General features: G+C 72.3%; 403 protein-coding genes, 8 tRNA genes, 5 pseudogenes and 1 riboswitch (2 of these 417 only partly in view). Of the genes and pseudogenes, 277 read left to right on the top strand and 139 right to left on the bottom strand.

Going from position 1 to position 457255, the window contains the following annotated elements; genetic code table 11:
- Positions 1–494, bottom strand: partial view of a TetR/AcrR family transcriptional regulator gene (locus AC3YO9_RS02905; RefSeq protein ID WP_127784237.1) — the 5' portion only. It extends 97 nt beyond the left edge of the window; the window shows 494 of its 591 coding nt (coding positions 1–494); its start codon is at positions 492–494; its stop codon lies off the left edge, out of view.
- A gap of 77 nt (positions 495–571) precedes the next feature.
- Here AC3YO9_RS02905 and AC3YO9_RS02900 point away from each other — a divergent pair, with 77 nt between their 5' ends.
- Complete coding sequence (locus AC3YO9_RS02900; protein ID WP_489982063.1) at positions 572–1714, top strand: acyl-CoA dehydrogenase family protein; 1143 nt, start codon at positions 572–574, stop codon at positions 1712–1714.
- Positions 1715–1802: 88 nt separating this feature from the next.
- On the opposite strand, the gene AC3YO9_RS02895 is transcribed toward AC3YO9_RS02900, so the two are convergent.
- The 3 genes from AC3YO9_RS02895 to AC3YO9_RS02885 all read right to left on the bottom strand — a co-directional run bounded on the left by AC3YO9_RS02895 (position 1803) and on the right by AC3YO9_RS02885 (position 6366).
- Positions 1803–2189: a phage holin family protein gene (locus AC3YO9_RS02895; protein ID WP_489982062.1), complete on the bottom strand. Its 387-nt coding sequence runs from the start codon at positions 2187–2189 to the stop codon at positions 1803–1805.
- A 62-nt stretch (positions 2190–2251) separates the two neighbouring features.
- Complete coding sequence (locus AC3YO9_RS02890) at positions 2252–3478, bottom strand: pyridoxal phosphate-dependent aminotransferase (protein ID WP_489982560.1); 1227 nt, start codon at positions 3476–3478, stop codon at positions 2252–2254.
- Between the two features lie 404 nt (positions 3479–3882).
- Positions 3883–6366 (bottom strand): heterodisulfide reductase-related iron-sulfur binding cluster, encoded by a 2484-nt coding sequence (locus tag AC3YO9_RS02885; protein WP_489982061.1) that lies wholly within the window; start codon positions 6364–6366, stop codon positions 3883–3885.
- A 261-nt stretch (positions 6367–6627) separates the two neighbouring features.
- On the opposite strand from AC3YO9_RS02885, the gene dnaK reads away from it, so the two are divergent.
- The 4 genes from dnaK to AC3YO9_RS02865 are packed head-to-tail and all read left to right on the top strand — an operon-like array spanning position 6628 to position 10820.
- Positions 6628–8481: a molecular chaperone DnaK gene (gene dnaK, locus AC3YO9_RS02880; protein WP_127784233.1), complete on the top strand. Its 1854-nt coding sequence runs from the start codon at positions 6628–6630 to the stop codon at positions 8479–8481.
- The gene (gene grpE / locus AC3YO9_RS02875; RefSeq protein ID WP_489982060.1) at positions 8478–9182 is read left to right on the top strand and encodes a nucleotide exchange factor GrpE; all 705 of its coding nucleotides are present in this window, start codon (positions 8478–8480) and stop codon (positions 9180–9182) included. The genes dnaK and grpE overlap by 4 nt, the downstream gene beginning before the upstream one ends.
- Positions 9183–9198: 16 nt before the next feature.
- On the top strand, positions 9199–10383 hold the full coding sequence (dnaJ, locus tag AC3YO9_RS02870; protein ID WP_127784232.1) for a molecular chaperone DnaJ: 1185 nt from the start codon (positions 9199–9201) through the stop codon (positions 10381–10383).
- A complete protein-coding gene (locus tag AC3YO9_RS02865; protein ID WP_127784231.1) occupies positions 10383–10820 on the top strand; it encodes a heat shock protein transcriptional repressor HspR in 438 nt (145 codons plus the stop codon). The genes dnaJ and AC3YO9_RS02865 overlap by 1 nt, the downstream gene beginning before the upstream one ends.
- Positions 10821–10853: 33 nt before the next feature.
- On the opposite strand, the gene AC3YO9_RS02860 is transcribed toward AC3YO9_RS02865, so the two are convergent.
- The 3 genes from AC3YO9_RS02860 to AC3YO9_RS02850 form a co-directional block, all read right to left on the bottom strand.
- A complete protein-coding gene (locus tag AC3YO9_RS02860) occupies positions 10854–12236 on the bottom strand; it encodes a WS/DGAT/MGAT family O-acyltransferase (RefSeq protein WP_127784230.1) in 1383 nt (460 codons plus the stop codon).
- A 151-nt stretch (positions 12237–12387) separates the two neighbouring features.
- Entirely contained in the window at positions 12388–13170 is a 783-nt protein-coding gene (locus AC3YO9_RS02855; protein ID WP_489982059.1) for an SDR family oxidoreductase, read from the bottom strand.
- A gap of 11 nt (positions 13171–13181) precedes the next feature.
- A complete protein-coding gene (locus AC3YO9_RS02850) occupies positions 13182–13916 on the bottom strand; it encodes an EthD domain-containing protein (RefSeq protein WP_489982058.1) in 735 nt (244 codons plus the stop codon).
- Positions 13917–14088: 172 nt separating this feature from the next.
- On the opposite strand from AC3YO9_RS02850, the gene clpB reads away from it, so the two are divergent.
- The 6 genes from clpB to AC3YO9_RS02820 all read left to right on the top strand — a co-directional run bounded on the left by clpB (position 14089) and on the right by AC3YO9_RS02820 (position 20523).
- Complete coding sequence (gene clpB / locus AC3YO9_RS02845; protein ID WP_489982057.1) at positions 14089–16653, top strand: ATP-dependent chaperone ClpB; 2565 nt, start codon at positions 14089–14091, stop codon at positions 16651–16653.
- Positions 16654–16718: 65 nt separating this feature from the next.
- Positions 16719–17357, top strand: a complete 639-nt coding sequence (locus AC3YO9_RS02840) for a hypothetical protein (protein WP_489982056.1) — start codon at positions 16719–16721, stop codon at positions 17355–17357.
- Positions 17358–17385: 28 nt separating this feature from the next.
- Positions 17386–18162 carry an SDR family NAD(P)-dependent oxidoreductase gene (locus AC3YO9_RS02835; RefSeq protein WP_489982055.1) on the top strand — a complete coding sequence of 259 codons (777 nt, stop codon included), beginning with the start codon at positions 17386–17388 and terminating at the stop codon, positions 18160–18162.
- A gap of 63 nt (positions 18163–18225) precedes the next feature.
- Positions 18226–18774, top strand: coding sequence for an orotate phosphoribosyltransferase (gene pyrE / locus AC3YO9_RS02830; protein WP_489982054.1), 549 nt, complete (start codon positions 18226–18228; stop codon positions 18772–18774).
- 22 nt (positions 18775–18796) lie between these two features.
- Positions 18797–19480: a TrmH family RNA methyltransferase gene (locus tag AC3YO9_RS02825; RefSeq protein ID WP_489982053.1), complete on the top strand. Its 684-nt coding sequence runs from the start codon at positions 18797–18799 to the stop codon at positions 19478–19480.
- Positions 19474–20523 carry a glycoside hydrolase family 76 protein gene (locus AC3YO9_RS02820; protein WP_489982559.1) on the top strand — a complete coding sequence of 350 codons (1050 nt, stop codon included), beginning with the start codon at positions 19474–19476 and terminating at the stop codon, positions 20521–20523. Before AC3YO9_RS02825 ends, AC3YO9_RS02820 begins: the two co-directional genes overlap by 7 nt.
- Before the next feature lie 7 nt (positions 20524–20530).
- On the opposite strand, the gene AC3YO9_RS02815 is transcribed toward AC3YO9_RS02820, so the two are convergent.
- On the bottom strand, positions 20531–21217 hold the full coding sequence (locus tag AC3YO9_RS02815; protein ID WP_241249260.1) for a DedA family protein: 687 nt from the start codon (positions 21215–21217) through the stop codon (positions 20531–20533).
- A 1-nt stretch (position 21218) separates the two neighbouring features.
- Positions 21219–22001 (bottom strand): DedA family protein, encoded by a 783-nt coding sequence (locus AC3YO9_RS02810; RefSeq protein WP_241249258.1) that lies wholly within the window; start codon positions 21999–22001, stop codon positions 21219–21221.
- Between the two features lie 136 nt (positions 22002–22137).
- Here AC3YO9_RS02810 and fbaA point away from each other — a divergent pair, with 136 nt between their 5' ends.
- The 3 genes from fbaA to AC3YO9_RS02795 all read left to right on the top strand — a co-directional run bounded on the left by fbaA (position 22138) and on the right by AC3YO9_RS02795 (position 24876).
- A complete protein-coding gene (gene fbaA, locus AC3YO9_RS02805; RefSeq protein ID WP_127784220.1) occupies positions 22138–23172 on the top strand; it encodes a class II fructose-bisphosphate aldolase in 1035 nt (344 codons plus the stop codon).
- Between the two features lie 130 nt (positions 23173–23302).
- The gene (locus AC3YO9_RS02800; protein WP_127784219.1) at positions 23303–23716 is read left to right on the top strand and encodes a DUF3151 domain-containing protein; all 414 of its coding nucleotides are present in this window, start codon (positions 23303–23305) and stop codon (positions 23714–23716) included.
- A 14-nt stretch (positions 23717–23730) separates the two neighbouring features.
- Positions 23731–24876, top strand: a complete 1146-nt coding sequence (locus AC3YO9_RS02795; protein ID WP_489982052.1) for an FUSC family protein — start codon at positions 23731–23733, stop codon at positions 24874–24876.
- A 12-nt stretch (positions 24877–24888) separates the two neighbouring features.
- Here the strand turns inward: AC3YO9_RS02795 and AC3YO9_RS02790 are convergent, their stop codons facing one another.
- Positions 24889–25473 (bottom strand): hypothetical protein, encoded by a 585-nt coding sequence (locus AC3YO9_RS02790; RefSeq protein WP_489982051.1) that lies wholly within the window; start codon positions 25471–25473, stop codon positions 24889–24891.
- 141 nt (positions 25474–25614) lie between these two features.
- On the opposite strand from AC3YO9_RS02790, the gene AC3YO9_RS02785 reads away from it, so the two are divergent.
- The 9 genes from AC3YO9_RS02785 to AC3YO9_RS02745 all read left to right on the top strand — a co-directional run bounded on the left by AC3YO9_RS02785 (position 25615) and on the right by AC3YO9_RS02745 (position 34759).
- On the top strand, positions 25615–26907 hold the full coding sequence (locus AC3YO9_RS02785) for an adenylosuccinate synthase (protein ID WP_127784217.1): 1293 nt from the start codon (positions 25615–25617) through the stop codon (positions 26905–26907).
- A gap of 245 nt (positions 26908–27152) precedes the next feature.
- Positions 27153–27704, top strand: a complete 552-nt coding sequence (ectA, locus tag AC3YO9_RS02780; protein WP_489982050.1) for a diaminobutyrate acetyltransferase — start codon at positions 27153–27155, stop codon at positions 27702–27704.
- Positions 27701–28963, top strand: coding sequence for a diaminobutyrate--2-oxoglutarate transaminase (gene ectB / locus AC3YO9_RS02775; RefSeq protein ID WP_127784215.1), 1263 nt, complete (start codon positions 27701–27703; stop codon positions 28961–28963). The genes ectA and ectB overlap by 4 nt, the downstream gene beginning before the upstream one ends.
- A gap of 51 nt (positions 28964–29014) precedes the next feature.
- Positions 29015–29410: an ectoine synthase gene (locus AC3YO9_RS02770; protein ID WP_127784214.1), complete on the top strand. Its 396-nt coding sequence runs from the start codon at positions 29015–29017 to the stop codon at positions 29408–29410.
- 97 nt (positions 29411–29507) lie between these two features.
- Positions 29508–30107 carry a class I SAM-dependent methyltransferase gene (locus AC3YO9_RS02765; RefSeq protein ID WP_489982049.1) on the top strand — a complete coding sequence of 200 codons (600 nt, stop codon included), beginning with the start codon at positions 29508–29510 and terminating at the stop codon, positions 30105–30107.
- A gap of 53 nt (positions 30108–30160) precedes the next feature.
- Positions 30161–31426 (top strand): phosphoribosylamine--glycine ligase, encoded by a 1266-nt coding sequence (gene purD, locus AC3YO9_RS02760; protein ID WP_489982048.1) that lies wholly within the window; start codon positions 30161–30163, stop codon positions 31424–31426.
- Positions 31427–31517: 91 nt separating this feature from the next.
- A complete protein-coding gene (locus AC3YO9_RS02755) occupies positions 31518–31946 on the top strand; it encodes an EthD domain-containing protein (protein ID WP_489982047.1) in 429 nt (142 codons plus the stop codon).
- Positions 31947–32064: 118 nt separating this feature from the next.
- Positions 32065–33180 (top strand): pyridoxal phosphate-dependent aminotransferase, encoded by a 1116-nt coding sequence (locus AC3YO9_RS02750; protein WP_489982558.1) that lies wholly within the window; start codon positions 32065–32067, stop codon positions 33178–33180.
- A gap of 22 nt (positions 33181–33202) precedes the next feature.
- Positions 33203–34759 (top strand): FAD-dependent oxidoreductase, encoded by a 1557-nt coding sequence (locus AC3YO9_RS02745; RefSeq protein WP_489982046.1) that lies wholly within the window; start codon positions 33203–33205, stop codon positions 34757–34759.
- Here AC3YO9_RS02745 and AC3YO9_RS02740 read toward each other — a convergent pair.
- On the bottom strand, positions 34756–35205 hold the full coding sequence (locus AC3YO9_RS02740) for a winged helix-turn-helix transcriptional regulator (protein WP_489982045.1): 450 nt from the start codon (positions 35203–35205) through the stop codon (positions 34756–34758). The two genes, AC3YO9_RS02745 and AC3YO9_RS02740, sit on opposite strands and share 4 nt — an antisense overlap.
- A gap of 130 nt (positions 35206–35335) precedes the next feature.
- On the opposite strand from AC3YO9_RS02740, the pseudogene AC3YO9_RS02735 reads away from it, so the two are divergent.
- Positions 35336–36210, top strand: a pseudogene (locus AC3YO9_RS02735) (aldo/keto reductase family oxidoreductase).
- 132 nt (positions 36211–36342) lie between these two features.
- On the top strand, positions 36343–36990 hold the full coding sequence (locus AC3YO9_RS02730; protein ID WP_489982044.1) for a DUF6226 family protein: 648 nt from the start codon (positions 36343–36345) through the stop codon (positions 36988–36990).
- 10 nt (positions 36991–37000) lie between these two features.
- On the opposite strand, the gene AC3YO9_RS02725 is transcribed toward AC3YO9_RS02730, so the two are convergent.
- Complete coding sequence (locus tag AC3YO9_RS02725; protein WP_489982043.1) at positions 37001–38029, bottom strand: threonine aldolase family protein; 1029 nt, start codon at positions 38027–38029, stop codon at positions 37001–37003.
- 69 nt (positions 38030–38098) lie between these two features.
- Between AC3YO9_RS02725 and purB the strand changes: the two genes are divergently transcribed.
- Positions 38099–39523, top strand: coding sequence for an adenylosuccinate lyase (purB, locus tag AC3YO9_RS02720; RefSeq protein ID WP_127784206.1), 1425 nt, complete (start codon positions 38099–38101; stop codon positions 39521–39523).
- A 16-nt stretch (positions 39524–39539) separates the two neighbouring features.
- Here purB and AC3YO9_RS02715 read toward each other — a convergent pair whose 3' ends face one another.
- Positions 39540–39968, bottom strand: a complete 429-nt coding sequence (locus tag AC3YO9_RS02715; RefSeq protein WP_489982042.1) for a MarR family winged helix-turn-helix transcriptional regulator — start codon at positions 39966–39968, stop codon at positions 39540–39542.
- Positions 39969–40056: 88 nt separating this feature from the next.
- Here AC3YO9_RS02715 and AC3YO9_RS02710 point away from each other — a divergent pair, with 88 nt between their 5' ends.
- The 3 genes from AC3YO9_RS02710 to AC3YO9_RS02700 all read left to right on the top strand — a co-directional run bounded on the left by AC3YO9_RS02710 (position 40057) and on the right by AC3YO9_RS02700 (position 43589).
- A complete protein-coding gene (locus AC3YO9_RS02710) occupies positions 40057–41919 on the top strand; it encodes an ABC transporter ATP-binding protein (protein ID WP_489982041.1) in 1863 nt (620 codons plus the stop codon).
- A gap of 11 nt (positions 41920–41930) precedes the next feature.
- Positions 41931–42818 carry a phosphoribosylaminoimidazolesuccinocarboxamide synthase gene (locus AC3YO9_RS02705; RefSeq protein ID WP_489982040.1) on the top strand — a complete coding sequence of 296 codons (888 nt, stop codon included), beginning with the start codon at positions 41931–41933 and terminating at the stop codon, positions 42816–42818.
- 66 nt (positions 42819–42884) lie between these two features.
- A complete protein-coding gene (locus AC3YO9_RS02700) occupies positions 42885–43589 on the top strand; it encodes a DUF2334 domain-containing protein (protein WP_489982039.1) in 705 nt (234 codons plus the stop codon).
- On the opposite strand, the gene AC3YO9_RS02695 is transcribed toward AC3YO9_RS02700, so the two are convergent.
- Entirely contained in the window at positions 43586–44224 is a 639-nt protein-coding gene (locus AC3YO9_RS02695) for an MBL fold metallo-hydrolase (protein WP_489982038.1), read from the bottom strand. The two genes, AC3YO9_RS02700 and AC3YO9_RS02695, sit on opposite strands and share 4 nt — an antisense overlap.
- Complete coding sequence (locus tag AC3YO9_RS02690; protein WP_241249219.1) at positions 44225–45448, bottom strand: alpha/beta fold hydrolase; 1224 nt, start codon at positions 45446–45448, stop codon at positions 44225–44227. It lies immediately after the preceding gene.
- 338 nt (positions 45449–45786) lie between these two features.
- Here AC3YO9_RS02690 and purS point away from each other — a divergent pair, with 338 nt between their 5' ends.
- From purS to ligD, 5 genes are read left to right on the top strand one after another with little or no spacing between them, the layout of a single operon-like run.
- Positions 45787–46026 (top strand): phosphoribosylformylglycinamidine synthase subunit PurS, encoded by a 240-nt coding sequence (gene purS, locus AC3YO9_RS02685; RefSeq protein WP_127784200.1) that lies wholly within the window; start codon positions 45787–45789, stop codon positions 46024–46026.
- Positions 46023–46703 carry a phosphoribosylformylglycinamidine synthase subunit PurQ gene (gene purQ / locus AC3YO9_RS02680; protein ID WP_127784199.1) on the top strand — a complete coding sequence of 227 codons (681 nt, stop codon included), beginning with the start codon at positions 46023–46025 and terminating at the stop codon, positions 46701–46703. Before purS ends, purQ begins: the two co-directional genes overlap by 4 nt.
- A gap of 45 nt (positions 46704–46748) precedes the next feature.
- Positions 46749–48107, top strand: a complete 1359-nt coding sequence (locus AC3YO9_RS02675) for a dipeptidase (protein WP_489982037.1) — start codon at positions 46749–46751, stop codon at positions 48105–48107.
- Between the two features lie 48 nt (positions 48108–48155).
- Entirely contained in the window at positions 48156–49202 is a 1047-nt protein-coding gene (locus tag AC3YO9_RS02670; RefSeq protein ID WP_127784197.1) for an ATP-dependent DNA ligase, read from the top strand.
- Positions 49202–50254, top strand: coding sequence for a non-homologous end-joining DNA ligase (ligD, locus tag AC3YO9_RS02665; RefSeq protein ID WP_489982036.1), 1053 nt, complete (start codon positions 49202–49204; stop codon positions 50252–50254). The genes AC3YO9_RS02670 and ligD overlap by 1 nt, the downstream gene beginning before the upstream one ends.
- Here the strand turns inward: ligD and AC3YO9_RS02660 are convergent.
- A complete protein-coding gene (locus AC3YO9_RS02660; RefSeq protein WP_489982035.1) occupies positions 50251–51636 on the bottom strand; it encodes an APC family permease in 1386 nt (461 codons plus the stop codon). The genes ligD and AC3YO9_RS02660 overlap by 4 nt on opposite strands.
- Positions 51637–51764: 128 nt before the next feature.
- On the opposite strand from AC3YO9_RS02660, the gene purL reads away from it, so the two are divergent.
- Complete coding sequence (purL, locus tag AC3YO9_RS02655) at positions 51765–54068, top strand: phosphoribosylformylglycinamidine synthase subunit PurL (protein ID WP_489982034.1); 2304 nt, start codon at positions 51765–51767, stop codon at positions 54066–54068.
- Here purL and AC3YO9_RS02650 read toward each other — a convergent pair.
- Positions 54065–54673, bottom strand: coding sequence for an SGNH/GDSL hydrolase family protein (locus AC3YO9_RS02650; RefSeq protein ID WP_489982033.1), 609 nt, complete (start codon positions 54671–54673; stop codon positions 54065–54067). The genes purL and AC3YO9_RS02650 overlap by 4 nt on opposite strands.
- 64 nt (positions 54674–54737) lie before the next feature.
- On the opposite strand from AC3YO9_RS02650, the gene AC3YO9_RS02645 reads away from it, so the two are divergent.
- A complete protein-coding gene (locus AC3YO9_RS02645; RefSeq protein ID WP_489982032.1) occupies positions 54738–55124 on the top strand; it encodes a sterol carrier family protein in 387 nt (128 codons plus the stop codon).
- 11 nt (positions 55125–55135) lie between these two features.
- Here the strand turns inward: AC3YO9_RS02645 and AC3YO9_RS02640 are convergent, their stop codons facing one another.
- Both AC3YO9_RS02640 and AC3YO9_RS02635 read right to left on the bottom strand, forming a co-directional pair.
- A complete protein-coding gene (locus AC3YO9_RS02640) occupies positions 55136–57022 on the bottom strand; it encodes an alpha/beta hydrolase (RefSeq protein WP_489982031.1) in 1887 nt (628 codons plus the stop codon).
- Positions 57019–57330, bottom strand: coding sequence for a hypothetical protein (locus AC3YO9_RS02635; RefSeq protein WP_489982030.1), 312 nt, complete (start codon positions 57328–57330; stop codon positions 57019–57021). Before AC3YO9_RS02635 ends, AC3YO9_RS02640 begins: the two co-directional genes overlap by 4 nt.
- A gap of 54 nt (positions 57331–57384) precedes the next feature.
- Between AC3YO9_RS02635 and AC3YO9_RS02630 the strand changes: the two genes are divergently transcribed.
- Both AC3YO9_RS02630 and purF read left to right on the top strand, forming a co-directional pair.
- A complete protein-coding gene (locus AC3YO9_RS02630; protein ID WP_489982029.1) occupies positions 57385–58170 on the top strand; it encodes a hypothetical protein in 786 nt (261 codons plus the stop codon).
- 117 nt (positions 58171–58287) lie between these two features.
- Positions 58288–59826 carry an amidophosphoribosyltransferase gene (purF, locus tag AC3YO9_RS02625; protein ID WP_127784189.1) on the top strand — a complete coding sequence of 513 codons (1539 nt, stop codon included), beginning with the start codon at positions 58288–58290 and terminating at the stop codon, positions 59824–59826.
- On the opposite strand, the gene AC3YO9_RS02620 is transcribed toward purF, so the two are convergent.
- Positions 59823–60461: a TetR/AcrR family transcriptional regulator gene (locus AC3YO9_RS02620; RefSeq protein WP_489982028.1), complete on the bottom strand. Its 639-nt coding sequence runs from the start codon at positions 60459–60461 to the stop codon at positions 59823–59825. The genes purF and AC3YO9_RS02620 overlap by 4 nt on opposite strands.
- Before the next feature lie 60 nt (positions 60462–60521).
- Between AC3YO9_RS02620 and AC3YO9_RS02615 the strand changes: the two genes are divergently transcribed.
- From AC3YO9_RS02615 to purM, 3 genes are all read left to right on the top strand, one after another.
- Positions 60522–61670, top strand: coding sequence for an acyl-CoA dehydrogenase family protein (locus AC3YO9_RS02615; protein ID WP_489982027.1), 1149 nt, complete (start codon positions 60522–60524; stop codon positions 61668–61670).
- Positions 61671–61744: 74 nt separating this feature from the next.
- Entirely contained in the window at positions 61745–62920 is a 1176-nt protein-coding gene (locus AC3YO9_RS02610; protein ID WP_127784187.1) for an acyl-CoA dehydrogenase family protein, read from the top strand.
- A 168-nt stretch (positions 62921–63088) separates the two neighbouring features.
- Positions 63089–64180 carry a phosphoribosylformylglycinamidine cyclo-ligase gene (purM, locus tag AC3YO9_RS02605; protein WP_127784186.1) on the top strand — a complete coding sequence of 364 codons (1092 nt, stop codon included), beginning with the start codon at positions 63089–63091 and terminating at the stop codon, positions 64178–64180.
- Between the two features lie 202 nt (positions 64181–64382).
- Here the strand turns inward: purM and AC3YO9_RS02600 are convergent, their stop codons facing one another.
- The 3 genes from AC3YO9_RS02600 to AC3YO9_RS02590 form a co-directional block, all read right to left on the bottom strand.
- Positions 64383–64580 carry a DUF3073 domain-containing protein gene (locus AC3YO9_RS02600; RefSeq protein WP_127784185.1) on the bottom strand — a complete coding sequence of 66 codons (198 nt, stop codon included), beginning with the start codon at positions 64578–64580 and terminating at the stop codon, positions 64383–64385.
- A 153-nt stretch (positions 64581–64733) separates the two neighbouring features.
- Positions 64734–65810 (bottom strand): CAF17-like 4Fe-4S cluster assembly/insertion protein YgfZ, encoded by a 1077-nt coding sequence (ygfZ, locus tag AC3YO9_RS02595; protein ID WP_127784184.1) that lies wholly within the window; start codon positions 65808–65810, stop codon positions 64734–64736.
- A complete protein-coding gene (locus AC3YO9_RS02590) occupies positions 65807–66334 on the bottom strand; it encodes a Fur family transcriptional regulator (protein ID WP_489982026.1) in 528 nt (175 codons plus the stop codon). The genes ygfZ and AC3YO9_RS02590 overlap by 4 nt, the downstream gene beginning before the upstream one ends.
- A gap of 108 nt (positions 66335–66442) precedes the next feature.
- Here AC3YO9_RS02590 and AC3YO9_RS02585 point away from each other — a divergent pair, with 108 nt between their 5' ends.
- The gene (locus AC3YO9_RS02585) at positions 66443–67294 is read left to right on the top strand and encodes an aminodeoxychorismate lyase (protein ID WP_489982025.1); all 852 of its coding nucleotides are present in this window, start codon (positions 66443–66445) and stop codon (positions 67292–67294) included.
- Positions 67295–67671: 377 nt separating this feature from the next.
- Here AC3YO9_RS02585 and AC3YO9_RS02580 read toward each other — a convergent pair whose 3' ends face one another.
- The 6 genes from AC3YO9_RS02580 to AC3YO9_RS02555 all read right to left on the bottom strand — a co-directional run bounded on the left by AC3YO9_RS02580 (position 67672) and on the right by AC3YO9_RS02555 (position 71656).
- On the bottom strand, positions 67672–68337 hold the full coding sequence (locus AC3YO9_RS02580) for a heme-binding beta-barrel domain-containing protein (RefSeq protein WP_241249196.1): 666 nt from the start codon (positions 68335–68337) through the stop codon (positions 67672–67674).
- A gap of 195 nt (positions 68338–68532) precedes the next feature.
- Positions 68533–68832 carry a DUF1416 domain-containing protein gene (locus tag AC3YO9_RS02575; protein ID WP_127784180.1) on the bottom strand — a complete coding sequence of 100 codons (300 nt, stop codon included), beginning with the start codon at positions 68830–68832 and terminating at the stop codon, positions 68533–68535.
- A complete protein-coding gene (locus AC3YO9_RS02570; RefSeq protein ID WP_127784179.1) occupies positions 68832–69668 on the bottom strand; it encodes a sulfurtransferase in 837 nt (278 codons plus the stop codon). The genes AC3YO9_RS02575 and AC3YO9_RS02570 overlap by 1 nt, the downstream gene beginning before the upstream one ends.
- 88 nt (positions 69669–69756) lie before the next feature.
- A complete protein-coding gene (locus AC3YO9_RS02565) occupies positions 69757–70212 on the bottom strand; it encodes a DUF4395 domain-containing protein (RefSeq protein WP_489982024.1) in 456 nt (151 codons plus the stop codon).
- Between the two features lie 197 nt (positions 70213–70409).
- Positions 70410–70871 carry a thioredoxin family protein gene (locus AC3YO9_RS02560; RefSeq protein ID WP_489982023.1) on the bottom strand — a complete coding sequence of 154 codons (462 nt, stop codon included), beginning with the start codon at positions 70869–70871 and terminating at the stop codon, positions 70410–70412.
- Positions 70868–71656: an LmeA family phospholipid-binding protein gene (locus AC3YO9_RS02555; RefSeq protein WP_127784177.1), complete on the bottom strand. Its 789-nt coding sequence runs from the start codon at positions 71654–71656 to the stop codon at positions 70868–70870. The genes AC3YO9_RS02560 and AC3YO9_RS02555 overlap by 4 nt, the downstream gene beginning before the upstream one ends.
- A gap of 89 nt (positions 71657–71745) precedes the next feature.
- Here AC3YO9_RS02555 and AC3YO9_RS02550 point away from each other — a divergent pair, with 89 nt between their 5' ends.
- The 6 genes from AC3YO9_RS02550 to pstB all read left to right on the top strand — a co-directional run bounded on the left by AC3YO9_RS02550 (position 71746) and on the right by pstB (position 77623).
- Positions 71746–72579, top strand: coding sequence for a winged helix family transcriptional regulator (locus tag AC3YO9_RS02550; protein ID WP_489982022.1), 834 nt, complete (start codon positions 71746–71748; stop codon positions 72577–72579).
- Positions 72576–73490: a mycothiol synthase gene (gene mshD / locus AC3YO9_RS02545; protein ID WP_489982021.1), complete on the top strand. Its 915-nt coding sequence runs from the start codon at positions 72576–72578 to the stop codon at positions 73488–73490. The genes AC3YO9_RS02550 and mshD overlap by 4 nt, the downstream gene beginning before the upstream one ends.
- A gap of 233 nt (positions 73491–73723) precedes the next feature.
- Positions 73724–74857 (top strand): phosphate ABC transporter substrate-binding protein PstS, encoded by a 1134-nt coding sequence (pstS, locus tag AC3YO9_RS02540; RefSeq protein ID WP_127784175.1) that lies wholly within the window; start codon positions 73724–73726, stop codon positions 74855–74857.
- Positions 74858–74964: 107 nt separating this feature from the next.
- A complete protein-coding gene (pstC, locus tag AC3YO9_RS02535) occupies positions 74965–75930 on the top strand; it encodes a phosphate ABC transporter permease subunit PstC (RefSeq protein WP_489982020.1) in 966 nt (321 codons plus the stop codon).
- Positions 75927–76829: a phosphate ABC transporter permease PstA gene (gene pstA / locus AC3YO9_RS02530; protein WP_127784173.1), complete on the top strand. Its 903-nt coding sequence runs from the start codon at positions 75927–75929 to the stop codon at positions 76827–76829. The genes pstC and pstA overlap by 4 nt, the downstream gene beginning before the upstream one ends.
- 17 nt (positions 76830–76846) lie before the next feature.
- Positions 76847–77623: a phosphate ABC transporter ATP-binding protein PstB gene (pstB, locus tag AC3YO9_RS02525; protein WP_127784172.1), complete on the top strand. Its 777-nt coding sequence runs from the start codon at positions 76847–76849 to the stop codon at positions 77621–77623.
- Positions 77624–77676: 53 nt separating this feature from the next.
- Here the strand turns inward: pstB and AC3YO9_RS02520 are convergent, their stop codons facing one another.
- The 4 genes from AC3YO9_RS02520 to dusB form a co-directional block, all read right to left on the bottom strand.
- Positions 77677–78015 carry a YnfA family protein gene (locus tag AC3YO9_RS02520; RefSeq protein ID WP_206518035.1) on the bottom strand — a complete coding sequence of 113 codons (339 nt, stop codon included), beginning with the start codon at positions 78013–78015 and terminating at the stop codon, positions 77677–77679.
- Between the two features lie 116 nt (positions 78016–78131).
- On the bottom strand, positions 78132–78806 hold the full coding sequence (gene phoU, locus AC3YO9_RS02515; protein WP_127784171.1) for a phosphate signaling complex protein PhoU: 675 nt from the start codon (positions 78804–78806) through the stop codon (positions 78132–78134).
- 86 nt (positions 78807–78892) lie between these two features.
- A complete protein-coding gene (locus AC3YO9_RS02510) occupies positions 78893–80599 on the bottom strand; it encodes an LCP family protein (RefSeq protein WP_489982019.1) in 1707 nt (568 codons plus the stop codon).
- Between the two features lie 198 nt (positions 80600–80797).
- Complete coding sequence (dusB, locus tag AC3YO9_RS02505; protein ID WP_206518278.1) at positions 80798–81934, bottom strand: tRNA dihydrouridine synthase DusB; 1137 nt, start codon at positions 81932–81934, stop codon at positions 80798–80800.
- 164 nt (positions 81935–82098) lie between these two features.
- Between dusB and AC3YO9_RS02500 the strand changes: the two genes are divergently transcribed.
- Entirely contained in the window at positions 82099–82650 is a 552-nt protein-coding gene (locus tag AC3YO9_RS02500) for a hypothetical protein (RefSeq protein WP_127784169.1), read from the top strand.
- Between the two features lie 18 nt (positions 82651–82668).
- Here AC3YO9_RS02500 and AC3YO9_RS02495 read toward each other — a convergent pair whose 3' ends face one another.
- Both AC3YO9_RS02495 and AC3YO9_RS02490 read right to left on the bottom strand, forming a co-directional pair.
- A complete protein-coding gene (locus tag AC3YO9_RS02495; RefSeq protein WP_489982018.1) occupies positions 82669–83094 on the bottom strand; it encodes an SRPBCC family protein in 426 nt (141 codons plus the stop codon).
- Positions 83095–83162: 68 nt separating this feature from the next.
- Complete coding sequence (locus tag AC3YO9_RS02490; protein WP_489982017.1) at positions 83163–84086, bottom strand: acyl-ACP desaturase; 924 nt, start codon at positions 84084–84086, stop codon at positions 83163–83165.
- Between the two features lie 128 nt (positions 84087–84214).
- Between AC3YO9_RS02490 and AC3YO9_RS02485 the strand changes: the two genes are divergently transcribed.
- Positions 84215–84619: a DUF8819 family protein gene (locus tag AC3YO9_RS02485; protein ID WP_127784166.1), complete on the top strand. Its 405-nt coding sequence runs from the start codon at positions 84215–84217 to the stop codon at positions 84617–84619.
- Here the strand turns inward: AC3YO9_RS02485 and AC3YO9_RS02480 are convergent.
- Both AC3YO9_RS02480 and AC3YO9_RS02475 read right to left on the bottom strand, forming a co-directional pair.
- Positions 84616–85353, bottom strand: coding sequence for an acetoacetate decarboxylase family protein (locus AC3YO9_RS02480; protein WP_489982016.1), 738 nt, complete (start codon positions 85351–85353; stop codon positions 84616–84618). The genes AC3YO9_RS02485 and AC3YO9_RS02480 overlap by 4 nt on opposite strands.
- The gene (locus AC3YO9_RS02475; protein ID WP_489982015.1) at positions 85350–86210 is read right to left on the bottom strand and encodes an SDR family oxidoreductase; all 861 of its coding nucleotides are present in this window, start codon (positions 86208–86210) and stop codon (positions 85350–85352) included. Before AC3YO9_RS02475 ends, AC3YO9_RS02480 begins: the two co-directional genes overlap by 4 nt.
- Positions 86211–86295: 85 nt before the next feature.
- Here AC3YO9_RS02475 and AC3YO9_RS02470 point away from each other — a divergent pair, with 85 nt between their 5' ends.
- Positions 86296–87495 (top strand): cytochrome P450, encoded by a 1200-nt coding sequence (locus AC3YO9_RS02470; protein ID WP_489982014.1) that lies wholly within the window; start codon positions 86296–86298, stop codon positions 87493–87495.
- 73 nt (positions 87496–87568) lie between these two features.
- Here AC3YO9_RS02470 and yut read toward each other — a convergent pair whose 3' ends face one another.
- The 12 genes from yut to AC3YO9_RS02410 form a co-directional block, all read right to left on the bottom strand.
- The gene (gene yut / locus AC3YO9_RS02465) at positions 87569–88633 is read right to left on the bottom strand and encodes an urea transporter (RefSeq protein WP_241249164.1); all 1065 of its coding nucleotides are present in this window, start codon (positions 88631–88633) and stop codon (positions 87569–87571) included.
- Positions 88634–88679: 46 nt separating this feature from the next.
- Positions 88680–89633, bottom strand: coding sequence for an urease accessory protein UreD (locus AC3YO9_RS02460; protein WP_241249153.1), 954 nt, complete (start codon positions 89631–89633; stop codon positions 88680–88682).
- On the bottom strand, positions 89630–90298 hold the full coding sequence (ureG, locus tag AC3YO9_RS02455; protein WP_127784162.1) for an urease accessory protein UreG: 669 nt from the start codon (positions 90296–90298) through the stop codon (positions 89630–89632). The genes AC3YO9_RS02460 and ureG overlap by 4 nt, the downstream gene beginning before the upstream one ends.
- Before the next feature lie 19 nt (positions 90299–90317).
- Positions 90318–91040 (bottom strand): urease accessory protein UreF, encoded by a 723-nt coding sequence (locus AC3YO9_RS02450; RefSeq protein ID WP_489982013.1) that lies wholly within the window; start codon positions 91038–91040, stop codon positions 90318–90320.
- Entirely contained in the window at positions 91024–91650 is a 627-nt protein-coding gene (locus AC3YO9_RS02445) for an urease accessory protein UreE (RefSeq protein WP_489982012.1), read from the bottom strand. The genes AC3YO9_RS02450 and AC3YO9_RS02445 overlap by 17 nt, the downstream gene beginning before the upstream one ends.
- A gap of 9 nt (positions 91651–91659) precedes the next feature.
- The gene (locus AC3YO9_RS02440; protein WP_127784160.1) at positions 91660–93378 is read right to left on the bottom strand and encodes an urease subunit alpha; all 1719 of its coding nucleotides are present in this window, start codon (positions 93376–93378) and stop codon (positions 91660–91662) included.
- A gap of 44 nt (positions 93379–93422) precedes the next feature.
- Complete coding sequence (locus AC3YO9_RS02435) at positions 93423–93848, bottom strand: urease subunit beta (protein ID WP_127784159.1); 426 nt, start codon at positions 93846–93848, stop codon at positions 93423–93425.
- Between the two features lie 44 nt (positions 93849–93892).
- Entirely contained in the window at positions 93893–94195 is a 303-nt protein-coding gene (locus AC3YO9_RS02430; RefSeq protein WP_127784158.1) for an urease subunit gamma, read from the bottom strand.
- Positions 94196–94567: 372 nt separating this feature from the next.
- Positions 94568–95047 (bottom strand): PLD nuclease N-terminal domain-containing protein, encoded by a 480-nt coding sequence (locus AC3YO9_RS02425; RefSeq protein WP_489982011.1) that lies wholly within the window; start codon positions 95045–95047, stop codon positions 94568–94570.
- Between the two features lie 283 nt (positions 95048–95330).
- Positions 95331–96602 (bottom strand): competence/damage-inducible protein A, encoded by a 1272-nt coding sequence (locus AC3YO9_RS02420; protein WP_489982010.1) that lies wholly within the window; start codon positions 96600–96602, stop codon positions 95331–95333.
- Between the two features lie 72 nt (positions 96603–96674).
- The gene (locus tag AC3YO9_RS02415; RefSeq protein WP_489982009.1) at positions 96675–97811 is read right to left on the bottom strand and encodes an oxidoreductase; all 1137 of its coding nucleotides are present in this window, start codon (positions 97809–97811) and stop codon (positions 96675–96677) included.
- A complete protein-coding gene (locus AC3YO9_RS02410) occupies positions 97808–98290 on the bottom strand; it encodes a nuclear transport factor 2 family protein (RefSeq protein WP_489982008.1) in 483 nt (160 codons plus the stop codon). The genes AC3YO9_RS02415 and AC3YO9_RS02410 overlap by 4 nt, the downstream gene beginning before the upstream one ends.
- A gap of 80 nt (positions 98291–98370) precedes the next feature.
- Here AC3YO9_RS02410 and AC3YO9_RS02405 point away from each other — a divergent pair, with 80 nt between their 5' ends.
- Entirely contained in the window at positions 98371–99393 is a 1023-nt protein-coding gene (locus tag AC3YO9_RS02405; RefSeq protein WP_489982007.1) for a magnesium transporter CorA family protein, read from the top strand.
- Here the strand turns inward: AC3YO9_RS02405 and AC3YO9_RS02400 are convergent.
- The gene (locus tag AC3YO9_RS02400) at positions 99390–102029 is read right to left on the bottom strand and encodes an amino acid adenylation domain-containing protein (protein WP_489982006.1); all 2640 of its coding nucleotides are present in this window, start codon (positions 102027–102029) and stop codon (positions 99390–99392) included. The two genes, AC3YO9_RS02405 and AC3YO9_RS02400, sit on opposite strands and share 4 nt — an antisense overlap.
- A gap of 72 nt (positions 102030–102101) precedes the next feature.
- The gene (locus AC3YO9_RS02395; protein ID WP_241249139.1) at positions 102102–102896 is read right to left on the bottom strand and encodes a M23 family metallopeptidase; all 795 of its coding nucleotides are present in this window, start codon (positions 102894–102896) and stop codon (positions 102102–102104) included.
- 258 nt (positions 102897–103154) lie between these two features.
- Here AC3YO9_RS02395 and AC3YO9_RS02390 point away from each other — a divergent pair, with 258 nt between their 5' ends.
- A complete protein-coding gene (locus tag AC3YO9_RS02390; RefSeq protein ID WP_489982005.1) occupies positions 103155–103505 on the top strand; it encodes a UBP-type zinc finger domain-containing protein in 351 nt (116 codons plus the stop codon).
- Positions 103506–103556: 51 nt separating this feature from the next.
- Here the strand turns inward: AC3YO9_RS02390 and AC3YO9_RS02385 are convergent, their stop codons facing one another.
- From AC3YO9_RS02385 to AC3YO9_RS02375, 3 genes are all read right to left on the bottom strand, one after another.
- Positions 103557–104144, bottom strand: coding sequence for an HhH-GPD-type base excision DNA repair protein (locus AC3YO9_RS02385; RefSeq protein ID WP_489982004.1), 588 nt, complete (start codon positions 104142–104144; stop codon positions 103557–103559).
- Complete coding sequence (gene pgi, locus AC3YO9_RS02380) at positions 104144–105856, bottom strand: glucose-6-phosphate isomerase (RefSeq protein ID WP_489982003.1); 1713 nt, start codon at positions 105854–105856, stop codon at positions 104144–104146. The genes AC3YO9_RS02385 and pgi overlap by 1 nt, the downstream gene beginning before the upstream one ends.
- Positions 105857–105932: 76 nt before the next feature.
- The gene (locus tag AC3YO9_RS02375; RefSeq protein ID WP_489982557.1) at positions 105933–106364 is read right to left on the bottom strand and encodes a nuclear transport factor 2 family protein; all 432 of its coding nucleotides are present in this window, start codon (positions 106362–106364) and stop codon (positions 105933–105935) included.
- A gap of 123 nt (positions 106365–106487) precedes the next feature.
- On the opposite strand from AC3YO9_RS02375, the gene ilvD reads away from it, so the two are divergent.
- The 3 genes from ilvD (at position 106488) to AC3YO9_RS02360 (ending at position 110680) form a co-directional block, all read left to right on the top strand.
- On the top strand, positions 106488–108194 hold the full coding sequence (gene ilvD, locus AC3YO9_RS02370) for a dihydroxy-acid dehydratase (RefSeq protein WP_127784149.1): 1707 nt from the start codon (positions 106488–106490) through the stop codon (positions 108192–108194).
- A 313-nt stretch (positions 108195–108507) separates the two neighbouring features.
- Complete coding sequence (locus tag AC3YO9_RS02365; RefSeq protein ID WP_489982002.1) at positions 108508–109848, top strand: HNH endonuclease signature motif containing protein; 1341 nt, start codon at positions 108508–108510, stop codon at positions 109846–109848.
- 301 nt (positions 109849–110149) lie between these two features.
- Positions 110150–110680, top strand: coding sequence for a hypothetical protein (locus AC3YO9_RS02360; protein WP_489982556.1), 531 nt, complete (start codon positions 110150–110152; stop codon positions 110678–110680).
- A 21-nt stretch (positions 110681–110701) separates the two neighbouring features.
- On the opposite strand, the gene AC3YO9_RS02355 is transcribed toward AC3YO9_RS02360, so the two are convergent.
- Both AC3YO9_RS02355 and AC3YO9_RS02350 read right to left on the bottom strand, forming a co-directional pair.
- On the bottom strand, positions 110702–113068 hold the full coding sequence (locus AC3YO9_RS02355; RefSeq protein WP_489982555.1) for a glycoside hydrolase family 65 protein: 2367 nt from the start codon (positions 113066–113068) through the stop codon (positions 110702–110704).
- A complete protein-coding gene (locus AC3YO9_RS02350) occupies positions 113065–113823 on the bottom strand; it encodes an HAD family hydrolase (protein WP_489982001.1) in 759 nt (252 codons plus the stop codon). Before AC3YO9_RS02350 ends, AC3YO9_RS02355 begins: the two co-directional genes overlap by 4 nt.
- A 161-nt stretch (positions 113824–113984) precedes the next feature.
- On the opposite strand from AC3YO9_RS02350, the gene AC3YO9_RS02345 reads away from it, so the two are divergent.
- Complete coding sequence (locus AC3YO9_RS02345; RefSeq protein WP_489982000.1) at positions 113985–115463, top strand: bifunctional aminoglycoside phosphotransferase/ATP-binding protein; 1479 nt, start codon at positions 113985–113987, stop codon at positions 115461–115463.
- Between the two features lie 18 nt (positions 115464–115481).
- Here AC3YO9_RS02345 and AC3YO9_RS02340 read toward each other — a convergent pair whose 3' ends face one another.
- Positions 115482–117950: a putative bifunctional diguanylate cyclase/phosphodiesterase gene (locus AC3YO9_RS02340; protein WP_127784146.1), complete on the bottom strand. Its 2469-nt coding sequence runs from the start codon at positions 117948–117950 to the stop codon at positions 115482–115484.
- 244 nt (positions 117951–118194) lie between these two features.
- Between AC3YO9_RS02340 and AC3YO9_RS02335 the strand changes: the two genes are divergently transcribed.
- Positions 118195–118596: an Hsp20/alpha crystallin family protein gene (locus AC3YO9_RS02335; protein ID WP_127784145.1), complete on the top strand. Its 402-nt coding sequence runs from the start codon at positions 118195–118197 to the stop codon at positions 118594–118596.
- On the opposite strand, the gene AC3YO9_RS02330 is transcribed toward AC3YO9_RS02335, so the two are convergent.
- From AC3YO9_RS02330 to AC3YO9_RS02315, 4 genes are all read right to left on the bottom strand, one after another.
- Positions 118586–120049, bottom strand: coding sequence for a glycosyltransferase (locus AC3YO9_RS02330; protein ID WP_489981999.1), 1464 nt, complete (start codon positions 120047–120049; stop codon positions 118586–118588). The genes AC3YO9_RS02335 and AC3YO9_RS02330 overlap by 11 nt on opposite strands.
- A gap of 75 nt (positions 120050–120124) precedes the next feature.
- Entirely contained in the window at positions 120125–121114 is a 990-nt protein-coding gene (locus AC3YO9_RS02325) for an Acg family FMN-binding oxidoreductase (protein WP_489981998.1), read from the bottom strand.
- An 82-nt stretch (positions 121115–121196) separates the two neighbouring features.
- A complete protein-coding gene (locus AC3YO9_RS02320) occupies positions 121197–122096 on the bottom strand; it encodes an alpha/beta fold hydrolase (RefSeq protein ID WP_489981997.1) in 900 nt (299 codons plus the stop codon).
- Positions 122097–122144: 48 nt separating this feature from the next.
- Positions 122145–122717 carry a TetR/AcrR family transcriptional regulator gene (locus tag AC3YO9_RS02315; protein WP_241249136.1) on the bottom strand — a complete coding sequence of 191 codons (573 nt, stop codon included), beginning with the start codon at positions 122715–122717 and terminating at the stop codon, positions 122145–122147.
- A gap of 100 nt (positions 122718–122817) precedes the next feature.
- Here AC3YO9_RS02315 and AC3YO9_RS02310 point away from each other — a divergent pair, with 100 nt between their 5' ends.
- Both AC3YO9_RS02310 and AC3YO9_RS02305 read left to right on the top strand, forming a co-directional pair.
- Positions 122818–123699, top strand: coding sequence for a DMT family transporter (locus AC3YO9_RS02310; protein ID WP_489981996.1), 882 nt, complete (start codon positions 122818–122820; stop codon positions 123697–123699).
- Positions 123696–125318: an amidohydrolase gene (locus tag AC3YO9_RS02305; protein ID WP_489981995.1), complete on the top strand. Its 1623-nt coding sequence runs from the start codon at positions 123696–123698 to the stop codon at positions 125316–125318. The genes AC3YO9_RS02310 and AC3YO9_RS02305 overlap by 4 nt, the downstream gene beginning before the upstream one ends.
- Positions 125319–125334: 16 nt before the next feature.
- Here the strand turns inward: AC3YO9_RS02305 and AC3YO9_RS02300 are convergent, their stop codons facing one another.
- Positions 125335–125946 carry an HAD-IA family hydrolase gene (locus AC3YO9_RS02300; protein WP_489981994.1) on the bottom strand — a complete coding sequence of 204 codons (612 nt, stop codon included), beginning with the start codon at positions 125944–125946 and terminating at the stop codon, positions 125335–125337.
- A 9-nt stretch (positions 125947–125955) separates the two neighbouring features.
- A complete protein-coding gene (locus AC3YO9_RS02295) occupies positions 125956–126558 on the bottom strand; it encodes a hypothetical protein (protein ID WP_489981993.1) in 603 nt (200 codons plus the stop codon).
- Positions 126559–126717: 159 nt separating this feature from the next.
- Here AC3YO9_RS02295 and AC3YO9_RS02290 point away from each other — a divergent pair, with 159 nt between their 5' ends.
- Positions 126718–128364 (top strand): zinc metalloprotease HtpX, encoded by a 1647-nt coding sequence (locus AC3YO9_RS02290; RefSeq protein WP_489981992.1) that lies wholly within the window; start codon positions 126718–126720, stop codon positions 128362–128364.
- A 28-nt stretch (positions 128365–128392) separates the two neighbouring features.
- On the opposite strand, the gene AC3YO9_RS02285 is transcribed toward AC3YO9_RS02290, so the two are convergent.
- The 3 genes from AC3YO9_RS02285 to AC3YO9_RS02275 all read right to left on the bottom strand — a co-directional run bounded on the left by AC3YO9_RS02285 (position 128393) and on the right by AC3YO9_RS02275 (position 132533).
- Positions 128393–130516, bottom strand: coding sequence for an oxidoreductase (locus tag AC3YO9_RS02285; protein ID WP_489981991.1), 2124 nt, complete (start codon positions 130514–130516; stop codon positions 128393–128395).
- 71 nt (positions 130517–130587) lie between these two features.
- Positions 130588–131232 (bottom strand): response regulator, encoded by a 645-nt coding sequence (locus AC3YO9_RS02280; protein WP_489981990.1) that lies wholly within the window; start codon positions 131230–131232, stop codon positions 130588–130590.
- Positions 131184–132533 carry a sensor histidine kinase gene (locus AC3YO9_RS02275; RefSeq protein ID WP_489981989.1) on the bottom strand — a complete coding sequence of 450 codons (1350 nt, stop codon included), beginning with the start codon at positions 132531–132533 and terminating at the stop codon, positions 131184–131186. Before AC3YO9_RS02275 ends, AC3YO9_RS02280 begins: the two co-directional genes overlap by 49 nt.
- Before the next feature lie 167 nt (positions 132534–132700).
- Between AC3YO9_RS02275 and AC3YO9_RS02270 the strand changes: the two genes are divergently transcribed.
- Positions 132701–134902: an MMPL family transporter gene (locus tag AC3YO9_RS02270; RefSeq protein WP_489981988.1), complete on the top strand. Its 2202-nt coding sequence runs from the start codon at positions 132701–132703 to the stop codon at positions 134900–134902.
- A 16-nt stretch (positions 134903–134918) separates the two neighbouring features.
- Here the strand turns inward: AC3YO9_RS02270 and AC3YO9_RS02265 are convergent, their stop codons facing one another.
- Genes AC3YO9_RS02265 through AC3YO9_RS02250 form a run of 4 tightly spaced genes read right to left on the bottom strand, consistent with a single transcriptional unit; the run spans position 134919 to position 140090 of the window.
- Entirely contained in the window at positions 134919–136337 is a 1419-nt protein-coding gene (locus AC3YO9_RS02265) for an amidase (protein WP_489981987.1), read from the bottom strand.
- A gap of 59 nt (positions 136338–136396) precedes the next feature.
- Entirely contained in the window at positions 136397–137788 is a 1392-nt protein-coding gene (locus tag AC3YO9_RS02260; protein WP_489981986.1) for a YlbE family protein, read from the bottom strand.
- Positions 137788–139254 carry an AllF/FdrA family protein gene (locus AC3YO9_RS02255; RefSeq protein WP_489981985.1) on the bottom strand — a complete coding sequence of 489 codons (1467 nt, stop codon included), beginning with the start codon at positions 139252–139254 and terminating at the stop codon, positions 137788–137790. The genes AC3YO9_RS02260 and AC3YO9_RS02255 overlap by 1 nt, the downstream gene beginning before the upstream one ends.
- Positions 139251–140090 (bottom strand): oxamate carbamoyltransferase subunit AllH family protein, encoded by an 840-nt coding sequence (locus tag AC3YO9_RS02250; protein WP_489981984.1) that lies wholly within the window; start codon positions 140088–140090, stop codon positions 139251–139253. Before AC3YO9_RS02250 ends, AC3YO9_RS02255 begins: the two co-directional genes overlap by 4 nt.
- A gap of 38 nt (positions 140091–140128) precedes the next feature.
- On the opposite strand from AC3YO9_RS02250, the gene AC3YO9_RS02245 reads away from it, so the two are divergent.
- The 7 genes and pseudogenes from AC3YO9_RS02245 to AC3YO9_RS02215 all read left to right on the top strand — a co-directional run bounded on the left by AC3YO9_RS02245 (position 140129) and on the right by AC3YO9_RS02215 (position 148857).
- Positions 140129–141847 carry a PucR family transcriptional regulator gene (locus AC3YO9_RS02245; RefSeq protein WP_127784132.1) on the top strand — a complete coding sequence of 573 codons (1719 nt, stop codon included), beginning with the start codon at positions 140129–140131 and terminating at the stop codon, positions 141845–141847.
- Between the two features lie 259 nt (positions 141848–142106).
- Positions 142107–143570: a uracil-xanthine permease family protein gene (locus tag AC3YO9_RS02240; protein WP_489981983.1), complete on the top strand. Its 1464-nt coding sequence runs from the start codon at positions 142107–142109 to the stop codon at positions 143568–143570.
- The gene (locus tag AC3YO9_RS02235) at positions 143567–144430 is read left to right on the top strand and encodes an FAD binding domain-containing protein (protein WP_489981982.1); all 864 of its coding nucleotides are present in this window, start codon (positions 143567–143569) and stop codon (positions 144428–144430) included. Before AC3YO9_RS02240 ends, AC3YO9_RS02235 begins: the two co-directional genes overlap by 4 nt.
- Positions 144427–144912: pseudogene (locus AC3YO9_RS02230) on the top strand ((2Fe-2S)-binding protein); the annotation flags it as partial. The gene AC3YO9_RS02235 and the pseudogene AC3YO9_RS02230, both read left to right, overlap by 4 nt.
- Positions 144913–144929: 17 nt before the next feature.
- Complete coding sequence (cutA, locus tag AC3YO9_RS02225) at positions 144930–147305, top strand: aerobic carbon-monoxide dehydrogenase large subunit (RefSeq protein WP_489982554.1); 2376 nt, start codon at positions 144930–144932, stop codon at positions 147303–147305.
- Positions 147302–147973, top strand: coding sequence for an SRPBCC family protein (locus AC3YO9_RS02220; protein WP_489981981.1), 672 nt, complete (start codon positions 147302–147304; stop codon positions 147971–147973). The genes cutA and AC3YO9_RS02220 overlap by 4 nt, the downstream gene beginning before the upstream one ends.
- A 32-nt stretch (positions 147974–148005) precedes the next feature.
- Complete coding sequence (locus tag AC3YO9_RS02215) at positions 148006–148857, top strand: SDR family oxidoreductase (protein ID WP_489981980.1); 852 nt, start codon at positions 148006–148008, stop codon at positions 148855–148857.
- A 40-nt stretch (positions 148858–148897) separates the two neighbouring features.
- On the opposite strand, the gene AC3YO9_RS02210 is transcribed toward AC3YO9_RS02215, so the two are convergent.
- The 5 genes from AC3YO9_RS02210 to AC3YO9_RS02190 are packed head-to-tail and all read right to left on the bottom strand — an operon-like array spanning position 148898 to position 154157.
- Positions 148898–149362 (bottom strand): nucleoside deaminase, encoded by a 465-nt coding sequence (locus AC3YO9_RS02210; protein ID WP_489981979.1) that lies wholly within the window; start codon positions 149360–149362, stop codon positions 148898–148900.
- 23 nt (positions 149363–149385) lie between these two features.
- Complete coding sequence (locus tag AC3YO9_RS02205) at positions 149386–150285, bottom strand: ABC transporter permease (RefSeq protein WP_489981978.1); 900 nt, start codon at positions 150283–150285, stop codon at positions 149386–149388.
- On the bottom strand, positions 150282–151379 hold the full coding sequence (locus AC3YO9_RS02200) for an ABC transporter permease (RefSeq protein WP_489981977.1): 1098 nt from the start codon (positions 151377–151379) through the stop codon (positions 150282–150284). Before AC3YO9_RS02200 ends, AC3YO9_RS02205 begins: the two co-directional genes overlap by 4 nt.
- Before the next feature lie 28 nt (positions 151380–151407).
- Positions 151408–153072 (bottom strand): ABC transporter ATP-binding protein, encoded by a 1665-nt coding sequence (locus AC3YO9_RS02195; RefSeq protein WP_489981976.1) that lies wholly within the window; start codon positions 153070–153072, stop codon positions 151408–151410.
- The gene (locus AC3YO9_RS02190; protein ID WP_489981975.1) at positions 153069–154157 is read right to left on the bottom strand and encodes a BMP family protein; all 1089 of its coding nucleotides are present in this window, start codon (positions 154155–154157) and stop codon (positions 153069–153071) included. The genes AC3YO9_RS02195 and AC3YO9_RS02190 overlap by 4 nt, the downstream gene beginning before the upstream one ends.
- Positions 154158–154493: 336 nt before the next feature.
- On the opposite strand from AC3YO9_RS02190, the gene AC3YO9_RS02185 reads away from it, so the two are divergent.
- The 6 genes from AC3YO9_RS02185 to bar all read left to right on the top strand — a co-directional run bounded on the left by AC3YO9_RS02185 (position 154494) and on the right by bar (position 163374).
- On the top strand, positions 154494–156590 hold the full coding sequence (locus tag AC3YO9_RS02185) for a hydantoinase/oxoprolinase family protein (protein WP_127784120.1): 2097 nt from the start codon (positions 154494–154496) through the stop codon (positions 156588–156590).
- A complete protein-coding gene (locus tag AC3YO9_RS02180) occupies positions 156587–158500 on the top strand; it encodes a hydantoinase B/oxoprolinase family protein (protein WP_489981974.1) in 1914 nt (637 codons plus the stop codon). The genes AC3YO9_RS02185 and AC3YO9_RS02180 overlap by 4 nt, the downstream gene beginning before the upstream one ends.
- Positions 158500–159696 (top strand): CaiB/BaiF CoA transferase family protein, encoded by a 1197-nt coding sequence (locus tag AC3YO9_RS02175; RefSeq protein ID WP_489981973.1) that lies wholly within the window; start codon positions 158500–158502, stop codon positions 159694–159696. The genes AC3YO9_RS02180 and AC3YO9_RS02175 overlap by 1 nt, the downstream gene beginning before the upstream one ends.
- Positions 159693–161195, top strand: a complete 1503-nt coding sequence (locus AC3YO9_RS02170) for a carboxyl transferase domain-containing protein (RefSeq protein WP_489981972.1) — start codon at positions 159693–159695, stop codon at positions 161193–161195. The genes AC3YO9_RS02175 and AC3YO9_RS02170 overlap by 4 nt, the downstream gene beginning before the upstream one ends.
- Positions 161196–161266: 71 nt before the next feature.
- Positions 161267–162196 (top strand): carbamate kinase, encoded by a 930-nt coding sequence (locus AC3YO9_RS02165; protein ID WP_489981971.1) that lies wholly within the window; start codon positions 161267–161269, stop codon positions 162194–162196.
- A gap of 68 nt (positions 162197–162264) precedes the next feature.
- Positions 162265–163374 (top strand): barbiturase, encoded by a 1110-nt coding sequence (gene bar, locus AC3YO9_RS02160; RefSeq protein WP_489981970.1) that lies wholly within the window; start codon positions 162265–162267, stop codon positions 163372–163374.
- Positions 163375–163516: 142 nt separating this feature from the next.
- Here bar and AC3YO9_RS02155 read toward each other — a convergent pair whose 3' ends face one another.
- Positions 163517–164110, bottom strand: a complete 594-nt coding sequence (locus AC3YO9_RS02155; RefSeq protein WP_489981969.1) for a DJ-1/PfpI family protein — start codon at positions 164108–164110, stop codon at positions 163517–163519.
- A gap of 97 nt (positions 164111–164207) precedes the next feature.
- On the opposite strand from AC3YO9_RS02155, the gene AC3YO9_RS02150 reads away from it, so the two are divergent.
- Both AC3YO9_RS02150 and AC3YO9_RS02145 read left to right on the top strand, forming a co-directional pair.
- On the top strand, positions 164208–165227 hold the full coding sequence (locus tag AC3YO9_RS02150) for a zinc-dependent alcohol dehydrogenase family protein (RefSeq protein WP_489981968.1): 1020 nt from the start codon (positions 164208–164210) through the stop codon (positions 165225–165227).
- A 106-nt stretch (positions 165228–165333) separates the two neighbouring features.
- Complete coding sequence (locus tag AC3YO9_RS02145) at positions 165334–165732, top strand: hypothetical protein (protein ID WP_489981967.1); 399 nt, start codon at positions 165334–165336, stop codon at positions 165730–165732.
- 105 nt (positions 165733–165837) lie between these two features.
- Here the strand turns inward: AC3YO9_RS02145 and AC3YO9_RS02140 are convergent.
- The 3 genes from AC3YO9_RS02140 to pcaDC form a co-directional block, all read right to left on the bottom strand.
- Positions 165838–165913, bottom strand: a tRNA-Lys gene (locus tag AC3YO9_RS02140).
- A 92-nt stretch (positions 165914–166005) separates the two neighbouring features.
- A complete protein-coding gene (locus AC3YO9_RS02135; RefSeq protein WP_489981966.1) occupies positions 166006–167355 on the bottom strand; it encodes an NlpC/P60 family protein in 1350 nt (449 codons plus the stop codon).
- Positions 167356–167457: 102 nt separating this feature from the next.
- Positions 167458–168606, bottom strand: coding sequence for a bifunctional 3-oxoadipate enol-lactonase/4-carboxymuconolactone decarboxylase PcaDC (gene pcaDC, locus AC3YO9_RS02130; RefSeq protein WP_489981965.1), 1149 nt, complete (start codon positions 168604–168606; stop codon positions 167458–167460).
- A gap of 209 nt (positions 168607–168815) precedes the next feature.
- On the opposite strand from pcaDC, the gene AC3YO9_RS02125 reads away from it, so the two are divergent.
- Both AC3YO9_RS02125 and AC3YO9_RS02120 read left to right on the top strand, forming a co-directional pair.
- Complete coding sequence (locus AC3YO9_RS02125; protein ID WP_127784111.1) at positions 168816–169244, top strand: Hsp20/alpha crystallin family protein; 429 nt, start codon at positions 168816–168818, stop codon at positions 169242–169244.
- Between the two features lie 492 nt (positions 169245–169736).
- Complete coding sequence (locus AC3YO9_RS02120) at positions 169737–170531, top strand: SIR2 family NAD-dependent protein deacylase (protein ID WP_489981964.1); 795 nt, start codon at positions 169737–169739, stop codon at positions 170529–170531.
- Between the two features lie 81 nt (positions 170532–170612).
- Here the strand turns inward: AC3YO9_RS02120 and AC3YO9_RS02115 are convergent, their stop codons facing one another.
- Positions 170613–172004: a dihydrolipoyl dehydrogenase family protein gene (locus AC3YO9_RS02115; protein ID WP_489981963.1), complete on the bottom strand. Its 1392-nt coding sequence runs from the start codon at positions 172002–172004 to the stop codon at positions 170613–170615.
- A gap of 191 nt (positions 172005–172195) precedes the next feature.
- Between AC3YO9_RS02115 and AC3YO9_RS02110 the strand changes: the two genes are divergently transcribed.
- From AC3YO9_RS02110 to AC3YO9_RS02100, 3 genes are all read left to right on the top strand, one after another.
- Positions 172196–172268, top strand: a tRNA-Glu gene (locus tag AC3YO9_RS02110).
- A 51-nt stretch (positions 172269–172319) separates the two neighbouring features.
- Positions 172320–172396 (top strand) — tRNA-Asp (locus AC3YO9_RS02105).
- A gap of 27 nt (positions 172397–172423) precedes the next feature.
- Positions 172424–172500 (top strand) — tRNA-Phe (locus tag AC3YO9_RS02100).
- 44 nt (positions 172501–172544) lie between these two features.
- On the opposite strand, the gene AC3YO9_RS02095 is transcribed toward AC3YO9_RS02100, so the two are convergent.
- Both AC3YO9_RS02095 and AC3YO9_RS02090 read right to left on the bottom strand, forming a co-directional pair.
- A complete protein-coding gene (locus AC3YO9_RS02095) occupies positions 172545–173684 on the bottom strand; it encodes a serine hydrolase domain-containing protein (protein ID WP_489981962.1) in 1140 nt (379 codons plus the stop codon).
- A gap of 185 nt (positions 173685–173869) precedes the next feature.
- Entirely contained in the window at positions 173870–174349 is a 480-nt protein-coding gene (locus tag AC3YO9_RS02090; protein ID WP_127784107.1) for a universal stress protein, read from the bottom strand.
- A gap of 119 nt (positions 174350–174468) precedes the next feature.
- Between AC3YO9_RS02090 and AC3YO9_RS02085 the strand changes: the two genes are divergently transcribed.
- From AC3YO9_RS02085 to AC3YO9_RS02070, 4 genes are all read left to right on the top strand, one after another.
- Positions 174469–176535 carry an ABC transporter ATP-binding protein gene (locus AC3YO9_RS02085; protein ID WP_489981961.1) on the top strand — a complete coding sequence of 689 codons (2067 nt, stop codon included), beginning with the start codon at positions 174469–174471 and terminating at the stop codon, positions 176533–176535.
- Positions 176532–177314 carry an energy-coupling factor transporter transmembrane component T family protein gene (locus tag AC3YO9_RS02080; protein WP_489981960.1) on the top strand — a complete coding sequence of 261 codons (783 nt, stop codon included), beginning with the start codon at positions 176532–176534 and terminating at the stop codon, positions 177312–177314. Before AC3YO9_RS02085 ends, AC3YO9_RS02080 begins: the two co-directional genes overlap by 4 nt.
- A 170-nt stretch (positions 177315–177484) precedes the next feature.
- Positions 177485–178147 carry a VIT1/CCC1 transporter family protein gene (locus AC3YO9_RS02075; protein ID WP_241249950.1) on the top strand — a complete coding sequence of 221 codons (663 nt, stop codon included), beginning with the start codon at positions 177485–177487 and terminating at the stop codon, positions 178145–178147.
- Positions 178148–178260: 113 nt separating this feature from the next.
- Complete coding sequence (locus AC3YO9_RS02070) at positions 178261–179241, top strand: serine hydrolase (RefSeq protein WP_489981959.1); 981 nt, start codon at positions 178261–178263, stop codon at positions 179239–179241.
- 27 nt (positions 179242–179268) lie between these two features.
- On the opposite strand, the gene AC3YO9_RS02065 is transcribed toward AC3YO9_RS02070, so the two are convergent.
- The gene (locus AC3YO9_RS02065) at positions 179269–179862 is read right to left on the bottom strand and encodes a TetR/AcrR family transcriptional regulator (protein WP_127784103.1); all 594 of its coding nucleotides are present in this window, start codon (positions 179860–179862) and stop codon (positions 179269–179271) included.
- 68 nt (positions 179863–179930) lie between these two features.
- On the opposite strand from AC3YO9_RS02065, the gene AC3YO9_RS02060 reads away from it, so the two are divergent.
- The 4 genes from AC3YO9_RS02060 (at position 179931) to AC3YO9_RS02045 (ending at position 184303) form a co-directional block, all read left to right on the top strand.
- Entirely contained in the window at positions 179931–181526 is a 1596-nt protein-coding gene (locus AC3YO9_RS02060) for a flavin-containing monooxygenase (RefSeq protein ID WP_489981958.1), read from the top strand.
- Positions 181523–182350, top strand: a complete 828-nt coding sequence (locus AC3YO9_RS02055) for an SDR family NAD(P)-dependent oxidoreductase (protein WP_127784101.1) — start codon at positions 181523–181525, stop codon at positions 182348–182350. The genes AC3YO9_RS02060 and AC3YO9_RS02055 overlap by 4 nt, the downstream gene beginning before the upstream one ends.
- 48 nt (positions 182351–182398) lie before the next feature.
- Positions 182399–183142, top strand: a complete 744-nt coding sequence (locus AC3YO9_RS02050) for an enoyl-CoA hydratase (RefSeq protein ID WP_489981957.1) — start codon at positions 182399–182401, stop codon at positions 183140–183142.
- Positions 183143–183232: 90 nt separating this feature from the next.
- Positions 183233–184303: a methyltransferase domain-containing protein gene (locus AC3YO9_RS02045; protein ID WP_489981956.1), complete on the top strand. Its 1071-nt coding sequence runs from the start codon at positions 183233–183235 to the stop codon at positions 184301–184303.
- Here AC3YO9_RS02045 and AC3YO9_RS02040 read toward each other — a convergent pair.
- Together AC3YO9_RS02040 and AC3YO9_RS02035 are read right to left on the bottom strand one after the other, a co-directional pair.
- Positions 184300–184608: a DUF4873 domain-containing protein gene (locus AC3YO9_RS02040; RefSeq protein WP_127784098.1), complete on the bottom strand. Its 309-nt coding sequence runs from the start codon at positions 184606–184608 to the stop codon at positions 184300–184302. The two genes, AC3YO9_RS02045 and AC3YO9_RS02040, sit on opposite strands and share 4 nt — an antisense overlap.
- Positions 184605–185405, bottom strand: coding sequence for a TetR/AcrR family transcriptional regulator (locus AC3YO9_RS02035; RefSeq protein WP_489981955.1), 801 nt, complete (start codon positions 185403–185405; stop codon positions 184605–184607). The genes AC3YO9_RS02040 and AC3YO9_RS02035 overlap by 4 nt, the downstream gene beginning before the upstream one ends.
- A gap of 223 nt (positions 185406–185628) precedes the next feature.
- Here AC3YO9_RS02035 and AC3YO9_RS02030 point away from each other — a divergent pair, with 223 nt between their 5' ends.
- On the top strand, positions 185629–186549 hold the full coding sequence (locus tag AC3YO9_RS02030) for an AurF N-oxygenase family protein (RefSeq protein ID WP_489981954.1): 921 nt from the start codon (positions 185629–185631) through the stop codon (positions 186547–186549).
- On the opposite strand, the gene AC3YO9_RS02025 is transcribed toward AC3YO9_RS02030, so the two are convergent.
- A complete protein-coding gene (locus tag AC3YO9_RS02025) occupies positions 186536–187732 on the bottom strand; it encodes a pyridoxal phosphate-dependent aminotransferase (protein WP_489981953.1) in 1197 nt (398 codons plus the stop codon). The genes AC3YO9_RS02030 and AC3YO9_RS02025 overlap by 14 nt on opposite strands.
- Before the next feature lie 50 nt (positions 187733–187782).
- Between AC3YO9_RS02025 and AC3YO9_RS02020 the strand changes: the two genes are divergently transcribed.
- Positions 187783–189051 carry a DUF445 domain-containing protein gene (locus AC3YO9_RS02020; RefSeq protein ID WP_206518031.1) on the top strand — a complete coding sequence of 423 codons (1269 nt, stop codon included), beginning with the start codon at positions 187783–187785 and terminating at the stop codon, positions 189049–189051.
- Positions 189052–189069: 18 nt separating this feature from the next.
- Here AC3YO9_RS02020 and AC3YO9_RS02015 read toward each other — a convergent pair whose 3' ends face one another.
- A complete protein-coding gene (locus tag AC3YO9_RS02015) occupies positions 189070–189612 on the bottom strand; it encodes a glutathione peroxidase (protein WP_489981952.1) in 543 nt (180 codons plus the stop codon).
- 222 nt (positions 189613–189834) lie between these two features.
- On the opposite strand from AC3YO9_RS02015, the gene AC3YO9_RS02010 reads away from it, so the two are divergent.
- The 5 genes from AC3YO9_RS02010 (at position 189835) to AC3YO9_RS01990 (ending at position 193554) form a co-directional block, all read left to right on the top strand.
- Positions 189835–190839 (top strand): ATP-binding cassette domain-containing protein, encoded by a 1005-nt coding sequence (locus AC3YO9_RS02010; RefSeq protein WP_489981951.1) that lies wholly within the window; start codon positions 189835–189837, stop codon positions 190837–190839.
- Positions 190836–191636 carry an ABC transporter permease gene (locus AC3YO9_RS02005; protein ID WP_127784092.1) on the top strand — a complete coding sequence of 267 codons (801 nt, stop codon included), beginning with the start codon at positions 190836–190838 and terminating at the stop codon, positions 191634–191636. The genes AC3YO9_RS02010 and AC3YO9_RS02005 overlap by 4 nt, the downstream gene beginning before the upstream one ends.
- 192 nt (positions 191637–191828) lie before the next feature.
- Positions 191829–192305: a helix-turn-helix domain-containing protein gene (locus AC3YO9_RS02000; RefSeq protein WP_489981950.1), complete on the top strand. Its 477-nt coding sequence runs from the start codon at positions 191829–191831 to the stop codon at positions 192303–192305.
- Between the two features lie 17 nt (positions 192306–192322).
- Entirely contained in the window at positions 192323–193144 is an 822-nt protein-coding gene (locus AC3YO9_RS01995) for a heparin-binding hemagglutinin (protein WP_489981949.1), read from the top strand.
- Positions 193145–193278: 134 nt separating this feature from the next.
- Entirely contained in the window at positions 193279–193554 is a 276-nt protein-coding gene (locus AC3YO9_RS01990) for a DUF2516 family protein (RefSeq protein WP_127784090.1), read from the top strand.
- Between the two features lie 4 nt (positions 193555–193558).
- On the opposite strand, the gene AC3YO9_RS01985 is transcribed toward AC3YO9_RS01990, so the two are convergent.
- The 4 genes from AC3YO9_RS01985 to AC3YO9_RS01970 form a co-directional block, all read right to left on the bottom strand.
- Complete coding sequence (locus AC3YO9_RS01985; RefSeq protein WP_489981948.1) at positions 193559–195793, bottom strand: FUSC family protein; 2235 nt, start codon at positions 195791–195793, stop codon at positions 193559–193561.
- A gap of 110 nt (positions 195794–195903) precedes the next feature.
- A complete protein-coding gene (gene purU / locus AC3YO9_RS01980; RefSeq protein WP_127784088.1) occupies positions 195904–196773 on the bottom strand; it encodes a formyltetrahydrofolate deformylase in 870 nt (289 codons plus the stop codon).
- The gene (locus tag AC3YO9_RS01975) at positions 196770–197660 is read right to left on the bottom strand and encodes a class I SAM-dependent methyltransferase (RefSeq protein WP_489981947.1); all 891 of its coding nucleotides are present in this window, start codon (positions 197658–197660) and stop codon (positions 196770–196772) included. Before AC3YO9_RS01975 ends, purU begins: the two co-directional genes overlap by 4 nt.
- Positions 197642–198142, bottom strand: coding sequence for a DUF2505 domain-containing protein (locus AC3YO9_RS01970; protein WP_489981946.1), 501 nt, complete (start codon positions 198140–198142; stop codon positions 197642–197644). Before AC3YO9_RS01970 ends, AC3YO9_RS01975 begins: the two co-directional genes overlap by 19 nt.
- 25 nt (positions 198143–198167) lie before the next feature.
- Between AC3YO9_RS01970 and AC3YO9_RS01965 the strand changes: the two genes are divergently transcribed.
- Positions 198168–199283 (top strand): UDP-N-acetylmuramate dehydrogenase, encoded by a 1116-nt coding sequence (locus tag AC3YO9_RS01965; protein WP_489981945.1) that lies wholly within the window; start codon positions 198168–198170, stop codon positions 199281–199283.
- 25 nt (positions 199284–199308) lie between these two features.
- On the top strand, positions 199309–200493 hold the full coding sequence (locus AC3YO9_RS01960) for a L,D-transpeptidase (protein WP_489981944.1): 1185 nt from the start codon (positions 199309–199311) through the stop codon (positions 200491–200493).
- Between the two features lie 112 nt (positions 200494–200605).
- Here AC3YO9_RS01960 and AC3YO9_RS01955 read toward each other — a convergent pair whose 3' ends face one another.
- On the bottom strand, positions 200606–201394 hold the full coding sequence (locus tag AC3YO9_RS01955; protein ID WP_489981943.1) for an SDR family NAD(P)-dependent oxidoreductase: 789 nt from the start codon (positions 201392–201394) through the stop codon (positions 200606–200608).
- 73 nt (positions 201395–201467) lie between these two features.
- Between AC3YO9_RS01955 and AC3YO9_RS01950 the strand changes: the two genes are divergently transcribed.
- From AC3YO9_RS01950 to AC3YO9_RS01920, 7 genes are all read left to right on the top strand, one after another.
- Positions 201468–201656, top strand: a complete 189-nt coding sequence (locus AC3YO9_RS01950) for a hypothetical protein (RefSeq protein WP_127784084.1) — start codon at positions 201468–201470, stop codon at positions 201654–201656.
- Positions 201653–202978, top strand: coding sequence for a D-inositol-3-phosphate glycosyltransferase (gene mshA, locus AC3YO9_RS01945; protein WP_127784083.1), 1326 nt, complete (start codon positions 201653–201655; stop codon positions 202976–202978). The genes AC3YO9_RS01950 and mshA overlap by 4 nt, the downstream gene beginning before the upstream one ends.
- Positions 202975–203526, top strand: a complete 552-nt coding sequence (locus tag AC3YO9_RS01940; protein WP_489981942.1) for a type III secretion system chaperone family protein — start codon at positions 202975–202977, stop codon at positions 203524–203526. Before mshA ends, AC3YO9_RS01940 begins: the two co-directional genes overlap by 4 nt.
- Before the next feature lie 34 nt (positions 203527–203560).
- The gene (locus AC3YO9_RS01935) at positions 203561–205165 is read left to right on the top strand and encodes an AMP-binding protein (RefSeq protein WP_489981941.1); all 1605 of its coding nucleotides are present in this window, start codon (positions 203561–203563) and stop codon (positions 205163–205165) included.
- 81 nt (positions 205166–205246) lie between these two features.
- Positions 205247–206008, top strand: coding sequence for a phosphoglyceromutase (locus AC3YO9_RS01930; RefSeq protein WP_127784080.1), 762 nt, complete (start codon positions 205247–205249; stop codon positions 206006–206008).
- A gap of 135 nt (positions 206009–206143) precedes the next feature.
- Positions 206144–207379, top strand: coding sequence for a sensor histidine kinase (locus tag AC3YO9_RS01925; protein WP_489981940.1), 1236 nt, complete (start codon positions 206144–206146; stop codon positions 207377–207379).
- Complete coding sequence (locus AC3YO9_RS01920; protein ID WP_127784078.1) at positions 207376–208062, top strand: response regulator transcription factor; 687 nt, start codon at positions 207376–207378, stop codon at positions 208060–208062. Before AC3YO9_RS01925 ends, AC3YO9_RS01920 begins: the two co-directional genes overlap by 4 nt.
- Here the strand turns inward: AC3YO9_RS01920 and AC3YO9_RS01915 are convergent.
- The gene (locus tag AC3YO9_RS01915; RefSeq protein ID WP_489981939.1) at positions 208059–208850 is read right to left on the bottom strand and encodes a DUF3109 family protein; all 792 of its coding nucleotides are present in this window, start codon (positions 208848–208850) and stop codon (positions 208059–208061) included. The genes AC3YO9_RS01920 and AC3YO9_RS01915 overlap by 4 nt on opposite strands.
- Positions 208851–208884: 34 nt before the next feature.
- Between AC3YO9_RS01915 and AC3YO9_RS01910 the strand changes: the two genes are divergently transcribed.
- The 9 genes from AC3YO9_RS01910 (at position 208885) to AC3YO9_RS01870 (ending at position 215649) form a co-directional block, all read left to right on the top strand.
- Positions 208885–209820 carry a Ppx/GppA family phosphatase gene (locus AC3YO9_RS01910; protein ID WP_127784076.1) on the top strand — a complete coding sequence of 312 codons (936 nt, stop codon included), beginning with the start codon at positions 208885–208887 and terminating at the stop codon, positions 209818–209820.
- Between the two features lie 173 nt (positions 209821–209993).
- Entirely contained in the window at positions 209994–210287 is a 294-nt protein-coding gene (locus AC3YO9_RS01905) for an Rv0497 family membrane protein (protein WP_489981938.1), read from the top strand.
- Between the two features lie 17 nt (positions 210288–210304).
- Positions 210305–211177 carry a sugar phosphate isomerase/epimerase family protein gene (locus AC3YO9_RS01900; RefSeq protein ID WP_127784074.1) on the top strand — a complete coding sequence of 291 codons (873 nt, stop codon included), beginning with the start codon at positions 210305–210307 and terminating at the stop codon, positions 211175–211177.
- Positions 211178–211243: 66 nt separating this feature from the next.
- Positions 211244–212086, top strand: coding sequence for a thioesterase family protein (locus AC3YO9_RS01895; RefSeq protein WP_127784073.1), 843 nt, complete (start codon positions 211244–211246; stop codon positions 212084–212086).
- A 31-nt stretch (positions 212087–212117) separates the two neighbouring features.
- On the top strand, positions 212118–212924 hold the full coding sequence (gene proC, locus AC3YO9_RS01890) for a pyrroline-5-carboxylate reductase (protein ID WP_489981937.1): 807 nt from the start codon (positions 212118–212120) through the stop codon (positions 212922–212924).
- 114 nt (positions 212925–213038) lie between these two features.
- A complete protein-coding gene (locus tag AC3YO9_RS01885; RefSeq protein WP_206518029.1) occupies positions 213039–213308 on the top strand; it encodes a helix-turn-helix domain-containing protein in 270 nt (89 codons plus the stop codon).
- Positions 213309–213466: 158 nt separating this feature from the next.
- The gene (locus AC3YO9_RS01880) at positions 213467–213568 is read left to right on the top strand and encodes a 30S ribosomal protein bS22 (RefSeq protein WP_010241351.1); all 102 of its coding nucleotides are present in this window, start codon (positions 213467–213469) and stop codon (positions 213566–213568) included.
- Positions 213569–213679: 111 nt separating this feature from the next.
- A complete protein-coding gene (locus AC3YO9_RS01875; RefSeq protein WP_489981936.1) occupies positions 213680–214720 on the top strand; it encodes an NAD-dependent epimerase/dehydratase family protein in 1041 nt (346 codons plus the stop codon).
- Complete coding sequence (locus tag AC3YO9_RS01870) at positions 214717–215649, top strand: lysophospholipid acyltransferase family protein (RefSeq protein WP_127784071.1); 933 nt, start codon at positions 214717–214719, stop codon at positions 215647–215649. The genes AC3YO9_RS01875 and AC3YO9_RS01870 overlap by 4 nt, the downstream gene beginning before the upstream one ends.
- Positions 215650–215682: 33 nt before the next feature.
- Here the strand turns inward: AC3YO9_RS01870 and AC3YO9_RS01865 are convergent, their stop codons facing one another.
- From AC3YO9_RS01865 to AC3YO9_RS01850, 4 genes are all read right to left on the bottom strand, one after another.
- A complete protein-coding gene (locus AC3YO9_RS01865; protein ID WP_489982553.1) occupies positions 215683–216738 on the bottom strand; it encodes an HAD family hydrolase in 1056 nt (351 codons plus the stop codon).
- A 152-nt stretch (positions 216739–216890) separates the two neighbouring features.
- Positions 216891–217073, bottom strand: a complete 183-nt coding sequence (locus tag AC3YO9_RS01860) for a hypothetical protein (protein ID WP_127784069.1) — start codon at positions 217071–217073, stop codon at positions 216891–216893.
- A 260-nt stretch (positions 217074–217333) separates the two neighbouring features.
- Entirely contained in the window at positions 217334–218164 is an 831-nt protein-coding gene (locus AC3YO9_RS01855) for a sigma-70 family RNA polymerase sigma factor (RefSeq protein ID WP_489981935.1), read from the bottom strand.
- Entirely contained in the window at positions 218161–218370 is a 210-nt protein-coding gene (locus AC3YO9_RS01850) for a hypothetical protein (RefSeq protein ID WP_127784067.1), read from the bottom strand. The genes AC3YO9_RS01855 and AC3YO9_RS01850 overlap by 4 nt, the downstream gene beginning before the upstream one ends.
- A gap of 162 nt (positions 218371–218532) precedes the next feature.
- On the opposite strand from AC3YO9_RS01850, the gene AC3YO9_RS01845 reads away from it, so the two are divergent.
- The 11 genes from AC3YO9_RS01845 to AC3YO9_RS01795 all read left to right on the top strand — a co-directional run bounded on the left by AC3YO9_RS01845 (position 218533) and on the right by AC3YO9_RS01795 (position 228825).
- A complete protein-coding gene (locus AC3YO9_RS01845) occupies positions 218533–218811 on the top strand; it encodes a glutaredoxin family protein (RefSeq protein WP_127784066.1) in 279 nt (92 codons plus the stop codon).
- Between the two features lie 60 nt (positions 218812–218871).
- Entirely contained in the window at positions 218872–220449 is a 1578-nt protein-coding gene (locus AC3YO9_RS01840; RefSeq protein ID WP_489981934.1) for a molybdopterin-dependent oxidoreductase, read from the top strand.
- A 178-nt stretch (positions 220450–220627) separates the two neighbouring features.
- Positions 220628–221311: a fasciclin domain-containing protein gene (locus tag AC3YO9_RS01835; RefSeq protein ID WP_489981933.1), complete on the top strand. Its 684-nt coding sequence runs from the start codon at positions 220628–220630 to the stop codon at positions 221309–221311.
- Positions 221312–221721: 410 nt separating this feature from the next.
- On the top strand, positions 221722–222516 hold the full coding sequence (locus AC3YO9_RS01830) for a redox-sensing transcriptional repressor Rex (protein ID WP_127784939.1): 795 nt from the start codon (positions 221722–221724) through the stop codon (positions 222514–222516).
- Positions 222513–224009, top strand: a complete 1497-nt coding sequence (locus tag AC3YO9_RS01825; RefSeq protein WP_489981932.1) for a glutamyl-tRNA reductase — start codon at positions 222513–222515, stop codon at positions 224007–224009. Before AC3YO9_RS01830 ends, AC3YO9_RS01825 begins: the two co-directional genes overlap by 4 nt.
- On the top strand, positions 224006–224977 hold the full coding sequence (gene hemC, locus AC3YO9_RS01820; RefSeq protein ID WP_489981931.1) for a hydroxymethylbilane synthase: 972 nt from the start codon (positions 224006–224008) through the stop codon (positions 224975–224977). Before AC3YO9_RS01825 ends, hemC begins: the two co-directional genes overlap by 4 nt.
- Positions 224974–226539 (top strand): bifunctional uroporphyrinogen-III C-methyltransferase/uroporphyrinogen-III synthase, encoded by a 1566-nt coding sequence (locus AC3YO9_RS01815; RefSeq protein WP_127784061.1) that lies wholly within the window; start codon positions 224974–224976, stop codon positions 226537–226539. The genes hemC and AC3YO9_RS01815 overlap by 4 nt, the downstream gene beginning before the upstream one ends.
- Positions 226540–226560: 21 nt before the next feature.
- Positions 226561–227532 (top strand): porphobilinogen synthase, encoded by a 972-nt coding sequence (gene hemB, locus AC3YO9_RS01810; RefSeq protein ID WP_489981930.1) that lies wholly within the window; start codon positions 226561–226563, stop codon positions 227530–227532.
- Complete coding sequence (locus tag AC3YO9_RS01805; RefSeq protein WP_489981929.1) at positions 227529–228092, top strand: hypothetical protein; 564 nt, start codon at positions 227529–227531, stop codon at positions 228090–228092. The genes hemB and AC3YO9_RS01805 overlap by 4 nt, the downstream gene beginning before the upstream one ends.
- Complete coding sequence (locus tag AC3YO9_RS01800; RefSeq protein WP_489981928.1) at positions 228089–228556, top strand: hypothetical protein; 468 nt, start codon at positions 228089–228091, stop codon at positions 228554–228556. The genes AC3YO9_RS01805 and AC3YO9_RS01800 overlap by 4 nt, the downstream gene beginning before the upstream one ends.
- Entirely contained in the window at positions 228553–228825 is a 273-nt protein-coding gene (locus AC3YO9_RS01795) for a hypothetical protein (RefSeq protein ID WP_489981927.1), read from the top strand. Before AC3YO9_RS01800 ends, AC3YO9_RS01795 begins: the two co-directional genes overlap by 4 nt.
- 76 nt (positions 228826–228901) lie before the next feature.
- On the opposite strand, the gene AC3YO9_RS01790 is transcribed toward AC3YO9_RS01795, so the two are convergent.
- Positions 228902–231145: an MMPL family transporter gene (locus tag AC3YO9_RS01790; RefSeq protein ID WP_489981926.1), complete on the bottom strand. Its 2244-nt coding sequence runs from the start codon at positions 231143–231145 to the stop codon at positions 228902–228904.
- Between the two features lie 292 nt (positions 231146–231437).
- Here AC3YO9_RS01790 and hemL point away from each other — a divergent pair, with 292 nt between their 5' ends.
- From hemL to AC3YO9_RS01755, 7 genes are all read left to right on the top strand, one after another.
- Positions 231438–232721 (top strand): glutamate-1-semialdehyde 2,1-aminomutase, encoded by a 1284-nt coding sequence (gene hemL / locus AC3YO9_RS01785; RefSeq protein WP_241249949.1) that lies wholly within the window; start codon positions 231438–231440, stop codon positions 232719–232721.
- Between the two features lie 41 nt (positions 232722–232762).
- On the top strand, positions 232763–233422 hold the full coding sequence (locus AC3YO9_RS01780; protein WP_127784938.1) for a histidine phosphatase family protein: 660 nt from the start codon (positions 232763–232765) through the stop codon (positions 233420–233422).
- Positions 233419–234051: a TlpA disulfide reductase family protein gene (locus AC3YO9_RS01775; protein ID WP_489981925.1), complete on the top strand. Its 633-nt coding sequence runs from the start codon at positions 233419–233421 to the stop codon at positions 234049–234051. Before AC3YO9_RS01780 ends, AC3YO9_RS01775 begins: the two co-directional genes overlap by 4 nt.
- Positions 234048–234854 carry a cytochrome c biogenesis CcdA family protein gene (locus AC3YO9_RS01770; RefSeq protein ID WP_127784054.1) on the top strand — a complete coding sequence of 269 codons (807 nt, stop codon included), beginning with the start codon at positions 234048–234050 and terminating at the stop codon, positions 234852–234854. The genes AC3YO9_RS01775 and AC3YO9_RS01770 overlap by 4 nt, the downstream gene beginning before the upstream one ends.
- Before the next feature lie 26 nt (positions 234855–234880).
- Positions 234881–236596: a cytochrome c biogenesis protein ResB gene (resB, locus tag AC3YO9_RS01765; protein ID WP_489981924.1), complete on the top strand. Its 1716-nt coding sequence runs from the start codon at positions 234881–234883 to the stop codon at positions 236594–236596.
- Positions 236596–237582 (top strand): c-type cytochrome biogenesis protein CcsB, encoded by a 987-nt coding sequence (gene ccsB / locus AC3YO9_RS01760; RefSeq protein WP_127784052.1) that lies wholly within the window; start codon positions 236596–236598, stop codon positions 237580–237582. Before resB ends, ccsB begins: the two co-directional genes overlap by 1 nt.
- Positions 237583–237958: 376 nt before the next feature.
- Entirely contained in the window at positions 237959–239077 is a 1119-nt protein-coding gene (locus AC3YO9_RS01755) for a MinD/ParA family ATP-binding protein (protein WP_489982552.1), read from the top strand.
- A gap of 174 nt (positions 239078–239251) precedes the next feature.
- Here the strand turns inward: AC3YO9_RS01755 and AC3YO9_RS01750 are convergent, their stop codons facing one another.
- Positions 239252–239464, bottom strand: a complete 213-nt coding sequence (locus AC3YO9_RS01750) for a hypothetical protein (RefSeq protein WP_127784051.1) — start codon at positions 239462–239464, stop codon at positions 239252–239254.
- 66 nt (positions 239465–239530) lie between these two features.
- Positions 239531–239755 carry a BldC family transcriptional regulator gene (locus AC3YO9_RS01745; protein WP_127784050.1) on the bottom strand — a complete coding sequence of 75 codons (225 nt, stop codon included), beginning with the start codon at positions 239753–239755 and terminating at the stop codon, positions 239531–239533.
- A 152-nt stretch (positions 239756–239907) separates the two neighbouring features.
- Between AC3YO9_RS01745 and AC3YO9_RS01740 the strand changes: the two genes are divergently transcribed.
- Together AC3YO9_RS01740 and cds1 are read left to right on the top strand one after the other, a co-directional pair.
- Entirely contained in the window at positions 239908–240300 is a 393-nt protein-coding gene (locus tag AC3YO9_RS01740) for a DUF4229 domain-containing protein (RefSeq protein ID WP_127784049.1), read from the top strand.
- A 3-nt stretch (positions 240301–240303) separates the two neighbouring features.
- On the top strand, positions 240304–241413 hold the full coding sequence (gene cds1, locus AC3YO9_RS01735; protein WP_489981923.1) for an L-cysteine desulfhydrase Cds1: 1110 nt from the start codon (positions 240304–240306) through the stop codon (positions 241411–241413).
- A gap of 33 nt (positions 241414–241446) precedes the next feature.
- Here cds1 and AC3YO9_RS01730 read toward each other — a convergent pair whose 3' ends face one another.
- From AC3YO9_RS01730 to AC3YO9_RS01715, 4 genes are read right to left on the bottom strand one after another with little or no spacing between them, the layout of a single operon-like run.
- The gene (locus AC3YO9_RS01730) at positions 241447–242331 is read right to left on the bottom strand and encodes a 1,4-dihydroxy-2-naphthoate polyprenyltransferase (RefSeq protein WP_127784047.1); all 885 of its coding nucleotides are present in this window, start codon (positions 242329–242331) and stop codon (positions 241447–241449) included.
- A 54-nt stretch (positions 242332–242385) separates the two neighbouring features.
- Positions 242386–243546 carry an o-succinylbenzoate--CoA ligase gene (gene menE, locus AC3YO9_RS01725; protein WP_489981922.1) on the bottom strand — a complete coding sequence of 387 codons (1161 nt, stop codon included), beginning with the start codon at positions 243544–243546 and terminating at the stop codon, positions 242386–242388.
- Positions 243543–243929, bottom strand: a complete 387-nt coding sequence (locus tag AC3YO9_RS01720; RefSeq protein ID WP_127784045.1) for a VOC family protein — start codon at positions 243927–243929, stop codon at positions 243543–243545. The genes menE and AC3YO9_RS01720 overlap by 4 nt, the downstream gene beginning before the upstream one ends.
- Positions 243930–243969: 40 nt before the next feature.
- On the bottom strand, positions 243970–244863 hold the full coding sequence (locus tag AC3YO9_RS01715; RefSeq protein ID WP_127784044.1) for a 1,4-dihydroxy-2-naphthoyl-CoA synthase: 894 nt from the start codon (positions 244861–244863) through the stop codon (positions 243970–243972).
- An 83-nt stretch (positions 244864–244946) separates the two neighbouring features.
- Here AC3YO9_RS01715 and AC3YO9_RS01710 point away from each other — a divergent pair, with 83 nt between their 5' ends.
- The gene (locus AC3YO9_RS01710; protein WP_127784043.1) at positions 244947–245999 is read left to right on the top strand and encodes an o-succinylbenzoate synthase; all 1053 of its coding nucleotides are present in this window, start codon (positions 244947–244949) and stop codon (positions 245997–245999) included.
- On the opposite strand, the gene AC3YO9_RS01705 is transcribed toward AC3YO9_RS01710, so the two are convergent.
- The gene (locus AC3YO9_RS01705) at positions 245935–247074 is read right to left on the bottom strand and encodes an AbrB family transcriptional regulator (RefSeq protein ID WP_489981921.1); all 1140 of its coding nucleotides are present in this window, start codon (positions 247072–247074) and stop codon (positions 245935–245937) included. The genes AC3YO9_RS01710 and AC3YO9_RS01705 overlap by 65 nt on opposite strands.
- On the bottom strand, positions 247074–247694 hold the full coding sequence (locus tag AC3YO9_RS01700; RefSeq protein WP_127784041.1) for a flavin reductase family protein: 621 nt from the start codon (positions 247692–247694) through the stop codon (positions 247074–247076). The genes AC3YO9_RS01705 and AC3YO9_RS01700 overlap by 1 nt, the downstream gene beginning before the upstream one ends.
- Before the next feature lie 56 nt (positions 247695–247750).
- Between AC3YO9_RS01700 and menD the strand changes: the two genes are divergently transcribed.
- Both menD and AC3YO9_RS01690 read left to right on the top strand, forming a co-directional pair.
- Positions 247751–249433 carry a 2-succinyl-5-enolpyruvyl-6-hydroxy-3-cyclohexene-1-carboxylic-acid synthase gene (menD, locus tag AC3YO9_RS01695; protein WP_489981920.1) on the top strand — a complete coding sequence of 561 codons (1683 nt, stop codon included), beginning with the start codon at positions 247751–247753 and terminating at the stop codon, positions 249431–249433.
- A gap of 72 nt (positions 249434–249505) precedes the next feature.
- Positions 249506–250081 carry a GAF domain-containing protein gene (locus AC3YO9_RS01690; protein ID WP_127784039.1) on the top strand — a complete coding sequence of 192 codons (576 nt, stop codon included), beginning with the start codon at positions 249506–249508 and terminating at the stop codon, positions 250079–250081.
- Between the two features lie 48 nt (positions 250082–250129).
- Here AC3YO9_RS01690 and AC3YO9_RS01685 read toward each other — a convergent pair whose 3' ends face one another.
- On the bottom strand, positions 250130–251398 hold the full coding sequence (locus AC3YO9_RS01685) for an isochorismate synthase (protein ID WP_489981919.1): 1269 nt from the start codon (positions 251396–251398) through the stop codon (positions 250130–250132).
- A gap of 95 nt (positions 251399–251493) precedes the next feature.
- Between AC3YO9_RS01685 and AC3YO9_RS01680 the strand changes: the two genes are divergently transcribed.
- The 3 genes from AC3YO9_RS01680 (at position 251494) to qcrB (ending at position 254589) form a co-directional block, all read left to right on the top strand.
- Complete coding sequence (locus tag AC3YO9_RS01680) at positions 251494–251970, top strand: DUF3592 domain-containing protein (RefSeq protein WP_346773856.1); 477 nt, start codon at positions 251494–251496, stop codon at positions 251968–251970.
- A 10-nt stretch (positions 251971–251980) separates the two neighbouring features.
- Positions 251981–252667, top strand: a complete 687-nt coding sequence (locus AC3YO9_RS01675; RefSeq protein WP_127784038.1) for a demethylmenaquinone methyltransferase — start codon at positions 251981–251983, stop codon at positions 252665–252667.
- A 242-nt stretch (positions 252668–252909) separates the two neighbouring features.
- Positions 252910–254589 carry a cytochrome bc1 complex cytochrome b subunit gene (gene qcrB / locus AC3YO9_RS01670; RefSeq protein WP_489981918.1) on the top strand — a complete coding sequence of 560 codons (1680 nt, stop codon included), beginning with the start codon at positions 252910–252912 and terminating at the stop codon, positions 254587–254589.
- Positions 254590–254707: 118 nt separating this feature from the next.
- On the opposite strand, the gene AC3YO9_RS01665 is transcribed toward qcrB, so the two are convergent.
- On the bottom strand, positions 254708–255976 hold the full coding sequence (locus tag AC3YO9_RS01665) for a geranylgeranyl reductase family protein (RefSeq protein WP_489981917.1): 1269 nt from the start codon (positions 255974–255976) through the stop codon (positions 254708–254710).
- A gap of 185 nt (positions 255977–256161) precedes the next feature.
- Here AC3YO9_RS01665 and AC3YO9_RS01660 point away from each other — a divergent pair, with 185 nt between their 5' ends.
- From AC3YO9_RS01660 to AC3YO9_RS01580, 17 genes and pseudogenes are all read left to right on the top strand, one after another.
- Positions 256162–256527 (top strand): NADH-quinone oxidoreductase subunit A, encoded by a 366-nt coding sequence (locus tag AC3YO9_RS01660; protein WP_127784035.1) that lies wholly within the window; start codon positions 256162–256164, stop codon positions 256525–256527.
- A gap of 33 nt (positions 256528–256560) precedes the next feature.
- Positions 256561–257148 carry a NuoB/complex I 20 kDa subunit family protein gene (locus AC3YO9_RS01655; RefSeq protein WP_489981916.1) on the top strand — a complete coding sequence of 196 codons (588 nt, stop codon included), beginning with the start codon at positions 256561–256563 and terminating at the stop codon, positions 257146–257148.
- Positions 257145–257945: an NADH-quinone oxidoreductase subunit C gene (locus tag AC3YO9_RS01650; protein ID WP_489981915.1), complete on the top strand. Its 801-nt coding sequence runs from the start codon at positions 257145–257147 to the stop codon at positions 257943–257945. The genes AC3YO9_RS01655 and AC3YO9_RS01650 overlap by 4 nt, the downstream gene beginning before the upstream one ends.
- Positions 257942–259513 (top strand): NADH-quinone oxidoreductase subunit D, encoded by a 1572-nt coding sequence (locus AC3YO9_RS01645; protein WP_489981914.1) that lies wholly within the window; start codon positions 257942–257944, stop codon positions 259511–259513. Before AC3YO9_RS01650 ends, AC3YO9_RS01645 begins: the two co-directional genes overlap by 4 nt.
- Positions 259510–260343, top strand: coding sequence for an NADH-quinone oxidoreductase subunit NuoE (gene nuoE, locus AC3YO9_RS01640; RefSeq protein ID WP_489981913.1), 834 nt, complete (start codon positions 259510–259512; stop codon positions 260341–260343). The genes AC3YO9_RS01645 and nuoE overlap by 4 nt, the downstream gene beginning before the upstream one ends.
- On the top strand, positions 260340–261665 hold the full coding sequence (gene nuoF / locus AC3YO9_RS01635; RefSeq protein WP_489981912.1) for an NADH-quinone oxidoreductase subunit NuoF: 1326 nt from the start codon (positions 260340–260342) through the stop codon (positions 261663–261665). The genes nuoE and nuoF overlap by 4 nt, the downstream gene beginning before the upstream one ends.
- Positions 261662–264115, top strand: a complete 2454-nt coding sequence (locus AC3YO9_RS01630; RefSeq protein WP_489981911.1) for an NADH-quinone oxidoreductase subunit G — start codon at positions 261662–261664, stop codon at positions 264113–264115. The genes nuoF and AC3YO9_RS01630 overlap by 4 nt, the downstream gene beginning before the upstream one ends.
- A gap of 17 nt (positions 264116–264132) precedes the next feature.
- A pseudogene (gene nuoH / locus AC3YO9_RS01625) lies at positions 264133–265404 on the top strand (NADH-quinone oxidoreductase subunit NuoH); the annotation flags it as partial.
- Between the two features lie 109 nt (positions 265405–265513).
- Entirely contained in the window at positions 265514–266074 is a 561-nt protein-coding gene (gene nuoI / locus AC3YO9_RS01620) for an NADH-quinone oxidoreductase subunit NuoI (protein WP_127784027.1), read from the top strand.
- Positions 266074–266922, top strand: coding sequence for an NADH-quinone oxidoreductase subunit J (locus AC3YO9_RS01615; RefSeq protein ID WP_241249088.1), 849 nt, complete (start codon positions 266074–266076; stop codon positions 266920–266922). The genes nuoI and AC3YO9_RS01615 overlap by 1 nt, the downstream gene beginning before the upstream one ends.
- A complete protein-coding gene (nuoK, locus tag AC3YO9_RS01610; protein ID WP_127784026.1) occupies positions 266919–267218 on the top strand; it encodes an NADH-quinone oxidoreductase subunit NuoK in 300 nt (99 codons plus the stop codon). Before AC3YO9_RS01615 ends, nuoK begins: the two co-directional genes overlap by 4 nt.
- A 15-nt stretch (positions 267219–267233) precedes the next feature.
- A complete protein-coding gene (gene nuoL / locus AC3YO9_RS01605) occupies positions 267234–269240 on the top strand; it encodes an NADH-quinone oxidoreductase subunit L (RefSeq protein WP_489981910.1) in 2007 nt (668 codons plus the stop codon).
- Positions 269237–270826, top strand: a complete 1590-nt coding sequence (locus AC3YO9_RS01600) for an NADH-quinone oxidoreductase subunit M (RefSeq protein ID WP_489981909.1) — start codon at positions 269237–269239, stop codon at positions 270824–270826. The genes nuoL and AC3YO9_RS01600 overlap by 4 nt, the downstream gene beginning before the upstream one ends.
- Entirely contained in the window at positions 270826–272442 is a 1617-nt protein-coding gene (nuoN, locus tag AC3YO9_RS01595; RefSeq protein ID WP_489981908.1) for an NADH-quinone oxidoreductase subunit NuoN, read from the top strand. Before AC3YO9_RS01600 ends, nuoN begins: the two co-directional genes overlap by 1 nt.
- 13 nt (positions 272443–272455) lie before the next feature.
- Complete coding sequence (locus tag AC3YO9_RS01590) at positions 272456–273481, top strand: polyprenyl synthetase family protein (protein ID WP_489981907.1); 1026 nt, start codon at positions 272456–272458, stop codon at positions 273479–273481.
- 7 nt (positions 273482–273488) lie between these two features.
- The gene (locus AC3YO9_RS01585) at positions 273489–274334 is read left to right on the top strand and encodes a metallophosphoesterase family protein (RefSeq protein WP_241249073.1); all 846 of its coding nucleotides are present in this window, start codon (positions 273489–273491) and stop codon (positions 274332–274334) included.
- Entirely contained in the window at positions 274331–274984 is a 654-nt protein-coding gene (locus AC3YO9_RS01580) for a 4'-phosphopantetheinyl transferase family protein (protein WP_489981906.1), read from the top strand. Before AC3YO9_RS01585 ends, AC3YO9_RS01580 begins: the two co-directional genes overlap by 4 nt.
- On the opposite strand, the gene rarD is transcribed toward AC3YO9_RS01580, so the two are convergent.
- The 4 genes from rarD to AC3YO9_RS01560 form a co-directional block, all read right to left on the bottom strand.
- Complete coding sequence (gene rarD / locus AC3YO9_RS01575) at positions 274917–275810, bottom strand: EamA family transporter RarD (RefSeq protein WP_489982551.1); 894 nt, start codon at positions 275808–275810, stop codon at positions 274917–274919. The two genes, AC3YO9_RS01580 and rarD, sit on opposite strands and share 68 nt — an antisense overlap.
- Positions 275811–275928: 118 nt before the next feature.
- The gene (locus AC3YO9_RS01570; RefSeq protein WP_489981905.1) at positions 275929–276999 is read right to left on the bottom strand and encodes a 2-oxoacid:ferredoxin oxidoreductase subunit beta; all 1071 of its coding nucleotides are present in this window, start codon (positions 276997–276999) and stop codon (positions 275929–275931) included.
- The gene (locus tag AC3YO9_RS01565; protein WP_241249071.1) at positions 276996–278969 is read right to left on the bottom strand and encodes a 2-oxoacid:acceptor oxidoreductase subunit alpha; all 1974 of its coding nucleotides are present in this window, start codon (positions 278967–278969) and stop codon (positions 276996–276998) included. The genes AC3YO9_RS01570 and AC3YO9_RS01565 overlap by 4 nt, the downstream gene beginning before the upstream one ends.
- Positions 278970–279126: 157 nt before the next feature.
- Positions 279127–279921: an enoyl-CoA hydratase gene (locus AC3YO9_RS01560; RefSeq protein WP_489981904.1), complete on the bottom strand. Its 795-nt coding sequence runs from the start codon at positions 279919–279921 to the stop codon at positions 279127–279129.
- A 69-nt stretch (positions 279922–279990) separates the two neighbouring features.
- Here AC3YO9_RS01560 and AC3YO9_RS01555 point away from each other — a divergent pair, with 69 nt between their 5' ends.
- The 4 genes from AC3YO9_RS01555 (at position 279991) to htpX (ending at position 282308) form a co-directional block, all read left to right on the top strand.
- Complete coding sequence (locus tag AC3YO9_RS01555; protein ID WP_489981903.1) at positions 279991–280422, top strand: NADH-quinone oxidoreductase subunit B; 432 nt, start codon at positions 279991–279993, stop codon at positions 280420–280422.
- On the top strand, positions 280419–281006 hold the full coding sequence (locus AC3YO9_RS01550; RefSeq protein ID WP_489981902.1) for an NADH-quinone oxidoreductase subunit C: 588 nt from the start codon (positions 280419–280421) through the stop codon (positions 281004–281006). Before AC3YO9_RS01555 ends, AC3YO9_RS01550 begins: the two co-directional genes overlap by 4 nt.
- Positions 281003–281377: a 4Fe-4S binding protein gene (locus tag AC3YO9_RS01545; protein WP_206518024.1), complete on the top strand. Its 375-nt coding sequence runs from the start codon at positions 281003–281005 to the stop codon at positions 281375–281377. Before AC3YO9_RS01550 ends, AC3YO9_RS01545 begins: the two co-directional genes overlap by 4 nt.
- Before the next feature lie 64 nt (positions 281378–281441).
- A complete protein-coding gene (htpX, locus tag AC3YO9_RS01540) occupies positions 281442–282308 on the top strand; it encodes a zinc metalloprotease HtpX (RefSeq protein WP_489981901.1) in 867 nt (288 codons plus the stop codon).
- A gap of 18 nt (positions 282309–282326) precedes the next feature.
- Here the strand turns inward: htpX and rfbA are convergent, their stop codons facing one another.
- Together rfbA and AC3YO9_RS01530 are read right to left on the bottom strand one after the other, a co-directional pair.
- Positions 282327–283214, bottom strand: coding sequence for a glucose-1-phosphate thymidylyltransferase RfbA (rfbA, locus tag AC3YO9_RS01535; RefSeq protein ID WP_489981900.1), 888 nt, complete (start codon positions 283212–283214; stop codon positions 282327–282329).
- On the bottom strand, positions 283211–283702 hold the full coding sequence (locus AC3YO9_RS01530; RefSeq protein ID WP_127784017.1) for a YajQ family cyclic di-GMP-binding protein: 492 nt from the start codon (positions 283700–283702) through the stop codon (positions 283211–283213). The genes rfbA and AC3YO9_RS01530 overlap by 4 nt, the downstream gene beginning before the upstream one ends.
- A 173-nt stretch (positions 283703–283875) precedes the next feature.
- Between AC3YO9_RS01530 and AC3YO9_RS01525 the strand changes: the two genes are divergently transcribed.
- Positions 283876–283960, top strand: a tRNA-Tyr gene (locus tag AC3YO9_RS01525).
- A gap of 111 nt (positions 283961–284071) precedes the next feature.
- Here AC3YO9_RS01525 and AC3YO9_RS01520 read toward each other — a convergent pair.
- Positions 284072–284284 carry a hypothetical protein gene (locus AC3YO9_RS01520; protein WP_489981899.1) on the bottom strand — a complete coding sequence of 71 codons (213 nt, stop codon included), beginning with the start codon at positions 284282–284284 and terminating at the stop codon, positions 284072–284074.
- Between the two features lie 119 nt (positions 284285–284403).
- Positions 284404–285555, bottom strand: a complete 1152-nt coding sequence (locus tag AC3YO9_RS01515) for an acetyl-CoA C-acetyltransferase (protein WP_127784928.1) — start codon at positions 285553–285555, stop codon at positions 284404–284406.
- A gap of 275 nt (positions 285556–285830) precedes the next feature.
- On the opposite strand from AC3YO9_RS01515, the gene AC3YO9_RS01510 reads away from it, so the two are divergent.
- The 31 genes from AC3YO9_RS01510 to AC3YO9_RS01360 all read left to right on the top strand — a co-directional run bounded on the left by AC3YO9_RS01510 (position 285831) and on the right by AC3YO9_RS01360 (position 351103).
- Positions 285831–285903, top strand: a tRNA-Thr gene (locus AC3YO9_RS01510).
- Between the two features lie 74 nt (positions 285904–285977).
- Positions 285978–286050, top strand: a tRNA-Met gene (locus AC3YO9_RS01505).
- A 79-nt stretch (positions 286051–286129) separates the two neighbouring features.
- Entirely contained in the window at positions 286130–286294 is a 165-nt protein-coding gene (gene rpmG, locus AC3YO9_RS01500) for a 50S ribosomal protein L33 (RefSeq protein ID WP_127784015.1), read from the top strand.
- Positions 286295–286358: 64 nt separating this feature from the next.
- Positions 286359–286799, top strand: coding sequence for a MaoC family dehydratase N-terminal domain-containing protein (locus tag AC3YO9_RS01495; protein ID WP_241249052.1), 441 nt, complete (start codon positions 286359–286361; stop codon positions 286797–286799).
- A gap of 2 nt (positions 286800–286801) precedes the next feature.
- Positions 286802–287227, top strand: coding sequence for a MaoC/PaaZ C-terminal domain-containing protein (locus tag AC3YO9_RS01490; RefSeq protein WP_127784013.1), 426 nt, complete (start codon positions 286802–286804; stop codon positions 287225–287227).
- A 200-nt stretch (positions 287228–287427) separates the two neighbouring features.
- A tRNA-Trp gene (locus tag AC3YO9_RS01485) sits at positions 287428–287500 on the top strand.
- 30 nt (positions 287501–287530) lie between these two features.
- Positions 287531–288019, top strand: a complete 489-nt coding sequence (gene secE, locus AC3YO9_RS01480; protein ID WP_489981898.1) for a preprotein translocase subunit SecE — start codon at positions 287531–287533, stop codon at positions 288017–288019.
- Between the two features lie 139 nt (positions 288020–288158).
- Complete coding sequence (gene nusG, locus AC3YO9_RS01475; RefSeq protein WP_127784926.1) at positions 288159–288998, top strand: transcription termination/antitermination protein NusG; 840 nt, start codon at positions 288159–288161, stop codon at positions 288996–288998.
- Between the two features lie 122 nt (positions 288999–289120).
- Positions 289121–289555 (top strand): 50S ribosomal protein L11, encoded by a 435-nt coding sequence (rplK, locus tag AC3YO9_RS01470; protein WP_127784012.1) that lies wholly within the window; start codon positions 289121–289123, stop codon positions 289553–289555.
- An 83-nt stretch (positions 289556–289638) separates the two neighbouring features.
- Positions 289639–290367 carry a 50S ribosomal protein L1 gene (rplA, locus tag AC3YO9_RS01465; protein ID WP_127784011.1) on the top strand — a complete coding sequence of 243 codons (729 nt, stop codon included), beginning with the start codon at positions 289639–289641 and terminating at the stop codon, positions 290365–290367.
- Positions 290368–290703: 336 nt separating this feature from the next.
- Complete coding sequence (gene rplJ / locus AC3YO9_RS01460; RefSeq protein ID WP_127784010.1) at positions 290704–291249, top strand: 50S ribosomal protein L10; 546 nt, start codon at positions 290704–290706, stop codon at positions 291247–291249.
- Positions 291250–291318: 69 nt separating this feature from the next.
- Complete coding sequence (gene rplL / locus AC3YO9_RS01455) at positions 291319–291702, top strand: 50S ribosomal protein L7/L12 (RefSeq protein ID WP_127784009.1); 384 nt, start codon at positions 291319–291321, stop codon at positions 291700–291702.
- Between the two features lie 241 nt (positions 291703–291943).
- A complete protein-coding gene (locus AC3YO9_RS01450; RefSeq protein WP_489981897.1) occupies positions 291944–293218 on the top strand; it encodes an ABC transporter ATP-binding protein in 1275 nt (424 codons plus the stop codon).
- A complete protein-coding gene (locus AC3YO9_RS01445) occupies positions 293215–294006 on the top strand; it encodes an MlaE family ABC transporter permease (protein WP_127784007.1) in 792 nt (263 codons plus the stop codon). Before AC3YO9_RS01450 ends, AC3YO9_RS01445 begins: the two co-directional genes overlap by 4 nt.
- 68 nt (positions 294007–294074) lie before the next feature.
- Positions 294075–294860 carry an MlaE family ABC transporter permease gene (locus AC3YO9_RS01440; RefSeq protein ID WP_241249931.1) on the top strand — a complete coding sequence of 262 codons (786 nt, stop codon included), beginning with the start codon at positions 294075–294077 and terminating at the stop codon, positions 294858–294860.
- Positions 294857–296164 carry an MCE family protein gene (locus tag AC3YO9_RS01435; protein WP_489981896.1) on the top strand — a complete coding sequence of 436 codons (1308 nt, stop codon included), beginning with the start codon at positions 294857–294859 and terminating at the stop codon, positions 296162–296164. Before AC3YO9_RS01440 ends, AC3YO9_RS01435 begins: the two co-directional genes overlap by 4 nt.
- A complete protein-coding gene (locus tag AC3YO9_RS01430) occupies positions 296161–297225 on the top strand; it encodes an MCE family protein (RefSeq protein ID WP_127784004.1) in 1065 nt (354 codons plus the stop codon). The genes AC3YO9_RS01435 and AC3YO9_RS01430 overlap by 4 nt, the downstream gene beginning before the upstream one ends.
- The gene (locus AC3YO9_RS01425; protein ID WP_489981895.1) at positions 297225–298256 is read left to right on the top strand and encodes an MCE family protein; all 1032 of its coding nucleotides are present in this window, start codon (positions 297225–297227) and stop codon (positions 298254–298256) included. The genes AC3YO9_RS01430 and AC3YO9_RS01425 overlap by 1 nt, the downstream gene beginning before the upstream one ends.
- 1 nt (position 298257) lies before the next feature.
- Entirely contained in the window at positions 298258–299442 is a 1185-nt protein-coding gene (locus AC3YO9_RS01420; protein WP_127784002.1) for an MCE family protein, read from the top strand.
- Positions 299442–300521: an MCE family protein gene (locus AC3YO9_RS01415; protein WP_127784001.1), complete on the top strand. Its 1080-nt coding sequence runs from the start codon at positions 299442–299444 to the stop codon at positions 300519–300521. Before AC3YO9_RS01420 ends, AC3YO9_RS01415 begins: the two co-directional genes overlap by 1 nt.
- Positions 300518–301783, top strand: coding sequence for an MCE family protein (locus AC3YO9_RS01410; RefSeq protein ID WP_489981894.1), 1266 nt, complete (start codon positions 300518–300520; stop codon positions 301781–301783). The genes AC3YO9_RS01415 and AC3YO9_RS01410 overlap by 4 nt, the downstream gene beginning before the upstream one ends.
- Positions 301784–301884: 101 nt before the next feature.
- Positions 301885–302742 (top strand): hypothetical protein, encoded by an 858-nt coding sequence (locus AC3YO9_RS01405; protein WP_489981893.1) that lies wholly within the window; start codon positions 301885–301887, stop codon positions 302740–302742.
- 52 nt (positions 302743–302794) lie between these two features.
- The gene (locus AC3YO9_RS01400; RefSeq protein ID WP_489981892.1) at positions 302795–303562 is read left to right on the top strand and encodes a hypothetical protein; all 768 of its coding nucleotides are present in this window, start codon (positions 302795–302797) and stop codon (positions 303560–303562) included.
- Positions 303563–303904: 342 nt separating this feature from the next.
- Positions 303905–307432, top strand: coding sequence for a DNA-directed RNA polymerase subunit beta (gene rpoB, locus AC3YO9_RS01395; RefSeq protein ID WP_127783997.1), 3528 nt, complete (start codon positions 303905–303907; stop codon positions 307430–307432).
- 156 nt (positions 307433–307588) lie between these two features.
- Positions 307589–311542 carry a DNA-directed RNA polymerase subunit beta' gene (locus tag AC3YO9_RS01390; RefSeq protein ID WP_489982550.1) on the top strand — a complete coding sequence of 1318 codons (3954 nt, stop codon included), beginning with the start codon at positions 307589–307591 and terminating at the stop codon, positions 311540–311542.
- Positions 311543–311862: 320 nt separating this feature from the next.
- Positions 311863–312237 (top strand): 30S ribosomal protein S12, encoded by a 375-nt coding sequence (rpsL, locus tag AC3YO9_RS01385; RefSeq protein WP_127783996.1) that lies wholly within the window; start codon positions 311863–311865, stop codon positions 312235–312237.
- A complete protein-coding gene (gene rpsG / locus AC3YO9_RS01380; RefSeq protein ID WP_127783995.1) occupies positions 312237–312707 on the top strand; it encodes a 30S ribosomal protein S7 in 471 nt (156 codons plus the stop codon). The genes rpsL and rpsG overlap by 1 nt, the downstream gene beginning before the upstream one ends.
- Positions 312708–312849: 142 nt before the next feature.
- Positions 312850–314952, top strand: coding sequence for an elongation factor G (gene fusA / locus AC3YO9_RS01375; protein ID WP_127783994.1), 2103 nt, complete (start codon positions 312850–312852; stop codon positions 314950–314952).
- Positions 314953–315097: 145 nt separating this feature from the next.
- Complete coding sequence (tuf, locus tag AC3YO9_RS01370) at positions 315098–316291, top strand: elongation factor Tu (protein WP_127783993.1); 1194 nt, start codon at positions 315098–315100, stop codon at positions 316289–316291.
- Between the two features lie 426 nt (positions 316292–316717).
- Positions 316718–350803: a non-ribosomal peptide synthase/polyketide synthase gene (locus AC3YO9_RS01365; protein ID WP_489981891.1), complete on the top strand. Its 34086-nt coding sequence runs from the start codon at positions 316718–316720 to the stop codon at positions 350801–350803.
- A gap of 69 nt (positions 350804–350872) precedes the next feature.
- Positions 350873–351103, top strand: a complete 231-nt coding sequence (locus AC3YO9_RS01360; RefSeq protein ID WP_127783991.1) for an MbtH family protein — start codon at positions 350873–350875, stop codon at positions 351101–351103.
- A gap of 68 nt (positions 351104–351171) precedes the next feature.
- Here the strand turns inward: AC3YO9_RS01360 and AC3YO9_RS01355 are convergent, their stop codons facing one another.
- The 4 genes and pseudogenes from AC3YO9_RS01355 to AC3YO9_RS01340 form a co-directional block, all read right to left on the bottom strand.
- Positions 351172–352077 carry an ABC transporter permease gene (locus AC3YO9_RS01355; RefSeq protein ID WP_489981890.1) on the bottom strand — a complete coding sequence of 302 codons (906 nt, stop codon included), beginning with the start codon at positions 352075–352077 and terminating at the stop codon, positions 351172–351174.
- Between the two features lie 3 nt (positions 352078–352080).
- Positions 352081–352908, bottom strand: coding sequence for an ABC transporter permease (locus tag AC3YO9_RS01350; RefSeq protein WP_489981889.1), 828 nt, complete (start codon positions 352906–352908; stop codon positions 352081–352083).
- A gap of 248 nt (positions 352909–353156) precedes the next feature.
- A pseudogene (locus AC3YO9_RS01345) lies at positions 353157–354089 on the bottom strand (ATP-binding cassette domain-containing protein); the annotation flags it as partial.
- 17 nt (positions 354090–354106) lie between these two features.
- Complete coding sequence (locus AC3YO9_RS01340) at positions 354107–354910, bottom strand: alpha/beta fold hydrolase (RefSeq protein WP_489981888.1); 804 nt, start codon at positions 354908–354910, stop codon at positions 354107–354109.
- A gap of 594 nt (positions 354911–355504) precedes the next feature.
- Here AC3YO9_RS01340 and rpsJ point away from each other — a divergent pair.
- From rpsJ to truA, 32 genes are all read left to right on the top strand, one after another.
- Positions 355505–355810 (top strand): 30S ribosomal protein S10, encoded by a 306-nt coding sequence (rpsJ, locus tag AC3YO9_RS01335; protein WP_003938093.1) that lies wholly within the window; start codon positions 355505–355507, stop codon positions 355808–355810.
- 17 nt (positions 355811–355827) lie between these two features.
- Positions 355828–356481 (top strand): 50S ribosomal protein L3, encoded by a 654-nt coding sequence (rplC, locus tag AC3YO9_RS01330; protein ID WP_489981887.1) that lies wholly within the window; start codon positions 355828–355830, stop codon positions 356479–356481.
- On the top strand, positions 356481–357212 hold the full coding sequence (gene rplD, locus AC3YO9_RS01325) for a 50S ribosomal protein L4 (RefSeq protein WP_127783986.1): 732 nt from the start codon (positions 356481–356483) through the stop codon (positions 357210–357212). Before rplC ends, rplD begins: the two co-directional genes overlap by 1 nt.
- Entirely contained in the window at positions 357209–357508 is a 300-nt protein-coding gene (gene rplW, locus AC3YO9_RS01320; protein WP_127783985.1) for a 50S ribosomal protein L23, read from the top strand. Before rplD ends, rplW begins: the two co-directional genes overlap by 4 nt.
- Before the next feature lie 53 nt (positions 357509–357561).
- Positions 357562–358398 carry a 50S ribosomal protein L2 gene (gene rplB, locus AC3YO9_RS01315; RefSeq protein ID WP_127783984.1) on the top strand — a complete coding sequence of 279 codons (837 nt, stop codon included), beginning with the start codon at positions 357562–357564 and terminating at the stop codon, positions 358396–358398.
- 17 nt (positions 358399–358415) lie between these two features.
- Positions 358416–358697 carry a 30S ribosomal protein S19 gene (gene rpsS / locus AC3YO9_RS01310; protein WP_127783983.1) on the top strand — a complete coding sequence of 94 codons (282 nt, stop codon included), beginning with the start codon at positions 358416–358418 and terminating at the stop codon, positions 358695–358697.
- Positions 358694–359128 carry a 50S ribosomal protein L22 gene (gene rplV, locus AC3YO9_RS01305; protein WP_127783982.1) on the top strand — a complete coding sequence of 145 codons (435 nt, stop codon included), beginning with the start codon at positions 358694–358696 and terminating at the stop codon, positions 359126–359128. The genes rpsS and rplV overlap by 4 nt, the downstream gene beginning before the upstream one ends.
- The gene (rpsC, locus tag AC3YO9_RS01300; protein ID WP_127783981.1) at positions 359128–359955 is read left to right on the top strand and encodes a 30S ribosomal protein S3; all 828 of its coding nucleotides are present in this window, start codon (positions 359128–359130) and stop codon (positions 359953–359955) included. Before rplV ends, rpsC begins: the two co-directional genes overlap by 1 nt.
- A gap of 4 nt (positions 359956–359959) precedes the next feature.
- A complete protein-coding gene (rplP, locus tag AC3YO9_RS01295; RefSeq protein WP_127783980.1) occupies positions 359960–360376 on the top strand; it encodes a 50S ribosomal protein L16 in 417 nt (138 codons plus the stop codon).
- Entirely contained in the window at positions 360376–360615 is a 240-nt protein-coding gene (rpmC, locus tag AC3YO9_RS01290) for a 50S ribosomal protein L29 (RefSeq protein ID WP_127783979.1), read from the top strand. Before rplP ends, rpmC begins: the two co-directional genes overlap by 1 nt.
- Before the next feature lie 20 nt (positions 360616–360635).
- On the top strand, positions 360636–360917 hold the full coding sequence (gene rpsQ, locus AC3YO9_RS01285; protein ID WP_127783978.1) for a 30S ribosomal protein S17: 282 nt from the start codon (positions 360636–360638) through the stop codon (positions 360915–360917).
- Positions 360918–361063: 146 nt separating this feature from the next.
- Positions 361064–361432, top strand: a complete 369-nt coding sequence (gene rplN / locus AC3YO9_RS01280; protein WP_127783977.1) for a 50S ribosomal protein L14 — start codon at positions 361064–361066, stop codon at positions 361430–361432.
- Complete coding sequence (gene rplX, locus AC3YO9_RS01275) at positions 361432–361755, top strand: 50S ribosomal protein L24 (RefSeq protein ID WP_127783976.1); 324 nt, start codon at positions 361432–361434, stop codon at positions 361753–361755. Before rplN ends, rplX begins: the two co-directional genes overlap by 1 nt.
- Before the next feature lie 59 nt (positions 361756–361814).
- Positions 361815–362357: a 50S ribosomal protein L5 gene (rplE, locus tag AC3YO9_RS01270; RefSeq protein ID WP_127784924.1), complete on the top strand. Its 543-nt coding sequence runs from the start codon at positions 361815–361817 to the stop codon at positions 362355–362357.
- Positions 362358–362359: 2 nt separating this feature from the next.
- Positions 362360–362545 (top strand): type Z 30S ribosomal protein S14, encoded by a 186-nt coding sequence (locus tag AC3YO9_RS01265; RefSeq protein WP_127783975.1) that lies wholly within the window; start codon positions 362360–362362, stop codon positions 362543–362545.
- Between the two features lie 129 nt (positions 362546–362674).
- Positions 362675–363073, top strand: a complete 399-nt coding sequence (rpsH, locus tag AC3YO9_RS01260; RefSeq protein ID WP_127783974.1) for a 30S ribosomal protein S8 — start codon at positions 362675–362677, stop codon at positions 363071–363073.
- Between the two features lie 12 nt (positions 363074–363085).
- Positions 363086–363625 (top strand): 50S ribosomal protein L6, encoded by a 540-nt coding sequence (gene rplF, locus AC3YO9_RS01255; protein WP_127783973.1) that lies wholly within the window; start codon positions 363086–363088, stop codon positions 363623–363625.
- Position 363626: 1 nt separating this feature from the next.
- Positions 363627–364052, top strand: a complete 426-nt coding sequence (gene rplR / locus AC3YO9_RS01250) for a 50S ribosomal protein L18 (protein ID WP_127783972.1) — start codon at positions 363627–363629, stop codon at positions 364050–364052.
- 61 nt (positions 364053–364113) lie between these two features.
- Positions 364114–364731 carry a 30S ribosomal protein S5 gene (rpsE, locus tag AC3YO9_RS01245; protein ID WP_127783971.1) on the top strand — a complete coding sequence of 206 codons (618 nt, stop codon included), beginning with the start codon at positions 364114–364116 and terminating at the stop codon, positions 364729–364731.
- A 5-nt stretch (positions 364732–364736) separates the two neighbouring features.
- A complete protein-coding gene (rpmD, locus tag AC3YO9_RS01240) occupies positions 364737–364949 on the top strand; it encodes a 50S ribosomal protein L30 (protein ID WP_127783970.1) in 213 nt (70 codons plus the stop codon).
- On the top strand, positions 364946–365392 hold the full coding sequence (rplO, locus tag AC3YO9_RS01235) for a 50S ribosomal protein L15 (protein ID WP_127783969.1): 447 nt from the start codon (positions 364946–364948) through the stop codon (positions 365390–365392). The genes rpmD and rplO overlap by 4 nt, the downstream gene beginning before the upstream one ends.
- 234 nt (positions 365393–365626) lie before the next feature.
- On the top strand, positions 365627–366952 hold the full coding sequence (gene secY, locus AC3YO9_RS01230) for a preprotein translocase subunit SecY (RefSeq protein ID WP_127783968.1): 1326 nt from the start codon (positions 365627–365629) through the stop codon (positions 366950–366952).
- Positions 366952–367506: an adenylate kinase gene (locus AC3YO9_RS01225; RefSeq protein ID WP_489981886.1), complete on the top strand. Its 555-nt coding sequence runs from the start codon at positions 366952–366954 to the stop codon at positions 367504–367506. Before secY ends, AC3YO9_RS01225 begins: the two co-directional genes overlap by 1 nt.
- Positions 367506–368303 carry a type I methionyl aminopeptidase gene (map, locus tag AC3YO9_RS01220; protein WP_489981885.1) on the top strand — a complete coding sequence of 266 codons (798 nt, stop codon included), beginning with the start codon at positions 367506–367508 and terminating at the stop codon, positions 368301–368303. Before AC3YO9_RS01225 ends, map begins: the two co-directional genes overlap by 1 nt.
- A 252-nt stretch (positions 368304–368555) precedes the next feature.
- Positions 368556–368777 (top strand): translation initiation factor IF-1, encoded by a 222-nt coding sequence (infA, locus tag AC3YO9_RS01215; protein WP_029136093.1) that lies wholly within the window; start codon positions 368556–368558, stop codon positions 368775–368777.
- 64 nt (positions 368778–368841) lie between these two features.
- Positions 368842–368955, top strand: a complete 114-nt coding sequence (gene rpmJ, locus AC3YO9_RS01210; protein WP_084521119.1) for a 50S ribosomal protein L36 — start codon at positions 368842–368844, stop codon at positions 368953–368955.
- Between the two features lie 203 nt (positions 368956–369158).
- Positions 369159–369533, top strand: coding sequence for a 30S ribosomal protein S13 (gene rpsM, locus AC3YO9_RS01205; RefSeq protein ID WP_127783965.1), 375 nt, complete (start codon positions 369159–369161; stop codon positions 369531–369533).
- Positions 369534–369536: 3 nt separating this feature from the next.
- The gene (rpsK, locus tag AC3YO9_RS01200) at positions 369537–369953 is read left to right on the top strand and encodes a 30S ribosomal protein S11 (RefSeq protein ID WP_127783964.1); all 417 of its coding nucleotides are present in this window, start codon (positions 369537–369539) and stop codon (positions 369951–369953) included.
- Between the two features lie 21 nt (positions 369954–369974).
- On the top strand, positions 369975–370580 hold the full coding sequence (gene rpsD, locus AC3YO9_RS01195; protein ID WP_127783963.1) for a 30S ribosomal protein S4: 606 nt from the start codon (positions 369975–369977) through the stop codon (positions 370578–370580).
- A gap of 182 nt (positions 370581–370762) precedes the next feature.
- Positions 370763–371830, top strand: a complete 1068-nt coding sequence (locus AC3YO9_RS01190; RefSeq protein WP_127783962.1) for a DNA-directed RNA polymerase subunit alpha — start codon at positions 370763–370765, stop codon at positions 371828–371830.
- A gap of 70 nt (positions 371831–371900) precedes the next feature.
- Positions 371901–372470: a 50S ribosomal protein L17 gene (gene rplQ, locus AC3YO9_RS01185; RefSeq protein WP_127783961.1), complete on the top strand. Its 570-nt coding sequence runs from the start codon at positions 371901–371903 to the stop codon at positions 372468–372470.
- Positions 372471–372531: 61 nt separating this feature from the next.
- Positions 372532–373332: a tRNA pseudouridine(38-40) synthase TruA gene (gene truA / locus AC3YO9_RS01180; RefSeq protein ID WP_489982549.1), complete on the top strand. Its 801-nt coding sequence runs from the start codon at positions 372532–372534 to the stop codon at positions 373330–373332.
- Positions 373333–373356: 24 nt separating this feature from the next.
- Here the strand turns inward: truA and AC3YO9_RS01175 are convergent, their stop codons facing one another.
- Positions 373357–374130 (bottom strand): hypothetical protein, encoded by a 774-nt coding sequence (locus tag AC3YO9_RS01175; protein WP_127783959.1) that lies wholly within the window; start codon positions 374128–374130, stop codon positions 373357–373359.
- Positions 374127–375419, bottom strand: a complete 1293-nt coding sequence (gene eccE / locus AC3YO9_RS01170) for a type VII secretion protein EccE (protein ID WP_489981884.1) — start codon at positions 375417–375419, stop codon at positions 374127–374129. Before eccE ends, AC3YO9_RS01175 begins: the two co-directional genes overlap by 4 nt.
- A gap of 157 nt (positions 375420–375576) precedes the next feature.
- On the opposite strand from eccE, the gene eccB reads away from it, so the two are divergent.
- Positions 375577–377100, top strand: a complete 1524-nt coding sequence (eccB, locus tag AC3YO9_RS01165) for a type VII secretion protein EccB (protein WP_489981883.1) — start codon at positions 375577–375579, stop codon at positions 377098–377100.
- Here eccB and mycP read toward each other — a convergent pair.
- Positions 377097–378560: a type VII secretion-associated serine protease mycosin gene (gene mycP / locus AC3YO9_RS01160; RefSeq protein WP_489981882.1), complete on the bottom strand. Its 1464-nt coding sequence runs from the start codon at positions 378558–378560 to the stop codon at positions 377097–377099. The two genes, eccB and mycP, sit on opposite strands and share 4 nt — an antisense overlap.
- Positions 378557–379984, bottom strand: coding sequence for a type VII secretion integral membrane protein EccD (gene eccD, locus AC3YO9_RS01155; RefSeq protein ID WP_206518022.1), 1428 nt, complete (start codon positions 379982–379984; stop codon positions 378557–378559). The genes mycP and eccD overlap by 4 nt, the downstream gene beginning before the upstream one ends.
- A 237-nt stretch (positions 379985–380221) precedes the next feature.
- Between eccD and eccCa the strand changes: the two genes are divergently transcribed.
- A complete protein-coding gene (gene eccCa, locus AC3YO9_RS01150; protein ID WP_489981881.1) occupies positions 380222–384232 on the top strand; it encodes a type VII secretion protein EccCa in 4011 nt (1336 codons plus the stop codon).
- The gene (locus AC3YO9_RS01145) at positions 384229–385932 is read left to right on the top strand and encodes a type VII secretion-associated protein (RefSeq protein ID WP_489981880.1); all 1704 of its coding nucleotides are present in this window, start codon (positions 384229–384231) and stop codon (positions 385930–385932) included. Before eccCa ends, AC3YO9_RS01145 begins: the two co-directional genes overlap by 4 nt.
- Positions 385933–385939: 7 nt before the next feature.
- Here AC3YO9_RS01145 and AC3YO9_RS01140 read toward each other — a convergent pair whose 3' ends face one another.
- The gene (locus AC3YO9_RS01140) at positions 385940–386797 is read right to left on the bottom strand and encodes a DUF5995 family protein (RefSeq protein ID WP_489981879.1); all 858 of its coding nucleotides are present in this window, start codon (positions 386795–386797) and stop codon (positions 385940–385942) included.
- 292 nt (positions 386798–387089) lie between these two features.
- Between AC3YO9_RS01140 and AC3YO9_RS01135 the strand changes: the two genes are divergently transcribed.
- From AC3YO9_RS01135 to AC3YO9_RS01100, 8 genes are all read left to right on the top strand, one after another.
- Positions 387090–387401, top strand: coding sequence for a WXG100 family type VII secretion target (locus AC3YO9_RS01135; RefSeq protein ID WP_127783952.1), 312 nt, complete (start codon positions 387090–387092; stop codon positions 387399–387401).
- Positions 387402–387504: 103 nt separating this feature from the next.
- Positions 387505–387798, top strand: a complete 294-nt coding sequence (locus tag AC3YO9_RS01130; RefSeq protein WP_127783951.1) for a WXG100 family type VII secretion target — start codon at positions 387505–387507, stop codon at positions 387796–387798.
- A gap of 319 nt (positions 387799–388117) precedes the next feature.
- A complete protein-coding gene (gene rplM / locus AC3YO9_RS01125) occupies positions 388118–388561 on the top strand; it encodes a 50S ribosomal protein L13 (protein WP_127783950.1) in 444 nt (147 codons plus the stop codon).
- Complete coding sequence (gene rpsI, locus AC3YO9_RS01120) at positions 388558–389076, top strand: 30S ribosomal protein S9 (protein WP_241249020.1); 519 nt, start codon at positions 388558–388560, stop codon at positions 389074–389076. Before rplM ends, rpsI begins: the two co-directional genes overlap by 4 nt.
- Before the next feature lie 146 nt (positions 389077–389222).
- Positions 389223–390587 (top strand): phosphoglucosamine mutase, encoded by a 1365-nt coding sequence (glmM, locus tag AC3YO9_RS01115; protein ID WP_489981878.1) that lies wholly within the window; start codon positions 389223–389225, stop codon positions 390585–390587.
- A 90-nt stretch (positions 390588–390677) separates the two neighbouring features.
- Complete coding sequence (locus tag AC3YO9_RS01110) at positions 390678–390986, top strand: type VII secretion target (RefSeq protein WP_489981877.1); 309 nt, start codon at positions 390678–390680, stop codon at positions 390984–390986.
- Complete coding sequence (locus AC3YO9_RS01105) at positions 390983–392836, top strand: hypothetical protein (RefSeq protein WP_489981876.1); 1854 nt, start codon at positions 390983–390985, stop codon at positions 392834–392836. The genes AC3YO9_RS01110 and AC3YO9_RS01105 overlap by 4 nt, the downstream gene beginning before the upstream one ends.
- Positions 392833–393084: a hypothetical protein gene (locus tag AC3YO9_RS01100; RefSeq protein WP_127783945.1), complete on the top strand. Its 252-nt coding sequence runs from the start codon at positions 392833–392835 to the stop codon at positions 393082–393084. The genes AC3YO9_RS01105 and AC3YO9_RS01100 overlap by 4 nt, the downstream gene beginning before the upstream one ends.
- On the opposite strand, the gene AC3YO9_RS01095 is transcribed toward AC3YO9_RS01100, so the two are convergent.
- Entirely contained in the window at positions 393065–393946 is an 882-nt protein-coding gene (locus tag AC3YO9_RS01095) for a poly(ethylene terephthalate) hydrolase family protein (RefSeq protein ID WP_489981875.1), read from the bottom strand. The two genes, AC3YO9_RS01100 and AC3YO9_RS01095, sit on opposite strands and share 20 nt — an antisense overlap.
- A gap of 85 nt (positions 393947–394031) precedes the next feature.
- On the opposite strand from AC3YO9_RS01095, the gene glmS reads away from it, so the two are divergent.
- The 8 genes from glmS to tsaD are packed head-to-tail and all read left to right on the top strand — an operon-like array spanning position 394032 to position 402416.
- Positions 394032–395894 carry a glutamine--fructose-6-phosphate transaminase (isomerizing) gene (gene glmS / locus AC3YO9_RS01090; protein WP_127783943.1) on the top strand — a complete coding sequence of 621 codons (1863 nt, stop codon included), beginning with the start codon at positions 394032–394034 and terminating at the stop codon, positions 395892–395894.
- A gap of 38 nt (positions 395895–395932) precedes the next feature.
- Positions 395933–397432 (top strand): NAD(P)H-hydrate dehydratase, encoded by a 1500-nt coding sequence (locus AC3YO9_RS01085; RefSeq protein WP_489981874.1) that lies wholly within the window; start codon positions 395933–395935, stop codon positions 397430–397432.
- Positions 397429–398607, top strand: coding sequence for an alanine racemase (gene alr, locus AC3YO9_RS01080; protein ID WP_489981873.1), 1179 nt, complete (start codon positions 397429–397431; stop codon positions 398605–398607). Before AC3YO9_RS01085 ends, alr begins: the two co-directional genes overlap by 4 nt.
- Positions 398604–399650 carry an alpha/beta fold hydrolase gene (locus tag AC3YO9_RS01075; protein ID WP_489981872.1) on the top strand — a complete coding sequence of 349 codons (1047 nt, stop codon included), beginning with the start codon at positions 398604–398606 and terminating at the stop codon, positions 399648–399650. Before alr ends, AC3YO9_RS01075 begins: the two co-directional genes overlap by 4 nt.
- A gap of 10 nt (positions 399651–399660) precedes the next feature.
- Positions 399661–400161: a tRNA (adenosine(37)-N6)-threonylcarbamoyltransferase complex ATPase subunit type 1 TsaE gene (tsaE, locus tag AC3YO9_RS01070; RefSeq protein WP_489981871.1), complete on the top strand. Its 501-nt coding sequence runs from the start codon at positions 399661–399663 to the stop codon at positions 400159–400161.
- 28 nt (positions 400162–400189) lie between these two features.
- Complete coding sequence (gene tsaB / locus AC3YO9_RS01065) at positions 400190–400867, top strand: tRNA (adenosine(37)-N6)-threonylcarbamoyltransferase complex dimerization subunit type 1 TsaB (RefSeq protein ID WP_489981870.1); 678 nt, start codon at positions 400190–400192, stop codon at positions 400865–400867.
- Entirely contained in the window at positions 400864–401385 is a 522-nt protein-coding gene (rimI, locus tag AC3YO9_RS01060) for a ribosomal protein S18-alanine N-acetyltransferase (protein ID WP_489981869.1), read from the top strand. Before tsaB ends, rimI begins: the two co-directional genes overlap by 4 nt.
- Positions 401382–402416 carry a tRNA (adenosine(37)-N6)-threonylcarbamoyltransferase complex transferase subunit TsaD gene (gene tsaD, locus AC3YO9_RS01055; protein WP_127783938.1) on the top strand — a complete coding sequence of 345 codons (1035 nt, stop codon included), beginning with the start codon at positions 401382–401384 and terminating at the stop codon, positions 402414–402416. Before rimI ends, tsaD begins: the two co-directional genes overlap by 4 nt.
- Here the strand turns inward: tsaD and AC3YO9_RS01050 are convergent.
- On the bottom strand, positions 402397–404244 hold the full coding sequence (locus AC3YO9_RS01050; RefSeq protein ID WP_489981868.1) for a TIGR03767 family metallophosphoesterase: 1848 nt from the start codon (positions 404242–404244) through the stop codon (positions 402397–402399). The two genes, tsaD and AC3YO9_RS01050, sit on opposite strands and share 20 nt — an antisense overlap.
- A gap of 250 nt (positions 404245–404494) precedes the next feature.
- Here AC3YO9_RS01050 and groES point away from each other — a divergent pair, with 250 nt between their 5' ends.
- The 5 genes from groES to AC3YO9_RS01025 all read left to right on the top strand — a co-directional run bounded on the left by groES (position 404495) and on the right by AC3YO9_RS01025 (position 409358).
- A complete protein-coding gene (gene groES / locus AC3YO9_RS01045) occupies positions 404495–404788 on the top strand; it encodes a co-chaperone GroES (RefSeq protein WP_127783936.1) in 294 nt (97 codons plus the stop codon).
- A 168-nt stretch (positions 404789–404956) separates the two neighbouring features.
- Complete coding sequence (groL, locus tag AC3YO9_RS01040) at positions 404957–406588, top strand: chaperonin GroEL (protein ID WP_127783935.1); 1632 nt, start codon at positions 404957–404959, stop codon at positions 406586–406588.
- A gap of 156 nt (positions 406589–406744) precedes the next feature.
- Positions 406745–407572 carry a hypothetical protein gene (locus AC3YO9_RS01035; protein WP_489981867.1) on the top strand — a complete coding sequence of 276 codons (828 nt, stop codon included), beginning with the start codon at positions 406745–406747 and terminating at the stop codon, positions 407570–407572.
- Between the two features lie 143 nt (positions 407573–407715).
- Positions 407716–408300 (top strand): sigma-70 family RNA polymerase sigma factor, encoded by a 585-nt coding sequence (locus tag AC3YO9_RS01030; protein ID WP_489982548.1) that lies wholly within the window; start codon positions 407716–407718, stop codon positions 408298–408300.
- Positions 408297–409358 carry a hypothetical protein gene (locus tag AC3YO9_RS01025; protein WP_489981866.1) on the top strand — a complete coding sequence of 354 codons (1062 nt, stop codon included), beginning with the start codon at positions 408297–408299 and terminating at the stop codon, positions 409356–409358. Before AC3YO9_RS01030 ends, AC3YO9_RS01025 begins: the two co-directional genes overlap by 4 nt.
- 148 nt (positions 409359–409506) lie before the next feature.
- On the opposite strand, the gene AC3YO9_RS01020 is transcribed toward AC3YO9_RS01025, so the two are convergent.
- Positions 409507–409899 (bottom strand): DUF5319 domain-containing protein, encoded by a 393-nt coding sequence (locus tag AC3YO9_RS01020; RefSeq protein WP_127783932.1) that lies wholly within the window; start codon positions 409897–409899, stop codon positions 409507–409509.
- A 115-nt stretch (positions 409900–410014) separates the two neighbouring features.
- Here AC3YO9_RS01020 and guaB point away from each other — a divergent pair, with 115 nt between their 5' ends.
- From guaB to guaA, 4 genes are all read left to right on the top strand, one after another.
- Positions 410015–411538 carry an IMP dehydrogenase gene (guaB, locus tag AC3YO9_RS01015; RefSeq protein ID WP_127783931.1) on the top strand — a complete coding sequence of 508 codons (1524 nt, stop codon included), beginning with the start codon at positions 410015–410017 and terminating at the stop codon, positions 411536–411538.
- A gap of 98 nt (positions 411539–411636) precedes the next feature.
- Positions 411637–412785: a GuaB3 family IMP dehydrogenase-related protein gene (locus tag AC3YO9_RS01010; protein ID WP_489981865.1), complete on the top strand. Its 1149-nt coding sequence runs from the start codon at positions 411637–411639 to the stop codon at positions 412783–412785.
- Positions 412786–412891: 106 nt separating this feature from the next.
- Positions 412892–414640: an FAD-dependent oxidoreductase gene (locus AC3YO9_RS01005; protein WP_489981864.1), complete on the top strand. Its 1749-nt coding sequence runs from the start codon at positions 412892–412894 to the stop codon at positions 414638–414640.
- 22 nt (positions 414641–414662) lie between these two features.
- Positions 414663–416264 (top strand): glutamine-hydrolyzing GMP synthase, encoded by a 1602-nt coding sequence (guaA, locus tag AC3YO9_RS01000; protein WP_277601701.1) that lies wholly within the window; start codon positions 414663–414665, stop codon positions 416262–416264.
- Positions 416265–416287: 23 nt separating this feature from the next.
- Here the strand turns inward: guaA and AC3YO9_RS00995 are convergent, their stop codons facing one another.
- Together AC3YO9_RS00995 and AC3YO9_RS00990 are read right to left on the bottom strand one after the other, a co-directional pair.
- On the bottom strand, positions 416288–416650 hold the full coding sequence (locus AC3YO9_RS00995) for a hypothetical protein (RefSeq protein ID WP_489981863.1): 363 nt from the start codon (positions 416648–416650) through the stop codon (positions 416288–416290).
- Positions 416643–417800 carry a PspC domain-containing protein gene (locus AC3YO9_RS00990; protein WP_489981862.1) on the bottom strand — a complete coding sequence of 386 codons (1158 nt, stop codon included), beginning with the start codon at positions 417798–417800 and terminating at the stop codon, positions 416643–416645. The genes AC3YO9_RS00995 and AC3YO9_RS00990 overlap by 8 nt, the downstream gene beginning before the upstream one ends.
- Before the next feature lie 121 nt (positions 417801–417921).
- Here AC3YO9_RS00990 and AC3YO9_RS00985 point away from each other — a divergent pair, with 121 nt between their 5' ends.
- Positions 417922–419100 carry an ATP-binding protein gene (locus tag AC3YO9_RS00985; RefSeq protein WP_489981861.1) on the top strand — a complete coding sequence of 393 codons (1179 nt, stop codon included), beginning with the start codon at positions 417922–417924 and terminating at the stop codon, positions 419098–419100.
- Positions 419093–419755, top strand: coding sequence for a LuxR C-terminal-related transcriptional regulator (locus AC3YO9_RS00980; RefSeq protein ID WP_127783926.1), 663 nt, complete (start codon positions 419093–419095; stop codon positions 419753–419755). Before AC3YO9_RS00985 ends, AC3YO9_RS00980 begins: the two co-directional genes overlap by 8 nt.
- Positions 419756–420449: 694 nt before the next feature.
- Here the strand turns inward: AC3YO9_RS00980 and AC3YO9_RS00975 are convergent.
- Positions 420450–421391, bottom strand: a pseudogene (locus AC3YO9_RS00975) (serine/threonine-protein kinase); the annotation flags it as partial.
- Between the two features lie 76 nt (positions 421392–421467).
- A complete protein-coding gene (locus AC3YO9_RS00970; protein ID WP_127783924.1) occupies positions 421468–421761 on the bottom strand; it encodes a chorismate mutase in 294 nt (97 codons plus the stop codon).
- 299 nt (positions 421762–422060) lie between these two features.
- Between AC3YO9_RS00970 and pcrA the strand changes: the two genes are divergently transcribed.
- Positions 422061–424448, top strand: a complete 2388-nt coding sequence (gene pcrA / locus AC3YO9_RS00965; protein ID WP_127783923.1) for a DNA helicase PcrA — start codon at positions 422061–422063, stop codon at positions 424446–424448.
- Between the two features lie 21 nt (positions 424449–424469).
- On the opposite strand, the gene AC3YO9_RS00960 is transcribed toward pcrA, so the two are convergent.
- Complete coding sequence (locus AC3YO9_RS00960) at positions 424470–425360, bottom strand: M23 family metallopeptidase (RefSeq protein WP_489981860.1); 891 nt, start codon at positions 425358–425360, stop codon at positions 424470–424472.
- A gap of 267 nt (positions 425361–425627) precedes the next feature.
- Between AC3YO9_RS00960 and AC3YO9_RS00955 the strand changes: the two genes are divergently transcribed.
- From AC3YO9_RS00955 to AC3YO9_RS00910, 10 genes are all read left to right on the top strand, one after another.
- Positions 425628–427457 (top strand): hypothetical protein, encoded by a 1830-nt coding sequence (locus tag AC3YO9_RS00955; protein WP_127783922.1) that lies wholly within the window; start codon positions 425628–425630, stop codon positions 427455–427457.
- Entirely contained in the window at positions 427454–427840 is a 387-nt protein-coding gene (locus tag AC3YO9_RS00950) for a methylmalonyl-CoA mutase (protein ID WP_489981859.1), read from the top strand. Before AC3YO9_RS00955 ends, AC3YO9_RS00950 begins: the two co-directional genes overlap by 4 nt.
- Before the next feature lie 145 nt (positions 427841–427985).
- Positions 427986–429152, top strand: coding sequence for an ADP-forming succinate--CoA ligase subunit beta (gene sucC, locus AC3YO9_RS00945; protein WP_127783920.1), 1167 nt, complete (start codon positions 427986–427988; stop codon positions 429150–429152).
- A 14-nt stretch (positions 429153–429166) separates the two neighbouring features.
- Complete coding sequence (sucD, locus tag AC3YO9_RS00940; RefSeq protein ID WP_127783919.1) at positions 429167–430042, top strand: succinate--CoA ligase subunit alpha; 876 nt, start codon at positions 429167–429169, stop codon at positions 430040–430042.
- A gap of 209 nt (positions 430043–430251) precedes the next feature.
- Positions 430252–431112: a DUF5336 domain-containing protein gene (locus tag AC3YO9_RS00935; protein ID WP_127783918.1), complete on the top strand. Its 861-nt coding sequence runs from the start codon at positions 430252–430254 to the stop codon at positions 431110–431112.
- Between the two features lie 115 nt (positions 431113–431227).
- Entirely contained in the window at positions 431228–432646 is a 1419-nt protein-coding gene (locus tag AC3YO9_RS00930) for a cell division protein PerM (RefSeq protein ID WP_489981858.1), read from the top strand.
- A 106-nt stretch (positions 432647–432752) separates the two neighbouring features.
- Entirely contained in the window at positions 432753–433397 is a 645-nt protein-coding gene (gene purN, locus AC3YO9_RS00925; protein WP_127783916.1) for a phosphoribosylglycinamide formyltransferase, read from the top strand.
- 10 nt (positions 433398–433407) lie between these two features.
- Entirely contained in the window at positions 433408–434982 is a 1575-nt protein-coding gene (gene purH / locus AC3YO9_RS00920; RefSeq protein ID WP_489981857.1) for a bifunctional phosphoribosylaminoimidazolecarboxamide formyltransferase/IMP cyclohydrolase, read from the top strand.
- Positions 434983–435089: 107 nt separating this feature from the next.
- Positions 435090–436208 carry a phosphotransferase family protein gene (locus AC3YO9_RS00915; RefSeq protein ID WP_489981856.1) on the top strand — a complete coding sequence of 373 codons (1119 nt, stop codon included), beginning with the start codon at positions 435090–435092 and terminating at the stop codon, positions 436206–436208.
- 110 nt (positions 436209–436318) lie between these two features.
- Positions 436319–437416: an Rv3169 family protein gene (locus AC3YO9_RS00910; RefSeq protein WP_127783914.1), complete on the top strand. Its 1098-nt coding sequence runs from the start codon at positions 436319–436321 to the stop codon at positions 437414–437416.
- On the opposite strand, the gene AC3YO9_RS00905 is transcribed toward AC3YO9_RS00910, so the two are convergent.
- A complete protein-coding gene (locus tag AC3YO9_RS00905; protein ID WP_489981855.1) occupies positions 437395–437910 on the bottom strand; it encodes a DinB family protein in 516 nt (171 codons plus the stop codon). The two genes, AC3YO9_RS00910 and AC3YO9_RS00905, sit on opposite strands and share 22 nt — an antisense overlap.
- A 270-nt stretch (positions 437911–438180) precedes the next feature.
- Between AC3YO9_RS00905 and AC3YO9_RS00900 the strand changes: the two genes are divergently transcribed.
- Complete coding sequence (locus tag AC3YO9_RS00900) at positions 438181–438954, top strand: hypothetical protein (RefSeq protein WP_489981854.1); 774 nt, start codon at positions 438181–438183, stop codon at positions 438952–438954.
- Positions 438951–440579 (top strand): DNA polymerase Y family protein, encoded by a 1629-nt coding sequence (locus AC3YO9_RS00895; RefSeq protein ID WP_489981853.1) that lies wholly within the window; start codon positions 438951–438953, stop codon positions 440577–440579. The genes AC3YO9_RS00900 and AC3YO9_RS00895 overlap by 4 nt, the downstream gene beginning before the upstream one ends.
- Before the next feature lie 22 nt (positions 440580–440601).
- On the opposite strand, the gene AC3YO9_RS00890 is transcribed toward AC3YO9_RS00895, so the two are convergent.
- Positions 440602–441255 carry a PadR family transcriptional regulator gene (locus tag AC3YO9_RS00890; RefSeq protein ID WP_127783911.1) on the bottom strand — a complete coding sequence of 218 codons (654 nt, stop codon included), beginning with the start codon at positions 441253–441255 and terminating at the stop codon, positions 440602–440604.
- Between the two features lie 138 nt (positions 441256–441393).
- Between AC3YO9_RS00890 and AC3YO9_RS00885 the strand changes: the two genes are divergently transcribed.
- The 3 genes from AC3YO9_RS00885 to AC3YO9_RS00875 all read left to right on the top strand — a co-directional run bounded on the left by AC3YO9_RS00885 (position 441394) and on the right by AC3YO9_RS00875 (position 448012).
- A complete protein-coding gene (locus AC3YO9_RS00885) occupies positions 441394–443010 on the top strand; it encodes a flavin-containing monooxygenase (protein ID WP_489981852.1) in 1617 nt (538 codons plus the stop codon).
- Positions 443011–443074: 64 nt separating this feature from the next.
- Entirely contained in the window at positions 443075–444616 is a 1542-nt protein-coding gene (locus AC3YO9_RS00880; protein ID WP_489981851.1) for a class I adenylate-forming enzyme family protein, read from the top strand.
- 63 nt (positions 444617–444679) lie between these two features.
- Complete coding sequence (locus AC3YO9_RS00875) at positions 444680–448012, top strand: error-prone DNA polymerase (protein WP_489981850.1); 3333 nt, start codon at positions 444680–444682, stop codon at positions 448010–448012.
- Here the strand turns inward: AC3YO9_RS00875 and AC3YO9_RS00870 are convergent.
- Complete coding sequence (locus AC3YO9_RS00870) at positions 448009–449664, bottom strand: FAD-binding dehydrogenase (RefSeq protein WP_489981849.1); 1656 nt, start codon at positions 449662–449664, stop codon at positions 448009–448011. The two genes, AC3YO9_RS00875 and AC3YO9_RS00870, sit on opposite strands and share 4 nt — an antisense overlap.
- A 196-nt stretch (positions 449665–449860) precedes the next feature.
- Between AC3YO9_RS00870 and AC3YO9_RS00865 the strand changes: the two genes are divergently transcribed.
- The 3 genes from AC3YO9_RS00865 to AC3YO9_RS00855 are packed head-to-tail and all read left to right on the top strand — an operon-like array spanning position 449861 to position 451715.
- Positions 449861–450508 carry a pentapeptide repeat-containing protein gene (locus AC3YO9_RS00865; protein ID WP_489981848.1) on the top strand — a complete coding sequence of 216 codons (648 nt, stop codon included), beginning with the start codon at positions 449861–449863 and terminating at the stop codon, positions 450506–450508.
- A gap of 59 nt (positions 450509–450567) precedes the next feature.
- Positions 450568–451431, top strand: coding sequence for a bifunctional methylenetetrahydrofolate dehydrogenase/methenyltetrahydrofolate cyclohydrolase (locus AC3YO9_RS00860; RefSeq protein ID WP_489981847.1), 864 nt, complete (start codon positions 450568–450570; stop codon positions 451429–451431).
- Positions 451431–451715: a DUF3017 domain-containing protein gene (locus tag AC3YO9_RS00855; protein ID WP_127783903.1), complete on the top strand. Its 285-nt coding sequence runs from the start codon at positions 451431–451433 to the stop codon at positions 451713–451715. Before AC3YO9_RS00860 ends, AC3YO9_RS00855 begins: the two co-directional genes overlap by 1 nt.
- A 12-nt stretch (positions 451716–451727) precedes the next feature.
- Here the strand turns inward: AC3YO9_RS00855 and metX are convergent, their stop codons facing one another.
- From metX to AC3YO9_RS00840, 3 genes are all read right to left on the bottom strand, one after another.
- Positions 451728–452819 (bottom strand): homoserine O-acetyltransferase MetX, encoded by a 1092-nt coding sequence (gene metX / locus AC3YO9_RS00850; protein WP_489982547.1) that lies wholly within the window; start codon positions 452817–452819, stop codon positions 451728–451730.
- A gap of 62 nt (positions 452820–452881) precedes the next feature.
- Entirely contained in the window at positions 452882–454192 is a 1311-nt protein-coding gene (locus AC3YO9_RS00845; RefSeq protein WP_127783902.1) for a bifunctional o-acetylhomoserine/o-acetylserine sulfhydrylase, read from the bottom strand.
- Between the two features lie 151 nt (positions 454193–454343).
- A riboswitch (SAM riboswitch) is annotated at positions 454344–454461 on the bottom strand.
- Positions 454462–454520: 59 nt separating this feature from the next.
- The gene (locus AC3YO9_RS00840; protein WP_489981846.1) at positions 454521–455513 is read right to left on the bottom strand and encodes a malate dehydrogenase; all 993 of its coding nucleotides are present in this window, start codon (positions 455511–455513) and stop codon (positions 454521–454523) included.
- 267 nt (positions 455514–455780) lie between these two features.
- Between AC3YO9_RS00840 and AC3YO9_RS00835 the strand changes: the two genes are divergently transcribed.
- Both AC3YO9_RS00835 and AC3YO9_RS00830 read left to right on the top strand, forming a co-directional pair.
- Complete coding sequence (locus AC3YO9_RS00835) at positions 455781–457001, top strand: NADP-dependent isocitrate dehydrogenase (RefSeq protein WP_127783900.1); 1221 nt, start codon at positions 455781–455783, stop codon at positions 456999–457001.
- A 140-nt stretch (positions 457002–457141) separates the two neighbouring features.
- On the top strand, positions 457142–457255 hold the 5' end (the start) of the coding sequence (locus tag AC3YO9_RS00830; RefSeq protein WP_127783899.1) for a DivIVA domain-containing protein. The gene runs 192 nt beyond the window's last position; the window shows 114 of its 306 coding nt (coding positions 1–114); it begins with the start codon at positions 457142–457144; its stop codon lies beyond the right edge, outside the window.

The raw sequence follows: 457255 nt of genomic DNA, 5'->3' as shown, positions 1-457255 counted from the left end.
CCGCGGACCAGCTCGATGGTGAGCTCGATCGTGGCGGCGTCGGCGGGGACCTCGAGCAGCTCGGCGCCCAGGGCGGTCAGCGCCTCGGCCACCTCCCGCTCCAGGGGCAGCAGCGCCGCGCGCAGCGCCGGGTCGGTGCGCGCGGCAACCCAGAGCTCGAGCGCGGCGAGGAACAACGGGCCGTCGAAGGCGTCGGCCAGCAGCTCCAGCGCCCGGCCGCGGTCGTGGTGCCCGCCCAGCTCCGCGCGGATCTCGGCCTCCCGCTTGCGGGCGAGGTGCTCGACCGCGGCGACCACCAGGGACTCCTTGGTGGGGAAGTGGTGCAGCTGCGCGCCCCGGGACAGCCCGGCGCGCGCGGCGATGCCCGGGGTGGTGGTGCGGGCGTAGCCCAGCTCCACCAGCGACTCCAGGGTGGCGTCGAGGAGCTTGGCGCGGGTGGTCGCCGTGCGCTCGCTCTGCGTGCGCGACGACTTCGGTTGCTGTTCAACAGGCACGTCTCTACCCTAAGGTGAACTCAACAAACAGTCCAACCTGCATTTAAGTCTGAGCACCCCGCCCCTGGAGGCATCCTGTGGATCGCACCATCTTCGAGCCGGAGCACGACCTCTTCCGCGAGTCGTACCAGTCCTTCCTCGCCCAGCACGTCGCGCCGTTCCACGACCAGTGGGAGGACGACGCGATCGTCGACCGCGAGCTGTGGAAGGAGGCCGGCAAGCAGGGCTTCCTCGGCATGGCGGTGGAGGAGTCCTTCGGTGGCGGTGGCGTCAAGGACTTCCGCTACAACGCGGTGGTGGCCGAGGAGCAGGCCCGCAGCGGGTTCAGCGGCCTGGGCTTTCCGCTGCACAACGACGTGGTGCAGCCCTACCTCACCGAGCTGGCCACCGAGGAGCAGAAGCAGCGCTGGCTGCCCGGGTTCTGCAGCGGCGAGCTGATCACCGCCATCGCGATGACCGAGCCGGGCACCGGCAGCGACCTGCAGGGCATCCGCACCAGCGCCAAGCGCGAGGGCACCGACTGGATCCTCAACGGGTCCAAGACGTTCATCACCAACGGCATCAACGCCGACCTGGTGATCGTGGTGGCGCGCACCAACCCCGAGGCCGGCGCCCAGGGCTTCAGCCTGCTGGTGGTGGAGCGGGACATGCCCGGGTTCAGCCGCGGCCGCAACCTCGACAAGATCGGCATGAAGGCGCAGGACACCGCCGAGCTGCACTTCGACAACGTGCGGGTGCCGGCGGAGAACCTGCTGGGCACCGAGGGCCTGGGCTTCGTCCACCTGATGACCAACCTGCCCCAGGAGCGGCTGTCCATCGCCGTGGTGGCGGCGGCGGCCATGGAGGGCGTGCTGGAGATGACGCTGCAGTACTGCAAGGACCGCAAGGCGTTCGGCAAGCCCATCGGCTCGTTCCAGAACAGCCGCTTCACCCTGGCCGAGCTGGCCACCGAGACCGCGGTCACCCGCAACTTCGTGGACCGCTGCATCATGGAGCTCAACGCGGGCAAGCTGACCGTGGCCGACGCCGCGATGGCCAAGTGGTGGAGCACCGAGAAGCAGGTCGGCCTGATCGACCGCTGCCTGCAGCTGCACGGCGGCTACGGCTACATGCGGGAGTACCCGGTGGCCAAGGCGTACATGGACTCCCGCGTGCAGACGATCTACGGCGGCACCACGGAGATCATGAAGGAGATCATCGGGCGCAGCATGGGCGTCTGACCCTCCCGCACCACGACGGCGCCGCAGCCGCACGGATCTCCGTGCCGGCCGCGGCGCCGTCGTCGTGTGGCGGGGCCTCGGGTGAGAGCTAGCGGCGGGCGTGCTCGGGCACCAGCGCGCCCAGCAGCCAGTTGACCAGCGAGACGATGAGGGCGCCCCAGAACGCGGCACCGAAGCCGGAGATGGTCAGGCCGTAGTCGGTGGCCTGGGAGATCCACGCGGTCAGCCACAGCATCAGGGCGTTGATCACCAGGGTGAACAGGCCCAGGGTGACGATCAGCAGCGGCAGCGACAGCAGCTTGACCACCGGGCGGATCGCCGCGTTGACCACGGTGAACACCAGCGCGATGAACAGCACCACCACGACGTCCCAGCCCTGGCCGCGGCCGGAGGAGGCGATCTCGATGCCGGACACCCACTCGGCGGCCAGCCAGATGGCGACGGCGTTGATGACGAGACGAACCAGGAATCTCATCCGGGCATGGTGGCACACACCGACGGCAGCGCGGGCCTGCTGCCGGGAGACGCCACCCGGACCTACTGCGTGTACGACGCCAGGAAGTTGCCCAGCCGCTGGATCGCCTTGGACAGGTCTCGGGCCCACGGCAGGGTGACCACGCGCAGGTGGTCCGGCGCCGGCCAGTTGAAGCCGGTGCCCTGGACCACCAGGATCTTCTCGGCCAGCAGCAGGTCGAGCACCAGCTTCTGGTCGTCGTAGATCTCGTGCACCTGCGGGTCCAGCCGGGGGAAGGCGTACAGCGCTCCGCGCGGCTTGACGCAGGAGACGCCGGGGATCTTGTTGAGCTCCTCCCACGCGGTGTCCCGCTGCTCCAGCAGTCGGCCGCCGGGCAGGATCAGGTCGTTGATGCTCTGGTACCCGCCGAGCGCGGCCTGGATGGCGTTCTGCGACGGCACGTTGGGGCACAGCCGCATCGAGGCCATCAGCGTGAGGCCCTCGAGGTAGCTGGCCGCGTGCGCCTTGGGCCCGGTCACCGCCATCCAGCCGGCGCGGTAGCCGGCCACCCGGTAGGCCTTGGACAGGCCGTTGAAGGTCAGGCAGAACACGTCCGGCGCCAGCGAGGCCAGCGGGACATGCACGGCGTCGTCGTAGAGGATCTTGTCGTAGATCTCGTCGGCCATCAGCACCAGCCGGTGCTTGCGGGCCAGCTCCACCAGGCCGGTCAGCACCTGCCGGGTGTAGACCGCCCCGGTCGGGTTGTTCGGGTTGATCACCACCAGCGCCTTGGTCTGCGGGGTGATCTTGGCCTCGAGGTCGGCGAGGTTGGGGTTCCAGCCGTCGGCCTCGTCGCAGAGGTAGTGCACTGGGGTGCCGCCGGCGAGGTTCACCGAGGCTGTCCACAGCGGGTAGTCCGGCGCGGGCACCAGCACCTCGTCGCCGTCGTCGAGCATGGCCATCAGGGACATGGTGATCAGCTCGGACACGCCGTTGCCCAGGTAGACGTTGTCCACGTCGAGCTCGGGGAAGCCCGCCTGCTGCTGGTAGTGCTGCACCACCGCGCGGCGGGCGGAGAGCACACCCTTGGAGTCGGAGTAGCCCTGCGCGGTGGGCAGGCCGGCGATGACGTCCTGCAGGATCTCGTCCGGCGCGTCGAAGCCGAACGGCGCCGGGTTGCCGATGTTGAGCTTGAGGATCCGGTGTCCCTCGGACTCCAGCCGCGCCGCGTGCGCCTGAACCGGTCCCCGGATGTCGTACAGCACGTTCTCCAGCTTGCGGGACTGGTTCAGCGCGCGGTGGCTGTGCATCAGCAGAGTGCTGGGGGACTGGTCCACGTGGTTGCTCACCCCTACATAGTTGCACTCGGGTCCAGGCAATATTTTTCGGACATTTCCTGGGGCCGCTCCCGACCCTCTCCGGGGTGCCGGGCACTGACCGTGCCCGTGTCGACACTGCAGGTCAAGCGGCTGCTGCCCCCCGGTGCGGGGCGCCGAAGTGATCGGCGTCTCAGATCGAAATTGCTTGTGTGCACGTGATTTTCGGGATGCGAACCGCTCGCCGTGGTCGCACACTGGGACGCGAGCATCTCCACGAGAGCAGGACGGAGCCACCGGTCCAGCAGCGTGGCCGGAAGCAGTACGGGTGTGGCTTCGACCGTCAGGTCGTAGCCACACCCGTACTCGTGTGTCAGGCGCCTCGCGGCGCCGCCGGCTCAGCTCGCGTCGCCGTCCTTGCGGGCGGTCGCGGCGTCGTCGGGCTCCGGCGTGGTGCCGGTCCCGTTGGCCGAGCCACTCTCCTGCTCCGCACCGGCGCCGCTTCCGTTGGGCGAGGCCTCGGTGCCCTCGGTGCCCTTGGTGCTCGGGTCGTCCGAGCCGTCGGCGGGCTGGGTGGCGGACTGCGCGGCGCCAGGGGCGTTGTCCTCGTCCGGCAGCGGGGTGCCGGTGGGCACCTCGTCGGTCGGCACGTCAGCAGGCTCCTCGGTGGCCAGGTCGCCAGCGCCCGGCTTGCGGTCGGCGGTGACGGACTCCAGCAGCAGCTGGGCCACGTCGACCACCTGCACCGACTCCGGCGCCACCTTGGTGTCCTGGCGCGCGGTCAGGCCGTCGGTCAGCATGACGCGGCAGAACGGGCAGCCGGTCGCGATCTTCGTCGGAGCGGTGGACAGCGCCTCGTCCACGCGCTCGAGGTTGATGCGCTTGCCGATGCGCTCCTCCATCCACATCCGGGCGCCACCGGCACCACAGCAGAGCGAGCGCTCGGCGTGGCGCGGCATCTCCCGCAGGGTGGCACCGGAGGCCCCGACCAGCTCGCGGGGAGCGTCGTAGACCTTGTTGTGCCGACCCAGGTAGCACGGGTCGTGGTAGGTGACGTCCTCGCCGACGCTGGCCACCGGCACCAGCTTCTTCTCCCGCACCAGGCGGTTCAGCAGCTGGGTGTGGTGCACCACGTCGTAGTCACCACCCACCTGCGGGTACTCGTTGCCCAGGGCGTTGAAGCAGTGCGCGCAGGTGACGACGATCTTGCGCTTGCCCTTCTCCACACCCTCGAAGACGGAGTTGAGCACCTCGACGTTCTGCTGGGCGAGCATCTGGAAGAGGAACTCGTTGCCGGAGCGGCGCGCGGGGTCGCCGCTGCAGGTCTCCTCCGTGCCCAGCACCGTGTACTTCACGCCGGCGATGTGCAGCAGCTCGGCCACCGCGCGGGTGGTCTTCTTGGCGCGGTCCTCGAAGGCACCGGCGCAGCCGACCCAGAACAGGTACTCGGCGTCGCCGAGCTCACCCTCGAAGACGGGCACGTCGAAGCTGAGGCCCTCGGCCCACGCGAGGCGGTCCTTGGCGTTCTGGCCCCACGGGTTGCCCTTGTTCTCCAGGTTCTTGAACAGCCCACCGAGCTCGGTGGGGAACTCCGACTCGATCAGCACCTGGTAGCGACGCATGTCGACGATGTGGTCGACGTGCTCGATGTCCACCGGGCACTGCTCCACGCAGGCGCCACAGGTGGTGCAGCTCCACAGCACCTCGGGGTCGATGACGCCGCCGTCGACCGCCTCGGCGATCAGCGAGCGGGCCGCCTCGTCCCGGGCAGCCTGCGGGACCGCGTCGAGCTTCGCCTGGTCGACGTTGCCCTCGCCGTCCACCAGGCCCACCTCGTCGCCGGCCATGTCGGTGGAGCCACCGGCCAGCAGGTAGGGCGCCTTGGCGTAGGCGTGGTTGCGCAGGGAGGTGATGACCAGCTTCGGGGAGAGGGGCTTGCCGGTGTTCCAGGCCGGGCACTGCTCCTGGCAGCGGCCGCACTCGGTGCAGGTGGTGAAGTCCAGCCACCCCTTCCACTTGAAGTCCTCGATCTTGCCGGCACCGAAGACGTCCTTGTCCGGGTCGGCCTCCTCGAAGTCCAGGGCCTTGCCCTGCGACATCATCGGCAGCAGCGCGCCGAGCGCGGGACCACCGTCGTCCTGGCGCTTGAAGTAGATGTTGAAGAAGGCGCTGAAGCGGTGCCACGCCACACCCATGGTGAGCGAGCGGCCGACGACGAGCAGCCAGATCATGCCGGAGAGCAGTTTGACCAGGGCCACGACGGAGACCGCGGTGGCGCTGTCCGGCAGCGCGTGCCCGATCGGGTTGGTGAGGAAGTTGGCCCAGTTCGGCGCGTGCTCGATGTCGCTGGCGACCTTGAACGCCTTGACGGCCAGGATCCCCAGGCCCTCGATGATGACCACGGCCTCGACGAAGTAGGCCTGCTTGAAGTTGGAGCCGCCGAAGCGGGACAGCCGGTCAGCGCGTCGCGGGTGGTTGATCTGCCGGATGATCACCAGCGCCAGGCCACCCAGCACCGTGCCCACACCGAGGATCTCGGTGAGCAGCAGGTACGGGGCCCAGTTGCCGATCAGCGGCCAGTGGAAGTGCGGGTCGAAGGTCTCGCCGTACGCCTCGAACCACGCGAGGCTGCCGATGAGGAATCCCCACATGACGAACCAGTGCGCAGGTCCCACGTTGCGCTTCTTGTTCATCTTGGTGTGGGCGACGACCTCCTTCGCCATCTGCGTGAGGCGGGCCGCGAGCGGACCGTTGCGGGTGGCGTCGGGCTGGCCCAGTCGGATGATCTTGATCATCTTGACCACGCCCTGGATGAAGATGTACCAGCACACAAGGCTGATGAGGACACCAACGGTGCCCATGGTGATCGTCAACGCGTTCATTGACCTGCAACCTTCCGTCGCGACAGTGCTCGGGTGACCCTACTTTGCGGTAGCCGCCTCCTTGCATACGGAGCGGGAACAGTCGTCACAGGTGGTGCGTTGAAGGATCCGCAGCGCCTTGAGCGGACCCGACTCAGGTTGGATTTGACCGAAGTGTCAGTGCTCAGGCAAACTTGAGCCGATCACGCTTAAGGTTGCCGTTCGCCGCGCGAGCGGGGACGCAATCGGTAACCCAGGACAGAACTAGTAGGAGGAACCACCATGGCTCGTGCGGTCGGGATCGACCTCGGTACCACCAACTCAGTCGTATCGGTGCTGGAGGGTGGCGAGCCCACCGTCATCGCCAACTCTGAGGGCTCGCGCACCACGCCGTCGGTCGTCGCGTTCGCGCGCAACGGCGAGGTGCTCGTGGGACAGCCGGCCAAGAACCAGGCTGTCACCAACGTGGACCGCACCATCCGATCCGTCAAGCGCCACGTCGGCACCGACTGGAAGGTGGGCATCGACGGCAAGGACTACACCTCGCAGGAGATCAGCGCCCGCACGCTGATGAAGCTCAAGCGCGACGCCGAGGCCTACCTGGGCGAGGAGGTCACCGACGCGGTGATCACCGTCCCGGCCTACTTCGAGGACTCCCAGCGCCAGGCCACCAAGGAGGCCGGCCAGATCGCGGGCCTCAACGTCCTGCGCATCGTCAACGAGCCCACCGCGGCTGCCCTCGCCTACGGCCTGGACAAGGGCGAGAAGGAGCAGACCATCCTGGTCTTCGACCTCGGTGGCGGCACCTTCGACGTGTCCCTGCTGGAGATCGGTGACGGCGTCGTCGAGGTGCGGGCGACCTCCGGTGACAACCACCTCGGTGGTGACGACTGGGACCAGCGGATCGTCGACTGGCTGGCCGACAAGTTCAAGTCCTCGCAGGGCATCGACCTGACCAAGGACAAGATGGCCATGCAGCGCCTGCGCGAGGCCGCGGAGAAGGCCAAGATCGAGCTGTCCTCCGGGCAGAGCACCTCGATCAACCTGCCCTACATCACCGTGGACGCGGACAAGAACCCGCTGTTCCTCGACGAGCAGCTCTCCCGCGCCGAGTTCCAGAAGATCACCTCCGACCTGCTCGAGCGCTGCCGCGCGCCGTTCAAGGCCGTGGTCAAGGACGCCGGCATCTCCGTGGGCGCCATCGACCACGTCGTGATGGTCGGTGGATCCACCCGCATGCCCGCCGTGACCGACCTGGTCAAGGAGCTCACCGGTGGCCGCGAGCCCAACAAGGGCGTGAACCCCGACGAGGTCGTCGCCGTGGGCGCCGCCCTGCAGGCCGGTGTGCTGCGCGGTGAGGTCAAGGACGTCCTGCTGCTCGACGTGACCCCGCTGTCGCTGGGCATCGAGACCAAGGGCGGCGTGATGACCAAGCTCATCGAGCGCAACACCACCATCCCGACCAAGCGGTCGGAGACCTTCACCACGGCCGACGACAACCAGCCGAGCGTGCAGATCCAGGTGTACCAGGGTGAGCGCGAGATCGCGGCGTACAACAAGAAGCTCGGCATGTTCGAGCTCACCGGCCTCCCGCCGGCACCCCGCGGCGTCCCGCAGATCGAGGTCACCTTCGACATCGACGCCAACGGCATCGTCCACGTCAGTGCCAAGGACCTGGGCACCGGCAAGGAGCAGTCGATGGTCATCACCGGTGGCTCGGCCCTGAGCAAGGACGAGATCGACCAGATGATGAAGGACGCCGAGGCGCACGCCGAGGAGGACAAGAAGCGTCGCGACGAGGCCGAGGTCCGCAACCAGGCCGAGTCCCTCGTGCACCAGACGGAGAAGTTCGTCAAGGACAACGAGGAGAAGGTCCCGGCCGAGGTCAAGACCAAGGTCGAGTCCGCCATCGCCGAGGTCAAGGACGCCCTCGGTGGCACCGACACCGAGGCCATCAAGTCCGCGGTGGAGAAGCTGGGCACGGAGTCGCAGGCGCTGGGTGAGGCCATCTACGCCTCCGCCAACGCCGAGGCCGCCGACGGCCAGCCCACCGGCGGTGCCGACGGCGCCGACGACGTGGTCGACGCCGAGGTCGTGGACGAGCCCGACGACGCCAAGGAGGGTGACTCGAAGTGAGCCCCCGCGAGGAGGAGCACCGCGAGGAGCCCGTGCGGGTGACCGACCGGCGGCGGATCGACCCGGAGACGGGTCAGGTCCGCCCGCCGGGCGGCCCGGTGGACGAGGCCGACCTCGACGAGGTGGCCGTGGAGTACCACGACGCGGAGCCGGCCAGTGCCGAGGACGCCGTCGGCAGCGGTGTCGAGGAGGGGGCCGCCGACGAGGGCATGGACCCGCTCCAGACCGAGCTGCTCGAGCGCACGGCCGACCTGCAGCGCGTCTCGGCGGAGTACGCCAACTACCGCCGCCGGGTGGAGCGCGACCGGCAGCAGGTCATCGACACCGCCAAGGCGTCGGTGGTCTCCTCGCTGCTCGGCGTGCTCGACGACCTGGCCCGCGCCCGCAGCCACGGTGACCTGCAGGGCCCGCTCAAGGCCGTGTCGGACAAGCTCACCGACGCGCTGGTCGGCCAGGGCCTGGCGGCCTTCGGCGCGGAGGGCGACCCGTTCGACCCCGCGCTGCACGAGGCGGTCTCGCACGAGGGCTCCGGTGGCGAACCGGTGCTCAGCGCCGTGATGCGCCAGGGCTACCGGTTCGGCGACCGGGTGCTGCGCCCGGCGATGGTGGCGGTGTCCGAGGACCCCGTGCCGGACGCCGGCTCCGCCCCGGCCGAGGACGCTGCGGCGACCTCGGCGGTCCAGGACAAACCAGCAGAATGAGGGGAGGAGACGCCCAGTGAGTGCGCGGGACTGGATGGACAAGGACTTCTACGGCGAGCTGGGCGTCTCCTCCGACGCCTCCTCCGAGGAGATCAAGAAGGCCTACCGCAAGCTCGCTCGCGAGCTGCACCCGGACGCCAACCCCGGGGACGCCAAGGCGGAGGCGCGCTTCAAGGCGGTGTCGGAGGCGCACGGTGTGCTCTCCGACCCCGCCAAGCGCAAGGAGTACGACGAGGCCCGCAGCCTCTTCGCCGCCGGCGGGGGTCGCGGGTTCGGTGGTGGGCGCCCCGGTGCGGGGATGCCCAACGACTTCGACCTGAACGACCTGTTCGGCCAGGCCCGCAACGGCGGGTTCCAGGCCGACCCGGGCAGCTTCAACGACCTGTTCGGCGGGCTGTTCGGCAAGTCCGGCGGGCAGCAGGCGAGCCGTCCCCAGCGCGGCGGCGACGTGGAGACTGAGGTGCGCCTGGACTTCGCCGACGCCACCAAGGGTGCGGTGGTCCCGCTGCGGCTCACCAGCCCGGCGGCGTGCACCACCTGCCACGGCAGCGGTGCCAAGCCGGGCACCCACCCGCGCAGCTGTCCCACCTGCGGCGGAGCCGGCGTGGTCAGCCGCAACCAGGGGGCGTTCGGCTTCAGCGAGCCCTGCCGGGACTGCCGCGGCACCGGCTCGCTGGTGGACGACCCGTGCCCGGAGTGCCGGGGAACCGGCACCACCACGCGCACCCGCACCATCACCGTGCGAATCCCCGCAGGGGTGGACGACGGGCAGCGCATCCGGCTGGCCGGGCAGGGCGAGGCCGGCCTGCGCGGCGCCCCGGCCGGCGACCTGTTCGTCACCGTGCACGTCACCCCCGACCCGGTGTTCCGCCGGGACGGCAACAACCTCACCATCACCGTGCCGGTGAGCTTCGGCGAGCTGGCGCTGGGCACCACGCTGTCGGTGCCCACGCTGGACGGCCGGGTGAAGATGAAGGTCCCCGCCGGCTCGGCCAACGGCCGGGTGCTGCGCCTGCGCGGCCGCGGGGTGAGCAAGCGCGACGGCCAGGCCGGTGACCTGCTGGTCACCCTGGAGGCGGCGGTGCCCCCGACGCTGAGCCCCGAGGCCCAGCAGGCGCTGCAGGCCTACGTCGAGGCCGAGCGCGCCAGCGGGTTCGACCCGCGAGCACGCTGGGCGGGCGCGATGGCGGGCGATCGCTGATGGCCGGGCCCGGACCCACCCCGGGGCCCTCGCCGTCCATGGACCCCGACGCCCGGGTCTTCGTGATCAGCGTGGCTGCCGAGCTGGCGGGCATGCACGCCCAGACCCTGCGCACCTACGACCGGCTCGGCCTGGTCACCCCGCACCGCAGCCCCGGCGGCGGGCGGCGCTACTCCCCACGAGACGTGGCGCTGCTGCGCGAGGTGCAGCGGCTGTCCCAGGACGACGGGGTGAACCTCGCCGGCATCAAGCGCATCATCGAGCTGACCGAGCAGGTGACGGCGCTGCAGGACCAGGTGGAGGAGCTCACTGACGAGCTCGAGCGCACCCGTGCCTCCGCTGAGCAGGCCACTGCCGGCGTGCACGCCAGCTACCGGCGCGACCTGGTGCCGGTGCGCCGCTCCACCGCCGTGGTGGTCTGGAAGCCGCGCCGGTAGCTGCGCCGGTTCCCGTGCCGGTACGGACGACGGTCAGGCCGTGGCCTTCTCCAGCTCGGCCAGCGAGTCCTCCAGGTGCACCAGGAGGCGTTGCAGCCGCGGCACGTTGCGCCGGCAGCCGGTGAGCCCGAACTGCATGGTGTCGGCGTAGCTGGCCACCGTGATGTTCAGCGCCTGGCCGTCCACGGGGATGGAGGCGGGGAAGAAGTTCTCCAGCCGCGCCCCGTTCCAGAAGCGCTCCGTGTCCGGCCCCGGCACGTTGGAGATGATGATGTTGAACGGCGGCCCGGTGAGGCGGTCGGCGCCCCCGAGCGGGCCCAGGGCCAGGCCACCGATGTTCAGCGCGCTCACCGCCAGGCTCTGCAGCGGGCTCAGCCCGGCCAGCACGTTCTTGGAGTACCGCATCGACTGGTGCACGCGGTGCAGGCGCTGCCCGGCATCGGTCAGCTCGGTGCCCAGGTTGCACAGCACCGCCCCCACCGCGTTGCCCTCGCCGTCGCCCTCCTTGCGCAACGACACCGGCACCATCGCGACCAGCGGCTCGTCGGGCAGGGCGCCCAGCTCCAGCAGGTAGCGACGCAGCGCCCCGGCGGACATGGCCAGCACCGTGTCGTTGACCGTCACTCCCGCTGCGTCGCTGACCGCGCGCAGCCGCTCCATCGGCCAGGCCTGCGCGGCGAAGCGCCGGGCGCCGGTGATGGGGACGTTGAAGATCGTGCGCGGCGCCTGGAAGGGCAGGGCCGCGGTGTTGTCGTTGAACGCCTGCAGCGCGCTGCCGATGGTGGCGGGGGCGATCCCGGCCACGTCCAGCGCCGCGCGGGCGACGCCGCCGAGCGCGGCGGACAGCGGGCTCGACCCGCCGCTGCTGGGCTTGTCCGCACGCTCTGCCTGCTTGCGGTCCTCCGGCTCCACCCACGGCGAGACGAACGGCGTGGTGGCGTCCTCGCTCAGCGCGCGGTACCACGCCCGGGTGGCCGCGACCCCGTCGATCAGCGCGTGGTGGGTCTTGAAGTACACCGCCACGCGGCCGTCGTTGAGGCCCTCGATCACGTGCAGCTCCCACAGCGGGCGGTGCCGGTCCAGCAGGGTGCCGTGCAGCCGCGAGACCAGCTCCAGCAGCTCGCGGACCCGGCCCGGGCTGGGCAGCGCGGACAGCCGGAGGTGGTAGTCCGCGTCGACCGTGGCGTCGTGCGTCCACCGCAGCGGGGCGAAGCTGGTGAGCAGGTGCTGCGGCTTGCGCAGGAAGAGCTGGCGCATGTTGTCGGTGTCGGAGAGGTCCTCGTACATCGAGCGGGCCAGCCCGGCTCCGTCGCTGCCCTCCGGCGGGGTGAACAGCGAGAGCCCACCCACGTGCATCGGGTGTTCCCTGCTCTCCATGAGCAGGAACATCGAGTCGACCGGCGACATGAACGCCATGCCAGAGCCCCCTACCGCATCATCTTCGTGGAGTTCGTCCGAACAGCGGTGACGCCGGCTCGGCGGCGACGGCCAAGACGGGGACAGCGCTGTCAGCGAAACGCTTCCTGCACAGTAGGGCGCGTCTGCTGCTGCGGCCACCCGTTGGTGCTCAGCGGTTGAGCCAGCCGATCACCTGGCGGTTGAGCCAGTACGGGGTCATCCGGGTGAGCGGGGCCGCCAGCCTGGTCTGCGCACCCACCATCACGTGCGGCGAGCGCACCCGGCGGCGGCCGGACAGCACGCGGTGCACCTGGCGGGCCACGTCCTCCGGGCCCAGCCGGACGCCGAGCCTGCGGGTGGTGCCCAGGTCCTTGATCTCGTCCACCATGGCGGTCCGGACGAACAGCGGCCACAGCGAGGTGACGGTGATCCCGGTGCCGCGCCACTCGATGTCCAGGGCCTCGGTGAGGCTCTTGACCGCCGACTTCGTGGCGCCGTACACCGCGAGGCCGGGCTGGCCGTACATCGCCGACGCCGAGGCCAGGTTGAGCAGGTGCGCCTGGGGGGAGCGCAGCAGGTACGGGTAGGCCAGCCGGGCGCCGCGGATCACCCCGCCCACGTTGACCTGCACCAGGCGCAGGTGGGTGTCCACGTCCTGCTCCACGAACGTGCCTGCGGAGATGACCCCGGCGTTGTTCACCAGGGCGTCGAGCACGCCCCCGGTGCCAGCGGTCAGCTCGGTCAGCGCCTGCTCCCAGTCGGCGGTGCTGGTGACGTCCAGGCGCCCGCAGTGGATGGGCACCGCCGCGCCGGCGGCCTCCGGAGCCTCGGCCAGGTCGGGGACCGTGAGGTCGAACGCGCCCACCCGCCAGCCCTGCTGGGCCAGCAGCAGCGCGGTGGCGCGGCCGATGCCCGACTGGGCGCCGGTGACGAGGACGGTGCGTGGGGCCACGGTTGCTGCTCCTAGCTGAGGGTGGGGCACGGGGTGGGGGAGGTCAGCACGTAGCGGCTGGTGGGCACCACGTCGATGCCCTGGGCGGCGCCGAAGGTGTCGACGCTGGCCGCCATGGCCTGCAGCCGGCGAGCGAGCTCGGCGTCGTCGCCGCCCGAGCCGTAGAAGGCGTGCACGTCCTGCAGCGCCTCGGGGCGGAAGACCTCCTCCACGATGCCGTCCACCACCGGGGCGTCGGGAGTGAGCGCGCGCACCACCACGTTCTGCACGTAGCCGCGGGTCTCCTGGGTCTCGATGGCCACCGCGGTGTGGTGGTTCTGCCAGCGGTCCAGCCAGGTCGCCGGGTCCAGCTCGGCCGGGCGGCGCAGGAAGGCGACGTTGGTGAAGCCGTAGCCGCGCGCACCCGGCTCCCACTGCGGAGCCATCGGCACCGACTCGGTGACCAGGTAGCCGGCGATGCGTCCGCTGACCTCGGCCAGCAGCTGCTCCAGGGCGGGCCGGACCGGGCCGGCGACGGTGTCCACCCACACGCTGACCACGGCGCTGATGGGAACATCGAAGGTGGTGATCCGCAGCATCGCCGTGGCCACCGCGTCGTCGGAGACGTTCACCTGCACGCCCCGGGCGCCGGCGGCGGTGAGCTGCTCGGCCACCTCGCCGCGCAGCCGCTCCGCCCAGCCTGCTGAGGGCTCGCCCGCGGCGGGCTCGTCCGGGCGGGGCCACAGCGCGTACACCAGCTTCTCCATGGGCGCGGATGCTACGGAGCCGGCGGGCGGGGTGGAACCGGGAAGTTCCGACCACCGGAATCGCAACGGCCGCAGGGCAACGCCTAGACTTGAGCGGAACAGACTAAGGTTTGTTGACGTTGGACCTTGCAGGGCCTTCGGGCGCAGCACGAGCAGACCATGAGGTGGATCAGTGGACTCCTTCACGCCGACGACCAAGACGCAGCAGGCGCTGTCGACCGCTGTGCAGTCAGCGACCAGCGCCGGACACCCCGACGTGCGGCCCGCGCACCTGCTGGTCAGCCTGCTCGGAGTCAGCGACGGCATCACCGGACCGCTGCTGACCGCCGTCGGCGCCGACCCGGCCGCCGTGCGCGCCGAGGCCGAGACCCTGCTGCGGCGCATCCCCGCCGCGTCCGGGGCCACCGTCGCCGCGCCGCAGCTCGACCGCCCGGCGCTGCGGGCCCTCAACGCCGCCCAGCAGCTGGCCGAGTCGATGGGCGACGAGTACGTCTCCACCGAGCACCTGCTGGTCGGCCTGGCCGAGGGTGACTCCGACGTGGCCAAGCTGCTGGTGGGCCACGGCGCCACCGCGCAGGCCCTGCGCGAGGCCTTCACCACCGTGCGCGGCTCCGCCCGGGTCACCAGCCCCGACCCGGAGGGCAGCTACCAGGCACTGGAGAAATACGGCTCCGACCTCACCGCCCGCGCCCGCGACGGTGAGCTGGACCCGGTGATCGGCCGCGACGCGGAGATTCGCCGGGTGGTGCAGGTGCTCAGCCGCCGCACCAAGAACAACCCGGTGCTCATCGGTGAGCCGGGCGTGGGCAAGACCGCCATCGTGGAGGGCCTCGCCCAGCGCATCATCGCCGGCGACGTGCCCGACAGCCTGCGCGGCCGCCGGGTGATCTCCCTCGACCTGGGCTCCATGGTCGCCGGTGCCAAGTACCGCGGCGAGTTCGAGGAGCGCCTCAAGGCGGTGCTCGCCGACATCCAGGCCAGTGCCGGCGAGGTCATCACCTTCATCGACGAGCTGCACACCATCGTCGGCGCCGGCGCCACCGGGGAGGGCGCCATGGACGCGGGCAACATGATCAAGCCGATGCTCGCCCGCGGGGAGCTGCGCCTGGTGGGGGCTACCACGCTGGAGGAGTACCGCAAGCACATCGAGAAGGACGCTGCCCTGGAGCGCCGCTTCCAGCAGGTCTTCGTGGGCGAGCCCAGCGTGCCCGACACCGTGGGCATCCTGCGCGGGCTCAAGGAGCGCTACGAGGTGCACCACGGCGTGCGCATCACCGACAGCGCGCTGGTGGCCGCGGCCACCCTGTCCGACCGCTACATCACCGCCCGATTCCTGCCGGACAAGGCCATCGACCTGGTGGACGAGGCGGCCTCGCGGCTGCGCATGGAGATCGACTCCCGGCCGGTGGAGGTGGACGAGGTGGAGCGCGAGGTGCGCCGCCTGGAGATCGAGGAGGTGGCGCTGTCCTCGGAGAGCGACGCCGCCTCGCAGGACCGGCTGGAGACGCTGCGCGGTGAGCTCGCCGACGCCCGGGAGCGGCTCAACGCCCTCAGCGCCCGCTGGCAGAACGAGAAGAAAGCCATCGAGGGGGTGCGCGAGCTCAAGGAGCAGCTGGAGACGCTGCGCGGGGAGTCCGAGCGGGCTGAGCGCGACGGCGACCTCGGCCGGGCCGCGGAGCTGCGCTACGGCCGCATCCCCGAGCTGGAGCGCAAGCTCGCCGAGGCCACCAGCGTGGCCACCGACGGCGACGTGCTGCTCAAGGAGGAGGTCGGGCCGGACGACGTGGCCGACGTGGTCTCCGCCTGGACGGGCATCCCGGCCGGACGGCTGCTGGAGGGCGAGACCGCCAAGCTGCTGCGCATGGAGGAGGTCATCGGCTCCCGGGTGGTGGGCCAGGAGGCGGCCGTCGCCGCGGTCAGCGACGCCGTCCGCCGCGCCCGGGCCGGGGTGGCCGACCCGGACCGGCCGACGGGATCGTTCCTGTTCCTCGGCCCCACCGGCGTCGGCAAGACCGAGCTGGCCAAGGCGCTGGCGGAGTTCCTCTTCGACGACGAGCGCGCCATGGTGCGCATCGACATGAGCGAGTACGGCGAGAAGCACTCCGTCGCCCGGCTGGTGGGGGCGCCCCCGGGCTACGTCGGCTACGACGCCGGTGGCCAGCTGACCGAGGCGGTGCGCCGCCGGCCGTACACGGTGGTGCTCTTCGACGAGGTGGAGAAGGCGCACCCGGACGTCTTCGACATCCTGCTGCAGGTGCTCGACGACGGCCGCCTCACCGACGGCCAGGGCCGCACGGTGGACTTCCGCAGCACCATCCTGGTGCTCACCTCCAACCTGGGGGCCGGCGGCACCAAGGAGCAGGTGATGGAGGCGGTGCGCCGGGCGTTCAAGCCGGAGTTCGTCAACCGCCTGGACGACGTGCTGGTCTTCGACGCGCTCACCGAGGCCCAGCTCGAGCACATCGTGGACATCCAGCTGGCCGCGCTGGCCAAGCGGCTGGAGGCCCGCCGGCTCACCCTGCAGGTCTCCGCGGCGGCCCGCACCTGGCTGGCCGAGCGCGGGTTCGACCCGCAGTACGGCGCCCGGCCCCTGCGGCGCCTGGTGCAGCACGCCATCGGTGACCAGCTGGCCCGAGAGCTGTTGGGCGGCAAGGTGCACGACGGTGACACCGTCGCGGTGGACGTGGCGCCGGACGGGGCGGCGCTGGTGGTGGGCGCACCCGAGCCGGTCGCCTGAGTCGCCCTCCGCAGCGGTCCCTCGCCGACGCCGGCGACGGTTAGGGTGTCGGGCGTGAGCGCCCGATGAGCACAGCCCTGGTCGTCGCCGGCGTCGTGCTGCTGGCGGTGGGTCTGGCCGTGCTGGCGCTGGACGCCCGCCGCAGCACCGCCGGTGGCCGTGCGCGCCGCCAGTGGGCGCAGGAGCACGGCGGCCGCCACCAGGAGGCCGACCCTGCCCTCGCCGGGTGGTGGCGCCACGGGGTCTTCGCCGACAGCGACGCAGGCCGCGCGGTGCAGGTGGTGAGCCTGGTCGACGACGGCCGGCCAGTGCACCTGTTCGACCTGCAGCGCGCCGGCGCCACCGCCTGCACGGTGCTGGCGGTGCGCCGGCCGAGTGAGTCCGAGGTGGTGCTGGAGCTGCGCCAGGGCTCGGTGTCCACCGGCAGCGCCGGCCTGGCGTCCGGGCTGGACCTGCTGGGCCCGGTGGGAGAGCGCTACGCCTTCACCAACGACCTCGAGGCGGCCCGCGCCGTGGTGGACGACCAGCTGGTGGAGCTGGTCGACGCCGCCGGCTACGACCTCGCCGTGCTCTGGGTGGAGGGCGGCTGGGCGCTGGCCGCGCTGGACCCCACCGCGGGACCCGAGCGGTGGGACGACGTGCTGGCGCTGCTGGGGCGCCTGGGCGAGCTGGCGCACGGCCTGCCCGCCACCCAGCCGGTCTGACCACCGGTGCGCAGCTAGCCTCTCGGCCATGACCTCCCGCACCGCCCTCGTCACCGGTCCCACCTCCGGCATCGGCGCCGCGTTCGCCCGCCGCCTGGCCGCCGACGGCTACGACCTGGTGCTGGTGGCCCGGGACACCGCCAAGCTGGAGGCGCTGGCCGCGGAGCTGAGCAGCCGCCACCGCAGCACCGCCACCGTGCTCACCGCCGACCTCACCCGCGCCGAGGACCGCGCCGTCGTGGCTGACCGCGCCCGCCAGGGCCTGGACCTGTTGGTGAACAACGCCGGCTTCGCCACCTCGGGGGAGTTCTGGACCACCGACCCCGAGCAGCTGCAGGCTCAGCTGGACGTCAACGTCACCGCCGTCATGCAGCTGAGCAGGGCTGCGCTGCCGGCGATGATCGCCGCGGGCAGCGGCGCGGTGGTCAACGTGGCCAGCGTCGCCGGCCTGGTTCCTGGGCGGGGCTCCACCTACTCGGCCAGCAAGGCGTGGGTGATCTCCTTCTCCGAGGGTCTCGCCGGTGGGCTGGTCGGCACCGGCGTGCAGGTGCAGGCGCTGTGCCCAGGGTTTGTGCGCACCGAGTTCCACGCCCGCGCCGGCATCGACATGAGCTCCACCTCCGACCGGCTGTGGCTGCAGCCCGACGACGTCGTCCACGCAAGCCTGGCCGACCTGCGCCGCGGCAGGGTGGTCTCCGTGCCCGGCCGGCAGTACAAGGCGCTGGTCGGGGCCTCCCACCTGCTGCCGCGCGGCGCCCTGCGCTGGGCGGCCACCCGCGTGGGCAACGCCCGCGGCCGCAGCTGATCTCGCGGACACGGCTGAGCACCGCCTGGCTGCTCAGGCCGCCGCCTCGGTAGCGTGAGCGCCATGCCTGCCGCCGTGGATCCTGCCGCCCGTGCCCGCCTCGCCGAGCTGGTCCGCGACCTCGCAGTGGTGCACGGCAAGGTCACGCTGTCCTCCGGCGCGGAGGCCGACTACTACGTGGACCTGCGCCGGGCCACGCTGCACCACGAGGCCAGCCCGCTGATCGGCCGGCTGCTGCGCGAGCTGACCGCCGACTGGGACTTCACCGCGGTGGGCGGGCTGACCCTGGGTGCTGACCCGGTGGCCACCGCCATGCTGCACGCGGGCACCGGCCTGGACGCCTTCGTGGTGCGCAAGTCCACCAAGACGCACGGCATGCAGCGCCTCATCGAGGGCCCGGACGTGGCGGGTCGCCGGGTGCTGGTGGTGGAGGACACCACCACCACGGGAAACTCCCCGCTCACCGCCGTCGCCGCGCTGCGCGAGGTGGGTGCGGAGGTGGTCGGCGTGGCCACCGTGGTGGACCGGGCCACCGGCGCCGACGCGGTGATCGCCGAGCAGGGGCTGGAGTACCGGTCGCTGCTCACCCTGGCTGACCTCGGGCTGGCCTGAGCGCCATCCACGCGGGAGAGCAGTGAGCGAGCACGTGGTGGACGCCGCGGAGGCTTCAGCGGTCTCCGAGGCCGGGCCCACCGAGTGGGCGCAGGCGCCGGTCGGCGTGGGTCCCTGGGTGGGGCCGCTGCCGGAGGACCCGCGCTACGACCCTGAGCTGCTGGCCGAGGGCGATCGGCGCAACGTCGTGGACGCCTACCGGTACTGGCGGCGCGAGGCCATCGTCGCCGACCTGGACACCCGCCGGCACCCGCTGCACGTGGCCATCGAGAACTTCGGTCACGACGGCAACATCGGCACCGTGGTGCGCACCGCCAACGCCTTCGCGGCAGCGGCCGTGCACATCGTGGGCCGCAAGCGGTGGAACCGCCGTGGCGCCATGGTCACCGACCGCTACCAGCACGTGCACCACCACCCGGACGTCCCCACCCTGGCCGGCTACGCCCGCGCGCAAGGGCTGACCGTGGTGGCGGTGGACAACACCCCGGGCGCGCAGCCGCTGGAGACCACCGAGCTGCCCCGGCACTGCCTGCTGCTGTTCGGCCAGGAGGGTCCCGGGGTGAGCCCGGAGGCCGTCGAGCACGCCACGCTCACGGTGTCCATCGCCCAGTTCGGCTCCACCCGCAGCATCAACGCCGGGGTGGCTGCGGGCATCGCCATGCACACCTGGGTGCGCCAGCACGCTGACCTGCGCCAAGCCTGGTGAGCACCTGGGCGCAGCGGGCCGCCGCCGCCGAGGACGCGGTGCTGCACCACCACCTGCGGCCGCTGTGGGGGCTGCCCGGCACCGCGCTGGGGCTGATGGTGGTGCCCCCGGCGCCGGAGCACCGCACGTTCGCCAAGTGGTGCTACTGGTGGCAGGCGCACCTGCTGGACTGCCTGGTGGACGCGGCCACCCGCGAGCCCGACCCGCAGCGGACCCGCCGGGTGCGGGAGGTGGCCCGGGGCATCCAGGTGCGCAACCTCGGCAGCTGGACCAACAGCTACTACGACGACATGGCCTGGCTGGCGCTGGCCCTGCAGCGCGCCGACACCGAGCTGGCGGTGGCGCACCCGCGCGGGTCGCAGGCCCTGCTGGTCGAGCTGCAGCAGGCCTACCAGCAGGCCGGCGGGCAGGGCATCCCGTGGCGGCGCGGGGACGACTTCCGCAACACCCCCGCCAACGGGCCGGCGGCCATCCTCTTCGCGCGCAGCGGCCGCGTGTCGGCGGCCGCGGACACCGCCGACTGGCTGCACACCCGGTTGCTGGACCCCGCCACCGGCCTGGTCTGCGACGGGCTGCGTCCTGGTGCGGCCGGCGCGGTGGTGGAGGTCACCAAGTACACCTACTGCCAGGGCGTGGTGCTGGGGGCGGAGACCGAGCTGGCGGTGCGCACCGGCGCCGCCGTGCACGCGCGTCGGGTGCACCGACTGGTGCGCGCGGTGCAGACCCACCTGGCGCCCAGCGGCGTGCTGGTGGGTGCCGGCGGCGGGGACGGCGGGCTGTTCGCCGGCATCCTGGCGCGCTACCTGGCCGTGGTCGCCCGCCAGCTGCCCGGCGACGACGACGCCGACGCGCAGGCCCGGGCCACGGCCCGCCGGTTGGTGCTCAGCTCCGCCGACGCCGCGTGGCGCCACCGCGACGAGGTGGCGGGACGACCGGTGTTCGGCCCCAGCTGGGCGCAGCCACCGCTGGCCGGCCGGCGGGACCTCTCGGTGCAGCTGTCGGCGTGGATGCTGCTGGAGGCTGCCGCCACCCTGCCCGGTTGAGCGGGGGCTAGTGGTCCAGCGCCGGCAGGTCGGGGGCGGGCACCACGTCGGGGTCCTCCGGGCGCTCCACCTCCTGGCGGTAGCGGAACAACCCCCACGCGGTGCCCACCACCAGCAGCACCACCAGCACGGCGACGGCGGTGTGCAGCAGCCACGGGACGGTGTCGAGCAACCCGGCACCGTAGTAGCCGAGCAGCAGCAGGGTGGGCACCCAGATCAGCGCACCCAGGCTGCTGGCCAGCAGGTAGCGCCGCGGGTTCATGTGCGCGGCCCCGGCGAGCATCGGCGCCAGGGTGCGCACCCAGGGGATCCAGCGGGCGATCACCACGGCCCAGAAGCCGTAGCGGTGCATCAGGTCGGTGGCGCGCAGCAGGTTCTTGCGGTTGAGCACCCGGCCGCCCTTGCGGGCGAGGACCTTGGTGCCGGCGTGCGTGCCCACCTGGTAGCCCACCTGGTTGCCGACGATGGCCACCACCGTCGCCGTGCCCGCCAGCCACCACGCCTGGTGCTCGCTGTGGTGCGCGGCCAGCACCACGCCGGCGGTGAGCAGCAGCGAGTCGCCGGGGAGGAACAGCCCGACGATGAAGGCGCACTCCAGCAGCACGAAGCCCAGCACGATCACCCACACCAGCACCGGGCCCGCGGTCTCCAGCGGACCGTAGGTCGCCGCGACGAGCTGGGCGCCCGGCGGCACGTCAGACGGCGGCGGTCCCGCGGGCGGTACCGCCGCTCTCGTCCTGCGCCGACGCGTCGTCGGTCGGGACGGCAGCGCTGGCGGCGTCGGCGCGCACAGCTGCATCGGCCTGGGTCCTGGCCCGCGTGGACGCCCGGCGGTTGCGGAGGACCTCGACGAGGATCGGCACCACCGACAGCGCCACGATGAGCAGCAGGATGGCCTCGATGTTCTTGCTCACGAAGTCCACGTTGCCCAGCAGTCGTCCCAGCAGGATGACCCCGGCACCCCAGAGCACGCCACCGACGATGTTGTAGGTGACGAAGGTGCGGTAGCGCATCTTGGCCACCCCGGCGGTGACCGGCATGAAGGTGCGCACGATGGGCACGAAGCGGGCCAGGATGATGGCCTTGGGGCCGTGCTTGTCGAAGAACTCGTGCGCGTCAGCCACGTACTTGCGCTTGAAGAACCGGGAGTCCTCCCGGTTGAAGATGGCCGGCCCGGCCTTGCGGCCGATGAAGTAGCCGACCTGGTCACCGGCGATGGCCGCGATCGGCACCGTGAGCATCAGCAGCCACACCGGGGCGATCGAGGGGACCGGGTGCCCGGCGAGCACCGCGTCCCCGGTGGAGATGAGCCCGGCGGTGAACAGCAGCGAGTCGCCCGGGAGGAAGAAGCCGAAGAGCAGGGCGCACTCCACGAAGACCACGGTCAGCAGTCCGGCGAAGCCGAAGTTCTCGAGCAGGTAGTTCGGCTGGATGAACTCCGGGCCCACGGACAGGACGGCGGTGCTGGCTGGGGTCACCGCGCCCACGATACCGGCGAGCCGTTGGTCCCTTGCCCTTCCGTGGGGGCAAGTTGTCATACTGACTGTCAATTACTGCCCGTGCGCCACCACCACGGCGTGCGCGGGTGCCGTCGCTCAAGGAGGACCGTCAACGATGCCGATCGCCACCCCAGAGGTCTACGCCGACATGCTCGACCGGGCCAAGGCCGGCTCGTTCGCCTACCCGGCCATCAACTGCACGTCCTCGGAGACGATCAACGCTGCGCTGAAGGGCTTCGCCGACGCCGGCAGCGACGGCATCATCCAGTTCTCCACCGGTGGCGCGGAGTTCGGCTCGGGCACCGGGGTGAAGGACATGGTCACCGGGGCCGTGGCGCTGGCGGAGTTCGCGCACGTCGTGGCCGAGAAGTACTCCATCAACGTGGCGCTGCACACCGACCACTGCCCCAAGGACAAGCTGGACAGCTACGTCCGCCCGCTCATCGCCATCAGCAAGGAGCGCGTGGACGCCGGGCGCAACCCGCTGTTCCAGTCGCACATGTGGGACGGCTCCGCGGTGCCGCTGGAGGAGAACCTGGAGATCGCCAAGGACCTGCTGGCCGCCACCGCGGCCGCGCGGATCATCCTGGAGGTGGAGATCGGCGTGGTCGGTGGCGAGGAGGACGGCGTCGACAACGAGATCAACGACAAGCTGTACACCACCGCGGACGACTACCTGAAGACCGTCGAGGCGCTCGGCGGCGGCGACACCGGCTCGCGCTACCTGCTGGCCGCCACCTTCGGCAACGTGCACGGCGTCTACAAGCCGGGCAACGTCAAGCTGCGCCCGGAGGTGCTCGCCGAGGGTCAGCGGGTGGCCGCGGAGAAGCTCGGCCTGCCCGCCGACGCCAAGCCCTTCGACCTGGTCTTCCACGGCGGCTCGGGCTCGCTGCTGTCGGAGATCCACGAGGCGCTGGGCTACGGCGTCATCAAGATGAACGTGGACACCGACACCCAGTACGCCTTCACCCGCCCCATCGCCGGGCACATGCTCGGCAACTACGACGGCGTGCTCAAGATCGACGGCGAGGTGGGCAACAAGAAGGTCTACGACCCGCGCAGCTACCTCAAGAAGGCCGAGGGTGGCATGGCCGCCCGCGTCGTCGAGGCCTGCGAGAACCTCCGCTCGGCTGGTCAGTCGAAGGGCTGACCCGCCCCCTCGTTCGGCACTCAGGGCCCGCAACGCCGTTCTCCGCGCTCGCGCGGGGCGTTGCGGGCCCTGAGTGCTGGGGGTGGGGCACCGGGTGCCTGCCCGTCCGGCTGCGGGGCATGATGGGCCCATGACCTACCCCGATCTGCTTGGCCCCCAGCCCACCCTGCTGCCCGGCGACCCCGAGGCGGAAGCCGCTCTGCGCGAGGGCACCGACCCCGTGGCCGTGGCCGCCGAGCACCCCGCCGCCAGCATCGCCTGGGCCACCCTCGCCGAGGGCGCCCTCGAGGCCGGCGAGCCCGTCACCGCCTACGCCTTCGCCCGGACCGGCTACCACCGTGGTCTGGACCAGCTGCGCCGCAACGGCTGGAAGGGCTTCGGCCCGGTGCCGTACTCGCACGAGCCCAACCGTGGCTTCCTGCGCGCCGTGGCCGCGCTGACCAAGGCCGCCACCGCCATCGGCGAGACCGACGAGCAGGCTCGCTGCCTGACGCTGCTCAACGACTGCGATCCCGAGGCCGCCGTGCAGCTCGGCCTCGCCTGATCCACCTCCCGGCGGTGCTGCGGCGTCTGTTCGACCGGCTGCACCCGGCTCTGCAGACCCGGGTGCGGCGGCTGCGCGCCACCGAGCTGGCGGTGCTGCAGTGCGCCCTGGCCGCTGGGCTGGCCTGGTTCCTGGCCCGCGACGTCGTCGGTCACGCGGAGCCGTTCTTCGCGCCCATCGCCGCCGTGGTGTGCCTGGGGGTCTCCCTGGGTGCCCGGCTGCGCCGCGCCGTCGAGCTGGTGGCCGGGGTCAGCGTGGGCATCCTGGTGGGCGACCTGCTGATCTCGGTGATCGGCAGCGGCGCCTGGCAGATCAGCGTGGTGGTGCTGCTGGCCATGACCACCGCGCTGCTGCTCGACGGCGGCGGGGTGTTCACCCTGCAGGCCGGCACCTCGGCCGTGCTGGTCGCCACCCTGCTGCCGCCGGGGGGCTCAGCCGGCGTCAACCGCTTCGTGGACGCCCTCGTCGGTGGTGTCGTGGGCATCGTGGTGATGTCGCTGATACCGGCCGATCCGGTGCGCTCGGCCCGCAGCGACGTGGCCAAGGTGCTCGACGAGCTGATGGCCTCGCTGCACCTGGTGGCCCGCGGACTCACCGACGCCGAGGAGGCGCCCGTGCTCGAGGCGCTGCGCCGGGCGCGGTCCACCCAGGGCAGCCTCGACAGCCTGCGCGCCAACCTCGCCGCCGGGCGGGAGCTGGCCCGCATCGCCCCGCTGCGCTGGCGCTCGCGGCAGCGCCTGGCCCAGCTGGACGCCACCGCCACCCCGCTGGACAACACCGCCCGCAACCTGCGGGTGCTGGCCCGGCGGTCGCTGGCGGCGGTGCGCGACCACGAGCAGGTCGAGCCGCGGCTGGTGGCGCAGGTGGAGGGCACCGCTGCGGCGATGGCCACGCTGCGGGCCGCGGTGTGCTCCGCGCGCGAGGAGGTGCCCGAGCTGGGCCCCGCGGCACTGCAGCTGCGGCAGGTGGCGGCCGGGCTGACCAGCGACCTCGGAGCCAGCGGTGGTCTGTCGGTGCGGGTGGTGGTCGGTCAGCTGCGCTCCGCCGTGGTGGACCTGCTGCGGGTGGCCGGGGCCAGCCGCGTCTCGGCGCTGGCCAGCCTGCCGCCCACGGTCGAGCACCCCGCCGTTCCGCCGGACGTGGAGAACCTGGACCGCTGAGCGGCGAGCCCCTCAGCCCACGAGCAGCCAGTCGGTGGTGTGCCGGTAGAACGTGGAGCGCTTGAGCACCCGCTCGTGCTGCACGCCGTCGCGGGTGAGCACCAGCCCCGTGGAACCGGTCTGCACGGCCCGGCCGGTGACCCACCGCGGGCGCCAGCGCCGCTGCTCGGCCACCCGCAGCCCCGGCTCGTCCCCGCTCGGCTCGATCCACAGCCCGGCGCTGGTGCCGGTGAACACCCGGGTGTTGTCGGCGTAGGTCTCGCCGGTGAGCCGTTCGCCGTCGGGCCCGGTGATGCTGGCCCGTCCGACCAGCGCGATGCCGGCGTCGTCGCGGGCCAGCGGGCGTGGGCGGGCGGTGCCGGTGAGCGCCAGCGCGGCAGCGGCGGCCCCGGCGGGCAGCCCCCAGCACCGGGTCGCCGCGCTCGGTCGCGGGCTCACGTGGGCCAGCTCGACGTCGAGCCGCTCGGTGCGCAGCAGCCGGGTGAGCACCGCCGCCAGGTCGGCGTCATCGCCCACCACCACCAGCCGCTCGGCCTCGCCCAGCAGCGGGTCCACCTCGTCCTTGCCCGGCCGCGCGAGCACCGGTACAGCCGTCATCTGGGCAAGCTCCTGCGGCGGCGTCGTTCCGCCGCAGGTCAGCACTACAGTCCGCACCCGCGAGCTCCTGGTCTAGGGTTCTTCCGGCGCCCACTGACGTGCGCCGCGTCAACACGATCATGCACATGCAGGGAGCAGAACATGCCGGCAGTCGTCCTCATCGGCGCCCAGTGGGGCGACGAGGGCAAGGGCAAGGCCACCGATCTACTGGGCGAGCGGGTCCAGTGGGTGGTCCGCTACCAGGGTGGCAACAACGCGGGACACACGGTGGTCCTGCCCACCGGGGAGAACTTCGCCCTGCACCTCATCCCCTCCGGGATCCTCACCCCTGACGTCACCAACGTCATCGGCAACGGCGTGGTGGTGGACCCCGGCGTGCTGCTGGCCGAGCTGGCCGGGCTGGAGGAGCGCGGGGTGGACACCTCCCGGCTGCTGCTCTCCGCCGACGCGCACCTGCTGATGCCCTACCACGTGGCCATCGACAAGGTCACCGAGCGCTTCCTGGGCAACGCCAAGATCGGCACCACCGGCCGCGGCATCGGACCGGCCTACCAGGACAAGATCGCCCGCGTGGGTGTGCGCGTGGCCGACGTGCTGGACGAGAAGATCCTGCGCCAGAAGGTCGAGGCGGCCCTGGAGTTCAAGAACCAGGTGCTGTCCAAGATCTACAACCGGCGCGCGCTCGACCCCGACCAGGTGGTCGCGGAGGTGCTGGAGCAGGCGGAGGGCTTCAAGCACCGCATCGCCGACACCCGCCTGCAGCTCAACGAGGCGCTGGAGCGCGGCGAGACGGTGCTGCTGGAGGGCAGCCAGGGCACCCTCCTCGACGTCGACCACGGCACCTACCCCTACGTCACCTCCTCGAACCCCACCGCCGGCGGCGCGTCGGTCGGCTCGGGCATCGGCCCCACCCGCATCACCACGGTGCTGGGCATCCTCAAGGCGTACACCACCCGCGTCGGCTCCGGTCCGTTCCCCACCGAGCTGCACGACGAGATGGGCGAGTTCCTCAGCAAGAAGGGCGGCGAGGTGGGGGTCACCACCGGCCGCGCCCGCCGCTGCGGCTGGTTCGACGCCGTCATCGGCCGCTACGCCACCCGCGTCAACGGCATCACCGACTACTTCCTCACCAAGCTCGACGTGCTGTCGGGCCTGGAGACGGTGCCGATCTGCGTGGCCTACGAGGTGGACGGGGTGCGGGTGGAGGACATGCCGATGACCCAGTCGGACGTGCACCACGCCGTGCCGGTCTACGAGGAGATGCCGGGCTGGTTCGAGGACATCAGCGGTGCCCGCACCTTCGAGGAGCTGCCCGCCAACGCCCAGGCCTACGTGCTGCGCATCGAGGAGCTCTGCGGCGCCCGGGTGTCGTGCATCGGGGTCGGTCCCGGCCGGGACGAGACCATCGTCCGGCACGACGTCCTCGCTGGCTGAGAGCGGCGCCCGCGGGGTCCCGGGCCAACAGGGTCGGGACCCCGCCGCGCCGCCCGGTTCGGCGCGCGAGGGCGGCTGCGCAGGTGTTCGACGGGCCGTCGGTCACTGACCCGGTGACCTGCAGGACTCCGGCGCTGACCTCGGGCGTGGGGAGAATGTCGGAAATGCCCGGGTGTAGTGCATCTCACTGTTTCCAACATGTTACGTGACTCGCGCGCGGCACCTTTGTTACGTTCGAACACCGTATGACTCCCCCTGACACAGGTACGACCCCGCCCGCTGCTGCCGACCCAAGCTCCCCAGGGCCGTCCGACGGCCTCTCGTTTCGTGCTCCCGGCCCCGGTGACGGCACCCGGATGTGGGAGATCGCCCGCGACTCGCAGGTGCTGGACGTGAACTCCGCCTACGCCTACGTGCTGTGGGGTCGCGACTTCTCCGGCACCTCGATCGTCGCGCTGGACCACGATCGGGTCGTCGGCTTCGTCACCGGCTACCGACGCCCGGACCGCCAGGACACGCTGTTCGTCTGGCAGGTGGCGGTGGACGCCGACCAGCGCGGCAAGGGAGTGGCCGGCCGCATGCTCGACGGCGTGCTCGACCGGCTGGCCACCGCGGGAGTCGTCCGCCTGGAGACCACGATCAGCCCCGACAACGAGGCGTCGCAGGCCCTGTTCGCCGCTCTGGCACGCCGGCGCGGCGTGCCCATCAGCACCGAGGAACTGTTTCGACCGGAGCACTTTCCGGACAGCCACGAGGCCGAGGATCTCTACACCGTCGGCCACCGACACGGAGGATGATCGTGACTTCAATCTTCGAGACGCTCGAATCAGATGTGCGCAGCTACAGCCGTGGGTGGCCCGCCGTGTTCGACACCGCCCAGGGATCCTGGATGCGGAGCGAGGACGGCACGGAGTACCTCGACTTCTTCGCCGGGGCCGGAGCGCTGAACTACGGCCACAACCACCCGGTCCTCAAGCAGGCCCTGCTGGAGTACCTCGGCCGCGACGGCGTCACCCACGGGCTGGACATGTCCACCGTGGCCAAGCGCAACTTCCTGCAGACCTTCTCCGACCGGGTGCTGAGCCCGCGCGGGCTGGACTACAAGGTGCAGTTCCCCGGCCCGACCGGCACCAACACCGTGGAGTCCGCGCTCAAGCTGGCGCGCAAGGTGACCGGCCGCGAGGCCATCATCAACTTCACCAACGCCTTCCACGGCATGACGCTGGGCGCGCTGTCGGTCACCGGCAACTCGATGAAGCGGGGCGGTGCCGGCATCCCGCTGGTGCACTCCACCCCGATGCCCTACGACCACTACCTGTCCGAGAGCGACGGCGAGAACTCCGACTTCGACTGGATGGAGCGGGTGCTCGACGACTCCGGCAGCGGCTTCAACCGCCCCGCCGCGGTCATCGTGGAGACCGTGCAGGGTGAGGGCGGCGTGAACGTGGCGCGCGCGTCGTGGCTGCGCTCGCTGGCCGAGCTCTGCGCCAAGCGCGACATCCTGCTCATCGTCGACGACGTGCAGATGGGTTGCGGGCGCACCGGTCCGTTCTTCTCCTTCGAGGAGGCGGGCATCACCCCCGACATCGTCTGCCTGTCCAAGTCCATCAGCGGCTACGGCATGCCGATGGCGCTGACCCTGTTCAAGCCCGAGCTGGACGTCTGGGAGCCCGGCGAGCACAACGGCACCTTCCGTGGCAACAACCCCGCCTTCGTCACGGCCACCGTGGCGCTGGAGCAGTTCTGGTCCGACGACACCCTGCAGCGGGAGACCCTGGTCAAGGGCAAGCAGGTGCACGACGCGTTCGCCGCGCTGGCCGCCGAGCACCCGGGCGTGAGCACCCGTGGTCGTGGTCTGGCCCAGGGCCTGGTCTTCGCCGACGCCGACCTGGCCGGCAAGGTCTGCTCGCTGGCCTTCGACAACGGCCTGCTGGCCGAGACGGCGGGGCCGTCCGACGAGGTGGTCAAGCTGCTGCCCGCGCTGACCATCACCGCCGACGAGCTCGACCACGGCCTGAAGATCCTGGCCGAGGCCACCGCCACCGTCAGCTCCTGACCGGGCAAGGCCCGCACCAGCTTTCCCTACCGTCAACACATCGGAGGCAGCATGATTGTCCGCACCATCGACGAGATCACCGGCACCGACCGCGACGTCACGGCGCCGAACGGCCAGTGGGCGAGCAAGCGCATCGTGCTCGGCGGTGACGGCGTGGGGTTCTCCTTCCACGAGACCGTCATCGAGCCGGGCACGGTGAACGACTTCCACTACGCCAACCACATCGAGGCGGTGTGGCTCGTCGAGGGCGAGGGCACGCTGACCGACCGCGAGACGGGCGAGGTCTACCCGCTGGCTCCGGGAACCATGTACCTGCTCAACGGGCACGAGCGCCACACCGTGGAGCCGACCACGCGGATGCGCATGTTCTGCGTGTTCAACCCGCCGGTCACCGGCAAGGAGGTGCACGACGAGAACGGCGTGTACCCCCTCGTCGCGGCTGACTAGCGACGCGCTGCCGCGCTGACCCACGACCGGGCCGGACGTCGCTCCCTCGCGGGACGGCGACCGGCCCGGCCGTCTGCGTGGGGGATACCGTGGCCGCATGAGCAAGCCGACGCGGTGGGTGACGGCGCACGACGCCGGGCACTCCCAGTGGTACATCGACCGGTTCCGCACGCTCGCCACCGAGGGGGCCGACCTGGTCGGCGAGGCGCGCACGCTGGACGCGATGCTGCCCCGCGGCGCCCGGGTGCTCGACGCCGGCTGCGGCCCCGGGCGGGTGGGCGCCGAGCTCGCCGCCCGCGGGCACCAGGTGGTGGGCGTGGACGCCGACCCGCAGCTGATCGAGGCCGCGGAGGCCGACCACCCCGGGCCACGCTGGCTGGTGGCCGACCTGTCCGAGCTGGACCTGGCCGAGCTGGGGGAGCCCGAGCCCTTCGACGCCCTGGTCTGCGCCGGCAACGTGATGCCCTACCTGCGCCCGGGCACCGCGCCTGAGGTGCTGGTGCGGATGGCGGCGCACCTGCGCTCCGACGGCGTCGCGGTGATCGGCTTCGGTGCTGGCCGCGGCTACACCGTGGAGGAGCTGGACACCCACGCCGTCGCCGCCGGCTTCGTGGTGGAGCAGCGGTTCGCCACCTGGGACCTGCGGCCCTGGCACGCCGACGCCGACTTCTCCGTGACGGTGCTGCGCAAGCCCTGACCAGGCAGATGCCGGCGCCGTGGCGCCGACGTCGCCCCGTAACCTGTACCGCTGTGCGCGTACTCGTGATCGGCTCCGGTGCCCGTGAACACGCTCTGCTGCTGGCCCTGCGCCGTGATCCCGGGGTGACCGAGCTCTTCTGCGCCCCGGGCAACGCGGGCACGGCCCACGTGGCCGAGCAGCACCCGGTGGACGTGGCCGATCCCGAGGCGGTCACCGCCATGGCTCGTCGCCTGGCTGCCGACCTGGTGGTCATCGGTCCCGAGGTGCCGCTGGTGCTGGGGGTGGCCGACGCCGTGCGCGCCGCGGGCATCGCCTGCTTCGGACCCTCCCGCCAGGCCGCCCGCATCGAGGGCTCCAAGGCGTTCGCCAAGGACGTCATGGCCGCGGCCGGGGTGCGCACCGCGCACAGCGAGATCGTGGACAGCCCGGCCGACCTCGATGCCGCGCTGGACCGCTTCGGCCCGCACTGGGTGGTCAAGGACGACGGGCTGGCGGCGGGCAAGGGCGTGGTGGTCACCGAGGATCGCGACGCCGCCCGCCGGCACGCCGCATCGCTGCTGGAGGACGGCCACCCGGTGCTGCTGGAGAGCTACCTGGACGGCCCCGAGGTCTCCCTGTTCTGCCTGGTCGACGGCGAGACGGTGGTGCCGCTGCTGCCCGCCCAGGACGCCAAGCGGGTGGGCGACGGCGACACCGGCCCCAACACCGGCGGCATGGGTGCCTACGCGCCGCTGCCCTGGGCGCCCGAGGGCATGGTCGAGGACCTGGTGGAGAACACCGTCAAGCCGGTCGCCGCGGAGCTGGTGCGCCGGGGCTGTGGGTTCTCCGGGCTGCTCTACGCCGGCTTCGCGCTGGGTGCGGCCGGGCCGGCGGTGGTGGAGTTCAACTGCCGCTTCGGTGACCCGGAGACCCAGTCGGTGCTGGCCCTGCTGCGCACGCCGCTGGGCGAGCTGCTGCACGCCACCGCCACCGGCAGCCTGGCCGAGCACACCGGCCTGGAGTGGGCCCCCGGCGCCGCGGTCACCGTGGTGCTGGCGGCGGAGAACTACCCCGGCAAGCCACGCACGGGTGACGTCATCAGCGGCGCCGACGAGGAGAGCGTGCTGCACGCCGGCACCGTGGCCCGCCCGGAGGGCACCGTGGTCTCCGCCGGTGGACGGGTGCTCAGCGTGGTGGGCACCGGCGCCGACCTGGCCGCCGCGCGCGAGGACGCCTACCGGCGGATGGCGCAGGTGCACCTGCCCGGCGGGCACTTCCGCAGCGACATCGCCGCCCGGGCCGTCGCCGGGGAGATCACCGTTCCCGGCCCGCGCTGAGCGAGGCGGCGCCCGCTGGCCGGGACGCGGCCGGTTCCGGGCTCGGCCGCGGCCTACCTTGGCGCCACACCCCTAGTGGAGGAGCCGCGTCGTGTTCAAGGCTGTCGCCCTGCTGACCCGCAAGCCCGGTACCTCCCGCGCGGAGTTCATGGCCTACTACGGCAGCACCCATGCGCGGCTAATCCGTGAGCTGCACCCGCAGATCCGGGCCTACCGCCGCAACTTCCTCCAGCACGAGAGCGTGCTGGGCTCGCCGACCGCGCCGGTGCCCGACTTCGACGTGGTCACCGAGATCTACTTCGACGACCGCGCCGGCTTCGACCAGATGATCGCCGACTCCGCCGGCACCGAGGTGGGTCGAGCCATCGCCGCGGACGAGGACCGGTTCGCCGACCGCTCGCGCACCCGGATGTACGTGGTCGACGTCCAGGAGGACACCGATGGCCACGGAGACACCGATGGCCACGGAGACACCGATGGCCGCGGAGGCACCGATGTTCCAGCAGACACCGACGCCTGACCGGGGAGACCGGCCCGCCAACTAGGGTCGGAGCGCGGCGCGGCCGGTCAGCGGCTGCGGCAGAAAGGGGACACGGGTGCACGAGTCACGGCGCTCCCTCATCGAGCCGTTCCACGTGATGGACGTGTGGGCGGCTGCCGCCATCCGCCAGCGCACCCACGGTGACGTGGTCAACCTCGCCGCCGGTCAGCCCTCCACCCCCGCGCCCGCCGCGGTGCTGCGCGCCGCCCGCAAGGCGCTGGACGAGCAGCTGCTGGGCTACACCGTCACCCTGGGCATCGACGAGCTGCGCCTGGCCATCGCCGGTCACCACAGCCGGCGCTACGACATCGAGGTGAGCGCGGAGGACGTCGTGGTCACCACCGGGTCCTCCGGTGGGTTCCCGCTGATCTTCCTCGCCGCCTTCGACGCCGGCGACACCGTGGTGATGTCGCGGCCGGGCTACCCGGCCTACCGCAACTCCCTGCAGGCGCTCGGCTGCACCGTGGTTGAGCTCGACTGCGGCCCCGACACCCGATTCCAGCCCACGGTGGCGATGCTGGAGGCGCTGGAGACCCCGCCGGCCGGGCTGGTGGTGGCCAGCCCCGCCAACCCCACCGGCACCATCCTGGCCGCCGACGAGCTGGCCGCCCTGGCCCGCTGGTGCGAGGAGCACGGCACGCTGCTGATCTCCGACGAGATCTACCACGGCATCAGCTACGGGCCGGAGACCGCCAGCGCCTGGCAGACCTCCCGCGAGGCGGTGGTGATGGGTTCGGCGTCGAAGTACTTCTGCATGACCGGCTGGCGGCTGGGCTGGATGCTGGTGCCGGCCCGGCTGCGCCGCGCGGTCGACCGCCTCGCCGGCAACCTCACCATCTGCCCGCCCGCCCTGTCCCAGCACGCGGCCGTCGCGGCCTTCACCGAGGAGTCCTACGCCGAGCTGGACTCCCACGTGCTCCGCTACCGCACCAACCGCGACCTGCTGCTGGAGGGCCTGCCCCAGGTGGGGCTGGGCGACCTGGCCCCGGCCGACGGTGCGTTCTACGCCTACGCCGACATCAGCCACCTCACCGACGACTCCACCGCCTGGTGCGCCGAGATGCTGGCCGAGACCGGGGTGGCGCTGGCCCCCGGCGTCGACTTCGACACCGTGCACGGCGGCAGCACCGTGCGGCTGTCCTTCGCCGGGGCCACGTCGGACATCACCGAGGCCCTCACCCGGCTGCGCGGGGCCCGCGCGCTGCAGCGCTGACCCACCCACCGGAAGGACCACCATGACCACCTCCACCACCACCTCCGTGCACCCGCGCCCCGCCGCGGACGTCGCCAGCTGGGACCACGAGGCGGACGTCGTGGTCGCGGGGTACGGCGTGGCCGGCGCCTCGGCCGCCATCGAGGCCGCTCGGGCCGGGGCCGACGTGCTGGTGCTCGAGCGCACCAGCGGGTGGGGTGGCGCCGCGGCGCTGGCGGGCGGGTTCATCTACCTGGGCGGCGGCACCGCGCTGCAGCGGGCGTGCGGCTTCGAGGACTCCCCGGCCACCATGCAGGCCTTCCTCACCGCGGCGCTCGGACCCGGGGTGGACGGTGCCAAGATCGAGGCCTACTGCCAGGGGTCGGTGGAGCACTACGACTGGCTGGTGGACTGCGGCGTGGTGTTCAAGCCGGAGTTCTTCGGCGAGCCGGGCTGGGAGTCCGTCGGCGACGAGGGGCTGATGTACTCCGGCGGGGAGAACGCCGCCCCGTTCACCGCCGTCGCCACCCCGGCACCGCGCGGGCACGTCCCGCAGATGGCCAACAAGCGCGCCGGGGAGAAGAGCGGCGGCTACATGCTGATGAAGCCGTTGTCGGAGACCGTGGCCGCGCTGGGGGTGCGGGCCGAGCACGACGTGCGGGTGCAGACCCTGGTCACCGACCCCGACGGGCGGGTGGTCGGGGTGATCGCCAAGCAGTACGGCCACGAGATCGCCGTGCGGGCCCGCCGCGGCGTGGTGCTGGCCACCGGGAGCTTTGCCTACAACGACCAGATGGTGCAGAGCTTCGCGCCGCTGATGGCCGGTCGCCCCGGCTCCGCCATCGAGGAGCACGACGGGATCTCCATCCGGATGGGACAGGCCGTGGGGGCCGACCTCGCCCACATGGACGCCGCCGAGGTCGCCATTCACTGCGACCCGCAGCTGATGGTGCGCGGCATCCTGGTCAACGGACGCGGGCAGCGCTTCGTTCCGGAGGACACCTACCCCGGGCGCATCGGTCAGCTGGCCCTGTTCCAGCAGGACAACCGGGTGTTCCTGGTGGTCGACGAGGCCGGCTACGCCGCAGCCGCCGCCTCCCCGACGGCAACTCGGCACCTGCAGCGCAAGCCCACCTGGGTCTGCGAGACCGTCGCCGAGCTGGAGGCGGAGATGGGCCTGGTGGCCGGAGCGCTGGAGTCCACCGTGGAGCTGTACAACCGGTACGCGGTCACCGGCGAGGACCCGTTGCTGGGCAAGAAGGCGGAGTGGGTGAAGCCCCTCACCGGGCCCTTCGCCGCGATCGACCTGCGCGGCGCGACCAGCGGGTTCACCCTGGGCGGGCTGCGCACCACGGTGGACTCCGAGGTGCTGCACGTCTCGGGCGAGCCGATCCCCGGGCTGTTCGCGGCCGGGCGCTGCACCGCAGGCATCTCGGCCTGGGGCTACGCCAGCGGCGCCTCGCTCGGCGACGGCAGCTTCTTCGGGCGCCGGGCCGGGCGCAGCGCAGCGGGCACGAGGACGCCAGCAGGCACGTGCACGGCAGCGGGCCCGAGCACGGCAGCGCACCCGCGTGCCGAGGCGGAGCCCAGCCTCGGCTAGAGGGTGTTCGGTCGCCCGGCGGTGCGGGCGTCGTGTGCCGCCCGGTGGGCGAGGACGTCGTCCATGTGTGTCTCCGCCCAGCCCTTGAGTCCGCGGATGAGGTGGTGCAGCGACAGGCCGAGCTCGGTGAGCTCGTAGGTGACCGTGACCGGAACGGTGGGAGTCACGGTGCGGGTGACGAGGCCGTCTCGCTCCAGCGAGCGCAGCGTCTGGGTGAGCATCTTCTGGCTGACGCCGGCGAGCTGCCGGGACAGCTCCGAGAAGCGCATCGCCCGCGGGACACCGGGATGATCGGCGTCGCCCCCGCCGCCGAGCGCGCAGAGGATCAGGGCCACCCACTTGTCGGAGATCCGATCGAGCAGCTTCCGGCTCGGGCAGGAGGCCAGGAATGAGTCGTACTCGAGCTTCGCCTGGGCTCTCTGCTCGGCCGCCGTGCTCGTGCTCATCGTCTGCTCCTGTCACCTGGTGGATACCAACGCACTCTGAGGTGCCTACTTCCCACCGGGAAGCTGCGCAACCAGCATGCACTTGGGCACCAAGAGAACCCACCATGCGACGACACGAAGGACAGCACGAATGAGCGCACTCTCCACGTCACTGCCCGGCAGCACCTGGGACCTGGGCGACCTGACCGTCTCCCGCTTCGGCTACGGCGCGATGCAGCTGGCGGGCCCCTGGGCCATGGGGCCGCCCGCCGACCGGGTCGGCGCGATCGCGGTCCTGCGCGAGGCCGTCGACCTCGGAATCACCCACATCGACACCAGCGACGCCTACGGACCGCGCATCACCAACCACCTGATTCGCGAAGCACTGCACCCTACCCGGAGTCGCTGCACCTCGTGACCAAGGTCGGCGCGCAGCGCGACGAGCAGGGCGGGTGGCCGACGGCGCGGCAGCCAGACCAGCTGCGTCGTCAGGTCGAGGAGAACCTGGAGTCGCTCGGACTCGAGGCACTGGACCTGGTGAACCTCCGGCTCGGCGACGCCACGGGACCTCAGCCGGGCTCGATCGCCGACGCGTTCCAAACGCTCGTCGAGCTCCAGGGACAAGGTTTCATCCGCCACCTCGGGGTGAGCAACGCGACCGCCGAGCAGGTGCGTGAGGCTCAGGGCATCGCGCCGATCATGTGCGTGCAGAACCGGTACAACCTGGCGCACCGCGAGGACGACGAGCTGATCGACCGGCTCGCCGCCGAGGGCATCGCCTACGTGCCGTTCTTCCCGCTCGGCGGGTTCAGCCCGCTCCAGTCGTCCGCGCTCTCCGCGGTCGCCACCCGGCTGGACGCCACTCCGATGTCGGTGGCCCTGGCGTGGCTGCTGCACAGGTCGCCGAACATCCTGCTGATCCCGGGCACCTCGTCGGTCGCGCACCTGCGCGAGAACGTCGCCGGCGCCGGACTGGTGCTGTCCGACGTGGACCTCGCTGAGCTGGACGAGATCGCCGGCGAGTGACCCCGCTTGGCTCTGAAGTGCTCGGCAACCGCTCGCGCTGTGGGATCACCTCTGGATAAGGACCGGCTTCGCCCAGCCGAACTGATCGGCGATCTCACCCCGGAGTCGCACCGGCGAGGAAAGGATGACGAGGTGACCTCCTATGTGCGCCCGTCGATCGACACACCGGTGTTCCGCGACGCCGACGGTCAGATCATCGACTACGGGAACCGGTGGCACGGGTCGCCACCGGAGCAGACCTACTCGATTGACTCGCATCCGGAGCGGTTCGCACCGCTGCACGTAGTCGCTGACGCCCTCATCGCACATCTGCGTGACGCCTACGACGTTGAAGTCACTGAGGGCGAGGTGACGGCGGCGGAGCTGCTTCGCCCGGCCCCTGAAGCTGCACGTGCAGTACGGATTCGACCGAATGACCCGGCGTGCGCCGCGGTGACGATCGTGTTCACCGCGTACCCCGGCATCATCATGAATGCCGGCTTGCTGCACGACTTCCACTACCCGGCTTGTGGCTGCGACGCCTGCGATGTGAGCTGGGAGGGGGAAGCCGACCAGCTCGAGCGGCAAGTGCTCGCGGTCGTCACCGGGCACTACCGGGAGGGCATCGAACGAGGACTCCGCCCCTGGGTCGAGTACGCGTTCACCTACCCCGACGGCACGAGCTCGGGGAGATCTCGCGCGCAAGATCTCCCCACGGAGCGCGTCAAAGCGGCGAAGCCAGTCCTTCGCCACCTCGCGAACGGGTGGGCAGCCTGGCCCCGCGCAGCTTCAGGTCCTTGATCAACACCGTCTAGGCCGCGGCGGGAAGCCCGGCCACGCGCTGCACCGCCTCGGTGACGTCGGCGGCGGACACGTCGCGGTGGGTGATGAACCGGACCCGGCCGGCCAGCGGGAGCGAGCGCACCCCCACCTGCTCCAGCCGGGCCACCGTGGCCGCGGGGTCGGGGGAGTCGGCCAGCACGATGTTGGTCTGCGGCACGTCCACCGTCCAGCCCAGCTCGCGCAGCCCGTCGGCCAGGGCCACGGCGTTGGCGTGGTCGATGGCCAGCTCCTCCACCCGGTCCAGCGCCAGCATCCCGGCCGCGGCCAGCACCCCGCCCTGGCGCACCCCGCCCCCGAGCATCTTGCGCACCCGCCGGGCCTCGGCGATGCGCGCCGACGTGGAGGCCAGCACCGAGCCCACCGGGGCGCCCAGGCCCTTGCTCAGGCACACCTGCACGGTGTCGGTGCCCGCGGTGAGCGCGGTCAGCGGCACGTCCAGCGCCACCGCGGCGTGCCACAGCCGGGCACCGTCGAGGTGCACGGCCAGGCCGCGCTCGGCCGCCGCGGCCACCAGGGCGCGGTGCTCGGCGGGCGGGGTGACCGCGCCGCCGGCGAAGTTGTGGGTGTTCTCCAGGCACAGCAGCGTGGTGTTCAGCGTGTAGTACGGGCCCTCGCCGCCGATGGCCTGGCGCACCGCGTCCGCCGACGGGCGTCCCGGGCCGGCGTCGTGGGGCAGCGGGTCGGGCATGCCGCCGGCCAGCCACGCCGCAGTGCCCAGCTCGGAGCCGAGCACGTGCGCAGCGGCCGGGGCCAGGAAGCGGTCACCGCGGCGCAGGTGCAGCATCAGCGCGATGAGGTTGCCCATCGTGCCGCTGGGCGTCCACAGCGCGTCCTCGCAGCCGAGCAGGTCGGCCACCCGCTCCTCCAGGGCCCGCATGGTGGGGTCGCGGTCGAGGACGTCGTCGCCCACCTCGGCGGTGGCCATGGCGGTGCGCATCTTCTCGTCCGGCACGGTCACGGTGTCGGAGCGCAGGTCGATCGGGTGGGGATTCGTCACCGGTCCACACAACCGCTCCCGGCACGAGCACGCAAGTCGCCAGGTGCCCGCCGACTAGGCTCACCCCCCGTGAGCACACCCATCCCGAACGTCCTGGCCTCCCGCTACGCAAGCCCCGCGCTGGCCGCGCTGTGGTCGCCCGCCCACAAGGTGGTGCTGGAGCGCCAGCTGTGGATCGCGGTGCTCAAGGCGCAGGCCGAGCTGGGCGTGGACGTGCCGGCCGAGGCGATCGCCGACTACGAGCGTGTGGTCGACGACGTGGACCTGGCCTCCATCGCCGAGCGCGAGCGGGTCACCCGGCACGACGTCAAGGCCCGCATCGAGGAGTTCAACGACCTCGCCGGCCACGAGCACGTGCACAAGGGCATGACCAGCCGCGACCTCACCGAGAACGTCGAGCAGCTGCAGGTGCTGCGCTCGATGCAGCACGTGCACGGCCACGGCGTGGCCGTCGCCGCCCGGCTGGCCGAGCGGGCCACCGAGTACTCGCAGGTGGTGATGGCCGGGCGCAGCCACAACGTCGCCGCCCAGGCCACCACGCTGGGCAAGCGCTTCGCCTCCGCCGCCGACGAGCTGCTGCTGGCGCTCACCCGGCTGGCGGAGCTGATCGCGCGGTACCCGCTGCGCGGCATCAAGGGCCCCATGGGCACCGCCCAGGACATGCTCGACCTGCTCGACGGTGACGCCGGCAAGCTCGCCCAGCTGGAGGCCAAGGTCGCCGAGCACCTGGGGTTCGCCCACGTGCTGCACAGCGTCGGCCAGGTGTACCCCCGCTCGCTGGACCACGACGTGCTCTCCGCCCTGGTGCAGGTGGGTGCCGCCCCGTCGTCGCTGGCCCACACCATCCGGCTGATGGCGGGCCACGAGCTGGTCACCGAGGGCTTCCAGCCCGGCCAGGTGGGCTCCTCGGCCATGCCGCACAAGATGAACACCCGCTCCTGCGAGCGGGTCAACGGCCTGCAGGTGGTGCTGCGCGGCTACGCCTCGATGGCCGCCGAGCTGGCCGGCGCGCAGTGGAACGAGGGCGACGTGTTCTGCTCCGTGGTGCGCCGGGTCGCGCTGCCGGACGCCTTCTTCGCCATCGACGGCCAGATGGAGACCTTCCTGACGGTGCTGGCCGAGTTCGGCGCCTACCCGGCCGTGATCGAGAAGGAGCTCACCCGCTACCTGCCGTTCCTGGCCACCACCCGGGTGCTGATGGCCGCGGTGCGCGCCGGGGTGGGGCGCGAGACCGCGCACGAGGCCATCAAGGAGCACGCGGTGGCCGTGGCGCTGGCCATGCGGGAGCAGGGCAAGGAGCCGGACCTGCTGGACCGGCTGGCCGCCGACGACCGCCTGCCGCTGGACCGTTCCGCGCTGGAGGCGGCGCTGGCCGACAAGAGCGCCTTCATCGGTGCCGCCGACGCCCAGGTCAGCGCGGTCGTCGCCGCGGTGCAGCAGCTTGTCGACGCCCACCCCGAGGCGGCCGGCTACGCGCCCGGCGCGATCCTGTAGCCGCCGGGGGCGGGGGTCATCGGTCGTCGGTCAGGGCGCCGAGGATGCGGTGCAGCTCGGCGCGGTCGCGCGCGCCGAGCGGGGCGAAGAACTCCGCGGCCTGAGCATCGCGGGCCGCGGCCATCTCGCCGACCAGGCGTCGGCCCTTGTCGGTGAGGCGGACGCACACCGCGCGCCGGTCCGCCCCGTCGGCGACCCGCTCCACGAGGTCGCGCTCCTGCAGGCGGTCCACCACCTCCGTCGCCGAGCGCGGAGCGATGCGCAGCGCCTTGGCGACGTCGCCGAGCCGCGGCTGTCCCTCGTCCGCGCCGTCGATGGCCCGCAGCGCGCGGAACTCGTGCGGCGAGAGCTCCCAGGGCTCGAGCGCGGTGGACCAGCCGCGGCGCAGCGCACGGGAGGCGGCCATCACCAGGTCGCGGAGCTGCTCGCCCGATGCCTCCGTCATGGTCAGCGAGCCTACCTCATTTGACAAGTACCTCATGTTGAGGGAACCTCAGCATAGTTGCCCCGACACTGGAGAGGGGTGGTGACACATGACGGCTCCACCCTTCGGTGGGCGCGGCGGGGGTCGTGGCGGCCCCCGCAAGCTTGATCCCGCCGACCGTGCCCAGCTGCAGGACTCCCCGGTGAGCCTGCGCCGGATCGGCTCGCTGTTCACGCCCTACCGCTGGCAGGTCGCGGCGGTGATGGCGCTGATCGTGGTGGCGTCCACGGTCGCCCTGGCCACCCCGTTCCTGGTGCGCGAGGTGATCGACCGCGCGATTCCCGAGCAGGACGTGCCGCTGCTGGTGTGGGCGGTGCTCGGCATGCTCGTGGTCACGGTGGTGAGTGCGGTGCTGGGCGTAGTGCAGACGTGGATCTCCACCACCGTCGGCCAGCGCGTGATGCACAACCTGCGCACCAGCGTGTTCTCCCACCTGCAGCGCCAGTCGCTGAGCTTCTTCACCCGCACCCGCGGCGGTGAGGTGCAGTCCCGGCTCACCAACGACATCGGCGGCATGCAGACGGTGGTCACCTCCACCGCGACGTCGATCGCCTCGAACGTGACCACGGTGGTGGGCACCGTGGTGGCGATGGCGGTGCTGAGCTGGCGGCTGTCGCTGCTGTCCCTGGTGGTGCTGCCGCCGGCGATCTGGCTCACCCGTCGGGTGGCCCTGATGCGCCGGGCCATCACCGCCCAGCGCCAGCGCGCGCTGGCGGACATGCAGACCCAGATCGATGAGAGCCTGTCCATCAGCGGGGTGCAGCTGGGCAAGACCCTGGGCGCCGGCCCGGTCATGTCCGACCGCTTCGCCGCCACCTCGCACCTGCTGGTCGACCTCGAGGTCCGCTCGCAGCTGTCCGGACGCTGGCGGATGGCCACGATGAGCATCATCTTCTCGGCCATCCCGGCGCTGCTGTACCTCGCGGCCGGGCTGCCGGCCACCTCCGGCGGCATGACCATCGGCACGCTGGTCGCCTTCACCGGGCTGCAGAGCACGCTGTTCCGGCCGCTGATGAGCCTGCTCGACGTCGGCGTCTCGGTGACCAGCTCGCTGGCCCTGTTCAGCCGCATCTTCGAGTACCTGGACCTGCCGGTGGACATCGCCGATCCCGAGCACCCGGTGCCCATGCCGAAGGAGGAGGTGGCCGGCGCCGTCCGCTTCGTCGACGTGGGCTTCCGCTACGAGGGCTCCCACCGCGACGCCGTCACCGGCGTCACCATCGAGGTGCCCCCCGGGTCGGCGCTGGCCCTGGTGGGGGAGACCGGCTCCGGCAAGACCACGCTGGCCTCGCTGGTGGCACGGCTGCACGACCCCACCACCGGCCAGGTCACCCTGGACGGGGTGGACCTGCGCGACATCCGGCTCGCCGAGCTCTCCGAGCTGGTGGGCGTGGTCTCGCAGGAGACCTACCTGCTGCACGCGACGATCCGGGAGAACCTGCGCCACGCCCGCCCGGGGGCCAGCGACGCCGAGATCGAGGCGGCGGCGCGAGCCGCGCAGGTGCACGAGCTGATCTCCTCGCTGCCCGACGGCTACGACACCGTGGTCGGGGCCCGCGGGCACCGCTTCTCCGGCGGGGAGAAGCAGCGCATCGCCATCGCCCGCACCTTGTTGCGCGACCCGCGGGTGCTGGTGCTGGACGAGGCCACCAGCGCCCTGGACAACGAGACCGAGCGCGCCGTGCAGGCGGCGCTGGACGTGGTCAGCCGCGGACGCACCACCATCACCATCGCGCACCGCCTCTCCACGGTCCGCGACGCCGACCAGATCGTGGTGCTCGACCACGGCCGCGCCGTGGAGCGCGGCACGCACGAGCAGCTGCGGGCCCTCGGCGGGCGCTACGCCACGCTGCTCGCCCGGGGCGGCGAGGTCCGCCCCGCGGTCGACGGGCAACCGACGCTCGCCCGATAGGCTCGATCACCGTGCGCCCCTCCCTTGCTGACTACGCCCACGTCGCCGCCGGCAAGGTGCGTGACCTCTACGCCATCGACGACGATCACCTGCTGCTGGTGGCCTCCGACCGGATCTCGGCCTACGACCACGTGCTGCCCACGCCGATCCCGGACAAGGGCCGGGTGCTCACCGCGATGAGCGTGTTCTTCTTCGGGCTGCTGGGCGGGGCGAACCACCTGGCCGGCGAGCCCGACGACCAGCGCATCCCCGCCGAGCTGCTGGGCCGGGCGCTGGTGGTGCGCCGGCTGGACATGGTGCCGGTGGAGTGCGTGGTCCGCGGCTACCTCACCGGCTCCGGCCTGGCCGACTACCGGGCGAGCGGCTCGGTGTGCGGGGTGACGCTGCCGGCGGGCCTGGGCGAGGCCAGCCAGCTGCCGGAGCCGATCTTCACCCCGGCCACCAAGGCGGTGATGGGGGAGCACGACGAGAACGTGGACTTCGCGACGGTGGCGGCGCAGGTGGGTGTTGAGCTGGCCGAGCAGCTGCGCACCGCCACGCTGGACATCTACTCCCGGGCCGCCGCGCACGCCGCCGAGCGTGGCGTGATCCTGGCCGACACCAAGCTGGAGTTCGGCCGCGACGCCGAGGGCAGGCTGGTGCTGGGCGACGAGGTGCTCACCCCGGACTCCTCCCGCTTCTGGCCGGCCGAGGGCTTCACCGAGGGGCGGGTGCAGCCCAGCTTCGACAAGCAGTACGTCCGCGACTGGCTGACCGGCCCGGACTCCGGCTGGGACCGCCACGGCGACGACGCCCCGCCGCCGCTGCCGGCCGAGGTGGTGGCCGCGACCCGCCAGCGGTACGTGGAGGCCTACGAGCGCATCTCCGGGCTGTCCTTCGCCGACTGGCTGGGCCGCTAGCGACAGTTCACCCAGCGTGCGCCGCGGCCACGCCTGGAGTTCACCTCCACCGGGTGTGCTGGGCAGGTGGCTTCCGTGATCGTGTCGCTGTCCGGGGTCCGCGCCGAGACCCTCGGGCCGGCGCGGGCCTTCGCCGCCGAGCTCGACCGCCGGGCCGTGCCGTTGTCGCTGCTGGTGGCCCCGCGGCGCAAGAGCGGCTACCGGCTGACCGCCGACGCCGCGGCCCAGCACTGGCTGCGCCACCGCCGCGAGCAGGGGGACGCCGTCGTGCTGCACGGCTACGACCAGGCGGCCGTCCGCAAGCGTCGTGCCGAGTTCGCCGTCCTGGCCCAGCACGAGGCCCTGCTGCGCCTGACCGCCGCCGACCGGGTGCTCGAGCAGGTGGGGCTGCGCACCCGGCTGTTCGTCCCGCCGCAGTGGACGATCTCCGCCGGTGCCCTGGCCGCGCTGCCGCAGGCGGGCTTCCGGCTCTGCGCCGACCGCGGCGCGGTCCGTGCGCTGCCCGCCGGCCCCACCACCTGGTCCCGGGTGCTCGGCGTGGGTGGCGGCACCACCACCGAGCCGTGGCGCTGCCGGGCGCTGGTGCTGGCCGCGGACCGGACCGCCCGGCGCGGCGGAGTGCTGCGGCTGGCGGCCAAGGCGGCTCAGCTCGACAGCTCGGGGCCGCGGCAGGCTCTGCTGGACGCGCTGGACCTGGCCCTGCACCACGGCGCGGACCCCGTCACCTACGCCACGTGCACCCCCGGGGCGGCCCGCAGCGGCGCGGCCTAGACCTCGCTGGCCACGCCGTGCTCGAGCACCCGCAGCTCGGTGTGGTCCGGGCGCAGCTGCTCCAGCAGTCGGTAGTGCATCTCGGGCTTGGCCAGCACGGCCTGGTGGATGGGGACGGCGACCTCCGGCGACACCGCCCGCAGGTAGTCCACGGCCTCGGCGATCTTCAGCCACGGGGCGCCGGCCGGCAGCGCCAGCACCGCCACCGGCTCCTCGGGCACGTGGAGGGAGTCACCGGGGTGCAGCAGGTGGTTGGGCTGGGCCGCGGTGCCGAACAGGTAGGCCACGTTCTCGATCACCGGGACGTCCGGGTGGATCACCGCGTGCGTGCCGCCCTCCACCCGCACCCGCACCGGTCCCACCGTGAACCGCTCGCCCGGGCTCACCGGCGTCCAGGGGTCACCCAGCTTGGTGGCGGTCATGTAGTCGGCCACCAGCCTGGCGCCCGGGTTGTTGCCCAGCAGCTGTGGCAGGGCGTCCACGTCCACGTGGTCCGGGTGCTGGTGGGTGACCAGCACCGCGTCCAGTCCGGTCAGCTCGGCGAAGCCGGTGGCGAAGGTGCCTGGGTCGATGAGGATGCGGACGCCCTCAGCCTCCAGGAGCAGGCACGAGTGCCCGAGGTGGGTGAGCTGCATCTAGGACTCCTTCTCCCACCGGCCGGGCTTGTCCTGGCCGTCCTTCCACTGGCGCAGCACGCGGTCGGCCGGGACGTGGCGGCGACCGGTGGCGAGGAAGCTGCGCGTCAGCCGCATGGTCAGCTCCGGCAGCTCGAACTGCGGCACGTGCCCGCAGTCGGGGATCACCACCGACTCCGCATCGGGCAGGGCCTCGGTGACGTGGCGAGCGAAGCTGGCCGGCACCAACCGGTCCGCGGCGCCCCAGATGAACAGCGCCGGCGGCTCCAGGTGCGGCAGCCGATCCCAGAACCCGGACTCCCCGAACGGCTCGTCGGTGTAGATGTTGAGCATCGCCGAGAGCGCGGCGCGCCGGTGGGACGGGTCCTTCATGGCGATGAGGAACTCGTCGATGGCGGCGTCGTACCAGGTGGAGGGCAGCCGGCTGGGGTCGGCGAACATGGCCTTGAGCCCGGTGACCAGCGCGGGCCGGGGCGGGCCGAACGGCATCCGGGCCATCAGCATGGGCAGCCGCTTGGCCACTGGGGCCAGCTGGCGGAAGCGGCGGAACGCGGGCGCGGGACACAGCAGCACCAGCCGGTCCACCGCGTCGGGGTCGCGCAGCGCCAGCTCCAGGGCCAGCCGCCCGCCCAGGGAGTTGCCGATCACCACGGCGCCGCGGGCGTCGACGGCGTCCAGGAACGAGCGCAGCCAGCGGTGCATCTGCTCGGCGGTGTACTTCCACGGCGGCGCCTCGGACGCGCCGAAGCCGGGGGTGTCCGGGGAGATCACCCGGTGGTCCTTGGCCAGGTCGGCGAGCACCGGCAGCATCGAGGCGTTGGTGGCGCCCAGGCCGTGCAGCAGCACCACCGGGCGGCCGTCGGCCGGTCCGGCCTCCAGGTAGGCGGTGCGCACGCCGTAGGCGCTGACCTCCCGGGAGTGCGCCCGGGTGGGCAGGTGGGCCTCCGGGGCGAAGGCGCCGCCCACCTGCAGCACCGTGTTCAGGCTGCCGCGGGCCACCAGGTCCCCGGTCAGGAACGCCTCCACGCCGCTGCGCCGGCCCATCAGCAGGTCGGCGAGGGTGGCGGCGTCGGTGCGGATGCAGCAGGTGGGACGTGCGATCGCGCCCACCACCAGGCTGACCTCGCCGTGCTTGATGTAGAGGGTCCAGCGGCCGCGCCCGGCGATGTCCAGGACCACCGTCACCAGGGGACGGCGGGCGAGCACCGATCGGGTGAGATCCATGGGGAGGTGGTTGCGCAACACCGTGGATGGATCGATGCTCTCCCGTAACGGTGACATCGTGCTCGTGCTCCTGTCGCGTCGCGGAAAGTTGTTGCCCAGACCAACAACCCGAAAACTATCGGACCGAGCCGAGTTCGGCTGATCAAGCAGTCCCGTGCCCGGATGACCAGTGGGGGAAGACAACACGTCCGGCGAACCTGCCGGCGCAGCGACCTTTCGCAGTGCGTGGCCAGTGGGCCGTCCCTGCGGGGCGGTCTGGCCCTGGCGACGAGAGGCATCCTCCGGCCCTGCCAGTAGGCTCACCCTCGTCAACACCGATTCTAACCAGGGAGCGCCGCGTGGCCCGAGTAGTCGTGGACGTCATGCCGAAGGCCGAGATCCTCGACCCCCAGGGTCAGGCCATCGCTGGGGCGCTGCCGCGGCTGGGCTTCACCGGGGTCGCTGACGTCCGCCAGGGCAAGCGCTTCGAGCTGGAGGTCGCCGACGACGTCGACGACGCCGCGCTGGCGCAGATCGCGCAGACCCTGCTGTGCAACACCGTGATCGAGGACTGGACCGTGCGGAGGGTGCAGGAGTGAGCGCGCGCATCGGAGTCATCACCTTCCCGGGGACGCTGGACGACGTCGACGCCGCCCGCGCCGTGCGCCTGTCCGGCGCGGAGCCGGTCAGCCTGTGGCACGGCGACGCTGACCTGCGCGGAGTCGACGCGGTGATCGTGCCGGGTGGCTTCTCCTACGGCGACTACCTGCGTGCCGGAGCCATCGCCCGCTTCGCGCCGGTGATGACCGAGGTGGTGCGCGCCGCGGGCGCCGGCCTGCCGGTGCTGGGCATCTGCAACGGCTTCCAGGTGCTCTGCGAGGCCGGGCTGCTGCCCGGGGCGCTCACCCGCAACGACGGCCTGCACTTCCTGTGCCGCGACCAGTGGCTGCGGGTGGAGTCCACCAGCACCGCCTGGAGCTCGCGCTACGAGGCCGGCGCAGAGATCCTGGTGCCGCTGAAGTCCGGCGAGGGCCGCTACGTGGCCGCCGAGGACACCCTGGACGAGCTGGAGGGTGAGGGCCGCGTGGTCTTCCGCTACGTCGGCGACAACCCCAACGGGTCGATGCGCGCCATCGCCGGCATCTCCTCGGCCGACGGCCGGGTGGTGGGGCTGATGCCACACCCCGAGCACGCCACCGAGAAGCTCACCGGTCCCACCGACGACGGCCTGGGCATCTTCCTGTCCGTGCTGGACGGCGTGCTCGCCAGCGCGTGAGCACCGCGGGGCCCGCTCGTCGGGCCCCGTCCTAGGCTCGGGGGCATGACTGCTGCGCTGAGCCCCTCCGAGTCCGAGCTGCGCGAGACCCTGGCGCAGGTGCTGCCCGCGGTCCGGGCCGACCTCGAGGACCTCGTGCGCATCCCCTCGGTGTACGCCGACCCGGCCCGCGCCGCCGACGTGCAGCGCAGCGCCGAGGCCGTGGCCCGGCTGCTGCGCGAGGCCGGCTTCGCCCAGGTGGACGTGGTCAGCGAGGGCGGCGCGCCCGCCGTCCTCGCCCACCACCCGGCACCGCCCGGAGCGCCGACGGTGCTGCTCTACGCCCACCACGACGTGCAGCCCACCGGCGACGTCACGGCGTGGACCAGTCCGCCGTTCGAGCCCACCGAGCGCGGCGAGCGCCTCTACGCCCGCGGCGCCGCCGACGACAAGGCGGGCATCGCGGCGCACCTGGCTGCGTTCCGCGCCCACGGCGGCGCCCCGCCGGTGGGGGTCACCGTGTTCGTGGAGGGCGAGGAGGAGTCCGGCTCGCCGTCGCTGACCCGGCTGCTGCACACCTACCGCGACCGCCTCGCCGCGGATGCCATCGTCATCGCCGACTCCGCCAACTGGGACGTCGGCGTCCCTGCCCTCACCGTCTCGCTGCGCGGGCTGGCCGACTGCGTCGTCGAGGTCCGCACCCTCGGCCACGCCGTGCACTCCGGGCTGTGGGGCGGGGTGGCGCCGGACGCGCTCACCACCCTGTGCCGGTTGCTGGCGACGCTGCACCACCCCGACGGCTCGGTGGCGGTGGCCGGACTGCCGCAGGGCGAGGCGGCCGACCTGGACTACCCCGAGGAGCGGGTGCGGGCGGAGTCGTCGCTGCTCGACGGCGTGCAGCAGCTGGGCACCGGCTCGGTGGTGTCGCGGCTGTGGAACGGCCCGGCCATCGCCGTCATCGGCATCGACGCCCCCACCGTGGCCGCCTCCTCCAACACGCTGGTGCCGGTGGCCCGGGCCAAGGTGAGCCTGCGCGTCCCGCCGGGCACCGACGCCCACGCGGCGCTGGCCGCGCTCACCGAGCACCTGCGCAGCCACGTCGGCTGGGGCGCTCAGGTGACGGTCACCGGTGGGGAGACCGGCCAGCCCTGCGCCATCGACGCCACCGGACCGGCCTACGACGCCGCCCGGTCCAGCTTCCGCGACGCCTGGGACGGCACCGAACCGGTGGACATGGGGATGGGTGGCTCCATCCCGTTCATCGCCGAGTTCGTCGACGCCTTCCCGGACGCGGCCGTGCTGGTCACCGGGGTGGAGGACCCCGACACCCGTGCGCACGGCGTGGACGAGGGCCTGCACCTGGCGGAGTTCGAGCGCGTCTGCCTGGCCGAGACCCTGCTGCTGGCCCGCCTCGCCCGGGGCTGAGCCGGCTCTCCCTACCCGGATCCCGGCTGCCTGGGCCAGGATGGGCAGATGGACCTCCCGGTGCGCCCGCCCGTCAAGCCCATGCTGGCCAAGGCCGCCGACGCCGTGCCCGTGCAGGGTGCCGGCGAGCCGATCTGGTCCTACGAGCCCAAGTGGGACGGCTTCCGCTGCATCGTCTTTCGTGACGGCGACGAGGTGGAGCTGGGCTCGCGCAGCGGAAAGTCGCTGACCCGCTACTTCCCCGAGGTGGTGGCGGGGGTGCTCGCCGAGCTGCCGGAGCAGTGCGTGCTGGACGGCGAGATCGTGGTGCCCCGGGAGATCGACGGCCGCACCCGGCTGGACTGGGACTCCCTGAGCCAGCGCATCCACCCTGCCGCCAGCCGCATCGCGCTGCTGGCGGAGCAGACCCCGGCGCAGGTGGTGGGCTTCGACCTGCTGGCGCTGGGTGCGGAGGACCTGACTGCCGAGCCGTTCTCCCGCCGTCGCGAGCTGCTGCTGGGCCTGGGCGTCACCGGGCCCACCTGCCACGTCACCACGGCCACCACCGACGCCGCGATCGCCCAGCAGTGGTTCGCCGAGTTCGAGGGCGCCGGGCTGGACGGGGTGGTGGCCAAGCGGCTCGCCGGGCACTACGCACCGGACCGCCGGGAGATGATCAAGGTCAAGCACCACCGCACCGCCGACTGCGTGGTCATCGGCTACCGGCCGCACAAGAGCGTGCCCGGCATCGGCTCCATGCTGCTCGGCCTCTACGACGGCGACGAGATGCACATGATCGGCGGCGCCTCGGCGTTCACCGCACAGCGGCGCAAGGAGCTGCTCGAGGAGCTGCAGCCGCTGCGCCTGGGGTCGGACGTGGTCCACGAGGGTGAGCCCAACCGGTGGAACGCCCGCGAGGACCACTCCTGGGTGCCGCTGCGACCGGAGCGGGTGGTGGAGGTGGCCTACGACCAGATGGAGGGCGACCGGCTGCGCCACGCCGCCAAGTTCCTGCGCTGGCGCCCCGACCGCACCCCCTCCTCGTGCACCTACGACCAGCTGGACGTGCCCGTCCGGTTCGACCTCGCCGACGTGCTCGCCGATGGAGGCCAGTGATGCCCAGCAAGACGCCCGCAGGAAAGACACCGCCGGAGCTGCTGGACGTCCACGGTGTGGAGGTGCGCCTGAGCAGCCCCGACAAGATCATGTTCCCCGCCCTCGGCGCGGACGGCGGCACCAAGCTGCACCTGGCGCACTACTACCAGGCCGTCGCCGAGGCCGGGGTGATCGTGAACGCGCTGCGCGACCGGCCCACCTACCTGCAGCGCTTCCCCGACGGCATCGAGGGCGAGGAGGTGTACCAGAAGCGGATCCCCGCCAAGCACCCCGAGTACCTGCAGACCTGCCAGGTGGCCTTCCCGTCCGGGCGCACCGCCGACGCGCTGCGGGTGCGCCACGCCGCGGAGGTGGTGTGGGCGGCGCAGATGGGCACGGTCACCTTCCACCCGTGGCACGCCCGGTGCACCGACACCGACCACCCCGACGAGCTGCGCATCGACCTCGATCCGCAGCCGGGCACCGCCTTCGCCGAGGCCCGCACGGTGGCGCTGGAGGTGGTGCAGCCGCTGCTGGACGAGCTCGGGCTGGTGGGGTTCCCCAAGACCTCCGGCGGGCGCGGCCTGCACGTCTACGTGCGGATCGAGCCCCGCTGGACCTTCACCGAGGTGCGCCGCGCCGCCATCGCCCTGGCCCGCGAGGTGGAGCGCGGCGCTGGCGGCAGGGTGACCACGGCGTGGTGGAAGGAGCAGCGCGGCGAGCAGATCTTCGTGGACTTCAACCAGAACGCCCGCGACCGCACCATCGCCAGCGCCTACTCGGTGCGCAAGACCCCGCGGGCCACGGTGAGCACCCCGGTGACCTGGGCCGAGCTGGTGGACGTCGACCCGGACGACTTCACCATGGCCACCGTGCCCGACCTGCTGGCCCGCCGCGGCGACCCGATGGCCGACCTGGACGCCAAGGCGTTCTCCCTGGACACGCTGCTGGAGCTGGCCGAGCGGGACGAGGCGGGTGGACTCGGCGACCTGCCCTACCCGCCGAACTACCCCAAGATGGCGGGTGAGCCCAAGCGGGTGCAGCCCAGCAAGGACCGCGACCGCCAGGGCTAGCCGGCGTGCTCGGCGGGCGCGGCGGCGGTCGGGTCCTCCTCGGCCGGAGACCGGCGGGTGCCCAGCCGGCTCACCAGGTACAGCACCACCCCGATGGCCACCAGGCCGCCGGCCCGCGCCCAGGTGGCCGCGCTCTGCTGGGTCAGCAGCACCACGCAGCTCACCAGCGCCAGCACGGGCAGCACCGTGGGCGTGCGGAAGTAGGCGTGGTCCACCTGCTCCTTGCGCAGCACCAGCACCGCCAGGTTGGTGCTGATGAACACCACGAGCAGCAGCAGCACCACGGTCTCGGCCAGGGTGGCCAGCGAGCCGGTGGTGGCCAGCGCCATGGCCACCACGGTGGTCGCCGCGATGGCCACCCACGGGGTCCTGCGGTGGGTCAGCACGCTGTTCAGCACGCCCGGCAGCAGGCCCTGGTTGGCCATCCCGTAGGCCAGCCGGCTCGCCATGATCATGGTGAGCAGCGCACCGTTGGCCACCGCCACCAGGGCGATGGCACTGAACAGCCGGGACGGCACCCCGGCGTCGGCGGCGCTGACCACCTCCAGCAGCGGCCCGGTGGACTGTGCGAGCTGGTCGGGCGGCAGCACGACCGAGACGGCGATGCCCACAAGCACGTAGACGGCACCGGCGGTGAGCAGGGCCCCGAACATGGCCCGCGGGAAGACGCGGCGGACGTCGCGAACCTCCTCGGCCACGTTGGCGGAGGTCTCGAAGCCGACGAAGGAGTAGAACGCCAGCAGCGCCGCGCTGAGCACCGCCAGTGCCGGGGTGGTGTCGGCGTTGAACTCCACCACCCGGCCCAGGTCGCCGTCGCCGCGGCCCAGCACGATGCCGGCGAGCACCACCACCAGCACCAGGCCGCCCACCTCCACCGTCGTCATCACCAGGTTCGCCCGCAGTGACTCCTTGATGCCCCGGGCGTTGAGCAGGGCCACCACCAGCAGGAACACCAGCGCAGCAGGGACCATCGGGACGTCCAGGAAGACGCCGAGGTAGTCGCCGGAGAAGGCCAGGGCCAGCCCGGCGGCGCTGGTCACGCCGGCGGCGAGCATGCAGTAGCCGACCAGGAAGGAGATGAGCGGCTTCTGGTACGCCCGCTGGGCGAAGATCGCGGCACCGCCGGCGCGCGGGTGCTTGGTCACCAGCTCCACGTAGGAGGAGGCCGTCAGCAGCGCCATCGCCAGCGCCACCAGCAGCGGCACCCACACCGCGCCGCCGACCTCGCCCGCCACCTCGCCGACCAGGGCGTAGACCCCGGCGCCGAGGACGTCACCGAGGATGAAGACGTAGAGCAGCGGCCCGGTGATGCCGCGCCGCAGCGTGGTCTCGGTCCCGCTCCCGCCCGTCCCGGCGCTGGCGCCGGGGGATGCTTCGGTCATCGGGGTGCTCCTGCCAGGTGGGAGAGAGGTCGGGCGGAGAAGTTACTCCTTGGTAGCCGGTGGTGTGCTGTGGAGCCCTGACCAGGCGAGTAAGAGGGGTGCTGCGACCCCTCGATAGGCTGTTGCGCGTGCCTGTGCCTGTCGATACCACTGCCAACGCCGCCGAGACTCCCGACCTGGAGCAGCCCTACGCCGCGCTCGGTCTCAAGGACGACGAGTACGCGCGCATCAGGGAGATCCTCGGGCGGCGGCCCACCGACGCCGAGCTGGCCATGTACTCGGTGATGTGGAGCGAGCACTGCTCCTACAAGTCCTCCAAGGTGCACCTGAAGTACTTCGGCGAGACCACCACCGAGCAGATGCGCTCCGGCATGCTCGCCGGCATCGGGGAGAACGCCGGCGTGGTCGACGTCGGCGACGGCTGGGCGGTCACCTTCAAGGTGGAGAGCCACAACCACCCGTCCTACGTGGAGCCCTACCAGGGGGCGGCCACCGGGGTGGGCGGCATCGTCCGCGACATCATGGCCATGGGTGCCCGCCCGATCGCGGTGATGGACCAGCTGCGCTTCGGCAGGGCCGATGCCCCGGACACCAAGCGGCTGGTGCACGGCATCGTCGCCGGCGTCGGTGGCTACGGCAACTCCCTCGGCCTGCCCAACGTGGGCGGCGAGCTGGTCTTCGACGAGTCCTACGCGGGCAACCCGCTGGTGAACGCGCTGTGCGCCGGCGTGATGCGCACCGAGGACCTGCACCTGGCCTTCGCCTCCGGCACGGGCAACAAGATCATCCTGTTCGGCGCCCGCACCGGCCTGGACGGCATCGGCGGCGTCTCGGTGCTGGCCTCGGCCACCTTCGACGGCGACGAGCACGGCGGTGGCCGCAAGAAGCTGCCCGCGGTGCAGGTGGGCGACCCGTTCACCGAGAAGGTGCTCATCGAGTGCTGCCTGGAGCTGTACTCCTCCGGCGTCGTGGTGGGCATCCAGGACCTGGGCGGAGCCGGGCTGTCGTGCGCCACCTCCGAGCTGGCCAGCGCCGGCAGCGGCGGCATGCGCGTGGAGCTGGACGCCGTCCCGCTGCGGGCCACCGGGATGACCCCGGCCGAGGTGCTCTCCAGCGAGTCCCAGGAGCGCATGTGCGCCGTGGTGGCGCCGGAGAACGTGGACGCGTTCATGGCCATCTGCCGCAAGTGGGACGTGCTGGCCACCGTCATCGGCGAGGTCACCGACGGCGACAACCTGGAGATCACCTGGCACGGCGAGACCGTGGTGGACGTGCCGCCGCGCACCGTGGCCCACGAGGGCCCGGTGTACGAGCGCCCCGTGCAGCGTCCGGCCGGCCAGGACGCGCTGGTCGCGAACACCCCGGACGCGCTGGCCCGTCCGTCCACCCCGGACGAGCTCAAGGCCACCCTGCTGCAGATGGTGGGCTCGCCGCAGCTGTGCAGCCGCCGCTGGGTGGTGCAGCAGTACGACCGCTACGTCCGCGGCAACACCGTGCTGGCCGAGGCCGCCGACGCCGGCGTGCTGCGCATCGACGAGACCACCGGCCGGGGCATCGCGCTGGCCACCGACGCCAGCGGGCGCTACACCGCGCTGGATCCCTACACCGGGGCGCAGCTGGCGCTGGCCGAGGCGTTCCGCAACGTCGCCACCACCGGTTCCACCCCGGTCGCGGTGACCAACTGCCTGAACTTCGGCTCCCCCGAGGACCCGGGCGTGATGTGGCAGTTCAGCGAGGCCGTGCGCGGCCTGGCCGACGGCTGCGTGCAGCTGGGCATCCCGGTGACCGGCGGCAACGTCAGCTTCTACAACCAGACCGGCACCACCGCCATCCTGCCGACGCCGGTGGTGGGGGTGCTCGGCGTCATCGACGAGGTGGACCGCCGCATCCTCACCGGCTTCGGCAACACCCCCGGCGAGACGCTGATCCTGCTGGGCGAGACCCACGAGGAGCTGGGTGGCTCGATCTGGAGCCAGGTCGTGCACGACCACCTCGGCGGCACCCCGCCCAAGGTGGACCTGGCCCGGGAGCAGCTGCTGGCCGAGATCCTGCTGGCCGGCTCCCGCGACGGACTGATCTCCGCCGCCCACGACCTCTCCGAGGGCGGGCTGGCCCAGGCCGTGGTGGAGGCCGCGCTCAACGGCGACACCGGCTGCCGCATCCTGCTGCCCGAGGGTTCCGACCCGTTCGTGCAGCTGTTCAGCGAGTCCTCCGGCCGCATCCTGGTGGCGGTGCCGCGCAGCGAGGAGCCGCGCTTCACCAGCATGTGCACCAACCGCGGTCTGCCGTGGACGCGCATCGGCGTGGTGGACGAGGGCTCCGACGACATCGAGGTGCAGGGCCAGTTCACCGTGTCGCTGGCCGAGCTGCGGGAGACCTTCGAGGCGACCCTGCCGGCCCTGTTCGGCCAGGACGTGGCGGTGACGTCCTAGCGGAGCAGCGCCGGCTCCATCGCCTCCCAGAAGGCCCGGGTGTAGCGCTGGTAGCCGACGTCGTCGGGGTGGGCGAAGCCGGTGCCGAACTCGGTGACGGTCATGCCCGCGGTCGCGGCCTGCACCGCCACCGGCACCAGTGCGGGGCGGGCGGCCACCACCTCGCGGATGATCGCCGCGAGCTCGCGGGCCTCGTCGTCGCCGTGGCCGCCCTGGAAGTCGGGCACGTCGGCGACGAAGGTGCCGTTGGGCAGGGCGTCGCACAACCGGGTGAAGACGTCGCGGAAGTGGTCGGGGTCGGTGTGGGTGGCGTCGTTGGTGCCGATGCAGACGGTCACGACGTCGGGGCGCAACCGCGCCAGCACCGGCAGCTGGTCGATCACCAGGTCCTCCAGCCGGGCCCCGCACACCGCGAGGTTGGTGACGGCCACCGAGGCGCCGGTGGCGTCGGTGAGCAGGCCGGCGAGGGTGCTCACGAAGCTCTGCGCCGGGGACGCTGCGCCGTAGCCCTGGGTGAGCGAGTCGCCCAGGGCCAGGTAGTGGATGTCGCCGGGCTGCTCGGCCCGCCTGCCCCAGTACGTCGCCAGGTCGTCGATGCTCAGCACGCGCCAACCCTACGGCGCGGGCACCCGTGAGCCGGCGGGGTGCGCAGTCCTAGGCTTCACGGCCGTGGCTACCCGTGGACCCGTCGACCAGGCCCAGATGCGTGCGGCGGTGCTGGCGGTGCTGCCCTGGCTGGACGACCCACAGGTGCCCGAGCCCGACCGGAGCTCGCTGGCGGCGGCGGTGCGGCTGTCGGCTCGCACGCTGGCCCAGGCCGCGCCGGGCAACAGCGTGGAGGTGCGGGTGCCGCCGTTCGTGGCGGTGCAGTGCATCGCCGGGCCGCGGCACACCCGCGGCACCCCGCCCAACGTGGTGGAGCTCGATCCGCGCACCTGGCTGCTGCTGGTGACGGGACGGACCACCTTTGACGCGGCCCGCGCCCAGGCGCTGCTGCAGTCGTCCGGGACCCGGGCCGAGGAGATCGCCCACTGGCTGCCGCTGCTGCGTCCTTAGCCCAGCAGCCCTTAGCCGACCAGCCCCAGCACGCCCTTCACCGCCTTCACGGGGGCAGTGAGCACCTCCGCACGGTCGCCGACGATGGATGCCGCGGCGTCGGCGGCGTCGCCCACCATCTCCTTGCCGGTGGCGGCCACGCTTCGCCTCGCGTCGTCGAGATCGCCCTGCAGCAGCTCCCCCACGGTGCGCGCGGTGCCGTGGGCGACGTCTCCGGCAGCCTCGAGCCCCGCCAAGGCCAGCGGCTTCGGGGCTGCGGTGTCCCACGGCTTGGCCGCGGTGACGTCGTCGTAGTCGCCGGTGGAGATGGCCGCCAGGTTGCGCAGCGACGGCGTGCCCTCGTGGTAGTAGCCGCCATGGGCGTTCTCGAGGATGTCCGTGCTGGTGGCCTCGAACTGCCGGCTGCCGAACCCAGGGTCGTAGGGGCCGACGCCCGAGGGCAGGCTGGTGAGGCCGCTGCCCCGGGTGAGCTGGACCACCGGGTCGTGCTCGGCCGAGCCTGCCCACACGTGGCCCCGGCCGGGGGAGAGCTGGTCCGCCGAGGTCGCACCGACGCCGGGTGACCCGACCAGGGCCACGTCGTCGGCCGCCAGCCCGTGCTGCGCGGCGAAGCCCACCACGGTGCTGCCGTAGGAGTGACCCACCACGGTGACGTGCTGCGGCGGGCCGACCTGCGCCGTCCCCGCCGCGGCCCGCCACCCCGCCACGTCGCCGACCAGCGTGGGCGCGCCCTTCTCGGCGTTGCCCGTCTGGGCCACGGCCTGCACGTCACCAATGCTGTCCGGGGCGTCGTAGTCCACCCACTGCACGGTCGCGTGCGAGCCGCCGGGGTCGCGCTCGTCCATCGCCCGGCGCAGGGCCGCGGCCTGGTCGAGGCCGGGGCTGCCCGGACCCGACGAGGTCCCCGGGACGGCAACGGCGACGTGCTTGGCCAGCGAGGGGTCGCCGAAGGAGATGGCCAGCCCGCCGGGGCCGGTGGAGCGGTAGCTGAGCAGCTGCACCGGCCCGGTCCCCGGAGACTGTGCCGCCATGGACTGCGCGCTGCGAACAGCGTCGTCCACCTGCTGGGTGCGCTGCAGCAGCTGCTCCGCGGTGGCCCGGTCCAGCGCGGCTGCGCGGACCTCGGGCGGGAAGCTGCCCAGCAGCATCGCGTCGGGCGTTCCGGACAGCCCGAGCTCGCGCAGCCGCCGATCGGCGTCGTCGAGCTGCTGCTGGGCGGAGTCGTGGTCGCGACGCAGCCGGGCGCGGTTCACCTCGTCCAGGACGGCCGGCGGCAGCCCGTCCAGCTCGCTCAGCGCGTCGGGGTGCTGGGAGCGCAGGCTGGCCTGCTGCTCGGTGGTCAGGCTCTTCCACCACGCGGCGACGGCAGCGGGCTGCGTTCCCGGCGCGGGCAGCGCGGCGTCGCCGGGAGTGCTGGCCGAGGCGCCCACCGCGGGCTGCACCGCCAGCCCGTCGAAGGCGCGGGCGATGCGGTCCAGCTCGCCGCGGTGGATGGACTGCACCTCCTTGAGCCGGCTGTGGACGTTCTCGGTGACCAGCTCGAACAGGGGAGGGTTTGCCGGCAGCAGCACCTGGGAGGCCCGCTGCCACTCCTGCATGAGCACACCGGCCACCTGGTGCACGCGCTGCTGCTCGGTGGCCAGCTCGCCCAGCAGCCGGGCGGCCGCGCTGAGGTCGTCGTCGGCGCGGCCGAGGTCGGTGCTGCGCTGGTCCAGGCTGCGCAGCGCACTCGCGGAGCCCAGCCCGGCGAACCACAGGGTCACCAGCTGTCCGCGGGTGTCGGCCACCGCGCGCAGCTCGGCGGCCAGGGCGCTGCGGCCCCCGGCCACGGTGGTGGCTGGGCCTGCGCCGAGGTTTCCGCTGGTCAGCTCGGCGTAGACGGTGCGCGGGTCGCTCATCGCTGGGTCATCCCGCGCATCCGCCCCAGCTGGTCCGCCAACCCTTGGTCGACGCCGGCGTACGTCGCGCCGGCCGCGCCGACCAGCTGGGAGAAGCGCTGCAGGTCGACGCCGGTTGTGCGCACCGCGGCCGAGACCCGGTCGGCGAAGCGCTGCACCGCCAGGCCCAGCGCCTCCCCGTCCGGGGTGCCGGCGTCACCCGGGGTCAGCCGCAGCTGGCCGAGACCCTCCGCCCCTGACCTGGCCGACCCGCCCAGCGGGGCCAGCCCCTGTAGTCCCGCAACGTCGATGCCCACCCCGGTTGTCATGCCCGTGGGACGGAACGCTCCCACGGACGGTTCCGGGCTGGCAGCATTGCAGCCATGACTGCTGCCGCTCCCGGACCGCCCACCCGGGAGGCCTACCTCTCCACGATCGGGGCCGCGCTGCAGGTCCTCACCGCGGCCGATCCCGCCCGCCCGGTGGTGCTCGGGCCCGGCACCGACGTGGCGGAGGTGATGAGCTGGGCCGCCGTGTTCGCCACCGGGGTGACCGAGCAGCTGTCCTCCACGGCGCTGGTGCCTCGGCGCGCCCCCGAGCACGCCAAGCCGCTGGACGTGGCCGGGGAGAAGCTGCTGGGTGCGCTGTCCCGCTCCCCGAGCCGCCGGCCGTGCTGGTCGCCGTCGCCGGCCGTGGCGCCGCAGGCCGGGTTCTGGCTGCGGCGCACCGCGCACGCGCTGAGCGTGCGCGCGTGGCAGGTGCAGGTGGCGATGGAGGTGCCCGCCGCGCTGCCGCCGTGGCTGCTGCTGGACGGCATCGACGAGCACCTCACGGTGCTGCTGGCCACGGCGGCCGCCGAGCCCGGGTCCGCTACCGCCGAGGCGGCGGGCACGGTGGCGGTGCGCTGCACCGACGTGCCGGCCAGCTGGACCCTCCGGCTCGATCCCGGCGCGGTCCCGCTTCCCCTCGGCGTGCCCACCGGCCTCGTCGACCCGGCCGGGCACGTGGCGCCGGAGTCGGTCTCGCGCCGGGGTGCGGCCAGTGGCGCGGCGTCGGAGGCGGTGCTGGCGGCAGACGCGGCCACGCTCCGGCTCGGCCTGGCCGGCATGGTGGTGCTGCCCCGGGGCACGGGCTCGCCCGAGCTGCTGGCGGGACTGCGGGTGCGGTGACTCCTGCGGCGCCGTCGCCGCTGGTGGTGGGCATCACTGGAGCCCGGTCGGCGCGCAGCGTGTCAGGCCGTAGACTCGGTTGTGCCCCAGGTCCTATCTGTGAGGGAGCGCCACCCGGTGGTCAAAGCTGAACACTCGCCAGCCGCGCAGGACAGCCCCGCTGCGCTGGAGGACGACAGCCCTCGGGAGGAGTGCGGCGTCTTCGGTGTCTGGGCGCCCGGTGAGGACGTCGCCAAGCTCACCTACTACGGGCTCTACGCCCTGCAGCACCGCGGCCAGGAGGCCGCCGGCATCGCCGTGGCCGACGGCACGCAGGTGCTGGTGTTCAAGGACCTCGGGCTGGTCAGCCAGGTGTTCGACGAGCAGACCCTGAGCGCGCTGCGCGGGCACGTCGCCGTCGGGCACACCCGGTACTCCACCACCGGCGTCACCAGCTGGGACAACGCCCAGCCCACCTTCCGCACCACCGCCGCCGGAACCGGAATCGCCTTGGGCCACAACGGCAACCTGGTGAACACCGCCGAGCTCTCCCAGCGCACCCGTGAGCTGGGCCTGCTGCCTCCACGCGGCGGCATGAACTCCACCACCGACTCCGACGTGGTCGCGGGACTGCTGGCGCACGCCGCGGCCGACTCCACCGTGGAGCAGGCCGCCATGGCGCTGCTGCCCACCCTGCGCGGCGCCTTCTGCCTGGCCTTCATGGACGAGAACACCCTCTACGCCGCCCGTGACCCGCAGGGCGTGCACCCGCTGTGCCTGGGCCGGCTGGAGCGAGGCTGGGTGGTGGCCAGCGAGACCGCGGCCCTCGACATCGTCGGCGCCTCCTTCGTCCGCGAGATCGAGCCCGGTGAGCTGCTGGCCATCGACGCCGACGGCCTGCGCTCCACCCGCTTCGCCCAGGCCGAGCCCAAGGGGTGCGTGTTCGAGTACGTCTACCTCGCCCGCCCGGACACCACCATCGCCGGGCGCTCCGTGCACTCCACCCGGGTGGAGATCGGCCGGCTGCTGGCGCGCGAGCACCCCGCCGAGGGCGACCTGGTCATCCCGGTGCCGGAGTCGGGCACCCCCGCCGCGATCGGCTACGCCCAGGAGTCGGGCATCCCCTACGGGCAGGGCCTGGTGAAGAACTCCTACGTCGGGCGCACCTTCATCCAGCCCTCGCAGACCATCCGCCAGCTCGGCATCAGGCTCAAGCTCAACCCGCTCAAGGAGATCATCCGCGGCAAGAAGCTCGTGGTGGTGGACGACTCCATCGTCCGCGGCAACACCCAGCGGGCCCTGGTGCGGATGCTGCGCGAGGCCGGTGCCCTCGAGGTGCACGTGCGCATCGCCTCCCCGCCGGTGCGCTGGCCCTGCTTCTACGGCATCGACTTCGCCAGCCCGGCCGAGCTCATCGCCAACGGCCTGGACACCGCCGACGGAATCTTCGAGGGTGTGCGCCGGGCCATCGGCGCCGACTCCCTGGGCTACGTGTCCATCGACGGGATGGTGGAGGCCACCGAGCAGCCCCGCGACCGGTTGTGCTCGGCCTGCTTCGACGGGCACTACCCGATCCCGCTGGCTCGCGAGACGAAGATCGACGAGAACGTGCTGGGCGACATGCTGGACAGCGCCGCGGAGGACCTGGTCCGCTCGGTCGACGCCGCCATCCGCTAGCCGGGCTGCTGGCTCGAGCCGGCTGCCCGCCGCTGGTCCAGCCGCAGGCGCAGGCCGTCCACCAGGGCCACCAGCGCCAGCTCCACCGCGTCGGCGTCCACCCGGCTGCGGTGGCTGGCCAGGCGGTGGGCGCTGCCCAGGTTGGGGTAGCGACCCGCGTACAGCTCCGGGTCGGCCGGAAACCCCGCCGCGATCGACCCCGACGCCGCGCCCATCACCAGGAACTTCACCGCGGCCGCGATCTCGGTGGCCTCGCGCGGCGTCCATCCCGCAGCCACCAGCCCCCCGTGCACGCGGTCGATGCGGCGCAGCGCCGCGTCCGAGCTGCCCGGGGAGCTGACGAAGAGCGGGGCGAGCGCGGGGTGCGCGGCCAGCGCGGCGTGGTACGTGCGGCCCCACCGCAGCAGCGCCTCGTCCCAGGGGTGCTCGCCGAACCAGGACGCGTCCGCGCCGGCCCCCACCTGCTCCACCAGGGAGTCCAGCAGCTCCGTCTTGCCCGCCACGTGGTGGTACAGCGAGGGGGCCTGCACGCCCAGCTCCGTGGCCAGCCGACGCATGCTCAGCGCAGCCAGGCCCTCGGTGTCGATCAGCTCGAGGGCGGCCTCGCGCACTCTTTGGGGGTTGACGTCACGCACGGGCCCCAGCGTAACCTAACGGTGTTAGGCACGGCTGGAGATCGGCGGAGGGAGACCCGCGTGGACCTCACGTTGTCCGAGGAGCACCAGGCCCTGAAGGAGTCGGCGGCAGCGTTCGTCGACAAGGAAGTGGTGCCCTTCGCCGCGGAGTGGGACCGCGCCGAGCAGGTCGACCGGTCCATCGTGGGCAAGCTGGGCCGAGCCGGGCTGCTGGGTCTGGGGGTGCCCGAGGAGCTGGGCGGTTCCGGTGGCGACATGTTCGCCTACTGCCTGGCCATCGAGGAGCTGGGCCGGGGCGACCAGGCCATCCGTGGCATCGTCAGCGTCTCCCTGGGCCTGGTGGGCAAGAGCATCGCCCGCTTCGGCACCCCGGAGCAGCAGGAGCGCTGGCTGCCCGGCATCTGCTCGGGGGAGCTGGTGGGCTGCTTCGGCCTCACCGAGCCCGGGGTGGGCTCCGATGCCGGCAACCTCACCACCAAGGCGGTCCGCGACGGCGACGACTACCTGATCACCGGCTCCAAGCAGTTCATCACCAACGGCAACTGGGCCGACGTCGCGCTGGTGATGGCCCGCACCGGCGGCGAGGGCGGCCGCGGGGTGAGCGCCTTCCTGGTGCCCACCGACTCCGCCGGCTTCTCCACCACCAAGATCACCGACAAGCTGGGCCTGCGCGGGCAGGACACCGCGGCGCTGCACCTGGACGCCGTGCGGGTGCCCGCCTCGGCCATGCTCGGCGAGGAGGGCCGTGGGTTCACCGTGGCGATGACCGCGCTGGACCGCGGCCGCACCTCCATCGCCGCCTCGGCCGTGGGTCTGTCCACCGCGTGCCTGGACGCTGCGCTGGACTACGCCGCCAGCCGTGAGCAGTTCGGCCGCACCATCGCCGGGCACCAGCTGGTGCAGCAGCTGCTGGTGGAGACGCAGGTGGAGCGCGACGCCGCCCGGCTGCTGGTGTGGCGTGCCGCCGACCTCTGCGACCGCGGTCAGCCCTTCCGGGCGGAGGCCTCCGCCGCCAAGTACTACGCCGCCGAGTCCGCGGTGCGGGCGGCCAACCGCTGCCTGCAGGTGTTCGGTGGCTACGGCTTCGTGGAGGAGTACCCGCTGGCCAAGTACCTGCGCGACGCGCGCGTGCTCACCCTCTACGAGGGCACCACCCAGGTGCAGACCCTGCTGCTGGGCCGCGCCCTCACCGGCGTCAGTGCCTTCTAGCCCACCCAGCCTTCTAGCCCACCAGCCTTCTAGCCCACCAGCCTGCTCGCTCCCTCTGACGCAAAGGAACTCTGATGGTCGACTTCTCGATCTCTGACGAGGAGCGCGCGATGCGCTCCACCGTGCGCACCTTCGTGGAGCGGGAGCTGATCCCGCTGGAGAGTGAGATCATGCGTCGCGGCCGGGAGGGCGGCCCCAACGCCGTCACCTCCGACGAGATGGCCGAGCTGCAGGCCAAGGCCAAGACGTTCGACCTGTGGGGGCTGAGCACCCCGGAGGAGTACGGCGGCCTGGCCCTGCCGGCGGTCACCCGCTCGCTGGTGGAGATGGAGTTCGGGCGCAGCTTCATCTGGTTCCGCCCGGGCGGCGAGACCGACAACATCCTCTTCTACTGCAACCCCGAGCAGGCCGAGAGCTACCTCAAGCCGGCGATCTCCGGGGAGCGCAAGTCCTGCTTCGCCATCACCGAGCCGGGTGCCGGCTCCGACGCCGCGAACATCCGGACCTCCGCCAAGCGGGACGGCGACGACTGGATCATCAACGGCGAGAAGGTCTTCATCACCGGCGGCAACGACTCCGACTTCATCATCTGCATCGCGGTCACCGACTCGGACAAGGGCACCAAGGGCGGCTTCACGGCGTTCCTGGTGGACCGCGAGATGGGCTACACCACCTCGCCCATCGAGACGATGGGCTCGGCGCGGCCGGCCACCATCGTGCTGGACAACGTGCGGGTGCCGGGCAGCAACGTCCTGGGCGAGGTGGGCCAGGGCTGGGAGCTGGCGATGGCGTGGATCGGAAAGGGCCGCTACCTCATCCCCTCCCGGGCGGTGGGAGGCGCCGAGCGGCTGCTGTCGCTGGCGCTGCAGCAGGCCAACGACCGCACCACCTTCGGCAAGCCGATCGGCGCCAACCAGGCTGTCGCGTGGATGATCGCCGACTCCGACGTGGAGCTGGAGGCCGCGCGCTGGCTGGTGCTCAAGGCGGCGTGGAACGTCGACCAGGGCCTGGACTCCCGGCACGACAGCGCCATCGCCAAGCTCTACGGGACGAACATGATCAACCGCGTGGTGGACCGAGTCATGCAGATCCACGGCGGCATGGGCTACACCCGGGAGATGCCCATCGAGCAGTGGTACCGCGACGTGCGGCTGTGGCGGATCTTCGAGGGCACCGACGAGATGCAGAGGCTGATCATCAGCCGGGACCTGCTGCGGGGATACACCAAGGTCGGCGGCCAGCTCGCGTAGCGCAGCGGAGCGGGGCTGGCCCAGGGGGCGCGGCCAGCTCGCGTGGCGCAGCGGAGTGGGGCTGACCTGGCGTGGGTTCCGGTTTCGGGACGGAGAATAGGGTCGCCAGCGGGTACTCCGGTACCGTTGCGGCGCATCCCGCAACGAATGATCCGGAGCTTCCCTGCCATGAGCGACCACCCGCACGATCCTGCTGAGTCCTCCTCGGCGGGCGCCTCCTACGCCGCGGCCGGCGTGGACATCGCGGCTGGGGACCGGGCGGTGGAGCTGTTCGCCCCGTCTGCTCGGCGCGCCAGCCGCCCGGAGGTGCTGGGTGGTCTCGGTGGCTTCGCCGGGCTGTTCGCCCTGAAGCCCGGCCACTACCGCGAGCCGGTCCTGGCTGCCTCCACCGACGGGGTGGGCACCAAGATCGCCGTGGCTCAGGCCATGGACAAGCACGACACGGTGGGCCTGGACCTGGTGGCCATGGTGGTGGACGACCTCGTGGTCTCCGGTGCCGAGCCGCTGTTCCTGCAGGACTACATCGCGGTGGGCAAGGTCGTGCCCGAGCGGGTGGCCGAGATCGTCGCCGGCATCGCTGAGGGCTGCGTGCTGGCCGGCTGTGCCCTGTTGGGCGGAGAGACCGCCGAGCACCCCGGACTGATGCCCGACGACGCCTACGACATCTCCGCCACCGGCGTGGGGGTCGTGGAGGCGGACTCGATCCTCGGTCCCGACCGCGTACGTCCCGGCGACGTGGTGATCGCCATGGGTTCCTCCGGCCTGCACTCCAACGGCTACTCGCTGGCCCGCAAGGTGCTGCTGGACATCGCCGCGATGCCCCTGCACGGACACGTGGAGGAGTTCGGCCGCACGGTGGGCGAGGAGATGCTCGAGCCGACCCGCATCTACGCCAAGGACTGCCTGGCGCTCATCGCCGAGACCCAGGTGCGCACCTTCTGCCACGTCACCGGTGGTGGCCTGGTCGCCAACCTCGAGCGCGTGGTGCCGAAGGGTCTGGTGGCCGAGCTCGACCGAGGCACCTGGAGCCCTGCGCCGGTGTTCGGCGTGATCGCCCACCGCGGCCGCGTGGAGCGTGCCGAGATGGAGAAGACCTTCAACATGGGCATCGGCATGGTCGCCATCGTCGGTCCCGAGGACGCTGACCGGGCGCTGGCCGTGCTCACCGCCCGCCACGTGCCCTCCTGGGTGCTGGGCTCGGTGCAGAAGGCCACCGACTCCGCCCGGGCCTCCCTGGTGGGCGAGCACCCCCGCTTCTAGCGGTCTCGGTGCTCAGCGGTCCCCGCCAGGCGGGGGTCGCCCCGTAGCGTCATCGCCAGGCGCCTGCTGCACCCGGACGCCAAAAAGCACCACACCCGCCATACCACCGGATGGGGGGATGGCGGGTGTGGTTGCTATGAGTCAGAGGTTTAGTCCTGCAGGATCGAAAGCGCGAAGACTGGGCCGGTGCTCAGCGGGAAGCTCAAGGCTTCCAGTCGTCCTCTTCCTCCCAGGGGGGCCGGACATCATCGGCCTCGGTGCGCCTGGGGTGCACCCGGAGCGAGTCCGGTCCGTGCCCAGAGAGCTCTCGTTGAAGTGTCTCGAAGTCAGTGTTCGGAGAGCTGTACTTGAGCTCTCGCGCAACCTTGGTCTGCTTCGCCTTAGCCCGGCCGCGGCCCATGGCTCGACCCCCTCGCGCAAGGACGGGGCGGCCAGGGGATTCGGCGGCCCCGTTCGATTGTGTGTTTCTTCCTACGACACACCATACCGTGCCCCGGCCGCTGCTGACGACACGAAGCGCGGCACCTCACTCGGGTGAGCAGGGGCTGCTGCGTCAGCGCCCCCGCAGCCGGCTGAGCGCGGCCCGCCCGGCCTGCACCTCGGTGTCCTCGGTCACCGAGTCCGGGTCGATCGCCGCCGCCGAGGGCCCGGCCACGAGCTCGGTGTCCGCCGGCACGGTCCGCTTGACCAGCGCCAACGCGATCGGTCCCAGCTCGTGGTGCTCGGCCACGGTGCCGACCCGGCCGACGACCCGGCCGGCGGCAGTCACGTCGTCGCCGGTCTGCGGGCGGGCATCTGCAGAGCCGTCCAGGTGCAGCAGGACCAGCCGCCGTGGTGGCTTGCCCAGGTTGTGCACTCGCGCCACGGTCTCCTGCCCCCGGTAGCACCCCTTGTCCAGGTGCACGGCGCGGTGGATCCAGCCGGCCTCGTGCGGGATGGTGCGCTCGTCGGTGTCCACGCCGGCGCGGGGCCTGCCCTGCTCCACCCGCAGCGCCTCGTGGGCCCAGGAGCCGGCAGGTCGCGCACCGGCCTCGGTGAGGCGCTGCCACCAGGTGGCGAGCGCGGCGCGGGGGACCACGACGTCGGCGGCGTGCGAGCCCGCAGGCGCGGGCATCCGCCGCACGAAGCCGCCGCCCGGCAGGGCACGCACTCCGTGCACCTCGGCGGGCAGCTCCAGCAGCTGGTCCGCCGTGGGTCCGAGGACGGTCAGGACGGCCAGCTCGTCGCTGGCGTCACGGGGGGCGACGTCGGCCCAGAACACCATCTTCTGCAGGTAGGCGAGCAGGCTCTGCGTGCTGGTCGGCTCGGTGTCGATCCAGGTGGTGCCGTCGAGGTCGGCGAGCACCAGGTGGTGCTCCACCCGGCCGTTGACGTCCAGGATCAGCGCCTCGGTGCCCTGCCCGTCGGCGAGGCCGAGAACGTGCTGGCTGGTCAGCGAGTGCAGCCACGACCGCCGCTCACCGCCGGGCACGGCGATCACCCCGCGGTTGCTGCGGTCGACCACCACGGCGCGGGTGGTGGCGGCCCGCTGCTCACCGAACGGGTCGCCGTAGTGCCAGGCGACCCCCACGTCGGGGGAGTCCTCTGCGGCGGGGGTGGCTCCGGGCGTGGACAGCAGCGGCGAGGTCACACCGGCTCCTCAGGGTTGCGGGTGGTGTGGCCCTGGCCGGGCACGGGCTGGTCGGGCACGGGCTGGTCGGCAGGCGCGGGTTGGCTGGCGCAGTCGGCGCACTGCCCGGACAGGGCGAGGTGAGCGGGATCGAGGGTGAAGCCGCGGGTGGCGGCGAGCGTGGCAGCCAGCGGCTCGAGCAGCTCCGGCTCCACCTCGATCACCTGCTGGCAGGAGTGGCAGACCAGGTGGACGTGCTCGTGCGGGTCGCAGGAGTAGGTGGGGGCCCCGTGGCCGAGGTGGGTGTGGCGGACCAGCCCGATCTGCTCGAGCAGGTCGAGCGTGCGGTACACGGTGCTGATGTTCACCGCCGGCGACTGCTGCTGCACCTCGGCGCAGATGGCTTCCGGGGTGGCGTGGCCGAGCGTGCGAACGGCGTCGAGGACCATCTGCCGCTGCGGCGTCATGCGCATGCCGCGCTGGTGCAGCGTCCCTCGGAGACCTGTTCCTCTCAGCTCCGTGCCTGCCTTGCCCACGCTGCTCATCCTAGGCTCCGGGTCGCCCGTCCGGGTGCCTAGGCAACGCCAGGGGCACCAGACACCCGCCCCTGGCGATCCGGTGGCGCGGCGGTCTGCCGACAGTAGGGTGCAGAGATGGCCGTGCAGGTAGTGGTGACGCTGGACGAGAAGGTGCTTGATCCCGACGAGCCGCTGCTGCGGGCGGACGACCTCGGCGCGGTGCGTGGCGACGGGGTGTTCGAGACCTTGCTGGTGCGCCGCGGGGTTGCCCGCGAGCAGGAGCGTCACCTGGCCAGGCTGGCCCGCTCTGCCGCGATGCTGCACCTGCCCGAGCCGGACCTGGACCAGTGGCGGCGCTGCGTGCGGACGGTGATCGAGCTGTGGCGGGGCGACGAGGACTTCGCCCTGCGGCTCATCCTCACCCGGGGCCGGGAGAGCGGCGGACCCTGCACGGGCTACGCCACGGCCTCACCGGTCAGCGCCACTGCCCTGGAGCAGCGGGTCGCCGGAGTCTCTGCCCTCACCCTCACCCGTGGCGTGGCCAGGGACGCTGCGCAGCAGGCCCCCTGGCTGCTGCTGGGGGCCAAGTCGCTGTCCTACGCGATGAACATGGCCGCTCAGCGCCACGCGCAGGAGCAGGGCGCTGACGACGTGATCTACACCAGCACCGACGGCTTCGTGCTCGAGGGGCCGACCTCGTCGGTGGTGCTGGCGACCGGGCGGACGCTCTGCACGCCCCCGGTGGATGCGGGCATCCTGCCGGGCACCACCCAGGCGGCGCTGTTCCGGCAGGCGGAGCTGGCTGGGTGGACCTGCGAGGTGCGCCCGGTGCCCACGCCGGAGCTGCTGGCCGCGGACGGAGTCTGGCTGGCCTCCAGCGTGCGCCTGCTGGCGCGGGTGCACACGCTCGACGGAGTGCCGCTGCCGCACGCGGAGCGCGCCCAGGAGCTGACCGGCCAGCTGCAGGACCTGCTCGACCAGGCATGACGCGCACCTCCATCAAGTGTGACGCAGACCACTGGTTCGCCGTGGGCAAAACCCGTTGCCGGACCCGCGCGGCCGGGCGTAGTTTCTGGGTACACGAGAGAGGAGGTGGTCCGAAGTTGATGAATTCTTGGACGCGTGAGGTGGCTGTCAGCTAGCCGCTAGTGCCCACGGGTTTGCCCCTGCGACAGCGGCCGGCGAATCCCAGGCAGCTACCCGACCCCCGAGCCCCCGGAGAGTCCGACCGGGACCGCGACGCAGCGACCACAGGTCGCGCGAGCCGCGGTATGGCTCGGGGGTCGCTCCACGTCTGGGGGACGGTGGCGCTGCGTCGCGCAGGGACACCGGCGCAGCAGAAGGTGCGGAGAGGTGAGGGGTGTTCAGCCGGCGTGGCGGACGAGCCGGGCCGACAGGTGCGGCTGCAGCGGTTCACCCATCATGGCGCGCTCGTCCACGTAGCCGAGGTCGCCGTCGATGATCCCGTAGAGCCGCTTGGCCGCGGTCACGGGCTTGGCCGTCTCGCTGCGCAGGACCACGTCGGTGGCCAGCTCCCAGGACGACTGGTTGAGCGGAGCCCCGTAGTAGAGCTCGACGATGCCGGTGTTGTGGGTGAGCAGCAGCTCGAGGGTGTCCTCGCCGTCGTCCCGGGCGTTCACCCGCAGGAAGCCGGACTCGCGGGCGGCGGGCCGGACGTAGGCGCCGTCGGCGTCGAGGATCCACGACCGCGACTCCCAGGTGAGGAAGGGGCGCCCGTCGTGGGCGATCACCAGCTGCTGGCCGAAGCGGTAAGTGTCGATCGTGGGGTAGCTGACCAGCCCCTCGCCCCGCCACACGCCCACCAGCGGCAGCACGGCGAGCAGGGCGGCGTTGAGGTCCGCCCCCTCGCGCAGGTTGGCGGTGTCGTCGGGCACCGGCAACCCGGGCAGCTGGGGAACGTTCACCGCACGCGTGCGGGCAGCCCGTTCCTCGGCATCACGCAGCGCCGCGTCGCCGGAACCGGCACGCGGGGCAGGGTGACCGTCGGGACCAGGGCCGGAGCCGGTCACGAGTCGTTGGTGACCGCTCGGTTGATCACGTACACCGCGAACCACGTGATGAGCACGGCGTCCAGCACCAGGAGGGTCGTGTAAAAGATTTCCACGGCACCACTCTAGCCAGGTGCGGCCCCTCGACGCAGACCGCCCCCGCGCGCACCGGTTCTGGTGCGGGCGAGGGCGGTCTGTCGTGCTCAGGGTGTGCGGTCAGGCGACAGCGACCTCGGCGGAGTGCAGGCCGGTGGAGTCGGCGGTGATGTCGGTGCTGCCGGTGCCCACCCGGCTCAGGGCGCGCAGCGTCCAGGTGCCGGGAGCGGCGTAGAAGCGGAAGTCGCCGGTGGCCGAGGCGACCACCTCGGCGGTGAACTCGCCGGTGCCGTCGAGCAGGCGGACGAAGGCTCCACCCACCGGCTCGCCGCCGGAGAGCACCTTGCCGACGATGACGGTCTCCTTGTCGAGGTCCGTGCCGGCGGGCAGGTCGGGGGTCTGCTCAGGAGCGCCGCACATCAGCGCACCTCCTTGGAGATGGGGGCGCCCACGAGGGAGCCGTACTCGACCCAGCTGCCGTCGTAGTTCTTGACGTTCTGGTGGCCCAGGATCTCCTTGAGCACGAACCAGGTGTGGCTGGAGCGCTCGCCGATGCGGCAGTAGGCGATGGTCTCCTTCTCCCCGTCCAGACCGGCCTCGCCGTAGAGGGTGGCGAGCTCCTCGTCGGAGCGGAAGGTGCCGTCCTCGTTGGCGGCCTTGCTCCACGGCACGTTGATGGCGCCGGGGACGTGGCCGCGGCCCTGGGCCTGCTCCTGCGGGAGGTGCGCGGGGGCGGCGATCTTGCCGGAGAACTCGTCGGGGGAGCGGACGTCCACCAGGTTCTTCTTGCCGATGGAGGCGATGACCTCGTCCCGGAAGGCGCGCAGCGAGAGGTCGGGCTCCTGGGCGTTGTAGCTGGTGGCCGGGCGCTCTACCTTGTCCGCGGTGAGCTCGCGGCCGTCCAGCTCCCACTTCTTGCGACCGCCATCGAGGAGCTTGACGTCCTGGTGGCCGTAGAGCTTGAAGTACCAGTAGGCGTAGGCGGCGAACCAGTTGTTGTTGCCGCCGTAGAGCACGACGGTGTCGTCGTTGCCGATCCCACGCTCGGAGAGCAGCTTGCTGAACGCCTCCCGGTCGATCACGTTGCGGGAGTTCGGGTCCTGCAGGTCCTTGGTCCAGTCCAGGCGGACGGCGCCGGGGATGTGGCCGTCGTCGTAGGCGCTGGTGTCCTCGTCGACCTCGACGAAGACGATCCCGTCGGTGTTGAGGTTCTGCTCAGCCCAGTCGGCGGTGACCAGGACGTCGGAGCGGCTCATGGAGTTCCTTTCGATACGCGAGCTGGTGGGTGTGAGTTCGGGTGGACAAGCACGGGAGTGAACGGTGGGGCGGGCACAGGGCCAGCGGTCAGGGGCGGCGGCCGGCACGAGCGCGGACCGTGGCCGCCAGCGGGTAGAGCCGACAGCCGAGGCAGATGCCGAAGGCCGCGTTGAGCAGCGCGGCCACCAGGGCGAGGCCGGTGGCGACGGCGCCGAGCAGCGGCGCGCCCAGCAGGTAGCCCAGGAGGCCGACGACGGAGAACACCAGGCCGACCAGCTGGGCGAAGCGCAGCGGTGCCACCGGCTCCAGCTCGGTGGGTGGGCCGATCCTGGGTGCCACCAGCGTCGCGTACAGCCAGCCGTACGGGCTGCGACGCGGCCCGAGCGCGGCGCCCATGGCGAAGACGACGGCCTGGACGCCGAGCAGGATCCAGTTCCCGGTCAGCAGCACCGCGGCCAGCACCACGGTGCTGATCCACGCCGCGCAGCGGGGACCGCGGACGTCGACCTGCTGCGGGGCAGCCGGTGAGCGGAGGGTGGACACAGCGGGAGCTCCTGCACTGAGGGGTGGACGCGCGACGGATCAGCCGGGGTTCGCAGACACCCGGGGGCCTCCCAGCGGGACGTCTGCGTCAGTGCATGCGGCACAGCGCGCTGCCGACGCGGCACAGGTCAACTGTGCGGCGACGGGTGAGCAGCAGCTCGTGCCAGGTGAACACTCCGCGAAGTCTACTCAGACACTCAACTATTGCCCGCACGGCGGCCCACCAGCGGCTGCAGGACGGTTCGCAGGTCAGCGGCGTGCGGGGCCCCAGTGGCGCGGTGGCGCTGCTGCAACCCCGGGGCGTAGACGACCACGGTGGGCAGCGACAGCACCCGCAGGTGGCTGGCCAGCTCGGGGTGCTCGGCCACGTCGACCTCCAGGTGAGCCAGCTCGGGCAGGTCCTCGGCGAGCTGGTGCACCAGCGTCCGCACCCCCGCGCAGGGGCCGCACCAGGTGGCCGAGAAGTGCAGGAGCAGCGCGCTGCTCGCGGCCCTCGGGGCGCCGGCGGCCGCCAGCAGCTCGACCAGACGTTGTTGCTCGGCGGCGGGCGCGGGTGCACCGCTGGTCGCCCGCAGGGACCCGTTGCTCCTGCGCAGCAGCCACCCGAGCAGCAGCGCCACGGCCACGGCGGCGATCAGCACCACCAGCCCGACGGTCACGAGCGGGACAGCCGCGCCAGCCGCACGTCGGTGCCCTTGCCCTCCACCACGATGTCGGCGCCCTCGGCGTGCACGGTGGTGGGGGTCACCCCGAAGGGCAGGTAGTCGGAGTCGAGGGTGAGGGAGAACTTCTGCATGGCGATCTCCGACAGCGGCGCGGCCAGCGTGAGGGTCTTGCTGGACTGGCCGGCCATGGCGAAGCCGGTGGCGATGATGCGGACCTGCTGGCCGTCCAGCACGAGGTCGGCGTTCACGCTCACCTGCTGCTTGACCACACCACCGAGCTTGACGGTGCCGGTGAGCACGATGCCGCTCTGCGGCACCTTGTAGGCGTCGCCGCCGCTGGTGCCGAGTGTGGGATCCGCCACGGGCGCAGACACTTTCAGGTCGGAGATTCCGATCAGCTGGCCGAGGCGGGTCTCGTTGATCCGGATGCGGCTGTTGAGCTCGGACACCACGATGTCGTCCAGGTTTCCGCCGAACACCGAGGACGCAGGCACCTTCGCGCCGCGCAGCGTGGCCTCGACCGTCACGTTGCCCAGGTCGGCCATCGGCACGCCCACCGCGCGCACGTTCACCTGGCTGAAGCTGCCCTGGGCGGCCTGGGTCAGGAAGGGGAACCCGGTGATGCGCACCTCGGGGTCGCTGTTGAGGGTCAGCTCCTCGCGGAGCTCCTTGGACACCCGGTACTCCGCGTAGGCGGCGGTGCCGTAGTCCGCCAGCACGGCGACGAGCAGGACGCCGATCAGGGAGAAGACGAAGGTGCGCACTGGCCCATCTTCCATGATCGTTAACGGTGCTTGGGTGCTCGGCCGGCGGGCGTCCCGCTATTGTTTGCCGGACGGATGCCTGATGGGTACGAGGTGGGAGGCGCATGGACCTGTTGCTGCTCACCGCTGATCCTGACCCGGACGCGGTCCTGCCGGCGTTGACGCTGCTGGCGCACTCGGTGCGGGCCGTGGCACCGGACCTGCCGGCCCTGCTGGAGGCCGGCGCCTGTGACGTTGCGCTCATCGATGCGCGCACCGATCTGGCCGGCGCCCGCGGGCTGTGCCGGCTGCTGGTCGGCGGGGCCGCGATCAACGTGCCCGTGGTGGCGGTGCTGACCGAGGGCGGCCTGGTCGCGGTGAACCCCGAGTGGGGCATCGACGACGTGCTGCTGCCCGGCACCGGCCCGGCCGAGATCGACGCCCGGCTGCGCCTGGTGCTGGGACGCCACCAGAGCACCCACGCCCCGGTGTCCTCCACCAAGGTCACCCTGGGCGAGCTGGTCATCGACGAGGAGACCTACAGCGCCCGGCTGCGCGGCAAGCCGCTGGACCTCACCTACAAGGAGTTCGAGCTCCTCAAGTACCTCGCTCAGCACGCCGGCCGGGTGTTCACCCGTGCCCAGCTGCTGCACGAGGTGTGGGGCTACGACTTCTTCGGCGGCACCCGCACCGTCGACGTGCACGTGCGTCGCCTCCGGGCCAAGCTCGGCGCCGACCAGGAGGCGCTGATCGGCACGGTGCGCAACGTCGGCTACAAGGCCGTGCGCCCCAGTGCCCGCGGCGCGGTGGCCGCCGAGCCCGACACCACCGAGCCCGGCACCACCGAGGACGCGACGGCCGAGGCCGCCGCCGCCCACAACGCCGGTGCGTCCGCACCGGGGGACTCCGGGCCCGACGCGGCCGTGGACCCGGAACGGATGAGCGGAGCCCGGGCGTGAGCAGCCCCGGCCCGGCCGCGCTGCAGGTCTGCGACACCCTCGACGACGCCCAGCGACACGCGGTGGGTGAGCTGCTGCAGGCGGCCCACCAGGCTGACGGCGTCGCCGCCGTCTCCGAGCAGGTGGTGCTGGCCGTGGCCGCGGACAGCTCCGGCCCGCACCTGCTGGCCACCCGCGGCGGGGAGCTGGCCGGCTACGCCCACCTCAGCGCCGCCTCCGCCGAGGAGGCCAACCCCATGGCCGAGCTGGCCGTGCACCCGCGGCACCGCCGCCGCGGCGTGGGCACCGTGCTGGCACGGGACCTGCTCGACCGGGCCGGGGAGTCGCTGCGGGTGTGGGCGCACGGCAACCTCCCCGCCGCCCAGGCGCTGGCCCGTCGGCTGCAGCTGACCAGCCGCCGCGAGCTGTGGCAGATGCGGGTGGACCTCGCCGGCGCGGAGCTGCCCGCCGTCCGGCTGCCGGAGGGGGTGCGGCTGCGCACCTACGTGCCCGAGCGCGACGACGCGGAGGTGCTGCGGGTGAACAACGCGGCGTTCTCCTGGCACCCCGAGCAGGGGGGCTGGGGCCCGGCCGACCTGGCTGCGCGCCGGGCTGAGCCGTGGTTCGACCCGAACGGCTTCTTCCTGGCGGTGGACTCCGACGACCGGGTGCTGGGGTTCCACTGGACCAAGGTGCACCCCGCCGAGGGTGACGAGCCGGCGCTGGGTGAGGTCTACGTGGTGGGCGTGGACCCGGCCGCGCAGGGCGGTGGGCTGGGCCGGTCACTGACCATCGCCGGCCTGGAGCACCTGCGCTCGCGCGGGCTGAGCACGGTGCTGCTGTACGTGGAGGCGGACAACGCCGCCGCGGTGCACACCTACACCAAGCTCGGGTTCAGCCAGTTCCACGTCGACGTGGCGTACGGGCGCTAACCACCGCTCTGCTGTGGGTGTGCTCACCCGCAGCGGCCGCGGCGCAGGCTGTTCACCTTGCGTTCACCCGCACAGGGGCAGGTAGTCACTCACGGTGTCTACGTTCTCCTCAGACGGCACACAGTCGTCCGGTGGACACGGGGCCGTGGTCGTGGCCCGTTCCTCCCCATGACCTGAGGTGGGCAGCGCCCCGCAGCGAGCGGTGCGCACCCCGAGATCTCTGGAGGAGCTAGGTGAAGCTCAATCGACGTGCGGCCCGATCCAGCGTTGCGATCGGGTTCGTCGCCGCCGGTGCCGTGCTGCTGTCGGCCTGCGGGACCGACGACAACACGAGCTCGAGCAGTGCAGCAGGCTCCGCCTCCACCGACACGGTGCAGTGCGGCGGGACGGCCACCCTCAAGGCCAGCGGCTCCACCGCGCAGGCCAACGCCATGAAGCGATTCATCACCGCCTACCAGGACGCGTGCAGCGGCAAGTCGCTGGACTACAACGGCAACGGCTCCGGCGCCGGCATCACCGAGTTCCTCGGCAAGCAGACCGACTTCGCCGGCTCCGACTCGCCGCTGAGCGAGTCCAAGGGCGAGGTCGCCAAGGCCGCAGAGCGCTGCGGCGGAGCTGAGGCGTGGAACCTGCCGGTCGTCTTCGGCCCCATCGCACTGAGCTACAACCTCAGCGGGGTGGCCAACGTGGCGCTCGACGGCCCCACCGTGGCCAAGATGTTCAACGGCGCCATCACCACCTGGAACGACCCCGCCATCGCCGCGCTGAACCCGGGCGTCTCCCTGCCGAGCACCAAGGTCACGGTGATCTTCCGCAACGACGAGTCGGGCACCACGGACAACTTCCAGATGTACCTGGAGAAGGCCTCCGACGGGGCGTGGACCCAGGGCGTGGGCAAGGCGTTCAAGGGCGGCGTCGGTGAGGGGGCCAAGGGCAACGACGGAACGGCAGCCGCGGTGAAGTCCACCCCGGGTGCCATCACCTACAACGAGTGGGCCTTCGCCAAGGCGCAGAACCTGCAGACCGCGGCGGTGCAGACCTCCGCCGGCGGCGGGGCGGTGCAGATCAGCACCGAGTCGGTGGGCAAGACCATCGCCGGTGCCACGGTGAAGGGCCAGGGCAACAACCTGGTGCTGGACACCTCCAGCTTCTACAAGCCCACCCAGCAGGGTGCCTACCCGATCGTTCTCGCCACCTACGAGATCGTCTGCTCGAAGTACCCGGACGCGCAGACCGGTGAAGCGGTGCGCGCGTTCCTGCAGACGGCGATCACCACGGGGCAGCGGGGCCTGGAGAACAACGGCTACATCCCGGTGCCTGACTCCTTCAAGAACAAGCTCAGCACCGCCGTCGACGCGATCGCCTGATCGAGAGAAGCAGTGACGGACTGATGACAGTGCGACCGAACGTCGTGCAGGGATCCGGCCGGGCACCCGAGGGGTCCGGCCGGACTGCGGCAGGCAAGATGGGCGGCATGCCCGACCCAGGACAGACCGACCGGGCGAAGCCGAGATCCACCGGACGGCGCGGCGACGTCGTGTTCCGGAACCTGACCACCGCGTCGGGTGTCTCGATCATCGTCGCCATCGCCCTCATCGCGATCTTCCTGCTGCTGCAGGCCGTGCCCTCGCTGCTTGCCGACCACGCGAACTTCCTCACCTCCGACGAGTTCGCCGTCGGCAACACCAACGACATGCGCTTCGGCATCCGGAGCCTGTTCATCGTCACGGTGCTCAGCTCCTTGTTCGCGCTGGTCATCGCCGTGCCCATCGCCATCGGCATCGCGCTGTTCGTCACCCAGTACGCCGACCGGCGACTGGCCAAGCTGTTCAGCTCGTTGATCGACCTGCTGGCCGCGGTGCCCTCGATCATCTTCGGCCTGTGGGGAATCCTGGTGCTGGCGCCCAAGATCACCCCGTTCGCGGAGTGGCTCAACCGCAACCTCGGCTGGTTCCCGCTGTTCGCCACCGGCAACGTGTCGGTCTCCGGCGGCGGCACCATCTTCACCGCCGGGATCGTGCTGGCGGTGATGATCCTGCCGATCATCACCTCCGTGACCCGTGAGGTGTTCCGGCAGACCCCCAAGGCGCACATCGAGGCCGCCCAGGCCCTCGGGGCCACCAAGTGGGAGGTCATCAGGATGACCGTGCTGCCCTTCGGGCGCAGCGGCACCATCGCGGCCTCCATGCTGGGTCTGGGTCGTGCGCTCGGGGAGACCGTGGCCGTGCTCATCATCCTGCGCTCCTCCAGCACCGGCGCCACGTTGTCGCTCTTCGACGGCGGCTTCACCTTCGCCTCCAAGATCGCCTCGGCGGCCTCGGAGTTCAGCCAACCGCTGTCCACCGGCGCCTACATCGCCGCCGGCTTCGTGCTGTTCGTGCTCACGTTCGTGGTCAATGCAGCGGCCCGGGCCATCGCGGGCGGGAAGGTGAACGGATGAGCTCGGTACTGGAGAAGCCGCTCGTCGGCCCCACCTTCACCACCGTCAGCGGCGGCCGCAAGGCCAAGAACCTGCTGGCCACCGTGCTGGTGTCGGCGGCGTTCGTGGTCGCGATGATCCCGCTGGTGTGGGTGATCTACACGGTCGTGCGGCGCGGCATCGACGCCGTGACGGCCGCGGACTGGTGGTCGCACTCCCAGCGGGGCATCCTGCCGGAGGACTTCGGCGGCGGGGTGTACCACGCGCTCTACGGCACCATCGTGCAGTCGCTGATCGCCTCGGTGGTGGCGGTGCCGCTGGGGATCCTGGTGGCCATCTACCTGGTGGAGTACGGCCGGGGCCGGCTGGCCAAGGCCACCACCTTCATGGTGGACGTGCTGTCCGGCATCCCGTCCATCGTGGCCGCGCTGTTCGTGTTCAGCGTGTGGATCACCACGCTGGGCTTCGAGCAGAGCGCCTTCGCGGTGTCGCTGGCGCTGATGCTGCTGATGCTGCCGGTGGTGATCCGCTCGGCCGAGGAGATGCTGCGCCTGGTGCCCGACGACCTGCGGGAGGCGTCCTACGCCCTCGGGGTGTCGCGGTCCACCACCATCCTCAAGGTGGTGCTGCCCTGCGCCATCTCCGGGATCATCAGCGGCATCCTGCTGGCGGTGGCCCGCGTGGCCGGGGAGACCGCGCCGGTGCTGGTGCTGGTCGGCTACACCACCTCGATCAACACCGACGTGTTCCACAACAACATGGCCTCGCTGCCGCTGGTCATCTACAACGAGCTCACCAACCCCACGGTGGCTGGGCAGCAGCGGGTGTGGGGCGCCGCCCTCACCCTCATCCTGCTCATCGCCGTCCTCAACGTGCTGGCTGCCTTCGTCGCCCGCGTGTTCGCCCCCAAGACCAAGTGAAGCGGTAGGAGCCCTCCATGGCCAAGCGCCTCGACCTCAAGGACCTGAACATCTACTACGGCAAGTTCCACGCCGTCAGCTCGGTGAACCTGTCTGTCCCTCCGCGCAGCGTCACCGCCTTCATCGGGCCGTCCGGCTGCGGCAAGTCCACCGTGCTGCGCACCCTCAACCGGATGCACGAGGTGATCCCCGGAGCCCGCGTGGACGGCGGGGTGCTCCTCGACGGCGAGGACATCTACGCCAGCACGGTGGACCCGGTGGCCGTGCGCCGCACCATCGGCATGGTGTTCCAGCGGCCCAACCCGTTCCCCACCATGAACATCCGGGACAACGTGGTGGCTGGGCTCAAGCTGCAGGGGATGAAGGGCAAGAAGGCCCTGGAGGAGGTGGCGGAGAAGAGCCTGCGCGCGGCCAACCTGTGGAACGAGGTCAAGGACCGCCTGGACAAGCCCGGTGGTGGGCTCTCCGGTGGCCAGCAGCAGCGGCTGTGCATCGCCCGGGCCATCGCCGTGCAGCCGGACGTGCTGCTGATGGACGAGCCGTGCTCGGCGCTGGACCCGATCTCCACGCTGGCGATCGAGGACCTGATCACCGAGCTCAAGCAGGAGTTCACCATCGTCATCGTCACCCACAACATGCAGCAGGCGGCCCGGGTGAGCGACCAGACCGCGTTCTTCAACCTGGCCGGCGTGGGCCAGCCGGGCCAGCTGATCGAGGTGGGCGACACCGAGGTGATCTTCTCCAACCCGGTGGAGAAGGCCACGGAGGACTACATCTCCGGCCGCTTCGGCTAGACCCACCCGCGGCGGCGACGCTGCAGGCGGTGTGGCGGTGCCCACCAGCTGGGTCAGGCGCCGCGTGGGGCGTACATGATGACCGCGACCCCGGCCAGGCAGAGCAGGGCGCCGGCGAGGTCGTAGCGGTCCGGGCGGAAGCCGTCCATCACCATGCCCCAGACCAGCGATCCAGCGACGAACACCCCTCCGTAGGCGGCGAGGATGCGGCCGAAGCTCGCGTCAGGCTGCAGCGTGGCGACGAAGCCGTAGAGACCCAGGGCGATGACTCCGGCGCCGACCCAGATCCAGCCGCGGTGCTCCCGGATGCCCTGCCAGACCAGCCACGCGCCGCCGATCTCGGCGAGTGCGGCGAGGACGAAGAGGGCCAGGGATCGGACGACGTCAGTCACGCCAGGCAACGATGCCAGACGCCGGCCCCGGCGGTAGCCGGCTGGCTCCCGCGAACGACGGCGGCCCCTACCCGATCGGGTAGGGGCCGCCGTCGTTCGCGTCGGTGGGGGAGCTGCTACTCCGAGACCTTGATGTCCGGGGTGGCGGGCTCCGGGTGCTTGCCGGTGACCAGGAAGATGACCTGGCGCGCGACCTCGACCGCGTGGTCGGCAAAGCGCTCGTAGAAGCGGCCCAGCAGGGTGACGTCCACCGCGGCGGCCACGCCGTGCGGCCACGCGTCGTCCATGATCACGCTGAACAGGTGCTTGTGCAGGTCGTCCATCGCGTCGTCCTCGTCCTCGAGGAGTGCGGCGCGGTCGGGGTCGCGGGTGAGCAGCACCTCCCGGGCGGAGGCGGCCAGGGAGACCGCCACGTGCCCCATCTCGGTGAAGTAGCCACGCACCTCGTCCGGCAGGACCCGCTTGGGGTGGCGGCGGCGGGCGATCTTGGCGACGTGCAGCGCCAGCTCCCCCATCCGGTCGATGTCGGCGACGATGTGGATGGCCGCGACGACCGTGCGCAGGTCGCCGGCAACCGGCGCCTGCAGCGCGAGCAGGGCAAAGGCCTTCTCCTCGCAGGCCAGGGCCAGCTCGTCGATGTGGTCGTCGTCGCTGATCACCTGCTCGGCGAGCGGGAGGTCGGCCTCGAGCAGGGCCTGGGTGGCTCGTTGCATGGCCAGCTCGGCCAGGCCGCACATGGCGGCGAGCTCTCCGGCGAGGTCACTGAGCTGTTCTGTGTAGGCGACGCGCATGCATGCAGAGTACGTGCTCAGCAGGACAATTCCGGGCAGCCGACGTGAACGGTCGGTGAACGGTCGAGGGACGGTGGGCTGCGCGCTCAGGTGCAGCTGACGTCGCCGGCGTTGACCACCGCGAGATCGCTGGGCAGTGGCTTGGTGCCGACGCCTTCCGGACCGCTGGGTGGCACCACGGAGCCGTCAAAGCTGTTGCCCAGCAACACGTCTACCGTGGCGCCCAGGCCGGCGACCAGCTGCAGCTGGGACCCGGGGATGGACGTGGCCAGCTGCTCGGCCGCCGCGGCCTGCTCGGCGGAGTAGCGGATGACCGTGCTGGCCCGCACCCCCTCGGCGCTGTCGATCCGGGCCACGGTGTAGCCCAGGTCGGTGAGCTGCCTGCCGGTGCTGGTGGCCAGCCCGGCGGTGTTGGTGGCGTTGCGCAGGGTGAGCTGGGCGCTGCCGCCGGGCTTGGGCACCTCGGGCGGGGTGGTGGGCGCAGGCGTGGTGGGGGCGCCCTGCTCGCCCGGCAACGGGGTGCCGTTGATGACGGCACGGAAGATGCTGGTGATCTCCGGCAGGTTGGGGACCTCGTTGCCGTAGCGGGTGCCGTTGGTGGGCACCGTGAGGAAGGTGACCCGCCCGGCGGACAGGCCCTGCAGCGACTGCCCGAGAGTGAGCAGGGAGTCCGAGTTCATGTTCTCGCCGAAGGTGGCGGCGGTGAACCCGTTGATGAAGCCGTTGAGCTTGCGCAGGTCCAGCAGCACGTCGGTGGACATGGACTTGCGCAGCAGCGAGGACAGGAACCGCTGCTGACGGGTGATGCGCCCGTAGTCGCCGTTGGTCTCGGAGTCGACCTTGCGGGCCCGCACGTAGTTCAGGGCCGTGGTGCCGTCGATGGTGCTGGTGCCGGCGGTGGGCAGGATCGTGCCCAGCTCGCCGTCCACCAGTGGGCGGGTGGCGCACACCTCCACGCCACCGATCTGGTCGACCAGGGCGGAGAAGCCGGAGAAGTCGATGCCCACGAAGTGGTTGATCTTGAGGCCGGAGATCTGCTGGATCACCTGGACCAGGCACTTGGGTCCGCCGGTGGCGTAGGCGGAGTTGAGCTTGGCGCGCTTCTCCGGCTCGGCCACCGTGCTGGTGTAGGAGGCGCTGGGGTTGTCCCACTCCGCGCACGCCGGGCGGTCGATCTCCAGGTCGCGGGGGAAGGACACCACCACGACGCGGCCGCGGTCGGCAGGCACGTGGGCCAGCATCACGGTGTCGGAGCGGGCGCCCTCGGCCTGCGCCGTGGTGCCGGCGCCGATCTCGCCGTTGGTGCCGGCGCGGGAGTCCGAGCCCACCAGCAGGTAGTTCTCGTCGCCGCGCTGACCGTCGGCGTCCTGCACCGAGGCCGAGCCCTCGTCGAGGGCCTCGACGTTGCGCACCTTGGAGTCGAGGTACTGCGTGGCTGACCACATGGCGCCGGTGACGACGAAGACCGCCACGGCGACCAGGGCGGCGAGCGTGCGGCGCAGCAGTGCCGTGCGGTGGCGGCGCTGCCCGCGCTTGACCTCCAGGCGGGTGGGTCGACGCGGCTCGATCTCCACCGGGGCCACCGTCCGGCCGCGCGCACCAGGCAGGGCCACCGGGCGGGCCACCGCGAGGCCGGCAGCGCGGGGGGTGTCCGCCGCGCTCTCGGCGGGGGTGCGCCGGCGCCGTGGCGGGGTGGGGCTCACCGCCCAGGGGCGCTCCCACGGCGCTGGGTGGTCACGGCGACCGGGGGACGGTGCCGCGCCAGGCGCACCCGCGCGTTCGTCGTCGCTCAACCGGTCTCTCCTCGTCCCGACGCACCGCTGTCCGCCTCGCACGCGCGAGGTGCCTTGGCTGTGCTGCGGCACCGATCAGGTGCGCCGGCTCATGGTACGGACCTGGTGGTGGTGTGCTAACGCGAGGTTCCACTGGCTGACCAGCGGTGTCTCCGAACGAGCGCCGCTGGTGAGAGGGCGCTCGGCGCGGCCCGGGGCTCAGCCGCCGGAGCTGTCGATCTCCGCGCCCACCGGGACGGTGCTGTCCTCGGGGTCGTCCAACCACCCCTCGGGCAGCGCCACCTTGCCCGGCGAGCCCTGCCGGCCCCGCGGTCCCTCGGCGTCGGCGGGGTAGGGCACGTCGGCGTCGAGCTGGTCCAGCAGCCGGTCGAGCTCGTTCAGGTGTGAGACCAGCGCCAGCTTCTGGCGCAGCTCGGAGCCCACCGGGAAGCCACGCAGGTACCAGGACACGTGCTTGCGCAGGTCGCGCAGGCCCCGGTCGTCGCCGTGGTGGGCGGCCAGCAGCTCGGCGTGGCGGCGGAGCACGACCGCCACCTCGCCCAGGGTCGGAGGAGTGGGGACCGGCGACCCGGTGAGGGCGGCGGAGAGCTCGGCGAACAACCACGGTCGGCCCAGGCACCCCCGGCCCACGACGACGCCGTCGCAGCCGGTCCGGTCCATCATGGACACGGCGTCCTCGGCGCTGAAGATGTCGCCGTTGCCCAGCACGGGGACGTCGGTGACGTGCTCCTTGAGTCGCGCGATCTCGTCCCAGCGGGCGGTGCCGGAGTAGCGCTGGGCCGCGGTGCGGGCGTGCAGGGCCACCGCGACCGCGCCCTCGGCCGCGGCGATGCGACCGGCGTCGAGGTGGGTGTGGTGCTCCTCGTCGATGCCGATGCGGAACTTCACGGTGACCGGGACGCCCGCCGGCTCAGCGGCCCGCACGGCCGCGCCCACGATCGCCGCGAACAGCCGGCGCTTGTAGGGCAGCGCCGACCCGCCACCCTTGCGGGTCACCTTGGGCACGGGGCAGCCGAAGTTCAGGTCGATGTGGTCGGCGAGGTCCTCCTCGACGATCATCCGCACCGCGTCCGCCGTGGTGGCCGGATCGACGGTGTAGAGCTGCAGCGACCGCGGCTGCTCGCTGGGCGCGAACGTGGTCATGTGCAGCGTGTCCGGGTGGCGCTCCACCAGCGCACGGGCGGTGACCATCTCGCACACGTAGAGCCCGGCCGCAGGACGACCGCTGTAGAGCTCCTCCTGCTCGCGGCACAGCGTGCGGAACGCGACGTTGGTGACACCGGCCATGGGCGCCAGCACCACCGGGCTGCGCAGCGCCAGCGGGCCGATGCGCAGGGCCGTCGGCGCGGCGTCGAGGGTGGAGGTCACCGCTACATTGTGCCGTGTCGGCCGAGGGTCCCCCAGCGGGGCGCGACCAGGGACGCACCAACCAGCGCTGTTGCCGGCGGAGGCAGTCAAAACTGCTGCCAATCCTGCTGTGCGCGTGCGATAGTGCGTCGATGAGCGACCTGAAGCAGGGTGCCGGTGGGCGCCGCCTCAGCCGGCCCGAGCGCCGCGCCGCCAGGAAGGCGGCCCGGGAGCGCCACCGAGCCGACGTCCGCTACCGGGCGGCGCACCGTCGCGACCCGCTGCCCCACGGGGTGCGGATGGTGTACCTCGAGCACCGGGCGGCCGCGCTGTGGGTGCGGGCGCCCGGCCAGGCGGCCCTGCGCACCGAGCGCGACGGCCCCTGGCAGGAGCTGAAGATCCGCAGCGTCCGCCGCTGCCTGCGGCCCTGGCTGGTGCGGATCACGCTGGCCGACGGCACCCGGTTGACGCTGCGGCCGATCGTGCCCGGCCACGCCGGGCTGGCGGACTGCGGTCATGACCAGGGCGGGCCGGAGGGGTCCACGCCGGACGACGTCGGCGGCGGGGACGACCCGTTGACGCTGCTCCTGCTGGTGCTGATGTGGCTGTTCATGCTGGTGCTGCTGCCCTGGTCGGGCTGGAACAACGCTCGGCGGTGCGTCCACGCACACCGCCTCGTTCGGGCGCTCGCGCGGCGGCCCTGAGCGAGAGGCGCGACCTGGTCAGCGGTTGCAGCGGCGGGCCAGCACGCGGGCCAGCGTGCCGATGGCCAGCTTGAGCACCACCTGGGCGCCAGGAAAGGCCGGCTGGAAGTCGATGGTCCAGGTGAAGCGGGTTCCGCTGCCGGCCGGCTCCAGGACGATCTCGCCGGTGTAGCTCTTGGCCGGCACCCCGGACAGTGCCTCGTAGGCCAGCAGCTTGCCCGGCTCGAAGGCGGTGATGCGCTCCCGGATGGGCGGGCCGGCCAGGGTGATCCGACGGATCGCGCCGACGCCGTTGCGGTGACCGGTGCCCTCCTGCTCCAGCGCCACCTTGGGCAGCGGCAGACGCTGCGGAGTCCAGCCGGCCATGCCCTCGTGGTCGGAGACCTCGCCCCAGACGTGCTCGGGGGACGCGGACACGGTGTGGGTGAAGGAGTACCGGCTCATGGCTGCATCCAACCAGAGCGGCCCGGTTCCGTTGTGCTGGAACCGGGCCGCGCGGGGAAGGACGGGTGTCAGGCGCGGGCGGCCTGGCGGGCCAGCGCCCGGTCGCGGGACTCCTCGAAGCGGGTGGCTGCGGCGTCGAGGGCCTTGAGCGCAGCCGCGAGCTCGTCCCGGGCCTGCTCGCCCTCGGCGGTGAGGCCCCCGCGCTCGAAGACCTGCCACTTGCGCAGCACCGGCATGATCACGTCGTCGTGGTGCTGCCGGAGGTCGTAGATGCCGGCCTTGGCGATGAGCACCGAGCTGCGGCGGTAGTTGGCCATGTCCGAGCCGGGCATCTGGAAGTTGATGACCTCCTCGGTGATGGCGCGCATGGTCTGGTCCGGCGCGCGGTCGAAGGCGGCGTCGACGAGGTTGCGGTAGAAGATCATGTGCAGGTTCTCGTCCGCGGCGATGCGCGCGAGCATCTTGTCGGCGATCGGGTCGCCGCAGGCCTTGCCGGTGTTGCGGTGCGAGACCCGGGTGGCCAGCTCCTGGAAGCTGACGTAGGCCACGGTCTGCAGCATGGACTTGCCCGGTGCGTCGTAGCCGTTGGTCATGTGCGCCATGCGCGCGTTCTCCAGCGCCACCGGGTCCACGCCACGGGTGACCACCAGGTAGTCGCGCATGACGATGCCGTGGCGGTTCTCCTCCGCCGTCCACCGTCCGACCCAGGTGCCCCAGGCGCCGTCCTGCCCGAAGTGCTGGGCGATCACGCGGTGGTAGGAGGGCAGGTTGTCCTCGGTGAGCAGGTTGAGGACCATCGCGGCCTTGGCGGTCTCGCTCAGCGCGGACTGCTCGGGCTCCCAGTCCTGTCCGCCCATGGCGGCGAAGTTGCGGCCCTCGTCCCACGGGACGTAGTCGTGCGGGTGCCAGTCCTTGGTGATCGCGAGGTGTCGATCGAGGTTCTCGGCCACGACAGGTTCTAGCTCGTGCAGCAGCTCGAGCTCCGTCATCATTCTTGGCACTGGTCCTCCTGGGTCCCCTGGTGTGATGCGCCCACCGGTCTGGCTACGCCCTCGTAGGTTACGCCGCCGTAGGTTGCCGGGGTGCCTGCTCCTCCCGCTGGAGCAGGCACCATGGAGACATGAGTGACGAGTCCCCCAACAACAGCCAGATCGACGAGACGTCGGCGGCGCTGCTGCACGCCCGCGCGGTGGTGCTGCACGACATCGTGGCCTGCGGCGCTGACGTGCCCGGGATCGTGGACGTGCTCGACGCCGCGGTGCACGAGCGGGAGTGGTGGGTGCGCCGCTGGCCGGAGGGAATGCAGTTCCTGGCCGGCCAGGTGGCTCAGGACGTGCAGGACCGGTTGGTGGACACCGAGGGGCGGTGGCCACCGTGTCCGGTGCACCCCGACGAGGCACTGCAGCTGGAGCCGCCGCTGGGCGCCGACCCGCGCTGGGTGTGCGGACGCGGGTGCGGTGAGGTCGCCGCGCTCGGTGCGCTGTCCCCGCAGTCCGGCTCGGAGGCCCAGGGAGGCAGGAGCTAGACGGTCTCGGCTTCCTCGAAGGTCATCTGCACCGATCCGATGCTGCTGCTGAGCATCGGCCGCTTGGGCAGACCCAGCTGGCGCAGCTCGTCGGCCCACGGGTGCTCACCCAGCACCAGCTTGGCCCCGCCCGGGCGGAACCGGGTGCCGGAGGCGTCCATCAGCCAGGGCACTCGGCGCAGCACACCGTCCATGTGGGTGTAGGCGTCCAGCGAGGTGGCGACGCCGCTGCCCGGCACGGGCACCCCGCCGCCCACGGTGAGGTCGAACACCAGCTGGTCGTCCAGGCGCAGCTGGCCGCGCCGGCCCGCGGGAGTGTCGGTGAGGTCGATCTCGGACATCACCTTGGGGAAGCCCCAGATGGAGCGTCCGGCCTCCAGCGTGAAGCCCTGGTCGACCGGGAGGCGGTGGATGAACACCCCGGCCTTGCCGGTCAGCAGGCTGCGCAGGTCGCCGCGCTTGGGTCCGGCTCCCTTGGGCCGCACCATGAACCCGACGCCGTACTCGTGGTACTGGCCGAGGTCGCCGTCGACGTAGTTCACGAACAGCACCGCGCAGATCGCCCGGCCCGGCCGGTGCTGGAGCAGCTCCAGGCCGGAGTAGTCGATGACCTGCTGGGCGGGCCGCACCGGGACCGAGAACATCGCCACGTGGGCGCTGGCCTCCCGGATGCGCACCGGCATGGTGACCTGCTGGCCCTGCACCAGGTGGACGCTTGGTTCACTGATCGTCATTGCACTACTCCCCGCAGGCCGTCCTTGCCGTACACGCCCTCGAGCATAGAGCTGAAATCCGGTCCGCGGCGGAGCATCTGGCCGCCGTCGACGTTGATGACCTGCCCGGTGACCCAGCTGGAGGCGGGTCCGAGCAGGAACTCCACCAGGTTGGCGACGTCAGCCACCTCGCCGACCCGGCCGAGGGGGGTGCACTCGAGGTAGTCGTCCAGGATGGGACCACCCTCGGTGATCATGGCGACCAGCTCGGTGCGCGTGAGGCCGGGGCGCACCCCGTTGACCCGCACGCCGCTGGCGCCGAGCTCGTCGGCGGCCAGCTGCACCAGGTGGTCCACCCCGGACTTGGAGACGCCGTAGGCGCCGAACCAGCGGTGGGTGTTGCTGGAGGCGATGGAGGACACCGCGACGATGGATCCGCCGCCGCCGCGGACCAGCTCCCGGGCGGCGTGCTTGATGGTCAGCATGGTGCCCGTGACGTTGAGGTCCACCGTGCGGCGCCAGGCCTCGGTGTCGAGCTGGGTGATGGGCGCGATGGTCTCGTTGCCCCCGGCGCACGCGACCACGCCGTGCAGCCCGCCGTGCCGGGCGGTGGCGGCCGCGACCGCCGCGGCCACCGACTCCTCGTCGGTGACGTCGGTGGCCACCGCGGAGGCGGTGCCCGACGCGCCGGACTGTTCGGCGGCGGCGGCGAGCTCGGCGACGGCCTTGTCCAGCCGCTCCTGGCTCCGGCCGCAGATGGTGACCTGGGCGCCGCCGCGGACGAGCAGGTCGGCCACGCCCAGCCCGATCCCGCTGCCCCCTCCGGTGACCAGGACCGATCGTCCCGCCAGCCCGCCTGCCCCGCCGCTGTTCTGCACAAGTTCCCCTTCCGTAGTGGAACACGTTCTACCATGATGTAGGTCACACCCGGCGACGGGCAACCTCATGAACGGCGGTAGCGCGGTGGCAGCTCTCTCGGTTGACCTCCTGGACGGGCGCTTCTACTCCGGAGACCTGGGTGACCCACGTGCGGCCTACCGGTGGATGCGGGAGAACCAGCCCGTCTACCGCGACAGCAACGGGCACGCCGCGATCGCCACCCACGCAGCGCTGCTGGAGGCCGAGCGGATGCCCGAGGTGTTCTCCAACGCCGGCGGCATCCGGCCGGAGACCGGCGCGCTGCCGCAGATGATCGACATGGACGACCCCGAGCACAAGCTGCGGCGGCTGCTGGTCAGCGGTGGGTTCACCCGCAAGAAGGTGGAGGCGAAGACCGAGGAGATCCGCGAGCTCTGCGACCAGCTGATCGACGCGGTCTGCGAGCAGGGGGAGTGCGACTTCGTCCGCGACCTCGCGGCCCCGCTGCCGATGGCCGTGATCGGCGACATGCTCGGGGTGCGCCCGGAGCAGCGCGAGACCTTCCTGCGCTGGTCGGACGACCTGGTGAAGTCGCTCGGCAGCAACGCCACGCCGGAGGGCCTGCAGGCGGCGATGCAGGCGTACATGGACTTCACCGCGTTCACCATGGGCATCATCGACCAGCGTCGCAAGGAGCCCACCGACGACCTGACCAGCCTGCTCATCAACGCCGAGATCGACGGCAACCGCCTCACCGACGAGAACATCGTGGGCGAGACGCTGCTGATCCTCATCGGCGGTGACGAGACCACTCGGCACGTGCTGAGCAGCGGCATGGAGCAGCTGGTGCGCCATCCCGAGCAGCGCGACAAGCTGGTGGCTGATCCCGCGCTGATCCCGTGCGCGATCGAGGAGATGCTGCGCTGGGCCTCCCCGATCAAGAACATGTGCCGCACCATGACCCAGGACCTCGACTACCACGGCACCGAGCTGCACGCCGGGGAGAAGGTGCTGCTGCTGTTCGAGTCGGCGAACTTCGACGAGGCGGTCTTCGATGGCCCGGACGTCTTCGACATCGCGCGCACCCCCAACAACCACCTGGCCTTCGGCTTCGGCGCGCACTTCTGCCTGGGCAACCAGCTCGCCCGCCTGGAGGGCCGGCTGATGTTCGAGCAGCTGATGGCCCGCCTGCCGGACATGGAGCTGGCCACCGACGAACCGCTGCCCCGCCGGCCGGCGAACTTCGTGTCGGGGCTGGAGCAGATGCCGGTCCGCTTCACGCCCACGGCCCGCCGCTCCGGCTGAGTCCGGTCCCGCGGGTGCCCACCACCGCAGGCACCGCTCGGCGCAACCGCTGAGGGCAGGGGCGGGATGCTGCTCAGTGCGCCTGGGCGCCCGGCGAGCCCGACGACCCTGGTGAGTCCGGGGACAGCGCCCCGTGCACGATCGGCTTGTTGTGGGGCACCGGGGCGAACTTCTTCTGCGGCAGCAGGAACAGCCACGTGGCAAAGACGAACGGCGCAGTACCGGCCGGCAGGCCCACCGGCTGCAGGCCGGAGGTGAGCGTCCCGTGGATCACCACGGTGAACAGGATCCCAAAGATGGTGTAGGCGAAGGACTTCAGCCCCGGCCGGTAGAAGGTGCAGCCCAGGGCGATGCCGGTGAGCACTGCACTGAAGCCGTACAGGCCCTTGGCGACGTCGGAGGTGTCCGCGCCCAGCGACAGCACCGCGATCATCGCCGTCACCGACCCGATCAGCGCGTAGCCGGCCGCCCACGCCGAGGAGCACAGCAGCCCGAGCACGAACAGCACCCCGGTGACGGTGTTGTCGATCAGGAAGATCTGGGCGATGTTGCGGAACAACGTGTCCCACAGGAACTGGAAGCTCCAGTCGATGCTCGTGTCGGCCTCGGCGACCGGGGTGGGCAGCCGGTTGGACGCCAACCCGGAGGTCTCGATGCGCAGGAAGTTGAAGGCGGCGAGCAGGAACACCCAGTTGACCAGGTTGAACGGGAAGGTCAGCGCGGACACGCCCCAGCTCTTGAACTGGGCGGAGATGGCCATGAAGACCACGGTCGAGACCGCTGATCCCACGACGAGGTACACCCACAGCAACCAGCCACCGGCCAGGAACGTGGGGAAGGCCGCACCCACCAGGATGCCGTTGTAGCCGTAGAGACCCTGGTCCATCGAGTCGTCGTCGGAGTTCAGCAGCAGCCCGGTGACGGTGGAGACCACCAGCCCGACGACCGCGCCGACGGCCACCGACACGGTGTCGGCGGCGATCGCGCCCCAGAAGATGCCGGCCAGGAAGAACAGGCCGGTGAGCGCGTTGCCCTGGAACATCACCTGCCCGGCGCCCTTGAGGTTCCAGTCGAGGAAGCCGACCGCCGGGTAGGCCTTGGACCAGCTGTTCCACGTGCTGCTCAGCATGTCGGTCATTCGCACACCTCAGGTCGGATCTGGGGGTGGGTGAGGATCAGCCCGCTCAGCCCCACAGCGGCTTGTCGGGGATGGGTTGGTCCAGCACCTCGTGGCGCACCAGCCGCCAGAACTCGCGGATGGCGGCGTGCACCGGCTCGGTCTCGGTGCCCAGCACCTTGAACACGAGCCCGGCCTGGTGCGGCAGCACGCTGGCGCCGCACACCACCCGTCCGTCCGCGGAGGGACCGGTGGGCACCTGCTCGAGGACGGCGGCAGCGTGGTGGGCGGGGGTGAGCAGGAAGACGTTGCCGAACACGTCGTGCTCGCCCATCACGCCCGCCTGCCGCACCGAGCGCTGCTTGGGCTCCACCAGCAGCTTCTCGGTGAACAGGTGCTCGCCGTCGGGGCGTCGCGCCGTCATCCCCATGGACAGCAGGTCGTAGACGAACAGCTCACCGCCGGCGTGGTGCTTGCGTCCACCGAGGACCACCTCGGAGTACAACAGCGTGGCGGTGGGGTGGATGGTGACCTCGGTGCGCGCCAGGTACCGGGTGTCTCGGTGCGGGATCAGCGTGCCCGGCATGAGCTCGAGGTAGGAGTCCTCGTCCAGGGTGAGCGTCTGCACCATGGAGGCGAAGTTGGCATCCATCCGGTGCACCTTGGTGGCCGACTGGGTGGTCACGTGCGCCATCGAGCCCGGCTCCATGTCGATGCGCACGTACAGCCGGTCCCCCTGCAGCACGCAGCCGGAGGTGGAGATCATGTAGACGCACGGCAGCCCGCGCACCACGGGGTCCCAGTACAGCGCCTGCTGCACCAGCAGAGGCGTCTTGCGGTACAAGTCGGTCATCAGCGACCGGTCGCCGCGCTGGGCGAACCGCATCCGCAGGATCCCGGTCTTCATGAACCCGCCGGCCGGGGCTTGCCCCGGCTCGTCCTGGTACGGGGCCAGCTCCGGCACGTCGAGCAGCTCGGTGGGCAGCTCGTCCAGCGCCTCGGACGACTCGACGGTGGTCACGGGCCCGCCGTGCCGGCAGCAGCCACCCCGTTGCTGGTGCCCTTGTCGCTGCTGTCGAAGAGCACGCCGTGGTCGATCAGCTCGACCACTTGCTGGATGCCCTCGCCGGTCATGCAGTTGGTGAACACGTAGGGCTTGCCCGGCCGCATCAGCGCGGAGTCCCGGTCCATCACCCCGAGGTCGGCGTGCACGTAGGGGGCCAGGTCGGTCTTGTTGATCACCAGGATGTCCGACTGCGAGATGCCGGGGCCGTCCTTGCGCGGGATCTTGTCGCCGGCGGCCACGTCGATGACGTAGATGAAGTAGTCCACCAGGGCCGGGCTGAACGTGAGGGTCAGGTTGTCGCCCCCGCTCTCGATGAAGACCACGTCGGTCTCCGGGAACTGGGTCTCCATGTCCTCGACCGCGGCGAGGTTCATGCTCGGGTCCTCGCGAACGGCGGTGTGCGGGCAGGCGCCCGTCTCCACGCCCACGATCCGCTCCTCCACCAGCACGCCCTTGAGGGCGCGGCGCACGTGCTTGGCGTCCTCGGTGGTCACCACGTCGTTGGTGATCACCAGCACCGTGGTGCCCCGCTTCACCAGCTCTGGCGTGATCGCCTCGATGAGCGCGGTCTTGCCCGAGCCCACGGGCCCCCCGACACCGATGCGCGTCGTCTTCTTCATGTGTCTCCTCTGGTGCTCGCTAGTTCATGAACATCCGGACGTGGGCCTGCACGTGCACCGCAGCGAGCACGTCGGTCATCGGGGCGAAGGTGCACATGTCGGTGAGCGCACGGTCGCGCACCAGGGCGTACTCCGCGGCGGCCTGCTCGTTGACCGCGAAGAGGATCGACTGGGTGGTGGTGTGGTCCACCCGCAGCAGGCGCAGGGCGGCGCCCAGGATGGTCATCGCCACGCCGTACTGGTGCACGGCGAAGGCGTCCTCCTCCGGCGAGCCCATCTCGGCGAACACCACTCCCAGCCCGGCCGGGAACGTCCCCGGCGCCTCGCCGCTGGTGATCGCGGACAACCACGTGCCGAGCACCGGGTTCGCGGTGTTCTCGGTGAGCCGGGTGCCCAGCTGACCCAGCTTCTTGCCCATGCGCACCGACATCAGCCGGGTCTCCTCGTTGAGCTTGCGCACGGTCACCGCGTGGTCGGCGCTGAGCACACCGGCGAAGTCCCCGGCCAGCGCCGCCCGGTGCGCCTGCAGCACCGCGACCCCGTCCCCGGTCGCCGCCTGGTGGGTGGCGGTGTGGACGTACTCCCGCAGGCTCTCCGGGCCGGTCACCTCCTGCTGGGCGACCGCTGACTCCAGGCCGCTGGAGAAGGAGAAGGCCCCGATCGGCAGCATCGAGTCACCGAACTCCATCACCCGCATGGTGCGGGTGATGGCGTCCGCGCCCGTCTCAGGCGAGCGGGTCATGGGTGTGGCCCTCGCCCTCGCGCGCAGCGGCGCCGAACAGCCGCCGCGCCTCGTGCGGGGCCAGGTAGGGGATGACCTCGGCGCCGGGCAGGAAGCTGTGGCTGACCCCCTCGAAGGCGTGGGTCCGCATCACCGAGCCCATCACCGCCTTGTCCACGGTGAGCGGGACGTAGACCTTGGTGCCCTTGACCACCGCGGGCCAGTGCTGGTTGCCCAAGGCGTGGCCGAGCTCCAGGCAGGTCTGCACCACCGTCTCCGGAGCCTGTCCGAGCACCCCGGCCAGGTCCACCTCCAGGACGTCCTTGAGGTCGATCCGTGCGACCACGGCAGTGGCGCTGGGCTCGTCCCAGGCCAGCACGTCGCCGTCGCGCAGCTGGGCGCCGCGCTCCAGCGACAGCGTGACCTCCTGCCCGTCCTCCGTGGTCCGGCGCAGCCGGCTCTTCTGCGCCTCCCACTGGTCCAGGGCGAGCACGTCCACGGTGGCGCTCGCCAGCTGTCGCTGCCAGTTCTCGTCGCTGGTGTTGCCCAGGATCGCCTCGACCCGCAGCGGCTGGGTCGGGTGGGCCTGCCCGGTCTGGTGCGTCCCGGTCTGGTGCGTGGTGTGTGACAACGGTCCTCCTCAGCTGAAGAAGTGCAGCTGGTTGAGTGCCAGCGACTGTGCCGGCTCGGCGTAGACGTGCTCGCCGTCGGCCTTCACCGCGAAGGTCTCCGGATCGACCTCGATGTCAGGCAAGGCGGTGTTGCGGACCATGTCCTGCTTGGTCAGCTCCCGGCAGTGCCGCACCGGCAGGACGATGCGGTCCAGCTCGAGGCGCTCCTTGATGTCGTTGTCCATCGCGGCCTGGGAGACGAAGGAGATGGTGGTCGCGCCCAGCGCCTTGCCCATCGCTCCGTACATCGGCCGGTAGATCACCGGTTCCGGGGTGGGCAGCGAGGCGTTCGGGTCGCCCATGGCGTACCAGCTCGGCACCCCGGCCTTGATCACCATCTTGGGCTTGGCCCCGAAGAAGGCCGGCTCCCACAGCACCAGGTCGGCCATCTTGCCCGTCTCGATGGACCCGAGGACGTGCGCGGTGCCCCACGCCAGCGCCGGGTTGATCGTCACCTTGGCCAGGTAGCGCAGCACGCGGAAGTTGTCGTTGCCGGCCGCGTCCTCGGGGAGCTTGCCCCTGGCCTTCTTCATGGCGTCGGCCAGCTGGATGGCGCGCAGGAACGACTCCCCGACGCGTCCCATGGCCTGGGAGTCGCTGCTGATGATGGAGATGGCGCCCATGTCGTGCAGCACGTTCTCCGCCCCGATGGTCTCCGGCCGCACCCGGCTCTCGGCGAAGGCGACGTCCGAGGGGACCTTGGGGTTGAGGTTGTGGCAGACCATGATCATGTCGAAGAGCTCGGCCTGGGAGTTGATGCCGTAGGGGATGGTCGGGTTGGTCGAGCTGGGCAGCACGTTGTTGTAGCTGGCCACGCGCAGCAGGTCGGGCGCGTGCCCGCCGCCGGCTCCCTCGGTGTGGTACGTGTGGATCGTCCGGCCCTCGAAGGCGGCGATGGTGTCCTCCACGTAGCCGGACTCGTTGAGGGTGTCGGTGTGGATGGCTACGCCGACGTCCTGCTCGTCGGCCACCGCCAGGCAGGCTCGGACGGCGGACGGCGTGGACCCCCAGTCCTCGTGGATCTTGAACCCGGCGGCGCCATTGATAATCTGCTCGGCCAGCGAGCGCGGGTTGGAGCTGTTGCCCTTGCCGCACAGCCCGATGTTGATCGGGATCCCCTCGTAGGCGCGCAGCATCTGCGCCAGGTTGTAGGTGCCTGCGGTGATGGTGGTGCCGTTGGTGCCGTCGGTGGGACCCATGCCGCCGCCGAAGAGGGTGGTGATGCCGTTGCTCAGTGCGGCCTCGGCCTGCTGCGGCGCGATCATGTGCACGTGGGCGTCGGTGGCGGCGGCCGTGAGGATCATCTTCTCGCCGGAGATGGAGTCGGTGCCGGTCCCGGTGGTCATCCCCACGGTGACGCCGGCCATGGTGGAGGAGTTGCCCGCCTTGCCCACGCCGGCGATGCGGCCGTTCTTGATGCCGACGTCGGCCTTCACCACGCCGATGGTCGGGTCGACCACCACCACGTTGGTGATCACCAGGTCGAGGGCGTCGTTCTCGCTGGTCGCCGAGGCGTCCGAGCCCATGCCGTCGCGAAAGGTCTTGCCGCCGCCGTAGATGATCTCGTCGCCGATCACCCGCAGGTCCTGCTCCACCTCCACGTACAGGTCGGTGTCGCCCAGACGGATCTTGTCCCCGGTGGTGGCGCCGAACAGCCCGGAGTACTCGAGCCTCGAAATCTCAGCCATGTGGTCTGTCCTTTCAACGATCAGGGGTCTGAGCAGGGTCGAGGTCAGCTGCCGGAGAAGCCGAGCTCCTTGGCGCGCTGGGCGGCCTCGGCGGCGCGCGGCCGGTAGCCGGCCTCGACCGGGGCCCAGCCGTTGACCAGGTCGTTGAAGCCGTGCACCCGCTGCTTGCCGGCGAACGGGACCAGGGGGACGTCCTTCTGGTCACCCGGCTCGAAGCGGATGGCCGTTCCGGCAGGAATGTCCAGGCGCCACCCGAAGGTCTCGGCGCGGGGGAAGGACAGGGCGCGGTTGACCTCCATGAAGTGGAAGTGCGAGCCGACCTGGACGGGCCGGTCGCCGGTGTTCTTGACCGTGACGGTCTTGCGCTCGCGGCCTGCGTTCAGCTCGACCGGCTCCTCGCGCAGGACGTAGCCCCCGACGGGGGCCTGGTTTCCCTCGGTGGTGGCTCCGGACTTCTGGGGGTTGGACATGCGTGCTCCTCGAGTGGGACGACCTCAGGTGGGTGGGCGGGCAGTCACTGGATGGGGTTGTGCACGGTGACGAGCCGGCTGCCGTCCACGAACACGGCCTCGACCTGGATCTGCTCGATCATGTCGCTGACGCCGGGCATCACGTCGTCGGCGGTGAGCACGTGGGCGGCGCTGTGCATGACGTCTTCCACGGTCTTGCCCTCACGAGCACCGTCCAGCGCGGCGGCCGTGATGATCGCCACCGACTCGGGATGGTTCAGCTTGAGGCCCTTGTCCTTCCGGCGCTGCGCCACCTCGGCGACCATGTAGATCGTCAGCTTGTCCATCTCTCGCGGGGTCAGATGCATCGCTCTCTCCTGCCGGTAGGGACTGGGCCCGGGTGGACGGCTGAGCCACCGGGTGCGCACAGGGGGCGGGCACGGCACGTGGTGCTGGAGCCCCGGCGGGACAGCAGGGTCGTGCTGCTGTTCAAGATTGGCTTCACCGCTAAGCGAGAAGAATGCGTCAACCTGGCCAAGAATGGCCGGAAAGGATGACGGGACGCGAATGTCCTGCAATTATCATTTCTGTCCAGAACGGACAACTATCGTACAAATCGCCTGGTCAACGCCCTAATGGCCGTTGCCGAGAGCATCTTCTCCGACCTGATCGACGGTACGCGCGGTGCGCTCGGGCGGTCAACGTGAGAGCAATTCTCGCGAGCCCAGCCGCCCGGGGTGTCAGCGCGCCGAGACGGTCGGTCCGGCCGCGGTGTCGGTGGTCGCCCCCGCCCCGTCCGTCGCTGGTGCCTGGGGGGCGTCGGAGCTACCGGCACCAGTCCGCACGCCGGCCAGTGCGTGCGCCTTGAGCGAGTCGAACTCCTCCCGGCTGATGACGTCCGCGTCGAGCAACCGGCGCGCGGTCTCGATCTGCTCTGCCGGCGAGGTGCCGGCGACCTGCCTGATGTAGGCCGCCTCGCGCTGCTGCTCGGCCTGCATCGACCGGCGGGAGCGCTGGGCCATCCCGTCCCCCCGGACGACCAGGTACACCAGGGAGGTGAGGACGGGGAAGAGCAGCAGGAACACCACCCAGGCCGCCTTCGCCCCGCCACTGGGCTCGTGGTCGGAGAAGAGGTCCGCGAAGATGGAGAACAGGATCACCAGGTAGGCGATGAACCCGAAGACGATGACGATGTACCAGAAGACTTCCCAGAACGACATGGCGTGGTCCTTGTCTCGCGCGGCCCTGGAGGGGCCGGTCGAGGAACCGGGTCGTGCTCGCGGTGCGCCGCCGTTGGCGGAGCCGATCCCTCGCGGGAGGAGCAGCTGGTTGGCCGTCCTCCGGGCCGCGCCAGAGGAGCTGCTCACCGGTGGAACAGCCGGCACGCGCACGCGCCGGCTACCTCACTGTACTGCGCAAAACCGCTGGTAGGAGCACCGCAGTGGTGCGCGCGGTCGTCGAGGTTGGGTGGTCGTTCGCTGCGGTTCGCGCTGGGACTGGCGCTCAGCTGAGCAGCTCGCGGAGCAGGTGCATGGCCACGGTGACCGAGCGCTCCCGCACGTCGGCCCGCGAGCCCGGCACCCGGATCTCGCGGCTCAGCGTGCGCTCCGGACTGCTGGCGCACAGGTGCACCAGGCCCACCGGCTTCTCCGGCGTGCCGCCGCCGGGCCCGGCCACCCCGGTGATGCCCACCCCGACGTCGGCCCCCAGCCGCTCGCGCACGCCGGTGGCCAGCGCCTCGCCGACCTCCTTGCTCACCGCGCCGACCGCCTCGACCAGTTCGGCCGGCACCCCCACCACGCCGCTCTTCACCGCGTTGGCGTACGCCGCGACCCCGCCCAGCACGCGCACCGAGGAACCGGGCGGGTTGGTCAGCCGGGCCACCAGCAGGCCCGCGGTGCAGCTCTCGGCGGTGGCGATGGTCCAGCCCCGCCCGTCCAGCAGGTCGGCCACCTGGTCGTCCACGGTGGACCCGTCGGTGGAGTACACCGCGTGGGGGTAGGTGTCGGCCATGGTGCGGGCCAGCCGCTGGTAGGCCTCCTCGGCGTCCGGCTCGTAGCGGGTGACCACCTCCAGCTCGCCGCCCCGCAGGCAGGTCGTCACCTCGAGGTCGCCCAGCACGTCGTCCAGGCCACGCAGGGTGGCGGCCAGCTCGGGCTCCTGCACGCCCCACAGGCGCAGCGTCTGCTGGCGCAGCTCGGCCCGCTCGGCGAGCGCGGTGCGCACCAGCGGCGAGGCCACCGCGGCCGGCCACATCCCCTGCAGCTCACGCGGCGGGCCCGGCAGCACCAGCACGGGCGGGCCGCTGCGGCCCTCGGCCACCGGGACCACCAGCCCGGGGGCGGTGCCCACCGGCTCGAGCACCTCGGCGCCCTCGGGGACCATCGCCTGCTTGCGGATCCCGGCGGCGGCGGCCTCGGCGTCGATGTTCCAGCGCAGTCGGGCGGAGAGTCGCTCGATGATCGCGGCCACCCGCTGCTGCAGCTGGGGGTCCAGCCGCGACTGCCGGCCCTGGAACTCGCCGACCACGGCGGCGGTGAGGTCGTCGGCGGTGGGCCCCAGGCCGCCACTGGTGATCACCAGGTCGACGCCGGTGCTCACCGCGAAGGACAGCGCGGCGGTCAGCTCGCCGGGGCGGTCGCCGACCACCACGGTGTGGCTGATGTCCACCCCGAGCAGGCGGAGCTGCTCGGCCAGCCACGGGCCGTTGCGGTCGGCCACCCGACCGGTGAGAACCTCGGTGCCGGTGACGACGACGGCTGCGCGTGCGCTCATCGGCTCAGCCTAAGGGGCGCAGGTGGCGTCGACCGGCGGACGCCGGCGGCACGGCCCAGCAGAGCGAGTGGGTCAGTACAGGCGGCGCAGGTGCTCGCGGGGGTTGAACAGCGGCAGGTCGGCGCCGGAGACCAGCGTGCCGGCCACGGCGGGGTCGGCCAGGTGCAGCCGGCCCACGGCGACCAGGTCGAACTCGTCGGCGCCCAGGCGCTCCAGCAGCCCGTCCAGGCTGGCCGGCAGCGCGGGCGCGGCGTCGCGCAGCGAGGCGGTCAGCCCCACGCTGCCCACCGCCATGCTCAGCGCGCCGGTGAGCTTCTTGGCCCACCCGGCCAGGGTGAGGTCGCTGCCGTCGAACGCGGGAGCGTCGAAGTAGCGGGCGCTGGCGTCGAGGACGTCCACCCCCGCCTCGACCAGTGCGCCGAGCACCACGCCGAGCTCCTCGGGGGTCTGGGCGGTGCGAGCGGTGTAGTCCTGCTGCTTGTGCTGGGAGAAGCGGAAGAACAGGGCAGCGTCGGTGCCGATGGCGGCGCGGATGGCGCGCACCACCTCCGCCGGGAAGCGGGTGCGGGACACCAGGTCACCACCCCAGTGGTCGGTGCGGGTGTTGGTGGAGTCCCACAGGAAGGCGTCCAGCAGGTAGCCGTGGCCGCCGTGCACGGCGACGCCGTCGAAGCCCACGTCCATGGCGTTGCGGGCGGAGCGGGCGAAGGCGTCGATCACCGCGGTGATGTCGTCGTCGGTCATCGCCGGGGTGGGCGCCGAGGCAGCCTCGATGTAGGCCTCGGGGTAGACGGTGCGCCCGACCTTGCCCCAGGTGCCGGAGGGACGCATGGACACCGCGTGGGAGTCCACCGCGTTCATCGCGCCCCACAACGGACCCACGTGCCACAGCTGCGGGATGATCCGGCCGCCCTCGGCGTGCACCGCCTCCACCACGTGCCGCCACCCCTCGAGGGCGGCCGGGTCGTGCAGGTTGGGCACGTTGTCGCTGTCCACCGCGCTGTGGTGGTCGACGGCCACACCCTCGGTGACCACCAGGCCCGTGCCGCCCGCGGCCCGGCGACGGTAGTAGTCGAGCACGTCCGGCCCGGGCACCCCGCCGGGGGAGTGCTGCCGGGTCATCGGCGACATCACCACCCGGTTTGGCAGCTGCAGCGACCGCACCGAGAGCGGGCGGGCGAGGGGGGAGGTGGCCAGGCTGGAAGTCACGTCGATGCGCTCCGGTAGTCGTAGAAGCCGGGGGTGGTGTCCACCCGCAGCCGGGTGAGCCTGCGGTGGCTGATCAGCCACGCGCCGTCCACCTTGTGGTACTGCTCGTGGTAGTGGCCGAAGCCGTGCAGCAGCTCGTCCTGGTCCCCGTTGCGCCACCAGAGCTTGTCCTCCATCGCCCAGGTGCCGTGGGCGGTGGTGTCGGAGTCCAGCACGATCTCGGGGGTGTGCCCGTGGTGCACGCTGGTGACGGTGGTGGGGCCGTCCAGGGTGGTGCGGATGGCCCGGGTGAGGGCCTCGCGACCGATCACCTGCCGGCCCACGTAGGCCTCGCTGACCACGTCCGGGGTGTGCAGCTCGCCGTAGCGGTCCCACTGCTTGGTGTCCATCACCCGCAGGCGCTGGGCGAAGAGCCGCTTGATCTCCTCGATGGCGAGCAGCTGCTCGGCCAAGCTCGTCGTCAGCGCTGGCGGGGTCACGCCTGGGACCGTCGCACCACGATCACCGACGGTCAACGTCCGGACCTGCTCAGTGGGACCTCGGCTGGCACACTGGCGCAGTGATCGACATCGAGCCGGGCCGCGCGTGCGCCCAGACCCCCACCCGCTGCGACGCCCGCACCCGGCTGTACCGCGACGGGGTGCTGGAGTCCGAGGGCTTCCCGGTGGAGCAGATCAGCGACCACCTGGGCGACGACCGGGTGGTGGTGTGGCTGGACCTGCTCGACCCCGAGCTGGACGACCTGGTGGTGCTCTCCGAGGAGTTCGGGCTGCACCCGCTGGCGCTGGAGGACGCGGTGCACGACCACCAGCGGCCGAAGGTGGACCGCTACGGCACGCACCTGTTCCTCACCTCCTACGGCGCCTGGCTGGACACCGACAGCGCCGAGCTGCAGACCACCGAGGTGGCCGCCTTCGTGCTGCCGCAGGCGCTGATCACCGTGCGCAAGGACGACCGGCTGCGCATCGAGAGCGTCATGCAGCGCTGGGACGACAACGCGGACCTGGCCAAGCACGGGGTGGCGTTCCTGCTGCACGGGCTGCTGGACTTCATCGTGGACGGCCACTTCGAGACGGTGCAGCTCCTCGACGACGCGATCGAGGACCTCGAGGACCAGCTGTTCTCCGACGAGCCGCAGGGCAAGGAGGTGCAGCGTCGCAGCTACGAGCTGCGCAAGTCGCTGGTGCTCACCCGGCGGGTGGTGATGCCCATGCGCGAGGTGCTCAACACGGTGATGCGTCGCGACCTGCACGTGCTCGACGAGGAGATGCTGCACTACTTCCACGACGTCTACGACCACGTCCTGCGCGCCACGGAGTGGACCGAGAGCCTGCGCGACCTGGTGACCACCGTGCTGGACACGCACCTGACCATGCAGGGCAACCGGCTGAACGAGATCATGCGCCGGCTCACGGCGTGGGCGGCGATCATCGCCATCCCCACCGCCATCACCGGCTTCTACGGGCAGAACGTGCCCTACCCCGGCTTCGAGCAGTGGTGGGGCTTCCTCTGCAGCCTGGCGCTGATGGTGGGTGTCGCGGGCGGTCTGTTCCTGGGCTTCCGCCGCAAGGGCTGGCTCTAGCTCTCCACCGGCGCGGGCTCGGCCTGGGCCGTTGCGGCGCCCTTGTCTGCCTCGGTGCGGATGCCGGTCAGGATGGCGGTGGCCATGTCCTCCACGTGCGGAACCTGCAGCAGCGAGGCGTGGTCGCCGACGAAGGTGTGCACCCGCAGCGGCCCCCGGTGCAGCTCGCGCCAGCCGAAGCTGGAGTCTCCGCTCTCCGCAACGGACTCGGTGGTCACGAACAGCTCCGCGGGCAGGTCCAGCCCAGGCCGGTCGTAGCGGGCGCCGACGACGTTGGCGGCCCGGATGTCGAACACCTCGTCCGGGGCCGCGGCGTGCACCCCCTGGCGCAACGCCCGCAGCGGCACCTCGCGCAGCTTCTGCAGCCGGTGGCGCCAGCCGTGCTCACGCAGGCGCTGCAGGCGGGCCCACAGCGACAGCGCCGGCAAGGCGGTCCGGCACGCCGTCGGCGCGGGCGCGTCCAGCAGTCCCACCCACTGCACCTGCTCGCCGGCCTCGCTGAGCCGCCGAGCCAGCTCGTAGGCGACGAGCCCACCGACGGAGAACCCCGCCAGCAGGTACGGGCCGTGCGGCTGGACGTCGCGGATGGTGGCCAGCATGGGCTCCGCCAGGTGCTCCACCGTCTCGTCCTTGGCGAAGCGCCCGTTCGGGTTGGCCGGGGTGAGGGCGTGCACCGGGAGCTCCGCGCCCCAGGTGCGGGTGAGGTGCCGACGGCTCATCGCCGAGGGCAGGTCGGGGTAGACGCAGAACAGCGGCGCCAGTGCGTCCCCTGCCTCCGGCGCCGGCCCGCCGTCCAGCAGGGCCGCCAGCCCGGCCACGGTGGTCCCGCGGTCGAGGAAGTCGCGCACGGTCAGGGTGGGCCCGGGCTGCTCGTTGAGCCCGGCCACCAGGCGGGCGGCGAGCAGGGAGTCGCCCCCCAGCACGAAGAAGTCGGCGTGCACGTCGGTGACCGGCGCGGGCAGCACCGAGGTCCAGAGCGCCGCCACCCGCTGCTCGGTGGCGGTGCGCGGCGCGGTGGCGTCCTGGGCGGCGTGCTCCACGCCGGGCGCGGGCAGGGCCCGGCGGTCGAGCTTGCCGCTGCTGGTGCGGGGCAGCGCGTCCAGGTGCACCACGGCGCTGGGCACCATGTAGTCGGGCAGGCGCTCGCGCACCCAGCTGCGCAGCTCCACCGCGGTGGGCTGGGGCTCGGTGGTCGCGGCCTGTCGGGCGCGGGCCTCGGGGGTGCCGATGACGTAGGCGACCAGCTGCAGCTCGCCGTCGGTGTTCTCCCGGGCGATGACGCTGCAGCTGCGCACCTCCGGGTGCCCGGCCAGCACGGCCTCCACCTCACCCGGCTCCAGCCGGTAGCCGCGGATCTTCACCTGGTCGTCGCCGCGGCCGAGGTGCTGCAGGCGACCGTCGGCCAGCACGCGGCCCAGGTCGCCGGTTCGGTAGAACCGAGCGCCGGCGGCGTCGGTGCCGAAGCGCGCGCTGTGCTCCTCGGGGCGGTTGAGGTAGCCGCGGGTGACGCCGGCCCCGCTGATCACGATCTCGCCGGTCTCGCCGTCGGGCACCGGCTCGCCGTGGGCGTCGCACACCTGCACCTGGGTGCCGGGCAGTGCGCGGCCGACGGTCACCGTGTCACCGGCCGTGACCGGGCCGACGGTGGACCAGACGGTGGTCTCGGTGGGGCCGTAGACGTTCCACACCGCGGCGCACGCCTCGAGCAGCCGGCGGGCCAGGCGGTCGGTGAGCGGCTCGCCGCCGGCGACCGCCACCAGCCGGCGGTCGCCCCGCCAGCCCCCGTCCAGCATGGCCGTCCAGGTGGTGGGGGTGGCGTTCATGACGGTGGCGCCGGAACGCTGCACCAGCGCACCGAGCGAGTAGGGATCGGCGGCCTCGTCCTCGGTGGGCAGGATCAGCCGCGCGCCGGTGGCGAGGGTGCTGAAGATGTCGCCGGCGGAGACGTCGAAGGTGTACGCGGCCAGGGACAGCACGGAGTCCGTGGGGCCGATGCCGAGGGCGGGGAAGAGCTCGCGCACCAGGCGAGCGATGTTGTGCTGCTCCACGAGCACGCCCTTGGGCAGACCGGTGGAGCCGGAGGTGTAGAGGATGTAGGCGACGTCGTCGCGGGCCGGGTCGGTCCGGCCTGCCGTGCCCGTGGGGTGCGGACCCGGGCGGTCGGCGTCGGGGCTCGCGTCCAGCAGCAGCACCGGCAGGTCGGACGGGAGCTTGTCGGACACGGCGGGCAACAGGTCGGTGCGGGTGAGCACCAGCGAGGCGGCGGTGTCGCTGAGCATGAAGCGGCAGCGCTGGACGGGCTGGCGGGCGTCTATGGGCACGTAGGCGGCGCCGCTGAGCAGGATCCCGAGCAGGGCCTCGACGAGGCCGCACGAGCGGTCGAGCACCACCGCCACCACGGTTCCGGGCCCGGCACCGGCCGCGCGGAGGCGGTCGCGCACCTGCGTGGCGCCGGCGACGACCTCGGCGTACGTGCGCTGCTCGCGGCCCACCGTGAGGGCGGCTGCGGAGGGGGTGCGGGCAGCCTGGGCGAGCACGAGGTCACCGACGAGCGATCCGGGCTCAGTCGTCTCGGTGGCCGCCGACGCCAGGGCCGAAGCCCCGGCGTCAGCTCCGTCGTCTGCCGCTACCTGCACTGAGTCCCGCTTCCCCGCCATGGGCAAACCCTAATGCCCAGGTAAACGACTTACCAGGTTTCCCACCGTGTTTCAGATGCGCACGCCGCGCGCCCGCAGCCACTGTGCGGGGTCGACTCGGGTGCCGTTGGGCAGCCGGACCTCGAAGTGCAGGTGCGGGCCGGTGGAGTCGCCGCGGTTGCCGATGTAGGCGATGACGTCGTTGACCTTGACCACGTCACCGACCCGCACCTTGTTGCTGTCGTTGTGGCCGTAGGTGGTGATGGTGCCGTCGGTGTGCTGGATGCGGACCCACAGCCCGAAGCCGCTGGCCGGTCCGGCGCTGATCACCTTGCCGGCGTGGGCAGCGACGATCGGGGTGCCGATCTTGTTGGCGATGTCGATGCCGTAGTGCCAGCTGCCCCAGCGCTCACCGAAGCCGGAGGTGTAGGTGCCCTTGGCGGGCGCCACGTAGGCGGCGGTGGTCGGCTGGCCGGGGTTGTTCCCGCCCACGGTGCCGCCGGACCCGGGCACGTCAGCCTCGGGGTTGCCGGCGTCGGCGAAGGCCTCGAAGCAGGAGGTGAAGCCGTCGGCGGCGGTGAAGACGTCGAAGCGGCCACCGACGAGGTTCTCCACCTGCACGGTCACCTCGTTGAACAGGCAGAACACCAGGTCCAGGGTCGGGTCGGAAGCGGCGGTGGCCACCGCGCTGTTGATGGTCTGCAGCAGCTGGGCGCCCTGCTCCACCAGTGGGACCGGGGCGGGGGCGGGAGCCTGGGCGGACGCCATCGCGGGGGCCGCGGTGAGGGCGATGGTCGAGGCAGCCACGGCGAGCGCGCCACGGGCGATCCAGCGGCGCGGCCGCGTGGGGGTGGGGAGGAGGGACACAGAGAGCTCCTTGACTTGCCCCAGACGAAACGCGTGGCGATTCACCCCGGGCACGGCGGCGGGACGGTACCTCTGGTTGATCGGCACTTACGAGGCGTAGTCAAGCAAACACGCCGAGTTATTTCTCTTCTCCATCAGATTGATGCAGTAGAGCACTCGAGTCACACCTGCACCACCCGTGACCAGTGACGACGGCGGACCTGGTCCGCCGCGCGCTCGGCGGTTGTCACCTCGAGGGCTCCGGCGTTACATGGAGAGATGACCGAGCCCAGCGGTATCAACGTCTCCATCCCGCCCAGCGGCCCCGGCTGCGCGGAGTGCACGAAGACCGGCGGCTGGTGGTACCACCTGCGTCGCTGTGCCGAGTGCGGTCACGTCGGCTGCTGCGACTCCTCGCCGGGCCAGCACGCCAGCGCGCACTTCCGGTCGTCCGGCCACCCGCTCATCCGCAGCTACGAGCCGGGCGAGCACTGGTTCTACGACTTCCGCGACGGGCAGCTCTACGAGGGGCCCGCGCTGGCGTCGCCGGAGACCCACCCCGCCGACCAGCCAGTGCCGGGTCCGGCCGGTCGGGTGCCGCTGGACTGGGAGTCCCAGCTGCACGTCTGAGACTGGCTGGCCCGGCATCTGCTAGCCCGGCACCTGCTAGCCCGCTGCGTTCTAGTCCGCTGCCTTCTTGGCCTTCGCGGCGGCCTTGGCGGCGCGCTTGAACTCCCGCACCTCGTGCAGCGACGTCCCGTCCACCACGTCGGCCACCGAGCGGCGCCCGTCGGGCTCGCCGTAGTCGCCGGCGGCCTCGCGCCAGCCCTGCGGCTGCACCCCGATCTGCTTGCCCAGCAGGGCCAGGAAGATCCGCGCCTTCTGGTCGCCGTACCCGGGCAGCGCCTTCAGCCGGCGCAGCACCTCGCGGCCGTCGGGGTCGCCATCGGTCCAGATGCCCTCGGGGCGTCCGTCGTAGTGCTCCACCACGTACTGGCACATCGCCTGGATGCGCTTGGCCATGGAGCCGGGGAAGCGGTGCACCGCGGGCGGCTGCGCGCACAGCGCGGCGAACTCGTCCGGATCTGCAGCGGCGATGCGGGCCAGGTCGAACCCGCCCATGCGCTCGGCGATCTTCTGCGGGCCGCCGAAGGCTGACTCCATCGGCACCTGCTGGTCCAGCAGCATGCCGGTGAGCAGCGCGGCCGAGTTCTCCGCCAGCAGCTCGTCGGCCTCGGGGTCCTGGGCGAGGCAGAGCGTGCGGGCCATCAGACGGCCCGCCCGCGCTGGCGGCGGTAGTAGCGCACCAGGGCGTCGGTGGAGGAGTCGTCCTGGGCCGGGGGCGCGGCGTCGTCGGTGAGCACCGGCGTCAGCTGCTGGGCCTGGGTCTTGCCCAGCTCCACCCCCCACTGGTCGAAGCTGTCGACGCCCCAGATGACGCCCTCCACGAACGTGGCGTGCTCGTAGAGGGCGATCAGCTGACCCACCACCGACGGGGTGAGCAGCGGGGCCAGGATGGAGGTGGTGGGCCGGTTGCCGGGCATCACCTTGTGCGGCACCACCTCGGCCGGGGTGCCCTCCGCAGCGATCTCCGCTGCGGTCTTGCCGAAGGCGAGCACCTTGGTCTGCGCGAACAGGTTGGACATCAGCACGTCGTGCATGCTGCCGCTGCCGTCCATGGTGGCCAGGTCCTCCACCGGCTCGGCGAAGCCGATGAAGTCGGCGGGCACCAGCCGGGTGCCCTGGTGCAGCAGCTGGTAGAACGCGTGCTGGCCGTTGGTGCCGGGCTCGCCCCAGAAGATCTCCCCCGTGCTGGTGGTGACCGGGGTGCCGTCGGCGCGCACCGACTTGCCGTTGCTCTCCATGGTGAGCTGCTGCAGGTAGGCGGGGAAGCGGGCCAGGTCGTTGCTGTAGGGCAGCACCGCGCGGGTCTCGGCGCCGAAGAAGCTGGAGTACCAGACGCCGAGCAGCGCCATCAGCACCGGCGCGTTGCGCTCCAGGGGAGCGGTCTGGAAGTGCTCGTCCACGGCACGGAAGCCGGCCAGCACCTGCCCGAAGGCCTCCTTGCCGATCGCGCACATCACCGACAGCCCGATGGCGGAGTCCACGGAGTACCGTCCGCCCACCCAGTCCCAGAAGCCGAACATGTTGGCCGGGTCGATGCCGAAGTCGCGCACCTTCTCGGTGTTGGTGGACACCGCGACGAAGTGTCGGGCGACGGCGTCGGACTCCGGGGACTGCCCGGCCGCGGGCAGGCCCGCCAGCAGCCAGCGGCGGGCAGCGGTGGCGTTGGTCAGCGTCTCCAGGGTGGAGAAGGTCTTGGACGCCACCACGAACAGCGTGCGGGCCGGGTCGAGGTCGGCGGTCTTGGCGATCAGGTCGGCGGGGTCCACGTTGGACACGAAGCGGCAGCTGATGCCGGCGTCGGCGTAGGCCCGCAGCGCCTGGTACATCATCACCGGGCCCAGGTCGGAGCCGCCGATGCCGATGTTCACCACCGTGGTGATGCGCTCGCCGGTCGCACCCACCCACTCGCCGGAGCGCACCCGGTCGCTGAACTCGCCCATCCGCTCCAGCACCTCGTGCACGTCGGACACGATGTCCTGGCCGTCCACGCTGAGCTCGGCCTCCTTGGGCAGGCGCAGCGCAGGGTGCAGCACGGCACGGTCCTCGCTGGTGTTGATGTGCGCGCCGGAGAACATCAGGTCACGGCGGCGCTCCACCTCGGCGGCGCGGGCCAGGTCGAGCAGCAGGCGCAGCGTCTCGCGGGTGGCCCGGTGCTTGGAGTAGTCCAGGTACAGCTCGCCGGCGGTGACGGTGAGGTCGCGTCCGCGGTCGGGGTCGTCGGCGAAGATCTGCCGCAGGTGCAGCTCGGCCACCTCGCGGTGGTGCGCGGTGAGCGCCTGCCACTGCGGGGTGGCAGAGAGGTCGGACACGGAGATGTCGGACACTGCTCGGTCCGACGAGGTGGCGTCTGTCATGGCGTCTGCTCCCTTGCCGGCGTGGCCCGTCGCTCCTCATCCTCGCCTGTGGGCGGCAGCCGGCGCTACCGCGCGTTCAGGTTCCGAGGAGGGTGGGCAGGTAGCTGCGCTCCTCGTGGCGAGCCTGGATGCGCCACCCGGCGGGGGTCCGCACGAAGGCGTCGCGGTACCAGAGTCCACAGAGGAACACCTGGGTGGAGCCGTCGTCGGCCGTGCGCAGCATCGGGTTGTGGCAGATGGTCTTCCCCGTCGCGGTGTCGCCGTCCACCACCACCTTGCTGGTGGAGATCATGTGTTGGAAACCACTGAACAGCGGCATCACCTCGGCCAGGAACTTCTTGGTCTCGGCCACGGTGCCCCGGGTGCCACCCATCTCGGTGTAGTCGATGACGGCGTCGGTGGTGAAGACGTCGTCCAGGGCGTCCCAGCTGCGGGTGTCCACCGCGTGGCAGTAGTCCACCAGCAGGTCCTGGATCTCCAGGCGGTCGGAGATCTCGGTCAGGCTCAGGCTCACGGCTACTCCCTCGGGGCGGTGGAACGCAGTGGGACGCTTCCCCGCTGATCGTGCCACCGCTGGGCGAGCCGTAGTGGGCCGCTGCTGCACCGGTGGGCCAGGTCGTAGGCTGCGGGCATGGCTGCGAGCACCTCTTCTGACACCACCACCACTCCCGACATCAAGCCGCGGTCCCGCGACGTCACCGACGGCCTGGAGAGCACCGCCTCCCGCGGGATGCTCCGCGCAGTGGGCATGGGCGACGACGACTTCGCCAAGCCGCAGATCGGGGTGGGGTCGAGCTGGAACGAGATCACCCCCTGCAACCTCTCCCTGGACCGCCTGGCCAAGGCGGTCAAGGAGGGGGTGACCGCGGCCGGTGGCTTCCCGATGGAGTTCGGCACCATCTCCGTCTCCGACGGCATCTCCATGGGCCACGAGGGCATGCACTTCTCGCTGGTCTCCCGCGAGGTCATCGCCGACTCGGTGGAGACGGTGATGAGCGCCGAGCGGATGGACGGCTCCGTGCTGCTCGCCGGCTGCGACAAGTCCCTGCCGGGCATGCTGATGGCCGCCGCGCGCCTGGACCTGGCCAGCGTCTTCCTCTACGCCGGATCCACGCTGCCCGGCAAGGTCGGTGACCGAGAGGTCACCATCATCGACGCCTTCGAGGCGGTCGGAGCCTGCATGCGGGGCCTGATCACCCGCGAGGAGGTCACCGAGATCGAGCGCAACATCTGCCCGGGCGAGGGCGCCTGCGGCGGGATGTACACGGCCAACACCATGGCGTCGGTGGGCGAGGCGCTGGGCATGTCCCTGCCCGGCTCCGCGGCGCCGCCGGCGGTGGACCGTCGCCGGGACGGCTACGCCCGCCAGTCCGGCGAGGCCGTGGTGGAGATGCTGCGCAAGGGCATCACCGCCCGCCAGATCATGACCAAGCCGGCGTTCGAGAACGCCATCGCCGTGGTGATGGCGCTGGGCGGATCTACCAACGCGGTGCTGCACCTGCTGGCCATCGCCCGCGAGGCCGACGTCGACCTCACGCTGTCCGACTTCAACCGCATCGGCGACAAGGTCCCGCACCTGGGTGACCTCAAGCCCTTCGGCCGCTTCGTGATGAACGACGTGGACAAGGCCGGTGGCATCCCGGTGGTGATGCGGGCCCTGCTCGACGCCGGCCTGCTCAACGGTGACTGCCTCACCGTCACCGGCAAGACCATGGCGGAGAACCTGGCTGACATCGCGCCGCCGGACGTGGACGGCACGATCATCCGAGCCATGAGCAACCCCATCCACCCCACTGGTGGGCTGGCGATCCTGCACGGCTCGCTGGCGCCGGAGGGTGCCGTGGTCAAGAGCGCCGGCTTCGACACCGCGGTGTTCGAGGGCACGGCTCGGGTCTTCGACGGCGAGAAGGCGGCGATGGCGGCGCTGGAGGACGGCACCATCAGCGCGGGCGACGTGGTGGTCATCCGGTACGAGGGCCCCAAGGGCGGGCCCGGCATGCGGGAGATGCTGGCGATCACCGGCGCCATCAAGGGCGCGGGCCTGGGCAAGGACGTCCTGCTGCTCACCGATGGCCGCTTCTCTGGTGGCACCACCGGCCTGTGCGTGGGCCACGTGGCGCCGGAGGCGGTGGACGCCGGCCCGATCGCGTTCGTCCGCGACGGCGACCCCATCCGGCTGGACATGGACAAGCGCACCCTGGACGTGCTGGTGGACGAGGCCGAGCTGGAGTCGCGCAAGGAAGGCTGGGCGCCGCGCCAGCACGGCTACACCCGGGGCGTGCTCGCCAAGTACTCCAAGCTGGTCGGCTCGGCCGCCGACGGCGCCATCTGCGGGTAGTCGCTCGCTGCTTGTCCGGAACGGGTCGTCCCCTGGTGGGGGCGGCCCGTTCTGCGCTCTGGGGGTGAGGGTGCCGGGGGGCTGGCGCACCAGGCGGAAGGTGGTGTGGCAAGGCGCTCGTGCTGGTTGCCGGGGCTGACCGCGTGGCGACGATCGACGTTACATCGGGTGCTGGGTCTGGGCTTCCACGTGGCGGGCCACCCGGGTTGGTGGCGGCGCCCGGGGTGGTGATGGGCCATCCTGTGGGGCTCCTACCTGGCTCCGGTGCTGGTCAGGGGCGGAAATTGTCGGGGCGGGGTCTTATGCTTCGAACATGAGTTCGAACGATGTCGCGGTGGCCCCCGAGGGGATGGCGGCTGCGTTGGACTGTCTCGAGGACGCGCTGGCGCGAGTGCGGGACGAGGCGGCGGTCCTTTCTGGCACCGCCGTGCTGGCGGTGTACCAGCGCTTCGAGCAGCTCCGCAACACCATGCCCGTGGTGGATCACTCGTTGATCACCACGCTGGAACGAGAAGGCACCGCCGGACAGCACCTGCACCGCGGCACCGCGGCACTGCTGGTGCACCTGCTGCACGTGGACCAGCCCGAGGCGAGGGCCAGAGTCCGGGAAGCCGAGCTGCTGGGACCGCGTGCCTCCTTCACCGGCGAACCACTGCAGCCTGCGCACCCCGCCACCGCGACAGCGCAGGCGGCCGGCTCGGTGTCCCGCGCACACGTCCGCGTGATCGCCAAGACGCTGCACGACCTGCCCGCCTCGCTGGACGCCGAAACGACCACCATGGCCGAGCAGACTCTGGCCGCGCAAGCCTGCGCCCTGCGACCGTCGGAATTGGCCAAGGCCGCGGAGCGGCTGGTGGCCTACCTCGACCCGGACGGCCGCGAGACCTCTGACCTGGACCGGGCGCGGCGACGCGGGTTCACCATCGGCCGGCAGCGCCCGGACGGGATGAGCCGCATCAGCGGCGAGCTGGATCCGATGACCCGGGCGCTGGTGGACGCCGCCTTCTCCGCCGCCGCGCGGCCGGTCACCGAGGACGGGGTGCCGGATCCGCGCAGTGCCGCCCAGCGCAACCACGACGCGTTGGCCACGTTGTGTCGCAACGCATTGGCGGGCGGGGAGCTCCCGAGCAACCGCGGGTTGCCGGCCACGGTCGTGGTCACCATGGGACTGGCGGAGCTGGAACGCCGGACAGGCACGGCCCGCACCGCCTCCGGCGGGACCGTGCCGGTGCGTGACGTGCTGCGCATGGCCGCGGAGGCGAAGTGGCTGCCCTGTGTGCTCGACTCCCACGGGCAAGTGCTTCACCTCGGTCAGGGTCAGCGGTTGGCGTCCCCGGCACAGCGACTAGCCCTGTACGCCCGAGACCGCGGCTGCACCCGACCCGGCTGCGAGATACCCGCCCAGTGGACCCAGGTCCACCACCTGACGGAGTGGCAACACGGCGGCCCCACAGACCTAGCGAATCTGGCCCTGGTGTGCCCGTTCGACCACCGGCTCATCACCCACGAAGGCTTCACCGTCCGCATGGGCGGCAGCGGCCGCGTCGAGTGGATCCCACCCCGACACCTCGACCCCGACCAACGACCACGGACCAACCCGATCCACCACCCACCCGACCTCAGCGACCCGGACCCGCCCGCGGCATGCGGGTAGCGCGGGCGGGCAGATCCGTGCACATCTCCACCTTCGTTGTTACGGTGTAATCATGTAACAACGACGAATGGAGAAGCTCATGCGCCACCACCAGCACAGAGTCAACCGGTCCGGCCTCGACGGGCCACGCCGCTTCCGGAAGGGAGAGCCGCCGGAGGAGCCCTTCGACAACGAGGGCGGTCCGGGCCCCGGGCGCCGTCGGGGTGGAGGGCCACGGGGTGGTCACCGTGGTGGCCCCCACGGACGCCCCGGCGGAGGCGGACGGGGCTTCGGCCGGCGTGGCGGCTGGCAGCAGGCCGACCTGCCGGACGCCAGCGACGCCGGGGCATGGCTCAACGGCAGGCTGCCCGCCGAGTGGTTCACCGGTGCCCCCACCGTCACGGTCGACCGCGAGGAGATCCTCGTGGTGGGCGAGCTCGACGCGCCCGACCTGGCCGAGCACCAGGCAGCCGCTCCGGGCGCTGCCGACCCCAAGGCAGCGCAGGCCGCGGCCGAGGGACGGATGAGCCGCTTCCGGGAGGACACCCGGGGGGAGCGGATGGCGATCGCCGCGGAGGCGGAGGCACGCTACGGCCGCACGCTGTCCTGGGGCGTGCGCATCGGCGACGTCGAGCGACTGTTCACCCACCTCTCGGTGCCCGTGATGACTCGGCTGCGCCAGCCCGAGCGACAGGTCCTGGACACCCTGGTCGACGCCGGCATCGCCCGGTCGCGCTCCGACGCCGTGGTCTGGGCGGTACGGCTGGTCGCCGAGCACACCGACGACTGGCTCGAGCAGCTCCGCGAGGCCATGAGCACCGTGGACAAGCTGCGCGCCGAAGGTCCGCAGTAGGGCGGGGCCAGCCACCGCGAGCTAGCTCGTCCTGGGCCGCGGCTCGTGCCGCCGCATCGGCTCCCGACCCACCGGCTGCTGCGGTGGCTCCCGCTCCGGAGGCGGAGCCACCGTCCGCGTCACGGGCTGGCCGGCCGTGAGGGTGAGCGACGTGCCGAAGTGGGTGATCTCCAGCGGCTCACCCTCGACCACCAGGTAGGTGGCGCTGTCGGGCGTCACCTCCACCGACATCCGCCGGTGGCGCAGCACGATGTGGAACTTCAGCCGGTGCATCCCGCTGGGCAGGCGAGGGCTGAAGTGCTGCACGGCGGTGGCCTCCCGCATCCCCCCGAAGCCGTACACCAGGGTGATCCACGACCCGGCCAGCGAGGCGATGTGCAACCCGTCGCGGGTGTTGTGCTCGAGGTCCTTGAGGTCCATCAGCGAGGCCTCGCCGAGGTAGTCGTAGGCGAGGTCGAGGTGACCCAGCTCGGCCGCCATCACTCCCTGCGTGCACGCCGAGAGCGAGGAGTCACGCACCGTCAGCCGCTCGTAGTAGTTGAAGTTGCGGCTCTTCTCGTCGTCGGTGAACATCTCGCCGCGCAGCTGCATCGCCAGCACCAGGTCGGCCTGCTTGATCACCTGCTTCCGGTACAGGTCGAAGTACGGAAAGTGCAGCATCAGCGGGTAGTCGATGGGGCGGGTGCTGGCGAAGTCCCACACCTGGTGCTGGCTGAAGGACTCCGCCTGCAGATGGATGCGCAGCTTCTCGTCGAAGGGCACGTACATCGCCAGCGCCGCGGCCGTCCAGTCGGCCATCTCCTCGCCGGAGACCCCCATCTGCTTGGCCCGATCCGGGTGCGCACCGGCCACCTCGGCCGCGAACTGCAGGTTCTGCTGTGCCATCAGGTTGGTGTAGAGGTTGTCGTCGGCCACCGCGCTGTACTCGTCGGGCCCGGTCACCCCGGCGATGCGGAACTCGCCCCCGGGTCCGTAGTGCCCCAGGCTGCGCCACAGCCGCGCGGTCTCCACCAGCAGGGGCAGCCCGACGAACTGGCTGAAGTCGACGTCGCGGGTGTTGCGGAGGTAGCGCACCACCGCGTCGGCGACGTCGGCGTTGACGTGGAAGGCGGCGGTGCCCGCCGGCCAGTAGCCCGAGCACTCGCTGCCGTTGATGGACCGCCACGGGAACGCTGCCCCGGCCAGGCCCAGCTGCTGCGCCCGGGTGGTCGCCCGGGTCAGCGTGTTGTAGCGCCACAGCAGGGCGTTGGCCGCAGCGTCGGGCTGGGTGTAGGTGAGCACCGGCAGCACGAACATCTCGGTGTCCCAGAAGGCGTGCCCGTCGTAGCCGGTGCCGGTGAGGCCCTTGGCCGGAATCGCCCGCCCCTCCGCCCGCGCCCCCGCCTGCAGCACGTGGAACAACGCGAAGCGCACGGCCTGCTGGAGCTCGGGATCGCCGTCGATCTCCACGTCGGCGCGGTCCCAGAACGTCTCCAGGTAGCGCTGCTGGTCGGTGAGCAGGTCCTCCCACCCGGTCTGGCGGGCCGCCGTGAGCGCCGCCCCCACCTGGGCGCGCACCCCGGGCAGCGACCGCTCGGCCGACCAGCCGTGGCTGACGTACTTGACGAACCTCAGCGACTGCCCCTTCTTGAGGTCCACCGCCAGGGTGACCCGCCCCAGGTTGTCGGTGCTCTCCGAGCTGAGCTGGTAGGTGGGGGGATGCAGCACCTCGTGGTCCATCGCCGCACCCACCCGGATGCCGCTGCGCCGGGTGCGGTGCACGGTGTCCACTCGGGCGCCGAGCGCCTCGTGCCGCTCGGCCACCAGCACGTTGTCCATCGCCACCGCCACCCGTGGATCGCCCACCGGCCGAGGCAGCTGCTCGTTGGTGACCAGCTCTGACTGCACCACCACGCGGGCCGGGCCGTCCACCGGCTCCACCTCGTAGTAGGTGGCTGCGATGGAGCGCTGGGTGAACGACACCAGCCGCGTCGTCTTGATCCGTACGGTGCGCCCGGTGGGGGAGGTCCACTCCACGCTGCGGTGCAGCACCCCGTCCCGGAAGTCCAGCGTCCGCTCGTGGCTGTGCATGCGGCCGTAGCGGATGTCGAAGGGCTCGTCGTCCACCAGCAGCCGGATCATCTTGCCGTTGGTGACGTTGATGATGGTCTGCCCCGACTCCGGGTACCCGTAGCCCGCCTCGGCGTAGGGCAGCGGGCGCAGCTCGTAGACGCCGTTGAGGTAGGTGCCGGGCAGCCCGTGCGGCTCACCCTCCTCGAGGTTGCCCCGCCAGCCCACGTGTCCGTTGGCGAGCGTGAACACCGACTCGGTCTGGGCCAGCACGTCCAGGTCCAGGTTCTTGGCGTGCAGGCACCACGGATCGACGGTGAACTCCGGGTGGTTGATCAGTCGCGACACAGCAGCTCCCCCAGGTCGGTGACGACGACGTCGGCCCCGTGCTCGCGCAGCGCCTGGGCCTGCCCGACCCGGTCCACGCCGACCACCAGGCCGAACCCGCCGGCGCGTCCCGCGGCCACCCCGGCCAGGGCGTCCTCGAACACCGCGGCCTGCAGCGGCTCCACCCCGACGGCCTTCGCACCGGCCAGGTAGGTGTCCGGTGCGGGCTTGCCGGCCAGGTGGCGCTCGGCCGCGGTGACCCCGTCGATGCGCGCGTCCACCAGGTCCTGCAGGCCCGCTGCCACCAGCACGTCGCGGCAGTTGGCGCTGGAGGACACCACCGCAGTGCGCAGCCCGGCCTCCCGCACCGCCTGCACGTAGCGCACCGACCCGGGGTAGGGCTGCACTCCGTCGTCGTGGATGCGGCGCAGCACGGCCCGGTTCTTCCGGTTGCCCAGCCCGTTGACGGTGTCGGCCGTCGGTGGGTCGTCCGGACTGCCCTCGGGCAGCGTGATGTCGCGCGAGCGGAGGAAGGTGCGGACCCCGTCGGCGCGGGGCCGGCCGTCGACGTAGCGGTCGTAGTCGGAGCTGGTGAACGGGCGGTAGCCAACCCCCTCCCGCTGCTGCAGGAAGGCGTCGAACATCTCCCGCCAGGCCGCCTCGTGCACGGCGGCGGTCTGGGTGAGCACGCCGTCCAGGTCGAACAGGCAGGCGTGCACGCTGGGCGGCAGCCCCAGCGGGGGTCGTGGCTCCGGGTCGGTGGGCATGACGCTCCTCCCGCGGGCGGTGCGGGGACCCACCCGTCCCGCCAGTATCGCCCCGGTGCGGCAGTGCGTGCAGCGGCTCGGCCACGGATCCACCACTGGCGCCTCCGGTGCGCCAGACTGGCAGGGCACCCATGGCCGAGACGTGCCGGAGGAATCAGACGATGTCGAGCTGGGCCGCCCCGTTCGCCGAGGTCCGGGAGACGCACTCCGGTGTGGTCGTGCTGGTGGGAGAACGTGCCTACAAGGCGAAGAAGCCGGTCACCACCGGGTTCCTGGACTTCAGCACCCCACAGCTGCGCGAGGAGGCCTGCGCCCGCGAGGTGCAGCTGAACCAGCGGCTGGCCCCGGACGTCTACCTCGGGGTTGCCCACCTCAGCGATCCGGCCGGCGGCCCCGCGGAGCCGATGGTGGTGATGCGCCGGATGCCCGAGGACCGCCGGCTGTCCACGCTGGTCACCGCCGGCCACGACGTGCGCGACCAGCTGGCCGAGCTGGCCCAGCTGCTGGCGGACTTCCACCGCAAGGGCCGCCGCGGCCCGCAGGTGGACGCCGAGGGCACCGCCGAGGCGCTGCAGCAGCGCTGGCTGGCGAACCTGCGGGAGACCCAGCCGTGGGCCGAGGAGCTGTTGCCGCCGGGTTCGCTGGAGACCGTCGGCCTGCTCGCCACCGGCTACCTCGACGGGCGGCAGCGGCTGCTGGAGCGACGCATCGGGGAGGCCTGCATGGTGGACGGCCACGGCGACCTCATCACCGACGACGTCTTCTGCCTGGAGGACGGTCCACGGGTGCTGGACTGCCTGGACTTCGACGAGCGGCTGCGGTTCGTGGACGTGCTCGACGACGTGGCCTTCCTGGCGATGGACCTGGAGTTCCTCGGCCGGCCGGACCTGGCGGGGCTGTTCCTGCAGCGCTGCACCAGCGCTGCCGCCGCACCGCCGCCGCCGACGTCGCTGTACCACCACTACCTGGCCTACCGGGCGTTCGTGCGCACCAAGGTGGACTGCATCCAGCACAGCCAGGGTCGCGCCGGCGCGGCGGCCGACGCCCGCAGGCACACCGAGCTCGCCCTGGCCCACCTGCGCCGCGGCACGGTCCGCCTCGGCGTGGTCGGGGGCCTGCCCGGCACCGGCAAGTCCACCGTGGCCACGGCCCTGGCCGCCCAGGTGGGCGCAGTGGTCATCTCCAGCGACGCGGTGCGGGCCGAGCTCACCGAGCGCGGGCAGCTGTCGGGGGAGGCGGGCACCTTCGGCGCGGGACGCTACCGCCCGGAGGCCACTGCGCTGGTGTACGACACCATGCTGCGCCGGGCCGAGGCGTGCCTGGAGCTGGGGGAGTCGGTGGTGCTGGACGCCTCGTGGACCGACGACAAGCACCGGCAGGCCGCCACTGCACTGGCGTCGACGACCGCCTCCGTGCTGGTGCAGCTGCGCTGCGTGGCGCCGCCGGAGCTGGCCGCTGAACGCATCCGCACCCGCCGGCCAGGGTTCTCCGAGGCCACCCCGCAGACCGCGACCGCGATGGCGGCTGTCGCCGACCCGTGGCCGTGGGCAGTGGAGCTGGACACCAGCGCCGACCTCGCCCGGACCACCGACGCGGCAGTCGCCGCCTGGACGGCCACCGAGCACGCCGAGCACGGCTAGCGCCCGGCCCACCCGCCGCTAGGGGCGGGTCGCGCGCACCGTGTCCAGGGTTGCCGGGTGCTGCGGGGACGGGGCGGGACGGCCCCACAGGTAGCCCTGGCCGTGCACCGTGGTGGGCAGCGCAGCCAGCTGCTCGGCGGTCTCGATGCCCTCCACCACGCAGTCCAGCCCCAGGTTGGCTGCGAGCGTGGTGATGGCCAGCACGATGGTGGCGCTGGTGTCGTCGGTGCCCATCCCCGCGGTGAACGACCGGTCCACCTTCACCGCGCTCACCGGCAGCATCGCCAGGTGCCGCAGGCTGGCGTAGCCGATGCCGAAGTCGTCGATGGCGATGCCCACGCCCAGCTTCCGCAGCTCGGCCAGCTGGCGCAGCGTGGACGAGCCCGCCTCCAGCAGCACCGTCTCGGTGAGCTCCAGCGTCAGGTCGGTGGGCTGCAGGTTGCGCTCCTCCAGGGCGGCGCAGATCAGCCGGGGCATGTCTGCGTCGCGGGCCTGGCGGCCGCTGAGGTTGACCGACACGGTGGCTGCCGCGTGCTCGGGGTGGTCGCGGCGCCACTGGACCAGCCCGTCCAGGGCCAGGCCCAGCACCCGCTCGCCGAGGCCGGAGATGAGGCCGGTCTCCTCGGCCACCGCGATGACGCTGTTGGTGTCGACCGGGCGACCGTTGGCGTCGGTGAGCCGGGCCAGGGCCTCGAAGCTGACCAGCGCACCGGTGCCCAGGTGCACCATCGGCTGGAACGCCACCGACAGCCCGGGCCGGTCGCCGGGGGCGGTGGTGAGGGCGGTGTGCAGCGCCTGCTCCACCCGCCCCCGCTCGATGATGTCCGCGCGCAGCCGGTCGTCGAACACCTCGAAGCGGTTCTTGCCCCGCTGCTTGGCCAGGTACATCGCGGCGTCGGCGTCGCGCAGCACCTCCTCGGCGGCGCGGTTGCGCCCGGCGAAGGTCATCCCCACGCTCACCGAGATGGCGTGCTCGTTGCCCTGGTGGACGAAGGCCTCCGACAGGTCGACCCGGATGCGCTCGGCCAGCATGGTGGCCACCTCGCGGGTGCGCATCGGCTGGCTGTCCTCCGGCGGCTCCAGCACCACCACGAACTCGTCGCCACCCACCCGGGCCACGGAGTCGCCCTTGCGCAGCACCCGCCGCAGCCGCTCGGCCACCTCGATGAGCAGCACGTCGCCGGCCGCGTGGCCCTCGGTGTCGTTGACCCGCTTGAAGCCGTCGAGGTCGCAGAAGAGCACGGCCACCTCGTCGCCGGCACGGTCGGCCCGGTTGACCGCAGAGGTGATGCGGTCCAGCAGCAGCGTGCGGTTGGGCAGGCCGGTGAGCGGGTCGTGCAGCGCGGCGTGCTGCAGCCGCTGCTCCGCCTCCACCAGGTCGGTGACCTCGCGGATGACCGACAGGGCGCGCACCGGCAGGCCGCTCGCGTCGCGGCCGAACGGCGTGGTGCGTCGGGAGATCCAGTGCTTCTCCCCGTCCGGGCCGTGCAGCGCGAACCGGTCGGTGAGGGTCTCCCCGTCGGCCAGGTCGCGGATGGCCTCGTTGATCGAGGACAGTCGGAGGCGGTCCTCCGAGGCCAGCAGGTCGCGCAGCAGCAGCCCCTCCCGGGCCTGCACCTGCTCCGGGCTCCACCCGACCAGCGCGAACGCGTCGCGGGAGGCCCACTCGAGCTCGCCGGTGGCGAGGTTGCTGATCAGCGTGATGTCCGGCGAGGTCGCCAGCACCGCCTCGCTGAAGGCGTGTGACTCCTGCAGCTGCTGGTGGGCGGCTCGCTCGCTGGTGACGTCCTCGGCGATGAAGAGCACGCCCACCACCGTCTCGCTCTTGTCGCGCAGCGGGCGGACGTGGTTCTGGTAGGTGCGCCCGTTGGTGTCGCTGACGAAGTCGAAGTCGGCGGGCGTGCCCTCCAGCGCCGCCTCGAAGTACGGGACGTAGGCCGCCAGCAGCCGGCCGGACATGACCTCGGAGACGAGCTTGCCCTCCAGCTGGGTGGCGCTCAGCGACGTCGCGGCCGCATCCCCGGAGAGCCCACCCCCGGCGGCGAGCAGCACCCGCTGCTTGCGGTCGAGCATGTAGATCTGCGTGTTGGGCAGGTTGGCCGCGAGCTGGCGGTAGTTGCCCTCGCTGGACATCTCGAACATGGCGGGGCTGCGCAGCAGCACCCCGTAGGACCGGCGCAGGGTGAGGTAGACGATGCCGACCGCCGCGGCGAAGGCGTCGATGGCCACGCCGTGCCAGCCGCCCATCACCTCGCGCACCGCCTCGAGGTGGTGCGCCGAGTGGTGACCGGTCGTCAGCATCCCCAGCGCCATGTGGCCGTGGTGCAGGCAACAGCTGAGGAAGATGAACGAGGTGGCCAGCGCCAGCCGGTTGGCGAACAGCTGGCGGGTCTGGACCAGTCCCTTGAGGATGGTGCCGGCGATGCCCAGGTAGGCCGCGGCGGTGACGAGGTTGAGGATGACGACCCACTGCCACCCGCTCAGCACGCGCCGGCTCCCTCGGTGGTCGGGCAGGCGCCAGCGAGCCTTGCAGTCACTGGGAGATCCTTCCGACGTTGCGACACCATGCTGTGGACAGGTGTAACCCTATGGCACACCTAGGTTTTCGGCCTCAAGGCGGCGGGGACGCGCGACGGTGGTGGCCGCACAGCAGCGATCGGGGGACCGTGGAGGTGCCGGGCCGCGTCCACCGGGGCCGGAGCAGGTCACCGTCCTGACGAGAGGAACGACCATGACGTCACTCGCACCCACCCAGCGGATGCTCCCGAGCCTGGCAGCCTGGCTGGAGAGTCCGTGGCTGGACTCGGAGTTCAAGCCGGTGCGCATCGAGGAGCGCAGCAAGGACGGCAGCTACGTGGTGCGCGCCGAGCTGCCGGGGTTCGACCCGGAGAACAACATCTCGGTCACCGCACAGGATGGTGTGCTGACCATCAGCGCGGAGCGCCAGGAGTCGCACAGCGACAACGACCGCAGCGAGTTCAGCTACGGGTCGTTCCGTCGCAGCATCGCGCTGCCGCAGGGCGCGGACACCGCCAAGATCTCCGCCACCTACCAGGACGGGATCTTGGAGATCACCATGCCGCACGACACCGAGCCGCGAGAGAAGAAGGTGAAGATCGAGGTCAAGAAGTAGCCGGCTCCGCGCCGGGGCCGAGCAGCGCGAGCAGGGTCGTCACCCACAGCTCGAGGTGGGTGTCGCCCAGGAACTTCTCCCGCACGCGCTGCTCGGCGCCCCGGCCGAGCTGGTCGGCCAGGGCCGGGTCGTCGAGCACGCGGCGCAGCGCCGCCCCGAAGGCCCCGAGGTCGCGGGGGTCGTCGAGCAGGATGCCGCTGGTGCCGTCCACGATCTGCGCCTGGATCCCGCCGACCGCGCTGGCCACGACTGGCCGGCCCTTCCACATGGCCTCGGCCACGGTAAGGCCGAAGCCCTCGGCCAGGCTCTTCTGGGTGATCACGGTGGCGTGCCGCTGGATCGCGTTGACGATGGCAGCGTTCTCGTCGATGTCGGCCATCGGCAGGCAGGCCAGGTGGACGCGGGCCCGGATCCAGTCGGGCAGCTCGCTCCACTGCTGCATGCAGGCCAGCAGCACCGCCCGGGCCTCCGGGTCGTCGGCCACCCCGGCGACGGCCGGCCCGGCCAGCAGCAGGTGCGCGGGGGTGTGCGGGGCGACGAGCTCGGCGAAGGAGCGCATCACGCCGCCCATGTCCTTGGCGTGGTCCCAGCGCGAGATCTGCGCCACCAGCGGCGCGTCCACCGGGGCCGGCGGGCCGGCCTGCAGCGCGTCGACGCAGCGGTCCACCCGGTCGGGCGAGCCGTCGGTGCGGGTGAAGGTGGGCAGTGACGTCGCGTCGGGCGCGCCCTGGACCACTCCGGTGTGCACCAGGATGGCGCGCACCTGCTCCGGGGACAGGTAGTGGTTCTTGGGGCTGAAGGGGTCGATGGAGGGTGGGATGGCGCTCACCTGGTCGGGAGCGAGCCACGGCGGGGCGAACGCGGGCAGGGTGACCACCACCCGGTCGACCTGGCGCAGGTAGGGCTCCAGGAAGGCCCAGCCCGTGGCCGAGAAGTGGTTGGGGTGGTCGATCCCGATGTGGCAGCGCCAGAGCGCGGTTGCCCCCAGCTCGTGCACCGCGTCGACGAGCCCAGCGGTCTGCGGGTCGTGCAGCACCACCACGTCACCGGCGCGCACCACGGCACGCAGCTCCTGGGCGCTGGGCGCCAGCGTGGCCTCGTACAGGGCGTGCTCTGTCGTGCCCAGCTCCCCGCCGTCGCCGGCGAAGCCGTAGATGTTGTTGTGCACCCGCTTGGTCACCGCGAAGAACTCGGGCGGGCCGGGGATGACCAGCCACCGTGCGCTGACCCCGACTCCGCGGGCCCAGCCCAGCAGCGCGCGGAGCATCTCGGCGACGCCACCGCCCTGGGCGGTGGAGCTGACGTTCCAGATCGCCGGGCGGCCGAGCTGGTGCTGCAGGTCGTCGGCCACCTCCGTGAAGTGCGCGACCCGCTCGGCGCCGAGCACCGGGGTCAGCCGCTCCGGCGGGAACGCCGGGATGGTGACCTCCTGCAGCCCGCTGACGGCGGTCACGGGAGACGGTCCTGCGCGTGGTGGCTCATGGGTCGCCCTCTCCTCGTCGGTGCTGCCGAGCTGGTGTTGGGTGCGCTAGCCCTGCGTGGTGACGGTGTCGGTGAGGGGTCTGCGCGGGGTGCGCGGACCGGGGAACTCCTCGGTGACGGGCTCACCCACCCGCACCATCACCTGCGGCTCACCCTCGCCGTCCAGGGCCACCAGGCGGGCGAGGTTGCGGACGACCGGGGACTCCGACACCTGGCTCAGCGTGCACGTGGCGAACCCGTCCAGGGTGGCCTGCAGCAGCACGGCCGACAGCGTCTCGCCCGAGCACAACCAGTCGACCTGCTGGTCGGTGGGCGTGCTCAGCACGCAGAACACCGCGCCGTCGTCCTGCGCCGGCGGCGACGCGAGGTCGCCGGGCTGGCCGGCCCGCCCGGGCACCGCGCCGGGCACGGTGCCGGTGGAGGGCAGGTTCCCGGCGGGGATCCCCTCCCCGGAGGCCACCGAGGTGTGCGTCCAGCTGGCCAGCTCGTCCCGGTAGCGCGGGTCGTTGCGCTGCACCGCGTCGGCGTGGCCCAGGCCCACCACCAGCTCGTCCCGGCGGGTGGGGTCGGTGATCAGCGTGACCTGCACCCGCGGGTCGCGTGGCACCTGGGCGACGTCGGCCAGGGTGGTCTCGGGAACCACCACGGAGCGGAACGGACGCCGGTCGGTGTGCCGGGCCTCGGCGGCAGCCACCAGGGCGATGGCGTCACGGTCCGGCTCGGTCGCCCGGTGCAGCTGCATGGTGGCCAGGTGCAGCGGCTCCTCGGGACGAGGCAGGCGGGTGATCTCGCTGCGCCAGCCCATCGCCAGGAACGCCACCCGGGCGTGGTCCAGCGCCGCGCCGCAGCTGATCGTCATGTCCCGGCCGTGCGGGTCCACCACCGTCAGCTGCCGCCCGGGGTCGGCGTACAGGTCGACGGTGCGGCCCTGCACCCGCCAGCTCCAGGGCTGGGTGTTGAGCACCGAGGGTGCGCGCGAGGCCACGGCGAGCGCCTCGCGAGCCGTGGCCAGGTCCAGCTGATCCGCGTCGACCATGCCGGGACTCCTTCCGCTCACCACCTCAATCATGACGCGCCGTCCCGGCTGGTCAACTGGGCTGCCTGCAGGCCCGGCCGGGCTACTCCTCAGCAGCCAGGAAAGGGCGGATGGCGGCCAGGGCCTGCTCGGGCTGCTCCAGCTGCAGGAAGTGTCCTGCGCCGGCGATGGTCACCGCCGTGCTGCCCGCGGGCAGCGCCGAGGCTGCACCCTCGGCCAGCTCAGGGCGCAGGCAGCCGTCGCGGTCGCCGTGCAGGTACAGCGTGGGCACCTGGGGCACGCCGAGTGCCCTGGCCTGCTCGGCGGCGTAGGTCGGCGAGCGCAGCCACGGGTAGCCCCAGGCGCGGTAGTAGCGCAGCGCCGCGGTGCGACGGGCGCCGGTGTCCAGCGCGTCGGCGACGTAGGCCAGGTCCTGCTCGGCGTCGTAGCCCGGCGACCAGTCCTGCCACAGCCGGCGCACCAGCCACGGCAGCGTCCGCTCGCTGAGCCCGGGCAGGTGGTTGTAGGCGATGTACCAGGAGGAGCGTGCCTGCCGGGCCAGCACCGCGGGGTGCCGGCGCCTGGCGGCCATGGCGGGGATGGGCGGCACCGCCATCGTGACGATCCGCGCGAACAGCGTCGGCGCGAAGGCGCCCACCCCGTAGGCGGTGATGGCACCCCAGTCGTGGCCCAGCAGCACCGCGCGCTCGTCGCCGCCGAGGGCGGCGTGCAGCGCCACCACGTCGCTGACCAGTGCGCCGGTCTGGTAGCTGCCGTCGGGGGCCAGCGAGGTGGGCGCGTAGCCGCGGGAGAACGGCGCCACCACCCGCCAGCCGTCAGCGGCCAGTGCGGGCGCGAGGTGCCGCCAGCTCCACGCGGTGTCGGGGAAGCCGTGCAGGCACAGGGCGAGCGGCCCGTCGGCCGGGCCCCACTCCAGCACACCGACCCACAGGCCGGGAATCTCGACGGTGGACCTGCGGGGCTGTGCCGCGGAGCTGGTCATCCCGGTATCCAACCTGGTGGGACCAGGCGCGCCAAGCCCCCGAACCGGTCAGTCGACGGAGGCCATGCGGCTGATGCCGGCGCAGAGCATGGCCACCAACCGCTGGTAGACCAGGTCGAGGTCGGTGGCGGCCGGACTGCCCTCGGTGGCCTCCAGCACGCAGAAGCCGTGCAGGGCGCTGCGCAGCGACCAGCCGGCCTGCTCGGAGTCGACCGCGTCCAGGCCGTAGCCGGCGAGCACCTGGCTGATCGCCGTCACCACCTCACCGGCGGCGGCGCTGAGCTCGGCGTCCGGCGCGGTGGGGTAGCGGTCGGTGGCGGCGTAGAGACCGGGGTGCTCCTGGACGAAGCGGCGCCAGGCCTCGGCGAGGGCCCGCACCGCGTCGTCGCGGGCCAGGCCCACGGCGGCGTTGCGCAGGTCGGCGGCGAGGATCGAGCGGGCGTGCAGGCTGAGGCCGCGGAGCACGTCGCTGACCCCGCTGACGTGGTTGTACAGCGCCGACTGCCGCACCGAGAGCGTGGCGGCGAGCCGGGTGAGGTTCAGCGCGTCCACGCCGTCGCGGTCGACCAGCTCGGCGGCGGCGGCCATGACGCGCTCCCGGGTGAGGAAGGTCCTGCTCACTGCGTGCTCCCTGCCTGAGGCGTGCTGGTGATAGGTTATCACTGTGAATGATGGTCCATCTCCGCGTGCTGGGGACGCGCAGGGGCGCGCGCTGCTCCAGGTGGGTGCGGGGGCGACCATCCTCGGTCTCACCTCCATCCTCTACGAGCTCTCCGCCACCACACCCTCCACCGGGGCCTTCTTCCGCTGCCTCTACGCCGTCGTGCCCCTGGGGCTGCTGGTGCTGCTCCGTCGCCGACGCGACGGTCGGCCCACCACGGGCGGCTGGTCCGGCGCCGCGGTGGGTGCGGGGGTGTTCCTCGGCCTCGACCTGCTGCTGTGGCACCACGCGATCAACGAGATCGGCGCGGGGCTGGCCACCGTGCTGATCAGCCTGCAGGTGGTCTTCGCCGCCGGACTGGGCTACCTCGTGCTGCGCCAGCGGGTGAGCCCCCGGCTGTGGTGGTGCCTGCCGGTGCTGCTGCTCGGGGTGGCGCTGGTGGGCGGGCTCACCGTCTCGGGCCTGGCCGTCACCAGCCTGTCCGGGTTCGTCGGGGCAGTGGTGGCCGCCGCGGCGTACGCGGTCTACATCGTCGGGGTCGGCGCGGCCACCCGCCGGGCGCGTCAGTCCAGCGGCCCGATGCTGGTGTCCACGATGGCCACGGCGGTGACGGTCGGACTGGTCGGCCTGTGGGACGGCAGCCTGGACCTGACGCCGCCGGCTGCCGCCCACGGCTGGTTGGTGCTGCTGGCCCTGGACGCCCAGGTGCTCGGCTGGCTGCTGGTCTCCCGGGCCAGCCAGCGGCTGCCCGCCAGCTCCGTGGCCGCAGGACTGGTGCTGCAGTCCACGGCGGCGCTCGGCTTTGCGGCGCTGCTGCTGCACCAGCTGCCCACCACGACGCAAACCGTGGGCGCCGGCCTGGTGCTGGCCGCCGTCACCGCCACCGTCTCCACCCGTGCCTCCCGCACCCCCGTCCTCACCCCGAAGGTGGCCCTGCCATGACGACCGACCGGATCTACCGCAACGCGACGGTGCACACCATGGCACCGCAAGCCAGTGCCACGCCGGCGACCGCGCTCGCCTGCCGCGACGGGCGGTTCCTCGCGGTGGGCACCGAGGAGGAGGTGCGGGCGGCGGCCAGCGCCGACGCGGAGGTGGTGGACCTGGGCGGGGCCACCGTGGTGCCCGGGTTCATCGAGACGCACCTGCACCCGCTGATGTGGGGGATGCTGCTGGCCGACGTGGACGCCACCAGCGAGGCCTGCCCGTCCATCGAGGCGGTGGTCGAGGCGATCCGGGTGCGGGCGGCCAGCACGCCCGCCGGCGAGGCGATCAACGCCTGGGGCTTTGACGACAGCCTGGTCGCCGAGGACAGGGCCCTCACCGCCGCCGACCTCGACCGGGCCACCACCGCGCACCCGGTGCGGGTGCGGCACCTGTCGGTGCACGCGGAGTACGTGAACACCCTGGTGCTGCAGCAGTGCGGCGTGACCGCCGAGACTCCCGAGCCGGCCGGCGGCCACATCGTCCGTGACGCCAGCGGCCAACCGACGGGGGAGCTGCAGGAGCCCGGCGCCATGGCACTGGTGGCCGACCACAGCCAGGCGATGGCCCCGGACGCGGCCCGGGCGGGGCTGCTGCGGGCGCAGCAGCGGATGGCGGAGGTGGGCGTCACCAGCTTCCACGACCTCTACGTCACCGCCGACATGCTGCAGGCCTACCGGGCGGTGCACGCGGCCGGGGAGCTGCGGCTGCGCGGGCGCCTGTACGTGGGCCACCACCTGCTCGATGCAGAGCTGGGCGGCGCAGGAGCAGACGGGGCAGGAGCACTGGAGGCGGCCGACGACGACCAGCTGCGGGTGGGCGGGGTCAAGCTGATCTCCGACGGCTCCATCCAGCTGCACACCGCGGCGCTCAGCGAGCCGTACCACGACCTGGGCGGGTGCAGCTGCGGGTCGATGGTCATCCCCGCCGCACCGCTGGCCGCGCTGGTGGAGCGGGTGCACGCCGGGGGCAGGCAGGTGGCCGTGCACACCAACGGCGACCTGGCCATCGACCACGCCCTGGACGCGATCGAGCAGGCGCAGGCCGGGCGTCCCGACGAGCAGCTGCACCACCGGCTCGAGCACGTGCAGACCCTGCGCGAGGACCAGGTGCAGCGGATGGCCCGGCTGGGGGTGTCGGCGTCGATCTTCGTCAACCACGTCTACTACTGGGGCGACCGCCACCGCGACCGCTTCCTGGGCCCGGACCGCGGTGCCCGCATCAGTCCGGTGGCGTCGGTGGCGCAGGCCGGCATCCGCTACGCGCTGCACTGCGACTGCCCGGTGACGCCGGTGAACCCGCTGTTCACCATGGCCACCGCGGTCACCCGCCGAACCCGGCAGGGCGCCGTGCTCGGCCCGGAGCAGGCGGTCACCCCGCGGCAGGCCCTGGCCGGCTACACCAGCTCGGCCGCGGCGCTGGCCGGCGAGGACGCGGTGAAGGGCACCATCGAGGTGGGCAAGCTGGCCGACTTCGTGGTGCTGGGGGCAGATCCACTGGCCACCGACCCTGCCGCGCTGGCGGACGTCCCAGTGCTGGCCACCGTGGTGGGCGGCCGGCAGGTGCACCCCGCCTGACGGTGGCGGAGGCGGGTCAGCTGCCGAGGAGCCCGCGGGCGGTCAGCTCGGCGCGCAGCTGGTCGGGTCCGGCGTAGAGCACCGAGTCGAGTCCCGCGGCCAGGCCGCCGTCCACGTTCTCCTGCTTGTCGTCGACGAACAGGCAGCTCGACAGCGGGACCTCGAGAGCCTCTGCGGCCTGGGTGTAGGCGCGCTCGTCCGGCTTGGTCACCTTCATGAACCCGGCCACCAGCACCGCGTCGCAGCGCTCGGCCACGCCGGGCAGGTGCTCGGCCAGGAGGGTGCCCACCAGCGCGTCGTTGTTGGTGAGCAGCGCGACCACGGCGGGCGGGCGCACCGCGTCCAGCACCGCCAGGGCGGCATCGTCCTCGGCGAAGGCGGCCATCCACGCGGCCTCCAGGTCAGCCAGGGGGCAGCGCAGGTCGAGCCGGCTGCGGATGCCCGCACGCACGCCGTCGGCGTCCACCTCCCCGGCGTCGGCGGAGTCCACGAAGCCACTGCCGTAGAGGCGGCGGTGCACCTCGTCCTCGCTGAGCCCGGCCAGCTGGGCCAGTGCGGCGACGCGGGGTGCCCGGTCGAATCCGGCGAGCACTCCGGCCAGGTCCATCAACAGGTGGGTGGGCGCCATCTCGAGATGCTAGGTCGACACCCGCCCACGGTGGCGACGAAGCAGCGTCAGGACACCTGCGCGGTGCCGACCAGCACGGTGTAGCAGCGCCTCGCTGACCTGCGACATCAGCTGGGCGGCGGTGGCGCCGCGAGGGGCAGGTGAGACGGTGAACCACACCTCGGTTCCGGTGCTGTGCACCCGGACTCGTCCGGAGCGGTCGGTGCCGGTTGCGGCGTCCGCCGGCGCGCTGGTGCTGGCTCCGTCGAGCTCGGCGCGGGCCGCGGACAGCGTCTGCTCCAGCGTGTCCGCCAGCGACTGGGTGGGCGCTGCCCGGTCAGCGGGCGGGTCTGCCGTGCCGGCCTGCTCGAGCGAGCGGGTCAGCATGGCCAGCTGGGCGCCGGCGGTGAGCGCACCGGCGAGCTCCTCGGCCGGGATGCGCTGCTCCCAGCTGCGCGAGATCTGCGCCGACTGGGGCAGGCCGTCGGTGGCCAGGGAGATCGTCACCTCAGCCTCGCCCTGGGCGGCACGCAGGCCGTCGGCGGTCTCGGCGAGTGACGCCTGCAGTGCGGTGAGCGACGTCTGGAGCTCGGACTGGGTGGCGCGCAGGCGCTCCAGCAAGTCGTGCGGCATGGGCTCTCCCGAGGGGGCGGGGTCGGTGTGTCACCGTCTGTGACGGGCTGCGCGCGCAGACGGTTCCCGCTTCTCGTTGACCCGCTTGGCCTTTCGCGCCGATGGCGCAGCGGATAGCGTCGCCGTGACGGCCCGTGGGGGCCACGACGGGGGATCGTGATGACGGGAGTCGTGCTGCGCCGATCGCTGGGGGTGCTCAGCCTGCTCGGGCTGCTGCTGGTGACCGGCGGCACCGTGCTGGTGCTGCTGGGGGTTCCGGTGTGGGTGCCGCTGGTCCTGGCGGCGGTGCTCGTTGCCGGCCAGTGGGCGCTCTCGCCGTTCCTGGTGCAGTGGCTGGTGCAGGCCAACGAGGTGCACCACGACGCCGACGGCTACCACACCGACCACGTGCTGGGGGAGATCGTGGCGCGCCGCTGCGCCGAGGCGGGAGTGCGGCCGGTGCGGCTGGGCATCGTCGAGGACGGCACCCCCAACGCGTTCACCTTCGGCCACACCCGCCGCAACGCCCGCATCTGGGTCACCCGCGGACTGCTGGAGCGCCTGGACGAGCGCGAGCTGGACGCGGTGGTCAGCCACGAGGTGGGCCACGTCAAGCACAACGACGTGGTGGTGATGGCGATCGCCTCGGCCGTGCCGGTGCTGCTCTACTACGTGCACCTGGCACTGCGCGAGAGCCGCGACCAGAACGCCGCCCTGCCGGCCGTCGCCGCCTACCTGGGCTACCTGCTGTCGCAGCTGGCGGTGCTCGGGCTCTCCCGGGCCCGCGAGCTCAGCGCCGACCACTGGAGCTGCCAGGTCACCGGGGACGGCGACGCCCTGTGCAGCGCGCTGGTCAAGATCGCCTACGGCATGGGGCAGGCGGACCGCGAGCGACAGGTGTGGGCGCGCCGGCTGCTCGACAACGGCGACCGGGCGGACAAGAAGGAGGCCCGCGCCGACCTGGCCAAGCAGCGCCGGGTGCGGTCGGTGGGGATGCTCGGCATCGCCGACCCCGAGCAGGGTGCCTCGGCGCTGGCGGCCACGGAACAGGGCCTGGACCCGACCGAGGTCGTCGGGGCGATGCGCTGGGAGACCTGCAACCCGTGGGGGCGGTTCAACCAGGTGCTGTCCACCCACCCGCTGGTGGTGCGCCGCATCGCCGCGCTGGAGACCAGCGGCCTGCCCGGGGCACCGACGCGGTGGAGCGCCAGCGACGTGGAGGCCTCCTGCGCGACGGGCGAGCTGACCCGGGCCCGGCGGCGCTTCGCCGTGGAGCTGGTGGTGCGGTTCGCGCCGTGGCTCGCCGGCCTGGGGCTGCTGCTGGGCTGGGTGCAGGAGAGCGCGCCGCTGCTGGCTCAGTCGGCCACCGCACTGGGGCTGACGCTGCTGCTGCAGACGGCGCTCGCGCACCCGGTGTCCGGGACGGAGCCGGTGGACCGGGTGGCGTCGCTGCTGGGGCGGCTGGACGCGAGCCCGGTGGCCGGGATGGCCGTGAGCATCCGTGGCCGGGTGATCGGCCGGGGCGCGCCAGGCTACGTGCTCTCCCCCGACCTGGTGGTGCAGGACGACAGCGGCTTCGTGGCGGTGCGCTACCGGCAGCCGTGGCCGTTCGCTCGCAGCCTGTTCGGGGTGCTGCGGGCGGAGACCTTCCTCGGCCAGGAGGTGCTGGTGCGCGGCTGGTACCGCCGCACCCCCGCGCCCGTGCTGGAGCTGCGCGACCTGGTGCCGGCGCACGGCAGCACCGTGCGCAGCGTCCGGTGGGTGGCGCTGTACGTGGGCAGCGTGCTGCTCACGGTGGCCGGTGCCTGGGCGTGGCTGCTGGCCTGAGCCGCTTCCGCTCGGGGAGCGGGTTGGCTCAGATCTTGCCGGCGGTCGCCCAGGCGGAGTGGATGGCGCCCTGGATGTAGCCGACGGAACCGGCGTCACCCACCACGTGCACCTCGATGCCGCGGGCGGTGAGCTCGGCCTCCAGGGGCGCGCCGGCGGAGACGTTCGAGGCCACGACCACCAGGTCGGCCGGCGCCGAGGCGGTCTGGTCGCCGACGCGGTAGCGGACCTGGTCGCTGGTGATATCGGTGACCTCCGCCTCGCGCACGATCGTCACGCCGTGCTCGCCCGCCCGGCGCACCGCGGTCCAGCGCCGCGGCATGGCCATCGGCAGACCGATGTGCTTGCCGGCCTCGAGCACGGTGACGTTGCGGCCGCGCTCGGCGAGGAACTCCGCCAGCTCGATGCCCACCAGCGAGCCGCCGATGACCGTGACGTTTCTGCCCATCGGCAGGAACCGCTTGGTCACCTCGCGGATGAGGTCGGGGTTGCGGGTGATGCGGCTGGCCCGGCCGAGGAAGCCGAAGGCCTTGAGCAGCGGACCGGTCTTCCCGGCGTCGCCGTTGCCCGTCATCAGCGCTCGGAGGGTGTCGCCGGTGTGCACGTGCGGCAGGGTGGAGCCCGGCACCGCGGGCACGCCGCGGTGGGCACCGGTGGCCAGCACCACCACGCTGGGCTTGAGCTCGGCGATGGAGCTGGCGGTGGCCTTGTGGTTGAGCTGCACCACCACGCCGAGCCGCTCCAGCTCGTGGCGCTGCCAGTCCAGCAGCGGGCCGTTGGCCGGGGTGGTCAGCTGGGAGAACCACGCGGAGCCGCCCAGCCGGTCGCCGGCGTCGAGCAGGGTGACGCGGTGGCCGCGCTCGCGGGCCACCCGCGCGCTCTCCATGCCGCCGGGTCCACCCCCGACCACGACGACGTGCCGGGGAGAGGGGATGGACAAGAAGGTGGACGCCGACTCGTTGCTCAGGGCGGGGTTGACCGCGCACACCGGGGTGCCGTCCCAGAAGTTCTGCTCCACGCACACGTAGCAGTTGATGCACGGGCGCACCGACTTGCGGTTGCCCGCCCGCAGCTTGTTCACCAGGTCGGGGTCGGCCAGCAGCTGACGGCCCATGGCCACGAAGTCGGTCTCCCCGGCGGCGATCATCTCCTCGCCGACCTCGGGCAGCACCCGTCCGACGGCGATGACCGGGATGGACACCGCGGCCTTCACCTGGCGGGCGAAGTCGCGGTACGCGCCGACCTTGTCCGGCAGGGGGCCCTCGGTGAAGTCGCGGAAGGAGTTGCGGGCCCAGCCGGTGACGTGGATGGCGTGCGCGCCGGCCTGCTCGAACAGCTGGGCGGCCTGCACGGCCTCGGCGGTGGTGAGCGAGCCCTCCTCGCCGAACTCCTTGCCGGCCACGCGCACCAGCACGGCGAGGCGCTCACCGACCATGTCCACCACGGCCTCGATCACCTTGCAGGCGAGCTTGGCGCGGTTCTGCAGCGAGCCGCCCCACTCGTCGGTGCGGCGGTTGTCGGCGCGGGAGAGGAATCCGCCCAGCAGGTAGCCGTGCGCCACGTGGATCTCCACGGCGTCGCCACCGGCCTCCATCACCCGGCGGGCGGCCTGCGCGAACTGGTCGATCACCCAGACGATGTCTTCCTCGGTGGCCTCCTTGTACGTGGGCTGGTTGCCCCCGGCCACGGCGGCCATCATGGTCAGCTCCTCGCGGGTGTTGTCCCGCAGCGCGGACATGTCCCGGGGCTCTTGCGGCGTGGACGCCACCAGCATCGGCCGGCCGTCGAGGGTGTCGATGCGGGCGATGCGGCTGTGGTGGGTCATCTGCACGCACAGCAGCGAGCCGGCCGCGTGCACCCCGTCGGCCAGCATCTTCAGGCCGGGGATGAACCGGTCCTCCGAGAGCCCGGGCTCCTTGCGGCTGGTGGCGCCCTGGGGGTAGGCCACGGCGGAGGCGCCGGTGATGATCATGGCGGTGCCCCCGGCGGCGCGGGCGGCGAAGTGCTCCACGTCGTGGGCGACGATGGCGCCGTCGTCGCAGAGGTTCATGTCCATCGCGGGCAGGATCACCCGGTTGGCCAGCTCCACCGGACCGATCCGGCCTGCGGAGAGGAGGTGGGTGAAGTCAGGCTCGGTACGGCGCACAGGCATTGCTAGAGGCTAACGAGCGCGAACTTCGTGGTGCGACCGGTCCCGTCCACCGGGACTGGACCAGACGACGGTCAGCCCTGCAGGTAGGCGAGCACCGCGAGCACCCGGCGGTTGTCGTCGCCGCTCAGGTACAGCTCGAGCTTGTCGAAGATGTTGGCGCTGTGCTTGCCGACGGCCTTCTCGGTGATGAACAGCCGGCCGGCGATGGCCGCGTTGGACCGGCCCTCGGCGATCAGGGCGAGCACCTCCCGCTCCCGCGCGGTGAGCCGGCCCAGCGGGTGGTTGTCCCGAGCCCGCGACAGCAGCGCGGCCACCACCTCCGGGTCGAGCACGGTTCTGCCGCCGGCCACGGTGCGCACGGCCTCGACGAAGGCGCTCACGTCGGCCACCCGGTCCTTGAGCAGGTAGCCCACCGACCCTTCACCAGTGGCCAGCAGCTCGCGGGCGTAGAGCTGCTCGACGTACTGCGAGAGCACCAGCACGGGCAGGCCGGGGCGCGCCTTGCGGGCCTCGATCGCCACCCGCAGGCCGTCGTCGGTGAACGTGGGCGGCATGCGGACGTCGACCACTGCCACGTCCGCCGCACCCTCGGCCAGCGCCGCCGCCAGCGCGGGAGCGCTGTCCACCGCAGCCACCACGTCGAACCCGGAGGCCACCAGCAGCCGCGTCAGTCCGTCCCGGAGGAGGGCGTGGTCCTCGGCGATGACAACGCGCACGGCAGCTCCATGGTCACGGCGGTCGGGCCGCCTGCGGGACTCTGCACATCCATCGTGCCGTCGAAGGCAGCCAGACGCCGAGCGACTCCCGCCAGGCCGCCGCCGGCAGCGGCCCGCGCCCCGCCGCGCCCGTCGTCGACCACCACCGCCCGCAGCCGGGCGCCGTCGTGGCTGAGCGTCACCGAGGCACGGGTGGCGCCGCTGTGCTTGCCCAGGTTGGCCAGGCACTCGGCCACGCCGAAGTACACCGCCGACTCCACCGGGGCCGGCGGGCGCCCGGGCAGCGCCACGAACACCGAGATCGGGGTGGCCATGTCCAGGGCGAGGGCCTCCACGGCACCGGCCAGGCCCCGGTCGGCCAGCACCGGCGGGTGGATGCCGCGCACCACCGAGCGCAGGTCGCCGAGCGCCGAGACGGTGGCGCCGCGGGCCTCGGCGACGAGCCGCGCGGCGGCGGCCGGGTCGGTGTCCCACAGCTGCTCGGCGATGCCCAGGTTCATCCCCAGCGAGACCAGCCGGGCCTGGGCGCCGTCATGCAGGTCGCGCTCGATGCGGCGCAGCTCGGAGGCGGAGTGGTCGATGCTCTCGGCGCGCGTCTGCGACACCTGGGCCACCCGCCGCTGCAGCTCTGCCCGGGAGGGCGAGAGCAGGGCCTCGTCCAGCTGGGCGCGCCAGCGCACCAGCACCGGCAGCAGGTACCACCACGCCGGCCCGGCCACCAGCAGGAAGCTCCACTCCAGGAAGGCCTTGGCCTGCGAGTCGATGCGCACCACGCCGTAGTTGGTCTCGAAGACACCGTCGGGGGTGACGGCGTAGAGGAACGGGGCGACCAGGTAGAACACCACGGTCAGCGGCAGCGCCAGGGCGATTAAGGCGAGCGCCCAGCCCAGGGTGGTGCTCACCCAGGTCCACAGGTAGTCGCGCCAGCGTGCCGGGTCGCGCGCCCAGGTGCGCAGCAGCGCCCACGGGTGTGACCTCGGCGCGGTGAGGTAGTCGGGGGTCTCCACGGGCCGCCCCAGCACGGTGCCGGCGAGGCGGCGGTGCAGCTGGGCCAGCTGCCGGTTCTGCGGCACGAACAGCAGCAGCAGCACGAGGCCGACGCCCACCACCGCGAGCCCGAGCGCCGTGCTGAGCACCACCAGCAGCACCAGGGCCGGCACGGCCAGGAACACGTAGGCGAGCGCCAGCAGGCTCAGTCGCAGCCGCCAGGTGACGCCGCCGCCCGCAGTCGGCCGGCCGCCGGTGCCCCGGGCGGGCGCAACCGCCGCGTCGGGCGTCGGCGGGGGATCGAGGTCGGTCACCGGTTCATCGTCACCCGACTGGCCCACCGGGAACAGGGGCCTGGGCCCCCCTTCACCTCGGGGTCTGGCCCCCGTGTCAGCGCACCCCGCACACCGCAGGCTTTGACACCACGGAAGCACAAGCCAGGCAGAGCAAGAACAGGGCCAGGACAGGGGAGGCAGGAACCATGAGGGGCAACGCCAGCAGAGACAGGTCAGCCAGGCGCCCGTCGGTCACCGCGATCACTCGGTGGTGCATCAGCCACCCCTGGCGGACGATCGCCGGCTGGCTCGTCGTGGTGCTGGCCGCGATCACCACCGCCGCGCTGGTGCCCACCCAGACCGCCACCGACGCCGCCACCGTGGTCGGCGAGTCGGGTCGGGCCGCGGAGCTCGTCCGAGACGCCGGGCTGCAGCTGCCGGAGGTCGAGACGCTGCTGCTCACCGCACGCGCGGGCACCCTGGACCCCGCCCAGGCGCAGGAGGCCGCGGCGGAGCTGCGACAGGCCCTGGTGGGCGGGACCGGCATCGCGACGGTGGGCGAGGCGGAGTGGTCGGCGGACCGCGGTGCGCTGCTGCTGCCGGTCACCCTGCTCGGTGACGAGGCCGGGGCGGACGACCACGTCCAGACGGTGCTGACCGCCGGTGAGCAGGCCCAGGCCCGCCACCCAGCGCTCACGATCGAGCAGGTCGGCTCGGCGTCGCTCGACGCCGCGGTCAACGAGCGCGTGGGGGAGGACCTGGGCTCGGGCGAGGCGCTGGGGCTGCCCATCACCTTCGGCATCCTGCTGGTGGCCTTCGGCGCGGTGGTCGCCGCCGGCATCCCGGTGCTGCTGGCCTTCAGCGCGGTGCTGCTCACGCTGGGCCTGTACGCGCCGCTGTCCCACCTGGTCCCGGACGCCGGCAGCGTCGCCAACGTGGTGCTGCTGATCGGGATGGCGGTGGGGGTGGACTACGCGCTGTTCTTCCTCAAGCGCCAGCGGGACGAGCGACGCCGGGGGCGCACCAGCACGGAGGCGATCGAGGTCGCCGCAGCCACCGCAGGACGGGCCATCGTCGTCTCCGGCGCCGCGGTGGTGGTGGCGATGTCGGGCTTGTTGGTCACCCGGGACGCGGTGTTCACCGGGCTGGGAGTCGGCACGATCCTGGTGGTGGTGGTGTCGGTGCTGACCTCGGTCACCGTGCTGCCGGCGCTGCTGGTCAAGCTCGGTGGGGCGGTGGACCGGCCGCGGGTGCCGCTGCTGTGGCGGCTCACCGACCGGATGGGCTCCGGCGCGCTGAGCGGGCGGATGCTGCGACCGGTGCTGGCCCGCCCCCGCGCTGCGGCTGCCGCTGCGTTCCTCGTGCTGCTGGCGCTGGCCGCACCAGTGCTGGGGATGCGGGTGCACGAAGCCACGCTGCAGACGCTGCCCCAGGACCTGCCCGCCGTGCAGGCGGCTCAGCACCTGCAGCAGCGGTTCCCCGTCGGGGGGCCGCGCGTCGAGGTGGTGCTGCACGGCGAGGACGCCACCGCGCTGCGGGGGACGCTGGCCGAGGTGGCCGCAGCCGCGGCGCAGGACGGGCTGGGGACACCCACCGAGGATGTCCGCACGAGCGGGGACGGGCGCACCGCCGTGCTCACCCTGACCGCGCCGGGCGCCGCGGGCGCAGCAGGGAACGAGGCCGCGGTCCGGACGCTGCGCACAGACGTGCTGCCGCACGCGGTGGGCACGGACTGGGCCGTGGGCGGGGACTGGGCCGTGGGCGGGGACGTGGCCGAGGGCATCGACCGGCGCGACGCCATGTCCGGCAGCCTGCCGTGGGTGGTCGCGTTCGTGCTGGTGCTCACCATGGCGATGATCGGGGTGACGTTCCGCAGCCGCACGCTGGCGGCGCTGACGACGGTGCTCAACCTGCTGTCGGTGGGGGCGGCGTTCGGGGTGCTCACGCTGGTGTTCACCCACTCGTGGGCGGACGGGCTGCTGGGCTACACCTCCACCGGAGCCATCGTGGACTGGGTGCCGCTGTTCTGCTTCGTGGTGCTGGTGGGCCTGTCGATGGACTACCACGTGTTCGTGCTGAGCCGCCTGCGCGAGGCGCTGCGGGCGGGCGTGCCCTACCGGGCCGCGGTGGCCGACAGCGTGCGAGGCACGGCCTCGGTGGTGACCAGCGCGGCGCTGGTGATGGTGTCGATCTTCGCGGTGTTCGCCACGCTCAGCATGGTGGAGATGAAGCAGATGGGGGTGGGGCTCGCGGTGGCGATCCTGGTGGACGCGACGGTCGTGCGCCTGGTGCTGCTGCCCGCGCTGCTGCTGCTCCTGCAGCCGCGGCTGCAGGGTCTGGGCGGGGTTCGCCCGGACGCCGGTGCGGCGTCGGCGGAGCCGTCGGTGGTGGCTCAGCCCGCAGGCTGAGCCACCACCGCAGGGCTCACGGGGTGAGCGTCGGCCGCCGCCGGCCCACCCCGGTGGCCTGCTCGAAGGCGTGGCCGACCTCGAGCACCCGACGGTCCGCCCGGGGTGCACCGATGACCTGCAGCCCCACCGGCAGCCCGTCGTCGGTGAACCCGGCCGGCACGGACAGCGCGGGGACGCCGGCCGCGCTGATCATGGAGCACGACCGCATCCACCCCAGGTAGCTGTCCTGCTGCACCCCGTCCACCTGCGCCGGGTACTCGGTGTCCACGTCGAAGGGCACCACCTGGGTGGTGGGGGCCAGCAGCACGTCGTAGCTGTCGAAGAACTCCACCATGCGGTGGTGCAGCCGGGTGTGCAGCGTCTCCGCACGGGCCACGTCCTGGCCGGTGAGCTTGCGGCCCTGCTCCACGTTCCAGGCGATGGCCGCCTTGACCTGGTCCGGGTGGCGCGTGACGACGTCGCCGAAGGACGCGACGAACAGCCACGCCCGCAGCACGGAGAACACCTCGTCGGCGTCGTCGAGGTCCGGGCAGGCCTCGTCCACGTGGGCGCCGAGGCTCTCGAACACCTGCGGGACCGGGGCCAGGGCCGCGCGCACCTCGGGGTCGACCGGCATGCGGCCGCCGAAGTCGGGGGCCCACGCCACGCGCAGGCCGGTGAGCTCCGTGGGCATCGGGGCGGCGAAGCCCGCACCGGCCTCGGTGAGCGAGATGGGCACCCGCGGGTCCGGACCGGCCAGGGCGGACAGGCCCAGCGCCACGTCGCCCACGGTGCGGCCCATCGGGCCCTGCACGCTGAGCGTGGACCACCCCATCTGGGTGGGGTGGCTGGGCACGCGCCCCGGGGTGGGGCGCAGACCGACCACGTTGCAGAACGCGGCCGGGTTGCGCAGCGACCCGCCCATGTCGCTGCCCTCGGCCAGGGCGACCATTCCCGAGGCGAGCGCGGCGGCGGCGCCACCGCTGGAGCCGCCGGCGCTCACGTCCAGGCGGTAGGGGTTGCGGGTGGCGCCGAACACGGTGTTGTACGTGTGCGAGCCGGCCGCGAACTCCGGCACGTTGGTCTTGCCCACCCGGACCGCGCCCGCCTCGCGCAGCCGCGCCACCACCAGCTCGTCCTGCTCCGGCACGAAGTCACGGTGCAGGGGCGAGCCCCAGGTGGTGCGCATCCCGCCGGTGACGTGGGTGTCCTTGTGCGCCACCGGCAGGCCGTGCAGCGGACCGGTGGACTCGCCGCGGGCCGTGGCGGCGTCGGCGGCGTCGGCCTGCGCCCGCGCCCCCTCCACGTCGAGGGTGACGATGGCGTTGACCTGCGGGTTGGTCCGGTCGATGCGGTCGAGGTGGGCGTCCAGCAGCTCCCGAGCCGAGAGGTCCCGGCGACGAAGCATCGCCGCCAGCTCGATGGCGGGGGTGAAGCACAGGTCGTCGGACATGGGTGGTCCTCCAGGTCGGGGTGAGGGTGGCGGGCGGGCGAGGCGCAGGGCCGCCCGCGTCAGGCGGTGCGGCGGGCGAGCTCGGCCAGCGCGGCGGGGAAGATCTCCGCCGGTGGGGTGACCAGGCCGGCGCCCACCTGGCCGGTGCCGGCGACCTTGCCGGCCATGCCGGTGTTGATCTGCGGCAGGATGCCGGTGCGCACCACCTTGGTGACGTCGATGCCGGCCGGGGTGCCCCGGAAGTCCAGCACCGGCACCGAGTACATGTTGTGCTCGGCCAGGGTGATCTCGTACATCCGACGGGTGTTGGCCAGCGCGTCGGACACCGTGCCGCCGACGAAGCGGACGATGGCCGGTGCCGCCGCCATCGCGAAGCCACCGAGGCCGGCGGTCTCGGTGATGGCGGAGTCACCGATGTCGGGGTTGGCGTCCTCCGGGCCGTAGTCGCCGAGGAAGAGGCCCTCGGGCACCTGCGCGGGGCCGGTGAACCACTGGTCGCCGGAGCCGGAGACCTGGATGCCGAAGTCGGTGCCGTTGCGCGCCATGGCCACCACCATGGTGGAGCCGGGGATGTCCCGGGCGGCGTCCAGCGCCAGCTTGCAGGCGGGCATGGCCAGGTTGAGGAAGAAGTGGTCGTTGCCGGCGACGAAGCGGGCGGCCTCGGCCAGGTCGGCGGAGGGGAAGCCGGACTCGATGATCGCCGGCATCAGCTCCCGCAGCAGCATCAGCGTGCCGGCCCGGTTGCGGTTGTGCGCCTCGTCGCCCATCTGCACCATCTGCGCCAGGATCGAGGTCACGTCGATGGGGCCGTGCGCCCGGATCGCGGTCTGCAGCACCGGCCCGAGCACGGCGGACATCCAGCGCAGCCGGGTGATGACCTCCTCGGAGTAGGCGCCGTAGCGCAGCACCTTGCCCAGCCCCTCGTTCAGCGAGCAGTAGGTGCGGCGCCCGGTGGCGGGGTCCTCGATGACGAAGACCCACATGGACGCCGACACCACGCCGGCCATCGGGCCCACCGCGTCGTGGTGGTGGCAGGGGTCCAGGGTGATCTCGCCGCGCTGGAGCAGCCCGGCCGCGTCCTCGGGGTCGGTGACCAGGTTCTCGAACAGGGCGGCACCCATCAGCGCACCCCGCATCGGACCGGAGGCGCGCTCCCAGTCGATCGGGGGGCCGGCGTGCAGCAGGTCGTGGGGGCCGAGGCCGAGCGCCTCGGCGGCGGGAACCACGTCGACCACCATGGCGCGGACGGCCAGCATGCGCTGCACCGCCAGGGCGTTGGCCTCCACGCGCCGGGTGTCGGCGAGCACGGCGTCCAGGTCGTCGGTGGTCGCGGCCATCGGCGGCGCCCAGTCGACGCGCGTGACGCGCGCGGCCTGGCTCTGGGCGGCATCAGCGAACAGGTCGACCCCGGCGGTGATCAGCTGGGGGTCGCGGCGCAGGAGCTCGGTCATCATCGGCTCGCAATCAGGTCGCACGCGAACCGGGCGGCTTGCGCGTTGGAGGTGAACACGTGCGCCCCGGCATCGTTGAGGGCACGGGCTTGGGCGGTGAGGTTCTGCGGGTCACCCTTGGCGCCGACCAGCGAGAGCACGACGGAGACGTCGCCGCTCTCCCGGGCCGCGGCGATCGCCGGGGCCAGCTCGGCGGCCGGGTCGGGGTGGGCGCCGTGGCCGAGCACCACGTCCATCAGGATGACGGCGGTGTCCGGGTCGAGGGCTTCCTTGGCCAGGCGCTCCAGGCGCAGCGACGGGTCGATCATCGGGTGCGGGCGCCCCGCGGTCAGCTCGTCGTCGCCGAAGTCGATCATCGCGTGCCCGGTGGCCGGGGTGCGGGGATCGAGTCGCCACTCCGGGCGCAGCGGGATGTTCGAGGCGATCTCGCCGAAGCGCTCGCTGGCGATGACCATGGCCTCGTCGCAGAGCGTGCCGCCGGCGAAGAGCCCCCGCAGGGCGCCGGTGCGCGGCTGTGCCTGCGGGCCCGCCCAGTGCTGCCACTCCGGCACCGCGGCGCCGACCGCCCGCAGGGCGTCCTCGGTGGCCGCGGTCAGGTCGGGGCGGCCGGCTCCGAGCAGCGCCAGCTGCACCGGCGTGGAGAGCGTGGCGGCGAAGGCGGCCAGCTCCTCGGCGACCTCGGGGGCGGGCGGCTTGGAGACCAGCACGATGAGCTCGGTGGCGGGGTCCTCGTCCAGGGCCACCAGCGCGGCGCGGGTGGAGCGGCCACCGACTGCGGTGGACAGGTCGCGACCCCCGACCCCGAGCGCGGCGGTCACGCCGGTGCCCGCGGCGTCGAGCAGACACAGGATCTGCTGGGCGCCGGTGCCGGAGGCGGCGACGAGGCCGACCGGTCCGGGCTCCACGGTGTGGGCGAAGCCGAGGCCGATCCCGCCGACCACGGCGGTGCCGCAGTCGGGGCCGAGCACCAGCAGGCCCCGGGCGGCCGCAGCCTCCTTGAGCTGGACCTCCTGCTCCACGCTGACGTTGTCGGAGAAGATCATCACGTCGCAGCCGGCGTCCAGGGCGTCCATCGCCTCCACGAAGGCGTGCTGGCCGGGCAGCGAGATGAGCACCAGCGCCGGGCCGGTGCTGCGCGCGGCGGCGGACACCGTGCGCGGGGGCATCTCGGCGAAGGAGCCACCCGAGGCGGTCGGGCGGGCGGCCAGGGCCTCGGTGACCACCGAGAGCACCTGCGCCAGCGCGGCGTCGTCACGGGCGCGCACGGCGACGAACAGGTCGTTCGGGCCGATGCCGTCGGGCTCCTCGAAGCCCATGCCGCGCAGCAGGTCGAGGTTGAGCTCGGTGGCCATCGCCACCAGCACCCCCTCGGCGCCGTCGGTGTCGCCGGCTTTTCGGCTGACTTGCATCAGCGTGACCGAGTCCGCGTACGCGCCTGGTCGTGCCTCGACGTGGTGCACAGTCACCGGTGGCCTCCATGGGGGATAGACAGAACAGGGTGGTGCCGGCCGGCACGCTCGCCGGCGAGCAGGACGCCCCAGGCCAGGGCCGCACCGGAGGTGTGGCCGACCTGGAGCAGTCGGGTGAGGACAGGGGTCAGCTCGGCAGGGGAGTGGGTGAGCGCGGCGACCAGCTCGACCAGCTCGGCCACGGCCTCGTGCTGCGCGGCGTGCCGCAGCAGCTGGGCCGACAGGGCGCTGGTGGCCTGGCCCGAGCGCGCGGCCACCGAGCGCCGCAGCTCCTCGACCGGCAGGCCGAACGCGCCGGCGCCCACCAGGTACCCGGCGAGCACGTCGTCACCGCTGGGGGTCAGTCCCGGCCCGCGGCCGAGCAGCCCGGCCACGGCCGCGGCGGTGGCGCCCTCGGCGAGCTCCGCCAGCCGGTGGGGCTCCAGGCCGATCTCACGCCCGGCGAGCAGGCCCCGCAGCTCGGTCAGCGCACCCGGCCGGGGTGCACCTGGGCGGACCCGCAGCGGCGACCACTGCCGTGCGGCCACCACCGTCACCGCGCCGTCCGGGCCGAGCCACTCGATGCGGCCCTCGCCCACCACCACGCCCTGGTGCTCGCGCAGCGCGCGGGCCGGAGCGAGGCTGGCCAGCGGAAGCTCGGCCGTGGTGGTGGCCAGCACCAGCCCGCAGGGCAGGCGCACGGCGTCGTGGCTGAGCACCGCGAACACGGTGGAGCCCGGTCCGGTGGTGGCGAAGTACAGCGCAGCGTCCACCGCCCCGAGCCACTGCGCAGGTTGCAGCGGTCCCGCGGTCACCGCACGGATGGCCGTGCTCGAGGCGCCAGGGATATGCATGATGCCTGGACGCTAACCCCCCCGAGTACGGTCACCCCATGGAAGACGTTGCCAACATTGTGGACTCACAGGCACAGGATCTGCCAGCACGTCTCGGGGCTGCCCTGGCGGTCCACGAGCTGATCTCCCTGCCCAGCCTGGCCGGCTCGACGCTGGTCGGCGGGGCCAGCGGGCTGCACCGCAACGTGCGTGGCGTCAACGTCATCGAGGTGCCGGACATCCTGCCGTGGGTGAAGCCGGACGTGCTGCTGCTGACCACCGGGTTCCCCATCCGCTTCGGCGACACCGCGCAGCCGTTCGACCCGCGGGCCCTGGTGGACCTGGTCGAGGGCCTCGTGCGCTGCGGCGCGGCCGCACTCGGGGTCAAGGCGGGCCGCTACCTCGACGAGCTGCCCCGGGCGATGATCGACGCCGCCGAGCGGCTGAGCTTCCCGTTGTTCCTCATCCCCCGTGACGTGGGGTTCGACGAGGTGATGTCGGAGGTGTTCATGCACCTGATCGACCGTCAGTCGATGACGCTGGACGTCGCCGACCGCACGCACCGGGCCCTGACCACGATCGTGCTGGAGGGCGGTGACCTGCCGCAGATCGCCGACGAGGTGTCGGCGCTGTTCGAGGCCGCGGTGCTCATCTGCTCCCCCGACGGCCGGGTGCAGACCACGGCAGGAGGGCTGGCCGACCGGGACGCGCTGGAGGCCCTGCCGCTGTTCGACCCCTCCGGGCGGCTGCGCACCGAGCGGCTGCGCCACGGCCTGCAGGAGAGTCCGGGCGAGCTGCCCGGCCAGATCGCGGTGGCCCCGGTGATCGCCGGGGGCACCGACCACGGCCTGATCGTCGCCTACGCCCCCGCCGGCGGCCTGGGCGCGGTCACGGTGCAGGCGCTGGAGCGGGCCGCGACCGTGGTGGCGCTGGCCGTCACCAAGCGGCTCGCCGTGTCCGCCGTGGAGTCGAAGTTCCGCGGCGACTACCTGCGGGAGGTGCTCGCCGGCACCGCCGGGTCGCCGGAGCAGGTGGCGGAGCACTGCGCGCAGCTGGACTGGGACGTCCGTCGCAGCATGGTGGTGGTGGTGGCCCAGCTCGACCCCGAGGAGGAGACCACGGGGGACGCGCCGTCCTCACCGCCGGCCTCGGCCCGGCAGCCGCAGGAGCGCCTCACCGCCGCGTGGCAGCAGGTGGTGAGGCGCCGGGACCGGGCCGCTCCGGTGGTGGGGTTCAGCCACGAGGTGGTGGCCCTGATCCCGGTCCGGGCGGACAACGCCGTGGACGTCCTCGACGACCTGGTCGCGGCGGTCACCGGCGACCGCGGTGGTGGCCGGCACCTCTTCAGCACCGGGGTCAGCCGGGTGATCAGCTCGGTCGCCGACCTCCCGGACGCCTACGAGCAGGCCCGCAAGGCCGTGCTGGTGGGCCGCCGGATGCGGGGCAACGGGGCGCTGGCGCACTTCGACAACCTGGGGGTGCACCGGCTGCTCTCCCTGGTCAGCGACAGTGCCGAGCTGCACACCTTCGCCAGCGAGGTGCTCGGCTCCCTCGCCGCGGACACCGACGAGGCCAGGGACCTGCGCCAGACCCTGCAGGCGCTGCTGGACACCAACTGCAACGTCGCCGAGACGGCACGGGTCCTGCACTTCCACTACAACACGCTGCGGTACCGCATCGGCAAGCTCGAGGGCATCGTCGGCCGGTTCACCGCCGACGCGAACCTGCGCCTGGACCTTGCGCTGGCGCTGCGCGTGGTGGAGATGCGCGGCCTGTAGCCGGCCGACCAGCGGAGACCCGCTCAGTGGTCACTCTGTGTGACATCTTCGTCATCAACGAGCAACATGCGTGGCCCCCTGCGGAAACAACCAGCGGCGATTCTGGCTCTCCTCGCAACTACCGACGGTGTCCGCGGGCTTCGTCAAGATCTGCCCATGATCGAGGCTGTCGGCCGCCATAACGTCCTGAGTGAGCGCGATCACAGGCGGCGGTTGACGTTGCGATGTGGGTAGATCGGCAACCGAAAGGACGGCTCAGATGTCCGCAGTGGGATGGAAGCTGGTTTACGGGGGCAAGACCCCACCGCCAGGCGAGGTGGTTCGTCCCGACGAGCGGCTGTCGTGGCCCCGCACCGTGGGGCTGGGCACCCAGCACGTGGTGGCCATGTTCGGCGCCACCTTCGTGTTCCCGGTGGTCATGGGCCTGAACCCGAACCTCGCGATCCTGATGTCCGGGGTCGCGACGATCCTGTTCCTGCTCATCGTGAAGGGCAAGATCCCCTCCTACCTGGGCACCTCGGCGTCCTTCGTGGCTGCGGTCGCGGCGATCCGCGCCCAGGGCGGGAACTCCCGGGAGGTCACCGGGTCCATCCTGGTCGCCGGCCTGCTGATCGTGGTGATCGGCGTGATCGTGCACTTCGCCGGCGGGGGCGTGGTGCAGAAGGTGCTGCCACCGGCGGTCAGCGGGGCCGTCGTCATGCTCATCGGCTTCAACCTCGCACCCGTGGTCGCCAGCGTGTACTGGCCGCAGGACCAGTGGATCGGCTTCATCGTCATGGTCTTCCTGGTGATCGCGACCGTGATCTTCCGCGGCTTCTGGTCCCGGATCGCCATCTTCCTGGGCCTCGTCCTGGGCTACGCCCTCTCCTGGGTGTTCGACCGCGTCTTCGGGGTGATCCACTCGATCACCCCGACCAGCGACACCCCGGTGGACCACTACCGCATCGACTGGTCGAGCGTGCGCAGCGCCGACTGGATCGGCTTCCCGCAGAAGTCGCTGTTCGCCGCCGACGGGTCGGAGACGGTCGCCGGCTGGCACGCGCCGAGCTTCAACATGACCTTCATCCTGCTGGTGCTGCCGGCCGTCATCGCGCTGGTCGCGGAGAACGCCGGCCACGTGAAGGCGGTCAGCGAGATGACCGGCGAGAACCTCGACCGCTACCTCGGCCGCGCCTTCATCGGTGACGGCGTCGGCACCGCGCTGGCCAGCGCCGTCGGCGGGTCGCCGACCACCACCTACGCCGAGAACATCGGCGTGATGGCGGCGACCAGGGTGTACTCCACCGCGGCCTACTGGGTGGCGGCCGCCGTCGCCGTGCTGCTCGGCTTCTGCCCCAAGTTCGGGGCCGTGGTCAGCGCCACGCCCGGTGGCGTGCTCGGCGGGATCACGGTGGTGCTCTACGGGATGATCGGCCTGCTCGGCGCCAAGATCTGGGTGGAGAACCGCGTCGACTTCGCGAACCCGGTGAACCTCATCCCGCTCGCGGCGGGCCTCGTCGCCGGCATCGGCGGAGTGGCGCTGGACTTCACCGACAGCTTCTCGATCAGCGGCATCGCCCTGGGCTCCATCATCGTGCTGGTCTTCTACCACTGCGTCCGCCCGTTCGCGCCGGCCCACCTGCGGGAAGGGCTGCAGGAGCCGAACCGCATCCCCGAAGGCCGTGCCGCCGACGCCGTAGTCGTGCCCGGCACCGCCGAAACCCAAGGAGACGATCGTCGTTGAAACCGTCCACATTCGGGTACTCCCGGCCGGAGTCTCTCGAGGAGGCACTGACCACCCTCGACTCGCTGGGCACTGACGGAAAGGTGCTCGCCGGCGGCCAGTCGCTGCTGCCGATCATGTCGATGCGCCTGGCTGCCCCGCAGCACCTCGTGGACATCAACCGCCTGGCCGAGCTGGCGTACGTGCGGGTGGCGGACGGGCAGGTGCGGGTGGGGGCCCTCGCCCGGCACGCCGCGGTGCTGCGGGACCCCGACGCCGCCGCGGCTCAGCCGTTGCTCGGCCAGGGGCTGCAGATGGTCGCCCACGCCACCATCCGCAACCGGGGCACGACGGTGGGCAGCATCGTGCACGCCGACCCCTCCGGGGAGATGACCGCAGTGCTGGCCCTGCTCGGGGGCACGGTGCGGGTGGCCACCGCCGCCGGTGAGCGGGAGGTGGCCGCCGAGGACTTCTTCCTGGGCCCGATGGAGTCGGCGGTGGCCCCCGGTGAGCTCGCGGTGGAGGCCAGCTTCCCGGTGCTCGACCCGGCGGCCGGCACCGCGTTCGTCGAGGTGGCCCGACGCCACGGCGACTACGCCGTCTGCGGCGTCGCCGCCCACGTCCAGCTGGGGCCGGACGGCGCCATCAGCTCCGCCCGCGCGGCGTACCTGTCGGTGTCGGCCACCCCGGTGGTCCTCGACCTCAGCGAGGCCTGTGGCGCCGACGGCAGCGGCGACGTGGCCGGCTTCGTCGGCGACAACCTCGACCCCGACCCGGACATCCACGCGACAGCGGACTACCGGCGACAGCTCGCCGTCGTGCTCACCAGGCGCGCACTCGCCCAGGCGCACACGGCGGCACGTGAAAGGAACGCGGCATGACTGAAGAGCTCCACGACGTACGAATCACGGTCAACGGGACCACCCACGAGGTGCGAGTCCCGGCGCGCCGGCTGCTGTCGGACTGCCTCCGCCAGGACCTGGGGCTGACCGGCACCCACGTGGGCTGCGAGCACGGCGTGTGCGGTGCGTGCACCGTGCTGTTCGACGGTGCCCCCACCCGGGCCTGCCTGATGTTCGCCGTCTCCGCCGACGGTGGCGAGGTGACCACCGTCGAGGGGCTCACCGAGCCCGACGGCACCCTCTCCCCGGTGCAGCAGGCCTTCTCCGACTGCCACGGCCTGCAGTGCGGCTTCTGCACCCCCGGCTTCCTCACCACCATCACCGCCGGCCTGCGGGAGAACCCCGACCCCGACGACGAGCAGGCGCGCGAGCTCATCGGCGGCAACCTGTGCCGCTGCACCGGCTACCAGAACATCGTGGCCGCGGTGCACTGCGCCGCGAAGCTGCAGCGAGAGCGGGCGACCTCGTGACCACCAAGATGTTCGGCGAGCCCATCGCCCGGGTGGAGGACGACCGCCTGGTCCGCGGCGACGGCGCCTACCTCGACGACCTCGGCAACGACGCCCTCGCCGTGGCCTTCGTGCGCAGCCCGCACGCGCACGCGGAGGTCCTCGACGTGGACGTCTCCGGTGCGCTGGAGATCGACGGGCTGGTGGCCGTCTACACCTACGAGGACCTGCCCGACCGCGTCGCCGAGCCGATGCCGCTGCTCATCCCGCACCCCTCGCTGACCCACGGGCGCACCCAGTACGCCCTGGCGCGCGACGAGGTCAACCACGTGGGCGAGCCGGTGGTGATGGTGGTGGCCACCGACCGCTACGTCGCCGAGGACGCCGTCGAGCGCATCGTCGTCAGCTACCGGCCGCTCAAGCCCGTGGTGGGGATCGAGGCGGCCCGCGAGGCCACTCACCTGGTGCACGAGGACGTGCCGGGCAACGTCGCCGCCAGCTGCGTGCAGAACGTGGGCGACGTGGACACCGCGATCGCCGGGGCGGCGCACACCCTGGAGCTGGACCTGTCCATCGAGCGCTCCGCCGCCACCCCGATGGAGGGCCGCGGCGTGCTCGCCCGCTGGGACACCCAGGCCGGGCGCCTGCGGATGTGGACCTCCACGCAGACCTCCACCGGGGTGCGCGCGGCGGTGGCCGCCAAGCTCCGCCTCGCGCTGGCCGACGTGGACGTGATCACCCCGGACACCGGCGGCGGCTTCGGCGTCAAGATCATGCACCCGTGGCCGGAGGAGGTGCTGGTGCCGTGGGCGGCCAAGGTGCTGGGGCAGCCGGTGAAGTTCACCGAGGACCGGCGCGAGCACTTCGTGGCCAGCGCCCACGAGCGGGCGCAGCTGCACCACGTGCGGGTCGGCTTCGACCACGACGGTCGCATCCTCGGGCTGGACGTCCGGTTCTGGCACGACCACGGCGCGTACATCCCCTACGGCGTGATCGTCCCGCACAACACCTCCACCCAGCTGCTCGGCCCGTACAAGCCCGGCGCGTACCGGGTGTCGTTCGACTCCCTCTACACCAACACCCTCATCGTGATCCCCTACCGCGGCGCAGGCCGGCCGCAGGGGGTGTTCGTCATGGAGCGCACGATGGACGCCATCGCCGCCGAGCTCGGCCTGGACCGCACCGTGGTGCGCGAGCGCAACTTCATCCAGCCGGAGGAGATGCCCTACGACCACCAGATGACCTTCCAGGACGGTCGGCCGCTGATCTACGACTCGGGCGACTACCCCACCCTGCTGGCCAAGGCCAAGGAGATGGTGGGCTGGGACGACTTCACCGCCTACCGTGACGCCGCCCGCGCCGAGGGGCGCACCGTGGGGATCGGCATCGGGTGCTACGTGGAGGGCACCGGTGCGGGGCCGTACGAGGGCGGGCACGTGGTCATCGAGCCCTCCGGCAAGGTGAAGGTGGCCACCGGGCTGACCTCCCAGGGCCAGGGGCACCAGACGGCGTTCGCCCAGATCGTCGCCGACGAGCTGGGCGTGGCGGTCTCCGACGTCGAGGTGGTCACCGGCGACACCCGCCGCATGGGCTATGCGGTCGGCACCTTCGCCTCCCGCGCGGCGGTGATGAGCGGCTCGGCCATCGCGCTGGCCACCCGGGTGGTGCGGGACAAGGCGCTCACGCTCGCCGCCGAGGCGCTGGAGGTGGACGCGTCGGACCTGGAGATCGTGGACGGGACGGTTCGGGTGGTCGGAGCTCCGGGCACCGGTGTCTCGCTCGCCACCATCGCCGTGCTGTCCAACCCGTTGCGCTACGCCTTCGACGAGTCCTCGGCGCTGGCCACCCAGTTCGCGGTCGGCGACACCAGCAAGCCGCCGGTGGCCGACGGGGAGGAGCCGGGCCTGGAGGGCCGGTCGTTCTTCTCGCCGATGCAGTCCACCTTCGCCGCCGGCATCCACGCGGTGGTGGTGGAGACCGACCCGGACACCGCCGAGATCACCATCCTGCGGTACTGCGTGGTGCACGACTGCGGCAACCTGATCAACCCCCGGATCGTCGAGGGCCAGATCCACGGCGGGGTGGCCCAGGGAGTGGGCGGGGCGCTGTTCGAGCGGATGGCCTACGACGACTCCGGCCAGCTGCAGAACGCGTCCTTCATGGACTTCCTGATGCCCTACGTCACCGAGGTCCCCAAGAAGATCGAGATCGACCACCTGGTGACTCCGTCACCGCTGAACCCGCTGGGCATCAAGGGCGCCGGAGAGGCTGGGGTCATCCCCACCTCTGCCGCGATCGCCTCGGCCATCGAGGACGCCGAGGGCTTCCCGATCACCGCGATGCCCATCTCGCCGAGCGAGCTCTTCGAGCTTCGCCGCACCCACTCAGAGGAGAGCACACGATGAAGGTCAGTGGAAAAGCCCAGCTGCACGCCCCGGTCGACAAGGTCTGGGACGCGCTGAACGACCCGGCCGTCCTGGTGCGCACCATTCCCGGCTGTGAGCGCCTGGAGGCCACCGGCAAGGACGAGTACGCGATGGTGGTCACCGCCGGGGTCGCCTCGATCAAGGGCACCTACACCGGCGAGGTGACGCTGTGCGAGCAGGAGGAGCCGAGCTCGTTCCTGATGAAGGCGTCCGGGGCCGGCGGTCCCGGCACGGTCAGCGCCGAGGTGCGGGTGAAGCTGGCCGACGGCGGCGACGGCACCACTCAGCTGACCTACGACGCCGACGCCGTCATCGGCGGTGCGGTGGCGGGCGTGGGCCAGCGCATGCTCATCGGTGTCACCAAGAAGATGGCCGGTGAGTTCTTCAAGGCCGTGGACGACGTGATCACCGGCAAGAGTGCCGCTCCGGTCGCTGCCCCGGTGGCCGCGCCGGCGGGTGCCGCCGCGACCACGGATGCCGGTGCCCCGGTGACCCAGCCCGGGGTGTTCACCGCACCCCCCAGCCCCAGCACGGCCGGTGGCCTGCCCGGGCTGGCCGGTGACGGCCTGCTGCCCGGCGCGGTCCTCGGCGCGGTGCTCACCCTGGTGGGAGTGCTGGTCGGCGGTCTGCTCGGCCGACGGCGCTGACCCGCTCGGCGGCCGCCCCGTCCACCGTGGTGGTGAGCGGGGCGGCCGGCAAGACCGGCCTGGCGGTGACCCGAGCCTGCACGGCCCGCGGGCTCGCCGTCACCGCGCTGGTGCGGCGGGCGGAGCAACGACCGGCAGCGCTGGCCGCCGGGGCAGCTCGAGCGGTGGTGGTGGACCTTGGCGACCCGGCGCGCGTGCGGGCGGCGCTGGACGGCCACCACGCGATGTACCACGTCGCCCCCAACATGCACCCGGACGAGGTGGGGCTGACCCGCATCGCGGTGACGGCGGCGCAGCAGTGCGGTGCCCGCCGGTTCGTGCTGCACAGCGTGCTCGCGCCCTACCTGCCGGACATGCCGCACCACCTGCGCAAGGCCGACAGCGAGCGGGTGCTGCGCGGCAGCGGGCTGGACTGGACGATCCTGCAGCCGGCCAGCTACGCGCAGAACGTGGCGGTGGAGCTGGTGCGCCGCACCGGGGTGCTCACCGTGCCCTACCGCACCACGGCGCCGTTCACCCCGGTGGACCTGGCCGACGTGGCCGAGGCCGCCGCAGTGGTGCTCACCGAGGCGGGCCACACCCACGCCAGCTACGAGCTGTGCGGTCCGGCCGTGCTGGACACCGTGGCGATGGCCGCGTGCCTGAGCGCGGTGCTCGGCCGGGACGTGCAGGCCCGTGCACAGTCCGCCGAGGACTGGTCGGCCACCGTGCCCGAGCTCGATGCCAGGACCCGCCAGGACCTGCTGGCGATGTTCGACTACTACGACCGGCACGGCCTGGTGGGCAACCCGCGGGTGCTGGCCGGGCTGCTGGGGCGGGCACCCACGACGTTCGGCGAGGCTCTCGCGGCCAGCCCAACCAGCACCGCTCTGGCCCGCGGCTAGCTCGTGCCCGGCCGGCCCCGCCGGGCCGGCCGGCTGGCCGTCAGCCCTGCTCGCCGATGTCCTCGTGCCACAGCTGCGGCTGGTCGGCGATGAAGGCCGCCATCATCTCGGTGCACTCGGCGTCGTCGAGCACCACCACCTGCACCCCGCGCGAGCGCAGCAGGTCCTCGCCCCCGGTGAAGTTGCTGTTCTCCCCGATGACCACCCGCGGGATGCCGTAGAGCAGGATCGCGCCGGTGCACATGTCGCACGGGGACAGCGTGGTGACCATGGTGGCGCCGGCGTAGACCGATGCCGGCAGCCGTCCGATGTTCTCCAGGCAGTCGGTCTCGCCGTGCCGGATGGCGCTGTTGTCCTGCACCCGCCGGTTGTGGCCGACCCCGAGGATCTCGCCGTCGTGGGCGAGGGCGGCGCCGATCGGGATGCCACCCTCGGCCAGGCTCGTGCGGGCCGCCGCCAGGGCGTGGGCGAGCAGGGCCTCGTCGGTCAGGGTCGGGTCAGTCATGGTGCTTCCGTTCGCAAAGGGAGTCAGGCACGGCGGTAGGCCTTGAGGTAGGAGGCGGGGTAGCGGACCTTGCGACCCCAGACGAAGAGGGCGGCGATCACGGCCAGGTAGGGCAGCGCCAGCATCAGCTCGCGGGGGATCTGGCTGAACGTGGCGGTGATGGCCAGCTGCAGCTGCAGCGCGTCGGTCACCGCGAAGATGAGTGCACCTCCCAGGGCCGGCCACACCCGCCACTTGGCGAAGATCACCAGCGCGATGCACACCCAGCCCCGGCCGTTGATGATGTCCAGGGTGAAGCTGCCGAGCACGGCCAGGGTGAGGAAGGCGCCGCCGATGGCCATGAAGGCGCTGCCGACCACCAGCGCCGCGTAGCGCGTGCGCGTCACCGAGATTCCGGCCACCTCGGCGGCCTCGAAGTTCTCACCCACCGCGCGCAGGCGGTAGCCCACGCCGGTCGAGCGCAGCACCCACCAGGCCCCCGGGGCCAGCACCAGGAACGCCAGGTAGGTGAGCCAGTGCTGGTTGAGCACCTGCACGTCGGCCAGCAGCACCTCGAACTTGCGCTCCATGGTGGGGCGGTCGCCGGCGTAGAGCAGCCGGAAGGTGAACTCGCAGGCCGCCACCAGCAGCAGCGTCAGGCCGATGCCGGAGACGTGCTGGTTGAGCCCCAGGGTGACGGTGAGCAGACCCATCAGCACCCCGGCGAGCATCCCGGCCACGATGGCCACGAGCAGCCCGAGCCACGGTGAGCCGGTGCGCACGGCCGTCAGGAAGCCGGCGAAGGCGCCCAGGTACATGGTGCCCTCGATGCCCAGGTTCAGGATGCCGGTGCGCTCCACCACCAGCTCGCCCACGCCCGCCCAGACCAGCGGGGTGGCGATGGTGAGCATCGCGCCGATGAGGGCGAGGACGTTGATGCTCATGCGGGTACCTCCTCGGGCGCGCTCGACCGCGATCGCCGGCGGGTGTGGGTGCGCAGCTGGACGCGGTAGCGGCGCCACATCATCGCCGAGAGCACGACCAGCAGCAGCAGGGCGCTGAACACGCGGCCGAGCTGGGCGGGCACCTGCAGCACCAGCGAGACGTTCTCCGCGCCCACGGTGATGTCGGCGAGCAGGCCGGCGACGAGCAGCACGCCCACCGCGCTCAGCCCGGCGAGGGTGGCGATGATGACGCCGGTGTAGCCGTAGCTGTTGCTGATGCCCGCCGTCAGCTGGTGCTGCACGCCCATCACCTGGGAGGCGCCGCCCAGGCCGGCGACACCGCCGGAGACCAGGGCGCACCGCCACTGCAGGCGGCCCACGGCGATGCCGCTGAACGCGGCGGCCTGCGGGGCCTGGCCGGCGGCCCTGATGCGCACCCCGGTCGCCGTCCGCGACATCACCAGCCAGGTGAGGACGACGGCCACGAGGGCCACGGCGAATCCCCAGTGCACCCGGGTGCCGGGCAGCAGCGCCGGCAGGTCGTAGCCGTGGCCGATCCGGTCGGAGTCGGTGAAGCCGCTGCTGGAGTTGCGCCAGGGCCCGACCAGCAGGCCCTGCACCACGAGCAGGGCCACCGGGTTGAGCAGCAGCGTGGTGACCACCTCGTCGATGTTGGCGCGCCGCTTGAGCCACGCGGGCAGGGTCGCCCACAGCACGCCGCCCAGGGCTCCGGCGAGGAAGCCGAGCGGAAGGGCCAGCGGCGCAGGCAGGTCGGGCAGGCCCAGGCCGATGGCCGTGGTGCCGATGGCGCCGGCCAGGAACTGCCCCTCCGCGCCGATGTTCCAGTAGCCGGCACGGAAGGCGATGGCCACCGCCAGCCCGGTGAACAGCAGCGGGGTGGCCGTGAGCAGCACCTCGTAGAGGTTCGCCGTGGAGCTCAGCGGGGTGAACAGGTACCGCTCGAACGCCGCCGGCGGGTTGGCGCCGGCGAGGCGGATGGGGATGGCGGTGAGGGCGACGGTGACGAGGATGGCCATAGCCACCGCGGCAGGGGCCACCCAGCGCGGCTCGTGGCCACGTAGGACCATTCTCATGACGTCGTTCCCACGTCGCTTCGCTCGCTCATGACTGCAACCCCACGTCGCTTCGCTCGCTCGTGACTGGCACTGCCTCGCCGGCCATCATCAGGCCCAGTCGCTCGGGGGTGGCGTCGGCGCCGGAGAGCTCGCCGACGACCTGGCCGCGGAAGAGCACCGCGATCCGGTCGCAGAGACTGGTGATCTCGTCCAGGTCCTCGGAGATCACCACCACGCCGGCGCCGGAGCTGCGCAGCTGCTGCAGCTGGGTGTGCACGTACCGGTAGGCGCCCACGTCCAGCCCCCGGGTGGGCTGGGCCACCACGAGGACCCGGGGCCGGCGGGCCAGCGCACGGGCCAGCAGGACCTTCTGCACGTTGCCGCCGGAGAGCGTGCCGATGGCGTCGCCCGGCTTGGCCCGGATGGCGAACCGCTCGATCATCTCCTCGGCGTGCGCCCGCACCGCGGAGCGGTCGAGCAGCCCGCGGCGGGTGTAGGCGGCGAGGTCCTCCAGCACCAGGTTGTCGGCGACGCTCATGGTGGGCACCACGCTGCCCTTGCGGTCCTCGGTGAGCCGCCCGAGCCCGGCAGCCAGGCGAGCGCCGCTGTCCAGCCGCGTCACGTCGGTGCCGGCCACGCAAATCGTGCCCTGCGACGGTGCCTGCACCGCGCACAGCACGTCCATCAGCTCGGTCTGCCCGTTGCCGGAGATGCCCGCGATGCCCACGATCTCCCCGGGGCGCACCACCAGGTCCACCCCGTCGAGCACCGTGCGACCGCCCCGCTGCGCCGACAGCCCGCTCAGCTGGAGCACCGGCTCCGCCTCGGCGGACCCGGCCGGGCGCACGGGCGCGGCCGGGGTGGGCTCGGCGGGTGCGGTCGGTGTGGCCTCGGTGGGCAGGCCCACCGCCGTGGCGGCCTCCGTCGACGGCGGCGGTGCGTCGTCGGCGATGCCCATCATCAGGGCGGCCAGGGTGGTCACGTCCACGTCCACGTCGGCGGTCCGCCGGGTGGCCACCAGCCGACCCTTGCGCAGCACCACCACCCGGTCGGAGATCTCGGCCACCTCGCGCAGCTTGTGCGAGACGAACAGCACCCCGAGGCCGGCGGCGCGCAGCCGCTCCACGGTGGTGAACAGCGCCCGCACGTCCTGCGGCACCAGCACCGCGGTGGGCTCGTCCAGGATCAGCACCCGGCAGTCGTGGAAGAGGGCCTTGACGATCTCCACGCGCTGGCGCTCGCCGATGGACAGCGTGGACACCAGCGCGTCCGGGTCCAGCGACACCCCGATCCGCTCCATCGCCGCCACCACGCGGCGCCGGGCCGCGCGCAGGTCCACCCGGCCGAGACCGATGCCGGACAGGGCCACGTTCTCGGTGACCGTCATGGTCTCCACCAGGGAGAACTCCTGCGTCACCATCCCGATCCCGGCGGCCATGGCGTCCCGGGGCGAGCTGATGGCCAGCTCCCGGCCGCCCATCCAGATGGTCCCGGAGTCCGCTCGCACCAGCCCGTAGACGATCTTCATCAGGGTGGACTTTCCCGCGCCGTTCTCCCCGAGCATGGCGACCACCTCGCCGGCGGCCACCGACAGCGTCACGCCGTCGTTGGCCACCAGGTCGCCGTAGCGCTTGCCGATCTCGCGCAGCTCGATGAGGGGGTCGCCGGGGCCGGCCTCGCGGTGGGGTGCACGCGCTGCCGGTGCGCTCACTCGCCCGCGACCACGATGGACCCGGCCGGTGCGCTCTCGTCCACCGGCGTGACGAACGCCCCGCTCTTGATCTCCTGCTCCTTGGCGGCCACCTGCTTGGCCAGCGCGTCGGGGATGCCCCCGACCACGTCGGTGTTCAGGGGTGCCAGTGCGCTGCCGCCCACGTTCATGAAGGAGAACTTGCCGAGGTCGACGGCCTCGGGCCCGCCGGTGGCCTGCTTGATCACGGCCTCCACGGTGGGGCTGACGTTCCAGATCAGCGACGTCGCCACGTGCTTGGGCCCGTCCGCGGACTGGTCGGTCATCATGCCGACGACCGGGACGTTCGCCTCCTTGGCGGCGGCGATCACGCCGTCACGCTCGGCGAAGAGGACGTCGGCACCGGCGGCGATCTGGGCCTGGGCCGACTGCTTGGCCGCCGCCGGGTCGAAGAAGGTGTTGATGAAGGACACCTTCACCGTGGCCTGGGAGTTGGTGGCCTTGATGCCCTGCACGAAGGCGTTGACGATCCGGTTGACCTCGGGGATGGGCATGGCCCCGACCACCCCGATGGTGTTGGTCTTGGTGAGGCCTCCGGCCAGCATTCCGGCCAGGTAGGCGGGGTCCTGCATCCAGTTGTCGAAGACGCTCATGTTCGGTGCGACGGGCTTGCCCCCGGACCCGAAGACGAACGGGATGGTCGGGAACTCCGCGGCCACCTTCCGCACGGCCTCCTCGGCCGCGAACGCGTCACCCATGATGGCGGCGGGCTTCTCGGTGCGCGCGATGTCGCGCAGGGAGCGCTCCAGCGAGTCCGAGGTCTTCAGGTTGTCCACGTGCTTGTAGCGGATCTTGCCCTCGTCGGCGGCCTTGGTGAGCGCGGTGTGGATCGCGCCGTCCCAGGGCTCCTCCAGCGGCGTCGCGAAGATGCCGTAGACCAGCGGCGCCGCCGCGTCCCCGGAGCCGCCTCCACCGGTGGACTCCGCACCGGTCGTCCCCCCGCAGGCGGTCAGCAGCAGCAGGGCGCAGCCGGCGGCGACGGCGCCGAGGTGGCGGCGCAGCCGCCGGCGGGGGCGGGCGGGCGGACGGGCGAGGTGGGTCGTCATCGAAGCCTCCAGGGGCGACAAGGGGACGTGCGCGGGGATCGACGACGGGCGGCCACAGTGGACGGTGCACCCGGTCGCGGGCAGCGCTGCGGTGCTGAGCGGTAGGGGAAGTGGCCAGAGACGGCGTCTCGAACTACGCGACATTCGACCAACGCCCGACGGGGGTGTCAATGGACGTGCGGCCCGCCGCCTGGGGGTTTACCGGTCTGTCTCGCAGACTTAACTCGGAGTCGCCGCTGGTCGGTCGGCCGCACCGGAGCGCTGCTAAAACCCGTGCCGCACCCTCGGCAACTATTGCCAGCGACTTTGGCGAGTAGTGCCAGTTGACTCGCACCCATGACGCCTCCCCACATCCGCATCGGCATCGACACCGGTGGCACGTTCACCGACGTCGTGGCCTTCGACGAGACCACCGGCCAGCTCACCACCACCAAGACGCCCTCCACCCCGGCCGACCCCGCGGAGGGGTTCATCGCCGGCGTGCACAAGGTCCTCGACCTCCTCGGCAAGGGTGGCGACGCCCTCGCCGCCGTCAGCCACGGCACGACCGTCGCGACCAACCAGCTGCTCGAGGGCAAGGTGGAGGAGCTCGGCTTCATCACCACCGAGGGCTACGAGTTCGTGCTGGAGATCGCCCGGCAGTCGGTGCCCGACGGCTACGGCAACTCCTACTTCTGGGTCAAGCCGGACCGGATCGTGCCCGCCCACCTGGTCAAGACCATCGGTGGCCGCCTGGACCACACCGGTGCCGAGCTGCGTCCCTTCGACGAGGAGCGGGCCGTCGAGGTCGCCCGCTGGTTCCGCGACCGGGGCATCGACACCCTCGGCGTGTGCTTCCTGCACTCCTACGCCAACCCCGAGCACGAGGAGCGGATGCGCGAGGTGATCGCGCGCGAGCACCCCAAGGCGGTCGTGTCGATCTCCTCGCAGGTGCTGCGCGAGTACCGCGAGTACGAGCGCTCCATGACCACGCTGGTCGACGCCGCGGTCAAGCCCAAGGTGTCCGCCTACGTCCGCTCGATCGCCGAGCGGCTGAACAGCTTCGCCGGCCGCGACACCCCCATGCCGTTCTACGTGATGAAGTCCAACGGTGGCGTGCTCTCCGCCGAGGAGGTCGTGCACCAGCCGATCACCACGGTGCTCAGCGGCCCGGCGGCCGGGGCGCTCGGCGCCGCGCTGATCGCCCGCAACGCCGGCTTCGACCAGGTCCTCACCTGCGACGGCGGCGGCACCTCCACCGACGTGTCCGTGGTGCTCGAGGGCGAGCCCACGCTCACCACGGAGGGCAGCGTCGGGGTCTACCCGTCCAAGATCCCGATGATCGACGTGGTCACCGTGGGCGCCGGCGGCGGGTCCGTCGCCTGGGTCTCGCCCGAGGGCGCGCTCAAGGTCGGCCCGATGTCGGCCGGCGCCGACCCGGGTCCGCTCTGCTACGGCAAGGGCGGCCGCGAGGTCACCATCACCGACGCCCACGTGGTGCTCGGCCGGATCCCCCCGCACCTGCTCGGCGGCGAGGTGCCCCTGGACACCGAGGCCGCCCGCGCCGGGCTCACCGAGCTGGCCACCGAGCTCGGCCTGACCCCGGAGGCCTGCGCCACCGGCATCCTGGAGATCTCCGCCTGGAACCAGGCGAACGCGGTCCGCCAGATCACCGTGAAGCGGGGCCTGGACGTTCGTGACTTCACCCTGGCCACCTTCGGCGGCTCCGGCTCGCTGCTGCTGTGCCGGCTGATCGACATCCTTGGCCTGCGCGGCGTGCTGGTCCCGCCCAACCCGGGCAACGTCTCGGCCTTCGGCCTGCTCACCGTGGACGTGAAGAACGACTACGTGCGCACCGCCATCCGCCGCCACGACGACCTCGAGCCGGCCGCGGTGGAGGCGATCTTCGCCGAGCTGCAGGGCCAGGCGAGCACCGCGCTCACCGGGCAGGGCTTCCCGGCCGCCGAGCACCGCTACGACCGGACCGCGGACCTGCGCTACTTCGGGCAGGCCTTCGAGGTGCGGGTGCCGGTGCCGGCCGGCGTGCTCGACGCAGACGTGGCCGAGGCCGTGGCCGGCGCCTTCCACGACGCCCACCGCGCGCTGTACGGCTACGACTTCCGCGGCGACGACACCCAGGCCGTGGAGTGGGTGAACCTGCGGGTGTCGGGCATCGGCCCGATCCGCCGCCCGGACCTGGCCGAGCTGGCCGCCGGCGACGGCAACCCGGAGCGCGCCCGCACCGCCACCCGGGCGGTGTGCTTCGACGGCGACACCGGCTACGTCGACGCCGCCGTCTACTGGCGTGCTGACCTCGCCCCCGGCGACGTGCTCCACGGGCCCTCGATCATCGAGGAGTTCGGCTCCACCGTGCCCGTGCACCCGGGCTTCACCGCGCGGGTTGACCGCTTCGGCAACCTGCTCGTCACCACCACCGCGGAGGTTTCGGCATGAAGACTCAGACCCTAGGTGGCTCCACCGTGGTCGACCCGGTGCTGCAGGAGATCGTCGCCGGCAGCCTCGCCTCGATCGAGATGGAGGTGGAGACCGCCATCGGTCGCACCTCCCGCTCCCCGATGATCCGCGACGCGCACGACTACCGCGCCGGCATCCACGACCGCCTGCTGCGCAAGCTCACCGGCCGGTCCTACAGCGCGCTGGTGCAGCCCATCGCCCGGGACTTCCCGCTGGAGACCATGCGTCCGGGTGACGTGTTCTTCCACAACGACGTGTACCAGTCCGAGGGCGGCATCGGGCACCTGCCCGACCTCTGCGTCACCGTGCCGGTCTTCCACGACGACGGCAACGGCCCCGAGGTGGTCGCCTTCGTGCAGGCCTTCGGCCACCACGACGACATCGGCGGCGGCGTGCCGGGCTCCATGCCCAGCCACGCCACCAGCGTGTTCGAGGAGGGCCTGATGGTCCCCCCGATCAAGCTGTGGGACGCCGGCGTGCCCAACCGGGCGGCGCTGTCGATCATGACCCGCAACTCCCGGATGCCCGACTCGCTGGCCGCCGACCTCGACGCGGAGTGCTCGGCCTGCCTGATGGGCTCGCGCCGGCTCACCGAGCTGTTCACCCGCTACGGCCGGGCGACCATCGAGGCCTGCTTCGACGCCATCGTCTCCGGCACCACCGAGACCTACCGCCGCGAGATCCTCTCCAAGATCCCCACCGGTTCCTGGACGTGGGAGGACTACGCCGAGCACGACGGCGTGGACGACCCCAAGCTGCACACCCAGCGGATCACCCTGACCAAGGTCGGCGAGGACGAGCCCGAGGGCCCCAAGCTCATCATCGACTTCACCGGCACCGCGCCGCAGGCCAAGGGCCCGATCAACCACTGCGGTGACTACGCCGACGGCAACTTCCTCAAGAAGTGGCTGGCCCCGGTGCTGCGCAACCTGGCCGACACCCCCGAGCGGATGGCCGAGCTCGACGTCAACGAGGGCGTGGTCGACCTCATCGACATGCGCTTCCCGCCGCCGGGCACGCTGGTCACGCCGATCTTCCCCGCCCCGACCAACGCCCGGACGTTCGTGATCCTGCGACTGCTCGGCGTGCTGTCCGGCGTGGTGGCCAAGGCCGTGGACGGCCGCATGCCGGCCGACCAGGAGACCATCCGCTACACCGGGGTGTACGGCAACGACGACAACGGCGAGCCCTACCTCATGCGGGAGGTGCTCGGCGGCGGCTCCGGCGGGCGCTACTACGCCGACGGCGAGGACACCATCCACGTGGTGCCCGACTCCCGGAACCTGCCCTCGGAGTTCACCGAGGCCCGCTTCCCGTTCATCGTGGAGCGCCTCGGCCTGGCCAAGGACTCCGGCGGCGCCGGCCAGTTCCGCGGTGGCCTCGGCTACGAGAAGCTCATCCGGATGCGCAAGGACGCGCACTTCATGTCCATCGCCGACCGCTCCATCCTGGCCTGCTGGGGTGTCAAGGGCGGCAAGGCCGGCGAGTCCTTCTCGGTGACCATCGACCCCGGTGGCCCGAACGAGCGGGTGGTGGACGCCCTGGCCGACGCCGAGTTCGTGCCCGCCGGCGGGCTCATCCGCATCCGCACCACCGGTGGTGGCGGCTGGGGTGACCCGCTCGACCGCGACGTCGACCACGTCGTGCGGGACGTGCTGTGGGGCAAGGTCTCCGTGGAGGCCGCCCGCGCCGACTACGGCGTGGTGATCACTGGTGACGCCGACGCGCCCGAGGCGGACGTCGCGGCCACCGAGGCGCTGCGCGCCGAGCTGCGGGGCGTCCGCACCGGCGACGAGGCCTTCTTCGACCGCGGCCCCGGCTACGCCCAGCTCTCCGGCGGCGCCGACTCGGCGGAGTACGACTTCCTCGACGGCGGGGCGGTGGCCTGATGACGGGACCACTGTCCGACGTCCTGGTCGTCGACCTCTCCCGCGCCCTGGCCGGGCCACACGCCGCGATGATGCTGGGTGACCTGGGTGCCCGGGTCATCAAGGTGGAGTCACCGGGCAGCGGGGACGACACCCGCAGCTGGGGACCGCCCTTCGTGGACGGCTCGGACGGGGAGCGCCACTCCACGTACTTCCTGTCCTGCAACCGCAACAAGGAGTCCATCGCGCTGGACCTCAAGAGCGACGACGGCCGCGCCACGCTCACCGCGCTCATCGCCCGGGCCGACGTGCTGGTGGAGAACTTCCGCCCCGGCGTGCTCGACCGGCTGGGGTTCAGCGTGGAGCAGCTCGCCGAGCTGAACCCGCGGCTGGTGGTCCTGTCGATCACCGGCTTCGGCCACGACGGCCCCGAGGGCACCCGGCCGGGGTATGACCAGATCGCCCAGGGCGAGGCCGGGCTGATGTCGCTCACCGGCCCGTCCGCGGCCGAGCCCACCCGGGTGGGCGTGCCCATCGGTGACCTGCTGGCCGGCATGAACGGGGCCTACGGGGTGGTCGCGGCGCTGCACGCCCGCACCACCACGGGGCGCGGCCGGGTGGTGCGCACCAGCCTGCTCGCGTCCATCGTGGGCGTGCACGCCTTCCAGGGCACCCGCTTCACCGTGGCCGGGGAGGTCCCGCAGCCCACGGGGGGCCACCACCCGTCCATCTGCCCCTACGGCCTCTTCCACGCCGCCGACGGCTTCGTGCAGATCGCCGTGGGCAGCGAGGGGCTGTGGCGGCGGTTCGCCCCGGAGTTCGGCCTGGACCGGCCGGAGTGGGCCACCAACCCCGAGCGGGTGGGTGACCGCGACGCGGTGATCGCCGCGGTGGACGCGGCCTTCAGCACGCTGCCCAGCGCCGAGCTGCTGGCTCGCCTGGACGAGCTGGGGGTGCCCGCGGGCAAGGTGCGCAACCTCGAGGAGGTCTACACCTGGGAGCAGACCCGCTCGCAGGGGCTGCTGGTGGAGGTGGACCACGCGGCGCTGGGTCCCATCACCCTGCCCGGGCCGCCGCTGCGCTTCCAGGAGATCTCCGACAAGCCGGCGGGCGTGGACGCGTCGGAGACCACGGTGCGCACCACGCACACGGCCCCCCCGACCCTGGACCAGCACGGCGCGGAGATCCGCGCCTGGCTCGAGCAGTCGGCGCCGTGAGCCGGCTCGGGGCGGTCGAGCTGCTGGAGCTGGTGGTCGATCCGGACAGCTTCCAGCGCTGGGACACCGAGCCGCTGCCGCCCCGGGGCGTGCACGGCGAGCCGGAGCAGAGCTACCACGACGAGCTGGCCGCGGCGCGGGAGCGCTCCGGGGTGGACGAATCGGTGATCACCGGCGAGGCGGCCATCGAGGGTCGCCGCGTCGCGATCATCATGTGCGAGTTCCGCTTCCTCGCCGGCTCCATCGGGGTGGCCGCCGCCGAGCGGCTCACCCTGGGCATCGAGCGGGCGACCGCCGAGGGGCTGCCGCTGCTGGCGGTACCGGCCTCCGGCGGCACCCGCATGCAGGAGGGCACCGTCGCCTTCCTGCAGATGGTGAAGATCTCGGCGGCCATCGCGGCGCACAAGGCCGCCGGGCTGGCCTACGTGGTCTACCTGCGTCACCCCACCACCGGCGGGGTGATGGCCTCGTGGGGCTCGCTCGGCCACGTCACCGCGGCCGAGCCGGGCGCCCTGCTCGGGTTCCTGGGCCCGCGGGTGTACCAGGCGCTCTACGGCGAGGAGTTCCCCCCGGACGTGCAGACCGCGGAGAACCTGGCCGCCCGCGGGCTCATCGACGCCGTGGTGGCGCCGGCGGAGCTGCGCCGGATCGCCGCCGACGCGCTGGCCGTGCTCTGCGCCCCGCGGGAGGCCCCTCCGGCGGTGCCCAACCTGCCGCTGGAGCAGCTGCCGGACGTGCCGGCCTGGGAGTCCATCCAGCGCTCGCGCAACCCGGCCCGGCCCGGGGTGCGGGCCCTGCTGAAGGTCGCCGCCAACACGGTGACTCCCCTGCAGGGCACGGGTGCGGGGGAGCAGGAGCCCGGGCTGCTGCTGGCCCTGGCGAAGTTCGGACCGGCCGCCTGCGTGGTGCTCGGCCAGGACCGCAAGTTCGCCGACCAGCCGCTGGGCCCGGCGGGCCTGCGCGAGGCGCGCCGGGGCATGCGCCTGGCCGCCGGGCTGGGCCTGCCCCTGGTCACCGTGATCGACACGGCCGGCGCGGCGCTGAGCAAGGACGCCGAGGAGGGTGGCCTGGCCGGGGAGATCGCGCGCTGCCTGGTGGAGCTGACCACCCTCGCCGCGCCCACCATCTGCCTGCTGCTCGGTGAGGGAGCAGGCGGGGGAGCGCTGGCGCTGCTGCCGGCTGACCGGGTGCTCTGCGCGCAGCACGCCTGGCTCTCGCCGCTGCCCCCGGAAGGGGCCTCGGCCATCCGGTTCCACACCACCGAGCGGGCGGACGAGATGGCGGCCGCCCAGGGGGTGCGCAGCCTGGACCTGCTCCGCAACGGCATCGTGGACCGCATCGTGGCTGAGCACCCCGACGCCGCGGACGAGCCGGCGGAGTTCCTGAGCCGGCTCGGTGGGGTGCTGGAGCACGAGCTGGCGATGTTGCTGACCCGCACTCCGACGGACCTGCGCACCGCCAGGCTCGACCGCTACCGACGGCTGGGCGTGGCAACGTGACCAAGGACTGTGATTGTTTGGGCAACCATTGCCGATGCCCTGGGCAACGGTCCGTGGCTAGCGTGGCCAAGGTGAGAGTACTGATTGCGCTGGGTGGCAACGCCATGACCGCGCCCGACGGCCGTGCCGACCCGGACGACCAGCGGGCGGCCGTGGTCTCGGCCATGGCCGCGGTGGCCGACCTGGTGGCCGACGGTGCCGAGGTGGTGCTCACGCACGGCAACGGTCCGCAGGTGGGCAACCTCCTGGTGAAGAACGAGATCGCCGCCGCGGTGGTGCCGCCGGTGCCGCTGGACTGGTGCGGGGCGCAGACCCAGGCCACCATCGGCGTGCTGGTGCTCAACGCGCTCGACCAGGCCCTGGCCCAGCGCGAGTGCTCGGCGCGCTCGGCGGTGCTGGTCTCGCGCACCCTGGTCTCCGGCGACGACCCGCACTTCGCCAAGCCCAGCAAGCCCGTCGGCCGCTACCTCCCCGAGGCCGAGGCCAAGGTGATGATCGACCACGGCCAGGTCTGGGAGGACCGCGGTGAGCGGGGCTGGCGGCGCATGGTCGCCTCCCCGGAGCCGCTGGAGTGCCTGGAGTCGGCCACGGTGACCGCCCTGCTCGACGCCGGGCAGGTGGTGGTCTGCGCCGGCGGTGGTGGGGTCCCCGTGGTCCGCAGTGCCGACGGTGAGCTCTGCGGCGTGGAGGCCGTGATCGACAAGGACCTCACCGCCGCGGTGCTCGCCGACCAGCTGGCGGTGGACGTGCTCGTCATCGCCACCGACGTCGACGCCGCGATCATCGGCTGGGGCACGCCCGACGCGCGCCCCATCGGTGCGATCACCGCGGCCGAGCTGCGCGACCTGGCCGCGGCCGGGCACTTCGCCGGCGGCAGCATGGGCCCCAAGGTCGATGCTGCCTGCCGCTTCGCCGAGGCAGGCGGGCGCTCGGTCATCACCTCCCTGCACAACATCGCCGGTGCGCTGGCGGGGACCGCAGGAACGATCGTGACCCCCTGACCCCGGCTGCTCCACTCACCAACGCCACACCCATCAACGCCACATCCACCAACTCGGAGGAGAGCTCAGTGCCTGAAGCAATTGAGGTCCGCAAGGTTCCGCTGCACAACGTCTCGGACGCGAGCGAGCTGGCCAAGCTCATCGACGACGGCGTCCTGGAGGCCGACCGCGTGATCGCGGTGATCGGCAAGACCGAGGGCAACGGTGGCGTCAACGACTACACCCGCATCATCGCCGACCGCGCCTTCCGCGAGGTCATCTCCGCCAAGGGCACGCGCAGCGCGGCCGAGGTGGGCGACATCCCCATCGTCTGGTCCGGCGGCACCGACGGCGTGATCAGCCCGCACGCCACCATCTTCGCCACGGTCCCGGCGGAGAAGGCCCCGCAGACCGACGAGCCGCGCCTGACCGTGGGCGTGGCGATGAGCGAGGAGCTGCTGCCCGAGGACATCGGTCGCACCGCGATGATCACCAAGGTCGCCGCCGCCGTGAAGGACGCGATGGCCCAGGCCGGCATCACCGACCCCGCCGACGTGCACTACGTGCAGACCAAGACCCCGCTGCTGACCATCCACACCATCCGCGACGCCAAGAGCCGCGGCAAGACGGTGTGGACCGAGCAGACGCACGAGTCCATGGACCTGTCCAACGGCGGCACGGCCCTGGGCATCGCCGTCGCGCTCGGCGAGATCGACATGCCGACCGACGAGGACGTCATGCACAACCGCGAGCTGTACTCCGCGGTGGCCTCGTGCTCCTCGGGCGTGGAGCTCGACCGCGCGCAGATCGTCGTGGTGGGCAACGCCCGCGGCGTCGGTGGCCGCTACCGCGTCGGCCACAGCGTGATGAAGGACGCCCTGGACTCCGACGGCATCTGGGCCGCCATCCGTGACGCCGGCCTGGAGCTGCCCGAGCGGCCGCACACCAGCGACCTCGACGGCAAGCTCGTCAACGTCTTCCTCAAGTGCGAGGCGAGCCAGGACGGCACCGTGCGCGGCCGTCGCAACGCGATGCTGGACGACTCCGACGTGCACTGGCACCGCCAGATCAAGTCCTGCGTCGGTGGCGTGACCGCAGCGGTCACCGGTGACCCGGCGGTGTTCGTCTCCGTCTCCGCGGCCCACCAGGGCCCCGAGGGCGGCGGCCCCGTCGCGGCCATCGTGGACATGGGCGCGTAACCAGCAGCACCCCACCCCAGCGGCCGGTCTCTCCTGCACGGAGAGGCCGGCCGCTGGCGTGTGCGGTGCCACCGGGGCTCGGCGTTCAGCGGCAGAGCTCCGGGGCGGCTTCACCCGGCGCCGGTAACCACTCCGGCGACGCTCAGGACCCCCAGCCCCACTCCATCTCGGCGACCACGTCGTCGTGGATCCGCGCCCCGGCGAGCTCGCGGACGACCCGCAGCGACAGGTCGATGCCGGCGGAGATCCCGGCGGAGGTCCACAGCCGGTCCGCGCTGCGCACGAACCGCGGCCCGCGCTCGACCTGCACGGTCGGATCGAGGTCGGCAAGCTCGGCGTACGCCGTGTGGTGCGTGGTCGCCCGCCGCCGGTGCAGCAGGCCGGCAGAGGCCAGCACGAGCGACCCGGTGCAGACGGAGAGCAGCATCTCGACCTCGGCCGCCCGGTCGCGCAGCCAGGCCAGCAGCCGGTCGTCGGACTGGAGCTTGCGGGCACCGGCGCCGCCGGGCACCACCAGCAGGTCGGCGGGCGGGCAGTCGTCCAAGCCGTGGTCGGGTTGCACCGTGAAGCCACCGCGTCCGGTAGCGACCGCGCCGGTGAGTCCGACCGAGATCACCGAGAACTCGGCGGGGTCGCTCAGCTCGCCGGCCACGTTGAAGACCTCGTAGGGCCCGGCGTAGTCGAGGACCTCCATGTCGTTGAAGGCCAGGATCGCCACGGTGCGCGTGCTCGTCACCGCGCCATCATGACCGTCCGGGCCCCGCTGACGTCTGCGGGGCACCACCGGCGGGCGTTCAATGGGGCGAGAGCCCGCGAGAGTGAGGAGTGGCCACATGCGTGGAGTCGTGATGCACGCCCCCGGTGACGTCCGAGTCGAGGAGCGCGAGGATCCCCGGATCGTCGAGCCCAGCGACGCCATCATCCGGGTCACCGCGACCTGCGTCTGCGGGTCGGACCTGTGGCCCTACCGCGGCATCGAGTCGGTAAAGGACGCCCCCATGGGACACGAGTACGTCGGCGTGGTGGAGGAGATCGGGCCGGAGGTGCGGACGCTGACGGTCGGCGACTTCGTCGTCGGGTCGTTCTTCGCCTCCGACAACACCTGCGAGATCTGCCGGTCGGGCTACCAGTCGCACTGCGTGCACCGGGTGGGGATGGGCGGAATCGGGACGCAGGCCGAGCGGGCGCGCATCCCGCTCGCCGACGGCACCCTGGTCGCCACCCCGGGCCAGCCCGACCCCGAGCTGGTCCCGTCGCTGCTGGCCGCCTCCGACGTGCTGGGCACCGGCTGGTTCGCCGCCGACGCCGCCGCGGCGGGGCCGGGCAAGACGGTGGTGGTGGTCGGGGACGGCGCGGTGGGTCTGCTCGGGGTGCTCGCCGCCCGGCAGCTGGGCGCGGAGCACATCATCGCCATGTCCCGCCACGCCGACCGGCAGGCGCTGGCCCGGGACTTCGGTGCCAGCACCATCGTGGAGGAGCGCGGCGACGATGGCGTGGCCAGGATCAAGGAGCTGACCGACGGGCTCGGTGCGCACAGCGTGATCGAGGCGGTGGGCACCCAGGAGTCGATGATGCAGGCCATCCGCTCCGCCCGGCCTGGCGGGCACGTCGGCTACGTCGGGGTGTCCCACGACGTGACGCTGCCCGGCCAGGAGCTGTTCTTCTCCGGCGTGCACCTGCACGGGGGACCAGCCCCCGTGCGCCGGTACCTGCCCGAGCTGGTGCAGCTCATCTGGGACCGCAAGATCGACCCAGGCAAGGTCTTCGACCTCACCCTGCCGCTGGACCAGGCCGCCGAGGGATACCGCGCGATGGACGAGCGCCGGGCCATCAAGGCGCTGCTCACGCCCTGACCTCGGCCTAGGGGCGCCAGGGACTCGGGCGCACACGTCCGGTGAACCGCACCTCGGCTAGACGGACAGTTGACTCATCGCGCCATTCCTGAGAACTCTTCTCGTCATGAGCCAACTTTCGGATCTGCTGAAGCAGCACCTCCCCGAGGACTGGAGCGGGCGGCGAGTGTCCCGGGAAGCCGGGGCCCGCGACTACAGCCTCTCGCCCGCAACGGTCAACAACATCCTTCGCGGCAAGCACGGAGTGCCCACGGAAGAGGTCCTGCAGGCGCTCGCCGGCACGCTGCCGTCGCTGTCCCTGGCGGAGCTGCGGCGTGCCGCGGGAGTGCAGGCGGGGGAGGCTGATCCGTACGTGGCACCGCCTGAGGCGGCCCGCCTCACCCGGCGCCAGCGCGAGGCGATCAACGAGCTGATCCGGTCGATGGTGAACGCCGAGGCTTCTGCCCCGACTGTTCCGAAGTCCGAGGCGGTGGTCGCTGCGGGCACGGACGCGCCGGTGAGCTGAGACGGCGTGCATGACGGCCGTGCAGGGTGATCCGACGATCTTCGGTGCGGCGGCACGCGGAGCCACAGCTGGGGCCCGAACTTCTGCCCTCACCTCGGCGGAAAATGGTGGGCCCCGTCGGGCTCGAACCGACGACCTGCGGATTAAAAGTCCGTAGCTCTACCAACTGAGCTAGAGGCCCGAGACGTCCAGCCCAGCAGGGCCGATCGCCCTGGGAAGCCTAGCGAAGGCCGCCGCCGCGCTGCAGGTGCGGGTTCAGGTCAGCCGCACTGTTCAGGTCAGCCGGACTGCGTAGGGCACCAAACCGTCGGTGCGCACGTTCGACACCGTCACGAACTTGCCCGACTCGGGCGCCTCGATCATCTTGCCCGCCCCGATGTACAGCGCCACGTGGTGGATGCCGGACGGGCCGTAGAAGACCATGTCGCCGGGCTGCATCTCAGCCAGCGGCACCTGCCGGCCCGACTGGTACTGGTAGCCGGAGTAGTGCGGCAGCTGGATGCCCACCGCGGCAAAGGCGTACATCATCAGCCCGGAGCAGTCGAAGCCCACCTTGGCGTAGTCGCCGAAGGTGTCGGCCACCCCGCCGTCGCGGATGCCCACCGTGGGGCCGGTGTAGCTACCGCCGCCCCAGGAGTACGGCTGGCCCAGCTGGGTGGCGGCCCGGCGGATCACGGCCTGCGCCGCCGGGGTGGCCGGCACGGCCTCCAGCGAGCCGTTGATGCTCGCGATCGCCTGCCGGGCCTGCTCGGCCGCCTCGCGGTCGGCGGCGGCCTGCTGGGCGCGGCGCTGGGCGTCCCACTGCTCGAAGCTGGCCCGCTGCCGCTGCAGGCCGTTGGCGGTGTCCGCCGCCACCTGCAGGTCGTACTGCGCCCGTGCCGCCTGGCTCTCCAGCTGCTTGGCCCGCGCCAGCTGGCTGGCCTGGGCCTTGCTGGCCTGCTGCATGGCGGCGTCGGCGGTCTGCTTGGCCCTGCCGGCATCGGCAGCGGCGATGTCGGCCTGGGCCTTGCTGGCCACCGCTCGCGCGTCGGCGTCGGCGGTGGACTGCCGCGCGGCGTCCAGGCCCTTCATCACCTCGAGCTGGCTGCCGCCCACGGCGTTGAGCAGGGCCACCCGGTCGAGCAGCTCGTCGGGGCTGTTGGCCGCCATGTAGGCGCTGAACGAGCTGATGGTGCTGCCCTGCTGGAAGCTGCCCAGGGCGAAGCGAGCGGCCCGGGCGTTGGCGTCGTCCAGGGACGTCTTGGCCAGCAGCACCGACAGCCCGGACACGGTGGCCGCGGTGGCCGCCGACGTCGCTGCCTGCTGGGCGGCGGTGTGGTCCACCAGCGCCTTGTTGGCGGTCTCCATCGTCAGCGCCAGCTGGTTGTGCAGCTCCACCAGCTGCGTCTGCGCGGAGGTCAGCTGTCCCGCCAGGCGAGTGAGCTCGTCGGCCTTGCGCTGCGCGGCCTCGGCGGCCTCGTTGAGCTGGCCGTCGCCCGGGTTGGGGGGCGGTGTGGGGTCGGGCTGGGCGGCGGCGGGGCTGGCCACGCCCACCAGCACCAGCAGGGACGCGAGCAGGGCGAGGACCGCTTGGGGCGCGCGGCGACGGGGAGCGTCAATCCGCCCAGAATGGAGCCAAGGCACTAAGTACGCTCCTCATCGGACTGTGAGCGGGCTCACGGTGTTACGGCTACTTTCGCACTTCCGCTGCGCGGGCGCCACACCGGTACGCACAGGCACGGTGGATCAGCCGGCAGTAGCGGTGATCACATTCTGTGCTACCGCGAAGGCGCGGTTGCCACGGGGCAGTCCGGCGTAGACGGCCGTCTGCAGCAGCACCTCGGCAATCTCCTCCGAGGACAGCCCGTTGCGCAGCGCCGCCCGCACGTGCACGGCCAGCTCCTGCTCGCTGCCCAGCGCGGTGAGCGCGGCCAGGGTGACGGCCGAGCGGGTGGCCCGGCTCAGGCCCGGGCGGTGCCAGACGTCGCCCCAGGCCACCCGGGTGAGGAAGTCCTGGAACGGCGCGCTGAACTCCGTGGTGGCCTCCATCGCGGAGTCCACCTGGGCAGCGCCCAGCACCTCGCGCCGCACCCGCAGCCCCACCGCGTGCGCCTGGGCCCGGCCGGCGTGCTCGCCGACCAGCTGGTCCAGCAGCAGCTGGGTGACCGCGCCGGCCTGCTCCACGCTGCACAGGTGCGCGGCGCGGGTCAGCACGTGCAGGTGCGCGTCGGCCACCCCGTCGGCGATGGTCTCCAGGTGCGACGGCGGCGTCGCGTGGTCGTCCGCCCCGGCCACCACCAGGGTGCGGGCGGTGATCCGGCCGAGGTCGGCGCGCCCGTCCCAGCCGGCGATCGCCTCGGCGCAGCCGGCGTAGCCCTGCGGATCGGTCGCGCCGACCATCGCCACGTAGCGCCGCACCAGCGCGGGGTCGCGCTGGGCCAGCTCGGGAGTGAACCACCGCTGCACCACGGTGGGGGCCAGCTCCGCGCAGCCCGACTGGCGCACCGTCGCCGCCCGCTGGCGCCAGGCCTGCGGCTCGTCGAAGTGCGCGGAGGTGCTGAGCAGGCTCAGGGTGTGCACTCGCTCGGGGGAGTGCGCGGCGATCCACTGCGCCACCATCCCGCCCAGCGAGAGCCCCACCAGGTGGGCGCGGGGCAGCTCCAGGCGGTCCAGCAGCGCCAGCACGTCACCCCCCAGCTCGGCCATCGTGTACGGGCCCTCCGGGGCGGGCGAGGCGCCGTTGCCGCGCAGCTCCACCCGCAGCACGCGCAGGTGCTCGGCCAGCGGCCCCAGCTGGGGGTCCCACACGGTGCGGTCGGTGCCCAGCGACCCCAGCAGCACCACCACCGGGGCGTCGGCGCGGCCGGTCACGTCGTGGGCCAGGTCCACGGTCACGGCTTCTCCCTCCTGCCGGGCAAGCGCTGGGCCGGCTCATCGCCCCAGTGCTGGCGAAGGTAGGCCGCAAGGCTGCTCGCCGCGCGGCGGAGGGGGAGCGGTACCCCCTTGCCTAGACGCTGACGCCAGTGCTATAAAAAACCTGTGCCGGGTGATGCAGATAACTTGCACACCGGAACCGAGAACCGGACACTGGAGGTGGAGGCAAGATGCTGATGCGTACCGATCCGTTCCGCGAGCTCGACCGCCTGACGCAGCAGGTGATGGGCACCGCTGCCCGTCCGACGGCGATGCCGATGGACGCCTGGCGGGAGGGGGACTCCTTCGTCGTGGAGTTCGACCTCCCTGGCGTGCAGGCCGACTCGATCGACCTGGACGTGGAGCGCAACACCTTGACGGTGCACGCGCAGCGCCCGGCTCGAAGCTCCGACCGGGAGATGGTGGCTGCTGAACGCCCGCGGGGGGTCTTCAGCCGTCAGCTCTTCCTGGGCGACACCCTCGACACCGACCGCATCGAGGCGGTCTACCGGGACGGGGTGCTGCGCCTGACCATCCCGGTCGCGGAGAAGGCCAAGCCACGCAAGATCCAGGTGATCAGCCCGGACCAGGGCGAGGCCAAGCAGCTCACCAACGCCTGAGCTCGCTGGCTCACCCACCCGGGCACGGACGCAGGAGTCCCGATGCACACCCGAGCAACGATGATCGACCAGCTGTACCGAGCGCCCGAGCACTCCGGTGCCGTCCTGGCCGCGCAGAGACTGTCCGGTCAGCGGGACACCACGATGAGCGCCCAGTGCAGGCAGCGGTCTCCGCCTCGAGCGGGGGAGCTGCGACCCACGTGGTGACGTGAGCTGTCACCACCCCCAGGAGGAGACGATGACGAGGACGGTGATGACATAGCAGACGACGTTGACAACGACGATGGCTGCCCACTCGCCCGCACGTTGCGCATCCCCTTGTGGCGCTGAGGGTCCGCGTCGACGGCCCCGCGCACTGCCAGCACTCGGCACCTGAGTGGCGGGCTGGTGCCACAGCCATCACACCTCCAGCGGCCCCGGTGGTCTCGTGCCACCGGGGCTCTCGTGTGCGCCCTCGTGCCTCGAGCAAGCGACACCTGGGACAATTGGGGTATGCCTGCCATGCCTGGTTACGACGCTCCGACCCTGGTCGAGCTGCTGCGCAGCAGCCGGCGCGCGGTGGCCTTCACCGGGGCCGGGATCTCCACCGAGTCCGGGATCCCGGACTTTCGCTCGCCCGGCGGGGTGTGGACCCGCTACGACCCCAGCGAGTACACCTTCGACCGCTACGTCTCCTCCGCGCAGGTTCGGGCCAACAGCTGGGCCATGCGGCGGGAGTTCTTCGCCCACAACGCCCAGCCCAACGCCGCGCACCGGGCACTGGCCCAGCTGCAGGACGCCGGGCACGCCGTCGGGGTCGTCACCCAGAACATCGACGGGCTGCACCAGCTGGCCGGCAGCAGCCCGGTGGTGGAGGTGCACGGGACGGCTCGCGACGTGATGTGCATCGGCCTCGCCCCGCGCGACGGCACGCCGGACGGCTGCGGGTTCACCGCGCCGTACACGTGGGGCGAGGAGCAGGTGGACGCCGGCGACCCGGACCCGCACTGCCCCCTCTGCGGCGGCCTGGTGAAGTCGGCCACCGTCTCCTTCGGGCAGATGCTCTTCCCCGACGTGGTGCAGCAAGCGGTGGAGCTGGTGTGCTCGGCTGACCTGGTGATCGCGGTGGGCTCCTCGCTGCAGGTGTTCCCGGCCGCGGATCTGCCGGTGCAGGGGGTGAAGGCCGGCGCGGCGCTGGTGATCGTCAACGACGAGCCGACACCGCTGGACGGCATCGCCGACCTGGTGGTGCGCGGGCGGGCCGCCGAGGTGCTCGGGCCCGCCGTGGCGGAGGCGCTGGAGTCGTAGCGGCGGCTGGGTGCTTGGGCTGGCTGCTTGGTAGCGGTTGCAGACGGCCACGGGGCCGGTAGGGCGTACTTGCAGACGCCCCTACAGGCCGTAGGCCTCCAGCAGCCGCAGCCACACCTCGCTCAGCGTCGGGTAGGACGGCACGGCGTGCCACAGCCGGTGCAGCGGCACCTCGCCCACGATCGCGATGGTCGCGGCGTGCAGCATCTCCGCCACCCCCGGACCCACGAACGTCAGCCCCAGCAGCACCTGGCGCTCGCGGTCCACCACCATCACCGCCTTGCCCGTGTACCCGTCGGCGTACAGCGAGGACCCGCCCACCGCGATGTCGATCTCCACCACGTCGTGGGCGATGCCGGCCCGCTCGGTCTCCTGGGCGGTCCTGCCCACGTAGGCCACCTCGGGGTCGGTGAACACCACCTGCGGCACCGCGGCGTGGTCGGCGGTGGCGGCGTAGCGGCTCCACGGCGCGGCGTCCACCGTCCCCTTGGCCCGGGCGGCGATCACGTCGCCCACCACGCGGGCGTCGTACTTGCCCTGGTGGGTGAGCGGTGCGCGGCCGGTGACGTCGCCGCAGGCGTAGAGCCAGTCGCCGTCCACGCCCTGCACCTGCCCGCTGTCGTCCACGTGCAGGGTCTCGCCCGGGGTGAGGCCCACCGTCTCCACGCCGACGTCGTCGGTGGCCGGGCGTCGTCCGGTGGCCACCAACAGCTGCTCGGCCCGTAGCTCGCTGCCGTCGTCGAGGTGGAGCAGCAGACCGTCGTCGTCGCGGTGCACCCGCGTGAGGTTCACCCCGAACCGCAGGTCCACGCCGTCGGCCGCCAGGCCGGCGCGCACCAGGTCCGAGGCCGCCGGCTCCACCTTGGGCAGCACCCGGTCACCGCGCACCAGCATGGTCACCGCTGAGCCGAGCCGGGCGTAGGCCTGGGCCAGCTCGCAGCCCACCACCCCGCTGCCCAGCACCACCAGGCTCTCCGGCACCGCCTGGGCCGAGGTCGCCTCCCGCGAGCCCCAGTGCTCGGTGTCCGCCAGGCCGTCGATGGGTGGCTCGGCCGGCACGCTGCCGGTGGCCAGCACCACGGCCTGGGTGGCGGTGAGCCGGCGGCCGTCGTCCAGCTGCACCTCCTTGGGCCCGGTGAGCCGCGCGGTGCCGCGGACGACGGTGATGCCGGCGCCCTCGGCCCACTCCTGCTGGCTGGCGTCGTCCCAGTCGTGGGTGAACTGGTTGCGCCGGGCCAGCACCGCGGCCGGGTCGAACGAGGCGGTCACCCCGGGCAGGGCCCGTGCGTCGTGCACTGCCTGCGGGGTGCGGATGAGGGCCTTGCTGGGCATGCACGCCCAGTAGGAGCACTCCCCGCCGATCAGCTGCGCCTCCACCATCGCCACCGACAGCCCGCCCTGCACGGCGCGCCCCGCGGCGTTCTCCCCGATGGCCCCGGCGCCCACCACGATGACGTCAAAAGTGTCGCTCATGTCACCCAGCGCACCCGATCGGCGGGCGCGCGGCAAGTTCGGGGCCAAGCCACCTGCGCAAACGCTCGCCAGCAGGCCGCTGACCACCCGGTTTGGGAACCACGCCGAAGGTGTCCTATGCTTCCTCCGCTCCCCAACGGAAAGCTGGACGGTGGAAATCACCGCTGGTGGCCCAGCCGGGAAACCAGTGCGCCCCCTTCGTTTAGCGGCCTAGGACACCGCCCTTTCAAGGCGGCAGCGCGGGTTCGAATCCCGTAGGGGGTACGGCAGTACACTCTCGATGAGCACGGTAGGTTGTACAAGCACCACAAGCATGGCCCTGTAGCGCAGTTGGTTAGCGCGCCGCCCTGTCACGGCGGAGGTCGCGGGTTCGAGTCCCGTCAGGGTCGCCAGGCGTTCGGATGACTCCGGTCGCATCCGGCCAGGTAGCTCAGTTGGTACGAGCATCCGCCTGAAAAGCGGAGGGTCGCCGGTTCGATCCCGGCCCTGGCCACCACGTCCTTCTTCTTCCGAGCCGCAGCCGCTCCGGCCGCGCCGCGGTCACACCGCCGCGAACGCCGCCGATACGTACTGGGCGCTGCGGTCCGATCCCAGCAGGCCCGCGCCCATCTTGTTCATCACGTAGGACACCACCATCCGGCGCTCGGTGTCGATGACGACCTGCGACCCGCCCCAGCCGCCCCAGAAGCAGATGCCCTTCTCGTCCGGCACGAAGGGCACCGACGTCGGGTGCGGCAGGGCGAAGCCGATGCCGAAGCGCAGCGGCGTCTGCAGCACCAGGTCGGTGCCGTCGGACTGCTGGTCGAAGATCAGCTTGATGGTGGCGGGGGAGAGCAGCCGCACCCCGTCCACCTCGCCGCCGCAGGCGATCACCGACTGGATGCGCGCCAGCGCACGGGCGTTGCCGTGGCCGTTGGCGCCGCCGATCTCCGCCGCGCGCCACGCGTCGGTCCAGCTGGCGCGGGCGTCGGCCACCGGTCCGGTGAACGTCCGGATCATCACGCTGCTGGGGTCGATGGTGCTGTAGTCCAGGCCCAGCGGCGGTGGCGGCACCACGTCGGAGACCCGGCCGAGCTCGCTCGCCGGCAGGCCGATGTGCAGGTCGGCGCCCAGCGGGCCGGTGATCTCGGTGGCCACGAACTGGCCCAGCGACTGTCCCGTCACGCGCCGCACCACCTCCCCGACGAGGTGGCCGTAGTTCAGCGCGTGGTAGCCGGAGGCGGTGCCCGGCTCCCACCACGGCGCCTGCGCGGCCAGCCGGGCCGCGGCCGTCTCGGCGTCGTACATCTCCTCGATGGCGAACGGCGCGTCCCACCCAGAGACGCCGGAGGTGTGCGAGAGCAGGTGGCGCACCTGCACGTCCTGCTTGCCGTTGGCGGCGAACTCCGGCCAGTACCGCGCCACGGGGGAGTGGACGTCCAGCTCGCCCCGCTCGACCAGCACCAGGGCGGCCAGGGCGGTCACCGTCTTGGTCGACGACCACACGTTGGTGATGGTGTCGCGCTCCCACGGCACGGTCTGCTCGGTGTCCGACCAGCCGCCCCACAGGTCCACCACCGGTTCGCCGTCGATGGTCACCGCCAGGCACGCGCCCAGCTCAGCCCCTGAGGACAGGTTGTCCTGCAGCGCGGCGTGCAGCGCAGCGAAGCGGTCGTCGCAGAATCCGTGGACCTCGGGCACGGCGGCCTCCCCTTGTCTGGCGGGCACGAGCGCGTCTGGCGGGCGCGCAGGCGACCCCTCGTGATCCAGGTCACTGTAATGCGGTGTCGCTCACCGTGGTCGCCGGAGGTGCCGACGCCTGCCGCGGCGGCGGTCGGAGTCGCCCGCCGTCGGTCAAGGGGCAGCTCTGGGCGTGGGCGCTCAGCTCACGGACGGGGCGGGGGCGGGGTGGTTCCGTGCACCACCATTACCGGGCAGGTGGCGTGCTCGGCGCAGGCGGCGCTGACCGAGCCGAGCAGCATGCCGCTGAACCCGCCCCGCCCCCGGCTGCCCACCACCAGCACCTGGGCCTCGCCGCTCAGCTCCAGCAGCACCTCGACGGTGTTGCCCTCGCGCACCGTGACGGTCAGGCCGGGGAAGGTGGGCGTGCCGAACACCTTCTGCACCGTCTCCACCACGAGTCGGTGTGCGTCGGCCGCGGGGTCCCACCCCAGGGTGATCTCCGGTCGGCTGATGCCGGCCCAGCCGTAGGTGGAGGGCGCCCGCCACACCGCCACTGCCTCCACCCCGGCGCCGGTGGTGTCGGCCAGGAAGCGGGCCCACCGCAGGGCCTGCTCCGACGGCGCTGATCCGTCGATGCCCACGACGACGCGCGGCGAGGCGGGAGTGGTGCGTGGTGTGGTCAACGAGGCTCCTGTGGTCGACGGGGTGGTCTCGATTCTGCGCCGCGGCGGGCTCCGTGGACAGGACTGCGGAACGGCCGGGACTCAGTTGGCTGTAAGGCGGCGATGGCAGACTTGGCGACGTGTTGGAATCCCGGTCCCACCCGAGGCAACCGCGAGGCGCGCTGCAGCCGGTGGAGCTGGCCACCGCCGGCGTGATGGCGGCCATGACGGCTGGGCTCGGAGTGCTGGCCACGGTGATCCCGGCGGCCAGCGCGCTCACCTTCGTCGGCGTCGTCCCGATGGGCCTGGTGGCCTACCGCCACCGCCTCCGTGCGCTGCTGGGCGCCTCCGTCGCCGCCACCGTGGTCGCCTTCGCGCTGGCGGGCACGGGCGCGCTGGCCGGGGTGTGGGCAGGTGTGCTGCTGGGCGGGCTCGTCGGCGACGTCCGCCGTCGCGGTCGCGGTGGGTTCACCGCCGCCCTCTACGTCCTCCTCGCGGTGCCGGTGCTGGGCGTGCTGGTGGACCTGCTGCTGCTGCTGTTCAGCCAGACCAGGCAGCTGGTGCTGGACTCGGTGGCCAACAGCGTGCACGGGGCGATGGAGATGCTGGCCGGGTTCGCCCCGTTCGCCGACCTCGCCGCCGACGTCGACGCCCGCACCCAGACGATGATCGACTACTGGTGGCTCACCGTGCCCGCCGTCGTCGGGGTGAGCCTGGCGTTCGGAACCTGGGTCACCTGGTCGCTGCTGGGCGCGGTGGTGCACCGGATGGAGCTGGCCGCGGCGCCCGACCCGCTGCAGGGTCCGGCCACCGGACAGCAGCCCGGCGACGACACGGTGGCACCGGTACCGGCGTCGCTGGAGCGCGTCGGGTTCACCTACCCCGGCACCGAGCGCGCCGTGCTCACCGACGTCGACCTGACCGTCCGCCCGGGTGAGCTGGTGGCCGTGGTCGGCGCCAACGGCTCGGGCAAGTCCACCCTGCTGCGCCTGCTGGCGGGCCGCGCGCCCAGCCACGGCGCCGTGCTGCGGCCGGGCAGCAGCGGGCTGGGCGCCCACGGCGGCACCGCGATGATCCTGCAGCGCCCGGAGAGTCAGATCCTGGGCGTGCGGGTGGCCGACGACGTGGTGTGGGGCCTGCCGGAGGGCACCGCGGTGGACGTCGACGGGTTGCTGCGCACGGTGGGCCTGGCGGGCATGGGCGACCGCGACACCAGCACCCTCTCCGGCGGGGAGCTGCAACGACTCGCCGTGGCCGCCGCGCTGGCCCGCCGACCCGCGCTGCTGCTCTCCGACGAGTCCACCGCCATGGTCGACGCCGAGGGCCGGCAGCAGCTGGTGGCGCTGCTCGGCGAGCTCGCCCACACCCACGGCATCGCCGTCGTGCACGTCACCCACCGCGCCGCCGACACGGTGGGCGCCGACCACGTGGTGCACCTGGTGCAGGGCCGGGTGGTGGACGCCCCCGCCGCCTGGCTCAGCGAGGGAGCCCGCCCCGCGCTGACGCCCGCGCCGCCGGCCACCGGCCGGCCCCTGCTGCAGCTGCGCGGCGTCAGCCACACCTACGACGTCAGCTCCCCCTGGGCGCAGCGTGGGCTGGCGGAGGTCGACCTCACCGTGCGCGAGGGCGAGGGGGTGCTGGTGGTCGGCGGCAACGGCTCCGGCAAGTCCACCCTGGCCTGGGTGCTCGCCGGGCTGGTGCAGCCCACCGCCGGGCAGTGCCTGCTCGACGGGCGGCCGGTGCACGAGCAGGTCGGCGCGGTCGCCCTGGCGTTCCAGCACGCCCGGCTGCAGGTGCTGCGCCCGACCGTGGGTGCCGACGTCGCTGCCGCCACGGGCACCGAGAGCCACCCCGACTGGTCCGCCGTGGGCGAGGCGCTGGCGGCGGTGGGCCTGGACCCGCTGCTCACCGCCCGACCGGTGGACCAGCTCAGCGGGGGGCAGCTGCGGCGGGTCGCGCTGGCCGGCCTGCTCGCCAACCGCCCCCGGGTCCTCGTCCTGGACGAGCCGCTGGCCGGCCTGGACGTGCCCAGCCAGCGCGGCCTGGTGGAGCTGCTCGCCCGGCTGCGCCGCGAGGCGGGGCTCACCGTGGTGGTCATCTCCCACGACCTCGACGGCATGGAGGCGGTGTGCTCGCGCACCGTGCGGCTGCACCGCGGCCGGCTCAGCGACGAGCCCCGCCCGGTGCTCGGGGAGGCCCGGCGATGAGCTCACCCACGCTGCTGCGGCAGGTGCCCGGCAACACCGTGGTCCACCGGCTGTGGGCGGGCACCAAGCTGGTGTGCGTCGTCCTGATCGGCCTCACCCTCACCTTCGTGCCTTCCTGGCCGGCGCTCGGGGCCACCGCCGTGCTGCTGGCCGTGCTCATCGCGGTCGCCCGAGTTCCGCGTGCCGTGCTGCCGCACGTGCCGTGGTGGTTCTGGCTGGCCCTGGGGCTGGGCGCGCTGCTGAACGTGCCCGCCGGCGGAACCCCGGAGGTGACGCTCGGGCCGGTCACCGTCGGTCTCGGCGCCCTGCTGATCTACGTGCGCGTCACCGTGCTGGCCTTCGTCCTGCTGGGGATCTCCCTGATGGTCGGGCTCACCACGCCCATGGGCGAGATCGCCCCGGCGTTCGCCCGGCTGACCCGCCCGCTGAAGTGGCTGCGGCTGCCGGTGGAGGAGTGGGCGGTGACCGTGGGGCTGTGCCTGCGGGCGGTGCCACTGTTCGCCGAGGAGTGGTCGGTGCTGCGGGCGGCCCAGCGGCTGCGCCCGGTGCCCGAGGGGCGGCGCAGGCGGTCGCTGGACCAGCTGATGACGGAGGGGCTGGACATGCTCAGCGCGGCCATGGCGGTCTCGCTGCGCCGCGCCGCCGAGCTGGGCGATGCGGTGACCGCCCGCGGCGGAACCGGCCAGCTCACCGCGCAGAAGGCCCGCCTGGGGCTGCTCGACGTGGCAGCGCTGGTGGTCGTGGTCGTGTTCTGCACCGCGGTGCTGGTGCTGGGCTAGCAGCCCGGTAAGCCTCGCCTTGCTGGTCGGGTCCCCGGCCGCTACCTACCGTGGACGGGGTGACTCCCGGGCCCTCGCGTGGCGCCGCCGGCGGTGCGTCCGCGCCGCACGGACGCCGCAGCCACGCGCACTCCGGCGAGCCGCACCGCCCCGGGCAGCTCTCCTCGCGGCTGAACTGGCTGCGGGCCGGCGTGCTGGGGGCCAACGACGGCATCGTCTCCACCGCGGGACTGGTGGTGGGTGTGGCCGGGGCGGCGACCAGCCGCGGCCCCCTCGTCGCCGCCGGTGTGGCCGGCCTGGTCTCCGGCGCGGTGTCCATGGCGCTGGGGGAGTACGTCTCGGTGAGCAGCCAGCGCGACACCGAGCGCTCCCTGCTGGACCGGGAGCGCCAGGAGCTGGCAGAGATGCCGCAGGCCGAGCTGGAGGAGCTGGCCGGGTTCTACCGGGCCAAGGGCATCAGCGACGAGACCGCCCACCGGGTGGCCAAGGAGCTCACCGCGCGCGACCCGCTGGGCGCGCACGCGGAGGTGGAGCTGGGCATCGACCCCGACGAGCTGGCCAACCCCTGGCACGCCGCGGGGGCGTCGGGCCTGTCGTTCACCCTCGGCGCGATCCTGCCCCTGCTGGCCATCGTGCTGCCGCCGGCGACCTGGCGCGTGCCGGTCACCGTGGTGGTGGTGCTGGTGGCCCTGGCGATCACCGGCTGGATCAGCGCCCGGCTGGGGGGCGCCCCTGCCGTGCCGGCGATGGTCCGCCTGGTGGTTGGTGGCGGGGCCGCCATGGGCATCACCTTCGCCGTTGGTGACCTGATCGGAGACACTGGGCTCGTGTGAGGACAGTCGCGCTCCGGCGTGGCCCGCGAGCTCTGCCAGGCTTCGGGCAGGTTCCCCCGATATCCTCGCCGCAGAGGACGGCAGGGAACCGGTGATCGGAACGGAGTGGACGCATGGCACGACGCTCCGTCGGCGCGACCGTGGTCGCCGCGCTCGTCCTCCCGCTGCTCGCCACGGGTTGCTCCGCCGCGCTGTCGCAGTCCAGTGGTCCGGTCGCCCGCACCACTGACGAGGACGTCCTGGTCGCACCCAGCGTCACCGCCTCGCCGGTCCCCGCCGCACCGACCAGCGCGCCCCCCACGAGCACTCCGGAGACCACCACCCGCGCCGCCGAGCGCGCCGGCACCTCCGGCACCGAGGCGGCGGAGACGGCCTTCCAGGCGCAGCTCGCCCAGCTCGACCGCTCCTTCGGCATCACGCGCTCGGCCGACGTCTCCATCGCCGCTCGGGACCTGAGCACCGGGCAGAGCGTGGTCACCGGCGCCACGGCCGGCATGGTCACCGCCAGCGCCGTCAAGGTGGAGATCCTCATCGGAACGCTGCTCAAGGCGCAGGATGCCGGTCGGCCGCTGAGCGCGTCCGAGGAGGACCTGGCGACGCGGATGATCACCATCAGCGACAACGACGCGGCGACCACCCTCTTCGACCGCCTGGGTGGCGGACCGGGGCTCGCGACGGTGAGCAAGCGGCTGGGCCTGCGCAGCACCGAGGTCGGTGCCTCCGGCTTCTTTGGACTCACCACCACCAACGCCCAGGACCAGGTCGCGCTGCTCGATGCGCTGACCGCCTCCACGTCGGTGCTCAACACCGAGAACCGGGAGTACGCGCTGGGCCTCATGCAGTCGGTGGCAGCCGACCAGCGCTGGGGGGTGACGGCGGCGGCCGATCCCGGGGCGACCACGGCGGTGAAGAACGGCTGGCTGCCCAACTCCGACGACGACAACCAGTGGGCGGTGACCAGCATGGGCGTGGTCACCGCGGCCGGACACCGGATCCTGCTCGTGGTGTTCACCCAGCACCAGCCCGACCGGCAGACCGGCATCGACTACATCGAGCAGGCCAGCAAGCTCGTCGCCGCGCGGCTCACCGCCTGAGCCGGCCCGGCGGCAGGCGGGCGGGCCTCACTGCGGGGCGGCGCCGAGCAGCAGCGCGGTCAGTGCCTGGCTGATCAGGTCGATCAGCTCCTCGCGGGAGAGGTCGTCCTCGGCCAACCAGCTGATCACCGCCTCCTCGGTGAAGGCGATCCAGCCGCGCACCGCCAGCCGGGTGCGTGGGCCGGCGGGGATGCCCAGCACCGGGGTCTGGGCGAGGGTCCGGCTGGCCATCTCGGCCCGAGTGTCGTCGAAGACCTGACGCATCGCCTCGTCCCCGCTGGCCGCACCGCGCAGCAGCGACACGTAGCCGCTGCGGTTCTCGCTGACGAAGTCGATGAACGCCGACAGCGAGCTGTGCAGCGCCTCCAGCGGCGGCAGCGCCGGGTCGGGTGCGGTGCGCTCCAGCATGGCGGCGGCCATCTCCCGCACCACGGCCAGGTGGAAGTCCTGCTTGGAGGCGAAGTAGTGGAACAGCAGCCCTCGGGAGATCCCGGCCCGGTCGGCGATCTCCTCCACGCCCACCTCCTCCAGGCGGCGCTCGGCCAGCATCTCCGCGCCGAGGGCGATGAGCTGGGCGCGGCGGGCTCCCGGGCTGAGCCGGGTTCGCTTGTCGGTGGGCACGCCACCACCCTACTGAATCCTGCTCAACAGTTATTGACCGTCGTTCAACAGTGGTTTACCGTTGCCACATGACAACAGCCACAGACGCAGCCGCGACGCCCGCGCAGGACCGCGCGCCGTCCCAGGCGAAGCAGGTCGACGTGCTCATCATCGGCAGCGGGTTCTCCGGTCTCGGTGCGGCCATCAAGCTCACCCAGGCGGGCAAGAACAACTACGTGGTGATCGAGCGTGGCGCCGACGTCGGCGGCACCTGGCGCGACAACACCTACCCCGGTGCTGCCTGCGACGTGCCCTCGCACCTGTACTCGTACTCCTTCGCGCTCAACCCGGAGTGGAGCCGCAGCTTCTCCCGGCAGGCGGAGATCCAGGACTACCTGGAGCAGACCGCGCGCCGCTACGACGTGCTGGACAAGCACGTCTTCGGCTGCGAGATGGAGTCCGCCCGCTGGAACGGCCAGACGCAGCGCTGGGACGTGCAGACGTCCAAGGGCCGCTGGTCGGCGGCCACCGTCATCAGCGCGGTCGGCGCGCTGTGCGAGCCCGCGCTGCCCAACATCGCCGGCATCGAGGACTTCACCGGCGAGATCTTCCACTCCGCTCGCTGGAACCACGACTCCGACCTCACCGGCAAGCGGGTGGCGGTGATCGGCACCGGCGCCTCGGGCATCCAGATCGTGCCCGCCGTCGCGCCGCAGGTGGCCCACATGGACGTCTACCAGCGCACCGCCCCGTGGATCCTGCCCCGGTTCGACCGCGAGTACACCAGGCTGGAGCGCTTCGCGTTCCGGCACGTGCCCGGCTTCCAGAAGCTCTCCCGCGGCCTGATCTACGCGATGCGCGAGACCCAGGTGGTGGCACTGGCCAAGGACCCGCGCCTCACCCGCATCCTGCAGCGCGTGGCCTCGAAGCACATGGCCCAGCAGGTGCCCGACGCCGAGCTGCGCAAGAAGGTCACGCCCACCTGGCGCATCGGCTGCAAGCGGATGCTCATCTCCAACAACTGGTACCCGGCCCTGCAGCGCGACAACGTCGACCTGGTCACCGACGGCATCGACAAGGTCACCAGCAACGCGGTGGTCACCAAGGACGGCACCGTGCGCGAGGTGGACGCCATCGTGGTGGCCACCGGCTTCCACGTCACCGACTCACCCACCTACGAGACCATCGTCGGAGCCGACGGCCGCACGCTGGCTGAGCACTTCGCCGAGCGCGGCATGCAGGCCTACAAGGGCTCGGCCGTCACCGGCTTCCCCAACATGTTCTTCCTGGTCGGACCCAACACCGGCCTCGGGCACACCTCGATGGTCTACATGATCGAGTCGCAGCTGAGCTACGTGCTGGACGCGGTGGACACCGTGGCGCGGGAGCGCATCGCGACCGTCGAGGTCCGCCCGGAGGTGCAGCAGGAGTACAACGCCATGCTGCAGCGCAAGCTCGACCCCACGGTGTGGATGCGCGGTGGGTGCGCCAGCTGGTACCTCGACGCGCACGGCAACAACACCACCCTGTGGCCGGACTTCACCTTCGCCTTCCGCAAGGCCACCAAGAGCTTCGACCTGGACGCCTACCGCTACACCCGCCGCGCCGCTGTCAGCTCCACCGCTGGGCCGTCCACAGCTGCACCCGCGCAGCCGGTCCCGACCGCCGAGGAGGCGTCAGCATGAAGACCGACTTCACCAACAAGGTCGCCGTCATCACCGGAGCCGGCTCGGGCATCGGCCGCGCGCTGGCGCTGGACCTCGCCAGCCGGGGCGCCCGGCTGGCCCTGTCCGACGTGGACAGTGCCGGCCTGGCCGAGACGGTTCGCCAGTGCGAGGGGCTGGGGGCGCAGGTGCGCTCCGACCACCTCGACGTGGCCGAGCGCTCGGCGGTGCTGGAGTACGCCGACGCCGTCGCGGCGCACTACGGCGTGGTCAACCTGCTGTTCAACAACGCCGGCATCGCCTTCAGCGGCGACGTCGAGGTCACCGAGTTCAAGGACATCGAGCGGGTGATGGACGTCGACTTCTGGGGGGTCGTCAACGGCACCAAGGCGTTCCTGCCCCACCTCATCGCCTCCGGCGACGGCCACCTGGTCAACGTCTCCAGCCTGTTCGGGCTGCTGTCCATCCCCACCCAGAGCGCCTACAACTCGGCCAAGTTCGCCGTGCGCGGCTTCACCGAGTCGCTGCGCCAGGAGATGCTCATCAACAAGCACCCCGTCAAGGTCACCTGCGTGCACCCCGGGGGCATCAAGACGGGCATCGCCCGCAACAGCACGGCCGCGGTGGGCTCCGACGCCAAGATCCTTGCGGAGTTCTTCGACGCCAAGCTGGCCAAGACCACGCCCGAGACCGCCGCACGCGTCATCCTCAGGGGAGTCGGCGCTGGACGGCCGCGCGTGCTCATCGGCTCCGACGCCAAGGCCCTCGACGCCCTGGTCCGAGTCACCGGTTCCGGCTACCAGCGGGTGGTCGCCGCGGTGTGCGGGCGCGCCCTGCCCAAGTAGCCGAACCACCCGGCCAGGGCCGAACCAGGCAGGGCGATACTGGAACCCATGATCAACACCAGCCACCACGGCCGCGTCACCATCTTGGAGATCGACCGGCCGGAGCGCCGCAACGCCCTCAGCACCGAGCTCTGCGACCAGCTGCGCGAGGCGGTGACCGGCAGCGTCGAGGCCGGTGCCCGCGCGCTGGTGATCACGGGCGCGGGCACCAGCTTCTGCTCCGGCGCCGACCTCGGCGGGGTGTACGGCGACGGGTTCCTCGACGCCCTGCGCGCGATGCTGCGGGCGGTCACCGACGCCCCGGTGCCGGTGATCGCCGCGGTGAACGGGCCGGCCATCGGCGCGGGCACCCAGCTAGCGGTGTGCTGCGACCTGCGGGTGGCCGCGCCCACCGCCGTGTTCGGGGTGCCCACCGCCAAGCTCGGCCTGGCCGCCGACGCCTGGACGCTGCGCCGGCTGGCCATGTTCGCCGGCGGCGGGATGGCCCGGCGGATGATGCTCACCGCGCAGACCGTGACCGCAGCCGAGGCGCTGCGCAGCGGGCTGGCCGACGGGGAGGGCGACCTCGCCGACGCCCTGGAGCTGGCGACGCACTGCGCCAGCCTGGCGCCGCTCAGCCTGGCCTACTCCAAGCGAGTGCTCAACGGCCTCACCGCCGACGGAGCACGAGAGGCCGACACCAACGCCGACTGGGAGGTGGCGGAGTTCGAGCGCTGCTGGACCAGCGCGGACTTCGCCGAGGGGCAGCAGGCCCGCCGGGACAAGCGCAGCCCGGAGTTCCAGGGCCGCTGAGCGCGCCGGGAGCGCCGTCGACCAGGGGTTGTGCTGCTCGACCAGCGGAGGACACTGGCAGGACGTACCCGTCCTGCGAGGTGGTCCGCCATGGATCCTGCGACCGAGGTCGCTGACCGGCTGATGAGCTCAGCCGCCGGGATGTTCGACCTGATGGCGGTGGCACTGGGCGACCGGCTCGGCTACTACCGCTGCCTGGACGGCGCTCCGCCGCTGTCCTCCACCGAGCTGGCCGCGGCCACCGGCACCGGCGAGCGGGGAGCCCGGGAGTGGCTGGAGCAGCAGGCCGTGACCGGCCTGGTCGAGCTCGCCGCCAGCTCCGCCGTGGCGGCCGACCGGCGCTACCGGCTCAAGCCGGGCGTGGGTCAGGTGCTGGCCAGCGCCGACGACCTCGGCTACCTGGCGCCGCTGGCCCGTCAGCTGGTGGCCGCGGCGGCGCAGGTGCCCGCGGTGGCGGAGGCCTTCCGTGCCGGCACGGGCGTTCCCTGGTCGGCGTTCGGAACCGACATGCGGGAGTCCCAGGCCGACCTGAACCGCCCCGGCTTCCTCGGCCTGCTCGCGCAGGAGTGGCTGGCCACCCTGCCCGACGTCCAGCTGAGGCTGCACTCCGACCCGCCGGCGCGGGTGGCCGACGTGGGGTGCGGCGGCGGGTGGTCGGCCATCGGGCTGGCGCAGGGCCTGCCCGGGGTGCAGGTGGACGCCTTCGAGCTGGACCCTGCCTCGGTGGAGCTGGCCCGGCGCAACGTGGCCGAGGCCGGCCTGGACGGGCGGGTGCGGGTCTGGGAGCAGGACGTCGCCACCGTGCGGGCGGAGGCCGGCTACGACCTGGTGACCGCCTTCGAGTGCCTGCACGACCTGCCGCACCCCGTGCCGGCGCTGGCGGCCATGCGCGCCCTGGCCGCGCCGAGCGGGGCCGTGCTGGTGGCCGACATGAAGGTGGCCAGCGCCTTCGCCCCGCCGGGTGACCTGGTGGAGCGGCTGATGTACGGCTTCAGCCTGTCGGTGTGCCTGCCCGACAGCATGAGCACGCCGGGCTCGGCCGCCACCGGGACCGTCATGCGGGAGAGCACCCTGCGCGACTACGCGCGGCAGGCGGGGTTCACCTCGGTGGACACCCTGCCCGTCGAGCACGACCTGTGGCGGTTCTACCGCCTCGCCTAGTCCAGGACGGTGGCGTCGAAGGCCTCGAACGGGGGCGCGCCGACGCCCCGCACCAGGTGGTTGCCCCACAGGTCCTGCTCGGTGACCACCACCTGTGCCTCGGCGGCGTCGGTGCGCACCGTCAGCGTCGTCCCGCTCGGGGTCTGCGGCAGCCCGCGCACCCGGCCGTACCAGGAGTACGTGCCGCCAATGGGCTCGAAGTGCCCGGAGAGGGTGAGGTCCACGGCGTGCTCGTGCTCGTCGTGCGCCGCCGTTGCCGGGCCCTGGTAGCCCGCGGGATCGTCGTGCTCCTCCGGTGTGCTCATCCGTGGCTGTCCTTCTGGTCGGGATCGGCGTCCGGGTCAGGGGCGGAATCAGGGGTGAGGGGTCCGCCGAGCAGCCGCCTGGTCGGGTCGGACGCCGCGGCGGGGACGAACTTGGCGGGGGCGCCGTCGGCACGCAGCACACCCTCGAGCCCGCCCCAGACGAGCATGCTCAGGTAGTCCACCAGCGCGTCGGAGGACATGGTGCGGTTGTCCAGCCACCAGTGCGTGGCCAGCTGGACCATGCCCACCACTCCGTAGGCCCACGGCTGCGCCCCGCCGGAGTCCATGCCCATGGTGCGCAGCCGGTCACCGACCAGCCCGGAGAGCGCCTCGGCGATCACCCGCTCGGTGGTGGCCACCACGCTCTCCGCGCCACCCACCTCCTGGTTGTGGGTGAACACGTAGCCGTAGAGCTCGGGCTCGGCGGCGACAGAGCGCACGTAGGCGCCGATCAGCGCCCGCGCCTGGTCGAAGTCGGCCCGCTCCTGGGAGAGCTCGGCCAGCAGCGGCGGCAGCGCGACGGTCTGGGCGATGCGGGTGAGGATCGCGTCGACCAGGTCGCTCTTGTCGGTGAAGTGGCGGTAGAGCACCGTCTTGGACACCTGCAGCTCGCCGGCGATGTCCTCCATGCCGATCTGGGGGCCGTTGCGCCGGATGGCTGCCAGCGCGCCGTCCACGAACTCCTCGCGCCGGGCGCGCTTGTGCTCGTCCCAGCGCTTCTTGCGCCCGTCGATGGCCACCCGCGCCGAGCGCGCCTCGTCCACCACCGCGGCGGCCGTGGCTGCGGCGGAGGTCATGGTCTTCACCCAGGTGGCCGGAACAGCAGGCCGCGGCCCCTGGGGCCTTGGGGCGGAGGGGCTATCGGTCCGCTCACCCTTGACAGCATCGCCGTCATGGTTCATGTTACTCATGTTAGCAGTTACATCCAATCACATGATGTGCTTCATACCGGGCGGGTGGTCGCGAGTGCGACCGGGCGTGCACACGGCTGGGGTACGTCCGGGCGCCGGGGAGAACCACATGTCGAGCACCACCACCAGCAGCGCGTCGCGGGGCGTCAAGGTGACCGACCGCCAGGAGATCGCCAGCCGCTTGCTGTCCTCGGCGGCCAAGAAGTCCTACGACCCGATGGTCGAGGTCGACTGGCAGGCGCCGGTCCCGGACCACCTCTTCGGCCTGACGCCGGAGTGGAGCACCCTCTACGGCACGTCGCTGTGGGAGGAGATGAGCCTGGAGCAGCAGGTCACGCTGACCAAGCACGAGGTCTCCTCCATCATGAGCACCGGCATCTGGTTCGAGATGATCCTCATGCAGATGGTGGTGCGGGACATCTACGGGCAGGACGCTTCCACGCCGCACTTCCAGTTTGCCCTCACCGAGATCGCTGACGAGTGCCGCCACTCGATCATGTTCGCCCGCGCCGCCGAACGTTTCGGCGCTCCCGCCTACCGGCCCTCGCGCACCGTCCTCGAGCTGGGCCGGGTCTTCAAGGCCACCGCGGTGGGGGCCACCGCCTACGCCGGCATCCTGGTGGCCGAGGAGATCCTCGGCGTCATGCAGCGCGACTGGATGCGGGACGAGCGGGTGCAGCCGATCACCCGCACCACGGCCAAGATCCACGTGCTGGAGGAGGCGCGGCACATGCGCTTCGCCCGCGAGGAGATCGCCCGCCGGGTGCAGGGCATGTCCGCGGCCCAGCGCGCCCGCGAGCGCGCGATGCTGGCCGCCGGCGCCTACTTCATCACCACCAGCCTGGTGCACCCGGACGTGTACGCCGCGGCCGGGCTCGACCCCAAGCGGGCGATGGCGGCGGCCAGGACCAACGAGCACTACCGCGCGCGGCTGCGCGACAGCGCCGCCAAGCTGATGGCGTTCCTGGACGAGGTCGGCCTGGTGGGCGGGCCCTCGGTGCGGCTGTACAAGAAGATCAGCATGCTCTGAGCGCGTGCAGCCGTCGGGCGGCCTCGTGCAGCACGTCGTCGCGCTTGCAGAAGGCGAACCGCAGCAGCTGGCGCCAGGGCTGCTGCTCCCGGGTGGGGGAGTCGCAGAACACGCTCACCGGCACCGCCGCCACCCCCACCTGCACCGGCAGCTGCGTGCACAGGGCCACCGCGTCGGTCTCGCCCAGCGGTGCGGCGTCGGCACAGACGAAGTAGCTGGCCTCGCTGGGGTGCACCCGGAAGCCCACCTCGGCCAGCGCCGTGGACAGCAGGTCGCGCTTGCCCTGCAGGTCGGTGCGCAGCTGCTGCACCCAGGCCTGCTCGTGGGTGAGGGCGTGGGCGGCGGCGTGCTGCATCGGGGTGGCGCCGACGAAGCTCATGAACTGCTTGGCGGTGCGCACCGCGGCCACCAGCTCGGCGGGCCCGCACACCCAGCCGGTCTTCCAGCCGGTGGCGCTGAAGGTCTTGGCCACCGACGACACCGACAGCGTGCGCTCGGCCATGCCGGGCAGCCCGGCCAGCGGTTGGTGCACGCGCCCGTCGTAGACCAGGTGCTCGTAGACCTCGTCAGTGAGCACCACCAGGTCGTGCTCGCAGGCCAGCTCGGCGATGGCCGCCAGCTCCTCGGTGGTGAACACCGTGCCGGTGGGGTTGTGCGGGGAGTTCACCAGCAGCATGCGGGTGGCCGGGTTCACCGCCGCACGCAGCGCGTCCAGGTCCAGGGCGAACCGGTCGCCGTCGCGCACCAGCGCCACGGTGCGCCGGGTGGCACCGGCCATCGCCACGGCCACCGGGTAGGAGTCGTAGTAGGGCTCGACCATCACCACCTCCTCGCCCGGGCGCACCAGCGCCAGCACCGCGGCGGTGATCGCCTCGGTGGCCCCCACGGTCACCAGCACCTCGGTGTCCGGGTCGTGGTGCAGCCCGTAGCGGGTGGCGCGATCGGCCGCGACGGCCTGGCGCAGCGCGGGGATGCCCGGTCCGGGGGCGTACTGGTTGTGGCCCGCGGCGATGGCTGCGCGCGCTGCCTCCAGCATGGCGGCGGGGCCGTCGGTGTCCGGGAAGCCCTGCCCCAGGTTGATCGCCCCGTGCTCGGTGGCCAGCGCGGTCACCTCCGCGAAGATCGTCGAGGCGAACGGCTGCAGGTGGGGCACCAGCTGGGGAGGCGGCATCACCTGCGCCATCCTGCCTGCTCGCCTCGCCGGCCCGCTGCCCTCGCCACGCACCTGGGAGGATGAACGCCGTGGACCTCACCCTGGACGACGAGACCAAGCGTGCTGACCTGCGCAAGATGAAGGTGGTGGCCACCGGCTTCCTGGTGGCGGCCACCGTGGTGTTCCTCTTCGCCCGGTGGCAGGAGTCGATCGGGGCCGGCGGCTGGGTGGGCTACGTGCGCACCGCAGCCGAGGCGGGCATGGTCGGTGCCCTGGCGGACTGGTTCGCCGTCACCGCGCTGTTCCGCCACCCGTTGCGCATCCCCATCCCGCACACCGCGATCATCCCGCGCAAGAAGGACCAGCTCGGCGCGAGCCTGGGCGACTTCGTGGGCACCAACTTCCTGGCCCCGGACGTGGTGGTGGACAAGCTGCGCGCGGCCCGGGTGCCCGAGCGGCTCGGCCGCTGGGTGGCCCAGCCGGCCAACGCCGAGCGGATCACCGCCGAGGCGGCGGTGCTCGCTCGGGGCGCGGTGACGGTGCTGCGGGACGAGGACGTGCAGCAGGTGATCGACGCGACCCTGGTGCGCCGCCTGGTGGACCGCCCCTGGGGGCCGCCGCTGGGCAAGCTGCTGGCCGAGGTGCTCGCCGACGGCAAGCACAAGCGCCTGGTGGACCTCATCTGCGACCGGGCCTACGACTGGGTGCTGGTCAACCACGACACGGTGGTGCGGGTGGTCAGCCAGCAGGCGCCGGCGTGGTCGCCGCGCTTCCTGGACGACATGCTCGCCGACCGGCTGCACCGCGAGGTGCTCGACTTCGCCCGCGCGGTGCGCGACGACCCCGAGCACCAGATGCGCAAGGCGGTGGACAAGTTCATGGCCGAGTTCGCCGAGGACCTGCAGCACGACCCGGACACCATCGCCCGGGCGGAGTCGGTCAAGCAGCAGATCCTGGAGCACCCCGAGGTGCAGAACGTGGTGGCCAGCGCCTGGGGCACCGCCAAGCGGATGATCCTGGACGCGGTGGAGGACCCCTCCAGCGAGCTGCGGGTGCGGGCCCGCGACCTGGTCGCCTCCTGGGGTGCCCGGCTGGCCGACGACCCGGCGGTGCGCGGCAAGGTCGACGGCTGGCTGGAGGGCAGCCTGCGGTACGTGGTGAGCAACTACGCCGACGAGATCACCGGGGTCATCACCGACACCGTGGCCCGGTGGGACGCGCAGGAGACCAGCCGCAAGATCGAGCTGCAGGTGGGTCGTGACCTGCAGTTCATCCGCATCAACGGCACCGTGGTCGGCGCACTGGCCGGCCTGGTCATCTACGCCGTGTCGGACCTGCTGTTCGGCTGACCCGGCTCCGGCCCCGTCTCAGCGGGCGAGCTCCGCCTCGACCGCGCGGACGATCTCGGGGGCGTCGGGTGCGACCGACGGCGCGAAGCGCGCCACCACCTCACCCTGCTTGCTGACCAGGAACTTCTCGAAGTTCCAGAGCACGTCCGGGTCCTCGGTGGGCTCGATCCCCGCGGCCCGCAGGTTGTCGCGGAAGTCCGACGTGCCCGCGGCCGCCGGCGCTTGGCGCGTCAGCTCGGCGTACAGCGGGTGCTGGTCGTCGCCGACCACGCTGATCTTGGCCAGCACCGGGAAGGTGACGGCGTACTGCGTCGAGCAGAAGTCGGCGATCTCGGCGTCGGTGCCCGGCTCCTGGCCCATGAAGTTGTTGGCCGGGAACGCCAGCACCGTCAGGCCCCTCGCCTGCAGGCTGCTGTGCAGGCCCTGTAGCGCCTCGTACTGCGGGGTCAGGCCGCACTGGGACGCCACGTTGACGACGAGGACCACCTCGCCGGCGTGATCGGCCAGGGACGCCTGGCCACCGTCGGCCGTCGCGAACGGGATGTCGACGAGTGCGCTCATGCCGGCACCGCCAGCGCCGCGCCGTCCTCACCAGGGCTACCAGCTCGCATCAGCACCGTCGTCATCGGGACATCCTCGCAACGGATGCCCGTGCGGGGCAACGGCCGAGGCGGCGCCGAGCCCGTGCGCTCGGCTCGCTGGACGAAAAATGGGGCGAGAACTGTCCCCCTCCCTCGCTACGTTTGTGGTGTCGAGCACACGGCACCCGCGCGAGGAGACGGCATGACCAGAACCGCGACCACCACCGGAGTCCAGGAGCTCGCCGTGCAGGCCGAGGGACTGGTCAAGATCTACCGCGGCAGGCGTGGCGGCGTGCGCGCGCTGGACGGGGTGGACCTGGAGGTGCCCACCGGCACGGTCCTGGGGCTGCTCGGTCCCAACGGTGCGGGCAAGACCACCGTGGTCCGGATCCTCACCACGCTGCTCCGTCCAGACTCCGGCACCGCGCAGGTGGCGGGACTGGACGTGGTGCGCCAGGCCAACGAGGTGCGCAGCAATATCGGGCTGTCCGGCCAGTACGCGGCGGTGGACGAGCACCTCACCGGCCTGGAGAACCTGCGGATGGTGGGTCAGCTGTACGGCATGCCCACCCGGCAGGCCACGGCGCGCGCCCGGGAGCTGCTCACCGACTTCCGGCTGGAGGAGGCCGCCGACCGCCCAGCCAAGACCTACTCCGGCGGCATGCGCCGTCGCCTGGACCTCGCCGGGGCCCTGGTGGCCAGGCCCCCGGTGGTGGTGCTGGACGAGCCCACCACCGGCCTCGACCCCCGGGGGCGGCTGGACATGTGGGCGGTCATCACCGGTCTGGTGGCGGACGGCACCACCGTGCTGCTCACCACCCAGTACCTGGAGGAGGCCGACCAGCTCGCGCACAGCATCGCGGTCATCGACAAGGGCAAGGTGATCGCCCGCGGCACGGCCGACCAGCTGAAGAACGAGGTGGGCGGCGAGCGCCTGCAGATCGAGCTGGCCTCGGCGGAGGACCAGCCGAAGGCGCTGGAGGTGCTCGCCGGGCTCGGGTCGGGCGAGCCGGCGGTGGATGCGGACACCGGTCACCTCGGGGTCACCGTGGACGGGGGCTCCGCCACCCTGGTGCGGGTGCTGCGCGAGCTGGACGCCATCGGGATCACCGTGCTGGACGTGGCGCTCAACCGCCCCACCCTGGACGACGTGTTCCTCTCCCTCACCGGCCACGCGACCGACACCACCGAAGGAGCTCCGCAGTGACCACCCCGGTCAAGGCGCTGCGCGACAGTGCCGTCGTCACCCGGCGCAACCTCATCACCATCGTGCGCATCCCCGACCTCGCGATCGGGGCCACCGTCCAGCCGCTGATGTTCGTGCTGCTGTTCTCCTACGTGTTCGGCAGCAGCCTGGGTGGGGAGTCCTACCGGGAGTTCTTGCTGGGCGGCATCTTCGCCCAGACGGTGGCCTTCAACGCCGCGTTCACCACCGTCGGTCTGGCCAACGACCTGCAGAAGGGCATCATCGACCGGTTGCGGTCGCTGCCCATGTCGCGGATGGCGGTCATCTTGGGCCGGTCCGCCTCCGACCTAGTGCTCAGCGCGGTGACCCTGGTGGTGATGGCGCTGTGCGGGCTGGTCGTGGGCTGGCGCATCCATGGCAGCGTCGGCGAGGCGGTGCTGGCCTTCGCGCTGCTGCTGCTGTTCGCGTTCGCGATGTCGATGGTGGGCGCCTGGGTGGGTCTGCTGGCCCGCAACGTGGAGGTGGCCCAGAGCGCCGGGCTCATCTGGCTCTTCCCCTTCACCTTCATCTCCTCGGCCTTCGTCTCCGCCGCCAGCCTCCCGGGGCCGCTGCGGGCGATTGCCGAGTGGAACCCGGTGACCGCGGTGGCATCCGCCGCGCGCAGCCTGTTCGGCAACAGCGCACCGGCACAGTTCGCGGTGCCCACCGGGTGGCCCGCTCAGCACGACGTCCTGTACTCCCTGCTCACCTCGCTGGCCATCGTCGTGGTGTTCCTTCCGCTGGCCGTGAACCGGTACCGCCGGGTGGCGAGCCGCTAGCACCTGCGGGCCACCCGCTGCCGGGCTGTCCAGGACGGGTCGGGGCAGCGCGGTTGTGACCAGCAGCTTTAGCGCGATCGCTGAGCGTGACGATGTGGTTCACCTCACGCCCAGAGTGCTAGCAGAGTGCTTGCAATAGTTAGCACAAGGCGTTAGCGTTCTTGCTGAGTCCTTGACCAGGAGGTGAACACAATGTCTGACGACAACGGGCGCAAGCCGAGGGAGTCGGGTGTTGCGGAGACCCTCCAGGAGGGCGCAGCCGCTTCCGAAGAGATCGTGGCGGCAGCAGGAGCCGCGGTGACCGCCGCGGTGCAGGACCTCGGAGGCTTCATCCGCGCGCAGCGCGAGTCGGCGCAGGTGTCCCTGCGTCAGCTGGCCAAGCTCGCGGGAGTGAGCAACCCGTACCTGAGCCAGATCGAGCGCGGGCTTCGCAAGCCGTCCGCGGAAGTGCTGCAGCAGATCGCCAAGGGGCTGCGGGTCTCGGCTGAGGTGCTCTACGTCCAGGCCGGGATTCTCGAGGAGAAGAACGCCAGCCCCGTCCTGGACGCCGTGCTCACCGACACCCAGATCACCGAGCGGCAGAAGCAGATGCTCATCGAGATCTACGACTCCTTCCGCCGGGAGAACGTCGCAGCCGAGCAGATCGCCCCACCCACCGACCACGCCTGACCCTGAGGAGCCACGACATGCCGAACAACATTGACCAGGCCAAGACCCCCTTTCTCGCCGCACTTGGCGCCGGCGACTACGCCCTGACCTCGGTCACCGAGGCCGTGCTCAACGCCCGTTCCCGGGCCGAGGAGAGCGTCGAGACCGCCCGTGACCGGGTCTTCGACCTGCCCGAGGAGCTCAACGCCCAGCTCGCCGAGCTGCGCACCAGGCTCGACCCCGAGGAGCTGCGCAAGGTGGCCGACGCCTACGTGCAGGTGGCGGCCGGGATCTACGTGTCGCTGGCCGAGCGGGGCGAGGACCTGCTGGCCAAGGTGCGCAAGCAGCCCCAGCTCGAGGAGGCGCTGGAGCGCGCCGAGGACGCCGCCGGGGACGCCCGCGGCCTGACCAACGAGGTGCTCGGCACCGTGGCGCGCCAGACCCGCTCCATCGGCGAGCGGGCCGCCCGGGCCACCGAGCGCGTCACCGGCCGCACCAACGCCGCGGTGAGCGAGGCCGGTGCGGACACCGCGCACCAGATCCGCTCGACCGCCCGCAAGACGGCCAACGAGGCTGCCTCCGCCAAGAGCACCACCGACAGCAAGCCGACCGTGGCCAAGAAGGCCAGCGCCGCCCGCAGCACCACGGCGAGCAAGGCGAGCACCACGGCGAGCAAGGCCAGCGGTGCGGCCAGCAAGGCCAGCGCCCAGGCGGGCAAGGCGCGCAGCACTGCCACCAAGACGGCGTCCACCGCGTCGAAGACGGCGACCGACACCAAGAACACCGCCACCAAGGCACAGAACACGGCGACGGCGCGCACCACCGGCGGCACGAGCACCAGCAGCAGCACCAAGAGCTGATCCGGCCGCTCTCGTACCTCAGCCCCCCGGCGATCCCGGGGGGCTGAGGCATGTCTGCCGGGAGCCCGCGGCTCGGCTCTGCCGACGGCACAGCAACTTCGCCGCCAGGCCGCTCCGGCACGTATCATCGGTGCATGCTCCCCGGCGCCGGATACGTCCTGCTCGCGCTCCAGGTCTGCGTCGCGATTGCCGGCCTGTTCTCCCTGGTGCACGCCATCCGGCAGCGTCCGGACGCGTTCACCGCGGCAGACAAGCTGACCAAGAACAAGTGGCTGGCCATCGTGGGCGTCGGTACCGCGGTCGTCCTCGTCCAGGTGCCCTTCCTCTGGCTGATCGGCGTGGTCGCGATCGGGGTCTACCTGGCTGACGTCCGCCCCAAGGTGGAAGAGGTCCAGCGCCCCCGCTGGTAGGCGCCTACTCCGCTGGGTCCCGGGGCAGCAGCTCCAGCATCGCTCGGTCGATCCGGGTCAGCGCGAACACCGCCGTCTCCAGGGACCCGTCCCGGCCGTGGGCAGGGACTCGGTCGCCCAGCACGTCCTCCAGCGCCGGCCGCACCGGTGACACCGGCTGGACCGGCTCTCCGTGCAGCAGCGCCTGCAGCGCGCTGACGTGTGCGTCGATCTCCTCGCTCACGGCACGCAGCGCACCAGCCGGTCGGTCGCCAACGGTGGTCGCCGCATCTGCACCCGCACGCGGTGGCTGGGTGGTGTCGCCCACCGGGCTCGGTGCGGGACTGGGCACCCCCGAGGAGAGCGCGTACGCCGCCCTCGCCAGCACCCGCGAGTAGCTGTCGCAGGCACGCAGCACCCGCACCCACTGCCGGATGCTCCGATTCACGCGGACCGTGCGCCAGCGGGTGAGCGGGGTCGCGGACGTGCTCACCCCCTGCAGCGCCTTGTCCAGGTCGCGTCCCTGCCCGAGAAGGTCCACATCACCGGCCGGGGCGAGCGCCTGCTCGACGCTGCCCCGGATCACGGTGCTCAGCGTGTCCAGGTAGTGGTCGATGCTGCGGACCACGGTGTCGCGGGTACGGGTGGGCAGGATGAGGTATCCGGCCGCCACCCCGATCGCCGCGCCCACGGCGGTCTCCTCCAGGCGCAGCGCCAGCACGTCGACGCTGAACACCCCCAGCAGGCCGTAGAGCATCGCCAGCATCATCGTGAGGAAGAAGGCCTGCACGGTGCGCGAGATCTGCAGGGAGTAGAAGGCGATGAACACGAAGGCCACCAGCAGCACCAGCTGGACGGTGGTGTGGCGCCCGACCAGGGCCCCCAGGACCACTCCCGCCAGCACGCCCAAGAAGGTGCCGAGCACGCGCTCCCAGGCGCGGGTGAGGATGTCGCCCCGGCTCTGGGTGCCGTTGTAGACCACGAAGGCGGTCAGCACCGCCCAGTACCACCGCTCAGGGGAGACCAGGTCGCCGACGACGGTGGCCACGACGGCGGCGGCGGCCACCTGCAGCGCAGCCTTGGTGGTCGGCAGCAGGTGCGGCTCGCGCCACCGCAGGTGGTGACCGCGCAGGCGGGGCAGGGGCAGGCGCCGGGCGGTGGTGCCCCGGCGCTCGGCCGGAGCAGGCGCCTGCTCGCCGGACGCCGGGTCGCGGTCCAGGGCGAGGTCGCGCACGGTCAGGTGAGCGTCCACGGTGTGCGCGGCCAGGTAGGTCGCCAGCCCGGCCGGCGTTCGGGTGTCGGCCTGGTCGGCCAAGTCGTGCACGTGGCGCCTGGCCTCGTCCAGCTGGTCGGCCGACGAGCCCTCGCGCAGGCTCACCCGAACGTCGTCCACGGCGGCCAGCTGCTCGGGCGGCCAGGTGTCGGTGGTGCCGGACCGGATGAGCGTGTCCACGAGCTGCTCGGTGGACAGCTGGGCGTCGAACACCGCCAACGACAACGGCTGCCCACCGGCGGTGGCGTGCAGGTCGGCGCCGTAGGTGTCCAGCCACGACTCGATCAGCAGCGCCGAGGTGGACAAGTGGTCGAGCTGGCGGCGCAGGTGCCGCTCCCGTCGCTGGGCTCCGCGGGCGTCGTGGGCGGCGTCGGGCGCCTGCTTCTGCACGGCCGCCTCCACCGCCAGCGCGCAGGCCGCGCGCAGGGCCGCCATCAGCCGGTGCAGCTCGGTCGTCGGCCGGTTGGGCAGCAGGACGGTGAGCACCAGCAGGGCGAGGGCCAGGCCGACGAGGACCGACAGCAGCAGCCGCGGCACCTCGCTGACCGTGGTGTGCAGGAAGAGGGAGAAGAAGTAGGCGACGAAGGCGGCCATCCCCAGCACCACGCCCCGCACCCCGAAGCGGCGAGCCCAGGTGGCCAGGAAGAGCACTGCCACGAAGCCCAGGTCGGCGGCGTAGCGCCACTCGTTCAGGGTGGCGGCGAGGGTCACCGACGCCATCGCAGGCAGCGCGGCCAGCACGGTGGTGACGGCTCGGGCCCGCACGGTGTGCTCGCGGTTGGCCCCTGCGATCAGCGTGCCGACCACCGCGCCGAGCAGGGCCACGGGCAACGGCTGGTCGGCCAGCCTGGCGCCGACGATGAGCACCAGCAGCGCCAGCACCAGCGTCAGCGTGACGCCCGAGGCGCTGCGCAGGCGGGCCAGCCCGGGATCGGCGGCGAGGTAGGCGCGCACACCCCGCTGCCAGACGTCGAACGCGCCGCGCATTGCTCCGATGGTACGGAGGGCTGCTCGCTCGACAACGACCGTTCCTGCAGGTGGGAGCAGCGCCAGTGGCAGACGGTGCTAGCTGACCACGGTGCTAGCTGAACACGGTGCTAGCTGAACACGACCGTCTTGCTGCCGTGCACCAGCACCCGGTCCTCCAGGTGCCAGCGCAGCCCGCGGGACAGCACCAGCTTCTCGATGTCGCGGCCCTGCCGAACCATGTCGGCGACGTCGTCGGCGTGGCTCACCCGGATCACGTCCTGCTCGACGATGGGCCCGGCGTCCAGCTCGGCGGTGACGTAGTGGCAGGTGGCCCCGATGAGCTTCACCCCGCGGGTGAACGCCTGGTGGTAGGGCCGCGCCCCGACGAAGGAGGGCAGGAAGCTGTGGTGGATGTTCAGTGCCCGTCCCGCCCAGTGCTCGCACAGCGCGGGCGGCAGCACCTGCATGAAGCGGGCCAGCACGATGGCGTGCGGGGAGAACGAGTCCACCAGCTGCTGCACGTGCTCGAACGCCGGACCGCGCTCGGCCGGGTCCCGCGGGAAGGGCACGTGGACGAAGTCCACCCCGTGCGCCTCGGCCACCGGAGCCAGGTCCGGGTGGTTGCCGATCACCAGGGGGACGGTGGCCTGCAGCTCGCCGCCGCGGATGCGTCCCAGCAGGTCGTGCAGGCAGTGCGCCTCCTTGCTCACCAGCAGCACCACCCGCTTGACCTCGGCGCTGTCGGCCAGGGTCCACTCCGCCTCCGGGCCCAGCTCGCCGGCAACCACGGCGAAGCGCTCCCGCAGCTCCTGCACGGTCCAGGGGATGGAGGAGGCCCGCACCACCTGGCGGGTGAAGAACCAGCCGGAGTCGGCGTCGGCGTGGTAGGCGGCCTCCATGATGGAGCCACCGGCCTCGGCCAGGAACGTGGAGATGCGCGCCACGATGCCGGTCCGGTCGGGGCACCCGAGGGTGAGCACGTAGCGGCGTTCAGTCATGACGCCATTGTCCCAGTGGCCCGTGCCGGCCGGTGCGGGGGAGCGGTTGTGAGGACGCGGCGGACCCCGGCCGGTGCACCACCAGCGTGGGTGGGCGCCACCGCGGCCCACGGCACGGTGAGCACGCAGTCACGCTGGCGGCCGGGGTGGGCCCGTACCGGCACGCCCTCGGCGCGCAGCAGCTCCAGCGTGCGGCGCCACCGCACCCGCGGGCCGAACACCGCGTGCGGGGCGGCGTGCGCCCAGCAGCGGTCGGCCGCGGTGAGCAGCCGGTGCACCGGCTCGCCGGTGACGTTGCGGTGGATCAGCGCCTTGGGCAGCCGGGGTGCGATCTCCGACGGGGTGGCCAGGTCGAACGGGTCCCACGCCAGGGTGAGCGTCTGCGGACCCGCTGCGGACAGGGTGACCCAGGCGCAGCGGCGCCCGAGCTCGTCGCAGGTGCCCTCCACCACCAGCCCGCCCGGGGCCAGTCCGGCGCACATCCGCCGCCAGGCGGCCGCCACGTCCGTCTCGTCGTACTGACGGAGCACGTTGAAGCTGCGCACCAGCGACGGCCGGAGACCGGCCAGCTCGAAGCCGCCACGGCGGAACTGCACCCACGGCGTGGCCGCGGCCTGGGCGGCCGCCACGCGTGCCGGATCGATCTCCAGGCCCACCACGCGCACGTCCGGGCGCACGGTGCGCAGCCGCGCCGCCAGCTCCACCGTGGTCACCGGGCTGGCCCCGTAACCCAGGTCCACCACCAGCGGGCCGCCGGCCAGCGCGTCCCGCACCTCGGGGGCGTGGGTGATCCATCGATCGCTGCGGCGCAACCGGTTGATGCCGGTGGTGCCGCGGGTGACGTGACCGTGCGCTGGTTCCGGACGCCCTACCGCTGCGCGAGCCACGCGACGGTGAAGCGCTGCTCGATGACCAGCAGCTCGGCGATGTTCTCCGCGATGATCTTCTCGATCTTGGCGCCCACCAGCGGGACGGCGACCTTGGCGGTGCCGGTGGTGCGGCTGGTGGTCGAGGCGTCGTCGCCGCTGAGCGCGTGGGCGCCATCCAGGGTGACGGGGGTGCCGGGCACGCTGGCCCGGAAGCTGCCGGAGGCCGAGAAGCCGTCCAGCGGGCCCCACCGCTCGATGCGCTGCACCAGCAGGTCCCCGGACCGCAGCTTGCGCACCACGCTGGGCAGGTGCTCGGCCGGGATGGACTGGGTGAGGCGAACCTCCACGCCGCCGTCGACACGCTCCACCGAGTCCAGCGAGGCCGCGGGGCCGCCGACCGACTCCACCCGCGCGCGCCAGTACGCCTCGTCCAGCAGCACCGGGTGCAGCAGCTGCGGACTCCGGTCGTAGGTGGCGGCGTGCTCGATGCGGCGTGACATACCCGGCACGCTACCGTTCGGAGTCGTGCTCGATCCCAAGCTGCTCCGTCAGGTCGAGGCCGCCGGCGCCCAGGCCCAGCACGACGTGCCGTTCGCCACCATGACCACGCTGCGTTGCGGTGGGCCGGCACACACCGTGCTGCACTGCACCACCACCGACGCCGTGGTCGCCGCCGTGCGCGCCCTCGACGACGCCGGCGAGCCGCTGCTGGTGCTGGGCGGCGGGTCCAACCTCGTCGTCGCCGACGCCGGTTTCGCCGGCACCGTGGTGCGGGTGGCCACCGACGAGGTGCGCAGCTGTGGCACGGCCGCGGCCGACCCCGCAGGGTCCGAGACCGAGACGGTCACCGTGCACGTCGCCGCCGGCGCCCCGTGGGACGCCGTGGTGGCCAAGACGGTCGCCGACGGGCTGGGCGGGCTGGAGTGCCTGTCCGGCATCCCCGGCAGCGCCGGCGCCACCCCGGTGCAGAACGTCGGCGCCTACGGCGTGGAGATCTCCTCGGTGCTGCAGCGGGTGCAGCTGCTGCAGCGGACTGACGGCCAGGTGCGCTGGGTGGAGCCCGCCGAGCTGGCGCTGGGCTACCGCACCAGTGCCCTCAAGCACACCGACCACGCCGTGGTCCTGGCGGTGGAGCTGGCGCTGCGAGCCGACGGCGGCAGCGCTGCGCTGACCTACCGCGAGCTCACCGCCGCCCTCGACACCGCGCCCGGTGCCCGGCTGCCCGCCGCCCAGGTGCGCGACGCCGTGCTGGGGCTGCGCCGCGGCAAGGGGATGGTCAGCGATGCTGGCGACCACGACTCCTGGAGCGCCGGCTCCTTCTTCACCAACCCGGTGCTCGACGAGCAGCAGCTGGCGCAGGTGCTGGCCCGCACCGGCCCGGACGTGCCGCGCTACCCGGGTGCGGCCGGCACCAAGCTCTCCGCCGGCTGGTTGATCGAGCACGCCGGCTTCCACCGCGGCTACCCCGACGCCGACGCGCCCGCCCGGCTGTCCACCAAGCACACCCTGGCGCTGACCAACCGCGGCCACGCCAGCACCGCCGACCTGCTGGCCCTCGCCCGGGTGGTCCGCGACGGGGTGCGGCACGCCTTCGGCGTGGAGCTCGAGCCCGAGCCGGTGCTGGTGGGCTGCCGGCTCTGAGCAGGCACGGAGGTATCGTCGCCGCATGTCAGGAAGCGTCTGCGTGACCTCTTGGTGGCGCAGGCTTCCCGCGCTCGCCATGCTGCTGGTGGTGCTCACCGGGTGCACCGCTGCACCCCTGCCGGGCACCGGCCCGGACCCCGCCAGTGCTCCCGTGACGGTCCCGGTGACCCAGGCCCCGGCCGACGGTGCCCAGGACGTGCTGCCGACCACACCGGTGTCGGTCTCGGTGGCCGACGGCACCCTGCACGAGGTGGTGCTCAGCAGCTCCACCGGCGCCACCGTGTCCGGGGTGCTCGACCCGGCCGGCCGTACCTGGACCGCCGGCGAGGCGCTCGGCTACGGCAACACCTACACCTGGTCCGGCACGGCCAGCGACCCCGCGGGCCACACCTCGGCGATCACCGGCTCCTTCCGCACCCTGGCCCCGCGGGACACCACCAGCGCCCAGATCAACATCGGTGACGACGCGGTGGTGGGCATCGCCGCCCCGATCGTCGTCCAGTTCAGCGACCCGGTCGCCGACAAGGCGACCGCCGAGCGCGGCCTGTCGGTGCGCACCAGCGTGCCCACCGAGGGTTCCTGGGCGTGGCTGCCGGACACCGCCGAGGGCTCGCGCGCGCACTGGCGCCCCAAGGCCTACTTCACCCCCGGCACCGTGGTGGACGTCGGAGTCACCCTCTACGGGGTGGACCTCGGCGGCGGCAGCTACGGCAGCTCCGACCTCACCTCGCACTTCACCATCGGCCGCAGCCAGGTGGTCAAGGCCGACGCCGCCAGCCACCGCCTGGTGGTGCTGCGCGAGGGCGCGGTGCTGTTCGACTTCCCGGTCAGCTACGGCAAGGGCGACCTGCCCCGCAACGTCACCCGCAGCGGTGTGCACGTGGTCACCGAGAAGCTGGCCGACGTGCTGATGACCAACATCCCCGCCGGCTACCAGAACGTGCGCGAGAAGTGGGCGGTGCGGATCAGCAACAACGGCGAGTTCATCCACGCCAACCCCAACACCGTGGGTGTGCAGGGCGCGGCCAACGTGTCCAACGGCTGCATCAACGAGTCGCTCGCCGACGCGGAGAAGTACTTCCACTCCGCCATGTTCGGCGACCCGGTGGAGGTCACCAACACCTCGATCCCGCTCTCCGCCGCCGACGGCGACATCTACGACTGGGCACTGACCTGGCCGCAGTGGCAGCAGCTGTCGGCGCTCTAGCCTGCGCTCAGCTGCGGTGCTGGTCCTGCGCAGCTCAGCTGCGGTGCTGGTCTGCGCAGCTCAGCTGCGGTGCTGGTCTGCGCAGCTCAGCTGCGGTGCTGGTCTGCGCAGCTCAGCTGCGGTGCACCCGCATGGACGACGCCTGCTCCCGCGGCCGGATGACCACCTGGTCGAGGTCCACGTGTGCCGGGCGGGTGGCCACGAAGCTGATGACCTCGGCCACGTCCTCGGCCGTCAGCGGGGTGAGGCCGGCGTAGACGGCGGCCGCCCGCTCCTCGTCACCCTTGAAGCGCACCCGCGAGAAGTCCGTCTCCACCAGGCCCGGGCAGATCTCGGTGAACCGCACCGGCTGGCCCAGCAGCTCGCCGCGCAGCGTGCGGTGGGCCACCGCCTGGGCGTGCTTGGCCGAGGTGTAGCCCGAGCCGTTGTCGTAGGTCTCCAGCGCCGCCGTGGAGGTCACCGTCACCACCAGGCCGTCGCCGGAGGCGACCAGCGCGGGCAGCAGCGCCTTGGTCATCCGCACCGTGCCCAGCACGTTGGTCTCCCACATCCAGCGCCAGTCGTCCAGGTCGGCTTCGGCCAGCGGGGCCAGGCCCTTGGCGCCACCGGCGTTGTTCACCAGCACGCTCACCGGGCCGGCAGCGGCGACGAAGGCGTCCACCGACTCCTGGTCGGTCACGTCCAGGGCGAGCGCGGTGCCGTCGATCTCGGCGGCGATGGCTTGGCAGCGCTCGACGCGACGAGCGCCCAGCACCACGTGGTAGCCGGCGGCGGCCAGCACCCGGGCGGTGGCCGCCCCGATCCCGGAGCTGGCGCCGGTGACCACCGCGGTGCGCCGGCCGGACGGCGGGCGGGAGGGGGCGTCGCCGTGGTCGGACGGGCTGCTGGGCTCAGTGCTCATGCGCCGAATCTAGGCCGCCGGGGACAGCGACGGGCAGCCCCCCGGCACCGGGCGCGACGCCTACCCTGTGCGGATGCACTCTGCGGACGCGGTGAGCGCGGACGAGACGCGGCTGGCCTACCGGCACGCCGGGGACCCCACCAGCCCCGCCGTGGTGCTGCTGCACGGCAGCGACGACGCAGTGGTGGACCCCGTGGGTGACGCAGGGCGCAGCCCCTCGGCGTCGCCCCTGCGGGGCGCGGAAGGCAAGATGGTCGGGTGACCAGCGACCAGGCCCTTCCCCGTCGGGTCGCCGTGCTGTCCGTGCACACCTCTCCGCTGGAGCAGCCCGGCACCGGTGACGCCGGCGGGATGAACGTCTACGTCCTGCAGACCGCGCTGCGGATGGCGCGCCGGGGCGTGGAGGTGGAGATCTTCACCCGGGCCACGTCCTCGGCGGCCCCGCCCGTGGTGCAGGCCGCCCCCGGCGTGCTGGTGCGCAACGTCGTCGCCGGCCCCTTCTCGGGGCTGGACAAGGACGAGCTGCCTGCGCAGCTGTGCGCGTTCACCGCCGGGGTGCTGCGCGCCGAGGCGCGCCACGACGCCGGCTACTACGACCTGGTGCACTCCCACTACTGGCTCTCCGGGCAGGTTGGCTGGCTCGCCAGGGATCGCTGGGGGGTGCCGCTGGTGCACACCGCGCACACCCTGGCCAAGGTGAAGAACGCCGCGCTGGCCACCGGCGACGCCCCCGAGCCCAAGGTGCGCCTCATCGGCGAGCAGCAGGTGGTGGCCGAGGCCGACCGGCTGGTGGCCAACACCTCCGCCGAGGCCAGCCAGCTCATCGACCTCTACGACGCCGACCCCGCCCGGGTGGACACCATCGCCCCGGGCGCGGACCTGCAGCGCTTCCGGGTGGGCGACCGGGCCGCCGCCCGGGCCGCCCTCGGCATCGCCGGCGACGAGGTGGTGCTCAGCTTCGTGGGCCGCATCCAGCCGCTGAAGGCGCCGGACGTGCTGCTGCGCGCGGTGGCCGAGCTGCTGCGTCGCGACCCCCGTCGCCGCCTGCGCGCGCTGGTGGTGGGCGGGCCCTCCGGCAGCGGGCTGGAGCAGCCGGAGTCACTGGTGGGCCTGGCCGCCGAGCTGGGGATCACCAGCTCGGTCACCTTCCTGCCCCCGCAGCCGCCCGAGCAGCTGGCCGACGTCTACCGCGCCTCCGACGTGGTGGCGGTGCCCTCGCACTCGGAGTCCTTCGGCCTGGTGGCGCTGGAGGCGCAGGCCTGTGGCACCCCGGTGGTGGCCGCCGACGTCGGCGGGCTGGGGGTGGCGGTGCGCGACGGAGTCACCGGGCTGCTCGTGCCCACCCACCGCACCCAGGACTGGGCGGACGCCCTCGCCCAGGTGGTCGACCACCCCGCTCGCCGGCAGGCCCTGGCCACGGCAGCCCCCGAGCACGCCGCGCAGTTCTCCTGGGACCGCACGGCCGACGCCCTGTTGGACACCTACGCGAAGGCGAGGGCCATGATGCCGCCGCTGCCCAGCGCCCCGGTGCGCTCCGCCCCCCGCAGCCTGCGGGCCCGCCGGGTCAGCGGGGTGCGCGCATGAGCGAGACCACCACCTCCGACGGCACCACGGCCGACCAGTCCGGTCCGGCGCGCACCGCGGAGGTCATCGAGACGACGCTGATCGACCGCGAGCTGGACTACACCCGGCAGAGCCCGGAGCTGTTCCTGGTGGTGCTGCCGGGGGAGGCCCGGCTGCAGACCACCTGCATGCTCACCATCGGCAACCACGGCCTGCGGGTCGAGGCGTTCGTGTGCCGCCACCCCGACGAGAACCGGGAGGGCGTGCACGAGTTCCTGCTGCGCCGCAACCGGCACCTCTTCGGGGTGCACTACACGATCGACAAGGCCGGCGACATCTACCTGGTGGGCCAGGTAGCCAGGGAGAACGTCACCTCCGACGAGCTCGACCGCGTCCTGGGGCAGGTGCTCGAGGCCGCCGACGGTGACTTCAACACCCTGCTCGAGCTCGGCTTCGCCACCTCCATCCGGCGGGAGTGGGCGTGGCGGGTCTCCCGCGGGGAGTCGCTGCGCAACCTGCAGGCCTTCACCCACCTCATCGACGAAGCGGACAAACCACCACTCCCGTAATGTGATGTGCACCACCATCACCTTGAGGAGTGCGATGAGCTTCCACAGCCCCTTCCCCGACGTCGAGATCCCCGACACCAGCCTGTTCGACTTCCTGTTCGGGAAGGTTGCCGAGGACGAGGCGCTGGCGGCGCGGCCGGCGCTGGTGGACGGCACCAGCGGGGCCGTCACCACCTACGGCCAGCTCGTGGGGCAGGTCAACGCCCTCGCCGGCGGCCTGGCCCAGCGGGGCTTCCACCAGGGCGACGTGGCCGGGTTGCTGTGCCCCAACGTCCCCGCCTTCGCCACCGTGTTCCACGGCATCCTGCGCGCGGGGGGCACGGCCACCACCATCAACTCCCTCTACACCGCCGGCGAGATCGCCAGCCAGCTCAGCGACGCCAAGGCGAAGTACCTGTTCACCATCTCCCTGTTCCTGCCGCAGGCCGACGACGCCGCTGCCACGGTGGGCATCGCCCCGGAGAACGTGGTCCTCATCGACGGCTCCCCGGACGTGCACCCCGACCGCACCTCGCTGCGGGAGCTGCTGAGCACCGGGGCACCGCCGCCGCAGGTCGAGCTCGACCCCGCCACCCACGTCGCGGTGCTGCCCTACTCCTCGGGCACCACCGGCCGGGCCAAGGGCGTGATGCTCAGCCACCGCAACCTGGTGGCCAACGTCGAGCAGAGCGGCTCGATGATCCGTCTCACCTCCGACGACAAGGTCCTGGCGGTGCTGCCGTTCTTCCACATCTACGGCATGAGCGTGCTGATGAACTCGAGCCTGGCGCGCGGCGCCACGGTGGTCACCCTCCCGCGGTTCGACCTGGCCGACTTCCTGCGGGTGATCGCCGAGCAGCAGTGCACCTACGTCTTCATCGCCCCTCCGGTGGCGGTGGCGCTGGCCAAGCACCCGATGGTCGAGGAGCACGACACCTCCTCCATCAAGGTGGTGTTCTCCGGAGCGGCCCCGCTGGACGCCGAGCTGGGCCACAAGGTGGCCAAGCGGCTGGGCTGCGAGGTGCGCCAGGGCTACGGCATGAGCGAGATGAGCCCGGTCAGCCACTCCATGCCCGACGACCGCGACGACGTCCCGCTCGGCACCGTGGGACTGACGCTGCCCAACATGGAGTGCAAGATCGTGGACGCCGACGGCACGGAGATCGAGGTGCCAGCCGAGGGGACCAGCGCGCCGGGCGAGCTGTGGTGCAAGGGGCCCAACATCATGCTGGGCTACCTGGAGAACCCGGAGGCCACCGCGGCCACCCTGGACGAGGACGGCTTCCTGCACACCGGGGACGTCGCCACCGTCTCGGCCGAGGGCTACGTCACCATCGTCGACCGGGTCAAGGAGCTCATCAAGTACAAGGGCTACCAGGTGCCGCCGGCGGAGCTGGAGGCGCTGCTGCTCACCCACGACAAGATCGCCGACGCGGCCTGCATCGGGGTGACCGACGCCGAGGGCGAGGAGGTGCCCAAGGCCTTCGTGGTGCGCCAGCCCGGGGCGGAGCTCAGTGCCGAGGAGGTGATGGACTTCGTGGCCAGCAAGGTCGCCCCGTACAAGAAGGTGCGCCAGGTGGAGTTCCTGGAGGCCATCCCGAAGTCGGCGGCGGGCAAGATCCTGCGCAAGGACCTGCGCGCCAAGCAGGCCGCGGTCTGAGGCACCGGCCCCCGCTTCGGCTCGGCGCAGGCCCACCGGTCCACGGATCGGTGGGCCTGCGCCGTCTGTCAAGATGTGGGCATGAGCGCGCCAGCGAGTACCGGAACCCTTGTCCTGCTACGCCACGGTGAGAGCACGTGGAACGCCTCCGGGCAGTTCACCGGCTGGGTGGACGTCCCGCTCACCGACAAGGGCCGCGCGGAGGCCGTGCGTGGCGGGGAGCTGCTCACCGAGCACGACCTGCTGCCCGATGTGCTGCACACCTCGCTGCTGCGGCGTGCCATCACCACCGCCGCGCTGGCGCTGGACACGGCCGACCGGCACTGGATCCCGGTGCGCCGGGACTGGCGCCTGAACGAGCGCCACTACGGCGCCCTGCAGGGCAAGAACAAGCAGGAGACCAAGGACGAGTTCGGCGAGGAGCAGTTCATGCTCTGGCGCCGCAGCTATGACACCCCGCCGCCGCCCATCGCCGCGGGCAGCGAGTACAGCCAGGACACCGACCCGCGCTACGCCGACATCGACGGCGGCCCGCTGACCGAGTGCCTGGCCGACGTCGTCGCCCGGCTGCTGCCCTACTGGGAGTCGGCCATCGTGCCGGACCTGCGGGCGGGCAGGACGGTGCTCGTCGCCGCGCACGGCAACTCCCTGCGTGCGCTGGTCAAGCACCTGGACGGGATCTCCGACGACGACATCGCCGGGCTGAACATCCCCACCGGCATCCCGCTGCGCTACGACCTCGACGCCGACCTCAAGCCGGTGGTGCCGGGCGGGGAGTACCTCGACCCCGAGGCGGCCGCCGCGGGTGCGGCGGCAGTGGCCAACCAGGGCAAGGCCGGCTAGCACCGAGCACTGGTTGACGGTCGGTCGAACAGCAGGTGAACAGTGCGTGCACGTACGCCATCAAGGCCCTGGACAGGGACCTGTGGTGACTCTGGGTGGTGCTGAGCGCTCCTCGCCGGAACGTACGATCCGCCTGTGACCGTGCTCAGTGCCGTGCTGCTCGCGGTCGGTGCCGCCGTGCTGGGCGGGCTGCTCGGCGTGCTGGTGATGCTGGGCCTGCGCCGGCAGGAGCAGCGCCGGGTGGCCGCGGCGGGGATCACCGTCCGCGAGGTGCTCCAGCAGGTGTTCGAGTCCTCGCTCACCGGCATCGCCGTCGTCGACCACTTCGGTGACGTGCTGCTGCACAACCCGCGGGCCGAGCAGCTCGGGGTGGTGGTCAACCGCCGCCTCGAGCCCTCCGTCGCCGCGGCCGCCCGCACGGTGCTCGAGCACGGCCGCACCACCGAGCTCGACCTCTCCTGGCCGGAGACGCACCTGCGCCGCACCCCGATGACGGTGCACCTGCGCGAGCGCCTGCTCACCGACTCCGGTCGCCGGTTCGTGGTGATCGACGCCAACGACGAGAGCGAGCAGGTGCGCCTGGAGGCCGCCCGCCGCGACTTCGTGGCCAACGTCAGCCACGAGCTCAAGACGCCGGTGGGAGCGATGGCGCTGCAGGCGGAGGCACTGCTGGAGTCGGCCGATGACCCCGAGGCGGTCCGGCACTTCGGCGGCCGGCTGCATCACGAGGCCCGTCGGCTGGGCGCGCTGGTCACCGAGCTGATCGAGCTGTCCCGGCTCCAGGGTGCGGAGCGGCTGCCGGGCCTGGAGATCGTCGACGTCGACGCGCTGGTCGCTGAGGTGCTCGAGCGCACCCGCCTGAGCGCGGAGGCGGCCGGCATCGAGGTGACCGCCGACGCGCCCCGGGGGCTGGAGGTCTCGGGTGATCGCCGGCTGCTGCTCACCGCGCTGACCAACCTGGTGGAGAACGCCATCTCCTACTCCCCGCCGGGACGAGCGGTCTCGGTGAGCCGTGCCCTGCGCGAGGGGCGCGTGGAGGTGAGCGTCACCGACCGCGGCGTGGGCATCCCGCCGGACCTGCACGAGCGGGTGTTCGAGCGGTTCTTCCGGGTGGACCCGGGCCGCTCGCGGGCCACCGGCGGCACCGGGCTGGGCCTGGCCATCGTCAAGCACGTGGCCGCCAACCACAACGGCGACGTGCGGTTGTGGAGCCGGCCGGGCACCGGGTCGACGTTCACCCTGCGCCTGCCCGCGCACGTGGAGGACGACGGACCCGCTCCTGGCGCGCACAGTGGACCAGACCAGGAGGCTCCGGCGCGGCCCGCGCCGGAGCCGCACAGGGACGACGCACCGGGACAGGAGCCGCAGTGACCAGGGTGCTGATCGTGGAGGACGAGGAGTCGCTGGCCGAGCCGCTGGCCTTCCTGCTCCGCAAGGAGGGGTTCGAGGCCGTGGTGACCGGCGACGGCCCGGCCGCGCTGACCGAGTTCGACCGGCACGGCGCCGACATCGTGCTGCTGGACGTGATGCTGCCCGGGATGAGCGGCACCGACGTGTGCAAGCAGCTGCGCCAGCGCTCCAGGGTCCCGGTGATCATGGTGACCGCCAAGGACAGCGAGATCGACAAGGTGGTCGGGCTGGAGATCGGCGCCGACGACTACGTGACCAAGCCCTACTCCGCCCGCGAGCTGATCGCGCGCATCCGCGCGGTGCTGCGCCGCGGCACCGAGCCCGAGCCGGAGCCGCTGGGCGAGCCGGTGCTGCGGGCCGGGCCGGTGCGGATGGACGTCGACCGGCACACCGTGCACGTGGGGGAGCAGGAGGTGTCGCTGCCGCTCAAGGAGTTCGACCTGCTGGAGTACCTGCTGCGCAACGCCGGCCGCGTGCTCACCCGCGGGCAGCTGATCGAGCGGGTGTGGGGCGCGGACTACGTGGGCGACACCAAGACCCTGGACGTCCACGTCAAGCGGCTGCGCGCCAAGATCGAGCCCGACCCCGCCCACCCGGTGCACCTGCTCACCGTGCGCGGACTGGGCTACAAGCTGCAGTCCTAGCCGGTGCGGGGCGGCCGGGCCTGGGCCGTGCTGGTGGCCGGGTGCACCGCCACCAGCCCGAGCCCGGCGCGGCGGCGGCAGAGGTCGGCCAGCACGTCGTACACGCTCGCGCCCAGCAGCCCGATCAGCTCCAGCCGGTAGGACTGCCACACCGCCTCGGTGCCGACGTGGGCGTCGGGGGAGCTGGTGCACCACCAGTGCAGGTCGGCCCCACCCTCGCCCCAGCCGCGCCGGTCGTACTCCCCGACGGTGGTCTGCAGCACCTGGGCACCGTCGGCCAGCGTCACCCACTCCTCGGTCCGGCGGATCGGCAGCTGCCAGCAGACGTCGGGCTTGGTCTCCATGGGCGGGCGGCCTTGGCGCAGCGCCAGCTGGTGCAGCGCGCAGCCGGGGCCACCGGCGAAGCCGGGTCGGTTGAGGAAGACGCAGGCGCCGTCGGTGCGGCGGGTGCGCAGCGCGGGCTCGTCGTCGAGGTCGTCCTCCTCCAGGTAGCCCTGCGGCCCCAGGCCCTCGCGGTGCAGCTGCCAGTCCTGCTCGGTCAGCTCGGCCACCGCTGCGGCGAGCCGGTCGCGGTCGTCGGCGTCGCTGAGGAACGCGCCGTGCGAGCAGCAGCCGTCGTCGGGCCGCCCCGCCACCGTGCCCTGGCAGGCGGGGGTGCCGAACACGCAGGTCCAGGACGACAACAGCCAGGTCAGGTCAGCCCGAACCTGGTGCTCGGGATCGTCCGGATCGGTGAGCTCCACCCACTCCCGGGGGAAGCCCGAGGCCACTTCAGCACTGGCGGTCACAGCACCCGACGGTAGACCGGCTACCGTGTGGCCCGTGCGATTAGGGGTGCTGGACGTCGGCTCGAACACTGTGCACCTTCAGGTGGTGGATGCCCATCGTGGCGCCCATCCCACGCCGATGAGCTCGACCAAGACGAACTTGCGGCTCATCGAGTACCTGGACAGCTCCGGGCACATCTCCCGCGACGGCGTCGACCGGCTCTGCGCGGCCGTCAGCGAGTCCGCGGCCGTGGCCGAGACCTCGCGCTGCGAGGAGATGATGGCCTTCGCCACCTCCGCCGTGCGCGACGCGGGCAACAGCATCGAGGTGCTGGACGCCGTCCGGGACCGCACCGGGGTGTCGCTGCAGGTCCTGTCCGGACCGGACGAGGCGCGGTTGACCTTCCTCGCCGTGCGCCGCTGGTGCGGCTGGAGCGCCGGGCGCATCCTCGGCCTGGACATCGGCGGCGGGTCGCTGGAGCTGGCGCTGGGCATCGACGAGGTGCCCGACCTGGCGCTGTCGCTGCCGCTGGGTGCCGGGCGGCTCACCGTGGACCACCTGCGACAGGACCCGCCCACGCGGGCCGAGGTGGAGTCGCTGCGCGAGTGGCTGGACTCCGAGCTGCGCAGCACCGCCAAGGAGCTCAACGACCAGGGCCGTCCCGACAAGGCGGTGGCCACCTCCAAGACGTTCCGCTCGCTGGCCCGCCTCACCGGAGCCGCCCCGTCGGCAGCCGGGCCGCGGGTCCGCCGGGTGCTCACCGCGGAGGGCCTGCACCAGCTGGTCCCGCTGATCACCCGGATGTCCGGCGCCGACCTCGCCGAGGTCGACGGCGTGAGCCGCTCCCGGTCCTACCAGCTGGTGGCCGGGGCGCTGGTGGCCGAGGCGGCCATGCGGGCGCTGCAGCTCGAGGAGCTGGAGATCTGCCCCTGGGCGCTGCGCGAGGGCATGGTGCTGCGTCGACTGGACCGGGCTGAGAACGGGCTGTGACGCGCGCCGGGGGGACGCACGAGCAGGAGCCGACGTCGGCGGTGACGGTCGCCGAGCTCCTGGCTCGCAACGGCCGTGCCCCGGTCGCGCCAGGCGGACGCCGCCGTCGCCCCGACCCAGCGCCGGACCCTGCTGCTGAACCCGCAACCACCGCCGAGCCGGCCGCTGCTGCTGTGCCCACCACCCCTGTGCCCACCACCCCTGCGCCCACCACCAGTGCCGCGAAGGTGTGCGCCGAGCTGGCGCTGGCGGTGCTGGCGGGGGTGCTGGCGTGGCTGGTGTTCCGCTGGCTGTGGCAGACCTGGCCGCTCGCGGCGGTTGGTCTTGCCGCCGTGGCCACCACCGGTACCGTTCTGGTTGTCCGGCTCGGTCATCGGGGGGAAGATCTCATGAGCACGCCGCTGTCGATCGTGGTGGGTCTCGTGGTGACCATGAGCCCGGCCCTGGTGACGCTGGCCGGCGGATGACGACAGGTGACTGGCAGATGACTTCCGAGAGCAGCTGGTCCGCGCCGCAGCGGCCCATCCCCATCGCGCTGTCCACGGCCTCGGTCTACCCCGAGTCGGTGGAGAGCGGCTTCGAGCTGGCCGCCGACCTGGGCTACGACGGCGTCGAGCTGATGGTGTGGACCGACCCGGTCAGCCAGGACCCCGCCGCGGTGGGCCGGCTGATCCGTCGGTACGGCGTGCCGGTCCTGGCCGTGCACGCTCCCTGTCTGCTCATCACCCAGCGGGTGTGGGGCTCCGACCCGGTGGCGCGGCTGGACCGGGCGGTGGACACCGCGGCCGTGCTGGGTGCCAGCACCGTGGTGGTGCACCCGCCGTTCCGCTGGCAGCGCCGCTACGCCGACGGCTTCGCCGACCAGGTCGCCGAGCTCGAGGAGCGCAGCGACCTCGTGGTGGCGGTGGAGAACATGTTCCCGCTGCGCACCGACCGCTTCTTCGGTGCCGGTGCCTCCGGTGCCGAGCGGCTGGCTCGCCGCGGGGGCGGGCCGGGCCCGTCCATCTCCGCGTTCTCGCCGTCCATCGACCCCACCGAGGTGGGGTACCCGCACTACACCCTGGACCTCTCGCACACCGCGACGGCGGGCACCGACGCCGTGGCCATGGCCACCAGGATGGGCTCGCGGCTGGCGCACCTGCACCTGGCCGACGGGGACGGCGCCGCCGTGGACCAGCACCTGGTGCCGGGCTACGGCAGCCAGCCGTGCGCCCACGTCTGCGAGACGCTGGCCGCCACCGGGTTCGACGGTGTGGCCGTGCTGGAGATCAACTCCCAGTCCGCCCGCACCCGGCGCGACCGGGCCGCGATGCTCGCCGAGGCGCTCGCCTTCGCGCGCCGCCACCTCAAGCGCTGACTCCGGGCCCAGCCTCACTGCGGCCCACGACGCCGGTGGCGTGGGCGGCAGTGATAGGGATGGGGCATGAACGCACCGTTTCGCGCCGCCCTCGAGCTGACGGCCGACCCCAGTGACAACCCCGACGTGCAGCTGTTCCACGCCCAGCTCGGCGAGCTCTGGACGATCGGCCCCAAGGCGCACGGCGGCCTGCTGCTGGCCCTGTGCGCCCACGCCGCCGAGCAGGCGCTGGGCGTGGCCGGGGTGGAGCCGCTGGCGGTGTCCGCGAGCTTCCTCAGCCCGCCCGACCCCGGTGCTGTGCAGCTGCGGGCCGTGGTGACCAAGCGCGGCCGCACCGTGTCGCTGGTGGAGGTGCAGCTGCGCCAGGGTGCGCGCACCGCGGTGCAGGTGGTGGTGACCCTGGGTCCGGCCGAGACCGGCGCCGGTCCGTTCGAGCGGGCGCACCCGCTGCAGGAGCTGCCGGTGGATCCGCCGTCGGACACCATCGACGTCCGCGCCCACCCGATGGGCGACATCGTGAACGTGTCCAAGGCCTGCGAGATGCGGGTGGACCCGACGACCGCCGCGTACCTGCGCGGCGAGGTGGCCAGCGACCCGGTGATCCGGCTCTGGGTGCGCCCCACCGGCGAGGACCCGGACGCGTTGTTCGCGCTGATGGCCGGCGACGTCGCGCCGCCGGTCACCCTCAACCTGGGCCGGCAGGGCTGGGCACCCACCGTCCAGCTCACCGCGCTGCTGCGCGCGCAGCCCGCGCCCGGCTGGCTGCGGGTGGAGATGAGCACCAGCGTGGTGGGCGGCACCTGGTTCGACGGCGACGCGGTGGTGATCGACTCCAAGGGAACGATGGTCTGCCAGGCCCGCCAGCTGGCGATGGCGCCAGCTCCCGCTGCGCCGCTGCCAGGCCGCTGACGCACCACCCGCGCATGACACCATGGCAGCCATGACGAGGGTTGCGGTGCTGGGTGCGGGAACGATCGGTGAGGCCCTGCTGGCCGGGCTGCTGCGGGCGGGTCGTGCTCCCGACGACCTGGTGTTCACCGAGCGCTACGCCGAGCGGGCTGCCGAGCTCGAGGCGCGCCACGGCGTGCGGGCCGTCACGCCGGCCGAGGCCGCTGCGCACGCCGACGTGCTGTTCATCGCGGTCAAGCCGCAGGACGTGGACGCCCTGCTGGGCGAGCTGGCCGGGATCGACCCCACCACCCTCGTGGTGTCGCTGTGCGCCGGGCTGCCCACCACCACCTTCGAGGGGCAGCTGCCTGCCGGCACCCCGGTGGTGCGGGTGATGCCCAACGCCCCGATGGTGGTCGGCCAGGCGATGAGCGCGCTGTCGCCGGGCCGGGCCGCCACCGAGGCGCACCTGGACCTCGCCGAGGAGCTGATGAGCGCGGTGGGCCGGGTGGTGCGAGTGCCGGAGAGCCAGCAGGACGCGGTCACCGCGCTGTCGGGCTCCGGGCCGGCGTACTTCTACCTCGTGGTGGAGGCGCTCGTCGACGCGGGCGTCATGCTCGGGCTGAGCCGGGCGGTGGCCACCGAGCTGGCCACCCAGTCGGCCCTGGGCGCGAGCACCGTGCTGCGCGAGACCGGCACCCACCCGGTGCTGCTGCGCGAGGGCGTCTCCTCCCCGGGAGGCACCACCGCTGCCGGAGTCCGCGCACTGGAGGACCATGGGGTGCGAGCTGCGATGTACGCGGCGGTCGAGGCGGCACGCGACCGCTCCGTGCAGCTCGGCGCACCCTCGAAGTCCTGACCACACTCATCCCACAAACCCCAGCCGTCCCGCTAGGCTCGGACAAGCACGTGCGTGTCCCGTTCCGTCGGAGGGGAAGCCCGACGGCGCGACACGTGCCGGAAGTCGGTAACCATGTCTGCAGAACGATCCGGCCCCGAAGGTGTGGGCCCTTCTCGAAGCACGAGCCCGATCGGGGGTTCCGGCGACGGGCCCGCCGCGCTGGCCGACACCCAGTTCCTCACCGTGGCCGAGGTGGCCAAGGTGATGCGGGTGTCCAAGATGACCGTGTACCGCCTGGTGCACAGCGGCGAGCTGCCCGCCGTGCGGGTGGGTCGGTCCTTCCGGGTGCGCGCCGCAGCAGTTCACGCCTACCTGGAGACGTCCTACTTCGACGCGGGCTGACCGTGCCGGCAGGGACCCGAGCGGATACCGTGGTCAGGCGAAGCGCCAGGGCCTAGTAAGGTGTTGCGCAGTTGGTGCTGTGTTGGCGCCTGAGCTCAACCGCCCGTGCACCTGACAGGCTCGAACGAACTACCTACAGACGGCGAGGACATACCCACATGGGTTCAGTGATCAAGAAGCGACGCAAGCGGATGTCGAAGAAGAAGCACCGCAAGCTGCTGCGCAAGACCCGTGTGCAGCGCCGCAAGCTCGGCAAGTAGCCCTACGCGACTTCGCGTGCGGCGCAGCCCGTCACCCCGTGCAGTGCTGGTCGCCCAGCACCCCGCACCTCCGGTGGCGGGCTGTCTTGCGCCTCCGGCCGGAGCGCGGGGGTGAGCGCGCCGGCCGAGCCGCCCCGCGTGGTGCTGGTCACCGGCGGCAGCGGTTTTCTCGCGTCCCAGCTGGCCACCCGGCTCGCCCACCGCGAGTCGGTGCAGCGCGTCATCGCGGTGGACGCGGTGCGCCCACACCGGCGGTCCCTGGGCCGCAGCGAGTTCCACCAGGCCGACCTGGGTGACCACGCGCTGGTCACGCTGCTCGAGCAGGCCGAGGTGGACACCGTGGTGCACGCCGGGGTGCACAAGGGCCCGCAGCGCCCCGGCTACGAGCGCAGCGGCGCCCGCCTGGACGTGCTGGGCACCCTGCAGCTGCTCGCGGCCTGCCAGCACGCACCGCGGGTGCGCCGGCTGGTGGTGGTGTCCTCCGCCGCCGTCTACGGCGCCGGGCCGCGCGATCCCGCTCTGTTCGGCGAGGACGAGCCGGCCCACTCCGTGGTCAGCCGCGGTGCCGCCGACGCCGTCGAGGTGGAGAGCTGCGTGCGCACCTTCGCCCGCCGGCGCACGGACGTGGCCGTGAGCGTGCTGCGCCTGGCGGACCTGGTCGGCCCGCAGGTGCGAGGCCCGTTGACGGAGTACCTCACCATGCCCGTGGTGCCCACCCCGCTGGGCTTCGACGCCCGGCTGCAGATGCTGCACTCCGACGACGCCCTGGCGGCGCTGGAGCTGGCCACCGCGGTCGGCGTGCCCGGGGTGTTCAACGTGGCCGCTGACGGGGTGCTGACGCTGTCGCAGGCGGTGCGCCGGGCCGGACGCGTGCCGCTGCCGCTGCCGGTGCCCGCGCTGGCCCCGGTGGGCCGGGTGCTGCGCGGTACCCGACGAGTGAGCTTCTCGGCTGCACAGGTGGCGCTGCTGACCTACGGCCGTGTGCTGGACACCAGCCGGGTGCGGGGGGCTTTGGGCTTCCGTCCGCGGTGGAGCACTGCCGACGCCTACGACAGCTTCCTGCGCGCGCAGGGACTGCGTCCGCTCACCGACCAGCCCGTTGTGCGAACCTTGACCGCGGGAGCAACGACGGTGGGGGGACTGCTGAGATGAGCGCCAAGGTGATTCCGCTGCACCACGACGCGGGGCCCGCGCACGGGGCGGACCGCGACGCCGACGGAGTGGGGAGCGAGCCTGCCGGTGGGTTGGCCGGGCACCTCGCGGGCGTGGCTGCCTTCCTGCGGCGCCGGCTGGACGGGGCCTACCCGGTCGACGAGTTCGGCTTCGACCCCGACCTCAACGACCACGTGCTGGTGCCCGCGCTGCGGCCGCTGTTCGACTCCTGGTTCCGGGTCAGCGTCACCGGGCTGCACAACGTCCCCGACACCGGCAGCGCCTTGGTGGTGGCCAACCACTCCGGGGTCATTCCGCTGGACGCCCTGATGACCGCGGTGGCTCTGCACGACCACCATCCCGCCCACCGCCCGCTGCGGATGCTGGGCGCCGACCTGTTGTTCGAGACGCCGGTGCTGGGCTCGCTGGCCCGCAAGGCCGGGCACACGCTGGCCTGCGCCGCGGACGCACAGCGGCTGCTGGAGACCGGCGAGCTGGCGGCGGTGTGGCCCGAGGGCTTCAAGGGCATCGGCAAGCCCTTTTCCGAGCGCTACCGGCTGCAGCGCTTCGGACGCGGCGGTTTCGTCGCGTCGGCTCTGCGAGCGGGGGCGCCGATCATCCCCTGCTCGATCGTCGGTGCTGAGGAGATCTACCCCAAGATCGGCGACCTCACGGTGGCGGCCAAGGCGCTGGGGCTGCCCTACTTCCCGGTGACGCCGCTGTTTCCACACCTGGGTGCGCTCGGGCTGTTGCCGCTGCCCACCAAGTGGTACATCGAGTTCGGCGAGCCGATCGACACGGCTTCGATCGGCCCGGCGGCGGCCGAGGACCCGATGATGGTCTTCGACCTGGCCGACCAGGTGCGCGACACCATCCAGCAGACGCTCTACCGGCTGCTCTCCCAGCGGCGCAACGTGTTCCTGGGCTGAGTCGACCTCGGGCCGACGGCCGCTCGGCTGCGCTCAGGCGCCGCGGCGGTGGCTCATCCCGGCCGCCACGGCGCCGGCCACGGCGCCGGCGCCCAGCAGCGAGGGGACGCCGATCTTGGCGGCCTTGCGGCCGGTGCGGAAGTCCCGGATCTGCCAGCCGCGGGCCTTGGCCACCTCGCGGAGGTCCTGGTCGGGGTTGACCGCCACCGCGTTGCCCACCACCGACAGCATGGGCACGTCGTTGTGGCTGTCGGAGTAGGCGGTGCACCGACGCAGGTCCAGGCCCTCGCGGGCGGCCAGGGAGCGCACCGCCTGCGCCTTGGCCGTGCCGTGCAGGATGTCGCCCACCAGGCGACCGGTGAACTTGCCGCCCTCGCTCTCGGCCACGGTGCCCAGCGCTCCAGTGAGGCCGAGGCGGCGGGCGATGATCTCGGCCAGCTCGACGGGGGTGGCGGTGACCAGCCAGACCTGTTGGCCGGCGTCCAGGTGCAGCTGTGCCAGCGCCCGAGTTCCGGTCCAGATCTTGTCGGCGATGAGCTCGTCGTAGATCTCCTCGCCGAGGCGGCGGATCTCGGCGGTCTCCCGTCCGGCCACGAACGACAGCGCCTGCTCGCGGCCGCTGGCCACCGAGGCGACGTGCTCCTTGCCGCTGACCCGAAAGCGGACCTGGTGCCAGGCGAAGCCCATCACGTCGCCGGCGGTGAAGTACTTGCGTGCGGCCAGCCCCCGCGCGAAGTGCAGGATGCTGGCGCCGATCACCATGGTGTTGTCGACGTCGAAGAAGGCGGCCGCGGTGAGGTCCCGGGGAACCGGCGGCGGGGGATCGGGGACCGGCGTGTCGGGTGTGTCCTGGCCGGAGCCGAGCTCGAGGCCTGCCGTTGCGTCCGGAGGCTCCGCAGCGCTGACGGCCCGGGCGCGCCTGGCCGCCTTGAGCCCGGCAGTCGCGCTGGCCTCCCCGGCGATGGCCGCACGAATCTGCGCGGGACTGGGAACGGCACGGCCGAACCGTCTGTTCTCTCGAGGCAAGCGCACCTCCCGACTCCCTCTGCTCCGACCACGGGGAACGTCGCCGAGCGAACGTCCGGGCAGTGCTCGGGCGACGAGCGACCGCGTGCACCCACCTTAGCCGTCGCCGCACAGCGCCAGAGGGCCGTGTCAACGAGACCGGCTGAGTGGCGGGAAGGGCGCGCGGGAGGCTGCGGGGGAGGAGCGGCACGGGGCCAGCCCCCCGCCCGGGGTTGCTAGTGCGAGACCGCGAGCCGGAGCGACTCGCTGGCGGTGCGGTCCGCGCCGGTGCGGTCAGCGGTGCGCAGGGCGGCGAGCAACCGGCGCTGCATGCGGGAGCGGGCGGCACGGGACGGGTCGAGAGCCGGGCCGGCGGCGACCAGCGCGGCCACCACCGTGTCCTCGGACGCAGTCGGCACGAGCCGCAGCTGGTGTTCGTTGAGAATCTCGCGTTCAGGCCACACGCCTGACCTCGCTCCCTCTCGCACGGCTGACGCTTTCCTCGCGTGCTGTGGACCCCACCAAGCAGCCGATCGGGCAACCAGGTAATGGTTCCTCGCACCTTCACAGAGAAAACGAGCGCCCTGTGCAACAGATACGGGGACGGCCGTCACTTTCCGTTGAGCGGGATCACCAGAAGAAAGGTGTTACGAAAGGTAAAAGACACTTTGCCGGTGGGTCAGCGCAAGGTGTCGGGCACGAGCTTGGCTAGCCGGCGCACGGCGCGATGCTGCAGCGCCTTGACCGCGCCCTCGTTGCGACCCATGGCCGCAGCCGTCTCCGAGACCGACATCCCCTGCAGGAACCGCAGGACGATGCACTCGCGCTGGTCGTCGCCGAGCTGGCGCACGCAGTCCAGCAGCTCGGCCACGATGCTCGCCGTGATGACCTCGTCCTCGGGGTCATCGGCGCTGTCGGAGTCCAAGATCTCCGCGGTGCTGAACTCCAGGCGGTGCCGACTCGACTTCATGTAGTCGAGAACGATGTTGCGGGCAATGGTGACGAACCACGCCCCCACGTCCTTGCCCTGATAGGTGATCGAGGCAATTCGGCGGAGGGCGCGGAGAAAGGTCTCGCTGGTGAGGTCCTCGGCCAGGGTGCGGTCGTTCACCCGGAACAGCACGTAGCGGAACACGATGTCGACGTAGCGGTCGTAGAGCTGGCCAAAAGCATCGGTGTCACCGGCCTGGGCGGCTCGCACCAGCTCCCAGGTGGCGAGGACCTGCTCCTCCTCCTCGGGCGTGCGCTCCGGGCGGGCGCCGAGCAGCGGGGCGGTGGTGGTCCGCCGGTCGATGTCCGCCAGCACTCCCGCTGGGGCAGCCACGTCGGGGGCCGCCTGCGGCACCAGCACCAGAGGCAGATCGAGAACCGTTGGGGCCGCGACGATCTCCACCGCCACAGCTGCGACGGACTCGTCGGGCGGGGACACGAAGCGCAGGTCAGCCCCCGGCTCGCCGGTGTCCTCGCCGTGCGTGGACGTGACCGCGAGCGACGCTGCTGTGCTGCTCATGCGGACAGGCCACCCTGCACGTCGACCGTGTCGGTGACCCGTCCTGCCCGAGTGCTGCTGCCGAGTGAGGACACCTGCTCCACCTGCTCCCCTGTCTGCAACGGTCCGTCGCTGCCACCGACGTGCACCTTGTCCGCGCCGCGGTCTCCCGCGACCGATCCAACGGGCGTGGGCAGAATCATAGCGGTGATGTCCATCGCCTTCATCCGCCCGTCACGATCAGGTGGTACAAGACGCATCCCTGGGACACCGGTGGTGGCTCTTCCGCGGCTGCAGCCCGGGGCTCGCCCTGCGGTTCGCGGCGTGTTCACTGGGTGGCGTCAGGACGCGACGGTGGGGCCGCCTCGGGCGGCAGGAGAAGGTGGCTGATGGTGCGAGTAGAGCTGCTCACGCGGCAGGGGTGCTCGGCGTGCACCACGGCGGCCGAGGAGCTGGCGGCGGTGTGCGCCGACTTCGGGCTGCCGTGGAGCGCGGTGGACGTCGACGAGGCGGCGACAACCCAGCCCGAGCTGCGCGCCGAGTACGGAGACCGGCTGCCGGTGGTGCTGCTGGACGGGCGTGAGCACAGCTATTTCGACGTGGACGAGCCCCGGCTGCGCCGCGACCTCGCGGCGGCCACCGGGCACCCGGAGGCCGGCGCGCCCTAGCCCCGGCCCGCCTGACCTGCGGCGCTGAACCGGGTGAGCGTCCCAGTGCGAACCCGCAGCATGACCTCACCCGCGCCCACCTCAGCTGGGCCGAGCACGCCTGGCCGCTCGCCGTCCGTGCGCCCCCGTCGCCCGGCCCTCGTCGCCGCCGTCGCTGGCGTGCTGGCGGTGGTGGCGGCGCTCGCCGTCGCCCACCTGTTCGCCGGGCTCGTCGACCCGGAGTCCTCTCCCTACCTCGCGGTGGGCAACGCGGCGATCGACCGCACGCCGGAGTGGGCCAAGTCCTTCGCGATCGAGCAGTTCGGCAGCAACGACAAGAAGGCCCTGCTCGTCGGCATGGGGATCGTGCTGCTGCTGGTGGGCGCGGTCGCCGGCCTGCTCACCCGGGTGCGGGTGGCGGCCGGGGTGGCGGTGCTGGTCGCGCTCGGGGTGGTCGGCGCGCTGGCCGTGCTCGACCGACCGGACACCGCGCGGGTGGGCGTGCTCTCTGCGCTGGTGGCTGCGGTGGTCGCGGTGTCCGTGCTCCTCACCCTGCTGCGGGCGGCGGCCGCGCCCGCCGTGCGCGACGACGGCGCGGAGGTGTCCCGGCGCAGCTTCCTGGGCACCTCGGCCGCGGTCGCCGTCGGCGCTGGCGTGGCCGGACTCGGCGGGCAGGCGGTGCTGTCGAAGGTGGACGCGTCGGTGGTGGGGACCCGCGCGGCTGCCCAGCCGCTGCCCCCGCTGCCCGCCGGGGTGGACTTCGTCGCCGACGGCGGCCTGCCCTTCACCACCAGCAACGACACCTTCTACCGGGTGGACACCGCGCTCTCGCCGCCCCAGGTCTCGGCCCGGGACTGGTCGCTGCGCATCCACGGGATGGTCGATCGCGAGATCACGCTCAGCTTCGACGAGCTGGTCAGCCGGCCGCTGGAGGAGCGGCGCGTGACGCTCACCTGCGTGTCCAACGAGGTGGGTGGGGACCTGGTGGGGTCTGCCGCCTGGGTCGGGGTGTCGCTGCGCGACCTGCTGCTGGAGGCCGGGGTGCAGGCCGGCGCCGACCAGCTGCTGTCCACCGCCATCGGCGGGTACTCGGCGGGCACCCCGCTGGCCACGGTCCTCGAGCCCGACCGCGGGGCGATGCTCGCCGTGAACATGAACGGCCAGCCGCTGCCGGTGGAGCACGGCTTCCCGGTGCGGATGCTGGTGCCGGGTGTGTACGGCTACGCCTCGGCCACCAAGTGGATCACCGACATCGAGCTGACCACCTTCGCCCAGAAGAAGGCCTACTGGGTTCCGCGGGGCTACGCGGAGCGGGCACCGATCAAGCTGCAGTCGCAGATCACCAGCCCCGGCGGGTTCGAGCAGGTCCCGGCGGGCCGGGTCACCGTCACCGGCACCGCCTGGCGGCAGGGGGTGGGCATCCGCTCCGTCGAGGTGCGCCTGGACGACGGCCCCTGGCTGCCGGCCCGGCTGGGCACCGAGGTGGGCAGGGACACCTGGCGCATGTGGCGGATCGACCTGCCTGACGTGGGGGCCGGCAGCCACACCGTCACCTGCCGGGCCACCGATGCCCAGGGCAACCTGCAGGTGCAGGAGCGGGCGGCCACCCTCCCCGACGGGGCCTCGGGGTGGCACAGCGCGCTGTTCACCGTGGCGTGAGCGGCAGGTCGCCCAGGGCGGACGGCGGGACGGCCCTGCACTGTCCACTCTGGACTGCCCGCGAAGTCCGTTACCGAACTGTGATGCCACCGGATCGAACCGGAGTGACTGCGAGGCACGAAGACCTGATCAGACGGCCCGGAAAGACCGGGCTCGCACGAACCAGGAGGACATTGACATGAGAAAGACTCAGCGACTCGCAGCTGTCGGTGCGCTCGCGGCACTCACCCTGTCCATCGCCGCCTGCAGCAACTCGGAGGAGGCCTCCACCGAGACCACCTCCGCGGCGCCCACCACCTCGGCGGCGGCCTCCAGCTCGGGGGCACCGTCCTCGGCGGCCGCAGCCGCCTCCAGCAGCGGGGTCACCACGGTTGCCGACATCTTCGGACCCGCGTGCTCCAGCGTGCCGAAGACCGGTCCGGGCTCGCCCGAGGGCATGGTCAACCAGCCGGTCGCCACCGCGGCCTCGGCCAACCCACTGTTCTCCACCCTGGTCACCGCCGTCAAGGCGGCCGGGCTGGTGGACACCCTGAACAAGCCGGACGCCGCCTACACCGTGTTCGCGCCCACCGACGCAGCGTTCGCGGCGCTGCCGGCGGGCACCCTGGACACCCTGTTGAAGGACCCGAAGGGTGATCTCACCAAGATCCTGACCTACCACGTCGTGCCCCAGCGCTACGACGCCGCCGGCCTGGTCAAGGCGGGCTCGGTCAAGTCCGTCGAGGGTGAGTCGGTCACCATCACCGGCACCGCGCAGGCGCCGCTGATCAACCAGGTCCCGGTCGCCTGCGGCAACATCCCCACCGCCAACGCCACGGTCTTCGCCATCGGCCAGGTGCTGATGCCGCCGGCCATGAAGTGAGCTGAGCCTCCCCGGCTCCACGAACGAGCGCACACCACGGGCGCCCCGGCCATCGCCGGGGCGCCCGTTGGCGTCCGCTCCGCCGACGGCGAGGTGACCTCGGTCGCACCGAACGCGCTCGGGTGGCGCGGCGAACCGGCAGGGAAAGGGCGGAAACGTCCCAGACCAGGCGCAGAACCGGGTGTGGGCAGCAGGGCGGCGGCGAGTGCGGCGCAGGTCACGGGCGCTGCAGCACACACCGCCACGACTTTGTGCAGGCGTTCACAAGCGGTTACCGTGGGTTCTGAGACCCCCTCAGCCCCCGGGCGGAGCTGCGTCCCGACCGGCGCACCCGTGTGCCCACGTCCTGCTTTCGCCCAGCCCACCCGTGCGAGGAGTTGATCGTGACCGAGCCGAGTGCTCCTCGCACGATGCCGCGTGCTGGCGCCACCGCAGAGGCGGGCGAGTCTACCGTCGGCGCCTCGCGCCCCAAGCAGGGGTCGGGCGAGGAGGTGCGGGCGGTGCCCGAGGCCACGGTGGCGCGGCTGGCGCTGTACCTGCGCGTGCTGGGCTCGCTGGTCGAGGCGGGCACCCGCACGGTCTCCAGCGAGGAGCTGGCCGCGCTGGCCGGCGTCGGTTCGGCCAAGCTGCGCAAGGACCTGTCCTTCCTCGGCTCCAACGGCACCCGTGGGGTGGGCTACGACGTGCCCCGCCTGGTCGGTCGCATCGAGCAGGCGCTGGGCCTGAACCGTCGCCACCGGGTGGCCCTGGTGGGGGTGGGCAACCTCGGCCACGCACTGGCCGGCTACGACGGTTTCGCTGACCGCGGCTTCACCGTGACCGCGCTGTTCGACAACGACCCCGCGCGGGTGGGCACCCGGCTGGGTGAGCTGGAGATCCGGCACCTCGACGACGTCGACGCCGTGTGTGCAGAGCTGGAGATCAGCATCGGGGTGGTGGCCACCCCCGCCGCCGCAGCGCAGCAGGTGTGTGACCGACTGGTGGCAGCCGGAGTCGGCTGCATCCTCAACTTCGCGCCGGTGGCGCTGCAGGTGCCCGAGACCGTGGACGTGCGGCGGGTGGACCTCGCCGTGGAGATGCAGGTGCTCTCCTTCCACGGCGCCCGGCGCGCCGCCGGGCGCGCCGCGGGCACCCAACAGGCCGGCCAGTCCGGTGCTACAGAGCAGACGAGGTCTGGAGGAGATGGATCGGTGATTGTGCCGTGAGTGTTCTGCTCGTGGGGATGTCGCACCGCAGTGCCCCCGTGACCATGCTGGAGCGCGTCGCCGTCACCGATGGTGAGCGTCCCAAGCTGCTGGAGGGCTTGCTGCGCTCTCCCCACATCTCCGAGGCGCTGCTGGTGTCCACCTGCAACCGGGTGGAGATCTACGCGGTGGTCGATGCCTTCCACGGTGCCCTCACCGACGTCGGCGAGCTGCTCGCCGAGCACGCGCAGTCCGACGTCGCCGAGCTCACCCGCCACCTCTACGTCCGCTACAGCGAGTCGGCGGTGGAGCACCTGTTCTCGGTGGCCAGCGGCCTGGACTCCATGGTGGTGGGCGAGCAGCAGATCCTCGGCCAGATCCGGTCCGCCTACGCCGCCGCCGACGCCGAGCAGACCGCCGGCCGCACCATCCACGAGCTGGCGCAGCAGGCGCTGCGGGTGGGCAAGCGGGTGCACTCCGAGACCGGCATCGACTCCGCCGGTGCCTCGGTGGTCTCGGTGGCGCTGCAGCGGGCGGCCAAGGCCCTGGGCTCGGACGACCTCAGCGCACGCAAGGCCGTGGTGCTCGGTGCCGGGGCGATGGGCGGCCTGGCGGTCGCGCTGCTGCAGCGCGCCGGGGTGGCCAGCATCGTGGTGGCCAACCGCACCCCCGAGCGCGCCGCGAACCTGGCGGCCACCGCCGCGGAGGGCAACGTGGAGGCGCGCGCCGTGGGGCTGGACGAGCTGCCTGCGGTGCTGGCCGACGCCGACGTGCTGGTCACCTGCACCGGCGCGGTCGGCGCGGTGGTCACCCTCGCCCAGGCCCACCGGGCGCTGGCCGCTCGCTCACCCGACCGTGGTCTCCTGGTGATCTGCGACCTGGGCCTGCCCCGCGACGTCGAGCCCGCCGTGGCCGATCTGCCCGGCGTGGTGCTGGTGGGGCTGGAGGCGCTGCAGCGCGCGCCGGAGGCCCACGCGGCCTCGGCCGACACCGATGCCGCCCGCGCCATCGTGGCCGCCGAGCTGTCCACCTACCTCGCCGCCCAGCGTGCCGCCGAGGTCACCCCCACCGTCACCGCGCTGCGTCGGCGCGCGGCGGAGGTGGTGGAGGCCGAGCTGCTCCGCCTGGAGACCCGCCTGCCCACGCTCGGCGACGTCGAGCGCGACGAGGTGGGCCGGGCGGTGCGCCGCGTGGTGGACAAGCTGCTGCACGCCCCGACGGTGCGGGTGAAGCAGCTGGCCGCCGCGCCCGGCGGCGACACCTACGCCCAGGCGCTGCGCGAGCTCTTCGAGCTCGGGCCGGGCGCGGTGGACGCCGTCGCGGCCTCCACCACGAACCCGCCCACCACGAACACGCACACGGTCGTGCCGTCCTCGATCGCCGCGGACGTCCCCAGCGACGTCCCCACGGTCCTGGACAGCGCGTTGACCGAGGCAGCCATGAACGAGGCGACGCTGGCCGAGTACATCTCGAGCGCCGACCCCGCACGACACCACGGGAACGGAGAGCTGTGAGCACGGGAGTACTGCGAATCGGTACACGAGGGAGCCACCTGGCCCTCACCCAGGCAGGAACGATCAGGGACGCGCTCATCGCGCACGGCCAGCCGGCCGAGCTGGTGGTGGTGCGCACCGCCGGGGACGCCTCGGCCGCCCCGGTGGCGCAGATCGGCGTCGGGGTGTTCACCGCCGCCCTGCGCGAGGCCCTGGCCGACGGCGAGGTCGACGTGGCGGTGCACAGCTACAAGGACCTGCCCACCGCCGAGGACCCCCGCTTCGTCATCGCGGCCGTGCCGGTGCGCGAGGATTCCCGCGACGCCCTGGTGGCCCGCGACGGCCTGGTGCTCGGCCAGCTGCCCGCCGGGTCCACGGTGGGCACCTCCGCGCCGCGACGGATCGCCCAGCTGCACGCCCTGGGCCTGGGCCTGGACGTGGTGCCGCTGCGCGGCAACATCGACTCCCGGCTCGCCCGGGTGCACGACGGTGAGCTCGATGCGATCGTGCTGGCCCGTGCCGGGCTGTCCCGGGTGGGTCGCCTCGGTGAGGTGACCGAGTCCTTCGACCCCGTGCAGATGCTGCCCGCCCCGGCCCAGGGCGCCCTGGCCATCGAGTGCCGTGCGGGGGAGGAGGACCTCGTCGGTCTTCTGTCAACTTTGGAAGATCGCTCCGCACGTGCCACGGTTGTGGCCGAGCGCGCGCTCCTCGCCGCGCTGGAAGCCGGCTGCACGGCCCCCGTCGGCGCAGTCGCGGAGGTCGTCGAGTCACTCACCGACGACGGCCGCATCATCGAGGAGATCTCGCTGCGAGCGTGCGTCGCAGCGCTCGACGGATCTGAGGTGCTGCGGGCGTCCGGCGTCGGTGCACTCACCGATCCCACCGCACTGGGCGAGTCGGTGGCTGCCGAGCTGCTCGACCTCGGCGCCCGCGACCTCGTCGAAGCACCACCTGTAGAGCCACAACCCTCACTGGAGAGTCACCCATGAGCAGAGCCCGCAAGACCACTCCTGGACGGATCCTGTTCATCGGGTCCGGACCAGGCGACCCGGCGCTGCTCACCGTCCGGGCGCAAACGGTCCTCGCCCACTCGAGGATGGCCTTCCTCGACCACGACGTGGCCACCGGGGTCGCTGACCTGATCGGCACCGCGCTGCCCGAGCCGGCCGAGGGCGAGGGCCCCGTGGCCGACGTCCGCCCGGCCGTGGGCGAGCCCGCCGAGGTCGCCAAGGCGCTGGTGGCCGAGGCCAAGGCCGGCCACGACGTGGTGCGCCTGGTCGCTGGGGACCCGCTGTCCACCGACTCCGTCGTCGCCGAGGCGCAGGCCGTGGCCCGCACCTCCGTGCAGTTCGAGTTCGTGCCCGGCCTGACCGGTGCCACCGCGGTGCCCACCTACGCCGGCATCGCCATCGGCTCCGAGCACACCGTGGTCGACGTGCGCGGTGACGTGAACTGGGCGGCCGTGGCAGCCGCCCCGGGCCCGCTGGTGCTCAACGCCACCTCCGGCCACCTGGCCGAGACGGCCAGCGCGCTGGTCGAGCACGGCATGGCCTCGCAGACTCCGGTGTCCATCACCACCAACGGCACCACCTGCAACCAGCGCACCCTCGACGCCACGCTGGCCACCCTCAACGAGGTCGGCGGCGCGCTGCCCGGCCCGCTGGTGCTCACCATCGGCAAGCTGGTCACCCAGCGGCACAAGCTCTCCTGGTGGGAGACCCGGGCGCTGTACAGCTGGAAGGTGCTGGTGCCCCGCACCAAGGACCAGGCGGGCGTGATGAGCGAGCGGCTGCGCACCCACGGTGCCGTCCCCGTCGAGGTCCCCACCATCGCCGTGGAGCCGCCCCGCAGCCCCGCCCAGATGGAGCGCGCGGTCAAGGGTCTGGTGGACGGGCGCTACCAGTGGGTGGTGTTCACCTCCACCAACGCCGTCCGTGCGGTGTGGGAGAAGTTCGCCGACTTCGGCCTGGACGCGCGCGCCTTCTCCGGCGTGAAGATCGCCTGCGTGGGCGAGGCCACCGCGGAGAAGGTCCGCAGCTTCGGCATCCACCCTGAGCTGCTGCCCTCCGGCGAGCAGTCCAGCGTGGGCCTGCTGGCCGACTTCCCGCCCTACGACGACGTGTTCGACCCGGTGGACCGCGTGCTGCTGCCCCGCGCCGACATCGCCACCGAGACGCTGGCCGAGGGCCTGCGCCTGCGGGGGTGGGAGATCGACGACGTCACCGCCTACCGCACCGTGCGCGCGGCGCCGCCGGCGGCCAGCACCCGCGAGATGATCAAGACCGGTGGCTTCGACGCGGTCTGCTTCACCTCCTCCTCCACGGTGCGCAACCTGGTGGGCATCGCCGGGAAGCCACACGCCCGCACCATCGTTGCCTGTATCGGACCGAAGACCGCCGAGACTGCTGCGGAGTTCGGCCTGCGGGTGGACGTGCAGCCGGAGACCGCCGACATCCCGTCGCTGGTGGACGCGCTCGCCGAGCATGCGGCCCGGCTTCGGGCCGAGGGCGCGCTCCCGCCGCCCCGCAAGAAGGTCCGCAGCAGGCGCTAGCCAGAGAAGGGGAGACCACCCGTGGTTCCCATTGACCGACCCCGCCGACTTCGCCGCACCCCCGCGATGCGCAGGCTGGTGGCAGAGACCGCCGTGCGCCCGCAGCAGCTGGTGCTGCCGATGTTCGTGGCCGAGGGGCTCACCGAGCCCCGTCCGATCGAGTCCATGCCCGGGGTCGTCCAGCACACGCTGGACTCGCTGCGCGCGGCGGCGGTGGAGGCCACCGCGGCCGGCGTCGGCGGGCTGATGCTCTTCGGCGTGCCCGCGGAGCGCGACGCCACCGGGTCCGGTGCCATCGACGAGAACGGCATCCTCAACGTGGGCCTGCGGGCGCTGCGCGAGGAGCTGGGCGAGGACACGGTGCTGATGGCCGACACCTGCCTGGACGAGTTCACCGACCACGGCCACTGCGGCGTGCTCGCCGAGGACGGCAGCGTGGACAACGACGCCACCCTCGAGCTCTACGTGGAGATGGCGGCGGTGCAGGCCGCCAGCGGTGCGCACGTGGTCGGCCCCAGCGGGATGATGGACGGGCAGGTGGAGGCCATCCGAATGGGCCTGGACCTGGTGGGTCACACCGACACCGCCATCCTGGCCTACTCGGCCAAGTACGCCTCGGCCTTCTACGGGCCCTTCCGCGAGGCGGTGGGCTCCACCCTGCGCGGGGACCGCAAGACCTACCAGCAGGACCCGGCCAACCGGCGGGAGTCTCGCCGTGAGGTGGACCTGGACATCGCCGAGGGCGCCGACATGGTGATGGTCAAGCCGGCCATGTCCTACCTCGACGTGCTGCGCGAGACCGCCGACCGCTCACCGCTGCCGGTGGCGGCCTACCAGGTCTCCGGCGAGTACGCGATGATCGCCGCCGCCGCGGCCAACGGCTGGATCGACCGGGACCGGGCGATCCTGGAGTCGGTGACCAGCATCCGCCGCGCCGGGGCCGACATCGTGCTGACCTACTGGGCGACCGAGGTCGCCGGGTGGGTGCGGTGAACGGTCCACCCCCGGCCGGTCCGGGTGGGCAGTACCCGCCGCCGGGTTGGCAGGGCGGCCCGCCGCCGGGTTGGCAGGGCGGCCCGCCGCCGGGCCGCGCCCCGCGCCCGCCCCGGCCTCCGCTGCCGCACGAGCTGCGCCTGGCCATCTACCTCTGGCTGGCCAGCCTGGTGGTCGGCGTCATCGGCGTGGTGGTCTCCTTCGGCACCGCCCGCACCGCCCTGCGCGAGGAGGTCGACGCGCAGCTGTCCGGCAATCCCGACCTGGCCACCGTGGACCCCGACCTGGTCGTGGTGATCGCGGTGGTGCTGCAGAGCGTCGTGTGGGTGGCGCTGGTGCTCTTCCTGCTCTGGCGCCTGGCCGTGGGGTCGGCGTGGGCCAGGGTGGTGCTCACCGTGGTGGCCGTGCTCAACGTGGTGTCCACCGCGGTGTCCGTGAGCGGCGCAGAGCCGCTGGACGCGCTGCTGCAGGTGGTCAACGCGCTGCTCGTCGCCTGCGCCGTGGTGTGCACCTACTCCGAGGGGGCCAAGCAGTTCCTCGCCCCCACCCGAGGCCGGTGAGCACCTCGCCCCTGCTGTTCGCCGAGCCCGGCGGACGGTGGCGCACCGTGGCCTACGGACCCGCGCTCTGCCTGCTGGCGGTGCTGCTGGAGCTGGGTCTGGGCGTGCCCGTGCACTGGTTCACCCTCATCGCCATCGCGCTGCTGCTGGCCGGGATCGCCGCGCTGCAGGTGGTGGGCGCCCGCAAGCACTGCACGGTCGAGCTGACCCCCACCGTGCTGCGCCAGGGCACCGAGGAGCTGCCCGTGCGCGAGATCGCCGCCATCTTCGACGAGCCCGGTGAGCGGGCGTGGGACGACGAGCTCGAGCCGTGGGAGCTGGCCCGGGCGCTGGGGGAGTCGCACAGCGTCCCCCGACACCGGGTGGGGGTGGGCCTGGAGCTCGCCGACGGTCGGCTGGTGCAGGCGTGGGCGCGCAAGGACCGGGCGCTGCGCTCGGCGCTGCAGGAGGTGGTGCACCCGTGAGGCGCACCTGGGCAGTGCCGGTCGCCGTGGTGCAGGCGGCGCTCGCGGTGGTCCTCGTCGTCGCTGCCGTCTGGTGCTGGAGCCGCGGCATCGAGGTGGCCGACTTCCCGCCCTACACCGCCGACACCACCGTGCAGCCGGTCACCTTCTACTCCGGTCCGTGGCTGGGCGGGGCCATCGGCTGCGTGGTGCTGGCCGGGCTGCTCGTCGTGGACGGGCTGCGCCGGCTGTGGTCGGCCGGCGCACTACCGGGGCTGGTCCGGGGCTGAGCCCGTCCCCGTCCCGGGGTGGGGTCGGCACGCAGTGCATGGGGTCTGTGCGTCGCTCAGGTGGCGGCAGGTCCCTTCACCTGCCGGCTCTCGCGAGGGCCGATGGCCACCAGATCGATCGTCCGATGTCGTGCGAGAGAGCCGGGACGAGGATGCTGCGCACCACGATGGTGTCCAGCAGCACGCCGAAGGCCACCGCGAAGCCCAGCTCGGCCAGGAACACCACGGGCAGCACTCCCAGGACCGCGAACGTCGCGGCCAGCACCACCCCGGCCGAGGTGATGACGCCTCCGGTGACGGCGAGGCCGCGCAGCACGCCCTCCCGCGTCCCGTGCTTCAGCGACTCCTCCCGGATCCGGGTCATCAGGAAGATGTTGTAGTCGATGCCCAGGGCCACCAGGAAGACGAAGGCGAACAGCGGGAACTCCTGGTCGGCGCCGGGGAAGTCGAAGACGTGGTCGAACACCAACCCGCACACGCCGAGCGTGGCGGCGAAGGACAGCACCACCGTGGCGATGAGCAGCACCGGCGCCAGCAGCGAGCGCAGCAGCAGCGCGAGCACCAGCAGGATCACCACCAGCACCACCGGGATGATGAGGTTGCGGTCGCGCACCGCTGCGGCCTGCACGTCCACGGTGCTGGCCGAGCTGCCCCCGACCCGGGCGTCGGCGCCGGGCACCGCGTGCAGCGCCGTCCGCAGGTTCTCCACGGTGTTCAGCGCCTCGGGGGAGTCGTAGGAGTCGGCGAGCACTGCGTTGACCACGGTGCGCCCGTCGATCGGGGTGACCTGCAGCTCCGGCGGCACGCAACCGGACGCGGGGGCCGCCGCCGCGGGGGCCGCACCGCCGGAGCCGGCGCCGAGGGCGGCGAGCTTGGCGTAGTCCTCCTGCACGCACACCGAGCCGGGTGCGGTGGCCACGCCAGGCACCTGGGCGGCCGCCGCGGTCACCTCAGCCACGGCGCTGGCGTTGGTGGTGATCACCGCCGGGGCCCCGGTGCCCCGGGCGAAGGCAGCGTCGTAGAGCTCCTGGCCGACCACGGCGTCCGGGCGGTTGGTGAAGCCCTCGGAGGCGCTGAGCGTGCCGGTCTGCAGCGCGCCCATGCCGGTGACGCACAGCAGCAGGGCCACCGTGGCCCCCACCCACGCGGGACGGTCGCGGCGGCCGACCACCGCCGCGATGCGCCCCCACAGACCGTGGGTGGCCAGGTCGGCGGCGCGGTCCACCCGCGGGATGCGGGGCCAGAACACCCAGCGGCCGGCCAGGGCCACCGCCACCGGCAGGAAGGTCATCATCACCAGCAGCGTGCAGGCGATGCCGATCGCGGCCACCGGGCCCAGGCCCTGGTTGGAGCGCAGCTCGGAGAAGGTCAGGCACAGCAGGCCCACCATCACCGTGACCGCCGAGGCCACGATGGCCGGCGCCGACCTCCGCCAGGCCCGGATCATCGCGTCGGCTCGGCTGGGACAGCTGTGCAGCTCCTCGCGGTAGCGGGAGATGAGCAGCAGGGCGTAGTCGGTGCCGGCGCCCAGCACGAGCACGAAGAGGATGCCCTGGCTCTGCCCGGTGAGGGTGACCACGTCGGCGTCGGCCAGGAAGTAGATGAGCATGGACGACAGGCCCAGCGCCAGCAGTGCGGAGAACAGCGGAAAGAACCACAGCACGGGCGAGCGGTAGACCACCAGCAGGATGGCGATGACCACCGAACCTGCGGCGACCAGCAGCACGCCGTCGATGCCGCTGAAGGCGTCGATGAAGGCCACCAGCAACCCGCCCGGGCCCGCCGAGTGCACCGCCAGGTCGGCCGAGCCCGGGTCGTCGGTCACCGCGGCTCGGGCGGCGGCCAGGAGGTCCTCCTCCACCGTGACCAGCTCGTCGCCCGGCACGCCCACGCCGGCCTGCTTGGCCACCAGCGGCGCGTAGATGGACGCAGTGGTGCCGTCGGCGGAGACCTGCGGCGCCGTGACGGCGGCGGTCTGCACGCCGTCGACACCCTTGATGGCGTCAAGGGCCTGGGTGAGGCTGGCGCGGTCGGGGTCGGTGAGGCCGGTCTCGCGGTGGAACACCACGAAGCCGGGCAGGGTCTCCACGTCCAGGAAGCGGGCCGACTCCTCGCCCACCTTGGTCGACTCCGCCGTGGCTGGCAGGTACGAGGCGTTGTCGTTCTTCTGGACCTCGGTGAGCTTGCCCTGGTAGCTGCCGCCGAACCCGCCGGCGAGCAGGGCCAGCAGCGCCACTGCGATGATGGCGAAGAAGGGGAAGCCGCGGGCCAGCGGGGAGCGGCCGGTGTCCGGTTGGGTCGGCTCATCTGTCTTGGTCATCGTGGTCTCCGGTTGGGTCTCCGGGTCGGGTCATCCGAGGGAGGGACCAGCCAGCCGTCGAGCGGCTGAAGGACCGATGCACAGTGATCTCGATCATGGCACGGGTGAGGTCGGTGTGGGGTTTCGCGCAGGGCTTCCACCCCTGGTCAGCGCCGGTGGTGAGGATCTCAGGCCCCAGCCGCCGCAGGCCGTTCCGGACTGGGACAATGGCCTGGTGACTGTTTCCAAGCACGATGACCGGGATGCCGCGCAGCCCCCTGCCGACCCCTTCGCCGGACCCCGCTCCCGGGCGCTGTTCGCCCGGGCGTCGGACGTCACCCCCGGCGGGGTCAACTCCCCGGTGCGGGCCTTCACCGGTGTCGGTGGCACCCCGCGCTTCATCGCCTCCGCCGCCGGCCCGTGGCTGACCGACGTCGACGGCGCCCGCTACGTGGACCTGATCTGCTCGTGGGGTCCGATGATCCTGGGCCACGCCCACCCCGCCGTGGTGGAGGCCGTGCAGCGCACCGCCACGCAGGGGCTGTCCTTCGGCGCGCCCACCGAGGGCGAGGTGGAGCTGGCCGAGGAGATCGTCCGCCGGGTGGAGCCGGTGGAGCAGGTGCGCCTGGTGAACTCCGGCACCGAGGCCACCATGAGCGCCGTGCGCCTGGCCCGGGGGTTCACCGGTCGCAGCGTCATCGTCAAGTTCGCCGGCTGCTACCACGGCCACGTGGACGCGCTGCTCGCCGACGCCGGCTCCGGCGTGGCCACCCTGGGGCTGCCCACCTCGCCGGGCGTCACCGGCGCCCAGGCCGCCGACACCCTGGTGCTGCCCTACAACGACCTGGACGCCGTGCGCGCGGCCTTCGCCGAGCGGGGCAGCGAGATCGCCTGCGTGATCACCGAGGCCGCCGCCGGCAACATGGGCACCGTGCCGCCGGAGCCGGGCTTCAACGCCGGGCTCAAGCAGCTGTGCGCCGACCACGGCGCCCTGCTGATCATGGACGAGGTCATGACGGGCTTTCGCACCTCCGCCTCGGGCTGGTACGGGGTGGAGGGTGTGGCCGGTGACCTGTACACCTTCGGCAAGGTGATGTCCGGTGGCCTGCCTGCGGCTGCGTTCGGTGGCCGCGCCGACGTGATGAGCCACCTCGCTCCGGCCGGCCCGGTCTACCAGGCGGGCACGCTCTCCGGAAACCCCGTCGCCGTCGCCGCGGGGCTGGCCAACCTGCGCGCCGCCGACGCCGACGTCTACGCCGGCCTCACCCGCAGCTCGGAGCGGCTGCAGGCACTGATCAGCTCCGCGCTGGACGCCGAGGGCGTGGCTCACCAGGTGCAGCGCGCCAGCAGCATGTTCAGCGTCTTCTTCACCGACGCGCCGGTGCGCGACTACGACCAGGTCAGGGCCACCCAGACGTGGCGCTACGCCCCGTTCTTCCACGCCCTGCTGGAGCGCGGCGTGTACGCCCCGCCGAGCGCCTTCGAGACGTGGTTCGTCTCCGCGGCGCTGGACGACGAGGCCTTCGAGGTGATCGCCGATGCCCTGCCGGCAGCGGCCCGCGCCGCTGCGGCGGCCACACAGGAAGCAGGCCAGTGAGCCCCGCCAGCAAGCCCGAGACCGCCCTGCCGCAGAGCCCCCTGCCCCAGGGCTCACCGACCCAGGGCTCGCTGCCCAGGACGATCGTCCACCTGGTCCGCCACGGTGAGGTGCACAACCCCGACGGCATCCTCTACGGCCGCCTGCCCGGGTTCCGGCTGTCCGAGACCGGGCAGGCCCAGGCTCGCAAGGTGGCCTCGGCGCTGTCCGGGCACGACGTCACCTACGTGCTGGCCTCCCCGCTGCAGCGGGCGCAGGAGACGGCCGCGCCGGTCGCCGAGGCGCACGGGCTCACCATCGAGACCGACGACCGGCTGATCGAGGCCGGCAACCAGTTCGAGGGCCTGCGGGTGGCGGTGGGTGACGGCGCGCTGAGCCGGCCGCGGCACTGGAGCAAGCTGCGCGACCCGTTCACCCCGTCCTGGGGCGAGCCGTACCTGGAGATCGCCCACCGCATGCTCGGCGCCGTGCACCGCGCCCGTGCCGCCGCCGAGGGGCACGAGGCGGTGTGCGTCAGCCACCAGCTGCCGGTGTGGACCCTGCGGCGCTTCGTGCAGGGTCAGCGGCTCTGGCACGACCCGCGTCGGCGGCAGTGCGGCCTGGCCTCGCTGACCAGCCTCGTCTTCGAGGGCGACGAGATCGTGGACATGGTCTACTCCGAGCCCGCCGGAGCCTCCGACCCCCGGGTCACCGGGGCATGACTGCGCCCGCAACCCGCACGCCCCGCCGCGCCACCGCCGTGCGGGCCAAGGTGTGGACGGCGCTGCTGGCCGGGCTGACCGTGCTGGTCACCGGCTGTGCCACCGGGCAGGACGCGGTGGCCCAGGGCGGCACCTTCGACTTCGTCTCGCCGGGCGGCAAGACCACGCTGACCTACGACCCCGCCGACACCCGCGGCACCATCGGCAACCTGACCGGTCCGGACCTGCTCACCGGCGAGCCGATCACGCTGGGGCAGTTCCAGGACGAGGTGGTGGTGATCAACCTGTGGGGCCAGTGGTGCGGCCCGTGCCGGGCCGAGGCGGGCACCCTGCAGAAGGTCTACGCCGACACCAAGGACACCGGCGTGCAGTTCCTCGGGATCAACGTCAAGGACCCGCAGCAGGACAAGCCGCGCGACTTCGTCCGGGACAACAACATCACCTACCCGTCGATCTACGACCCGTCCATGCGCAGCCTCATCGCGCTGGGCAGCAAGTACCCCACCAGCGTCATCCCCTCCACCATCGTGCTGGACCGCGAGCACCGCGTCGCGGCGGTGTTCCTGCAGACCCTCACCGCCGACGACCTGCTGCCCGTGGTGACCCGGCTCGCCGCCGAGTCGCCGTGACCGTGCTGGCCGAGGGGATCGGCGACAGCTTCCAGAGCACCGCGGCCACCGGGCCGCTGCTGCTCGCGCTCGCGGCGTGCGTGCTGGCCGGCATCGTCTCGTTCGCCTCGCCGTGCGTGGTGCCGCTGGTGCCGGGCTACCTGTCCTACCTGGCCGGCGTGGTGGGCGCCGACGCCCCGGCCGTGACCGCCACCGACACCAAGGTGCGCACCAGCGGACGCTGGCGGGTGGCCGGGGCTGCCGGGCTGTTCGTCGCCGGCTTCACCGTGGTGTTCGTGCTGGCCACCGTGTCGGTGTTCGGCCTCATCTCGGTGCTGCGGCTGAACACCGAGGTGCTGCAGCGGGTGGGCGGGGTGGTCACCATCGTCATGGGGCTGGTCTTCGTCGGCCTGGTCCCCGCCCTGCAGCGCGACACCCGCCCCGAGCCCCGGCGCATCCCCGCCCTGGTGGGCGCGCCGCTGCTGGGCGCGGTGTTCGGCCTGGGCTGGACGCCGTGCCTGGGCCCCACGCTGACGGGCGTGCTGTCGGTGGCCGCCGGCACCGAGGGGGCCACCGCGGCCCGGGGCGTGGTGCTGGTGGTGGCCTACTGCCTGGGCCTGGGGCTGCCGTTCGTGGTGCTAGCGCTGGGCTCGACCCGGGCGCTGCGCAGCGTGGGCTGGTTGCGCCGGCACTCCCGCACCATCCAGGTGGTCGGCGGCATCGCGCTGGTGGCGGTGGGCGTAGCCCTGGTCACCGGCACCTGGACAGACCTGGTCGGCTGGCTGCGTGACGGGCCGATCGCCGAAGTGACCCTCCCGATATGAACGAGCTTCCGAATGAGTGAGCGGCCATGACTGTGACTGAGGACCGCCCGCGCCCCGCGCCGGCGTCCCCGCCGAGCGCCCCCCGGCGAGCCTGGGAGCTCGTCCGCAACGCCTGGCGCGTGCTGGTGAGCATGCGCACCGCGCTGATCCTGCTGTTCCTGCTGGCGCTGGGGGCCATCCCCGGCGCGCTGCTGCCCCAGCGCAGCCTGAACGAGGGCAAGGTCGCCGACTACATCGCCGAGCACTCGGTGCTGGGCCCGCTGTTCGACCGGGTGGGGCTGTTCGAGGTCTTCGCGAGCCCCTGGTTCGCCGCCATCTACGTGCTGCTGTTCATCTCCCTGGTGGGCTGCATCCTGCCGCGCACCGTCGAGCACTTCCGGGTGCTGCGCTCGGAGCCGGTGGCCACTCCCCGCAACCTGGCCCGGCTGCCGCACCACCACACCGCCGAGATGGCCACCGACGTGGACAGCGCCGCGGCACTGGTGCAGGGCCGGCTGCGCCGCTGGCGCACCGTCCGGCGCACCGAGGCCAGCGGCGCGGTGACCATCTCCGCCGAGCGCGGCTACCTGCGCGAGGCCGGCAACCTGGTCTTCCACCTGTCGCTGGTGGGCCTGCTGGTGGGCATCGCCGCGGGCAAGCTGTTCGGCTACGAGGGGCAGGTCATCTCCATCGCCGACGGCGGCGGAGGTTCCACCTTCTGCAACACCTCCACGGCGGCCTACGACTCCTTCCGGGCCGGGCTCAGCGCCGACGGCACCGGCCTCGAGCCGTTCTGCGTGCGCACCGAGTCCTTCGAGGCGCACTACCTGGAGACCGGTCAGGCCGACTCCTTCCAGGCCAAGGTCAGCTACCAGACCGGCGAGGACCTGCAGACCAACACCTGGCGCCCCTACGACCTCAAGGTGAACTCGCCGCTGCGCCTCGGCGGTGAGCGGGTGTACCTGCTGGGCCACGGCTACGCCCCGCGGTTCACCGTCACCTACCCCAACGGCGAGACTCGCACCGACATGGTGCAGTTCCGCCCGGCCGACGCCACCACGCTGCTGTCCGAGGGTGCGCTGCGGATCGACCCACCGGCCGGGATGTACCCCAGCGCGGAGGAGCGCCGCAAGAACCAGCTGGCCATCGAGGGCCTGTTCGCCCCCACCGCGCTGTTCAACGGCACCATCCTGGGCTCGTCGTTCCCCGACCTGCGGGACCCGGCCGTCGCGGTGGACATCTACCGCGGCGACACCGGCCTGGACGCGGGCAAGGCCTCGTCCATCTTCTCCCTGGACCCGCAGCTGGCGGCTGACGGCCGGCTGGTCAAGGAGGAGCGGGTGAACCTGCGCCCGGGCGAGCTCGCCACCCTGCCCGACGGCACCACGGTGAAGCTCGACGGCGTGGAGGAGTGGGTTTCGCTGCAGACCTCCCACGACCCGGCGCAGATGTACGTGCTGGTCTTCGCACTCACCATGACCGCGGGCCTGATGGTGTCGCTGCTGGTCAAGCGGCGCCGGGTCTGGGCGAGGCTCACCCCGGCCACCGCTACCGACGGGACCCCGACAGGCCGTACCGTCATCGAGCTAGGGGGGCTGGCCCGCACCGACCAGGCGGGCTGGGGCGAGGAGTTCACTCACCTCTCCGAGGAGCTCGTCAGCACCGACGGCCCCGACAACAGCGCCGCGCACTCCCGCAGCACCCAGCCCGGCTCCACCGAGCCCGCGTCACAGTCACCCGATCCAGAGGACGGTCGCTCCTAATGCCCATCGATCCTGACCTGTCGCGCTACAGCGACCTCGCCTTCGGCTCCTCGATCGCGGTCTACATCCTGGCGCTGGTCTTCGTCCTGGTGGACTTCGCCGGCTCGCGCAACGGCGTGCTGCAGTCCCGGGCCGCCGGGTCCCGCACCCGGGAGAAGGCGCTCGTCGGCGCCGGCAGCACGCCGACCGGCCCCGGCCGGGTGGAGGCCGCACCGACCCGTCCGGTCTCGGAGCGCTTCGGCCGCATGGGAGTCGCCCTGGTGGCGCTCGGCATGCTGCTCAACGTCGCCTCCCTGGTGCTGCGCGGCATGGCGGCGAGCCGGGCGCCCTGGGGCAACATGTACGAGTTCGTCTCGCTGATGTGCGCCATCGCGGTTGCGGCGTGGCTGGTGGTGATCCGCAAGCCCGGCATGCGGCAGCTGACCGTCTTCCTGCTCGCCCCGGTGATCTTGCTGATGTTCCTGGCCGGCACCGTCCTGTACGCCCGCACCGCCCCGGTGGTGCCGGCGCTGCGCTCGTACTGGCTGGTCATCCACGTCTCGGTGATCACCGCCTCCACCGCGGTGATGATGGTCTCCGGCGTGGCCAGCCTGCTGTTCCTGCTGCGCCGCCGCCACCCGGCAGGCAGCGAGGGCTCCTCGGCGCTGGGCCGGCTCGCGCTGCGCATGCCCACCGACGCCGCGCTCGACCGGGTTGCCTACCGCACCGCCATCTTCGGCTTCCCGCTGTTCACCGCGGGGGTCATCCTGGGCGCCATCTGGGCGGAGGCAGCCTGGGGCCGGTTCTGGGGCTGGGACCCCAAGGAGACGACGGCCTTCATCGCGTGGGTGCTCTACGCGGCCTACCTGCACGCCCGCGCCACCGCGGGCTGGCGCAACACCCGCGCGGCCTGGATCAACATCGCCGGCCTCGCGGTGATGATGTTCAACCTCTTCTTCATCAACATGGTGGTGTCCGGCCTGCACTCCTACGCAGGGCTCAACTGACCACCACTTCACCTCTGGCACAACGACGCACCGCGGCACTGAGCCGCGGTGCGTCGTTGTTCGTCCTGCCGTTCGGGGGTTGTGCGAGGTTTCCCACACGCCAGCGCAGTCTTCGATAGCGTTGGTGCTGGCCTGCGTTGCCGCTGCGACCAGCGGCAGCACACGTCGGGGTGTGTGGCCGCCGAGCGGAGCGAGGGGAGCAACACGGGTGAGTGACCAGCAGGACCCAGGCCCGGCATCGCCGGGGTGGGCAGAGTCCTCCGCCAATCCGCCCCAACCACCCCAGCAGCAGACCTCCCCGCGGGAGCGCCGCGAGCCCCCGGCCGGCACGCACGGCGGGGGCGGGGCGCACTCGGCGAGCCGGGGCGGCGCGGCCCTGCAGACCGGGCCGATGCCGACGCCGCTGTCCCCGCAGGGCTCGCCCCGGGACCCGCACCCCTCGGCCCCGCCCCAGGCGGCCCCGCCGCTGCAGGTGCCGCAGCAGCCCGCGGTGGGCTACTCCTACGCCGTGCCGCCACAGCCCGCTGTGCCCGACCAGACCCCGCGGGGCACCGGGGAGCGCACGCTCACGGTGGAGGACCTCTCAGCCGCGTCACTGCTGGCCCAGCCGCGCAGCGTGCCGCGCAGCGGCTGGCGCAAGGCCGTGTACCTGGCGTCCGGGCGCACCGTGAACCTCGGTCCCAGCGCCGCCGACCTCGCCCGCGCCGAGCTGGTGGCGCGGATCAACCAGCCGCTGCAGGGCTGCTACAAGATCGCCATGCTCAGCCTGAAGGGCGGCGTGGGCAAGACCACCACCACGGTGACCCTGGGCTCCACGTTCGCCTCGCTGCGCGGCGACCGGGTGGTCGCGGTGGACGCCAACCCCGATCGCGGCACGTTGAGCCAGAAGATCCCGCTGGAGACCGCGGCCACGGTGCGGCACCTGCTGCGCGACGCCCACCGGATCACCCGGTACAGCGACGTGCGCGCCTACACCTCGCAGGGGCCCTCCCGGCTGGAGGTGCTGGCCAGCGACAGCGACCCAGCCGTGTCCGAGGCGTTCAGCGAGGAGGACTACCGGCGCACGGTGGACCTGCTCGAGCACTTCTACAACATCGTGCTCACCGACTGCGGCACCGGTCTGATGCACTCGGCGATGAAGGGGGTGCTGGACGAGGCCGACTGCCTGGTGCTGGTCAGCTCCACGTCCATCGACGGTGCCCGCAGCGCGGCGGCCACCCTGGACTGGCTGGACATGCACGGCTACCAGGACCTGGTGCGGCGCTCGGTGGCGGTGATCAACGCGGTGCGCGCCGGGTCGGGCAAGGTCGACGTCAACAAGCTGGTGGAGCACTTCGCCGCCCGGTGCCGCGCGGTGCACGTGCTGCCGTTCGACCCGCACCTGGAGGAGGGCGCGGAGGTCGACCTGGAGCGGCTGCGGCTGGGCACCCGCGCGGCCATGCTGGACCTGGCGGCCACCATCGCCGACGACTTCCCTGCCTTCGCCGCCCGGTAGGGGCGTCTGCAAGTACGCCCTAGCGGCGCCCAGGGAGTCTGCAACCGCTACCGAGTACGGCGGTGGCGTGCGTCGGTAGCGGTGTCGGTAGCGGTGGAGGTGACCCGGCCGGGGCTGCCCCCGGAGCGCCGAACGCCGCCCAGCGCGGGGCTGAGCGGCGTTCGGTGGTGGTGATCAGTCTGGCGGGGGGATCGAGTCGGTCTCGCCGTTGCCCCGGCGCCCGTTGCTTCCTGGGTCGAGCCGGCGCAGGAAGTCCGGGTCGTCGTCGGGCCCCACCACCCGCGTGGTGCGGCTGCGGGTGGGCCTGGCCGGCTGTTGGGGGCCAAACGCCTTCCAGCAGAGCGCGGTCAGGGCGACGAGCACGATGATGGCAGCTAGGTAGAGCACGGGCGCACCTCCTGGTGCCAGGCTAGCCCGTCTGCCAGACGCTGCCGGCGACCCCCGGCCGGAGGCCTAGACCGCGTCGCTGGTCGGCTCGGTGGTGAGCGCGGTGATGAGCGCCTGCACCTCGGACTCCCGGAAGCGGCGGTGGCCACCCGGGGTGCGGATGGAGCCGAGTCGACCGGCCGAGGCCCAACGGGTCACGGTCTTGGGATCCACCCGGAACATGGTGGCGACCTCTCCGGGGGTCAGCAAACGCTCCGAGCGCGACGTGGTGACCAGTGGTGTGAGTGCCATGGGGTGCCTCCAGCATTCCAGACGATTCGGACGTGCGCCGTCATAGTGACAGCGAAACCTCCAGGTACTCGAGTGGTTGTGCGCTGGTAAAGAGCAAGTAAGGGGCAAAAGGGACGTCCCGGGCATACGTCCGGCCCGCGTAACCTGGACTCGTGGCGCACTCTGACCCCAGCTCCCCGTCCTCCTCGTCCCCGGCATCTGCGTCTGCGCAGCAGCGGTCCAGCACCCGGTCGGCGGCCGCCGAGCCCCAGCCCGACGTCCGGGTGGCCAAGCGCTCCCTGATGCTCAACGTGCTGGCCTACACCGGCGCGCGGCTGCTCATCGTCGTGGTCGTGGTGGCCATCCTGCTCGGCGCCGCCGCCCTGCTCGACGTGACCATCCCGCTGATCGTGGCACTGGCCATCGGCGTGGTGATCCAGCTGCCGCTGTCGTACGTGCTGCTGGCCCGCATGCGGGTGCGGCTGGCCGGCGACCTGGACGTGGTGGGCGCCCGCCGCCGCGAGGACAAGGCCCACCTGCGCGCCCAGCTGCGCGGGGACGGCTGAGCGGTGGCCGAGGCCGCGGAGGTCGTCGACCGCTCCGCCTCCCGGGCGTGGGTGGACAACGCCGTGCGGCTGCTGGAGGCCGACGCCCAGCGCAGCGCCGACACCCACCTGCTGCGCTACCCGCTGCCCGAGGAGTGGGGCGTGCAGCTGTACCTGAAGGACGAGTCCACCCACCCGACCGGCAGCCTCAAGCACCGCCTGGCCCGGTCGCTGTTCCTGTACTCCATCTGCAACGGCTGGGTCGGCGAGGGCACCACCGTCATCGAGGCCTCGTCCGGGTCCACCGCCATCAGCGAGGCCTACTTCGCCAAGCTGTTGGGACTGCCCTTCGTCGCGGTGGTGCCCGCCCGCACCAGCCCCGCCAAGCTGGCGCTGATCGAGGAGCAGGGCGGCCGCTGCCACCTGGTGTCGGACCCGTCCACCCTCTACGCGGAGTCGCACCGGCTGGCGCAGGAGAGCACGACCCGCGGCGGCGGGCACTTCATGGACCAGTTCACCCACGCCGAGCGGGCCACCGACTGGCGGGGAAACAACAACATCGCGGAGTCGATCTTCACCCAGATGCGGCTGGAGGAGCACCCGGTGCCCACCTGGGTGGTGGTGGGCGCGGGCACCGGCGGCACCAGCGCCACCATCGGCCGCTACGTGCGCTACCGGCGGCTGGCCACCCGGCTGTGCGTGGTCGACCCGGAGGGCTCGGTGTTCTTCGACGCCTGGCGCAGCGACCAGCCGGAGCTGGTCCGCGCGTGTGGCTCCCGCATCGAGGGCATCGGCCGCCCCCGGGTGGAGCCGTCCTTCGTCGGACAGGTGATCGACCGCATGGAGCGAGTGCCCGACGCCTGCTCCATCGCCGCCGCCCGGCACGCCAGCCGCGCCCTGGGCCGCCGCGTGGGCGGGTCCACCGGCACCAACCTGTGGGGCGCGTTCAGCCTCGTGGCGAACATGGTGGAGCGCGGCCAGCGCGGCAGCGTGGTGACCCTGCTGTGCGACGCCGGCGAGCGCTACGCCGCCACCTACTTCGACGACGACTGGGTGGCCGCCGAGGGCCTCGACCTGGGCCCGGCCACGGCGCAGCTCGCGGAGTTCACCAGCACGGGAGCCTGGCCGCGCTGACCGGAACCGAGCAGGCGGGAGTGCGCCGGACCGTCAGGCGAGGCCGAGCGCCAGACCGGTGAGCACCGACCACGCCAGCATGGCCAGGCCGGTGTCGCGCAGCGCAGGGATCAGCGCCAGCCCCATCGCCCGCTGCCGCACCGGGGCGTTGGCCTTCCACGCCAGCGGCAGCGCCAGCACGCCCACCAGCGCCCACGGGGTGGCGAAGGCCAGCGCCACGCTGACCAGGAAGGGCACGGCCAGCAGCGCGGCGTGCAGCCCGCGGGTGCCCGGGTCGCCCAGCCGCACGGCCAGGGTGCGCTTGCCGGCGACGGTGTCGGAGGCGATGTCGCGCAGGTTGTTGGCCACCAGCACGGCGCTGGAGAAGGCGCCGACCGCCACGGCCGCGAGCACCCCCACCCAGTCGATGCGCTCCGCCTGCACGTACTGGGTGCCCAGCACGGCGATCAGCCCGAAGTACACGAACACCGAGATCTCACCGAAACCGCTGTAGCCGTACGGGTTCTTGCCACCGGTGTAGTACCAGGCGCCGGCGATGCAGAACGCGCCCACGATGATCAGCCACCAGGCGCTGGACAGGGCCAGGGCGAGGCCGGCGACGCCGGCGACGGCGAAGCACGCCAGGGCGGCCAGCTTCACCGCACGCGGGCTGGCGACCTTGGATCCCACCAGGCGCAGCGGACCCACCCGCTCGTCGTCGGTGCCGCGGATGCCGTCGGAGTAGTCGTTGGCGAAGTTCACGCCGATGATCAGCGCCAGCGCCACCACCAGGGCCAGCAGCGCCTTCCACCACACGGCACCCGGTGCGCCGTCGTGTCCGAGCGCCGCCGCGGCACCGGTTCCCACGATCACCGGTGCGATCGCGTTGGGCAGGGTGCGGGGACGGGCCCCCTCGATCCATTCAGCAGTGGTGGCCATGGGCTGATTCTCTCAGGCGGCGCCGACGGTCCGCGTCCCCTGCCCGTCTGGGGGCTAGTGCTCGGTCGCTCCCAGCTGGTCGGCCAGGCCGCGCCGGTCCACCTTGCCGGGCCCGCGCAGCGGCAGCGCGTCCACCAGGTGCAGCTGCTTGGGGGCGGCGGTGGGGTCCAGCGTCAGCGCCACGTGGGCGCGCACCTCGGCCAGGGTGGGCGCGGCGGCCGGGTTGTGCGGCACCACCACCGCCACCACCCGCTGGCCCCACTGCTCGTCGGCCACGCCCACCACGGCGCACTCCCGCACCCCCGGGTGGGTGGCCAGCGCCGCCTCCACCACCTGCGGCAGCACGGTGAGCCCGCCGGTGGTGATCGCGTCGTCCAGGCGCCCGTGCACGGTGAGCACGCCGTCGGTGAGGGTGCCGGCGTCGTCGGTGCGGAACCAGCCGGGCTCGGCGAACGCCGGGTGCTCGGGCTGGTTGCGATAGCCCAGGGCCAGCGGGGCACCGCCCAGCAACACCCGGCCGTCCTCGATGCGCACCCGCACGCCGTCCAGCGGCACGCCGTCGTAGACGCAGCCCCCGCAGGTCTCGCTCATCCCGTAGGTGAGCACCACGGCGATGCCCGCCTGCTCGGCGGCGGCGCGCAGCGCCGGGGGAGTGGCGGCACCGCCCAGCAGCAGCGCGTCCAGCTCGGCCAGCGCGGCGGTGGCCTCGGGGTGCTCCAGCGCTCGCACCAGCTGGGTGGGCACCAGGGAGGTGTAGCGACGCCCGGGGCCCATGGCGGCGACCGCGGCGGGCAGCAGCGCGGGGTCGAAGCCGTCGGCGGTGGGCAGCACGGTGGGGGTGGTGCCGGCCAGCACGGAGCGCAGCAGCACCTGCATTCCGGCCACGTGGTGCGGGGCCAGGGCCAGCAGCCACGAGCCCGGCCCGCCCAGGCGCTCGTGGGTGGCCTCCCCGCTGGCTCGCAGCGCGGCGGCGGAGAGCATCGCGCCCTTGGGGGTGCCGGTGGAGCCGGAGGTGGCCATCACCAGCGCCACCTCCTCGGCGATGGGGGTGTCCACCGCCAGCGCGCCGGCCAGCCGGGCGGTCTCCCGCGCATCGCCGGCGGGCACGGGCAGCCAGGCGGGGCCCGCACCCTGCAGCGCCGCGGCCAGCACCGGCAGCAGGTCGAGCACCGCGGCCCCACCGGGGACCGGCAGCGCCCGCAGCGGGTGGGTCACGAGCGGGTGTCGCGCCGCAGCGGGTGGTCGGCGGGAACCTCGACGAAGACCAGCCGCACCCCGTCGGGGTCGCGCACCCACATCTCGTGCAGCCCCCACGGCTCCTGCCTGGGCTCGCGGTCGATGGTCACCCCCTTCTCGGCCAGCTCGGCGGCCGTGGCGGCCAGGTCACGCACCTGCAGCCACACCACCGTGCTGGCCGAGCCCTGCCGGTCGGTGTCCGAGCCGTGCCCGGAGACCTCCAGCAGGCCCTGACCCAGGTAGAACACCGTGCCGCCGGGAAACTCCCGGCCGATGGCCAGGCCCAGGGTGTCGCGGTAGAAGCGCACCGACGCCTCCGGGTCGGCCGGGCGCAGGATGATGCGGCTGTTCAGGATCTCCACTACGGCAACACCTTTCAGGTGGTGAGCGGTGTCGGGGTGCTCAGAAGTACCAGGGGTAGGGCGACCAGTCCGGGTCGCGCTTCTCCAGGAAGGAGTCCCGGCCCTCCACGGCCTCGTCGGTCATGTAGGCGAGCCGGGTGGCCTCGCCGGCGAAGAGCTGCTGGCCCACCAACCCGTCGTCGGGGAGGTTGAAGGCGTACTTCAGCATCCGCTGCGCGGTGGGGGACTTGCCGTTGATCTCCGCGCCCCACTGGATGGCGGTGGCCTCCAGCTCGGCGTGGTCGACCACCTCGTTCACCGCGCCCATCCGCTGCATCTGCTCACCGGTGTAGGCCCGCCCCAGGTGGAAGATCTCCCGCGCGTTCTTCTGCCCCACCAGCTTGGCCAGGTACGCCGAGCCGTAGCCACCGTCGAAGCTGCCCACGTCGGCATCGGTCTGCTTGAACCGGGCGTGCTCGCGGCTGGCCAGCGTCAGGTCGCACACCACGTGCAGGCTGTGCCCGCCGCCGGCTGCCCAGCCGTTGACCACCGCGATGACCACCTTGGGCATGAAGCGGATGAGCCGCTGCACCTCCAGGATGTGCAGCCGGCCGGCGCGGGCGGGGTCCACCGTCTCCGCGGTGTCACCGCCGGCGTACTGGTAGCCGCTGCGGCCCCGGATGCGCTGGTCGCCGCCGGAGCAGAACGCCCACCCGCCGTCCTTGGGGCTGGGGCCGTTGCCGGTGAGCAGCACGCAGCCCACGTCGGAGGTCATCCGGGCGTGGTCCAGGGCGCGGTAGAGCTCGTCCACGGTGTGCGGCCGGAAGGCGTTGCGCACCTCGGGCCGGTCGAAGGCGACGCGGACGGTCCCGTCGGTGACGTGCCGGTGGTAGGTGATGTCGGTGAGGTCGTCGAAGCCGGGCACCGTGCGCCACACGCTGGGGTCGAAGGTCATGGCCATCACCCTAGTTCGGGGCCGCCGCCGGGTTTCCGGCCCACAGCACCCGCCAGCGCCGCCGGATGGGCAGGATGAGGGGCATGTCGAGCGCCGTCTCTCCGAGTGCCGTGCCACTGCCCAGCCTGGACGAGGTGGTCGCGCAGCTGCACGTGGTGGCGCTGCCGCTGCAGGTGCGCTTCCGCGGGATCGACGTGCGGGAGGTGTCGCTGCTGCGCGGGCCCGCTGGCTGGGGGGAGTTCGCCCCGTTCACCGAGTACGACGACGCGGAGTCGGCGTGGTGGCTGGCCGCCGCCCTGGAGTCCGCGTGGTGGGGCCCGCCGCCGGCGCTGCGCGAGCAGGTGACGGTCAACGCCACCGTGCCCGCGGTGCCGGCCGAGCAGGTGCCCGCGGTGCTCGCACGCTTCCCCGGCTGCACCACCGCCAAGGTCAAGGTGGCCGAGCGCGGGCAGGCCCTGGCCGACGACCTGGCCCGGGTGGCGGCGGTGCGCCGGCTGGTGCCCACCGTGCGGGTGGACGCCAACGGCGGCTGGGCTCCGCACGAGGCGCTGGGCGCACTGGTGGCGCTGCACGAGCAGGGTCCGCTGGAGTACGCCGAGCAGCCCTGCGCCAGCGTGGCGGAGCTGGCCGACCTGCGGGTGCGCCTGCGGGCGGCCGGTGCCGACGTGCCGGTGGCTGCCGACGAGAGCATCCGCCGGGCCGAGGACCCGCTGCGGGTGGCGCAGGCCGGGGCGGCCGACGTGGCCGTGCTCAAGGTGCCGCCGCTGGGCGGGATGCGGCGGGTGCTGGCCCTGGCGAGGGTGCTGCGGCGCGAGCACGGGCTGCCGGTGGTGGTCTCCAGCGCGCTGGACTCCGCCGTGGGCATCGGTGCCGGCCTGGCGGCGGCGGCGGCTCTGCCGGACCTGGAGCACGCCTGCGGGCTGGCCACCGGCGGACTGCTCACCGAGGACGTCACCGCGCCGGTGCGCCCGGTGGGCGGGGTGCTGCCGGTGCGCTCGGTGCACCCCGACCTCGACCGGCTGCAGGCGCTGGCGGTGGCCCCCGACCGCGAGCACTGGTGGCGGGAGCGGATCAGTCGCGCCCACGCCCGGCTGGCGGCGGGCCACCCGGCGTGGCCCCCGCCGGGGGTGGCCTGAGCAGCCGCGCGAGCCCCCGAGCCAGGGCCGGAGCGACGGCGAGCATGAGCACCACCCGCACCACCTGCACGGCGAGGACGAAGGTGACGTCCCCCCCGCCGTCGCGCGCGGTGGCCAGCACCGCGTAGAGCCCGCCCGGGGTGGTGGCCAGGTAGCCGGTGAGCTGGCTGACCCCGGCCAGCTCGGCCAGCAGGGCACCCAGCGCCGCGCAGGCCAGCAGCACCACCCCGATGAGCAGCACCGCCAGCGGCAGGATGCGCCGGATCTGCTGCAGGCTCTGCCGGGTGAAGCGCAGGCCCGCCTGCAGGCCGATCACCACGTAGGCCAGCACCGCCAGCGCGGCCGGGGCGGTGGCGTCGAACGACCAGCCGGCCACCGTGAGCACTGCAGCCACGGCCAGCGGGCCCAGCAGCGCACCCGCCGGCAGGTGCGCCAGCCGACCCAGCGGCAGCCCCACCGCGCAGCACACCACCAGGAACGCCACGTCCAGGTACCAGGGGGCACCTGCGGCAGCCTCCGGCTGGGCGCCACCACCGGGGTGGAACACCACCGCGACGGCCAGCGGCATCAGCGCGATCACCAGCACCACCCGCAGGTACTGCACCACGGCCACCACCCGGTCGTCGGCGCCCAGCTCCCGGCTGATCGCGGTGAGCCCGGAGGCGCCGCCGGCGGTGAGCGCCAGCGACCCGGTGAGCGGGTCCACGTCGCGGTGCAGCCCCAGCAGCAGCCCGCCGCCCACGCTCAGCGCCAGGGTGGCCAGGCTCACCCCGAGCACCGGCAGCCAGGAGTGGCCCACCGCCACCAAGGTGTCGCTGCGCACCAGCGCGCCGATCACCACGCCGAGCACGGCCTGGGCCCCGCGCATCGCCCAGGACGGCACCGGGGCGGGGGCGTGCCCGGTCAGGGCGAAGACGATGCCCACCAGCAGCGCTCCCACCAGCGCCGGCGACGGCACCCCCAGCAGTGCCAGCCCCGCCACCACCGCAGCCGTCGCCACGGCCAGCGGCGCCCAGCGCCGGATCACCGCCCACCAGCGTGCTGGAGCGGACCCCTGCTGCCCGCGGCGGGGCATCACCCCTTCCGGTAGTGGCCCGGCCACTGCTCCACGGGGATGCGGGTGATCTCGCGGACCTGCGGCGGTGCCCCCCACTCGTCGCGGCCCAGCCGGCTCAGCGGCGCCAGCCGGTCCAGCGTGGGCAACCCGTCCTCGCCCAGGGTCTCGGTGTGCACCGCGGCGTGCAGCACGTCGCCCAGCACGAGGAAGCAGCTGCCCACCTCCACCACCTGCCGCAGCCGGCACTCCAGCGCCACCGGTGAGGACGCCACCCGCGGCGGGGCCACGGTGCGGCTGGGCTCGCGGACCAGGCCCACCGTGTCGAACTCGCTGGTGTCGTCGTCGAAGTCGGTACCGGTGGCGTTGACCTGCTCGAACAGCGGCTCGGGGGTCAGGCACACCACGAACTCACCGGTGGCCTCGATGTTGCGCAGGCTGTCCTTGCGCCCCACGGAGGTGAACTGCACCACCGGCGGTGCCACCCCGGCGACGGTGAAGAAGCTGTGCGGAGCCAGGTTGTCCACGCCCGCCGCGGACCGGGTGGACACCCAGGCGATGGGCCGGGGCACGACCACCGAGGTCATCAGCTGGTAGAAGCGTCTGGTGCCCGTCTCGGCGGGATCGAAGTCGGTTCGCACCCGGCTAACGCTGCCACGTCGCAGAGCCCCCAGCCATCTCTGCCAGTCTCTCTGGTGTGAATCCGTCTTCCGTGCAGGCTCAGGTGCTCGTGGACGAGCTGGTGCGTGGCGGCGTGCGCGAGGCGGTGCTGTGCCCCGGCTCGCGCAACGCCCCGCTGTCCTACGCGCTGCACGAGGCCGACCGCGCCGGGCAGCTGCGGCTGCACGTGCGCATCGACGAGCGCAGCGCCGGCTTCCTCGCCCTGGGCCTGGCCCGCGCATCGGCCACCCCGGTGCCGGTGTGCACCACCTCCGGCACTGCGGTGGCCAACCTGCACCCGGCCGTGCTGGAGGCCTCGCACTCCCGGGTGCCGCTGGTGGTGCTCAGCGCCGACCGGCCGCCGGAGCTGCTGGGCACCGGGGCCAACCAGACGGTGCGCCAGGACGCGATGTTCGGCGACACCGCCCGCCTCGGGGTGACGCTGAGCCCGGCCACCGACAACCCCAGCCCCCAGCACGAGGCGGGGCAGAACGCGCGCTGGCGCTCGGCGGTGTGCCGCGTGCTCGCCGCGGCCACCGGCGCCCGCGACGGCAACGCCGGACCGGTGCACCTCAACGTGGGCCTGCGCGAGCCGCTGGTGCCGGACGGGCCGCTGGGCCCGGTGCCCTGGCCCGGTCGCGCCGACGGCGGGCCCTGGTCGGCGGTGGCCCCGGCCCGGGTGGACGCCCCGGTGGAGGTGGACCTGTCCGTGCCCACCCTGGTGGTGGCCGGCGACGGGGCCGTGGCGCTGCCCGAGCTGGCCGCGGTGCCCACGGTGGCCGAGCCCTCCGCGCCCGCCCCGGTGCTGCCGGTGCACCCGCTGGCGCTCGGCGCGACGGCACGGCTGCGCCCGCAGCAGGTGGTGGTCACCGGCCGGCCCACCCTGCACCGCCCGGTGCTGAGCCTGCTCGGCGCTGACGACGTCGCGGTGCACGTGGTCACCCAGGGCACCGCGTGGACCGACGTCGCCGGCACCGCTCGCTCGGTGGGCACTCGGGTGGTGGCTCGCGGCGCGCCCAGCCAGGAGTGGACGCAGGGCTGGGCCCGCGCCTCCAGCGCGGCCGAGCAGCACGTGGCGCAGCAGCTGACGACCTGGCTGGCGGCCGGCTCCGCCACCGGACTGCACGTGGCCCGGGTGGTGGCCGACAGCCTGCGCTCGGGCGACCTGCTGGTGCTGGGCTCGTCCAACCCGGTGCGCGACGCCGCCTACGCGGGGCTGCCCAAGCCGGGGGTGCGGGTGCTGGCCAACCGCGGGGTGGCCGGCATCGACGGCACGGTGTCCACCGCTCTCGGGGCTGCGCTGGCCCACGCCGCGGGCCACCCCGTGCCGGGCTCGCGCACCGTGGCGCTGATGGGTGACCTGACCTTCCTGCACGACAGCGGGGGGCTGCTCGCCGGGCCGCAGGAGCCGCGCGCCGACCTGACCATCGTGGTGCCCAACGACGACGGCGGCGGCATCTTCGGGCTGCTGGAGCAGGGTGCGCCCGAGCACGCCGGTGCCTTCGAGCGGGTCTTCGGTACTGCGCACGGCACCGACCTGGGCGCGCTGTGCGCCGCGCACGGGGTGGCCCATCGCCGGGTGGACCTGGTGGAGCTGGCTGCGGAGCTGGTCGAGGCGCCCCGAGGGGTGAGCTCGCCCAGGCTGCGTGTGCTGGAGGTGGCCACCACGCGGACCGACCTTCGCGTCCTGCACAGCCGGTTGCGCGTTCCGACCACGTGAACCGCCCGGGGGTGGCACGGTCGTGAGATTGCGGTGAGACTGGGAGGGGCACCCAAGCAGTTGGAGAGCCCCGTGAAGAGCAGCACCGCTCCCGTCACCCCGCGCACCCGGATCGCCGCAGTCGACGTCCGACCCTGGGAGAACGTCACCGAGACCGCCACCGACGTCCTGACCATGCTGCGCGAGAACGTCGGCCTCGACGTCTGGATGCTCAACCGCCTGGACGGTGACATCCACACCACCGTCGCGGTCTACCCGGAGGGTCTGGTGCGCCCCGGCATGTCGCTTCCCTGGGGAGCCACCTTCTGTCGGGTCATGGTGGCCGGCGAGGCCCCACAGGTCGCCTCGGTGGTCTCCGCCGTGCCCGAGTACGTGGTGCTGCGCGAGGAGCTGACCCGGCTGGGGCTGGAGCGGATGGGGATGCCCGGTGCGTACGTGGGGGTGCCGGTGCGGCGTGCCGACCAGACGCTCTACGGCACCCTGTGCGGCTACGCCCGTCGCGCCCAGTCGCCCAACCTGCGGCGGCAGCTGGGGCTGGTGCGCTTCGGCGGCCAGGTGCTGGCCACCGCGCTGGAGGGGGTGCCCCCGGCCAAGACGCCGCTGCCGGTGCCCTTCCCCGCGGCCGACCTGCTCAAGGACACGCTGTAGCTCCGGGCTTCAGCCCTCGCGGGCCGGGTTTGCGCGGTGCGGGCCGGGCTACTGCTCCGCCTGCAGCGCGTCGCGCACCGCGGAGAGCTTGGCGTCGGTCTCGTTGACCTCGTCGTCGGGATCGGACTCGGCCACGATCCCGCCGCCGGCGAACAGCCGTGCGCGGGGCCCCGCGATCTCCGCGCTGCGCAGGGCCAGCCCCAGCTCACCGTTGCCCGCGGCATCCACCCAGCCGACCGGGGCGGCGTAGCGGCCGCGGTCCATGTCCTCCAGCTCGGCGATCAGCGCGGTGGCCACGCTGGTGGGGGTGCCGCCCACCGCAGCGGTGGGGTGCAGGGCCTCGGCCAGCTCCAGCACACCGGCCCCGGAGCGGGCCAGCCGCGCCCGCACGGTGGTGGACAGGTGCGCCACGTTGGGCAGCTGCAGCACCTGCACGTCGTCGGCCTGCACCTCGGTGCACACCGAGCGCAGCGACTCCAGCAGCGAGGTCACCGCGTACCGGTGCTCGCTGGTGTTCTTGGGCGAGGCCAGCAGCTCGGCGGCCAGCTCGGCGCTGGTGCTGTCCGGGCGCGGCCAGGTGGTGCCCGCCAGCACCCGGGAGGACACCTCCTCGCCCTGCAGGCGAACCAGCAGCTCGGGCGTGGCGCCGACCAGCCCGTCCACGGCGAAGGTCCAGCACTGCGGATAGCTCCGGGCCAGCCGCGCCAGCACGTAGCGGGAGTCCAGCGGCGCCGCGGCCTGCAGGTGCAGGTCGCGGGCCAGCACCACCTTCTGCAGCTCACCGCCGCGGATGCGCCGCACCGCCTCGGCCACCGCGCCCCGCCAGCGGACCACGGAGTCGGTGCCGGCGGGCTGGTGCAGCCCGCGCGGCGCCGTGACAGGCACCACGGGGCCGGCCGCGGACACCGCGTCGACCCCGGGCGCTCCTGCGCCGGCGTCGATCTCGGTGATCCAGGTGCGTCCGTGCCGGCGGCCCACCACCACCTGGGGCACCACCAGCGCGGAGCTGCCAGGGGAGTCGGAGAAGGCCATCGAGGCGAACGCCACCAGTCCGGAGCCCGGGGCGCCCACCTCGTCCTGCACCTGGGCACGGGCGCACAGCTGCTGCCACCACTGCGCGGCGTCGCGGTAGCGGGAGGCGCCGAAGGTCTGCACCCGCGCCGCCTCGCCCCAGCCGACCAGGCCGTCGCCGTCACGCACCCACGCGCACACGCCGTCGGGCGTGGGCAGCAGGTCGAGGAGGTCCCCGCGGAAGCTCGGCAGCAGCCGGGTGCGCCCCACCATCAGCCGTGCGGGCGCGTCGGGGGCAGGAATCACCGGTTCAGCGTAGGAGTCGCCCACGCGTGATGTTGCCCCCGCCCCGAGCCGCCGCCCCCGACCTGCGCGACCACAGCCGGTTACTCTCGCCCCTCGTGAGCAACCGGACCCTGACGCGCCTGCGCCGCACCATCGTCGTGCTGGCTCTGGCGGTGACGGCCATGGCCGTGCTGATGGTCGCCGGTGCCGTGCGCAACGACGTCACCATCGGCCGGGACGAGGGACGGGCCACCGCGGACGTGCTCTCGGTCACCCCGGTGTTCGCGGCCATCAGCTTCATCACGCCCGACGGTGTCACCCACAGCCCCAAGCTGGGCGTGCTCTACCCCACGGGCCTGTCCGCCGGCCAGCGCATCGACGTGGAGTACTCCCTGGCGGACCCCGACCTGGTGCGGGTGGCCGGACGCAACGCCGGCCTGGCCCTGCTGCCCGCGGGCTCGTTGGTGGTGCTGGCGTGGGGGGTGGCCGGGGGACTGCTGCTGGTGCTGCGCCGCGTCGCCGGTCCGGGCAGCGGTGCCCGGCACTCCGGCACAGGTCCCTCTGGCGGCTCCGGCCGCACCGACCCCAGGTAACGTCTCCGGGGTGGCAAGAGCTGGGCTCGACAAGAATCCGCGCGACGTGGCGGTGATGTTCGACGGCGTCGCCAAGCGCTACGACCTCACCAACTCGGTGCTCTCCTTCGCCCAGGACCGCCGCTGGCGCCGCCTGACCCGGGAGGCCCTCGCGCCGCAGCCGGGCGAGCTGGTGCTGGACCTGGCCGCGGGGACCGGAGTGTCCACGGTGGAGCTGGCCCGCTCCGGCGCCTGGTGCGTGGCCACCGACTTCTCCCAGGGCATGCTCCGGGCCGGTGCCTCCCGTGGTGTTCCGATGGTCGCCGGCGACGCGCTGCACCTGCCCTACGCCGACGAGGTCTTCGACGCGGTCACCATCTCCTTCGGGCTGCGCAACGTGGTGGCGCACGAGCAGGGCCTGGCCGAGCTGGCCCGGGTGACCAAGCCCGGCGGGCGGCTGGTCATCTGCGAGTTCTCCACCCCCACCTGGACGCCGTTTCGCACCCTGTACCTGGAGTACCTGATGCGCGCGCTGCCTGCGGTGGCCCGCACGGTGAGCAGCAACCCCGATGCCTACGTCTACCTGGCGGAGTCGATCCGGGAGTGGCCCCACCAGGCCGAGCTGGCGGCGCAGATCCAGGCCGCCGGCTGGGGCTCGGTGGCGTGGCGCAACCTCACCGGCGGCATCGTGGCGCTGCACCGCGCGGTCAAGCCCTAGCGGTCCGAACCGGCTGCGCACGCTGCGCGCGCGGTCTCAGCCCTGCCGGGCGGTAGCGACCTCGCTGTCCGGTTGCGGGGTGGTTGAGAGGTGCAGCCGCCCAGGTCAGGCGTGATTTCTCACCCGGCGCCTGGCCGTGGGCCGGGGTTACCGTGGAGTGGTCGCTGGCGGGTCCAGCAGCGCAACAGCGCGTGGTCGGCGGCGCAGCTTTGCCGGGTGAACCTGCTTTCAGGAGCCGCACCATGACCAACCGCGCCACGACCGACCGCGCCCACGCTGATCAGGGCGAGTCCAAGGCCCAGCGTCGCCTCGCCGCCCAGGCCACCTGGACCGACGAGCGCTACCACCTCGCCGGCGGGATGCGCCGGCAGATCAACAAGGTCTTCCCGCACCACTGGTCGTTCCTGCTCGGCGAGATGGCGCTGTACAGCTTCATCATCTTGCTGCTGAGCGGGGTGTACCTGTCGTTCTTCTTCGACCCGTCGATGGCGGAGGTCACCTACGACGGGGTGTACGGCCCGCTGCGCGGGGTAGAGATGTCGCGGGCGTACGAGACCGCGCTGAACATCTCCTTCGACGTGCGTGGCGGGTTGTTCATGCGCCAGATCCACCACTGGGCGGCGCTGCTGTTCCTGGCCGCCATGGTGGTGCACCTGCTGCGGATCTTCTTCACCGGCGCGTTCCGCAAGCCTCGCGAGGCCAACTGGGTCATCGGGTCGCTGCTGCTGGTCCTGGGCATCGTGGAGGGCTTCGCCGGCTACTCCCTGCCCGACGACCTGCTCTCCGGCACGGGCCTGCGGATCGCCGGAGCCATCATGCTGTCCATCCCGGTGATCGGCACCTGGGTGCAGTGGCTGGTCTTCGACGGCGAGTTCCCCGGCACCATCATCATCGACCGCTTCTACATCGCGCACGTGCTGCTCATCCCGGGCATCCTGCTGGCCCTCATCGCCGCGCACCTGGCACTGGTCTGGTACCAGAAGCACACGCAGTTCCCCGGGGTCGGCGCCTCGGAGAAGAACGTGGTGGGGGTGCGCATCGTGCCGCTGTTCGCGCTGAGCGGCGGTGGGTGGTTCGGCATCGTGTTCGGCGTGCTCGCCGGCATGGGCGGCCTGCTGCAGATCAACCCGATCTGGAACCTGGGGCCCTACGACCCGTCACAGGTCTCCGCCGGCTCGCAGCCCGACTGGTACATGGGCTTCACCGACGGTGCGGCGCGCGTCTTCCCGCCGTGGGAGATCTACCTGGGCAGCTACACCATTCCGCAGCCGTTCTTCGTCGCGCTGCTGCTGGGCGTGGTCCTCGGGCTGATGTTCGCCTACCCGTGGATCGAGCGCCGGCTCGCCCATCCCGACAACCTGCCGCACAACCTGCTGCAGCGACCGCGGGACGCCCCTGTCCGCACCGCGCTGGGGGCGATGGCCGTGGCCTTCTACGTGGTGCTGCTGCTCTCCGGCGCCAACGACATCATCGCGCTGAAGTTCGACATGTCCATCAACGCGCTGATCTGGGCCGGCCGCATCGGGCTGCTCGTGGTGCCGCCGGTGGCCTACTGGATCACCTACCGCTACTGCGTGGGGCTGCAGCGCTCCGACCTGGAGGTGCTGCAGCATGGGGTGGAGACCGGCATCATCCGGCGGGACACCAACGGCGCGTTCGTGGAGGTGCACCAGCCGCTCGGCGAGGTGGACCGCTCCGGGCACCCGGTTCCGCTGGAGTACCAGGGAGCGCCGGTGCCCAAGCGGATGAACAAGCTGGGCATGGCCGGCGTGCCGGTGCCGGGCACCCTGTTCACGCCGGACCCCACCGACGAGCAGGACCAGGTGATGCACTCCGAGCGGGAGTCCCGTCGCGAGGAGCACGAGGAGCTGTCGGGCATCCCGGAGGCGGGCGGAGGGAGACCGTCCGAGCCCCGCGAGTGAGGCGGCACCGAGCCCCGCGAGTGATGCAGCACCGAGCCCCGCGAGTGATGCAGCACCGAGCCCCGCGAGCGATACAGCACCGAGCCCCGCGAGTAACCCCGGGGAGCTGCTGGTCCGGTCAGCGCCGCAGGTCGGCCGCCGGGAAGGGCGGCCGGGCGTCCAGCCGGACCGACGCGCGCCCAGCCAGGCGCCATGCTCGCGCGGTGAGGTCGCGGTCCTCGTCGGTCACCAGGTTGCCCATCACCCGCAGCGCCGCGGTCATCAGCGCGGTGGACCGCATGCCCACCGGTCCGGCGGCGGGCAGGAACCGCGGCAGGGTGAGCAGCCCGGCGAGCCGGCGGGCGATGGAGAACGCGGTGCCGTAGTGCCCGCGCAGCAGCGCCGGCCAGGCGAGGGAGAGGTCGACGGTGTCGCCGAGCAGGTCGGCGACCAGGCGGCCGGTCTCCAGCCCGTAGTCGATTCCCTCGCCGTTGAGCGGGTTGACGCAGCCGGCGGCGTCGCCGATCAGCGCCCAGTTGGCCCCGGCCACGTGGGACACCGCGCCGCCCATCGGCAGCAGCGCCGACGCCACGTGGCGCACCGGCCCCTCCAGCTCCCAGTCCACGCGCCGGGCCTCGGCGTAGAGCTCCACCAGGGCCCGCAGCCGCACGGCGGCGGGGCGCTTGGCGGTGGCCAGGGTGCCCACCCCGAGGTTCACCTCGCCGTTGCCCAGCGGGAACACCCAGCCGTAGCCGGAGAGCAGGTTGTGCTCGGCGTCGCGCAGCTCCAGGTGCGAGGAGATCCACTCGTCGTTGCTGCGCCCGGAGCGCACGTAGCTGCGGGCGGCCACGCCGTAGGCGGTCTCCTGGTGCCACTGCCGACCCAGCACGCGGCCCAGCGGCGAGCGGGCGCCGTCAGCGACGACCAGGCGCCGGCAGGACACCTCGTGGGTGGCCCCGTCGGCCAGCCGGAAGCACACTCCCGACACCCGCGACCCGTCCCGCACCACGTCCACCGCCCGCGCGCCCTGCAGCTCGGTGGCACCGTCGGCCACCGCCACGGCGCGGATCCGGTCGTCCAGCTCGGTGCGGGGCACCGCGGAGCCGTGGCTGGGCAGCGAGCCGCCGGGCCACGGCAGCAGCAGCTCCTGGCCGAAGCCGGCCGCCCGCAGCCCGCGGTTGGTGCCGTGCGCGGCCACCCACTCGCCCAGCCCCAGCCGGTCGAGCTCGGCGATGGCTCGTGGGGTGAGCCCGTCCCCGCACGTCTTGTCCCGCGGGAAGGTGGCGGCGTCGGCCAGCACCACCTCGGTGCCGGCCCGGGCAGCCCACGCGGCGGCGGCGGAGCCGGCGGGTCCGGCGCCGACCACCAGCACGTCGGTGGAGCGAGGAAGGGCTGCGGAATCTGGCATCGGACCAGTATCCTGCCCGCCCCCGACCAGGCGAGATGGGGCCTCCGCGACACGGAATGTGGTTTAGATCACCCCTACTGGCGTTCTGGGCGAATGCTCTGCGTACTGTGAGGTGCGTCATGTGGTGAGCGTCGCTTCTGCGGAGGCGACGGTTCGGTGGCACTGCCGAAAGGGGGCGGTTGGCGATGCTCGATCCCTACATCCCGCTCGTCGTCATGGCCGCGCTGGCAGCGGCCTTCGCGCTCTTCTCGGTGGCGGTGGCACCGTTCGTCGGGCCCCGCCGCTACAACCGGGCCAAGCTCGACTCCTACGAGTGCGGCATCGAGCCCTCGCCGCAGCCGGTGGCCGGCGGCGGGCGCATGCCGGTGGCCTACTACCTCACCGCGATGCTGTTCATCCTCTTCGACATCGAGATGGTCTTCCTCTACCCGTTCGCGGTGTCCGCCGATGCCATCGGGCTCTTCGGCGTGGTGGAGGTGGTCCTGTTCATCGGCACGGTGGGCATCGCCTACGCCTACGTGTGGCGCCGCGGCGGGCTGGACTGGAACTGACCGTGGCCGGACCTGAGAGTGGCGGAGGCAAGCATGGGACTTGAGGAGAAGCTGCCCAACGGGATCGTGCTGGCCAGCGTGGAGAAGCTGGTCAACTGGTCGCGCAAGAGCTCGGTGTGGCCGGCGACCTTCGGGCTGGCCTGCTGCGCCATCGAGATGATGACGGTGGGCGGCTCCCGCTACGACCTGGCCCGCTTCGGGATGGAGCGCTTCAGCGCCACCCCGCGCCAGGCCGACCTGATGATCGTGGCCGGCCGGGTCACCAACAAGATGGCCCCGGTCCTGCGCCAGATCTACGACCAGATGCCCGAGCCGCGCTGGGTGATCGCCATGGGCGTGTGTGCCTCCTCGGGCGGGATGTTCAACAACTACGCGGTGGTGCAGGGCGTGGACCACGTGGTTCCGGTGGACATCTACCTCCCGGGCTGTCCGCCGCGGCCGGAGATGCTCATCGACGCCATCCTCAAGCTGCACGCCACGATCATGGACGAGCCGCTGGGCCCCGTCCGCGCCGCCGAGCGGCTGGCCAGCGGCAGCAGCACCGAGATGGTGCCGTCCTCGGTTCGCTACGCCAAGGGCTACCGGGCCTCCGCCGAGCAGCCCACCCAGGGACAGCCGTGAGCACGCCCGGCCAGGGTGTTCCGGAGCCCACCGACGTCGCCGAGCACGGCGGCCTGGCCTCCTCCGGCCACAGCGGCGGCGCCGAGGAGGAGCGGCAGGAGCGCGGCGGACTGGTGGCCGGCGGCGCCAGGCAGGGCATGTTCGGCATCCGTGGGTCGGGGGACACCTCCGGCTACGGCGGCCTGCGGCTGCCCGCCTACAGCCCGGCGCCGGCGCAACGGCCCTACGGGGGCTGGTTCGACCAGGTCACCGACGACCTGCTGGCGGCGCTGGCGCAGCGCGGGCTGGACCAGGCGGTGCAGCAGGTGGTGGTCGACCGCGGCGAGATCACCTACTACCTGCGCCCGGACACGGTGCTCGAGGTGTGCCGGGTGCTGCGCGACGAGCCCGCCCTGCGGTTCGAGCTGTGCTCGTCGGTGTCCGGCGTGGACTACGGGTTCGACGGGGACCAGCCGGTGGACCAGCGGCTGCACGTGGTCTACCACCTGACGTCGATGACCTTCCGGCACCGGGTGCGCCTGGAGGTGGCCCTGGACGTGCCCGGCAGCGGGGGAATGAGCGAGCACCCGCACCTGCCCAGCGTGGTGCAGGTCTACCCCACCGCCGACTGGCAGGAGCGGGAGGTGTGGGACATGTTCGGCATCGTCTTCGACGGTCACCCCGGGCTCACCCGCATCCTCATGCCCGACGACTGGGCCGGGCACCCGCAGCGCAAGGACTACCCCCTGGGCGGGATCCCCGTGGAGTACAAGGGTGCGGAGATCCCCCCGCCCGAGCAGCGGAGGGCGTACTCATGAGCCGGGACACGAGCTCCGAGGCCGAGCGGGACACGAGCTCCGAGCGGGACACCAGTCCCGAGGCCGGGCGGGACATCACCCGGCCCGGCACCTCCGACACCGGCGGCGCGGACACCCGGCAGGCGGCGGAGGGCACCGTGCCCGACTCCGGCGGCGGCCAGTCCCGCGCGGACGGCTCGGCCACCAGCACCAGCTACGACACCCACACCACCACCGCCACCGACGAGGGTCCGCAGCCCAGCCCGGCGGGGGAGCGCCAGACCACCGAGGGCCGCGTCTACACCGTCACCGGCGCGGACTGGGACACCTTCACCGACGACCTGGCCGCCGACTCCGACATCGGCGCCGACGAGCGCATCGTCATCAACATGGGCCCCCAGCACCCGTCCACCCACGGCGTGCTGCGCCTGGTGCTGGAGCTGGAGGGCGAGACGGTCACCCAGCTGCGCTCGGTGATCGGCTACCTGCACACCGGCATCGAGAAGAACATCGAGGCCCGCACCTGGACGCAGGGCACCACCTTCGTCACCCGCATGGACTACCTGTCCCCGCTGTTCAACGAGACCGCGTACTGCCTCGCGGTGGAGAAGCTGCTGGGCATCGAGGTGCCCGAGCGGGCGCAGGCCGCGCGGGTGCTGCTGATGGAGCTCAACCGCGTCGCCTCGCACCTGGTGTACCTGGCCACCGGCGGCATGGAGCTGGGCTCGTCCACCGCGATGACCTTCGGCTTCCGCGAGCGGGAGACGGTGCTGCACCTGCTGGAGGAGCTCACCGGGCTGCGGATGAACCACGCCTTCGTCCGCCCCGGCGGCATCGCCCGCGACCTGCCCGCCGGCTTCGAGAAGAAGGTGGCGGAGTTCCTGGTGGAGATGCGGCGCCGGCTGCCCGAGTACGACACCCTGCTCACCGGCCAGCCGATCTGGCGCAACCGGCTGGAAGGGGTGGGCTACCTGCCGCTGGACGGCTGCCTGGCGCTGGGCGTCACCGGGCCGGTGCTGCGCTCGGCCGGCCTGGCCTGGGACCTGCGCAAGATCGAGCCCTACTGCGGCTACGACAGCTACGAGTTCGACGTCCCCACCGCCACCGAGGCCGACTGCTTCGCCCGCTACCGGCTGCGGGTGCAGGAGATGCGGGAGAGCCTCAAGCTGGTGGAGCAGGCCACCGACCGCCTCGCCGGGCTCGCCGGCCAGCCGGTGATGGTGGCCGATCGCAAGATCGCCTGGCCCGCGCAGCTGTCGGTGGGCAGCGACGGGCTGGGCAACTCCTTGGAGCACGTCCGCACGATCATGGGCCAGTCCATGGAGTCGCTGATCCACCACTTCAAGCTGGTCACCGAGGGCTTCCGGGTGCCGCCGGGGCAGGTCTACACCTCCATCGAGTCCCCGCGCGGCGAGCTGGGCGTGCACCTGGTCTCCGACGGGGGCACCCGGCCGCTGCGCGCCCACGTGCGCGACCCCAGCTTCGTGAACCTGCAGGCCATGCCCGCGATGAGCGAGGGTGGCCTGGTCGCCGACGTCATCGCCTCGGTGGCCTCGCTCGACCCGGTGATGGGAGGAGTGGACCGATGAGCCAGGCGCAGCGGCACGAGGCAGGGTTCCCCGGCGCACGGGATCCGGGCGCAGGGGATCCGGGCGCAGGGGATCCGGGCGCAGGGGATCCGGGCGCAGGGGATCCGGGTACCGGGGAGACCTTCGACGCGCTCACCCACGACCGGGCGCAGGAGATCATCGCCCGCTACCCGCAGGCCCGCTCGGCGCTGCTGCCGATGCTGCACCTGGTGCAGAGCGTGCAGGGCTGGGTCAGCCCCGACGGCATCGCCTTCTGCGCCGACCACCTCCACCTCACCCCCGCCGAGGTGCGCGCGGTGGCCACCTTCTACACGATGTACAAGCGGCGTCCGTGCGGCGAGCACCTGGTGAGCGTGTGCACCAACACCTTGTGCGCGGTGCTCGGCGGCGACCACATCTACCGGGCACTGCAGACCGAGCTGGGCCAGGACGGGGCGCTGCTGGGCCACGAGGAGACGGCCGGCGTGCCCGGTGCGCCCGGATCGATCACCCTGGAGCACGCCGAGTGCCTGGCCGCGTGCGACCTGGGCCCGGTGCTGCAGGTGAACTACGAGTACTTCGACAACCAGACGCCGCAGACCGCGCTGGAGCTGGTGCGGGCCCTGCGCAGCGGACAGCGCCCCGACCCGAGCCGGGGCGCCCCGCTGACCGACCTGCGCGACGCCGAGCTGCAGCTGGCCGGGTTCTTCACCAGCGACCCGGAGCTGCACGGACCGTCCGCCGCCCCGGAGACGCTGCGCGGCGTGGTGCAGGCCCAGGAGCACGGCTGGCAGGCCCCCGCCCTGCCGGAGAGCGTCCCACCGCTTCCCGTCCCGGAGAAGAAGTCATGACCGATCCGCTCACCCCGGTCCTCACCCGCCGCTGGTCCTCCCCGCGGTCGTGGACGCTGCAGACCTACGCCGAGCTGGAGGGCTACACCGCCCTGCGCACCGCGCTGGCCGCCGAGCCCGACCAGCTGATCGAGCTGGTCAAGGCCTCCGGGCTGCGCGGACGCGGCGGGGCGGGCTTCCCCACCGGGATGAAGTGGGGCTTCATCCCGCAGGCCGCGCCCGGCCAGCTCAGCGGGCCCGCGGCCAAGCCCAAGTACCTGGTGGTCAACGCGGACGAGGGCGAGCCGGGCACCTGCAAGGACATCCCGCTGATGATGGCCGACCCGCACTCGCTGATCGAGGGCGCCATCATCACCAGCTACGCCATCCGGGCCAGCTTCTGCGCCATCTACGTGCGCGGGGAGGCGCTGCACTGCATCCGGCGGCTGCAGCACGCCGTGAACGAGGCCCGGGCCGCCGGCTACCTGGGCACCGACATCCTGGGCTCGGGCTTCGACCTGGAGATCGTGGTGCACGCCGGCGCCGGTGCCTACATCTGCGGCGAGGAGACGGCGCTGCTGGACTCGCTGGAGGGCCGTCGCGGCCAGCCCCGCCTCAAGCCGCCCTTCCCCGCCACCTCCGGGCTCTACGCCAGCCCCACCGTGGTGAACAACGTGGAGACCATCGCCACCATCCCGTTCATCGTCAACGGCGGCAGCGACTGGTTCCGCAGCATGGGCCGGGAGAAGTCGCCGGGACCCAAGATCTTCTCGCTGTCCGGGCACGTGGAGCGACCCGGCCAGTACGAGGTGCCGATGGGCACCACGCTGCGCCAGCTGCTGGAGCTGGCCGGCGGGATGAAGGACGGGATCCCGCTGAAGTTCTGGACGCCGGGCGGCTCCTCCACCCCGCTGCTCACCGCCGAGCACCTGGACGTGCCGCTGGACTTCGAGGGCGCGGTGGAGGCGGGCACCATCCTGGGCACCACCGCGGTGCAGGTGTTCAACGAGACCGTCAGCGTGCCGTGGGCGGTGATGAAGTGGACCGAGTTCTACAAGCACGAGAGCTGCGGCAAGTGCACCCCGTGCCGGGAGGGCACCTACTGGCTGGAGCAGGTGCTGCACCGGATGGTGGCCGGCCGAGGCACCCCCGAGGACGTGGACACCCTGCTGGACGTGTGCGACAACATCCTCGGCCGCAGCTTCTGCGCGCTGGCCGACGGCGCCGTCAGCCCGATCACCAGCGGCATCAAGCACTTCCGGCAGGAGTTCCTCGACCTGTGTGCCGCCCAGCCCGGCGGTGGCCCGTCCCCAGACCCGCAGCTGGCAGGAGCCCTCCGATGACCGTTGCGCAGGACAAGCCCGCCGCCGAGCCGCCGCCGGTGCCCGAGGGGCACGTCCGCCTGGAGATCGACGGTGCGCAGGTCGACGCGCCCAAGGGCGAGCTGATCATCCGCACCTGCGAGCGTCTCGGCATCATCGTGCCGCGCTTCTGCGACCACCCGCTGCTCGATCCCGCGGGCGCCTGCCGGCAGTGCCTGGTGGAGGTGGAGATGGGCGGGCGGCCCATGCCCAAGCCGCAGGCCTCCTGCACCATGACCGTCGCCGACGGGATGGTGGTGCGCACCCAGCACAGCTCGGACGTGGCCAAGAAGGCCCAGGCCGGGATCATGGAGCTGCTGCTGATCAACCACCCGCTGGACTGCCCGGTCTGCGACAAGGGTGGGGAGTGCCCGCTGCAGAACCAGGCCATGGCCCACGGGCGCACCGAGTCCCGCTTCACCGAGACCAAGCGCACCTTCCCCAAGCCCGTCCCCATCTCCACCGAGGTGCTGCTGGACCGGGAGCGCTGCGTGCTCTGCCAGCGCTGCACCCGCTTCTCCGAGCAGATCGCCGGCGACCCGTTCATCGACCTGCTCGAGCGCGGCGCCCACCAGCAGATCGGCACGGCCAGCGGGCACCCCTTCCACAGCTACTTCTCCGGCAACACCATCCAGATCTGCCCGGTGGGTGCGCTCACCAGCGCCTCCTACCGGTTCCGCTCGCGGCCCTTCGACCTGATGTCCACGCCTGGGGTGTGCGAGCACTGCGCGTCCGGCTGCGCCCAGCGCACCGACTGGCGCCGCGGCACGGTGCAGCGCCGCCTGGCCGGGGCCGACCCGGAGGTGAACGAGGAGTGGACCTGCGACAAGGGCCGCTTCGGCTTCGGCTACCTCACCGACGACCAGCGCATCACCGCGCCGCTGGTGCGCGGCACTGACGGCGTGCTGCACGAGGCGTCCTGGACCGACGCCCTGCGCACCGCGGCCGAGGGGCTGCTGGCCGCCCGCGACTCCGGCGGGGTGGGCACCCTGGCCGGTGGACGGCTCACCACCGAGGACGCCTACGCCTACGCCAAGTTCGCCCGCCTGGCGCTGCACAGCAACGACGTGGACTTCCGCGCGCGCCGGCACTCCGCCGAGGAGCAGGACTTCCTGGCCGCGCACGTGGTTGGCAGCACGCCGGACACCGGCGGGGTCACCTACGCCGACCTCGAGCACGCCCCCGCGGTGCTGTGCGTGGCGCTCGACCCGGAGGAGGAGTCGCCCATCGTCTTCCTGCGGCTGCGCAAGGCCGTGCACCAGCACCAGGCCGTGGTGGCGCACCTGGGCTCCTGGGTCAGCCCCGCCGTGGCCAAGACCGGCGGCCGGCTGGTGCCCGCGGTGCCGGGCGGGGAGGTGGCGGCCCTGGAGCAGCTGGACACCGAGCTGGGCCAGAGCCTGTCCGCCGACGGCGCGGTGCTGCTGGTGGGCGAGCGGGCCGCCGAGGTGCCGGGCCTGCTGACGGCCGTGCTGGCCCTGGCCACCCGCACCGGTGCGCGACTGGCCTGGGTGCCCCGGCGCGCCGGGGAGCGGGGCGCGCTGGCGGCCGGGGCGCTGCCCACCCTGCTGCCCGGCGGCTTCGCGGTGACCGACCCCGCGGCCCGGGCGCACTGCGAGCAGGTCTGGCGGCTCGCCCCGGGCACCCTGCCCCCCGAGCCCGGCCGCGACACCAGCGCCATGTTGGCCGCGGCCGCTGCCGGTGAGCTGGCCGGGCTGGTGGTCGGCGGCGTGGAGCTGGCAGACCTGCCGGATCCCGCGCTGGCCCGCCGCGCCCTGGACGGTGCGCAGTTCGTGGTCAGCCTGGAGCTGCGCCACAGCGAGGCCACCGCCCGGGCGGACGTGGTGCTGCCGGTGGCGCCGGCGGTGCACAAGGCCGGCTCCTACCTCGACTGGGAGGGCCGCGAGCGCCCCTTCCAGACCACGGTGGACGGCAGCACCCTGCTGCCGGACTGCCGGGTGCTGGACACCCTCGCCGTGGAGATGGACGTGGACCTGTTCACCCAGACCCCCGCCGCCGCCGCCGGCGAACTGCGCCGGGTGGGCGCGGCGCACCACGACCAGGCTCCGCCGCCACCGCACGCGCCGAGCCGACCCGCGGCGCGGCCGGGAGTGGGCCAGGCGGTGCTGGCCACCTGGCGGCGGCTGCTGGACGACGCGGCCCTGCAGTCGAACGAGCCGGCGCTGGCCGGCACCCGGCGCCCGGCCCGTGCGGTGATGTCGCCCGCGACCGCGGCCGGCCTCGGCGCGCTGGCCGGTGACCTGGTGGCCCTGGCTGACGGCCACGGTGGCGCGACCCTGCCGGTCGAGCTGGCGGCGGTGGTCGACGGCGTGGTGTGGATACCGGGTGGCACCGGCCTGCGCTCCGGCCACGGTGACGTGGTGTCGGTGGCGGTCGCCCCGGTCGGGGAGCCGCACGAGGGGCTGGGGGCATGATCCGCGCGGAGGGCGGGCTGGTCACCCCGGGCACCGAGGTGCTGATGGACGACCCGATCTGGTTGGTGCTGGTCAAGGTCGTCGGCATCTTCGTCCTGCTGCTGCTCATGACGCTGCTGATGATCTGGTGGGAGCGCCGGATGATCGGGCGGATGCAGAACCGGTACGGGCCCAACCGCACCGGCAAGTTCGGGCTGCTGCAGTCGCTGGCCGACGGGCTCAAGCTGGCGTTCAAGGAGGACATCCGGCCGCTGCTGGCCGACAAGTGGGTCTACTTCCTGGCGCCGGTGATCTCCACCGTTCCCGCGTTCGTGGCCTTCTCGGTCATCCCGCTCGGCGGCGAGGTCTCGATCTTCGGCGAGCCCACCCTGCTGCAGGTCGCCGACCTGCCGGTGGGGGTGCTGGTGATCCTGGCTGCGTCCTCGGTCGGGGTGTACGGCATCGTGCTGGCCGGCTGGTCCTCCGGCTCGCCCTACCCGCTGCTGGGCGCGCTGCGCTCGGCGGCGCAGGTCATCTCCTACGAGATCGCGATGGGCCTGTCCATCGTGGCGGTGGTGCTCTACACCGGGTCGCTGTCCACCGCGGCCATCGTCGGCGCGCAGGCCGACCGCTGGTTCGTGGTGGTGCTGCTGGGCAGCTTCGCGGTGTACGTGGTCTCCATGATCGGGGAGACCAACCGGGCCCCGTTCGACCTGGCCGAGGCCGAGAGCGAGCTGGTCGGCGGCTTCCACACCGAGTACTCGTCGCTGAAGTTCGCGCTGTTCTTCCTGTCCGAGTACGTCAACATGGTCACCGTCTCGGCGCTGGCCACCACCATGTTCCTGGGCGGCTGGCGGGCACCGTGGCCGCTGTCGGCGGTGGGCGACGGGGTGCTCAACACCGGCTGGTGGCCGCTGCTGTGGTTCCTGGTCAAGACCATCGGCTTCCTGTTCCTGTTCATCTGGCTGCGCGGTGCCCTGCCCCGCTTCCGCTACGACCAGTTCATGGCGCTGGGCTGGAAGGTGCTCGTGCCGTTCAGCCTGCTGTGGATCGTCGCGGTGGCCACGGTGCGGGCCCTGCAGCGCAGCGAGGACGTCTCCGCCACCACGATCCTGGTCATCGGCGGCGTGGTGCTGGTGATCCTGCTGGCCGTGGCCTTCCTGGTGCCCGACCGCTCGGTGCCCGACGACGACGGGCAGCCGCCGGTGGTCGGGTCGTTCCCGGTGCCGCCGCTGGACCTGGTGGTCCCGCCGCACCCGGGGATCGCGCGGGCCGAGCAGACGGCCGTCAGCGGCCCGGCCGCCGACGTGCCGGCCCAGCCCGGGGCGCTGCGGGCGAAGCGCCGCGGCCGGGTCTCCGCCCGCTCCGACCAGCCCGACCCCGATCCCGCCCCGTCCGGCACCAGCAGGGAGGACCGCCATGGGTCTGCTTGACCCGGTGAGGGGCTTCGGCCTCACCTTCGCGACGATGTTCACCAAGGCCGCCACCGAGCAGTACCCGGAGGAGGTGAAGATCCCCGCCAAGGGCTACCACGGCCGCCACCAGCTCAACCGGCACCCGGACGGGCTGGAGAAGTGCGTGGGCTGCGAGCTGTGCGCCTGGGCCTGCCCGGCCGACGCCATCTTCGTGGAGGGTGCGGACAACACCGACGCGGTCCGCTACTCGCCCGGGGAGCGCTACGGCGCGGACTACCAGATCAACTACCTGCGCTGCATCGGCTGCGGGTTGTGCGTGGAGGCGTGCCCCACCCGGGCGCTGACCATGACCCCGGTGTACGAGCTGGCCGAGAACAACCGGCAGGCGCTGATCTACACCAAGGAGGACCTGCTGGCGCCGCTGCTGGCCGGCATGGAGCAACCCCCGCACCCCATGCGGCTGGGCGAGGACGAGCAGGACTACTACGTCAACGGCCCTCGCCTGGCCCGGGAGCCCGCCGAGGGTGAGCCGACCGTGCGCGGCCCCGGGACGGGGCGGGCGTGATGGGCGGCACCGCCATGACCACCACCCTGCTGGCCCAGGGCGCCAGCGGGGTGAGCACCGGCGAGGCGGTGGTGTTCTGGATCCTCGGCCCGCTCGCCCTGGCCGGTGGGCTGGGCATGGTGCTGGCCCGCAACGCGGTGCACTCGGCGCTGTTCCTGGCCATGAGCATGCTCAGCCTCGGGGTGCTCTACCTGGTGCAGCAGGCCCCGTTCCTGGGCTTCGTGCAGATCATCGTCTACACCGGCGCCATCATGATGCTGTTCCTGTTCGTGCTCATGCTGGTGGGCCGCGACGCCTCGGACTCGGTGGTGGAGGTGCTGCGCGGGCACCGGCTGGCCGGCATCGGCCTGGGGCTGGGCTTCGCGGTGCTGGTGGTCGCGGCGCTGGCCCGCGCCCTCACCGACGTGCACGCCACCGGGCTGACGGCCGCCAACGACGCTGACGGCGGCAACGTCGGGCAGATCGGCCGGCTGCTGTTCACCGACTACCTGTTCCCCTTCGAGCTCACGTCCGCGCTGCTGATCACCGCCGCCCTGGGCGCGATGGTGCTCGCCTACGTCGGCAGGGGCGCGCAGGACAAGTCCAGCCAGCGCGAGCGGGTGGTGGCTCGGCTGCGCGGCGACCGCATCTCCCCGCTGCCCGGGCCTGGGGTGTTCGCCACCACCAGCTCCGTGGCCACCCCCGCCCTGCTGCCGGACGGCTCGGTCGCCCCGGAGTCGATCTCGGCGATCATCGAGGCCACTGCCACCGAGCGGCTCACCCGGGACCTCGCCCAGGTCCGCAGCCGCCACGACAGCCGCGACCCGCACCAGCTCACCGGCGACGGCACGCGGGAGGAGGAGCAGTGACCCCGGCCTACTACCTGCTGCTGTCGGCGCTGCTGTTCGCGGTCGGCGCCGTCGGGGTGCTGGTGCGCCGCAACGCCATCGTGGTGTTCATGTGCATCGAGCTGATGCTCAACGCGGTGAACCTGACGCTGGTCACCTTCGCCCGCATCAACGGCAACCTCTCCGGCCAGCTCATGGCGTTCTTCGTCATGGTGGTGGCTGCCGCCGAGGTGGTCGTCGGGCTCGCGATCATCATGGCGATGTTCCGCTCACGCCGCTCGGCCTCGGTCGACGACGCCAGCTTGCTGAAGTACTGACGGGGGCGGGGACGGATGAACGGGACACACGCAGCGGTGGACGCGCTGGGCACCCTGGCCGCGGAGCTGCCGGCGACCGCCTCCACCCAGGCCAGCGGGCTGCAGTCGGCGGCGTGGCTGCTGGTGGCGCTGCCCGCGCTGGGTGCGGTGGTGCTGCTGCTCGGGGGGCGCCGCACCGACCGCTGGGGCCACTGGCTGGGGTGCGCCACCGTGCTCGCCGCGCTCGGCTACGGCGCGGCGCTGTTCGCCGAGCGGGACGCCGGCTCACCGGTCACCGACGTCACCCTCTTCGACTGGATGAGCGTCGGCTCCTACCAGCTGAGCTTCGGGATGCGGATCGACCCGCTCTCGCTGACCTTCGTGCTGCTGATCACCGGCGTCGGCTTCCTCATCCACCTGTACTCGGTGGGCTACCTGGACCACGACCCCGGCCGGCGCCGGTTCTTCGCCTACCTCAACCTGTTCATCGCCGCCATGGTGGTGCTGGTGCTGGCGGACAACCTGGTGGTGCTCTACCTGGGCTGGGAGGGCGTGGGCGTCGCCTCCTACCTGCTCATCGGCTACTACCAGGACCGCCCGTCCGCGGCCACGGCCGCCAAGAAGGCCTTCCTGATGAACCGGGTGGGCGACGTCGGGCTGGCGCTGGCCATCTTCCTGCTCTGGACCAACCTGGGCACGGTCAGCTACGCCGGCATCTTCGCCGAGACCGGTGGCATCGCCGACCTCGCCGCCCGCAGCCCCGGCACGGTGGTGGCCATCTGCCTGCTGCTGCTGCTGGGCGCCTGCGGCAAGTCCGGGCAGTTCCCGCTGCAGTCCTGGCTGCCCGACGCCATGGAGGGCCCCACGCCGGTGTCGGCGCTCATCCACGCCGCCACCATGGTCACCGCCGGGGTGTACCTCATCGCCCGGTGCAACCCGATCTTCGACCAGAGCAGCTCGGCCCGGCTGGTGGTGATGATCATCGGCGCGGTCACCATCACCATCGGCTGCATCGCCGGCTGCGCCCACGACGACCTGAAGAAGGTGCTGGCCTACTCCACCGTGAGCCAGATCGGCTACATGATCCTGGCGGTCGGGCTGGGCACCGCGGGCTACGCGCTGGCCATCGCGCACCTGCTGGCGCACGGCTTCTTCAAGGCCGGCCTCTTCCTCGGTGCCGGGTCCGTCATGCACGCCATGCACGACGAGACCGACATGCGCCGCTTCGGCGGGCTGTGGCGGCAGATGCCCGTCACCTTCGCCACCTTCGGGCTCGGGTACCTGGCCATCATCGGCTTCCCGTTCCTGTCCGGGTACTTCACCAAGGACGCCATCATCGAGGCCTCGTTCGCGCAGAGCGGGTGGCAGGGCTGGGTGTTCGGGCTGGTCACCGTCCTGGGTGCCTTCCTCACCGCCTTCTACATGACCCGCCTGATGCTGATGACCTTCTTCGGCGAGGCCCGCTGGGCGCAGCTGCGCACCGCCGCGGGCGACCAGCTGCGCCCGCACGAGCCCGGCTGGGTGATGACGGTGCCGATGGTGCTGCTGGCCGTCGGGTCGGTGGGGGCGGGCTACGTGCTCGTGCACGGCGAGCGGCTGGCCGGCTTCCTCACCCCGTCGCTGGGCGAGCTGGTCGAGCACCACGAGGACGCGCCGCTGTCGGCCGGGGCCATCGTCACGCTGACGCTGCTGCTCTCGGCCGCCGGTGCGCTGCTGGGCTGGCTGGCGGTGGGGCGCCGGCCGGTGCCGCTGGAGCGCCCCACCCGGGTGTCGGCCCCGGTCGCCGCCGCCCGCGCGGGGCTCTACGCCGACGCCGTCAACGAGGCGCTCATCGCCCGGCCGGGCACCTGGCTCACCCGGGCGCTGGTGTTCGTGGACAACCGTGGGGTGGACGGGGTGGTCACCGGCGGGGCCGCGCTGCTGGGCGGGTCGTCCTCCCGCACCCGGCGGCTGCAGACCGGGTTTGTCCGTAGCTACGCACTGGGGATGCTGGGAGGAACGGTGGTCATCGTCGCCGCACTGCTGATGGTGAGCAGCACATGAGCTCCTCGGCCCTGCTCCTGGCCCTGCTGCTCCTGCCGCTGGCCGGCGCCGCCCTGGTGCTCACCCTGGGCCGCACCGTGGGCGACGCCCCGGCCAAGGTCGCCGCGCTGGGCACCGCGCTCGTGGAGCTGGCGCTGGTGGCGGTGGTCTGGGCGGGCTACTCCACCACCGAGGCCGCGAACGGCTCGCGGCTGCAGATGGCGCTGTCGGCCGACTGGATCCCCGCCTTCGGCGTGCACTTCGCCCTCGGCCTGGACGGCATCGCGCTGGTGCTGGTGGCCCTGGTCGGCGTGCTGGTCCCGGTGGTGCTGCTGGGGTCGTGGAAGCACGGCACCACCGAGGGTGAGCTGCCCGCGGGCAGCCGCTTCGCCGGCTACTTCGCCACGCTGCTGGTGCTGGAGACGTTCATGATGGGCGTCTTCCTGGCCACCGACGTCTTCCTGTTCTACGTGTTCTTCGAGGGAATGCTCGTGCCGATGTACTTCCTCATCGGGCGGTGGGGCGGGCCGCGCCGGCAGTTCGCGGCGATGAAGTTCTTCCTGTACTCCCTCTTCGGCGGCCTGGTGATGCTGGCCGCGCTGATCGGGCTGTACGTCGAGTCGTCCAAGATCCTGGGCACCGGCACCTTCGACTGGCGCGAGCTGGTGGCGGTGGCGCCACAGATCCCGCACAGCACCCAGGTGTGGCTGTTCCTCGGCTTCTTCCTCGCCTTCGCGATCAAGGCGCCGCTGGTGCCGCTGCACACCTGGCTGCCTGACGCCGGCGCGGAGGCCCCCATCGGCTCGGCCGTGCTGCTGGTGGGCGTGCTGGACAAGGTGGGCACCTTCGGCTTCCTGCGCTACTGCCTGCCGCTGTTCCCCTCCGCCAGCCGCAGCCTGGCCTGGCTGGTGCTGGTGATGGCGGTGCTGGGCGTGCTCTACGGGGCCCTGGTCGCGGTGGGCCAGACCGACCTCAAGCGCTGGGTGGCCTACACCTCGGTCGCGCACTTCGGCTTCATCGCCCTCGGGGTGTTCGCCTTCACCCAGCAGTCGGCCACCGGCGCCGTGCTCTACATGGTCAACCACGGGGTGGCCACCGGCCTGCTGTTCCTGGTGGTGGGCATGGTGATCGCTCGTGGCGGGTCGCGGCGGATCAGCGACTACCGGGGCATGGCGCGTGCCACCCCGGTGCTGGCCGGGCTGTTCCTGCTGGCGGCGCTGTGCGCGCTGGCGCTGCCGGGGACCAGCTCGTTCGTGTCGGAGTTCCTGGTGCTGCTGGGCTCCTACCCCACGCAGCCGGTGTACACGATCCTGGCCACCGTGGGCATCATCCTCGCCGCGCTGTACTCGCTGTGGGTCTACCAGCGGGTGATGCAGGGGCCCGAGGGCGGTGCCGGGGTGGAGGCCGCCCGGGCCAAGGGGCGGCTGCGTGACGTCACCGGGCTGGAGGTCACCGCGGTGGCCCCGCTGGTGGCGCTGATCCTGCTGCTCGGCTTCTACCCCAAGCCGGTGCTCGACGTCATCACCCCGTCGGTGAGCGCCACGCTCACCGAGCTGGGCGTGGCGCCCGAGGCCGTCACCGTGCCCGCCCAGGGAGGCCAGCGCTGATGTCCGTGCTCATCCAGAACCTTCCCGTGCTCGTCCAGGACGTCCCGCTCACCCAGCACGTGCTGGCCCAGGAGACCGTGCAGGCGCCGTCGGTGGACTACGCGGCGATCAGCCCGCTGCTGGTGCTGCTGGCGGCGGCCTGCCTGGGGGTGCTGGTGGAGGCCTTCGTGCCCCGCAGCTCCCGCTGGGCGGCGCAGGTCGGACTCTCCCTGGCCGCCCTGGTCACGGCCGGGGTGGCGCTGGCGCTGCACGCCTCCGCCAGCGGCCGCACCGACGTGCAGACGCTGGCGGGCACGCTGACGGTGGACCGTCCCGCGCTGTTCCTGTGGGGAAGCCTGCTGGTGCTGGCCGCCGCGGCGGTGCTGCTCATCGCCGACCGCTCGGTGGAGCCCGGCGGGGCCTTCCTCTCCGACGTCACCGCCGGCACCGTCCAGTCGCGGCAGGAGGCCGGCGCCCGGTCCACCCACACCGAGGTCTTCCCGCTCACCCTGTTCTCCCTGGCCGGGATGATGGCCTTCGTCGCCGCCAACGACCTGCTCACCATGTTCGTGGCCCTGGAGGTGCTCTCGCTGCCGCTGTACCTGCTGTGCGGGCTGGCCCGGCGCCGGCAGCTGCTCTCCCAGGAGGCGGCGCTGAAGTACTTCCTGCTCGGCGCGTTCGCGTCCGCGATCTTCCTGTACGGCCTGGCCCTGCTCTACGGCTACGCCGGCTCGGTGCGCCTGGCCGACATCGCCACGGCCGCCTCGGGCACCGACCGCTCCGACATCCTGCTGTTCGCGGGGCTGGCCATGCTGCTGGTGGGGCTGTGCTTCAAGGCCAGCATCGGCCCGTTCCACACCTGGACCCCGGACGTCTACCAGGGCGCCCCCACCCCGGTGACCGCGCTGATGGCGGCCTGCACCAAGGTGGCCGCCTTCGGGGCGCTGCTGCGGGTGCTGCACGTGGGCTTCGCCGGGGTGCAGTGGGACTGGCGGCCGGTGATGTGGGCGGTGGCCATCATCTCCATGGTGATCGGCACCATCATCGGCATCACCCAGACCGACATGAAGCGGCTGATCGCCTACTCCTCGGTGGCCCACGCCGGCTTCATCCTCGTGGGCACCATCGCCATCACCCCGGACGGGCTGTCCGCCACCCTGTTCTACCTGCTGGTCTACGGGCTCACCGTGATCGCGGCCCTCGGGGTGGTGACGCTGGTGCGGGACTCCCGGGGAGAGGCCGCGCACCTGTCGCAGTGGAGCGGGCTGGGCCGGCGCTCGCCGCTGGTGGCGGGGATCTTCGCGTTCCTCATGCTCTCGCTGGCGGGCATCCCGCTCACCGGCGGGTTCATCGCCAAGTTCGGGGTGTTCTCCGCCGGCCTGCAGGACGGGATGGCCCCGCTGGTGGTCGTGGGCGTGCTGATGAGCGCCGTGGCGGCCTTCTTCTACCTCCGCGTGATCGTGCTGATGTTCTTCAGCGAACCCGCCGTGGACGGGCCGACCGTCACGGTGCCGGGGGTATTTACTACCGTTGCCGTTGGTATCGGGTTCCTCGGCACCCTCGTCCTGGGGGTTGTCCCTGGGCCGGTGCTTGACCTGTCGGCTGTTCAGTCGTTCATGAGCAGCCTCCCGTCCTGAGAGAGGCATGTCCTTGAGCGCGACTGAGCAGGGGTTCGCCGGCCAGTACCGAGTGGCCGGTGTCGACCTCGGTGACCCGGCTCTTGCTGAGGCGGTGCAGGGCGGGCTCGACGCGGTCGAGGAGCTGCTGACCACCGAGCTCAGCACCGGCGACCTCTTCATCACCGAGAAGGCGCTGCACCTGGTGCGCGCCGGCGGCAAGCGCTTCCGGCCGTTGTTCACGCTGCTGGCGGCCCAGCTGGGCCCGGACGCGGGCTCGCCCGACGTGGTCACCGCGGGCGGGGTGGTGGAGCTGATCCACCTGGCCACGCTCTACCACGACGACGTGATGGACGAGGCGACCATGCGCCGTGGCGCGGTGAGCGCCAACGCCCGCTGGGACAACAGCATCGCCATCCTCGCCGGTGACTTCCTCTTCGCCCACGCCTCGCGCCTGGTGGCCCGGCTGGGCCCCGACGCGGTGCGGATCATCGCCGAGACCTTCGCCGAGCTGGCCACCGGCCAGATGCGCGAGACCGTGGGCCTGGCTGAGGGCCAGGACCCGGTGCAGCACTACCTGCGGGTGGTGGCGGAGAAGACCGGTTCGCTCATCGCCACCTGCGGGCGCTACGGCGGCATGTTCTCCGGCGCCGACGACGAGCAGGTGGAGCGGCTGCACCGGCTCGGCGAGGCGGTGGGCACCGCGTTCCAGATCTCCGACGACATCATCGACATCGCCTCGGACTCCACCGAGTCGGGCAAGACGCCGGGCACCGACCTGCGCGAGGGCGTGCACACCCTGCCGGTGCTGCTCGCCCTCACCGAGTCCGGCCCGGACGCCGAGCGGCTCCGGGTGCTGCTGGACGGCCCCGTCACCGACGACGCCGACGTGAACGAGGCGCTGGGGCTGCTGTCCCGCTCAGCCGGGCTGGTGGCGGCCAAGGCCACCCTGGGCCGCTACGCCGACGCCGCGCACGCCGAGCTGGCGGCACTGCCGCAGGGGCCGGCCAACACCGCGCTGCGGCGACTGGTCGACTACACCGTCGCCCGGACGGGTTAGCGGGCGGGTGAGCCTGGCCGCCGCGCCCAGCACCGTCTGGGCGATCAGCGACCTGCACGTCGGGCACGCCGACAACAAGGCGGTGCTGGAGAGCCTGCGCCCGGTGGGGGAGCAGGACTGGCTGCTGGTGGTCGGCGACGTGGCCGACCGGGTGGACGACATCGCCTGGGCGCTGCGGCTGCTCACCGACCGCTTCCGCCGGGTGGTGTGGGTGCCGGGCAACCACGAGCTGTGGACCACCCAGCGCGGTGACGGGGCCGGGCTGCGCGGCCAGGCCCGCTACGACCACCTGGTGGCGCTGTGCCGCAGCCTGGGGGTGCTCACCCCGGAGGACCCGTACCCGGTGTGGCGCGGACCGGACGGGCCGGTGACGGTGGCGCCGCTGTTCCTGCTCTACGACTACACCTTCCGGCCGGCCGGCACCTCCACCAAGGAGGAGGCGCTGGCCTACGCCCACTCCACCGGCGTGGTGTGCTCCGACGAGTTCCTGCTGCACCCCGACCCGCACGCGGGCATCGACGACTGGTGCCGCGAGCGGGTCGCGGTGACCGAGCGCCGGCTGGCCGCGGTGACCAACCCGGTGGTGCTGGTCAACCACTGGCCGCTGGTGCGCACCCCCACCGACGTGCTGCGCTACCCGGAGTTCGCGCAGTGGTGCGGCACCGAGCTGACCGCCGACTGGCACACCCGCTTCGGGGCGGTGGCCATGGTCTACGGGCACCTGCACATCCCGCGCACCACCCACTACGACGGCGTGCGCTTCGAGGAGGTCTCGCTGGGCTACCCGCGGGAGTGGAAGCGCCGCTCCGCCCAGCCCGGGGTGCTGCGCCAGATCCTGCCGCCGCCGCCGTGATCGAGCGCATCGTCGACGCCGCGGTCGCCACCCAGGAGACCTTCGGCCCACCCCCCGAGCGCGAGCTGTTCCCCACCGAGCGCGAGCGGATCGAGCGAGCGGTGCAGCGCCGTCGGCGCGACTTCGCCGACGTGCGCTGGTGCGCCCGCCAGGCGATGGCCCAGCTCGGGGTGCCGGCCGCGGCGATCCTGCCCGGTGACCGCGGCGCCCCCCAGTGGCCGGCGGGGGTGGTGGGCAGCATGACCCACTGCGAGGGCTACCGCGGCGCCGCGGTGGCGCTGGCCGCCCACGTGCACGGCGTGGGCATCGACGCCGAGCCGCACGGGCCGCTGCCCGACGGCGTGCTGGACGTGATCAGCCTGCCCGCCGAGCGCGAGTGGCTGGCGCAGGCACCGCCGGGGGTGCACTGGGACAAGCTGCTGTTCAGCGCCAAGGAGAGCACCTACAAGGTCTGGTTCCCGCTCACGGGCCGCTGGCTGGGCTTCGAGGACGCCCACATCAGCATCGACCCGGACGCGGGCACCTTCACCACCCGGCTGCTGGTGCCCGGCCCGGTGGTGGACGGGGTGCCGCTCACCGAGCTCAGGGGACGATGGACGACGTCGCCAGAGCTGGTGCTGACCGCGATCTCGCTGACCGCCTGGCCGTGACCACGGCGTCGGCGGTGAAGATCGCCAGCGCCACCCAGATGATGACGAACCCGGCCCACCGCGAGGCGGGCATCGTCTCGTGCACCACCAGCAGTCCCCAGCACAGCTGCAGCACCGGGGTGAGGTACTGCAGCATGCCGATGGTCACCAGCGGCACCCGCTGGGCAGCGCCGCCGAAGAGCAGCAGCGGCAGGGCGGTGACGACCCCGGCGGTGACCAGCAGCAGCGCGTGGCCCGCCCCGTGCGTGGTGAAGGTGGACTCTCCGCTGACCTGCAGCCACACCAGGTAGCCGACCGCGAGCGGCGCCACCACGATGCCCTCCGCGGTGAGGCTGGTGCGCGGATCCAGCTTGATGGTCTTCTTCACCAGCCCGTACAGGCCGAAGGAGCAGGCCAGGGTGAGCGCGATGAACGGCGGCCGCCCGTAGGCCACCGTGAGCACCACCACCGCCGACAGGGCCACCAGCAGCGCCACCAGCTGCCAGCGACGCAGCCGCTCCCGCAGCACCACCACGCCCAGCAAGACGCTCAGCAGCGGGTTGATGAAGTACCCCAGCGCGGCCTCCACCACGTGGTCGGAGTTCACCGCGTAGATGTAGGTACCCCAGTTCACCGCGATCAGCACCGAGGCGGCCGCGGCCATCAGCCAGGTGCGGGCCGGGATGCCCCGCAGCCGGGCCAGCCGCCCGGTCAGGGCCAGCAGCCCCAGCATGAACACCAGCGTCCACACCATCCGGTGCGCGAGGATCTCCACCGCGCCCGCGGGCTTGAGCAGCGGGAAGAAGGCTGGGAACAGCCCCCACATCCCGTAGGCGCCGAACCCCATGAGGAGCCCAGTCTGGGCCGCCGTGCGCGCGGGTCGGGGCTGGTCGTGGCTCACCAGGACAAAAATAGACCGGCCCCACGAGGGGGCCGGTCCAGGGTGGTGCGGGGTGGTCGGGCTGCTAGGCCACGGTCCAGGTGTCCTTGCCGGACAGCAGGCCCTGCAGGGCCTCGTCGCCGCCGGGCCGGGCGTCCTTGGCCGTCTGCACCTGCTCGCGGACCGAGTCGTCGTAGGTGGGCTTGGTGACCCGCCGGAAGACACCCGTGACCGTGTGGTTCAGGTCCTGGTCGGACAGTCGGCTCAGCGCGAAGTGGTACTCGGGGTTGTCGGTGGTGGCGTCGTGCACCACGATCTCCGACGCGGCCACGCTGTTGGTGTCCACCACCTTCAGGCTGAACCCGTCGCGGACGACGCAGTGCTCGCCGTCCGGGCCGAAGATGATCGGCTCGCCGTGGCTGAGCGGGATCAGCCGGTGCGGCGCCTCCTCGCCCTTGCGCAGGACGTCGAAGGAGCCGTCGTTGAAGATCGGGCAGTCCTGGAAGATCTCGATGAACGCGGTGCCCCGGTGCTCGGCGGCCTGGCGCAGCACCTCGGCGAGGCCCTTGCGGTCGGAGTCCATCGCCCGGGCCACGAAGGTGGCCTCGGCGCCCAGCGCCAGCGACAGCGGGTTGAACGGGTTGTCCAGCGAGCCCATCGGGGTGGACTTGGTGACCTTGCCGACCTCGGAGGTGGGGGAGTACTGCCCCTTGGTGAGGCCGTAGATCCGGTTGTTGAACAGCAGGATCTTCAGGTTCACGTTGCGGCGCAGGGTGTGGATCAGGTGGTTGCCGCCGATGGACAGCGCGTCGCCGTCACCGGTGACCACCCACACCGACAGGTCCGGCCGCGACACCGACAGGCCGGTGGCGATGGCCGGGGCGCGGCCGTGGATGGAGTGCATCCCGTAGGTCTCGAGGTAGTACGGGAACCGTGAGGAGCAGCCGATGCCGGAGACGAACACGATGTTCTCGCGCTTGAGGCCCAGCTCGGGCAGGAAGCCGCGGATGGTGGCCAGGATGGCGTAGTCGCCACACCCGGGGCACCAGCGGACCTCGGAGCCGGAGGTGAAGTCCTTGGCCTTCTGCGGGATGTCCGTGGTCGGGATGCCCGCGAGAGCGGTCAGTCCCAGGTCATTGCCGACAGTGGCGGTCATGCGGAAACCTCTCCAGTGGTTGCGGCAGCGGCGCGCGCGTCCGTGTTCTTGGCGGCCTCGGACGCCGCCAGGGTCCCGGCCTCGGCCTCCAGGAGCACGTCCTGCAGCTCCTCGGCCAGGAAGGCCAGCCCAGCCACCTTGGTGACGGGCTGGATGTCCACGAGGTAGCGCGCACGCAGCATCATGGACAGCTGCCCGAGGTTCATCTCGGGAACGACCACCCGCTCGTAGCGGCGGAGCACCTCACCGAGGTTCGCCGGCAGCGGGTTGAGGTGGCGCAGGTGCGCCTGGGCGATGGGGGTGCCGAGCTTGCGCACCCGGCGGGCAGCGGCACCGATGGGGCCGTAGGAGCTGCCCCAGCCGAGCACCAGCGTCGTGGCCGCGCCGCTGGGGTCGTCCACGATGACGTCGGGCACGGTGATGCCGTCGATCTTGGCCTGGCGCAGCCGGACCATCAGCGAGTGGTTGGCCGGGTCGTAGGAGATGGCGCCGGGGCCGTTGGACTTCTCCAGGCCACCGATGCGGTGCTCCAGGCCCGCGGTGCCGGGGATGGCCCACGGGCGGGCGAGCGTCTCCGGGTCGCGCTCGTAGGGAGCGAACTCGGACTTGCCCAGGCCCACGCCGGCTGCGGCGTCGCCACCGGCGGGGGCCTCGGCGAACGCGGGGTCGATGCGGGGCAGGTCGTCCACCTCGGGCACCGCCCACGGCTCGGAGCCGTTGGCGATCGCGCCGTCGGAGAGCAGCAGCACGGGGGTGCGGTAGGTGATCGCGATCCGCGCGGCCTCCAGGGCGGCGGCGAAGCAGTCCGAGGGCGACTGCGGTGCCACGATCGGCACCGGCGACTCACCGTTGCGGCCGTACATCGCCTGCAGCAGGTCGGCCTGCTCGGTCTTGGTGGGCAGACCCGTGGAGGGGCCACCGCGCTGGACGTCGATGATGAGCATCGGCAGCTCGGTCATCACGGCCAGGCCGATGGTCTCGCTCTTGAGCGCCAGGCCGGGGCCGGACGTGGTGGTCACCCCGAGCGCGCCACCGAAGGCCGCGCCCAGCGCCGCGCCGACGCCGGCGATCTCGTCCTCGGCCTGCAGCGTGGTCACGTCGAAGTTCTTGTGCTTGCTCAGCTCGTGCAGGATGTCCGACGCCGGGGTGATGGGGTAGGAGCCCAGGAACACCGGCAGGCCGGAGCGCTTGCCGGCAGCGACCAGGCCGTAGGCCAGCGCGGTGTTGCCGGTGACCTGGCGGTAGGTCCCCTTGGGCAGCGAGGCGGCAGCCACCTTGTAGGTGGTGGCGAAGGCCTCCGTGGTCTCGCCGTAGTTCCAGCCGGCCTTGTAGGCGAGCACGTTGGCCTCGGCCACCGCGGGGATCTTGGCGAACTTCTCCCGCAGGAACGCCTCGGTGCCCTCCACCGGGCGGTGGTACATCCAGGACAGCAGCCCGAGGGCGAACATGTTCTTCGCGCGCTCGGCGTCCTTCTTGGACAGCCCGGTCGACTCCACCGCGCCGCGGGTCAGCGTGGCCATGGCCACCGGGTGCACCACGAAGTCGTGGAGCTCGTCGGTCTCCAGCGGGTTGGCCGCGTAGCCGGCCGTGGTGAGGTTGCGCTTGCTGAACTCGTCGGTGTTGACGATCAGCGTGCCGCCGCGGGGGAGGTCGCCGATGTTGGCCTTGAGCGCGGCGGGGTTCATCGCGACCAGGACGTCGGGGCGGTCGCCGGCGGTGAGGATGTCGTAGTCGGCGAAGTGGATCTGGAAGCTCGAGACTCCCGCCAGGGTGCCGCGGGGGGCCCGGATCTCGGCCGGGAAGTTGGGCTGGGTGGCCAGGTCGTTGCCGAACGCTGCCGCCTCGGAGGTGAACCGGTCGCCTGCCAGCTGCATGCCGTCACCGGAGTCACCGGCGAATCGGATGACCACGCGGTCGATCTCGCGGGTCTCACGGGGCAGACCGGTGTCGGTCGAGATATCGGTAGTCATCGAGAAAGGGACCCCTTCCGGGCCGTCATCCTGCATCGCACGAGGCCGGGGTACTCTCCGGCCACCTGGACCAGTCCACGACGATACGTGGGACGGTCAAGGTGCTGCTCCTGGGTATCCTACGGCCGTCGCGCCGACCAACCGGGTGTGACCAGTGTCACTGTGGCCTAGCTGATTTGCTGCTGATCTTCTCCTGCAACGCCGCCAGGCGGGCGGTGAATTCCGGGGACGTGATCGAGGAGACCTGCGGGCCGAGCTCCGCGGCCAGCGCGGTGGCGTGCAGGTCGGTGTCCAGCGCGCCCGGCGCTCCGGTGGCCCGCATCGTCGCCTTGGTGGCCAGCACGAGCTCGCGGGGCGCGGCCGCCGGCGCGGCGCACAGCTGCACCGCCGCCGCCACCACGTCCTCGTGCCGGGCCAGCGCCAGCCCGTTGGCCACCGCGGCGTCGGCGTCACAGATCTCGCCGAAGAGCACCATGGCGCGCGCCGCGGCCGGACCGACGGCGCGCTGCAGCATCCAGGTCATGCCACCGCCGGGGTGGATGCCCAGCTGCAGGAAGCGCGCGTCGAAGCGGGCGCGGGGTCCGGCCAGGCGCACGTCGGCCGCCAGGGCGAGGTTGAGCCCAGCGCCCACGGCCGCGCCGTTCACCGCGGCCACCGTGGGCAGCGTGCACCGGGCCACGGCCAGGAAGCCGGCGTAGATGCGCCGCAGACCTTCCTCCTTGGCCGCGCCCAGCGCGCTGAGGTCCGCGCCGGCGCAGAACGCCGGTGCTGCCCCAGTCACCACCACGGCGTGCACGTCCTCGTCGGCCTCGCAGGCGTGCACCGCCGCCGCCAGGTCCTCGGACAGCTGCAGGGTGAGGGCGTTGCGCCGCTCGGGGTCGCTCACGGTGATCACCGCGACGCGGTCGGAGACCTCGGTGTGCACCCCGACGCTGGGGCTCGGCTGGCTCATGGCTGCATCCTGCCAGCCGGGCACCCGCGCGCCAGGGACCTGCGCCGCGGCTCCACTACTCTCGGCGCTGTGCAGACAACGGTCGAGGTGGCAGGCGTGGCGCTCACGGTGCAGGTGCTCGACCTGGGCCTGGCCTGCTGCGGGGTGGAGGTGATGGCGGCCCTGCAGGACGGCTCCCGCCCCCCGCTCACCCAGGCCGAGCCGCCACCCGGTGCGCCCACCGCACAGGTGCTGGTGGTGTCCGGGACCGTCACCGACGTGCTGGCCGGCGCCGTGCGCGCGGCCTACGAGCGGCTGCCCGAACCTCGCTACGTGGTGTCCATCGGGGCGTGCTGCGCCACCGGTGGTCCCTACTGGGACTCCTACAGCGTCACCAAGGGCGTGGACCAGCTGGTGCCGGTGCACGTCTCGGTGCCCGGCTGCCCGCCCCGGCCGGAGGCGGTGCTCGACGGGCTGCGTGCCCTGGCGCCGGTGGTCCTCGCGGAGCGGGCGGCGGCGTGAGCGTCGGTGACGCCGGGCTGGCGCGCACCCTGGTGCAGGCGCTGGGCGTCGGCGAGGTGACCGAGTCCTTCGGCCAGCACACCGCACAGGTGCCGCTGCCGGAGTGGGTGCGGGCCGCCACCGTCGCCCGCGACGAGCTGGGCTGCAGCATGTTCGACCACCTCGCCGTGCACGACGCCGGTGGGCCCGGCGGCAGCGGTGCGAGCTGGGAGGTGACCGCGCACGTGGTGGTGCCGGCCGGGTGCCGCGGGCTGCTGGTGCGCACCACGGTGGCCGTCGACGGTGAGCTGCCCAGCATCACCGGCGTGTGGGCCGGCGCGGCGTGGCACGAGCGGGAGGCCGCGGAGATGGCCGGCCTGGAGGTCACCGGGCACCCGGACCTGCGACCGCTGCTGCTGGCCCCCGGCGCCGGCCTGCACCCGCTGCGCAAGGACACCGTGCTCGCCTCGCGCGGAGTGCGGCCGTGGCCGGGCCGGATGGAGCCGGGGGAGGGTGCCGCGCCCACGTCGGCCGGCCGCCGTCGGGCCAGCGCCCCTGGTGTGCCCGGGCAGCAGTGGGAGCAGCTCGGGGAGGAGCAGCAGTGACCGTGCCCGATCGTGCCCGCGGGGTCATCGCGCTGCTGGCGGAGAACTGCACCAGCTGCATGATCTGCGCCCGCGAGTGCCCCGACTGGTGCATCCACATCGAGTCCAGCACCGAGCAGCCCGACCGCGACGCCGCCGGCCGCTCCCGCGCGCGGGCCCGGCCGGTGCTGGAGCGCTTCGCCATCGACTACGGGCAGTGCATGTACTGCGGCATCTGCGTGGACGCGTGCCCGTTCGACGCGCTGCACTGGTCGCCGGCGCACGACTATCCCGGCGTCGACCCCGCGGGCAGCGCCGCCGTGGTGGAGCTGGTGGCCGAGCGCGACGTGCTGGCCGAGCTGGTGGCGCAGGTGCCCCCACCAGGGAACTGACGCCTGCGACCCGGCGTTGTGGTGGTGAGCAAGCAGACATGGGGACACGGAGGGACTGGGCAGGATGCACCGGCACGCCAACGGACTGAAGACGGCCCTGCTGCTGGGTGCGATGTCCGCGCTCATCGTGCTGGTCGGCGGGCTCTTCGGCCGCACCGCGCTGCTCGTCGCGGTGGTGTTCGCGGTGGGGATGAACGCCTACGTCTACTTCCGCAGCGACACCCTGGCGCTCAAGGCCATGCACGCCCGGCCGGTCACCGAGGCGGAGCAGCCGCGGATGTACGCCATCGTCCGCGAGCTCGCCACCGTGGCGCACCAGCCGATGCCGCGGCTCTACGTCAGCCCCACCGTGGCACCCAACGCGTTCGCCACCGGCCGCAACCCCCGGCACGCCGCGGTCTGCTGCACCACCGGGATCCTGCAGCTGCTCGACGACCGGGAGCTGCGAGCAGTGCTGGGCCACGAGCTGTCGCACGTGTACAACCGCGACATCCTCATCTCCTCGGTGGCCGGCGCGCTGGCCTCGGTCATCACCGGGCTGGCCAACATGGCGATGTTCTCCAGCTTCTTCGGCGGCAACGGCGGCAACCGCCCCAACCCGCTGGTGATGATCCTGGTGTCGCTGCTCGGCCCCATCGCCGCCGGCGTGGTGCAGATGGCGGTGTCGCGCTCCCGGGAGTACCAGGCCGACGCCTCCGGCGCCGAGCTGACCGGCGACCCGCTGGCCCTGGCCTCGGCCCTGCGCAAGCTGGAGCTGGGCACCCAGGCGGCCCCCCTGCCGCCCGAGCCCGCGCTCACCAGCCAGTCCCACCTGATGATCGCCAACCCGTTCCGGGTGGGCGACCGGGCGGCACGGCTGTTCTCCACCCACCCGCCCATCGCCGAGCGCATCGAGCGACTGCAGCGGATGGCGGGCAAGCAGCTGCCCTGAGGCTGGCGCCCGGCGGCCCTAGGCCGGCTGGGTCGCCCCGAAGGACTGGGCGACCTGCATGACGTACTGGCCGTAGCCGGACTTGGCCAGCGCGCTGCCCAGGGCCATGCACGCGTCGGCGTCGATGAAGCCCATCCGCAGCGCGACCTCCTCCAGGCACGCCACCCGGATGCCCTGGCGGTGCTCGATCACCTGGACGTACTGGCCGGCCTCCAGCAGGGAGTCGTGCGTGCCGGTGTCCAGCCAGGCGAAGCCGCGACCCAGGTCCACCAGCCGGGCCTTGCCCTTGGCCAGGTAGTGCAGGTTGACGTCGGTGATCTCCAGCTCGCCGCGCGGCGACGGCCGCAGCCCGCTGGCGATGTCCACCACGTCGCCGTCGTAGAAGTACAGGCCGGTGATGGCGTGGTTGGACTTGGGCTTCGCCGGCTTCTCCTCGATGGAGAGCAACGTGCCGTCCGCGTCGATCTCCCCGACGCCGTAGCGCTCGGGGTCGCGCACCGGGTAGCCGAACAGCACGCAGCCGTCCAGGCCTGCGGTGTGCTCGCGGAGCTTTCCGGAGAAGCCGTGGCCGTAGAAGATGTTGTCGCCCAGCACCAGTGCCACGTCGTCGCTGCCGATGTGCTTGGCGCCGATGATGAAGGCCTCGGCCAGCCCGTTGGGCGCAGCCTGCTCGGCGTAGGACAGGTCCATGCCCCACTGCGAGCCGTCACCCAGCAGTCGCCGGAACATCGGCAGGTCGTGCGGGGTGGAGATGATCAGCACCTCGCGGATGCCGGCGAGCATCAGCACCGACAGCGGGTAGTAGATCATCGGCTTGTCGTAGACCGGCAGCAGCTGCTTGCTCACCGCCTGCGTGATCGGGTGCAGCCGGGTGCCGCTGCCCCCCGCCAGCACGATCCCCTTCATCGGTAGTTCACGAACTGCAGGGCGACGCCGAAGTCTCCGTCCTTGAGCAGCGCGATGACGGCCTGCAGGTCGTCGCGCTTCTTGCCGCTCACCCGCAGCTCGTCACCCTGGATGCGCGCCTGCACGTTCTTCAGGCCGGAGTCGCGAATGGCCTTGGTGATCTTCTTGGCGTGCTCGTTGTCGATGCCCTCGACCAGCTTGCCGGTGATCTTGAAGGTCTTGCCCGACGCGGTGGGCTCGCCGGCGTCGAAGGCCTTCATGGAGATGCCGCGACGCACCAGCTTCTCGATGAACACCTCCAGGGCGGCGTTGACCCGGTCCTCGGTGCTCGCGGTGATGGTGATGGCCTCGTCGCCGGCCCACTCGATGCCGGCGCCGGTGTTGCGGAAGTCGAAGCGCTGGGACAGCTCCTTGGCCGCCTGGTTCAGCGCGTTGTCCACCTCCTGGCGGTCGACCTTGCTCACCACGTCGAAGGACGCATCGGCCATGAAGGGCTCCTCACTCGAGCGACTGGGCTGCCGTGGGAGGACGTCCCGCGGAGCCGGCACTGGCACTACCTACCCCGGTGCGGCGGACCCGTACCGAGGTCTAGTAGTCTGCCTTGCGCACCCCTTGAAGCGGGACCCGGACCAGTGCCGGCGTCGCGGAGAGGAAGTGTTACGGCAGGTTGCCCGAGTGGCCAAAGGGAGCGGACTGTAAATCCGCCGGCATCGCCTACGTAGGTTCGAACCCTACACCTGCCACCATGTCTGACCTGCGGGTTCCTCCTCCGGGAGGGGCCCGCAGCGTCATTTCTGGAGCGTCATCTCTGGCTCGCGTCATCGCGTGCTCCAGCCAGGTCGCCTGGCCACGTCCCGCTAGCCACGCCGCCCTGGCCACCGCCCGCCCGTCACCAGCGCGAGGCTGCCCGCCAGCACCGCCATCCCCGCCGCGAGCTGGGCCGCCTCGGTGACGTCCCGCCCGCGCCACAGCGCCAGCCCGAGCACCACCGCAGCGGCCAGCAGGACCCCCAGCAGCACGCGCGCCAGCACAGGGAGCTCGCGGAGCCACCGCCGCACGTGTCCGGGCACGCGTCCTGTCTACCTGCTCCGGCGGGGACACGGAGCAGGAGCGCCGATCGGTGCCCACGACGCAGCCGAGCCCCCGACCAGGTGTGGTCGGGGGCTCGGCGGGGGCAGGTGCGGGTGGGTCAGCCCAGCCGCTCGATGATGGTGACGTTGGCCTGGCCGCCGCCCTCACACATCGTCTGCATGCCGTAGCGCCCACCGGTGCGCTCCAGCTCGTGCAGCATCGTGGTCATCAGCCGGGCGCCGGTGGCCCCCAGCGGGTGCCCCAGGGCGATGGCGCCGCCGTTGACGTTCACCTTGGCCATGTCGTAGCCGGTCTCCTGGCCCCAGGCCATCACCACCGACGCGAAGGCCTCGTTGATCTCCACCAGGTCGATGTCGTCGAGCTTCATGCCCGACTTCTCCATCGCGTGTGCGGTGGCGGGGATCGGTGCGGTCAGCATCCACACCGGGTCGGCGCCGCGCACCGACATGTGGTGGATCCGGGCCCTCGGGGTGAGCCCGTGGGTCTTCAGGCCCCGCTCGTTGGTGATGAGCAGGGCGGCCGAGGCGTCGGAGGTCTGGCTGGCCAGCGCCGCGGTCAGCCGCCCGTCCTGCACCAGGGTGGGCAGCGAGCGGATCTTCTCCCAGTTGGGCTGGCGGGGGCCCTGGTCGGCGGTGGCCTCGCCGGCGGCGACGATCTCGCGGTCGAAGCGGCCCTCGGCCTGCGCGCGCAGCGCCTTCTCGTGCGAGCCGACGGAGAACTCCTCCATCTGCTCGCGGGTGAGGCCCCACTTCTCGGCGATCATCTCCGCGGAGCGGAACTGCGAGACCTCCTGGCTGCCGTAGCGCTTCTGCCAGCCGGTGGAGCCGGAGAACGGGTCACCGAAGCCGTAGGCCTCGCCGGCGTACATCGCTGCGGAGATCGGGATCGCGCTCATGTTCTGCACACCGCCGGCGACGATGACGTCCGCGGTGTTGCTCATCACTGCCTGTGCCGCGAAGTGCACCGCCTGTTGTGACGATCCACACTGCCGGTCGATGGTGGTGCCCGGCACGTGGTCCGGCAGTCCGGCGGCCAGCCATGCGGTGCGGGCGATGTCACCGGCCTGCGGACCGATGGTGTCCACGCAGCCGAAGATGACGTCCTCGACGGCGCCCGGGTCGATTCCGCTGCGCTCGACCAGGGCGTTGAGGGCGTATGCCCCCAGGTCAGCGGGGTGCGTGGCGGCAAAGGCGCCGCCGCGCTTGCCCACTGGGGTGCGTACCGCGTCGACGATGTACGCCTCGTTGATGTGCCCTGCGTTCACGGGTGCAGCCTCTTTCTCGTGTTCCTGCGACGACCGCGGCGGAGTGCTCCGGACGGACGTCGACGTCCTGCCGGAATCTACCCCTCGCGAGGTAGCAAGCGCTTGGTTGGGGCATCGTCGCTGGTCGCCGGGTTCTGCGGTGGTCGTCGGTACGCTGGCGACCGGCAAGTGGGGGACCGGTTTCGCAAATCGGCACCCGTCTGTGTAATCTTCACACCGCTTCACCCGGTGCGCGGCTCACGCCCAGCACCACGAGGCACGCCCCTTTAGCTCAGTCGGCAGAGCGTCTCCATGGTAAGGAGAAGGTCTACGGTTCGATTCCGTAAAGGGGCTCGCTGGATCAGCCGCCACCCGCGAGGGCAGCGCTGTTCGGCTGTCGCGGTCGAGGGCGCAGCCCGAGGCCGCATGGCGGTGTAGCTCAGCTGGCAGAGCAAGCGACTCATAATCGCTGTGTCGCCGGTTCAAGTCCGGCCATCGCTACCCAAGGATCTGTCGCACGGCGCAGACGTACGATGGACATGACCGTTTCGTTCCCAGTTCCACCGAAGAGAGGCACCCCGTGGCCGCCACTGACGTCCGCCCGAAGATCACGCTGGCCTGCGAGGACTGCAAGCACCGCAACTACATCACCCGCAAGAACCGTCGGAACGACCCCGACCGCATGGAGATGAAGAAGTTCTGCTCCAACTGCGGCACCCACAAGACCCACCGCGAGACCCGCTGAGCTGACGCGCGACAGCGCGCCGCAGCAGCAGGGCAGACACGGGGTGGGCGTCAACACGGCTTACGTGGGTCGACAGTTCGGGACCGACGAGGTCTACGAGGTCGGCCGGGAGAAGATCCGCGAGTTCGCGACGGCCGTCGGTGCAACCGACCCGGCCCACCACGACGAGGCAGCAGCACAGGCCCTGGGATACCAGGGCCTTGTTGCGCCTCCGACCTTTCCGATCATCCTCACCATGGGCGCCGAGCTGCGCCTGATGGCTGATCCTGATCTCGGCCTGGACTTCACCAAGGTGGTCCACCGGGAGCAGCGGTTCGTCCACCACCGTCCCGTCGTGGCCGGCGACCGGCTGTCCACCACCGTCGTCGTGGACGCCATCCGGGTGGTGGCGGGCAACGACCTGGTCACCACCCGTACCGAGGTGCACGCCGAGGACGGCTCACCCGTGGTCACCGCCTACTCCACCGTCGTCGCTCGCGGCACTGCCGCAGAGAACGAGGAGTAGCCGTGCCCGTGCGCACCTTCGACCAGGTCTCCGTCGGCGACGAGCTGCCGACGCTGCAGGTGCCGCTCACCCGCGCCGACCTGGTGCGCTACGCCGGGGCCTCCGGCGACTTCAACCCGATCCACTGGAACCCCGCCGTCGCCACGGCCGTCGGCCTTCCTGACGTGATCGCCCACGGCATGCTCACCATGGCGCTGGGCGCCCGGGTGCTCACTGCCTGGACGGGTGACCCCGGCTCCGTGCTCGACTACTCCGTCACCTTCACCCGCCCGGTCGTGGTCCCTGCCGACGAGGCCGTGGTCGTCCAGATCTCCGGTGTGGTCAAGAAGCTGGACCCCGATGCCCGCACCGCCACCGTCGCAGTCTCGGTCGCCGTGCAGGGCCAGCGGGTGTTCGGCCGCTCCATCGCGCTGCTGCGCCTGGCCTGACCAGCCGTTTCGCCGCTCAGCCCGGTGTCCGCGCCCGAGGCAGTGGGTGCGAGTTGGAATCCAAGCACCGTGGTGTCGTACACTGACGTTTCTGGGGCGTTCGTGTGCTGCCCGAATCTCAGGTGTCCACCTCGTGGATGCTGCGAGCCTCGGGTCAGGGCATGGACGCTTCGGCGCGACCGGCGCAGAGCGTTGGTCGTAGGGGCGTAGCTCAACTGGCAGAGCAGCGGTCTCCAAAACCGCAGGTTGCAGGTTCAAGTCCTGTCGCCCCTGCGCCTGAATTGCAGCGACTGGAGGACGACGGTGAGCGACGATCGCGACGACGTCACACCCGAGCCGGTAGAAGGCTCGGAGACAGGTGACACCGCCGCAGCAGGTGACTCGCACACCGATCCCGACGCTGCGGCCGGGCTGAGCTCGGAGGACGACTCCGACGACGTGAGCACGGCGGCCGCACGGCCGGCAGGCAAGCGTCGCAGCCCGGCAGCCCGGTCCACCCGCAAGCCCGCCACCGCTGGGGCCCGCAAGCCCGACGCTGAGCGGGCCGGCACCAAGGGTCGACCCACCCCGGCGGCGAGCAAGCAGACGAAGACGAGCAGCGGCAACCCCGCCACTCGGGTGATCCGCTACCTCCGCGAGGTCGTGGCGGAGCTCCGCAAGGTGATCTGGCCGACCCGCAACCAGCTCATCACCTACACGACCGTCGTCCTGGTGTTCGTCGCCTTCATGGTGGCCCTCACCTACCTGCTGGACCTGGCGTTCGCCAAGGCCGTGCTGACGGTGTTCGGCTGATCGACCACGCCACCTCGGCCGACCTGGCCGTAGCGGCGGGGACTGACGGTGGATCCTGGAGACAGGCGCCAGCCGGAAGTACTGCACATGACGAGAGGAAGCGAGTCCACACGTGAGCACCCCCGAGGGCGGCCAGAACATGGCTGACCAGCCCGAGGCCGGCTTGCCCGACTCTGTCGAGACCTCGGAGTCCGAGGCTCCGGAGTCGGTAGCGGCTGCCGACGCGCTCGTGGCCGAGGCCACGGCGCAGCCCGAGGCGACCGACGAGGCCCCCGTGCAGGACACCGACCTCGCTGTCGCCGAGGGCGACGCCGCTGCTGGCGCGCCCGAGGAGGACGCTGCCGTCGCCGACGTCGTCGAGGAAGAGGTCGACCCGGTCGAGGAGATGCGCGCCGCCCTGCGCCGCGCTCCCGGCGACTGGTACGTCGTGCACTCCTACGCCGGCTACGAGAACAAGGTGAAGACCAACCTCGAGACCCGGGTGCAGACCCTGGACGTGGAGGACTACATCTTCCAGGTCGAGGTGCCCACCGAAGAGGTCACCGAGATCAAGAACGGCCAGCGCAAGCAGGTCAGCCGCAAGGTGCTGCCCGGCTACATCTTGGTTCGGATGGAGCTCAACGACGAGTCGTGGGGCGCGGTGCGCAACACCCCGGGCGTCACCGGCTTCGTCGGGGCGACCTCGCGGCCGTCCCCGCTGACCATCAACGAGGTCATCAAGTTCCTCCTGCCCGCCCAGGACCGCAAGAAGACCGCGGAGACCGGCAAGACCGGTGGGGCGGACGAGGCGACCAAGCCGGCGATCGAGGTGGACTTCGAGATCGGCGAGTCCGTCACCGTGATGGACGGCCCGTTCGCGACGCTGCCTGCCACGATCAGCGAGGTCAACGCCGAGCAGCAGAAGCTGAAGGTGCTGGTCTCGATCTTCGGGCGCGAGACCCCGGTCGAGCTGTCGTTCACCCAGGTTTCCAAGATCTGATCCGGGACTAGTCTCGGAGAGGGGTGCGCGCAGCGCGACTGCTCGGCTGCGCCACCACATCACCAAGTCCACACCAGTGGCGACCGGCGAACCCGGCTGCCCCGCAACGCAGGAAGTACAGGATGCCCCCCAAGAAGAAGAAGCTCGCCGGGCTCATCAAGCTCCAGATCCAGGCCGGCGCTGCCACTCCCGCTCCGCCGGTCGGCCCCGCGCTGGGCCAGCACGGCGTCAACATCATGGAGTTCTGCAAGGCGTACAACGCCGCCACGGAGGCCCAGCGCGGCAACGTGGTGCCCGTGGAGATCTCCGTCTACGAGGACCGCTCCTTCAGCTTCAAGCTGAAGACCCCGCCGGCGGCCCGACTGCTGCTCAAGGCGGCCGGTGTGCCCAAGGGCTCGGGCGAGCCGCACAAGACCAAGGTCGCCAAGGTCACCATGGCGCAGGTCCAGGAGATCGCCCAGACGAAGATGGAAGACCTCAACGCCGGCGACCTCGATGCCGCCACCAAGATCATCGCCGGCACCGCCCGGTCGATGGGCATCACCGTCGAGGGCTGAGCGAGCCACTCCGGCTCCCCGAACGGGTGGGAGGGCCAGCGCCGGCCCGCAACCACCACTGACCACAGAAGAAGGACAGCACCATGAAGCGCAGCAAGGCCTACCTCCAGGCCGCCGAGAAGGTCGACGCCGACAACCTCTACACGCCGCTCCAGGCTGCAGGGCTTGCCAAGGAGACCTCCAGCAAGAAGATGGACGCCACCGTCGAGGTGGCCCTGCGACTGGGCATCGACCCCCGCAAGGCCGACCAGATGGTGCGTGGCACGGTCAACCTGCCGCACGGCACCGGCAAGACCGCCCGCGTCATCGTGTTCGCCGCCGGCGAGAAGGCTGCCGAGGCTGAGGCCGCCGGTGCCGACGCCGTGGGCGCCGAGGACCTCATCGAGCGGATCCAGGGCGGGTGGCTGGACTTCGACGCCGCCATCGCCACTCCCGACCAGATGGCCAAGGTTGGGCGCATCGCCCGCGTGCTCGGTCCGCGTGGGCTCATGCCCAACCCGAAGACCGGCACCGTGACCAACGACGTCACCAAGGCAGTCGCCGACATCAAGGGCGGCAAGGTCAACTTCCGCGTCGACAAGCAGGCCAACCTGCACCTGGTCATCGGCAAGGCGTCCTTCCCGGTCGAGCAGCTGGTGGAGAACTACGCCGCGGCCCTCGACGAGATCCTGCGGGCCAAGCCGGCCGCGGCCAAGGGTCGCTACCTCAAGAAGGTCACCGTCAGCACGACCACCGGACCGGGCATCCCGGTGGACCCGGCGCTGACGCGCAACCTCCTCGCCGACGACACCGCGGCGACCGCCACCGCCTGATTCAGGCGGCGCGGGAGCGCACAGCAGCACCAGGAGGGGCAGGCCGACGGCCTGCCCCTCCTGTGCGTCTCGGGCAGGTGTGCGCGGGGGTGGTCGTTCGCCCCGGAAACGTCAGGTAGGATTCACCCAGTTCCACCGAAGACCGCAGGTCACCGCGCTCACCAGGAGTGCGGCGAAGGTTCCGGAGTGCACCGGACGGCCCGCGCAGGAGGACGAGGTGCGATAGCTTCGGCTGTCGAGTTACGCCCCGTGCGCCCTGCGCCCGGGGCGTTTGTCATGTCTGCGCCGGTTTCCCGGCGACCTGCGGACCTGAGATCCACAGAGAGGAGGCAAGGCATGGCAAAGTCCGAGAAGGTCACCGCGGTCGCGGAGATCGCCGAGAGCTTCCGCGGCAGCAGCGCTGCCGTGATCACCGAGTACCGCGGTCTGTCGGTCGGCCAGCTCACCAAGCTGCGGCAGGCGCTGGGCGAGGGCTCCACCTACTCCGTCGCCAAGAACACCCTGGTTCGTCGTGCAGCCGCCGAGGCTGGTGTCGAGGGTCTCGACGACCTGTTCGTCGGCCCGACCGCCATCGCGTTCGTCACCGGCGAGCCGGTTGACGCAGCCAAGGCACTGAAGACCTTCGCCAAGGAGAACAAGGCGCTGGTCATCAAGGGCGGCTACATGGACGGCCGCGCGCTGTCGACCGACGAGGTCGACCGCATCGCGGACCTGGAGTCCCGCGAGGTGCTGCTGGCCAAGCTGGCCGGCGCGATGAAGGGCAACATGAGCAAGGCCGCGAGCGTGTTCAACGCCCCGGTCTCGCAGATGGCCCGCCTGGCTGCCGCCCTGCAGGACAAGAAGTCCGCCGAGACCGGTGCCGACGCACCGGCCGACGCCTGACGGCTCGCACCACCCGCTCCGCACACACCGCACGATCCCCAGCAGAACTGACTAGGAAGGACCGCCACCATGGCGAAGCTCAGCAACGACGAGCTGCTCGACGTTTTCAAGGAAATGACCCTCCTGGAGCTCTCCGACTTCGTGAAGAAGTTCGAGGAGACCTTCGAGGTCACCGCCGCTGCCCCCGTGGCCGTGGCCGCCGCCGGTGGCGCTGCCCCCGTCGAGGCCGCTGAGGAGCAGGACGAGTTCGACGTCGTCCTCGAGGGCGCTGGCGAGAAGAAGATCCAGGTCATCAAGGTCGTCCGTGAGGTCGTCTCCGGCCTGGGCCTGAAGGAGGCCAAGGACCTCGTGGAGAGCGCCCCCAAGGCCATCCTGGAGAAGGTCAGCAAGGAGGCCGCCGAGGCGGCCAAGGAGAAGCTCGAGGGCGCGGGCGCATCCGTCTCCGTCAAGTGATTCTCCGCCCCTCGCCCGCGTCCTGCTGACGCGGAGAGGGGCACCCGGGCGAGAGCCCGACCTGCCGGCGAGAGCGGCCTCCACCTGTGGAGGCCGCTCTCGCCGCTTCTGTCAGCGGGCAACGAGGAACCACTTGTGAACCCGTCAGTAACTACTGTGCCGTCCCGTCGTTGGGCTTGGTGACTCGGGCAACTTGCCCCGGGATCAGTGGTGCCCCGCGGGGGTTGACCTTGGAGGTGCGATGGGCGTCGAGGTGTCCGTCGAGGGACTGACGAAGTCCTTCGGCAGTCAGAAGATCTGGCAGGACGTCACGCTCACGCTGCCTGCGGGCGAGGTGAGTGCGCTGCTGGGACCCTCGGGTACCGGCAAGTCCGTGTTCCTCAAGTCGATCATTGGTCTGCTGCGCCCGGAGACGGGCAGCATCGTCATCGACGGCACCGACATCCTGCAGTGCAAGGAGAAGGAGCTCTACGACATCCGCAAGATGTTCGGGGTGCTCTTCCAGGACGGTGCGCTGTTCGGGTCGATGACGATCTTCGACAACGTGGCGTTCCCGCTGCGCGAGCACACCAAGAAGAACGAGTCCGACATCCGCAACGTCGTGATGGAGAAGCTCGAGCTGGTCGGCCTCAGTGGCGCCGAGGAGAAGCTGCCCGGCGAGATCTCCGGCGGCATGAAGAAGCGCGCCGGCCTGGCCCGCGCCCTCGTGCTGGACCCCGAGATCATCCTCTGCGACGAGCCCGACTCCGGTCTCGACCCGGTGCGCACCGCCTACCTGAGCCAGACCCTGATCGACATCAACGCCCAGATCGACGCCACCATCCTCATCGTCACGCACAACATCAACGTGGCCCGCACCGTCCCGGACAACCTCGGGATGCTCTTCCGCCGCCACCTGGTCATGTTCGGTCCGCGCGAGGTGCTGCTGACCAGCGAGGAGCCGGTCGTCGAGCAGTTCCTCAACGGTCGCCGCATCGGCCCCATCGGCATGAGCGAGGAGAAGGACGAGTCGCAGATGGCCGAGGAGCAGGCCATGGCCGACGCCGGTCACCACGACGGCTCGGGCGAGGACGTGCGCGGCATCGTCCCGCAGATCGAGGCCACTCCCGGCAGCCCGGACCGGCAGGCGGTGCACCGCCGCCGCGAGCGCGTGATGGGGATGCTGCACACCCTGCCCGAGCAGGCCCAGCGCGGGATCCTGGACTCGTTCTCCGACGAGGACCGTGCGGTGTACGAGCGCCGCCAGGCCGGCAACGGCCAGGGCTACTCCCAGGACCAGTACTCCCAGAACCAGGGGTACAGCCAGGACCAGGGCTACAACCAGGACCAGTACCCGCAGGAGCAGGGCTACAGCCAGGACTACCAGGGTGATGGCGCGGAGAGTGCGGACGAGCGCAACGGCGGCCGGCACAGCGCCGGCTCTGCCGACCCGGACTCCACCGTCCGTCTTCCCGCCGCGACCGGGGGCGCCTCCGACGGGTCCGCCCGCCGCTCGTACCAGCGGGATGACGAGTGACGTCGCAGACCTCCAAGCCACTGCCGGGGACCAACGCGCTGCGGCAGATCGGGCAGGTCGCCGAGCTCACCGCAGCCATCGCGCGCGGGCTCTTCCGGCGGCCGTTCCAGTTCCGCGAGTTCATCCAGCAGTCGTGGTTCATCGCCAGCGTCACCATCTTGCCCACCGCGCTGGTGGCGATTCCGTTCGGCGCGGTCATCGCGCTGCAGCTCGGCTCGCTGACCCGCCAGCTCGGCGCGCAGTCGTTCACCGGCGCCGCCAGCGTGCTGGCGATCATCCAGCAGGCGAGTCCGATCGTCACTGCGCTGCTGGTGGCCGGTGCCGGCGGATCGGCGATCTGCGCCGACCTCGGCTCACGGACCATCCGCGAGGAGATCGACGCGATGAAGGTGCTCGGAGTCGATCCGATCGCCCGGTTGGTGGTTCCTCGCGTGCTCGCTGCGATGCTGGTCGCGGTGCTGCTCAACGGCATGGTCAGCGTGGTCGGCGTCGTCGGCGGCTACTTCTTCAACGTCGTCATGCAAGGCGGCACGCCGGGGGCGTACCTCTCGTCCTTCTCAGCGCTGGCGCAGCTGCCCGACCTCTACATCAGTGAGATCAAGGCGCTGCTGTTCGGACTGATCGCCGCCGTCATCGCGGCCTACAAGGGGCTCAGCCCCTCCGGCGGGCCCAAGGGCGTCGGCGACGCGGTCAACCAGTCGGTCGTCATCACCTTCCTGCTGTTGTTCTTCGTCAACTTCGTGCTGACGACGATCTACCTGCAGGTAGTTCCGGCAAAGGGGTCCTAGGCACCGTGACCGCACCAACCAACTTCACCTACCGCGTCAAGCGGGCGGTCGATCGACCGCGGGGCGCGCTGGAGGACCTGGGCGACCAGTTCTCCTTCTACGTGCGTGCGCTCCTGTGGATCCCGCAGACGCTGCGCAAGTACTCCAAGGAGGTGCTGCGCCTGCTGGCCGAGGTCAGCTTCGGCAGCGGCGCGCTCGCGGTGATCGGCGGCACGGTGGGCGTGATCGCCGCGCTGTCGGTGTTCACCGGGACGGTGGTCGGTCTGCAGGGCTTCGCCGCGCTCAACCAGATCGGCAGCGCGGTCTTCACCGGCTTCATCTCCGCCTACTTCAACACCCGGGAGATCGCCCCGCTGGTGGCTGGTCTCGCGCTGTCGGCCACGGTCGGCTGCGGCTTCACCGCGCAGCTGGGCGCCATGAAGATCTCCGAGGAGATCGACGCCCTCGAGGTCATGGCCGTGCCCAGCCTGCCGTTCCTGGTCACCAGCCGGATCATCGCCGGGTTCGTGGCGGTCGTGCCGCTCTACGTCATCGGCCTGCTGATGTCCTACCTGGCGTCCCGGACGGTCACGACGTTGTTCTACGGACAGTCGACAGGTAGCTACGACCACTACTTCAACTTGTTCCTGCCACCGATAGACGTGCTCTGGTCGTTCGGAAAAGTGCTGGTCTTCGCGGTCGTCATCATCCTGGTGCACTGCTACTACGGCTACAACGCCAGCGGCGGTCCCGCCGGTGTGGGTGTGGCCGTGGGCCGGGCGGTGCGCACGGCGATCGTGGCCATCTCGGTCCTGGACTTCTTCCTGAGCCTGGCCATTTGGGGCACCACCACGTCGGTGAGGATCGCGGGATGAGGACCGGTACGTCCTGGGGACGTCAGCTGCTGGGCCTGCTGTTCGTGCTGCTCATCGTGGGGGGGCTGGTGCTCACGGTGCTCATCTACCAGAAGAAGTTCGTCTCCGTGGTGCGCGTGACCATGACCGCCGACAGCGTGGGCAACCAGTTGCTGCCCGAGGCCGACGTCAAGCTCAACGGGCTGATCGTGGGCGAGGTCCGGGAGATCACCACCGCTGACGGCCGCGCCGAGCTGACCCTGGCGCTGCAGCCGGACAAGGCTGAGCTCATCCCCAACAACGTCACGGCGCGCTTCCTGCCCAAGACGCTGTTCGGGGACAAGTACGTGTCCCTGGTGATGCCCGCCGCCCAGGCCGAGCCGATCAGCGGTGGCGACGTCATCCGCCAGGACACCACCCAGGAGACCGTGGAGATCCAGCGCGTGCTGGACGGCCTGCTCCCCGTGCTGCGGGCCGTGCCGCCGGCTGAGCTCAACTCCACGCTGGGCGCAGTGGCCCAGGCGCTCGACGGTCGTGGCCAGCAGCTCGGCCAGAACCTGTCGCAGCTGAACACCCTGGTCACCTCGCTCAACCGGGAGCTGCCGGCCCTGCAGGCCGACATCAGCGGCCTCGCCGACTTCGCCGACACCTACACCGCTGCGGCGCCGGACCTGCTGCAGGCGCTGGCCAACCTGACCACCACCACCAACACGGTGGTGGACCAGCGCAACAACCTCGACCTGCTGTACTCCACGGTCACGGCCACCTCGGCCAACCTCACCGGCTTCCTCAACGCCAACGGCGCGAACATCATCCGGCTGAGCAACGACTCCGTGGAGACCCTGGAGCTGCTGGCGCGCTTCTCGCCCCAGTACCCCTGCGTGTTCGACCAGTTCGCCCGGCTGGTGCCCAACATCGACGGCACCCTGGGCAAGGGGAGTGCCCGGCCGGGGCTGAACCTGAAGCTGGAGATCACCAAGAGCCGAGGCAAGTACGTGCCCGGACGAGACGAGCCCAACATCACCGACGACCGCGGCCCGGCCTGCTACCCGATCGTGGATCCGGCCGTGGGCAACTTCCCGCAGTACCCCGGCGGGCCGGTCCAGGACGGCGCCTACAAGCCACCGTCCAGCAACGCCGACTTCCAGGCGTCGTCGCTGCCGACGGACAGCGCCGGGCTGGGTGTGGCCGGCTCGGTGTCGGAGCAGGAGCTGCTCGCCACGATCTTCGCCCAGGCCAACGGAACGGATCCCGCCGAGGTGCCCGGGTGGAGCGCGCTCGTCGGTGCACCGGCGCTGCGGGGCAACGAGGTGACGATCAAGTGAAGAGTCTCGTGCCACCCCTGCTCAAGCTGGGGGCGTTCATCCTGATCACCTTGCTGGCCACTGGTCTGCTCGCTGCCACCATCTCCAACAGCGGCTCCGGCGGCGGGCCGGCGGTCAAGGCCGTCTTCACCGACGTGACCGGGCTCAACGTCGGTGACGACGTGCGCATCTCCGGCGTGAAGGTCGGTCGCGTCAGCAAGATCAAGATCAAGGACAAGCGGCTCGCCGAGGTCAACATGGACCTGGAGAAGAACCGCACGATCCCCGCGGATGCCACGGCCACCTTGCGCTACCGCAACATCGTCGGCCAGCGCTACATCGCTGTGGGCCAGGGCGACAGTGCCAGCAGCGGCAGCATGGCCGACGGCGGAGTGATCCCGGTCGAGCAGACCGAGCCCGCGGTGGACCTCACGGTGCTGTTCGGCGGCTTCAAGCCGCTGTTCCAGGCCCTCGAGCCGGCCCAGGTCAACCAGCTCTCCTACGAGATCATCCAGGTCCTGCAGGGGGAGGGCGGCACGGTGAACAGCCTGGTGGCCAACACCGCCACGCTCACCAACAGCATCGCCGACAAGGACCGCGTCATCGGCGAGCTGATCGGCAACCTGAACACCGTGCTGGACACGGTCAACCAGCGCTCGGACAAGGTGAGCTCGCTGGTGGTCTCGCTGCAGCAGCTGGTCTCCGGGCTCTCCCAGGACCGCGAGGCCATCACGTCCTCGATCTCCTCGCTGTCCCAGCTGGCTGACGCCACCACCGCGCTGCTCAGGCCGGCACGGTCGCCGCTGCAGAGCAGCATCGCCGCCCTCGGCGACGTCTCGGCCAACCTCAACCGCAACGAGGCCCGGGTGAACACCTTCCTGGTCAACCTGCCGACCAAGCTCGACGGCGTGAACCGCACCGCCAGCTACGGGTCCTGGTTCAACCAGTACCTGTGCAGCGCCGACATCTCCTTCGGTCTGGGCGGCAGCGTCCCGCCGCTGGCCCTGCCCACGGGCATCGCGAGCACGCAGCTGCCGATCTACACGAACACCGCTCCGCGGTGCTACAAGCAGGGGCAGTGATGGCTGGACAACGCAAGCGCAACCCCGCGGTGAGCGGGGTCATCGCCCTGGTGGTGATGGCCCTGATCCTGGCTGCGGTGATCTTCCGCGACAACCTCCCCATCGTGGGTGGCGGCACCGTCTACACCGCAGACTTCAGCGAGGCAGCGGGTCTGAAGACCGGTGACGAGGTGCGGGTGGCCGGTGTGCGGTCGGGCTCGGTCAAGGACATCAAGCTCGACGGTGACCACGTGGTGGTCAGCTTCCAGGTCAAGGACGCCTGGCTGGGCAACGAGACCACCGCGGCCATCAAGATCAAGACCATCCTGGGCCAGAAGTACCTGGCGCTGGACCCGTTGGGCGCTGAGAACGCGGACCCCAACGCGTCCATCCCCCGGGACCGCACGGTCGCGCCCTACGACGTGGTCGAGGCGTTCTCCGGCCTGGGCAACACCCTGGGCGACATCGACACCAACCAGCTGGCGCAGAGCTTCCAGGCGCTCACCCAGGCGTTCGAGGGCACCCCGGAGAACATCCGCTCGGCCCTGGACGGAGTCACCCGGCTGTCCCAGACGGTGTCCAGCCGGGACAATGAGCTGACCACCCTGCTGGGTGCCACCAAGCAGACCAGCCAGATCCTGGCCGACCGCAACGCCCAGTTCGCCGCCCTGCTCAACGACGGCAGCACGCTGCTGGCCGCGCTGAACGAGCGTCGGGACGCCATCTCGGCCCTGCTGACCAACACCCAGTCGCTGTCGCAGCAGCTGGTCGGCCTGGTCAACGACAACCGGGCGCAGCTCGGGCCGGTGCTCGGCCAGCTGCAGGGGGTGGTCAACATCCTCACCGCCAACCTCGGCAACCTCGACACTGGCCTCGCGCTGCTCGCTCCGTACTACCGGCTGTTCGGCAACGCCCTCGGCAACGGCCGCTGGTTCGACTCGATCGTGCCGAACCTGCTGCTGCCGGAGATCACTCAGCTCGCCGGCGGACAGAGCGCTCCGCCCTCGGTCAACACCGGCACCATTCCTTCCACCGAGTCAGGGGGTAACTGACGTGCGTGGTCGTGGACTAGTCCGGCCCGTCGTGCTGGGTCTCGTCGTCGTGCTGGTGGTCGCCACCGCTGTCTGGTGGGCGTTCCTGCGTCCGGCCTCCACCAAGGTGACTGCCTACTTCGGCACCACGGTGGGCATCTACCCGGGCAGCGAGGTGCGGGTGCTCGGCGTGAAGATGGGCAAGGTGGACTCGGTCGAGCCGGAGGGCGACCAGGTGAAGGTCGTGCTCAGCCTCGACCCGGACGTGCCACTGCCCGCCAACGCCAGGGCGGCTGCCGTGGCGCCGACGGTCGTCGCCGACCGATACATCCAGATGCTGCCCACCTACACCAGCGGGCCCAAGCTGGCCGACAACGACGTCATCCCCCGGGACCGCACGGCCACTCCGGTGGAGCTGGACGAGCTGTCGGCAAGCCTGGAGAAGACGGCCACTGCGCTCGGGCCCAACGGGGCCAACGCCGACGGCGCCCTCACCAACCTGCTCAACACCGGTGCGGCGAACCTGGAGGGCAACGGTGAGGCGCTGGGTGCGACGTTCGACCAGCTCTCCCAGGCGGTGAGCACGCTGGCCAACTCCCGTGGTGATCTGTTCTCCACGGTCACCAACCTGCAGACGTTCGTGACCACGCTGGCCGCCAACGACGCCCAGGTGCAGCAGTTCGCCCAGCAGCTGGCCTCCTTCTCCGGCTTCCTCGCCAACGAGCGCACCGACCTGGGCCTGGCGCTGCAGCAGCTGTCGCTGGCACTGGGCGATGTGGCCACCTTCGTGCGGGACAACCGGCAGTCGTTGAGCAGCAACCTCGACGGGCTGTCGGCGATCACCGGGGTGCTGGCCAAGCAGCGGGGAGCGCTGGCGGAGGTGCTCGACACCGCGCCGATCGCCGCCACCAACCTGATCAGTGCCTACAACGCGGGATCGGGCACGCTGGACACCCGGCTGAACTTCAACGAGCTGTCCAACCCCGGCCTGCTGATCTGCAACCTGATCCAGCCGGGCCGGCTCGCCCCCGGCAACGCGATCTACGACTCGCTGGGGGGCAACGTCGGGCCCATCACCGACTACTGCAAGACGATCGCCGACGGGCAGGGCGGGAAGCTGGTCATTCCGACGCCGCACTTCCTGGAGGTCGACGGAGCCGCAGGGCCGCCCGCCGCGCCGGCGCTACCGCTCGTGGGAGGGCAGTGATGCGCATCAGCACGAAGGCACGCACCAGCGCCGCAGCCGCGGTCTCGGCGGTGCTGCTCAGCACCGGCTGTGGGTTCAGCGGCCTGTACGGGGTGCCCCTGCCCGGTGGCGCGGACCTCGGCGCCAACCCCTACGAGGTGACGGTCGACTTCACCGACGTCCTCGACCTGGTGCCGCAGTCCAACGTCAAGGTCAACGACGTCAACGTGGGCCGCGTGGACAGCATCGACCTGGCCCCGGACGGGGTGACGGCCCAGGTCAAGCTCAAGCTCAACGGAGACGTCGACCTGCCGGCCAACGCCATCGGCTCGATCGACCAGACCAGCCTGCTGGGGGAGAAGTACGTGACCCTCTCGCCCCCGCAGGGCGAGCAGGCCACGGGCAAGCTCGGCAACGGTGCCACCATCCCGCTCGCGAGCACCACGCGTGGAACTGAACTGGAGGAGGTGTTCGGCGCCCTGTCCCTGCTGCTCAACGGCGGCGGCGTCGCCCAGCTGCAGACCATCACGCGCGAGCTCAACTCCGCCCTCAGCGGACGCGAGGGGGAGGTGCGCTCGCTGCTGGAGCAGACCAACATCCTCATCGGCGGCCTCAACACCCAGCGCGGGGAGATCAACCGGGCGCTGGACGGCCTGAACACCCTCTCCAAGACGGTGGACAGCCAGCGGGTCAACCTGACCACCGCGCTGGACCAGCTGCCCGCAGGAGTGCAGACGCTGGACGAGCAGCGGCCGCAGCTGACGCTGCTCCTGCGTCAGCTGGACCAGCTGGGCGTGGTGGCGACCAACGTCGTGAACCGGAGCAGGGACAGCCTGGTGGCCGACCTCAACGCGCTCTCCCCGACGCTGCGGTCCCTGGCGGACTCCGGGGACAACCTGGCCAAGTCCCTGGAGATCCTGCTGACCTTCCCGTTCACCGACGCCGCGATCGACACGGTCGCGGGCAACTTCGTCAACCTCAACCTCACCGCGGACCTCAACCTCGGCACGATCATCAGCAACGGCGTGCTCGACCCGACCCTGCTGGGTCTGCCGGCGCTGCCCCTGCCCCAAGCCACCGTCGCCCAGGGGGCACCATGAGAAGCAAGCTGGTGAGGTGGCAGCTCGTCGCCTTCCTGGTCATCACCATCCTCGGCATCACCTTCACCGGGGTGCGCTACGTGGGGCTGGACAAGTACCTGTGGTCCTCGGGCTACTCCGTCCAGATGGAGCTGCAGAACTCCGGCGGGATCTTTGAGAACGCCGAGGTCACCTATCGTGGCGTGGCCATCGGGACGGTCGGGCCGCTCACGCTCACCGACCGCGGTGTGTCGGTGGAGCTGCTGATCAACGACAACACCCCGGACATTCCCACCGACCTCAAGGCCGTGGTGGCCAACCGGTCCGCGGTCGGCGAGCAGTACGTCGACCTGCAGCCCAACACCAGCGAGGGACCATTCCTCAGCTCGGGCTCAGTGATCCCGATGGATCGCACCGCGGTCCCGGTCACCACCGAGAAGCTGCTCAGCAGCGTGGACCAGCTGGTGCGGTCGGTGCCGGTGGAGTCCCTGCGCACGGTCGTCTCCGAGCTGGGCACCGCCTTCAACGGCCTCGGCCCGTCGCTGCAGCGCCTGCTCGACCAGGGCAACCTGCTCACCACCACCGCGATCGACAACCAGCCGCAGACGCTGCGGCTGATCAGCGACGCCCAGACCGTGCTGGACACCCAGCGCTCCGAGGGCTCCTCCATCATCGGCTTCAGCCGGGACCTGCAGCTGGTCACCCAGCAGCTGCAGGCCAGCGACCCCGACCTGCGCCGGCTGATCACCACCGGGCAGTCCGCGGGCAGCGAGGTGGGGGCCCTGCTGGACAGCAGCTCCGCGTCACTGGCCAACACGGTGGCCAACCTCGGCACGGTCACCACCGTGACCTCGGCCCGCACCGGTGGCCTCCGAGCGCTCAACCAGCTGCTGCCCGCCGTGGCGGCCGCCGGGTTCACCAGCGCACCGGGCGACGGCTTCGCCCACTTCGGCCTGGTGCTCAACGTCAACGACCCGTTCCCGTGCACCGCCGGCTACGAGGGCACCTACCAGGAGCTGGAGCGGCAGCGCGCGGCCAACCCCGCGTTCAACGACTACTACGACAAGCCCCCGCTGAACACCAACGCCTACTGCGCAGAGCCCAACGGCAGCCCCATCTCGGTCCGTGGCACCCAGCACGCGGTCGCCCAGCCCGGCAGCCCGGTGCTTCCGCCGGTGCAGTCCGGTGGTGCCGGCTACAACAGCGGCGCGCTGAGCCAGGACTCCGGGGTGCTGGTGAACCAGCTCTCCGGCCTGCTCAACCGGTTGATCTTCGGGTCGTGAGATCCTCTCGGGGTGGTGCAGGACTGCTCACCCTGGCGCTGTCCGCAGCGCACTGATCGAAGAACGGAGCATGTCGGAGAAGTCCGGCACTATGTATGGCAATGGATGAATCACGCCTGGACGCTGACGGCGTCGACGACAGCAACCACGGCCGCCGCCAGGACCGCGGTGCCCCGACCGACGACACGGGAGCCGCACAGGGGGAGCCAGCTGCTCCTGACCTGAGCAAGAAGTCCGGCGACGGGACCGGCGTTGCCGCCCGTAGCGCCGGCGCCGCCACGGAGGCCGAGGACGGTGCAGGCGACGACGGCCAGGGCACCGGGGATCGCCAGCCCGGACGAACCAAGGTCGCCACGGCAGCAGCCGCGGTCGTGGTCGCGGCTGCCCTGCTGGGCGGAGCGATCTGGTACACCGTGGACAGCTTCAGCGAGTCCGGCCCCACGTCGGTGACCGCCGACCGCGACGCCGCCGTGGAAGCCGCCCGCAGCGTCGGGGCCACCATGACCACGGTGAACGGCGGAGACCCGCAGGGCACCCTGCAGGCGTGGCGCAACGCCATCACCGGGGAGCTGGCCGAGCAGTACGCCCAGCAGGAGGCGCAGCTCACCCAGCGGATCGCGCAGACCAAGGGCTCCGTCACCTCGACGGTCACCAACGCCGCGCTCACCGAGCTCGACTCCGGCGCCGGCACGGCCAGCGCGCTGGTCTTCGTGGACACCACCTTCACCAGCGCCACGCCAGCTCCCGCCCCGAGCCCAGCGCCGGCCCCCGGCGGCTCGACCGATCCCAGCGCCGCACCTGCGCCCAGCAGCCCGGCCGCCGCGCCCAGTGGCTCGGAGCAGGCCGGCGGAACGGGCCAGAAGCAGCGTCTGGCGCTGACTCTGGCCATGGTCCGCACCGCAGATGGCTGGAAGGTCTCCAACCTGCAGCCCAACGAGCCGACGCAGGCCGGACAGTGACCGGCACCCGCCGCCACCACCGTCCGAGCAGCTGCGAGAGGAGCACGTACCGATGCCACCGGTGAACCGCAAGGGCCCGGGACCCCGGCCCACCCCCCGGCGCCGCCCGGCGGTGGCCGGCACCCGTGCCCGCCCCACCGCGCAGGACCCGCAGCCGCACGCTTCGACGACGGCAGCTCCCAGCTCCGCGGACACCGGCCGGCCGGACCCCAGCAGCACCACCACGGAGAGCCCGGCGGCCTCGGCAGGCTCCGCGCAGCCGGCCAGTGCTCGCCCGCGGCCGCGGCGGAACCGACCGTCCCGCACCTCGCTGACCAACCCGCGGTGGATCGCGGTGTCCGCCCTGGTGGCGCTCATGCTGGTCGCGGCGGTCGTGCTCGCCGTCACCTCGGTGATCCACAACAGCTCCGGCGACGGTGGCGACACCGCCAACGCCGCGCTGGTGGACCAGCCGGCCACCCAGGAGGTCAACGCTGCGGCGGCCAACGTGCTGAAGACCGCCTACACCTACAGCCACACCACGCTGGACGCCGACTTCGACGCCGCGGTGAAGCTGATGACGCCGGAGATGGCCAACCAGTACAACTCCAACCGGGACAACATCCGCAAGGTGGCCACCCAGGCCAAGACCACCACCAGTGCGACCGTGGTCTCCAACGGGGTCCGGCTGCTCAGCGGCGGCCGCGCCGAGGTGATCGCCTTCGTGGTGATCAACGCCGACAACAACGGTCAGGCCCTGCAGGCCAGCGGCTACCGCTTCACGGCAAACCTGTTGCGGGACAACGGGCAGTGGTTGCTGTCCGGGCTCACCGAGGCCTGATCACGCCGCGTCGCCCGGGCCCGCCCCTGTCCCGGGTCGCCGCCGGGACCCGACACGCCGTGCGTGGCACCCTTGACGCACCGGCAGGCGGCGTCCACGCTTGTGCCTGCGCGCGCAGCTTGACTGCGTGGGATCGAGGCTGCCGACTCGACAACGGCCGAAACAGGGGCTAAACTCCAACGTTGCGCTGGTCTCCTGCTGTCCGCACCCCAAAATCAGCTACACCCGGGGTCGAGAGCAGGCCGCCCGCAACAGAGTCTGGACGAGGGATCTGCCCATGGTAGAGCCGTCGTTCAGTGTCGACAAAGCAGCGGCCGTCCGAGCAGCGACGGCCCGCATGAGGTGCTGGAAGGATGCATCTTGGCAGTCTCCCGCCAGACCAAGACCACTCCCGAGAAGACCGGTCCTGCTGACCAGTCAAAGCTTGTAGGCATCCCTGGTGCCCCCAAGAGGGTTTCGTTCGCAAAGATCAAAGAGCCCTTGGAGGTGCCAGACCTACTCGACCTGCAGACCGACTCCTTTGAGTGGCTGATCGGTTCGCCGGTGTGGCGCGAGCGGGCGCTCTCCCGGGGCGACAACGCCGAGTCCGGTGGCCTCGAGGACATCCTCACGGAGCTGTCCCCGATCGAGGACTTCTCCGGCTCGATGTCGCTGTCCTTCTCCGACCCGCGCTTCGACGAGGTCAAGGCCTCCGTCGAGGAGTGCAAGGACAAGGACATGACGTACGCGGCGCCCCTGTTCGTCACCGCGGAGTTCATCAACAACAACACCGGCGAGATCAAGAGCCAGACGGTGTTCATGGGTGACTTCCCGATGATGACTGACAAGGGCACGTTCGTCATCAACGGCACCGAGCGTGTCGTCGTCTCCCAGCTGGTGCGCTCCCCGGGCGTCTACTTCGACCACGCGGTCGACAAGGCCACCGACAAGGACGTGCACAGCGTCAAGGTGATCCCCGGCCGCGGTGCGTGGCTGGAGTTCGACGTCGACAAGCGCGACACCGTGGGTGTGCGCATCGACCGCAAGCGCCGCCAGCCGGTCACCGTGCTGCTGAAGGCGCTGGGCTGGACCACCGAGCAGATCACCGAGCGCTTCGGCTTCAGCGAGATCCTGATGGCGACGCTGGAGAAGGACAACACCGCGGGCACCGACGAGGCCCTGCTGGACATCTACCGCAAGCTGCGTCCGGGCGAGCCCCCCACGCGGGAGAGCGCGCAGACCCTGCTGGAGAACCTGTTCTTCAAGGACAAGCGCTACGACCTGGCCAAGGTCGGCCGCTACAAGATCAACAAGAAGCTCGGCCTCAACGCGGGCCAGCCGGTCACCAGCAGCACGCTGACCGAGGAAGACGTCGTCGCCACCATCGAGTACCTGGTGCGCCTGCACGCGGGCGAGACCACGATGACCGCCCCCGGCGGCGTCGAGGTCCCGGTCGAGGTGGACGACATCGACCACTTCGGCAACCGGCGCCTGCGCACCGTCGGCGAGCTCATCCAGAACCAGATCCGCGTGGGTCTGTCCCGGATGGAGCGCGTGGTGCGCGAGCGGATGACGACCCAGGACGTCGAGGCGATCACGCCCCAGACCCTGATCAACATCCGTCCCGTCGTGGCGGCCATCAAGGAGTTCTTCGGAACCTCCCAGCTGAGCCAGTTCATGGACCAGACCAACCCCCTGTCCGGACTGACGCACAAGCGTCGCCTGTCCGCGCTGGGCCCGGGTGGTCTGTCTCGTGAGCGCGCCGGCTTCGAGGTCCGCGACGTGCACCCCAGCCACTACGGCCGCATGTGCCCGATCGAGACCCCTGAGGGCCCGAACATCGGCCTGATCGGCTCGCTGTCGTCCTACGCGCGGGTGAACCCCTTCGGGTTCATCGAGACGCCGTACCGCAAGGTCGTCGACGGACACGTCACCGACCAGCTGGACTACCTCACCGCTGACGAGGAGGACCGCTTCGTCGTGGCGCAGGCCAACTCGACGCTCGACGCCGAGGGCAACCTCGCCGACGAGCGCGTGCTGGTCCGCCGCAAGGGTGGCGAGGTCGACTACATCGACCCGCACGGCGTCGACTACATCGACGTCTCCCCGCGCCAGATGGTGTCGGTCGCCACGGCGATGATCCCGTTCCTGGAGCACGACGACGCCAACCGCGCGCTGATGGGCGCCAACATGCAGCGCCAGGCGGTCCCGCTGGTGCGCAGCGAGGCACCGCTGGTCGGCACCGGCATGGAGCTGCGGGCCGCGGTGGACGCCGGTGACGTCATCGTCACCAGCAAGTCCGGCGTCATCGAGGAGGTCTCGGCGGACTACGTCACCGTGATGGCCGACGACGGCACCCGCCAGACCTACCGCATGCGCAAGTTCGCCCGCTCCAACCAGGGCACCTGCACCAACCAGCGCCCCATCGTGGACGAGGGTCAGCGGGTGGAGTCCGGCCAGGTCCTGGCCGACGGTCCCTGCACCGAGAACGGCGAGATGGCCCTGGGCAAGAACCTGCTCGTGGCGATCATGCCGTGGGAGGGTCACAACTACGAGGACGCGATCATCCTCAGCCAGCGGCTGATCCAGGACGACACCCTCACCTCGATCCACATCGAGGAGCACGAGATCGACGCCCGCGACACCAAGCTTGGTGCCGAGGAGATCACCCGGGACATCCCGAACGTCTCCGAGGAGGTGCTGGCCGACCTCGACGACCGCGGCATCATCCGCATCGGCGCCGAGGTCCAGCCTGGTGACGTGCTGGTCGGCAAGGTCACGCCCAAGGGCGAGACCGAGCTCACCCCGGAGGAGCGGCTGCTGCGCGCGATCTTCGGCGAGAAGGCCCGCGAGGTGCGCGACACCAGCCTCAAGGTGCCCCACGGCGAGACCGGCAAGGTCATCGGCATCCGGGTGTTCTCCCGCGACGACGACGACGACCTGCCCCCCGGCGTGAACGAGCTGGTCCGCGTCTACGTGGCCCAGAAGCGCAAGATCCAGGACGGCGACAAGCTCGCCGGCCGGCACGGCAACAAGGGCGTCATCGGCAAGATCCTGCCCGCCGAGGACATGCCCTTCCTGCCCGACGGCACGCCGATCGACATCATCCTGAACACCCACGGTGTTCCGCGACGGATGAACCTCGGCCAGATCCTGGAGGTCCACCTCGGGTGGATCGCCAAGACCGGCTGGCAGATCAACGGTGACCCGGACTGGGCCAGCAAGCTGCCCGAGGAGCTCTACTCCGCGGAGCCGGGCACCCGCACGGCCACCCCGGTGTTCGACGGTGCTCGGGAGAACGAGATCACCGGGCTGCTCGGGTCCACGCTGCCCAACCGGGACGGCGAGATGATGGTCAAGGGCGACGGCAAGGCCACCCTGTTCGACGGTCGCTCCGGCGAGCCGTACCCGTACCCGGTGGCAGTCGGCTACATGTACATCATCAAGCTGCACCACCTGGTGGACGACAAGATCCACGCCCGCTCCACCGGCCCGTACTCGATGATCACGCAGCAGCCGCTGGGTGGTAAGGCGCAGTTCGGTGGCCAGCGCTTCGGTGAGATGGAGTGCTGGGCGATGCAGGCCTACGGCGCGGCGTACACGCTGCAGGAGCTGCTCACGATCAAGTCGGACGACGTCCTTGGTCGTGTGAAGGTCTACGAGGCCATCGTCAAGGGCGAGAACATCCCCGAGCCGGGCATCCCGGAGTCGTTCAAGGTGCTCCTCAAGGAGCTGCAGTCGCTGTGCCTCAACGTCGAGGTGCTCTCCAGTGACGGCGCGGCGATCGAGATGGGCGGGGGTGACGACGAGGACCTGGAGCGTGCTGCTGCCAACCTCGGCATCAACCTCTCCCGCAACGAGTCGGTGACCGTCGAAGACGTCGTGAACTGAGGCGGCGAACCGCTTCAGCAGGTTTGGCTCACCCGGTGAGCCGACCACTTTCCTCCGGTGCAGCCCCACGCGGGCTGCACCGGAGGAGGGACAAGTCCACACCCCTAGGCCGCTCGCACCATGAGCGCCACTACCCCCAAGGGAGAAGGAAGCGACGTGCTCGACGTCAACTTCTTCGATGAGCTACGCATCGGACTGGCCACGGCAGACGACATCCGCCACTGGTCATTCGGCGAGGTCAAGAAGCCCGAGACCATCAACTACCGCACGCTCAAGCCTGAGAAGGACGGCTTGTTCTGCGAGAAGATCTTCGGTCCCACCCGGGACTGGGAGTGCTACTGCGGCAAGTACAAGCGTGTCCGCTTCAAGGGCATCATCTGTGAGCGCTGCGGCGTCGAGGTGACGCGTGCCAAGGTGCGCCGCGAGCGGATGGGCCACATCGAGCTCGCCGCCCCGGTCACCCACATCTGGTACTTCAAGGGCGTTCCGTCCCGGTTGGGCTACCTGCTCGACCTGGCCCCCAAGGACCTCGAGAAGATCATCTACTTCGCCGCCTACGTCATCGTCGGCGTCGACACCGAGCTGCGCCACAACGAGCTCTCCACCCTCGAGGCCGAGATGGTCAGCGAGCGCAAGACCGTGGAGAACCAGCGTGACGCCGACCTGGAGGCCCGGGCCCAGAAGCTCGAGGCCGACCTGGCCGAGCTCGAGGCCGAGGGCGCCAAGAGCGACGTCCGCCGCAAGGTCAAGGACAGCGGCGAGCGCGAGATGCGCCAGATCCGCGACCGCGCCGGTCGTGAGCTGGACCGTCTCGACGAGATCTGGACCACCTTCACCAAGCTCTCGGTCAAGCAGCTCGTCATCGACGAGATGCTGCACCGCGAGCTGGTCGACCGCTACGGCGAGTACTTCACCTCGGCCATGGGTGCGGAGTCCATCCAGAAGCTGATGGAGGTCTTCGACATCGACGCGGAGGCCGAGCTGCTGCGCGAGACCATCCGCAGCGGCAAGGGCCAGAAGAAGCTGCGCGCGCTCAAGCGACTCAAGGTGGTCGCGGCGTTCCAGCAGACCCGCAACAACCCGCAGGGCATGGTCCTGGACTGTGTCCCGGTGATCCCGCCGGACCTGCGTCCCATGGTCCAGCTCGACGGTGGCCGGTTCGCGACCTCCGACCTGAACGACCTGTACCGCCGCGTGATCAACCGCAACAACCGCCTCAAGCGACTGATCGACCTCGGCGCGCCCGAGATCATCGTCAACAACGAGAAGCGGATGCTGCAGGAGTCCGTCGACGCCCTGTTCGACAACGGTCGTCGCGGTCGTCCGGTCACTGGTCCGGGCAACCGGCCCCTGAAGTCCCTGAGCGACCTGCTCAAGGGCAAGCAGGGTCGGTTCCGCCAGAACCTGCTGGGCAAGCGCGTGGACTACTCCGGCCGTTCGGTGATCGTCGTCGGTCCGCAGCTGAAGCTGCACCAGTGCGGTCTGCCCAAGCTGATGGCGCTGGAGCTCTTCAAGCCCTTCGTGATGAAGCGGCTGGTGGACCTCAACCACGCGCAGAACATCAAGTCGGCCAAGCGGATGGTCGAGCGTCGTCGCGCCCAGGTGTGGGACGTGCTCGAGGAGGTCATCTCCGAGCACCCCGTGCTGCTCAACCGCGCGCCGACCCTGCACCGTCTGGGCATCCAGGCCTTCGAGCCCCAGCTGGTCGAGGGCAAGGCCATCCAGCTGCACCCGCTGGTGTGCGAGGCGTTCAACGCCGACTTCGACGGTGACCAGATGGCGGTGCACCTGCCGCTGAGTGCCGAGGCCCAGGCCGAGGCACGCATCCTGATGCTGTCGTCGAACAACATCCTCTCGCCGGCATCGGGTCGCCCGCTGGCCATGCCGCGTCTGGACATGGTCACCGGCCTCTACCACCTCACCCGGATCGTCGACGGTGCTCCGGGTGAGCGCCTCGCCGGCGCCGACGTGGCCGAGGGCGGCGTGTTCTCCACGCCGGCCGAGGCGATCATGGCGATGGACCGTGGCGTGCTGTCGGTGCAGGCGATGACCCGCATCCGGGTCAGCGACCTGCGCCCGTCCAAGGCCGACGAGCCGCGGATGCTGGAGGAGGGCTGGAAGCCGGGTGAGCCGTGGGTGGCGGAGACGTCGCTCGGTCGGGTGATCTTCAACCAGCTCCTGCCGGCGGACTACCCGTTCGTCAACGAGGCGATGCCGAAGAAGCGTCAGGCGGCGATCGTCAACGACCTCGCCGAGCGCTACCCGATGGTGGTCGTGGCCCAGACGCTGGACAAGCTGAAGGACTGCGGCTTCTACTGGGCCACCCGCTCGGGTGTCACCGTGGCCATCTCCGACGTCCTGGTGCCGCCGAACAAGCAGCAGATCCTGGACGGCTACGAGCTGCAGGCCGACGAGATCGAGAAGAAGTTCGCCCGGGGCAAGATCGCCGCCCCCGAGCGGCAGAGCGACCTCGAGAAGATCTGGACCGCAGCCAAGGAGGAGGTGGCCGCCGCGATGGAGGCCAACTTCCCCGACGACAACCCGATCCCGATGATCGTGAAGTCGGGTGCGGCCGGAAACATGAACCAGGTCGTGCAGCTCGCCGGCATGCGAGGGATGGTGGCCAACACCAAGGGCGAGAACATCGTCCGTCCCATCAAGGCGAACTTCCGCGAGGGTCTGTCCGTGCTGGAGTACTTCATCTCCACCCACGGCGCCCGCAAGGGTCTGGCCGACACCGCGCTGCGCACCGCCGACTCCGGGTACCTCACCCGCCGTCTGGTGGACGTGTCGCAGGACGTCATCGTCCGCGAGGTCGACTGCGCCACCGAGCGCGGCATCATGATGACCATCGCGGAGCGTCAGCCCGACGGCACCCTGGTGCGCGACGCCCACGTGGAGACCAGCACCTACGCACGGACGCTGGCCTCCGACGCGGTGGACGCCGACGGCAACGTCGTCGTGCCCGCGGGCTCGGACCTGGGCGACCCCGCGCTGGAGACGCTGCTCAACGGCGGTGTCACCGAGGTGCGGGTGCGCAGCGTGCTCACCTGCGAGTCGGCCACCGGCGTGTGCGCGACCTGCTACGGCCGCTCCATGGCCACCGGCAAGCTGGTGGACGTGGGCGAGGCCGTCGGCATCGTCGCGGCACAGTCCATCGGTGAGCCCGGCACGCAGCTGACCATGCGCACCTTCCACACCGGTGGCGTCGGCGGTGACGACATCACCGGTGGTCTGCCGCGTGTGCAGGAGCTGTTCGAGGCGCGGGTGCCCAAGGGCAAGACCCCGATCGCCGACGTCAGCGGGCGCATCCGGCTGGAGGACAACGACCGCTTCTACAAGATCACCATCGTTCCCGACGACGGGGGCGAGGAGGTCGTGTACGAGAAGCTGTCCAAGCGTTCACGCCTGAAGACCATCGCGGTCGACGGCACCGAGCGCGTGCTCCAGGACGGTGACCACGTGGAGGTGGGCGACCAGCTCCTCGAGGGCGCGTCCGACCCGCACGAGGTGCTGCGCGTGATGGGCCCCCGCGAGGTGCAGATGCACCTGGTGGACGAGGTCCAGAAGGTCTACCGCAGCCAGGGTGTGTCGATCCACGACAAGCACATCGAGGTGATCGTGCGGCAGATGCTGCGTCGCGTGACCATCATCGACTCCGGTGCCACCGAGTTCCTGCCCGGTTCACTCACCGAGCGCAGCGAGTTCGAGGCGTCCAACCGGCGCGTCGTGGCCGAGGGCAACGAGCCGGCCGCCGGCCGTCCGGTGCTCATGGGCATCACCAAGGCGTCGCTGGCCACCGAGTCGTGGCTGTCGGCGGCCTCCTTCCAGGAGACCACCCGCGTGCTCACCGATGCCGCCATCAACGGCAAGCGGGACAAGCTGGTGGGCCTGAAGGAGAACGTGATCATCGGAAAGCTGATCCCGGCGGGTACCGGCATCAACCGGTACCGCAACATCCAGGTGCAGCCGACCGAGGAGGCCCGCGCGGCCGCCTACGCCATGCCGTCCTTCGACGACGGGTACTACTCGCCCGACGCCTTCGGAACCGGCACGGGCGCTGCGGTCCCGCTGGACGACTACGGGTTCGGCGGCAGCGACTACCGCTGACCTCCGAGCTGGTGCCACCCCGTGGGCCCCAGGCACTCTGCCTGGGGCCCACGGTGGCGCCGACAGGGAGCGCGGAGCGGGGTCATTTTGACCTCACCGCAACTGAAAAGGTATCGTTGGCGGTCGTGCCCGGCCTCGGTCGGGATTGCAGTGTGCCCGTCCATTCCGGGAGACCGTGAGCACGAGGTCTCCGCGCAGGATGTTGCTGTTGGGGAGTCCGACACGCCCGACCGCGGGGACAAGGCTGCACGAGCACCAACGACGTCACGTACAGAGAAGCCACGATCGCACCGATCGCATCAATACGAGAAAGCCGGTCTATGCCCACCATCCAGCAGCTGGTCCGCAAGGGTCGCCAGGACAAGGTCGCCAAGCTCAAGACGGCGGCGTTGAAGGGGAGTCCCCAGCGTCGTGGCGTGTGCACTCGCGTGTACACCACCACCCCGAAGAAGCCGAACTCCGCTCTGCGCAAGGTGGCTCGTGTCCGGCTGACCAGCCAGGTCGAGGTCACCGCGTACATCCCCGGTGAGGGCCACAACCTGCAGGAGCACTCCATGGTGCTCGTGCGAGGCGGTCGCGTGAAGGACCTCCCTGGTGTGCGTTACAAGATCATTCGCGGCTCCCTTGACACCCAGGGCGTCAAGGGTCGCAAGCAGGGCCGCAGCAAGTACGGCGCGAAGAAGGAGAAGAGCTAATGCCTCGCAAGGGCCCCGCACCGAAGCGCCCGCTGGTCAACGACCCGGTCTACGGATCCCCGGTCGTCACCCAGCTGGTCAACAAGATCCTGCTCGACGGCAAGAAGTCGATCGCGGAGTCGATCGTCTACGGTGCGCTGGAGGGCTGCCGCGAGAAGACCGGCACCGACCCCGTGCTGACCCTGAAGAAGGCGCTGGAGAACGTGAAGCCGGCCCTCGAGGTGAAGAGCCGCCGCGTCGGTGGCGCCACCTACCAGGTCCCGATCGAGGTCAAGCCCGGCCGTGCGAACACCCTCGCGCTGCGCTGGCTCGTCACCTTCTCTCGCGCCCGTCGCGAGAAGACCATGGTGGAGCGCCTCGCCAACGAGCTGCTCGACGCCAGCAACGGCCTCGGTGCGGCGGTCAAGCGCCGCGAGGACACCCACAAGATGGCCGAGTCGAACAAGGCCTTCGCGCACTACCGCTGGTGAGCCGGTCCGGGGCCCAGGCCCCGGGCAGCTCCACCACCTTCTCGACCAGAACGTGCTGCACAAGAAGATCGACCACCACCAGGGTCTGTGTGTGATCACCTCACCGCTGGCCCACCGATGAACGTAAGCGGGGACCACACTCGTGGCACAGGAAGTGCTGACCGACCTCAACAAGGTCCGCAACATCGGCATCATGGCGCACATCGATGCCGGTAAGACCACCACTACCGAGCGCATCCTCTTCTACACCGGTGTGAACTACAAGATCGGTGAGACCCACGACGGTGCCTCGACGACTGACTGGATGGAGCAGGAGCAGGAGCGCGGCATCACGATCACCTCTGCCGCGGTGACCTGCTTCTGGAACAACAACCAGATCAACATCATCGACACCCCGGGTCACGTCGACTTCACCGTGGAGGTGGAGCGCTCCCTGCGCGTGCTGGACGGCGCGGTGGCGGTCTTCGACGGCAAGGAGGGCGTCGAGCCCCAGTCGGAGCAGGTCTGGCGCCAGGCCGACAAGTACGACGTCCCGCGCATCTGCTTCGTCAACAAGATGGACAAGCTCGGCGCGGACTTCTACTACACGGTCGACACCATCAAGGACCGCCTGGGCGCCAAGCCGTTGGTCATCCAGCTGCCGATCGGTGCCGAGGACCAGTTCGAGGGCATCGTCGACCTGGTCGAGATGAACGCCAAGGTCTGGACCGGCGAGACGAAGCTGGGCGAGAAGTACGAGGTCAAGGAGATCCCGGCGGACCTCGCCGAGCGCGCCGAGCAGTACCGCCAGGAGCTGCTCGAGACCGTCGCGGAGTCCGACGAGGCCCTGCTGGAGAAGTTCTTCGGTGGCGAGGACCTCACGGTCGAGGAGGTCAAGGGGGCGATTCGCAAGCTCACCGTGGCCAGCGAGCTGTACCCGGTGCTGTGTGGCTCGGCGTTCAAGAACAAGGGCGTGCAGCCCATGCTCGACGCCGTGGTCGACTACCTGCCGTCCCCGCTGGACGTCGAGTCGGTGCAGGGCCACGCGCCCGGCAACGAGGAGGAGCTCCTCGTCCGCAAGCCGGCCGCTGACGAGCCGTTCGCGGCTCTGGCGTTCAAGATCGCGGTGCACCCCTTCTTCGGCAAGCTGACCTACGTCCGGGTGTACTCCGGGCGGGTCGACTCCGGTGCCCAGGTGGTCAACTCCACCAAGGGCAAGAAGGAGCGTCTGGGCAAGATCTTCCAGATGCACTCCAACAAGGAGAACCCGGTCCCCAACGCGAGCGTCGGTCACATCTACGCCGTGATCGGTCTGAAGGACACCACGACCGGTGACACGCTGTGCGACCCGCAGCACCAGGTCATCCTCGAGTCGATGACGTTCCCGGACCCGGTCATCGAGGTGGCGATCGAGCCGAAGACGAAGTCCGACCAGGAGAAGCTGGGCATCGCGATCCAGAAGCTCGCCGAGGAGGACCCGACCTTCAAGGTGCACCTGGACCAGGACTCCGGCCAGACCGTGATCGGCGGCATGGGCGAGCTCCACCTGGACATCCTGGTGGACCGCATGCGTCGCGAGTTCAAGGTCGAGGCCAACGTCGGCAAGCCGCAGGTGGCGTACCGCGAGACCATCCGCAAGACGGTCGAGAAGTACGACTACACGCACAAGAAGCAGACCGGTGGCTCCGGCCAGTTCGCCAAGGTGATCATCAAGCTCGAGCCGTTCACCTCGGAGGACGGCGCGCTCTACGAGTTCGAGAACAAGGTCACCGGTGGGCGCGTCCCCCGCGAGTACATCCCGTCGGTCGACGCCGGTGCGCAGGACGCCATGCAGTACGGCATCCTGGCCGGCTACCCGCTGGTCAACATCAAGCTGACCCTGCTCGACGGTGCCTACCACGAGGTCGACTCCTCCGAGATGGCCTTCAAGGTCGCCGGTTCCATGGCGCTCAAGGAGGCTGCTCGTCAGGCCGGCCCGGTCATCCTCGAGCCGCTGATGGCGGTCGAGGTGATCACGCCCGAGGACTACATGGGCGACGTGATCGGCGACCTCAACTCCCGCCGTGGCCAGATCCAGGCCATGGAGGAACGAAGTGGTGCGCGCATCGTCAAGGCGCTCGTGCCGCTGTCGGAGATGTTCGGCTACGTCGGTGACCTCCGGTCCCGCACGCAGGGCCGGGCAAACTACTCGATGGTGTTCGACTCCTACGCCGAGGTCCCGGCCAACGTGGCCAAGGAGATCATCGCCAAGGCGACGGGGGAGTAACCCATCGGGGACGATAGTCTGCAAGCAGTGATTTCAGCTGTGCGCAGGCGCTAGCACGAGCACGACGAACACCAGCACTACACGATTCAGACAACCAGACCTGCTGTGCCACAAGGCACAGCGCGCAAGTCCAGGAGGACATTCAGTGGCGAAGGCGAAGTTCGAGCGGACGAAGCCGCACGTGAACATCGGCACCATCGGTCACGTCGACCACGGCAAGACCACGCTGACGGCTGCCATCACCAAGGTGTTGCACGACAAGTTCCCCGACCTGAACGAGGCCTCGGCCTTCGATCAGATCGACAAGGCGCCGGAAGAGCGTCAGCGCGGCATCACGATCAACATCTCCCACGTGGAGTACCAGACCGAGAAGCGTCACTACGCGCACGTCGACGCCCCCGGTCACGCTGACTACATCAAGAACATGATCACCGGTGCGGCCCAGATGGACGGCGCGATCCTGGTGGTTGCGGCGACCGACGGCCCCATGCCCCAGACGCGTGAGCACGTGCTGCTCGCCCGTCAGGTCGGCGTCCCCTACATCCTGGTGGCGCTGAACAAGTCGGACATGGTCGACGACGAGGAGATCCTCGAGCTCGTCGAGATGGAGGTCCGTGAGCTGCTCAGCGACCAGGAGTTCGACGGCGACAACGCCCCGATCGTCCGCGTCTCTGCGCTCAAGGCCCTCGAGGGCGACCCGGAGTGGTCCGAGAAGATCGTCGAGCTCATGGACGCCGTGGACGAGAGCGTGCCGGACCCCGTCCGCGACACCGAGCGTCCGTTCCTGATGCCCGTCGAGGACGTCTTCACCATCACCGGCCGCGGCACCGTGGTCACCGGCCGCATCGAGCGTGGCGAGCTGAAGGTGAACGAGGAGGTCGAGCTGGTGGGCATCCGCGAGAAGTCCACCAAGACCACCGTTACCGGCATCGAGATGTTCCGCAAGCTGCTCGACAGCGGCCAGGCGGGCGACAACGTCGGCCTGCTGGTCCGCGGCATCAAGCGCGAGGACGTCGAGCGCGGCATGGTCGTGGTCAAGCCCGGCACCACCACTCCGCACACGGAGTTCGAGGGCAACGTCTACATCCTGTCGAAGGACGAGGGCGGGCGGCACACGCCGTTCTTCAACAACTACCGCCCCCAGTTCTACTTCCGGACCACGGACGTCACGGGCGTCGTCACGCTGCCCGAGGGCACCGAGATGGTCATGCCCGGCGACAACACCGAGATGAGCGTCAAGCTCATCCAGCCGATCGCCATGGACGAGGGTCTGCGGTTCGCCATCCGTGAGGGTGGTCGTACCGTCGGCGCCGGCCGAGTCACCAAGATCACCAAGTAACACCAAGCGGCTGGTCTCCAGCTGCAGCGCCGAGGGGCGCCTCCGTCATCGACGGGGGCGCCCCTTTGCGTGTTTCGGTCACAGGTCTGCAACTGTGTGGCTGATCGTGGCTTTGCGGGTGCGACGCCCGCCGAACGCCTCTACTCTCGGGACGGCGATGCAGTCGTGATCTGACCAGACCGTGCGGGACCTGTTGTTCGGCGCCAGCGGCATTCGCTCCACGGACCAGGGTGTAACGGGGCGACCGACCCAGTCGATAGACATCCGTCCGTCCATGCACGACAAATAGGCCCTCCGACGTTCAGTGGCGCAAGTGCCCACAAGAGGTCGGATGACCTACTTTGCAGATAGTACTCAAGGCGTCGCTCCTTGTACAGGGGGGGAGGGCCGCGTGATGACCCATGACGTCAGGCTAGGGGGCACTGAATGGGTGGGGAGCTTCCCGCGCATGACACGACCATCGAGACGATCGGCCCGTCCGTCCTGCCGCTGTCATCGGCGCAGCGAGGCATCTGGCTCATGCAGCAGATGGATCCCGCCACTCCGGTGGTCATCGCCCAGTACGTCGAGATCTATGGGCAGCTAGATCCGCAGCTGCTGCTGGCGGCCCACGCCCGTGCCGCCCTGGAGCAGCAGTCGATGGTGGTTCGGGTGAGCCTGGTCGACGGGGTGCCGCACCAGCACGTGCAGCCCATCGACGGGGAGGTTTTTCCCTGCGTGGTGCTGGACCTGCGCGCCGAGCACGACCCCGTGGCGGCGGCGCACCGCTGGATGCGCGCCGACCAGGAGCAGCCGGTGCAGCTGGTGGGGGCGCCGCTGGTGCAGGTGGCGGTGCTGCGCGTGGGCGAGCGACACCACCTCTGGTACACCCGGGTGCACCACCTCGCCTTCGACGGGTTCGCCTCGATGCGGATGCTGACCCGCATCGCGGAGGTCTACACCGAGCTGGCCGCACGGGTGCAGGGCAGGCAGGAGCCCCCGACCGACCTGTCCACGCTGCTGGGGATCGACCAGGCCTACCAGGGCTCCGCGCGGCAGCAGCGCGACCGCGAGTACTGGCGCTCACAGACCGAGGGCCTGGGCGACCCGCTCACCCTGTCCCGCCGCCGCGCGCCGGCCAGCGCCCGCCGGCGCAACGTCATCGGTCCGGTGCCGGCCCCGACCACCGAGGGCCTGCGCCGACACGCGCGGAACCTGGGCGTGTCGGTGTCGCCGGTGCTGGTGGCCGCGGTCGCGCTCTACCTGGGCCGGATGAGCGGCCGCGACGACGTGGTGCTCAGCCTGCCGGTGTCTGGCCGCACCACTGCGGTGCTGCGGCGGGGTGGCGGCATGGTGTCGAACATCGTCCCGGTGCGGGTGCGCCTGGACGAGGAGCAGACGCTCGAGGAGCTGTTCAGCTCGGTGCAGCAGAGCCTGGGTGGAGCGCTGCGCCACCAGCGGCACCGGGCGGAGGACATCCTCCGGGACGCCGGGGTGCAGGGCAGCGAGCGCGGGTACTTCGGACCGATGGTCAACCTGATGCTGTTCCAGCGGGAGCTGGTGCTGGGCACGGCACAGGGCCGGCTGCACATCCTCTCCACCGGGCCGGTGGAGGACCTCAACGTCAACGTCTACCCCGCGGCGGACAAGACCAGCCTCAACCTGGACCTGGAGGCCAACCCGGATCGGTACACGGAGGCGGAGCTGCAGCGCCACCGCGACCGGTTCCTGGGCCTGCTGGCCGACCTGGTGGGCGGCGACAGCGGGCGCACCCTGCGGTCGGTGGGGCTGCTCCGCGCCGGCGAGCGACGCACCCTGGCGGCCCGCAACGACACCACCAGCGGGGTGGGCGCTGGCGACCTGCTGGCCCCGGTGCGCGCCCAGGTGGCCCGTGCCCCCGAGCGCACCGCGCTGCTGCTGGCCGACGGCGCCACCATGTCCTACGGCGAGCTCGACCGACGGTCCACCCAGCTGGCCCGCCACCTGATCGGGCTCGGGGTGGGCCCGGAGGCGCGAGTAGGTGTGGCGATGCGTCGGTCCGCCGAGCTCGTGGTGGCCATCCACGCGGTGCTCAAGGCCGGCGGTGCCTACGTGCCCCTGGACCCGGACCACCCGGCGGAGCGCACCGCGCACGTGCTGCGCTCGGCCGGGCCGGTCTGCGTGCTCACCCGGGCCGCTGACGCGGCAGCGCTGCCACCGGGCACCACCGCGGTGGAGGTGGACCGGCTGGCCCTGGACGACCTGCCGACGCGGGCGATCGAGGACGCCGACCGGAGCGCACCGCTGCGCAGGGAGAACACCGCCTACGTCATCTACACCTCCGGATCCACCGGGCTGCCCAAGGGGGTGGCCGTCTCGCACCGGGCCATCACCAACCAGCTGTGCTGGTTCGCCCAGGAGCACCGCCTCGGCCCGGAGGACGTGGTGCTGCTCAAGACGCCGGCAGGTTTCGACGTATCGCTGTGGGAGCTGTTCGTCCCGCTCTACACCGGAGGACGGCTGGTGGTGGCCGCGCCGGACGGGCACCGCGACCCCGAGTACCTGGCTCGCACCATCGAGCAGCACGGGGTGACGGCCACGTCCTTCGTGCCGACCATGCTGGCTGCCTTCCTGGACCACGCCGGTGCAGCGGACACCACGTCGCTCACCCGGGTGTTTGCCGCCGGCGAGGCTCTCTCGCCCGCGCTCGCCCGACGGTTCGCCCAGCGCAGCGGTGCCCGGTTGCACAACCTCTACGGGCCGACCGAGGCAGCGGTGCACGCCACGCACACCGTGGTCGATCCCGCGCGCAGCTGGGCCGACGGTGAGGCGGTGCCGATCGGCAGGCCCGTCGCCAACACCCGCTGCCACGTCCTGGACACCAGCCTGCGTCCGGTGGCGGACGAGGTGGCCGGGGAGCTCTACCTGGCCGGTGACCAGCTGGCGCACGGCTACCTGGGCCGGCCCGACCTGTCCGCCGAGCGCTTCGTGGCCGACCCGTTCGGCCCTGCCGGCAGCCGGATGTACCGCACCGGCGACCTGGTCCGCTGGAGCGCCGAGGGCGAGCTCGTGTACCTGGGCCGCACCGACGACCAGGTGAAGCTGCGGGGCTACCGCATCGAGCTCGGCGAGGTGGAGTCGGTGCTCGCGGCTGACCCGGGCGTGGGGCAGGCCGTGGTCGCCGTCCGCGAGACCCCGCTGGGTCTGCGGCTGGTGGGTTACGTCGTGGGCCGCGGCAGCGTGCAGCCCGACGTGGGGCACCTGCTGGCGGCGGCCCGCGCCGTGCTGCCGGAGTACATGGTCCCGGAAGAGCTGGTGGTGCTCGACGAGCTCCCGGTCAACCCCAACGGCAAGGTGGACCGCCGCGCGCTGCCCGATCCCTCCGCCCCCCGCAGCGACGCGGGCTACCGCCCCCCGGTCGGACCGGTGCAGACCACGCTGGCCGAGCTGTTCGCCACGGTGCTCGGTGTGCCGCGGGTGGGCGTGGACGACAGCTTCTTCAGCCTCGGTGGCGACAGCATCGTGGCCATGCAGCTCTCCGCCCGGGCCCGCGAGGCCGGGCTGGCGGTGAGCGCCCGTGAGGTCTTCTCGCTGCGCACGGTGGCTCGCCTCGCCGAGGTCGCCCAGCCAGTGGAGCCCGCGGCCACCGAGCTCGCGGAGCTGCCGGGCGGCGCCGCCGGCGAGGTCGCGCTGACGCCGCTGGCTCTGCGCACCCTGGGAGCTGGACCGGTGGAGGCGCTGCGCAGCTACAGCCAGGCCGTCACCGTGACCCTGCCCGACCACGTCGACGAGCCGCTGCTGCGCACCGTGCTGGCGGAGGTGCTCCGCCAGCACGACGCGCTGCGGGCCCGGCTGGTGCTGGGGGCGACCCCGCACCTGGTGGTGCCCGAGCCGACCGGTCCGGTCACGCCCGTGCTGCTGCGGACGGCGCCGACGGACGCCGACTTCACCGGGTCGGCGTGGGCGGACCGGCACGCCCACGAGCTCGCCGCCGCCGCAGACCGGCTCGACCCGGTGGCCGGGGCGATGGTGGCGGCGGTGTGGTTTCCGGGGGTGGACGGCCTGGGGGGCCGGCTGCTGCTGGTGGCCCACCACCTGGTCGTCGACGGGGTGTCCTGGCGGGTGCTCGTGGCCGACCTCGCGGCGGCCGCAGCTGAGGTGGCTGCGGGACAGCCGCCCACCGTGCCCACGGAGCGGACCTCCCTCCGCCGCTGGGGCGCCGCGCTGGTGGAGCAGGCGGGCTCTGACCGGGTCCGCGACGCGGTGGACGGCTGGGTCCACACGCTGCAGCCGGGCGGCCCGGGACTGGGCTCCCGGGCGCTGGACCCCGAGCTGGACACCGTCGCCACGGCCGGGCGCAGCACGGTCCAGCTGTCCGCACAGACCACCGCAACCCTGCTCGCCATGCTGCCGCAGGCCTACGGGGCCGGGGTGGAGGTGGCGCTGCTGAGCGCGCTCGGGCAGGCCGTCGCGCAGCTGCAGCGCGGGCGCGGAGCGGACGTCGCTCCGGTGGCGGTCACCCTGGAGGGCCACGGCCGCGAGGAGTGGCTCGCCCCAGGCGCCGACCTGAGCCGCACCGTCGGCTGGTTCACCTCCACCTACCCCCTGCGGCTGGACCTCACCGGGGTGGACCTGGACGAGGCACTCGCCGGGGGACCCGCGGCCGGCGGCGCGGTGAAGGCAGTGAAGGAGCAGCTGCTCGCGGTGCCCGACCACGGCATCGGCTTCGGCCTGTCCGCCCAGCACGACCCGGTGGCCGCCGGACGCCTGGCGGGGCTGCCCACCCCGGAGATGATCGTCAACTACCTGGGGCGGACGGACTGGGCCGAGCGCGGAGACGGCGGCTGGCAGCCCGACCCCGAGCTCGACGGCATGAGCGCCGTGCGCGGCGACGACATGCCGCTCGCCGCGGTGCTGGAGGTCAACGCCCTCACCCGCAGCACCCCCGAGGGCGCCCGCATCGTGGCCACCCTCGACCACGCTCGCGGCGTGCTGCCGGACGAGGACGCCCGCATGGTGGCCCGGCTCTGGGAGCAGGCGCTGGACGCACTCGCCGAGCACCTGCGCACCGATGACGCCGGCGGGCTCACCCCGTCGGACACCCCGCTAGTGGACGTGACCCAGGCGGAGCTGGAGGAGTGGGAGCAGCGACTGCCCGGGCTGCAGGACGTCTGGCCGCTCGCCCCGCTACAGCGTGGGCTGCACTTCCACGCCGCGCTGGCCGGCACCGACTCCGACGGCTACACCGCGCAGATCCTGCTGCGCCTGCGCGGCGACGTCGACCCGGCTCGGTTGCACGCTGCCGGACAGTCCCTCCTCGACCGGCACGCCGCGCTGCGGGGCGGGTTCGTCAGCCGCTCCGACGGCACCGTGGTGCAGCTGGTGGCCGGCACCGTCACGCTGCCGTGGTCAGAGCACGACGTCACGGGGGTGGCAGACCCGGCGGCAGAGCTCGACCGGCTGCTCGCCACCGAGCGGCGGCGCCCCTTCGACGTCACCACCCCGCCGCTGCTGCGGATGACTGCGGTGCGTGCCGGTGCCACCGACTGGACGCTGGCGCTGACCGCCCACCACCTGGTCATCGACGGGTGGTCCATCCCGCTGGTGCTCGAGGAGCTGCTGGCCGGCTACACCGGCACCGCGGCCACCGAGCCGGCGCCCTCCTACCGCGACCACCTGGCCCGGCTGGCCGAGCAGGACAGTGCCCCTTCGCTGCAGCAGTGGGTGCAGGTGCTCACCGGCGTCGGCGAACCCACCCTGCTCGCTCCCTCAGCTGATCCGCGCGCCGGTGCCGAGGCGCCGGTGGACCACGACGTGATGCTGCCCGCTGCGCTCCGCGCGCGGCTCGGTGAGCTCGCCGGCTCTGCCGGAGTCACCCTGAACACGGTGGTCCAGACGGCCTGGGCGCTGCTGCTGTCCCGGCTCACCGGACGCCAGGACGTGGTGTTCGGCTCCACCGTGGCCGGCCGACCGCCTGAGCTGCCCGGCGTGGAGAAGATGGTGGGGCTGTTCATCAACACGCTGCCCGTCCGCGCCCAGCTGCAGCCCGCGGAGACCGTCGAGGCGCTGCTGCGCCGGCTGCAGGAGGAGGGTGCCGCCCTGCTCGACCACCAGGCGGTCGGGCTGGCGGAGATCCAGCAGGCGGCCGGCACCCCGGCGCTGTTCGACACCCTCACCGTGCTGGAGTCCTACCCGGTGGACCGGGACGGGCTGACCGCCCGTACCGCCGGCAGCGGCCTGGCTGTCGAGGACGTGCAGGTGCACGACGCCACCCACTACCCGGTGGCCCTGGTGACGCTGCTGGACCCCGAGCTGCACTTCCGGTTGAAGGTGGCGCCGTCGGTGTTCGACGACGCCAAGGTGGACCAGCTGGTCGCTCGCTTCCTGCAGGTGCTGACCACGATGACGGAGCACCCGCAGCGCCGGGTGGGCGAGGTGGAGGTGCTCACCGACGCCGAGCTGGCCCACCTGGTGGACGTGCGCGGAGCGGAGCCGCTGCCGCCGAGGACCCTGGCGGAGATCTTCGCCGCGGCCGCCGCCCGCGACCCTGGTGCCGTGGCTGTGGTGGACGGCGACCGGTCGGTGGACTACCGCGAGCTGGACGAGCGCTCCACCCACCTGGCCCGCGCGCTGGTGGCCCGCGGCGTCGGGCCGGAGGTCTTCGTCGCGCTCGGCCTGCCGCGGTCGCTGGAGCTGGTGGTGGCGATCTGGGCGGTGGCCAAGGCCGGCGGTGCCTACGTGCCGGTGGACCCGGGCTACCCGGCCGGGCGCATCGAGCACATGCTCGGCGACAGCGGAGCGGTGCTCGGGCTGACCCTGGCCGAGCACCGCAGCCGGCTGCCCGAGCTGGTCACCTGGTGGGAGGTGGACGAGCTCAGCCGCGCCGGCGCCGAGCAGCCGTCGGCACCAGCCGCGCCGCACGGCCCGGTGCGGCCGGGCAACGCCGCCTACGTCATCTACACCTCCGGCACCACCGGCAGGCCCAAGGGCGTGGTGGTCACCCACGAGGGACTGGCCAGCCTCTGCCAGAGCGAGCGGGAGGCCTTCGACCTCACCCCCGCCGCGCGAGCGCTGCACGTGGCCTCGCCGTCCTTCGACGCCTCGGTGCTGGAGCTGCTGCTCGCCCTCGGGGCGGGCGCCACCCTGGTGATCGCCCCTCCCGACGTCTACGCCGGCGCCGAGCTGGCTGACTTCATCCGCACCTCCGGGGTGACCCACGGCTTCCTCACCCCGGCCGTGCTCCGCTCCATGGACCCGGCGGCAGTGGGCGAGAGCCTGGCCCACGTGGTGGTCGGCGGAGAGACGGTGCCCGCCGAGCTGGTGGCGTCATGGGCGCCGGGGCTGCACCTGCACAACGCCTACGGCCCCACCGAGACGACCGTGCTGGCCACCGCCTCCGTGCCGATGCGGGCAGGCGCGCCGGTGACTATCGGAGCACCGCTGCGCGGGGTGCACCTGCTGGTGCTCGACCAGCGCCTGCGGCCCGTGCCGGTGGGGGTGGAGGGCCACCTCTACGTCGCTGGTCCCGGAGTCACCCGCGGCTACCACGCCGCGCCTGGGCTGACCGCCCGTCGGTACGTGGCCAACCCGTACGGACCTGCCGGCAGCCGGATGTACGACACCGGCGACCTGGTGCGCTGGACGCCGGGCACGGGTGGGCTGGAGCTCAGCCACGTCGGCCGCAGCGACTCCCAGGTGAAGATCCGCGGCCAGCGCATCGAGCCGGGCGAGGTCGACGGCGTCCTGAGCACCCACCCCGCCGTGCGCTTCGCGGTCACGGTCGGGCACCGGCTCGGCTCGGGCAGCACGGCACTGGTGTCCTACGTCCTGCCCGTCAACGGCGACGGCGTGGACTCTGCGGCGCTCTCCGCGCACGTGGCCGCGCTGCTGCCCAGCGCGATGGTGCCCGCGGCCTTCGTGGAGATCGACCAGGTGCCGGTGACGCCGGTGGGCAAGCTCGACCGGAGCGCGCTGCCGGCGCCGAACCTGGCCGGTGCCAACGGCGAGCACGTGCCGCCCCGCACCGCCCAGGAGCAGCTGGTGGCGGCGGTGTTCGCCGAGGTCGTCGGGCTCGAGCAGGTGGGCGCCACGGACTCCTTCTTCGACCTCGGGGGTGACTCGCTCACCGCCACCAAGGTGGTGGCCCGGCTGGGCTCCGCGTGCGGGGTGCACGTGGGGGTGCGCGCGCTGTTCGAGCACCCCACCGTGGCGGCGCTGGCCGAGTTCCTGCCCGCGGCGACGGCCGAGGGCGCCAGCACGCCCGGGGTGGGCGCGGAGCTGGCGGCAGCTCCCCGCCCGGCTCACGTCCCACTGGCCCCGGCCCAGCAGCGGCTCTGGGTGGTCAACCAGTACGACCCCGACTCGGCGGTCTACAACGTGCCGATGGGGCTGCGCCTGCGCGGCGCGCTGGACACCGAGGCACTCCCACGGGCGTGGGCAGACGTGCTCGAGCGCCACGAGTCGCTGCGCACGGTGTACCCCGACGGGGACCTGGCGCCCGAGCAGCAGGTGCTGTCCACCGCGGCGGCCAGCGCGGACGTCGACCTCGCTCCGGCGCTCGTCGAGGCCACGGACCTGACGGCGCGGGTGGCGGAGCTCACCCGGCGCGGCTTCGACGTCACCACCGACGCCCCGGTGCGCGCCCGGCTGTTCACCACCAACCCAGCTGAGCACCTGCTCGTGGTGGTGGTGCACCACATCGCCGCGGACGGGGCGTCCCTGGGCCCGCTGGCCCGCGACCTCGGCGCTGCCTACGACGCGCGGGTGCAGGGGCGCGCGCCCACGTGGTCGCCGCTGCCCGTGCAGTACGCCGACTACGCCCTGTGGCAGCGCGGCCTGCTCGGGGAGCCCGCCGAACCGACTGCCACCGCCACCGCGCAGCTGGCCTTCTGGCGGGAGCGCCTGGCCGGCCTGCCCGGCTTGCTCGAGCTGCCCACCGACCGCCCACGGCCGGCGGTGCCGGACCCCCGGGGTGCCACCGTCCGCCTGGGTGTCGACCGCGAGCTGGCCGCCAGCCTGGTCGCCCGGGCGCACGAGCAGGGCGCCACGGTGTTCATGGTGGTGCACGCGGCGCTGTCCGTGCTGCTGTCCCGGCTCTCGGGCAGCGGTGACGTCGCCGTCGGCACCCCGGTGGCCGGCCGCGGGGACCCCGCGCTCGAGGACCTGGTGGGCATGCTCGTGAACACCCTGGTGCTGCGCACCGACCTGCGGGCACCGACCACGTTCACCGAGCTGCTCGCCCAGGTCCGCGCGGGTGACCTGGACGCCTTCGAGCACGCCGAGGTGCCCTTCGACTGGGTGGTCGACGAGGTGGGCGCCACTCGTTCCCCGGCGTGGAACCCGCTGTTCCAGGTGCTGCTGTCGCACCAGCACTTCACCGCCACCGAGGTGGAGCTCGCGGGGCTGCGCACCGAGACCGTGGACCTCTCCGGCCACGACGCCAAGCTCGACCTCGCGATCGAGGTCGCTGATCGGATCGATGACGACGCCGCACTGGCGGGTCTGGACCTGGCGATCACCTACGCCACCGCGTTGTTCGACGAGGAGACCATGCGCACCTTCGGCCACCGCCTTGTCCACCTGCTGGAGCAGGTCAGCGAGAACCCGGAGGTACCGCTGGCCGAGCTCACCGTGGACACCCCGGCAGCGGACACTCCGGCAGCCATCCCGGCCCCGGCGGTGCAGCCGCAGGCCCCCGCTGCGGTTCCTCCCGCGCCGCGGGACGAGCCCGGCGACCTCGCTGCCCTGCTGTCCGTCGCCGCCGAGCGCCACCCGGGCGGACCGGCCTGCGTGCTGGGCGAGCAGGCGGTGGACCTGGGCACCCTGCACGAGCGCTACCGCCAGCTGGTGGAGATGATGGCGGGTGCGGCGATGGGCAGCGAGGCGCTGCTCACCCTGACCCTCAACGCGCTGATCACCGAGCTGGCGCCGACCCAGCTGGGCACCCTGCTGCCGCGCATGCCCCAGCTTCTCGCGGAGGTCCGGGCCGCGGCCGAGACGGCCGCCGGCGAGGGGACCGTGGTGGTGGCCGGGGCACCGGGTGCGAGCAGCCGGGACCGCGGCGAGCCGGACGGGCCCGGGTCCACCCTGGCGGGGCTCTTCGAGCAGCAGGTGCGCGCGCGCCCGGACTCACCCGCGCTGACCTGCGACGGTGCCACCCTCACCTTCGCCGAGCTGGACGTCCGCGCCAACCGGCTGGCCCGCATGCTGGTCCGGCTCGGTGTGGGGCCGGACGTGCTGGTCGGCGTGGTCACGCCCCGCTCCGTCGAGGTGGTCGTGGCCATGCTGGCGGTGGTCAAGGCCGGTGGCGGCTACGTCCCCATCGACCACAGCCAGCCTGACGTCCGCAACGCCCACGTGGTGGAGACGGCGGCGCCGCTGTGCCTGCTCACCCCGGGCACCGCGGTGGGCTTCGCCGCGGGACGCCCGGTGATCGACCTGACCGAGCTTGACCTGCACGAGCTGTCTGGTGAGCCGCTGACCGACGCCGAGCGCCGGGCGCCGCACCCCGACAGCCTGGCCTACGTCACCTTCACCTCCGGCTCCACCGGGCGGCCCAAGGGTGCGGCGATCAGCCACCGTGCCATCGCCAGCCGACTGCGCTGGATGGACCGTGCCTACCGGCTCGCCGAGCACGTGGTGGTGCACAAGGCGCCGTTCGCCTTCGACATGTCGGTGCTGGAGATCTGGGGGCCGCTCACCGGTGGCGGTCGGCTGGTGCTCGCCCGGCCGGACGGGCACCTCGATCCGGCCTACCTGCACTCGCTGCTCGACACCGAGCGAGTCACCCTGGCCATCTTCGTGCCCGCGCTGCTGGCCGTGTTCGTCGAGCACGCCGAGGACGGAGCGGGCGTGCCGCCGTCGCTGCGGACGGTCATCTGCGGTGGTGAGGCACTGACGACCGGGCTCGTCGCCCGGGTGGCCGGGCTGTCGGCGGCGCAGGTGCACAACGAGTACGGCCCCACCGAGGCCGCGGTCGGGGTGACCCACCACCAGACCCGGAACGGGGCGGACCACGACTCGGCCGTGCCGATCGGGGTGCCGGTCAGCCACACCGAGGTCCACGTCCTGGACGAGCGGCTGCGGCCGGTCCCGCAGGGCAGCACCGGCGAGCTGTACCTGGCCGGTGTCCAGCTGGCCCGGGGCTATGCCGGCCGCGCGGACCTGACCGCCGACCGCTTCGTGGCCAACCCCTTCGCCGGGGACGGGCAGCGGATGTACCGCACCGGCGACCTGGTCCGCGCCAACCGGCAGGGCGAGCTGGTCTTCGTGGGCCGCAGCGACTTCCAGGTGAAGCTCCGGGGTGTGCGGATCGAGCTGGGGGACGTCGAGGCCGCGCTGGCCGCGCACCCCGCGGTGGGAGCCGCGGTGGCGGCGGTGTGGGACGGGCCGGCAGGGGAGCGGCTGGTCGGCTACGTCACCCGCGCCAGCAGCCAGCAACCGGACGTCGCCGAGGTGGCCGACTTCCTCCGGGAGCGGCTGCCCGAGTACATGGTCCCGCACACGCTCGTCGTGCTCGACGCCCTGCCGCTGAACGCCACCGGCAAGGTGGACCGCCGCGCCCTGCCGGAGCCGGCGCTGGAGGCCGACGATCGTCCGCAGGTCGCGCCGCGGACCCTCGCCGAGCGCTCCGTGGCCGAGGTGCTCGCCCGCCTGCTGGGTACGGAGCAGGTCGGGGTCACCGACAACCTCTTCGACCTGGGCGGCAACTCCCTGCTCGCCACCCGGCTGGTCAGCCGGGTGAACGCCGCCCTGGGGTGCTCGATCCGGGTGCGCGACGTCTTCGAGCGGCCCACGGTGGAGGCGATCGCTCGCCTGGCCGAGGACTCCGGAGCGAGCGACCGGCCACCCCTCGTGGCCCAGCCACGCAGCGAGCGACCGCCGCTGTCGCTGGCCCAGCAGCGCATCTGGTTCCTCAACCGGTTCGACCCGGAGTCGTCCCTCTACAACATGCCGGTCGTGGTGCGGCTGGTGGGCGAGCTGGTTCCGGAGGCGCTGGGCCAGGCGCTGGCCGACGTCGTGGCCAGGCACGAGTCCCTGCGCACGGTGTTTCCGGAGGACGACGCTGGTCCCTACCAGCGGGTGGTGCCAGCCGAGGAAGTTGCGCTGCAGCTGGACACCGCCGAGGTGGTCGACCCGGCGGACGTGGCCGAGCGCGTGGCAGAGCTGGCCGGAGCTGCCTTCGACGTGCGCACCGACGTGCCGCTGCGGGCCCGGCTGCTGCGCCTCGCCAGTGCTGGACCGGCCACTGCTGGACCGGCCGATGCTGAACCGATCGAGCACCTGCTGGTGCTGGTGGTGCACCACATCGCCGCGGACGGGTTCAGCCTCGCCCCGCTGGCCCGCGACCTCGGCGCCGCCTACGCCGCGCGCAGCCAGGGCACTGATCCACAGTGGACCCCGCTGGCCGTGCAGCACGCCGACTTCGCGCAGTGGCAGCGGACGGTGCTGGGCACCGACGACGACCCCGGCTCGCTGCTCAACCAGCAGCTGACCTACTGGCGCAGCGCCCTGGCCGAGCTGCCCGAGGTGCTGGACCTGCCGCTCGACCGACCCCGTCCGGCAGTGCGGTCCATGCGCGGAGACCACCGCACGGCGCGGCTGGACGCGGACCTGCACGCAGCCGTCGAGCGGCTCGCGCACGAGCAGGGGGCCAGCCCGTTCATGGTGGTGCACGCTGCGCTGTCGGTGCTGCTGGCCAAGCTCTGCGGCACCACCGACGTACCGGTGGGCACCGCGGTCGCCGGCCGGGGCGAGGCGGCGCTGGACGACCTCGTGGGAATGTTCGTCAACACGGTGGTGCTGCGAGCCCAGGTCGACCAGCAGGAGAGCTTCCGCAGCCTGCTGCACCGGGTCCGGGACACCGACCTGCAGGCGTTCGAGCACACCGACGTGCCCTTCGAGCGGCTCGTGGACGAGCTGCAGCCGGCCCGCTCCACCGCCCACTCCCCGCTGTTCCAGGTGATGCTGGGGTACCAGAACAACGCTCCTGCCCGGCTCGAGCTGCCCGGCGTGCGGGTCGAGGTGGACCCGGTGGACCTGGGCGGCGCCAAGTTCGACCTGGCGCTGGACCTCGCCGAGACCTGGGACGCCGACGGCCGTCCGGCCGGCATCGACGTGGACCTCGGCTACGCCACCGACGTGTTCGAGCCGGACACCGCCGAGCGGCTCCTGGCCCAGCTGCACCGGGTCCTGGCCGCGGTGGTCGCGGCGCCGGAGCGCACGGTCGGCAGCGTCGACCTGCTCAGTGCCGCGGAGCGGGCCGAGCTGCTCGGGGTGCGGGGTGCCGCGGTGGTCCCACCTGGATCGGCGCAGGATGCTCTCGCGCCGACCCTGCCCGAGCTGCTGGCGCGGGCCGCCGCCCAGGACCCGTCCCGGGTCGCCGTGGTGGACGGCGCGCGGTCCATCACCTACGGCGAGATCGACGAGCGGTCCAACCAGCTGGCGCGGGCGCTGGTGGCACGCGGAGTCGGCCCGGAGACCGTCGTCGCGCTCGGCATCACCCGCTCGATCGAGTCGGTGCTGGGCATCTGGGCGGTGAGCAAGTCCGGGGGTGCCTACCTGCCGGTGGACCCCGGCTACCCCGCCGGTCGGATCGAGCACATGCTCACCGACTCCGGGGCTCCGCTCGGGATCACCTGCGCCGCGGACGCCTCGGCGTTCACCGGGCTGACCGCGGACTGCTCCTGGCTGGCGCTGGACTCCGGCGAGCTGGCCGAGGAGGCCGCCACGCTGCCAGGGCACGCGCTCTGCGGAGCCGAGCGGCGGGCGCCGTTGCGGCCGGAGAACACCGCCTACGTCATCTACACCTCGGGCACCACCGGCCAGCCCAAGGGTGTGGTGGTGCCGCACACCGGCCTGGCGCCCTTCGCCGAGGAGATGCGCGTCCGGTTCGCCACCACCGGCAGCTCGCGAACGCTGCACTTCGCCTCACCGTCCTTCGACGCCTCCGTGCTCGAGCTGCTGATGGCGTTCGGGGCGGGGGCGACGATGGTCATCGCCGCGCCGACCGTCTACGGCGGCGCCGACCTGGCACGGGTGCTGCGGGAGCACCGGGTCAGCCACGCCTTCGCCACCCCGGCCGCGGTGGCCTCGCTCGACCCGGAGCAGGTGGGCGAGGCTCTGGAGTGCCTGATGGTCGGCGGGGAGGCCTGCTCGCCGGAGCTGCTGGCCCGGTGGGCACCCGGTCGCCGCTTCGTCAACGCCTACGGGCCGACCGAGACGACGATCGTGACCACGTTGTCCGAGCAGCTGCAGGCGGGTGACCGCATCACCATCGGCGGGCCGGTCCGCGGCACCACGGCGCTGGTGCTCGACGACCAGCTGCAGCCCGCCGCGGTGGGCGCCACGGGTGAGCTCTACCTCGCGGGCCTGGGCGTCACCCGCGGCTACCACGACCGGCGGGGCATGACCGCGTCGCGCTTCGTCGCCAACCCGCACGGCGGGCCGGGCGAGCGGATGTACCGCACCGGCGACGTGGTGCGCTGGGTGCGCGGCACGCACGGCCTGGAGATCGACTACCTGGGCCGCAAGGACCAGCAGGTGAAGGTGCGCGGCTTCCGCATCGAGCTGGGCGAGGTGGAGAGCGCGCTGCTGCGTCACCCCGACGTGGAGGCGGCCACTGCCGGCACGGTCACCGCGCCGTCGGGGGAGCCGATCCTGGTGGCCTGGGTGACGGCGCGGGAGGCGGCCCTGCTCGAGCCGCGCGACGTCGCGGCGCAGGCCGGCGCCCTGCTGCCCGCCCACATGGTGCCCTCCGCCGTGGTGCCGGTGGAGACGATGCCGCTGACCCCCTCGGGCAAGATCGACCGACGGGCGCTGCCCGCGCCACGGTGGTTCACCAACGAGGTCTCCTACCGTGCTCCCCGGACGCTGGCCGAGCGGACGGTCGCCACCGAGCTGGCCGAGGTGGTCGGGGCCGAGCGAGCCGGGCTGGACGACGACTTCTTCGCGATGGGCGGCAACTCGCTGCTGGCGACGCGGGTGATCAGTCGGCTCAACGCCCGTCTCGGGGTGAACGCCGGGGTCCGCGCGCTGTTCGAGTCACCCACGGTGGAGGGCCTCGCCGCCCGGATGGACGAGATCGCCGGTGCGGGCGGGGCGCGTCCGGCGCTGCTCGCCCGAACCCGGCCGCCGATGGTGCCGCTGTCGCTGGCCCAGCAGCGCCTGTGGTTCCTCAACCGGCTCGACCCCGAGGCCGCCGCCTACAACATCCCGCTCGCGCTGCGCCTGCGTGGGCGCCTGGACGAGGCCGCGGTGCAGGCCGCGGTGCGTGACGTGGTGGAGCGGCACGAGTCGCTGCGCACGGTGTACCCGGTGGTCGGCGACGAGCCCAGCCAGCGCGTGCTGGCGCCGCCGGAGGTGTCGGTCGAGCTGCCCGTGGAACCGGTCAGCCCGGAGCAGCTGGGCGAGCGGGTGCGCGATCTTGCCGGCCGCGGCTTCGACGTGCGCAGCGACCCGCCGAGCCGGTTCGCGCTGCTGCGGCCGGCCGAGGACGAGCACGTGCTGGTGATGGTGGTGCACCACATCAGCGCCGACGGGGCCTCGATGGCACCGCTGGCCCGGGACTTCACGGTGGCCTACGCGGCGCGGGCGCAGGGCGAGGCACCGGGCTGGGCGCCACTGCCGCTGCAGTACGCCGACTTCGCCCTGTGGCAGCGCGAGGTGCTGGGCGACCCGCGGGAGGAGGACTCCCTCGCCGCCGAGCAGCTGGCCTACTGGCGTGCGGCGCTGGACGGGTTGCCCGAGGTGCTGGAGCTGCCGCTGGACCGCCCCCGCCCGGCCCGGCGCTCCGGCGCCGGCGCGATGGTGGACTTCCAGGTGCCCGCCGAGACGGTGAGCGCGCTGGAGGAGCTGGCCCGGCTGCACCAGGTCACGCCGTTCATGGTGGTGCACGCGGCCCTCGCCGTGCTGCTGTCCCAGCTCACCGGCGAGCGCGACGTCGCCGTCACCACACCGGTCGCCGGCCGCGGCGACGCGGCGCTGGACGAGCTGGTGGGCATGTTCGTCAACACCATCGTGCTGCGCGCCGACGTGGACCCCGACCAGCCCTTCACCGAGCTGCTGGCTCGCCTGCGCGAGGACGACCTGGCCGCGTTCGGCAACGCAGAGGTGCCCTTCGAGCTGGTGGTCAACGAGCTCTCGCCCACCCGCTCCAGCTCGTTCGCCCCGTTCGCGCAGGTGATGCTCAGCTTCCAGAACCTCGACCGGCCGGTGGTCGAGCTCGCCGGGCTCACCATCGAGGTGCTGGCGACCGACGAGGTGGAGGCCCAGGCCGACCTCGGCTTCACCCTGATCGGCACACCGGGCGGAGCGGGCGACTCCGCGGGGATGGCCGGGCACCTGGACTACCCGACGGACATCTTCGACCGGGACACCATCGTTCCGCTGGGGGAGCGCCTGGTCCGGGTGCTCAGCGAGGTCGTCGCGGAGCCCACGCGGGCCGTCGGCGACATCGACATCCGCACCGCCGAGGAGCGCGCCGCGACGCAGTCTCGCGGCGGGTCACGCCCCGGCGCAGCCCCCGTGACCGCAGCCCCCGTGACGGCAGCACCCGTTCCCGCAGCGCCCTCCCTGGCGGCCGCCCCGGTGGGGGACTCGCTGCTGGCCCGCTCACTGCCCGAGCTGCTCGACGTCGCCGCACAGGTCGACCCGGAGGGCGTGGTGCTCTCCCACGAGGGCGCGGACATCACCCACCGCCAGCTGCACCAGCGCTCGGCCGAGCTCGCCGAGAGCTTCGCGGTGATGGGGCTCGGCGCCGATGCTGCCGTCACCGCCGCACTGACCCAGCTGGCCCCGGGGCGCCTGGGCGGAGCGGACGGTCTCGCCTTCGCCCAGCAGCTGGCCCAGCAGCTGGCCGGGGTGGTCAGCGCCGCCGACGTCTGCGGTGACCAGGACGGCCCTGACGCCCCTGACGCCCCGATGGCCGCCTTCAGCGCTGCCGCTGCGGCGAGCCCGGACGCGGTGGCGCTGGTGCACGAGGGCACCGAGGTCACCTACCGCGAGCTGGCCGAGCGCGCCAACCGACTGGCTCGGCACCTCATCCGCGCCGGGGTGGGGCCGGAGGACCGCGTGGCGGTGGCGCTGCCCCGCTCGGTCGAGGCGATGGTGGCCATCCACGCCGTCCTCACGACCGGGGCCGCCTACGTCCCGGTGGACGTGGAGCACCCGGAGGAGCGCATCCGGCTGGTGCTCGACTCTGCGCGACCGGTGTGCCTGCTGACCACCACCGAGGCGCGCACCCAGCTGCCCGCGGACCTCGACGAGCTGGACCCCGCCCACGGCGTGCTGAAGCTCGACGAGCTCGACGTGTCGGGGCTCTCCGGCGACCCGGTGGGCGACGCCGAGCGCACCGCACCGCTGCGCGGCGACAACGTCGCCTACGTCATCTTCACCTCCGGCTCCACCGGCCGGCCCAAGGGCGTGGCCTGCACCTACGCAGGCCTGGCCAACCACATGCACTGGACCATCGAGCAGTACCGGCTGGACGCGAGCTCCCGGGTGCTGCAGAAGGCCCCGTACACCTTCGACGTCTCGATGTGGGAGTGCCTGGCTCCGCTGATGGTGGGCGGCACCGTGGTCCTGGCGCGCCACGGCGGGCACCGCGAGCCCGACTACCTCGCTCGGCTCATCACCGAGCAGCAGGTGACCGTGCTCGAGTTCGTCCCGTCCATGCTGGAGGTGCTGCTCACCGCGGACTTCGGCGACGTCTTCGCCTCCGCGGTCGAGGTGGTGGCCGGCGGCGAGGTGCTCACCCTGGCGCAGGTCCGCCGGTTCCGGGAGGTCAGCAGCGCCCGGCTGTGCAACACCTACGGACCCACAGAGTTCACCGTCGGCGCCACCTACTCGCCGCTGGAGCACCCCATCAGGTCGGTGGTGCCCATCGGCTCGCCGATCCGGCAGACCGACGCCTACGTGCTCGACCGCCGCCTGCGCCCGGTGGCCACCGGGGTGGGCGGTGAGCTCTACCTCGCCGGCACCCAGCTGGCCCGTGGCTACCTCGGGCGGCCTGACCTGACCGCCGACCGCTTCGTCAGCGACCCCTTCGGTCCCGCGGGCAGCCGGATGTACCGCACCGGCGACGTCGTGCGGTGGAACAAGCACGGCGAGCTGGAGTTCATCGGCCGCACCGACGACCAGGTCAAGCTTCGTGGTCTGCGCATCGAGCTCGGCGAGGTCGAGGCTGTGCTGGCCGGGCACCCCACGGTTGCCGGCTCGGCGGCCGCGGTGCGCATGGCCGGCTCCACCGAGCTGCTGGTCGGCTACGTGGTGGCCGTCCCCGGCCACCAGCCGGACCCCGACGAGCTGCGCCTCGCCTGCGAGGCTGCGCTGCCCGACTACATGGTTCCCGGCGTCGTGGTCGTGCTGGCCGCCATGCCGCTGAACAGCAACGGCAAGCTCGACCGCAACGAGCTGCCCACCCCGGACCTGGACTCCCTGCGCCGGGACCACGTGCCGCCGGCCACCGAGCTGGAGCGGCTGCTCGCCAGCATCTTCGAGGCCGTCATCGGGACCTCCGCGGTGGGCGTGCACGACGACTTCTTCGACCTGGGTGGCAACTCGCTGTCCGCCACCCGGGTGGTGGCCCGGGTGAACACCGCGCTGGACGCGGACATGTCCGTGCGCGACCTGTTCGAGCACCGCACGGTCGATCGCCTGGCCGGGTACCTGCAGGACCGCGTCGGGGTCTCCGCCACGGCGGCGCCGCTCGTGCCGGTGGATCGCGCCGAGCCGCTGCCGCTGTCGATGGCGCAGCAACGCATGTGGTTCCTCAACCAGTACGACACCTCCTCGCCCGCCTACAACCTGCCGCTCACGGTCCGCCTGGCCGGTGAGCTCGACCAGGCTGCGCTGCAGGTGGCGGTGGTGGACGTGCTGGACCGGCATGAGGCGCTGCGCACCCGGTTCCCCGCCGGTGAAGTCGAGCCCCACCAGGTGGTGGTCCCGGCCGAGGAGCTGGCCGAGCGCATCACGCTGGTGAACCTGCGCACCGAGCAGGACCCGACGGCGGCCGCGACCGGCCAGCTGCGGCTGATGGCGGGCAGCGGCTTCGACGTGGCCGTGGACGTGCCGCTGCGCATGGCCCTGCTGCGCACCGCCGACGACGAGCACCTGCTGGCCATGGTCACCCACCACATCAGCGCCGACGGCGCCTCGCTGGCCCCGCTGCTGCGCGACCTGCTGCTCGCCTACGACGCCCGCCGGGCGGGGGAGCAGCCGGGCTGGGACCCGCTGCCGGTGCAGTACGGCGACTACGCGGCCTGGCAGCGCCGGGTGCTCGGCGAGGAGGACGACCCGCAGTCCCTGGTGGCGCGCCAGGTGCAGTTCTGGGCGGAGCGGCTGCGCGGGGTGCCGGAGACCCTCGACCTGCCCACCGACCGGCCCCGCCCCGCCACGCCGTCGCTGCACGGAGCCACCCTCGGGTTCCGGCTGGACGCCGAGGTGCACCGTGGCCTGCGGGACCTGGCCGCCCGCAGCGGCAGCAGCCTGTTCATGGTGCTGCACGCCACGCTGGCGGTGCTGCTCAACCGGCTCAGCGCCGAGCCCGACATCTGCATCGGCACCCCGGTGGCCGGGCGCGGTCGCCCCGAGCTCGACGACCTGGTCGGGATGTTCGTGAACACCCTGGTGCTGCGGACCGCGGTCGACCCCGACGCGTCCTTCAGCCACCTGCTGGACACGGTGCGGGACTTCGACCTGGACGCGTTCGGCCACGCCGACGTGCCGTTCGAGCGCCTGGTCGACGCGCTCGAGGTGCCCCGGTCGGGGTCCGGGCAGCCGCTGTTCCAGGTGGCGCTGTCGCTGGACAACAACCTGGCCCCGGTGTTCGAGACGAGCGGGCTGCGGGTGTCGGAGGTGGACGCCGGGCTGGAGGTGGCCAAGTTCGACCTGCAGCTGAGTGTGGTGGAGCAGCTGGACGACGCCGGCGCGCCGGCCGGGCTGGACGCGGCGCTGAGCTACGCCACCGACCTGTTCGACCCCGAGACGGTCGCCGCCCTCGCGCGGCGGCTGGGCCGGGTCGCGGCCGCGGTGGTCGCCGACCCGGACGTGGTGATCGGCGACGTGGACCTGCTCGACGAGCAGGAGCGAAGCGCGTTCCGCGGCGTCGGCGAGCCGGCGCCGCAGCAGGCCCGCACCCTGCCCGAGCTGTTCACCGCTGTGGCCACCCGGGTGCCGGACGCTCCCGCGGTGCGTGACGGCGGACACACGCTCACCTACCGCCAGCTCGACGAGCAGTCCAACCGGCTGGCTCGGGTGCTCCTCGCCCATGGTGCAGGGCCGGAGCGGCTGGTGGCCGTGGCCTTGCCCCGGAGCGCACCCGCCGTGCTCGCGGCGTGGGCGGTGGCCAAGGCCGGGGCTGCAGTGCTCGCGCTGGACCCGGAGGCCGAGCTCGAGGGCCTGGCGGACCTGACGACCCGGCCGGACCTGGTCGTGGGCGTGACCGCCAGCCAGCACCGGACCGCGCTGCCCGAGGCCCTTTGCTGGCCCGAGACCCAGGACTGGGTGGTGCTGGACTCCCGCGAGGTGGTGGTCGCGGTCGAGGCGAGCTCCAGCGCCCCGCTGACCGACGCCGAGCGGCGGGCACCGCTGCACCCGGACAGCGCCGCGCACGTGGTGCTCGGTTCCCCCCGCAGCCACGAGTCCACTCCTGCGGAACGGCTGACGGTGCTCACCCACCGCGGCCTGGACCAGCTCGCCACCGAGCTGGCCGAGCGCACCGGAACCGGGCCAGGTTCCCGGGTGCTGCACACCGCGGCCACCGGGACCGAGGCCGCGCTGGTGGAGCAGCTGAGCGCCCTCACGGCCGGCGCCACCCTGGTGGTGGCTCCGGCGGCGGCACACCTGGGGGCGCAGCTCGCCGAGCTGGTGCGGCAGGGGGGCATCACCCACCTGGTGGCGGTCCCCGCCGTGCTGCGCAGCACCGACCCCGGCGAGCTGACGACGGTGGAGTCGGTGCTCGTCCTGGGGGAGCAGTGGGCCCCCGACCTGCTCACCCGTTGGCTGCCCGATGCCGCCCAGCCGGACGGCAGGCAGCTGCGCACCGCCTTCGGCGTGACCGAGACCGGGGTCGTCGCCGCGATCACCGCCGCGCTGCACGGCGACGAGGCCGCGGCGGCCACCAGCGTCGGTGCACCGACGCGCGGGGTCCGGCTGATGGTGCTGGACCGGCGACTGCGCCCGGTGCCCGTGGGCGTCGCGGGCGAGCTGTACGTCGCCGGGCCCGCGCTGGCCCGCGGCTACCACCACGCGCCCGCCGCCACCGCCGCGCGCTTCGTGGCCGACCCCTACGGGCAGCCGGGGGAGCGGATGGTCAACACCGGTGCCGTGGTCCGCCGCACCCGGGTCGGGACGGTCGAGCGCGTCGGGCGCAGCGAGCCGCGAGTGAAGGTCCGTGGTTTCTGGGTGCGTCCCGGTGAGGTGGACGCCGTGCTGGGCGAGGCCGCCGAGGTCGCTGTCTCGGCCACCGTGGGTGTGCTCGACGCTGCGGGCCACACGGCGCTGGTGTCCTACGTCCAGCCGGTGCCCGGCGCTGTCGTCGACGTGACGGCGCTGCTGGCCCTCGTCGCCGCCCGGCTGCCCGGCTACCTGGTCCCCAGCGCAGTGGTGGCGGTGGACGAGCTGCCGCTGACGCCGAGCGGTGCCCTCGACCGCAACCGGCTGGACCCCGCGCTGCCGCTGGGCGTGGACAGCGACGCCGACCGCGAGCCGGCGACGGCGATGGAGCGGATGGTGGCGGAGGTCTTCGCCGAGGTGCTCGGGGTGCAGCGAATCGGGGCCCACGACAGCTTCTTCGACCTGGGCGGCAACTCCCTGGTGGCGACCAGGGTCAGCGCCCGGCTAGGGGAGCTGCTGGACGTCCCGGTGGGGGTGCGCACCCTGTTCGACGCGCCCACGGTGGCTGAGCTTGCGCTCGCCGTGGCGGCGCTGGCCGAGGACGGCGCAGCGAGCGGGCCGGTGCTGGGCAGCATCGAGCGCCCCGATCGCCTGCCGTTGTCGCTGGCCCAGCAGCGCATGTGGTTCATCAACCAGCTCGACCCGCACACCGCGGCCTACAACGTGCCGATCGCGGTGCGGCTGCGTGGCGCGCTGGACCTGGACGTGCTGCGCGCCGCGCTGCGCGACGTGCTGCAGCGCCACGAGACGCTGCGCACCGTCTACCCCGGCGACGGCGACGGCCCGTACCAGCAGGTCTTGCCCGCCGACCTGGTGCCCACCGAGCTCACCCCGGTCGACGTCACCGAGGCGCAGCTGCGCGAGCACGCCCTGCGGCTGGCCGCCGCCGGCTTCGACGTGACGCAGACCGTGCCGCTGCGCACCGGGCTGCTGCGGCTGGCCGAGGACGAGCACGTGCTGGTGCTGGTGATCCACCACGTCGCGACGGACGGCACGTCAGCGGTCCCGCTGGCGGTGGACGTGATGACCGCCTACACCGCCCGCCGCGAGGGCACTGCTCCACGGTGGACTCCGCTGGAGGTGCAGTACGCCGACTACGCGCTCTGGCAGCGGGCCGCGCTCGGCGACCCGGACGACCCCGAGTCCCCGGCGGCCGCGCAGATCGGGTGGTGGTCGCAGAACCTGGCCGGCCTGCCGGACCTGCTCGAGCTGCCCACCGACCACCCGCGTCCGGCGGTGCAGTCCACCGACGGCGGCTCGGTGCGCTGCACCCTGCCCGCTGCCGCCCACCAGGGGCTGGTGGAGCTGGCCCGCCGCCACGGTGCCACCACCTTCATGGCCACCCACGCCGCGTTCGCGGCGCTGCTGGCCCGACTCAGCGGCAGCACCGACGTCGCCGTGGCCACCCCCGTCGCGGGCCGGGGAGCGCCCGCGCTGGAGCCGCTGGTCGGGATGTTCGTCAATACCCTGGTGCTGCGGTCGCCGGTGGACCTGGACCGTGGCCTCGCCGACCTGCTGGCCACGGTCCGCAGCGGCGACCTGGATGCCTTCTCCCACGCCGACGTGCCCTTCGAGCAGCTGGTCAGCGCGCTGAACCCCGCCCGCACCCAGGCCTACGCACCGCTGGCACAGGTGGGCTTCTCCTTCCAGAACCTGCAGCGCGCGGAGCTGGCGCTGCCCGGCCTGGACGTCTCGGCGATGGAGCTGGAGACCGACAACACCCAGTACGACCTGCACCTGATCGTCAGCGAGCGGTTCACCGCCGACGGTGCGCCGGACGGGCTGGACGCGGTGTTCACCTATGCCCGGGCGCTGTTCCAGCCGGAGACCGTGCAGGGCATCGCCGAGCGCTTCACCCGGCTGGTGGAGGAGGCACTGGCCCAGCCGCAGCGCCCGCTGGGCGACCTGGAGCTGCTCTCCGCGGCCGAGCGGCGCGCCTTGGTGCAGGCCAACGACACCACGCGCGACCTCGGTCCGGCGGAGACCACGCTGGCCGAGCTGGTGGCGGCGCAGGCGCTGGCCACGCCGGACGCGGTGGCCCTGCGCGGGGCCGACGAGCAGACCTGGACCTACGGCGAGCTCGCCGCCCGGGTCAACGGGCTGGCCCGGCTGCTGGTGCAGGCCGGGGTGGGGCCGGAGACCACGGTGGGCCTGGCGCTGCGCCGCTCACCCGAGCTGGTGCTGGCGATGCAGGCGGTGGTCGCCGCCGGTGGCGCCTACCTGCCGCTGGATCCCGACCACCCGCACGAGCGCACCAGCTACGTGCTGGACAGCGCACGGCCGGTGGTGGTGCTGTGTGGTTCCGCCGAGCTGGCTGAGCTGGCCGAGGTCCTCACCGGGCAGCAGGTGCTGGTGCTGGACGAGCCGACGGTGCAGCAGGCGCTGCGGGAGGCCGCCCCGCACCCGATCACCGACGCCGACCGCCGGGCGCCGCTGCGCGCCGAGCACCCCGCCTACGTCATCTACACCTCCGGCTCCACCGGCCGGCCCAAGGGCGTCACCGTGCCGCACGCCGCCGTGGTCAACCAGCTGCGCTGGAAGCAGCTGCGCTTCCCGCTGGACACCCACGACGTGCTGGTGCAGAAGACCCCCGCCACCTTCGACCTCTCCGTCTGGGAGCTGTGGTGGCCGCTGACCGCCGGTGCCTGCCTGGTGCTCGCCCGCCCGGACGGTCACCGCGACCCGGCGCACCTGGCCGAGCTGATGGCCCGCCACCGTGCCACCGTGGCCCACTTCGTGCCGTCCCTGCTCGACGCCTTCCTGGACACGGTGACCGACGCCGAGGGAGCCCTGCCGCTGCCGGACCTGCGCGCGGTGCTGTGCATCGGTGAGGCCCTCTCCGCCGGCACCGTCGCCCGGCTGCAGGCCGCCACCGCCGCGGCCGGGACCGAGGTGCACAACCTCTACGGCCCCACCGAGGCTGCGGTGAGCGTGACCTGGCACCACTGCGGGCCGGACGAGGCGGGCGCGGTGCCCATCGGCGTCCCCGAGGCCAACGTGCGTCGCTACGTGCTCGACGGGCGCCTGCACCCGGTGCCGCCCGGCAGCACCGGTGAGCTGTACCTGGCCGGGGTGCAGCTGGCCCGGGGCTACCACCACCGGCCGGAGCTGACGGCCGACCGCTTCGTCGCCGACCCGTACGGCGCTCCCGGCGAGCGGATGTACCGCACCGGCGACCTGGTCCGCTCCACCCCGACTGGTGAGCTGGAGTACTTCGGGCGCAGCGACTTCCAGGTGAAGGTGCACGGCTTCCGGATCGAGCTGGGCGAGATCGAGTCGGCCCTGCTGGCGATCGAGGGCGTCGGTGCCGCGGTGGCGGTGGTGCACAGCCACGAGCGGCTCGGTGAGCAGCTCGCCGCCTACGTCGCTCCCGCGGCCGGGGTGGCCGAGCACCACCTCGACCCGGTGGCGGTCACCGAGCAGCTGGCCGAGCGGCTGCCCTCCTACATGGTGCCCTCGGTGGTCACCGTCCTGCCGCGGATGCCGTTGAGCGCCAACGGAAAGCTCGACCGGTCGGCGCTGCCGGAGCCGCAGCTGCTCGCGGCCTCCGCCGCCGACGTGGCCCCCCGTGACCCGGTCGAGGAAGTCGTCGCCGGGGTGTTCGCCGAGGTGCTGGGGGTGGACCGGGTGGGGGTGACCACCGGGTTCTTCGACCTCGGTGGCAGCTCCCTGTCGGCCACCCGGGTGATCGCCCGGGTCAACGACGCGATGGACTGCGCCCTGGGCGTCCGCGACCTCTTCGAGGCACCCAGCGTGGCCGAGCTCGCCCGCCGGGTGCAGCGTGAGCTCACCGACGCTGCGGGTGGGCGCGCCCGGCCCAAGCTGGTGGCCGGTCCTCGCCCTGCGCAGGTCCCGCTGTCCTCCGCACAGCTGCGCATGTGGTTCCTCAACCAGTTCGACACCACCTCGCCCGCCTACAACATCCCCCTGGCGGTGCGCCTGACCGGCGCCGTGGACCCCGACGCGATGCGGGCTGCGCTGGGCGACCTGGTGCAGCGGCACGAGACGCTGCGCACCTGCTACCCCAGCGACGGGCCCACCCCGCACCAGCTGGTGCTCAGCGCCGAGGACGCCGGGGTGCAGCTGCTCGTGCAGGAGGTCGCCGCCGACGGCCTGGATCGCCGGGTGACCGAGCTGATGGCCGAGGGCTTCGACGTGGCGGCCCGGCCCCCGCTGCGCGCCGCGCTGCTGGCGGTGGGTGGCTCCACCGAGCACGTGCTGGTCCTCGTGCTGCACCACATCGCCGCCGACGGCTCCTCGCTGGCCCCGCTGACCCGCGACCTGATGCTGGCCTACGCCGCCCGCACGGCCGGGCAGCCGCCGGCCTGGCTGCCGCTGCCCGTGCAGTACGCCGACTACGCGCTGTGGCAGCGGGACGTGCTGGGCGAGGAGTCCGACCCGGACTCGGCGGTGGCCCGGCAGCTGGCGTTCTGGCAGCAGACGCTGGCCGGGCTGCCGGAGACCCTCGACCTGCCGATGGACCGGCCCCGCCCGGCGGTGCAGTCCCTCGCCGGTGCCACGCACACCTTCCGGGTGGACACTGAGCTCTACCGGCAGCTGCGGGCCACGGCTCGCCGCCGCGGCGTCACCACCTTCATGCTCGCCCACGCCGCCCTGGCCACCCTGCTGGCCCGGCTGAGCGGGACCACCGACGTGGTCATCGGCACGCCCATCGCCGGCCGCGGGCAGCGGGTGCTCGACGACGTGGTGGGCATGTTCGTCAACACCCTGGCCCTGCGGGTGCAGGTGGCACCGACGACCACGGTGCACGAGCTGCTCGGCCAGGTCCGCGCGGCCGACCTGGCGGCGTTCACGCACACCGAGGTGCCGTTCGAGAAGCTGGTGGACACCCTCGCGCCGCACCGCAGCACCGCCCACCCACCGCTGTTCCAGGTGGCGCTGTCGGTGGTGGAGGACGAGGTGCCGGAGCTGGAGGTGGCGGGCCTGCGGGCGGAGCCCTTCCCCGGTGAGCTCGACGTCGCCAAGTTCGAGCTGCAGCTGACCCTGGGTGAGGTCACCGACGACACCGGGGCCCCCACCGCGCTGGAGGCGTCGTTCACCTACGCCACCGCACTCTTCGACGCCGCCACCGTGGAGCAGCTCAGCGCGCGCTTCCTACGGGTGGTGGAGGCCTTCGCCACCCAGCCCGACCTCACCGTGGGCGACATCGACCTGCTCGACCCGCGGGAGACCGAACAGCTGGTGCCGGTGTCCGGGGCGCCGGGGGAGCAGACCCGCACGCTGCCCGACCTGATGGCCACCGCCGTCGCCACCAACCCCGACGGCCCTGCCCTGGTGGACGGCGACCGGGTGCTCACCTACCGCGAGCTCGACGAGCAGTCCAACCGGCTCGCCCGGCTGCTGATCGACCGTGGGGTGGGACCGGAGGACGTGGTGGCCCTGGGGATCGCCCGTTCGGTGGAGTCGGTGCTGGCGGTGTGGGCGGTGGCCAAGACCGGCGCCGCGTTCGTGCCGGTGGACCCGACCTACCCCAGCGAGCGGGTGGCGCACATGCTCACCGACTCCGGCGCCCGGATCGGGGTCACCACCACCCAGCACGCCGACGCGCTGCCCACCCTGCTGCCCTGGGTGCTGCTGGACTCCGCGGAGTGCGCGCACGAGCAGGCCCAGCGCTCCGCGCGGCCGGTGACCGACGCCGACCGACGCCGCCCCCTGCGCGCGCGCAACCTCGCCTACGTCATCTACACCTCCGGCACCACCGGGGTGCCCAAGGGCGTGCTGGTCACCCACACCGGGCTGGCCGACCTCACCGCCAGCCAGCGCGAGCGCTACGGCACGACGGCGAGCTCGCGCACCCTGGGCTCGTCCTCACCCAGCTTCGACGCCTCCGTGCTGGAGCTGACCATGGCGATCGGTGCCGCGGCGGCCATGGTGCTGGTGCCCCGGCAGAGCTACGCCGGGGAGGAGCTGACCGAGCTGCTCCGCACGCAGCACGTCACCCACGCCTTCAGCACACCCGCGGCGCTGGCCACCGTCGACCCCACCAGGCTGGACGAGCTGCGCACCGTGGTGGTGGGTGGTGAGGCGGTTCCCGCCGCGCTGGTGGCGCGCTGGGCCCCAGGCCGGCGCTTCCTGGACGCCTACGGGCCCACCGAGACCACGGTGGTGGCCAGCCTCAGCCACCCGCTGCGCCCCGGGGAGCCGGTGGTCATCGGCAGCCCGCTCAGCGGGGGGCACCTGTTGGTGCTCGATGACCGGCTGCGCCCGGTGCCGCTGGGCGTGCCCGGCGAGCTCTACGTCTGCGGCGCGGGGGTGGCCCGCGGGTACCTGCGGCGGCCCTCGCTCACCGCCGGGCGGTTCGTGGCCAACCCCTGCGCCGGTACCGGCCCGATGCCGGCAGGCGGCGTGGCCTACCGCACCGGGGACGTGGTGCGGTGGGTGCTGGGCCCGGCGGGCGAGCCCGAGCTGGAGTACGCCGGCCGGGCCGACCGCCAGGTGCAGATCCGCGGCTTCCGCATCGAGCTGGGGGAGATCGACGCGGTCCTCGCCCAGCGACCGGAGGTGGCCTTCGCCGCCACGGTGGACCGGCCCGGGCCGGCGGGGGCGACCGTGCTCGTGTCCTACGTGAGCCCGGCGCCCGGCGCGGAGCTCGACACCACCGCGCTGAGGGAGCACCTGTCCCGGGTGCTGCCCGGGCACATGGTTCCGGCCGCGGTGGTGCCGGTGCCGACTGTCCCGCTGACGCCGGCGGGCAAGCTCGACGTGCGGGCGCTGCCGGAGCCGGAGCTGGCCGTCACCGACGGCGCAGGCCGGGCCCCGGCGACTGACCTGGAGCTGGCGCTGGAGCGGGTGTTCGCCGAGGTGCTCGGCGTGGCGTCGGTCGGGGTGGACGAGTCGTTCTTCGCCCTGGGCGGTGACTCCATCGTCGCCATCCAGGTGGTCGCGCGGGCCAAGGCGGCCGGAGTCCAGCTGAAGGCCAGCGACCTCTTCCAGCACCGCACCGTGGCCGAGCTCGCCCGGGTGGCCCGGTTCGCCGAGGCCGCCGAGCTGGCCGGGCACCGCGAGCTGCCTGGCGGCGGTGTCGGGCGGCTGCCCACCACCCCGGTGATGCGCTGGGTGCTCGGCCGCGGCGGTGACTTCGACGCCTTCGACATGCCCACGATGCTGTCGCTGCCGGTGGGGGCCGATCGCGACGGTCTGCTGAGCACCGTGCAGGCGGTGCTCGACCGCCACGACGGGCTGCGCGCCCGGCTGCTCTCCGCCGAGGAGCTCGAGGTGGCCCCCGTGGGCGCGGTCCGCGCCGAGGACGTCCTCACCCACGTGCCCACCGAGGCAGAGCCCGGCTCCCCGGCCTTCACCGCCGTGGTGGAGCAGGCCTACGCCCGGGCGCTGGAGCGGCTGGACGTCCGCGCTGGCCGCGTGGTGGAGCTGCTGTGGTTCGACCGCGGCCCGCACCGGTCGGGTCGGCTGTTCGTGGTGGTGCACCACCTGGTGGTCGACACCGTCTCCTGGCGGGTTCTGGTGCCCGACCTCGCTGACGCCTGGTACCAGCAGGCCGGCGGGAGCACGCCGGTGCTGGCCGAGGTGGGCACCTCGCTGCGCACCTGGGCGCACGCCCTGGTCGAGCAGGCCAGCTCGGCGGAGCGCGTCGCTGAGCTGGAGTACTGGCGGACGATGCTGGCCGAGCCGGAGGCCCCGCTGGGCCGGCGGGCGCTGGACCCCGAGGTGGACACCAGCGCCGACGTCGCCGAGCACCAGGTCGAGCTCAGCCCGCAGGCCACCCACGCCCTGCTCAACGTGCTCCCGGACCGCTTCGGCAGCGGCGTCGACGACGGGCTGCTCACCGCGCTGGCGCTGGCCGTCGCCCGGTGGCGCAGCGAGCGCGGAGAGCGCTCGACGTCCACGCTGGTGCGGCTGGAGGGCCACGGCCGCCAGGACGAGCTGCTGCCCGGCGCTGACCTCTCCCGCACCGTCGGGTGGTTCACCGCGGTGCACCCGGTGCGCCTGGACGTCGCGGGGGTCGACCTGGACGCGGTGTTCGCCGCCCGTGCCGATGCCGCTGAGGCCGGGCGCGCGGTCAAGGCGGTCAAGGAGCAGCTGGCTGCGGTCCCGGACAAGGGAGTCGGGCACGGCCTGCTGCGCCACCTCAACCCCGCCACCGCCGGCGAGCTCGACGGCCTGGCAGAGCCGCAGATCACCTTCAACTACCTCGGCCGCTTCGGCGGGGAGGCCGACGACAGCGTCACCGACCACGGCTGGATGCCCACCGCGGACGCCGTCGGCGCACACCGTCCGCCGCTGCGGGCGATGGCCGCCGCGGCGGCGCTGGAGGCCAACCTCTCCGTGGAGGTCCGCGACGGGCAGGAGCGGTTGGCGGTGCACCTGGGCTACGCCACCGGCCTGCTCGACGAAGGTGCAGTCGGTCGCTTCGCCCAGCTCTGGGAGCAGGCCAGCGAGGCGGTGGCCGCGGCTGCCCTGGCCGGGCAGCACCGGGAGCTGACCCCCTCGGACCTGCAGCTGGTCACGGCCACGCAGGCCGACGTGGACGGGTGGGAGCAGCGCCACGGCACCCTCAGCGACGTGCTGCCGCTGACTCCGCTGCAGGCCGGGATGCTCTTCCACGCGATGATCGCGGAGGGATCGGTCGACCTCTACACCGCCCAGGTGGTGCTGGAGCTGTCCGGGCGGGTCGACGCCGACCGGCTGCGGCGCGCCGCGCACGCCCTGCTGCAGCGCTACCCCAACCTGCGGGTGGCCTTCGACGCCACCTCCGCCGGACCGCCGGTGCAGGTCGTGGTGACCGACGTGGCCGTGCCGTTCGAGGTGGTCGACCTCACCGGCCTCGACGCGACACAGCGCGAGGCACGTCGCCAGGAGCTGCTGGGCGCCAACCGCACCGACCGCTTCGACGTGCACGCCGCGCCCCTGGTCCGCCTGCTGCTGCTGCACCTGGAGCAGGACAGCTGGGAGCTGGCGGTGGCCAACCACCACGTCCTGCTGGACGGCTGGTCCATGCCCATCATGATCAGCGAGCTGCTCACCCTCTACGCCACCGACGGCCACGCGGCGGGGCTGGCGCCGGCGCGGCAGTTCCGGGACTACCTGGCGTGGCTGCACCGCCAGGACCCGAGCCAGGCGCGCCAGGCGTGGGCGCGGGCGCTGGCCGGGCTGGACTCCCCGAGCACCCTGTTCGGGGCGCTGCACCGGGCCAACACCGGCGAGCCCGGAAAGACCGAGATCCGGCTCAGCCCCGAGGACACCGCCGCCCTGCGCACCACCGCCGCCCGGCTGGGCGTCACCACCAACACGGTGGTGCAGGCCGCCTGGGGCGTCGTGCTCGGGCGCCTGCTGGGGCGGGACGACGTGGTGTTCGGGGCCACGGTCTCCGGCCGCCCGCCCGAGCTGGACGGCGTGCAGCAGATGGTCGGGCTGTTCATCAACACGCTGCCGGTCCGGGTGCGCCAGGAGGCGGGCGACACCATCGCCGACCTGCTGCGCCGGCTGCAGCAGGAGCAGGCTCAGCTGCTCGAGCACCACCACGTCGGGCTCAGCGAGATCCAGCACCTGGCCGGCGACGGCGCGGTGTTCGACACGCTGACCGTGTTCGAGTCGTACCCGATCGACGCGGCCGGGGCGCAGGCGGCGGGGTCCGTGGCCGGGATGACGGTGGAGGGCGTGCGTGGCGCGGACGCCACGCACTACCCGCTCACCCTCGCCTGCTTCGACGAGGACTCCCTGCGGGTGGTCCTGGAGCACCTCCCCGACGTGGTGGGCCCCGAGGCCGTGACCGCGATCGGCCGTCAGCTGCAGACGGTCCTGCACGCCGCCGCGCAGGCGCCGGAGACCGCGGTCAGCAGCCTCGACCTGCTGGCTGAGGGGGAGCGGACCCGGGTGCTGCACGCCTTCAACGACACCGACCACGCGGTGGTCGAGCAGACGCTGCCGGAGCTGTTCGGCCACGTCGACCCGGACCGCACCGCGGTGGTGCTGCCGGACCGCTCGCTGACCTACGGGGAGCTGGACGCGGTGGTCAACCGGCTGGCCCGGCACCTGGTGTCGCTGGGCGTGGGCCCGGAGAGCACCGTGGGCGTGGCCATGCAGACGTCGGTGGAGCTGCTGGTGGCGCTGCACGCCGTGGTGCGTGCCGGAGGCGCCTACCTGCCGCTCGACCCCACCCACCCGGTCGACCGGCTGGCCGACATGGTCCGGGTCGCGCAGCCCGTCTGCGTGCTCACCACCTCCGGCACCCCGGGGCAGCGGCTGCCGGACGTGCCCACGGTCCTCGTCGACCAGCTCGACCTGTCCGGGCTGTCCGCCGCGCCCCTGCGAGACAGCGACCGCACCGCGCCGCTGCGGCCGGGCAACGCCGCCTACGTGTTGTTCACCTCCGGGTCCACCGGGCGGCCCAAGGGGGTGACCGTGCAGCACCGCTCGATCGTCAACCAGGTGCGGTGGCTGTGCGCCGAGCACGGCCTCGACGCCGAGGACGTGGTGCTGCAGAAGACCCTGCACACCTTCGACGCCTCGGTGTGGGAGCTGTTCGCGCCACTGGCGGTGGGGGCCACCCTGGTGGTGCCGGCACCGGAGGGCCACGTCGACGCCGAGTACATGCTCGACGTCATCGCCACCCAGGGCGTGACGGTGGTGCAGTACGTGCCCAGCGTGCTCAGCCTGGTGGTGGACGCCGCCGAGCGGGCCGGCACCGAGCTGCACCTGCGCAGGGTGTTCTCCGGCGGGGAGACGCTCACCCAGGCGCTGGCGAGCAGGACGGCCCGGGTGTTCGGCGCCGAGGTGGTCAACCTGTACGGGCCCACCGAGGTGACCGTGGACGCCACCTCGCAGGTGGCCGCTGGCGGCGCCGCAGGCGCGGTGCCCATTGGCACACCGGTGTGGAACACCCGCGCCTACGTGCTCAGCCCCACGCTGCAGCCGGTTCCGGTGGGGGCGGAGGGGGAGCTGTACCTGGCCGGAGAGCAGGTGTCCCGCGGCTACGCCGCCCGGTCGGGGCTCACCGCCGAGCGCTTCGTGGCCGACCCCTTCACCGGGGCCGGAGCGCGGATGTACCGCACCGGTGACGTGGTGCGCTGGCGTCCGGACGGGGCGCTGGAGTACGTCGGCCGCAGCGACCTGCAGCTGAAGATCCGCGGGCTGCGGGTGGAGCCCGGCGAGGTGGAGGCGGTGCTGCTGGAGCAGCCCGGGGTGGCGCGCGCGGTGGTGGTGGCTCGTCAGGCGGGCACGGCCACCGCACTGGCCGCCTACGTGAGCGCCGACCACCGAGGCGCCGACGGCCACGGCGCGCCGCTGGACCCGCAGCAGCTGCGGGAAGCGGTGGCGGCGCGGCTGCCCGCCTCCCTGGTGCCCACCGTGGTGACCGTGCTGGCGCAGATGCCGCTGGGACCGTCGGGCAAGGTCGACCGGGCCGCACTGCCGGTGCCGGGCACCGACGAGGTGCAGTACCGGGCACCGGAGAGCGCGGTGGAGCAGGTGGTGGCCGAGCTGATCGCCGGCCTGCTCGGCCACGACAAGGTGGGGCTGGACGACTCCTTCTTCGGCCTCGGCGGGGACAGCATCGGCTCGATGCAGCTGGTGTCCTGCGCCCGTGCCGCCGGCCTGCAGCTGACGGCCAGGGACGTGGTGGACAGCCCGACCGTGGCTGACCTCGCCGCGGCGGCGCTCGCCCGGGCGCAGGCCCAGCCGGCGACCGGGGGGCCGCAGGCGCAGCAGGGCGCTGACGACGGATCGGGCTGGGTACCGCTCACCCCGGTGGCGGCCAAGATGGTGGAGCGCGGCGGTGACTACCGCTGGTTCCACATGCCGATGCTGCTGACCCTGCCGCCGGGGCTGCCCGTGACCCAGCTCGAGCAGGTGGTGCAGGCGGTGCTCGATGCGCACCCGGCCCTGCGTGCCCGCCTGATGGACCCGGCCCAGGTGGATCTGGCCCAGGTGGACGCCGCACGGGGCGGCCCTGCGCCTGCCGGCAAGGCGTTGTGGGTGCCGCCGGTGGGTGAGCTGCGCGCCACCGAGCTGATCGAGCGGGTGGAGCTCCCCGCCGGGGCGGAGCCGGGCACCGCCGGGTTCACCGCCGCCGCCCGGGACGCCTACGACCACGCCGTCGCCACCACCGACGTGAGCGGGGGGCCCCTGGTGCGCTTCCTGTGGCTGGCCCCGGCCGAGCCGGGCACCGCAGGGCGACTGCTGGTGGCCGCGCACCACGCGGTGGTCGACGCCGTCTCCTGGCGCTTCCTGGTCCCCGACTTCGCCACGGCCGGTGAGCAGGTGCAGGCCGGCCAGCCGGTGCAGCTGATGCACACCGGCTCCTCGCTGCAGGAGTGGACCCGGGGCCTCACCGCTGCGGCGCGCACGCCCGAGCGGGTCGCCGAGCTGGCGCGGTGGCGCTCGGTGCTGGACACGGCGGAACCGGCGCTCGGCACCCGGCCGCTGGACCTCAGCGTGGACGTGGCGCGGACCTTGCGGCGCACCGAGCTGCGGCTGCCGGTGGCGGTCACCCGACCGCTGCTGGCTGCCTCGACGGCTGAGCTGGGCGGCACCTTCCCCGACGTGCTGGTGGCCACCCTGGCCACCGCGGTGTCGCTGTGGCAGCGCCGGCGCGGGGTGCGGCAGCGGTCGGTGCTGCTCACCCTGGAGGGTCACGGCCGGGAGGAGCACCTGGTGGAGGGTGCGGACCTCTCCCGGACGGCAGGGTGGCTCACCACCATGTACCCCGCGCGGGTGGACCTGCGGGGGGTGGAGCTGGACGAGGTCGCCTCCGGCAACCCGTTCGCTGCCGCGGACGCGGTCCGGCGGGTGCACCAGCAGCTGGCGGCGGTGCCCGACCACGGAATCGGCTACGGGATGCTGCGCTACCTCAACCCCGAGACGGCGGCTGAGCTGCGTCCCCTGGGCGAGCCGCAGGTCGTCTTCAACTACGTCGGCCGGATCCGGCTGCCCGAGGGGGCAGACCTGGGCGCGCAGGGCGCCTGGCAGCCGGACCTGCAGGCCGAGGGCATCTTCACCACCGACCGCAGCGAGCTGCCCGCCCAGGCGGTGCTCGACCTGCAGACGCTGGTGGAGGACGGGCCGGACGGGCCCACCTACGTGGCGCAGCTGTCGCACCCGGAGGGCGTGCTGCCCGCCGCGGAGGCCGACGCCCTGATGGAGCTCTGGGAGCAGGTGCTCACCGCGGTGGCGCGGCACGTGTAGCCCAGCAGATCGGCCGTGCGGCCCGCGGGGCCAGGCACGGAACAGGTGACAACGAGAAGGAGCTGGCAAGTGAGCAACCCATTCGACGACGCGGACGGCCGTTTCCGGGTGCTGGTCAACGAGGAGAACCAGCACTCGCTGTGGCCGGAGTTCGCCGACGTGCCCGCGGGCTGGACCGTGGCGTTCGGCACCGCCTCCCGCGCGGAGTGCGTCAGCTACGTGGAGGAGAGCTGGACGGACATGCGGCCGAAGAGCCTCGTCGAGGCGATGGAGGCCGACGCCCGCGGCACGGCGAGCTGACGACTGCGCAGCGAGGGCGCCCGGCGATCACGCCGGGCGCCCTCGCTGTGCGGGCTCAGCAGGACGGCTCAGCGGCGCGCACTTCCCGCAGCCCGGCCGTAGCCGACGATGGCCGGCCACCCGAACACCACCACCAGCCCGCCCGTCCAGGCGAGCAGCAGCAGCAGCGGGGTGAGCGTGGGTCCGCCCACCGCCAGCGCCTTCATGGTGTCCACCGCGCAGGACATCGGCTGGTACTGCACCGGTCCCTGCAGCCAGCTGGGGTAGGCGTCCAGCGGCACGAACCCGGTGTTGAAGAACATCAGGATGGTGGTGGCCAGCGACAGCATCTCCACGAAGGTGGTCCGGCGGCTGTAGAGCGCGGCCGCGGTGGCCAGGGTGGAGTAGCCCAGCCCGAACAGCAGCGGCATCCCCACCATGGCCAGCCCGGCCAGCAGTCCCCGGTCGAAGCGGAAGCCGATCAGCAGCCCGACGGCGACGATGATCACCGTGGTGAGCAGGATGCGCACCATCTCGGCGAGCAGACGGCCGACGATCGGCCCCGCCCGGTTGACCGGCATCACCCAGAACCGGCCCACCAGCCCTGAGTCGCGCTCACCCATCAGCGACACCGCTCCGGCCACCGCCCCGGCCATGGTGCCCACCAGCGCGGTCATGGGCACCAGCCCGTCCAGAGCGTCCTGCCCGGTGGCGTCGGCGATCGAGTCACCGAGCACCACCCAGAGCATCACCAGCGTGACGGCGGGGTAGACCAGCGCCTGGATGGTGGTGAAGGGGTCGCGCAGCCACCGCGTGAGCAGCCGCCGGGCCTGCAGCAGGCTCTGCGGTCCGAGCGCTCGCAGCGACCGCTCGGGTGCGGCCCGGGTGGGCACGAGGAAGGCCAGCGCGCCTGTGGGCTCGGGTGGGGTGACGATCGGGCGCGGCGTGGGGCTGGGCGGCCACGGGGTGCGACTGGGTGGGGTGACAGTGCTCATCGGCTAGCCCCTCCGCAGGTTGGCGTGCACCGAGGCCAGCGTGAAGGCCGCGGCCAGCCCGCCCAGCCACAGCAGCGCGGGCAGCACGTGCGTGGTGTCCCCGGTGCCCTCTGCCAGCGACCGCATCACTGCGCAGAAGTGCGACACCGGCTGGTTGCGCACGAACGGCTGGATCCACTCGGGGAAGCCCTCCTCGGGCACGTAGCCGGTGGAGAGCATGCCCAGCACCAGCTGGGGCAGCGTGAGGATCTGGCTGGTCGCCTCAGGGTTGTGCGACAGGGTCCCCAGCGCGTCAGCCCCGATGGACAGCACCAGGGCGATGACGAAGGCGAAGCCGCAGAACAGCACCGCGTTGTCCACGCCGTTCTCGAAGCGGAATCCCAGCAGGTAGCCCGACAGCAGCGCGGACAGCAGTGACACCACCACCCGCACGGCCGAGGCGGTCATTCGCCCGGCCAGCGGAGCCGCGGGGTTCACCGGCATGGTCCGCATCCGGGTGGTCATGCCGTTCACCGACTCGTAGGCGGCCCGCACGGCGGAGGAGACCGCGATGAAGCTCATCGCCTGCAGCACGATGATCGGGGTGATGAACTGCCCGTAGTCGACGCCCTGGGAATCCATGATGGAGCGCAGCGGCAGGTCGAAGCCGAGCGCGAAGATCGGCGGCGCGACCAGGGAGACCGCCAGCTCGCCGTTGGTGCCCATGGCCCGGGTGTGCCGACCGGCCAGGGTCAGCCACTGCGACAGCCCGCCAGGCGCCGGCCGAGCGTGGTGGTGCAGCGGGCGGGGGGAGGGGCCGGGCTTGTCGCGGGAAGCCACCGGGGCGCTCACGCCGGGCCGCCACCGTCGCGGCGCCCCGACGGCGGGGACGCACCCGCGCCGACCTCCGCCGACACCTCACCGCCGCCACCCTCGCGATCGCTGACCTGCGCGTCACCGGGGTCGCCGTCGCCCAGGTTTCCGGTGCTGGACTCCGCTGGGCTGGACCCCGCTGGGCTGGACCCCGCTGGGCGGGGCCGTGGCGCGGCGGGGGTGTCCGTGGCGGCGCTGTCCTGGTCCGCCTCGGCGTCGGTCGGCGCGGTCAGGGCGAAGAACACGTCGTCCAGGGAGGGCCGCCGCAGCGCGATGTCGGCGATCTCCACCTGCGCAGCGTCCAGCCGGCGCAGCGCCTCGGCGAGGGTGGTGGCGCCCTGGGGAGCGGGGATGGACACCCGGTCACCCGCGGGCACCGCCGCGGTGCCCGCGGGAACCAGCGGGCCCAGCGCGGCCAGCAGCTGCGGCAGGTCCGTGGTGTGCAGGGGGACGATCTCGCAGTAGCTGGTGCCGGTGCGCTCCTTGAGCTGGTCAGCGGTGCCCTCGGCCACCACCGTGCCCTTGTCGATCACCACGATGTTGTCCGAGAGCACGTCCACCTCGTCCAGGTACTGGGTGGTCAGGACGGTGGTGATGCCGTCGTCCTTGAGCCGGCTCACCAGGTCCCACACGAACTGGCGGCTCCGCGGGTCCAGGCCGGTGGTCGGCTCGTCCAGGAACACCACGTCCGGTCGCACCACCAGCCCGCACGCGATGTCGATGCGTCGGCGCATGCCTCCGGAGTAGCCGCCCACCTTGCGTCCCGCCGCCTCCACCAGGTCGAAGTCGGCCAGCAGCTCCGCGGTCCTGACCCGCGCGGACCGCTTGTCCAGCCCCATCAGGCGGCCGAAGAGCACGAGGTTCTCCCGGCCGGACAACGACTCGTCCAGCGCGGCGTACTGGCCGGTGACCATGATGGCGCGCCGCACCTGCGCGGCCTGGCGGACCACGTCGAAACCGGCCACCGTGGCGGTGCCGGCGTCCGGGCGCAGCAGCGTGGTCAGCACGTTGACCACGGTGGTCTTGCCCGCGCCGTTCGGACCGAGAATCCCCAGCACGGATCCGCGCGGGGCGGAGAAGGTGATGCCGCGCAGGGCGCGCACGTCACCGAAGCGCTTCTCGACCCCCTGCACGGTCACACCGTCGGTCGGATCGGGCATGTCGCTTCCTCCTGTGGTCAGCGGCCGGAAAGGAATTCCAGCAGCAGGGCGTTTGCCGGCTCGGGGCGTTCCAGCAGGCCGAAGTGCCCTGCGTCGGCAACTACCTCGTAACGGCAGCCGGGGATGGCGTCGGCCACCTCGCGGCACAGCTGGGGGTCGATCACCCGGTCGTCGGCGAAGGCCACGACCATCGTGGGCACCCGGATGCCGCGGTAGGCGCTCCGGCGGTCGAAGCCGTTGTCCAGCCGCAGCTGTGCGGCCGTCCCGGGCCCGCCGGTGGCGGCGGAGAACTCCAGGACGTCCAGCCACTCCTGGCAGGTGGACGGGTCGGCGAGCGTGCGGGGAGAGAGGTTCAGCGCCGCAGTGACCGCTGCGGAGTACCGCGGGGACACCCGCTGCCCGGTCTCGGCCAGCTCCGCCTCCGCCGCCGACAGGGCGGCCTGGGCGGGACGCAGCCGGGCGTGCGCGGTGAACAGCACCGCCCGGGAGACCAGCTCGGGGCGGGTCAGCGCCAGCTCCTGGGTGATCCGGGCCCCCAGCGAGGTGCCCACCACCGCCGCTGGGGCGCCGAGGTGCTCGATCAGCGCGGCGGTGTCGGCAGCCATGTCGGCGATGGTGAAGCCCTCGGGGCACTCGTCGCTGGGCGCGATGCCTCGGTTGTCCACCCTGGCCACCCGGTAGCCGGCCGCCTCCAGGGCGGGCGTCTGGTGCAGGTCCCACACTCGCCCCGGGCTTCCGCTGCCCATCACCAGGACCACCAGCGGCCCCTCGCCGGACACCGCGTAGCTCAGCCGGATGCCGTTCAGCGTCGCGACGGGCACGGGGTCCTCCGGACGCAGCAGGGGGTAGGGAAGCGGACATCCTGTCTCATCGCGTGTGGGCCCACAGATGTTATCCACGAGACCGGGCGCCGCACCGGCTGAGCAGGCACGACCGTGTGCTGACCCCGATCCGGCGCGGTGCCGCCGGCGTGAGTGCCGCGGCCGGAGGCGGTTTGATGTGCGAGGGCGCGTCGTGCATACTGGTGCGGTTGCCTTGACACGACGTGATGGGTCGTGGGTTCCTCGCGGATCCCATGGCTGTCCGTGGTGGGCAGGGTATGTGTGAGCTTCGGCTATAGACGCCGAGCTGGCGCCGGGTGATCCCCGTAGGATGGCACTTCAGTCCTCGGGCGTGAACGCGACACACCCGACCGCGTGTACCGGCGGGCCCGACAGTTGAACATCGCGAGTGGATCGGTGCTGCGCCTGCGCGTGGTTCCCGTGCTGGTGGATGGTCGATGTCGTCGGGCATGGGCTCGTCGTACCGACAGTTCGAGAACAACAGCGCAGCCTGCTGGTCGGCGCTGACACACCGCATGGCGTTCATACGACAGTGAGTTGCCGCGAAAGCGGCAAGCAAGGAAGAGGGCAAGCGTGGCGGGACAAAAGATCCGCATCCGGCTCAAGGCCTATGACCATGAGGCGATCGACGCGTCCGCGCGCAAGATCGTCGAGACCGTCACCCGTACGGGTGCACGCGTGGTCGGTCCTGTGCCGCTGCCGACCGAGAAGAACGTGTACTGCGTCATCCGCTCGCCGCACAAGTACAAGGACTCGCGCGAGCACTTCGAGATGCGCACCCACAAGCGCCTCATTGACATCCTCGACCCGACGCCCAAGACGGTGGACGCGCTCATGCGCATCGACCTTCCGGCGAGCGTCGACGTCAACATCCAGTGACGGCGGAGACAGGACCGATGGCTGAGAACAAGATGAAGGGCATCCTGGGCAACAAGCTCGGCATGACCCAGGTGTTCGACGAGAACAACCGGATCGTCCCGGTGACCGTCGTGCAGGCTGGGCCCTGTGTCGTCACCCAGGTGCGAACCGTAGAGAACGACGGCTACAACGCTGTGCAGCTGGCCTTCGGCGCGATTGACCCGCGCCGCGTGATCAAGCCCGTTGCGGGCCAGTTCACCAAGGCCGGCACCACGCCTCGTCGCCACCTCGTCGAGCTCCGCATGGAGGACGTCTCCGGCTACGAGGTCGGCCAGGAGATCACCGCCGACCTCTTCGCCGATGGCGCAGTGGTCGACGTGACCGGCACCAGCAAGGGCAAGGGAACCGCCGGTGTCATGAAGCGCCACGGCTTCCACGGCCTGGGTGCGGGACACGGCGTGAAGCGCGTGCACCGCTCGCCCGGCTCCATCGGTGGCGCCTCCACCCCCGGTCGCGTGTTCAAGGGCATGCGCATGGCGGGTCGGATGGGCAACGAGCGGGTCACCACGCAGAACCTGACCGTGTACCGCGTCGACGCCGAGGCCGGCCTGCTGCTCATCAAGGGCGCCGTTCCCGGCAACAAGGGCGGACTCGTGTTCGTCAAGTCCGCAGTGAAGGGTGGTGCCCTCTGATGGCTATCGACACCAAGAAGGCTGACGCCGCCGAGGCGTCCCTGACCGTGCCCGTGCGCACCGTCGACGGTGGCACCAACGGCACCGTCGAGCTGCCCGCGTCGCTGTTCAACGTGCAGGCGAACATCCCGCTGATGCACCAGGTGGTCGTGGCGCAGATGGCCGCCGCCCGCCAGGGCACGCACAAGACCAAGACCCGCGCGGAGGTGTCCGGCGGTGGCGCCAAGCCCTACCGCCAGAAGGGCACCGGCCGCGCCCGTCAGGGCTCGACCCGCGCGCCGCAGTTCGTCGGCGGTGGCGTCGTGCACGGCCCCACGCCGCGCAGCTACGCGCAGCGCACGCCCAAGAAGATGATCGCCGCCGCTCTCCGCGGGGCGCTCTCCGACCGGGCCCGCTCCGGCCGCATCCACGTCGTCAGCGAGCTCGTGGCCAACGACGTGCCCTCCACCAAGGGCGTGAAGACGCTGCTGGGTGCGATCAGCGACCGTCGTCGCTTCCTGGTGGTCCTGGACCGTCAGGACGCTGCCGGCTGGCGCAGCCTGAAGAACCTGCCCGGTGTGCACCCCATTGCGCCGGACCAGCTCAACACCTACGACGTCCTCGTCTCCGACGACGTCGTGTTCACCAGCGCGTCGCTCGCCTCCCTCGTCGCCGGTCCGCCCCGCGGACGCAGCGCCACGGCGTCGGCACGTTCGAGTGAGCTCGTGGAGAACGAGGAGGACAGCAAGTGATTGCCGACCCGCGTGACGTGCTCCTGGCACCGGTGATCTCCGAGAAGTCCTACGGGCTGCTCGAGTCGAACACCTACACCTTCCTGGTGTCGCCGGACGCGAACAAGACGCAGATCAAGATCGCCGTGGAGAAGGTCTTCGGCGTGACTGTCAAGAACGTCAACACCGCCAACCGCCAGGGAAAGCGCAAGCGGACGAAGTTCGGGTACGGCAAGCGCAAGGACACCAAGCGCGCGATCGTCACCCTGTCCGCCGACAGCAAGCCCATCGAGATCTTCGGGGGCCCGGTCGCCTGACGGCGCCGGGACTCGTTGAAATCAGGCAGACAAGCTGAGGACTGAGAAGACTCATGGCAATCCGCAAGTACAAGCCGACCACTCCCGGGCGTCGTGGCTCCAGCGTCTCCGACTTCGCTGAGATCACCCGTTCCACCCCGGAGAAGTCGCTGGTCCGTCCGTTGCACGGCCGAGGTGGCCGCAACGCCCACGGCCGCATCACCACCCGCCACAAGGGCGGTGGCCACAAGCGTGCGTACCGGCTCATCGACTTCCGCCGGGCCGACAAGGATGGTGTGCCGGCCAAGGTCGCGCACATCGAGTACGACCCGAACCGCACCGCCAACATCGCGCTGCTGCACTACGCCGACGGGGAGAAGCGCTACATCCTCGCCCCGGCGAAGCTGAAGCAGGGCGACACCGTGGAGGCCGGCGCCAAGGCTGACATCAAGCCCGGCAACAACCTGCCCCTGCGCAACATCCCGACCGGTACCACCATCCACTCGGTGGAGCTGCGTCCCGGCGGCGGCGCCAAGATGGCCCGCTCGGCCGGCGCCAGCATCCAGCTGCTGGGCAAGGAGGGCACCTACGCCACCCTGCGCATGCCCTCCGGTGAGATCCGGCGCGTGGACGTTCGCTGCCGCGCCTCGGTGGGCGAGGTCGGCAACGCCGAGCAGTCCAACATCAACTGGGGCAAGGCCGGCCGCATGCGCTGGAAGGGCAAGCGCCCGACCGTCCGTGGTGTCGTGATGAACCCGGTCGACCACCCGCACGGTGGTGGTGAGGGCAAGACTTCCGGTGGTCGCCACCCGGTGAGCCCGTGGGGCACGCCTGAGGGCCGCACCCGCAAGAGCAAGCCGAGCGACAAGCTCATCGTGCGGCGCCGCCGCACGGGCAAGAACAAGCGCTGACCAGGGAGGAGTGAAGGATGCCACGCAGCCTTAAGAAGGGCCCGTTCGTCGATGACCACCTCCTTGCGAAGGTGGACGTCCAGAACGAGAAGGGGACCAAGCAGGTCATCAAGACCTGGTCCCGACGATCGACCATCACGCCGGACTTCATCGGACACACGTTCGCGGTGCACGACGGCCGCAAGCACGTCCCGGTGTTCGTCTCGGACGCCATGGTGGGACACAAGCTCGGTGAGTTCGCGCCCACGCGGACGTTCCGTGGACACATCAAGGACGACCGAAAGGCGCGCCGCCGATGAGCAGCACAGACGAAGTTTTCCCGCACGCGATGGCCAAGGCCCGCTACGTCCGGGTCACGCCCATGAAGGCGCGCCGCGTCGTCGAGCTGATCAAGGGCCGTCCCGCGGCTGAGGCGCTCGCCGTCCTGCGGTTCGCGCCGCAGGCCGCCAGTGAGCCGGTGGCCAAGGTGCTCGCGAGCGCCGTCGCCAACGCCGAGAACAACCTCGGGCTGGACCCCGCCACGCTGGTCGTCTCCACGGCGTTCGTGGACGAGGGACCGACGCTGAAGCGTTTCCAGCCCCGGGCACAGGGCCGTGCCTTCCGCATCCGGAAGCGCACGAGCCACATCACGATCGAGGTTGAGAGCCGGCCGCGTCGCAGCTCCGACGCCTCGCCTCGAAACCGTAGGAGCTCGGCCGCCAAGGCCGCCTCGAAGGGAAGTGCTCAGTAGTGGGTCAGAAAATCAACCCGCACGGCTTCCGGCTGGGTATCACCACTGACTGGAAGTCCCGCTGGTACGCCGACAAGCAGTACGCGGAGTACGTCAAGGAAGACGTGGCGATCCGTAAGCTGCTCGCCACCGGCATGGAGCGCGCCGGCATCGCCAAGGTCGAGATCGAGCGCACGCGTGACCGCGTCCGGGTCGACATCCACACCGCGCGTCCGGGCATCGTCATCGGTCGCCGCGGCGCCGAGGCCGACCGCATCCGCTCCGAGCTGGAGAAGCTGACCGGCAAGCAGGTGCAGCTGAACATCCTCGAGGTGAAGAACGCCGAGGCCGAGGCGCAGCTGGTGGCCCAGGGGGTCGCCGAGCAGCTGTCCAACCGCGTGGCGTTCCGCCGGGCGATGCGCAAGGCCATCCAGTCGGCCATGCGTCAGCCGCAGGTCAAGGGCATCCGCGTGCAGTGCTCCGGTCGCCTCGGCGGCGCGGAGATGTCCCGCTCGGAGTTCTACCGCGAGGGTCGGGTCCCGCTGCACACGCTGCGCGCGGACATCGACTACGGCCTGTACGAGGCCAAGACCACCTTCGGGCGGATCGGCGTCAAGGTCTGGATCTACAAGGGCGACATCGTCGGCGGCCGTCGTGAGAACGTCGTCACCGACGAGCGTCCGGCACGGCGCGAGCGTCCGACCGGTGCGCGTCGTCGCTCCGGTGCCTCGGGCACCACCGCCACCAGCACCGACGCCGGCCGCGCGGCGGCCGAGTCGGCAGGAACTACGACGGCCCCGGCAAGCGAGGCAGCACCTGTGGCGCCTGCTGGAAGCACGGAGGGCTGAGGACATGCTGATTCCCCGCAGGGTCAAGCACCGCAAGCAGCACCACCCCAGTCGCTCTGGCAACGCCAAGGGCGGCACGCAGGTCACGTTCGGCGAGTGGGGCATCCAGGCCCTGGAGCCGGCCTACGTGACCAACCGCCAGATCGAGTCGGCCCGTATCGCGGTCACCCGGCACATCAAGCGCGGCGGCAAGGTCTGGATCACGATCTTCCCGGACCGCCCGCTGACCAAGAAGCCCGCCGAGACCCGCATGGGTTCCGGCAAGGGATCGCCCGAGTGGTGGGTCGCCAACGTCAAGCCCGGACGCATCATGTTCGAGCTGAGCTACCCCAACGAGGAGACCGCTCGTGAGGCCCTGCGCCGCGCGATGCACAAGCTCCCGATGAAGTGCCGGATCGTTACCAGGGAGGGGCAGTTCTGATGGCAGACGCAACACAGGCCGCAGAGCTCCGCGAGCTCACCGGCGAGGAGCTTGTCAGCAAGCTCCGCGAGTCCAAGGAAGAGCTGTTCAACCTGCGCTTCCAGACGGCGACCGGCCAGCTCGACAACAACCGCCGACTGCGGACCGTCCGGCGCGACATCGCCCGGATCTACACGGTCATGCGTGAGCGCGAGCTCGGTCTCGCACCGGCGCCGGTTTCGGATGAGGGTGCAGCGTGACGGTAGAGAGGGATGCAGAAGTGAGCACGGAGCAGACCGCTGCCACGAGCGAGCGCAACAACCGCAAGGTGCGCGTGGGCTACGTGGTCTCGGACAAGATGGAGAAGACGATCGTGGTCGAGCTGGAGGACCGGGTCAAGCACCCGCTCTACAGCAAGGTCATCCGTCGTACCACCAAGGTCAAGGCCCACGACGAGAACGGTGACGCCGGTGTCGGCGACCGCGTGCGGCTGATGGAGACCCGGCCGCTGTCGGCCACCAAGCGCTGGCGCCTGGTGTCCGTGCTCGAGAAGGCCCGGTAGCTCGCAAGGCCCGGTGGCTCTCGAAGGTCGGGCCGGCTCCTCGCGGAGCCAGCCCGGCTCGTTGCCCCTAGAAGTTGACAGGTAAGTTTGGACCGCGCGCGTCGGGTCGGAAATCCGCCGCGCATCACGCAGGTCAGGAGTTGTAAGTGATCCAGCAGGAGTCGCGACTGCGAGTCGCCGACAACACGGGTGCCAAGGAGATCTTGTGCATCCGCGTCCTCGGTGGCTCGTCCCGGCGTTACGCCGGTATCGGCGACATCATCGTGGCGACAGTGAAGGAAGCCATCCCGGGCGCGGGGGTGAAGCGGGGTGACGTCGTCAAGGCGGTCATCGTGCGCACCTCCAAGGAGCGTCGCCGCCCGGACGGTTCCTACATCCGCTTCGACGAGAACGCCGCAGTCCTCATCAAGCCAGACAACGAGCCGCGAGGCACGCGCATCTTCGGCCCCGTGGGCCGCGAGCTGCGCGACAAGAAGTTCATGAAGATCATCTCGCTCGCGCCGGAGGTGCTGTGATGAAGGTGCACAAGGGTGACACCGTGATCGTGGTTGCCGGCAAGGACAAGGGCGCGAAGGGCAAGGTCATCCAGGCCTTCCCGGAGAACGAGCGCGTCCTGGTCGAGGGCGTCAACCGGATCAAGAAGCACACCTCCGTCTCCACCAACGAGCGTGGTGCGGCATCGGGCGGCATCGTGACGCAGGAGGCCTCGATCCACGTCTCCAACGTCATGGTCGTCGACTCCGACGGCAAGCCCACCCGCGTCGGCTACCGCGTCGACGACAGCGGTGACCGTGCCAAGCGAGTGCGCGTGTCGCGCAAGAACGGGAAGGACATCTGATGGCGAGCAAGAAGAGCTCTGTCGCAGTGACCGACAACCCCGTCGCCGCCGCCCCCACGATGCCCCGGCTGAAGCAGCGGTACCGCGAGGAGATCCGCTCCGCCATGCAGGAGCAGTACTCCTACGACAACGTCATGCAGATCCCCGGCGTCGTCAAGGTCGTGGTGAACATGGGTGTCGGTGAGGCTGCGCGTGACGCGAAGCTGATCGACGGTGCGGTCCGCGACCTGGCGCTGATCACCGGCCAGAAGGCCGAGATCCGCCGTTCCAAGACCTCGATCGCGCAGTTCAAGCTCCGCGAGGGCATGCCGATCGGCGCGAAGGTCACCCTCCGCGGTGACCGGATGTGGGAGTTCCTGGACCGCCTGGTGAGCATCGCGCTCCCTCGCATCCGCGACTTCCGCGGTCTGTCGGGCACGCAGTTCGACGGCAACGGGAACTACACCTTCGGGCTCAACGAGCAGTCCATGTTCCACGAGATCGACATCGACTCGATCGACCGTCCTCGAGGCATGGACATCACCGTGGTGACCACCGCGACGAACAACGAGGAGGGCCGGGCTCTGCTGAAGCACCTGGGCTTCCCCTTCAAGGAGAACTGAGCATGGCCAAGAAGGCACTGGTCAACAAGGCGAACAAGAAGCCGAAGTTTGCTGTCCGGGCGTACACCCGGTGCCAGCGTTGCGGGCGTCCCCACGCCGTGTTCCGCAAGTTCGGCCTCTGCCGCATCTGCTTGCGCGAGATGGCTCACCGGGGCGAGCTCCCCGGCGTGCGCAAGTCCTCTTGGTGAGCTGAGCACCCGCTCAGCTCACCCCACGCGGACATCCCGTCCGCACTCGAACCGCTTCGCCGTAGGCCCGTTGACTCCACTTGGATCCGACGAGGGAACCGCGGCGGGAAAGGTGCACAGGTCACCTGAATGACCATGACAGACCCGATCGCAGACATGCTGACCCGTCTGCGCAACGCAAACTCGGCCTACCACGACGCAGTCGTGATGCCCCACTCGAAGATCAAGGCGAACATCGCCGAGATCCTCAAGCGGGAGGGCTACATCTCCGACTACCGGTCCGAGGAGGCGGCTGTCGGACAGTCGCTCGTCATCGACCTGAAGTACGGCCCCACCCGTGAGCGGAGCATCGCTGGTCTCCGGCGCGTGTCCAAGCCCGGTCTGCGGGTCTACGCAAAATCCACCAACCTGCCCAAGGTCCTGGGAGGTCTCGGTGTGGCGATCATCTCCACGTCCACCGGCCTGCTCACCGACCGCCAGGCGGCCAAGCAGGGTGTGGGCGGGGAAGTCCTCGCCTACGTCTGGTGAGGGAGGCAACTAATGTCACGCATCGGTAAGCTCCCCGTTCCTGTCCCGTCCGGCGTGGACGTGACCATCGAGGGCCAGAACGTCACGGTCAAGGGGCCCAAGGGCACCCTGCAGACCACCATCTCGGAGCCCATCATCGTCACGAAGGACGAGGACGGCGCTGTCGCCGTCAGCCGTCCCGACGACGAGCGGCGCAGCCGGTCGCTGCACGGCCTGTCCCGCACCCTGGTGCAGAACATGGTCATCGGCGTCACCAACGGCTACGAGACCAAGATGGAGATCCACGGCGTGGGTTACCGCGTGCAGCTCAAGGGTTCCGACCTGGAGTTCGCACTCGGCTACAGCCACCCCGTCCCCATCGAGGCGCCCGAGGGCATCAGCTTCGCGGTGGAGACCCCCACCAGGTTCTCCATCTCCGGGATCGACAAGCAGAAGGTCGGCCAGATCGCGGCGAACATTCGCCGGCTGCGCCGCCCCGACCCGTACAAGGGCAAGGGCGTCCGCTACGCCGGCGAGCAGATCCGCCGCAAGGTCGGAAAGACGGGTAAGTGACATGAGCCAGACTGCAAGCACGGCCGTCGCAGGCTCCGGGTCGAAGCGGCGCAAGCCGCTCGGCAAGGACGCCTCCACGGTTCGTCGACTGTCCCGCGCACGGCGGCACTTCCGCATCCGCAAGAAGGTCAGCGGAACGCCGGCCCGTCCCCGACTGGTGGTGAACCGCTCCTCGCGGCACATCCACGTCCAGCTGGTGGACGACCTCTCCGGTCACACCCTCGCCGCGGCGTCCACCCTCGAGGCGGACCTCCGCGCGATGGAGGGCGACAAGAAGGCCAAGTCGGCCAAGGTCGGCGCCCTGCTGGCCGAGCGGGCCAAGGCCATCGGCGTCGAGGCCGTCGTCTTCGACCGTGGCGGCAACGACTACCACGGCCGGATCGCGGCCCTGGCGGACGCAGCTCGCGAAGGTGGGTTGCAGTTCTGATGCACCCACTGACAACGGAGCACACTCTCACCATGAACGAGACGAACGGAAGGACAGCCTGATGCCGGGACGTGCGCGTGAAGGCGGTGCCGGCGCAGCTGGCGGCGCCGGTGGCGAGCGTCGGGGCGGCGGTCGCCGCGACGGCGGCCGCGGCGCGGCGCCGGAGAAGACCCAGCTCGAGCGGGTCGTGGCCATCAACCGTGTCTCGAAGGTGGTCAAGGGTGGTCGACGCTTCAGCTTCACCGCCCTGGTGATCGTCGGCGACGGCAACGGCATGGTCGGCGTCGGCTACGGCAAGGCCAAGGAAGTTCCCGCGGCCATCCAGAAGGGCTCCGACGAGGCTCGCAAGAACTTCTTCCGCGTCCCGATGATCGGTGCCACCATCACTCACCCCGTCCAGGGTGAGGCGGCGGCGGGCGTGGTGCTGCTGCGCCCGGCCAGCCCCGGTACCGGTGTCATCGCCGGTGGTCCGGTGCGCGCCGTGCTGGAGTGCGCCGGCATCCACGACGTCCTCTCCAAGTCGCTGGGCAGCGACAACGCCATCAACGTCGTTCACGCGACCGTTGCGGCGCTGAAGATGCTCCAGCGTCCGGAGGAGGTGGCGGCCCGCCGTGGCCTGCCCATCGAGGACGTCGCGCCGGCCGGAATGCTGCGCGCTCGCGCCGGACAGGGGGCCTGATCACCATGGCAGACCTCCTGGTCACTCAGGTGCGCAGCACCATCGGCACGAAGCAGAACCAGCGCAACACCCTGCGCACGCTCGGGCTGCACAAGATCCGGCAGTCCGTGGTCCGACCGGACTCCCCGGAGGTCCGGGGCATGATCTCCACCGTCGCCCACCTGGTGACGGTCGAGACGGTCAGCGCTGCAGGATCCGGTAAGGAGAGCTCGCAATGACCATCAAGCTTCACCACCTGCGGCCCGCACCGGGCGCCAAGCAGGACAAGATCCGCGTCGGTCGCGGTGAGGGCGGCAAGCGCGGCAAGACCGCCGGTCGCGGCACCAAGGGCACCAAGGCCCGCAAGAACGTGCCCGCCGCGTTCGAGGGTGGCCAGATGCCGCTGCACATGCGGCTGCCGAAGCTCAAGGGCTTCACCAACCGCAACCGCGTCGAGTACCAGGTCGTCAACGTGGCCGACCTCGCGCGGCTGTTCCCCCAGGGGGGCACCATCGGCGTCGACGAGCTCGTCGCCGCTGGCGCGGTCCGCCGCAACCAGCTGGTCAAGATCCTCGGTGACGGGGACCTCGGCTCGGTGACGCTGCAGGTGACTGCCAACAAGTGCTCCGGTTCCGCCAAGGAGAAGATCGAGGCTGCCGGTGGCAGCGTCACCCTGCTCTGAGCAGGTGAACCGGTAACACCCGCACGTGCTGCTGACCGTGGTCGGCCTGCGAACTCGCAGGGCGGCCACGGTCAGCGCGTTTCTGGCCCAGCTGCCGCCGTCGCACCGCCCGTGTGGTGAGATGAGGGGCTGTTAGAGTCAACTAGTCGGCGCCCGCACAGGGTCGCCTTGCCCGTCGTATCCCAATGCTAAGCAGGGGCAGAGCTAGTCCGCCCGAAGCTGCCAGGAGGATCAGTGCTCTCCGCCTTCGTCTCTGCCTTCAAGACCCGTGACCTGAGGCGGAAGATCCTCTTCACCCTGGGGATCCTCGCGATCTACCGCCTGGGTACCACGCTGCCGTCGCCCGGCGTCTCCTACGTCAACATCCAGACCTGCCTCAAGGAGGTCAGCGGTGGCGACAGCCAGAGCATCTACTCGCTGATCAACCTCTTCAGCGGCGGTGCCCTGCTCCAGCTCTCCGTGTTCGCGCTGGGCATCATGCCCTACATCACCGCGAGCATCATCGTGCAGCTGCTCACCGTGGTCATCCCACGGTTCGAGGCGCTGCAGAAGGAGGGCCAGTCGGGCCAGGCCAAGATGACGCAGTACACCCGGTACCTGACGATCGCCCTCGCGGTCCTGCAGTCCACCGGCATCGTGGCCCTGGCCACCCGTGGACAGCTGTTCCAGGGCTGCGACAACGACCTGTACCCGGCCATCCCCGGCGGCGACATCTTCACCATGCTGGTGGTGGTGATCGTGATGACCGCCGGCACCGCGGTGATCATGTGGCTGGGTGAGCTGATCACCGACCGCGGCATCGGCAACGGCATGTCGCTGCTGATCTTCACCTCAATCGGCGCCCAGATCCCCACCGAGGGCAAGAACGTGCTGGACAGCCGCGGGGGGCTGGTCTTCGCGCTGGTCTGCCTTGCCGCCCTGGCCATCTTCGCCAGCGTCGTCTTCGTCGAGCAGGGCCAGCGCCGCATCCCGGTGCAGTACGCCAAGCGGATGGTCGGCCGCCGCATGTACGGGGGCACGTCCACGTACCTGCCGCTGAAGGTGAACCAGGCCGGCGTGATCCCGGTGATCTTCGCGTCGTCGCTGTTGTACCTGCCGAACCTGGTCGCGCAGCTGACGGCGTCCACCGACGGGTCCGTCTCCTGGTGGCAGCGGTTCATCAACGACTACCTGATCCGCCCGTCCAGCGGGCCGTACATCCTGCTGTACTTCGCGCTGATCGTGTTCTTCACGTACTTCTACGTGGCGATCACCTTCAACCCGGAGGACCGCGCGGACGAGATGAAGAAGTTCGGCGGGTTCATCCCCGGCATCCGCCCGGGCCGGCCCACCGCCGAGTACCTCAGCTTCGTGCTGGGACGCATCACGCTGTTCGGGTCGCTGTACCTGGGTATCGTGGCCGTCCTGCCCAACCTGTTCTTGGACCTCGGCAGCGGCGGTGGGCAGAACTTCCCGTTCGGTGGCACGGCCGTGCTGATCATGGTCGGTGTCGGTCTGGACACCGTGAAGCAGATTGAGAGCCAGCTCATGCAGCGCAACTACGAAGGGTTCCTGAAGTAGTGAGACTCGTCCTTGTCGGCCCGCCCGGAGCGGGAAAGGGAACCCAGGCTGCTCTGCTGTCGGCCGAGCTCGGCGTTCCGCACATCTCCACCGGTGACCTCTTTCGCGCGCACATGGGGGAGGGGACGCCGCTGGGCCAGGAGGCCAAGAAGTACGTGGAGGCCGGTGACCTGGTCCCGGACGAGGTGACCATCGAGATGGTCCGCGAGCGGCTGGCCGAGCCGGATGCTGCGCAGGGATTCCTGCTCGACGGCTTCCCGCGCACCGTGGGCCAGGCCGAGGTGCTGGCCAACATCCTCGAAGAGCTGGGCCGTCCGCTGGACGCCGTGCTCGAGCTGCGCGTCACCGAGGACGTGGTGGTGCAGCGCATGCTCGCCCGCGGTCGCGCCGACGACACCGAGGCCGTCATCCGGCGCCGCATGCGCGTGTACCGGGACGAGACGGCCCCGCTGCTGGAGCACTACGCCGACCAGCTGGTCGTCGTGGACGCGGTCGGCGAGGTCGGTGAGGTCTCCCAGCGGGCACTGCGGGCGCTGCGCACCCGCACCAGCTGATGGTGCGGCTGCGCAGGCGCAAGGTGGTGCCCGCGCGGACCCCCGGCGAGCTGGACGCGATGGCGCTGGCCGGCTCGGTCGTCGCGGCTGCACTGGCCGCGGTGCGCGAGGCCGCCCGTCCCGGTGTCAGCACGGCTGAGCTCGACGAGGTCTCGGCCCAGGTGATGGCCGACGCTTGTGCCGAGCCCTCCTTCCTGGGCTACCACGGCTTCCCGGCCACCATCTGTTCCTCGGTCAACGACCGCGTGGTGCACGGCATCCCCTCCAGCGAGGAGGTGCTCGCCGACGGCGACCTCGTGTCCATCGACTGCGGTGCCATCGTCGACGGCTGGCACGGCGACTCCGCCGTCACCTTCGTGGTCGGCCCCGGCGCCCGCACAGAGGACCTGCAGCTGTCCGAAGCGTGCCGCACCTCGATGGAGGCCGGCATCGCCGCCATGGTGGTGGGCAACCGGCTCGGCGACGTCTCGCACGCCATCGAGCTGGGCACCCGGGCCGCGGAGCAGCGCGACGGTCGCCACTACGGCATCGTCGACGGCTACGGTGGCCACGGCATCGGCCGCGTCATGCACGCCGACCCGTTCCTGGCCAACGAGGGTCCGCCGGACACCGGTCCCCGGCTGGTGGAGGGCTCGGTGCTGGCCATCGAGCCGATGCTGACCCTGGGCACCGAGGACACCCTGGTCCTCGCCGACGACTGGACCGTGGTGACCACCGACGGCAGCCGGGCCGCGCACTGGGAGCACACCGTGGCGGTCACCGCCGACGGTCCCCGCATCCTCACGCTGCCCCGCTGACTCGCGCCCGCGGGGGCTGCGCAGGTGCCGCGGCACCTACCACCCAGGCCCGCATTTGGCCTGCACCGGCACGCCGCGTAGACTTCAACGACGGCGCGCACTGTGCGCCGGTTGTGCGCGTGCCCGCGAGGTCTTGCGTCTCCGCCGGCACCTGTCGCACCACTTGAGACTGCTTCCCCGCGCACCGGTCACCGGCGCTCGGGGCGGGGGTGTTGAGTTACCAGCAAGTCACTGCCACGGATCGCGGAGGACATGGGCAAGAAAGACGGGGCCATCGAGGTCGAGGGTCGGGTTGTCGAGCCACTGCCGAACGCGATGTTCCGCGTGGAGCTGGAAAACGGCCACCGGGTTCTCGCGCACATCAGCGGTAAGATGCGGCAGCACTACATCCGCATCCTGCCTGAGGACAGGGTGGTCGTGGAGCTTTCTCCCTACGACCTCTCCCGCGGGCGCATCGTCTACCGCTACAAGTAGCAGTCGTTGCGCGCGCCCGTGGCGCGTCCCCAGCAAGCAGCAACCGACCAGGAGAGCAACAGACGTGAAGGTCAACCCCAGCGTCAAGAAGATCTGTGAGAAGTGCAAGGTGATCCGCCGCAACGGTCGGGTCATGGTGATCTGCGAGAACCTGCGCCACAAGCAGCGCCAGGGCTGAGCAGCTCCACCGCACCACCCTCGCAGTCGATCTGACGCGACAGCACCACATCACTCCCCGCACCAGCTGGGCGTCCCGGGAACGGGCCGACTCAGTACACCCTCGGCCCGGAGGCCGGGGCCCGGTGGCGCCGACACGGTCGGCGTCGGTCGAACCGGGACGGACGAGGAGCAGACCTCCGGACAACTGGAAGGACACGCCGTATGGCACGGCTCGCAGGCGTCGACCTCCCCCGCGACAAGCGGATGGAGATCGCGCTCACCTACATCTACGGCATCGGCCGTACGAAGTCGCAGGAGATCCTGAATGCCACTGGCATCAGCTTCGACCTGCGCACCAAGGACCTCAGCGACACTGACCTCACCAAGCTGAGGGAGTACATCGAGGAGTCCCTCAAGGTCGAGGGTGACCTGCGCCGCGAGGTGCAGGCCGACATTCGTCGCAAGATCGAGATTGGCTGCTACCAGGGCATCCGGCACCGCCGTGGCCTGCCGGTTCGTGGCCAGCGCACCAAGACCAACGCGCGCACGCGCAAGGGCCCGAAGCGCACCATCGCCGGCAAGAAGAAGGCTAGGTAAGAGATGCCCCCCAAGTCCCGCGCCGCGAGCGGTCCCAAGAAGACCCAGAAGACTCGGCGCAAGGAAAAGAAGAACGTCAGCCACGGTGCTGCGCACATCAAGAGCACGTTCAACAACACGATCGTCTCCATCACCGATCCTGCTGGCAACGTGATCTCGTGGGCCTCGTCGGGCCACGTCGGTTTCAAGGGGTCGCGCAAGTCCACCCCCTTCGCCGCACAGATGGCCGCCGAGAGCGCTGCCCGCAAGGCGCAGGAGCACGGCATGAAGAAGGTCGACGTGTTCGTCAAGGGTCCCGGCTCCGGCCGCGAGACCGCGATTCGCTCACTGCAGGCCGCCGGCCTGGAGGTCGGCACCATCTCCGACGTCACCCCTCAGCCGCACAACGGCTGCCGGCAGCCCAAGCGGCGCCGGGTCTAGCGGGAAGGGAAAGGAAGAACAATGGCTCGTTACACCGGCCCCATCACCCGCAAGTCCCGTCGACTGCGCGTTGACCTCGTCGGGGGGGACGCCGCCTTCGAGCGTCGCCCCTACCCGCCGGGCCAGCACGGCCGCGCGCGGATCAAGGAGAGCGAGTACCTGCTCCAGCTGCAGGAGAAGCAGAAGGCGCGCTTCACCTACGGCGTCATGGAGAAGCAGTTCCGCCGCTACTACGCCGAGGCGAACCGCAAGTCCGGCAAGACCGGTTCGGTGCTGCTCCAGATCCTGGAGAGCCGCCTCGACAGCGTCGTCTACCGTGCCGGGCTCGCCCGCACGCGTCGGCAGGCCCGCCAGCTGGTGACCCACGGCCACTTCCTCGTCAACGGCGAGAAGGTCGACATCCCCAGCTACCGCGTGTCGCAGTACGACATCATCGACGTCAAGCCGAAGTCGCTGGCCACCCTGCCCTTCCAGGTGGCCAAGGAGACCCTCGGTGACCGGCCGGTTCCCGGCTGGCTCCAGGTCGTCGGACCGCAGATGCGCATCCTGGTCCACCAGCTTCCGGACCGTGCGCAGATCGACATCCCGCTCAACGAGCAGCTGATCGTCGAGCTCTACTCGAAGTGATGCCCGGTCCGGCCGTGCCGCACCACGCAGCAGCGTGGGGGGCACGGCCGGGCCTGTGCACCACCCCTGGTCGCCCGGTGCACCTCGTGTGCGCCAGGCGGTCCCACGGCCCCCGCACCCGCGGCGGCTGCGCCACCCTTTCGGCGTCATATGGCGGACGTCGGTGAAGGAGAACACCACCCATGCTCATCTCTCAGCGTCCTGAGCTCTCCGAGGAGGTCCTCAGCGACACCCGGTCGCGGTTCGTCATCGAGCCGCTCGAGCCTGGTTTCGGCTACACCCTCGGCAACTCGCTTCGCCGCACGCTGCTCTCGTCCATCCCGGGCGCGGCAGTCACCAGCATCCGCATCGACGGTGTCCTGCACGAGTTCACCACCGTCCCGGGGGTGAAGGAGGACGTCACCGACATCATCCTGAACCTCAAGGGCCTCGTGGTCAGCTCCGAGGAGGACGAGCCGGTCACCATGTACCTGCGCAAGCAGGGCCCGGGTGCGGTCACCGCTGCGGACATCGTCGCGCCCTCCGGCGTCGCGGTGCACAACCCCGAGCTGCACATCGCCACCCTGAACGACAAGGGCAAGCTGGAGATCGAGCTCGTCGTCGAGCGCGGTCGCGGCTACGTCCCTGCCGTGCAGAACAAGGCCTCCGGCGCCGAGATCGGCCGCATCCCGGTCGACTCGATCTACTCACCGGTGCTCAAGGTGACGTACAAGGTCGAGGCCACCCGCGTGGAGCAGCGCACCGACTTCGACCGCCTCGTGCTGGACGTGGAGAGCAAGCCCTCCATCACCCCGCGCGACGCGATCGCCTCCGCCGGGCGCACGCTGACCGAGCTCTTCGGCCTGGCCCGTGAGCTCAACGTCGAGGCCGAGGGCATCGAGATCGGCCCGTCCCCGGCGGAGACCAACCACATCGCCGCGTTCAGCATGCCCATCGAGGACCTGGACCTGACGGTGCGTTCGTACAACTGCCTCAAGCGCGAGGGCGTGCACACCGTGGGTGAGCTCGTCGGCCGCAGCGAGGCGGACCTGCTGGACATCCGGAACTTCGGCGCCAAGTCCATCGACGAGGTGAAGGTGAAGCTGGTCGGGCTCGGCCTGAGCCTGAAGGACAGCCCTCCCGGATTCGACCCGTCCACCGTTGCCGGGTACGACGCCGAGACCGGCACCTGGACCGACACCGAGGATGGCGAGGAAGGTGACGCCGCCGCAGGCGACGACACCGACTACGCCGAGACCGAACAGCTGTAAGCCGCTGCACCTACCCCGTCGCCGCACGCCCGCGGCGACGGGGTCGGGCGAGACCTAGAGGAGCTCCACAATGCCCAAGCCCACCAAGGGTGCCCGTCTCGGCGGGTCGCCGGCCCACCAGCGGCTGATGCTCGCCAACCTGGCGACCTCGCTGTTCACGCACGGGCGCATCACCACCACCGAGGCCAAGGCCAAGCGCCTGCGCCCCTACGCCGAGAAGCTGATCAGCAAGGCGAAGGTCGGTGACCTGCACAACCGTCGCGAGGTCATGAAGGTGATCCGCGACAAGGACGTCGTGCACAGCCTGTTCGCCGACATCGGCCCGTTCTTCGCCGAGCGCGACGGTGGCTACACCCGCATCATCAAGACGATCCCGCGCAAGGGCGACAACGCCCCCATGGCGATCATCGAGCTGCTGCAGGACAAGACGGTCACCTCCGAGGCCGACCGGGCCCGTCGGGTCGCGGCCACCAAGCCTGCCGAGACGGTCTCCGACGTGGACACCGACACCGCTGCCGAGCCGGAGGCTGCTGAGCCCGAGACCGGCGGCGACGTGCCCACCGATGGCGCCGGGACCGACGTCGACGACGTCGCGCCCGCCGCGCTGGACACCGAGGACAGGGACGCTGACAAGTCCTGACGTCCCCGACGTCGTAGCACCTGAGCCCGCCACCCCGCACCGGGGTGGCGGGCTCGTGCGCGTGCGCCTGGACATCGCCTACGACGGCACCGACTTCGCCGGCTGGGCCCGCCAGCCCGGCCAGCGCACGGTGTGCGGGGTGCTCGAGGAGGCGCTGGCCACCGTGCTGCGCACCCCGGTCACCCTCACCGTGGCCGGGCGCACCGATGCTGGCGTGCACGCCGCCGGGCAGGTGGCCCACGTGGACCTCGACCCCGCGACGGTGCCGGACGGGCTGGGTCGCCTGGTGCGCCGGCTCGCCCGGCTGCTGCCCACCGACGTCCGGGTGCGCGAGCTGCGGGAAGTGCCGGCGGAGTTTGACGCCCGATTCTCGGCCATGCGCCGGCACTACGCCTACCGCCTCACCACCGCGCCGTGGGGTGCGGAGCCGCTGCGTGCCCGGGACACCCTGGTCTGGCCGCACGAGCTGGACGTGGACCGCATCCGGGAGGCCTCCGCCCTGCTGCTGGGGGTGCACGACTTCGTGGCCTTCTGCCGCCACCGCGAGGGTGCGAGCACCGTGCGCGGGCTGGAGCGGCTGGACTGGTCCGAGCTGGCCGACGGGGTCCTGGTGGCCCGGGTGAGCGCGGACGCCTTCTGCCACTCCATGGTGCGCAGCCTGGTCGGTGCCCTGCTCGCGGTGGGGCAGGGCCGCCGCGACCACGACTGGGTGCTGGAGCTGCTCACCGCCTCGCAGCGCTCCGGCAGCATCGCCGTCGCCCCCGCGCACGGGTTGAGCCTGGTGGGCGTGGACTACCCGCCGGAGCACGAGCTGGCCGCGCGGGCCCAGACGACGCGGGCCGTGCGCGGGCCGCTGCGCTAGGCGGCCGGCAGTGCCCCGGCAGGACTAGTCGCCGCGCCGGACCGGTCCGATGAGGCTCGCCTCCTTGGGCGTGGTGACCAGGCGCATGGGGAGGAACAGGTTGGCGCCCAGCGCGATCAGACCGTCGTCGGTGAGCCCGGCGAGGTCGTCCACCACGCCGGGCGGCAGGCGCCACAGCCGGCCAGCCAGCTGGGCCTGCCCCACCGGCAGCCGCTGCAGCAGGACGAGGTCGGCGGCGGTGGCGTTCCCGCCCACCTGTGGGTGCAGGTACGGGAGGACGTAGGCCGTGGACTGCCACGGGCTGCGGGTCGGGTAAAGCTCCTGGGGCACCGCCCCGCTGTCCTGCACCACCAGCACGGGAGCGTCCTCGCTGGCCCGGGGCAGCGGTCCGGGGTGCAGCCCGCGCAGCTGCAGCGGCGGCGGAGCGCCCGTCGGGTCGGCACCGGCCCCGGCTGCAGGCGTGGCGGGGGCGACGTCGGCGAAGGCCTGCTGCAGCGGTTGCCACGCAGCGGGCCGCCCGGTGGCCACCACCACCAGCACCCCGGTGGCCGCGGCCCGCAGCACCAGCTGCATCGCCAGGTAGAGCCCGCCCACCAGGGCCAGCCGGGACGGCACGGGCCGCACCAGGTGCAGCTGCACCGCGCCCCCGCGCAGGTCCGAGCCCAGCACCACGCCACCGCGGTCGCCGGTGAGGCTGAGCCGGCTCAGGGCCTCGGGGGAGAGCACGAACTCGGTGCCGATGCCCGCGGCTGCGGGTTGGCCACGCCGACCCGTCCGCTCTGCGCCGTGGGTGCTCATGCGCCCGCTCCCACCGGCAGGGTGGCCGCCACTGCGGCGGCCTGCTGCCCGTCCAGCGGGCTCAGCGCCACCCCGGTGGTAGCGCTGAGCGTCCGCAGGCGCTCGAGGGAGCCGGCCAGCTCACCGCTGCTGCGGGCCGACACCCGCACCACCCCGCGCACCCCGACGCTGTCCTCGTCCGGACCGGGGCGCAGGGCCAGCGCGACGGTGGTGGACAGCGCCCGCACGCTGGTGAGCGCCTCCAGGCTGGCGCCGTCGGCGGGCCACCCGTCGATGGTGAAGCTGGCGTGCTCGACGTCGCCGGTGCGCACGCCGCGCCAGTGCTCGTGCAGCTGGAGCTCCTGGCTGGACCCCGCGGCGGGAGCGAGCTCGGCGGCGGACACCGCCGCCCGCAGCAGCTCGTCGCGGGTGAGCACCCGGCTGGTGAGCCCCGCCTGCTCCAGCGCCCCGCGCACCCGGGCCACGGCGCCCACCAGCGCCCGGTGCGCCCCGGCCACGCCGCCCCCGCGGATCTGCACCGCCGAGGGGCAGCGCCGCGGGTCCAGCCGCACCGTCACCCAGGTAGCGCGCTGAGCCACCGCGGGCAGCGGGCCGAGCACCTCGTTGTAGGCAGCCACGGCGGCGGAGCTGGCGGGCAGGCGCGAGCTCGCGGGGTAGCAGTGCCAGATGACGCCGATGGAGTCCAGCACCACCCCGCGGTCGTCGAGGGTGGCGGCCAGCCCACGCAGGGGGATGTCAGTGTGCGCACCCACCGCGGAGACCATGGCGGGCACCGGGTCGATGGCCACCGTCGCCGTCCAGGTGCCGTCGTGCCAGGCGAGTCCGATCGGCTGCTGCTCGTGGTCGGTGCCGCTGGCCACCACCAGGTCGTCCACGAGCAGCCGCAGCAGGGCCACCCGCGGGTCGGCGGCACCGGCCAGGGCACCGGCGTCGGTGCGCGATGCGGTCACGCTCGGGTCCGTCGCCGCCGGCTCGACAGCGCGGCTGCGGCCGCGCAGCACGAAGCGCACCAGGATGACCACCCACTGGGTGAGCCACCGGCCGTGTCGGCGGGTGGCGGCCAGCGCGAGCGCGACCACGCCGAGCAGCGCCGCCAGCGGCCACAGCCGGGTGGACAGCGCCAGCACCAGCAGCGCCGCCGCGGCGCCCACCTCTGCCACCACCAGGTTGGTCAGCGGGAGGCCGGCCACCGTGGTGCCCACCGGCGCGCGCCGGAGCCCGGCGTCGGCGCGCCGGCTCCGGTGGCGTGCCGGAGCGCCCTCGGCAGCGTCACCGCGGGTAGCGCTCATGTGCTCGGCCCTTCCCGCCTCGTGGTCGCCGCCGACGGCCAGGTGCCCACTACTCTGGCGGAACCGCTTGGGCCAGTAGTGCGCAACGGGCACAACAGCGTTCTGCCGCCGGGTTATCGTCGGCAACCGTACAACGCCGAGGGGCTGGGGAGGGTCGATGGCGGCAACACCGACGACGAAGTCGCAGGTGCAGGCCTATCGCTTCATCCTGCGGCGGATGGAGCACGCCCTGGTCCGCAAGGACGCGGTGATGCTGCACGACCCGATGCGCACCCAGGTGCGGGCCACGGTGGTCGGGCTGGTGCTGGCCATCATCGGCCTGGCCGGCTTCGCGCTCTTCGCGCTGTTCCGTCCCGCCGGTGGACTGGGTGACCAGGCGATCGTCACGGTCAAGGACTCTGCTGCCACCTACGTCCGGCTCGATGGTGTGCTGCACCCGGTGCTGAACCTGGCCTCGGCGCGGCTGGTGGTCGGCCAGGCCGTCGCTCCCAGCGAGGTGTCCGCCGCTGCGCTGGCCGACCTGCCGCGCGGGCCGCTGCTGGGCATCCCCGGGGCGCCCGCCCTGCTGCCGGGGGAGGACGCCCGCCCGGAGGCCACCTGGACGGTCTGCGACACCCTGAGCACCGACCCCACCGCGCGGTCCGCCAGCCAGCAGGCCAGCGCCACCACGACCACCACGGTCATCGCCGGCAGCGTCACCGCGCCACCGGTGCCCGCCGACGGCGCGCTGCTGGTGCAGGGCCCGCCCGAGCCCGGCTTCGCCGAGGGCGCCACCTACCTGGTGCAGGACGGGCGGCGGGCCCGCATCGACCCGGCCGACAAGCGGGTGACCCGGGCGCTGGAGCTCGACGGCGCCACCGCCCGGCCGATGAGCGCCGCCGTGCTCAACGCGATTCCCGCGGTGGGGCAGCTCAGCCCGCCCACGGTGCCCGGCGCCGGGGTGCGGCCCAGCTTCGCCGGGGTGGACGCGCTGCCGGCGAGTGCGGTGGTGGGCACCGTGCTGCAGGTCAGCAGTGGAGCCGACCAGCAGTCGTACGTGGTCCTCGCCGACGGCGTGCAGTCGGTGTCGCCCGTGGTGGCGCGGTTGCTGCAGTACGCCAGCTCCGGGGACCCGGTCACCGTCTCCTCGTCGGCGATGGGGGTGCCGCCCACCGCGCAGACCGCGTTGGCCGTGGACGACCTGCCGAGCCGGATGCCCGCCCTGGTGCAGGCCGACACCGCCCCGGTGGCCTGCATGTCCTGGGACGGCACGGGCACCGAGCCGCAGCCGGCCGCCGCGGGAGCAGCGCCGCACACGCTCAAGCCCACGGTGCGCGTCGGCGACAGCCTGCCCGTGCCCACCGGGGCCCAGGTGGTGCCGCTGGCCCAGGCCGACGGACCGGGCCCGCAGCTGGACTCGGTGTACCTGCGCCCGGGCCAGGGGGCGCTGGTGCGGGCGGTGAGCCCCGGCACCGACGTCGGCGAGCTGTTCCTGGTCAGCGACACCGGGGTGCGCTACGGCATCCCCAACGTCGAGACCGCACAGGTGCTGGGGCTGGGCAGCCGGGTCGACCTCGCGCCCAAGCAGGTGCTGGCGCTGCTGCCCATCGGCCCCGAGCTGAGCCAGCAGGCCGCGCTGCTCGCCCACGACGGGCTGGCGGGCGACCCCAGCCCGTCCGCGGTGCCGCTGCCCGGCGACTAGCCCGGCTGCTGGTTGCGGCGGTGCCGGCGCACGGCGTCGAGCACCGCGAAGGTGATGAGCACCAGGGCCAGTGCGGTGGCCGAGCCCACGAAGGCCACCGTCCGGGCCGTGTGGTCGGGCGCCGGCGACGGTGGCGGCGCGCTGAGCTGGGTGGTGCTGGTGCTGGCGGACTGGGCCGAGACCTCCTCGGGCAGCACGTCGGCGACTGCGGCCACCGGGTCCACAACGCCGTGGCCGACCTGGGGCGTCCAGCCGCCGGAGGGGGTGCGTGCGGTGGCCTTGATCCGGGCCACGACCTGCTTGGCGGAGAGGTTGGGAAACCGGGCCCGCACCAGTGCTGCCGTGCCGGCGACGTAGGGCACCGCGAAGCTGGTTCCCTGGATGGGGGCCAGCTTCAGGCCCGGGGGCTCGGCGAGGCGGTTGGTCAGCCCGGTGGCGCCGGGGGCGGGGTCCAGCGAGGTGATGTCCTCTCCCGGGCCGGCCACCCCGACCCACGGCCCGGCCAGGCTGAAGTCGGACGGGCTGCCGTCCTCGGCGACGGCCCCCACGGTGAGCACGGAGTCGCTGTACCAGGCGGGGCTGACGATGGTGGCGACCGCGGACCGGCCGGCCACCCCGGGCTGGCTGGGCGACGTGGAGTTCTGCGTCTGGCAGGCCTCCGCCGAGCCGGCACCGGTGTTGCCCGCCGCGGCGACCACCACCACGTCGCGGTCGGCGGCCTGGCGCAGGGCCGCCCCGAGGGCGCTGTCCTGCAGGCGCACGTTCGCCGGGGCGCAGGCCGCCTCGGAGATGTTGATGACCCGTGCGCCCAGCTCCACCGCTCGCGTCACCGAGCGGGCCAGGGTGTTGAGGTTGCCGTAGCCGACGGTGCCCGAGCCCTGCTGGCCCACCGTCTCGTAGTACTTGCTCGACTGGCGGATGCTGATGATCGTGGCGCCCGGTGCCACCCCGGCGAAACCGGTCTGCTCGGTGGTGTCCACCGATGCCGCGATGATCCCCGCGACGATCGTGCCGTGGCCGTCGCAGTCGGTGAGACCTTGGCTGTCGGAGACGTAGTCGCCGCCCGGGGCCAGCCGGCCGGCCAGCCGGGGGTGGGCGTTCACCCCGGTGTCGATCACGGCCACCGGCACGCCCGCGCCGGTGCTCAGGGCCCACGCGTCCTCGAAGCGCAGCTGGCTCAGGCCCCACGGCACCGCGGCGATGGTCGACCCGGCCGTGCCCGGGGCGGCCTGCACGCACGCCACGTTCGTCCGGACGGTGGGGGCGTCCGGGGCGATCGGCAGCGCGGTCGGCGTGATCAACGGGTCGGGCGGGGCCGGCGTGGTGTAGCTGGGCGACGGAGTGGGGGTGGGTGCCGGCTGGGCAAGGACCGGTGGGGCCAGCGCGGCGGGGGAGCCCAGCGTCAGCACGACCGCCGAGGCAGCCACGGCAGCCGAGCAGCGGCGCGCACGTCGCGTCACAGGTGCCGCATCGTGGAGTAGAGGTCCATCACCGCCAGGGCCAGCGGCAGCACCACCGCGATGAGCACCGCCTCGACCAGCTCGACCGTGCGCCGCAGCACCGGGGAGAACCGCTGGCGGGGGAACACCACGCCGAGCACCAGCGCGGCGGCGGCCAGCAGCAGGCAGGTGGCGAAGACCCATGTCCCGAGGGTCCGCTGCTCGCCGGTGCACAGCCACCCGACGACGAGCCCGGCACTGGTGGCGGTGCCGGCCAGCAGCAGGGACACCGCCTGCGTGCCGTTGGCGTAGGTGCGGGCCCGCAGCATCAGCACGGCGGCCACGACGATGGCGAAGGCCACCCCGAACCGGCCCTGCTCGGCGGCCAGCAGCGCCCCGGCGCCGGCGGTGACGCCGAGCCCGATGACCAGGCCGGACAGGTACTGGTGGCCCAGCGCGGCCTGGCGCTCGATGCTGGCACCGTCGGGGAACTCGGTGTCGTCGTCCTGGTTGAGCTCCTGGGCCGAGATCGGCACCGAGGGCAGCGGCAGGCGAGCCAGGTGGATGGTCAGCCGTGGCGCCACGGACAGACCGACCAGCGCAGCGGCGGCCATCCCGGCGCCGATGCCCCACTGCGGGTGGGCCACCAGCACGGCGACCACGCTGGCCCCGGCCCCCAGCAGGCCCGCGACGACGACGGCCACGAAGGGGGTGACCCCGGTGGCGGTCAGCGCCAGCGCGGCGGTGGCCAGCACGGCCGCCACCACGCAGGCCAGCAGCAGGTGTGGGCGGCCCAGCTCGCCGGGCACCGCGAACAGCCCGGCCAGGGCGCCCAGCGGCAGCGCCCCCACTCCGATCACCACCGCGCTCCGGCGGTCCCGGTATACCCGGGCCACCACGGCGGCCACCGCCACGAGGACCGCAGCGGCACCAGCGGCCGCGATCGCCTCGCCGGTGCCCGGACCGGCGAGGTACAGCGCCACGGTGGCGGCCAGCAGGGCCAGCAGCGTGGTTCCCGCGCCCAGGGCGCGAGCGGTCTGGGCGGTCCACGGCCGGTAGCCGTCCGGCGCGCTCAGCGCCACCGCGTCGATCACGTCGTCGTAGAGGGGTGGCGGCGGTGACTCCGAGCGCTTGCGCAGCTGCAGCAGCTCACCGTCGAGCACGCCCTGGGCGGCCAGCGTGCGGGTGGCGTCCAGCGGGCCCTGCGCCACGCGGGCCAGGCACCAGCCGCCGTGCGGGGCGCCGCCGTCGGCGGTGGTGGCACGGCCCATGTCCAGCAGCATGGGCAACAGGTCGGCCACCGCGACGTCGGAGGGCAGCGCCACGTCGATCCGGGTGCGCGGGGCCAGCACGGTGGTGCGGGTGTACGCCGCCCCCGTGGCTGCGGGCGCGCCCGGCGGGGTGGGGGAGACGGTGCTCCCGGGTGCTGGTGCCACTGCCGTCACTGGTGGGTCTCCTCGTCCTGGTCCGCGCCCGCGGCGGCCCCGTCCGGTGCGTCGTCGAGATCGGCTCTCGCTCGAGTCAGTTGTCCCCGAGTGCAAACGGAGCGTGCACAGTGGACGACTCGTTGTGACGATACGGCTCGCGGGGTCCCTGCGCGGCCCTATTATGGCTGCGACTGGCGGTGCTCGGCGGGGTTCGTCACGAATTGGCCTGAACGCCACCTGGGGGGAGTTGCGACGGTGAGCACCATCCAGTTTCGCCGCACGGCGCGGATGAGCGCTCCCCGGACCCCGGGCGGCGAGGTGCACCTGGAGCCGCCGCCGGAGGTGCCTCGCCTCGTCCCCGGTGGGCTGCTGATGAAGCTCATGCCGGTCGTCATGGTGGTGGCCGTGGTGGGCATGGTCGCCCTGCTGATCACCTCCGGTGGAGGTCTGAACCCGGCGTCGCTGCTGTTCCCGATGATGATGCTGATGTCCATGGTGGGAATGTTCGCCGGCGGCGGCGGGCGCAGCGGGGGCCAGCGCAAGGCCGAGATGAACGAGGACCGCAAGGACTACCTGCGCTACCTGGGCCAGATGCGGGGCCGAGCGCGCCAGGCCGGCAACGACCAGCGTGCCGGCCTGGAGTGGGTGCACCCCGATCCCGAGGCGCTGTCCTCGATGGTGCGCACCCGCCGGATGTGGGAGCGCCGCACCAGTGACGCCGACTTCTGCCACGTGCGAGTGGGCCGCGGCCACCAGCGGCTGGCCACCCAGCTGGTGCCGCCGCAGACCGGGCCGGTGGAGGAGCTCGAGCCGATCGCCACGGTGGCACTGCGCCGCTTCGTGCGGGCGCACTCGGTGGTCAGCGAGCTGCCCATCGCCATCTCGGTGGGCGGATTCGCGGCCGTGGAGGTGGGCGGCGACGAGGACGCCGCGCGGGCGCTGACCCGGGCGATGCTGGCCCAGCTGGTCACCTTCCACTCGCCGGAGGACGTGCTGGTGGCCGTGGTCGCCGGCCGGGTCCAGCGCGCCGAGTGGGAGTGGGTGAAGTGGCTCCCGCACGCCCAGAACCCGCACCGCACCGACGCGCTGGGGTCGGAGCGGATGCTGTTCTCCTCGCTGGCCGAGCTGGAGGAGTCGCTGCAGGAGGTGCTGGCCGACCGCGGCCGCTTCAGCCGCAACGCCGCGCCCGTGCCCGACCAGCCGCAGCTGGTGGTGGTGGTGGACGGTGGCGACGTCACCGGCACCGAGCACGTCCTGCTGGAGGAGGGTCTGGCCGCGGTCACCCTGCTCGACCTCTCCGCCTGCCTGGGCACGCTCGCCTCGCGCCGCGGCCTGCGCCTGGTGGTCACCGCGGAGGGTGTCGGCGCCCGCAGCGCTGCCGGGGTGGAGCGCTTCGCCGATCCCGACGCGATGAGCGTCGCCCAGGCCGAGGCGCTGGCCCGACGGCTGGCCCCCTACCGGCTCGGCGCCGGCGGTGCGGACAGCGGGGAGGACCCGCTGCTGTCCAACGTGGGCTTCCTGGACCTGCTGGGCCTGCCGGACGCCATGACCTTCGACGTGGCCCAGGCCTGGCGCCCCCGTCCGCTCCGCGACCGCCTGCGGGTCCCGGTGGGGATCGGCGAGCACGGGGAGCCGGTGGAGCTGGACATCAAGGAGTCCGCCCAGGAGGGCATGGGACCGCACGGCCTGTGCATCGGCGCCACCGGCTCGGGCAAGTCGGAGTTCCTGCGCACCCTGGTGCTGGGCATGATCACCACCCACTCCTCGTCCGCCCTCAACCTGATCCTGGTGGACTTCAAGGGTGGCGCGACGTTCCTGGGGCTGGAGAGCGCGCCGCACGTGGCGGCGGTGATCACCAACCTGGCTGACGACCTGACCATGGTCGACCGCATGAAGGACGCTCTGGCCGGGGAGATGAACCGTCGCCAGGAGCTGCTCAAGAGTGCCGGCAACTTCGCCAACGTCAAGGAGTACGAGCGGGCCCGGGAGAACGGGGCCAACCTCGACCCGCTGCCCGCGCTGTTCATCGTGGTGGACGAGTTCTCCGAGCTGCTCAGCCAGAAGCCCGACTTCGCCGACCTGTTCGTGGCCATCGGCCGGCTGGGTCGCTCGCTGCAGATGCACCTGCTGCTGGCCAGCCAGCGGCTGGAGGAGGGCAAGCTGCGCGGGCTGGACAGCCACCTGTCCTACCGGATCGGGCTCAAGACGTTCTCCGCGTCGGAGTCGCGCACGGTGCTCGGCGTCCCGGACGCCTACGAGCTGCCCAGCATCCCCGGGTCGGGCTACCTGAAGCTGGACACCTCCACCCTGGTGCGCTTCAAGGCCGCCTACGTCTCCGGGCCCTACCGTGCCGCTGACAACGGCCAGCCGGCGGTCACCGCGCCGGTGACCGCCACCCGCCGCCCCCGCTGGTTCGGTCCGGAGCGCACCGAGCCCGACGCCGTGGAGCCGGTGCTCGCCGAGCCGGCGCTGCCTGGCGCCCCGGCGCCGGTGCCCGAGTCCGGTGTGGAGGACACCCTGCTGGACGTGGTGGTGCGTCGCCTGGAGGGGCAGGGCCCGGCCGCGCACGAGGTGTGGCTGCCCCCGCTGGAGGTCTCGCCCACCCTGGACCAGCTGTTGCCCCCGCTGGCGGCCACCCCCGACCGGGGGCTGAGCCCGGTGGGCTTCTTCGGCAACGGCCGGCTCACCGTGCCCATCGGCATCGTGGACAAGCCCTTCGAGCAGCGGCGCGACCAGCTGTGGGTGGACCTCTCCGGCGGTCAGGGCCACATGGCGGTGCTGGGCGGACCACAGACCGGCAAGTCCACCGCGCTGCGCACCTTCATGCTGGCGCTGGCGCTCACCCACACCCCGGCGGAGGTGCAGCTGTACTGCCTGGACTTCGGCGGCGGCACCCTCGGGCCGATGGCGGCCCTGCCGCACGTGGGCTCGGTGGCCGGCCGGCTCGACGCCGACCGGGTGCGGCGCACCGTGGCCGAGCTGACCGGCCTGGTGCGCCGCCGCGAGCAGCGCTTCCGCGACCTCGGCATCGACTCGATGGCCGAGTTCCGGGCCCGCCGGCGTCGGGGCGAGCTCCCGGAGACCGCCGAGGACCCCTTCGGGGACGTGTTCCTGGTGATCGACGGCTGGCTGGCGTTCAAGACCGAGTTCGAGAGCCTCGAGCAGTCGGTGATGACGCTGGCGGCGCAGGGGCTGTCCTACGGCGTGCACCTGGTGGTGGCCAGCGCCCGCTGGGCCGAGATCCGCCCCGCGCTGAAGGACCTGCTCGGCACTCGGGTGGAGCTGCGCCTGGGCGACCCGTCGGAGTCCGACGTGGACCGGCGGGTGGCTGCCAACGTGCCGCAGGGCCGGCCTGGACGCGGCCTGTCCCGGGACAAGCTGCAGATGCTCGTCGCGCTGCCGCGGGTGGACTCCCGTGCGCAGGCTGACGACCTCACCGCCGGCATCGCCGACGCCGCGGCCCGCCTCACCGAGGCCTGGCCCGGGCGCCCGGCCCCGCCGGTGCGGATGCTGCCGGAGCGCTACCCCTTCGAGGCGCTGCTCGCCGCGACCGAGCAGGACCCGCGCGACCCGATGCGGATCCCCATCGGCATCGACGAGGACGAGCTGGCGCCGGCCTACCTGGACTTCGCGGCGGAGCCGCACCTGCTGGTCTTCGCCGACAGCGAGTCGGGCAAGACCGCCCTGCTGCGCAGCCTGTGCACCCAGGTGATGGCCCGGACGACGCCCAAGCAGGCCAAGTTCATCGTCGCCGACTACCGGCGGACGCTGCTGGGCGTGGTGTCTGGTGACCACCTGGCCGGCTACGCCGCCTCCGCAGCGGTGCTCACCGACATGATCAACGAGATCGTGGTGTACCTCAACGCGCGCATGCCGGACAGCTCGGTCACCCAGGAGCAGCTGCGCGACCGCTCGTGGTGGAGCGGGCCGGAGATCTACGTCGTGGTGGACGACTACGACCTGGTGGCCACCGGCAGCGGCAACCCGCTGAGCCCACTGGTGGACCTGCTCGCCCAGGCCAAGGACGTCGGCCTGCACCTCGTGGTCACCCGACGCAGCGGCGGAGCCGCGCGAGCGCTGTACGACCCCGTCATCGCCCGGTTGCGCGACCTCGCCTCACCTGGTCTGGTGATGAGCGGCAGCCGGGACGAGGGCGCCCTGGTCGGCACGGTCAAGCCCTCCGCGCAGCCGCCCGGGCGTGGGGTGCTGGTGAGCCGCAAGCTGGGTCAGCGGCTGGTCCAGCTGGCGTGGTTGCCACCGCAATGAGCCTCGCGGTGGCCGTGGACCTGGGCAGTGCCTCCACCTGCGTGGCCATCTCGGTGGACGGTGAGCCCGCCCGGATCGTGCCGATCGACGGGGCACCCACGATGTCCAGCGCGGTGTACGCCGACGGGCACGCGCTGTTCGTGGGGGCAGAGGCGGATGGTCAGGCGGCGCTGAACCCGGCTCGCTACGAGCCGACACCCGTGCGACGCATCGACGAGGACTCGCTGCTGCTGGGCGAGCAGGTGGTGCCGGTGCGGCGGGCGCTGGCCGCGGTGCTGGCCAGGGCGGTGCGAGAGGCCGTGGCCGCGGCCGACGGCGAGCCGGTGGACGTGCTGGTGCTGACCCACCCCGCCGAGTGGGGCCCGGTGCGGCTGGAGGTCCTCACCTCGGCAGCACAGGGCCTGGCGCCGCGGGTGGTGGCCGTGCCCGAACCCGTGGCGGCGGCCCTGGCCCACGAGCCGCCACGCACCGGTGCGCTCGTGGCGGTGGTGGACGTCGGGGCCGGCAGCACGGACGTCGCGGTCCTGGAGGGTGGTGCCACCGGCTACCGGGTGCTCACCACCCGCACGGACGGAGCTCTGGCAGGCGCGGAGATCGACCTGCTGCTGCTGGCCGAGCTGGGCCGGCGAGTCACCCCGCAGCAGCGGCCCCGCTGGGACGCGGTGCTGCGGGGCAGCGGGCTCGGGCCGCGGCAGCGCTACCTGGCGCTGCGCGCCGACGTGCGGACCGCCAAGGAGAGTCTCTCCCGCCACTCCTACGCCGACGTCCCGCTGCCCGGTGGGCTGCTGGACGGCCACCTCACCCGCGCCGACCTGGAGCGGCTGATCGGCCACCGGGTGGATGCCGTGGTGGACCTGCTCGAGGACGCCCTGCGCCAGGCGGGCGCAGTGGACCGCCGTGGCGGCTGCCGCGCCGAGGTGCTGCTGGTGGGCGGTGCCTCGCGCACGCCGCTGGTCGCCTCCCGGATCCACCAGCGGCTCGGTGTGCTGCCGCGCACCACCGAGCACCCGGAGACGTCGGTGGCCCGCGGGGCGCTGCGGGCAGCTCCCCCGGAGCCCGAGAACACCGCAGAGAGGGTGCCCGAGCGGGCTCGGTCGGCTGCGGACCGGCCGGTGTTCGGTGCGGTGGACGACAGCCGTGCCGGGCGGCGGCGGGCCCGGCGCCGGCGGCGGCGCGTGGTGGCAGCCGCGGTGCTCGTCCTGGCCGCGGGTGCGGTGGGGGCGGTGCTGGTGGCCCAGCGCCCGACGGCACCGACCACCCAGGTGGTGGCCTCCGGTCGCGCCACCATGACCGTGCCCGTCGACTGGCAGGAGTCCTACCGGGGTGAGAGCACGACTCGTACTCGCCTCGAGCTCACTCCCACCGGCACCCCGCCGGAGCCGCAGCGCATCCTGCTGGTGCAGATCACCGTCGGCACCTCGCTGAGCCAGGCCGAGCTGGCCACCGCGCTGCAGCAACAGCTGGCGGTGGAGCAGCGGGCTGGCAAGCAGTACGCCGACTTCGCGGCCGACACCCGCTACGCCGACCGGGCGGTGACGTCCTACCGGGAGCTGCGCCCCGACGGTGCCGTCGTGGACTGGTACGTGCTGGTGCAGCAGGGCACCCAGGTGAGCGTGGGTTGTCTGCACGCTCCTGGTGTCTCCACCCTGGACGCGGCGTGCACGCAGGCGGTGCGCACCGTGCGGGTGGGCCAGGGCTGAGCGGGGCTCAGATCTTGTGCGCGGCCTCCAGGCCGTCCAGCACCACTCCCGCGGCGCGCCAGGTCCCGTCGATCTTGGCCGTGGTGAGAGCCCGGGTGAGCGGGCTCTTCAGGCCGATGCTGTTGGCCCAGGCCACGGCGCGAACGGACTGGAACAGCGCCGTCGTGGTCTGCGTCTGGCCGAAGACGTCGCCCACCAGCCACAGCTGGAAGAACGGCTCCAGGTCCACTCCGTAGACCGCGCGCATGCGCTCGACGATCGACGGAGCGGCGGCGACCAGGGACTCGCCGTACACCACGTAGTCGCGCAGGTGCGAGTGCTTGGTGTCCACCGCCACCAGCGACTGGGGGAAGTCCACCACCAGGTGGGTGGCGATGCCCTCGGAGACGATGCGTCCGGGGCTGCGGTCGCACTGTGCCGTCAGGTCGTAGTACGCCTGCCAGTACGGCGTGGGCTGGCCGCCAGTGAGGTGGCGGTGGAAGTTGTCCAGGTAGGTGGCCACGAAGTGCACCGACAGCGCGCGTGCCCAGGCCGGGTCGGCGAAGGTGCCGTCGTCCAGCGCGGGAATCGTCTTGTCCAGGATCTCCTGGTAGACGACCGCGAAGGTGCCGCGGTGGTCACCGGCGTCGGTGAGGCGCTGGACCAGCTCGCCCACCCGCGCCCTGGCGTCCTCGATGCCGGTGAGGGTGGAGGTGTCGGTGAGCGTGACCAGGCGCTGCTGCTGCTCGGCGGCGAAGTCGACCCGGCACACCGACGAGCTGGCCGGCCCGGCGGGTGCAGCCGAAGGTCCGGCGACGGCGGCTGCTGGCGGCGCGAGCACCGCCAGGGCCAGGGTGATGCCGGCGATCTTCGAGGCCTTGCGCACGAGAAGTTCCTCCTTGACGACGAGCGTGGTGGGTCCCCAACCAGAGGTGCGGCGTTGGTCAGGCGTCACAGAGAGTAACGCCCCGGATCGGGCGCCCGGGAGGCTGTTCCGGACAACGTTGCGGCGGACCAGCTTCCGAGTGATTTGCAGAAGCAACCGACTTGACACGTTCTCGGAGACGGCGGGAACCGTTCCGCGAAGCCCCTACGTCGTAGTGGTTGCCAACAGCAAGGCCAGCGCCGCCGGGTGCCGGTCACCGCAACCCGAGGCGAACTACTCCAGGAGGATCCGCATGTCCGCAACTGTCGCAACACCGGAAGAGCTGGCCACCGCGTCGAGCAAGGCTCAGGACACCGCCCAGCAGGTGCAGGGCGAGCTCAGCAAGCTGCGCGGCACCGTCTCCGGCATCAGCGCGTCGTGGGCCGGCGACGCCCAGCGCGCCTTCGGGGCCCTCATGGAGCGCTGGGACGTTGACGCCAAGAAGCTCAACGAGGCGCTGCTGGCCATCAGCGACAACCTGGCCGCCGCGGGCAAGGGCTTCGACGCCACCCAGCAGGACCACGTCAGCTCGATCAACAGCGTGGGCAGCTCCCTCAACCTCTGATCCGGCCGTTCCGCCCGGCTCACCAGCAGCACCTGGCCGCCCCGCCACCGGGGTCCGGCCGGCACCACCCCACTGACCCGCAGCACTTACCCAGGAGGACCAGATGAGCGGTTTGATCAAGTACAACCACGGGGCCATCGACACCGCCAGTGCGGAGATCGCCACGTCGAGCCGGGCCATGAACGGCCAGCTGGACGACCTCAAGGCCGCCCTGCGCGACATCGAGAGCCGCTGGGAGGGTTCCGGCTCCGCTGCCTACCTCGCTCAGAAGGCGAAGTGGGACCAGGCGGCCGCGGACCTGAACATGGTGCTCGCCCAGATCAGCCAGGCCGTCTCCCGCGGCAACGAGGACATGCAGGTCAAGGACGGTCAGGTCAGCAAGTCCTTCGGCGGCTGAGCAGGCCCACGGACAGCTCCTCGACGCTCCGACGACCCGGACACCCCACGGCGCTACAGTCGTGGGGTGTCCGTGTGTCAGCCAACCGCGAGGGGGCTCTCACCAGCACGGGCAGGGCCCTTTTGACCCATGGGGACCCGGGACGGTATCGTCTGAGGTCGGCGTGCGGAGCGCTGTACCTGAGGCTGCTTCACTGGCCCAGGTGCACGAGCCCCGGTCGTTCCCGACCGGTTGGCCGACACCCGGCCGGCTTCGGCCACCGGGTACCAGCCCAGCCGCACCGTCAGACCTGCACCACCCGAGAAGACGAGGAAGTCCTGTGCGTACGTACAGCCCCAAGGCCGGTGACGTCACCCGTACCTGGCACGTCATCGACGCCACTGACGTGGTGCTCGGTCGCCTGGCGACTCAAGCGGCAACCCTGTTGCGCGGAAAGCACAAGCCGATCTTTGCGCCGCACGTCGACACCGGTGACTTCGTCGTCATCGTCAACGCGGAGAAGATCGCCGTGAGCGGCAACAAGCGCGACGCGAAGTTCATCTACCGCCACTCCGGTCACCCGGGCGGCCTGCGTCGCCGGTCGGTCGGCGAGATGATCGAGAAGCAGCCGGACCGCTTGGTCGAGAAGGCCATCGAGGGCATGCTGCCGAAGAACCGTCTCGGCCGGGCCATGATCAGCAAGCTCAAGGTCTACGCGGGTCCCGACCACCCGCACACGGCCCAGAAGCCCACCCCGTTCGAGATCACCCAGGTTGCCCAGTGACGGCACCGGAGGAGCAGCAGATGAGCACGCCCGAGTTCGCTGACGACGTGGTCGTCGAGCAGGTGGACGAGACCGCGGAGACCTTTGAATCGGCGCCCGTGGCTGCCCGCCCCGCCCCCATCGTGATGGACCGTCCGGTCCAGACCGTCGGTCGCCGCAAGGAGGCCGTCGTTCGGATCCGCCTCGTGCCCGGCACCGGCAACTACACCCTGAACGGCAAGTCGCTCTCCGAGTACTTCCCGAACAAGGTGCACCAGCAGCTCATCAACGACCCCTTCGTGGTCGCCGAGCGCACCGAGATCTTCGACGTGCACGCCCGCCTCACCGGCGGCGGCACCTCGGGTCAGGCCGGCGCCCTGCGCCTGGCCATCGCCCGTGCGCTCATCGAGGTCCAGCCCGAGGACCGTCCGGCGCTCAAGCGCGCTGGCTTCCTCACGCGTGACCCGCGCATGACCGAGCGCAAGAAGTACGGCCTGAAGAAGGCGCGCAAGGCGCCTCAGTACTCCAAGCGTTGATCCCCAGCCGGCCGCGAGGCCGGTGAGGCTCGACAACGTCACCACACGTGCAGGCGCTCCGCTTTGTCGGGCGCCTGCACTTGTGCGTTCAGCGGCTGCCTCGCGGGGGCGGTCGCAACCAGGCCGTCGCACCAGGAGGTTGTGCAGTGTCCGAAGCTCCCCCCGTCACCGAGAACCCGGCGGCACGCCTGTTCGGCACCGACGGCATCCGCGCCGAGGCCAACTCCACCCTCACGGCGGAGCTGGCCCTGCGGGTGGCCGAGGCGGCGGCCCGGGTGCTGCGCGAGTCCGGGCTGGACCACCGCCCGGTCGCGGTGGTCGGACGTGACCCCCGGGCGAGCGGGGAGATGCTGGAGGCTGCGGTCACCGCGGGCCTCACGGCGGCAGGAGCCGACGTCCTGCGGGCTGGCGTGCTGCCGACTCCAGCCCTGGCCCACCTGGTGGCCGACGCCGGCGCGGATCTCGGCGTGATGATCTCGGCCTCCCACAACGCCATGCCCGACAACGGCATCAAGCTGTTCTCCGCCGGCGGCCACAAGCTGGACGACCGGGTGGAGGACCAGGTCGAGCAGCACGTCGGGCTCTCCTACGAGCGACCCGTCGGCGCGCGCATCGGCCGGGTCCGTGACCTGGCCGACGCCGACGAGCGCTACCTGGCGCACCTGCTGCAGGCCACCGACGGCAGCCTCGCCGGCCTGCGGGTGGTGGTGGACTGCGCCAACGGCGCGGCCTTCGCGGTGGCTCCTGAGGCGTACCGACGCGCCGGCGCCGAGGTGATCGCCATCCACGCCGAGCCGGACGGGCTGAACATCAACGACGGGTGTGGCTCGACCCACCTGGAGGACCTGCAGCGTGCGGTGGTCACGCACGGGGCCGACCTGGGGGTGGCCCACGACGGTGACGCCGATCGCTGCCTGGCCGTGGACGCCACCGGTGCAGTGGTGGACGGCGACGCGATCCTGGCCATCCTGGCGATCGCCATGCGCGACGCCGGCACGCTGACCGAGACCACCCTGGTAGCCACGGTGATGAGCAACCTCGGCCTGCACCTGGCCATGCGCGAGGCCGGAATCGCCGTGCGCACGACGGGCGTGGGTGACCGCTACGTGCTGGAGGAGCTGCGCAGCGGTGGGTTCGCGCTGGGCGGTGAGCAGTCCGGGCACGTGGTGCTGCCCGCCCACGCCACCACCGGTGACGGCACTCTCACGGCGCTGCACCTGATGGCGCAGATGGTGCGCACCGGCTCGTCGCTGGCCGAGCTGGCCGGTGTGCTGCAGGTGCTGCCGCAGGTGCTGGTCAACGTGAAGGTCGCGGACAAGGCCGCCGTCAGCCGCGCCCCCGAGGTCGAGGCGGCGGTCGCGGCGGCCGAGGCTGAGCTCGGGGACACCGGCCGGGTGCTGCTGCGTCCCTCCGGCACCGAACAGCTGGTCCGGGTCATGGTGGAGGCCCCCACCGCAGAGACCGCCCAGCGGGTGGCCGAGGCCCTCGCAGCGCAGGTGCGCGCCGTCTAGCGCTCCAGCACCGGGAACCGCGTGCCAGCACTCCGCGTCTCACCGGCCAGGCGTCCTCGTGGACGCCCTGAGCTGGGGGGAGCTGTTCGAGTGAGTGCACCGGTGAACATCGAGCGGGGCGCGATCGGTCTGCTGGCGTCCAACTTCGACCTGACCGCCGACGCCCTCGCCGCGACCGGCACGGCGATTGGCCACTGCGGGTTTCGGTCGGCCTCCGCCGGTCGCGCCTACGCCGAGGCCGGCGCTGCGCTGCAGACCGGCTATGCCACCGCGGCCTCCGCGGTGCAGGACTGGACGCTGCAGGCGCGCTGCCTGGCCGAGGCGTTTCGTGCCGCCGCCGCTGGCTACTCCGGCACCGACGCCAACACGGCCGACGGACTGAACGGCCCCCCACGGTGAGCGCGCCCAGCGTGGACGAGGTCAAGGCGCTGGTCGCCAGCCCGGGTCTCTCCGACCAGGCCAAGCGAGACCTGCTGCAGTCCTACCTGGCTGCCGCCCCGGGCTCCGACGATGACGAGCTGTACGCCGCCGCTGATCGTCTGGGGGCTGCGTTCCTGCCCGGTCACCTCTCGGTCGTCGAGGCCAAGCAGCTGTCGGAGCGGGTGGCGCAGGCGCACCGGGAGGTGCAGAGCCAGCAGGGCCGTCAGGCGCTGGAGGGGGCACGGCTCGGCGCGGCCGGCTCCAACGAGATCCTCGACCAGGGGGCGCCGGGGCTGCGGTACTTCGAGCACTTCGCTCCGCTGTACCAGCGCTGCATCTCCGGTTCCGACATCAGCCGGGACAAGGCGGTGCAGCTCTACGACGAGCAGCGCGACATCGACCTCGCCACCCTGCGCGCCGATGCCGCGACGATGACGTCGGGAGCGGACCGGTTGGGCGTTGAGCTCGCCCGGCAGCGAGCCGCCTGGGACGCGGTGTCGGGCATCTGGACCGGCCGGGGCGGCGTGGCAGCAGACGCCTTCGTGCGCACGTACCTGACTGAGGCTGACAGCGCCCGAGGGCGGACGGCCGACCTGGCTGCCGCCCTGGGCCCGGCGGCCGACGGGATCGAGGAGTGCGTGCGGGTCCGGGCGAGCGCCGTCGCCGAGCTCTACGCCGCCACCGTGGGCGGCAAGACCCCCAGCCAGATCGACGAGATCATCAGCTTCGCCAAGGACCGCCACTCGGTCACCTCGGCACCCCAGGCCGGGCGCATCCTGCAGATGTTCGGCGGGGGCGTCGGCCCCACCGGTGACGAGGTCGGCGCCGTGGCGAACACAGGGTTGCGCCTGTCGTCTGGCGCGGGCCTCCTCTCCGTGGCTCAGGCGCTGGCCGGACAGACCGAGGCCTACCTCCAGCGGCTCGTGGACCAGGCGGTGCAGTGCAGCCGTGACTTCGTGACCGCCGTGTTCATCCCCGACGTGGAGTCGAGGTGGCGCCTGCTCACCGAGGTGTGCGCCAGCACCGACACCGCCGTGCGAGACCTCTACCGCAGCGTCACCGCGGTGGCCGGTGCCGCCGAGGGGCACCCGTTCAGCGGCACTCCCGGTGCCTTGCCCGCGCTCCCCGGACCTGGGGTGACTGGTCCGGCGGCCCCGGGCTCGCACAGTCCAGTGGCGCCGAGCGGGACCGGTGGGCCGGACGGCTTCGTCGGAGGTGGGCGCACCCCGTCCGACGCCGATGGCTGGGGGCAGACCATGGGGTCGACGCAGTGGGCGGTCGGTACCCGCGCGGCGATGCCGGCCGACGGGCTGCTCAGCCTGGGCGAGTCCGGTGCGGCGGACGCCGTCAGGCCCGCTGGCACGGGCACCAGTGCGGAGGGGACGCAGGTCGGGGGCGTCTCCAGCACAGGTGGGGCGCTTGACGCCACGGCGAACCCGGCGGCACCTCCCGAGGACGAGGTCGGACAGGTGCGCGCCGCCGGAGCTGGCTCCGGCGGCGGCGCGGCGGAGGGTGCTTCTGCCGGTGGACCCGCGGACGTGCCGGCGCGGACGGACGCCGGCACGGGCGCCGTCGCGGCCAGCGGTGGCTCCGGCACCGGGGTCGACTCGGTGGCCGCCGAGTGGGTGGGTGCCAGCGCCCCGATGGCGGCGCTGCACCGTCAGGACGAGCTCACCCCAGCGGCCAGCGGCGACCAGTGGATCGTGGAGAACCAGCGGGACGAGGGTGCGTGGACCAGCGTGGGCTCGGCCCTCACCCCGGGCGCCGCCGCGTCGGCAGGCTCCGATCCCACCCGGGACCGGGGCGACGTCGGGCAGGAGCACTCATGAGCGACGAGGTAGCCCGTCGGTACGCGGAGATCGCCACCCGTCGCGACGAGGCCGTGACGGCAGCTCTGGCCCGGTGGGCAGCCAGCAGAGCGGCCACGACCCGGTCGACAGAGGCGATCGACGCCCGGGCGCAGGCCGCGCTGAGCGCACCGGCAGACACCTGGGTTGGCCCCAGCGGGACGCCCCGGGTCGGTCCGGAGCTGGACGAGCTGGACGCCAACGAGCAGGTCAGCTCCTGGCTGCGCTGATCAGGTTGCCGATGCTGGGTGCGTGGTGCTGCTCGTCCTTCTCCTCGGTGAGGTCCACGACGCGTGCGCCGGGAAGCACGGCCTCGGGCGAGGCCAGCTCGGCGTAACGGTCGTCGCCGGTGAGGGTGGCGAGCAGGAAACCAGTGAACAGCGCCCGCACCAGTGCCTGGGTCTTGCGCTCCGGGCGGCCGTCGATCACCGGGTTTGTCCAGTGCCAGCCCTCGGTGAGGCCCAGGTCGTTGGCCTTCGCCACCTCTCGCAGCGACACGGGGCCGGCCCAGGCGCGCGCAATGCGCTCGGCGTCGCTGTCGCCGGGGGTCTTCTCGTCGCGGGGGGTGCTGAGCAGCAGCGCCGGCGCTCGGCAGTCCTGGGCCGCCTGCACTGCGGACGGACTGGTGTCCGCGGGGGCGAAGCCGGCGACGGCCTTCAGCGCCGGGTTGCGCCGCGCGGCCAGCACGGCAGCGCCGGCACCCATGCCGTGGCCGGCCACGGCCAGGCGGTCGGGCTGCACGCTGATCTCGCCGGGGCCGAGCCGGACGCTGCTGCAGATCTCCAGCGCGGTGGCGAGGTCGGCGGCCATCTTCAGGTGGGACGGCACGGGGCCGCGCTGGGTGGCGGGTGCGGCGGCCACGATGCCCCAGGAGGCGAGGTGCTGCAGCGTGCCGAGGTAGCGCGACACCGGCTGCAGCCACTCGTGCCCAAAGGCCACCGCGGGCAGTCCGAGGCCCTCCTCGGGGGTGAGCACCACGCCCGGTAGGCCGGCCAGGGCCAGGTCTCCGCGCAGCACCCGGTGCGGACCACGCCGGCTCAGGGCCTTGATCAGGTTCTTCGCGTCTTCTGGGGTGTGCTTGGTTCGGGCCACGGGCAGTGACGGTATCCGATTTGTCACTGGCTCACCCTGGGTGTGGTGCTCAGCAACGGACGGCAGCGCCAGTAGTCTCAGAGGTATGTGCGGAATCGTGGGGTACGTGGGCCATCGCCAGGCGGCTGAGGTGGTCATGGAAGGGCTGCGGCGAATGGAGTACCGCGGCTACGACTCCGCCGGCATCGCCGTGGTGGACGGCGCGGGTCACACCATCGTCGACCGCAAGGCTGGTGCGCTGGCCAACCTGGAGGCCCAGCTGACCACCCACGCTGACGGTGCGTTCGCCGGCACAACCGGGATGGGGCACACCCGCTGGGCCACCCACGGCAAGCCCACCGACCGCAACGCCCACCCCCACGTCGATGCCACCGCCAAGGTCGGGGTGGTGCACAACGGCATCATCGAGAACTTCGTGGACCTGCGGGAGGAGCTGGAGAGCGCCGGCGTCGAGCTGCAGAGCGACACCGACTCCGAGACCGCCGCGCACCTGGTGGCCCGGGCCTACGCCGCCGGGGAGAGTGCCGGCGACTTCCCGGCCTCCGTGCGCGCCGTCTGCCGCCGGCTGGAGGGCGCTTACACCCTGGTCTTCACCCACGCCGACCACCCGGACACCATCGTCGCCGCTCGCCGCGCCACCCCGCTGGTGGTGGGAGTGGGCAAGGGCGAGACCTTTGTGGCCTCCGACGTCGCCGCCTTCTTCACCTACACGCGTGACGCGGTCGAGCTGGGCCAGGACCAGGTGGTGGTGGTCACCGCCGAGGGCTACCACGTCACCGACTTCGCCGGCAACGACGTGGAGACCCGTCCGTTCCACGTGGACTGGGACCTGGAGGCCGTCGAGAAGGGCGGCCACGACTACTTCATGCTCAAGGAGATCGAGGAGCAGCCGGCAGCGGTGGCCAACACCCTGCTGGGACACTTCGTCGACAACCGCATCGTGCTGGACGAGCAGCGCATCAGCGACGGTGACCTGCGCGACGTGGACAAGGTCTTCGTGGTGGCCTGCGGGACGGCCTACCACGCTGGGCTGCTCGCCAAGTACGCCATCGAGCACTGGACGCGCCTGCCCGTCGAGGTGGAGCTGGCGAGCGAGTTCCGCTACCGCGACCCGGTGCTGGACCGCTCCACGCTGGTGGTGGCGATCTCCCAGTCCGGCGAGACCGCCGACACCCTCGAGGCAGTACGGCACGCCAAGGACCAGAAGGCTCGCGTGCTGGCGGTGTGCAACACCAACGGCGCCCAGATCCCGCGCGAGGCCGACGCCGTGCTCTACACCCGGGCCGGCCCGGAGATCGGGGTGGCCTCCACCAAGTGCTTCCTGGCGCAGATCACCGCGAGCTACCTGGTGGGTCTGGCGCTGGCGCAGGCGCGGGGGACCAAGTATCCCGACGAGGTGGCGCGGGAGTTCGCCGAGCTGGAGGCCATGCCCGACGCGATCGCTCGGGTGCTCAAGACGGTGGAGCCGGTCCGCGCGCTGGCCCGTGAGCTGGTCAACGCCCCCGCCGTGCTGTTCCTGGGGCGCCACGTGGGGTACCCAGTGGCGCTGGAGGGTGCGCTCAAGCTGAAGGAGCTCGCCTACATGCACGCCGAGGGCTTCGCGGCCGGTGAGCTCAAGCACGGTCCCATCGCGCTGATCGAGGACGACCTGCCGGTCATCGTGGTGATGCCCTCGCCCAAGAGTCGGCCGCTGCTGCACTCCAAGATGATGAGCAACATCCGGGAGATCCAGGCGCGCGGGGCGCGCACCGTGGTGATCGCCGAGGAGGGCGACGAGACGGTGCGTCCCTACGCCGACGACCTGATCGAGATCCCGGCCGTGCCCACGCTGCTGCAGCCGTTGGTGTCCACGGTGCCGCTGCAGGTCTTCGCCGCCGAGGTGGCGCAGGCCCGCGGGTACGACGTGGACAAGCCGCGCAACCTGGCCAAGTCGGTGACCGTGGAATGACCTCGCGCGCGCAACGAGCAGTCCGGGAGTGACATCGCGTGCTTGAGGCGCACGACGTAGCAGCCGTCCGGGCCGCCGAGGGAGCCGTCCTCGCTCGCACCCCGGAGAACGCGCTGATGCGTCGGGCCGCCTTCGGCCTCGCCACCACGGTGCTCGCCGAGCTGCGCACGCGCTGCGGTGGTGCGAGCGGGCGGCAGGTGGTGCTGCTGGTCGGCGCCGGCGGCAACGGTGGCGACGCCCTGTGGGCGGGGCACTTCCTGCAGCGGCGGGGAGTGGGTGCGCGCGCGGTCCTGCTGTCCCCGGACAAGACCCACGCAGCTGCTCTGCGAGCCTTCCTGCTCGCCGGCGGGCAGGTGGTGACTGCGCCGGAGGACCCCGAGGTGCCGGTCCCTGAGCTGGTGGACACGGCCGGAGTGGCGGACGCCGACCTGGTGGTCGACGGCATCGTGGGCCTGGGGGCCAGCGGAGGCCTGCGCCCGACCGCGGCAGCGCTGGTCGCGGCGGTGCGGGTGCCCATCGTCGCGGTGGACCTGCCCAGCGGCGTCCACCCCGACACCGGCGTGGTGCAGGGGTCAGCCGTGCGCGCCGCGGTGACGGTGACCTTCGGCTCCCGCAAGCCGGTGCACCTGCTCGCCGCGAGCCACTGCGGACGGGTGGAGCTGGTGCCGCTGGGGCTGGAGCTGCCGCCGGCCACGCTGGGCAGCCTGGAGCGGGCCGAGGTGGGCCGACTGTGGCCGGTGCCGGGCCGCGAGGACGACAAGTACAGCCAGGGTGTGGTCGGGGTGGCCGCCGGCTCCGCGCAGTACCCCGGCGCCGCGGTGCTCGCCACCTCCGGTGCGGTGGCCGCCACCTCGGGGATGGTGCGCTACGCCGGCACCGGAGCTGACGCGGTGCTGGCCGACCGGCCCGAGGTGGTGGCGGTCAGCAGCGTCGCCGACGCTGGTCGGGTGCAGGCCTGGGTGGTGGGTCCCGGCCTGGGCACGGGGGCGGAGTCCGTCGCCGTGCTGGAGCACGTCCTCGCCGCAGGGGTGCCCGTGCTGGTGGACGCCGACGGCACCACGGTGCTCGCCGAGCACCCCGAGCTGTTGGCCCGGCGCACCGCGCCGGTGCTGCTGACTCCGCACGCGGGGGAGTTCGCCCGCCTGGTGGGCGGTGACGTCGGCCCCGACCGCCTGGGTGCGGTGCGCGCGGCCGCCCGGCGCCTGGACGCCACGGTGCTGCTCAAGGGTTCCACCACCATCATCGCCACCCCCGCCGGCGACGCGCTGGTCAACGTCGCCGTTGGTGGGTGGGCAGCCACCGCCGGCTCGGGCGACGTGCTCTCCGGGGTGCTCGGCGCCCTGCTCGCCAGCGGGCTGGACCCGCTGACCGCCGCTGGCGCCGGAGCCCACGTGCACGCCCTGGCTGCGGAGCTGGCCGCGGCAGGTGCGCCGACGTCGGCCACCCCGCTGGCGGACCACCTGTCCGAGGCCATCCGGCAGTGCCGGGCGGCCCAAGACCACGACACCACGAGCACCGACGCAGGAAGAAGCAGATGAGCGGGATGAGCGGGGCACTGATCAACGACACCGAGGCGACCACGAGCACGCCGCGAGCCGAGGCCCTGGTGGACCTCGATGCCATCGCGCACAACGTGGGCGTGCTGCGCGAGCACGCCGGCAGCGCCGCGGTGATGGCGGTGGTCAAGGCCGACGGCTACGGCCACGGCGCCGTCGAGGTCGCCCGCACCGCGCTCGCCGCTGGAGCCCGCGAGCTCGGCGTGACCACGCTGGAGGAGGCGATGGTGCTGCGCAACGCCGGCATCACCGCCCCGGTGCTGTCCTGGATGCACCTGGTGGACGAGGACTTCGCTCCCGCCATCGCCGCCGACGTCGAGCTGGGCGTGTCCTCGCGCCGCCACCTCGCCGCCATCGTCGCCGGCGCCCGCACGGCCGGGCGCACCGCGGTGGTCACCGTCAAGCTGGACACCGGTCTCAACCGCAACGGCGCCAGCACCACCGAGTGGCCCGAGCTGCTGGCCGAGCTGGTGCGCGCCCAGGCCGAGGGCGCCATCCGGGTGCGCGGGATGTTCTCCCACCTGATCTTCGCCGACGAGCCCGAGCACCCGGTGATCAGCGTCCAGGCCCAGCGCCTGCAGGCCGGCGCCGAGCAGGCCCGCCGGGCCGGGCTGGACCTCGAGGTGGTGCACCTGGCCAACTCCGCCGCCACCCTCACCCGCAGCGACCTGGCCTTCGACATGGTCCGCCCGGGCATCGCCGTCTACGGGCTCTCCCCGGTGCCCGAGGCGGGCGGCTTCGGGCTGCGCCCGGCGATGTCGCTGCGCTCCCGGGTGGCGCTGGTCAAGCGGGTGTCTGCGGGGGAGGGCGTGTCCTACGGCCACCTGTGGTCCGCCCCGCAGGACACCACGGTGGCCCTGCTGCCGATCGGCTACGCCGACGGGATCCCGCGGGTGCTCAGCAACAACCTCGAGGTGCAGCTGGGGGGCCGCCGCCGGCCGGTGGTCGGGCGGGTCTGCATGGACCAGGTGGTGGTGGACTGCGGCCCTGACGGCGGTGGGGTGCAGGAGGGCGACACCGCGGTGTTCTTCGGCTCGGACGAGCGCGACGAGCCCCTCGCCCAGGAGTGGGCCACCAAGCTGGGCACCATCCACTACGAAGTGGTCACGTCCGTGCGGGGACGGGTGCGGCGCAGGTACACCGGCGGCCGGGCGTGAGCGGCTGGCGGCGCGCCGGTCTCGCCAGCGGCGCGGTGGGGGTGGCAGCCGCGGCGACCGTGCACCTGGAGGCCGTCCGCCGGCTCGGCGCCTCCCCGTACACGGTGGACGGCTTCGGTCTGCTGCCCGTGGACCGGGTGTCCACGGTGGCCGCGGACGACGGTGTGCCGCTGCGGGTGGAGGAGACGGGCAGCCCGGACGCCCCGCTGACCGTGGTGTTCGTGCACGGGTTCTGCCTGAACATGGGCTCGTGGTACTTCCAGCGCCGCGACCTGCCGCAGCGCACCGACGCTCGGCTGGTCTTCTACGACCAGCGCAGCCACGGACGCTCCGGCACCTCCGACGCGGAGAACTGCACCATCGACCAGCTGGGCCGTGACCTGCAGGCGGTGCTGCGCACCGTCGCCCCGACCGGCCCGGTGGTGCTGGTGGGTCACTCGATGGGCGGCATGACCATCATGGCGCTGGCCCGGCAGCGCCCGGAGCTGTTCGACTCCCAGATCGCCGGAGTGGCCTTCATCGCCACCGCGGCCAACGGCATGGCGCCGTCGCGGATGAGCCTGTCCGCCCGCAACCCGCTGATCGGGGCGCTGCGCTGGGCGGGAAACCTCGGCCCCGACCTGGTGCAGCGGGGCCGGCCCCCGGTGAACGTCCTGCTCGCGCCCATCGTCCGGGCCATGTCCTACGGCGACCGCACCACCAGCCGCACCGTGGTGGAGTTCACCGAGCGGATGATCGCCAGCACCCCGGCGAAGACGGTGTTCGACTTCCTGCCTACCCTGGCCGACCATGACGAGCTGGACGCACTGGGCGCCGTCGCCGGTCGGCCCATCATCGTGCTCTGTGGCGACGCCGACCGGCTCACCCCGTACCGGCACACCGCGGTGATCGGCAAGGCGCTGGCCGACGCCCGGCTCACCCGGGTGCCCGGTGCCGGGCACCTGCTGCAGCTGGAGCGCGCGACCCTGGTCAACGACGCCGTGCTCGACCTGATCACCGAGGTGCGCGGCCCCCGCCGCCGGCGCACCGCCGCTCGTGCCTGAGCTGCCGCCCGTGCCTGAGCTGCTGCCCACCGTCGCCGACACCGAGGCGCTCGGGGTGCGGCTGGGCCGGGAGCTGTCTGCGGGGGACCTGGTGGTGCTGGACGGGCCGCTGGGTGCGGGCAAGACCGCGCTGGTGCGGGGGATCGCGGCAGGGCTGGGCGTGCGCGGACCGGTCACCTCGCCCACGTTCATCATCGCCAGGGAGCACGCGGCCGGGACGCGGGGCATCCCGCTGGTGCACGTGGACGCCTACCGGCTGGGGGTCACCGAGGCGCTCAGCGGCGACCTCAGCGGGGAGCTGGACGCGCTGGACCTGGACAACGACCTGGTGGACGCCGTGGTGGTGGTGGAGTGGGGCCAGGGAGTGGTGGAGCACCTGGCCGAGCGTCACCTGCTGGTGCGGCTGGAGCGCGCCCCCGACAGCGAGGTGCGCACCGCCACCGTGCAGTGGGTGCAGGGCCGGGAGCCCGAGAGCCGCGGGCCCGGCCCGAGCAGCGGGGCACCGGTGTGACCAGCACCGCCGAGTAGCCTGAACCATCATGCTGGTGCTCGCGGTGGACACGTCCACCCCCACGGTGCTCGCGGCGCTGGTGCAGCTGTCCGCCGAGCCGACTTCCCACCCCGAGGTTCTCGCCGCACGGCAGACCCACGATCCCCGTGCCCACTCCGAGGTGCTCACGCCTCAGGTGCTGCAGTGCCTGGCCGACACCGGGCGGACCCCGGCTGACCTCGACGCGGTGGTCTGCGGCACCGGGCCGGGCCCGTACACCGGCCTGCGGGTGGGCATGGTGACGGCGGTGGCCTTCGGCGACGCCCTGGCGATCCCGGTGCACGGCGTGTGCAGCCTGGACGCCGTCGCCGGTGCCGTGGCGAGCCCAGCCGCGGACGCCGAGCTGCTGGTGGTGACCGACGCACGCCGGCGCGAGCTCTACTGGGCCCGCTACCGCGACGGTGTGCGAGTCGCCGGCCCCGCCGTGGCCCGCCCGGACGCGGTGGACGCCGCGGGCGCCACGGCCGTGGCGGGCTCGCCCACCCACGCCGCCCTGTTCGACCTGCCCGTGGTGGGCCCGACCAGCCCGGACCCCGCCGCGCTGGTGGCGCTGGCGGCCCCCGCGCTGCGCAGCAACGCCGCTCCGGAGCCGCTCGTCCCGCTGTACCTGCGCCGCCCCGACGCGGTGGCCGCTGCCCCGCGGGTGCCCGCGGTACCGCAGCGATGACGGGCCAGGACGTGGTGCTGGTGGCCATGCGCCCCGCCGACGCCGCCCGCTGCGCCGAGCTGGAGGAGGTGCTGTTCCCCGGCGAGGACCCGTGGAGCGAGCAGGCCTTCCACAGCGAGCTGGCCCAGCCGCACAACCACTACGTCACCGCCCACCTGGGCGGGCCGGACGGGCTGCTGGTGGGCTACGCCGGCATCGCCCGGCTGGGCCGGGCCGGTGACCCGGAGAACGAGGTGCACACCATCGGCGTCGACCCCGCCCACCAGCGCCGCGGCATCGGGGCGCTGCTGCTGACCGAGCTGCTGCGGGTGGCCGACGCGCACGGCGGCGAGACCTGGCTGGAGGTGCGCACCGACAACACCGCGGCGCAGGCGCTGTACGCCGACCGTGGCTTCGAGGTGGTGGGCCGACGGCCTCGGTACTACCAGCCCAGCGGGGCGGACGCCTTCACCATGCGCCGGCCCGCCGCCACCCGCACCGGCGACTCCGAACGACCCGCCCAGGAGGCGCAGCCATGACCATCGTGCTCGGCATCGAGACCAGCTGCGACGAGACCGGTGTCGGCGTGGTGCGCCTGGCCGACGACGGCTCGGTGACCCTGCTGGCCGACGCGGTGGCCTCCAGCGTGGACGAGCACGCCCGCTTCGGCGGCGTGGTGCCCGAGGTCGCCTCGCGGGCCCACCTGGAGGCGATGGCCCCCACCGTGCACCGGGCGCTGGCCCAGGCCGGCGTGCGGCGCCCGGACGCGGTGGCGGTGACCGCCGGCCCGGGCCTGGCCGGCGCGCTGCTGGTCGGCGTGGCCGCGGCCAAGGCCTACGCCGCCGCCTGGGACGTGCCCTTCTACGGCGTGAACCACCTGGGTTCGCACGTCGCGGTGGACACCCTCGAGCACGGCCCGCTCCCGCCCTGCCTGGCGCTGCTGGTCTCCGGCGGGCACTCCAGCATCCTGGAGGTCACCGACCTCGCCCAGCCGGTGCGCCCGCTCGGCTCCACCGTGGACGACGCCGCGGGGGAGGCCTTCGACAAGGTGGCCCGGCTGCTCGGCCTGGGCTTTCCCGGTGGGCCGGCCCTGGACCGGATGGCACGGGAGGGCAACCCCGACGCGGTGGCGTTCCCGCGGGCGATGATGGGCCCCCGCGACTCCCGCCACGACTTCTCCTTCTCCGGTCTGAAGACCGCGGTCGCCCGGCACGTGGAGGCCCTGGAGCGGGCCGGCACGCCGGTGCCGCGCGCCGACGTGGCCGCCTCCTTCCAGGAGGCGGTGGCCGACGTGCTGACCCGCAAGGCGATCCGGGCCGCCAGGGACGTCGGCGTGGACACGCTGATGATCGGCGGCGGCGTGGCCGCCAACTCCCGGCTGCGGGCGATGGCCGAGTCGCGCTGCGCCGATGCCGGCCTTCGGCTGCGGGTGCCCCGGCCGGGGCTGTGCACCGACAACGGCGCGATGGTCGCCGCGCTCGGCGCTCACCTGGTGGCGGCAGGCGCCCCGGCGTCGCGGCTGGACATCGCCACCGACCCTGCGCTGGCGGTCACCACCAGTCTGCGGTGAGCGAGCGGGGAGCAGCGGCCATCGCGCGTGCGCCCAGCGGGTTGGGCACCAGCAGCTCGGTGTTGTGGTCCGCCGGCGCCCCCATGCGCTCGGGGTCGGCGTGGAGGTCGTTGAACGCCAGCTCCCGGTACAGCGAGGCCAGCCCCTGCGGGGAGCCGTCGGTGTAGCTGCCCTGGTACGGGCTCTCCGCCTCCACCAGCGTGGTGAAGAGGGACAGCGTGCCGTCGGCGTTGTCCACCACCTCCAGCAGGCGCGCGTGCTGCGGGTAGTCGATGTGCGAGGCGGTGTTGATCTCCCAGAAGCTGCGCTCGGGGACCGGACCCCGCCGTGCGGTGATCAGGTTCTGGTGGCTGTGGCCGTTGACCCAGGCGAGCACGTTGGGGAAGCGCTGCAGCAGCGCCACCAGCTCCGCCCCGCTGTGGCGCGGCTCCAGGAGGTTCTCCGGGTCGGGCAGCAGGTTGTTCATGGTGGTCGAGGTGTGGTGGCTGAACAGCACGAAGTAGGTGTCGCTCACCGAGTGGCGGGTCTCGGTGCCCGCGGCGTCGAAGTAGCGGCTGCTGCCGGCGACCAGGGTCCGCTCGATCCAGCGCAGCTGTGCCTCCCCCAGGGACCCCTCGGTGAAGCCGATGCGGTTGGTCGAGTCCATCGTGATCCCCACGACGCCCGGGGCGATCTCGAACGTGTAGTAGGCGATGCCGCTGACGTCGCTGCCCGGGGTGAAGCCGTGCCCCACCGGGCCGTGCCGGCCGGCGTTGGCGGGGTCGAGGTGGGCCCGGATGTACTCCCGCGGGGTGAACGGCCGCCGCCGCGCGTCCGGAGTGACCGTGCGGACCAGGCCAGCGGTCTCCGGGACCATTCCGGCCACTGCCTGCGGGTCTGTCTCCATCGCGGACACCAGCTTCTGCGCCGCCGCCATGGAGCTGGGGCCCATGATCTTCTGGTTGCCGGTGAAGGCGTCGTCGAAGAACGGGATGTCGGGGGGCAGGGTGCCCTGCACGCTGTTGTCGTGGTTGCCGAACACGCTGTACCAGGGCAGGTCGATGCCCTCGGTGGTGAAGGGACGGATGGCGGCGTCGAGCAGCCCGGGCAGCTGGGGGAAGCCCTTGTCCTTGTAGAGGTCGGGTGACGGCGAGGCCGGGTTCCAGTACAGCGGCACCCCGGAGCTCTGCACGCCCTCGTAGCGGGTCAGGTCGCCAGTGGTGGGGGTGATGGTCCCGCCGTTGTAGGAGGTGAGGAACCAGTCCAGCTCCACCTGCTCGTAGTTGTCGGTGTTGTCCCCGGTGGACACCAGGCAGTCGAACGGGCGGCCGGTGAACGGGCCGCCGGTGCGCGCTAGCGAGTTGATTCGGCGGATCAGGGCCGAGGTGCCCTGCGTGCCCAGCGTCTCCTGCGGACGGTGGGCCGAGCCGTTGAAGGGGTGCACGTACTCGAAGCGCACCGGGCTCTCGGTGTCGATCACGTGCACGTCGGTCAGCTGCACGAAGGACGCCAGCGGGGTGCGGGCGTCGTCGCGGCCGGCGCCAGCGGGGGCCAGGTCCGTGCGCACCACCAGCGGCCAGCCAGGACCGGCGGTCAGGCGGGTGTAGCCGGTGGCGGAGACCCGGGTGGCCACCGCCTCCAGGGTGGTGCCCGCGGTGGTCACCGCGCGCGCCGCGGTGCGCCGGACGGCGCGGTCGACGGCCTGGGCGGGGCCTGCGGTGCCGACCGCCCACAACGCCCCCGCTGCGCCTGCGGCACCGAGGAACTTCCTTCTGCTCCAGCCGTTCTGCCCGTGTTGACTCACCGCTGCTCCTCGTCTGACACCAGCGTCGTGCTGCTCCGCAGCCATCCTGCCCGCTGGGGCGCTGGATGTGGTGACGGACACAGCGGGCGACACGACGCTGCTGGGCGCACCGTTCACCGCCGCCCGTGCGGCTGTTGTTGAGGGCTGGCACTCGCACGTATAGAGTGCCAACCAACACCCGGCCGGCATCGGCTCCCGCGACGACGACGCCGTCGGGTTGTTGCACTGAGCTGTGATCACCCCAGTGCCGGGGATGGCCCCGGCACGTTTCGACCCCTGAAAGTGGAGGTCTACCGTGGCGAACATCAAGCCGCTCGAGGACAAGATCCTCGTCCAGGCCAACGAGGCTGAGACGACGACCGCCTCCGGCCTGGTCATCCCTGACACGGCCAAGGAGAAGCCCCAGGAGGGCACCGTCGTCGCAGTCGGCCCCGGCCGCATCAGCGAGAAGGGTGACCGCATCCCCGTGGACGTCGCCCCCGGCGACGTGGTCATCTACAGCAAGTACGGCGGCACCGAGATCAAGTACTCCGGCGAGGAGTACCTGATCCTCTCGGCCCGCGACGTGCTGGCCGTCGTCAGCAAGTAAGAAGCCTCCACGCCCCGCCCCGGCGGCCCGGTTCACTGAGCCGAGCGCCGGGGCGGAGCGCATTGATCACGTCACGCACGGATCTCCACCGGTGCGGGGTGGTCCCCGCACAGAATCCACCAGGCGCCAGCGGCGCCGAACTTCCCGGACAGGGAGCATAGGAACAACATGGCGAAAGAGATCGAGTTCAACGAGACCGTCCGCCGCGCGATGGAGCGCGGCGTCGACAAGCTCGCCGACGCAGTCAAGGTCACCCTCGGCCCGCGCGGCCGGCACGTGGTGCTGGCCAAGAGCTTCGGCGGACCGACGGTCACCAACGACGGTGTGACCATCGCTCGCGAGATCGACCTCGAGGACTCCTTCGAGAACCTCGGCGCGCAGCTGGTGAAGAGCGTCGCGACCAAGACCAACGACGTCGCCGGCGACGGCACCACCACCGCGACCGTGCTGGCCCAGGCCATGGTGCGGGCGGGGCTGCGCAACGTCGCTGCCGGTGCCAACCCGATGGCCATGGGCAAGGGCATCGAGGCCGCTGCGGCCAAGATCGCCGAGACCCTCATCGAGCGCGCCACCCCGGTGGTCGGCGCCGAGGCCATCGCCCAGGTCGCCACCGTCTCCTCCCGCGACGAGGGGATCGGCCACATGGTCGGCGAGGCCATGACCGTGGTCGGCGTGGACGGCGTCGTCACCGTGGAGGAGTCCTCCACCCTGGCCGACGAGCTCGTGGTGACCGAGGGCGTGCAGTTCGACAAGGGCTACATCTCGCCCTACTTCGTCACCGACACCGAGTCGATGCAGGCTGTGCTCGAGGACGCCTACATCCTGCTGCACCGCGAGAAGATCAGTGCCCTCGCCGACCTGCTCCCGCTGCTGGAGAAGATCGCCGAGAGCGGCAAGCCGGTCCTCATCATCGCCGAGGACATCGAGGGCGAGGCCCTGTCTACCCTGGTGGTCAACTCGATCCGCAAGACCGTCAAGGCCTGCGCGGTCAAGGCGCCGTTCTTCGGCGACCGCCGCAAGGCGTTCCTGGACGACCTGGCGGTCGTCACCGGCGGCACGGTCATCACCGCCGAGGTGGGCCTGACCCTCAAGGACGCCGGTCTGGACTCGCTGGGCCGCGCCCGCCGCATCGTGGTCACCAAGGACGACACCACCATCGTGGACGGTGCCGGCACCGAGGACGACATCGCCGGCCGGGTGGCGCAGCTGCGTCGCGAGGTCGAGGAGACCGACTCCGACTGGGACCGCGAGAAGCTCGAGGAGCGCCTCGCCAAGCTGGCCGGTGGCATCGCCGTGGTCAAGGTTGGTGCGGCCACCGAGACCGCGCTCAAGGAGCGCAAGCACCGCGTGGAGGACGCTGTCGCGGCCGCCAAGGCTGCGGTGGAGGAGGGCATCGTCCCCGGCGGCGGCTCCGCGCTGGTGCACGCCTCCCAGGTGCTGTCCGACAACCTCGGCTTCACCGGCGACGAGGCCACCGGCGTCGGCGTCGTGCGCACCGCGCTGTCGGCTCCGCTGTTCTGGATCGCCAGCAACGCCGGCGAGGAGGGCTCGGTCATCGTCAGCAAGGTCGCCGACCTGCCGCAGGGCCAGGGCTTCAACGCCGCCACCCTCACCTACGGCGACCTGATCGCCGACGGCGTGGTGGACCCGGTCAAGGTCACCCGCTCCGCCGTGATCAACGCCGCCTCCATCGCCAGGATGGTGCTCACCACCGAGAGCGCCGTCGTGGAGAAGAAGGAGCGCGAGCCCGAGGAGGCCGGCAACCACGGCCACGGGCACGGCCACGGTCACGGTCACTGACCCACCGGGCACCAGATTCACCAGGTAGGCACTGACGGTGCCGACCAGAGGGCCGCTCTCCCGTCTCGGGGGAGCGGCCCTCGTCCGTCCGGTCGGACTTCGCGAACTCGCGAACGGACGCCGGCACACCACCAGGCAGGGGACACAGTGGACAGCGTGATCGACAACCCGGACACCGTGCTGTGGCAGGCGGCCTTCGGCGGCTGCCCGGAGCGCGCCGTGCTCCCGGAGCCCTCCTCCCAGCACGGTCGGTGGTGGCGAGCGGTCGCGCTGGGCGGGCAGGGCCGGTACGCGGCTGCGGAGGCTGAGCTGCGGCTGGTGACCGCCGGGGCCGGCACCGACTCGTTGGCGTCCCTGGCCAGCAGCACCCGGGCGTCGCACCTGCGCCAGCTGGGCGGCCACACGGCGGCCAAGCCCTGGGACGGGCGTGCCCTGCTGCTGGCTGGGTCGGCACCGGAGTCCGCGGCCGCGCGCTGCGACGCGCTGCTGGGACTGGCCGCGGACGCCCTCGGCAGCGCCCAGGTACGAGTGTCTCAGCGGCTGCTCGCCCGCTGTCGGGACGAGCTGGACGTTGCCGAAGAGCTGGGTGCCGAGCTGGCCTCTGCCGAGGCGGGAGCAGGGTGGCGCGCCCGCCTGCGGTGGCACTGGGTGAGCGCCGAGACCGCGCTCTGCGCCGACGACACCGCCGGGGCCCGCGAGCACGGGGAGGCGGCCGACGCGCTGGCACAGCGGTGCCCGTCGGTGCGGCACCAGGTGAAGTCGCGGCTGGTGCACGCCGCGGCGCGTGGCACGGACGGCGGTGCGCCACTGGCCGCGGAGGTGCTCGCCCAAGCCCACCACCACGGGCTGCTGCCGCTGGAGTGGGCGGCCGGGATGCTGCTGCGGGCGCTGCAGCCGACCGGGTCGGTGCGCGCCGAGGCCCTGGGGGTGGACCTGGCCGCCGCCGAGCAGCGCCTGGCCCGTCGGGGCGGCCCGTTGCGCTGAGCCTCGCCGGTGCTTGTCTGGCCAAGGTCGTGATTCCGGAGGGCCCCAACGACTACGGTGTGAACAGCGGAGAAGATCCGGGCTCCGACCGCTGTCTCCACCACGTACCGCGTGGAGGTGTAACGCTGGAGATAACAGACGCGATGGACATAGCGGGAGACAGGTTGGATGCCGACGCCTCCGCTGCCGCGCGCGGCGACCGGGTCGCTCTGGCTCGTCTCCTGGAAACGATCCGTCCCATTGTCGCCCGGTACTGCCGGGCGCGAGTGGGCTCTTCGCAACGGGGCTACGTCTCGGCGGATGACGTCGTCCAGGAGGTGTGTCTCGCCGTGATCACAGCGCTCCCGCGCTACCGCGACGAGGGCCGTCCGTTCTTGGCGTTCGTCTACGGGATCGCCTCGCACAAGGTCGCCGATGCTCACCGCGGCGTCGCTCGAAACAAGTCGGAACCGGTGGCCGACGTACCTGACACCCCAACTGAGCTGGACGGTCCGGAGCAGCGGGCACTGGACTCCGAGGCTGCCCGGCGGATGACGGTTCTGCTGGACACGCTTCCGGAGCGCCAGCGCGAGATACTGGTGTTGCGGCTGGTGGTGGGAATGTCCGCCGAGGAGACCGCGGCAGCGGTGGGCAGCACCGCCGGTGCGGTCCGCGTGGCCCAGCACCGAGGACTGGCCAAGCTCAAGACGACGCTAGCGGCAATGACGGAAGGAGATGACCTGCGATGAGCGACGAGCCACGACGCCCCGACGACTTCCAGGCATCGGACCTTCCCGTGCCCGAGAGCCTTGCCGACCTGCAGGCGGACGAGAACCTGATCCAGTCCCTGCAGCGGTTCGAGACCCGACCCGGCGACGACGCCCTGGCCCGGATGGTCCTCGCGTGGCGGCGCGACATCGAGTCCGAGCCGCTGCCCGTGCAGCCGGACCTGTTCACCGCGGAGAGCGCGCTGGCCACGGTGCAGCGCCCGGCCCACCGCCGCCGGCTGCTCACTCCGGTCACCGCCGCTGCTGCGGTCGTGGGCATCGCCCTGTCCGGCGTGGCGCTGCTGGCCCACGACGCACGGCCCGGCGACACGTTGTGGGGCGTCACCCAGGTGGTCTACGCCGAGCACGCCAAGTCCGTGGTGGCGGCCGACCAGGCCCAGAGCGACCTGCAGGTCGCGGCCCGGGAGATCCGCGCCGGCTCACCCGCCGCCGCGGCGGAGGCGCTGAGTCGTGCCGGCGAGGCGCTGCGCTCGGTGGGTTCCGGAGAGGGCCGCGAGCTGCTCGCCACCCTCTACGTGGCACTGTCGGCGCAGGTGGCCCACACCGGTGCACCGGCCGTCCCCGCCCCGGCGCCGCCGAGCACCACCCCACCGAGCCCGGCCACCACCACCCCGCCGGACCCCACCACCAGCACCACACCGGGCGCAGGGTCCTCCACCACACCGCCCAGGACGACCACCGAGCCGACCGACACCCGTGGCACCACCAGCCCGCCGTCGCCGTCGCCGTCGCCCTCGCCGGCCAGCCCCACCCTGACCGAGACGGTGGTCGTGCCGCCGCCGGCCACCGTGCCGCCGCCGGAGGTGGTGCCAGCTCCGGGGACCACCACCACCGAACCGCCGCTCCCGTCACCGCCTCCGCCGGTCACCACCGACGAGCCGCTGCCGCCGTCGACGATCCTGGACACCCCGGCCGCGCCGGACACCAGCGAGCTCACCCCGAGCGGCGCCACGCCCAGCGGGATGACCTCCAGCAGCACCGCGACCACCGGCTTCACCACGGTCCAGCCCGGCGGTTGAGCGGCGGTTCGTGGCGATTCTGGTCACTCTGTGACGAGGTAGTCACTGAGCCGCGACAAGGCAGCACAGTGCGCCCCCACCCGCTGGGTGGGGGCGCACTGTCGTGGTGCTGGCAGCCCCGGACTGCTCCTCCGAGGGGAGCCGCCGGCTAGGAGCCGATCGGGTCGTTGCCGGTGACCGCGTCGGCGTAGCCGCGGCAGTAGTCCCAGGTGACGTAGGAGTCAGGCTGTGGATCGTAGGCGGGCTCGTGCGGGCGCACCGTGCCGTCCACGAGCAGCTGCAAGAGGTTGGCGCGCAGCATGTCCCAGTCGTGGTAGTGCTCCTGCTGGCAGTCCTCGCAGGAGACCACCAGGCCGCGCACGCCACGGTGGCCCAGCAGGGCCTCGTAGACGGCGAGGTCGGCGAGGTCCTCCTCCACCGCGTGGCGCTCCTCGTCGTCCAGCGGCTCGCCGGGCTCCAGCGCATCCAGGGCAGCAGAGGGGTCCGCCGGGTCGCCTGCGAAGGGGTCGGGCGGCAGTCCAGGAGGCAGTTGATCACGCACGCCTACACGGTACGCAGGAGAAGGCCCGAACTGCTAGCCGATACGATGCAGGTCTAGCACTTCGGCCCCGATGGGGCCGGCTGGGCGAGCGTGGGCAAAGCAGGAGGCCGAACTGATGAGCAGTGCAGCAGGACCCGTTCACACCGGGGGAGACGACCCGGGCAAGGTCGCGATGCTGGGGCTGACCTTCGACGACGTGCTGCTGCTGCCGGCAGCGTCGGAGATCATGCGCAACGAGGCGGACACCTCCACCCAGCTGACCAAGGGCATCCGGATCAGCGTCCCGCTGATCAGCTCGGCGATGGACACCGTCACCGAGTCGCGGATGGCCATCGCGATGGCCCGCGTGGGCGGCATGGGAGTGCTGCACCGCAACCTCTCGTGGCAGGACCAGGCCACCCAGGTGGAGACGGTCAAGCGCTCCGAGGCCGGCATGGTCACCGATCCGGTGACGTGCTCGCCCGAGGACACCCTGGCCACGGTCAACGCGATGTGTGCGCGCTTCCGCATCTCCGGGCTGCCCGTCACCGACGACGCCGGCGCGCTGGTCGGCATCATCACCAACCGCGACATGCGCTTCGAGCCCGACCAGAACCGCAAGGTCGGCGAGGTGATGACCCGGGCGCCGCTGATCACGGCGCAGGTCGGGGTCACCGCGGAGGCCGCGCTCGGCCTGCTGCGCCGGCACAAGCTGGAGAAGCTGCCGATCGTGGACGGTGACGGTGCGCTGCGCGGACTCATCACGGTCAAGGACTTCGTCAAGACCGAGAAGTACCCGGACGCCACCAAGGACCGCGACGGCCGCCTCCTCGTCGGTGCCGCGGTCGGCATCGGCGACGACGCCTGGCAGCGCTCGATGGCCCTGATCGACGCCGGGGTGGACGTGCTCGTGGTGGACACCGCGCACGGGCACAGCCGTCCGGTGCTGGACATGGTGGCCAAGCTGAAGTCCGAGGTCGGTGACCGCGTGCAGGTGATGGGCGGCAACGTCGCCACCCGCGAGGGCGCCGCGGCGCTGGTCGAGGCCGGCGCGGACGCGGTCAAGGTCGGGGTCGGTCCCGGCAGCATCTGCACCACCCGGGTGGTCGCCGGCGTGGGCGCCCCGCAGGTCACGGCGATCCTGGAGGCGGCTGCGGTGTGCCGGCCTGCTGGTGTGCCGGTGATCGCCGACGGCGGCCTGCAGTTCTCCGGCGACATCGCCAAGGCGCTCGCCGCCGGGGCGAGCAGCGTGATGCTCGGCTCCCTGCTGGCCGGCACCGCCGAGTCACCGGGTGAGCTGGTGCTGGTGGGCGGCAAGCAGTTCAAGACCTACCGAGGCATGGGCTCGCTGGGCGCCATGCAGAGCCGGGGGCAGACCCAGTCCTTCTCCAAGGACCGCTACTTCCAGGACGACGTGCTCTCCGAGGACAAGCTGGTTCCGGAGGGCATCGAGGGCCGGGTGCCCTTCCGCGGCCCGCTGGAGCAGGTGACGCACCAGCTCATCGGCGGTCTGCGCTCGGCCATGGGTTACACCGGCTCGGACACCATCGAGCAGCTGCAGCAGGCCCGCTTCGTGCAGATCACCGCAGCAGGGCTCAAGGAGAGCCACCCGCACGACGTCACCATGACCGTCGAGGCGCCCAACTACGCCAGCCGCTAGCCGGCCAGCCGCGCTGGACCGCCCGACGCTCGTCGGGCGGTCCACCTCCCTGAGCACCAGTCCCTGAGCACCACCAGACACCCCAGAAAGGGGCGCACGTGCGCGACCTCGTTGAGATCGGCATGGGCCGCACCGCCCAACGCACCTACGAGCTGAACGACGTCAACATCGTTCCCTCCCGCCGCACCCGCTCCTCCAAGGAGGTGTCGACGGCCTGGCAGCTCGACGCCTACCGGTTCGAGGTGCCCGTGCTGTCCCACCCCACCGACGCAGTGGTGTCGCCGGCGATGGCCATCGAGCTGGGCCGCCAGGGCGGGCTGGGGGTGCTCAACGCGGAGGGGCTGTGGGCCCGGCACGCCGACGTGGAGTCGCAGCTGGAGCGGGTCACCGACCTGGCCGCCCGCGCCCACGACCCCTCGGAGGTCATCCGCCTGCTGCAGGAGCTGCACGCCGCGCCGCTGCAGCCGGATCTGCTGGCCGAGGCCATCGCCAAGGTGCGCGCCGCCGGGGTCACCACCGCGGTGCGGGTCAGCCCGCAGAACGCCGCGTCGCTGACCCCCACCCTGCTCGCCGCGGGAATCGACCTGCTGGTGGTGCAGGGCACCATCATCTCCGCCGAGCACGTGGGCCGGGAGTCCGGCAAGCCGGACGCGCTCAACCTCAAGACCTTCATCGCCGAGCTGGACATCCCCGTGGTGGCCGGCGGCGTGAGCGACCACCGCACCGCGCTGCACCTGATGCGCACGGGTGCCGCGGGCGTCATCGTCGGCTACGGCGCCTGCGCGGGTGCCACCACCACCGGTGACGTCCTGGGCATCGGCATCCCGATGGCCACCGCCATCGCCGACGCCGCCGCGGCGCGCCGGGACTACCTGGACGAGACCGGCGGGCGCTACGTGCACGTCATCGCCGACGGCGACATCTACGGCGCCGGGGACATGGCCAAGGCGATCGCCTGCGGTGCCGACGCCGTCATGCTGGGCGCTCCGCTGGCCGCGGCCGCCGAGGCGCCGGGAGCCGGCTGGTACTGGCCCTCCGCCGCCGCGCACCCCTCCATGCCCCGTGGCGCGGTCATGCCGGTGGCGGTGGCGCAGAACCGCCCCCCGCTGCAGCAGGTGCTCGCCGGCCCGTCGGACGACCCGTTCGGCACGGTCAACCTGGTCGGTGGACTGCGTCGCTCCATGGCCAAGGCCGGCTACTCCGACCTCAAGGAGTTCCAGCGCGTCGGGCTGTCCGTCCGGGCCTGACCCGGCGGCCGAACCTCCCGTGCCCTTCGGGACGAACGTTTCCGGTGGCCGGGTTAAGGTGACACCCGTTCACAGGTAACTGACGTTCGAGCGGGTAGGAGCACGGGTGAGCAAGCCACCGGGACAGCAGACGGACTACGACGTGCTGGTGGTCGGGTCCGGCTTCGGCGGCAGCGTCGCTGCCCTGCGGCTGACGGAGAAGGGCTACCGCGTCGGCGTGCTCGAGGCCGGCCGCCGCTTCGCCGACGAGGACTTCGCCACGACCTCCTGGGACCTGCGCAAGTACCTCTGGGCGCCCCGGCTCGGCTGCTTCGGCATCCAGCGGCTGCACCTGCTGCGTGACGTGCTCATCCTGGCCGGATCCGGTGTGGGCGGCGGATCGCTGGTCTACGCCAACACGCTGTACCAGCCGGGTGAGCCGTTCTTCCGGGACAAGCAGTGGGCGCACATCACCGACTGGCGGGCCGAGCTCACCCCGTTCTACGAGCAGGCGCAGCGGATGTTCGGCGTGATCTCCAGCCCGAACATGACGCCGTCGGACCACGTGATGAAGGCCGTCGCCGAGGAGATGGGGGTGGGCGACACCTTCGGCCCCACCCCGATCGGGGTCTTCTTTGACAAGCCCGGCGAGGTCAGCGCCGATCCCTACTTCGGCGGCGTGGGACCGGAGCGCACCGGGTGCACCGAGTGCGGTGCCTGCATGACCGGCTGCCGGGTGGGCGCCAAGAACACCCTGGTGAAGAACTACCTGGGGCTGGCCGAGCGGGCCGGCGCCGAGGTGCTGCCGCTGACCACGGCGACCGCCGTGCAGCAGCGCGCCGACGGCACCTGGGCCGTCACCACCGAGCGCACCGGTGCCTGGGCCCGCAAGCACCGACGCACCATCACCGCTCAGCAGGTGGTGCTGGCGGCGGGCACCTGGGGCACCCAGAACCTGTTGTTCGCGATGAAGGACTCCGGCGTGCTGCCGAAGCTCTCGCCCAAGCTGGGTGAGCTCACCCGCACCAACTCCGAGTCGATCGTCGGTGCCGGGCGCTACACCGTCGACCCTGATCGCAACTTCAGCACCGGCGTGGCCATCACGTCCTCCTTCCACCCCGACGAGATGACCCACATCGAGCCGGTGCGCTACGGCAAGGGGTCCAACGTGATGGGCCTGCTGCAGACGCTGCAGACCGACGGTGGTGGCCGGGTGCCGCGGTGGGCGAAGTTCCTGGGCTCGGTGGCCCGCCACCCCGTCCTGCTGCTGAAGATGCTGCCAGTGAAGCGGTGGAGCGAGCGCACCATCATCGCGCTGGTGATGCAGAACCTGGACAACTCCATCACCACCTTCACCAAGCGGGGCCTGTTCGGCCGCAAGCTCAGCAGCAGGCAGGGCCACGGCGAGCCCAATCCCAGCTGGATCCCGGCCGGCAACGACGCCGTGCGCCGGATGGCCAAGCAGATCGACGGCATCCCGGGCGGCACCTGGGGGGAGATCTTCGACATCCCCCTGACCGCCCACTTCCTGGGCGGATGCGCCATCTCCGACTCCCCGGAGAACGGCGTGATCGACCCGTACCACCGGGTGCACGGCTACCCGGGCCTGAGCATCGTCGACGGTGCCGCGATCTCGGCGAACCTCGGCGTGAACCCGTCGCTGAGCATCACCGCCCAGGCCGAGCGCGCCTTCTCGCTGTGGCCGAACAAGGGTGAGGTGGACCGCCGGCCGGGCCAGGGTGCGCCCTACCAGCGCCTGGCGCCGGTGGCTCCGGTGCGCCCGGTGGTGCCCGCCGACGCCCCCGCGGCCCTGCGGCTGCCGCTGACCGTGGTGAACCCGGCCACCAAGACCGACACGGCCGTGAAGGCGAGCTGAGCCGGTCTCTAGGCTGGGGCCCGTGCCCGAGAACTCCGAGAACCCCGAACAGCTGCTGGACGACGCCCACCCGGTGCTGGTGGTCGACTTCGGCGCCCAGTACGCGCAGCTGATCGCGCGCCGGGTCCGCGAGGCGCAGGTCTTCTCCGAGGTGATCCCGCACACCACCTCTGTGGCGGACATCATCGCCCGCAAGCCCGCGGCCGTGGTGCTCTCCGGCGGGCCCTCCAGCGTCTACGTCGAGGGTGCGCCGCAGCTGGACGCGGAGCTGTTCGACGCCGACATCCCGGTGTTCGGCATCTGCTACGGCTTCCAGGCCATGGCCGGCGCGCTGGGCGGCACCGTCGCCCACACCGGCACCCGGGAGTACGGCCGCACCGACCTGGCCGTGGCGCCCGAGCCCGGCCTGCTGCACGCCGGTCTGCCCACCACCCAGCCGGTGTGGATGAGCCACGGCGACGCCGTCACCGCCGCCCCGCCCGGCTTCACCGTCACCGCCACCAGCTCCGGCGCCCCGGTGGCCGCGTTCGAGGACCGGGCCCGGCGCCTGGCGGGCGTGCAGTACCACCCCGAGGTGCTGCACTCGCCGTTCGGCCAGGAGGTGCTGCGGCGCTTCCTGGTGGACGTGGCCGGCATCGAGGCGTCCTGGACCCCGGCCAACATCGCCGACGCCCTGGTGGCCCAGGTGCGCGCGCAGGTGGGCGACAAGCGCGCCATCTGCGGGCTCTCCGGCGGGGTGGACTCGGCGGTGGCCGCCGCGCTGGTGCAGCGCGCCATCGGCGACCAGCTCACCTGCGTGTTCGTCGACCACGGCCTGCTGCGCGCCGGTGAGCGTGAGCAGGTGGAGAACGACTTCGTCGCTGCCACCGGCGCCAAGCTGGTGACCGTGGACGCGGTGGACACCTTCATGGCCGCCCTGGCCGGCACGTCCGACCCGGAGACCAAGCGCAAGGCCATCGGCCGGGAGTTCATCCGCAGCTTCGAGGGTGCCACCGCGGAGGTGCTCGGCGACGCCGCTGAGCACGGCGAGAGCGTGGACTTCCTGGTGCAGGGCACGCTGTACCCCGACGTGGTGGAGTCCGGCGGCGGTACCGGCGCGGCCACCATCAAGAGCCACCACAACGTGGGCGGGCTGCCCGACGACCTCGAGTTCCAGCTGGTGGAGCCGCTGCGCCTGCTGTTCAAGGACGAGGTGCGGGCGGTGGGCCGCGAGTTGGGCCTGCCCGAGGAGATCGTCTCCCGCCAGCCCTTCCCCGGGCCGGGCCTGGCCATCCGCATCGTCGGCGAGGTGACCCTGGACCGCCTGGAGACGCTGCGCGCGGCCGACCTGATCGCCCGCGAGGAGCTCACCGCGGCCGGGCTGGACAAGGAGATCTGGCAGTGCCCCGTGGTGCTGCTGGCCGACGTGCGCAGCGTCGGCGTGCAGGGCGACGGCCGCACCTACGGCCACCCCATCGTGCTGCGTCCGGTGAGCAGCGAGGACGCCATGACCGCGGACTGGACGCGCCTGCCCTACGACGTGCTGGAGCGTATCTCCACCCGCATCACCAACGAGGTGGCCGAGGTCAACCGGGTGGTCCTGGACGTGACCAGCAAGCCGCCGGGCACCATCGAGTGGGAGTGACACCCGGCCGCTGAGCCCTGGGCTCAGTGCTGGTGGTGCTTCTTGCGCATCGGCGCGGCCACCAGCAGCACCCCGACGCCGACCACGACGGCCACGCCGATCCACCGGCCCACACCGGCGTCGGGGCGGTTCTCCAGCACCCAGGGAATGAGCCCGGTCAGCGCGGCCACGCTCACCAGCAGCGCCACGACCCCCGCCAGCAGCAGCACCACCGACGGTCGGCGTGCCTCGGTGCCCACCTCGGTGGCGCTCGGGTCTGGCTGGTCCACGGTGTGCGCTCCTGGGTGGTCAGGGATCGGGTCAGTGGTGCTGGGCTCGACGGTCGGCAGCGGCTGCTCGGCCTCGCGGGGGAGCTGGTCGCCTGGGTAGTCCTCGTGCTCAGCCACGGTGCACCTCCACGTTGCCGATGCCGGAGCGGATGGAGACGTCCAGGGTCGGGCCCTGCAGGCCCTCGTTGGACGGGGTGTCGCAGCGGGTGTCGCCGATCCCGGACTCGCACGTCAGCGTCACCGGCACGTCGCGGGGCAGCAGCACCGTCACGTTGCCGATGCCGCCGCGGACGTTCACCTCGCTGTTGCCGGTCAAGGTCAGGCTGGTGAGGTCGAGCAGGGCGTTGCCCACCCCGAACTGGTAGCTGTCCTGCAGCTGCTCGGGCGTCTGCACCACCAGGTTCTGGTTGCCGACGCTGTGCAGCGGGCCCACGTGGTCCACCGCCGAGGCGATCACCACGAACGCGATCAGCGGCCCGGTCAGCGGCAGCAGCCCCCAGCCGCGGCGGCGGAACGCCCCGACCACCAGGCCGGCGCCGATCACCGCCAGGCCGATGGCCCCGATGCGCGCCGGAGTGAGCCACTCGGTGTCCGCGGCCAGTCGCACCGCGATGGCGGCGCCCACCAGGATCAGGGCGAGGCCCAGCGTCACCGGGGTGTGCCGGGAGCGCCGCCTGGGCGGTGCCGGGGGTGCGGGCTCGGGCAGGTCCCAGGCGAACGGCGCGGCCCCCAACGGGTCCCAGCTGGGCGGCGCCTGTTGCCCGCTGCCCGCGGCCGCGGCCGGCTTGGTCAGGTCGACCTTGGGCGCGGGCGGTGGCGGTGGCACGGGCTGGCGGCGGTGCATCAGGTACAGCGCGCCGAGCATCAGGGCCAGGCCCAGCACGCCGCTGCCCCCCACGTCCTGCCAGAACGGCGCGCCCACCACCCCCGACCAGGTGAAGACGCAGGCGACGACCAGGACGATGGCGTGGTGGCGCGACATCGAGCTGCGCCCCTTGCCGGCCATCGCCTCGGCCGCGGACACCTCGTCGCCGGCCGCGGGCAGCAGCAGCCACAGCGCCAGGTACAACGGGATGCCGGCGCTGCCGAAGAGGGCGGACACCACGAAAGCCACCCGCACCAGGACCGGGTCGACGCCGTAGCGGTACCCGATGCCGGCGCAGACCCCGCCGATCTTCCCCTCGGCGCGCAGCCGGTGCGGACGGGTCCGCCACATCTCCTGCAGCAGCGAGCTCAGCTGGGGTGCCTGGGTGCCTGGTGTGGTCATGTCGGCAAGCGTGCGCGCTGGTGACCCCGCTGCACATCAGTGATCACCCTGAACTTCTCCGTGCCAGATGTCGGGGCTGAGCCCGGGCCCCCACCCGCGGTGCCCGTGTGAGGATGGTGACGTGCCCACCGCCACCTCCACCTCCACCCCGGCGCTGCGCCGCCGCACCGGTGCGCGGGTGATCGGTGGTGTGGCGGGTGGGGTGGCTGAGCACCTGGGCGTGGACGTCTTCCGGGTGCGCGTGGTGTTCGTGCTGCTGGCCGCGCTGGGTGGGGCCGGCGTCGTCGGCTACGGCCTGCTCTGGATCTTCACCCGCCCTGGCGACGACGTGGCCCCCGCGCCGCCGGGGGAGCGGCGGCGGGCGCTGGGGCTCGCCGTCATCGGCCTCGCCCTGGCCGGCGTGATGTCCATGCTGCTCAGCGGCAGTGCCGGGGCGCTGGCGCCACTGCTGGTGATCGCCGTCGGCGCGGCCCTGGTGTGGCAGGAGGCGGACGCGGGCCGGGGGTTGCGCACCCGCCCCAAGATGCTGACCCTGGCGCGGGTGGTCGCGGGCGTGACCCTGGTGGTGGTCGGGTTCGCGGTGGTGGTCCTGGGCCAGCTCGACCTGGGGGCGCTGCGTGCCGGCGTGCTGGCGGTGCTGGCGACGCTGCTCGGGGTGGCCCTGCTCAGCGTGCCGTTCTGGCTGCGGCTGGCCCGCGACCTCGCCGAGGAGCGCCGCGTGCGCATCCGCAGCGAGGAGCGCGCCGACATCGCCTCGCACCTGCACGACTCGGTGCTGCAGACGCTGGCCCTCATCCAGAAGCAGGCGCACAGCCCCACGGAGGTGAGCCGGCTGGCACGCGCCCAGGAGCGCGACCTGCGCAGCTGGCTGTTCAGCGAGGAGAGCTCCGACGACCCGGCCGCGCCCACCCTGGCGGCCTGCCTGCGCGCCGTCGCGGCCGAGGTGGAGGACGACCACGGCGTCACCATCCGACCGGTGATCGTGGGCGACGCCGACCTCACCGCGGAGCTGCGCGCGCTGTGCGCCGCGGCCCGGGAGGCGATGGTGAACGCGGCCAAGCACGCCGGGGTCCAGGAGGTCGACGTGTTCGCAGAGGTGGAGGAGCAACGGGTGAGCGTGTTCGTCAGGGACCGGGGCAAGGGCTTCGACCCGGAGGCGGTGGCCGCCGACCGGCACGGCCTGCAGCGGTCGGTGCACGACCGGATGGTCCGCCACGGCGGCACCGCCGAGGTGATCAGCGCCCCCGGTCGCGGCACCGAGGTGCGCCTGGGCCTGCCGCTGGGGACCAGCGATGACTGAGGCGCCGCCGGCCAGCCGGCTCCGGGTGTTCCTGGTGGACGACCACGCGGTGTTCCGGGCCGGCGTGCGCGCCGAGCTGGGCGTGGAGCACGACCTGGAGGTGGTCGGCGAGGCCGGCACCGTGGCGGAGTCGGTCGCCGGCATCAACCGGTTGCGCCCGGACGTGGTGCTGCTGGACGTGCACCTGCCCGACGGCGGCGGGCAGGCCGTGCTGGCCGCGCTGGACCCCGGGCCGGTGTGCCTGGCGCTGAGCGTGTCCGACTCCGCCGAGGACGTCATCGCGGTGATCCGCGGCGGTGCCCGCGGCTACGTCACCAAGGTCATCTCCGGGGTGGAGCTCGCCGCGGCCGTGCGCCGGGTGGCCTCCGGCGACGCGGTGTTCAGCCCGCGGCTGGCCGGGTTCGTGCTGGACGCCTTCACCGGTGCCGCGCCCGAGCCCGCCACGGCCAGCGACCCGGAGCTGGACGCGCTCACCCCACGGGAGCGGGAGGTGCTGCGGCTGCTGGCGCGGGGCTACACCTACCGGGAGATCGCCGAGGAGCTGGTGATCTCGGTGAAGACGGTGGAGACGCACTCCTCCAACGTGCTGCGCAAGACCCAGCAGTCCAACCGCAACGCACTGACGCGGTGGGCCCACCGCCGCAAGATCGTCTAGCTGGTCGGGGTCAGCGCCCGGAGCGGGAGCTGACCAGGGTGTCGCTGTCGATCACCGGGGCGCCGTCGGGCCCGGTGGACATCTGCAGCCGGTGCGTCTCGGCCACCGTGCTGCCGTTGGGGCGGGTGAACACCACGTCCACCAGCACGGTGGCGCCGTTGTCCGGGGAGCTCGCGGAGGTCAGCGAGATGTCGCGAAAGCCCTTCCAGAAGGAGTTGAAGGACCCGAAGCCCTGGGCCTGCAGCCCGGGACCGAGGCGGCTCCACGCTGCCTGGGTGTCGGCCGGCAGCATCCCGTAGTAGTCGCGCACCAGGGCCTGCGCCGCATCACCTGAGGCCGCTGCCGCCGCGGTGGTGGCCGGCGGTGGGGTGGTCGTCGGTGCCGGGGTGGTGGTCGTGGGCTCGGGCGTGGTGGTGGTCGGCGTGCTGGACTCGGCCGTCGTCGTGGCCGCCTTGGTCGCCGTGGTGGAGGTGGCCGGCACTGGGGTGGCCGGGGCTGAGGTGGCTGCGGCCGCGGGTGCTGCGGTGGGGGACGCGCCGGTGCTGGTGTCGTCGGCGCCCAGCGACACGGCGAGCGCCACCCCGGCAGCGACGAGCACGGCGGCCACGGCCGCCCCCAGCACGCGCCGCCCGCGGCGGGGACCGTCCTGCGCGGAGGTGCGTCCGTCCTGCGGGTCGGTGCTCACCGGGGCGTAGCGCGCGGTGGGCGGCGGGGGACTGCTGGGTGCAGCCGCGACCGAGGTGCGGGCCGACAGCACCGAGCGGGTGTCGCCGCCGCGGCCGGCCGCCACCCGGGCCAGCTCGTCCCGGGCCTGGGGCATGGTGGGCCGGCGGGCGGGGTCGGGCTCGAGCATCCACAGCAGGGTGGACGTCATCGCCCCGGCGTGGTGCGGCTGGTCGATCTCGCCGGCGGCCACCCGGTGCAGCAGGGCCATCGGGTTCGGGTCCAGCCCGAACGGCGGGGTGCCCTCGACGGCAGTGAACAGCGTCGCCGCCAGGGCGAACACGTCGCTGGCCTCGGTGGGGTCGTGCCCGCGCGCGACCTCCGGCGCCAGGTAGGCCGGGGTGCCGTTGATGATCCCGGTCTGGGTGAGCGCCACGTCGCCGTGGGCCCGGGAGATGCCGAAGTCGGTGATCTTCACCGTGCCCTCCGCCGGTCCAGCGTCGGCGATGAGCACGTTGCCGGGCTTGACGTCGCGGTGCACGATCCCGGCGCCGTGCGCGGCAGCCAGGGCGTCGGCCAGCTGGGCGCCGATCTGGGCCACCTCGTCGGCGGGCAGGGTGGCGCCGTTGGCGAGCACGGTGGCGAGGCTGCGGGAGGGCAGGTACTCCATCACCAGCCAGGGCTCACCGGCCTCCACCGCCACGTCGTACATGGCGATGGCGTGCGGGTGGGTGAGCCGAGCGGCGATGCGGCCCTCGCGCAGGAAGCGCTGCTTCTGCTCCTCGGCCTGGGGCTGGCTGCTGCCCGGGGTGGGGGTGATCTGCTTGAGGGCGACCTCGCGGGCGAGCAGCTGGTCGTTGGCCAGCCACACCGAGCCCATGCCCCCGCTGCCGATCCGGCGCAGCAACCGGTAGCGGCCGGCGACGAGGTACCCCGGCGCCGCGCGCCGGTTGTCGCCACCGTTGCCAGACATGGTTGCTGAGGCTAGTCGACCGGCCCGACGGCGAGGGACGGGCGGCGCTCACGGCGCCGCCGACCCACGGCGCGGATCAGTGACCGAGGCGGCCGCGGCCGAGGTTCAGCAGCAGCATGCCCAGCTTGCGGCCCTCGGGGCCCAGCTCGCCGAAGCGCTCCAGCACCGCCATCTCCCGGACGTGCACCAGCTTGGTGCCGCCGGAGGCCAGCCGCGCGGCGCCGATCTGGCGGGACACCTCGGTGCGGCGCTTCACGGCGTCCAGGATCTGCCGGTCCAGCTGGTCGATCTCCTTGCGGAGCTCGTCGATGTCCGCCTGCGCCATGGTGGTCTGGGTGCTGCCGTGCGGGGCGCTGCTCGGGTTGGTCATGTTCGTGCTCCTCATGTGGGGTCCAACCGCCGCGGTGCACCCGGTGCCGCGGGCCGCTCACGGAACGAGCCCCGGATCCGGATGCGGACCGCGGGGCTCGTGGTGGTCGTGCTCAGGCCACGGGCACCGGAGTCCGGTACCCGTAGAAAAATCGCCAGGCGCTGTGCACCAGGTCAGTCTGCCACGCGGGCGCACGGGGTGGAAGCCGGTGGTCCCGCTCACCGGCGCATCCCGTGGCAGGCCCACCAGCGGGGCGAGGGCTCAGGACTGTCGTGGTCCGCCGGTAACGTGGTCAGGCGATGAACACCGTGCCTGCACTGCCCACTGACGCCCCCGCCTCCACCGACGAGCTGCTGGCCGGGCTCAACGCCCCCCAGCGCGAGGCGGTGCTGCACTCCGGCTCCCCGCTGCTCATCGTGGCCGGCGCGGGGTCGGGCAAGACGGCGGTACTCACCCGGCGCATCGCCCACCTGCTGGCCGAGCGCGGCGTGCACCCCGGCCAGGTGCTGGCCATCACCTTCACCAACAAGGCGGCCGCCGAGATGCGCGAGCGGGTCGCGGCGCTGGTGGGGACCCGGGCGCGGGCGATGTGGGTGTCCACCTTCCACTCCACCTGCGTGCGCATCCTGCGCCGCGAGGCCCAGCACCTGCCCGGCCTCACCTCGTCGTTCTCCATCTACGACTCCGACGACACCCGGCGGCTGATCACCCTGGTGGCGCGGGACCTGGACCTCGACCCCAAGCGCTACCCGGCCCGCAGCCTGGCCACCCAGATCTCCAACCTCAAGAACGAGCTGGTCGACCCCGACACCGCCGCCTCCGACGCCGCCGACGACATGCAGCGGCGGGTGGCCGAGGTGTACCGCGACTACCAGCGCCGGCTGCGTGCGGCCAACGCACTGGACTTCGACGACCTGATCGGCGAGACGGTGGCGCTGCTGCAGGCGTTCCCGGACGTGGCCGAGCACTACCACCGGCGGTTCCGGCACGTGCTGGTGGACGAGTACCAGGACACCAACCACGCCCAGTACATGCTGGTGCGCGAGCTGACCAGGGCCAGCTCCCCCGGCGAGGCGCACGCGGTGCCGCCGGCCGAGCTGGTGGTCGTCGGTGACGCCGACCAGTCCATCTACGCCTTCCGCGGCGCCACCATCCGCAACATCGTGGAGTTCGAGCGGGACTACCCCGACGCGCGCACCATCCTGCTGGAGCAGAACTACCGCTCCACCCAGACCATCCTCAGCGCCGCCAACGCGGTGATCGCGCGCAACACCGAGCGCCGGGACAAGCGGCTGTGGACCGACGCCGGCGACGGCGAGCTCATCGTGGGCTACGTCGCCGACAACGAGCACGACGAGGCCGCGTTCGTGGCCAGCGAGATCGACCGCCTGGTGGACAACGGCGACGCGGTCTTCGGCGACATCGCGGTGTTCTACCGGACCAACAACTCCTCCCGGTCGCTGGAGGAGGTCTTCATCCGCCTCGGCCTGCCCTACAAGGTGGTGGGCGGGGTGCGCTTCTACGAGCGCAAGGAGGTCCGCGACATCGTGGCCTACCTGCGAGTGCTGGCCAACCCTGACGACGAGGCCAGCATGCGGCGCATCCTCAACACCCCGCGCCGCGGCATCGGCGACCGGGCCGAGGCCTGCGTGGCCGCGCACGCCGAGCGCAACCGGGTCAGCTTCGCCCAGGCCCTGCGCGACGGTGCCCGCGGCGACGTCGCGCTGCTGAACACCCGGTCCCAGCGGGCCATCGGCTCCTTCGTGGAGCTGCTGGACGGGCTGCGCACCCTGCTCAACGGCGACGGCAACACCCCCGGCGTGGACATCGCCGCGCTCACCGAGGCGGTCCTGGACCGCACCGGCTACCGGGCCGAGCTGGAGGCCAGCAGCGACCCGCAGGACGAGTCCCGGCTGGACAACCTCACCGAGCTGGTCAGCGTGGCCCGGGAGTTCGCCGAGGAGGCCGGCGGGGTGGACACCGTCGACCTGGCCGCCGCCGAGGAGGGGCTGCCGCAGCCTGGCTCGCTGGCCGCCTTCCTGGAGCGGGTGTCGCTGGTGGCCGACGCCGACCAGCTGCCGGAGTCCGGCGAGGGCGTGGTCACCCTGATGACGCTGCACACCGCCAAGGGCCTGGAGTTCCCCGTCGTGTTCGTCACCGGCTGGGAGGACGGGCAGTTCCCGCACATGCGGGCGCTCGGCGACCCGCAGGAGCTGTCCGAGGAGCGGCGGCTGGCCTACGTCGGCATCACCCGGGCCCGCCAGCGCCTGTACCTCTCGCGGGCGATGGTCCGCTCCGCCTGGGGCCAGCCGATGACCAACCCCGCCTCCCGCTTCCTGCAGGAGATCCCGGAGCACCTCATCGACTGGCGACGCCTGGAGCCGCAGCGCACCTCCTCGGGCCGCTCCCTGGGCGGCGACCGCACGGGCAGCGACTCCGCCCAGGCCGGGCTCTCGGCGCGCGGCATGCGCAGCACCGGGTTCAGCGGCTGGGGCAGTGGCGGGGGCGGCAGCAAGCAGGGTCTGGTGCTGGCGGTCGGCGACCGGGTCAGCCACGACAAGTACGGCCTGGGCACGGTGATCGCCGCCGACGGGGTGGGCCCGCGCGCCACCGCCACCATCGACTTCGGCACCTCGGGCACCGTCCGGCTGATGCTCATCGGCGGAGTGCCCATGGTGAAGCTCTAGCCCGGCCCCGCGAGCGAGGCGCTACCGCACGGACAGGCCGTGCAGCGCCAGCCACGGCAGCGGGTCGAGCTTCAGCGGGCCCAGGTGGATCTCGAAGTGCAGGTGCGGCCCGGTGGACTGGCCCCGGTTGCCCATGGTGGCGATGAGGTCGCCGGCGCGGACCTGCTGGCCCACCGCCGTGCGGATCTCGTCCACGTGGCCGTAGACGGCGACCGTGCCGTCGGTGTTCTGCACCCGCACCCACAGCCCGAACCCGCTGGCCGCGCCGGCGTCGATCACCACGCCGTCGGCCACCGAGACGATGGGCGTGCCGATGGCGTTGGCGATGTCGATGCCGGCGTGCTCGGTGCCCCAGCGGTGGCCGTAGCCGGAGGTGAAGGTGCCGACCGCGGGCAGCACGTACAGCGGGCGACGAGCCTCCGCCTCGCGTGCCGCCCGGGCTGCGCTCATCCGCTCGCTCTTGACTAGCTGGTCCAGGGCGACGACGTCAGCGGCCTTGGCCACCGGCAGCACGTTGGGGGAGGTCGCCGCGTCCAGGCGCGTGCTGTCCAGGCTGGCGCTGCGCACGGTGGCGGCAGCTCCGGTGGTGCCGGCGAGCGGGGTGGCCGGTCCGGCGGCCAGCGAGACCGGCCCGGAGGCAGCGGTGGTGCTGGCGGCGACGGGAGCCTGGGTCAGGTGGCCCACGGCGACCGCGGCCCCGACGGTGAGGAAGGCGGTGGCCACCCGGCCCCGCAGCAGGGGCGAGGTGGCGGCCCGGTGACGGGCCACGCCGGTGCGCGGGTAGGCGGCGATGGCCTGCAGGATGTCGTGCGGCGCGGCGTCGAGCGGGGGCGAACCCTGAGCCGAGCCGAGTGCGGGGGTGGAGCTGCGACCACCAGTGCTGCGGTGACCAGTACTGCGATGACGCGCCAAGACCTGCCCTATCGTCCGCGATGACGTCCAGGCACAGCCGGGGGCCAAGTCAGACTCGGAGCGTCGGAACCTGGTGCCTCGGAACCTGCTCGTTGCCTGTCCGTGACCATCTCGTGATGTCGTGTGTCGTCACGCTAACTAGCAGTCACATTGGGCGCAAGCACCTCTCCCGGCGCAGCGGCCGGGGGTGAGTGATCCCACAGCGTGGGGGGAGACCGGCGGTGTGGGAGGTGGGGCGGCGCTGGGCGAGCGGTTAGCGTCCCTCCCGTGTCAGCGCCCAACCTGGAGACCAACCACCCTGCCGCCGTGCGCGGACCCGACCTGGCGGTGGGCGTCGGGGGCACCGCGGTCGCCGCCACCACCGCCCTGATCGGTGGGGTGGCCGTCGCCTGTGCCCCGCTGCTGGAGGTGGTCACCTCGGTGGCTGCCCCGGCCGGTCCGCAGGGCCTGGCGGCCGCGGTCACCGCGCTGCTGGCCGTGGGGACGCCCCTGCTGGCGCTGTGGCTGCTGCGTGGCGGGCGCGTGGTGGGAGCGGTGGGAGTGCTGCTCGGCTGGGCCGGCGCGAGCCTGGCTGCCGCCGTGCTCGACCTGCAGCTGTTCACCGGGGCGATCGACGCCAACCGCCTCGAGCTCTTCCGGCCCACCGGCGCCGCAGCCCTCGAGGCGGGGGCGGGCGTGGTGGCCGTGCTGGTGGGCCACGTGCTGGCGGTGCTCGGCGGCGGGCTGGCCCTGTGGACGCTGCGCCGCACCGCCCTGCTGGACGACCCGGACGTCTTCGACATCGGGCTGCTGGGTGGCGGTGAGCAGGAGGCCCGCGGCACCTCGCTGGCCGGCAAGGCCGGGCGGGGCACCACCGCCCTGGTGATGGTGGCGGCGGCGGTCACGGCCGCCGCGGTGTTCGCCCCGCCGCTGCGCTCGACGGACCCGGTGATCCTGGTCGGCAGCGTCGTGGAGTCACCCGGCCCGGTGCTGCTGGGCTCTGCCCTGCTCGCGCTGGCGGTGCTGGTCACCGTGGCGCTCGCGCTCGTCTCCACCAGTGCCGCCGCCGGGGCCGGCGCGGTCGCCGGGGTCGCCCTGGGGGCGCTGGCCGTCCTCGCACCACGGCTGGTGGCCGGCACGCTGCTCGATCGGCTCGGCGCCGGCGCCGGCTCGCTGGTGGGCACCGCAGGGGCTCTGCTGCTGGCTGGCTGCGCCCTGCTGCTGGTGCGCCGCAGCCGGTTCGGCACCCCACGCTCGGCCACGGAGCGGGCGGCCACCGAGGTGCAGCTCCCTGCGCTGTCGCGGCTGCACCGGCTGGCCGGCGGCAGCGCGGTGGCTGCCGGCGCGGTCGCCGTGGTGGCGGCGCTGCTGCCGGTGCTGGCGGTCCCCGCCGGCGTGCCGCAGCCGGACGTGCACGCGGTGCGGGTGCTGCTGCTGGCCGGGGTGCTGCTGGCCGCGGCCGGCGTGGCCATGCTGCCCAGCGAGCTCGGTGCGGAGGTGCGGCCGGTGGTCGCGGTGCTGTGGGCGGCGCCGCTGCTGGGGGCCGGCGGAGTGCTGGAGGCCGTCCGCGTGGCCGTGAGCGTGCCGGGTGTGGGCCTGGGCGCCGGCGCCTGGCTGACCGTGCTCAGCGTGCTGCTCGCCGGGGTGGCCGGTGCCGCCGCGGGCCTGGCGGGGGCGGTGGAGCGCGACGAGGTGGACCTCTCCCGCCAGCGCGACCCGCTTCCCGGGGTGCGGACCTGCGCGGGCGTGGCCGCAGCTGCGGCGCTGCTCGGCCTCGGACTCCCGCTCTACTCCGGCGGAGAGGCGGAGGCGGCAGCGATCTTCTCCACCAGCTGGGGGTGGGACACCTGGACGCTGGCGGTGGTGGCGCTGACGGTGCTCAGCGCACTGGGGGTGGCCACGAGCGCCCGGCTGCCGCGAGCGCTGGCCCTGCTCGCCGGGGTGGAGCTGGTGCTGGTGGTGCACCTGCTCAGCTGGCCGCTCACCGCCGGCCGGCTGCCCGACCCGACGGTCGGCCTCGGCGTGGTGCTCACCGGGCTGGCGATGGTGGTCACCGCCGTCCTCGCGGTGGCGCTCCACCGGCAGGGCACGCAGCGCCCGGTCGCGGAGGAGTCGTGATCCGGGTGCTGCTGGCCGGGCTCGGTCCCGAGCCCGAGACGGAGGGCGAGGGCGGGGGCCGCGTCTCGGCGGCGGCGGTGGCTCGGGCGCTCCGCAACGCCGGGTTCGAGGTCGTCCTCGCCGGCTGGGGCCACGCCGTCGAGCACGTGCTGGGCAGCGCGCTGCAGGAGGACGTCGACGCGGTGGGGCTGCTGCAGGCCACCGTCGCCGACCGCGCGGAGCTCGTGGCTCGGCTCGCCGAGCAGGGAGCGGCGGACATCGGCGTGCTCGCGCTCACCGCGGAGGCAGCGGCGGAGTCCGACCTGGACGGTGTCCTGCCCGCGTCGGCCGACGCCGATGCCGTGCCGCGCTGGGTGTTCGAGCACGTCGGCCCGGCCTCCTGAGTGGAGCGGCGCCGAGCCGGATGACGGGTGACCTGGACCACTAGCGCGACCCGCCATCCCCGCTGCGGGGCCAGACGTCGATAATGTGCCCCGAGGATCCGGCCATCCCCTGGTCGGGCGTCAACGTAGACGAGATGGTGAGCTGATGGATCTCTTCGAATACCAGGCGAAGGACCTTTTCGCCAAGCACGGAGTACCGACCACCCCCGGCCGGGTCGCTGAGACCGCCGAGGAGGCCAAGACCATTGCCGAGGAGATCGGCAAGCCCGTCATGGTCAAGGCCCAGGTGAAGGTCGGTGGGCGTGGCAAGGCCGGTGGCGTCAAGTACGCCGCCACCGCCGAGGACGCGCACAAGGAAGCCCAGAACATCATCGGCATGGACATCAAGGGCCACGTCGTGCCCAACGTCCTGGTCGCCGAGGCGAGCGACATCGCCGCCGAGTACTACATCTCCTTCCTGCTCGACCGCACCAACCGCACGTTCCTCGCGATGTGCTCGGTCGAGGGTGGAGTCGAGATCGAGGTCACGGCCGAGGAGAACCCCGACGCGCTGGCCAAGGTGCCCGTGGACGCGAACAAGGGTGTCGACCTGGCCACCGCGCGCAGCATCGCCGAGAAGGGTGGACTGCCCGCCGAGGTGCTCGACTCCGCGGCCGAGTGCATCACCAAGCTGTGGGACGTCTTCGTCAACGAGGACGCGCTCCTCGTCGAGGTGAACCCGCTGGTGCGCACCCCGGACGACCGGATCCTGGCCCTCGACGGCAAGGTCACCCTGGACGCCAACGCGGACTTCCGCCACGCCGACCACGCCGACCTGGAGGACAAGGGTGCAGCTGACCCCCTCGAGGCCAAGGCGAAGGCCAAGGGCCTGAACTACGTCAAGCTCGACGGCGAGGTCGGGATCATCGGCAACGGCGCCGGTCTGGTCATGTCCACCCTGGACGTCGTCGCCTACGCGGGCGAGGACTTCGGCGGCGTCAAGCCCGCCAACTTCCTGGACATCGGTGGCGGCGCCTCGGCGCAGGTCATGGCGGACGGCCTGGACGTCATCCTCGGTGACCCGAGCGTGAAGAGCGTCTTCGTCAACGTCTTCGGTGGCATCACCTCCTGCGACGCGGTCGCCAACGGCATCGTGCAGGCGCTGGAGATGCTCGGTGACTCGGCTACCAAGCCGCTGGTCGTCCGTCTGGACGGCAACAACGTCGACGAGGGTCGACGCATCCTCGCCGAGGCCGCGCACCCGCTGGTGCAGCAGGCCGACACCATGGACGGCGCGGCCAGCAAGGCTGCCGAGCTCGCGGCCGCGAAGTAAGGGAATCGATCACTGTGGCTATTTTCCTGACCAAGGACAGCAAGGTCATCGTCCAGGGCATCACCGGCTCGGAGGGCACCAAGCACACCCGCCGCATGGTCGCCTCCGGCACCAACGTCGTGGGCGGTGTCAACCCGCGCAAGGCGGGCACTGACGTCGACGGCATCCCGGTGTTCGCCAGCGTCGCCGAGGCCATGAAGGAGACCGGCGCCGACGTCAGCGTCATCTTCGTGCCGCCGGCGTTCGCCAAGGCTGCCGTCGTCGAGGCCATCGACGCCGAGATCGGCCTCGCCGTGGTCATCACCGAGGGCATCCCGGTGCACGACTCGGCCGGCTTCTGGGCCTACAACGTGGAGCAGGGCGAGAAGACCCGCATCCTCGGCCCCAACTGCCCCGGCATCATCAGCCCCGGACAGTCCAACGCCGGGATCATCCCGTCCAACATCGCCGAGTCCGGCAAGATCGGGCTGGTCTCCAAGTCCGGCACGCTGACCTACCAGATGATGTACGAGCTGCGTGACTTCGGCTTCTCCACCGCCGTGGGCATCGGCGGCGACCCGGTCATCGGGACCACCCACATCGACTGCCTCAAGGCGTTCGAGGAGGACCCCGACACCGCGGCCATCGTGATGATCGGTGAGATCGGTGGCGACGCCGAGGAGCGTGCCGCCGACTACATCAAGGAGCACGTGACCAAGCCCGTCGTGGGCTACGTCGCCGGCTTCACCGCCCCCGAGGGCAAGACCATGGGCCACGCTGGCGCCATCGTGTCCGGCTCCTCGGGCACCGCGCAGGCCAAGCAGGACGCTCTCGAGGCCGCCGGGGTCAAGGTCGGCAAGACGCCGTCCGCCACCGCGGACCTGATGCGCGAGATCATGAAGTCCCTGTAGCACTTCGTGCTGCACGGCTGATCATCAGCGCAGATCGTCGCTGAACGGGCCGACTCCCTCCGGGGGGTCGGCCCGTTCTCGTCCCGGATGAGGGTGACGATCCGTTACCGTGGGCGAGAATGATGCCGTTCCAGGCGGCTGCGGCGCGCAGAGATGCTCCGCAGCAACCTGTTCCGGCAGACCACTGCCTCTACAGACACGGAGAAGTGATGACCTACCAACCTTCCAGCGCGGGTCAGGGCTCGTCCGCCCCCGCGGGCGCAGGCCGGCCCGGAACGGGTGCTGACGTCGGTCTCGGGCGGCTGCTCGGCCTGGTGGCCGCCGGCCTCGGCCTGCTCGTCCTGCTGCTCGGCTTCCTGCCCCACATCAAGTCCAGCGCCAGGGGCTCGGACTCCAGCGGCAACTTCTACGAGGCGGGCAACGCTGGCCCGCTCGTGGTGCTCTTCATCGCCGGCCTGCTCCTGGCGCTCCCGCTGCTGCCCCGGCAGGAGCGGTACACCGGCCTGGCCGCCGTGCTCGGCGTCTCCGGCTTCATCTACCTGGTCTTCTCCACCATCGGTGCGGCGACCGCCAGCGACGGCACGGACCTGGCCTGGGGCAACTACCTCGAGCTCGTGCTCGGTCTCGTGCTCATGCTCGTGACCGTCGGTGCGCTGCTGCTCGAGCTCGGCGTGGTCAAGGCACCGCGGAAGTCCAGCCAGGGCGCCGGTGGCGCCGGCCAGTTCGGTCAGTCCGGGCAGCAGGGCCAGTTCGGCCAGTTCGGCCAGGGCGGCGCCCAGCAGCAGCAGTCCTACGGCCAGCCGCAGCAGGGCGGCTACTACGGCGAGGCGCCGCAGCAGCAGCAGCAGCCTTACGGGCAGGCTCAGCAGCCCTACGGCCAGCAGCAGTCCTACGGCCAGCAGCCCTACGGCCAGCAGGGCCAGGAGCAGTCGTGGCCGCAGGACAACCCCGAGCAGGGGCAGCCGTCCGGGTCGTACGCGCCCCCGACGCAGGCGTTCGGCGCCACCCCCGCGGAGGGCTCCGGCCCGCACCCCCGTGACTCGCAGTACGGGCAGCCCAACCAGCAGTAGCTGCTACTGAACACTCGAACACCCGGACGGGGCACCACGCAGCACGCGTGGTGCCCCGTTCGGCGTTCGGCGCGCCTGCCCAGCGGTGCCCGGCCGCGGTGCAATCCTTGCAAGAGTGACTGCTCTGCTCGAACGCCCCGACCGCAACGACTCCGGCTCCAGGGGCGCTGAGCGGTCGAGGGGGGCCGAGCTGCGCGGCCTGCTCGCAGTCGCGGTGGGGCCCGCGGGTGCCTCCGCCGCCATCGCCGCCGCGCTGGTCCTGCTCACCTTGGTCACTGCGGGTGCCCAGCTGGGCGGGGTGGCCGCGTCCACCGCGATGACGTGGCTCGCCATGCACCAGGTCCCCGTCACCCTCGGCGGCAGCGTGCTCGGCGTGCTGCCGCTGCTGCCCACCGCGCTGCTGGTGTGGGCCACGGCCCGCAGCACTGCCGCGGCGCTGCGCCACGACCACGACCCGCGCCGGGCGCTGGGCGCGGCGGTGGCGGGCCCGGTGGTGCTCGCGGGCCTCGCCCTGGCCCTGGTGCACACCCAGTCCGCTGACCTGCCGCTGGAGAACCCCAACCCGGTCGTGGCCCTGCTCGCGGTCGCCGGGGTGCACCTGCTCGGCGCGCTGCTCGGTGCGGCCGCCCAACCGCGGCTGCGCGAGCGGGCACTGGCCCCGCTGCCCGACTGGTTGTCCGCGGCGCTGCTGCTGGTCCCGCGGGCGGTGGCCGAGCTGGTGCTCGGCGCCGCGGTGCTCACCGTCCTCAGCCTGCTGCTCTCCCTCGGCACGGTCGCCGACCTGGTCTCCAGCGGCGGGGGCCTGGCTGGCGGGCTGGGCCTGGTGGTGCTGTCCCTCGGCTACCTCCCCAACGTGGTCCTCGGTGCCGTCTCGGTGGCGGTGGGCCCCGGCGCGGTGCTCGGGCAGAGCACGGTGACGGCCTTCGGCTCGGTGGATGCGCCCCTGCCCGCCCTGCCCGTGCTGGCCGCGGTGCCCTCCGGCAGCGGCTCCTGGTGGTGGCCGGTGGTGCTGGTGGTGCCGGTGGTGGTGGCTGCCCGGCTGGGCGCCCGGGTGGTGCGCGCAGCCGGCGGGGACACCGGTGGTGGCCGGCAGCGATCGGTGCTCGCGGTGCTGGGCGCCACGGCGGTGCTCGCCGGACTCGTGGTGGCGCTGCTGGGGGCACTGGCCGGGGGCACCCTGGGTTCCGGGACGCTGTCGCCGGTGGGTGTTCCGGTGCTCGCCCTGGGCGGGGCCACGGCGGCGTGGTTGCTGCTGGTGAGCGCCAGCGTGGCGCTGCTGCGCGAGCACGACGAGCCGGAGCGCGCCGAGCGGAAGGCGGCCAAGGCTGAGGCTGTCACGGTGCGGAAGGCGGCCAAGAAGGTCAAGCCGCACAAGGTCAAGCCAGTGAAGACCGCCGAGGAGAAGGCGAAGCTGCGTGCGAGTCGCCCGTCGCGGCGGGATGGCAAGCCGTCCACGGCAGAGGCCGCCAAGGCGGCGCGGGTCGAGCGGTTGTCCAAGGCCGACGAGAAGGGGCGCCGCGGCTCCCAGGACTGACCAGCCCCTTCCGGACCGACCTGGACGGAAGCGGCGTCCTGGGTGCCGTCTAGGCTGACGACCAGTCCGCGCCCGGGCTGTCCGTCGAGTAGCCAGGAGTTCTGCCCTGAACGCGCCCCGCGAGGATCAACCGCCGGTCGCCGGGGCACCGGCCCGCGTCGTCGTCCTCGTCTCGGGTGCCGGCAGCCTGATGCAGGCGCTGGTCGCTGCCGCCGGTTCTGCCGAGCACCCCTTCCAGGTGGTCGCCGTGGGCACCGACCGTGACTGCCCCGCTGTGCAGCACGCCACCGACGCCGGCCTGGCTGCCTTCACCGTCCGCCTCGGCGACCACCCGGACCGCGGGGCGTGGGACCACGCGCTCGCCGACGCCGTCGCCGCGCACGCCCCCGACCTGGTGGTCTCCGCCGGCTTCATGAAGGTGCTCGGCCCGGCGTTCCTGGCTCGCTTCGGCGGGCGCACCCTCAACACCCACCCCGCGCTGCTGCCGTCGTTCCCCGGCGCGCACGCGGTGTCCGACGCCCTGGCCTACGGGGTGAAGGTGAGTGGCTCCACCGTGCACCTGGTGGACGCCGGTGTGGACACCGGCCCGATCCTGGCGCAGGAGGCGGTGGCGGTCCTCGACGACGATGACGAGGCGAGCCTGCACGAGCGCATCAAGGTTGTGGAACGACGGCTGCTGGTGGACGTGGTGTCCGCCGTGGCCGCCAGAGGAATCAGCACCGACGGACGGAAGGCCCGAATCCATGAGTGAGGCAGCCCAGATGAGTGGTACGCGAAAGTCCGTCCGGCGTGCGCTGGTCAGCGTCTACGACAAGACGGGGCTCGCCGAGCTCGCGCAGGGGCTGCACGCCGCGGGAGTCGAGCTGGTCTCCACCGGGTCCACCGCCCAGCAGATCGCCGCCGCCGGTGTCCCGGTGACCCCGGTGGAGGAGCTCACCGGCTTCCCCGAGTGCCTGGACGGTCGGGTGAAGACGCTGCACCCCCGCGTGCACGCCGGCCTGCTCGCCGACACCCGGCGCCCCGAGCACCTCGCCCAGCTGGAGGAGCTCGGTGTCGCCGCCTTCGAGCTGGTGGTGGTGAACCTCTACCCCTTCACCGCGACCGTGGCCTCCGGGGCCAGCCCGGACGAGTGCGTGGAGCAGATCGACATCGGCGGGCCGTCCATGGTGCGTGCCGCCGCCAAGAACCACCCGTCGGTGGCCGTGGTGGTCGACCCACAGCGCTACGCCGAGGTGCTCGACGCGGTGTCGGCCGGGGGCTTCACGCTGGGCGAGCGCACCGCGCTGGCCGCGGACGCCTTCCGTCACACCGCCAGCTACGACGTCGCCGTCGCCACCTGGATGGGCTCGGTGCTGGCGCCGGAGCCGGACCAGCTGTTCCCGGCGTGGAGCGGGCAGACCTGGGAGCGCTCGGCGGTGCTGCGCTACGGCGAGAACCCGCACCAGGCCGCGGCGCTGTACGCCCAGCCCGGTGCGCCCGCCGGCCTGGCCCAGGCCGAGCAGCTGCACGGCAAGGAGATGTCCTACAACAACTACACCGACTCCGACGCCGCCTGGCGGGCCGCCTGGGACCACGAGGGGCCGTGCGTGGCGATCATCAAGCACGCCAACCCCTGTGGCATCGCCGTGTCCGCCCTGGACGGTGCCGGGGCCATCGCTGAGGCGCACCGCAAGGCCCACGCGTGCGACCCGGTGAGCGCCTTCGGCGGGGTGATCGCGGCCAACCGCGAGGTGACCGTGGAGATGGCCGAGCAGGTGGCGGAGATCTTCACCGAGGTGATCGTCGCGCCGTCCTACGCCGACGGTGCGCTGGAGGTGCTCAGCCGCAAGAAGAACGTGCGCATCCTGGTGGCGCAGGCGCCGGAGCGCGCCGGCACCGAGCTGCGACCCATCTCCGGCGGCGCCCTGCAGCAGCAGCGCGACATCCTCGACGCTCCGGGCGACAACCCGCAGAGCTGGACGCTGGCCACCGGTGAGCCGGCCGACGCCCAGACGCTGGCCGACCTGGTCTTCGCCTGGCGCGCCTGCCGTGCGGTCAAGTCCAACGCCATCCTGCTCGCCGCCGACGGCGCCAGCGTGGGCGTGGGCATGGGTCAGGTCAACCGGGTGGACGCCGCCCAGCTGGCGGTGCAGCGGGCGGGGGAGCGGGCCACCGGGTCGGTGGGGGCCTCCGACGCCTTCTTCCCGTTCCCGGACGGGCTGCAGGTGCTCATCGACGGTGGGGTGCGGGCCGTGGTCCAGCCCGGCGGCTCGGTGCGCGACAACGAGGTGATCGCGGCGGCGCAGGAGGCCGGCATCACCATGTACCTCACCGGGGCACGGCACTTCGCCCACTGAGCTCGGGTCTTGCCCGATGGTTGTGACCCAGGTTACATTCGCGACTGGAACCGGTTCTAGTCCTGCTGGTCCCGCCCCTGTGGACCGAGCAGAGCTGGGTGGTCGTCGTGACCTTGGAGAAGCACCGCATAACCACCACGGCGCGCTCGTTCGCGTCGCTGCAGGAGCCGCTGCGGGCCTGGCTGGCGGATCGGGTCGGTGACGCCACGGCGGAGCTGACCGTCGCCGACCAGGACGACGTGATGGGTTTCTCCAGCGCCTCGGTGCTCTTCGACGCCAGCTGGACGGTGGACGGGCGCAGGCACAGCGGGTCGTTCGTGGCCCGCACCGCGCCGGAGTCCACCGCCATGCTGGTCTTCCCGCGCTACGACATGGCCCAGCAGTTCGAGATCCTGCGGCGGGTGGCCGCGCTCAGCGACGTGCCGGTGCCCGGGCTGTGGTGGCTGGAGACCGACCCGGCGGTGCTGGGGGCGTCGTTCTTCGTGATGGAGCGCGCCTACGGGCAGGTGCCACCGGACAACCTGCCCTACGTCTTCGACAGCTGGGTGCTCGACGCCACTCCTGAGCAGCGCCAGCGCCTGCAGGACAGCACGCTGCAGGTGCTGGCGGACATCCACGCCATCGGGGCGCCCGAGACCGTCTTCGACGACCTGTGCCCCGCCGACCCGGCACAGGCGCTGCGCCGCCACGTCGACGACCAGCACGCCTACTACCGGTGGGCGCTGCTCGACGACGGCATCCGGGTGCCGATCATCGACCGCGCCTTCGCCTGGCTGGAGCAGCACTGGCCGGCCGAGCCCGGGCCCAACGTGCTGCTGTGGGGCGACGCCCGCATCGGCAACGTGATGTACCAGGACTTCGAGCCGGTGGCGGTGTTCGACTGGGAGATGGCCGCGGTCGGCCCGCGCGAGATCGACGTCGCCTGGTTCATCTTCCTGCACCGCTTCTTCCAGGACTTCGCCGACATGGCCGGGGTGCCCGGGCTGCCGGACTTCCTGCGTCGCAGCGACGTGGTGCGCAGCTACGAGCAGGCCTCCGGCGCCACGGTGGCCGACCTGGACTTCTACCTGGTCTACGCCGCCCTGCGCCACGCCATCGTGATGGCCCGCATCAAGCGTCGCAGCATGCACTTCGGCGAGGACACCCTGCCGGAGGACCCGGACGACTTCGTCATGCACCGAGTGGCGATGGAGAAGCTGCTGGCCGGCACCTACGGCTGGTCCTGACCCCCTCCTGCGACATCCCCTCCTGCGACATCCCTCCTGCGACATCCCTCCTGCGACATCCCTCCTGTGGCATCCCCCTGCGACATCCCTCCTGACGGAAGAGACGACCCATGCCCTCTCCGCTCGACGAGCTCCCCATCCACCAGGCCCCGCTGACCATGGACCGCGTGGCCAGCAGCGACCGGAACTTCTACGACCGGTCCTACCTCAACGCGCACAACCAGGACGGCGGGATCTTCCTGGTCACCGGCTTCGGGGTGTACCCCAACCTGGGGGTCACCGACGCCTTCCTCACCGTGCGGCGCGACGACTGCCAGCACGTGGTGCGCTTCTCCGACGCGCTCACCGAGCGCAGCCTGGACCTGGCGGTGGGCGGGTACCGCATCGAGGTGCTGGAGCCGCTGAAGATGCTGCGGCTGGTGTGCGAGCACGAGACGCTGAGCGCGGACATCACCTGGACCGGCGCGTTCCCGGCGGTGGACGAGGAGCCGCACCTGATGCTGAGCGGGGCGCGCCCCACCCTGGACGCGCAGCGCTTCGCCCAGCTGGGCACCTGGAGCGGAACCCTGTCCATCGCCGGGGAGGACGTCGCGGTGACCCCGGACGTGTGGTCGGGGACCAGGGACCGTTCCTGGGGCATCCGTCCGGTGGGGGAGGGCGAGCCCGCGGGCCGGGCCGCGGCCGAGCCGGCCGAGGGGTTCTGGTGGCTGTACGTGCCGCTGCGCTTCGACGACTTCGCGGTGGTGGTGATCATCCAGGAGCGCCCGGACGGCTACCGCACCCTCAACGACGCCAAGCGGATCTGGCCGGACGGGCGGGTGGAGCAGCTGGGCTGGCCGCGGCTGGACATCACCTACCGCTCCGGCACGCGCCACCCCGAGCGTGCTCGCCTGCACCTCACGGCGGGCGACGGCTCCCCGGTGACCATCGACGTGGAGACGGTGAACCACGTGGCGCTGCACGTGGGCGCGGGCTACGGCGGCGACCCGGACTGGACGCACGGACAGTGGAAGGGGGCGGGCTGGGTGCAGGCGCAGGCCTACGACCTCACCGACCCCGAGGTGGTCGCCCGGGTGCCCTGGGGCGTGATCGACCACGTCGCGCGGGCCACCTGCGACGGGGCCGTGGGGTGGGGGATGCTCGAGCACGCCAGCATCGGTCGGCACGACCCCAGCGGGTTCGTCGACTACTCCTCGGTGGCCGACTGAGGGATGGAGCGGCGGTCTGCGCGGGTCTGGCCGGCGGCATCCGCCGCGAGGATCTGCTCGACCAGGATGTCGGCGTGCCCCGCGTGGCGGGCGAGCTCCTCGATCATGTGCGCGCAGATCCAGGAGAAGCTGACCGCGCCGCGGCGGTAGTGGACGAAGAGGTCATCGTCGGCGACGGTCCGGGCGATCGCCCGCGACCGGGCGGCAGCGGCCTGGTACTCGGCGATCACCTGGGTCAGGGTCTGCTCGGGCGGCACCAGCCAGCCGCCGTCATCACCCCTGGCGTAGCCGTCGCACTGGCCCTCTGCCAACCCACCGATGGTGCGCTGGAACCACACCCGCTCAGCGGCGGCGCAGTGCTTGACCAGTCCTGCCGGCGTGGTCAGCGAGGGCACCAGCCGCTGGCGGCTCTGTTCGTCGGTGAGCGGCTGCACCGCTCGGACCAGGGCCGCGCGGTTGGACTCGAGGACCGCTTCCCACTCCGTGCGCAGCACCCGACCAGGCTAGGTGGGGCAGGGCCGCCCCACGACTCGGGTCCTGCTCCGCGGACATCTCGGCACGGCCCGAGCGCCTCGCCCTCGACCTCGGTCGTGCTCCGGTGATCCGCCGGATCCGGCACTTGACGGAGCGCCCTCCGAGGGGGTGTACTTGGTCCACGTTCGAACACACGTTCGAACAAGTGAGTCAGTGCAGTTGTTGGTGTGCGCCGTGCCTTCCCCGCGGTACCTGCCCAGCGGTTGGGGATGTGCGGAGGTGGTGTGGTGATGACGGCTGCTCTGACGGTGCCGGCAGGTGCGGGCGAGGCTACCCGCGAGGAGCGGCTCGCGGCGCTGCGACGGCTGGTGGCTGTGCCGGGGAAGGGCGCAGGCGCCAACGCCGCCGAGGTGTCGCGACCCCGTCCGGTGCTGCCCGTGCCGGAGGCGCTGGCCGCGTTGCTGCCTCGGGGTGGGCTCACCCGCGGCACGGTGGTCTCGGTCAGTGGCGCCACCTCCTTGCTGGTCGGGCTGATCGCGTCGGTGACGGCGGCGGGCAGCTGGGCGGCGGTGGTGGGCCGGCCCAGCCTGGGTCTGCTCGCGGCGCAGGAGATGGGGGCCGACCTCGGCCGGGTGGCGCTGGTGCCCGAGCCCGGCGAGGACCCGGTGGACGTGGCCGCGGTGCTGCTCGACGGGATGGACCTGGTGGTGCTCGACCTGGGCGGGGCCACCGTGGCGCCCACCCGGGCCCGCGGGCTGGTGGCCCGGGCCCGGCACCGAGGCGGGGTGCTGGTGGTCACCGGGGGCACCTGGCCGGGTGCTGAGCTGCAGCTTCGGGCCCAGGTCAGCGGGTGCCGCGGGCTGGGTCGGGGGCACGGCCGGCTGCGGAGCCGGGAGCTGGCGGTGCAGGTGCGTGGACGCGGGCAGGCGGTGCGGGCTCGAGGCACCCACGTGGTGCTCGGGGCCGGGACTGCCTCCACGGTGCAGTGGCAGGGCGGTGCTCCTGCAGCCGCCCCTGGGCCCCTGCCCCCTGGATCCGTCCCGGTGCGGGCGGTGCGCGCGTGAGCGGACCGGAGGAGGTGACGCAGCGGCGGTCCCGGACGCTGGCGGTGTGGTGCCCGGACTGGCCGGCCGTCACCGCCGCCACCGCCGCCGGTCTCTCGGCCGCGGCGCCGGTGGCGGTGGTCTCGGCCAACCGGGTGGTGGCCTGCACGGCTGGTGCCCGGGCCGACGGGGTGCGCCGGGGGCTGCGTCGGCGGGAGGCGCAGGGCCGGTGCCCGGAGCTGCACGTGGTGACGGTCGACGCCGACCGCGACGCCCGGTTCTTCGAGCCGGTGGTGGCGGCCGTGGACGCACTCGCCCCCGGGGTGGAGATCCTGCGCCCGGGGTTGCTGGTGCTCGCCGCGCAGGGGCCGGCAGGCTACTTCGGCGGTGAGGAGGCGGCGGCCGAGCGGTTGGTGGACGAGGTGTCCGGGGTGGGGGTGGAGTGCCAGGTGGGCATCGCCGACGCGATGTCCACCGCGGTGGTGGCGGCCCGCGCCGGCCGAGTGGTTCCGCCCGGCGGGGGTGCGGAGTTCCTGGCCCCGCTGCCGGTGGCCGAGCTGGCCCGCGAGCCGAGCCTGGCCGCCCCGGCCCGGGTGGAGCTGGTGGACCTGCTGCGGCGGCTGGGCCTGCACACCGTGGGGGACTTCGCCGCGCTCACCGCCACCGACGTGGCGTCGCGCTTCGGTGCTGACGCCGTGCTGGCCCACCGCAGCGCGCGCGGGCTGGCCGAGCGTCCCCCTGCCGCCCGCCGGGCCCCGGTGGAGCTGGAGGTGGAGCTGGACTGCGACCCACCGGTGGAGCGGGTGGACGCCGCGGCGTTCGCCGGCCGCGCGCTGGCGCAGCGGCTGCACGCCACGCTCTCGGCGGCCGGGGTGGCCTGCACCCGGTTGCTGGTGCGCGCCCGCACCGGCAACGGCGAGGAGCTGGCTCGCACCTGGCGCTGCGCGGAGCCGCTCACCCCCGCGGGCACCGCTGACCGGGTGCGCTGGCAGCTGGACGGGTGGCTGACCGGGCGCAGCAGCTCCCGGCCGACCGCGGGAGTGGTGCTGCTGCGCCTGGAGCCGGTGGAGGTGGTCTCCGCCGGGGCCCTGCAGCTGGGGCTGTGGGGCGGGGTCGGCGAGGGCGACGAGCGGGCCCGGCGCGCCCTGGTGCGGGTGCAGGGCCTGCTCGGGGGGGACGCGGTGCAGGTGGGGGTGCCCAGCGGGGGCCGCGGGCCGGCCGAGCAGGTGACCCTGCTGCCCTGGGGCGACGAGCGGGTGCCCGCCGCCGACCCGGCCGCGCCGTGGCCCGGTCGCCTGCCCGCCCCTGCGCCGGCCACGGTTCCCCCGGAGCCGCTGGTGGTGGACCTGGTGGACGCCGCCGGGCTCCCGGTGGAGGTCACCGGCCGGGCGGAGGTCAGCGGGGAGCCGGTGGCCGCCCGCTACGACGGCCGGCTGCGGCCGGTGCTGGCGTGGGCCGGGCCCTGGCCGGTGGACGAGCGGTGGTGGGATCCCGCCGAGGCGCACCGGGCCGTGCGCGCCCAGGTGCTGCTCGGTGAGTCAGGTCCAGTCGAGTCAGGTCCAGGCGAGGCGGGCGCAGGGGAGCAGCTGGCGCTGTTGCTGCGGTGCTCGCAGGGCCGGTGGCAGCTGGAGGGTGTCTACGACTGAGCCGGCTGCTGGCCGGCCAGGCTCACTTGGTGTGCTTGGTCAGCTCGTCGGAGGAGCGCGGAGTGGGCTTGGCTCGCTTGGTGCGGCCCTTCTTGGTGCGGTCCTGGGCCAGCCGGTCCAGGTCGGCGAGCATCGCGTCGGCCCGGTCGCGCTCGGACTCGTAGTACTGCTCCGACCAGCGCAGCACCATCTCCGGGTAGGCCCAGCCGGGCTCCTCGGCGGCGCCCACCGCGTCGGCGACCGCCCGTACCCGCATCTTCTCCGACTGGTCGCGGTGCTCGGCCAGCACCTCGCGCAACCGGTCCGGGTCACCGAGGTGGCCCAGCCACATGCGCAGCATCACCCCGTGCTTGAGCACGGCGGGCTCCACCGGCGACTCGTTGGCCCAGTGGGCCACGGCCTCCCTGCCCTCCTCGGTGATGGAGTACAGCCGCTTGCCCCGCACGTCGTCCTTGCTCACCACGCGAGAGGTGGCGTAGCCGCAGTCCTCGAGCTTGCGCAGCTCGCTGTAGATCTGGCTGTAGGAGGGGGCCCAGTAGAAGAAGCGCAGGCTCCAGTCCGCCCACTTCTTGAGGTCGTAGCCGGAGAGCTCGGAGCCGAAGGACAGCAGACCCAGCACGGCCCAGCTCGTCGGCCGCAGCGAGGGGAACTCGGTCGCCGCGTCGTCATCTGCCATGGCACAGAACCTACCCGTTGGTAGCAACCGCCTGCCGGCGAACCGCCGCTAGACACTACTATTACTAATAGGTATAGTCCTCCGCGAACGTAAGCCCTCCTCGGGGGGCAGTCGGAACAACGCATCGGGGGATCACCCATGACCAGCACCGCTCCTGCGCCGCAGTCGGTCCACGACGTCCTCGTGGTGGGGGCGGGCTTCGCCGGCCTGTACGCCGTGCACCGCGCCCGCCAGGCCGGGCTGGACGTGCTGGCCGTGGAGGCGGGCACGGGCGTGGGAGGCACCTGGTTCTGGAACCGCTACCCGGGCGCCCGGTGTGACGTGGAGAGCGTCGACTACTCCTACTCCTTCGACGAGGACCTGCAGCAGAGCTGGATCTGGTCCGAGCGCTACGCCGGGCAGCCGGAGATCCTCGCCTACCTCGAGCACGTGGCCGACCGCTTCGACCTGCGCCGCGACATCGTGCTGGGCCAGCGGGTCACCAGCGCCCACCTGGACGAGGACACCGCGGTGTGGCACGTGGGCACCGACACCGGCCAGACCTACCTGGCCCGCTTCGTGCTGATGGCCACCGGCTGCCTGTCCGCGCTGAACAAGCCCGACATCCCCGGCACGGACAGCTTCGCCGGCGAGGTGTACTTCACCGCCGCGTGGCCGCAGCAGGAGCCTGACCTCACCGGAAAGCGGGTGGGGATCATCGGCACCGGCTCCTCGGGAGTGCAGTCGGTGCCGCTGCTGGCGGAGCGGGCCGCCTCGCTCACGGTGTTCCAGCGCTCGGCCAACTACAGCGTCCCCATGCCCAACCACGTGCTCACCCCCGCCGACCAGGAGCGCATCCGCGCCGAGTACCCCGCGCGGCGCAAGAAGTCCGCCTACGCACCGGCCGGGACTCCGCACGAGAGCTACCCGCACAACGCGCTGGAGCTCAGCGAGCAGGAGCGGCTGGCCGCCATGGAGGCGCGCTGGGCCGAGGGTGGGGTGCTGTTCGGCAAGACCTTCCCCGACCAGAACGCCAACCTCGCCGCCAACGACGTGGTCCGCGAGTTCGCCGAGGCCAAGATCCGCTCGGTGGTGGCCGACCCGGAGGTCGCCGACGCGCTGGTGCCCACCGACCACCCCATCGGCACCAAGCGGATCTGCACCGACATCGGTTACTACCAGACCTTCAACCAGCCCCACGTGCGGCTGGTGAACCTGCGCACCGACCCCATCGTGGAGATCACGCCCACCGGAGTCGTCACCGAGCACGACGTCCACGAGCTGGACGTGCTGGTCTACGCCACCGGGTTCGACGCCATGACCGGAGCGCTCCTGCGCATCGACATCCGCGGAGCCCGGGGCACCACCATCGCCGACGCCTGGGGTGCGGGCCCGATCACCTTCCTGGGCATGGCCATCCCCGGCCTGCCCAACCTGTTCAACCTCAGCGGTCCGGGCAGCCCGTCGGTGCTGGCCAACATGGTGCTGCACGCCGAGGCTCAGGTGGACTGGCTCGTCGACCTGGTGGCGAGCTGCCGGGAGCGGGGAGTGGCCACCGTCGAGGCACGGCGCGAGGCCGCCGAGGAGTGGACCGAGCACGTGGACGCCGTCGCGCAGGGGACGCTGTTCCCGCAGGCCCGCTCCTGGTACATGGGAGCCAACATCGAGGGAAAGAAGCAGATGTTCATGCCCTACATCGGGGGCTTCGGCACCTACCGTCGGGCCTGCGACGAGGTGGCGGCCAAGGGCTACGAGGGCTTCACGCTCACCTCGTGAGGCCCGTGCCGTCGCACGGGCGGTCGCCCGGGTGGATTGCGTCCTCGGGTGATTCAATGCCGGCATGAGTCCTGAGGGTCGGCCGACTCTGACCAGCCCGTTGCTGCCGGTTGCGACGACCTTGCCCGAGCTGTGCCGACGGCGTGCCGTCACGCACGGGACGCGGCTGGCCGTGCGCGACACCGACCGCAGCCGCACGTACGCAGCGCTGGCCGAGCGGGCCGGGCAGGTCGCCACCGCGCTCGCCGCCCGGGGCGTGCGGGCGGGGGACGCCGTGGTGGTGTGCGGGCGCAGCTCGGTGTCCTGGGTGGAGGTGGCGCTCGGCGTCGTCTTCGCCGGTGCCGTCCTGGTGCCGGTCGGCCACGCGGCGTCGAGCCGCGAGCGGCGGCTGGTGCTCGACCGCGTCGCACCCCGGCTGGTGCTCTCCGAGCAGCGGGACTGGGAGCCCGACGTGGAGGTGCACACCTTGGCCGGCCTGCAGGGCGCCGCCGACGGCTGCGCCGTGGCCGAGCCGGTGGCGGTCTCGCCCGAGGCCGTGGCGGTGGTGCTGCCCACCTCCGGGACCACCGGCACCCCCAAGCACGTGCCGATGACCCACGGCCAGCTGGTGCGCTGCTACACCGACATGGCCGCGGCAGTCGGGGTCACCGCCACCGACGTCCTGCTCGGCGCGGTGCCGCTGGCGCACTCCTTCGGCTTCAACGGGGTGCTGCTGCTGGCGCTGGTCCAGGGTGCGGCGGTGCGGCTGGTGTCGCCGCACGACCGCGGGCACCTCGCCGAGATCCTGCAGCGGGAGGGCGTCTCGGTGGTGCTCGGGCCACCCACGATCTTCCACGACCTGGCCACCGCCGGGGCCGACCTCACCGGGGTGACGCGGCTGGCCATCACCGGGGGCGCGGACGTGTCGGTGGACCGGATGCAGGCGCTGTGCACCTCCCTGGGCATCACCACGCTGGTGAGCGGCTACGGGCTCACCGAGGCGTGCGGCAGCGTGGCGGTGGCCACCGTGGGCGTGGCCGAGGAGGGTGCCGCCGCGGGGCTCACGCCGCTGCCCGGCGTGGAGGTGGCCGTGGTGGACGACGCGGGGCGGCCGGTGCACGGGGCGGACGGCCGCGTGCTGGTGCGCGGCTACAACGTGATGAGCGGCTACCTGCACGACGCGGCCGAGACGGCACTGGTGCTGCGCCCGCAGGGGTGGCTGGACACCGGGGACGTGGGGCGGCTGGACTCCGAGGGCCGCCTGCACGTGGTCTCCCGGGCCAAGGACACCGTGGTGGTCAGCGGCTTCAACATCTACCCCCGCGAGGTGGAGCAGGTGCTGCTGGAGCACGACGGCGTGGCCGACGTGGCGGTGCTGGGGGTGCCCGACGAGCGCCAGGGCGAGAAGCTGGTGGCCTGCGTGGTGCCGCGGGCCGGCTGGCGGCTGGACCCCGCTGAGCTCACCAGCCACTGCCGGGACCGGCTCACGCCGTACAAGGTGCCGCGCACGCTGCTGGAGTACGACCTCCTGCCCACCACGGCCACCGGCAAGCGCTCCCGGGTGGCCCTGCGGGAGTCGGTGCTGGCGCGGGCGCACGGACGGGTGTCCTCCCGCCCCTCCGGCTAGCGCGCCTTGACGGCCACCCTCGCCTGCGAGTAGAACAAGTGTTCGAACGCGGGAGGTGGCGCGATGGGCTTCGGCAACCCGCCGGTGCCGTGGGCGGAGCTGGAGCGGGTGCTCTCCGGCCGGCCGCGGCACGAGGCGCAGCACCCCGGTGACGGCAGCGACAGCCCCGCCTGGTCGCGCAAGCGCGCCAGCTACCAGCCGCCTCCGGCCCCCCGCCGCGCCGGGCCTGCCCCCACGCCCTTCGCCGAGCTGCACGCGCACTCCTCGTTCAGCTTCCTCGACGGCGCCAGCCAGCCCGAGGAGCTGGTGGAGGAGGCAGCCCGGCTGGGCCTGGAGGCCATCGCGCTCACCGACCACGACGGCCTCTACGGAGTGGTGCGCTTCGCCGAGGCGGCACGAGAGCTCAACGTGCGCACCGTGTTCGGCGCCGAGCTGAGCCTGGGGCTGAGCGGGCCGCAGAACGGGGTGGCCGACCCGGAGGGCACCCACCTGCTGGTGCTCGCCCGGGGGCAGGAGGGCTACCGGCGGCTGTCCCGGGAGATTTCCGCCGCGCACCTCGCCGGTGGGGAGAAGGGCCGCCCCAGCTACGACCTGGACCAGCTCAGCGCGGCCGCCGGCGGGCACTGGCAGGTGCTCACCGGCTGCCGCAAGGGCGCGGTGCGCCAGGCGCTGAGCACCGGGGGACCCGAGGCGGCCGAGGCGGCGCTGGCCGAGCTGGTGGAGCGCTTCGGCGCCGAGCACGTGGCGGTGGAGCTCACCCACCAGGGCCTGCCCACCGACGACGAGCGCAACGACGTGCTGGCCGAGCTGGCCCAGCGCCGCCGGCTGCGGGTGGTGGCCAGCACGGCCGCGCACTTCGCCACCCCGTCGCGGCACCGCCTGGCCGCGGCGATGGCCGCGGTGCGGGCCCGGCGCAGCCTGGACGACGCCGCGGGCTGGCTGCCCCCGGCCGGGGGCGCGCACCTGCGCTCCGGCGCCGAGCTGGCCGCCCGCTTCGCGCGGCACCCGGCAGCGGTGCCCACCGCCGCCGAGCTGGGCCGGGAGTGCGCCTTCGACCTGCGCCTGGTCGCCCCGCAGCTGCCGCCCTTCGCCGTGCCGGCCGGGCACACCGAGCAGTCCTGGCTGCGCGAGCTCACCCTGCGGGGGGCCGCCGAGCGCTACGGCCCCCCGGCGGCCAACCCCGCCGCCTACGCCCAGATAGAGCGCGAGCTCACCGTCATCGGCGAGCTGAGCTTTCCCGGCTACTTCCTGGTGGTGCACGACATCGTCAGCTTCTGCCGGCGCAGCGGCATCCTCTGCCAGGGCCGGGGCTCGGCAGCCAACTCCGCGGTCTGCTACGCCCTGGGCGTCACCGCGGTGGACGCGGTGGCCAACGGGCTGCTGTTCGAGCGGTTCCTGTCCCCGGAGCGCGACGGCCCGCCGGACATCGACGTGGACATCGAGTCCGACCGCCGGGAGGAGGCCATCCAGTACGTCTACGGCCGCTACGGCCGCAGCCACGCCGCGCAGGTCGCCAACGTCATCACCTACCGCGGTCGCTCCGCGGTGCGCGACATGGCCAAGGCGCTGGGCTACTCCCAGGGGCAGCAGGACGCGTGGGGCAAGCAGATCGACCGCTGGGGGCCGCTGGTCGGGCCGAGCGCCCAGGACAAGTCCCCGCAGGAGCAGGAGCACGACATCCCCGAGCCGGTGCTGGCACTGGCCGCCCAGCTGGAGGACTTCCCGCGGCACCTGGGCATCCACTCCGGGGGCATGGTGATCTGCGACCGGCCCATCGCCGACGTGTGCCCGGTGGAGTGGGCGCGGATGGCCGACCGCAGCGTGCTGCAGTGGGACAAGGACGACTGCGCCGCGGTGGGGCTGGTGAAGTTCGACCTGCTCGGGCTGGGCATGCTCTCCGCGCTGCACTACGCCATCGACTTCGTGGCCGCCCACGAGGGGATCCAGGTGGACCTGGCCCACCTCGACCTCGGCGAGCCGGCGGTCTACGAGATGCTGCAGCGAGCCGACACCATCGGGGTGTTCCAGGTGGAGTCGCGGGCGCAGATGGCCACCCTGCCGCGGCTGAAGCCCCGGGTGTTCTACGACCTGGTGGTGGAGGTGGCCCTCATCCGGCCCGGCCCCATCCAGGGTGGCTCGGTGCACCCGTTCATCCGGCGCCGCAACGGGCTGGAGCCGGTCACCTACGAGCACCCCTCCATGGAGCGGGCGCTGGCCAAGACCCTGGGGGTGCCGCTGTTCCAGGAGCAGCTGATGCAGCTGGCGGTGGACTGTGCCGGCTTCACCGGGGCCGAGGCCGACGAGCTGCGCCGGGCGATGGGCTCCAAGCGCTCGCCGGAGAAGATGCAGCGGCTGCGGGCACGCTTCTACCGGGGTCTGCAGGAGACCAACGGCATCACCGGCGAGGTGGCCGACCGGATCTTCGAGAAGCTGTTCGCCTTCGCCAACTTCGGTTTCCCGGAGAGCCACTCGCTGAGCTTCGCCTCGCTGGTCTTCTACTCGGCGTGGTTCAAGCTGCACCACCCGGCGGCGTTCTGCGCGGCCCTGCTGCGGGCCCAGCCGATGGGCTTCTACTCCCCGCAGTCGCTGGTGGCCGACGCCCGCCGCCACGGGGTGGTGGTGCACGGCCCGGACGTCAACCGCAGCTGCACGCACCCCACCCTGGAGCCGCTCAGCGACGACGACCGCACCCCCGCGGTGCGCCTGGGCCTGGGCGCGGTGCGCAGCGTGGGCACCCCCACGGCCGAGCGGATCACCGCCGAGCGCGACGCCCACGGACCGTTCACCAGCCTGCTCGACCTCACCCGCCGGGTGGGGCTGAGCGTGGCGCAGACCGAGGCGCTGGCCACCGCCGGGGCGCTGGGCTGCTTCGACCTGCAGCGCCGGGAGGCCCTGTGGGCGGCGGGAGCGGCCGCCGCCGAGCGGTACGACCGGCTGCCCGGCACCGGGGTGGGCACCACCGCGCCGACGCTGCCGGGCATGAGCGAGGTGGAGCTGGCGGTGGCCGACGTGTGGGCCACCGGGGTCTCGCCGGACAGCTACCCCACCCAGTTCCTGCGCCCGCAGCTGGAGCGGCTGGGGGTGGTTCCCGCGGCGGAGCTGCTCACCGGGGTCCGCGACGGCAGCCGGGTGCTGGTGGGCGGGGCGGTCACCCACCGCCAGCGCCCGGCCACGGCCAGCGGCGTCACCTTCCTCAACCTGGAGGACGAGACCGGCATGGTGAACATCGTGTGCTCGCCGGGGCTGTGGGCCCGCTACCGCCGGGTGGTGCGCTCGGCGCCGGCGCTGCTGATCCGGGGCGTGGTGCAGAACGCCGAGGGGGCGGTGACCGTGGTGGCCGAGCACGTGCAGCGGATGGACCTGCGCGTCGCCTCCACCAGCCGCGACTTCCGCTAGCCCAGGTCACGGGCCAGTGCCCGCCCGGCGGCGCGGCCGGAGAAGATGCACCCGCCCAGGAAGGTGCCCTCCAGCGCGTTGTAGCCGTGCACCCCGCCACCACCGAAGCCGGCGACCTCCCCGGCGGCGTACAGGCCGTCGAAGGCGCTGCCGTCGCCGCGCATCACCTGCGAGTCCAGGTTGGTCTCCAGCCCGCCCAGCGTCTTGCGGGTGAGCAGGTGCAGCCGCACCGCGATCAGCGGGCCGTGCGCCGGGTCGAGCAGCGCGTGCGGCTTGACCACCCGGGTGATCCGGTCGCTGAGGTAGCTGCGGGCGGCGCGGATGGCGGCGATCTGCAGGTCCTTGCCGAAGCGGTTGGCCAGCTCGCGGTCGTGGGCCAGCACCTGCCGCTCGATGTGGTCGAAGTCCAGCAGCGGCGTCTCGGTCAGCTCGTTCATCCCGGCCACCAGCTCGCGCAGGGTGTCGCGCACCACGAAGTCCACACCGTGCTGCTTGAACGCCTCGATGGGCGGCGGCGCACCCTTCTTCACCCGGCTCAGCGCCATCTTCAGGCTCTTGCTGGTGATGTCGGGGTTCTGCTCGGAGCCCGACAGCGCGAACTCCTTCTCGATGATCGACTGGTCCAGCAGGAACCAGGTGTGCTCGTGGCCGGTGGTGAGGATGTGGCTGAGGGTGGACATCGTGTCGAAACCAGGGAACAACGGCGTGGGCAACCGGGTGCCGGTGGCGTCCAGCCACAGCGAGGACGGACCGGGCAGGATGCGGATGCCGTGGTTGGGCCAGATGGGGTCCCAGTTGGTGATGCCCTCGGTGTAGTGCCACATCCGGTCTCGGTTGACCAGGTTGGCGCCGGCGTTCTCGGTGATCTCCAGCATCCGCCCGTCCACGTGCGCGGGCACCCCGGTGAGCATGTGCTGGGGCGCCGCGCCCAGGCGCTGCGGCCAGTTCTTGCGCACCAGCTCGGCATTGGCGCCGATGCCGCCGGAGGTGACCACCACGGCCTGGGCGTGCAGCTCGAACTCACCCACCGCGGTGCGCGAGGACGCCACCCCGCGCGGCTGCTCGGAGGCCTCCAGCACGGTGCCCCGCACCCCGCAGGCACGGCCGTCGCTGACCAGCACCTCGTCCACCTGGTGGCGGTGGCAGAAGGTGACCAGCCCGGCGCGCTCGGCGTCGAGCACCCGCTCCAGGAACACCCGCACCACCTCGGGGCCGGTGCCCCAGGTGAGGTGGAAGCGGGGCACGGAGTTGCCGTGCCCGGTGGCCGTGCCGCTGCCGCGCTCGGCCCAGCCCACCGTGGGCATCAGCCGCAGGCCCAGCTCGTGCAGGTACGCGCGCTTGTCGCCGGCCGCGAACTCCACGTACGCCTGCGCCCACTGCCGCGGCCAGAAGTCCTCGGGGCGGTCGAAGGCGGCGGTGCCCATCCAGTCCTGTAGCGCCAGCTCGTAGGAGTCCTTGATGCCCAGGCGGCGCTGCTCGGGGCTGTCCACCAGGAACAGCCCACCGAGGGACCAGAACGCCTGCGCGCCCAGGTTCGCCCGGTTCTCCTGCTCCACCACGGTGACGGTGCGCCCGGCCCTGGTCAGCTCGTAGGTGGCCACCAGCCCGGCCAGGCCGGCACCCACCACGATCACGTCGACGTCCACGCTCATCTGCTTCTCCCGCTCCCGGCGCCGTGCACCGCACCGAGGCCTGAGAGTGCCACACCCCGATGGTGGGTTCCGGTCTGAGCGTGGGGCGCTCGTGAGCTGTCACCAGCGGGGTGACGGCGGGTGCGGCGCTCGCCCGTCGATGGGGCAGGATCGCCGGGCGGCGGGAGAACCCGGGCGCCGATCGGAGGAGGACCACGTGGCCGCTGGGCCGAACGACGAGACGTCCGCGCACGACGAGCAGGATGGCGCCGAGCTCATCGGGGAGAGCTTCGCGGACACGGTGCTGGCGAACGAGCGCTGGACCCGGCGCAGCTACACCGACTGCAGCTTCGTCGACGCCGACCTCAGCGGGTTGCGCACCGAGAACGTGACCTTCACCGGCTGCGACTTCACCGGCGCCGACCTGCGCGACTCCGTGCACCTGGGCTCGGCCTTCCGGTCGTGCAACTTCACCCGGGCAAGCCTGTACCACAGTACTTTTCGCTTCTGCACCCTGATGGGCTCGGTGTTCGAGCGGGCCCGGCTGCGGCCGCTGGTGCTCGAGGAGGTCGACCTGTCGCTGACCTCGCTGGGCCAGGCGGACCTGCGCGGGGTGGACCTCACGGCCGCGCGGCTGCGGGAGGCCAACCTGGTGGGCACCGACCTGCGCAAGGCGGTGCTGCGGGGCGCCGACCTCAGCGGGGCGCGCACCTCGGGTGCCCGGCTGGAGGAGGCGGACCTGCGCGGCGCGCGGGTGGACGCCGACCTCTGGGTGGGCGCACGGCTCACCGGGGTGCAGGTGGAGCCCGTGCAGGCGCTGTCCTTCGCCGCTGCGCACGGCCTGCGCGTCGACCTGCAGCAGTAGCTGGCCGCCGCCCCAGGTCCCTGAGACCTGTGCCGCACGCGTTCTGGAACACTGAGCGCGTGACGGCAACCCTTCTGGACGGCAAGACCACCCGCGACGCGATCTACGCGGACCTGCAGACCCGGGTGCAGGGGCTCATCGAGGCGGGCATCACCCCCGGGCTGGGGACCGTGCTCGTGGGCGACGACCCGGGCTCGCACGCCTACGTCAAGGGCAAGCACGCCGACTGCGCGCGGGTGGGCATCACCTCGCTGCGCCGGGACCTGCCCGCCGACGTCAGCCAGGAGCAGCTGCTGGAGACGGTGGAGGAGCTCAACGCCAACCCCGAGTGCACCGGCTACATCGTGCAGCTGCCGCTGCCCCGGCACCTCGACGAGGTGCGCACGCTGGAGCGGATGGACCCGCTCAAGGACGCCGACGGCCTGCACCCGGTGAACCTGGGCCGGCTGGTGCTCGGCGAGCCCGCCCCGCTGCCGTGCACCCCGCGCGGCATCGTGGCGCTGCTGCGCCGCTACGACGTGCCGATCGACGGCGCCAAGGTGGTGGTGGTCGGGCGCGGCATCACCGTCGGCCGTCCGCTGGGGCTGCTGCTCACCCGACGCACCGAGAACGCCACCGTCACCCTGTGCCACACCGGAACCCGCGACCTGGCCGCAGAGGTCTCCCGTGCCGACATCGTGGTGGCGGCCGCCGGGGTGCCCGGGCTGGTCACCGCGGACATGGTCCGCCCCGGCGCGGCCGTGCTGGACGTGGGGGTCACCCGCACCGAGGCCGGCCTGGTGGGCGACGTCGCCAAGGACGTGGCCGAGGTCGCCGGCTTCCTCTCGCCCAACCCCGGCGGCGTGGGCCTGATGACCCGCGCCATGCTGCTGGTCAACGTGGTCGAGCGGGCCGAGGCGATCCTGGCCTCGCAGCGCGGCTGATGGCGCTCGCGGCGCGGCTGCGCACCCTGCACTGGCCGTTCGTGACCGTGGTGCTGATGGTGCTGGTCGCCGGCGGGTTCGTGCTCACCGACCGCTGGCGCCGCGGGGCCATCGTGCTGGGTGCGGCCATGCTGGTGGGCGCCGCGCTGCGGGCCGTGCTGCGCGACGACCAGGTGGGCCTGCTGGCCGTGCGCCAGCGCCCGGTGGACGTGCTCACCTACGCGGCGTTCGGCGTGGCCGTGCTCGCCCTGGCCGGCTCGATCGATGCGCTGGGCACGGTCTAGCGCCGCCCAGGGCTAGTCCGCGGAGCGCGCCAGGGTCTCCTGGATGAGCTCGCTGACCGCATCGGCCTCCAGCAGGAACCCGTCGTGGCCGAACTCCGAGGTGATCACCCGCAGCCGGTCGCAGGTGGGCAGCCCCTCGGCCAGCTCGGCCTGCAGCCGCAGCGGGTAGAGCCGGTCGGAGTCGATGCCGCCGACCACCACCGGTCGGCGCACGCCGCGCAGCGCCGCGGCCACCCCACCCCGGCCGCGACCCACGTCGTAGGAGTTCATCGAGTCGGTCAGCCGCACGTAGCTGCCGGCGTCGAAGCGCTGCACCAGCTTGGCGGCCTGGTGGTCGAGGTAGCTCTGCACCGCGTAGCGCCCACCCTCGGCGGGGTCCTCCCCCTCCTGGGGCAGGTTGGCGAAGCGGCTGTCCAGCTCGTGCTCGGCGCGGTAGCTGAGGTGCGCGATGCGCCGGGCCAGGCCCAGACCGGTGCGCGGGCTGCGGCCGGTGCCGTGGTAGTCCCCGCCCTGCCAGTCCGGGTCGGAGGTGATGGCCAGGATCTGGGCGGACTGGGTGCCGATCTGGTCGGCGGTGGCCCGTGCCCCGGTGGCCAGCACCAGCGCCGCGCCCACTCGGTCGGGGTGGCCCACCACCCACTCCAGGGCGCGCATCCCCCCCATGGAGCCACCCATCACCGCGGCGAAGCGGGGGACGCCCAGCCGGTCGGCCAGGGCAGCCTCCATGGCCACCTGGTCGCGGATGGTGATGGCGGGGAAGCGCGAGCCCCACGCCTTGCCGTCCGGTGCGAGGGAGGACGGTCCGGTGGTGCCCCGGCAGCCGCCCAGCACGTTGGGGGCGATGACGCACCACTCGTCGGTGTCCAGCGCCGCGCCGGGCCCGACCAACCCGCTCCACCACCCGGGGGAGGGGTGCTCCGGGCTGACCGGGCCGGTGACGTGGGAGTCACCGGTGAGGGCGTGCAGCACCAGCACGGCGTTGCTGGCGGTGGCGTTCAGGGTGCCCCAGCTCTGCAGGGCCACGGTCACCTCGGCCAGCTCGACGCCGCTCTCCAGCGTCAGCGGGCCGAGGTCGACCGTCGTCAGCGCCCCGTCCGGACGCAGCGCCCCGGCAAGGGTGGCACCGGCCGGACGGGAGGCCGACGGGTGCTCGTCGTGCAGCAAGCTCACGCCTGTGCTGCTGCTTCGAACCCGGTCCGCAGGTCACCCAGGATGTCCTCGATACCTTCGATGCCGACCGCCAGGCGCACCAGGCCCGGCGTGACGCCTGCGGAGAGCTGCTCCTCCGGGGAGAGCTGGGCGTGCGTGGTGGAGGCCGGGTGGATGACCAGCGAGCGGACGTCGCCGATGTTGGCCACGTGGCTGTGCAGCTGCAGCGCGTTGACGAAGCGCTTGCCCGCCTCCACGCCACCGGCGATCTCGAAGGCCAGCACCGCGCCGGCGCCCTTGGGCAGCAGCTTCTGGGCGCGGTCGAACCACGGCGAGCTGGGCAGGCCGGCGTAGGCCACCGACTCCACGTCCTCGCGGGCGGAGAGGAACTCGGCCACCTGCTGGGCGTTGGCCACGTGCCGCTCCATGCGCAGGCTGAGCGTCTGCAGGCCCTGGTTGATCAGCCAGGCGTTGAACGGCGACAGCGCTGCACCCATGTCGCGGAGCAGCTGCACGCGCATCTTCAGCGCGTAGGCCGGGGCGCCCAGGTCGGCGAAGACCACGCCGTTGTAGCTGGGGTCGGGGGTGGTGAAGCCGGGGAAGCGGCCGCTGGTCCAGTCGAACGTGCCGCCGTCCACGACCGCGCCGGCGATGGTGGTGCCGGTGCCGCCCAGGTACTTGGTGGCCGAGTGCACCACCACGTCGGCGCCCAGGGCCAGCGGCTGGATCAGGAACGGCGTGGCGACGGTGTTGTCCACGATCAGCGGGATGCCAGCGGCGTGGGCGACCTCGGCCACGCCGGGGACGTCGAGGACGTCGTTGCGCGGGTTGGCGATGGTCTCGCCGAAGAACGCCTTGGTGTTGGGCTGGATGGCGGCCCGCCACTCCTCGAGGTCGTCCGGGTCGCTGACGAAGGACACCTGCACGCCGAGCTTGGGCAGCGTCTGGGTGAACAGGTTGTAGGTGCCGCCGTAGAGGCTCGGGCTGGCCACCACGTGGTCACCGGACTCGGCGACGTTGAGCAGCGCGTAGGTGGTGGCGGCCTGGCCGGAGGCCACCAGCAGCGCGGCCACACCGCCCTCGAGGGCGGCCAGCCGCTGCTCCACCACGTCGTTGGTGGGGTTCATGATGCGGCTGTAGATGTTGCCCGGCTCGGCCAGGGCGAACAGCGCCGCCGCGTGGTCGGTGTCGCGGAAGGCGTAGGCGGTGGTCTGGTAGATCGGCAGCGCGACGGCCCCGGTGGTGGGGTCGGGGGCCTGGCCCGCGTGGATCTGCTTGGTCTCGAAGCTCCAGGAAGCAGCGGGATCGGAAGTCGTGGGGTCGCTCATCGGGTCAGTCAGCTCCAAGAAGGTGCGGGCGTCGTCCACGCCCGGTGGGGGAAGGGATGCGCGGCCAGCGGGCCGCGGGCGATCTCCTGGGTGGTCAACAGTCGCTACACATGGCGAGACCTCCGACAGACGGGGGGCCAGTCGTGCGACGGGCCCGCGCTTGACGACCGGACGTTGCTCCGATCGACCCGGTCATCACCCGGGGCACCCCACCGCGGTTGGAGGGTTGCCGTCCAGCAAGCCGGGGCTACGCGCTGGCACTCATGACCTGGCAGAGATGTTAGCGGAGCCGTCGTCTCGCGCGTAACAGGTGTGGGGTGGGCGGGGCTCAGCCCAGCAGGCCCTGCTCGCGGACGGTGTCGCGCTCCTCGGTGAGCTCGGCGACGGAGGCGTCGATCTTGCCGCGGGAGAAGGCGTCGATCTCCAGGCCCTGGACGATCTCGTAGCGCCCGCCCGAGCAGGTCACCGGGAAGGACGAGATGAGCCCCTCCGGGACGCCGTAGGAGCCGTCGGAGGGCACCGCCATGGACACCCAGTCGCCGGCCTGGGTGCCGTGCACCCAGTCGTGCACGTGGTCGATGCCGGCCGAGGCGGCCGAGGCGGCCGAGGACGACCCGCGGGCCTCGATGATGGCCGCGCCGCGCTTCTGCACGGTGGGCAGGAACTCGCTCTCCAGCCACTGCTGGTCGTTGACCACCTCGGCGGCGATCTTGCCGTCCACCTCGGCGTGGAACAGGTCGGGGTACTGGGTGGCGGAGTGGTTGCCCCAGATGGACATCTTGGCGATGTCCAGCACCGGGACGCCGGTCTTCTTGGCCAGCTGGGCGATGGCCCGGTTGTGGTCCAGCCGGGTCATCGCGGTGAACCGCTCGTCCGGCACGTCCGGGGCGTTGCTCATCGCGATGAGGGCGTTGGTGTTGGCGGGGTTGCCGATCACCAGCACCCGCAGGTCGTCGGCGGCGTTGTCGTTGAGCGCGCGGCCCTGCTTGGTGAAGATGGCGCCGTTGGCGGAGAGCAGGTCGCCGCGCTCCATGCCCTTGGTGCGCGGGCGCGAGCCCACCAGCATGGCCACGTTGACCCCGGCGAAGGACTCGTTGGCGTCGTCGGAGATGTCCACGCCGCGCAGCAGCGGGAAGGCGCAGTCCTCCAGCTCCATGGCCACGCCCTCGGCGGCGCCCACGGCGTCGGGGATCTCCAGCAGGCGCAGTGCCACAGGGGTGTCCGGGCCGAGCATGGCCCCGCTGGCGATGCGGAAGAGCAGCTGGTAGCCGATCTGGCCGGCGGCACCGGTGACGGCCACCTTCACGGGGGTGTTGCTCACGACTGGCTCCTCACGAGTTCAGCGCCGAGGGCGAGGAACGCTCTGGCACACCGATGGCGGGCAGGGCTCGACGCTAGCAACTGCGGAGGACCAACGGTGATCGTGACCACCAGGGTCGCGCTGCCTGAGCAGGGCCGGCGCAGTAGCGTGCCTGCTGAGGCTCACGGACCGTGTCAGCCCCCGTACCAGTACGCTCGTCTTGCTTGGGTCACGTCAATCGCACAGGTGCGTGAGGCCCGGCGAGGAGCGAGAGGAGAGACCCACCGCATGAGCAAGATCAAGGTTCAGGGCACCGTCGTCGAGCTCGACGGCGACGAGATGACCCGCATCATCTGGCAGTTCATCAAGGACAAGCTGATCCACCCGTACCTGGACATCGACCTGGAGTACTACGACCTGGGCATCGAGCACCGGGACGCCACGGACGACCAGGTGACCGTGGACGCGGCCAACGCCATCAAGAAGCACGGCGTCGGCGTCAAGTGCGCCACCATCACCCCCGACGAGGCGCGGGTGGAGGAGTTCGGCCTGAAGAAGATGTGGGTCTCGCCCAACGGCACCATCCGCAACATCCTCGGCGGCGTGGTCTTCCGTGAGCCGATCATCTGCAGCAACGTGCCGCGCCTGGTCCCGGGCTGGACCAAGCCGATCATCATCGGCCGCCACGCCCACGGCGACCAGTACAAGTCGACCAACTTCAAGGTCCCCGGGCCCGGCACCGTCACCATCACCTACACCCCCTCCGACGGCTCCGAGCCGATCGAGCACGAGGTGGTGCAGATGCCCGAGGACGGCGGCGTCGTCATGGGCATGTACAACTTCACCAAGTCCATCGAGGACTTCGCGCGGGCCTCGCTGTCCTACGGCCTGCAGCGGAACTACCCCGTGTACCTCTCCACCAAGAACACCATCCTCAAGGCCTACGACGGTGCGTTCAAGGACATCTTCCAGCGCATCTACGAGGACGAGTTCAAGGCTGACTTCGACAAGGCCGGGCTCACCTACGAGCACCGCCTGATCGACGACATGGTCGCCGCCGCCATGAAGTGGGAGGGCGGCTACGTCTGGGCCTGCAAGAACTACGACGGTGACGTGCAGTCGGACACCGTGGCCCAGGGCTTCGGCTCGCTCGGCCTGATGACCTCGGTGCTGATGACCCCGGACGGCAAGACCGTCGAGGCGGAGGCCGCGCACGGCACCGTCACCCGGCACTACCGCCAGCACCAGGCCGGCAAGGAGACCTCGACCAACCCGATCGCGTCGATCTTCGCCTGGACCGGTGGCCTCAAGCACCGCGGCAAGCTGGACAACACCCCCGAGGTCACCCAGTTCGCCGAGACCCTCGAGCGCGTCTGCGTCGAGACCGTCGAGAGCGGCAAGATGACCAAGGACCTGGCGCTGCTCATCTCCAAGGACGCGCCGTACCTGTCCACCGAGAAGTTCCTCGCCGCGCTGGACGAGAACCTCAGCGCCGCGATGCAGAAGTAGCCTCCGGCTACCTGCGCGGCTGACACGACCGCGGCCCGGTCCCGCCTCTGGCGTGGCCGGGCCGCGGTCGTGTCACCATGGCCTCCCGCACCACTTCTCCTCGCACCAGGCACTGTCCCACCCACAGAGAGGCGCCCACGATGGGTCTGACTCCGGACGAGGTTCGCGACGTCACCTTCGACCGCGCCCCGTGGGGGCAGCGGGGCTACCACGAGCACGAGGTGGACGCCTTCCTCGACCACGTCTACGAGCAG

The sequence above is a fragment of the Rhodococcus sp. Z6_132 genome (assembly GCF_058133635.1).
The sequence above is the reverse complement of the archived record's forward strand: the minus strand, read 5'-3'. Positions and strand labels throughout refer to the sequence as shown.

Excerpts from the sequence above, each read along its gene's own strand:
- eccE (WP_489981884.1), bottom strand. The coding sequence starts at position 375,419 with ATGAGCGCTACCCGCGGTGACGCTGCCGAGGGCGCTCCGGCACGCCAC.
- AC3YO9_RS02715 (WP_489982042.1), bottom strand. The coding sequence starts at position 39,968 with ATGACGGAGGCATCGGGCGAGCAGCTCCGCGACCTGGTGATGGCCGCC.
- AC3YO9_RS01930 (WP_127784080.1), top strand. The coding sequence starts at position 205,247 with ATGAGCGCGCCAGCGAGTACCGGAACCCTTGTCCTGCTACGCCACGGT.
- AC3YO9_RS02015 (WP_489981952.1), bottom strand. The coding sequence starts at position 189,612 with ATGAGCGCACTCGTCGACATCCCGTTCGCGACGGCCGACGGTGGCCAG.
- ectB (WP_127784215.1), top strand. The coding sequence starts at position 27,701 with ATGATCGTGACTTCAATCTTCGAGACGCTCGAATCAGATGTGCGCAGC.
- pstA (WP_127784173.1), top strand. The coding sequence starts at position 75,927 with ATGAGCTCGGTACTGGAGAAGCCGCTCGTCGGCCCCACCTTCACCACC.
- AC3YO9_RS01745 (WP_127784050.1), bottom strand. The coding sequence starts at position 239,755 with ATGGCACTCACACCACTGGTCACCACGTCGCGCTCGGAGCGTTTGCTG.
- AC3YO9_RS01425 (WP_489981895.1), top strand. The coding sequence starts at position 297,225 with ATGGCTGGACAACGCAAGCGCAACCCCGCGGTGAGCGGGGTCATCGCC.
- AC3YO9_RS02745 (WP_489982046.1), top strand. The coding sequence starts at position 33,203 with ATGACCACCTCCACCACCACCTCCGTGCACCCGCGCCCCGCCGCGGAC.
- AC3YO9_RS01145 (WP_489981880.1), top strand. The coding sequence starts at position 384,229 with ATGAGCCTCGCGGTGGCCGTGGACCTGGGCAGTGCCTCCACCTGCGTG.
- AC3YO9_RS02045 (WP_489981956.1), top strand. The coding sequence starts at position 183,233 with ATGGATCCTGCGACCGAGGTCGCTGACCGGCTGATGAGCTCAGCCGCC.
- AC3YO9_RS02285 (WP_489981991.1), bottom strand. The coding sequence starts at position 130,516 with ATGCCTGTGCGCCGTACCGAGCCTGACTTCACCCACCTCCTCTCCGCA.
- AC3YO9_RS02690 (WP_241249219.1), bottom strand. The coding sequence starts at position 45,448 with ATGGATCTCACCCGATCGGTGCTCGCCCGCCGTCCCCTGGTGACGGTG.
- yut (WP_241249164.1), bottom strand. The coding sequence starts at position 88,633 with ATGACCGACATGCTGAGCAGCACGTGGAACAGCTGGTCCAAGGCCTAC.
- nuoN (WP_489981908.1), top strand. The coding sequence starts at position 270,826 with ATGTCCGTGCTCATCCAGAACCTTCCCGTGCTCGTCCAGGACGTCCCG.
- AC3YO9_RS02585 (WP_489982025.1), top strand. The coding sequence starts at position 66,443 with ATGGCCGTGCAGGTAGTGGTGACGCTGGACGAGAAGGTGCTTGATCCC.
- AC3YO9_RS02325 (WP_489981998.1), bottom strand. The coding sequence starts at position 121,114 with ATGGTCGACGCGGATCAGCTGGACCTGGCCACGGCTCGCGAGGCGCTC.
- AC3YO9_RS01900 (WP_127784074.1), top strand. The coding sequence starts at position 210,305 with ATGACTTCCGAGAGCAGCTGGTCCGCGCCGCAGCGGCCCATCCCCATC.
- AC3YO9_RS02365 (WP_489982002.1), top strand. The coding sequence starts at position 108,508 with ATGAGTTCGAACGATGTCGCGGTGGCCCCCGAGGGGATGGCGGCTGCG.
- AC3YO9_RS02030 (WP_489981954.1), top strand. The coding sequence starts at position 185,629 with ATGTCGAGCACCACCACCAGCAGCGCGTCGCGGGGCGTCAAGGTGACC.
- AC3YO9_RS01530 (WP_127784017.1), bottom strand. The coding sequence starts at position 283,702 with ATGGCCGATGCGTCCTTCGACGTGGTGAGCAAGGTCGACCGCCAGGAG.
- qcrB (WP_489981918.1), top strand. The coding sequence starts at position 252,910 with ATGACCAACCGCGCCACGACCGACCGCGCCCACGCTGATCAGGGCGAG.
- AC3YO9_RS01935 (WP_489981941.1), top strand. The coding sequence starts at position 203,561 with ATGAGCTTCCACAGCCCCTTCCCCGACGTCGAGATCCCCGACACCAGC.
- AC3YO9_RS01815 (WP_127784061.1), top strand. The coding sequence starts at position 224,974 with ATGAGCAGAGCCCGCAAGACCACTCCTGGACGGATCCTGTTCATCGGG.
- AC3YO9_RS01950 (WP_127784084.1), top strand. The coding sequence starts at position 201,468 with ATGCACTCTGCGGACGCGGTGAGCGCGGACGAGACGCGGCTGGCCTAC.
- AC3YO9_RS02670 (WP_127784197.1), top strand. The coding sequence starts at position 48,156 with ATGGACCTCCCGGTGCGCCCGCCCGTCAAGCCCATGCTGGCCAAGGCC.
- AC3YO9_RS02865 (WP_127784231.1), top strand. The coding sequence starts at position 10,383 with ATGGCCGGGCCCGGACCCACCCCGGGGCCCTCGCCGTCCATGGACCCC.
- pgi (WP_489982003.1), bottom strand. The coding sequence starts at position 105,856 with ATGACAGACGCCACCTCGTCGGACCGAGCAGTGTCCGACATCTCCGTG.
- AC3YO9_RS02145 (WP_489981967.1), top strand. The coding sequence starts at position 165,334 with ATGAGCCAACTTTCGGATCTGCTGAAGCAGCACCTCCCCGAGGACTGG.
- rpsS (WP_127783983.1), top strand. The coding sequence starts at position 358,416 with ATGCCACGCAGCCTTAAGAAGGGCCCGTTCGTCGATGACCACCTCCTT.
- AC3YO9_RS02210 (WP_489981979.1), bottom strand. The coding sequence starts at position 149,362 with ATGACTGACCCGACCCTGACCGACGAGGCCCTGCTCGCCCACGCCCTG.
- AC3YO9_RS02785 (WP_127784217.1), top strand. The coding sequence starts at position 25,615 with ATGCCGGCAGTCGTCCTCATCGGCGCCCAGTGGGGCGACGAGGGCAAG.
- nuoI (WP_127784027.1), top strand. The coding sequence starts at position 265,514 with ATGGGTCTGCTTGACCCGGTGAGGGGCTTCGGCCTCACCTTCGCGACG.
- AC3YO9_RS02885 (WP_489982061.1), bottom strand. The coding sequence starts at position 6,366 with ATGAACGCGTTGACGATCACCATGGGCACCGTTGGTGTCCTCATCAGC.
- AC3YO9_RS02175 (WP_489981973.1), top strand. The coding sequence starts at position 158,500 with ATGACGGGACCACTGTCCGACGTCCTGGTCGTCGACCTCTCCCGCGCC.
- AC3YO9_RS02000 (WP_489981950.1), top strand. The coding sequence starts at position 191,829 with ATGTCTGACGACAACGGGCGCAAGCCGAGGGAGTCGGGTGTTGCGGAG.
- rplF (WP_127783973.1), top strand. The coding sequence starts at position 363,086 with ATGTCACGCATCGGTAAGCTCCCCGTTCCTGTCCCGTCCGGCGTGGAC.
- AC3YO9_RS01840 (WP_489981934.1), top strand. The coding sequence starts at position 218,872 with ATGACCTCACCCGCGCCCACCTCAGCTGGGCCGAGCACGCCTGGCCGC.
- nuoL (WP_489981910.1), top strand. The coding sequence starts at position 267,234 with ATGAACGGGACACACGCAGCGGTGGACGCGCTGGGCACCCTGGCCGCG.
- cutA (WP_489982554.1), top strand. The coding sequence starts at position 144,930 with ATGTTCGGCGAGCCCATCGCCCGGGTGGAGGACGACCGCCTGGTCCGC.
- AC3YO9_RS02480 (WP_489982016.1), bottom strand. The coding sequence starts at position 85,353 with ATGACGATCAGTGAACCAAGCGTCCACCTGGTGCAGGGCCAGCAGGTC.
- AC3YO9_RS02320 (WP_489981997.1), bottom strand. The coding sequence starts at position 122,096 with ATGACCAGCTCCGCGGCACAGCCCCGCAGGTCCACCGTCGAGATTCCC.
- AC3YO9_RS02250 (WP_489981984.1), bottom strand. The coding sequence starts at position 140,090 with ATGCATATCCCTGGCGCCTCGAGCACGGCCATCCGTGCGGTGACCGCG.
- rpsK (WP_127783964.1), top strand. The coding sequence starts at position 369,537 with ATGCCCCCCAAGTCCCGCGCCGCGAGCGGTCCCAAGAAGACCCAGAAG.
- AC3YO9_RS00910 (WP_127783914.1), top strand. The coding sequence starts at position 436,319 with ATGCCCTCTCCGCTCGACGAGCTCCCCATCCACCAGGCCCCGCTGACC.
- AC3YO9_RS02025 (WP_489981953.1), bottom strand. The coding sequence starts at position 187,732 with ATGGCGCAGGTGATGCCGCCTCCCCAGCTGGTGCCCCACCTGCAGCCG.
- AC3YO9_RS01570 (WP_489981905.1), bottom strand. The coding sequence starts at position 276,999 with ATGACCGCCACTGTCGGCAATGACCTGGGACTGACCGCTCTCGCGGGC.
- AC3YO9_RS02770 (WP_127784214.1), top strand. The coding sequence starts at position 29,015 with ATGATTGTCCGCACCATCGACGAGATCACCGGCACCGACCGCGACGTC.
- AC3YO9_RS01990 (WP_127784090.1), top strand. The coding sequence starts at position 193,279 with ATGCTCCCCGGCGCCGGATACGTCCTGCTCGCGCTCCAGGTCTGCGTC.
- pcrA (WP_127783923.1), top strand. The coding sequence starts at position 422,061 with ATGAACACCGTGCCTGCACTGCCCACTGACGCCCCCGCCTCCACCGAC.
- AC3YO9_RS00870 (WP_489981849.1), bottom strand. The coding sequence starts at position 449,664 with ATGAGCGTGGACGTCGACGTGATCGTGGTGGGTGCCGGCCTGGCCGGG.
- AC3YO9_RS02080 (WP_489981960.1), top strand. The coding sequence starts at position 176,532 with ATGAGCTCACCCACGCTGCTGCGGCAGGTGCCCGGCAACACCGTGGTC.
- AC3YO9_RS01410 (WP_489981894.1), top strand. The coding sequence starts at position 300,518 with ATGAGAAGCAAGCTGGTGAGGTGGCAGCTCGTCGCCTTCCTGGTCATC.
- AC3YO9_RS02790 (WP_489982051.1), bottom strand. The coding sequence starts at position 25,473 with ATGACGGCTGTACCGGTGCTCGCGCGGCCGGGCAAGGACGAGGTGGAC.
- AC3YO9_RS02050 (WP_489981957.1), top strand. The coding sequence starts at position 182,399 with ATGATCAACACCAGCCACCACGGCCGCGTCACCATCTTGGAGATCGAC.
- AC3YO9_RS01365 (WP_489981891.1), top strand. The coding sequence starts at position 316,718 with ATGGGTGGGGAGCTTCCCGCGCATGACACGACCATCGAGACGATCGGC.
- AC3YO9_RS02495 (WP_489982018.1), bottom strand. The coding sequence starts at position 83,094 with ATGAGCCGGTACTCCTTCACCCACACCGTGTCCGCGTCCCCCGAGCAC.
- rplR (WP_127783972.1), top strand. The coding sequence starts at position 363,627 with ATGAGCCAGACTGCAAGCACGGCCGTCGCAGGCTCCGGGTCGAAGCGG.
- AC3YO9_RS02895 (WP_489982062.1), bottom strand. The coding sequence starts at position 2,189 with ATGAGATTCCTGGTTCGTCTCGTCATCAACGCCGTCGCCATCTGGCTG.
- AC3YO9_RS00990 (WP_489981862.1), bottom strand. The coding sequence starts at position 417,800 with ATGACCACACCAGGCACCCAGGCACCCCAGCTGAGCTCGCTGCTGCAG.
- AC3YO9_RS02190 (WP_489981975.1), bottom strand. The coding sequence starts at position 154,157 with ATGACGACCCACCTCGCCCGTCCGCCCGCCCGCCCCCGCCGGCGGCTG.
- AC3YO9_RS02555 (WP_127784177.1), bottom strand. The coding sequence starts at position 71,656 with ATGGAAGATGGGCCAGTGCGCACCTTCGTCTTCTCCCTGATCGGCGTC.
- rpsM (WP_127783965.1), top strand. The coding sequence starts at position 369,159 with ATGGCACGGCTCGCAGGCGTCGACCTCCCCCGCGACAAGCGGATGGAG.
- ccsB (WP_127784052.1), top strand. The coding sequence starts at position 236,596 with ATGCCCATCGATCCTGACCTGTCGCGCTACAGCGACCTCGCCTTCGGC.
- nusG (WP_127784926.1), top strand. The coding sequence starts at position 288,159 with ATGGCTGACCAGCCCGAGGCCGGCTTGCCCGACTCTGTCGAGACCTCG.
- rplL (WP_127784009.1), top strand. The coding sequence starts at position 291,319 with ATGGCGAAGCTCAGCAACGACGAGCTGCTCGACGTTTTCAAGGAAATG.
- AC3YO9_RS02265 (WP_489981987.1), bottom strand. The coding sequence starts at position 136,337 with ATGTCCGACGACCTGTGCTTCACCCCCGCCATCGAGCTGGCGGCGATG.
- AC3YO9_RS02240 (WP_489981983.1), top strand. The coding sequence starts at position 142,107 with ATGTCCGCAGTGGGATGGAAGCTGGTTTACGGGGGCAAGACCCCACCG.
- AC3YO9_RS01615 (WP_241249088.1), top strand. The coding sequence starts at position 266,074 with ATGGGCGGCACCGCCATGACCACCACCCTGCTGGCCCAGGGCGCCAGC.
- AC3YO9_RS02420 (WP_489982010.1), bottom strand. The coding sequence starts at position 96,602 with ATGAGCGCACGCGCAGCCGTCGTCGTCACCGGCACCGAGGTTCTCACC.
- AC3YO9_RS02125 (WP_127784111.1), top strand. The coding sequence starts at position 168,816 with ATGCTGATGCGTACCGATCCGTTCCGCGAGCTCGACCGCCTGACGCAG.
- proC (WP_489981937.1), top strand. The coding sequence starts at position 212,118 with ATGACGAGGGTTGCGGTGCTGGGTGCGGGAACGATCGGTGAGGCCCTG.
- ureG (WP_127784162.1), bottom strand. The coding sequence starts at position 90,298 with ATGAAGAAGACGACGCGCATCGGTGTCGGGGGGCCCGTGGGCTCGGGC.
- pstC (WP_489982020.1), top strand. The coding sequence starts at position 74,965 with ATGCCCGACCCAGGACAGACCGACCGGGCGAAGCCGAGATCCACCGGA.
- sucC (WP_127783920.1), top strand. The coding sequence starts at position 427,986 with ATGGATCTCTTCGAATACCAGGCGAAGGACCTTTTCGCCAAGCACGGA.
- AC3YO9_RS02765 (WP_489982049.1), top strand. The coding sequence starts at position 29,508 with ATGAGCAAGCCGACGCGGTGGGTGACGGCGCACGACGCCGGGCACTCC.
- AC3YO9_RS01400 (WP_489981892.1), top strand. The coding sequence starts at position 302,795 with ATGCCACCGGTGAACCGCAAGGGCCCGGGACCCCGGCCCACCCCCCGG.
- AC3YO9_RS01135 (WP_127783952.1), top strand. The coding sequence starts at position 387,090 with ATGTCCGCAACTGTCGCAACACCGGAAGAGCTGGCCACCGCGTCGAGC.
- AC3YO9_RS01955 (WP_489981943.1), bottom strand. The coding sequence starts at position 201,394 with ATGAGCACTGAGCCCAGCAGCCCGTCCGACCACGGCGACGCCCCCTCC.
- AC3YO9_RS00890 (WP_127783911.1), bottom strand. The coding sequence starts at position 441,255 with ATGGCAGATGACGACGCGGCGACCGAGTTCCCCTCGCTGCGGCCGACG.
- AC3YO9_RS02485 (WP_127784166.1), top strand. The coding sequence starts at position 84,215 with ATGAGTGACGAGTCCCCCAACAACAGCCAGATCGACGAGACGTCGGCG.
- AC3YO9_RS01190 (WP_127783962.1), top strand. The coding sequence starts at position 370,763 with ATGCTCATCTCTCAGCGTCCTGAGCTCTCCGAGGAGGTCCTCAGCGAC.
- AC3YO9_RS01790 (WP_489981926.1), bottom strand. The coding sequence starts at position 231,145 with ATGACCAAGACAGATGAGCCGACCCAACCGGACACCGGCCGCTCCCCG.
- alr (WP_489981873.1), top strand. The coding sequence starts at position 397,429 with ATGAGCGGGATGAGCGGGGCACTGATCAACGACACCGAGGCGACCACG.
- AC3YO9_RS01175 (WP_127783959.1), bottom strand. The coding sequence starts at position 374,130 with ATGAGCACCCACGGCGCAGAGCGGACGGGTCGGCGTGGCCAACCCGCA.
- AC3YO9_RS00845 (WP_127783902.1), bottom strand. The coding sequence starts at position 454,192 with ATGAGCGACCCCACGACTTCCGATCCCGCTGCTTCCTGGAGCTTCGAG.
- AC3YO9_RS01600 (WP_489981909.1), top strand. The coding sequence starts at position 269,237 with ATGAGCTCCTCGGCCCTGCTCCTGGCCCTGCTGCTCCTGCCGCTGGCC.
- AC3YO9_RS01435 (WP_489981896.1), top strand. The coding sequence starts at position 294,857 with ATGAGGACCGGTACGTCCTGGGGACGTCAGCTGCTGGGCCTGCTGTTC.
- AC3YO9_RS01565 (WP_241249071.1), bottom strand. The coding sequence starts at position 278,969 with ATGACTACCGATATCTCGACCGACACCGGTCTGCCCCGTGAGACCCGC.
- fbaA (WP_127784220.1), top strand. The coding sequence starts at position 22,138 with ATGCCGATCGCCACCCCAGAGGTCTACGCCGACATGCTCGACCGGGCC.
- AC3YO9_RS01265 (WP_127783975.1), top strand. The coding sequence starts at position 362,360 with ATGGCCAAGAAGGCACTGGTCAACAAGGCGAACAAGAAGCCGAAGTTT.
- AC3YO9_RS02115 (WP_489981963.1), bottom strand. The coding sequence starts at position 172,004 with ATGAGCGACACTTTTGACGTCATCGTGGTGGGCGCCGGGGCCATCGGG.
- AC3YO9_RS02350 (WP_489982001.1), bottom strand. The coding sequence starts at position 113,823 with ATGCCCACCGACCCGGAGCCACGACCCCCGCTGGGGCTGCCGCCCAGC.
- AC3YO9_RS02425 (WP_489982011.1), bottom strand. The coding sequence starts at position 95,047 with ATGTCGTTCTGGGAAGTCTTCTGGTACATCGTCATCGTCTTCGGGTTC.
- AC3YO9_RS02695 (WP_489982038.1), bottom strand. The coding sequence starts at position 44,224 with ATGCAGCTCACCCACCTCGGGCACTCGTGCCTGCTCCTGGAGGCTGAG.
- AC3YO9_RS01560 (WP_489981904.1), bottom strand. The coding sequence starts at position 279,921 with ATGAGCCAGCCGAGCCCCAGCGTCGGGGTGCACACCGAGGTCTCCGAC.
- nuoE (WP_489981913.1), top strand. The coding sequence starts at position 259,510 with ATGAGCCAGGCGCAGCGGCACGAGGCAGGGTTCCCCGGCGCACGGGAT.
- rpmD (WP_127783970.1), top strand. The coding sequence starts at position 364,737 with ATGGCAGACCTCCTGGTCACTCAGGTGCGCAGCACCATCGGCACGAAG.
- rplV (WP_127783982.1), top strand. The coding sequence starts at position 358,694 with ATGAGCAGCACAGACGAAGTTTTCCCGCACGCGATGGCCAAGGCCCGC.
- rplA (WP_127784011.1), top strand. The coding sequence starts at position 289,639 with ATGAAGCGCAGCAAGGCCTACCTCCAGGCCGCCGAGAAGGTCGACGCC.
- htpX (WP_489981901.1), top strand. The coding sequence starts at position 281,442 with ATGCACCGGCACGCCAACGGACTGAAGACGGCCCTGCTGCTGGGTGCG.
- rarD (WP_489982551.1), bottom strand. The coding sequence starts at position 275,810 with ATGGGGTTCGGCGCCTACGGGATGTGGGGGCTGTTCCCAGCCTTCTTC.
- rplP (WP_127783980.1), top strand. The coding sequence starts at position 359,960 with ATGCTGATTCCCCGCAGGGTCAAGCACCGCAAGCAGCACCACCCCAGT.
- map (WP_489981885.1), top strand. The coding sequence starts at position 367,506 with ATGGTGCGGCTGCGCAGGCGCAAGGTGGTGCCCGCGCGGACCCCCGGC.
- AC3YO9_RS02660 (WP_489982035.1), bottom strand. The coding sequence starts at position 51,636 with ATGACCGAAGCATCCCCCGGCGCCAGCGCCGGGACGGGCGGGAGCGGG.
- AC3YO9_RS00835 (WP_127783900.1), top strand. The coding sequence starts at position 455,781 with ATGAGCAAGATCAAGGTTCAGGGCACCGTCGTCGAGCTCGACGGCGAC.
- AC3YO9_RS01630 (WP_489981911.1), top strand. The coding sequence starts at position 261,662 with ATGACCGTTGCGCAGGACAAGCCCGCCGCCGAGCCGCCGCCGGTGCCC.
- AC3YO9_RS02590 (WP_489982026.1), bottom strand. The coding sequence starts at position 66,334 with ATGAGCAGCGTGGGCAAGGCAGGCACGGAGCTGAGAGGAACAGGTCTC.
- purM (WP_127784186.1), top strand. The coding sequence starts at position 63,089 with ATGAGCGACCACCCGCACGATCCTGCTGAGTCCTCCTCGGCGGGCGCC.
- AC3YO9_RS02335 (WP_127784145.1), top strand. The coding sequence starts at position 118,195 with ATGACGTCACTCGCACCCACCCAGCGGATGCTCCCGAGCCTGGCAGCC.
- AC3YO9_RS02630 (WP_489982029.1), top strand. The coding sequence starts at position 57,385 with ATGACTGCTGCCGCTCCCGGACCGCCCACCCGGGAGGCCTACCTCTCC.
- AC3YO9_RS01025 (WP_489981866.1), top strand. The coding sequence starts at position 408,297 with ATGAGCGACGAGCCACGACGCCCCGACGACTTCCAGGCATCGGACCTT.
- AC3YO9_RS02295 (WP_489981993.1), bottom strand. The coding sequence starts at position 126,558 with ATGCCGCACGACTTGCTGGAGCGCCTGCGCGCCACCCAGTCCGAGCTC.
- AC3YO9_RS01450 (WP_489981897.1), top strand. The coding sequence starts at position 291,944 with ATGGGCGTCGAGGTGTCCGTCGAGGGACTGACGAAGTCCTTCGGCAGT.
- AC3YO9_RS01130 (WP_127783951.1), top strand. The coding sequence starts at position 387,505 with ATGAGCGGTTTGATCAAGTACAACCACGGGGCCATCGACACCGCCAGT.
- AC3YO9_RS00880 (WP_489981851.1), top strand. The coding sequence starts at position 443,075 with ATGAGTCCTGAGGGTCGGCCGACTCTGACCAGCCCGTTGCTGCCGGTT.
- ilvD (WP_127784149.1), top strand. The coding sequence starts at position 106,488 with ATGGCTGCGAGCACCTCTTCTGACACCACCACCACTCCCGACATCAAG.
- AC3YO9_RS02430 (WP_127784158.1), bottom strand. The coding sequence starts at position 94,195 with ATGCATCTGACCCCGCGAGAGATGGACAAGCTGACGATCTACATGGTC.
- rplK (WP_127784012.1), top strand. The coding sequence starts at position 289,121 with ATGCCCCCCAAGAAGAAGAAGCTCGCCGGGCTCATCAAGCTCCAGATC.
- AC3YO9_RS02640 (WP_489982031.1), bottom strand. The coding sequence starts at position 57,022 with ATGAGCGACCCGCGCACCGTCTACGCCGAGCTGACCAGCGGAAACCTC.
- AC3YO9_RS01730 (WP_127784047.1), bottom strand. The coding sequence starts at position 242,331 with ATGGCCACCACTGCTGAATGGATCGAGGGGGCCCGTCCCCGCACCCTG.
- rplX (WP_127783976.1), top strand. The coding sequence starts at position 361,432 with ATGAAGGTGCACAAGGGTGACACCGTGATCGTGGTTGCCGGCAAGGAC.
- AC3YO9_RS01845 (WP_127784066.1), top strand. The coding sequence starts at position 218,533 with ATGGTGCGAGTAGAGCTGCTCACGCGGCAGGGGTGCTCGGCGTGCACC.
- AC3YO9_RS00970 (WP_127783924.1), bottom strand. The coding sequence starts at position 421,761 with ATGACCAACCCGAGCAGCGCCCCGCACGGCAGCACCCAGACCACCATG.
- AC3YO9_RS02220 (WP_489981981.1), top strand. The coding sequence starts at position 147,302 with ATGAAGGTCAGTGGAAAAGCCCAGCTGCACGCCCCGGTCGACAAGGTC.
- AC3YO9_RS02840 (WP_489982056.1), top strand. The coding sequence starts at position 16,719 with ATGAGCACAGCCCTGGTCGTCGCCGGCGTCGTGCTGCTGGCGGTGGGT.
- rpmC (WP_127783979.1), top strand. The coding sequence starts at position 360,376 with ATGGCAGACGCAACACAGGCCGCAGAGCTCCGCGAGCTCACCGGCGAG.
- AC3YO9_RS02710 (WP_489982041.1), top strand. The coding sequence starts at position 40,057 with ATGACGGCTCCACCCTTCGGTGGGCGCGGCGGGGGTCGTGGCGGCCCC.
- AC3YO9_RS01100 (WP_127783945.1), top strand. The coding sequence starts at position 392,833 with ATGAGCGACGAGGTAGCCCGTCGGTACGCGGAGATCGCCACCCGTCGC.
- AC3YO9_RS02500 (WP_127784169.1), top strand. The coding sequence starts at position 82,099 with ATGAGCGACCTGAAGCAGGGTGCCGGTGGGCGCCGCCTCAGCCGGCCC.
- groL (WP_127783935.1), top strand. The coding sequence starts at position 404,957 with ATGGCGAAAGAGATCGAGTTCAACGAGACCGTCCGCCGCGCGATGGAG.
- AC3YO9_RS01715 (WP_127784044.1), bottom strand. The coding sequence starts at position 244,863 with ATGACCTTCGACCCCAGCGTGTGGCGCACGGTGCCCGGCTTCGACGAC.
- AC3YO9_RS01835 (WP_489981933.1), top strand. The coding sequence starts at position 220,628 with ATGAGAAAGACTCAGCGACTCGCAGCTGTCGGTGCGCTCGCGGCACTC.
- AC3YO9_RS02205 (WP_489981978.1), bottom strand. The coding sequence starts at position 150,285 with ATGAGCATCAACGTCCTCGCCCTCATCGGCGCGATGCTCACCATCGCC.
- rplJ (WP_127784010.1), top strand. The coding sequence starts at position 290,704 with ATGGCAAAGTCCGAGAAGGTCACCGCGGTCGCGGAGATCGCCGAGAGC.
- AC3YO9_RS02740 (WP_489982045.1), bottom strand. The coding sequence starts at position 35,205 with ATGAGCACGAGCACGGCGGCCGAGCAGAGAGCCCAGGCGAAGCTCGAG.
- AC3YO9_RS01405 (WP_489981893.1), top strand. The coding sequence starts at position 301,885 with ATGGATGAATCACGCCTGGACGCTGACGGCGTCGACGACAGCAACCAC.
- nuoF (WP_489981912.1), top strand. The coding sequence starts at position 260,340 with ATGACCGATCCGCTCACCCCGGTCCTCACCCGCCGCTGGTCCTCCCCG.
- AC3YO9_RS01415 (WP_127784001.1), top strand. The coding sequence starts at position 299,442 with ATGCGCATCAGCACGAAGGCACGCACCAGCGCCGCAGCCGCGGTCTCG.
- AC3YO9_RS01705 (WP_489981921.1), bottom strand. The coding sequence starts at position 247,074 with ATGCCCCGCCGCGGGCAGCAGGGGTCCGCTCCAGCACGCTGGTGGGCG.
- AC3YO9_RS02675 (WP_489982037.1), top strand. The coding sequence starts at position 46,749 with ATGACTGCTGCGCTGAGCCCCTCCGAGTCCGAGCTGCGCGAGACCCTG.
- AC3YO9_RS01855 (WP_489981935.1), bottom strand. The coding sequence starts at position 218,164 with ATGAGCAGCACAGCAGCGTCGCTCGCGGTCACGTCCACGCACGGCGAG.
- AC3YO9_RS02020 (WP_206518031.1), top strand. The coding sequence starts at position 187,783 with ATGAACGCCGTGGACCTCACCCTGGACGACGAGACCAAGCGTGCTGAC.
- infA (WP_029136093.1), top strand. The coding sequence starts at position 368,556 with ATGGGCAAGAAAGACGGGGCCATCGAGGTCGAGGGTCGGGTTGTCGAG.
- guaB (WP_127783931.1), top strand. The coding sequence starts at position 410,015 with ATGAGCAGTGCAGCAGGACCCGTTCACACCGGGGGAGACGACCCGGGC.
- AC3YO9_RS02835 (WP_489982055.1), top strand. The coding sequence starts at position 17,386 with ATGACCTCCCGCACCGCCCTCGTCACCGGTCCCACCTCCGGCATCGGC.
- AC3YO9_RS01775 (WP_489981925.1), top strand. The coding sequence starts at position 233,419 with ATGACTGCGCCCGCAACCCGCACGCCCCGCCGCGCCACCGCCGTGCGG.
- glmS (WP_127783943.1), top strand. The coding sequence starts at position 394,032 with ATGTGCGGAATCGTGGGGTACGTGGGCCATCGCCAGGCGGCTGAGGTG.
- AC3YO9_RS02490 (WP_489982017.1), bottom strand. The coding sequence starts at position 84,086 with ATGATGACGGAGCTCGAGCTGCTGCACGAGCTAGAACCTGTCGTGGCC.
- AC3YO9_RS02385 (WP_489982004.1), bottom strand. The coding sequence starts at position 104,144 with ATGGCCCGCACGCTCTGCCTCGCCCAGGACCCCGAGGCCGACGAGCTG.
- AC3YO9_RS01970 (WP_489981946.1), bottom strand. The coding sequence starts at position 198,142 with ATGTCACGCCGCATCGAGCACGCCGCCACCTACGACCGGAGTCCGCAG.
- tsaB (WP_489981870.1), top strand. The coding sequence starts at position 400,190 with ATGCTGGTGCTCGCGGTGGACACGTCCACCCCCACGGTGCTCGCGGCG.
- AC3YO9_RS02185 (WP_127784120.1), top strand. The coding sequence starts at position 154,494 with ATGACGCCTCCCCACATCCGCATCGGCATCGACACCGGTGGCACGTTC.
- rplB (WP_127783984.1), top strand. The coding sequence starts at position 357,562 with ATGGCAATCCGCAAGTACAAGCCGACCACTCCCGGGCGTCGTGGCTCC.
- resB (WP_489981924.1), top strand. The coding sequence starts at position 234,881 with ATGACTGTGACTGAGGACCGCCCGCGCCCCGCGCCGGCGTCCCCGCCG.
- rpsL (WP_127783996.1), top strand. The coding sequence starts at position 311,863 with ATGCCCACCATCCAGCAGCTGGTCCGCAAGGGTCGCCAGGACAAGGTC.
- AC3YO9_RS01995 (WP_489981949.1), top strand. The coding sequence starts at position 192,323 with ATGCCGAACAACATTGACCAGGCCAAGACCCCCTTTCTCGCCGCACTT.
- pstB (WP_127784172.1), top strand. The coding sequence starts at position 76,847 with ATGGCCAAGCGCCTCGACCTCAAGGACCTGAACATCTACTACGGCAAG.
- AC3YO9_RS02850 (WP_489982058.1), bottom strand. The coding sequence starts at position 13,916 with ATGGAGAAGCTGGTGTACGCGCTGTGGCCCCGCCCGGACGAGCCCGCC.
- dnaK (WP_127784233.1), top strand. The coding sequence starts at position 6,628 with ATGGCTCGTGCGGTCGGGATCGACCTCGGTACCACCAACTCAGTCGTA.
- AC3YO9_RS00885 (WP_489981852.1), top strand. The coding sequence starts at position 441,394 with ATGACCAGCACCGCTCCTGCGCCGCAGTCGGTCCACGACGTCCTCGTG.
- AC3YO9_RS02570 (WP_127784179.1), bottom strand. The coding sequence starts at position 69,668 with ATGAGCCGCTCCGACGTCCTGGTCACCGCCGACTGGGCTGAGCAGAAC.
- AC3YO9_RS02575 (WP_127784180.1), bottom strand. The coding sequence starts at position 68,832 with ATGTGCGGCGCTCCTGAGCAGACCCCCGACCTGCCCGCCGGCACGGAC.
- AC3YO9_RS02300 (WP_489981994.1), bottom strand. The coding sequence starts at position 125,946 with ATGGCGCCCACCCACCTGTTGATGGACCTGGCCGGAGTGCTCGCCGGA.
- rplC (WP_489981887.1), top strand. The coding sequence starts at position 355,828 with ATGGCTGAGAACAAGATGAAGGGCATCCTGGGCAACAAGCTCGGCATG.
- AC3YO9_RS02290 (WP_489981992.1), top strand. The coding sequence starts at position 126,718 with ATGACGGGAGTCGTGCTGCGCCGATCGCTGGGGGTGCTCAGCCTGCTC.
- purH (WP_489981857.1), top strand. The coding sequence starts at position 433,408 with ATGAGTGGTACGCGAAAGTCCGTCCGGCGTGCGCTGGTCAGCGTCTAC.
- AC3YO9_RS02270 (WP_489981988.1), top strand. The coding sequence starts at position 132,701 with ATGAGGGGCAACGCCAGCAGAGACAGGTCAGCCAGGCGCCCGTCGGTC.
- AC3YO9_RS01655 (WP_489981916.1), top strand. The coding sequence starts at position 256,561 with ATGGGACTTGAGGAGAAGCTGCCCAACGGGATCGTGCTGGCCAGCGTG.
- AC3YO9_RS01355 (WP_489981890.1), bottom strand. The coding sequence starts at position 352,077 with ATGAGCACTGTCACCCCACCCAGTCGCACCCCGTGGCCGCCCAGCCCC.
- AC3YO9_RS02150 (WP_489981968.1), top strand. The coding sequence starts at position 164,208 with ATGCGTGGAGTCGTGATGCACGCCCCCGGTGACGTCCGAGTCGAGGAG.
- ectA (WP_489982050.1), top strand. The coding sequence starts at position 27,153 with ATGACTCCCCCTGACACAGGTACGACCCCGCCCGCTGCTGCCGACCCA.
- AC3YO9_RS02345 (WP_489982000.1), top strand. The coding sequence starts at position 113,985 with ATGTCGAGCTGGGCCGCCCCGTTCGCCGAGGTCCGGGAGACGCACTCC.
- rplO (WP_127783969.1), top strand. The coding sequence starts at position 364,946 with ATGACCATCAAGCTTCACCACCTGCGGCCCGCACCGGGCGCCAAGCAG.
- AC3YO9_RS02010 (WP_489981951.1), top strand. The coding sequence starts at position 189,835 with ATGACCAGAACCGCGACCACCACCGGAGTCCAGGAGCTCGCCGTGCAG.
- AC3YO9_RS02800 (WP_127784219.1), top strand. The coding sequence starts at position 23,303 with ATGACCTACCCCGATCTGCTTGGCCCCCAGCCCACCCTGCTGCCCGGC.
- AC3YO9_RS02890 (WP_489982560.1), bottom strand. The coding sequence starts at position 3,478 with ATGCACAGCCACCGCGCGCTGAACCAGTCCCGCAAGCTGGAGAACGTG.
- AC3YO9_RS01030 (WP_489982548.1), top strand. The coding sequence starts at position 407,716 with ATGGACATAGCGGGAGACAGGTTGGATGCCGACGCCTCCGCTGCCGCG.
- AC3YO9_RS00980 (WP_127783926.1), top strand. The coding sequence starts at position 419,093 with ATGACTGAGGCGCCGCCGGCCAGCCGGCTCCGGGTGTTCCTGGTGGAC.
- AC3YO9_RS00855 (WP_127783903.1), top strand. The coding sequence starts at position 451,431 with ATGGCGCTCGCGGCGCGGCTGCGCACCCTGCACTGGCCGTTCGTGACC.
- AC3YO9_RS01870 (WP_127784071.1), top strand. The coding sequence starts at position 214,717 with ATGAGCGCCAAGGTGATTCCGCTGCACCACGACGCGGGGCCCGCGCAC.
- AC3YO9_RS02040 (WP_127784098.1), bottom strand. The coding sequence starts at position 184,608 with ATGAGCACACCGGAGGAGCACGACGATCCCGCGGGCTACCAGGGCCCG.
- AC3YO9_RS02440 (WP_127784160.1), bottom strand. The coding sequence starts at position 93,378 with ATGGCTGAGATTTCGAGGCTCGAGTACTCCGGGCTGTTCGGCGCCACC.
- rimI (WP_489981869.1), top strand. The coding sequence starts at position 400,864 with ATGACGGGCCAGGACGTGGTGCTGGTGGCCATGCGCCCCGCCGACGCC.
- AC3YO9_RS02070 (WP_489981959.1), top strand. The coding sequence starts at position 178,261 with ATGGCACGACGCTCCGTCGGCGCGACCGTGGTCGCCGCGCTCGTCCTC.
- AC3YO9_RS02435 (WP_127784159.1), bottom strand. The coding sequence starts at position 93,848 with ATGTCCAACCCCCAGAAGTCCGGAGCCACCACCGAGGGAAACCAGGCC.
- AC3YO9_RS01665 (WP_489981917.1), bottom strand. The coding sequence starts at position 255,976 with ATGCCAGATTCCGCAGCCCTTCCTCGCTCCACCGACGTGCTGGTGGTC.
- AC3YO9_RS01050 (WP_489981868.1), bottom strand. The coding sequence starts at position 404,244 with ATGGCTGCGGAGCAGCACGACGCTGGTGTCAGACGAGGAGCAGCGGTG.
- rfbA (WP_489981900.1), bottom strand. The coding sequence starts at position 283,214 with ATGAAGGGGATCGTGCTGGCGGGGGGCAGCGGCACCCGGCTGCACCCG.
- AC3YO9_RS00935 (WP_127783918.1), top strand. The coding sequence starts at position 430,252 with ATGACCTACCAACCTTCCAGCGCGGGTCAGGGCTCGTCCGCCCCCGCG.
- AC3YO9_RS01880 (WP_010241351.1), top strand. The coding sequence starts at position 213,467 with ATGGGTTCAGTGATCAAGAAGCGACGCAAGCGGATGTCGAAGAAGAAG.
- AC3YO9_RS01850 (WP_127784067.1), bottom strand. The coding sequence starts at position 218,370 with ATGAAGGCGATGGACATCACCGCTATGATTCTGCCCACGCCCGTTGGA.
- AC3YO9_RS02390 (WP_489982005.1), top strand. The coding sequence starts at position 103,155 with ATGACCGAGCCCAGCGGTATCAACGTCTCCATCCCGCCCAGCGGCCCC.
- AC3YO9_RS02635 (WP_489982030.1), bottom strand. The coding sequence starts at position 57,330 with ATGACAACCGGGGTGGGCATCGACGTTGCGGGACTACAGGGGCTGGCC.
- AC3YO9_RS01885 (WP_206518029.1), top strand. The coding sequence starts at position 213,039 with ATGTCTGCAGAACGATCCGGCCCCGAAGGTGTGGGCCCTTCTCGAAGC.
- rpsH (WP_127783974.1), top strand. The coding sequence starts at position 362,675 with ATGACCATGACAGACCCGATCGCAGACATGCTGACCCGTCTGCGCAAC.
- AC3YO9_RS01645 (WP_489981914.1), top strand. The coding sequence starts at position 257,942 with ATGAGCCGGGACACGAGCTCCGAGGCCGAGCGGGACACGAGCTCCGAG.
- AC3YO9_RS01830 (WP_127784939.1), top strand. The coding sequence starts at position 221,722 with ATGCCGCGTGCTGGCGCCACCGCAGAGGCGGGCGAGTCTACCGTCGGC.
- rplQ (WP_127783961.1), top strand. The coding sequence starts at position 371,901 with ATGCCCAAGCCCACCAAGGGTGCCCGTCTCGGCGGGTCGCCGGCCCAC.
- AC3YO9_RS02180 (WP_489981974.1), top strand. The coding sequence starts at position 156,587 with ATGAAGACTCAGACCCTAGGTGGCTCCACCGTGGTCGACCCGGTGCTG.
- AC3YO9_RS02610 (WP_127784187.1), top strand. The coding sequence starts at position 61,745 with ATGGTCGACTTCTCGATCTCTGACGAGGAGCGCGCGATGCGCTCCACC.
- AC3YO9_RS02055 (WP_127784101.1), top strand. The coding sequence starts at position 181,523 with ATGAAGACCGACTTCACCAACAAGGTCGCCGTCATCACCGGAGCCGGC.
- AC3YO9_RS02750 (WP_489982558.1), top strand. The coding sequence starts at position 32,065 with ATGGACGTGTGGGCGGCTGCCGCCATCCGCCAGCGCACCCACGGTGAC.
- tsaD (WP_127783938.1), top strand. The coding sequence starts at position 401,382 with ATGACCATCGTGCTCGGCATCGAGACCAGCTGCGACGAGACCGGTGTC.
- AC3YO9_RS02260 (WP_489981986.1), bottom strand. The coding sequence starts at position 137,788 with ATGACCGAGCTCCTGCGCCGCGACCCCCAGCTGATCACCGCCGGGGTC.
- AC3YO9_RS00900 (WP_489981854.1), top strand. The coding sequence starts at position 438,181 with ATGACGGCTGCTCTGACGGTGCCGGCAGGTGCGGGCGAGGCTACCCGC.
- rpsE (WP_127783971.1), top strand. The coding sequence starts at position 364,114 with ATGCCGGGACGTGCGCGTGAAGGCGGTGCCGGCGCAGCTGGCGGCGCC.
- rpsD (WP_127783963.1), top strand. The coding sequence starts at position 369,975 with ATGGCTCGTTACACCGGCCCCATCACCCGCAAGTCCCGTCGACTGCGC.
- eccB (WP_489981883.1), top strand. The coding sequence starts at position 375,577 with ATGGCGGCAACACCGACGACGAAGTCGCAGGTGCAGGCCTATCGCTTC.
- AC3YO9_RS01710 (WP_127784043.1), top strand. The coding sequence starts at position 244,947 with ATGTCGAGCGCCGTCTCTCCGAGTGCCGTGCCACTGCCCAGCCTGGAC.
- AC3YO9_RS02035 (WP_489981955.1), bottom strand. The coding sequence starts at position 185,405 with ATGACCTCCGCCGCAGCCACGGCCGCCGCGGTGGTGGACGAGGCGCGC.
- rpsG (WP_127783995.1), top strand. The coding sequence starts at position 312,237 with ATGCCTCGCAAGGGCCCCGCACCGAAGCGCCCGCTGGTCAACGACCCG.
- AC3YO9_RS02550 (WP_489982022.1), top strand. The coding sequence starts at position 71,746 with ATGGACCTGTTGCTGCTCACCGCTGATCCTGACCCGGACGCGGTCCTG.
- AC3YO9_RS01960 (WP_489981944.1), top strand. The coding sequence starts at position 199,309 with ATGTCAGGAAGCGTCTGCGTGACCTCTTGGTGGCGCAGGCTTCCCGCG.
- AC3YO9_RS01895 (WP_127784073.1), top strand. The coding sequence starts at position 211,244 with ATGAACGCACCGTTTCGCGCCGCCCTCGAGCTGACGGCCGACCCCAGT.
- AC3YO9_RS01940 (WP_489981942.1), top strand. The coding sequence starts at position 202,975 with ATGAGCGAGACCACCACCTCCGACGGCACCACGGCCGACCAGTCCGGT.
- AC3YO9_RS02450 (WP_489982013.1), bottom strand. The coding sequence starts at position 91,040 with ATGACCCGCTCGCCTGAGACGGGCGCGGACGCCATCACCCGCACCATG.
- rplE (WP_127784924.1), top strand. The coding sequence starts at position 361,815 with ATGCCCCGGCTGAAGCAGCGGTACCGCGAGGAGATCCGCTCCGCCATG.
- AC3YO9_RS02860 (WP_127784230.1), bottom strand. The coding sequence starts at position 12,236 with ATGGCGTTCATGTCGCCGGTCGACTCGATGTTCCTGCTCATGGAGAGC.
- AC3YO9_RS02120 (WP_489981964.1), top strand. The coding sequence starts at position 169,737 with ATGCCTGCCATGCCTGGTTACGACGCTCCGACCCTGGTCGAGCTGCTG.
- phoU (WP_127784171.1), bottom strand. The coding sequence starts at position 78,806 with ATGCGCGTCGCCTACACAGAACAGCTCAGTGACCTCGCCGGAGAGCTC.
- AC3YO9_RS00875 (WP_489981850.1), top strand. The coding sequence starts at position 444,680 with ATGGGCTTCGGCAACCCGCCGGTGCCGTGGGCGGAGCTGGAGCGGGTG.
- AC3YO9_RS02305 (WP_489981995.1), top strand. The coding sequence starts at position 123,696 with ATGACGACCGACCGGATCTACCGCAACGCGACGGTGCACACCATGGCA.
- pyrE (WP_489982054.1), top strand. The coding sequence starts at position 18,226 with ATGCCTGCCGCCGTGGATCCTGCCGCCCGTGCCCGCCTCGCCGAGCTG.
- purU (WP_127784088.1), bottom strand. The coding sequence starts at position 196,773 with ATGACTGAACGCCGCTACGTGCTCACCCTCGGGTGCCCCGACCGGACC.
- rplD (WP_127783986.1), top strand. The coding sequence starts at position 356,481 with ATGGCTATCGACACCAAGAAGGCTGACGCCGCCGAGGCGTCCCTGACC.
- AC3YO9_RS02245 (WP_127784132.1), top strand. The coding sequence starts at position 140,129 with ATGGAAGACGTTGCCAACATTGTGGACTCACAGGCACAGGATCTGCCA.
- AC3YO9_RS01660 (WP_127784035.1), top strand. The coding sequence starts at position 256,162 with ATGCTCGATCCCTACATCCCGCTCGTCGTCATGGCCGCGCTGGCAGCG.
- AC3YO9_RS01985 (WP_489981948.1), bottom strand. The coding sequence starts at position 195,793 with ATGCGCGGCGCGTTCGACGTCTGGCAGCGGGGTGTGCGCGCCTACCTC.
- AC3YO9_RS02060 (WP_489981958.1), top strand. The coding sequence starts at position 179,931 with ATGACAACAGCCACAGACGCAGCCGCGACGCCCGCGCAGGACCGCGCG.
- ligD (WP_489982036.1), top strand. The coding sequence starts at position 49,202 with ATGCCCAGCAAGACGCCCGCAGGAAAGACACCGCCGGAGCTGCTGGAC.
- AC3YO9_RS02200 (WP_489981977.1), bottom strand. The coding sequence starts at position 151,379 with ATGAGAATGGTCCTACGTGGCCACGAGCCGCGCTGGGTGGCCCCTGCC.
- AC3YO9_RS02600 (WP_127784185.1), bottom strand. The coding sequence starts at position 64,580 with ATGGGCCGCGGCCGGGCTAAGGCGAAGCAGACCAAGGTTGCGCGAGAG.